The following is a 461373-nucleotide window of genomic DNA, read 5'->3' as shown; positions in this document are numbered from 1 at the left end:
ACGCCGGCTATATTCGGCTCAAGTTCCATGAACGCGCCGCCGAGGCCGAAGTGGAAAAGGGGCTGGCCAGCCCCCGGGTGCTGCGCAACTCCCGGGCCATCGAACTGTTGCGTTCCGGCATGCCGCTGAGCGTTGTGCAACATATTCTGGGCCACAAGAGCGCCAGCCTCACGGCCCAGTATCTGTCGTTCACCAGCCAAGCGGTTCGTAATATTCTGCAACAACATATCCTCAAGGAGAGCGCCATGAAAACCAGCGCCAGAAACGCCTTTACCGGCTCCGTCACCGCCATTCGTCAGGGCATGATCCTCTCCGAGGTGGAAGTCACCACCGCCAGCGGCAATGTCGTCACGTCCGTCGTCACCAAGGAGAGCTTCGAAAAGCTGGGCATCGCCGAGGGCATGGCCATGACCGCCACCATCAAGGCTCCCCAGGTCATCGTGCTCAAAGAGCCTGCGGCCGGCAAGACCAGCGCCCGCAACCGCTTTTTCGGCAAGATCGTGCGGGTCAACGAAGGCCTCATCGCCGCCGAAGTGGTGGTGAAAATCGCCGACGGCACCGAAGTGTGCGCCCTGATCACCGACGTGTCGGTCAAGAGCCTGGGCTTGGCCGTGGGTGACGAGGTGTGGGTCATGTTCAAGGCCTTTTCCGTGGTCCTCAACGCCGACTAAACGTTTTTCGGGACGCGTCCGCCCGGGCGCGTCCCGCCCCGCCCCCGCCCATCGCCCGGTTGCCAAGACCGCCCGCCTTTCGTAGCCTCGCGCCTCGCCTTCGGGCCTCATTCCACTTTTTCAGGAGAAATCGCCATGAGCGCTTCCCTTCGCTTTGTCGTGGAACCCGGCAAGACCCGCCTCGGTTGGATCGGAACCGGCGTTATGGGCTGTTCCATGTGCTCGCATCTGCAAATCGCCGGCTACCAGGTCACGGTCTTCAACCGCACCCGGGCCAAGGCCCAACCCCTGCTGGACGCCGGAGCGACCTGGGCCGACACGCCCAAAGACGTGGCCCGGGCCAGCGACGTGATCTTCACCATGGTGGGCTTTCCCAGGGACGTGCAGGAGGTCTACTTTGGACCGTCCGGCCTTCTGGCGGGACTCAAATTCGGCGGCGTCGCCGTGGACATGACCACCACCAGCCCGAGCCTTGCGGCGGACATCGCCCGGCGCGCGGCCCAACGGGGAGCCTTCGCCGTGGACGCCCCGGTCTCGGGCGGAGACCTGGGGGCCAGAAACGCCGCTTTGTCCATCATGTGCGGCGGCGATGCGGACATCATAGGCGGCGTGGCCCCCCTCCTGAACCTGCTCGGTACGAACGTTACGCGCCAGGGTGGACCCGGGGCGGGCCAGCACGCCAAGCTGTGCAACCAGATTGTCATCGCCGGAACCATGATCGGCGTGTGCGAATCCCTGCTCTACGCCGCGAAGGCCGGATTGGACCCCGCCGCCGTGCTCGGAGCCATCACCAAAGGCGCGGCCGGAAGCTGGTCGCTGGAAAACCTTGCGCCGCGCATCCTCAAGGGGGACTTCGCTCCGGGGTTCATGATCGACCATTTTGTCAAGGATATGGGCATCGCCCTGGAAGAATGCCGCCGTTTGAGCCTCACCCTGCCGGGGCTGGAACTTGTGGAAAAGCTCTATCGCCAGGCTCAGGAAATGGGTTTCGGGCAAAACGGCACCCAGGCTCTATACCTGGCCCTGGAAAAGCTTGGCTCGTGAGAACAGAGGCGTGTAGGTCATCTTGCCGAAATAATTCGTGAAAAAAAGAGTCTTTCCTCTGATGGACAAAAAATCCAGAATTCCGCTTGTGTATTTTTCGACTTCGATTAGGGTTTCATTCCCGGCCGACCCCAAGCGCGTGCGCTGGAAATTCCTGGTCGGCCAGGTTTGAGGAGCGATTGAAATGGTGAATATTTATGTGGGCAACATGCCTTTCAGTGCCACGGAAGATGAGGTCCGCAACCTCTTCGCCCAGTTTGGCGAAGTGCAGTCCGTCAGCCTCATCAACGACCGCGAGACCGGCCGCTTCAAGGGCTTTGGTTTCGTTGAGATGGAGGACGAAGGTGCCCGGACTGCCATGGCGGAGCTCAACGGCCGCGACATGGGCGGACGCAGCCTGCGCGTGAACGAAGCTCAGGCGCGGCCCCGTAGTCCGCGTCCTCGGCGCGACGCCTGGTAAGCTGAAATGGCCTGTCGCCATTGGCGATAGAACGAGAACGACGCCCCGCGAAAGCGGGGCTTTTTTTTATGCTTGGATTTGAAAACGCTGTCGGCCGGCCGCTGGAATGTTCTCCCGGAGCCTTGTTTGCGCGGTGGGATGAGAAAGAAAGATTGGGGGAAGGAACCTTTTGTTCACAAAAGGTTCCTTCCCCCAAACCCCCATCCTCCCAAAAACTTTATCTTGGGGGGATGCGTTCGCGCAGGTGCGCGGTCTGCGGCAGATTGATCCGTGTGAAGGCGCGCGGTGAAGCCTTGCTTGAGGGGAGCCCTCAGCGTTCAACAGAGACAGGGAGAAAGTTTTTTGGGGGAGGGAGGGGTGTGGGGAGGGGACCCCCTTTTGTTCACAAAAGGGGGTCCCCTCCCCACTTCCTTTTTTCTTCTTCGTCCTTACATGGCTTCAACAATCACGGAGCAGCCCTGTCCGCCGCCGATGCACAGGGTGGCCAGGCCGCGCTTGGCGCCGAGGCGCTTCATGCCGTGGAGCAGGGTGACCAGGATGCGCACGCCGGTGCAGCCGATGGGGTGCCCCAGGGCGATGGCGCCGCCGGAGGGGTTGATCTTTTCGGGCGGAAAGCCCAGTTCGCGGCCCACGGCCAGCCACTGGGCTGCGAAGGCCTCGTTGGCTTCGATGAGGTCGATGTCGTCGATAGTCATGCCGGCCCGACTGAGCGCCTGGCGGGTGGCGGGGATGGGACCGAGGCCCATGACGTTGGGTTCGACCGCGCCGGTGCCGTAGGAGATGAGGCGGGCCATGGGCTTGAGGCCCATTTCCTTGGCCTTGGCCGCGGAAACCACCATGACGGCGGCCGCGCCGTCGTTGATGCCCGAGGCGTTGCCGGCGGTGACGGTCCCGCCCTTCTTGAAGGCGGGTTTCAGCTTGGCCAGGCCTTCGGCGGTGGTGGCCTTGGGGTGTTCGTCGGTGTCGAAGACGATGTCGCCCTTGCGGCCCTTGATGGTCACGGGAACGATTTCATTCTTGAAGTTGCCGGCGGCGATGGCGGCCTGGGCCTTGTTCTGCGAAGCGAGGGCGCAGGCGTCTTGATCTTCGCGGGTGATGCCGTAGCGTTCGGCGATGTTTTCGGCGGTGACGCCCATGTGGATGGGTTCGAACGCGTCGGTCAGGCCGTCGCTGATGAGGGAGTCATACACCTTGTCGGTGCCCATGCGGTAGCCGTTGCGGCACTTGAAGAGCATGTAGGGGGCGGCGGACATGTTTTCCATGCCGCCGGCGAGGATGATGTCGGCATCATCGGCGTTGATGGCCTGGGCGGCGAGCATGACGCACTTGAGGGCCGAGCCGCAGAGCTTGTTGACGGTGTAGGAGGGCATGTTCACGGGGAAGCCGGCGTTGACGGCGGCCTGGCGGCCGGGGTTCTGTCCCTGTCCGGCCTGCAGGACGTTGCCCATGATCATTTCCTGGACGTCGGTGGTCTTCAGGCCCGAGCGTTTGAGGCATTCGGCGGCGACGATGGAGCCGAGTTTGTGGGCCGGAGTACCGGAAAGAGTGCCGTTGAAGGTTCCGATGGCGGTGCGGACGGGTGCGACGAGGACGATGTCTTTCATTGTGAACGCTCTCCTTAAAAGCGGCTAGGAGTGGTGTGGGCGCGGGGCATCGCGCCGAAACCAGGGGACGACAAATTTTCAAGAGCTATGCCCCGGGTAGGGGAATCGGCCCGCCGCAAAGGTGCTGCGGCGGGCCGACGAGGAATGCGTTAGTGGTGACGAATAAGGCCTAGAGGGCTTCGATGATCATGGCAGTGCCCTGACCGCCGCCGATGCACAGGGTGGCCAGGCCCTTCTTGGCGCCCAGGCGCTTCATGCCGTACATCAGGGTGACCAGGATACGGGCGCCGGAGCAGCCGATGGGGTGACCCAGGGCGATGGCGCCGCCGGAGGGGTTCAGCTTGTCGGCGGGGAAGTTCAGTTCCTTGCCCACGGACAGGCACTGGGAGGCGAAGGCCTCGTTGGCTTCGATCAGGTCGAGGTCGGCCACGGTCAGGCCGGCCTTTTCCAGGGCCTTGCGGGACGCGGGCACGGGGCCAAGACCCATGACATTGGGCTCGACGGCGCCGGCGGCGTAGGAAATGACCTTGGCCATGGGGGTGAAGCCCAGAGCCTTGGCCTTTTCGGGGGTGGTGACGATCATGGCGGCGGCGCCGTCGTTGATGCCCGAGGCGTTACCGGCGGTGACGGTGCCGTCCTTCTTGAAGGCGGGGCGCAGCTTGGCCAGGCCTTCCTTGGTGGCGGCTTTGGGGAACTCGTCGGTGTCGAAGACGGTCTCGCCCTTGCGGGTTTTGATGGTCACGGGGACGATTTCGTCCTTGAAGTTGCCGGCGGCGATGGCGGCCAGAGCCTTGGTCTGGGAACCCAGAGCGAACTCGTCCTGCTCTTCGCGGCTGATCTTGTAGCGCTCGGCCAGGTTCTCAGCGGTGATGCCCATGTGGATGGGCTCGAAGGCGTCGGACAGGCCGTCGCGGATCATGGTGTCGACCAGCTGGTCATGACCCATGCGGTAGCCCCAGCGGGCTTTCATCAGGGCGAAGGCGGCGTTGGACATGCTTTCGGTGCCACCGGCCAGGACCAGGTCGGCGTCGCCGAGGGCCACGGCCTGGGCGGCCAGCATGACGGCCTTGAGGCCGGAACCGCACACCTTGCTGACGCCGTAGGCGGGCACGGACACGGGCAGGCCGGCGTGGATGGCGGCCTGGCGCACGGGGTTCTGGCCCATGCCGGCGTTGAGCACGTTGCCCATGACGACTTCGTCGACGTCTTCGGGTTTGATGCCGGCGCGTTTGATGGACTCGGCCAGAACGATGGCGCCCATCTGGGCGGCGGTCAAGCTGGTCAAGCCACCGTTGAAGCTGCCGATGGCGGTGCGGACAGGCGCGGCAAGAACGACCTCTTTCATGTTACTTCTCCTTACCAAGGCGGTTAATGGGGGATTGGTCCTGTGGGTGATGCTCACCCAAACTCCGTTAGGTCACGCTCCCGCCGGCCGGGTCCCCGGGGACCGAAGCGGCCTGCTGGATCGGACGATTGCTCTCATGCCATGGGGAAATGGAAAGACAAGGGCGGAATACGGCGAGTCACAACCAGGCCCCGTACGGGGCGCAAAGTCGGCCGACGCGTTGACCGCGCGGCGGAGGTTTTCGGCGGGGCTGTCCTGCCGGGCGGGCCCGACGGACGCGAAGCGCCCCCGTGTGTGCAGCGCCAAATCGTTCAAGCCATACCCCCCAGGTATGTCGCAAACGCCTCGCCAGGCGAGGGTGTCACACAGAAAACAAGTCCGGATTGGGCGACCTTCGCGGCTCGTACGAAATCGGCCCGTCTCTGGCGCATCGTCCCCCAGGGGCGACCGCGGCTCAGGACGTTGCCGGTTGGCGAAGGCCTCTCGGGAGGCGCCACACGCCGAGCGCGGGGAAGGAATGTGAGAACCCGGGAAACCGCCGCGCCGGAAACGGACTCTGGCGATCGGGGTTTCCTGAGGACCGCATCCGCCGAGAAAACTTTGTTCGGCGGCCGAACCTGCCCATACGCATTCTTGAAGAATTGTCCAAGCCAGACTTTCATCCAGCTTAGCAAAAAAAACAACCTGAAACAATGAAAATCTGTATGGAGGCTTGGAATCGAAAAAAAGAGGCGGGGACTGCTTTCGGAATGCATGCCGCGCGCTGCGGGCGGCGCGTGGGCCGCGGTCCGGGTGGAGTTTCGGACCGCGGCCCCGGGGTGGGGTTAGTACAGGCCGGTCACAGAGTAGAAGGCGATCATGATGAAGACCATGGACGTCTTGATGAGCGTCATCATGCCGATGTCGGGGTACGACTGCTTGTGGGTGAGACCACACACGGCGAGCAGGGTGATGACCGCGCCGTTGTGGGGCAAAGTGTCGCAACCGCCGGAGGCCATGGAGGCCACGCGGTGCAGAACCTCGGGAGAAAGGTTGACGGTCTGGGCCCAGGCCAGCCAATCCTTGGCCATGAGGTCCAGGGCGATGGACATGCCGCCCGAAGCCGAACCGGTGACGCCGGCCAGGGTGGTGACCGAAACCGCTTCGGAAACCAGCGGGGTGGCGCCGACCTTGATGTTGAGCAGGGCGTGGGCGATGTGCTTGAACCCGGGCAGGGCGGCGATGACGTTGCCGTAACCCACCTCGGAGGCGGTGTTCATAATGGCCAGAAGCGAGCCGATGGCGCCGGCGTTGAGGGCCTGCTGCAGGCCGCCGTTCTTGGGCATGTTCTTGTAGCCCAGGGCGATGGCCATGGCGATGCCGCAGACCAGGGCCACGATGAGCGACCAGATGCTGGCGACCTTGCCCACGCTGGAGACCATGAGAGGCGGCAGGGGCTTGACCTCGGCGATGCGGGCGAGCGAGCTGGGATCCCAGTGCATGACCTTGGAGAACAGGAAGTTGACCACCAGCACCGTGAGCAGGGGCAGGATACCCGCGAACCAGTGGGGCAGGTGCATGTCGGGGTTGGGCTTGGGCTCGTTGATGGTGTGTTCGCCGTAGCCTTCGCCGCGAGCCGCCGCGGTCTTGCGGCGGAATTCGAGCCAGATCATGCCGATGATGAAGATCAGCGTGCCGCCCAGCAGGCCGAGGATGGGAGCGGCGTACAGGGTGGTGCCGTAGAAGTTGGTCGGGATGATGTTCTGGATCTGGGGGGTTCCCGGAAAGGCGTCCATGGTGAAGGTGAACGCGCCCAGGGCGATACAGCCGGGCAGCAGACGCTTGGGAATGTCGGCTTCCTTGAACAGGGCGGCGGCGAACGGATACACCGCGAACACGACCACGAACAGGCTCACGCCGCCGTAGGTCAGGATGGCGCCGGACAGCACCACCGACACGATGGCGTGCTTCTGGCCCAGCTGTTGGATGATGACGTGCGAGATGCCCTTGGCCAAGCCGGTGTCTTCCATGACCTTGCCGAAGACCGCGCCGAGCAGAAAGACGGGAAAGAAGGACTTGATGTACACCACCGCCTTGGCCATGAACAGCTCGGTGTACGACGGCATGATGGGCATTCCCTGGAGGACCGCGGCCAGCAGGGCGAAGACCGGAGCGAATAAAATGACCGAATAGCCCCGGTAGGCCATGAACATGAGTAAAAATAGACTGAGAACAATACCTAGGACATCCATGTGTACCCCCTTGCCCGGCCGCAACACCCCCCGGGCAGATACCAGTTAAACGTTTGCGGGGCACAGGCCCCAAACTGTCATCAGCCGTCGGCGGTCAGTACGTTTTCACCGCCCCGCCGTCGAAAAGCATGTCTCCGCCCACCAGGTACTGTCCGAAACGGGAAAAACCGAACAGGAACAGGTTGGCCACCTCCACTGGGGCCATCAACTTCTTCACTCGGGAGTGTCCGAGCATGATGTTGTTGACGACTTTCTTGTCTTCGATGTCGCGTAGCGCTGTCTGGGTGGAGATCCGCTTCAGAGCCGAAGCTGTTTTCACGCCTCCCACACTTACGGTGAAACTGCGGATTCTGCCCCGCCCCTCGGCCGAAATGGACTGAGCCAGTCCGCGAAGACCGAAGGTCGTGATGCTGTGGACAGAGGTGTTCGGCGTGCTTATATGAGCGTTAACGCTCGTCATGTTGCCGATGGCCCCTCGGCCGTCGGCGCATTTTCTCATCTGGGGGATGCACAATTTGGAGAGGTAGTACGGCGCGCGCAGCATCACGCGCTGCATGAAGTCGTACTTGGACATGGGGAACTTTTCGATGCCAGCGTTGTGCTGGACATGGGTATTGTTGGCGAGGTATCGTATCGCGCCCAGCTTGGCCGCCTCGGTCACAACGTAGTCCAGGTCTTCATCCCTGGTGAGGTCGGCCTTCATGAAGATCATCTGGCCGCCCATCTCGCGAGCGAGCTTCTGGGTCTGTTCCCCGCCCTTCTCGTCCACGTCGAGTCCGACAACGGTGATCTTGTTCGCCGCGGCCACCACACAGAGAGCGCGTCCGACCCCACTGGAGGCGCCGGTCACGATGCAGACGTTTTGCGGCGAAAACGCTGGATCGGGAAGCATCAGGATGTCATCACCTTTGATGACAGGCTCTATGCTGGCTCGCGCCATCTCTGCCTCCAAGCATTAAGGATTTTGTCGAGTACTTCTCTCTAGCGAAATCCGTGCCTTGGGGCGGGACCGACGACAAACTGAGAACTCGTCCCACCAACGTTCTAAAAAAGGACTATTATTACAACTGCTTCTATCAACTCCTTTCCGACGCGTCCGCAAGAGCGAACGGATATGAATTTGTTCGAACTTGAAAAGACTGTATCAAATTGTCTACATGTTGTAAGACGACTACAGATTACCGGGCGCATATGAAAAAGGGAACAGATCCTCAGAATACCCCGGCAACCGACCGGGAAGAGTCCAGAGAAGAGCTGCGTAAGCAGTTGGAATTTTACAAGCTCATTTTCGACAGCATTCATCACGGAAGCACCGTTACGGATGCTGACGGGTTCATTACGCATTTCAACAAGCCCTATGGAGAGTTCCTGGGAATTCCCTCCGAAGAACAGATCGGAAGGCATTGTACGGAAGTGCTGGAAAATACCAGGATGCATCTGGTCGCCAAGCTGGGGCAGGCGGAAATATGCCAGCCACAGCGCATAAACGGCAAAGATATGGTGGTGCAGCGTATTCCCATACGCAAGGATGGAAAGGTCATCGCCGTATTCGGCCAGGTGATGTTCAAGAACGTCGAAGAGTTGCAGCGCATAGCCGAGCGGCTTTCCCTGCTGGAGTCCAAGGTGGAGTTCTACGCCAAGGAGTTGCTTTCCCTGCGTAGCGCTCGCTACACCTTCGACAGCATCTTTTCCAAATGCGACAAGATGCAGGCCCTCAAGCAGGAAGCCCTCAAGGCCGCCGGCAACACCCTGCCCGTGCTGATCACCGGCGAGTCCGGCACCGGAAAGGAAGTCTTCGCCCAGGCCATCCACCAGGCCAGCCGGCGGCGCAAGCAGCCCTTTGTGCGCATCAACTGCGCCGCCATTCCTCGCGATTTGCTCGAAAGCGAGCTTTTCGGCTACGAAAAAGGGGCCTTTACCGGGGCCAGCGCCGCCGGGAAGCCGGGCAAGTTCGAACTCGCCCACCGGGGAACCATCTTTCTCGACGAAATCGGCGATTTGCCCCTGGATATGCAGCCCAAGCTCCTGCGCGTGATTGAAGAACGCGAGTTCGAACGCGTGGGCGGCACCGCCCTGCGCCGGGCCGACTTCAGACTCATTGCCGCAACCAACCAGAATCTCGACGAAATGCGCGACACTGGCGCCTTTCGCAAGGACCTTTTCTACCGCCTGAGCGTCATTCAGCTGCAACTGCCGCCCCTGCGCGAACGCAAGGACGAAATTAGCGATCTGGCCAGGCACCTGCTCGCCCGAATCCTCGATCCGGCCTCTTTCGCGGAATTGCGCCTGGAACCGGAATTCGAATCCGCCCTCGTCGCACACCAGTGGCCCGGAAACGTTCGCGAACTCACCAACGTTCTCGAACGCGCCCTCTCCACCATGGAAGGCAACGCCCTGCGGCTGTGCGATCTGCCCCCCTCCCTGCGAAACGCTCCCTGCCCGGAATCCGCTCCCGTCGCCAGTCGGCCGGCAGCCTCGGCTCCCAGCAGGGAAGCGTCACTCAAGCAGGTCAAACACGAAGCCGAAAAAGACGCCATCCTCGCCGCCATGGCCCAATGCGGAGGCAACATCAGCCGCACCGCCGCGCAGTTGGGCATACACAGGACGTTGCTGTATAAGAAGATGAAGAAATATGGCGTAAATCCGAGGGGATAGGTTGAGGGGGAGGAAGAATGGAAGATTGGGGGAAGGACCCTTTTGTGAACAAAAGGGTCCTTCCCCCAAACCCCCATCCTCCAAAAAACTTTCAGGTGGGTGGAGGCAAGGAGGCCGGCGACAGGGACCACCGCTCAACGGATGCCAACTTCGCTTCGGGCTTGATTATTTTCTTGCGCCTTGCCAGCAAGTTCTTTGAACAGGCTGCAAGAATCGACTGTTTCAACGGGCTGTTAAAGCGAAAGTTTTTTGGAGAGGGAGGGGGGCAGGGGGGAGGGAGCCCCTTTTTTTCAAAAAAGGGGCTCCCTCCCCTGTCTTCTATTCTTTCCTTCTCTCTCTTGTATCTTTTTCTCTACACTTTGTCGGCCTGGACGCCGGGCGGGGAAGGGCTGGCGAACGAGAATGTCAGGTGGTTTTGCGATTTGTAGACATTTTGCTACAGATTAGATGGAGAAATCGATTGCCCGGTTGCCCTGGAGCCATTTGTCGCGTTCCACCAGGTCGGCCAGGGTGCGGGCGTCGTAAACGCCTTCCAGGGCGGTCCGGGCCTGGTCCCAAAGCTCTTCGAACACGCATTGGCCTTTGAGGGGGCAGCGTTGGGAGAGTCCGTCCTGTTGGCAGTCCATGGCGTGCACGGGGCCGTCCATGAAGCGCACGACTTCCCCAACCTTGATGGCTTCGGCCGGCCGGCTGAGATAGAACCCGCCTTTTTTGCCCCGCATGGACTCCACGAATCCGCCCTGGCGCAGTTGGTTGAGAATCACGTCGAGAAAGCGTTTGGGTATGGACTGGGCCTGGGCGATATCGCTGGCCCGCACGACTCCCTCGTTTTCTCGCTTGGCCAGTTCGAACAGGGCGCGCAGTCCGTATTGGCATTTTTGGGTCACGCTCATGCCTAGGCCTCCTTTTCTGGCGAGTGTATGGCGTCGTGGGGGACAGCCGAATGGCGACGCCCTGCAAAACAACTAAACCTGATCGGATAAATGATCAAGAGGGGCGCTACGCGTGGGTTCGGCCCCGGAAGGGCTTCGGCTCCGGGGGCTGGCCGGTCAGGCGGGGCTGCCCAGGATGCGGTGCAGCCGGGCGACCTGGAGGCGGAAGGCTTCCAGCCGGGCCTCGGCCAGTTGGGTGTAGGGCGCGCCGTCGGTTTCCAGGCAGACCAACGGGAGCTTGCCCCGGGCTTCTGGGGGCAGGCCGCGTGTGCGGTCGGGATAGAGCCGGCCAAGGTGTTCGGTGGTGAAGCGTTCGGCCAGCACCGCCTCGGCCAGCCGGGTGGGCATGCAGCCGAAGGGACCGATGGCCACCACGCCAAGCGCCGGCGCGAACATTTCGTGGAAGGCCGCGCCCACGGTGAGGAGGGCTTCGCCGGTGAGTTCGGGAGAAATGAAGGACTCCGCGGCGCGTGCCAGCTCTTCGGTGGCGGGAGCATGGGAGTAAAACAGCCCGCAGGGCGCCATGGCCTTGCGCACGGCGCGGAAGATGCGCCGCTTGACCCACTGGTTGAGCCGGTCCTTGAGGCCGTAGGGCCCGGTGCGTCCGGTGCGCAGAATCCAGTCGGTGTAGAACACCCACTCGCTGATGGGGGCCGTGCGCACCACAAAACCGCGTTCGGCCAGGCTTTCCACCAGACGCTGGCGCGACAGGGGGTCGTGGCGCACGTAGATTTCGCCAACCAGGGCCACTTTGGGCAGGTCCCGATACGGCGCCTTGAGGGGGAGCCGGGCCAGAACGCGGGCCGTTTCTTCCAGTGTGGCACGCAGGTGACGCCAGGGACCGGCCACACGGTCCACGGCCAAGCGGAACCGCTCGTCCAGCACGGCCAGGGCGGCCGGGACATTCACGGCTCCGGCCAGCAGAGTGGAGCGAATTTCCTCGAACAGGTCGCCGATCACCGCGGCTCGCCACAGGCCGATGGTGACCTGGGCGCCCAGTCCGGCGTACCCGTTGTCCGCGCACGGGGCCAGGATGGCCGCGTCGGGAATGGCGAACTTCTCCATCAGTCGCCGGGTGGCCACGTGATACTGGCCGAAGCGGCAGGGGCCCTTGGCGCTGGGCATGAAATAGACGCTCACCTCGTCTGGGGGCCGGGTGTCCATGTATTCGAGCATGGAACCCACGGTCAGTTGCAGGGGCAGGCACTCCTTGCAGGTGGTGACGCCCTGCCCCCGGCGCAAGTCGGCCAGGGCCGGAGGTCCCAGGGCCTGGCCGCGCAGCCCGCCCCGGCTCAGGGCCGCGGCCGCCAGGCGCGAGGCGTAGGCGTTCATGCTGGGCATGAGCAGCTTGACCCTGGGGTGGGTGAGGGGCAGCCATTCGCCGTCGGAGGTGCGCACGCCCTGGGTGCTGGCGCGTTCCTCCAGCCTGGCCGGAACAAACGGCTGGCCGGGCGTGATGGGCTTGCGCCGCGTCCCCTGTCTGCGGTGGATGTCCGCGATGTCGAGAAAAGCCTCGATGCGGGTCTCCAGCCCGGCGCCGGCGGTGTGGCTGTCGAGTTCCAGGGTAAGGGAGGGCTTGTCGCCCATTTCGTCTCGGAAATAGGAGAGCAGAAACGAGTCCGGTCCGCAGGAAAAGTTGGTGACGTAGGTCCCGTACAGGTTTTCGTGGGCGGCGGTCAGGCGCGCGGCTTCGAGGATGACCCGGCCCTGTCCCCAGTACATGTTGCGCTCCGGCTCCAGGAGTTTGCGCGGAGGGGGCAGCATGTCGCAGGGGATGACCAGGGCCCCGCGCGTGGCCAGCTTTTCGGGCACGCCCTTGTTGGCCTCGGCGGCGAAGGCGTTGTAGGGTCTGCCGAACAGGACCACGCCGGTGAGGTCGGGCGAATCGGCCAGCAGGGACAGGGCGTCGCGTCCCATGCGTTCCAGATCGTTGCGGCAGGCCCGTTGGGCTTCCACGGCCAGGGCGAAGGCCCGGGCCGAGGCGGACTGGTCCGCGCCCAGGGCGCGCCCGACGGCGGCGAAGGCTCCCTTGGCCGAGGAGAGGCCCAGGGAGAAATTGAGGGTGGGGTTCAGGAGCACCTGGCCGTTTTCTCCCAACTCGGGAAAGGCGGCCTTGAGGTAGAACGGTTCCCCCTGAAGCAGGACGCATGTGCAGGTATGGTCCTGTCCGGGCATGAGCGGCTGGGCGGTCAGGTGGGGCAAAAACACGGCCAGGGGCTGTTTTTCCAGCAGATCGGCCAGAAATCCGTAGGAAATCTGCGCGGGATAGCACAGCGCCCGTCCGTGTTCGCCGGGCCTTGCGGCCGCCGCGCTGTCGGCCAGCAGGGGGGCGAATCCCAGCTCAGTAAAGAACGTGGAGAACAGCGGGAAGTAGGTGTTCACCAGATAGGAACGCGAAAGTCCCACCACGGGGCGTCCCGGGGCGGGAGGCGCAAAGCCGGCGAACACGCGGCGTTGCCGTGCGGCCGCCAGGTCCAGGCGGCTCGCGTCGGCCAGACGGCCCTGGCGCAAGTTTTCGAACCGGTTGCAGGCCCCGCCGAAGGGATGCACCTTGCCCCCCACCTCGATGCGGGCGATGGTGCAGCCCCGGTCGCATCCGGCCTGTCCGCCGCGCCCGCCCCGGCAGGTGAAGGGTTTCTTGTACCGGGCAGGCAACTCGGCCAGGGCGGCCAGGTCGAAACGGCCCTCCGGCAAGTGTCCCTGAAGCATGCGCCGTTCCACCTCGATGGCCACGCCAAGCGCTCCCATGAGCCCCGGTTCGGGCGGCACCACCACGGTTTTGCCCGTGAGCGCGGCCATGGCCGCCGGCACGGCCCGGTTGTAACACACGCCGCCCTGCATGAAGACCCGCTCGCCCACCTGACGGCTGCCTTTGACCCGGCGCACGTAGTTGACGCACACCGAATGGACCAGTCCGGCCAGGATTTCCGGGGTGGGCACGCCTTCCTGCACGGCCAGTTTGATATCCGAACCGATGAAGGCCGCGCACTGATCGTTGAAATTCGGCGTGTAGGACGCGCCAAGGGCCAGGTCCGCGATGTCGGTGGTGGCCACGCCGAGCGATTCCTTGGCCGATTCTTCGAGAAACGACCCCGTGCCCGCGCTGCAGGCTTCGTTCATGGCCGAGTCGCAGGGATTTCCCGCGAAGAGAAAGGTGTATTTGGCGTCCTGGCCGCCGATTTCGAAGATGGTGTCCACCTGGGGATCGAAATGGACGGCCGCTGCGGCGTGGGCGATGATCTCGTTGATGGCGGCGGTGGCTCCGGCGTGCAGGGCCGCGATGGCCCGCCCCGAACCCGTGACGCCAAGGCCGACCACCTCCACCGGGGCGCGCAACTGTGCGGCCAGGCTGGCGTAGACCTTGCGCGAGGCCCCGATGGGGTCGCCGTCGGTGCGCAGGTATTCTCCGGCCAGAATGGCCCGGTCGCCCAGACGCATGATCACGCCCTTGGTGGTGGTGGAGCCCACGTCCAGGCCGCACAGAACCCGGTCGCCGGGGCGGGCCGTATCCCGGGGGTGCTCCTTGAACTCCACCAGATGCAGCGCGTCGCGTAGCGGAGCCAGCCGGGCGAAGCTCTGCCCGCCGGTGCGAAAGACCTCCGCCGGACCAAAGGGCCGCGCATGGGCCGCCGCCCAGAGCGCCGCGCCCAGGGCCTCGAACCAGGGGGCTTCCTCGGGCACGATGAGCTCGCCCACCTCCCGGCGCAAAAAGCGCACCAGATAGGGGTTGGCCGCGCATCCGCCGGTGAGGAGCACCCTCCCCTTGGCCCGTTCGCCCAGGATTTCCAGGCACTTGCCGGCCATCATGCGTCCCAGGCCGGCGGCCACCTCCTGGCGGGGAGCGCCCTTGTTCAGGGCGTGGGTGCAGTCGGACTTGCAAAACACCGAGCATCGTCCCGACACCTTGTACGGATCGGCCTCGGGGTCCATGCCCGCCAGATCGGCCAGGCCCAAACCCATGCGTCCCAATTGTTGGAGAAAGAATTCCCCCGTGCCCGAGGCGCACTTGTTGCCCGAGAGCACTTCGCGCACCAGCCCTTTGGCGTCGAGGCGATAGGCCATGAAGGTCTCGCCTCCGGCGCACAGCACCGTGAGGTCGGCGTTTTGGTCGCCCAGCAGGTGCGCGGCGGCCAATTCAACGGCTTCGGGCTCGCTGATGGCCGGCAGGTTGACCAGGTCGCGGAACTTGCGTCCCGTGACCGCGGCCGGCGCGGCGCGCCAGCCGTTGGACCGGGCGAGCAGGGTGGTGAGCAGGCCCCTGGCGTCGCCGCCGTGGGGGAGACTTTGACCATGCAGCAAGACCGGGCGGCCTTGTGCGGAAAAGCCGACGCGAACCAGACCGATACTGGATGCGCCGAGACAAAATCCGAGAGCTTCCATGGCACTACTCAAAGCTATCGCGCCTTTTGGGCGATTGCACGAACCGAGTCGGGAAGACGAACTATTCCATATCTTGGGCGAGAAGCGCCTGGATCTCCTCGCGGATGATCCGGGCGGCGGCCTGGGGTACGGCGCGCTCCACCTCGGCCAGCAACTGGGCCTTGAGGGCGTCGAAGCGTTCGTCCAGGTCGGGCTTGGCCGCCGGGGGAGCGGAGAGATCCACGAGAGCGGATTCCAGCGCGGCAAGGCGATCGCCGAAGCCATCCACGGCCTGCTTGAGGCTGTCGGTCACGTCCGGGACTTCCCGCATGCGCTGTTCAAGGTCGTCGATCCTGGCGTCCAGGGCTTCGATTCGCGGCGCGAGGTCGGGCGTCTGGGGAAGACGTGCGAGCACGGCTGCGGCGACGGTCTCGGTCAGGGCCTGGGCGTCCGGGACGTCCTGCGCGCGCTGCTCGACGCTTTCGATCCTGGCGTCCAGGGCTTCGATTCGCGGCGCGAGGTCGGGCGTCTGGGGAAGGCGTTCGAGCACGGCTGCGGCGACGGTCTCGGTCAGGGCCTGGGCGTCCGGGGCGTCCTGCGCGCGCTGCTCGACGCTTTCGATCCTGGCGTCCAGGGCTTCGATTCGCGGCGCGAGGTCGGGCGTCTGGGGAAGGCGTTCGAGCACGGCTGCGGCGACGGTCTCGGTCAGGGCCTGGGCGTCCGGGGCGTCCTGCGCGCGCTGCTCGACGCTTTCGATCCTGGCGTCCAGGGCTTCGATTCGCGGCGCGAGGTCGGGCGTCTGGGGAAGGCGTTCGAGCACGGCTGCGGCGACGGTCTCGGTCAGGGCCTGGGCGTCCGGGGCGTCCTGCGCGCGCTGCTCGACGCTTTCGATCCTGGCGTCCAGGGCTTCGATTCGCGGCGCGAGGTCGGGCGTCTGGGGAAGGCGTTCGAGCACGGCTGCGGCGACGGTCTCGGTCAGGGCCTGGGCGTCCGGGGCGTCCTGGCGCAGGGCGGCCACGTCGGCCGAAAGAGCGGCCACATCGGCGGCCAACTGGGTGGATGCGGATTGCGAGGCCTCGTCCGAAGCCTGGGCCTGCATCTCGGCGGCGGCGCGCAGTTCTTCCAGCCCGGCTTCCAGTCCGGCCAAGCGGGTTTCCCAGGTCTGGGCGGACTCGTCCAGCTTGGCGGAAAGGCTCGCTTCGAGCCCGGTCTGGTCGGGCAGGCTTTGGCTGACTTCGGTGCGCAGGGCGTCGAGCTGGCTTTTCGCCTCGGCGGCGGTTTCGGCCAGGCGGGTTTCCAGGTCGGCGGCCAGGCCGTCCTTGAGCGAACGTTCCAGCCCGGTCAGGTCGGGAGCGCTTTGGCCCAGTTCGGTCTTCAAGGCCTCCAGGCTCTCGTCGATCATGTTGCGGCAGGATTGGGGCAGACTGTCGCTCAACCCGGCAAGGGAGGCCTCGAGCCCGTCCATGCGGGCCACCAGGGCGTCCACGGCCGGTCCGGCCGCTCCGTGTTCGGCGCTCGCCTGGGCGGGAGGGGACGGCGCGTGCTCCTGGGGGGCGCTTTGCGTTCCGGTCTCGTCCTCCAGGGGCTTGTCGAAAAGGTCGTCGGAAAAATCGTCCGGCAGTTCGGGGAGGTCGGAGCCTTCGCTGGGCGGGCTCTTTTCCGCTTCGGCCAGCAGGTCGTCCAGGCCTTCCAGATCGATGTCGGGCTCGGACGCCTTGGCCGGCTCTCCGCTTTCGGGGATGTGCAGGTCTTCGAGGCCGGGCAGGGCGTCGCCTTTGTCTTTGGCCTCGTCCGGAACGTCGGAAAAGAGGTCTTCCAACTCGCGTTCGAAGCTTAAGTCCACCCCACCGGCGCCTTCCGAGGCCTTGGGAGCCCCGGGACCATGCTCGATGATGTCCGTCAACTCGATGATATCGTCAGGATCATGCGGATCGCCGGGAGTTTTGGCCATGGAGTCTTCGCTCGCGGAGTACTGGCCACGGGCGGCCTGCGTCGCCCGTGGCCGGGTTGTTCGACTACTGCTTCACCGGATGGCAGGCGTTACAGGCGATGGGGGCGTTCTTCCCCTCGGCCTTGGCCTTTCTGTGGCAGCCCAAACAGCTATTCGGGCTGGTTCCCTTGTGAAAGGCGCTGTAAAAATTGTTCACTTCAGCCTTTTTCGTCATGTCGATGTTGTCGTGACAGCCCTTGTCCGAGCACTTCAGGCCCTTGTCGGACTTGCCATCCCAGTTGTGGTGGCAGGTCTTGCAATCCAGGGCTTTGTGACCGGGGCCCGCGTGGGCGAACTTCACCGGGGACTTGGTGGCGGTCAGACCCGCGGGGGCCTGAATCACCATGTCTTTGGGAGGCTCCACCGCCCAAAGCGACGTCAGGCCGAACGCGCAGAGCAAAGCCGCGCTCGCCAGCAGAACGAACAACGATTTTCTCATGTGCCCATCCTCCTCTGGAGAACATTTCAGTCGTCAAAGTACGTGGAGATTCCACGTTGTGTCAAGGCGGGGGCGAAAAGAAAGGGTTCCTCAACGCCCCAGGCGGTATTTCCCTTCGTATCCCCGGGGGGTGAGCATCCATTTTCCGCAAAGCCTGGTCTGGGAATTGCCCACCACCACGATGGTGAGCATGTCCGCCCAGTCGGGATCGGCGTCCTTCAGGGTCGTCAGGCGGATCTGCTGCTGCTTTCGCCAGGCGTTGCGCACAAACCCCACCGGCGTCGTGGGATCGCGGTGGCGGCCCACGATGGCCAGGGCTTCGGCCAGGAGTTCCCCGCGCTTTTTGGAGCGGGGATTGTACACGCCCAGCACGAAATCGGCCTCGGCGGCCAGGTCCAGACGGCGTACGATGGTTTCCCAGGGGGTGAGCAGGTCGCTTAGGCTCACGGCCGCGAAGTCGTGGGTCAGGGGAGCGCCGAGCAGGGCCGCCGCCGCCACGATGGCCGGCACGCCCGGCACCACCTCGAAGGGCACGGTGTCCAGAAGGCCGCGCGCCTCCAGCATTTCGAGCACCAGGCCGGCCATGCCGTACACCCCGGCGTCTCCGCTGGAAACCACCGCCGTGTCGACTCCGGAAAGGGCCGAATCAATGGCCGCTCGGCAGCGCTCCACCTCGCCCATCATGCCGGTGGCCACCACCCGCTTGCCTTCCAGCACGGCCGGGTCCAGCAGGTCCAGGTAGGTGGAGTACCCCACCACGGCCGAAGCCTGGGACACCGCCTGGCCGGCCAGGGGAGCCAGCAGGGACGCGTCGCCGGGCCCCAGGCCGACCACGGTCAGCCGGCCAACGCCAGGGCCAGGGTGACCGAATCCGTCTTGGTTTTGGTCAGAAGTAGTCGACTCGCCCCGGAGGCCAGAATCGCCGCCGCTTCGCATACGCTGTCCACCCCCATGTGGCGGCGCACCAGGGCCGAGGGCGTGGGAACCGTCACCTGGGCCAGCCTGGACGCCGGATAGAAGATCGTTTCCAGACCCAGGATGCGGGCCGCTTCGAGAAGTCCCGGCTCCTGGCGTTTTTCCTCGATGCTGGCCAGGGCCGCCAGACTGGCCGGAGCCGCCCCGACCTTGGCGCAGCCCGCCAGAATATGTTGCGCAACGGACCGGGCCGAAACCCCCTTGCGGCAGCCCACCCCGGCTACGACCACCCGGGGCCGCAGGGCCAGGCAGCCCTTGGGCAGGGCGAACGCGCGCCAGTCCACCGCCACCCAGGCCCGGCCCGGCTCGAAATCCTGCGGGGAGGCCACCCACTCGAAACGTCGGGTGGCCTGGAGCGGCACGGACAGGCGGTTGTACGGATCGAACACCTGCACGATCCCGCCTTCCAGCAGGGCGGCGTTCACGGTCTTGACCGCTTCCAGGTTCTCGATGACCAGTCCGCTGTCCTTGGCCAGAAGATCCAGCGAGGGGAGTCCGGCCGTGTCCGTGGCCGTGGTGATGACCGCCTGCCCGCCTGTCAGGGAGGCCACCCGCCGGGCCAGGGCGTTGGCCCCGCCGAGATGGCCGGAAAGCAGGCTGACCGCGAACCGTCCGGCCTGGTCCAGGGCGATGACGGCGGGATCGACGGCCTTGCCCCGCAAAAGTGGCGCGATGGAGCGCACCACGATGCCCGTGGCGGCCACGAACACGTGGGCCGGGTGGGCGTGAAAGATTTCGGCCACCAGGGCCGGCAGGCTCTCGAAACCGGCTTCGTCGGAAGCGGCCAGTTTGCGAGGCAGGTGGAGCGAGCCCCCCAGTTCCTTGGCGAGCATGCGGGCCAGACGCGCGCCCTGGGGCGTGAGGGCGTAGACGGCCGGAACCGGGATCATGGCGTGGGGGAGGGGGGAAAGAGGAAAGAGGAAGACGCCTCCGGCGGCCAAAGGGGATGATTCCCTTTGGAATCCCCCTGTGGGCGCGTCGAGGCGGTCGGGCCAGGCGAAGAGAAGGCCATGCCGGGTTAGACGGTAAAGCGCTTGGCCGCGTCCAGGGTCAGGGCCAGGTCTTCGTCCGTATGGGCGAAGGAGGTGAAGGCGCATTCGAAGCCCAGCGAGGCCAGATAGACCCCGTTGTCGCGCATATGTCGGTAGAAGGCCGCGTAGACCGTGGCGTCCGAGGTGCGGGCCGCGGCCATGTCCTCCACGGGGCGGTCGGTGAAGTAGAGGGTGAAGGCCGAGGCGATGTGGTTGAGCGTGACCGGAAGGCCCTTGGAGCGCAGGATGTGGGCCAGTTCTTCGGCGAAGGCCTTGGTGCGGTGTTCCAGCGCGGTGTAATCGCGCTTTTCGAGCTCCCGCAGGTTGGCCAGTCCGGCGGCCATGGCCACCGGGTTGCCGGAGAGCGTGCCGGCCTGGAACACCGGACCGCTGGGCGAGAGTTTTTCCATCACGTCGCGCCGTCCCCCGTAGGCTCCCACGGGAAAGCCCGCGCCGATGATCTTGCCCAGGGTGGTGAGGTCCGGGCGCACGCCGAAACGGGCCTGCGCCCCGCCCAGGGCCAGGCGAAAGCCGGTGATGACCTCGTCGAAGATGAGCAGCGCTCCGTACTGGTCGCACAGGGCGCGCAGTCCTTCCAGAAAACCGGGGCGGGGCAGGGCCAGGCCCATGTTGCCGGGCGCGGGCTCGGCGATCACGGCCGCTATTTCGGCCCCGCGTGCGGCGAAGGCCGCCTTGACCGCCTCCAGGTCGTTGAAGGGCAGCACCAGGGTGTGGGCCACCGTGGCCGCCGGCACGCCGGGCGTGCCCGGAGCGGCCTGGGCCGCCACGCCGGATCCGGCGGCGGCCAGAAAGGCGTCGGCGTGGCCATGGTAGCAACCGTCGAACTTGATGACCAGGTCGCGTCCGGTAAAGCCTCGCGCCAGGCGCAGGGCGCTCATGGTGGCCTCGGTACCGGAGTTGACCATGCGCACCATCTCCACGGCGGGCATGAGCGAAACGATTTTTTCGGCCAGGTCCACCTCGGCCTTGCAGGGCGCGCCGAAGCTCGATCCGTTGTCGAGGGCGGCCTTGGCGGCCGCGTGCACCACCGGGTCGGCGTGGCCCAGCAGCATGGGGCCCCAGCTCATGACGTAGTCCACGTACCTGTTGCCGTCCTCGTCCCACAGGTGCGCTCCCCGGGCCTTGGCGATGAACACCGGCTCGCAGTCCACGGCTCTGCAGGCGCGGATGGGCGAGTTCACCCCGCCGGGAATGAGGGTCAGGGCCTTGGCGTAGAGATCGTGGGAGAGGGTCATGGGGGGTATGCTCCAGAAAAAGTGAATGAAAAAAAGATAAATACCTTCTGAAGGAAAAGCAGGCAAGGGGGGAAAGGGTACGCGGTTTCGGCCGGGTGGACCACAAAAAACGGGCGTCCCCATCCGGAGGACGCCCGTGTCGTGTCGGAATCGGTTCGGCCTTTCGGCGAAAGGTCAGTCAGCCCCTTGGCAAACCCGTGCGCGCGCCCGGTTGAACACTTGTCGCCAAGGCGGTCGGCGCGCGGCGGGCTGCTAGCCCTTGGCCACCAGCTCCTTCACTTTGGCCAGCGCCGCCGGGATGCCCGAAGGATCGGTGCCGCCGGCCTGGGCCATGTCCGGCCGGCCGCCGCCCGAGCCGCCCACCAGGGCCGAGACTTCCTTGATGAGGCCGCCGGCGGTGAAGCGCTTGTGCAGGTCCTTGCTGACCGAAAGCGCCAGGCTCACCTTGCCCTCGGCAGTGGCCGTGACCAGGCAGGCCACGCCCGAGGTCAGCTTGGAGCGCACGTCGTCCATGGCTTCGCGCAGGGCCTTCATGTCCACTCCGGGCAGTTCGGCCGCCAGAACCTTCACGCCGTGTATTTCCTCCACGCCGTCCATCAGGCTCTTGCCCTGGCCCGAGGCCAGCTTGGCCTGGAGGGTTTCCTTCTCCTTGCCCAGGGCCTTGATCTGGGCCATCAGGCCCTTGACCTTTTCGGCCAGTTCGCCCGGACGGGCGCGCAACATGCCGGCCACCTCGTCCACCTCGGAACGCGCGGACCGAAGCGCCGCCAACTGGTTCCAGCCCGTGGCCCCCTCGATGCGCCGCACCCCGCTGGCCACGCCGGACTCGGAAAGCACCATGAATCCGCCAGCCTGGCCGGTGGCCGTCAGGTGCGTGCCGCCGCACAATTCGGCCGAAACGCCGGGCACCTCGATCAGGCGCACCTCGTCGCCGTATTTTTCGCCGAACAGCGCCATGGCGCCCCGGCCCACGGCCTGGTCGTAGGCCATGACCTCGCAGGTGACCGGCAGGTCGGCCAGGAGAGCGCGGTTCACCTCGTCCTCCACCTGGGAGACTTCCTCGGGGGTGAGGGCGCTGAAATGATTGAAGTCGAAACGCAGCCGGTTCGGCCCCACCAGGGACCCGGCCTGCTTGACGTGGTCGCCCAGCACCTTGCGCAGGGCCGCGTGGAGCAGGTGGGTGGAGGTGTGGTTGCGCGCCGTGGCCTGGCGGGCCTCGGCGTCCACGGACAGCCGGGCCTCCTGGTCGAGCAGCAACTCGCCTTCGCTCACGAAGACCTTGTGGGTGGTGAGCTCGGGGCTGGGCTTCAGGGAATCGAGCACGTCGGCCGATCCGGTCAGGGTCTCGACCAGGCCCGTGTCACCCATCTGGCCGCCGGACTCGCCGTAGAACGGCGTGGCCGCGAACACCGCGAATCCGCCTTCGCCCTGGGCCAGGCGCTCCCGGGGCAGGCCGTCCTCGCCCAGAAGCGCGACCACGCGAGAGGTGGTTTCCAGGGTGTCGTAGCCGAGAAAACGCGATTTCAAGCCCGTTTCCAGCAGTCTCTTGAATTGCCCGGCCACGTCGGATTCGCCCGAGCCCTTCCAGGCCTTCTTGGCCCGGGCCTTCTGCTCGGCCATGCAGGTCGTGTATCCCGCCTCGTCCACGGAAAAGCCCTGTTTGCCGGCCACGTCCACGATGATGTCCAGGGGGAAGCCGTAGGTGTCGTAGAGCTTGAAGGCCGCATCGCCGGGGATGACCTTGCTCGCGGCGTTTTTGCCCATCTCTTCCTCAAGGATTTCCAGGCCCTTGTCCAGGGTGGTGGAGAAGCGTTCCTCCTCCTCGCGCACCACGCGGACCATGAAGTCCTGGCCGGACACCACCTCGGGGTACTGCGGGCCCATGACCTCCACCACCGTGGGACAGACCCGGTGCAGGAAGGGGTCCTTCAGGCCCATGAGACGACCGAAGCGGAAGGCCCGGCGGATGAGCCGGCGCAGGATGTAGCCCCGCCCCTCGTTGGAGGGCAGGATGGAGTCCGCGATGAGAAACACCATGGAGCGGCAGTGGTCCGCGATGACGCGCAGCGCGGTGTCGGTTTCCTCGTCGGTCTTGTAGGTCACGCCGGCCAGCTTGGCCGTGGCTTCGATGATGGGGATGAACAGGTCGGAGTCGAAGTTGGAGTACACCCCCTGGCACACGGCGGAAATGCGTTCGAGCCCCATGCCCGTGTCGATGGAGGGCCTGGGCAGGGCCACCCGGTTGCCGGGTTCGATCTGGTCGTACTGCATGAACACGAGGTTCCAGATTTCCAGAAAACGGTCGCAGTCGCACTTGCCGATGCCGCAATCCGGTCCGCAGGTCATGTGCTCGCCCTGGTCGATGAGGATCTCGGAGCACGGTCCGCAGGGGCCCGTGTCGCCCATGGACCAGAAGTTGTCCTTTTCGCCCAGGCGGTGGATGCGCTCGGGCGGGATGCCGGTCACGGTCTTCCAGAGTTCGATGGCCTCGTCGTCGTCGCGAAACACCGTGGCGTGGAGCTTTTCCTTGGGCAGGCCCATTTCCTCGGTGAGAAATCCCCAGGCCAGACGGATGGCCTCTTCCTTGAAATAGTCGCCGAAGGAGAAGTTGCCCAGCATTTCGAAAAAGGTGTGGTGGCGGGCGGTGCGACCCACGTTTTCCAGGTCGTTGTGCTTGCCGCCCACGCGCAGGCATTTCTGCGAGGTGGTGGCCCGGGAGTAGTCGCGCTGGTCTTGTCCGAGGAACACCTTCTTGAACTGGACCATGCCCGCGTTGCAAAAAAGCAGCGACGGGTCTTCGCGGGGGACGAGCGAGGAGCTGGAAACCACGGTGTGGCCGTGTTTTTCGAAGTAGGCCAGAAAGCGGCGACGGATTTCGGTAGCGGTGATCACGGGGGAAGGTCTCCTTGAGACGGTGCGCTTGGGGCTCGAAAAAAGACGGCCCGCGACGCGGGATGTCGCCTGGGGCGCGCGAACCGCGCGCTAGCCGCGCGGCGACAGGCGGTCCGTCTTATTGTTCTTGCGGTTCCTGGGTTTCGGCCTGGGGCTCGCGCAAACCCAGGTGTACGTATATTTTTTCTTCGATCTGGTCTTTGATGTCGGGGTGTTCCTGCAGAAAGGCGCGCACGTTCTCGCGGCCCTGTCCCAGGCGTTCGGTCCCGTAGGCGAACCACGCGCCGGACTTGTCCACGACGCCGGCCTCCACGCCCATGTCGATGATCTCGCCCTCGCGCGAGATGCCGGTGCCGTAGAGTATGTCGAACTGGGCCTCGCGAAAGGGCGGGGCCACCTTGTTTTTCACGATCTTCACCCGGCAGCGCGAGCCGTAGACTTCCTCTTTGTCCTTGAGGGTCTGGATGCGGCGGATGTCGATGCGCACCGAGGCGTAGAATTTGAGCGCGTTGCCGCCGGAGGTAGTCTCCGGGCTGCCGTAGCCGGTCATGCCGATCTTCATGCGGATCTGGTTGATGAAGATCACGCTGGTGAGCGACTTGTGGATGGTGCCGGTGAGCTTGCGCAGGGCGTGGCTCATGAGCCGGGCCTGGGAGCCCACCTGGGTCTCGCCCATCTCGCCTTCCAGTTCGGCCTGGGGGATCAGCGCGGCCACCGAGTCGATGACCACCACGTCCACCGCGCCGGAGCGCACCAGCATGTCGGCGATGTCCAGGGCCTGTTCGCCGAAGTCCGGCTGGGAGATGAGCAGTTCGTCGGTCTTGACGCCCAGGCGTTTGGCGTAGTTCACGTCGAGTGCGTGTTCGGCGTCGATGAAGGCGGCGGTGCCGCCGCGCTTTTGGGCCTCGGCGATGATGTGCAGGGCCAGGGTGGTCTTGCCCGAGGACTCGGGGCCGTAGATCTCGGTCACCCGTCCCTTGGGGATGCCGCCGATGCCGAGCGCCAGGTCCATGCCGATGGAGCCCGAGGGAATGGACGGAATGGCCGCGTGGGTTTCCTCGTCGAGGCGCATGACCGAACCGGCCCCGTACTTGCGCTCGATGGTTGTGAGCGCGGTGGTCAGGGCTTCCAGACGGGCGTCCTGAACCGACGTTGCGGACTTTTTGGCCATGGCGATCTCCCGGAAACAAGGCGTTGTAAAGCCTTTGGCACATAGCAAAAGCCGCGCCGAGGGGCAACGGCCATCTTGCCTTGCGCCGCGCGGGAGGCTACCAGCCCGTGATGCCCGAATACGACGCCCTCCTTTTGTTCTCCGGCGGACTGGATTCCATCCTGGCGGCCAAGACCCTCATGGCCCAGGGCCTTCGCGTGCTCTGCCTGCACTTCGTCAGTCCCTTTTTCGGCCATCCCGAGCGCCTGGACCACTGGCGCGCGGCGTATGGCCTGGACATCGTTCCTGTTGCGGCCGGACAGGCCTTCGTGGACATGATGGTCCATCGGCCTCCCCACGGCATGGGAAAGGTCCTCAACCCCTGCGTGGACTGCAAGATCCTCATGCTCAGCCGGGCTCGCGAGCTTCTGGAAGAATACGGGGCCAAGTTCCTGGCCACGGGCGAGGTCAAGGGCCAGCGCCCCATGTCCCAACGCCGCGACGCCCTGGACGTGATCGCCAAGCGGTCCGGCGCGCGCGAGGCGCTGTTGCGCCCCCTGTGCGCCAAGAACATGAAGCCCACGCCCATGGAGGAGTCCGGCCTGGTGGACCGCGAACGGCTGCACGATTTTTCCGGGCGCGGGCGCAAGGGCCAGATGGTTCTGGCCAGGGCGTTGGACGTTACCGAGATTCCCCAACCGGGCGGGGGGTGTCGGCTTACGGACCACGACAGCGCCCGTCGGTTTTTCCCCGTGTTCGCCCACAGCCGTCGGCCCCTGGTCGAGGATTTCGAGTTGGCGGGCGCGGGACGTCAATTCTGGGCCGGTCCCCTGTGGATGGCTCTGGGCCGAAGCGATGCGGACAACAAGATCCTGGCCGCCAAGGTCCGTCCCGGCGACCTGACCCTGGACCTGCGCGACTTTCCCAGTCCCTTGGCCGTGCTGCGTCCCCTGGACGACGCGGTCTGGACGGACGCCGCCCTGGCCGACGCCGGCGCGGTTTTGGCCTCGTTCGCGCCCAAGGCCCTTTCGGCCGCGGGGCCGGTGGTGGTTCTTGCCAGTGGGGACGGCCGGACCCGCGAGATCACGGTGACTCCCGGACGCCGGACCGCGACCGGTTTCGCCGAGCCGTCCTGGGAAGCCCTGGTGGCGGGCAAGCGGGCCCTGTTCGGCCCGGAAGACACGTTGGACGATCATTGAGGAACGTCGAACATCGCCCGCTCGTCGCTTGGGTGGCGGAGGCGCTCGATCGGGCCGCGGCTTTCAACCACGCCTGAATAGACCGGCGGCCGCTCCGTTCGGTACGGAAGATTTGATTCCGACCCTTCGCCCGGCGGGTCGGCCCTGGTCCGAAACGCGCTTTAGAAGTAGCGCATGCTCGTCTTCTTGAATTCGCGCCGGCTTTCCAGGACGTCGTATTCGAGTCCGCCCACGGCCTTGGCCAAGTCCTCCACGATCTCGCGGCATTGCGCGCGGGACTTGGCGTGCACCATGGTGTAGAGGTTGTAGGGCCAGTCCAGGCAGTTGACCCGGTGGTAGCAGTGCGACACCTCGGGGCGCGAGGCCATGTAGGCGCCCACGCGTTCCATGTCGTCCTCGTCCACGAACCAGGCCACCATGGCGTTGGCGCCGTAGCCGGCCTTCTGGTGGCGCAGCGTGGCCCCGAAACGTCGGATCTGGCCGCCTTCCTTCAGGGACCGGAGCAGTTCGATCACCTGGGACTCGTCCACGCCGGCCAGGCGGGCCACCTCGGCGAAGGGCTCGGGGCCGTCCGGCAGGTCGCCCTGCACCAGGGACAAAATGCGACGCTCGGACTCGCTGAATTCCATGGCTCGGCTCATGGGACCTCCTTGGCGGGCTCAATGGCGGCTTTATCTCTACAGGCAGTGTATGCTAGTTGCAAGGCGGCCCGCACGGGCCGACACCGCTTCGCCGCGCGCCGCCAGGGCGCGTCGGAAAAGGACACTCTATGAAGATCACAGTCATCGGAGCCGGCAGTTGGGGCACCACCCTGGCCGACCTTCTGGCCAACAAGGGCCTGGACGTCTGTCTGTGGGTGCGCGAGCGCGAACTTCTGGCCGAAATCAAGACCACGGGCGAGAACACCTGGTACATGCCCGGGGTCAAGCTCTCTCCCAACCTCCAGACCGTCATCGACCGGGGCCAGGCCTGCCAGGGGCGCGACCTCTTTTTGTTCGTCGTGCCCAGTCAGCATTTTCGCGAGGTGCTGGCCGACTTTCGTCCCCACCTGCCGGCAAAGCCCGCCATCCTTTGCGCCAACAAGGGCGTGGAGTTGGTGACCCACAAGACCATGTCCCAGGTGTGCGAAGAGGCCTTGGCCGGCCTCAAGCCCCGCTACGGCGTGCTCTCCGGCCCCAGCTTCGCCTACGAGGTCATCCGGCGCATGCCCACGGCCGTGTCCCTGGGCAGCAAGGACGAAAAGCTGGCCAAGGAAGCCCAGAAGCTCTTCTCCACCGACTATTTCCGCATTTACACCAACAAGGACGTCATCGGCGTGGAGCTGGGCGGCGCGGTCAAGAACATCATCGCCATCGCGGCCGGCGTTTCCGACGAACTGGGCTTCGGCAACAACGCCCGCGCTGCGCTCATCACCCGGGGATTGGCCGAGATGAGCCGACTGGGCAAGGCCCTCAAGGCCGACCGCAAGACCTTCATGGGCCTCTCCGGCCTGGGCGACCTGGTGCTCACCTGCACCGGCGATCTTTCCCGCAACCGCCAGCTCGGCAAGCATTTGGCCCAGGGGCGCAAGCTTCTGGACATCCTGAGCGAAATGAAGACCGTGGCCGAAGGGGTCAAGACCACCGAAGCGGTGCACGACCTGGCCCGTCAGACCGGCCTGGAACTGCCCATCACCGCCCAGGTGCACGCCGTGCTCTTCGAAGGCAAGGACCCGTCCGCCGCCGTGCGCGACCTCATGACCCGCTCGTTGCGTTCCGAATAGACGCCGCGGGTCTTTTCGCGCCGTTTGCGCCAAACGCAATCCGCCCCCGGACGACGGTTCGTCCGGGGGCGGATTCACGGGAATTCGCAGGGCGCGCGGCGGCTAGTTGGCCACGATGTTCACCAGCTTGCCCGGCACGTAGATGACCTTGCGCACGGTCTTGCCCGCCAGGTGACGGGCCACGTTCTCCTCGGTCATGGCGGCCTGCTTGACCGACTCCTCGTCCGCGTCGGCCGCCACTTCCACCTTGCCGCGCAGTTTGCCCAGCACTTGCACCACCACGGTCACGGTATCCGTGGCCAGGGCCGCCGGATCGTAGGCGGGCCAGGGCTGACGGGACAGGGGCCTGGTGTGCCCCATGGCCTGCCAGAGTTCCTCGCACAGGTGGGGAGCCATGGGCGAAAGCACCACCAGCAGGCTGTTCACGGCCGAACACAGGGCCTTGCGGTCCTGGGTCTGGGCGCGCAGGGCGTCCAGATTGGCGAAGAGGAAGTTGGTCAGCTCCATGACCGAGGCGATGGCCGTATTGAACTGAAACTGGCCTTCGATGTCCTTGGCCACCTTGGCCACGGTGGCGTGCTCGCGCCGGCGCAGCTCGCGTCCGAGCGGCGAGAGCCCGGCCGGGTCCAGGGCCAGACAGGGGCCGGTGGGCGAAAGCACGCCGCCGAACTCCTCGGTGACCAGTCGCCACAGGCGCGAGGCGAAGCGGGCCGCGCCCTCGATGCCGGTGTCGGACCATTCCAGGTCCTTTTCCGGCGGGGCGGCGAACAGGGTGAAGAGCCGGGTGGTGTCCGCGCCGTACTTTTCCACCATTTCGTCCGGGTCCACCACGTTGCCCTTGGACTTGCTCATCTTGGCCCCGTCCTTGATCACCATGCCCTGGGTGAGCAGGTGGGCGAAGGGCTCGTCGTGGTCCAGATAGCCCAGGTCGCGCAGGGCCTTCACGTAGAAGCGGGAGTAGAGCAGGTGCAAAATGGCGTGCTCGATACCGCCCACGTATTGGTCCACGGGCGACCAGTAGGCCGCGGCCGCCTTGTCGAAGGGCGCGGTGTCGTCCTGGGGCGAGCAGTAGCGCAGGAAATACCAGCTCGACTCCATGAAGGTGTCCATGGTGTCGGTCTCGCGCCGGGCCGGTCCGCCGCACTTGGGGCAGACGGCCTCCACGAAGCCGGGCGTCTCGGGCAGGGGGGAACGTCCGTCGGGCCGGGTCTTGACGTCGAGCGGCAGCACCACGGGCAGGTCGGACTCCGGGACCGGAACCACGCCGCACTTCGGGCAGTACAGCATGGGGATGGGCGCGCCCCAGTAGCGCTGGCGCGAGATGTTCCAGTCGCGCAGGCGGTAGTTGACCGTGCGCTTGCCCAGTCCTTCGGCCTCCAGCCATTCGGCGATGGCCGCCTTGGCCGGTTCGCTTTCCATGCCCGAGAATTTGCCCGAGTCGGCCAGCACGCCGGGGTCGGCGTAGGCCTCGGTCAGGGTGGAGGCGTCCAGGGTTTTGCCCTTGGGGTGGATCACCGCCTTGCGAGGCAGGCCATACTTGGCCGAGAACTCGAAATCGCGCTGGTCGTGGGCGGGCACGGCCATGACCGCGCCGGTGCCGTAGCCCATGAGCACGAAGTTGGCCAGATAGATGGGAATGCGTTCGCCCGTGACCGGGTTTTTGCAGTACGAACCGGTGAACACGCCCTCTTTTTCCAGGTCGTCGGCCTGGCGCTTGATGCGGTCGAGGTTGCGCACCTTGTCGATGAAGGCGCGGGCCTCGGCTTCCTGCGGTTTGCCGGTGATGAGGCGCTCGGCCAGGGGATGCTCGGCGGCCAGGCTCATGAAGGTGGCGCCCCAGAGGGTGTCCGGGCGGGTGGTGAAGACCTTGACCGCGTTCACGCCGTCGGGGGTCGGGCCGTCCTCCAGGAGGAAGTCGATCTCGCAGCCCACGGACTTGCCGATCCAGTTGCGCTGCATGGTGAGCACGCGCTCGGGCCAGCCTTCGGCCAGGATGTCCAGGTCCTTGAGCAGTTCCTCGGCGTAGGCGGTGATGCGCAGGAACCACTGTTCCAGGTCCTTTTGCTCCACCGGGGAGTCGCAGCGCCAGCACAGGCCGTCGATGACCTGTTCGTTGGCCAACACGGTGTGGCAGTCCGGGCACCAGTTCTGGGGCGAGTGTTTGCGGTAGACCAGGCCCTTTTCGTAGAACTTGAGGAAAAAGAGCTGCTCCCAGCGGTAGTATTCCTTGTCGCAGGTGGCCAGCTCGCGCTCCCAGTCCAGGGAATAGCCCATGCGCTGCAACTGGGCGCGCATGTTGGCGATGTTTTCGTAGGTCCACTTGGCGGGGTGCAGGTTGCGCTTGATGGCCGCGTTTTCGGCCGGCAGGCCGAAGGCATCCCAGCCCATGGGGTGGAGTACGTTGTAGCCCTGCATGCGCTTGAACCGGGCCAGCACGTCGCCGATGGTGTAGACGCGCACGTGGCCCATGTGGATGCGCCCGGAGGGATAGGGAAACATCTCCAAAACGTAGTACTTGGGCTTTTTCGGGTCGGCCTCGGCGTGGAAATGCCGACCGTCGGCCCAGACCTTCTGCCACTTGGCCTCGATGGACTTGGGATCGTACTTGCTCATGGGGTGTCGTCTTTGGCTGGGGTCTTGGCCAGGGGCTTGCGCTGGCCGAGCTTTCCCTGGTCCACGGCCTTGGCCGCCGCGTCCAGGATGCCGTTGATGAAAGGCGGGGAGTTGTCGTCGCCGTAGTTCTTGGCCAACTCCACGGCCTCGTTGAGGGCCACGCGCAGGGGAATTTCCGGCTGGTGGAGCATCTCGTACAGGGCCAGGCGCAGAATGGTCAGCTCGATGCGCGCGATGCGCGCGAGCTTCCAGTTCTGGGAGTGGGCCGCCACCAGGGCGTCGAGTTCGGCGGTGCGTTCCCATACGCCGCGCACCAGGGTGAGGGTGTAGTCGTCGTCGGGATCGGGATGGTTGGGGTCCTGGGGGGCGCGGCGCACGGCGCGTTCGATGTCGCGCGAAAATTCCGGCGCTTCGAAGTGGAATCCGTAGAGAATCTGAAACGCCCGGCGGCGCGCGGCCCGGCGATGGGAGCGTTTTTCCGGCATAGGGCTCGTGTCGCGGCCCCGAAGCCCGCGGACGGTTTCGGGGCGAAGTAAAAGGATTCGCGGGGGGCGGCGCGTGGCCATGGCCCCCCGCGGGCGAAACGCTAGATGAGCTCCATCACGCGGGCCATTTCCAGGGCCGCGGCGGAGGCTTCCACGCCCTTGTTGCCGCCCTTGGTGCCGGCGCGTTCGATGGCCTGCTCCAGGGTGTCGCAGGTCAGCAGGCCGAAGCCCACCGGCACGCCGGTTTCCAGGCTGACCAGGGCCAGGCCCTTGGTGCACTCTCCGGCCACGAAGTCGAAATGCGGAGTATGGCCGCGAATCACCGCGCCCAGGCAGACAATCATCTGGTATTTGCCGCTCAGGCAGAGCTTTTTGGCGGCCAGGGGCAGTTCGAAGGCCCCGGGCACCTTGACCAGAGTGATGTCGTCGCGCTCGGCTCCGTGCCGGGTCAGGTAGTCCACCGCGCCGCCCACCAGGGAATTGACGATGAGATCGTTGAAACGGGAAGCCACCAGGGCGATCTTCAAGCCCTGGGCGTTCATCTGGCCTTCGATGGTGCGGATGTGGGCCATGGGGAGGTCTCCTTCAGAGTGTGGACGCCATGAGGGCGTCCGGGCCAAAAGGCCGGGACGCCCGGTGGATGATTCGCCTGGGGCCTATTTTTCGATGTGCAGCAGGTGGCCCATCTTTTCTTTCTTGGTGAACAGGTAGTCGTGGTTTTCCACGCAGGGCTCCATCTCGATGGGCACGCGCTCCACCACTTCCAGACCGTAGCCTTCAAGGCCCACGATCTTCTTGGGATTGTTGGTCATGAGCCGCATCTTGGTCACGCCGAGCGCCACCAGGATCTGCGCGCCCACGCCGTAGTCGCGCAGGTCGGGCTTGAAGCCCAGCTTCACGTTGGCCTCCACGGTGTCGAACCCCTGGTCCTGCAAGTGGTAGGCCTTGATCTTGTTGGCCAGGCCGATGCCCCGGCCTTCCTGGCGCATGTACAGGAGCACGCCTTTGCCTTCCTTGCCGATCTGGCGCATGGCCTGGCGCAACTGGCCGCCGCAGTCGCAACGCAGCGATCCGAGCACGTCGCCGGTCAGGCATTCGGAATGCACCCGCACCAGGGTGGGTTCGCCCGGGGTGATGTCGCCCTTGATGAGCGCCAGGTGGGTGCGGTCGGCTTCCTGGGTCTGGTAGGCGAAGACCTTGAAGTCCCCGCCGTAGGCCGAGGGCAGCTTGGCTTCGGCCACCTTGCTGACCGAGAGGTTGCCGAAGCGCATCCGGTAGCGGATGAGGTCGGCGATGGTGGCGATCTTGATGTCGTGCTGCTTGGCGAACTCGATGAGGTCGGGCATGCGGGCCATGTTGCCGTCGTCGCGCATGATTTCGCAGATCACGGCGGCGGGCTTGAGTCCGGCCAGGCGGCACAGGTCCACGCTGCCTTCGGTCTGGCCGGCGCGCACGAGCACGCCGCCGTCCTTGGCGCGCAGGGGGAAAATGTGTCCGGGGGTGACCACATCCTCGGCGACCACGTCGTCGGCCACGGCGGTCAGGATGGTGGTGGCCCGGTCATAGGCCGAAATGCCCGTGGTGACGCCCTTGCGGGCTTCGATGGACACGGTGAAGCCCGTGCCGAACTGCGACTCGTTCTGCTTGGTCATCATGGGCAGCTTGAGCTTGTCCACCCAAGCGCCTTCAAGGGGTAGGCAGATGAGACCCCGGCCGTACACGGCCATGAAATTGATGATTTCGGGAGTGACCCTTTCGGCGGCGATGGTCAGGTCGCCCTCGTTTTCCCGGTCTTCGTCGTCCACCAGGATGATCATTTTGCCCTGGCGAATCTCCTCGATGGCTTCTTCGGTGGTGCAGATGCTCATGAACGTTCCTCCGCTCGGGTGGCCCTGGAGGGCCGTCCGGAACTCGAATTCGTAGTACAGGGAATAAAAAAGGGCAAGGGCGGGGAAGGGGGCTCAAAAGGTCAGGATTTTCAAGGGACGGCGGGAAAAGTCGAACCGCCGGGCCGGCCGGCTCAAGCGGTTTGGGTGGCCGGCCCGGCGGACAAGCGGCGTCAAAAGCCGTTTTCGCGCAAAAAAGCCTCGGTGAGTCGGCCCGAGTCCTTGCCGCCGGACGCGCCCGCGTACGCCCCGAGCATCCTGGCCACGTACTTGCCCAGCACGTCGGTTTCCATGTTCACGCGCGCGCCGGGGCGCCAGTCGGCGATGGTGGTCTCGGCCTGGGTGGCGGGGATGACGTTGACCGCCAGCCAGTCCTCGCCGCATTCGTTTATGGTCAGGCTCACGCCGTCCAGGGCCACGGAGCCCTTGGGGATCACCGACGAGGCGAACTCCTTGGGAAACTCCACCTGAAAGCGCACGGACTCCCCGGCCTTGTTCGTCCTGACGATCTTGGCCACGCAGTCCACGTGTCCGCTGACCATGTGCCCGCCCAGGCGGTCGCCCAGGGCCAGGGCCCGCTCCAGGTTGACGATCGAACCCCGGGCCAGATCGCCCAGGGTGGTGGCGCGCAGGGTTTCGGCCGAGGCGTAGGCGGAAAACTGGCGCTGCCCGAAACTCTCGACGGTCAGGCAGGCGCCGTTCACGGCGATGGATTCTCCGAGCACGATGGTGTCGAGGGCGAAAAGGGCGTCGATGGTCAGGCGCATCTGGCCGCCGGTCGTCCCGAGGGCGCTCACTCGTCCTTTTCCCTGCACAAGTCCCGTGAACATGTCGGCCTCCTTGCCCCGGCGTCGCCTGGCGCGACGGCTCCGCGGACGTTTTGCAGTGGGTTTGCCCTGCCGGGAGGGCTTTGTCAAAGCCTTGCATCGGCGTGGGCGTTCATGCAACGGGCACGCAACGTTTGCCAACCTCTCGGGGCTGGAAAGCGGCCCTGGGCATGCTCAACGTCGCTCGCGGACCGGGCGTCGCCATGCATTCGCCACAATCCGACGGAAATACGCTCCGTGTCCGTTGCGCTTTGCACAAGCAGACGCAAGACACGTCGCAAATAGAACCGAGGCAAAAAAGTGCATTCCCGATGTTTACATTGCAGTCGGCTTGTGTGTATTGCGTTCCGACACCACCCGCATCGTTTAGGAGATTCATAATGGATGACTATCTCAAGGAAGCCTTGGAAATCGTCAAAGCCCAAGCAAGCGTGCGCAACATGACCGAGGAGGAAATCACCTCCATGGTCAAGAAAATTTCCGACGGCATTCGCGGCATCAGCGAAGGCGTCGCCGTTGCGGAAGAAGGAACGACTCCGGCCGGAGATCCCAAAAAGGCCATCAAGGAGAAGTCCGTCACCTGCATGGAGTGCGGAAAGACCTTCAAGATCCTTACCAAGAAACACCTGGGCACCCACGGCCTCACGCCCGACGAGTACAGGGCCAAGTATGGCTACAAGAAGGGTACGCCCCTGGTGAGCAAGTCCCTGCAGAGGGAGCGCCGCACAAAAATGAAAGACATGAAGCTCTGGGAAAAACGCAAGAAAGCCAAATAGAGCGCGCGCCATTTGTTTCGCATCGTCCCGCCCCCCGGCCGGTCCGGGGGGCGGCGCCGTTTCGGAAAGCCGCCCGTTCGGCTCGCTGCGCGTCCCCTCCCGTGACGACCCGGCGGTTCTCCCTGTTGGCCCTTCGGACAACGGCGCGCGGGCTTGACGCCCGTACCCCGCCATTCCCTGGAGGGGCGGGCTTTCGGAGCGCGTGGGCTTGACGCTGGCGGAGCGCGGGAAAATCTGTTACCCGGCATGCATCACGCGAAAACGCTGCGGCGTCCGCAAAAGCCTCAACCCTCAAACGACAAAAGAGCAGGACATGGAATGTAGCACCTCGCCTCTGGGAAAGGCCCTGGTGATTTCCGTGCGCGGGCGCATGGACGCCACGGGCGCGCCGGAATTCGAGCGCAAATGCGAGCCGCTCCTGGGCGACGGACACCCGTGTCTCGTGCTCGACCTCTCGGGGTTGGAATACGTCTCCAGCGCCGGGCTGCGCTCGTTCATCGCCGTGGGCAAAAAGGCCAAGGCCAAGGGCGTGCATTTGGCCTTTTCGGGCCTGACCGAAATGGTGCGCGAGGTGTTCGACATCTCCGGCATGTTGGGCCTGTTCCCTGTCTCCGATACTCCGGAAGAGGCCGCGGCCGGGGCATAGCCCGCTTTTCCCCGGGCTGGGGCGTCCCTGGACGACGCGCGACGGCCCGTTCCCCCTTTTTTCCCCTTCGCACCGGTCGCACGTCCCGCGCGGCCGGTGTTCGTGTTTTTTGCGCTTCCCTCCGGTCGGCGTGAGGGGCCGGTTCGCGCCGGACCTTGTTCGATTCAGGAAAAAAGTTCGACTCAGGAAAAAAAACGTACCGCGGCCACCAGGACCAGCCCGGCCAACACCGGGCCGAAGAAGCCCTTGGTGCGCCAGGCGAGCAGGGCGGTGAGCAGCGCGGCCCAAAAGAAGAGGTTCGATGCGCTCAGGCGGGGTTCCCCGCCGTCCAGAAACACGGACTGGGCCAGAAGCGCTCCGAGCACGGCCGGCGGCACCACGGCCAGAAACCGGGCCAGCCAGACGGGCAAAGGCCGCGACGCGAAAAACAGCGCGGGCAGAAGGCGTGGCAGGTAGGTGGCCAGGGCCATGCCGACGATGGCGATCAGGACGGGGTTTTGATCCATGGGGTGCGCGAGGCCACGGCCGCGGCGACCACGGCGCCGGCCAGGACCGCGTAGGACGCGACCGGTGTCCGGGAAAGCACGAGGGTGAGGGCCGCGCCCAGGGCGGCGGCCAGCACGTGGGCCTTGGAGGTGAGCTGTCCCACCAGCAGCACGGCGAACATGGCGGGCAGGGCGAAGTCCAGGCCCAGCGGCTTCACGTCGGGCACGTAGCCTCCGGCCAGGGCGCCGGCCACGCTGCCGGTCACCCAGGAGGCCTGGGCGAAGGCGTTGATGCCCAGGGTCTTGGCCGGGTCGCGCTGTCTGTTGTGGAAGCGGGTGGCGTGGAGCGCGAAGGACTCGTCGGTCAGTTCGAAGGTGAAAGCCGCAAGGCGGGCGCGGGACCATCCCTTGAGATAGGGGGACAGGGCCGCGGAAAAGAGCACGTGGCGCAGGTTGACCACGAAGGTCATGACCACGATGGAAACCGCGGGCGCTCCCGCCCCGAACATGTTCACCGCGATGAGTTGGGCCGAACCCGCGTACACCAGCACGGACATGAGCGTGGTGTAGGCCAGGCCCAGTCCGGCCTTGACGGCCAGCACCCCGTAGGCGAACCCCACGGGCAAATAGCCCAGGACGATGGGCAGGGCCTGGGAAAAGGCCGACGGTTCCGGGCGGAGTGCCTCGCGCATGGGGCGGGCTACCCATTGCGGGTTCAAAGGTCAAGAGCGCCTTTCGCGCGGGCGCGGCGCGTGTTGACAGGCCTGGGGTCACGAGCTAGCGCTTCAGGCGCCAAGTATTTTTTCGTTCGGAGGCCTCATGACTCAAGTTCCCGTCACCGTGCTCACCGGCTACCTGGGCGCGGGCAAGACCACGTTGCTCAACCGCATTCTCACCGCCGACCACGGCAAGCGCTTCGCCATCATCGTCAACGAACTGGGCGAGGCGGGCATCGACGGCCAGCTCGTGGCCGCAAGCGACGAAGAAATTTTCGAAATGAACAACGGCTGCGTCTGCTGCACGGTGCGCGGCGACCTGATCCGCACCGTGAACGCGCTCGTGCGCCGCAAGGGACGCCTGGACGGCATCCTGATCGAAACCACGGGCCTGGCCGATCCGGCTCCGGTGATCCAGACCTTTTTCCTCGACGACGAAACGCGTTCCCGCGCCTGCCTGGACAGCGTGGTCACCGTGGTGGACGCCGCCCGTTTCGCCGACCAACTGGCCCAGGGCGACGAAGCCCGCGACCAGGTGGTGTTCGCCGACTGCGTGGTGCTCAACAAGGCCGACCAGGCCGGAGAACAGGCGCTCGCGGCCGTACGCGAGGCCGTGGCCGCCCTCAATCCCCAGGCCGAGATCCTCACCGCCGTGCGCGCCGACGTGCCCGTGGAAAAGCTTCTGGGCCGCTCTTCCTTCGACTTGGCCCGCCTGACCGAGCTTTCCCCGGGACTTCTGGAGGGCGAGGTTTCGGGCCACCACGCCCGAGGCGTGGGCAGCGTGTCGCTCACCGCCACGCGTCCCGTGAATCTGGAAAAGTTCAAGGCCTGGCTGGGCGGCTACGCCAACGCCGCCGGGGCCGACCTCTACCGCTGCAAGGGCGTGCTGGCTTTGCCCGGAGCCTCGCAGCGCTTTGTGTTTCAAGGAGTGCACATGAGCGTGGAAATGGGCTGGGGCCGTCCCTGGCGCGACGACGAAACCCCGTTGAGCAAGGCCGTGTTCATCGGCAAGAATTTGGACCGCCTGGCCCTGCAGATCGCTTTCAACGACTGCCTGGAGCGCCCGTGAACGCCGCCCCTGTTTCCCCGGGACTGTGGAGCTGGAAGCTCGGAGCCTTTGCCGAGCGCGTGGCCGTGAACGACGCCTGCGACCAGGCCGCCCTGGCTCTGGGAGACGGGCGGGTGGCCGTGATCGACCTGCCGGACGGCCAGGCCCGTTTCCTGGACGTTCACCGGGGTTCGGCCCTGGGAGTGGTCGCGCATCCCGGAAAGGGCTTCGTGAGCGCGGGCGACGACGGCCGGCTCGTACGCCTGGGGCCGGACGACACCCAGACCGAACTGGTGCGCAATCCCGGCGTGTGGTTCGAGCCCCTGGTCTCGGGCCAGGGCGGGGCCATACTGGCCGTGGGCGCGGGCAAGGACGCCCTCATGGTCGATTTGGTTTCGGGCGTGGTGCGTTCGCTGGGGCCGCATGCGGCGGCGGTGACCGGGCTGGCCGTGAGTCCCGCCGGCGCGGTGCTGGCCGTGGGCTACGCCGGGGGCGTGAGCCTCTGGGACCTGGACGAGGGCGGAGAACCCGCGACCATCGCCTGGCCCGGCGGCAATCGGGCCATGGCCTTTTCCCCGGACGGCAAATATCTGGCCTGCGCCAATCAGGACCGGGCCGTGCATGTGCTCGACCTGGAGGCCCAGAACGTGTTCACCCTGGCCGGGTTGCCGGCCAGCGCCACCCAACTGGCCTGGACCGGCGACTCCAGATGCCTGCTGACCACCGGGGCCGGGGCCGTGCTCCTGTGGCCTGTGCCCGAATGTTTCAACGAGAATCCTTCTCCGTTGGTGGCCGCTGCGCAGGAGGAGTCCGCCCTGGTGGCGGTGGCCGTGAATCCGGGCATTCCTTTCGTGGCGGCCGGATTCGACAACGGCAGGGTGGTCCTGGTGGAGACCGTGCGCCTGGCCGCCCTGGATTTGGACCACCAGTTCGCCGCTCCGGTCAGTTGCCTGGCCTGGAGCCGGGACGGACGCCGGCTGATTTGCGCCGATGAGGACGGCGACGTCGTGGCCCTGGACCTGGCCGCCCTGCTGGCCTCGGAATGACGGCCGGCTGAAGGCTCCCGCCGGGCGGGACGCTTCCTTGCGCCGTGTTCCGGCGTGCGCGCGGCGTTTCCGACCGGAGGTGTTCCCGCGCCGGGCCCGTCCCCGAGGGGCGGGATGCGCAAAGCGTTTTTCTTGCGGGGATCGCCCGGGGACCGTGCGCGAACTGGCGGCGCGGACGGGAAGGGGCGTTGTCCGGATCAAACAGACTGCCAAGCGAGAGGTTTCCCCGTGGTGCGTTTGCTTTTCGCCGTGCTTATCGCCGCGAGCGGCCTTCTGGCCGGCGCGGGCCTGGCCCTGGCCGACGGGTTCGACTCCCTCAAGACCCGCCTGGCGGCCGACGGCGTGCCCCAGGCCGAGATCAAGACCGTGTTTTCCGCCCCGGGCGTCCGGTTTTCCCCGGACCCCATGGGCAAGAAACTCCTGGAGATGTACACCGCCAAGTACGGGTCCGACGTGGTTCGGCGCATGCAGGCGGACTTGGCCCGGTTGGGCTACTTTTTCGGCAGCCAGGACGGCCGGCTGAGCACGGAATTCCGCAACGGCGTCCGGGCGTTTCAGCAGGCCCACGGCCTGACCCCGGACGGACGCTACACCCTGGACCTGCTCACCCTGGCCGACCAGGAGACCCAGCCCGCCCCCCCGGACGTGACCGAACGCCTCAAGGCCCAGGCCGCGGCCGGACCGCCCCAGATGTACGAGGCCCTGCTCACCCCCGAACGCCTGGCCGAGGCCAAGGCGTTCTACGACGCCAACCAGCCCCTTTTGGCCCAGGTGCGCGCCCGCTACGGCGTGCCACCGGCCGTGACCGTGGGGCTTCTCACCGTGGAGACGCGCGCGGGCAAGTTCCTGGGCGAAAATCTGGCGGTGAACAACCTGGCCAGCATGGCCGCCAGCCAGAGCTACCGGAGCGTGGCCCCGGTCTTCGCCGGCGAGAACGTCACGCCCGAGCGCCAGGCCTGGCTGGACGCCAGGGCCAAGGAAAAGGCCGCCTGGGCCTACGGCGAACTCAAGGCGCTGTTTCGCTACGCGGACCAAAACGGCCTGGACGCCGCGGCCATGCCCGGCTCCATCTACGGGGCCATCGGGATCAGCCAGTTCATGCCTTCGAGTCTTCTGCGTTTCGGCGTGGACGGCGACGGAGACGGCAAGGTGGACATCTTCAACGTCTCCGACGCGGTGCACTCCATGGGCAACTACCTGCGCTCCCACGGGTTCACCGGCAATCTGGAGGACGAAGCCACCCTGCGCGAGGCGCTCTACCGGTACAACCACTCCAACGTGTACGTGAACACCATCATGGCCATTTCACACTTTCTGCGGGGCGGGCCGGCTCTGCCGTAGGCTGCGGACGGCGCGCGCCGTCACTCGTCGGTGGAGGGTTCCCCGCCCTCGTCCTTGCCGGGAAAGGCCAACAACTTGCCCTTGGGCTTGGGGGCGCGGGGCTTGGCCCCCGGCTGGGGCACGGCCTCGATGTGCGAACGCGGCGCTTGCTCGCCCGGCAATTGCCCCTGGGACCAGTGCAGGTTGAAGAGCTGGTTCTTGAACCGCATGGCCTGTATCATGCAGAGCGCCATGACCGCCTCTTCCCAGCGCTTGGTGGGTTCGAAGCGACTCACCTGGTCGGCGTATTTTTCCCAAAGGTTGAGCAGGGAGGCCTCGTCATAGGCCAAGAGCTGTCTGGCCATCTTGAGCAGGATCTTTTCCACGCGTGTTCTCCGAAATAGCGACGCCTGGCGGCGACATGTCATGCAACAGCCTGCTAGCACGATTCCCGGACGCGGCCAATGCCCGTTTGCTCCCCGGCGGGGCCTGTGATACGAAGTCGGACTCACAGCCATAACCGGAGCCACTCATGAGCGACCTGAAAGCGATGTATTCCACCTTGCAGGAAGATCCCTTCCCGCAGGACATGACCATAACCCTGGGCGACCAGACCCTGCGCTTCGTCAAACGCACCTGGACCATCGACGGACAGGTCAAGGGCCTGCGCTACGGCGAGAATCCCGACCAGCCCGCCGCCATCTACCAGATGGTCGAAGGCGGACTCACGCTGAACGGCGTCCGGTTCCGCGGCCCCGGGCAGGGGCTCGTCTCGGCCCTGACCGAAGACCACCTCGTCCAGTCGGGCAAGCATCCGGGCAAGACCAACCTCACCGACGTGGACAACGGCCTGAACATTCTCCAGTACCTCATGGATAAGCCCGCGGCCGTCATCCTCAAGCACAACAACCCCTGCGGCGCCGCCTGGAGCGACCACGGGTTGGCCAAGGCCTTTGAAAAAGCCCATTTTTCCGACCGGATCGCCGCGTTCGGCGGGGCCGTGGTGGTCAACCGCACCCTGGACCTGGCCACGGCCGAGCAGATCGCCTCGGCCTTTTTCGAGGTGGTGGCCGCCCCGCACTACGAACCGGCCGCCCTGGCGCTTCTCAAAACCAAAAAGAATCTGCGCCTGTTGGCCATCCCCGGCATCGCCGACCTGGCCGCCCTGGCCGGACAGCCCTTTCTCGACGTGAAGTCCCTCATGGACGGCGGCGTGGTGGTGCAGTTCTCGTTTCGCAACGCCGTGCGCCACGCCAAGGACTTTTTGCCCGCCCAGGCCACGAACAAGGCCGGGGAAACCGTTGTCGCCCGCGCCCCCTCGCCTCAGGAGGCCGAAGACCTGCTCTTCGCCTGGGCCGTGGAGGCCGGCGTGACCTCCAATTCGGTCATCTTCGTCAAGGACGGAGCCACGGTGGGCATCGGCACCGGTGAGCAGGACCGGGTCGGTGTGGTCAACCTGACCATTCACAAGGCCTACACCAAGTACGCCGATCTCCTGGCCTTCACCCGACTGGGGCTTTCACTCTACGAACTGCGCGACAAGGCCGCGACCGATGCGCAAGCCGCCGAGACCCTGGCCGCCATCGAGGCCGAAACTCAGGAAGCCAAGGGCGGCCTGGCCGGATCGGCCCTCGTTTCGGACGGGTTCTTCCCCTTCCGCGACGGCGTGGACCTGGCCCTGGCCCAGGGCGTGACCGCCATAGCCCAGCCGGGCGGGTCCATCCGCGACTTCGAGGTCGTGCAGGCCGTGAACCAGGCCACCCCCCAGGCGGCCATGGTCTTTACCGGACAGCGTTCGTTTCGCCACTAGCGCCCGGCCCGCGAAGCCCTCTTCGCGGGCGCGGCGCGCAAGACAGGAGACCCGCCGGGTGCGCATGCGGCGGCGGGCAGAGGCTTTTCAAGCATGTCGAAGCATCCTTCGCTCGTCACTTCGGTCCAGCCCGGCTGCGTCGTGGAGTTTCTCCAGGGCAACGAGGCCCATCTGGCCTGGGTGGAGGATGTCCTGGGCGACAAGTTGCGCCTGTTCACCCTGAACAAGCGCGAGTCCAAGCTGGCCGCGTCGCGGCTGTTGCCCTGGTCCGGTCCGCGCTATGAGGGGGCCTTCAACCGGGAGGGTGTGCTCGAAAAATTGCGCGAACACGCCAAACGGCGCGAGGAACTGCTCGGCCAGGCCGATCCCCTGGAACTTTGGGAAATGGCCCAGGGCGAGGTGGCCCAGGCCTCGGCCGGGTGGTTCGCCCAACTGGCCCACGAAGACCCGGACGCGGACCGCGTGGCCGCCATGGGGCGGGCGCTTTTGGGCTTGAAAACCCATTTCAGGTTTCAGCCCCCCAATTTCGAGGTGCATCCGGCGGACGTGGTGGAACGCCGTCTGGCCGAGCAGGCCGTCGCCCGGGAACGTGAACTCGTGGTCACGGCCGGACAGTCCTTTTTCCACGATCTGTGGACCGGATGGGCCTCGGGTCGCGAGGTGGACGCCCGGCGCCTGGAGGCCCAGCTCGATCCCCAGGCCGCCGAAAAGCTCAAGGACATGCTGCTCGGCCTGCTTTGCGAACCGGAAAGCCAACACTGGGCCCCCCTGTGGCAGGCGTTGCGCAAGGGCTTGCCCGACCATCCCCACCAGCCGCTCATCCTGGCCACCCAGTGGGGGGTGATCCCGCCGCACTTCAACATTCACCTGAGCCAGGCCCAGTACCACGAGGGCGACGCCTGGTCCGCGGACTTCGCCGGCGAGATTCACACCCTGAGCGAAACCTGCCGCCAGGACGCCGCACCCGCCCAGGGTCCGCCCTACGTGAGCGTGGATTCGTCCACCACCCGCGATATCGACGACGCCTTTCACGTGTCCGTCCTGCCGGACGGGGGCTACGCCCTGTCCATGGCCCTGGCCAGGCCGTGCCTGCACTGGGATTTCGACAGTCCCCTGGGACGCGCCGTGTGGGACCGGGCCACCAGCCTCTACCTGCCCGAAGGTTCGAGCCACATGCTGCCTGAGGCCCTTTCCTGCGAGTTGTACAGCCTGCGCGCCGGATGCGACAAGCCGGCCCTGCTGCTCGACTGGGAACTCTCGCCCAGGGGGCGGACGCGGTCGTTCACCCTGCGCGCCGGATGGGCCCGGGTGGCGGCCAACCTCTGTTACGAAGAGGTGGAGCGCCGTCTGGCCGACAAAACGGCCGACGCCAACCTTTCCCTGGCGTTGGCCTTGGCCGAGCGGTTGCGCGATAGGCGCGTGGAGGCCGGAGCGGTGGTGCTGGACAGGCCCGAGCCCAAGATCGTACTGCATGGCTACCCCCATGAGGTGTCGGTGACGCTCGCGCCCGGAGAGCACACCCCCATGGCTCAGCTCATGGTCAGCGAATTCATGATCCTGGCCAACGCCGAAGTGGCCGCCCTGGCACGGCGCGAAGGCTTGCCACTCTACTACCGGGTGCAGGACGTGGCCATTCCGCCCAATCTGGCCGGGGTGTGGACGGACCCGGTGGACATGCACCGAGCCGTGAAACAGCTTTCCGGGGCCATACTGTCCAATCGGCCCGGCCGCCACGCGAGCCTGGGCGCGGACCAGTACAGTCCGGTCACCTCGCCCTTGCGCAGGCTGCCGGACTTCGTCAACATGGCCCAGGTGCAATCCTGGCTGGCCACGGGCCGGCCGCGCTTCAGCGCCGAGGAGGTGGCCGCCAAATTGCCCGGCCTTTCCGCCCGGCTCGACCAGGTGGGGCTGGTGCAACGCTACCGTCCCCGGTATTGGAAGCTCGCGTGCATTCAGGGGCAGTGTCGCCAGCGAGAGTTTTCGGCCGTGGTCGTGGAGGAAAATTCCGGCTACGTGACCCTTTCCCTGATCGAGGCGCAGATATACGTTCGGGCCGGCAGGGAACAACTCGGCGGCAAGGTGTATCTTGGACAAAAATTTCTGGTAAAACTCGGCAAGGTGGACCCTTTGACCAATGAATTGCGGGTCATGGGGGGGCGTGAGGACGACTGCGAAGGCGATGGCGGCCCCTGGCCGGACCTGCCCAGCGGCGAAACCGGATGAGGAGGATTGAGCGATGGTGAAACTGGCATGGATGGTTCTGGCATATTTGATGGGATCGATCCCCTTCGGGCTTTTCATCGCCCAGGCGGTGTCGGGGTCCGATCCCCGCACGTCCGGTAGCGGTAACATCGGCGCCACCAACGTGGCCCGGCTGTGCGGCACCAAGTGGGGCACGATCACCCTGCTTCTCGACGCGTTCAAGGGTTTCTTCCCCGTGGTCGTGGCCCGCGCCATGTATCCCGAAGCCCCCTGGTTCGCCGGTCTGACCGCCATGGCGGCCATCGGCGGCCATCTGTTTCCGGTGTTTCTGAACTACAAGGGCGGCAAGGGCGTCGCCACCACCATCGGCGCGTTTTTGGGCCTGGCCTTCTGGGCCACCACGGTTTCGGGCATTCTCTGCGCCGCCGCCATCGCGGCCACGGGTTTCGTGTCCGTGGGCTCGCTGGTGTGGTGTGTCACCCTGCCGTTCACCGTGTACTTTTTCTCGGCCCCCATCCTGGTGCCCATGACTATTGTGGTCAGCGCCGTGGTGATCTGGCGGCACAAGGAAAACATCGCCCGTCTGCGCGCCGGCGAGGAAAAGCCCTGGCGGGAAAAGGGCTCCTCGTGCTGGTGTTGCTTCGGCAAGAAGTAGCGCGAAAGATGCGGGGGCTTCACGCCCCCGCGCCCCTCGCCAGGGGGAAAGCCTCCCTGGACCCCACGATCGCCCGCGCGAACGAGACGTCCGCGCGGCGACGGGGCAGAGACGCGACAATATTTCGGGGGGAGCGGGGACAGGCAAAAGCCGTCCCCGCTCCCCTGTTTTTAGCGAGAGTGTCGGCCGAGTTGCTCTCCAGACGCGTCATGCGAAAGGCCCTGCGGCCGGGTACTGCCCGGCCCGCAGGGCCTTCGTCATCAAGGGGGGGCGGGGGGAAGCATTCCCCCCGGTCGCCGGAGGCATCTCTCCCCCTCGTTTGTTTATTTCTTCTTCAACGCCGCCAACCGGTCCGCCAGGCTGGCCTGGGACTTGTCCTGCTGGCCGGAGGCCTCCTTGAGGGCCTGGGCGATGAGGGGGTCTTCCCCGGGTTGGGGCGGGGTGAGCAGGGCGGTTTTTTCCTTGTGCACCTGGGCCATGGTCTCCATTTCATCGGCCTTTTGGCTCATGGCGTCAAAGGCCGCGCCCAGGTTGGAGGCCTGTTTGGTGATGCCGGCAAGCACCTTGGCCCGGTTTTCCTGCTCCTGGGCGCGATCCATGCGGACTTTGGCCACGTCCATGCGCCGTTTGGCCTCGCTGAGACGGTCACGGGCGGTTTTCAGCCGCTGGGAGGCGTCCTTCACGGCCTGGGCCAACTCGTCGTAGTATTGCTTGGCCTCCACGGCTTCCGCCAATTCGCGTTCCACGTCCGGACCCATTTTTTCCAGCTCGTCCAGGAGCTTGCCCAGGCTGGCTTCGATATGGGCCTTGTCTTCGGGCGAGACGGCCGCTTCGGCCTTGGCTTGCAGGCGTTCGGCCGCGGCCAAGCGCAGGTCGTGGTTTTTCTGTATTTCGTCGGCCTCCTGCTGCTCGCGGTCCCAGGCCTTTTTGGCGCCCACCATTTGATGGGTGAGTTTGGTCAGGGCTTCGTCGAGCTGGGCGATCTCGGCTTCGGAGGCGGTTTCGGGATCGAACTCCACGAGCAGTCGGGTGAAGCTCGTCTGGGCGTCTTCAACTTTCTTGATGAAGAACTGTTTGAAAAAACTCATCATGCGTCTCTCCTTTGGAGTCTCAGGCGCTTCTTCTGCGGGTCATGAAATAGCCAATGGCCAAAATCGCGGCCAAGGCCGCCGTGGCGGGCAAAAGCCAGCCACCGCCCGGAGAACTTTCGGCGATCTTGGGCTTGGCCAGGGCCACGTTGGGGTCCACGTCGGCGGGCAGGGGCGTGTTCGGATCAGGGGCCACGCCGGACTTCTTCATATCGTCAAGCTTGGCGTTGAGCTCGTCGACCTGCTTCTTCAGGTCGGCATTGGATTCCGCCATGCGCTGGGCCTCCTTCTGAAAGGCCTGCACGCCCGGATCGGACTGGTGGTTGTAGAAAAAGCTCGACCCGCTGGTCAGGTGGCTCAACATGAACCACATGAACATGGCGTCCCACATGCCGAAACTGGAATAGCTGCCGAAGGCGTAGCCCGGCGCGGACCAGCCGCGTCCGGAGTAATAGTTGTCGCGGTAGCGGTTGTAGTCGCCGTAGGAATTGAAGCTGCGGTTGGGATTGAGGATGGGGCGTTCACCGGTCGAAGTCCCCGAGACCGCGTTCCCGGACTTGCCGAAGCGGCCCTGGTAGTCCCGGTAGGACGAGGTGGAGGCCTGGCGCTTCACCGCGCCGGACCCGGAGGAGGAGAAGGCCGACCCGGAACCGGGCCGCGCGCTGGAGGACTGCGACGCCCCCGAGGAATTGGACCACCCGGAGCCGGACGACGGGGAAGAAGACGGCGCGGCCTGTCGGCTGGCGCCCCACCCCGAAGACCCGGAAGAGCCCGAGTCCGAGGGCCTGGACGTACCGGACCACCCGGAGCTCGACCCCGAGGGTTTGGAGGAACTCGACCATCCCGAACTCGATCCCGAGGATTTCGACGAGCCCGACCACCCCGAAGACGAACGCGACGAACTCGACCATCCCGAACCGGAAGAGCTGCCCCGGCTGGAAAAGGAGCTTCGGCTGCCCGAACTTTTGGCCAGGGATTCGGCCGTCGGGGCGAGAACGAGAAAGAGCGCCGCGAAAATCGCGAGCAGACGGGTGTGCATGGGCGTAGACCTCCTAGTAGACCTTGAGCGCCATGGAGTTCATGACCACGCCGATCAAGGCGCGCACCAGGGCCTGGCCGTTTTCCTCGTCCGCGCTGACCAGGGCGAACTCGCGGGCGTCTTCCAGGTCGCGGGAATAGAGCATCATTTTGTGGCGGACGATATGCGGGGGCTGGCCCGGATCCACGAAAAGTTTTTCCTCGGCTTCCACGGGTTCGGCCCAGTCGGCGTCGCCCCAGTCGCGCTGGTAGGTCTTGCCGTTGGGCGCGCTCAGGTCGCGTCCGCCGATGAGACCTCCCTGCCCAATCCAGGTTTCCCAGTCGGCTTCGCTTTCCGGGAAGATTTCCTGGTAGATTTGAAAGCAATTCACATCCAGGAGCGTTCCGTCGGCCTGGCTGTTGAACTGGAACATCACCTGTGTGTCGCCCGTCTTGGCGTAGGCCCGGGCGATCTTCAGGTCAAAGAGGTCCATGGACGAAACGGCTTCCACCACCAGATCGCCCTCGGGCAGGGGCATGGTGATATCCTGGCCCGAATAGCGCAGGATTTCGGCCTCTTCTATGGCCAGCAGAGCGCCTGGACGAAGCGAACCCGGGAGGTCGGGATAGCCGGGGTAGGTCTTTTTCTCGGAAGTTTTCCAGAACATTCGGTCTCCTTGAATAAGCGCGAATACGCACTCTTGGCTAGGTAGGCATCCGGCCGCGCTTTGGCAAGGCGGAGCCGAGCCTGTCGCACCGGGTAAGGCTTAAGACAAAGCGGGGTCGCGGTACATGAGAACCTTCGGCTTTGTTTTTAACGCCTTTCGCGCGGCCGGAAACAAGGTGGCTACAAAACAAGGACGATGCCCAGTTCGCGCACTTTGTGGCGCAGGGTGCGCGGCCTGATGCCAAGCAAATCGGCGGTCAGGGCCCGGCTGCCGCCGGCATGGCGAAAGGCCCGCAGGATGGCTGCGGCCTCGGCGCGGCGTACGGCGGCTTCCAGCGAGAATTGGCCGGCGGAGTCGCTCGGGTCAAGGTCTTGCGGGGCCGCATCGCTGCCGGCGAGGCTGGACAGAGACGCGACTGCGCCGCCGAGGGGGGCGGTCTGGTCGGAAAAGTCGAGGCCTGCGGCACGGGGCGCTTCCCGGCCGGAGGATGTGGCGGGCGTCTGTTCCCGCAGCCGGGGCATTTCCCGCCGTTGCGACCCGGCCGATCCCAGGCCGAAATTGCGCAGGGCCGGCGGGACCCGGGGACCGAGGGCGTCGGGCGCGGCCGTCCCGGCGGGCAAGTCCTCCCGGGCGGCATAGGGTTCGGCTTCGAGGGGTGGCCCTGCGCTCCGGGGGGCGGACCGGGACCCGCTTTCGGCCGGGTATTCGGCGCTGCGGGAAAACGGCGAGTCCAAATCGGATCGATAGGGCGTGGGGGCGAAGGCGTGCATTTCCGGCGGCAGGTCCTCCGGGCGTATCTCCCCGCCGGGATGGACCAGCACCAGGCGTTCGATGAGGTTCTTGAGCTCGCGCACGTTGCCGGGCCAGGCGTAGTCGGCCAGGGTGGACAGCACCTTTTGCCCCAGGGTGAGTTCGCGCGAATGGTAGCGGTGGCGAAACAGCTCGAGAAAGTGGCCGGCCAGGTGGGGCACGTCCTCCCGGCGTTGGCGAAGCGGCGGCAGGGAGACCGGAACCACGCACAACCGGTAGTAGAGGTCGGCGCGGAATTCTCCCCGGCGCACCATGTCGGGCAGGTTGCGGTTGGTGGCCGCCACGATGCGCGCCCCGAAGGGCAAGTCCCGGTCGCCGCCCAGTCGGCGGAAGGTGCGCTGTTCAAGAACGCGCAGGAAGTCGGCCTGGTTAAGGGGGGGGATTTCCCCCACCTCGTCGAGAAACAGGGTGCCGTCGCCGGCCAGTTCGAAGCTGCCCTTTTGCAGGCGCATGGCGCCCGTGAAGGCCCCGGCCTCGTGTCCGAAAAATTTGTCCGCGAAAAGTTCGCCCCCGAGCACGCCGCAGTTCACGGGCACGAAGGGCTTTTCCGACCGGTTGGACAGGGTGTGGATGAGGCGGGCGAAAAGTTCCTTGCCCGTGCCGGACTCGCCCATGATGAGCACGGGCGCGTCGGAAGGCGCCACCTGGGAAGCCAGGTGATGCGCGGCGCGCATGGCCTTGGAGGCCAGAAGCACGGTGGTTTCGCCGCCGCCTTCTTCGGGCAGGTCCCGGGTTTCCAGGCGGAGCGGCAAAATATTGCCGCCAGGAGATCGCGGGGTTTGGCGGGGATTGCCGTGGGCCATGGGGCGTCCTTTCCGGTTGGGATTTGCGAATCATATCCCGGGTGGAGTTTTTTGAAAAGGGGCGAGCGGCAATCCTTTGCCGTTTACGGCAAGAAATTGCCATGGCAAGAAATTGCCAGTTTATAACATGCTGAAAACATTGAATGTCGTTCTGGCATGCTTCTTGTTAAGAAAAGCGCGTTCTTTTAGGCGCAAGCGGACGCCGGTCGGATAAGCCACGAGCTTGGACGCGCGGGGCCGCACACCTGGCCGCATGAGCTGGGCCAAATCGCAAGCATAGGGAGAGCGTGCAGTCATGAAAGTGAATTGGAAGACAGTGTTCGCGGCAGGCTTGGCCATGAGTCTCATGGGGGCCGTGTTCGCCTACGCCACCGGAACGGGCGGCGACCAGGCCATTGCCGAGGCCGCAGCGGCGGCCGGGGCCAAATCCGGCCCGTGGTGGATGTGGCCGGGGATCTTGCTGGTGTTCTGCTTCGTGCTGGGCATCATCGCGGTGCTGGCCGGCGTGGGCGGCGGAGTGCTCTTCGTGCCGCTGGTGAGCGGCTTTTTCCCCTTCCACCTCGACTTCGTGAGGGGCACGGGTCTGTTGGTGGCCCTGGCCGGAGCCCTGGCCGCCGGCCCCGGTCTGCTCAAGAGGAACATGGCTTCGCTGCGTTTGGCCCTGCCCGTGGCGCTTATCGCCTCGTCCTGCGCCATCGTGGGCGCCATGATCGGTCTGGCCCTGCCCACCAACGTCACCCAGATCGCCTTGGGCGGCACCATTTTGTTCATCGCCATCCTGCTTCTGGTTTCCAAGAACTCGGCCCTGCCCGTGGTCACCAAACAGGACGCCATCGGCGTGGCCCTCGGCATGAACGGCGTGTTCTTCGACGCCGCCACGAACGAACGCATCGAATGGAAGACTCACCGCACCCTGCCGGGTCTTCTGCTGTTCATCATTATCGGTCTTATGGCCGGTATGTTCGGCTTGGGCGCGGGTTGGGCCAACGTGCCGGTGCTCAACCTCATGATGGGCGCGCCCCTCAAGGTGGCCGTCGGCACCTCGAAGTTCCTGCTCTCCATCACCGACACCTCCGCGGCCTGGATTTACCTGAACCAGGGTTGCGTCATTCCGCTCATGGCCATCCCCTCGATCATCGGCCTCATGGCCGGATCTTTCGTGGGCGTGCGTCTTCTGGCCAAGGCGAAGCCCAAGTTCATTCGCTACATGGTCATCGGCGTGCTGCTTTTCGCGGGAGCCCGCTCCCTGATGAAGGGCCTTGGCATCTAACTTTACCTACAAGCGCAAGGAGACACGCATATGGCCGCCAATATCGAACATCCTGATGACGTCAAGACCCCGCCGGAGCAGGTGCTTTACGCCGACATCCTCTTCTGGGGGTGTTGGACCGGCCTGGCCCTCATGATCGTCACCTATTTCGTCTACCTGACGGGCATCCTGCCCCCGCACGTGCCCCTGGATCAGATCACCACCCTGTGGACGCAGAAGGTGGCGGTCTACCTGGAAAAAGGCGCCGTGCCCATCGGCTGGGGCTGGACCTCGCTTCTCAACAAGGGCGATTTCCTCAACTTCTTGGGCATCGCCTTGCTGGCCGGCCTCACCATGGTCTGCTACGTGCCGTTGATTCCCGCGTTCTTCAAGAAGAAGGACCCCGTCTTCGCCATCATCGCCCTGACCGAAGTCGTGGTGCTGTTCCTGGCCGCTTCCGGCATCGTGGCTGGCGGACACCACTAGGGGCCCAGGCATGAGCGAGCTCACCCCGGAAATCCTCGCCGCCATCGACGTCGCCAGCCTGCTCGACGGCCTGCCCCTGGGCGTGGCCGTCACCGACCAGGAGAGCAGGGTCGTGACGCTCAACTCCGCCCTGGAGCGGTTGACGGGATTTTCGCGCCACGAAGTGCGGGGCGTGCCCTGCGCTCACGTGGTGCGCTCCGGGGTGTGCCTGGGTGGATGCCCCTGCGAAGCCGGGGCCGACACCGATATCGTCAATCGCCACCGGCGTCGCATTCCCGTGCGGGTGCGCTCCTTCGCTTTGCCCGATCGCGAGGGAAGACCCCTGCTGCGTCTGGACCTGGTGGAAGATCTGAGCGCCCTGCGCGAGATGGAGCGGCGCTGCGAGGAGTCGGGCGCGGTGGGCAAGCTGGTGGGCAAGGGGCCGGTGATGGAGCGCATCCTCGGGCTCATGCCCCCCCTGGCCGCGTCCGACGCCCCGGTCTTCATCATCGGAGAGACCGGGGCCGGAAAGGACGCGGTGGCCGAGTCCCTGCACAAGCTTTCGCCCCGGTCGCGCGAGGCCTTCGTGCGGGTCAACTGCGGTCCGGGCAATCCCCAGGCCCTGGAGGCCGAGCTTTTCGGCCACGCCGGGCCCGGAGGCGAGTTCGCCCCCGGCGCGTTCCAGCGCGCCGGAGCGGGCACCCTCTACCTCTCGGACGTGGGGGAGTTGCCCGAGAACCTGCAAGCGGCCCTGGTGCATTACCTGGACGAGGGGTTCATCCGTCCGGTGGGCGCGCAGACCGACATGCGCGCCCAGGCCCGACTGGCGGTTTCGTCGCCGGTGAGTCCCGAGGAGTTGGTGCGTCAGGGGCGGTTCTCAAGCGATCTGGCCGTGCGGTTGGGGGCGTTGCGTCTGAGCCTGCCCCCGCTTCGCGAACGCCGGGAGGACATCGAATTTCTGTTGGAACATTTCCTGGGCGTGTACGCGGCCAAATTCAAGAAGAAGGTGCGCGGCTTCACGCCCAAGGCCAGGCGCATCCTGCTGGCTCACGAGTACCCTGGCAACGTGCGCGAGCTGCGCAACATCGTGGAGTTCTCCGTGATGATCTGCCAGGGCGAGACCATCACGCCGGCCTGTCTGCCGGCCCACCTGCTCGAACTGGCGCGCCAGCAGGCGGACAAGGCGTAGGCCATGCGCGACAAACGCGTGCTCATCCCCCTGTGCAAGGACGAGGTGGCCCCCCGGTTCGATCTGGCCGGCCAAGCCCTCCTGGCCGTGGTGGACGACGAAGACGGGCCGGTGAAAACCGAGGAGTTCCTGCTGCCGCATCCCTCCGCCGACGGGCTTTGCGATCTGGTGCTCCTGCGCGGCGTTGACGTGGTCATATGCGGCGGCATAGAAGAAGAATATTACCACTATTTGCGCTGGAAACGCGTTGAAGTCATCGATAACGTGGCGGCCAAGGCCAGGCAGGCGCTGGATCGGTTCCAGCGCGGGACGCTCAAGGCCGGGGACATCCTCTTAACACGGGAGCAGGGTCATGCTGGGTGAGATTTTTTCCAGGCATTTTCGCGACCTGCAAACCGGGGACGACGCCGTCGCGCCCAGGCGCTACGAGGTGCTCCGGCGAAAGATCGTGCTGCTCATGGCGGCGGTCACGTTGTTGCCGCTGCTGCTCATGGCGGCAATCAACTTCTCGGAGTTTCAGGCTACGCTCAGCCGCGAAATCCAGAACCCCTTGCGGGCGCTTCTGGGCAAGACCAAGAATTCGGTGGAGCTTTTCCTGGCCGAACGGACTTCGACCCTGGGATTTATCGCGGAAGCCTATTCCTACCAGGATTTGGCCGACGAAAAGACCCTGGCCAGGATCTTTCAGGTCATGCGCCGGGAGTTCGAAGGCTTCGTGGACTTGAGCCTCATCGACTCCCAGGGCCAGTTGGTCAACTACGTGGGCCCCTACGACATGAAGGGGCGCAACTACTCCGAACAGGCCTGGTTCGGCCAGGTGATCACCAGCGGCAAGTACATTTCCGACGTGTTTCTGGGCTTTCGCAAGCTTCCCCATCTGGTCATCGCGGTGCAGCACGTGACCGCCGGGGGGCAGTCGTGGGTGCTCCGGGCCACCATCGACACCAAGCAGTTCGAGAAGATCATCGCGGCCATGGGGCTCGAACCGGGGTCGGACGCCTTTTTGCTCAACCGCAAGGGCGTCCTGCAGACCAATTCGGCCTTTCACGGGGCCATTCTCGACGTCTTTTCCCTGCCCATGCCACCGGTGTCCTACGAGACCAACATCCATCCCACCAAGGACACCGAGGGCCGCGACGTCTATATGGGGTACTCCTACTTCCCGGATAACGACTTCGTGCTCGTCGCCATCAAGCCCCGCCTGAGCGCGCTCGACACCTGGTACAATCTGCGCGGCGACCTGCTGGCGGTGTTTCTCATCGGGGTGCTGGCCATCTTCGGGGTGGTCTACCGTCTGACCGGCATGCTCATCGACCGCATGCGCGAGGCCGACGAACGCCGCGCCCTGGCCTTCCGTCAGGTGGAGCACGCCCAGAAGCTGTCCTCCATCGGTCGTCTGGCCGCGGGCGTCGCCCACGAGATCAACAACCCCCTGGCCATCATCAACGAAAAGGCCGGGCTCATGAAGGATCTGCTGGGCCTGCGTCCCGACTTCCCCGACCGGGCCCGCTTCACCACCCAGGTGGACGGCGTGCTCTCGGCCGTGGAGCGCTGCCGGGGCATCACCCACCGCATGCTCGGCTTCGCCCGGCGCATGGACGTCAAGATCGAAGCCCTGAGCTTAAACGAGGTCATCACCGACACCGTGGCCTTTCTGGGCAAGGAGGCCGAATACCGCAGCGTCACTCTGGACCTCGACTTGGCTTCCGACCTGTCCCGCATTGAATCGGACCGGGGCCAGCTCCAGCAGGTGATCCTCAACATCCTGAACAACGCCCTGGCCGCCGTGCCCGACAAGGGACGCATCGCGGTCAGCTCCTGGAACGAGAACGAGGACCGGGTGGGCTTTCGCATCGAAGACAATGGGTGCGGCATGTCCCCGGACACCATCAAGTGCATTTTCGAGCCCTTCTTCACCACGAAGGGCGCCAAGGGCACCGGGCTCGGACTTTCCATCACCTACGGCATCATCAAGCGCCTGGGCGGGGAAGTGAACGTGCAAAGCACCGAGGGCCAGGGGTCGGCGTTCACCGTCACCCTGCCCATCATGGCGCCTCCGGGCGCCGCCGTGGAGGCATCGTGAGCGACAAGGACTGGAAAATACTCCTGGTGGACGACGAGGAGGACTTCGTCACCACCTTGTGCGAACGCCTGCAACTGCGCGGCATCAACTGCCGGGTGGCCCTGGACGGAGAAGCCGGGCTGGCGGCGGTGGAAAGCGAAGTTCCGGACGTGGTGGTGCTCGACATGTTCATGCCGGGCGTCAAAGGACTCGAAGTGCTCAAACGTCTGCGAGCCAGCCATCCCAACGTGCAGGTGATCCTGCTCACCGGGCAGGGGGCCACCAAGGACGGCATGGACGGCATGAAGCTCGGGGCGTTCGACTACATGGTCAAGCCCCTGTCCCTGGACGACCTGACCCGCAAGCTCGATGAGGCGGTGACCGCCGCCCGGGGAGGCAAGGCGTGAAAGACGATCGGGCCGCATTCATGGGCAGCGTGGCGGCCGGGCTCTCCCACGATTTGGTGAACGTGCTGGCCATCATCCAGCAGTCTTCCGGGCTTTTGGGGGACTACCTGGCCCTGGCCCGCAAGGAGAGCATAAAGAGCCTGGGGTTTCGTCCGCAATTTAAATACCATGACAAGTTTGCCGAGATCATCGCCCAGATCAAAACCCAGGTGGAGCGCGGGCAGGCCCTGTGCGACGACTTGAATCGCCTGGCCCACGCCCCGGACGAGGGCACGGGCGACCCGGACCTGGGCGACGCCTGCTCCCTGCTGGCCGGGCTGTGCGCCAGACAGGCGCGCCGGGCCAAGTCGAGCTTGTCCGTGGAGGAGCCGCAGGGCGAGCGACCGGTGGTGAAGGCGCAACTGGTGGACGTGCTGGTCCAGATGGGCCAGGCGCTGGCCGGCGTTCTGGACCGCTGTCCCGGACAGGGACCGGTGCGCCTGAGCGCGGGAGTCAACGGCGAGTACGCGTACGTGGACTTGCTCTGCCAGGCTCTGGACGCCGAACAGGCCAAGGCCCTGGCCGACGAACGGGCCGTGGACAAGGGATGTTGCCTGGAGGTCCAGGCTGTGGATAACGGGGTGCGCCTGCGCTTCGCGCGGGGCTGATCCCGGGCCGTCCGACCCGGATGTTCGGGCGGTGACGAGCAAGGAACCGTGTCGGTTTCGCGACGGTTTTCACGGCGAATTCTGTCGGCGCAACACGAGACGTGGCGGGAAAGACGGGCGCCCGGGGCGCACAACCCTTAAGGGAGATGAGCATGAAAAAGATCAAGCTGCTGCTCGTGGACGACGAGGAGAACTTCGTCAACACCTTGTCGGAACGCATGAAAATGCGCGATGTGCCCACCAAGGTGGTCTATTCCGGCGAGGAGGCTCTCACCGTGGTCAAAGGCGAGGAGCCCGACGTCATGGTTCTCGACCTGCGCATGCCCGGCATCGACGGCATGGAGGTGCTGCGCAAGGTCAAGGCCACCAACCCCAAGGTGCAGGTGATCATCCTCACCGGCCATGGCACGGACCTGGACGAGGCCGAAGCCCGCAAGCTCGGCGCGTTTCATTACCACAAGAAGCCCATCGACATCGACGAGCTTCTGGGCACGGTGAAAAAAGCCTATCGTCAGCGCATTGAGGACGCCATGGTGGTCGCGGCCCTGGCCGAAGCCGGCGACTTTGAAGGCGCCAAGAAGGTTCTTGAGGAAGACTGATCGGCGGCATTCGCCCGCCTTGTCGGCCGTTGGTCCGGGCCTGGCGCGAACAGGCCCGGATCGGCGGCGGACCTGCCGCTTCGCGCGCAAAGCCCCGGCGCGGGATGCGCTGGTGGAAAACCGCGCCGCCCGCGCCTTTTGCTTGCGCGCGGGAGGAGGCCTGCCGGCGCGGTTGGCGCAGGGCATGCGCCCGCTCGCGGTCCGCACGCGGAGGCGAGGCGGGGACTCGCGCGGCAAGGTGGCCTTTTCGGACCAGACGCGCCGGCTTGACGCGAGCCCCCGGGCGTCGTAACGCCGGCCCCATGGACCGGGTGACGCGCCAGGGCGGACTTGGCGCACAAAAACGGCCCGCACGCCGGACGGCGCGGCATACCCCCGCGCGACCGGTTCGTAGCGGACCAGACGGGCCGCCAGACGGCGGCCAAGCGGAGGGCGCGTGCGCCCGAAGACCCTTATCATCGACGACGAGGTGGAATTCGCCACCACCCTGGCCGAGAGGCTGGAGTTGCGCGGCTTTCCCGTGAGCGTGGCCCACACCGGCAACGAGGGCGTGGACAAGGCCGCCAGCGAAGAGCCCTCCGTGGTGGTGCTCGACCTCAACCTGCCCGACCGCACGGGCCTGGACGTTCTGCGGGAAATCAAGGGCCGTTGGCCCCTGATCGCGGTGGTGCTGCTCACCGGGCAGGCCGCCGTGGGCTCGGCCGTGGCCGGCATGAAGCTGGGGGCGTTCGACTATCTTTCCAAGCCGGCCAACGTCGACGACTTGGCCAAGATTCTGGAGCGGGCCGAGGCCGGCAGGCGCGACCAGGAAGAAAGTCTGCGCATGATGGAAACGGGCAAGCTGGCCATGTTGGGCAAGCTGGCCGAAGGCGTGGCCCACGAGATCATGAACCCCGTGGCCATCATGATGCAAAAGGCCGGCCTGGCCGAGGAAATTCTCGAAGACGGTCCCGAGCTTTCTGCCCAGGACTTGGCGGACGTTCTGGCGGAACTCTCCTCCATTCAGACGCAGGGCCGCCGATGCAAGGCCATCGTGTCGAAGCTCATGAGCTTTGGTGGCCGCATCGATCCCCGGGTGAGCCGGGTGGACGTGGAAGAGTTGCTGGAAGCGTCGCTCGGAGCGTTCCAGAACCGCATGGAAAGCCTGGGGGTGACACCCCGCATCGAGGTGGAGCCCGACCTGCCGGATCTGCTGGTGGCCCGGGCCCAGCTCGAACAGGTCTTGCATCACCTGACGGAAAACGCCCTGGACGCCATAGCCCGCACCGGCTCCGGAGGGCGGTTGACCATAAGCGCCCGCAAGGACGGCGACCGGCTGGAGATCGAAGTGGCCGACACCGGTCCCGGAATTCCGCCGGGCGTCATCGAGCGGGTGTTCGAACCGTTTTTTTCCACCAAGCAGGTGGGGCAGGGGTCCGGTTTGGGGCTTTCCATCTGCCACGGCATCGTCACGTCCCTGGGGGGAGACATCCGGGCCGAAAGCCCGCCCGAAGGCGGAGCGCGTCTCACGTTCTCCCTGCCGGCCGAGCGTTTCGCGCCTCCGGCGTTGCAGACTTCCTGAAAAGCGCCCCGGGCGTACGCGTTGGCGTTCCCCCGGTTTTGTCGCCGGATGCGGGCGTCTTTCTTGCCAGATGCGCCAAGCCGCGCTAGAACCGAACAATCCACCGACCGGGAGGCTCTCGTGACACGATCGACATTGGGCGCTGGCGCGCTGGCCCTGTGTATTCTTGTTTTCGCGTCCCTGGCGCAGGCCCAGGACAAGACGCCGGCCCAGAAAACCGGGCAGAAATCCGGAGGGTACGCCCTTTCCGTTGGTATCGGAAACCTCACGTGGGGCTCCGAACTTTCCAAGGTCAAGGGATTTCTGAAACTCAAAAGCGCGGACGGCATCGAGTATTACGTCAATCTGCGTTCCACGGCCCAGTTCGCCGGCTACAAGAACCCCACCCTGTTCTACGCGACCGTGGACGGCAAACTCTATGCCGTGCATATCCGACTGGAAAATGCGGCCTACGACAAATTGCGTTCGGATCTGACCCGGGCCTACGGACCGGGAAAAATGATTCGCGAGCCCGAGGGCGAGGTGATGTCCTGGAAGGTGGGCCATGTGCGCCTCAAGCTCAAGTCGCCGGCCGGCCCGGAAATCAAGCTCTCCGCATACTATCGCCCCTTGGCCGCCCGGCTGGCCGTGGGCAAGGCCTACGGCGATCCCGGTTCGTCGGAGGAATTGGCCAGGTTGCTGCCCCAGGGCGACAACGTGCAAAAGGAAGTGGGCGTCCAGCCTTCGGGCGCAAAGGAACCGGCCGCCGGCATCGACGTGGGCCGCTTTCTGGGCGTGATCACCAAGAAGCAGCGCTGATTCCTCTTCGGGAGGTCGGCCGGGCCAGAGCGACGCCGCAACGTCGTCTCCGGTGGGGCCGGCGGGCCTCGTCCGGTCCGCGCGTGGCCTTTTCAGAAAAAGAAACGCCCGTCCGCGTGTGTCGCGCGGACGGGCGTCGTTTGTTTTCGGGATACCGTCAGTCGAGGCAGGTCCTGGGGGCGCAGGCCACGGCGTCGCGTCCATGGCTTTTGGCTTCGCCCAAGGCGGACTGGGCCATGCGCACCAGACGCATGGGCGTGTCCGTGCGCGAGGGGATCAGCGTGGCCGCGCCCACGCTCACGGTGACGATGCCGCCGTGGGGCGATTCGAGATGCGGAATCTCCAGGGCTTTCACTTCGCGGGCCGCACGCTCGGCCACCAGGGCCGCGCCGTCCTCGTTCGTACCGGGCAAAAGGGCCGCGAAGGTGTCGCCTTCCATGCGTCCCACCATGTCCACCTCGCGGTAGAGGCTGCGCATCACGGCCTGGGCCACGGCCTTGAGACAGGCGTCGCCGTCCAGGCTGGAATAGATGGCGTTGAAGGACGCGAAATTGTCCACGTTGACCACAAGCAGGGAGATGGGCGCGCCTTCGCGCTGAGACTGGGCCCAGTCCCTGGAGAGCAGACGCTCGAAGGCCCGGCGGTTGAGCGCCCCGGTCAAGCCGTCCACCTGGGAGAGCTGCTCCACCTGGTCGATGGCGGTTTCCAGGTCCACCTGGATGGTCAGGGCGAGTTCGGTGACCCGCTTCACCCGGTCGAGCAGGGTTTCGTATTCGGTCAAAAGCTCGCCGTAGGCCGCTTCCAGGCGGCCGGCGTCGTCCTGGTCCAGAACCTGGCGGGCGTTGGCCAGAACGAGGTGTTCCCGTTCGAACGAGGGATGCAGGGCTTCCATGCGATTTCGGCGCTCCTTTGTCTGGCGATCGGTATCCTTGATAGCCGGGCCAGGGGCCGGCGTCCAGTCCGGGCGAAAAGAGTTCCGCGCCTGGCCGACGCGAAAAGGCCCTGGCAGAGCGGGAAATGACGTGGGTGCGACCAAACGGTCGGCGCGCGGTCCCGGGCCAGCCGCGCCGTGGCGCGGGCCGGGCGGTCCGGCGAACCGGCACGATTCGTCTTTTTCCCCGGTTGAGCAATCGGCGGCCTTGGCTTAGGGATACGGCTCGTCAAACGCCTCGCCCGGTTCGGTCCGCCAGGGCCAACCGCTTTCGCCGGCGGGCCACATCCATGCGTCGACCGAGAAGGAGAGGACTCCATGATCACCACCACGCTGTTTCCCGGACGCTACATCCAGGGTGCGGGGGCGCTTTCCCGCCTGGGCGGCGAGCTTGCCCGCCTGGGCGACCGGCACTTCATCGTCGCTTCGCCTCATCCCTTGTCCAAACTGCTGCCGCCTCGGCAAGCCGAGCTGGACCAGGCCGGGGCCACGCGCCTGGAGCGCTTCGGCCGCGAGTGCACCGACCGGGAGATCGAACGCCTGTTCGCCCTGGCCAAGGAGTTCGGGGCCGCCACCATCACCGGCGTGGGCGGGGGCAAAACCCTGGACGCGGCCAAGGCCGTGGCCGTGCGCGCCGGTTTGCCCATGGTCAGCGTCCCCACCGTCGCCTCCACGGACGCGCCGTGCAGCTCGGTCTGCGTGGTCTACACCGACGACGGGGTCTTCAAGCGGGCCGACATTCTGCCCCGCAACCCGGATCTGGTGCTGGTGGACACCACCGTGGCCGCCCAGGCTCCGGCGCGGTTTCTGGCCTCGGGCATGGGCGACGCCCTGGCCACTTGGTTCGAGGCCGAGTCCTGCCGGGTGAGCCGGGGGGGCAATATCGCGGGCGCTCCGGGCTCCATGACCGCCCACGCCCTGGCCAGGCTGTGTTACGAGACCGTGCGCGACCACGGCCCGAGCGCCCTGGTCGCCTGCGAAGCCGGAGTGGTCACCGCGTCCCTGGAGCGGGTGGTGGAGGCCAATACCCTCCTGAGCGGATTGGGTTTCGAAAGCGGCGGTCTGGCCGCCGCCCACGCCATCCACAACGGGCTCACGGCGCTGCCCGGCTCGCACGGCCGATACCACGGGGAAAAGGTGGCCTTCGGGGTGCTGGCCTCCTTCTTTCTTACCGACAAGCCCCTGCCCCTGGTGGATGAAGTCTATACCCTGTGCGCGGTCCTGGGCCTGCCCACCACCCTGGCCGACCTGGGGCTCGCGGACGCGAGCGACGAGGACCTGTTGCGCGTGGGCGAAAAGGCCTGCGCCCCGGAAGAAAGCATCCACAACGAACCTGTCGAGGTAAACCCCGAGCTGGTGCGCGACGCGCTCAAGGCCGCAGACGCCGAGGGGCGCGCCCGCAAGACCCGCTCCGCGCGCGGGTGACGACTGGGAACCGCCGCTTCCGACCAGCATGAAACTGTCCGCCCGCTCCGCGCGCGGGGGACGGATGGCCGCGAAGCGGGCCGCGCGGGGCTTGTTCTTCGCGGAGCTTGGCTGTAGCCTCGCGTTGTTTGAGGAACCGCACAAGGAGGATTTTCATGGCGACCATCGGCACGCCGCTTACCCCTTCCGCCACCAAACTTCTGCTCCTGGGCTCGGGCGAGCTCGGCAAGGAGGTGGCCATCGAAGCCCAGCGTTTGGGCGTCGAGGTCATCGCCGTGGACCGTTACGCCGGAGCTCCGGCCATGCAGGTCGCGCATCGCAGTCACGTGGTGAGCATGCTCGACGCCAAGGCCCTGCGCCAGATCATCGAAACCGAAAAGCCTGATTTCGTCGTGCCGGAAATCGAGGCCATCGCCACCGAGGAGCTTTTGGCCCTGGAATCCGAGGGGTTCACGGTCATCCCCACGGCCCGGGCCGCTCGTCTGACCATGGACCGCGAGGGCATCCGTCGCCTGGCCGCGGAGGAACTGGGCCTGCCCACCTCGCCCTACCGTTTCGCCGACACCAAGGAAGAGTTCCTGGCGGCCTGCCAGGTGGTGGGCTTTCCCTGCGTGGTCAAGCCGGTGATGTCCTCCTCGGGCAAGGGCCAGAGCGTGGCCCGCGACCAGGCCCAGGCCGAGGCCGCCTGGGAGTACGCCCAGACGGCGGGCCGCGCCGGGGCCGGGCGGGTCATTGTGGAGGGGTTCGTGCCCTTCGACTACGAAATCACCCTGCTCACCGTGCGCCACGCCGGCGGCACCACGTTCTGCCAGCCCATCGGCCACCGGCAGGAAAAGGGCGACTACCGGGAGTCCTGGCAGCCCCATCCCATGGGACACGCGGTGCTGGCCCAGGCCCAGATCATCGCCGAGTCCATCACCGGGGCGTTGGGCGGGCGCGGCATTTTCGGGGTGGAACTCTTTGTCCAGGGCGATCAGGTGCTCTTTTCCGAAGTCTCCCCCCGTCCTCACGACACGGGCATGGTCACTTTGATTTCCCAGGACCTTTCGGAATTCGCCCTGCACGTGCGCGCCATTCTCGGCCTGCCCATTCCGGCCATCCGTCAGTACGGGCCGGCGGCCTCGCGGGTGATCCTGGCCCAGGGCGACTCCACGTCCCCCCGCTACCAGGTGCCGCCGGAGGCCTTGGCCGAACCGGATACCGCCATCCGCCTCTTCGGCAAGCCCGAGGTGCACGGCCTGCGCCGCATGGGCGTGGCCCTGGCCCTGGGCCGCGACGTGGAGGAGGCCAAGGAAAAGGCCATCCGCGCTGCCTCGCTGGTGACGGTCGAACTGTAGAAAATCGTTTCGAACGGTGAAGACGCCGGAAGCGCAGAGCGCGCTTCCGGCATTTTTTTTCGCAACATTCTGGCCGGTTGGCGCGCCGCGTGTGGCGTTCTTGAAAACGATGCAAGGGCGTTGCAAAAATACCGCAAAAGAGCCGCGCATGTCGCGAAGCCGAAGGGGATTCCAAAGGGGGGCACCCCCTTTGGCCGCCGGAGGCGTCTTCAACGACGCCCTTTGCAAGCCCCACATGGCCTTCAGGGGCGCGACATGAGGTGCCCGGCCGCCTCTACCTACCGTGCGCCGGACTCCGACGCATCGCCTATCCTTCCACCCTCGCCCAGACGCCGCGATGGCGCGGGCCGTCGAATTCGCAGAAGTAGACGCCCTGCCATGTGCCCAGGGCCAAGCGACCGTCTTCCACGAGCAGGGTCAGGTGGCAGCCCATGAGGCTGGCCTTCAGGTGGGCGTCGGAATTGCCCTCGGCGTGGCGGTAGTCGCCCTGGCGGGGGATGAGCCGGTCAAGGGTGGTCAGCAGATCGCGGGTGACGTCGGGGTCGGCGTTTTCGTTGACCGTGAGGCCGGCCGTGGTGTGGGGGCAGTGCAGGCGCAACACGCCCCGGCTGATCCCGCTTTCGCGCACCAGGGCGGCGAGCTGGGCGGTGATGTCCACGAACTGTTCGCGTTTGGAGGTGTTCAGGCTGATTTCGGTCATGGGACGTCCTTTCGGGCCGGGCGACGCGAATGGGCGAAGTCCGGGTGGTAGAGGCGCGACCGGGTGGCCTCGCCCTGGCCCGGCAGCACGAAAAAGAGCGTCTGGACGGTCAGGTCGCGCTCGCGCGCCAGGTCGGCGAAGTCGTCCAGGCGGCGCATGTGCAGTTGTTCCTCGGGCCAGCCGACCTTGTGGACCACGGCGACCGGGGTGTCGGGCGGGTAGCCGCCGGCCAGCAGCTCATCCCGCACGGCCTCGGGCATTTGGGCCCCCAGATACACGGCCATGGCCGCGCCGTGGCTGGCCAGTTCGCTCAGGGATTGTCCCGGCGGCATGGGCGTGCGTCCGGCCGGGCGGGTGAGGATCAGGGTCTGGTTGCGCTCGGGCACGGTGGCCGAGACCCTGAGCGCGGCGGCGGCCGCCGAGGCCGCGGTGACGCCGGGGGTCACGTCGTAGGCGATGCCCTCGGCTTCCAGCAGGGCGGCCTGTTCGGCAATGGTGCCGTAGAGGCAGGGATCGCCGGCCTGGAGGCGCACGACGTCCAGGCCCTTGGCGTAGGCGTTTGCGATGACGGCGTGGGTTTGCTCCAGAGTGAGGGGGGCGGTGTCGATGGTTTCGGCTCCGGGCTTGGCCAGGTTCACCACGGGAGCCGGGGTAAGCGAACCGGGGTAGAGCACCACGTCGGCCTGGGAAAGGAGCCTGGCGGCGCGGACGGTGAGAAGTTCGGGGTCTCCGGGGCCGGCTCCGACAAAGTGCACACGGGGATTTAGCATGTTCGGCTCACGCGTTTGCAGTAGAAGGCGTTGTAGGTCAGGGTGAGAAAGACGGCGAAAAGGGCCGCGCCGATGCCCAGCAGGGTGTTGTAGAAGGGGGGGGCGGCCAGGGCCAGGCGGATGAGCAGGGTGGACAGGGCGTAGCCCGAATTGCGAAACACGGCCTCGTATCCGGGCAAAAAGCGCTGGGCCAGCAGCACGATGAGAATGTCGGCGAAGATGAGCACGGTGTAGAAGGTGTCGAAGAAGTCGATGGTGCGATGGTGGAACACGCTTTGGTAGAGGGTTTCCAGGCCCAGCAGGGCGAACACGAGCAAGAGCGCCATGGACAGGATTTTCTTGGAGGCGACGAAGGCGTAGCGCGCGTATCCCGACTTGGCCGTGTGGGAGTCGGGGTTTTGGATCTTGTAGTACACCCCGAGGATGGCGAAAATCACCAGCGCCCCGCAGCCGTCCGCCGACAGGCGCAGGATGGGGCTCCAGTCGCCGCCCACGCCGATGGGTTCGGGCAGGTTGACCAGTTCCTTGAACGAGTTGCGCAGCAGGATCAGCGACAAAATTTCGAACTGCTTGCCTACGGAGCGCGAAAACGAGCACGGCATGGTGAAAATGAGTCCCAGCACCTCCATGATGAGCACCAGGGTGAAGGCCAATCCCACGGCGTGGAAGTGGTTGTCCGGGGTGAGGGCAGCCAGGACCGGGGGCAAAAGCCCCCAGCGTTTGGCCTGGATGCAGGCCAGGCCGGCCAGAAAGATGATGACCAGCACGGAGGTTACGGCTTTTTCCGTACGGGGGTTGTCCCAGGCGTGGGCCATGGGCTCGTAGGCGTGTGTGGCCAGTTCGTAGACGCTTCGCATGGGGGTTTCCTGGGGCCGCGTCCTTGGCGAGGCGTGCCCCGTGTTGAGTTTACCGGAAAGGGCCCGGCTTGTCCGCAGCCAGGATGAAGACGGGATTGTGCGCCTTGAGCTGCATGTCCGAGGCCAGCTCCACGCCGGTGGAGGCCTGTATCTGGACGATCTCCACGGGCCAGCCCCGGCGCGCAAGCGCGGTCCGGGCCGCGTCCAGCGATCCCAGGAGCACGGTGTCCACCACCAGGCGGCCGTCTGGAGCCAAGGCCTGGCATGCGGCTTCGAGCGCGTCGGTTCCTTCGGCCAGGCTGCCGCCCAGGAACACGCGATCGGGCGCCGGCAGATCGGCAAGGGCCTCCGGGGCGTGTCCTTCCACCAGGCGCAGGTGCCACGCGCCGGCGCGTTGTCTGTTTTCGCGAATGGCCGAAATCCGTTCGGGGTTTTTCTCCACGGCAAAGACCTGGCCGTGGGTGACCAGGGCGCAGGCCTCCAAAGCCACGGAGCCGCAGCCCGCCCCCACGTCCCACAGAACGGACTCGGGGCCGAGGCGAAGCGCGGCCAGGGCGCAGGCCCGCACCGGCCATTTGGTGATGAGTCCGCGCGGATGCGCGTACCAGTCGTCGGGCCGGCCCAGTCTGGGACTGGCCTGGGCATCGGCGCCGGACAGGGCCACCACGAAATTGAGGGACGAGAAACGCATGCGGGCGGCGTCGGCCGCGCCCAGCAGGCGCACTTGTTCGTGGGGTTCGCCCAGGTCTTCGCACACGGCCAGTTCGGCGGCGTCCATGCCCTGGTTCAGAAAAAGCTTGGCCAGAACGTCGGGGGAATTGGCCGGATCGGTGTAGACCGCGCAGGCCCCGGACCGGGACAGGGCGGCCAACAGCGGTCCCGGACCTTGCCGGCCGTGCAGGGAGACCACCGGGAGGTCCTGCCAGGGAATCTTGAGCCGGGCGGCCGCGGCCTGCAGGGTGGTGGTGGCCGGGTGAAAGCGCAGGGCCTCCGGGCCGAAGCGTTCGAGCAGACGCGCGCCCAGGCCGTAGAACAGGGGATCGCCCCCGGTGAGCACGCACACCCGGTCGCCTTGGTCGCGGGCGTCGGCCAGGGCGTCCAGGGCCGCGTCCAGGGGGGCGTTCAGGGGAAGTTTTCGCGCCGGATGGTCGGGAAACCAGGCCAGCAGCCGTTTGCCGGCGCACAGCGCGGAGGCCCGGGCCAGGGCCTGGCGGGCCTGGTCGGTGGCCGGAACCCTGGACTGGCCAAGGCCGATGACGTCGATGGGGGGCATGGTGCTAGGCTCCATGGGAAACTCGGCCGAATGCGCGGGAAAGGTCACGGGTTCGCGTGGGCCGGGCCGGCAGCGGACTGCTCGTGTCGCATCCTTGAAGGGGGTGCATGGGGGTTTCACGAAGACAAACAAGAATGCCAGGGGCATCGCCACGAAAAGCGCAGGCGTGATTTTCGGGGAGCCCGCGCGAGGCGGCCGCGTCGACGCGCGTCGTGTTTACAGCCCCGGCGCAACCTCGTAATGACAAGAAGCCGGCCCGGAGGCAAGCCCCTTGGGCCTGTCTCGCCTCGGCGAACGGCGTCCGGGCGGAAGGGGAAGCGTTCCAGGACGGGGCGGACTGGCCCGGATCCGGCCGAAATCCGGCCGGCGGCGACACACCTTCAACCGACAGGGGGAATCCCGTCATGATCAAGCACATCGTGTTGTGGCGGCTCAAGGACCAGGCCGAAGGCCGAAGCAAGGCCGAGAATCTGATTGAAATGCGCTCCAGGCTCGCCGCCTTGCCGGACCTGGTGCCCGGCGCGCGAAACTTCAGCGTTTCCACGCAGATTCTTGCGGCCGACCCGGCGGCGGATATCGTGTTGTACTGCGAGTTCGACACCCGGCTGGACCTGGAGACCTACGCCGCGCACCCGGACCATGTTGCGGTGGTGGAATTTATCAAAAAAGTGGTCGAAGAGCGCCGCGTGGTCGACGCGATCGTCTGAGGACGCCTCCTTTCGCGCTCGGAAACGTTCGTGGCGCCGGGAAAACGTCCTACCAGCCCCGGGCCCTGCGTTTGAACTCTCTGTCCAGGATGCGTTTTTGCTGGGCGAGGGTTTTGTATTCCTTCCTGACCGTGACGACACGGTCGGAATCGTCCGAGGCTTCGGCCTGGGACAGTTCGGTCTGGACTGCTTCCAACCGTTTTTCCAGTGCGGCGCGTTCGGCGATCAAGGTGTCCTGGGTCATGTAGACCAGGTTGCGTTCGTAGACTTCGTATTTGCCGCAACCCGCGCAGATCAGGGTCAAGGCGAGGAACAGGGCGTAAAGCACGTGCTTCATAGGGCGGGTCCTGTGCGAAAACAACTGTTGAAGGTGCAAGGGATGTTGGCGATCCCGGGCCATACCCCACGGGGTGCGCGCCGTAAAGGCTCGCCGGCTAATCGAGCATGTACTTGAGCGGGTCCATGGGCTGTCCGGCCTGGCGCACCTCGTAATGCAGATGCGCTCCGGTGGTGCGCCCGGTCATGCCGGTCAGGGCGATGCGTTTGCCCCGTTCCACGGCGTCGCCTTCCTCCACGTCGGCCGAACGCAGGTGGGCGTACACCGTGGTGACCATGTTGCGGTGTTCGAGCACCACGGTCAGTCCGTAGCCGCGTTCGAACCCCACCGAAACCACTTTGCCGTCCGCCGGAGCCCGCACCGGGGTGCCCACGGGCGCGCCGATGTCCACTCCCCGGTGAAACTCGCGCGACCGGCCCATGTACCGGTAGCCGAAGGTCGAGTTGATCGGCCCCCGGGTGGGCCAGAGCGAGGGCCGGGCCGCGAATTCCAGGGCCCGGTCGCGCAGGATGGAGGCCAGCTGGCGTTGGCGGGCTTCCTGAAAGGCCACTTCCTCGATAAGCGACCGGGCCACGGCCGAAAGATGGCGGGCCAGGCGGCGTTCGCCTCCGAGACCGGTTTCCACCACCGCGCCCACCCCGCGCGAGGCGGCCGTGGCGTCGTCCGGCGAAACCAGATTGGTGAGCACGGCCAGCTTGCCGTTCAGGCGCGCCACCGGGTCCACTTGGCGGCGAAAGCCGGCCAGACGCTCGCGCAGGCCCATGAGATCGAAGCGTTCCCTGGCCTTTTGGGCGCGGATTTCGCCGATCTGGGAGTGAAGCGACAGATAGCGGGAAAAATCCTTGGCGTTTACGGCCAGGTTGAGAGTCCCGGCCACGAGGAGCGCTCCCAACAGGGCGGGCAGCCAAGCTGGCAGCCGGGCCAAGCGGAGCAGCCTGCCGTCGGCCGTGCGCCGGAACACAAGGTAGGCCCCTTTCCCCATCAGGCCCCGTCCAGCCAGGCTTGAAAGGAGGGGGGAAACATGTCCACCTCGGCGGACCAGGCCAGGGCCGCCGCGTCGCGCAGGACCTTGCCGCCCCGGAACACGGACACCGGTCTGTCCTCGGAAACCACCACCACGGCCAGGGAAGGATGCTCGCTCGAAAAACGCAGGGCGCTGTTGAAGCGCGCGCCGCGCGCCCGGTCCTCGCCCGGAACCGCCCGCCCGTCCAGCAGGCAGGCGAAGCTCGTGAGCACGCCCTGGTCCGCGATGTGCAAGGCGCCGTCCATCCGGGCCAGGGCCTTGGCCAGGTCCAGGTGGGCGGGCACGTTCAGGTCGAGTTCGGGATCTATGAGCTGACCGGCCAAGTCGGAGCACGACCGGTGCGGATCGACCACCAGCACGCAGCCGAAGCCTTCTGTCCGGGCCTGGTCCACCACGGCGTTCACCACGGCCAGCAGGGCCCGGGCGTGTTCCCGGTCGGGACACAGGTCGTGCAGGACCGTTTCCAGCAGGCCCAGGTCGGCCTTGCGCGAGGTGGAGGAAAACCCGTTGGGGCTGAAGCTGCACACCGGGCGTCCGCCCAGGAGCAGGAAGCCGTGGCTGTCGCGAAAATCCGCGCTCAGGCGGTTTTCCGGCACATAGGGCGCGCTCACTCCCAGGACGTTGCTGCCGTCGCTCACCAGACGCCTGAGGGAACCTTCCACGCTCTGCAAAAGTTTGCGCACGTGTTTGGCGTTGGCCAGCCTGGGCAGCTCGCGGCCGCGAAACCGCACCAGCCAGGGGACATCCGGTTCGTCTTCCGGCTCCACGAAGACCAGCCGGCCCACGGGCTTGCGTCCCTCTTCCAGGGTGGCGCTCACGGCCAGCACGGCGTCCAGCAGGGGGTGCAGGGGCACGCGCGGCGCACGGCCCATGAGGCGGAACAGCTCGCTGAACAGGTGGTTCTTGACCGCGTGGCGCTCAAAGGCCTGCAAGGCGTGCTTGGAGGCCGAAGTGAAAAAGGCCCCTTCCGAAGCGAAGTCGTGGGCCAGAAGCCACACCGCGTGTTCCAGCCAGCGCTCGGTCGGTCCGATGCAGCACATGTCGCAGTGCGCGTCCGTGAACCACATCTGGTAGAACAGGCTTCTGGCGTAGCCGCCCGCCCGGATGAGCCCGGCCACCGGAGGCGGATCGGCCAGGCGGTACTCGCCGAAGGCCTTCATGCCGGTGGTCGGCGGGGCGTTGTCGCGCCAGTGGGCGGAGTTCTGGTAAAAGGCTTCCAGTTCGGCTTCATGGCCGCGCAGCAACCCGCCGGGATCGCACACGCAAAGGGGCGAGTCCGGGGTCTCGGCCATGAGCAGCGCCACCCGGCTGGGGCCGGAAAAATGGCTCAGTCCCTGACGCAGACCTTCCAGGGTGTTGTGAACGGAGATGTGTTTCGCTTCGTCGAGGATCATGTCGGTAGAGGACACCGAAAAACGCTTGGCACGTTGTCACCTGCCGCGAAAAACGCTTGGTGCGTTGTCACCCGCCGGGTGTGGCGCGTCCGCTCGCGAGAGGTGTCGGCGGGTCCCATAGGGAGACGACGGCCGAGGTGTTCCGGTTACGGACATACGGCAAACCCGACCGCAAGGCAAGCGCGTCCACGGCGCGTCACGTTCTCCCGTGGCAGGACGCGGCTTTGGGCCGGGACGGCTTTTTCCCGGCCGGTCACAGCCCCGCCATGCGCTTGAGGGCCAGGGCCGAAAGGTCGTCCTGGGGCTTGGCTCCCTGTCCGAAGTGTTCGATGTCGCGTCCCAGGTCGGCCATGAGGGTCCCGGGGTCTTTGGCCGCGTTTGCCTGGCAGAAGCGGCGCAGCCGTGCGACCCCGAAGGTCCGGCCCGAGGCGTTTTCGAATTCGGTCACCCCGTCGGTATAGAAGACGAGCGTGTCTCCCGCTTCCAGGCGGCCTTGTCCCCGTTCGAAGGGCATGATGTCGCCCAGTCCCACCACCGTGCCGCCCACGTCCAGCGGCTCCACGCCGCCGCGCGCGCGGACCAGCAGCGGCGGCGGATGCCCGGCGTTGCAGTAGGTGAAGTGGCCGTCGCGCAGGTCCAGGATCAGGTAGACCAGGGAGAAGTAGCGGTCGAAGCGCTCCAGGGGAAATTCCCGGTCCAGGGTGGTGAGCACGGCTTCGGGTTTCGGGGTTTCCTGGAAGCGGTGCCCCGGCTGGGACAGGCCCATGAGGGCCTGGGCCGCGGCCGAGGCCACCAGGGCCGAGGACACCCCGTGTCCGCTCACGTCCAGGATGTAGACGGCCAGGAGGTTGTCGCCCACGGGCAAGATGTTGAAAATGTCGCCCCCTATGGTGGCGCTGGGTTCGAAGAGCCAGTGCGCCCGATAGCGGGGATCGAGGGGCAGGCGGCCCGGCAGCAGGCCGCGCTGGATGTCCGCCGCGGCCCGCAGATCCTTTTCCATGGCCTGGCGATGTTCTTCCAGTTGGGTGGCGCGCAGGCGCAACTGCTCCTCGGCCTGGCGTCTGGCCGAGATGTCCACGGCCACCATCAAGTAGCCTTCCACGCCCTCGGGGCCCCGTATGGGCGAAAGCGCCACTTCGGCGGGAAAGCGCGTCCCGTCCCGACGGACCAGGGTCCACTCTCCCGCGCCGGACACGCCGGAAATGGCCAGCTCGCCCAGCACGGCCAGACCTTCCGGCGCGGGGCGTCCCTTCCTGGCCAGGGCTTGGCCCCGGGCCGCGAGTTCGTCCCGGTCGAAAAAGGCCAGGGGGGTGGCCGCCCCGACCATTTCCCCCTCGTCGAAACCCAACAGGTTGTGGGCGCCGCTGTTGAACAGGGTGATGGTCCCAGTGGGGCCGGTGGCCACGATGACCACCTTCCAGGCCGCCGACAGCACGCCCTGCAAGCGGGCGGAAAGTTCCTCCAGGGCGTCCAGGGCGGCCTGCCGGGCGGAGGCCTGCCGCCTGATTTCGGCGTTCAGGCGGATGATTTCCAGGGTGTTGCGCTTGAGCTTTTCGTATTCTTCGCGTTCGGAGGCGATGTCCACCGCCAGAACCGCCGTGGAGCCGGTCCCCTCCGGGGACTCGGGCGCGTCGGGAATCCAGGCGGCCGTAACCGAAAGATAAAGGGGCCGTCCGTCCTTGGTCTTGGCGTCCAGCCGGGAGTGCTGGGCCCGGCCCAGTTCCCGCGCGCGCCGGGACAGGGCGCCCAGGCGCGCGTCCTGGGCGTTGGCCGCCAGCAGCGAGGCGCAACGTCCGGTCATCTCGTCGCGCGAGAACCCGAACAGGGCTTCGGCTTGGGGGGAAAATTCCAGGATGCGGCCCTCTTCGTCGATCCGAAGCGCCGCGACTCCGGTCGACCGGGCCAGGTCGCTCGCGGCTCTTTCCGGGGGCGCTTCCTCTCGCTGCATGCCGCTTCCGCCTTTGATATCGTTTCGTTTCTTCAAATTGAAATCGATAGGACAAAACAGGCGTCCCTGACAACCCTTGCCGGGCCGAAGCCGGCCGTGCTAAACCCTGTGGACGCAGAGCGTCAGAAGGTCCGGCCCGCGTACGTTTTCGAGCCCGCCAGAGCCGACCGGGCCCAAGCGAACCTTTCCGGCCCGTCGCGGGCCACAGGAGTCCCGGGAGTGGTGAACCCCAGTTTACGGTCTGACTTCAGGGTGGTCGTGCCGGCGGACCTCATCCGCGAGGTGGCGGTCTGGTTCTCCCCCGAACCCCAGAGCCCCAGGCTCGCCGTGGCGGTCCTGGGTCCTCCCCGGCTTCGCTATTCCATGCTCGGTCCGACCCGCATGGCCGTGACCGATCTCTCCATCCGGGGGCTCGGGCTGCGCCTGACCCTGCCGGAGCGCATGCTTTTGCGCGTGAGCGGCGTCAAACACATGTTCGTCTACATGCAGCTTTGGGACCCTTCGGCGGACGACCCCCACGGCCTGCTCACCATCTTCACGTCGTGCCTGGTCAAGCGCGCGGTCATCGAACACGAAAGTCTGCTGCTCGGGGCCGTGTTTTCGCAGTTCGCGGTGGGTTCCCATTATGAAAAGGCCTTGGAATTCCTGGACGCCAAGCGGTGCGGGGTTTCCGAACTGGCCGCCTGGTGCGACAAGGTGTCGCGCGGGGTGACCTACCGGGGCGATACGGATCACCCCGGTCTCGATATCGAAAATCTGCTCGCCGAGGTGGAGCGGGCCCAGAGCCGTCCGCCGGCCTCCGAGCCCGAGGAGAACCCATGACCGCTGTTTTCGGCATGATCCTGGTTCTGGTCTGCGTCATCGGCGGCTATTGGCACGGTGGAGGGCGCTTCGACGTTCTGGTCCAGCCCACCGAGTTCATGGTCATCGGCGGCGCGGCCATGGGATCGTTTCTCATCGCCTCCACCCGCACCACCTTGCGTCTGGTGTTCACCAACCTCAAGGACGTGTTTTCCGGCCACCAGTACGGCAAGGCCGAATACCTGGCCGTGCTTTCGCTCCTTTCGCGCCTGCTCATCAAGGTGCGCCGCGAGGGATTGGCCAGTGTGGAGTCGGACATCGAACACCCCCAGGGCAGCGGCATCTTCGGAGCGCACCGGGTCCTGCGCGACGATCCCCTGGTGGTGCGCTTTATCTGCGACACCTTCCGGGTGTATCTGGTCACGGGCGAACCGGGCGAGATCGAAGGCATCATGCACGCCGACATCGAGTCCATGCACTCCCACTTTTCCTGGCCGGCCCAGAACCTCTCCAAGGTGGCCGAGTCCCTGCCCGGTCTCGGCATCGTGGCCGCGGTGCTTGGGGTCGTGCTCACCATGCAAAACATTTCCGCCCCGCCGGACGTGCTGGGCCGCAGCATCGGCGGGGCCCTGGTGGGCACCTTCCTGGGCGTGCTCCTCTGCTACGGCTTTGTCGGTCCCATGGCCACCAAGCTCGAAAACCGGGCTCTGGAACGCGAGGCCTTCTTCAACGTGATCCGGGCCACCATAGCCGGAACCGCTCACGGAGCCACGCCCATGATCGCCCTGGAATTCGGACGGCGTTCCGTGCCGGACGTGTATCGGCCCTCTTTCGAGGAGCTGGAAACCATTATCCGCGGCTGACGGCAAGGGCCGCGGTGACGCGAGGGCGTCGCCCGGCCGGAAAGCGAAACCGTTTCACCCGTCGCCTCGTCGGAGGCCTACACCGTGGCCAAGAGCACCAAAAGCGCTCCACGCATCGTCGGCGCCGCCAGGCGGCACCAGGTCGTCCACAGCGGAAGCTGGAAAGTGGCCTACGCGGACTTCGTTACCGCCATGATGGCCTTTTTCCTGCTCATGTGGATTCTCGGCATCGTGCCCAAGGACGTGCAGAAATCCCTGGAAACCTACTTCAAGACCGAAAGCAAGCACTCCACCCGGGCCATTGATCCCAACAATCCCCTGGTGTCGAGCTCCACCACCTCGCCCTCCAAGCTCTCCGAAGAGCAGGCCATGCGTTACAACATCGCCGTGCGCCTGAAAAAGATCATCACCGACGATCCGTTGCTCAAGAACAGCTCCGGCGTGAGCTCCGACGATACCGGCGTGCTGTTGCGGGTCAACAACGACGTCATGTTCAAACCCGGCTCGGCCGTGCTCACCACCGAGGCGCTCAAGGTCATCCACGAGGTGCAGCGCATTTTGCGCACCTACAACCTCTATCTGGTGGTGCGCGGCCACGCCCTGCCAGGCGAATACCGGGGCGGGCCCTTCCCTTCCAACTGGGAGCTTTCCGGCGCCAGGGCCGCCGCGGCCGCGCGGGCCATCTTGACTGACCAGGAAATCAGTCCCACCCGGCTGCGCTGCCTGGCCTACGCCGACACCAGACCTCTCGCGCCTTCCTTTACCCCGGAAAGCGACGCCCTGAACCGTCGGGTGGAGTTTTACTTCCATCGTCCCGAAGTGATGTCGTACCAGGTGGTGCAATAGTCCTCGTCGTGTTTCGCGTCCTTTCCTCCGGCCGCGAGCCCGAGGAGAGGACGGCGAAGAGCCGGCCGTTGAAGCAGTCGATCCTTGCCGCTTGTTCAAGAAACTCTCCGGCAAGGCGTGAAAGAAAGGCAAGCCCGAAGCGGATCGCAATCCGTCGCGGGGGAGACTTTCCTGAAGCGGGCGCAGCCGGCGGGGAGTGTTCAACAAGCTGACAAGCCCCCGGCGTCCAGAGGCCATGTCATGAGTCATCCCGAGGCCCCATCCCGCGCGGCCGCGCCGTTCGCCAGCGTCGGCGAACAAGCCCTGGCCGAGCGCGTCCGCGCGTTGGAAGAGGAAAACGCCGCCCTGAGGGAAGCCAAGGATTTCTTCTCCCACATTCTCGACGGCATAAGCGACCCCATTTTCGTCAAGGATCCCGAGCATCGTTTCCTGTACGTCAACCGGGCCCTGTGCGACCTCCTCGGCGCGGGCCGGGAGGACGTGATCGGCAGGCGCGACACGGATTTCTTTCCCCCCGAACAGACCCGCATGTTCCAGGCCAACGACGACGAGGTGCTGCGCACGGGACGCGGGAACACCGTCGAGGAGACCGTCACCCCGGCCGAGGGCGGGACCCGTTTCATCCTTACGCAAAAGAACCTGTACCTGGACACGCGGGGGCACCCCTGCGTGGTGGGCGTCACGCGCGACGTGAGCGTGCTCAAAAAAGCCCAGGAGAACCTGCGCGCCTCGCAACGGCTGGTGAACCGCCTGCTGGAGAACATTCCCGCCGCGGTGCATGTGGCCGGGGTTGACGGCAGGCTGCGCCTGGTCAACCGCGCCTGGGAGGAGATCACCGGGTTGCGCGCCGAGGAGGCCGTGGGACGTTCGGTGGAGGAGGTCTTTCCCGCGGAGTCGGCCAAGTTTCCCCATTTCGTGGGCAAGGCCGGACAGGGAGCGCCCATCGCCATGGAGCAGTACGGGGATTTCCAGGGCGAGCGCAGGCATTTCCACACGGTCAAGTTTCCCCTCTACGACGAGGACGGCAACCTGGAGGCCGTGGGCTCCATCTCCATGGAGGTCACGCGCCTGACCCGAGCCAAGGAGGCCCTGCGCGAATCGGCCCGGGCCTCGGAAGCGGCCAACCGGGCCAAGACCGAACTGCTGGCCAACATGAGCCACGAATTGCGCACGCCCATCAGCGCCATTTTGGGCCTGGCCGAACTGTCGCACCACATCGCGGAGCCGGAAAAGACCGCCGGCCACCTGAACCTGATCGCCCAGTCCGCCAGGGCGCTGCTCAACATCGTCGACGACGTGCTGGACCTCTCGGCCATGGAGTCGGGCGCCCTGGTGCTCGACAGCGAGCCCTTCGTGTTGGCCTCGGCCCTGGACCACGCGTTGACCCCCTTCCTGGCCGCCTGCAAGGAAAAGGGACTGGCCCTGACCCTGGACATCCCCCCCGATCTGCCGGCCAAGCTGGTGGGCGATGCGGGCAGGTTGCGCCAGGTGTTGTCGCATCTTTTGGGCAACGCGGTGAAGTTTACGGCCAAGGGCCAGGTGAGTTTCGCGGTGACCACCGCCCAGGTGGCGCCCGACAAGGTGCGTCTGCATTTCACCGTGCGCGACACGGGCATCGGCGTGGCCAGAAAGGACGCCGCGCGGATTTTCGAGAGCTTTCACCAGGGGGACGCCTCGCTTTCCAAGGCCTTTCAGGGGGCGGGACTGGGCCTGGCCCTGTGCCGCGACCTGGCCGTGCTCATGGGCGGCGAGGTCTGGGTGGACAGCACGCCCGGCCAGGGCAGCGCCTTCCATTTTACGGCGGTGTTCGGCCTGGCGGTCAAGAAGACGCCGATCGCCAAGCCCCGTCTCCCCCGGCCCGGACCGCCCCCCCAGGGGGCGCGGGTGCTGGTGGCCGAGGACAACCCCATAAACAGCCACGTGTTCCAGGAGTTCCTCGAAAGCCAGGGCCATACGGTGCGCGTGGCCTCGGGCGGGCTCCAGGCCTTGGAGATGCTCAAGAACGAGCCCTTCGATCTGGTGTTCATGGACGTGCAGATGCCCGGCATGGACGGCCTGGAAGCGGTGGGGCGCATTCGCCGGGGAGAGTGCGGACCCGGTTGCGCCAGGCTTCCGGTCATCGCCCTGACCGGCTACGCCATGCCCGGGGACCGGGAACGGTTTCTCCGGGCGGGCATGACCGGCTACCTGGCCAAGCCCGTGCATCTTTCCAGCCTGATAGAAACCCTGTGCCTCTACGTGCCGGGAGCGGCCCGGGACCAGGGCGCGCCGGCGCCGGAGATCCAGGAGGCCTACCGTCCCCTGATCAAGGATTTCATCCGCTTCGTGCGGGAGCGCATGGGCCAGTTGCGCCAGGCCCTGGGCCGGGGCGAACTCGACGAGGCCGCGCGGGCCGCCCACGACATCAAGGGCACGTCCATGGCTTTCGGGGCCAAGGCCGTCAACTCGCTGGGCGCGCAACTCGAACGCGCCCTGGGAGCCGGCGGCGAAACCGCTCCCCCCGCGCCCAGGGAAGCCTATCGCCTGCTCGATTCCCTGAGCCGGGAGCTCGTCGCGCTGGGCGAGCTGGAAGCCGGACAGTAGCGCGGGCCAGGGCGCGTGCCTGCCGCAAGGGGAAGCCTTTTCCCCCGCGGGGTCTATTTGGGGAGGGCCGGGCCGGCAACGCGGAGCGCCGGGGCGGGAAACCGAAGGCTCGCCCCGGCCGAGGCCGAACCGGGTTCGAACCGGGTCCGAACCGGATGCGAACCGGGGGCGGGCAGGCCGCGCGGGCGCCGTGAACCCGGGGAATTGAGCCGGGTCGCGGATGACATCCGGGCCGCCATGGGCTATCACCCCGGCATGGATGCGCTCGACCGCAAGATTCTCGACATCATTCAGTCGAATTACCCCCTGGTTTCCCGGCCCTACGAAGCGGTGGGCCGTCAGGTGGGCCTGACCGAGGCCGAAGTGCTGGGCCGGGTGCGCGCGCTCAAGGCGCGCGGGGTCATCCGGCGCGTGGGGGCCAATTTCAGCTCGGGGAGGTTGGGCTGGCAGTCCACGCTGTGCGCGGCCAGGGTTCCCTGGGACCGGGTGGAGGCCTTTGTGGCCGAAGTGAACCGTCACCCCGGCGTGACCCACAACTATCTGCGCGAAAACGTCTACAACGTCTGGTTCACCTGCATCGGACCCGACATGGAGGCCGTGCGCGTGGTTTTGGCCGACATCGCCGCCAAAACCGGCATCGAGGCGCTCAACCTGCCGGCAGAAAAACTTTTCAAGATCAAGGTGGATTTCGCCATGGAGGACCGGGCGTGATACTTTCCCCTTCGCTTCTTTCCAGCGACTTCTCCCGCCTGGGCGAGGAACTGGCCGCCCTGGAGGCGGCGCACATCCCCTGGGTCCATTGGGACGTGATGGACGGGGCCTTTGTTCCCAACATCACCGTGGGGCCGGTGGTCATCGCCAGCCTGCGCAAGGTTTCGAAGCTTTTTTTCGACGTGCATCTCATGATCGAACGGCCGGAACGCTACCTGGCCGAGTTCGTGGACGCCGGGGCCGATCTGGTGTGCGTGCATGCCGAAGCCACCGCGCACCTGGAGCGCGCCGTGGCCGAAATCGCCCGCCTGGGCGCGAAGCCGGCGGTGGCCCTCAATCCCGCCACGCCGCTTTCCGCCGTGGAGTACCTGTTGCCCCAGTTGGACATGGTGCTGGTCATGAGCGTCAACCCCGGTTTCGGGGGGCAGAAGTTCATTCCGTTCTGTCTGGAAAAGGTCCGGGCCCTCAAGGCCATGATCGCGGACCGGGGGCTTTCCGCCCGCATCCAGGTGGATGGCGGCGTCACTTTGGACAATGCCCGCGAGCTGGTGGACGCCGGCGCGGACATCCTCGTTTCCGGGTCGGCGTTTTTCAGCCATCCCCCCTATGACGCCCGGCACCGGGCCTTTTGCCAGGCCGCGGGATGCCTTCTGCCCGCCTAGCCAAGCGGAGTCCGGCGTGGTAAAGCCGGGCGCGTCTTCTAGCAATCGGATGAGAATCTCGTGAAATACCACAAAATATTCGTCGCGGGGCACAAGGGTCTTGTGGGCTCCGCCGTGGTGCGCGCCCTGGAAGCCCAAGGCGCGCAGGATTTGGTCACCCGAACCCGCCGGGAACTCGACCTCACCGACCAGCACGCCGTGCGCGCGTTCTTCGCCGACGTGCGCCCGGACGCCGTGGTGCTGGCCGCGGCCAAGGTGGGGGGCATCCACGCCAACGACACCTATCCGGCCGAGTTCATCTGGAACAACTGCATTATCCAGTGCAACGTCATCGACGAGGCCTACAAGGCCGGGGTGCGAAAGCTCGTGTTTCTGGGGTCGTCGTGCATCTATCCCAAGATGGCCCCCCAGCCCATGCGCGAGGACGCCCTGCTCACCGGCCCGCTGGAGCCCACCAACGAGTGGTACGCCGTGGCCAAGATCGCCGGCATCAAGACCTGCCAGGCCTATCGCCGCCAGTACGGATTCAACGCCGTGAGCCTGATGCCCACCAACCTCTACGGCCCGGGCGACAACTTCGACCTGGAAAACTCCCACGTGCTGCCGGCGCTTCTGCGTCGCTTCCACGAGGCCAAGGCCTCCGGCGCGTCGGAGGTGGCGGTCTGGGGAACGGGCGGGGCCCGACGCGAATTTCTGCACGTGGACGACTGCGCCCGGGCCATCGCCTTCTGCCTGGAGCACTACGACGACGAAGCCATCGTCAACGTGGGCACGGGCGAGGAAGTGACCATCGCCGAGCTGGCCCGCACCGTGGCCGACGCGGTGGGCTACCAGGGAGAGGTGGTCTTCGACACCAGCCGGCCCGACGGCACGCCGCGCAAGCTCCTGGACGTGTCGCGGCTGAGCGCCCTGGGCTGGAAGGCGACCATCCCCCTGCGCCAGGGCGTGGCCGACACCTACCGGTGGTACCTTGAACATCTGGGCTCGCTGCGTTGCGAGCCGCGTTTCGGCGGGTAGGGCGCATGCGGTTTTCCTCTGTCATCCTGGTCAGCCACGTGACCGACCTCTCCGGCCCCTCCGAGGCGGTGGAGAGCTATTTGTCCAAGCGCTGTGACCATCTGGGCGTCATCTACCATCCATTTCACTACTGCGCGGATCGTCGCTCCCGAATGAAGGACTACGCCGACGGCAAACTGGTGCGCGAAAAGCGCCTGGTGGGCTGGAACCTGCCCGGCCTGGCCACCTATGTGAAGGACGCGCTGCTCACCCTGTGGTTTTTCCTCAGGCTGGGGCGGCGCTACGAACTCTACGTCGGCGCGGACCCCCTGAACGCCGTGATGGGCATCTGGCTCAAGTGGCTCGGCCGGGTGGACAAAGTGGCCTTCTACACCATCGACTGGATGCCCGAACGCTTCGCCAACAAGGCGCTCAACGCCTTCTACCACTTTCTCGACCGCTTCTGCGTGCGCTTTTGCGACGCCTCGTGGAACATTTCGCCCCGTATCCAGGACGTGCGCCGTTCCCAGGGGCTGCCCGAGGCGAAGAACATCCTGGTTCCCGTCGGCGTGGAGCTCGAAAAGATCGTCCTGCCCGACAAGAGGGGCAAGACCCCGCGCGAACTGGTGCTTCTGGGCGCGCTGGCCCCGTCCAAGGGCGTGGATCTGGTGATCGAGGCCTATCCGGCGCTCAAGGCGCGCTTTCCCGACCTCACCTTGCACGTCATCGGCAAGACCCCCCACGACGCCGTGGAGGACGGCGTGGTCTACAAACCCTACGAGCCGCGCCTGGCGGCCCTGGGCCACGGGGTGATCCTGCACGGGGCCAAGCCCCATGACGAAGTGTTGGCCATGCTGCCGGCCTACGACCTGAGCCTGGCCCTGTACAAGCCCATGGAAAACAACCTTTCCCAGTGGGCCGATCCCAGCCGCGTGAAGGACTATTTGGCCTGCGGCCTGCCCGTGGTCATCACCCCGGTGCCCGAGATCCACAAGGACGTGGCGGCCCTGTCGGCCGGCGTGGTCTGCGACTACACCGTGGAGAGCCTGGTGGCGGCCGTCTCGTCCGTGTTCGAAGACCCCGAGACGTGGCTGGCCATGCGTCAAAACGCCCTGGACTACATGAAGGGCTACAGCTGGTCCGCCATTCTGGACGGCGTCTTCGACAAGACCTTGCGCACCTGAATCCATGGGAGACAGGGGGAAGATGTTCTTGGCCGCGGCGGCCGTGGCGGGGTGCGCCCTGGCCGGCTTCGCGGCCATGTTCGGGGCGCACGGCATCGCCGGCCACACCTGGGACTGGGGCGTGCCCAACTTCGCCGAACAGTTCCAGGCCATGGCCGCCAACCACTTCTCCACCTGGGACGCCTACTTCGAGACCGGGCGCTACCACTACTTCAAGTTGGAACTGCTCTACTGGCTGGCCATCACCCCCTTTTCCGTCGTGGGGGGCGAGGTCATGTCCAAAGCCCTGCCCTTCGTCTTCGTCACCGCTTCGGGGTTGGCCATGTTGCCCCTGGCTCGCTATCTGGGCCTGAACTGGTTCTGGTCCGCCCTGGCGGGAATCTTCTACGCCCTGTCGCCCTACACCTTCAGCCGGGTGGTGGCCGGACACATGCCCATGCTGGCCGGATACGCCCTCATCCCCCTGCTCTTGCGCGTGTTCTTCGCCTGGGTGCGCACGGTGCGCGAGGCCGGAAGCCTGAGCGCGGCCTCGGTTCTGGGCTGCGGGCTCCTGCTCGGGCTGACCTCCCTGCATCCCAGCGTGGGCGTGGGCTCGGCCGTGACCCTGGGGCTTTGTTGGCTGTTTTTCCTGGCCAAGGGACCCAATCGGCGCAAACTGACCCTGGGCTTCGCCCTGACCCTTTGCCTGGCCCTGCTGATGAACATCCACTTCATGGCCCCGTTTCTGGGCGACTACCTGAGCCGCGGCGCCATCAGCCACGGGTGGGGGCTTTCAGCCTCGGCCAAGGGCGAGGTCACCGTGGATACCGAACTGCCCATGCGCGAACGCTTTCATCAAAGCACCAGCCAGCCCGTGGAGTCGGCCGTGCTTTTGGACCTGCGTCCCGGCATGGATACCGAATACGCCTTTCCCGCGCCCCGGGGCCTGCGTCCGCTCTGGATTCTGGCCTCGCTGACCCTGGCCTGCCTGGCCCTGGGGGCCTTCGCCGTCCGGGGAGCAAGGCCCGAAGTCCCGGCCCTGTACCTGGTGGCCCTGGTGGGCGTGGTGCTGGTGTGCGGCTCGCGCACGCCCATGGGCTGGGCGCTCTACCAGGGGGCGCTCAAGACGTTCGCGCCCATTTTGTTCGCGGCCTTTTCCAACACCACCCGCTGGCTGCCGCTCATCGTCACGGCCTACGCCCCCTTGGCCTTCCAACTGCCCCAGGCCTGGGAACGCGACGTAAGCCCCAAACGCCGGTTGGCCCTGCGCGCGGGCCTGGCCGCCGTGGTGCTGGTCTTCGTTTCGCCCTGGCTGGGCCAGAAACTGGTGGCCCACGCGCCCAAGGACAGCGTTCCCCAGCCCCTGGCCGTGAAGTTCACGCCCATCCACTCCGACGACGCGGCCGTGTACGCCTTTTTGCGCGACCAGCGCAGCGCCTGCCGGGTGAGCTACCTGCCGCCCGTGGGCGTGAGCTGGCCGGGCGACAGCCCCTTCAGCTACGAGTGGACCTCGGCCTACTCGCCCAAGCCGTTTTTTCTGGCCTTTTACAACAACCCCCTGGGGGCCGAGATCATGAAGACCATGTTCGCCCCCCAGCCCAGCGACCACCTGGCCCGCCTTTTCGGCCTGGCCTCGGTGAAGTGGCTGGTCTATCCCCACTACGACTTTTTCGTCTCCTACCAGGACTTTCAGCCCGATTACGAAGGGCTGCCCATGGTGGACGGGTTCAAGAACTACAAGCCCGTGCTCGACCGGGCCCTTGCCTTGCAGCAAGGACTGGAGCGCGTGACCCGGTTCTCCACCGTGGACCTCTACTATAACACCGAAGCCTGTCCCGAAGTCATGGCCGGGACCAAACTGCTGGCCGTGGCCGACGTTTCGGACTCGGGCGGCAACACCGTGGCCCGGGTCCTGCCCGACCTGGCCGGCTTGCCCGTCTGGAAACAGGGGCAGGCCATGGTGTCCGCGGGAGGAGACGCCCGGTTTCTGGGCCTGCTCGAAGGCATCCTGGGCAAGAATCCCGAGCGCTTTTTTCTGGCGTCGCGACGCGGCAACACGCAGACCGTCGTCTATGCCGGGGCCGAAGGGTCGCCTCCGGGCCTGGAGTTTCGCCGCCAAAGCCCCACCACCTGCCGGGTGCGCCTGACCGGGGTGCGGGAGGGCTTTCCCCTGTTGTTCCAGGAGACGTTTCACCCCGGCTGGAAGGCCTATCTGGTGCCCGTGGCCAAGGAGGCTCCGCCGGACGCCGGGGCGCTCCTCGAGCACTACCGGGTCTTTCCCGACAACGCCCGGGATCAGGCCGATTCCGAGGAACTGGCCGGGTACGTGCGGCAAGGATTCGTCTCCACCCTGGGCGACGGCCGGGAAAAAACCCGGGTCACGGCCCGTTACGGCCCGGCAGGGCGGGTGATGGGCCGCGACACCACGCGGTTTATGGTGGATTTTGTGTCCAAGCGGGTGCGGACCAGTCTGCAAAACGACAACCTGCCGCAGGTTCCCCTGGGCGCCACCTGGAAAGAGGGCTCCTTTGTCCCGGCGAGCCCCTCCGGTTCCGTGGATGCGCCCCTTGATCCGTCGTCCTGGAAGGTCGAGGGCGCGGATCGGAACCTGGCCCTGGCCTGGCCCGAGATCCTGCACTGGCAGGCCAACGGTTACGCCAATCTCTGGTGGGTGGACCCGAACCTGCTCGCCTGCCTGGGCGACCGGGAGTGGAGCTACGTGCGGGAAAACCCGTCCGGCGGCGTGGACCTGGAACTGATTCTCGAATTTCGGCCCCAGCGCTTTTATCTGCTGGGCCTGGCGGTGTCGGCCTGCACGGCGGGCCTGAGCCTTCTGGCCTTGGCCGGCCTGGGCGTGGCGGCGCTGGCGCGGAGGAGGTCCTAGCCGTGGCCCAGTGGGGGATTTTGCCGGTCAAGGTGTCGCGCTGGCCCTGGACCCTGGCGCTCGTCCTCTTCGGCACGCTGTCCGGCGTGGCCTGCCTGCGGTATCTTTCGCTCAACTCCACCGTGTTCGATCTGGGCATCTTCGTGTGCAACCTCACGGCCATCGGGCCGGGAGGCGAGTGGTGGCGCATGTTCTCGGGCCATGTGCAGCCGATTTTGTGGCTGTATTCCTGGGTGGTGCGCATCCTGCCCGATTGGCTGGACCCCCTGGGACTCATGGTGGCCCAGGCCCTGGCCCTGGCCGCGCCGATTCCCTTTCTGGCCAGGCGCTGCGGAGTGCTGACGGCCGTGGCCTACACGCTCTATTTCGCGGTGTGGCGAAACGGACTGTTCGATTTCCATCCCGACCACCTGGTGGTTCCCCTGACCTTCGCCTTTTTCTTTTGCGAGGAGGACGACCGTATCTTTCTCGCCTCCCTGGCCGCCCTGTCGCTTTGCCTGGTCAAGGAAACCTTCGCCCTGCAAACCGCTGCCTGCGGGGTGTACATGGTCCTGGGCCGCAACGGTCGCGGGGCCGGAATGTTCGTCTTTTTGACGGGGTTGTGCTGGTTCTGGCTGTCCACGGCCAAGGTCATTCCGTTTTTCACCATGGACTCGGGCGTTGGCCTGGACGCCGGCGCTTTCGCCTGGCTGGGCTCGGGAGGGCTTTTCAACAAATTCTTCCATCTGCTCTTTCATCCGTTGGACACGTTCGCCCACTGTCTGGGCGACCCCAAGAAGCTGCGCTACCTGGGGGCGTTGTTCGGCGCGTTGTGCTTTTTGCCGCTTTTGGCGCCGCGCGTGCTGGTGGTGGCGGCCGCCCCCCTGGCCCTGTCGCTTCTTTCCTCGCGCCCGGACTACTATTCCTACGCCAACCACTACACGGCGGGGGCCATCGCCCCGTTGCTCTACGCCTTTGCCCGGGCCTTGCCCCCGGTCCGCCAGTTCGCCCAGGACCAGGGCTGGCGCACCGACCGCCTGGCCGGTCTTGTGCTGCTGGTCCTGGTGGTCGGCCATGTTTTGCTGTCGCTTTCTCCGTTTTCCGCCCCCTTCTGGCGGGGAGACATGCGCGGCCACTTTCCCACCGAGCGGGATACGCGGATGATCCGGGCCATGGAATCCCTGTTGCCCTCCGACCCCACCGTGGTGGTGGTGAGCCAGAACAGCGTGAACTGGGGCAAGGTGGCCAGCCGGTACTTTGCCAACAGTTTCCCCCTGGCCGTGTTTGAGGATCACCGGGCCCAGAACATGAACGGCGTGACCCTGGCCCAGTTCTGGCGTTTCGCCTCCACCGGCCGCAAGCCCGAGTTTCCGGTGGTGGAAAGCCTGGCCGAATATGTGGTGCTGGACCTGAAGCGCCCCTGGTACGTGGTGGACAAGGGATGCGAATGGCGAGACGGCTCCTGCCGCGACCGGGAGGTCGCGGCCCGGTTTCAGGACGCCGTGGACCGCCTGCGCAAGGACTTCGACGTCATTCACGAGGACGACGGCTTTTTCATCTTCCAGAGGAGCATGCCGTGACCCGGCGAAATCCGTCGCCCTTTGCCCCGCCCCGCGTCGGGCCGGTCCTGTTGGCGGCCGTGGCGCTGGTCCTGGCGCTTGTTTGCGCGGACCCGGGCCCGGCGTTTTGCGGCCAGGAGGCGTTGCCGGCCGCGTTGGTCCTTTCGCCGGATCTTTTCGCCGGGGGCGAGACCGCGGTCGCCGGGAATCTTTCCGCCCGACTTTCCATGCGCAAGGTCCCGTACGCCCAGGTCCTGGCCGAAAGGGCTCTCGCCCTGCCCAAAATTCCGCGCGATCAGGACGGCGTGCGCCTCTGGTCCCTGATGAAGGCCCTGCAAGGCGTCGATCCCCGAGCGTTCGGCGAGGTGCGTCTGGACACGCTCGGTTCTTCCCGTCCGGGCCAGGGGCCGTTGGGTCTGGTGGCCACGCTGGACAGGGAGACGGTCTTCGCCTCGGACCCGCTGGCGGCCGTGGGCGAACTCACTGCGGCCTGGGCCGACGGGCGCGAGGCGGACCACGTGGAAGTGGCCGGCGCGGACTGGGCTGCAAAGAGCTTGCGCTACCAGGTGAGCCGGTTTCTCGACCGCGCCCCGGACGCCGTGTGGCGTTACGTGCAGGACGGTCTCTCCACCTTCGTGCAGCGCCGCTTCCGCAAGGAGCTGGTGGGCGTGGGCGCGGTGGACGTGGTGCTGGCCAGGGGGCAGAGCGTGCAGGTCAACCTGGTGGTGGCCCCGGACCCGGCCCATGCCCGGCGCACCGTGGTGCTGGACTGGTACGCCCTGAACAAGCGCTTTTTCGATCTTCCCGACGGCCGAAGGGTGCTGCGCCTCTATGTGGGACGGCATCTGGCCGAGCGTTTTCCCGGAGCCAGGAGCATTCTGCTCAAGGAAATCGCCCTGATGTTTTTCAAAAAGGACCAGGCCGCCGTGCTGGCGGAACCCGGCGTGGAGCGCATCGTGTTCGCTCCCTCGGGACTGCCGCCCGGACTTCTGGCCTCCCACGGCCTGCCCAGGCTGCTGCCCGCCCAGGCGCGCGAGCTTTTTACCGGGCGAAACGAACTCACGGTGAATCTGGCGCCGCTTTCCAGGCCGCCCTACGATTCCATGACCGTGACCGGGGTCGAGGCCGTACAGGCCGGGCTCGCGGAGGCCGCTTCCGCGACCCGGTCCGCGGGCGCCGGGGACTCCTTGGACGGGCGCTCCCGGTCGGGTGTTCGCAGCGACGCGTCGTTTGCGTCCCTGGAGGCGGCCAGCCTGGTGCGCACGGCCCCGCGCCGCGAGATTCCGGCCCTGCTCGCGGCCACGGAAGAGCGTTGCCGCACGCTTGGCGTCACCTGCGACGTGTTGGACGAAAACGGGCTGGTCAGCCAGGAACCGGTCTGGAGCTTGTCCTTTGCGGGGTTGGGCGCCAAGGCGCCGGCCGGTCCCGAAGCGGGGAGCGTCCCCATCCTTGGGCGGGTGGGGTTGGACGAGACGAAACAACCCCTCTACGCGCGAATGGGCACGCCCGCCCTTTTCGGCGAGGGGGGGCCGCTGGAGTTTCGCCAGGCCCCGGAAGGGCTGGAGGTGCGCGCCCAGGGAAGCGTGACCCTGGAACTCAACATCGACGCTGCCCTGACTTCCCGGGACCGCTACGGCCTCTGGCTGGAGTTGGGGCCAAACGCCCGGGGGCTCACCGGCGTGGAGGCCGAAGCCTACGCCGGGGGGGGGATCGTCGCCCGCGTGGCCGTCAAGCCGGGGTTTCCGGCCGTGTTTCCACCCCTGCCCGACGGAATCGAGGGCATTCGGGTGCGCTTTCTCACTGACGGCAAGGACCTGGACGTCACCTTGCGCCGGGTGCGCCTGCAACGCGTGCCCGCAGGGTCGTCACGGACGGGGCTTTTTTCGGCCACCTACCTGCTGGACCAGACGCGCCCCCTGGCCGTGACCGTGCAGGACGACCGCGACGTCGGCCTGGCCATGCCGGGCGGACCCTTCTGCGTCCAATGGCTGCGCCTGCACGCGTCCACCAAACCCTGGACCGTCAACGACCAGCCCCCCAGGTTGCAGGTCGCAACGCCCGGAGCGGTTTCGCGCATCGCCCTGCCGGGACCCGAGTCCGACGTGATCCTTTTTCTGCCGGGGCTGCTGGGGCCAAACATCGCCCGCTGCCTGTCCGGCGAGGTGGCGACCGCACCGGAAACGTTTTCCGTGAACCTGCTCGGCGGGGCCGAGGGCGCGACCCTGACCGTGACCGACGCCTGGGTTTCGGGAGAGATTCTGGCCACCTGGCCGCGCCTTCTGGAACTGGACCCCCTGTTCACCCTGGCCGGACGCCCCGTTTTTCTCTCCCGCCTCGGCGCGGACCAGGCCAAGGCCATGGCCGAACGCAACACCTGGCTTCCCCTGGGAGCGGCCAGGCTCGCGCCCGGCGGCGAGGGGGTGCGATTCGCGCGCAATCCCTGGCTTGAGGTGGAAGCCCTGATGCTTTCGGACGCCGACGGTCCCCGGCTGGAGGCCCTTGGCCGGGAATTGCCCGTCGCGCCGGCCAAGCCGGGCAAGGGAGCCATGCTGCTGCGCCTGGCCGAGGCCGCCCTGCTTCTGGGACTGTGCTGGCTGGCGGGGAGGCGGGGCCGGGCCGGCGCGGCGTTGTCCTGGTCGGGCCGGACGCTTGCCGATTGGCTCGGACGCGAACGCGCCGCTTCCGGCGCGCTGCTCGCCTGGAAGGGCTGGGTCCTGGCCGGACTGGTTCTTGCCGCGATGGCGTTGTTTTTCGGGCCGGGAGCGGGACGGGGCGCGCTGTTCGCCGCATCGCTTCTGGCCGTTCCCCTGTGGCGTTCCGCCAGGCTTCGCCTGGCCCGAGGTTTTTTCGGTCGCTACCCCGCGCCGGGTCGGGCCCTGACTGCCCGGGCCGAACGATTCTACCTGGCGGGTTTTGCGTTTTTCGTGGGCCTGGGGGCGCTCGTTCGCCTGACCGGCGCTCCCGTGGTCCCGGAACTGTGCGGCCTGGGCGGTCTTTGGCTCCTGCTCGCGGCCCTTCTTCTCCACCTGCGCCAACCAAGCGGAGCGGACGCGTGAGCCGATTCCTTCGACAGAATTTCGTGATCCTCGTGCTCATGAATTCCGGCAACCTGTTCAACTATCTGTTCCAGATGGTGGTCGGAAGGGCCATGACCCCGGACGAGTTCGGCGCGTTCAACGCGCTCAATTCCAGCACGGTCATCATCGCCGCGCCCATGGGTATCGTGCCGCTCATCATGGCCCGCTTCACCGCCGCCTTCTCCCTGGAGGGCATGGGCCGGGTGCGCGGCCTGTTCGGCGCCGCCCTCAAAACCGCCTGCCTCTGTTCGGTCCTGGCCGTATTCGTCGGCTTCTGGCTGGCTCCTCTGCTGCGGAACTTTCTCCATCTCGACTCCTTGACCCCGGTCTACATCATGCTGGCCATGCTGGCCGTGTCCCTGATCCTGCCGGTGCCCTGGGGCATGTTGCAGGGCTTGCAGCGGTTCACCGGCTACGGACTGGCCGGGGCCAGCAACGCGGGCATGCGCCTGGCGTCGAGCTTCGTCTGGGTAGTGGGGATGGGCCTTGGCGTGTACGGCGGCATGCTCTGCGGCTTGACCGGCATGATCTGTCAGGCGGCCCTGGCCTTCTTTTTCCTGCGCGACCTCTATCCGGTCCAGGCCGAGCCCCTGCCTCGGGGATTTCATGGCGAGGTGGGGCGCTACTCGGCCGCGTTGGTGGTCAGTTCCGTCGTCACCATGTGCCTGAACAACCTGGACCTGGTGCTCGTGCGTCACTTCTGCTCGGAACTGGAGTCTGGATTCTACTCCACGGCCGCCATTCTCGGTCGCATCGCCTTTTACGGCCCCAACGTGCTCTTGAGCGTGCTCTTCGCCAACGTGGCCCAGGAGCAGGCCAGCGGCGAGGAGAATCTGAAGGGCTTGTGGATCTTGCTTGGCATCACTGTGGCCCTGGCCGGCGGCTACGCCCTGTGCTGCGCCGTGGGAGCCAAGTACGTGGTGGCGATCTTGTTCGGGGCGCAGTACGCGGCCAGCGCGCCCCTGCTGGTCGTCATCAGCCTGGCCATGGCCCTTTTGGCCACGGCCAATGTGTTCTTCGTCTTTTTTCAGGCCCGGGGCGAGTTCGGGTTCATGTGGGTGCAGGGCCTGGGCGTGGCCTTGTTCGCCGGCCTGGTGAGCGCCTACCACACAAGCGCCATGCAGGTGGCCGAGATGCTGCTGGCGAGCCTGGCCTTCATTCTGGCGGCCACGTCGCTCTGGTTCCTCTGGTGGCGTGTGGCCAGGCGTCGCCGAGCCGGGGCCTAGCAGCTTGTTAATGAAAAATCCTTGCTGGCTGCGTTGCTGCGAAAAACGCAACCCCTCAACGGATGCCAAATACGCTTCGGGCTTGATTTTTTTGCGCGCCTTGCCAGCACGTTTTTTGAACAGGCTGCAAGAATCGACTGTTTGGGCGGGCTGCTAGGAGGGCGCTTGGAGACGCGCGGGAGGATTCGCGTCCGCGCCCGCGCAGGCCACAGGCGGCCGCTCTTGCCAAAATCGAAAAATGTCCGCACAGTCGGACGTGTTCGCACGCCGGTCGGCCATATCGCCGCTTTGGGCGCTTTCCGGGCGTCTTGACCGGCATTCTCCAGAAATACAGGAACGACAAACCTATGACACAGATTTCCGTGGCGGTTATCGGCTCCGGCTATTGGGGCAAGAATCTGGTGCGCGTGTTCGGGCAACTGGGCGCGCTCAAGGTGGTATGCGACAGAAACGGCGACGTGGCCGAGAATTTCGGGAAAGCCCTGCCCGGTGTCCAGACCTGCATGTCCGCCGTGGAGGCCATTTCCCGGCCGGACGTGGACGCCGTGGTGGTGGCGACTCCGGCCGAGACCCACGCTTCCCTGGTGCGCCAGGCGCTTTCGGCCGGCAAGCACGTGTTCGTGGAAAAGCCCATGGCCCTGGACGTGGCCGAAGCGGCCGAACTGGAGGCCCTGGCCCGGTCCAGGGGACTGACGCTCATGGTGGGGCATCTGCTCCAGTACCATCCCATGTACGTGCGCCTGAAGCAGATGGCCCTGGACGGCGATCTGGGAAAGATCAACTACATTTATTCCAATCGGTTGAACCTGGGCAAGATTCGGCGGGAAGAGAACATCCTCTGGTCCTTCGCGCCGCACGACATCTCCATGATTCTGGGCCTGGTGGGGGAGGACCCGCTGACCGTGTCGGTCACGGGCGGGACGTTTCTCAGTTCCGGGGTGGCGGACGTGACCGTATCGGTCATGGAGTTTCCCAACAAGGTGATGGCCCACGTGTTCGTTTCCTGGCTGCACCCGTTCAAGGAGCAGAAACTCGTGGTGGTGGGCGACCGGCAGATGGCCGTGTTCGACGACACCCTGCCCTGGGGCGAGAAGCTTCAGATATTTCCGCACGAAATCAAGTGGCACGGCTCCATGCCCGTGCCCACCAAGGCCAGCCCCGTGCTGGTGGACGTGCCCCAGGACGAACCGTTGCTCCTGGAGTGCCGGCACTTTCTCGAATGCGTTGCGGCGGGAAGGCGTCCGCTGACCGACGGGGTGGAGGGGCTTCGGGTGTTGCGGGTGCTCAACGCCGCCCAGAAGTCCCTGGACACCCAGGGCGCGGCCGTGCGTCTGGACTCGCTGGACAAACCGGCCGGGGATTTCTTCGTCCATCCCACGGCCGTGGTGGACGCCGGAGCACGCATCGGCGCCGGATCGAAGATCTGGCACTTTTCCCACGTGCTTCCCGGAAGCGTTCTGGGCGAGGGCTGCAACGTGGGCCAGAACGTGGTCATCGGGCCGGACGCCCAGGTCGGGCGCGGCGTGAAGATCCAGAACAACGTGAGCGTATACAAGGGCGTCACCCTGGAAGACGATGTGTTCTGCGGCCCGTCCATGGTGTTCACCAACGTCTTGAACCCCCGGGCCTTCGTCAGCCGCATGCACGAGCTTCGGCCCACCCTGGTGCGCAAAGGCGCGTCGCTGGGGGCCAATTGCACGGTGGTGTGCGGACGCACCGTGGGACGCTACGCCTTTGTGGGGGCCGGGGCCGTGGTGGCCTCGGACGTGCCCGACCACGCGCTGGTGGTGGGCAATCCGGCCCGGCGCGTGGGCTGGATGTGCGCCTGCGGGGAGCGCCTGGGCGAGGACCTGGCCTGCCAGGCCTGCGGGAGCGCCTACCGGGAAACCCCGGACGGCTTGGTCCCCCTGGCCGACTGATCCCTTTCCACAAACTAAGGATACCGCTATCATGATGCCCTTCATCGATCTCGCGGCCCAGTTCGCCAAGCTGGAGCCCGCCATACGCAGGCGCATGGACGCCGTCCTGGCCCACGGCAAGTTCATCATGGGTCCCGAAGTGGCCGAGCTGGAGGCCGCCTTGGCCGCCTTCACCGCCATGGACCACTGCGTGAGTTGCGCCTCGGGCACCGACGCCCTGCTGTTGCCGCTCATGGCCAAAGGCGTGGGACCGGGCGACGCGGTCTTCACCACGCCCTTCACCTTTATCGCCACGGCCGAGGTGGTTTCCCTGCTCGGGGCCACGCCCGTGTTCGTGGACATCGACCCCGCCACCTTCAATATCGATCCGGCCAGCCTGGCCCGGGCCGTGGAGGCGCTCAAGGCCCGCGACCCCAAGGCCCACCCCTTGCCGGCGGGGTACGAACACCTGACGCCCCGGGCGGTCGTCACCGTGGACCTCTTCGGCCTGCCCGCCGACGCCGATCCCCTCATGGACGTGGCGGCGGCCCATGGGCTCTTCCTGCTGGAGGACGCGGCCCAGGGGTTCGGCGGCGTGTACAAGGGCCGCCGGGCCGGAGCGCTCGGCCACTGCGGGGCCACGAGCTTTTTTCCGGCCAAGCCGCTCGGCTGCTACGGCGACGGCGGCGCGGTCTTCACCGACGACGCGGAATTGGCGGCGGCCATGCGGTCGGTGCGGGTCCACGGCCAGGGCTCGAACAAGTACGACAACGTGCGCGTGGGCTTGAACGCCCGGCTCGACACGCTTCAGGCGGCCATTCTGCTGGCCAAGCTGGAGGGCTTTCCCGAAGAGCTGGAGGCCCGGGACCGGGCGGCGACCAGGTATTCGGCCGGTCTGGCCGGGCTGGTGGAAACTCCGGTGGTTCCGGCCGGCCTGCGAAGCGCCTGGGCCCAGTACAGCGCGCTGCACGACGAGCGCGACCGCATCATCGCCGGACTCAAGGACCGGGGTGTGCCCGCCATGATCTACTATCCCCGGCCCCTGCACCTGCAGACCGCCTACGCGAAGTTGGGCTACGCCGAGGGTGCGTTTCCCCACAGCGAACGCGCGGCGCGGCGCGTCTTCAGCCTGCCCATGCATCCGGCCCTGAGCGAAGCCGACACCGACAAGGTGGTCGCGGCCGTGCGGGAGGCGCTGCAGTAGGGATTTCCGCCGATCCGTGTCCGGAGCATGCAAGCACGCCCCGTCCGCATCCGCGCGGGCGGGGCGTTTTGGTGTCGAGAGTCGTCGGAAAGCGCTGGCAAAGCGGTCGAATGCGGAACCAACCGGTTCGCCGTCCCGGCTATCGGCTGGTTGCCTGGAGCACCTCGCGGTAGATTCCGGCCAGGCGGGCGGCGGTGGAGGGCAGGTCCAATCCCAGGTCGAGCAGGCGCTTGCGGCCGTGGGTCCGGTCGCCCGCGCGCAACACCGCGTCCAGGGCCTGGGACAGGGCGGCGGGGTCCGGGGCGGCCACGCGCGAGCCCGGAGAATCGCCCAGCACCCAGGCCACGTCGCCCACCGGCGTGGAAACCACGGGCAGGCCGCAGGCCAGGGCTTCCTTGATCACCTGGGGCGATCCCTCCCGCTTGGAGGTCATGAGCAGCGCGTCGCAGGCGTTGTACAGGTCCACCACGTCCCGCGGGGAATAGGTCGTCTTGAATTCGAGCAGGGTGGGGCCGCCCGGTCCCAAACGCTCGACGGCGCGCCGGGCCAGGTCGGGGTCTTTTTCCGGCCGGTCGTAGGACGACGCGAAGAGCACGTAGCGACCGCCGGGGCTGAGGCCCAGCCGGCTTCTGGCCTCCTGGCGGTCGGCGGGAGCGAACCGGTCCAGATCCACCCCGAAGGGCAGCACCTCGGCTCCGGGCAGGGGGCCGGCCAGCGTGCGCATGCGCTGGCTCATGAACAGGCACTTGGCCGCCTTGCGGCACAGGGTGGCCTTGGCCACCTGGCGCTGGGTCCAGGTGTTGAAGTCGCAGCCCAGAAAGCTCATCACCAGGGGCACGCGGCTTTCAAACAGGGCGGTCAGGCCGGAAAGGCCGTAATAGGCGTGTACGATGTCCACGTCGCCCCGGTCCAGCCGACGGGCCAGGCGAACAGGATGCGTCAGGTAGGGCTTGAGCCCGGACCCGTCGATGGGCAGAAATTCCGTGTCCACGCCTCGCGCCGCCAGGGATTGGGCCTGCTCGCGCACGAACACGCTGGGCTGGCCGGTCTGGGCCTTGCTGACGAGAAGGACCTTCATTTGGCCCTTTCCGAAACGGGGGGGCGTCCGGCCTGGCACACGGCCATGTGTTCCAGCCCGTCCAGGAGTCCGGTCCTGGGCCGCCAGCCAAACAGTCGCTCGGCCAGGGCGATGTCGGCCACAACGCATCCGCCCAGGCCCGCTCCGGCCGGGTCGACCTCCACGGCAGCCTTTCGTCCGAGCACCCGCTGCGCCATGGTCGCAAGCTCGCGGATGCTCACGCCGGAGCCGCTGCCCACGTTCACGATCGGACACGCGCCCGGAGTCAGGACCGAAAGTCCCTGGACAAAGGCCTGGGCCACGTCGTCCACGGCCACGAAATCGCGCACCGCGTCGGGTTGGGCCAGGCGCACGGTCTGCCCCGCCTGGATGGCGCGCACCACGCTGGGCACGGCGAAACTCGCGTCCTGGCCCGGTCCGTAGGGGTTGAAGATGCGAAAGACCAGGCAGGCCAGACCCACATCGCGACAGTGGCGGGCCAGCACCTGTTCGGCGACCAGTTTGCTGGCCGCGTAGTCCGAGGCCGGGGCCAGGGGAGCGGTTTCGGACAGGGGCTCGGGGGCGTCCGGCCGGGCGTAGACTCCGCTGGTGGAGGCGAAGAGCATGCCCACGCCCAGGCGTCGGCAGAAGTTGGCCACGGCCAGGGTGCCGGCCACGTTGGTTTCCCAGGCGTCCGGGCGTCCGGCGAAGCTGGCGGGACGGGAAACGGCCGCCAGGTGGATCACGGCGTCCACCGGGCGGCCGAAGGTGTCGATATCGGCCAGCATCCCGGGCAGGGCCACGGGATCGAGCCCCTCGGACCGCAGACGATGCATGACCGCCCGGCCCACGAAGCCGTCGGCCCCGGTCACCAGAACTCGCCGGGGCCTGGCGGGAGGCGAAACGGTCATTTGCCTAGCTGGGCCACCGGGGAGTCGGGCGAGCCGATCACCTCGATATAGCGGCGGAACCAGGCCACGGTGCGCTTGAGGCCGTCCTCGAAGCTGACCTGGGGCGTCCAGCCCAGGAGCTTTTCGGCCTTGGCGTGGTCGGCGTACATGCGCCAGATTTCGCCCGGCCGGTAGGGCAGCGCGCCCAGGCGCAGGTCGGAAGTCGACTCGGTGTACTCGTGGATTTTGGTCACCAGTTCGCGGATGGGAATTTCCCGACCCGAGCCGATGTTCACGATCTCGCCCACGGCCGATGGCGAGGTGGCGGCCAGGATGAAACCGTCCACCAGGTTCTCGACGAAGTTGAATTCCCGGGTCTGCTTGCCCTCGGTGGTTTCCACGGGCACGCCGCGCAGGCACTTGAGGATGAGTTCGGGAATCACGGCCCGGGGGCTCTGATAGGGGCCGAAGGCGTTGAAGGGACGCAGCACCACCACGGGCAGTCCGCGCGAACGCCAGCTCATGCGGGCGAAGAGTTCGCCGGCGTACTTGCCCACGGAGTAGGGCGACATGGGCTGGGGCAGCATGGTCTCGGTGAAGGGGACGCTTTCCTGGTAGCCGTAGACCTCGGAGGTGGAGATGTAGACGAAGCGTTCGTAGCCCTTCCAGGCCTCCATCAGGTTGGCCGTGCCCTTGGCGTTGGAGTCCAGCGCTTCGCTCACGTGCAGAAAGCTGTCGCCCACATGGTTGTAGGCCGCGAAATGGTACACCACCTCGGGCTTGAGCGCCGCGATCTGGGCCAGGGAATCGGGATTGCGCAGATCGGCTTCCATCACCTTCAGGGTGTCCCAGAAGGGGGCCAGCCGGATGTTGTCCATGGGGGAGTTGTACTTGGTGGTCACGGTGAGATCGGCCCCGAGGCCGATCAAACGGCGGCACAGGTGCGAGGCGATGAAGCCGCTGCCGCCGGTGACCAGGACTTTTTTGCCGGAAAGTTCGTTGTGGTGCATGCTTTAGTGGGTTTGGGTGTAAAAGGTTATGATGTCTTTTTCGGCCTTTTGCAGTTCCTGCTCGGTGTTGAAGGTGATCTGCGGGCCGCTGTAGGGAAACGCCCCCACCCGGCCCGTGTCGGCCAGGTTCTGGATCAGGCGTACCAGGCCTTCGCCGTCCGGGGCGTTTATTTCCTGCTCGCCGAGGGCTTCGAGCACCGAGCGTTCGATGAGCAATTGACCGATGTAGAAGGTCTGCACGGGTTTTTCCTCAAAGGAGATCACCCGGTTTTCGGCGTCCAGGCGGACCAGCCCGAAGGGGTTGCGGATCGACGCCGTGGTCAGGGTGATGAGCGAGCCCAGCGACAGATGGGCCTGGAGCATGGCCGTAAGTCCCGTGTCGATAAGGGTGTCGCCGTAGGTGACCAGGGCGCGCTCTCCCATGTGGGACGCCGCGCCGTGCAGGCGTTTGAGCATGCTGGCCGTCTCGCCCATGTCGGAAAAGACGATTTCCGCGTCGAGCCCGGCCTGGTCCACAAAGCGGCGCACCGCGTCGCCCAGGTAGCCCACGCAGAGCACGAATCGGGTATGTCCCTTGCGCAGGTGATATTCGAGAATATGCTGCAACATGGGCTTGCCGTTCAAGGGAACCAGCGTCTTGGGGATGGTCTGGGTGAGGGGGCGAAGCCTGGTGCCAGCTCCGCCGCACAAGATCACGATGGGCAAGTCCTGGTGCAAAGCTCCCTCCTGGTCGCGAAATGGCGCAGTCATTTTGAGGGAATTGGCCCTAAAACGCAACCCCGCCGGAGCGTTCGGCCAGGTCGGCGAAACTTACGGCGGTGACGTGCAAGCGTTCCATGGCCTCCCGGAAGGCCGGGTCGCGCAGGGCGGCCAGTTCCTGGTCCCAGTGAAAATTCCAGTGACGGTACTTGGTTCTGGTGGATTGGTCGGCCCGGCCCGGGTGGAAGGCCAATTCCAGGGCGCGACCCGGGCGGCGCTCCACGGCCAGGACGAGTTTTTTCGCATCCTGGCGGCCGCTGTCCTCCAGGCCGGCGAAGTCGACGCGTCCGAGTCCGGCCCGGTCCAGGGCGCGGGACAGGCGCGCGGACAAGAGGTTCACGGCCAGGCTGACGGGGCGTTGGGGCGAAATCCGGTGGAAGCGGGGCAAGCGCACGAAGGGAATGGAATATTCCCGCGCCAGGTCCAGGACCAGTTCGCGCAGGCCGGGAAAAAGGTGCAGGTGCTGATGCGAGTCCAGGTGGGTGATGGGCAGTCCCGTGGCCGCGATGCGCTCCACCTGGGCCCGCCATTCGGCGCGCAGTTGGGCCAGCACGGTTTGGGGCGCGGCGGCGAGCCGAACGAACAGGGCGTTGCGGTTGGTGAGAAAGCAGCCGTCCGGGCCGGTCAGGCGTCCGCCTGATCCGTGGTCCACCAGGGGCTTTTCCCGGTCCACGGCGGTCAGGTGCGCGCCCACGCCCTTGCCCAGACGGCGAAGTCCGTCCACGGCCAGGTCGAAGGCTTCGCCGCAGGCCAGAAGCGAGGCGTCCGTGACCAGGCCGTCCTCCATGGCGTGCAGCACGGATTCGGTGACGCTGGCGGAAAGGCCCAGGTCGTCGGCGTTGAATACCACCAGGCGGTTGGGGCGGCTGTTCATCGCACGTGCGGGGAGCGCTCTTCCGGGTTGGACCAGCGGCGCACGATGTAGGTGGGGCGGCCTTTGCACAGATGGAAAATACGCCGCACGTACTCGCCGATGATGCCAAGGGCCATCAGATTTACCCCGCCGATCAGGGTCACGGCCACGGCCAGGGTGCTCCAGCCCGGCGGGAGCACCACGCCCCAGTGCAGCAGGTACAAGGCGCCCATGGCCAGGGCGAAGGCGCAGTAGAGAAACGACCCCGTGGCCACGGCCAGGCCGAGCAGGAAAATCCAGTGCAGGGGTTGGGAAGAAAACGAGACGATGCCGTCCAGGGCGAAGGACGATAGCGACAGGAAGGAAAACTTCGAACGACCGGCGAAACGCGGGGCCACGTCGTAGGAGAGGCCCACCTGGCGAAATCCCACCCATTCCACCATGCCGCGCAGGAATTTGGGCTGCTCGGGTATGGAGATGACGGTGTCGAGCACGGCGCGGTCGAGCAGGCGGAAGTCCGACTGCCCAAAGGACAGGTTGAGTCCCGAAATGGCCGAGATGAACCGGTAGAAGAGCTTGACGTGGAACCGCCGACCCGGCGACGCCTCATAGTTGTTCTTGATGGTATAGACCACGTCGTAGCCGTCACGCCACAGGCGCACCATTTCGGGCAGCAGACTCGGCGGATGTTGCAGGTCGGCGTCCATGGTGATGACCGCTTGTCCGGTGGCGTGGCACATGCCGGCGTAGAGTCCCCCCTGATGGCCGAAATTGCGCGACAGGGAGAGGAATTTCACCCTGGGATCGGCGGCGTGGAGTTCTTCCATGATGGCGAGCGAGGTGTCCGTGGAGCCGTTGTCCACGAACACGAGTTCGAGTTCCACGTTCTGGTCGGCCAGGACCTGGGTCACCTGGCGATAGAGCTCGCGCAGGTTTTGCTCCTCGTTGTAGGCGGTGAAGACCAGAGAGACGGTCGGCGGCCGATCCGGGAAGGAACGGGGAGGAAACGCGTTCATGAAGTCGCCGGGGGCAAGGGTTTGCGGGCGGTGAAGACCACGGAGGAATGCGGGCTGTTCACGAGGAAGCATCTCCTTTTTGGGCCAGGCACACGATGCCGACTCCGAAGGGCAGGTTGTGGGAGCCGAGCCAGGCCGCTTCCGCCGCGAAAAGGGCCTTGACCAGGGCGTTGACCGGGCGGGGGGGCAGGCGCAGGTATGACGATTCCTCCTGGGGGGCGCGTTTGGGGCCGGTCAGTCGGTTCAGGCCGACCACGGCGGCGATGGCGGGGAAGAGAAACGCGTTGCAGTAGCTGAGGCGAATCGGTCGCAATCCGTTGGCTTCGATGCGCTGGCGAAATCCCGAAAGCGTATAGCGGCGTTTGTGGCGGCAGGCCTCGTCGTGTTGGCTCCACAGCCAGGGATGGGCCGAGGTGGAAAGCAGCACGTATCCGCCGGGAGCCAGCACGCGCGACATCTCGGACAGCACGGTCCGGTCGTCCTCAATGTGTTCGATCACGCCCAGGGCGCAGGCCAGGTGGAACTGACCCGCGCGAAAAGGCAGCGTTTCCCCGGAACCCATCACTATACGCTTCTGGTTCTGTGCGGCCAGAAAGGGCAGGGCGTCAAGCGAGGCGTCGAGTCCGTAGGCCCGGCCGAACCGGTCCAGCCAGGAGAGGTTGAAGCCCGTTCCGCATCCCAGGTCCAGGACGCGGGCCTGGGCGGGCAGCCGCGCCCCGCGCAGAAGCGACCGGTAGATCTTGCGCATGCCGGCGAACCACCAGTGGTCGCGTTCGAGCAGGAAAAACTGTCGGTAAACGCCAGGGTTCATGACCTCAATCCTTTTTCTTGTAGGGAACGCCCCAACATACAAACAACGGTCCTTCAAGCACATGGCCCGCGCGCGTGAAACGCTTCCCCACCAGGGGCGGCAGCGCTTCGAGACCGGCGGCCTGGGCCAACAGGTTGAGCGATGTCGCCGTGGCCGGCGTGACGAGGATCGCTCCGGGCGTCAGCTTGCCGAGGAGCTTGTCGTCCGCCCCGCGGATACCCTCTTCCCACTGCATCAGGCGGGCGTTTCCGGCGCCGGAGTCCATGGGAAAGTCCCGGTTGGCGAGAACCAGACGCGAGTACGGCCCGCCCAGCCGGTCACGCAGGGAAGCGTTGAGGCGGGCGATTTCCTGTTGCAAACCGTCCCGGCTGTGCGGCCAAAGCGCCAGGTTGGGCTGGTCCCCGGCCAGATTCCAGGCGGACTGCAGCAAGGCGGCCAAGCACACGGCGGCAATCAGACGGGACGCGTTCATGCCGGGGCGAAGCTTTTCAACGGCCAGAAAAACGAACAGATAGGCCACGGGCAGGAGCATGGCCATGGTGGCCCCGTTTTTCTTGGTGACCAGAAGAAAAAGAAAGACCGTCAAGGGAGCCAGGAGCAGGAGCGTATAGGCCAACAGGCGGTCGCGCGCCCCGGAACGCGCGGCCAGCAGGAGGGCCAAGCCCAGGCCGGCGAGCAAAAACGGTGTGGTGAGGCGTTCCTGGTGGGCGGCCGTGATCCAGCCGAAGACGTTGTGCGCCAGTTGAGCGAGAAAGCTCTGCGGAATGGGCGAGGCACCAAGGGCGAAGGAGGAGTAGCGTCCGGCGCTGAAAAACACCTGGCTGGTGAGAAGGAAAGGAGAATCAAACACCAGGAGGAAAAAGAGAAACCCGATGCCGGCGACCCAGGCGCTCCATAGCCAGCCGGCCAGAGGACTCGTCCGGGCGCGGGAGACGATACGCACGCGTGCGCGCCAGAGCGCGAAGGAGCCCCCGATGGCGAGGGCGATCAGCGCGAGGGCGACGCCCCAGGCAAGAACCTTCTGGTCGCGCGTGAGCGCCCCGTCGAGCACGAGCCGACTCCTGATGGCCTGGGCGGTCAGGGACTGTTTTGCCGCAAGGACCTGGGCCAGCAGGTCGCAGAGACGGACCATGGCCGGATTGGCCAGAAAGATCGCCGCCGCCACCGCCGCTGTCCCGGTCGTCAAGAAGGCGCCCAAGGCGTGCAGGCGAAAGGGCGCGGTGGGATCTTTGCGACGGACGTACGCCGCCCAGGCCAGGGGCGGGACAAGAAAAAGACCCCACCACTTCACGGCGGCGCCCAGGCCGGCCCAGGCGGAGGCGACGAGAAACAGCGAAATGTTTTCCGAGCGTTCGAAACGGTCCAGGCAGGCCAGCCCCAAGGCGAGGCACAGCAGCACCACGTTGGGGTCGGGTTTGAGAAAGGCCATGTACTGCACGAAGATCGGCGAACTGACGACCAGCAGGACGAACGCCGGCCCGGCGAAAAGGCTTTCGGTCCGCCGCCCGATCATGCGGGCGAACACCCACAGGGCCAACGCGGCGCAGCCGATGTGGAAAAGGGTCAGGAACTGATAGGCCAAAAGCGGTCCCGGAGCGTGCGACAGCTGGGCGAGCGCCCGAAAGGGCAGGATGAGCAGGGAGAATTCACTGCCGTAATCGCTTGGACTGCTGTTGATTTCCTCGACCCCGGGCCACCCCATGTTCACCAGGAACCGCTCCACCTGATAGATGGTGTCATGGTCGAGAAAGCCCAACCAGTCGAAACTGCGCACCGGAGCAATGGCGTACTGGTACTGGAGCCAGCAGCACAGGACCAGGATCAGGACGACCAGGATGTCGGCCGCAAGGCGGGGCGATCCGGGCGCGCGGGTCGCAGTGGCGGGTGCGGTCAATTTTCCATCTCCTTGCGGTAGGCGGCGAGCACCTCCTTGGCCGGTCCCTTGGCGCGCAGGCGGCCATCGCTCAGCCAGAGCACCGTGTCGCAGTTTTCCACCGTGCTCAATCGGTGGGCTACGATGATCAGGGTGACCGTGCCGGCCAGGCTGTCCACGGTGCGCAAAAAGGCCTGTTCGCTCTTGGTGTCCAGGGCGCTGGTGGCCTCGTCGAGCACAAGCACGTCCGGCTTGCGGTACAGGGCCCGGGCAATGGCCACGCGCTGGCGTTGGCCGCCCGAAAGGCTGGCGCCGCGTTCGCCCAGGGGGGTGTTCAGGCCGTTGGGCAATCCGGGCAGAAATTCGTCGATGTGGGCCATGTGGCAGCACTGCTTCACCCGGTCCAGGTCGATGTCGGCCTCGGCCACGCCGAAGGCGATGTTTCTGGCCAGGGTGGCGTCGAGAATGCACGGGGACTGGCCCACGTATCCCACGCGGCGCAGCCAGGCGGCCACGGTGTCCGGTCCCAGGGTGGCCCCGTCGATAGCCACCGCGCCCTTGTCCGGTTGGAGCAGGCCGATGATCAGGTCGGCCAGGGTGCTTTTCCCGGAGCCCGAACGGCCCACCAGGCCCAGGGCCGATCCCTTGGGAATGGACGCGTCCAGGTCCAGCAGGGCCGGGCGGTCGGCCCCGGGATAGGAAAATTCCACGTGGCGCAGATCTATGGAGCGTTCGAAGGGCAAGGGGGCCGTGGGTTCGACGGGCGCCGGGTCGCGCGGTTCCTCGATCAGAGAGAGGGCCTTGGCGGCCGGCACCACGTCTTGGCGGATGGCGCTGACGCTCGAAAGAATGCGGTTCACGGAGTTGAGCACGCGCCAGGCCGTGACGGTCAGCAGGGTCAGGGTGCCCAGAATGGAGCTGGGCGACCCCTTGTGGGCGAACAGCATGACCACGATGGCCACGAAGATCACCATGAAGCCAAGCACTTCGAAAAGCAGGGACGGCGCGCGCAGCACGGTGCGTTGCCATCCTTCGCAACGGGCGTAGCGTTCGGAAATTTCGCGAAACTGGCGGACGAAGAAGCGCTCCAGATGGAATATCTTGATGTCCTTGACGGCTTGAAAGGCCTGGAGCGTCTCCCGGTTCAGTTCGGCCTCCAGGGTTTTGTAGCGGGTGGCCACGCGGATGGAGAGGGGCTTGTAGAGGCCGAGCACCAGCCCGCCCACTGCGGCCATGGCCCCGATGAGCGACAGGGTGACCAGCGGGGAGACGAAGATCAGGCCGGCCATGAGCAGGGCGATGATGAGCATGTCGCAGATCGTCTGCACGGTCATGAACACCACGCCCGAGCCGGCGTGCTTGCGCCAGGAGATCAGAGTGAAGAGTTCCGAGGAGTTGTGGGAAAGGTGCCAGAGATGGGGTCTGGAGAACATGTCGGCCAGCATCAGTTCGCCGAAGTGGGAGTCGATGAGCGAGCCCAGAGTGGCCGAGGCGTAGGCGATGGCCACGGCCAGGGTGTTTTTCACCACCAGCAAGAGCGCCGCGCCGGAAGTGACGAGAAGGATCAGACGGGCATGGTCCAGGGAGGTGAGAAACGCGAGGAGCCTGCCCGGCAGCGGGAGCTTGGCGATGGAGGCAATGGCCGTCGGGTCGGCGATGATCGCGGCCATGAAGGCCAGGGCGGCCACCACGGCCAATTCCACCACGGCCAGGACAAAGGCTCCGCCCAGCACCACTGTGAGTTGGCGCTTGCGTCTGTACGGAATGTTTCGGGCGATTGCGGCTATGACTTGGGGGATGGCGGCTTTCACGGGTGTGTTTGTGCGGTCTTTCTTGTAGTTTGTCCAGCCGCCTCCCCGGGGATGCGAGGGGGCGCGGCCGAAGATCTGGAGTCGGACCGGTCAGGACCTGACGTGTTCGAGGCGGAACCGGGCCAGTTCCAATTGTTCGGGGGTGTCGATGTCCAGCCCGCGTTCGCGGGGCATGACGTAGAGGGCCGTGTTGCCCTCGCGCAGGAAGGTGCGTTCGCGCCGGAACACATCCGTCCGGCACAAATAGATGGCCCCGTTCACGAAATAGAAGTTCTCCCCGTAGTCCTGCCGGCGGTGGACCGTGCGCTCCGGCCTGCGCAGGTAGGTCCAGCCGTCCTTGTTGTCGGCAACGCATTCGTAGGGATGCTCCGACATCTCGTGCACGCTCACCAGGCTTTCGGCGCCGCTCGCGAGATAGGCGTCGATGGCCCCGTCGATGTCCTGGGCCGTGCGCAGGGGCGAAGTGGGTTGCAAGAGCAGCACGTGTTCAGGCGCGGCGCCACGCAGGGCTTCCAGGTGGTCCAGGGCGTGGAGCAGGGCGTCCGCCATGGGGGCTTCGTCCGTGGCCAGATGGGCGGGGCGCACGTAGGAGACATCGAGTCGCAACGACCGGCAATGGTCGAGAATGGCCGGGTCGTCCGAAGAGACGAACAGGTCGAGGCCGTGGGCGCTGGCCCGTGCGGCCTCGACCGTGTGGTCGATGAGCGGTTTGCCGGCCAGAAGGGCGAGGTTTTTGCCGGGAATTCCCTTGGACCCGCCCCTGGCCGGTATGAACGCCAGGATGGCCATCACAGGCCCTGGGCGATTTTCGTGACCTTGTCGCCTATTTCGGCGATGCGCTCGGGCGTCATCTTGACCATCACCGGCAAAGCCACGGCCCGTTCGAGAATATCGGCGGAGCGGCTCCACTGGTTTTCGTAGGTCTTGGCGTACCAGCCGTACTTGGTGAAAATGTGGCCCCAATGCTTGGCGAAGTGCCAGCGCATGGCGTCGGGCACGTTCTTGGTGCCCAAACCCTCGGCTTTGAGTCCGGCCACGAACCGTCCGGCCTGGTCGCGATCGTCGAAGAGAAAGATGATGGCGTCGCCCAGTTCGCCCGGATCATGGATGATGCGTTTTTTCAGGCCGAGCCCGGAAATCGCGGCCAGGATGGCGGCCTTGTTCGCGCGCTGGCTGGCCAGGATGGCGTCGAGCTTGCCGAGCTGCACCAGGCCGATGGCCCCTTGCAGCTCGGTCATACGCAGGTTGAAGCCGTCGCACACCGCGCCTTCCTCGCCGCGTCCGACGGTGGTGCTGTATTCGTGGCCGTGGTCGTGGTAGCCCCGGGCCAGCACGTAGGTCTTGTCGTCGCGGCAGGTCACCATGCCGCCCTCGCCGGTGATGATCACCTTGCCGGCGTCGAAGCTGAAGGCCCCGGCGTGGCCGAGAGTCCCCAGGGGCTTGCCCTTGTAGGTTCCGCCGCAGCCCTGGGCCGTGTCTTCGAGCACGAGCAGGCCGCGCTTTTCCGCGATGGCCAGAATGGGGTCCAGGTCGGCCGGAGCGCCCATCATGTGCACGGGAACCACGATCTTGGTGCGCTCGGTGATGGCGGCTTCAAAGGCGGACGGGTCCATGTTGAGGGACTCGTCCACGTCCACGATCACCGGCGTGGCTCCGGTGTGGATGACCGCCTCGCAGGTGGCCACAAAGGTGAACGAGGGGATGATCACCTCGTCGCCGGGGCCGGCCCCCAGGGCCTTGAGGGCCGTGAGCAGGGCCGCGGTGCATGAGGACACGGCCTGCGCGTGGGGAACCCCCATCCTGGAGGCGAAGGCCTGTTCGAACTCGCGCACGCGGTAGACGCCTTTTCTCAGAGCGTCGAAACCGTGCGCGAACAGGATGCCGCCGTTCAAGTCGAAAAGTTCGTTTATGGCCTGGCGTTCTTCTTCGCCGAAGACTTCGAATCCTGGCATGGTTCAAACCTTTTTCGCGTTACAGGTGTAAAATGTCTGCGCGCATTGCTGGCACGCGGGATTGGGAAAGATTCCGGACGCGAGAGCCCTGCGCAAGGCGCGCATTGTGGGCCCCCGCCATATGGACCCCAGCGATTCGTTTTCGATGTTCCCGACAACGATGTCCTTGCCATAAAACGAGCAACACGGCAGCACGTCGCCGTTGCTTCTGACCAGTAGCTGTTGCCAGGGCGCATTGCATGAAAACGAGGAATTGCGAACCGCCCCCTCAGGGGCGAGGTGCTCGGTGCGTCCCGATATCGCTTGAAAATTTTGAAACTCGACCAGGTCGACCTTGTCCTGCCAGAAGTTTCGGAACGCTTCGGCTTCGTGTTGGTTCTTTCTGTTCATGGCGAAGGACACGCGGGTTATCGGCAGGAACATATTTCGTTGCGCCCGCAGTTCGAGAAAATGCAGCACATTGTCTCGAACCGTGAAAAAGTCGCCCTTCACGCGCACGGACTTGTACGTTTCTTCGCTGAACGCGTCCAGGCTGAAGGTGAGTTTTGTCAAACCCGAATCCAGAAGCGCAAGAGCAATGTCGGGAGTCAGCAACGAGGCGTTGGTCGTGATGATAAGATCTATGATCCCGTGGTCGGAGGCGAACTTGACGTACTCTGGAAGGTTGCGTGTGAGCAGCGGTTCATTGTTGTTGTGGAAGGCGGCTGACGGACAGCCATTGTCGCTCATTTCCACAATGATATCCTTGAACTTTTCAAAGGAAAGCGTGTTGGGGATCGCTGTGTACGCTTTCCGTGAATCGGCGGCCCCATGGATGCATCCGATGCATTGGAAATTGCAATGGGGCGTCATCTCAAACTGCACATAGAGGGGAAAGTCCGTTACGAGACTCCTCTCCGAAACGCGCCGCCATTGCTCGCGGTATGTCGTGTACCGTTCTCCAAACTTTTGGGTAAGGATCGTGTCGCCAAATGAGGCTCTATTGCCGATGATACGCTGTGTTGTCATGATGAAGTTCCGGGGTAGACGGACGTGTGGCGAAGTCCTCGACGCAATGATGCAATAAATCGCCCACAGACGCTTTGTGTGCTGTACGAAGAAGGATGTTTCTGGCGCCTACTGGAATCGTAAGAATTTGTCAGCAATGATATTCCAACTGAAGTCGTCTTCCGACTCGTATCGTTTGATGAATTTGTCTTGAAAGCTCGCATAGAGAGTCTCATCCACGACAGAGGGAATGTCAACGCCTTTGAAATCTTTTGAAAGATTGAGTGGTTTTGTGTTGAACTGGCTGGCGAGGTGTTCAATCCAAAACCCGGCGCGTGTTCTGTTCAGGGAATCAACTGTTAAAAACTGCATGGGTTTCCGGAAGAGCACAGGAAAATTGATCGACGTGCTAAAATGCAGCATGACGAATCGGCAGGATTGTACAAGACTGGCGCTTTGGTGCTTGACAACGTCGCGCCCCTGAAAGAGCTGGCGTGTGAGATCGATGTCCGAACCGGGATGCGCTGCAATGACGACCTTGAAACCTTTGTGCTTGGATTCGAGAGAGTCGAAATAGGCACAAAGCGGCGGATAATACTCGTCGGGTGGGCTGAACGGTTTTGCGCCGGACAGTTTGTAGTCGCTGGAAAAGGACATGAACTCATCCAGGAAGACAGCGGTGTTTTGGGGCTCGGGATGAAAATCCCGCAGGGCAAGGTATCTGTCGTAATCCTGGGCGTGGCAGTCGACAATCTGCTCCGGCGACGATGTGGAAACAAGTTCGTCGTGGAGATGGGATCCTCCGATCCACAATTTGAATGTGGGAGGAGGCATGTGGAAGTTGTATAATGCAATACGATCACAAAGCGTTTTCAGCACGGTCTGGGCTGTCCAGTCCTTGATGCGCAGCAGACGATAGCGAAGGGGGAGGGATGTTGGAATGTGATGCGAACCTTGATGGAGCGTTGCGTATCTCAGGTTGTTGTCGCGGATTGCTTTATAGAGCTGTTTCGTCCTGGCCCCCAAGAAGGTGGAGACGATCGTTATCGCCGTGTGATTGAATCTTGCGAGGAGCTCGCACCCCTCCTCGACGGTCTGGACAGGGATTATGGTGATGTTGTCGCTTTGCGGTTGATAGTCGGGAGTCGCCGCATTGCCAAGCGCCTGGGAAAGATCCAGGATAATGATGTTAAAGTGTTGGGAAAGAGGCTCAATGCCGAAGCGCAGAAGCAAACGGTCGGTAGTGGGCTGGTAGAAAAGAAAAACGATCGTCTTGATTTTTGTTCCCATGGCGATTCCGTTTGCTCTGTCGATTTGTCTTCCGATCGGGGTAAGAACAAGAAGTAGAAGGCCTTTATTGTGCGCCGGAAGTGGCATACTCAACAGAGAGAAACAAATCCGTGATGCGCATGTGTTCGCTGAGCTTGCGCAACATGACGTTGGGGTTGGGGTGGGAGTACTGCTTGAGCAGCACGCGCAGGGCATGTTCCTGGGGCCCGGAGAGGGAAAACGTGTACGAGCTGGGCCGAGCCTCCAGCGGGGTTGTGTATTGCGAGTTCTCCCATTTGAAAACGTCATACGGAAACGTGTGCGTGAAGGGCTGCTCCAGCGTGTCTATTTGCGGCAAATCGATGCTGCGCATGAGACAGTACTGTGAAATCGCGTCGATAGCGGGCGCTTGTTCCGGAAGAAACGTCTTGGCCGTTTGGCACACGTGGTCGCTGAACTGTTCATAACATTCCAGGATGACCTTCCAGATGTATTTCCCGTTGAGCTTCCCATGGGCTCCGGCCCTGAGATCTTCAAAATTTTTCGGCTCGCTGAAGTGCTTGATGAGATCTTCCGGGGTGTCGAACCACTCATCAATGGATTCCTGCTTGAACTCTTGGAAGAGCTGCGCCACCACGGGAGAGTGCGTGTCGCTCACGCGTATCAGTTCGACAATGAAGTCGAGGGGGCTTATGCTGTTTTGCTGCAGGAACTTCAGCATGGGATAGTAGAATCGGTAGTTCCACATGAACTGGATAAGCCAGTGGACCGGCCGGAAGGAGAGGATTTCCTCTTCGGTCATGGTCGAGGTGCTGCGCACGCCTTCTTCGTATTCGAAGGAAAGAATATCGTTGTCGCCATACTGACCGAATCCGCTATCCAGAAGTCGGAACTTGGATGTCAGCGCGTAGCGTTGCCGCTGTTCCGGCAGGGTGAGCTCCGTACCGTTGAGCAGCAGGCAATTGTAGCAGATGATGTAGCTGACGTTCCAGTCGAAGAGTGTCCGAAGGCTGTTGAGATGGCTTTCCTTGGTCTCGCTGGGCAGGGCGAGGATGATCTCGGTCGCCGAGAGCCCGCCGAATTCATTGACTTGCTTGATGATGTTCTTGAACTGTTCCGCAGGAATGTTATGGCGTTTGATTTCCTTCAGAACCACGGGGTCCATCGATTGCAGCGATGAACAAAGACAGGCGGCCTCCCCGATGGTCTTGGCGAGGGGGACGCATTTGTCCGTCTTGATCCAGTTCATCGTTGTGCGACGCGGGTAGTTGTATTTTTCCTGGAGCGTGTGGATGTGCTCGGCTATTTCGATGTCGCGGTCGAATATTCCAAAGTTCGCATCGGCGAAAGTCAGCAGGTTAGTGTTTTTCACGTGTTCGGCTATGTACGTGAGTTCGTTTTTCACGCGATCAATGTCGAACTTCTTGACGATATGCTTGGAAGCGAGGCCTTGCGCACAATATGTGCAAGTAAACGGACATCCCCGGTTGGTTTCCACGATGGGAACGAGGTTGGTGTCGAAAAACTGGTCCAATTCTCCCGTCAAGTAGGGCGAAGGAATGGTGTTGACGTCTTGAATGCGCGGCAGCAGCTCCCCCCAGACCATATCGCCGTCGCGGACAAAGGCCACGCCGTCGATGGGGGCGAGTTTGGCGCGGGGAATGTCGAAATCGACTTCCTGCAACCGCTGCAGAAGGTTCATGAACCCGATTTCGCCTTCCTGTAGGACGTAGAAATCCACTTCCGGGTCCTTGCACAGGACGTGATGTTTCATCTCCGGTATCACGTCGATATCCGGCCCCCCCATGACCACCACGGTCTCAGGGCGGAGGCGTTTCATGAATTTGGCCACCTGCAGGTTCAGGTTGGCGTTCCAGGTATAATTGCTCAGCCCCAGGATATCAGGACTGGAAGCCTTGATGCGAGCGAGCAACGCATTTGGATATTTGAATAATTCCGTATGGACATCGTTAAGCCGATGCTTTGTGTAGGCTGAGATGAAACCGATATTGAGCGGCATCATGTAGGAGCCGCCGCCGAGATAGTCATGCACGAGATCAGCCAGATAAATATTCACGAGAGTACCTTTTGTTCGAAAAGCTGTTGAAAAAATCTTCGTTCGAGAAAGGTCCGCGCGCGAAGGGACGCGCTCGAAACCTCGCCCGTTAGCAGCCCGTTGAAAAAGTCGATTCTTGCAGCCTGTTCAAAATACTTGCTGGCAAGGCGCGGGAAAAAGTCAAGCCCGAAGCGTATTTGGTATCCGTTGAGGGTTTGAGTTTTTCGCAGCAACGCAGCCAGCAAGGAGTTTTTCAACAGGCTGTTACCGTACGTGGCGATCCAAAAGGGCCTTGGCGTCTTCGGTGGCCGAAAACGGCACCGGATTCTGGTCGAACGCGCCTTGCAGCCCTTCGAGCAGTTTGGCCATGGCCGGGGCGTTGTCCCGGGTCAGTCCCCAGCATTCCATGGTATGGGGCACGCCCAGCTTGTCCGCGAGGGCCTGGAGGCGATCGACGAACAGGCGGGATTTGGCTGCGGCGTCCAGGCCGGGGGTGTCTTCCACAAGGTCTAAAAGTTCGGCGTAGTCGGTGTAGCCGCGCTCCACGTTGAAACGGGTGACCGAGGCCAGGAACACGGCGCCCGCCATGCCGTGCGGGGCTTTCTGGTGCACGCCGATGGGGTAGGAGAAGCCGCCGGCGATGCCGGACCCGGAATTGAACAGGGCAATGGCCGCGAGGTGCGCTCCAAGCAGGATGCCTTGGCGTTTGTTCTCGTTGTCCGGGTCGTCCGCCAGGGCGGGGAGGTTGACGTAGAGCAGCCGGAAGGCTTCCTTGGAGTACATCCGGGTCAGCTCGTTGTGCTGGCGGCAGATGAAACTCTCCAGGGTATGGGTCATGGCGTCCATGCCCGACGAGACGGCCACGCCGTGGGGGCAGCTCATGGTCCACCGGGCGTCGAGCACGGCGTGGGTGGCGTCGAGGTATCGGCCGTTGATGCCGAGTTTGCGCATTTCTTTCTTGTCGGTAAACACGGCGTTTATGGTCACTTCGCTGCCGGTTCCGGCCGTGGTGGGGATGGCGATGGTGGGCACGCCGGGCGTCTTGACCTGATGAAACCCGCGATACTCGATGCCCTTGCCCGGATTGGTCAGCAGAACGGCCACGGCCTTGGTGATGTCCAGGCAACTGCCGCCGCCGATGCCGATGAGCACGTCCAAGGGCATGGCGGCGCGGGCCTTGGCCGCCACCTCGTCCAGGTAGTCGTAATCGGGTTCCTGGTCGTCGCGCAGGGTCAGGACCTGGACGCTGTCCGCCCCGGCTTTGAGGATTTCGAGAATCCGCGCGAAATAGGGCGCGTGGGCGGCGACGCCGGCATCAACCAGCACCAGGACGCGACGGTAGCCATTTTGTTCAAGAATGCCGCCTAGTTCCAGGGATTTGCCCGGGCCGTAATGCATGTTGGTATGCAACTGAAAGAAAAAAGAGCTCATGATTCCTCGGGGGGGTCGAAATAACGGGGATAGTCGTTTACGGCGCGCGCGAAGTCTTCCATTTTGCCGATGTCGAGCCAATAGTCGCGCAGGGGATAGGTGCGGACGATGCGTTCGGAAGCCAGCAGGGCGTCGAGCAGTTGGGTCATGTCGAAATAAGTGTCCGCGGGGATGAGATCCAGGCACTCGGGAGCCAGCACGTAGATGCCGGCGTTGACGAAAAACCGGTGCACGGGCTTTTCGTCCAGTTCCAGCAGGCGATCGCCTTCGGTGCGGGCCACGCCGTAGGGCACCTGGAATTCGTATTCGCGCAGGCACATGGTGGCCGCGCTGTGGCCGGCCTGGTGGCGCGACAGCAGGTGCACGAAATTCGTTTTGGTCAGGATATCGCCGTTCATGACGAAGAACGGCTCGCTCGGGCGTTCGGGCAACAGGCTCAGGGCCCCCGCCGTTCCAAGGCGCTTGTTTTCGCGCAGGTAGGTAATGGAGGCGCCGAAGCGGCTGCCATCGCCGAAATGGTTCATGAGCATTTCGGCTTTGTAGTTCACGGCCAGCGTGAAATTGGAAAATCCTTGCTGGACGAAGGTATCGAGAATGATTTCCAGAATGGGCTTGTTGCCGAGCGAGAGCATGGGCTTGGGGCATTCTGCGGTCAGCGGGCGCAACCGTTCGCCCAGGCCGCCTGCCATGAGCACCACCTGGTTGGTCTTGGGCCGCCCAGAGGTGAGATCGCTCAGGTTGCAAAGCCCGAGGATGTGCCCGGCCTCGTCCACCAGGGGCACCTGGAGCACGTCGCGCCGGCGCATCAGGGCGAGCAGGGTGTCGGGGCTGTCGTCAGGCCTGGCCACCACGGGCGTCACGCACATGACGGATCGGACGGGGGCTTCCAGGGAAACGCCGAGCAAAATGGCGTCGCGCACGTCGCCGTCGGTGACGGTGCCAAGAAGTCGCCTCTCCTCGTTCACCACCAAGCCGATGCGAAGCGATCCCTTCTTCAGGACGCGCATGGCCTCGAGAATGGACGCCCCTTGTGGGATCAAGGCTTTTTCCCAGCTCTTCATATCCGACCGTTTCCCGCGATATCGCCCGTTGCTGGACCACGGTGTTTCATCACGCGGAGGTTCTGGTTAACGTACTGCATTTTTCTCTGGCGAAAGTCGCTTCCCGGGATTTTCTCAAAAAAGGCATGCACCAGCTTTTCATACGATAATCGTTTTTCTTGTGTCCAGCAAGCCGAAGGTGGAAGACGTACGTATCCGTTGGGCTCGACGACCGCGGGGGCCGTTTCGCGTCGCTTTCGGTTCGCGACCCGTGGGGGGGCCTCAAGAACGGGTGGCGAGCGGATTATGCGGGCGTTTCCGATGTGTTCGTTGAACAATAATGCAAGGTTTTGATCAAGCTCTCCTCGCTCAGACCGATGCCGAGTTCCCTGTTGCACCGGGTCGCGCCGGCAAGGACATTGGCGGTGAACTCCTCGTCGGACATGGAGGTGAGGTTTATCCGCAGGTCTTGCCGGTCGCCGAGAATCAGCAGGTATTCCTCTTCATTCTTGGGAATTGCGCCAGCGGACAGGGCATAGTCGTAGATGGCGGAGCCGGGCTGGGGAAGGAGATAGCCGATGGAAGGATATATACCGTTGGCAATGCAGACATCGAACGTGTCCTGGATGGTGTCTTTTGTCTCTTGTGGATAGCCGAACACCAGGCTTGTCCAGACCGGCAAGCCCACGGATCGAAAGAGGCCGGTCTGGTATGTGAATTGTTCGGCCGTGATATGTTTGTTCATGGCCTTCAGGATTTCCCGGTTGCTCGACTCCAGGGAATAGCCCACGCCATGGCAACCGGCTTCGATCATGATCTCGATGATTTTTTTATCCTCTTCGCTCGAGAACAAGTCGGCGCGGCAATTGGCCATCCAATAAAATTTCAGACCCCGCTTGATGATTTCAGAGGCGAACGCCAGCGTTTGTTTTTTGTTGTAAAACGTGAGCTCGTCATAAAAGCTGATGTAATTCGCTCCGTATTTTTCGATCACACGCTCGATTTCCGACAGGATGGAAGCTGTGGATCGCGTCCTGTAGGGTTTGCCCTTGAAGGTGTGATAGCAGAAACCACAGTTGGCGATACACCCGCGCGCGGTGTTGATAGGGAGCACCCGCACGGTTTCTTTGGGAATGGGGAAGGGGTCGTTGACCTGCGTTGGGCCGTTTGCGATATATTTTTCGATGTCAAATATGTCGAAGTCCACAAAAGGCAGAGTGTCGAGATCCTTGATGAGTTTGCGTTCGGGCGTGACGTGGATGGTCTCCCCTTTCCGAAAGGCGATGCCGTTTACGGCGTCCAGCGGCTTGCCCTGCGACAGGGTGCGCAGGAGGTCGACAATAGTTTCATCCCCTTCGACCAGGACTGCGATATCGGCCTCAGTTTTGTTCAGCAAAGTGTTGTAGATCGATGACGCCACGGTGTTCCCAACGATAATGATGGAATTCTTGTGGACCTCTCTCAGAAGCGCGCAAAGCTCTTTGATGACTTTGTATCCCGTGACAAGCGTCCCAATGCATATGACATCATACGCTTTTTTGGCTATTTGAGCGGTGAGTTCGGCCGTGTTGGGGCGGGTCGCATCGATATCGATAAAATCGAACTCGTAGCCGCCGTTCTTCATGGCGGTCAGGATATAGCTCAGTCCCAGGGGAAACATGAGGACTTTGGAATTCGGTCGAAGCGATACGTTGAGAGCAAGTATATTCATCATCGCACCTCTGCAAGGATTTCGGGCGTGTCTTCAGCATGAATGCTGCGCTGGGTGGACGCATGAATGCTGAAACGTCAGATTTTGGATGAGTGGGTGGACATTGGGCGAGTATGCCTGTGGAACACGGTGCAGGGAGCTTCCCTTGAGAGCATGAGCATGCCGGCGTGCCACTGCGGAGCCGGGTATCGGTCGAAACGTCACCGGCTGACCGGCCTGGCCGGAATTCCCAGAACCATGTGCCCGTCCGCCACGTCGGCAGTGACCGCGGCGCCCGCGCCCACCACGCAGTCTTGTCCTATCCGCACGTTTTGCACCACCGTGGCTCCGGCTCCCACCAGGGTGCGCGGTCCTATTTGGACTCCGCCGCACAGAACCGCGCCGGGGGCGATCTGGCTGTGGGCGCCAATGTGACAATCGTGGTCCACACTGGCTCGCGTGTTGACGATGGCGTTTTCCTCCACCGTGGTCCCGGCCTGAATGATGGCTCCGGCCATGACCTGCACCCCGGCCGATATCTCGGCGTGGCGCGAAATCCAGGCCGCCGGATGGGCGACAGGGGCGAATCGGTATCCCATGTCGCGCAACCGGGCATACACGGTCGCCCTGAGATCCATGGAGCGTCCTCCCCCCAGCCCGTTCACCAGGAAGATATCGTCGGGGTTGTGGGCGGCAAGCACGTCATCGCCGCCAAGAACAGGGCACTCCAGCACGTGGCACCCCTTGCGCGCCGGGTCGGCGTCGGTCAAGCCAATAATCGTTTTCCCCAGCGACCGCAAGGCGTCCACAAGCACTTTGGCGTGGCCGCCCGAGCCGATGACGATGAGGGGTCGGCTCATGATTCGATAAGTTCGTCCGGTTCGTAGGCCCGGGAAGCGGCGTGGCCCAGGAGATCGAAATATCCCATCGGGCTTTTCCCCGACCCCGGACGTTTCACCGAGAGGTTTTCCGAAGTGAACGCCTCGCCGGGGGCGATGGCTCGCGCGGCCACCAGGCTCTTGCGGGCCACCAGGGCGTTGGCTCTCTCCGAAGGGGCCGGAGCTTTGCGCGCGCTTCCCAGGGCGTCCTCCACTTGGCGCACCTGGCGCACGAGCTCGGCCAGTTCGGCGGGTTCGAGCGAGGCCTTGTGGTCGGGGCCGGGCAGGTTGCGGTCCAGGGTGAAGTGCTTTTCCACCACGCACGCGCCCAGGGCCACGGCGGCCAGGGACACGCACAGCCCCTCGGTGTGGTCGGAATAGCCGCAGGCGAGCCCGAAGGCCTGGCGCATGGTGGCCATGGCCGCCAGATTCACGTCCCGGAAGGGAGCGGGATATTCCGTGGTGCAGTGCAGCAGCGTGACCCGCGCGGCCAGGACCGTTTGGGCCTCGGGGGCGGCGTAGGCCGCGCGGAAGCCCGCCAGGGAAGGATCGGCGTCTGGTCCCAGCAGGCCGAAGGCCAGCACGCCCAGGGCGTCTTCCACTTCGCCCAGCGTGGCCATGCCCGTGGACATGAGAAGCGGCAGGCCCGATCGGGCCGCAGCCAAGAGAAGCGGGGCGTTGGTCAGTTCGCCCGAGGGCAGTTTGAGTCGCGAGACGCCCAGGGCGACGAGCAGATCCAGGCTGTCCAGATCGAACGGGGTGGAAAGAAATTCCAGGCCGGTCTGGCGACACAGGGCCATGAGTTCGCGGTGGGCGTCCGGCGAGAGTTCCAGGGCGCGCAGCATGTCGAGTTGGCTCTGGTTCGCGTCGGTGGTGCGCAGTTGATAGTCGGCCTTGGCCGCCCTGGCCGAGGCGATGGCGGAGGCCTTGAAGGTCTGGAATTTCACCGCGTCGGCCCCGGCCTTGGCCGCCTGGCGGACCAGCTCCCTGGCCATTTCCAGGTCGCCGTTGTGGTTCACGCCGGCTTCGGCGATGACGAACACGCGGCTCATGCGCCCTCCAGGGGGTGAAAGGTCTTGGGCGACAGGGCCTTGAAGTCGGGTATGGCTTCCAGGGCGGACACGATGCGCGCCGCGCTATTTCCGTCGCCGTACGGGTTGACCACGTGGGAGCAGTCAAGGGTCATGGCCCGTCGCAGGGCGTCGAGGATGGCCCCGCGTTCGTGAGGGCAACTCAGCACCGAGGCGGCTTGGGGGCGACCTTTTTGCCGATCGCCGATGTTCACCGTGGCGGTGCCCAGGGAGGGAATCTCGTAGAGTCCGCTGGAGGAGTTGCCGACCACCGCGTCGACCGCGGCGGCCACGCTCAGGTAGCGTTTCTGCCCCAGGGAGGCGAAGGCCTTGGCTTGAGGCCGCGTGGCGCAGAACGCTTCCGTCATGGCGATGAGCGCCCGGCCCTGGGAGTCGGCCCCGGGCAGGGTGAAGATCTGGCCGACATCCGGCCCGAGCTGGTCCAGGGCGGCCAAGAGCTCGGCGAAAAGCTCCGTGGAGGGGCGGCGCTCCAGGGTTTCCGGGTGGAAGGTCACCAGCAGGTTCCTGGCGCGCCACTCGTAATCCAACTCGCGCGACAGCTCCTCGCGCGTGAGCCTGGGCGTCTGGCGCAAGGCGTCCAGGCCGGGACTGCCCGCGAGAACGACCCGGGCCGGGTCCTCGCCCATCTGGCGGATGCGCGCCGCCGCGTCGGCGTTGGTTGGGAAGTGGATGTGGGACATTTTGGTCAGGCAGTGGCGATACACGTCGTCCACCGCGCCCAGGGTCAGGTCGCCGCCGGCGCAATGGGCCAGGGGCAGTCCCAATGTGGTGGCGGCCAATCCGGCGGCCAGGGTCTCGTAGCGGTCACCGAGGAGAAAGACCAAATCCGGCGCGAGCCGCGCAAGCGCTCCGGCCACGCCCATGACCCCCAGGCCCAGCGACGTGGTCATGCCCAGCGCCGTGTCGCTCGACAACAGCATTTCCACCCGTTCGTCCGGGACGAAACCGTCCGCGACCAAGGCGTCCACGGTGTGTCCGAATTCCGGGGAGAGATGCGCTCCCGTGACGAGCACCTGAAGGACGAAGGCCTCCGAGTCCCGGATGGCGCGCATGATCGGAGCCAGCAGGCCGTATTCGCTCCTGGCTCCGGTGACGACGCAGATCCTACGACTGGACACGGATTCTCGGTCCGCTGGGAATGTTGACGATGCGTCCGGCCAGGTTCGTCGCTCCGGAAAGGTCCGCGCTCGGGCAGGTGGCGTACATGGGCAGACGGTTGAGAAGCGTCCAGGCCGGACGGGTCATGTACCCGGCGGCGTTGGTCTTTTCCAGCACGTCGTCGCGTAGCACCGGGTCCGGTTCGTCGAGCAGGATGGCGTTGAGCCAATAGTTGCCCGTACATCCCCGGGGTTCGGTCTGGAAGCGCAGGCCCGGGACCCGGGCGAAGGCCTTGGCGTAGGCCTCGGCCAAGCGGCGTTTGCGGCCCAGAAACTCCGGCAGGAGCTCCATCTGGGCGCAGCCGAGGGCTGCGTTCAAGTTGGGCAGCCGGAAGTTGTAGCCCGTCATGTCGTGGAAGTACTCCCACTTGTGCGGGGTCTTGGCCGTGTTGGTCAGGTGTTTGGCCAGAGCGCCCTGTTGCTCGTCCTGGAACAGGATCGCCCCGCCGCCTCCGGTCGTGATGGTCTTGTTGCCGTTGAAGCTGAGAATCCCCATGGGGGCCAGGGTGCCGGCGTGGCGTTCGCCCTGGTACGAGCCCAGGGCTTCGGCCGCGTCTTCCACCACGGCCAGGCGGTAGCGGGCGGCCAGGTCCAGCAGGGCGTCCATGTCCGCGGGGTGGCCAAAGATGTGCACCGGAACCAGGGCCGCCACCCGCGCTCCGGTGCGCCGATTGCGGGCCTGCCCGTCGCGCATTTCCACTGTCTGGGCCAGGTGGGCTTCCAGTCTGGCCGGGTCCACGCCCAAAGTGGATTCGCAGCTGTCCACAAAATGGGGGGTGGCGCCCAGGTGGGCCACGGAGTTGGCCGTGCCCACAAAGGTCAGCGCCGGCACGAGCACTTCATCGCCGCGGCGCGCGCCGGCCAGTTGCAGGGCCACTTGCAGGGCGGTGGTCCCGCACGAGGTCACCACCGCCCGCTTGGCGCCGGTGAAGGCTTCGAGCATGCGTTCGAACTCGTCCACGTACTTGCCCGCCGTGGAAACCCAGCCCGTGTCCAGGCAGTCGTTGACCAGTTCGTGCTCGCGGCCTTCGAAGCTCGGTTCGTGCAACGGGACAAAGCCCGTCTCGCCCAGAACCTGGCGCAGCGTCTCCACGACGCGATCGGCTAGGGACATGTCAGGGCCTCTGGTGGGGAATGTTGTAGTAGCGCTGGTCGTCGGGGTCGGCCACCACGCCGAGCTCCACCATTTCCTTGATTTCGGCCACGCCCTGGGGCACCGTGCGGGTGATGGCGAATCCCAAAGCGTCGCGGATCTTCTCGAAGCGCACCCGGTAGTCGCGGGGGTCTTCCTTTTTTTCCACGTAGCGCACCTTGGCCCCGGAAATCTGCTTGACCATCTCTTCCACCAGCATTTGCTTGGTGTAGTTTTCGGCCGTGTCGCCCACGTTGAACACCTCGTAGGCCACCTTCTCCCTGGGCGCTTCCAGAACGGCCATGATGGCCCCGGAAAAGTCGCTCACGTGGCAGTAGGGACGCCAGAACTGTTCGCCGAAGATCACCAGTTCGCGCCCCAGCGCCAACTCCTTGGTGAATTCGTTCACCGTCAGGTCGAAACGCATGCGCGGCGACAGGCCGTACACCGTGGCGAAGCGCAACGACGTTGGGCAGAAGCCGGGTTTGCGCTCGCCTTCGACCATGAGCTTTTCAAAGGCCACCTTGAGTTCGGCGTAGAGCGACACCGGGGCCAGGGGGGAGTTTTCGTCCAGATAGGCGGTGGGATCGGCCATTTTGCCGTAATTGGAGCACGTGGAGGCGAAGATGAACCGGGGCACGCCCAGCTCCTGGCAACGGCGCAGCAGATACTCCGACGATTCGCCGTTGGTCTTGCGGGCCAATTCGGATTCGCGCTTGCAGGCCGGGTCGCCCACGATGGCCGCCAGGTGGACCACCGCCTCGAAGGGTTCGCTTTCGAGCACGGCGTCCAGGGCCTTGTGGTCGTTGATGTCCACCTTGCGGAACGCGAACAGGGGATGCAGGTAAATGTCGATGAGCGATTCGCCGCCGAACATCAGCTTGTCCACGCACACGGTGCGGTAGCCCTTGGCCAGCAGCACGCGCAACAGGCCCGAGCCCACGTAGCCCGCGCCGCCGGTGACCAGGACCGTCTTGGTGTTTGCCATCGATGCTTTTCCTTCTTGTTGTTCTGTGTCGGACGGGGGCCTTCGCGGGCCGAGCCGCGTCCTGGCGTTTTCAGGGACGACGAAAACCGTCACGCCGTGGCCGTCGGTCCTTTTTGAAAGAGATGGTGCGTTTTTTCAAGGACGCAACGCTAGTCCCGGTAGGGGCGGACCGTGGGGGGGGCCTGCAACCAGGCGTAGATGTCGTCCTTGAGCGAGCGGACCGCGGAGTGAAAAAACTCGCGCATGGGATACGACCAGGCCTTTCCGCGGCCCAGGGCCGTCTGGCGCAGGTTTGCGGCGCGTTCGGCGTAGGCCGCGAAAATCTTCTGGTTGAAATCGCGCTCCATGTCGCACTGCCTGTACCACACGTACAAATAGAAGAGTTCCTTGCGCGGCAGCCCGTCGCGCATCACGGGGTGTTCGAACTCCTTGACGTACCGGTAGGGCACGCCCATGCACAGTTCGGCGTGGTGGACCGTGGTGGCGGTGAACCGGGGCTGGCAGCCCACGCTCAGGCACAGGGCGTCACGTTCGAGCATGCGGGCTTTTGGGGTTTCCAGACCGAAGGCATGGCGCGACACCTCGCGGCAGATTTCCTCGGCCTGACGCCCCACGGCGCTATAGGAGACAAAGGGATGAAAACTGCGCACCGCTCCGGGCATGCGGCGTATGAACTCGCTCAACACCCCCATTTCGCTGGGGGTTGCGTCGGGGTCGAAGGGAACGGACGTGTTGCACAGGCCAAGCGAGGCCGTGGGAACCACAAGGGTGCCTTCGGACAGGTCGACCAGGTCGCACAGGGTCTGGACGTGATGGCGCACGGCCTCGCGCTGGTCGGGGGCGTCGAAAAGTCCGAGCAGGCGCAGATCGCTGCGCACCAGCACCACCCGGCCGCGTTCCACGCCGAGTTGGCGATAGGCGTGCCGGAGATCGTGAGCGCCATAGTCCATGGGGTCGATCCTGGATCGTCCGGGCCTACTGGCCGGACGGGGCGGTTTGCGGGGTTTCGAGCAGGGCGCGCACGGCTTTCCGCTTGATTTTTCCCGTGTCGGTCCGGGGCAGGGTTTTCAAGGAAAACACGCGCCTGGGGCGCTTGAAGTCGGCCACGTCGCCCAGAACGGCGTGGACTTCGGCCAGGGCCGGGGCGCATTCGCCTTCCACGCAAAGCACCGGGATCTGGCCGAAGATACCGTCCGGGTCCTCGATCTGGCACAGGCAGAAGGAACCGGCCGGCACGAGCCGTTCCAAAAGCGGCTCCACCTCGCCAGGGTGGAATTTCAGCCCGCCCATGTTGATGACGTCGTCGGCGCGGCCCACAATGGTCAGGTACCCCTCCCCGTCGAGTACGCCCAGGTCCCCGGTGCGCAGCCAGTCCTGGCGCTTGCGATCGGTCCAGCCTTGCGGGTTGCCCAGGTAGCCGTTGGCCACGTTGGGCCCGCGCACCAGAATCTCGCCGGCCTGACCCGCCGGGGCGAATCCGCCGTTTTCGTCGTCGATGGCGACCTGCACGCCGGGGCAGGACCGCCCCACGGATTCCAGGCGGGTGCGGTTGGGGCCGAATTCGATGATGGAGATGCGTTGGGCTTCGGTCAGGCCGTAGTTCATGAAGATTCTGGCCCGGGGGCACAGCTTGAGCAGACGGGCCTTGGAGTCCTCGGCCAGGGGCATGCTGCCCAACTTGATGCGTTGGATCTTGGACCCCACCGAGGCGAAATGCTGCGCAAAGCGTCCCAGCAGAAGGTTCATGCCGGAAACCGCTGTGGAAAGGGCGTCGGCGCGGTCGTTTTTCACGGCCACGATGACCTTTGCCGGATTGAACGGGCCTTCATCCAGCACCACGCGGGCTCCGGCCTTGAGAAGCGCCCGGCAGCGTCCGAAACCGAAAGAGAAGTTCACCGGCGAGCAGACGTATTCGCGCGACCCGGGCGTGACGCCCAAGAGCGCGTTCATGTTGTCCGAGGTGGAGGCTAGGTTCCCGTGGGTGATCAGGATGCCCTTTTTGACGCCCGAGGTGGTGCCCGAGGTGAAGAAGACCGTGCAGACCTGATCCGGCTCCCCCTCTTCCACGAAAGAAAGTCCGGTCGGGTCGCGGCGGGTGTCCTCCAGGGCGAGCAGACGCAAGCCCTGGGTCGCCAAACGTCCGAGCAGGGCGGGAACCCGTCCGGCCGTGAGCACGGCGGCCGGGGCGCTGGCCGACAGGACCTGGAGCATGTCCTCGTCGGAGCCGGAAAGCGGCACGGGAACCGCTCCCACGCCGATGCAGGCGAACATGGCCAACAGGAACGAGGCCTTGTCCATGGGCGCCAGGCACACCCGATCGCCGGGAGCCAGTCCGGCCCGGAAAAGTCCCGCGCCGATGGATCGGCATTCGTCCAGGAATTCACCGTAGGCCAGGGTGCGTTGGCCGCTGTCCAGGGCCGTGGACCGGCAATGGTCGGCGGCGGCGCGCACCAGGTCGCCGTAGAGGGTCGAGACGGGGGATGGCATACGTCAGATCTTTCGCTCGACGATTTCGCGGAGCTTGCCCAGGCTGTCCACCGAGGCGGTTTCCTCGATGTCCAGGGTGATGGAATAGGTCTTTTCGATCTCGGCCAGCAGGTTGAGAAATCCCAGGGAGTCCCAGCCTGGGACGTCGGCGAACGTCATGGAATCGTCCAGGGGCACGGTCGCGGCGATGCCGAAGACCGTGCGCACCAGGTCGAACACTTGGGGCCTGCCGGAAGCGCAATCGGGCTGCTTGTGAGACATGGGCGTTTCTTGCCTCGTCTTATTCGATGACCAGATACGACGGGCAGGGGGTGAGCGGCGAGCGCCGGATGCTGTAGGCATCCAGGCCCAGGGCTTCCTTGACCGCCACGGTCTCGCCGGGAAAAGCCCGGTCGTTGAGTTCGTCGAAGCCCACCACGCTGCCCTTGGTCAGATGACCCCGGATGAGCTCCAGGCATTTCTTGGTGGGTTCGTAGAGGTCGAAGTCGAAGTAGGCCAGGGCGATGATGGTTTCGGGATGGTCCGCCAGATATTTTTCCAGGGTCTTGGTGGCGTCGCCCTTGACCAGCTCGAACTTTTTGATGTGGGAAATGGGCGCTTCGGATTCGTGATAGGCCAGCACCTGTTCGAGGTATTGTTCGTAGTTTTCCGTGACGCTGTAGCAGCCCTTGAAGACGGTTTCGTGGTCGCCGTCTTTTTCGTGGGTGGAAGGAAAACCGCTGAAGGTGTCGAATCCAACGATCTTGCGGGTGTAATTGTAGGGCTCGTACATGGAGCGAAAGCTCGTAAAGAGCGCGAGGTTCTGGCCCCAGCGCACGCCGAACTCCATGATGACGCCGTTTATGGGCAAGATTCTCTGGTAAAGCTCGTGCATGAAGAGCATCCGGCCCATGAGCAGGCGGTTGGTGTAGAGTCCCAGGTTCTGGAGCCGCTCATTGGAGGGAATCGGCATGTTCGTGAACAAATCATGAAATTTTGCGCGGTTGGAGAGCTCGTTGTCGCTCGTGTTGATCCAGACGCGCAGTTTGTTTTCGTTTCTCATGCTTGATCCTCGTGCTGGGTGGGGCGTGTTGGTATTTGCAAGTACGTCAATGCGTTGTGAGGCGAATCCATGTGGTTCATCAGGCGCGCGTCTCCGTGTCGCACCAGGGCGATGGCCGCTCGCATCCAGGCTCCGTGGCAGAAGGCCAGGACCGGGCCCTTGCGTTTGGACACCAGACACAAAAACGCCTCGACGCGCTGACAAAGCGCGTCCAGCGGTTCGCCCAGAGTCAGCCGGTGAGGCGCGGTTTTCCACAGTCCGCCGGTGGCGATTTCGAATTGGTCCTTCGACAGGCCCTCGTATTGCCCAAAGTCAAGTTCGTCAAGAAGGGGAGTGGGCTCATGGGCGGCGAACCCGTAGGCCCGGGCCGTCTGGCGGGTTCTTTTCAGGGTGCTGGTGTACACGGCTTCGATCCGGTCGCCCCGGGCCAGCAGGGCCAGGTTGCGGGCGATGCCCTGGCGCGCCTCTTCGGTCAAGGGCGCCAGGGGTTCGTCGCGCCGTCCCATCAGCCGGCGTTCAAGGGTGAACGCCGTGGGCAGATGGCGAATGAGCCTGAGGGTCATGCGTCCTCGACGTGAAAGGTGTCGTAGCGCAGGCCGGTCCGCTGGCACTCCAGCAGGAGCAGGTCGCGGATTCCCACGTTGCCCATGTTGGTGTTGGGGCCCAGCAGATTGATGAAGAAATTCTGGTTGTCGGCCTTCGGGGCCTCGAAAATGATGCGGTTTTTGTCGGCCACCTTGACGATGTCGGACAACAGTCCGGTACGGATCTCCCCGGTCTTGCGGTAGAGCCCGGCGCTGCCGTCTCCCCGGCCTTCGGTGATGACGTAGCGGCAGCCATTTTCAAGAAACGAGACGATTTCCTGTTCCCAGACCGAGGGGGGCATGATCTTGTCGGCGTCCTTGCATCCCACTTCCTGCAGGACGGTGAACTCGTCGCGCAGGCTTCGGGTCAGTTCGAGCCGTTTGTCCAGGTCGATGTCCAGGGTGCCGTTTGAAATTTCGATCCAGGGGATGTCATGGTCGTGCAGGTATCTGGCGTACTGGGAGAGCTTGCCCTGGTGATAGAACTTCTCGAAGAGGGTGCCGCCGAAGTAGGGGATCACGTCATACATCTTGTAGAGGGCGATTTTCTCCTTGAGGTGGGGTTCGAGGTAGGCCGAGCCCACGCCGAACTTGGCCACGTCGATGTAGGGGTGATAGCTTTCCAGAATCCCCCGCAACTCCACCAGGGGGATGCCCGTGTCGGTGATGGCGGTCAGGCCGTAGGAACGTGGCTTGACGGTTCTTTTCGGAAGATCGAGCATGTTCGTTGTCCGCCTTGTGCTTTGGTCTGTGGAATTTGAAGAGAGAAGGGGCGCAGGGAAACAGAAGCGAGGTGTCCAGTTGGGGTTCACTGCGTTTGTTGAGCCGCCGCACTGCGAAAGGAACTCCTGCGGAAAAAGACAAGCCCTAGCTAGCACAAGGCCGTCCGCCTTGCAACGACGGGCTGTGCGGACGATCCGTCACGGCCCGTCCGTCACGGCCCGTCCGTCACGGGCGGTCGGGCGCGAAGGGCCGGTATCGCGTCCCCGGAGGCCGGGGCCGGGTTTCCGAGGAGACGGCCCGGAGTTCGGGGCGTTCTCCACGCGGCGCGCCGGCACGCGTTTCGTGGGGGCATCCTAGCCGTAGGCTCTGTGATAGCTGCGAAAAAGCACCTTTCGGCCTACGTCGCCGGTCTGTTTGGTCCAGGTGTTGAATCCCGACAGATAGGGGTGAATGGCTCCGTGCTTCAGGTCTACCCGGTGATGGCTTTCCACCTGCTTTACAATGGCCAGTTGGGAGTCGACCATCCGTTCGAAAAGCGGAGGGTTCGTTTCAGACAGGTGGAGCAGGTGGTCGAGCACGTCCGGGTCCAGGCTCGCGCCGCGTTCCTTGAGGGTGCCGATGAGAAAGAGCAGGCGATTGGTGGGGATGTCGTCCACTCCGGCGATGCCGCGGTGAAAGATGTCGCGGGTGTGGTCGGTGATGAGTCCCTGTTCCACGGCTTCGTTGTAGAGTTTGGTGCCGGGAAGATAGACGAGAGTATAAAAAAAGATCGTGAACTGCTCCAGCACGACATTGGCAAGGCGCACGGTGCTTTGCCGATCGGCTTCGTCTTCCCAGGGGGAGTCGCAGATGAAATCCAGGGCCACGTGCAGCTTGTCGAAGGGCGCGGGGAAAATGGTGTCGCGGTATTGATCGATGGGGCGCAAGAGTTCGGGCAACTCGCGCGCCTTGTAGCCGCGTCTGAAGCGGCTCAAGGTCTTGTCGCTGCCGCTTTGCACGCCGACGCGGATGTCGGAGAGTCCGCAGTCCAACAGGAGCCGGAGCTTGGTCACGGAGTCCTTGTCGCGGAAGTTGTTGGGATTGATCCCCACCACGGAAAAGGGGCGACGAAGCGCTCCGTAGAGATCGTGAAAACGACGGATTTCCTCCACCGAGAACGAGAAAAAGTTGTCGTCGGCGATGTAGAACGATTCGAAGCCATGGTCCACGGCATGGCGCATCTCGTCCACGATGTTGTCCACGGACCGCTTGCGCACCTTGCGATTGCGCTTGTCCAGGGCGTGGTACAAGCTGTTGGAGCAGTATGTGCAGGAGAAAGGACATCCGCGAGAGCCGAGCACCAGGTAGTTGTCGTCCGTGGAAGCGAAAAGCTCGCGCGTTTCGGGGGAATAGAGGCCCTTGTCTCGAGAAAAGTAGGTGATGCGGTTGGTATCGATGGACTGAAAGGGCACGCTGTCCAGGTCCCAGGCCAGTTCCGGGGAGCGGTGGCGTTCCGGCCCGCGATTCTGGTGGGTGAGCACGCCCGGAATGGCGTGGAGCCGTTGCGGATCGTCGAGCGCGTCCAGGACCTGCGGCAAGGCGACCTCGGCTTCGAACAGCACAACGATGTCGGAATGTTCGAGAACGGCTTCGGGCATGGCCGTGGCGTGCGGTCCGCCCAGGATGAGGGTCTGATCGGGCCGGCGGGCGCGAATGTAGCGGCAAAGCCGCTCCCCCTGGGTGGCGTAGAACGAATTGTAGGAAAGCCCCACCACGTCGGCGTCGGCCAGTCGGGTATAGATGGTTTCGAGGTCCTGGTCGGTGAATTCGTCGACGTAGGTGATGTTGATCTGCAGGGCTTCGACATCAAAGCCGCGCGCTTCCAACACCTTGAGCAGGACCCGGGCTCCGAGTACCAAATCGATCTGAACCAGCACGATTTTCATTGTATTCCCCATGATGCGTCCCAGGTCCCCTCATAACTGGTTGAAAGATTAGCAGTGCGGAGCGTTTTCGCCTTCATGGGCGCGGCGGCGCACAAAGGCGCCGTTTGGGGCCGGCTCCCGTGGTCGCGTCAAGCCCAGAAGTGTTCGAACGCCTTCCGGGGTGATGGGGGTAAACAGCCCCCGGCGCAGGTTTTCGACCGCCTCGGCGTATGCCGGGCCAAGCGTTTCGGCCCGGTTGTGGAAGTCCACAAGGGTCGCGGTCAAATCGTCGGGCGTCACGCAGAGACGCCACATGCCATCTCGCAGCGATTCCGGCAAGGGATTGAGGAGCACGCCTCCCGGCCTGGCCAGCAGGGCCACGGGAACGCCGAGGCACAGGGCCTCGACACACACGCTCGACGCCGTTCCCACGAGCGCGGCGGAACCGGGCATCAGGTCCATGACCGGTTGATTCACCAAATGCACGTTTTCCGGAAGCCCGGCGTGGAGCAGGGGAGACAGGACCGCCTTGTTCATGCCGGGATGGGCCTTGACCAGGAATGTCGCGCCGGACAACGCGGGAGCCCGCGCCGCCTGGACGACCAGGGAGAAGACCCGCAGGGCGTCGGGGGCGTTCATGGGAAGCGGGACCACCACGCGCGTGGGCGCGAGCTTGGCTTGGGGGCGTTCGCCGGTCAAATAGGCGAACCGGAAGGCCGGAGCCACCAGGACGTCCAGTCCCGGGCAGAATTCGACGACTGCGGCGGCGAGCGCCGGTCCCATGACCGCGAGTACGTTGGGCAGCACGCCGGCCTGGCGTTCGCCCCGTGTGGGAAAGACGCTGGCATAGAGCGGCGGATGCACGTAGCCCATGTAGCCCGTACGGCGCGCGGCAGGGTAATGGCGGGAAAAACCGCGTTGCCATCCCCTGTCGACGGCTTGGTTCTCGAACCAACTCAGGCAGCCGGCCACGCGTACGCCGTGTGCCGCCAGGCGGGCGGCGAACCGTTCGTTCAATCCCGCCACCACCATGGAGGAATAGTTGCGCAATTCGCGCAAGTCCTCCCGTACAAGGTCCCCCACGTCGAAACCGCGAAAGGAAACCGGTCCGACGCGAAGGAACAGGCCGGCCAGCGGGGTGGCCAGGGCGGCCAGGCAGTCGGCCCAGGTGAGGTGGTCTTCCTTGAGCAGGAGTCGATCCCCGGTGTTTTTCCGGTTGCGCAAGCGGCAAAACAATCCCACGAACCCGCGAAAACCATTGCCGGACACGGTGGGGACAAGGCGCAGGCGGCGGCGTTCGTCCAGGGAGAGACAATCGCCCAGGCCGGGGAAATAGCGGTCCGTCAGGGGTGCGTCGCGCAGCACGAAAATGTCGCGCAGGATCACCGGTTCCTCGGGCGTCGGGTCCGGCCGGCCGGAAAGCCGAGCCGCCGCCAGCACCCAGAGTTGCCAGGCGGCCGTGCCCAGCGCGTCGCGCAGGATCCGTTTCGCCCGCTCCAGCCGGGAGCGGCTCGGGCGTAGCGTCACGGCCACGTCGAGTCCGGCGTTCGTGGCCCACCGGGTGAGGATGCGCTGCAGGGCCGGGGCGTCCGTGACCAGTCGGGACGGAAGACGGCCTTGAAGACGCAGGCGTTCGACCAGGGCCAGGCCGGCCAAGCGGTAAAACAGGTCGCTGGCCAGGGGGTTGCGTTCGGCCGAGGCGGAATACAACCAGGCCGCATGCGCGCCCAGCCGGGCGGTAACGGCGTCGATGGCCGCGTTTGCGTCCTTGCGGGAGTCCATGGCCGCTTCGTGCAGCAGGACCGTGCCCCGGGGGCCGGGGTCGAAGCCTGGACGCAGATCGAGTTCTTGGGGAAAGGTCGTGTCGGAATTCACGAAAGCGACCTGGGAGAGAGCGTCTTGCGGGGGGCGAACATGGCGTTTCCGAAGGCGAGGGCGTTCAGGAGGAATGCGGCAAGGCTTCGTCCGGCAGGTCCAGGCGCAGGGTCGGAGAGGCCGCCGGGTCGGACGCGCGGGGCTTGGTCAGGACCAGGGCGGCGAAAACCAGCCGCTCGAAGGGGGTGACGGCGGTTTGGGACGGTGGCCCCCAGTAGCCGCTGGCGAAGATTTCCGCGGGGTGCAGTCCGCGCAGCAGGTCGAAAGCCTGATGGGCGTTGAACACCACATAGGGGGCCTTTTCCAGATGTTCGACCGACAGGGGCGGGGCGTCGCCAAAGTGAATGTACTGATAGCTCGTGGCGAAGTCGCGCGCCTCGCCGTCCGGAGTCAGGCGCAAGGTGAGCACGAACCGGCCTCCGGGACGCACCCGGCTCCAGCAGCTTTCCAGGATGGCCACGGTGTCGAGGTTCCAGTCGGCGCAACTGAGCGAGACCACGGTGTCGAAGCTTTCCGGCGCAAGCCCTTGCGTTTGGAGGATGTCGGCGGCCACGAGCCGGGCCGGACACGGATAGACGTTGCGTTCGCGGGCGGCCTGGATGAGTCCTTCGTGGATGTCCACGCCGGTGTATTGCTCCAGGCGGAAGCGCTCGCACAGGGCCAGACCCAGCCCGCCACCGCCGCATCCCGCGTCCAGCACCGTCCCCAGGGAGCGGTCCGGGCCGGCGGCGTGCTCGAAGGCCGTGCGTTCGGACGGGTAGAATTCCGTCCAGGAGCGCCTGTGTGTGGTGTAATAGGCGACCATTTCGTCGGTGGTGTAGCGTATGTTCATGGCGGTGGAATCCCGGCTGCTCGGTGATGGAACGTTTCGGGGCGCGGCCTGGGCCGGTCGCGTTTCAGCGGCCGACGCCCAGATACGGCAGAAACACGTTGAGAAACCGGCGCATGGTGTCGGGCTTGCCCACCGTGACCCGGATGCGGTCGGTCAGGGCCGGATGGGAAAAGCCCCCGGCCACGAGAATGCCGTTGGCGCGCAGGTGATCCTGGGCGGCTTTGGCTCCTCCGGGACAGCGCACCAGCACGAAGTTGGCCTCTCCCGGAATGACATCCGCCCCGGCTTTGCCCAGGGTTTCCAGAAGCAGGTCCTTGCCCTGGCGAAACAGGCGCATTTCCTCGTCCAGGATGTCCGGCCGACGCAAGAGTTCCTGGGCGAACAGCACGCCCAGGGCGTTGACCTCGAACGAGGAGCGAATGGTCCTGAGCGCGTGGGCCACCTCGGCCGACGCGGCCACGTACCCCAGGCGCAGGGCGGCCATGCCGCACAGCTTGGAAAACGTGCGCAGCACCACGAGGTTGGGATAGCGCGCCAGCAGGGGCAGGGCCGTCTGGCCGTGATACTGGAAATACGCCTCGTCCATGACGGCCAGGGCGTCGACCCGGGCCAGGGCGGCCACGGTGCGTTCGACCTCCTGGGGGGTGAAGGCCCGGCCGGTGGGGTTGTTGGGGTTGACCAACACGCCCATGCGCACCGTTTCGTCGATCTGGGCGAGAAACGACTCCAGCGGGAAGCGTAGGGTCTCGTCGTAGGCCACGCGGCGCGTTTGGGCCTGGAAGAGGTCGGCGTAGACCGGATACATGGCGAAAGTCGGGTCGGTCAGGAGCACCGAATCTCCCGGACGGACAAAGGCCTCGAAAAGCAGCTTGATGGCTCCGTCGGACCCGCCGGACAGGCAGAGACACTCCGGGGCTATGCCCTCGGCGCGGGCCAGGGCCTCCTTCAGGGGGGCGTATTCGGGATAGGAGGCCAAAAATTCGGGGGTGACCCGCCCGAGCACTTCGCGGACGAAATCGGCGGGCAGCCCGTCGGGGTTTTCATTCATGTCCAGGCGCAGAAAGCCCTCTCGGGACTCGCCTGAGCCGTGCCGATGGACGTCGGCGAGGTGGGGTTTGCATTGGGGCATGGCGGTCGATCCTGTGTTGGAGCGCTGGGCGGGCTAAACGCTCAGGCCGGTTGCTCGGACTTGGATTTGTCCATCTGGGCCTCCCGCCAGGGGCAGCCGTCGCAGGCCTCCACCCGGTGGGAAAGGCCCTGGCGGTGCAGGGCGCGGGCGTTTTCGAGCAGGGGATGTTTCCAGGCCTGTTCCAGGCTTGTTTGACCTGCCCGGCCCGGAGAAAGCTTGCGGAAGTCGTCGTTGTTGCAGCCCAGTATCTGACCGTCGAACTCCACGGTCATGCGTTGCCAAAGCTGGGGGCAGGCGAAGTGCGGGGCGTGGACGCCGGTTTTGCGGTCCACCACGTCCTTGTAGTCCACCGAGGCGGTCTCGTCGGCATACGGCGACCAGAAACGGGCGTATTCTTCGAAATCCAGGCCCGGCAGGCGCACGGTCTGCACCCGGATGCGCGGGTGCGTCGTGCCCGCACGGGCGCGCAGGTCGGCCAGACGGGCCAGGTTGCGCACGATGACCTCGAACTTGGCCCCGATCCGTTCGCGCTCGAAGGCCACCGGGTCCGTGCCTTCCACCGAAACCGAGATGCGGTCCAGCCCCGCGTCGATCAGGGCCTTGGCCGTGGATTCGGTGAGCAGCATGGCGTTGGTGTTGAAATAGACGTCCAGAAGCCCACGACGCTTGGCATGGGCCACCATGTCGGCCAGGCGGCGGTTGAGCAGGGGCTCGCCCCGGTAGCTGAGCTTCAGGCTTTTGAGTCCCTTTTCGGCCCCTTCGTCCACCATCAGGCGATACAGGTCGAAGTCCATGTCTCCCAGGTGCTCGGGACCAAGCAGCGGCAGCTTGTCGCAGAAGGTGCAGCGCAGGTTGCACCGGCTCGACGCCTCAAGATCCAGATGGATGGGAAAGTCCCCCACCGTGAACGTGCGGGGATTTTCCTCCCATTGGCGACGGTACTCGCGATAGGCCGCGTCGTCCCTGTCGTGGACCGAACGTCCGCCCAGCGAGGTGAAATTGGCGTTGGGAACCGCGCGAGCGTCCATGGCTAGTCGTCCCCGTAGGGCGTGGCCGTCTCGCTGAAGCCGTGCTCGCGCAGCCAGAATTCCACGCCGGGAACCTGCCAGGCGTAGTCCACGTCCAGGCCGCCCCACTGCTTGAGGGGATAAATCTTCTGCCCCATCCACTTCTGGGGCAAAAGGCCGTCTTCCAGGCGTTCCAGGCACCAGGGGCGCACCAGCGACAGGCCCATGTCCGCGAACCAGACCTCGCCCTGGGAATCCCGGTCGCAGTTGAGCGTCTTGGGGTCGCCGAAACTCTCGAAGGGCACGAAGGGATCGAGCAGCCCCTTTTCGTTTTCGCGCCGGGCGCGAAGCGGGCTCCACATGTTGTAGCATGACACCGTGACCGCCGAATCGACTTCCGGCTTTTCGCGAAGGACGCGCACGCCCTGGTCGATGGTCGAGGCCAGAATGGTCGGGGCGTTGCACATGAGCAGGGCAAACAGCTCCACGCTCTGGCCCTTGGCGGCTTCGCGCTCCTTGATGACGGCGGCGGCGTGCTGGTAGGCGTGTTCGCCCAGGGCCGCCTTGTTGGCCAGTTCGGGCGGGCGCACGATGATTTCCGCCCCGAAATCGCGTCCCAGGGCCATGAGGTCCTCGTCGTCGGTGGAAATGTAGATGCGGTCCACGCTCTTGGCGTGTTTGGCGGCCAGAAAGGCGTAGGACGCCAGGGGGCGTCCCAGAACGGGCATGGTGTTCTTGCCGGGCAGGCCGGTGCTGCCCTTGCGTCCGATGAGGATGGCGGCGATCATGACGAAGCACCTCGAAAGAAGCTGACCCGGCCGGAAACGGCCAGGGCGTTGAAGTCGGGAAACCAGGTCACCTCGGGGTGTCTGGCGACAAGCGGCGCGTCCGGCCCGGGAACGATGCCCAGGAAGGGCACGTCGTTTTGTCGGGCGGCCTCGTAGTCGGCTGAGGCGTCTCCGAAGAACAGGCATCGGGCCGGGTCGTAGCCCCGTTCCGCCAGAACGGCGCGCACGTGTTCGGCCTTGCCCACGGGTGAGCCCAAAATCCGGGCGAAACGCCCGTCCAGTCCGCGACGCAGGCAAATCTCGCGTATTTCGTCCTGGGGGGTGCCCGAGACCACGTAGCAGTCCAGGTCCCGACAGGCGTCCAGAAAGGCCTCGGCCCCGGGGATCTCCGGGGCGGCCACCACTTCCTCCACCACGATGGCGGCGAAGCGGGAGCAGAGGGCCTCGGACTCGCCGTCGCCCAGTTCGCGGCCGAGAAACTCCCTGGCGTAGACCGTGAACTTTTCGAACCGGCTCATGCCCCCGTTGTTGCGGTGGTGGTCCACCACCCTGGCCTGGACCTCGGGGCCGCAATCGGCGTAGAGCCGGGCGAAGGCCCGGGTTTTGACCTCCATGGAGTCGGCCAGCACGCCGTCGAAATCGAAGAACACGGCCTGGGGGGTCATGCGTTTCGCTTGTGGGTCAGGTCGGCCAGAAGGTTGTCCACGGCGGTGCGCTCCATGAGCAGGCGGGCTTCGCGGGCGTAGGAGCCCGCGTGCGGGGTGAGAATGGCGTTTTCCTGTCCCGTCAGGGGGCCGCTATACGGCTCGGACGCGAAAACATCAAGGCAGGCCGCGCCCACCCGGCCGCTTTGCAGGCCTTCGAGCAGGGCGTTTTCGTCCACCAGGCCTCCCCGGGCGGTGTTGACCACGATGACGCCGGGCTTGCACAGCGAAAGCTCGCGCGCTCCGATCAGACAGGCGCTTCCCGAGGCGTGCAGGGTGAGGATGTCGCTGTTGCGCAGGAGGTCGTCCAGGCAGCAGGACGTGGCCAGGCCGTCGGAGCAGGCGTCCACGGCGGGGTCGCAAAAGGCCAGCTTGGCTCCGAAGGCCGCGGCCAGGCCGCCCACCCGGCTGCCGATGGCTCCGTATCCCAGAATGCCCACGGTCTTGCCGGAGAGCAGTCCCCCCATGCGTTTTTTCCAGACGCCGGCCCGGACGTCGCGGTCCTGGCGCGCGATGTGGCGAAGCGCGGACAGCATGAAGCCCAGGGCCAGTTCGGCCACGGCCGTATCGAGCACGCCTTCGGTGCGCGACACGGCCATGCCCAGCTCGGCGGCGGCGGCGCGGTCCACGTTGTCCCAGCCCACGCCCACGCGCGCCACGGCGCGCAGATGGTCTTGGGCCTTTTCCAGAACCGCGCGGGTCACGGGCTCGGTGCCGGCCAGAAGGCCGACGGGACGGTGCAGGGTCAGAAGCTCGGCCAGTTCGGCCTCGGTGAGCTTGCGCCCGTGGGGATTGACGATCAGGCGAAAGCCCGCCCGGCGCAGGGTTTCGACCGGCTGGTCGTCTTCCTGGCCGAAGGAGCTTGTGGTGGCGAGAAGGGTGTGCATCAAAGGGTGTCCTGGCCTTGTGAGGGAATTGGTGCGCCCGGGCAGAGGGCGGCCACGGGCGAAGTCATCGGGTGCGGTCGGCTGTCGCGCGATTCGTTGCCGCGCGGGACAGGACGCCTTGCAACTCTTCCTGCAACTTGGCCCGCACGGTGCCGGAGGGGTTGGCGTAGTATTCCTGGCGCATGGCGGCGAGTTCGGGAAGACGCCCTTCCAGAACGCCCTGGAACTGTTTGCGAAGCTCTTCGTAGGTGAAGAAAAATACCGGATGGCCGTCGTAGTCGAATACCGAAGCCACGCACCGGGGACAGTTCAGGCCGACTTCATAAAACAGGACCGGCTTGCCCAGGGCGATCGCCTCGTCCCCCAGGGAGGTATGCCGGGCGATGATGCTGTCCGCGACTGCGGCGAGGTCGTAGGAAACATTGTATTGGGAGTAGTCGGCCGATATCTCGATGTTCGGGGCCTTGGTTATCCTGTCGAGGGTGTCCCGGAAGTATGGCAGACGCGTCCAGTTGTCGTTCTTGCCTCGAATGATGAAGTGCGCCTGGGGAAATTCCGCAGCCAGGCGGAGAATGTCCGAGTAGAAGAGCCTGTTGTTTTTCCAGGTGGTTTCCCACAGGGCGGCGTTGCTGTATTCGTCGGGCGTGGAATGCCAATCCAGCACCAGGACGACGTGCTGCCGATTGTTTTTGATTTGTGCGATTCGTTCCGGCAAGGGCTCCTGGAGCTTTTGCCAGAGCGTGTCGGCGCGGACGGGCCCGATGGGGGTTATGCGTTCGATTGCGCACGTGGTGGTTTTTTCGATGCATCGCCGGGAACGTTCGCCCCAGACGAAGTATTCGTCCAGCAGAAGCGCCAGGTTGGGATAGAAGCCCTGGATAAACCGTTCCTGCACGGCCGCGGTGCGAATGCCCCGCGTGTGCAGGGCCAAGGACATTTCAAGGGGAAACAGGTAGTCGTACGCGATGAGGGCCAGCTTGGCCTTTGAAAAGACCCCCAAGGCCCCATACGCCCGCTCATACAACAGATAGGCGATGCCTACGGCGGCCATGGCGCCGAGCGGGACGGCCGCGTTTCCCGAGGTCAGGCGGGCCCGCCTCCAGCTTTTGAGAAATCGCAAAGCCATTGTCGGCAATCCGGTCCAACCGAGGGCAAGGGGATAAAAGGTCAGCCCTCTTTGGACAAAACCCTGGCGGATGGACTCGGCGCTTTCCGGGGGCAGCGTTTCCAGTCGCTCCACATGCAGGATCTTCTCGGGAAAGAAGGGGCTCTGTCTATCCGGCGAGTAAAAGTAGTCGAGCTGGTATAATTTCCCATAGGCGCAGCCGTGATGGGTGAAAAATAGCACCTCGTAGGCGGCGGGGTCCACGGGGGAGGTCTTTCGCGTCGGTTCGGGGGCCGAGGGGGGCGCTTTTTTTCGGAACACGTTCCGGGCCTTCCTGCCCACCGCGCACAGCGCCGAAAACGCGAAGCCGCACGTCGGCCAGATCAGGGGGCACCGGTTTGGAATCCCCGCGTCCTCGCGGGGGGAGAGCCAACGCTCGATAAGGCCGATGGGAAGAAACACGGCGACCGTCTGTCCCTGGTTGCGCAGATACCTGGCCACAGTCCAGACCGGCGCCTGGAAGCGCATGGTGTTGGTGAACAGGGAGAACAACAGCGCCCGGAGTTTGTCCGTCTGCGCGGGGGAAAGGCGAAACAGCGGCGCGAGGGACCGCAAGAAGGGCTCGCCGAGCTCTTCGATCCGGCGTCCGGCCTGAAGGCCTTCCAGGCGCATGGGGTCGTATTCGTCGACCGGCCCTATTCCGTGGAAGTCCACGGGGGATATTCCCAGCCCGCGAAGCAGGCGCAACAGGCGCGTGCGCTGCATGGACTCGGCCGGGTACATGTACAGGACCCTGTATCGGAAGAGTCTGGCCAAAAGGGCCGGAAACAGGGTCGCCCAGGTCAGGTCGGCGAGCAGAAACGTGCGGTTGATGGATTTTTTCATGCTGCGCTACCGGGTCTGCCTCGGGCATCCCTCGACCATATCCCAGGCCAGCGGGGTGCCCATGGCGATGTCGCGCGCGGCCCGTTTCCCCAGGATGTCGTCATAGTACCGGGTATGCAGACCGTGGGCGGGACGCACGGAACGAACGTTTTCCGGGGTGAAAATTTCCCCCGCCCCGATGTCTTTGGCCACAAAGAGGGACCGCCGGAACACGCGGCTTTGTTTTTCCTGGTCCGTGGGCTCGTAGCGCACCGACCCCAGGGCCTCTTCCGCTTCGCGCACGGCCCGCACCATGTCGGCCAATTCTCGGGGCTCCAGGGAGAAGGCCGCGTCAGGACCGCCGTCGGCCCGGCGGAGGCAGAAATGTTTTTCAATCACCCGGGCCCCGACGGCCGTGGCGGCCACGGGCACGGCGATGCCCAGGGTGTGGTCCGACAGCCCGGAAACAACGCCGAAGGCTTCGGCCATGTGGGGAATCGTACGCAGGTGCATTTCGTTGGCCGGAGAGGGATAGGCGCTGACGCAACGCAGCAGGCAGAGGTCGGGGCAGCCGGCCCCGCGCAGGGTGCGCACGGCCTCGTCGATTTCCGCGAGGGTGGCCATGCCCGTGGAGGCGATGACGGGCTTGCCCGTGTTCCCTATCTTGCGCAACAGCGGGATATCCACCAACTCGAAGCTGGCCACCTTGTAGGCCGGCACGTCCAGGGTCTCCAGGAAATCCACGGCGGTTTCGTCGAAGGGCGTGGAAAACAGGGGGATGGCGAGGTCGTCCGCCAGGCGTTTGAGCTCCGGCTGCCACTCCCATGGGGTGAAGGCTTCGCCGTACAGTTCGTGAAGGGTGCGTCCGTCCCAGAGGGTTCCCGAGATACGAAACGGCAACGTGTCGCAGTCGAGGGTGATCGTGTCCGGGGTGTAGGTTTGCAGTTTGACCGCGTCGGCTCCGCATTCCTTGGCCACGCGGATGAGTTCGGCCGCGCGTTCCTTGTCCTGGCGGTGGTTGGCCGAAATCTCCGCCACGACATAGACGGGATGGCCCGGGCCTATGGGTCTGCCGGCGATGGCGAACGTCCCCTGCGAATCTTTCATGAATCCTCCGGCGAGCCGTCTCGCCTTTGTGCGCACGCCGCGGTCCTTCTCGAGGGGAATGGAGCGGGCGCGCTGTGGGCGCCGGCGTCGCTCATGGCGCCGCGTCGAGGGCGGTGGCGGGCCTGCGACCCGATCGAATTACGGACAAACTTTCGGGTCCCGCGTTGAAAAGCAGGTCGATGATGGACGCATAGGGCGCAAAAGGCGGGTGCATCTGGGGGTACTCGGGATGCACGTATTCGTGCAGGAAAACCCGCACGCCGTGGGCCTGGAAAATCCCCGCGTCTTCCTTGAGATACGCTTCCGCGCCTTTTGTGCTGAGATACGTGTCGCACTGGAGATGGTCAAGAATGCTCACAAGCAGTTCCGAGCGCTTGCCTTGGACGGGAAGGCTCGTTGCCCGCATGATCTTGACGGAAATTCCGAGATAGTCGGCTATCAGGGAGATGAGCGTTACGTTCAGGCCGCACAGTGTGCCCAGGGCGCTTCCGGTCTCCAGGCCCTCCTGAAGCAGGGGGTACACTGTTGCGTAGTAGGGAGCCGACTGATAATTTTGTTTTATGGTCTTCAGGTGTTTCGTGGCAAAGCGGTCGTCAACAAGGGCTATGTCGGAAATGGCCGCTCCCAGCAGCCCTTTCTTCTTTACCGGAACGACGAGCCACTCCAGCCCGTTGGCTGTCTTGACGCGGTTGCGTTGCTGCCAGGACTGCCTGGAGAAGGCCACCGAGTCCAGAACAACATACACGGCGGCCTGATCCAGCAGATCAAAAAAGCCGATCCAGGGAAAATACGTGGGCTGATGAATTACGCAGTACATATTCGATGCGTCACGAGGTTGCATGAGCCGAGGGCGATGCGGCCTAGGCGGAGAACCGTCCCCAGACCACGAGGTCGGAATTGGAGATGAGGTGGTCGTTCTGGATGTTTTCGTAACGGGTTCGCAAGATCGTCATCCCGGCCGAGGAAACGCCGAACGAGTCGGAAATCAGGCTGACGAATTCATGCTCGCCGAAAAAGAGCTGCCGCGCTCCCCGTTCGCCGGTTTCGTCCATGGTGACAAGGTACTCGTTGACACCGACGCGACTTCCTCGCGCATACCGATAGTCGTCAAGAAGTCTGACAATGGCGCAATACAATCCGCCCGGAGTGGCGATCCGCCGTATTTCCGCGAGCAGACTGTGCACGGTTCCGCGTTTGAGGTAATAGAGTATGTTGGGAAGAAGGAGTACGTCGTATCGCTTGTCGCGGACGCTTGCGGGAAGTCCCTGCTCCAGATCATGATGGAAGAAGTCGCCATTCTTCGTTATGGTCCCGATGTTGTTGCGACACATGTCTATGGAATCTGCGTCTATGTCGATCCCGCTGACATCGTGTCCGAATTCGGCGAACAGTCGCAGGTTGTTTCCGGTTCCGCATCCGAGCTCGATGACCTTGGAGGGGGTTGCATCGAGCTGGTTCTTGAAAAAGAACCGTGTTACATAGATATCAGGATATCGGAGACCAAGCCATTGAGTTCCCATTGTGACTCCTTGCGGATGAAACGCGCCGGGTACGGGCTGAACCGAGGGCGAAAGAGACGTGATCGACAACAATTGACTCAAGTATCAGTTCGTGTACGCCGAAACGACAAACCCAGGTGCTTTACGCTGACGGGCGGACTGAAGGGCGCGTCGATTCGCTGGCGCGTTGGGCGACGATCTCCAGCAGTTTGCCGGCGATGCGCCGGGCCCCGTCCGGGGCGACCAGGCCGGGGCCGGCGGCCGCAAGCGCCCTGCGCAATCCGGCGTCTTCCGAAAGACCAACAATCGCGCGCTGCGCGCGTGTTTCGTCCCATGCGGGGCCAAGCGTCAGGACCGCCCCGTGGCTGGCGAAAAACGCCGCTTCCTCCGCCTGCTCGTGGTTTTGCGGCAGCACCACCGCCGGCGTGCCCAGGGCGCAGGTCTCATACAGGAGAGTGCCGCCGCTGATCAAGGCCATGTCGGCTTGGTGGAGGGCCGAAGCCATGTCTTCGATGTTGCGTCGAAACGCGATCCGGGGGTCGGACTCGGCCGCGCCGACCCCCTTGTCCCGCGCGGCATAGCAGCCCGTTGAGAAAGTCGATTCTTGCAGCCTGTTCAGAAAACTTGCTGGCAAGGCGCGAGAAAAAGTCAAGCCCGAAGCGTATTTGGCATACGTGAGGGGTTGACTTTTTCGCAGCAACGCAGCCAGCAAGGATTTTTCAACAGGCTGATAGGCCGCTCCAAGGATGACGTCAAGAACCTTCAGGCCGGGCAGGGCGCGCAAAATTGGCAGGACTTTCGCCGTATAATCGGCGGGATCGCCGCCCCCGAAGCACACCAGCACCCTTTCCGGAACCTGTCGGAACATGCGGGGGCGCTTGGCGACTTTTTCGAATCGGGGGTGCAAAATCACGCAGTCGCCCCCGAGCCAGACCTGTCCGCGCGTTTCGGCGGGAGCGACGCCCAGGGGCGTCGGCCGAACCAGGATGTCGAATACGAACGGTCCCGGGCCGTCGTCGTCGATCCCCACGGCCAACCGTCCCATCCGGGCGAGGCGGGCCTGTCGGGCGGGGGCCAGGCCTGGGATGTCGACCACCACTATGTCGTAGGTCTCTCGGGCCGCGTCTTCAGGGCGCGCGATGACCGTCTCCGGCCCCAGGAAGGACCGGGCCAGCGCCTGGTCGCCCACGGCGAACGTCACGGCGCAGGGGCGTGTTTCGCAAAAGGCCGCGGCCAGCGAACGCGCGCGGGAGAGATGACCGAGGCCGAGGGTGTGGCCGGCTTCGGTTCGAAAGAGAACGCGCGGGGGCGTGGTCATCGGGTCTTTTGACGCACAGAGGCGTTTCTGGCCACGATATCCGGGCGGGAACGCAAGAGGGCGACGATCTCGGAGACGTCGAAATCCTTGCGCGGGGCGAAGTGGCGACACACCATGCGAACGGCTTCCAGATCGTCGGGTTCGTCCACGCAGAGTCTGGCCTCGGGCCACTCCAGATCGCGGGGCGCGCGGTCGATTCGTTGGGAAAACAGGTTCGGATGCTCGACGAGAAATGTCGTGACGTGCTCCCGGTAGTAAGTGTCCGCGGGGGACGTCGATTCATGCGCCTTCCGCAGGGCGGACAGGCGGAAGACCTCGACGTCGCCCAAGCCTCTCGGATAGCCGTCGATGCAGGCGTAATCGACCGCCTGGGCCGAGAACAGGGCCAGCGTCTGGTCGATGACCTGCGGATCGATCAGCGGGCAGTCGCCCGTTATGCGGATCACGGGATCGGCGTCGGCCATGGTCGCCGCCCCGAGATAGCGGTCGAGAACGTCGTGCTGGTTCCCCCGGTGGACCGGGAGGCCGAGTGTTGCGGCCAGCGCCTCCAGGGGGTCGTCGGCCGGCAGGTCGGAAGTGGCCAGAACGATGCCGGCCACCGCCCTGCTCAAGGAACAGCGATGCACGACCCATTCGAGCAGGCGGAAGTCTTCGAGCGGGGCAAGCACCTTGCCCGGCAGGCGTGTGGAGCCCATCCTGGCTTGGATCACTATGGTCGGACGCATGGCGTGCTGTCACCTCCGAAAGAATGGCGCGCGCGCGGCCGTGACGGGTGGGCCGGCCAGGGCGGTGCGGCGCGCGAAAAGCCTGGGCGCGCCGCGCTGGCGGGAAGGATGTTCCTCATGGGCGAATCGCCCGGGAACAGGAGCCCCGTCGAACCAGGCCGTCTCCGCGCTCACGGGACAAGCGATTGCCCGAGCGTGGTCACCACCCGGTCCACGTCGCTTTCGGTCATGCCCGGATGCAGGGGCAGGGTGAGGATGGTGCGTCCGGCTTCTTCGGCCGCCGGGCACAGTCCTTCGCCCGTGCCCAGGCGTTCCCGGTAGTAGGGGTGCAGGTGTACGGGCCAGTAGTGGACGTTCACCCCGATGCCGGCGGCGCGCATGGCCGAAAAGGCCAGCTCCCTTTGGGATTCGCTTTCCAGGCGCACCACGTAGAGGTGGTAGGCGTGGAGCGCTCCGGGGCGCGTGACCAATGGCCGCACGCCGGGCGTTTCGGCCAGGGCGCGATCGTAGAGGCGGGCCAGTTCCCGGCGTTTAGCCAGAAAGCCCGGGAGCTTTTTCATCTGGCTCACGCCCAGGGCGCACAGGATGTCGGGCAGGCGGAAGTTGTAGCCCAGCTCCACCATTTCGTAACGCCAGGTGGCGCGTTTTTCGCGTTCGCGGTGGTCCAGGTCGATGCCGTGGTTGCGGAAACGGCGCATGCGTCGGGCCAGTTGCGGGTCGTCGGTCACCGCCATGCCGCCTTCGCCGGTGGTGATGTGTTTGACCGGGTGGAAGCTGAAGACCGTCACGTCGGCCAGGGTTCCCACCGTGCGTTCCCGGTCCCGGGCGCCCAGGGCGTGGCAGGCGTCGGACACCAGGGCGGCGCCCACCGAATCGGCAAGTCCGCGCAGGCGTTCGTAGTCGCAGGGTTGGCCGGCGTAGTCCACGGCGATGATCGCCCGGGTGCGCGGGGTGATGACCCGGGCCACGGATTGGGGGTCGAGCAGCAGCGTGTCGGGATCGACGTCGGCGAAAACCGGCCGCGCGCCTTGATAGAGCACGCAGTTGGCGCTGGCCGCGAAGGTCAGGGGCGACACCACCACCTCATCGCCGGGCCCCACGCCCAGGGCGTGCATGGCGGCGTGCAGGGCGGCCGTTCCGCTGGAGACGGCCACGGCGTGGGCGGCGCCGGTGAAATCGCACAGGCTGCGTTCCAGGGCTTCCACCTTGGGGCCCGTGGTCAGCCAGTCGGAACGCAGGGTCTGGGAGACGGCGAGAACGTCGTCCTCGTCGATCTGGTGTCGCCCGTAGGGCAGATACCGCGTGTTGGTCATTTCGCAGGGCGCCTCAAATCGCGAATCCCTGCTGTCGCAGCAGGTCGCGCATGGCTTCCACGCTGATGCGCTGGGTGTTCGTGCCGGAGTTGTATTCGAACCCCTCGGGCACGGGTTTTCCCATGGACGCGTCGTCGCGTTGCTGGAAGAAATGAAAGTGCTGCGGCACGATGACGTAGTACTCGCCCATGTCGCGCACGTTGCGGGCGTCGTCCGAGGCGATCATGAGTTCGTGGATCTTTTCCCCGGGGCGAATGCCCACCACGTCCGTGGGGCAGCCCGGCGCCACGGCCTCGGCCAGGTCCATGATGTTCATGCTGGGCAGTTTGGGCACGAAGACCTCGCCCCCCTGCATGTCTTCCAGGCAGCGCAGCACGAAGGCGACTCCGTCCTCGATGGTGATCCAAAACCGGGTCATGCGCGGGTCGGTGATGGGGAGTTTGCCCTCGGTGCGTTTGTCCAGAAAAAATGGCACCACGCTGCCCCGGCTGCCCAGCACGTTGCCGTAGCGCACCACGGAAAACTTGCATCGGCTGCTGCCCGTGAAAGCGTTGGCGGCCACGAAGAGTTTGTCGGAACAGAGCTTGGTCGCGCCGTAGAGGTTGACCGGACTCACGGCCTTGTCGGTGCTGAGCGCCACCACCCGCTTGACCCCGGCGTCGGCCGCGGCGTTGATGATGTTTTCCGCGCCGCCTATGTTGGTCTTGATGACCTCGGTGGGGTTGTATTCCGCGGCCGGCACCTGCTTCATGGCCGCCGCGTGGATGATTACGTCCACGCCCTGGAAAGCCCGGTGCAGGCGTTTTTCGTCGCGCACGTCGCCGATGAAGTACCGCATGGCCGGATAGCGCTGCGGGCTGAACTGCTGGGCCATCTCGAACTGCTTGAGTTCGTCGCGGCTGAAAACGATGAGCCTGCGCGGCGAGTAGCGCTCAAGAATGGTCTTGACGCACTGCTTGCCGAAGGAGCCGGTCCCTCCGGTGATGAGAACGGTTTGATTGTCGAGCATTGTGGTGATTCCCTTTTGGGGGCGGCCGCCAAGTCCTGGCGCCTCCCTCGGGCGAAGAGACGTGAATTGTGAAAGCGAATTCTCTAACCCAGCATCGCGCGCCAGGGCAAGCCCTTCCGCCGGTGTTTCCCGCCCGTCCGGTGGCCTCGGCCCCGCGCGACCGGCCCGGGGGCGTCGCGCGGTCCCGTTCGTCCGGGGAAAGACTCGCCGGACGTCGACCGTTTTGGGAGAACAAAACGCCGGCCTCTCGGACGCGACGCTACCGCGTTCCCCCCAACTGGGCCTGGGCGCTTCTGGCCTCGGCGGAGCCGGGATAGCGTTTGACCACTTCCTGCAAAACGATGCGGGCCGCCTGGTCGCGTCCCAGGCGTCTGAAGGCCTGGGCCTGCTTGAGCATGGCCGAGGCGGCCAGGGAGTGGCCAGGGTATTTCTGGATGACGTCCTGGCACAGAAGCGCCGTGCGGGCGTAGTCGCCTTGCTGATAGAACGAGTCCGCCTGCCAGAACAGGGCGCTGGGGGCCAGACGGTCGCCGGGATAGGCGCGCAGCATCTCGGCGAAGAGTCCGGCCGCCTTGGCGTAGTCGCGGGCGTTGTAGGCTTCCATGGCCAGATTGTAGATGCCTTCCGCGGGCGTGGCGGCCGTGCGCGCCGCCGTTTCCACCGCCTGGGAGGCGTCGTCGGCGGGGCGTCGCGTTTCGGCGGTGTCGGGGGCGTATTCGTCGCCGCGCTCGCTTTGGCCCTGGGGCGCATAGCTCCCCGCCGGGGAGGCGGGCTCGGACCCCGCCGCAGTCATGGCGCTCTGGGACACGTCGGACCGGGCCGGCGCCTCGTTCGTGGTCCCCGGTCCGGCGGGCGCTCCCGGGCCCAGGGCGCTTTGGCCCACGTCCAGGGAAAGGGCCTGGGCCAGGCGGGTCACCACGGATTCCAACCGGGTCAGGCGGGCGTTCACATCCTCCAGCGAGACGTCGGCGTTCTTGCCGCCGGTTCGGGCCTCCAGGGCCTCCACGCTGCGACGCAGCTCCTGGGTGCGCGATTTCAGCGCGTTCACGTCGGCGTAGAGATTGGCCTGGGTCACGTTCTCGTCGGGAATCTTCTGGTTGGCGCAACCAGCCAACGCAAGGGCGAGTGCCGCCACGGCCAAGCGAAACGGCGTGAGGCTCATTTTCGTCCCTCCAGCACGGCGTCCACCGAGGCGGTCTTGGACGCGAGTCCTCCCGAGCGTCCGGCCCGGTAGTCCAGAGCCAGGGTCATGTACACGCGGTCGCAGTCCCGGCTCAAGGCGGCGAAGCACCGCGAAACCACGGCCATCACGGCTTCGAAGTCGCCTTCGAGGCTCGTTCCCATGGGCCCGAGGGCAAAAGGCAGGCCGCTTTCCCGTATGAGTTCCACCACACGGGCCACATAGGCGGAAAGGCCGGCTCCGCCCTTGTCCAGGGGAAACACGGCCAGTTGGGCCACCACGCTCATTTTGCCGGCTCCGGTCCCGGTCCGGTGGCCACCGGCCAGTCGGGATGGGCGGCCCATTCGGTCCAGCCGGCGTCGTAGTATTTCACGTTGGTGTAGCCCAGAAGCCGGGTGAGAACCCACCACGTCTGCGACGCCTGGTGCCCGGTGCGGCAGTGCACGACGACCGGATGGTCCTTGGTCGGGATGAGCGCCGCGTAGGCCGCTTCGAGTTCGGCCAGGGGCTTGAGGGCCACGGCGTCCCCGTCGATTTTGGTCTGGTCCTCGGCGAAGGGACGATTGAGCGCGCCCGGGATGTGGCCGGCCCTGGCCTCGTCGGACTTGGCGCCGGTGTAGTAGTCGTGGGGCCTGACATCGAGGATGATGGTGCGTCCGTCCTTGGAGGCGGTGAGCACCTGGCGGCCGGTGACGGTGAAGTCGTCCGGTCCCTGGGGGGCCGGGTAGCGGGTCGACCTGGCCTGGGGCAGGGCCGTGTCGCGGGGCAGTCCCTTGGCGTTCCAGGCCTTGCGTCCGCCCTGGAGGATCACGTAGCGCGAGTGTCCCAGGCGTTCCAGGGCCATGGCGGCCAGGGTGGCGTCCAGGGGGCCGCGGTCGTAGACCAGCGCCACCGTGTCGCGCGGGGTCAGTCCCATCTGTCCCACCTGCAGGGCCAGGATGGCTCCGGGCTGGAGCATGGAGGGCAGGCCGCCCTGGTTGTCCCGCAGGCTGTCGAGCTGAAGCGAGTACGCGCCCGGAATGTGGCCGGAATTGTACGTGGGCTGGGCGCTCACGTCGAGGATCTTCAGGCCCGGCTTGCCCAGGTTGGCTCCCAGCCATTCGGACGAGACCAGGCAGGGCGGCGAGCATCCGGGGTCGAGTTCCCGAGCCTGGGAGGTCGCCTGCGGACCGGGCAGCCCGGTGGGCAGGAAGAACTTCCGCCAGGCCTTGATCTTGGCCGCCTGGTCCGGGGTGAGCGGCTCCGTGCGCAGGGAAACCGGCATGAGGCAGCGTTCGAAGAATCCGGTCAGGCCGCCGGTGAGCATGGAGACGTTGGAGAAGCCCAGACGGGCCAGGGCGTCGCGCGCCTGGGCCGGATGGGTCATGCCGCCGGAATAGAGCACGATGACACCCTGGTTCTTGTGCGACTCCAACGCCTGGGGCAGGGCGGACGGGGCGGCGTGGACCGCGCCCTTGAGGTGGTAGGTGTCGTATTCGCCCTTGGTGCGGATATCCACCACGTACAGGCCCGGGTCGCCGGACATGATCCGGTCGGCCAGTTCCGCGGGCTCCATGTGATCCGCGCCGGTTTCGATGGTGACCAGCAGGGCGGGTTCGCCGCCGGACGCGGGGTTCGCCGCCCGGGGCTGCGGGGCCTGGGCCGCGACCTGCGCGTCCGTGACCACGGGCGGCAGGTTGATGAAGAGCACCGAGAGCAGGCAGAGCACGGCGCTGAAGGTCAGGAGAAAGCCGCCACCCACTCCGGGCCGGGAAAGGGTGGGGCCGCGCTCCACCATTTCGCACACCCAGAAGAGCAGGGTGGCCCCCACGGTCACGCCCACCACCAGGTATTCCTTGCGCAGGCCCAGCACGTAGCCCAGCGTGGAGACGCCCTTGTCGCCCAGGTTGGTGAGCCAGCCCAGGGCGGGATAGGCCTCATTGAAGATCACGGACCCGATCACGGCGCCGACCAAATAGACCAGGGCGTCCAGGCTGCCCGAGCTCAGGCCTGTGGCCGCGGTGCCCGGGCACCAGCCGGCCATGGCGAAGCCCACGCCGAAGAGCAGGCCGCCCACGGCGTACGCGCCCAGGATGGTGGGCATGAGGTAGAAGGCCGCGGAAATGTCGAGAAGGCCCAGGCGCTCCAGGCCCATGACGCCGAGCATGGCCGTGACCACGGCGGTGAACATGACCTTGATGACGGTCATGTCCTGCAGGAAAAACACGGCGGCCAACCGTCTGGAGCTGGAAAAGCCCGCCCGCTCCAGGCACAGGCCGAAGAGAAAACCCAGGACCAGCGCGGCGGTGAAGCCGATGGGGGTGTTGAGCTGTCCGGTGGAGTAGAGGGTGGCGATCATTTCCATTGCCTCCCGAAGATCCAGGCCGTCAGATAGCCGGCCGTGAAGACGCAGGCCAGAAAGACCATGCTCCCGGTGAGCAGCAGCGCCCCGCCGGAGAGTCCCTGCCCCGAGGTGCAGCCGTGGGCCAGCCGCGCGGCGAAGCCCGAAAGCACGCCGCCCGCCAGGGCCAGCCCCAGGCGGACCAGTCGACCTGCGGCCGGGCCGCGTTCCACCCGGAGCCGGAAGCGGGCGCCGGTCAGGGCCGAAAGCGCGCCGCCCAACAGGGTGCCGGCGAACATGAAGACCAGATAGTAGTGGAGGGGGTCGGGAAAATACCGCCCGAAGTAGGCGCTGGCCACGGTATGGGCCGGGGCCACGGTGTGTTCCAGGGACGCGCCCAGGCGGGCCAGGGCTCCGGAAGCGCCCAGTCCGGCCCCGAGGATAAGGTAGCTGGCGAGCAGGGTCAGGCCCAGGTACACGCCGGCCAGGTAGGGGTTCGAGGGCGCGGGGGGCAGGTTCCAGCGCTTGCCGGAGGGGGTGGGCTGCCGGTCCGTTTCGGCCGGCCCCGCGCCTTGGGCCTGAAAGTCCGAAGCGGCGGTTTGCGCGTCGTCCTGTTCGGCCGCGCTCCGGGCGTCCGGCGAGGCGTCCTCGGTGGCCGGGCCGCTCGCGGTCTGTTGGACGGGTTGCCCGCCCTGGGCGATTTCGGCCTCCGGTTTGTCCGGGGCCGTTTGTTCCGGGGCGGTCATGCCCTGGGTCTGGTCGGAGTCGTGTCGGCTCATATCAGCACCCCGCGTTTTTCGAGGCTGGAGGTTGGGGCGCTCCGCCGGGGGCGGAGGGCGTGGGGGACGGCGCGGGTTGGACGGCGCCCGGACCCTGGTTTGGCGCGGGCTTGGCCGGAGCCGTCTGTCCCGACGCGGCGGGAGCGGCCGCCGGGGCCTTGGTCGACGCGGCGGGCAGGGGCACCTCGCGCACCACGGCCCCCAGTTCGCGCGCCCGCCACCAGGCGGTCATGCCGCCGGAAAGCACGGACACCGGGCGCTTGGTCTTTTGCATGAGCATGGCCCCCAGGGCCCAGGCCTTGTCGCCGTCGCGGTCCACCAGGACCAGGCGCGAGCGTCCGGCCTGCAGGGCCGGGTCGGCCAGGGCCTCGGCGGCGGTCATGTTTTCCGCGCCGGGCAAGGCGTAGTCCGCGAACTGTTCCGGGGGGCGGATGTCCACGATTTCCAACTCGGCGGGGGATTCGTTGATCTGGGCGGCCAGCTTGTCCGGGGTAAGGGTCTCGGGCAGGGGCGGGTCCGCGGCCGGGGCCGGGCGAACCTGGACCAGAACCGCGAGCGCGGCCAGGGCCAGGCAGAAAGTCCAGGAAAGGAAAGTACGTTTCATGGCGTGCTCCTTGCCGCGTAGTGGTAGCATCGGCAGGATTTTTTGCAAGTCCGGCCGCGTGTTGCCTTCCGGGGAGGCAATGGGGCGTTGACCTTACGCGTCCCATCTTTTATGGCGCTTTGCAACTCCATACCCGGGACATCCATGGCCAAACAAGAGCGCATCAGAAATTTCAGCATCATCGCACACATTGATCACGGCAAGTCCACCCTGGCCGACCGCATCCTGGAGATCAGCAAGCTGATCACCGCCAGGGAGATGCGTGAGCAGTACCTGGACAAGATGGATCTTGAACGCGAACGCGGCATCACCATCAAGGCCCAGACCGTGCGCATCCCGTACACGTCCAAGGACGGGAATTCCTATATTCTCAACCTCATCGACACGCCAGGGCACGTGGACTTCTCTTATGAGGTGTCGCGCTCCCTGGCCGCCTGCGAGGGGGCGCTGCTCGTGGTGGACGCCACCCAGGGCGTGGAGGCCCAGACCCTGGCCAACGTGTTCCTGGCCCTGGACAACGACCTGGAAATCATCCCCGTGCTCAACAAGATCGACCTGCCCAGCGCCGACGAAATCCGGGTCAAGCAGGAGATCGAGGAGGCCATCGGCCTGGACGCCTCGGACGCCGTGGCCGTGTCGGCCAAGACGGGCCTGAACGTGGATCAGGTGCTCGAAGCCATCGTCCACCGCCTGCCCCCGCCCGAGGGCGACCCGGACGCGTCGCTCACCGCGCTCATCTTCGACTCGTGGTACGACCCCTACCAGGGCGTGGTGGTGCTGTTTCGCATCATGGACGGGCGCATCCGCACGGGCGACAAGGCCATGATGTTTTCCACCAAGGCCCAGTTCGAGGTGACCAAGCTGGGCGTGTTCTCGCCCGGACCGCTGGACGTGTCCGAACTCGGTCCCGGCGAGGTGGGCTTTCTCTGCGGGGCCATCAAGAACCTGCAAGAGGCGCGCGTGGGCGACACCATCACCCTGGCGTCCAATCCGGCCCCGGCTCCGCTGCCCGGCTTCAAGGAAATCAAGCCCATGGTGTTTTGCGGCCTCTATCCGGTGGAGGCCAGCGAGTACGAGCAGCTCAAGAGCGCGCTGGAAAAGCTCCAGCTCAACGACGCGGCCTTCCACTTCGAGCCCGAGACCTCCCAGGCCTTGGGTTTCGGCTACCGGGGCGGCTTCCTGGGCCTTTTGCACATGGAGATCGTCCAGGAGCGGCTCGAACGCGAATTCCAGGTGGAGCTCATCACCACCGCGCCTTCGGTGGTCTACAAGGTCGACACCGTGAGCGGACAGACGCTCACCATCGACAATCCCGCCCGTCTGCCCAAGCCGCAGGAAATCGCCACCCTCTACGAGCCCTTCGCCCGGGTGGAAATCCACGTGCCCAACGAATTCGTGGGCAACGTCTTCAAGCTGTGCGAGGAAAAGCGCGGCATCCAGAAGGATATCCGCTACCTGACGGCCAGCCGGGTGATCATCACCTACGAGTTGCCCTTCGCGGAGATCGTCTACGACTTTTTCGACCGCTTGAAGTCCGGCACGCGCGGCTATGCCTCGTTGGACTACGAACTCATCGACTACCGGGCCTCGGATCTGGTGAAGCTGGACATCCTCATCAATTCCGACCCGGTGGACGCGCTTTCGGTTATCGTGCACCGCGACAAGGCCTATTACCTGGGCCGCGACGTGGCGCTCAAGCTGCGCAAGGTGATTCCTCGCCAGATGTTCGAAGTGGTGATCCAGGCGGCCATCGGGGCCAAGGTCATCGCCCGGGAGCGCCTGGCCCCCCTGCGCAAGGACGTCATCGCCAAGTGCTATGGCGGCGACATCACCCGAAAGCGCAAGCTGTTGGAAAAACAGAAGGAAGGCAAGCGCCGTATGAAGCGCATGGGCAACGTGGAGTTGCCCCAGGAGGCGTTCCTGGCCGCCCTCAAGGCCGGGGACTAGTCTCCTCCCACACCGAACCGAAACCACACGCGCAACGGCCGGGGCCGCCCCCGGCCGTGGTTTTTCGCGCCCGAGAAAGGACCGCCGATGAATCCCAGATGGCAGAAACTCTTGAAGGAATATGTTGAAGCTCTGGCGGTTGCGCTGATTCTGGCGCTTGTCATCCGCACCTTCGTGGTGCAGGCGTTCAAGATTCCGTCCGAATCCATGGTGGAAACCCTGCTCGTGGGCGATCACCTGCTGGTGAGCAAGTTCGCCTATGACATCAAGGTCCCCTTTGTGGACAAGTCGGTCTACAAGACCGGCGATCCCCAGTTTCAGGACGTCATCGTGTTCGAATATCCCGAGGATCGGGAGCTCGACTACATCAAGCGCATTATCGGCCTGCCCGGCGACACCATCGAGCTGCGCGACAACGTGCTCTTCCGCAACGGCAAGAAGGTGGACGAACCCTACAAGCACCTGGACGACATCCCCGGACAGAAGGCCACCTTCGGACCGGTGACCGTGCCCGCGGGACACTATTTCGTCATGGGCGACAACCGGGACCACTCGGCGGATTCGCGCTTCTGGCACCCCGAGAACCGGTTCGTGCCCCGCGAATACATCCGGGGCAAGGCGCTGTTCATCTACTGGTCCTGGGACGGCGTGCCCAACGTGCGCTGGGGGCGCATCGGCCAGGTCATCCACTAGGGGGACACCCATCACGTAGGCGTTTCCCCGCTTGGCGCGTACCGGATCGTCCCCGAAACAGGCGCATGGTCTTTCGGGGACGCCACGGCGCGGGGCTTGAGCGCGACGATCCGCCTTTACACGAAGGCGTTTCGGTGGTTTCCTGAAGCCTGGGGCGCGGCGCGATCCCGTCGACTCCGACCGGGCGACGGGCCGGTCCAGACCTTTCGCCTCTCTCTTCCGCCGGGGCGGGCCTTCCCCGTCGGCGGATGTCGGCTTTGCGCACGCTCTTTATCTTAAGGAGGTTCGGCCATGCGAAACCGCCTGCGTTCCATCCTCGCGGACTTCTGCACCTCGGCGGTCTGGGCCGTGGGACTGGCTTTTTTCATCAAAGCCTTCCTGTTCCAGACCTTTTTCATCCCCAGTGAATCCATGGCGTCCACCCTGGTGCCGGGCGATCGGCTCATCGGCTGGACCTCGGCCTACGGCGCGCGGGTGCCGTTCACCGACATCACCCTGACTCGGGGGGACGATCCCAAGCGGGGGGACATCGTGGTCTTCGAGTTCCCTCCCGACCCTTCGAGCGACATGCTCATCAAACGGGTCATCGGCTTGCCGGGAGAGCGCCTGGAGATGCGCGCGGGCAAGATGTTCGTGGCCGGACGTCCCCTGGACGAGCCCTACGTCACCCGCGATCCGTCCGTGGGCGACTCCATATGCGATTTCGGCCCCGTGACCGTGCCCCGGGACCAGTACTTCGTCATGGGCGACAACCGCGACCACTCCTACGACTCCCGCTATTGGGGCTTTGTGCCCAGGCGCATGATCCGGGCCAAGGCCGCCTTCATCTACTGGTCCGGCGAGAACCTCGCCCATTGGCGGTGGGGACGCATGGGCACGGTGCTGGACTAGGCGAGCGCGTGTCCCTCGCCCGCTCCCTGTCCGCCGCCCTCGCCGGGGTGGAGGCCTATACCGTCACGCTGGAAGCCGACCTGGCGCGCCAGGGCATGCCCTCGTTCACCATGGTGGGCCTGGCCGAGGGCGCGGTGCGCGAAAGCAAGGAACGGGTGCTGGCCGCGCTGCGCAATCTGGGCTTCCGGTTGCCCCCGGCGCGCGTGACCGTGAACCTGGCTCCGGCCGACATGCGCAAGGAGGGCAGCGCCTACGACCTGCCCCTGGCCCTGTCGCTGCTGGCCGCCGCCGACGTCCTGCCCGCCTCGGCCCTGGAGGGCTATTACCTGGCCGGGGAGCTTTCCCTGACCGGCGAGCTCAAGCCCGTGCGCGGGGTGCTGCCCGTGGCCCTGCGGGCCCGGGCCGAGGGCGCTCGGGGACTCATCGTGCCGGCGGCCAACGCGGCCGAGGCCTCGGTGGCCAGGGGGCTTGACGTCTACGCTCCGGCCGATCTGGGCCAGGCCGTGCGGTTTCTGGAAGGTCGGGAAGCCCTTGCGCCCCAGGCCTTCGACGAGAGCCTGCTCGCCCAGGACCCCGACCCCTTCGCCCTGGATTTTGCCGAGGTCAAAGGCCAGGAACACGCCAAGCGCGCCATCGAGATCGCGGCGGCCGGAGGGCACAATCTGCTTTTCATCGGCCCGCCCGGATCGGGCAAGACCATGCTGGCCAGGCGGCTGCCCACGGTGCTGGCTCCGCTTTCCTTCGACGAGGCCCTGGAGGTGACCAAGGTCTATTCCGTGGCCGGGGAACTGCCCCGGGGCGGCCGGCTCGTCACCAGCCGTCCGTTTCGCTCTCCCCACCACACCATTTCCGACGCCGGACTCATCGGCGGGGGCGTGATTCCCCGACCGGGCGAGGTGTCCCTGGCGCATCGGGGGGTGCTGTTTCTCGACGAATTGCCCGAGTTCAAGAAAAGCGTGCTCGAAGTGCTGCGCCAGCCCATGGAGGACGGACGCGTGACCATAGCGCGGGCCAGCGTGTCGCTCACCTATCCGGCGGACTTCATGCTGGTCGCGGCGATGAACCCCTGTCCTTGCGGTTTTGCTTTTTGCCGCCAACGGGTAGCGTGAATCGCGTAACACGCCCCTCCTGAAGCCAAAATTGGGGGCGCTCCGCAGCCAAAAACCGACGTTGATCGTCTTTCCCCCAGAAAGGAAACATGCTGAACGCCTCGGCGGCCAGAGTGGCCATCTCGAGAAGGTCCGCTCGTGAGACGTCTGCCGGGGCCTCTTCCGTGATGGCCAACTTTGTGCTCAAGCGCTGCACTTCTTCGTCCACATCAAGGAGGGTGGCGTTGAGGTCTCCCCTATCTATGACGCCATCCAGATGCAGGGATATAGCCCGCTTTCGCTTCTTTTCAAGGCGGGCGAGTCTGGTCTTGATGTTTTCGGCCTCACGTTCCCGCCGTAAGTCGCTTTCGACGGACCATACCTGACCCAGGTAGCCCATGATACGCTCTGCGTTTGCCAGGTTGTCGGCGATGAAGGCTATAACGACGTCTTCAACCTCGAGTCGCCGGAGGTAATGAGACCCGCATGCTTTGCCTCCATTTTTTTTGACGAAGTAGTCGCTCAAGTTGCGGCAGTAGTAGTAGTCCTTCACAGGACCGTATTTGCCGCCAGGTACGGTATACATAGGTGACCCACAGACACCACATCGAAGCAGCCCCTTGAACAAGAAGAGCCCAGATGAGTCCTCACGTCTGGAAGTGAAGCCATCTCTCTTTTGGACCAAGGACTCCTGCACAGCCCAAAAAACATCTTCTGAAACAAGAGGATTCTGGATGACCTGAACACGGATCGTTTCATGCGGGGCTCTAGCCACCTTGCGCCGGTCCGCCCTGCGTCCGTCTTCCTTCAGCCTGCGCTCTGGAGAACGCTTCTGCTTGTAGTGTCGCCAGCCGATAAAAAGCTCATTGCGAAGCAGGTTTTTGACTGTTTGCGAGCTGAATCCGGTTCGACGTCCGACTTCACAGAGGTTCTGCACTCCTTGATCGTGAAACAGTTCGAAGATCTCACGTACACGCTCCGCATCCGGCGTGTAGAAATATTCCCCGGCGCCTCGGTCATACCCAACGCCTGTGGGAAGACAGAGATCGTTCCCCGGATGCTTTCCTTGCCGACGCTTTTCTTCCTTGGCCCCGATCATACGCTTCTTGATCTGGGCGAGTTCATTCCCGGCGATGACGGATTGAAGGCCGGACATGAGAAACCCAGCCTGAGTATTCAAATCGATGACTTGGTCTGGCAGGTAGATAAGGGAACCGGCCTCTTTGATGTCTTGGAGGATGGCGAGAGAGCGGAAGTCGTCAGGACGAAGAAGGCGGTCAAAGTCGGCTGTTACTATGCCTCTGGCTCGTCCTGAGCGAATCAGGACGAGCATCTCTTGAATCTCAGGGGCATGGAGGGTGGCTGCCCCGGACACGTCAACTAAACGGTACTGGCGGATGACTCGCAGGGCGTGCTTGGCTATGGTCCTGCGGTTGGCCTCCTCCTGGCGTGGCAGACCAGCGCGATCCTCATCAGCTTGGTCTGCCGTGGAGACACGGAGGAGTTCAACAACGGGGATTGGTTCACGCTGCACGTCTGTCCTGTTCGAGGCCGCAGATTTCACGAGCCAAGTTCAGGGCTTTTGATTCGTCACCATCCCTGAGCGCCTGCTTCATGGCGGCCATACGCTCTCGTAACTTTCGCCCGGCAGAGAGGGCTGCGTCAAGGGCTTGAGGTATACCCGATGGCAGATGGCGTTCCATATCATTAAACTCCGCTTTAATCGTCCCGGCCCGCGTTAAACTTTCTGGCCGTTTTGTTTAATTGGATCACGCGCCCATGGCCATGCGGGCCAGGCGCAGGTTGTCGAGTCCCATGACTACATCGCCTCCCGGACGTTTCCGGTTTCGGCCTGGCAGAAGTCGAGCAGTGATGGAGCGAGCATCTTTTCTTCGGCGCCGCGCAGGTATTTAACGCCATCCAGAAAGTATTCGTGATTGAGTTCCACGCCGCGCCCGTGGCGGCCAAGAAGCACAGCCCGATAAGGCACGGTCATGAGGCCGGCAAAGGGGTCGAAAACGAGTTCCCCAGGGTTGGTGTATCGAGTGATTATGCGGTCCACGATGTCGAATTGCAGCGGGCAAACATGGTTGTTAAGGCCTTTTTGGGTCTGGTTTCCATTCAGGGTGCGCATTCTGGCGACGTCGTGCCAAACGCCCGGGTCGTGACTTCCGGGGGCAAGGCACATGAACCTGGCCGGAAGCGCTCCGCGAAGGTCCAGTTCCTCGCCTATTCGGACGTGCTCTTCGTAGTCGTAGACCGTCTGGAGCGAACGCTCGGTGAACGCCCGGGACAGCACGTCCGGGCCGAAACCGGCCATCTCGTCGGCGGTCATCAGGCGGTTTCCGCTCGACCTCCAGAACGCATGCGCGTCCACCTGCCACCTGGCCCGACTGTAGCCGGCCTTGTCCTTGGACACGGGCACGTCGGCGTAGCCTCGGGAAAGGTCGGACTGAGGCTTGCGAAAAAGCAAAATGTACTCGGGCGAGCCGACGCCCATTTTCGTGCCGTCCTTGCAGTTTTCCGACCAGCCCAACCGGTAGGTTTGGTTGTTTTCGCGCACCACGTCCGTGACCACGGTGATCATGCCGAGGTAGTCGAAGCCATGGCGCTGAGCGTGAAAGATGGCCTCGGCATGGAAGGGGCTCACGGTGGGCACGCCCTTCCCGGTCACGTTGCCGAACAGGATCCTGTCCTTGACGTGGCAGGCGTAGATGCGGCCAGGGCGCAAAACTCGCAGAAGTTCCGGGGTGAGAAAGTCCATCTGCGACCAGAAGTGGGCGTTGCCGTCCGTGTGGCCAAAATCGTTGTAGCTGGGCGTGTATTCGTAGTGATTGGCGAACGGAATGGACGTGTGCACGAGGTCCACCGAGCTTTCGCCCATACCCCGGCACTCTTCCACGCAATCGTTGTTGGCTGCCGTGAACAGCTTTCCTCGCACCTCGATGCGCTTTACGCCGATGGACCGGGCCAGTTCTTCGGCCATGCCCTGGGCGGAAAGGCCGTACTTGCGGATGATTTCGCTCATTGTTTCCACCATTTCCTCGTGCTGTCGCCATTTGCGCTTGAGCGCTTCCACGATGCGGGCTTCGGTGTCCGCGTAGATGATGTGAATGTCGCAGGCCTCGGTTTGCAGGTAGCGGTAGACCCGGTGTACGGCCTGAATGAAGTCGTTGAACTTGTACCCCACTCCCAGGAAGACCTCCTTGGAGCAATGGCGCTGGAAATTGCATCCCGACCCCGAAAGGATCGGCTTGGTGGCCAACAGAGAAAACTGCCCGGCTGAGAACGCCACCACGCGGCCCTCGCGCTCATCCAGGTCCTGGGAGCCGTAGACCTCCACGGCCGTGGGCAAGGCCTTGGCGATAGCGTGGCGCTCCGCTTCCTGGTCATGCCAGAGCACCGCATGCCGGCCAGGTTCAGCCTGTACGACCTCCATCATTTTGGCGATGCGTGCGGGCAGGCTGGCACGCTTTTCTCGCGAGGCTTCGGCCAGGGACACGGCGGCGTCCGAGACCAGCTTGAGCTGGCCGCGATTGTCTGTCCCCGGCGTGGAGCCGGACTTGACCATGTGCCAATGCACGCGCAGCGGCGGCAGCTCGTAGCCCTCGTCGCTGTAGCCGAGGTCCGAGGGCTTTTGCAGGAACACGGCCCAGGTGTTGACCCACAGCCAGAACTCTCGCTCCTTGTGCGGATAGAGGGTCAAGTTGTTGGCCTTGGTGCTATCCCGCTGAAAGAACCGCGTGAGGGCCTGGCCCGTGTCCATGACACCCAAGAATCCGGCATAGTGGATCAGCTCTTTGTACCGGTTGGGCGACGGAGTGGCCGTGGCCACGAAGCGATACGGCACGCCCTGGAAGAGGCCAAGAAAGCTCTGGTAGGTCAGGGAGCCGAAGGAGCGCAGCACGCTCGCCTCGTCCAAGGAAACGCCATTGAAAAGGTTCACGTCGAGCTTGCCGTCTCGTACGCTCTCATAATTGGTGAGGTAGAAGCCGGCTTCGTCCACCTCTTCGGTGCGGCGGATGAAACGGATATCGACCCCAAGCTTTTCGGCGTCGGCGCGGAACTCTTGCCGCACGCCAAGAGGGGCGACGATGAGTTGGCGCCCGCCAACATGCGCGCCGATAAGGCGTAGCGCCTCAAGCTGCATGAAGCTCTTGCCCAGCCCGAAGGCGGCGAAAATGGCCCGCCGACCGCCGCGCACGGCCCACCGGATGATGTCCGACTGATGCGGCTTGCACAGCGGGTTGACCGGGCCGGGCTCGAAGCCGGTGGCCTTGACGCGCACCATCTTGGCGCGAAGAAAGTCGAGGTAGCTCACTCTCCCCCCACTCGCCGATCTCCGGCGCAGGTGTATTCTCGGCAGGTCTCGGGCCGGCGGTCGTAGATGGCGCAGCGGCCGGCGGCGGTCAGGTAGACGCACGATCCGTCCGGACGCCGGGCCAGGTGGACGACGCGGCGGTCCAGGCTGATCTGGTACAGGCCGGAAAGGTGCTCTTCGACCGTGACCGGCACCACAAACTTTCGGCAACAGGCCTGGCCGTGGGGGCACGAAGAGCAATTCATTTCACAGCCCCCGCCCGGCTCCACAGCCGAATCGCCCGCCAGGTCAGCACGCCCAGAATCACGCTTTGCGCGGCCAGGCCCCAGGCCCCGGATTCCAGCGCCCAGCAGAGCCACACGATTTGCGCCCACAACATGCACCACTGGCCCCGTACGTCCATGCGGCCGATGCGCCAGACTCCGGCGATAACCAGGGCGGTGGCGATGAGGGAGAGGGCGTCACGCATGGCTGGCCTCGTCCACGACATTTGTCGCGGGTTTGTAGTCTTCACAATCAGACGCACACGGCCACAGTTTGGAAACAACTGGATTCTTGTAGCCGTCTCCCCATGTGTGTAGCGTGCAATGCCCATAGCATTGTCCATCACCAAAGACCGCGTGGGAGCAGGATGCACAAGGTGAAGGGTTACGCATGCCGCGCCTCCCGCCTCCGCTTCGCGGCGGCTTTCATCTCTTTAATCTGTTGGGTATACCTTGCGAGCAGTCCATCAATGCCTCCATCACAGGCATAGGCTACGCGAGAGAGCAGTGAGATCATAAGCGCGGCGTCGTTTTCCGCGACGCGCAGATCGGTGACGTGCTCCGGCTGCTTTGCCACCACGATTTTGCTCGGGTGCGCATAGAGCAGACCCCACGGCGTGGACACTTCATCTGGAGAAATCAGGCCGGGGGGCGTCAGGTAGTAGCGCAGGCGGCCCATGCCCCTCTCGGGGCGACGGCGAAAATATTTTTTGGCGTCGGCGCGGAAATCGGCCCGGCTGGCTTTGCATTCGACTAGGCACGATGGGAGGGTTGCCGCGAACCCCATTGCATCGGGGAACTCTCCGGCCAGCGAGGACACTTCGCCCACGACTACGGCGTAACGTTGGCCACGTAGCCAGCGCTTGGCGCGCTCGACAAGTTCGGCGTGGGTTGTGCTCACAACGCCACCTCCCCACCCCGCCCGGCGTCTTCCAGGTCCTCGGGCCGCACGTCCGCCGGAGGATCGGGCAGGGGCATGAAGTGGGTGGGGGGATAGAGGCTGAACCCCGTAGCGTCGCGCCAGCGCCCTCCCTGATACGACGCCTCATGAACAAAGCGTCCCAACCAGGGCTTCCCCTTGCGGAACCCGGTGATGAGGACGTGAGTTCCGTCTGTCGGGGCCTCGTCAATGGAGCGCCAAGCGCTCCCCGTGTCGTACTCGCGACACGCCGCAATAAACCTTTCGTCGTCCAGTATTGTGAGCAAGAGCGTCAGCGCGGACGCTTCGCTCACAACGTCTCCTCCTGGTTCGAGGAAACGCGCAAGCACGGATTGTGATTGTTCAACAGCCGCTTTGTAGGGGTTTATTCGTTTATTACTCATGGCTGTTTTCTTCCCCGAAAACGGCCTCATTCTCCCGCACCATGCGCTTAATCGCCTCGGCGTGCTCCCTGGTGTGCACACCGTAGAAACTTGCCACTGTGATGTTGAGCTTTCTTAGACCGCTCATGTTCGGTTTATCCAGGCGTTTTGTCATGGCAACATCGAGCCTCGTTCCGAATTGTTGAAAGGACATCACCGTCCTCCTACAGCCTTTAACGCAGCACACGCGACAGCAACAGGCATAGTTTTAAAGGTCGATGGTGAGGGGGTGCATTAGGCGTCCCCGCCCTCAAGCGCAGCAAGCATCGTCTGGATGCGCCTGTCCAGGGCCACGGCAAGATTGTTGCGAACGAAAAAACGCGCGGCCTCATAGAAGTCTTCCATGGATATTCGCACACCATTGCGCTCTGCCCTCAGGATCGGTGCGCGCGAAGAAAGGACTCTGACCTCAAATCCATTCCCGGTTGCCCCGGACAGGTCCTTGATGCGCATCGCTTTGCGTGGCCCTCCAATGGCCAGGTAGGAGGGGCCATCTTTGACGAAAATTGGGTAGTGCTCCGCGCCTTTCCTGCCGGCCTTCGGGATACAACGCCTATGCGCATATCCTTCGGCCACCACGGTTCGTGCACCGACCTTGCCGCAGTAGACACAGCGCCTTGGTGGAGAGTTTGACCAGGCCATGGTCTATTCCTCCCCGCCCGGCTTGGACTCGATTGCAGAAAGCAGACGGGCAACCTCGTCTGCCCATTCTTCCCGCTCTATTTCGTTCAAAAACGTTGTGAGCCCGAACACAGAAACCCGTTGAGAAAGCACCTTCTCTCTCCAGGCCCGCAACGAATCCCGCTCCGCTTCGGCTTTGGCGAGCTTGTCCTTCAGCTCTTCGTGACGATCAATGAAACGCGGGATGAACTCGGCCGGCGACTCATTGTAGTTGTCGCTTCCAAGAATCTGGTACGCTGCGTTGGGGAGCAGGCCAGCCATCTCCCTGTATTCGTGCCTCCACCAAAACGCTCCCTCGGCATCGCCTCCGCATTCAGGGCAGTCGCACCGACCAAGTGCTTCGCCGGGAGAATGCTCGCACTCGCTCACGTGGCCCATCCAGTCGCAGGAGGAACACGCAAGGCTCCCTTCGATTGCGCGATCTTCAGCCAGGTCAAGAGCATCCATAAGCCCTTCAGCCGTGGCGATTGCTTCCCCAGCGGCCAGACGCCAACGTGTTCCGGAGCGGATCATGCGTTCGTCGTGCTCGCGGAAGAATGTCGTTTGCTCGAGGTTGAAATCCCGCTCGGCCTCGGCCTTCTCGGCGCGGGTGCGGAGGGCGGCGTGGTCTGCTATGAGCATTATAACATCCCCGACAAACGCACTGTCACCGGCGGTATAGTTTGGCGTCCCTGTCCCTTCGTCACGCCACTCTACAAGACGGTTAAGCGCTCCGTCCAAGGTGTTGTCTGCGTCCTTTAGTCTCTGCTGAAGCGCCTCAACTTCAATGCGGGTTTTCTTCCCCGCGTATTTGGATAACAACAAACGCTGGGGGGTGATATTTGCTACGTCGTCTACCGTCCGACACCCGGCGTCAAAAAGAGCGTGTATGGACCGGGTGCTTGGGAGAAATTTGCAAAACACGTCTGAATGGCAAATTGACGCAAAAAAAGACTTCCATTCAGGGTGCTTTCTTAATGGTGTGGTCTTAGGCATCATTCCCCCAGTAGCTTCGCGGCGTCTGAAATAACAGCAGCAGCATTTGTAACAATGTGGTACTGCGAGTCTGGTACATCGCTAGTTATACCGTACAGGTCAGATAAAGAAGCGAGTAATATCCGCGCCAACTCTTCAACTTTATTCCCCCTCCGTACTTCGTCCAGCAGGGCGCGGATGTCGGTGGGGGCGTGTATGATAAAAGCATTCAGGCTCGACAGGCCGTCCAGAATATCGCGTTCACGCGCTGCAATCGCTTCGAGGTCGCGCTCATCCATGGTAGTCCTCCAGTCGCTTGAACGTGATGAGCCACACCGAAGGGGTATGGGGCGTTCAGCCATGGTTCACCCACCTCAACACCTTTTCCACCCCCACCAGATGCTCTTTGCACAGTTCCCAGAACTTGGTTGTTTGGCACGCCTCGCACAGGTCCTGCGCCACAACGACGTCATCGCTTGACCCGCCGGCATCGCGGCGTCGTCCGGCGGCGACGGAGATCGTCGAAACTCGCTCGACCGACCCGCATCGGTCGCACTGCTTAATGGTGGCCATTGCCGTCCCTCGCAAACTCAGGGACGCAATCCCAATGCACTTCACACATAATAGCTATGTACGAGCGGCCCTGCGCTTTGCGCTCGTTTTGTTCCTCGTCTGCCGGAAAAAGTTCGACGAGCGTTGAATACTCCCCCGCCACGATCTTTTTTTGGCAAACAGGGCATTCATAATTCGGCGCGTCGTGCGGCTTTGGCCCAATCCTTCCGCCCATGGTCACTCCTCAAAATTTGTGTTCCTCGTCTCATCTCGGACCGCCCAGGACGGGCGGCCAGAGGGAGGCGGGGAGGGTCAAGGCTATATGTCAAGCGTGTTCAAGACGGTTCAGTCGCGGCCAATAGAGTTTCGCCTGACGTTTTCCGTCTCCAACCAGCACAAAGTAGCTTTCGGCGGGACGCCCGAACCGCCCGTCAAATTGGCACTTGAAGTCGTCCCGCTTCCCTTCGAGGTAGAGTTGGCTGCGCAGTTTGGGGATGACCTTCCAAGGGTCTTCGTTGGGGGCAAGGACGTAGACGACCGTCCCGGTTTTCCAAGTCCAGCTCCCTTGGGCGGACGACGTCCACGTCACCTCGTCTCCGAGTTTGAAAGCGGCCATGGCTACGCGCCCTCCTTCTCGTCCTGCTCCCGATCCCATTCCGTGCAAGTCTGCCGTATTCTGGCCACAAGATCGGGCTCGCTGACGATGAAAACCCCACAAAGAGGGGATCCGTCTTCATTACTGCCGATGATATTGATCTGTCCGGCACCTATGTCCCTACAGATGGCCATCGCCTGCCTCATAGTGGTGTCCCCGTCGATCACTCCGCACCTCCCGCCGTCATCAGCGGCATGTGCTTGGCGTATTCCTTGGGCGGGATGATGTTGGCCTTGGCGTCGAAGTAGATTCGGCTCCCGCACACGGCCGGCGGGGTGTCCTCGTTGACTTCGCAGGTGATGATAGCGGCCAGGGCCTCGGACGGCAGGCCGCACGCCTTGTCGAACGTGATGGTCAGCAAGGCCTTAACCTTAGCCTTGTAGCTGGGATCGTCGCGGTCCACCGCGTCCGTGATGACCTGTTGCAGCTTGCGTCTCAGGTCCCGCACCAGGCGGCCACGGTCGATTCCGGCTACGATCAGGATGTCAGCCAGGCTGGCCTTGTACTCGTGGTCCGTGGTCAGGCGGTGGATCTCGCCAAAGGCCCCCTCCAGCTCGGCTTCGAGCTCCCGCACCCGGGCTTCGAGCTCGAACACACGCGTCCAGGCAACCACCTCATGCACGTACGGCGTGGGCCAGGAGAGCGGATCGTCGAGGAAGGCATCAACAACCCGACCGCAGGCGCGCACCGACTCCGCCCGGGCGGGTTCTTCGGGCATGGGAGGCGTGGCCACGGCCGGAGCGACCTTCTCGACAGGCGGGGCTTCCACGCCGTTCTTCTCAATCTGCTTCTGCGCCCACTTCAGGGCCGCGTCGCACTCCTTGACGCTCCAGCGGTCAAACGGCTTGGAGCGCTTGTTGTTGGCGGCCTCAAACAGCCCCACTCTTTCCAGGTAGGCCCTGGTTTCGGCACGCTTGGCCGCGGCTTCGGCCTGGCGCTGGGCGGCCTCTTCCTTGCTGGGGCGGCCGGGGCCGGCCTTGCCCCCGACAACGGTAAGGTGTTGGGCAGGTGCAGCGTTCATGACGTCTCCTTCGACATGGGTCTTCCGCACACCGGGCAGTGCGGGTTTGGTTTGAACTTGGTCCGCTTGTGCATGCGCTCCAGCCAGTCCGGCCCGAGGTAGCGCGCCATCTCCTCGTCCGTGGCCCCAAGCATCTTCAGCATGTGGTACATCTCGATCCAGCCATCCTCGCAAAGCCACGTCCGAAACACGGTCGGAGCATCGCAGGGTGAAACCAGCACCCGTTCTCCGCTGGCTGGCATTTGCTGGAAGTAGGGGAAGCGGCGCACATCCTCGGCGTCTGCCGCATCCCAGCAGGCGCGGACCAGGGCTTCCACCTCTTCGCGGGAGAGCTCATTGAAGGGCTTGCCCATGATGCCCTGGTCCTGCAGGTGCTGCGCGAGACGGGAGAGGTTCATGCGAGCACCCCCTGTGTAATCGCGTCCTGCGCTCTCACGCTGGGCGCGACATATTCGACAGGGAAGAAGCCCAGCCGGCCCTTGCAGGCCATGAACGCCAGCGGCCGGGCGTCGGCGAGAACCCAGTGCCAGTGCCCGGGCATGGCCCAGGGCGACGGGTGGTTGCGAACGCAATCGACGATGGTGGCCACGCCCACGATGCCGCCGGTCAGGTCCTTGAGCATATTGAGGGTCAGGCGGTCGGGCAGGGTGTGGCCCGCCCCCCAGGCGATGGACACCGCATATTCCGTGGCGGCGCAGACCTCGTCCATGCCGAACCAGGCGCTGGCGTGGATGAGCACGGGCCCGCGATGTCGGGTGTGCCAAGTGCGGTTTTCGACATCTTTCCCGCCGTTGCAGATGAACCAGGCCCAGGGCTGACGAACGGAGACAGCGACGGGGGGGAAGGAGAGGGAAGTGGTCACGCCGCAACCCCCAGGGCGCGTTCGATCAGCGCGCGCTGTACCTGGAACTCAAAGTGGCAGGCGGCCGAATACTTGGTGAAATTCGAGGCCCCGAGCAGGTCCTGTTCGATGACGTAGCCGAACCTGGCCAGCATCTCGATCTGCTTGGTTGTGGCCGGCTCGTCGAGCCAACGGCGGCTTTTGCGGGTGCCCCCGTCCGTCTCATGCTCGCGGAGGTAATCGTCAGCGGCGGCCATGGCCGGGAGCCGATCCGAGACGGCGATGCGTTGCAAGCCGTGGCCGCCCTTGACCTTTCCCAAGGCGTGCCAGGTGTCCCCATCCGCCGAGAATATCCCGGCCCAGGCCTCGAACCCTTTGGCGATCATGGCCCGACCAGACCCGAACAGGTCTGTGTAGCGGAACGGCGAGGCGTCGAGGATGTCCATCTCCGTGAGTTCCACCTGTTGGATGGTCACGCCGTCGTCGGCCCCCAGGCGTTCGAACCGGAAACCGCAGAGCGGGCAGGTCTTCACGTTGGCGGGGACTTCCGCCCCGCAGCCCCTGGCCCCGGTCGAATCCGGCACGCGATAGTTGTCGCTGTCCTCGACCGGGCAAATCTTGGTGATGGCCTCGCCTGGCTCGCGCTCGACGTCATCCTTGAGCAGTGCGTCTTGGGACAAGTCGCCGTGGTTGAGCAGCGACGTCCCGAAGTCGAGGATGATGCAGTCCCGTTTGACCACGCCCGGGTGCAGGTTGGGATCGACGGTGCGCAGGCCACGCCCGGCCATCTGGATCAGCGGCCCCTTGGCGCTGGACTTGCGGAGCAGGACCACGCACGAGGTGGGCTGGGAGTCCCAACCCTCGGTGAGCACCATGACGTTGGTGACCACCTGGATTTCACGGCGGTCGAACCGGCGCAGGATCATTTCGCGCCGGGAGTCCTGCAGGCCGCCATGGATGCACTCGGCGGACACGCCCGCCGACCGGAAGGCCGCGGCTACGTCTTCGGCGTGCTGAACAGTCGAGCAGAAGATGACAGTCTGCCGGGCGCCGGCTTTCTCGCGCCAGTGCCGGACCACTTCGGTGTTCACGGCCACGGTGTTGAGGATCTTCTCGACCTCGACCTGGTCGGCCCAGTCCGAGACGTTGCCCAGAGCGCGGAGTGCGTCTTGCGTGCCGGGCACGTCCACCACGAAGGCTTTGGGCGGGACCAGGAAGCCCAAAGCGACGAGTTCGCGGATGGTGATTTGATCGGCCACGTTGTCGAACACCCGGCGCAGGCCCTTACGGTCGGAACGATCTGGTGTGGCCGTGAATCCGGCCACCATGCACTTGGGGTTGCGCGCCTTGACCGCCTCAATGATGTCCAGCCAGGTCTTGGATACGCAGTGGTGCGCTTCGTCGAGCATGAGCAGGTCGATTTCAGGGATGCCGGCCAGGTGCCGGTGGAGCGTCTTGTCCATGGCGAAGGTCACGTCGCCGCGCCAGGACTTCACGTCGGACGTAAACAGGCCAACCTTCGCTCCAGTGAGGACTTTTCGGTACTTAGCGAGATTCTGGCTGACGAGCTCCTGCCGGTGTTGCAGGACCAGTTGGCGGCCGCCGATACGGCCGCCAAGCATGGCCATCATGATGCTCTTGCCCGCGCCGGTGGCGGCCACGGCCAGAGTGTTGCCGTGGCCAGCCAGGGCGGTGCAGGCCTTGTCCACAAGACGATTTTGGTACGGTCTGGCGATCATGGAACAATCCTAGAACGGCACGTCGTCCATGCCCGAGGCTTCGGAGGGGAAAACATGCTGACCGGTAGCCGGGGCCTGCCCTTGTGCAGCACCGTAAGAATGGGGCTGTTGCCCAGCCGGTTGGCCCTGGGCCGGTTGAGCCCAGTTAGGGGCGGCAACGCTCTGCTGAGGCTGCGCCTGCTGGGCAGGCTGCTGGCTGGTGGCCGGCGGAGCTCCCCAAGCGGTAGGGGCGGCAGAGGGGGCCGGCTTCTGATGGTTTATCGGGGCGGTCCAAGACGGAGCAGCACCACCGGTAACCTGGGGGATTTCGGGCAAGGGCTTATCGGAAATGAACTCTCCGCCGTTCATGACCGAGGGGTAGGCTTCGTGGTTTGGGGTGACGACCTTCTTGATCTGATTGTTGACGTACCTGTCGCCCGCCTTGGGCTTCTCGCAGCCGACAACGATGCCAAATATGACGCCGTTCAGCTCTGCCCAATCGTTGAGTCTGCGTCCCTGCATGGCGGTCGGGCTTTGATCGTCGGGAGGAATGTTGCGCGACGCCTCGACGATGGCGCGAAGCTTTTGTCCGGCGATCTTGACCGCCTTCATGCCGTCCTCGGTCTGGGCTCCCACGCCAAAATTTTCCCAAACTTTGCGGCCGGTGTAGGTACCGGCCAGAACCTCAAGCTCGCCGTCCAGGTACTCGAACCCAGAATCCGCCCTGCAAATCAGAGGATGAGGGCCTGGTTTTTTGGGCTGCCTGAGATTCAGCCGGACCAAAACGATGGAGTCCGGAGGGATGGCCCCGACGACGTCGCGCTGCTGCTCGTACTGATTGAAATCAATGACCATGACACATCTCCTGCCTACGCGGCGTCGGGTTGGGGTTGAGGCTGGGTCTGGCCGGTAGGGAGCGCGTAGCGCCCATCGGTGGCTTTGCTCAGCTCACGGTGGAAGGCGGCCCATGTACGGTCCTGGCCGACGTAGATTTCGTGCGGGAGGCTCCACCGGTTCTTGGCCACATAGGCCGGGCGCTCATCGGTGTAGAGGACGCGCTCACCGGTGCCGACCGCACGGAACTTGTCTTCGCCCTTCGCCCCGCCGTCCTTGGTCTTGATGGCCTGGCGGCGATAGTTGGCGAACAGGACCATGTCGGCCCACTCCTGCCAGAGCGCCCAGGCCCGCTTGTGGAGCTTGATCTGGTAGCGGTCGTAGGGCTCGCCGTCCGGCGGGTCATGGCGCTTGATCTCGGCGTGGGCCACCAGGACGATGGCCATGCCGCGATTGAGGCGCAGGGAGTCGAAACCGCCCATGACCATGCGCCAATCGGCGTCGGCTTCGACGTAGCCCTTGCCGTAGCCGGCCTTTTCGATGCTGGTTATCTCCAGCCGGGCGCAGGTGTTTGCCCAAACAATCGGCTCCATCCAGTCGAGCGAGTCCACCACAAGAGTGCCGTACGGGTGATCTCCATGCAGGGCCTGGATGGCCTCAATGATCTCAGACATGGACGTGACCAAGCTGGGAAACGTCGGCACGTCGATGGCGGCTGCGCCATCCTCAACGCGAAGCAGGATGGGTCTGTCGAACGTGCATGCGAACGTCGTCTTTCCCAGGCCCTGCACCCCGTAGATGAGCGCTTTTTGCGGGCCGAACGTCGCCGCAGCGCTAGTGATGGTGTCAAGCGAGAAGGACATGGCCTAGTCCTCCTTGCGCTTGTAGGTCACCGCCGGAGCGCCGCCGGTAATGGTCATGGCGGCGCGCGCCTGGTTGGCGAACGCCTTGTCGCCGTACTCGAGGAACGCGTCCAACTCCTTCTTGGAGCGGGGCTCGAACTTGAAGCCAAACGGCTTGAGGAAGGCATCGTTGCCCATGGCCAGGCGCAGGGTGTTCAGCTTTTCCTGGTCGAACTTCACGTACTCCTTGCGCTGAATGGTCACGTCGACGCCCTGACCTTCGATCTTCGCGGTGTTCTTGCCCGGAGGGAACGTGGCCAGTTCTTCCAGCCGGCGATGGATTTCACGCAGCCTGGCGGTGGATTCGTCGATTTCGTCCTTGAGCTCCGCGCCTTCACGGATGAGGGCGACGGCTTCCGGTTCCTTCGGGAATTGGAGAACGCTTGCTTGGGCCGTCTTCATGGGATTTCTCCTGTGGTTAGGGGTTGTTCTTGGATTGGGCTTCCTGAGCTTCCAGCACGCGGGCGTAGAGCGCTCCGGCGATGGGAAAGCGCTTGTCGATCATGGCCAGGCGCACATCCTTCTCTTCGGGCGCTTTTCCCTGGCACGCGGCTTCCGGGCTGCTCCAGTCAAAGGGGCCTCGGCATTCACCGGTGCGGGGATTCTCGAGCGGGCACATCCCAAAGCACATGGTTCACCTCGTCCAGGTGATGCCCAGGCCCACCACGCAGGCCAGGACTATTCCCAAGGGTATGGCCAGGATTTCCAGCCAGTCGCGCCAGGCCTCGGTGTCACGGTCGTAGCAGCGCATAGGCACCTCCTTTCTTAAATGTGGCAGTCCACGATCCAAATCATGGTGTCCGGGGAGAGCGTTTCGAGCATCTGCTCAAACTCCTTCTCCCAGGTGGTGCAGTCTTTTTCGTCCGCGACGCATCCAAACCAGCCCATGTCCCCGCGCTCGCCCCATTTCCCGTCCTTGAGGTAAGCGAACGTGAGCGGGACGCTGTTCTTGGCCACGTAGCCTCCACGGTCCTTGTCGTGAAGCAGGTCGACGCCAGTGAGAAAGGAGCGGTTCAAGCACCACAGGCGGTACGTCTCCAAGGAGTTCGGCAGTCCGGTGGACTCCAGCATTCGAGCGAAGCGCCCCTTGGTCTTGTCGTCCATCGAAAAGAACTCGGAACGCCAGGCCTCAGCGGTTTTGTCAGCCTGGGCCACGCGTTGCATTTCTTCGTCCCAGCGCTTCCCGGCGGCCTGAGCCATGGCCTTCATCATGCCTTCCCAGTTGATGTCGCCGTGGCGGGCGGCGTCCACGCGCAGGGGATCATCCCCGTAGGGGTCGGGCTCGCCGCGCCGGAGTCGGAAATTTTTTGAAAATGTGCTCTCCTCACTGCGAATTCCGGCCACTCCGGCGCTCACAAGGAGGAAGCCAGCCCAGCGCCCGCCAAGCTGATACCAGTCCCACTTGGCGTTCGGGTTTTCCCAATACCCGCGCCTGCCTGCCTTCTCATCGAGGTCACAGTCCTCGTCTTCAACGAACGCTAGGAACTGCTCCTGGCAGTCACCCATGTTGTTTTCCTGAAACGGGGCCATCGCCGCCGCAAGCTCGCCGTGATTCTTGGGGCCGATCACCATGACGCTGAAATGACTCATGCTCGCTTCTCCCGTGGGTTCATAAGGCTCGCTTTCTCTGGTGGGGGCGGGAGCCGGCCTTTCGGCTCCCGCCCTTTGGCTGGGGGGAGGATGACGCCACCAGAGACAGCGAGCTCTTTTGGTTGGCGGCCCAGACCACCCGCTGGTTGGGCCGCCGTTGTCCATATGACCGGGCTTCCCCTTCCCGGATGCCGTGCATGAGGCGTTGTCGTGCTAGGTCATCTGGCTCCTTCCTTGGTTGAGGTTGTCGCATCGTCTCGTTTGTCCGGCCGTTCGAGGCTCGGAAGAGTGGCGGGCCGGGCTTGATACCGGCTCCGGTCTTGCAGGACTTGCTTTTCGGCAAGATATCCACCGGGGGTGATCGCCTGCTACGTTCGGCCCGCGTGTCCTTCCACGCCGCCGCCACTCTTCCAAACCTCGATTTTTCAAACACCTTCTCATCTCGCGCCCGCTAGCTTGTGGTCTTCCCTCTCTCCCGCTTCGCCCACCGTTATTGGGGCTCTGGGCCTTGCGGCCTTGGGTCTGCCGGTACCGGCCTCACCGCGTTTAGCGCCCGGCGGCGCGCCGTGGCCCGTTGGCCGGTGCGCGTCGTCGTTGGTTCCTGTTTAGTCGTTCGACAAAACATGTCAATATGAAATTTGTCGAACAGCAAATTGTGGAGCGAAAAAACATTCCCGCCCTCAGGCAGACGACAAAAGAAAACCCGCCGGGGCGGGCGGGTGCAGGTGGGCCGGGAAGCGGCAGGTGGTGCAGGAGGAAAAGAAAAGGCCCTCCGGGGAGGGCCTTGGGTTGACGGAGGGACTGTCCCTGGATTACTTCTTGCTAGAATGCGGAGAGGAGGGGAACATGATTCAAAAATTTGACGCCCTATCTCTGGAATACAAGTTGAATAACTGGAGCTCCTTGAGGGATATAAACGTCCTGAATGGCCTGCACGATTCCGCCCCGCAGGGCAAAGTCAGCATCCTTTGTGCTGGCCTGTCTGAAAAGACCCTTGATCTCTTCGCTTTCCAGAGAAGTCTCATCAGCGATTATTCCACCAATTTTGGCATGCTCTGCCTCAATAGCTTCTAGTTTCTCGCGAAGAACTTGTTCTTCAAGACGGACGTTTTCAACGTCTAAACCCACGCCGTGGAACATAAATGTTGAGTGCTGGCACGCTATTCTGTTTTTCCCAGCCAAAAATATTGCGTTTCCTATTGAGTCAACATTCCCGACATTGTGCATGGTTATGTTTGTTTGTAGCCCCTTCAGGGTATTGTAAACATGTATCCCATTAGAAACGATACCGCCTGGGGTTGAAAACAGATAGTATATATGATCGCAGCCATTTTCTATAACTTTGAATGTCGCCGCTAAAAGCTGCTCACACGTTTGAGCGTTTATTTCTGCGCTGAAAGAAATGTATACGGTTTTCATTTTCCCTCTCTGTTCAAGTTATGCAGGTTTCCCCCTTCAATCTTCTTCCCCTGCCCCCTTTCCAACTCCTCCATCATCGCCGCCTTGCTTGGGTAGCTCTTCCCGGCCAGCGGCCCACGGTGGACGTGGTAGCCGCCGTGCTTCCGGTCGTTGTGACCGCCGTAGGCGTCCAGGCCGCCGCCGTGGGCGTGGGCGAAGGATGCGGGGAGGAGGAGGAGGGCCAGGGCGAGGAGGAGTGCGGGCATAGTGCCTTTCATAACGGTATTCCTCTTTGGGGAGGCTAGTATGGACTTCTTGTTCCTTTTTTCCCTGTGTAGGGATTTGTATTCCCCTTTGTGCTCCAATTATCAAGTTTTGTGCTGTTGGGTGATGTTCTGACGTGAGGCGCAACATATTTTCCACTTTTTGTTGCATATCCCCTTACATGAGTTGTCCCGCTTGATCTGCTATAAGAGTGCCCCCTGGCGTACAAGTTTGAGCATGGCAGAAGAATAATTAACAGCGCTGAGAATATCCTTGTTAAGTGTCTTGTCATTGATACGCTCCCTATTCATCCATCTCAAATGATCTCATTTCTCCCGATTCCATGTCGAGCGCTTCAATTGTAACTGTCCCCCCGAAGCGAGATACAGAATTTACATCCATATACCTGTAACCTGTGTTGTAGTCGTAAACCTCAACCGTGTTCCCGGACCTGACAGTGTTTCCTTCATTAATCTCAATGTATGTGCTCTTGTCGTAATCATATCCACTCCATGTCAGTCCGTCAGCAGCGATAGAGAATGAGCCGATAACAAAAACGAGGGTAGCCAGTATGATTCTCTTCATCGTCGTCGTCCTCCTTGTGTAAAGATAGAATATTCTATTTTAAAGCCCAAAAAAAAGAAAGCCAATAACCAGCGACACCAGGCGTAAAGCCGCGCGTGATCGAGTAGGGGTGCGCGCACCACCCATGACGATCTGCGGATCTACTCGCCATGGGTGCCGGTAGGTTTTTCAGGTTGTCCCACATCAGTTGGACTGGTCTTCATGGTGCCCACCCGCTCCTCAGCAAGTGCAACGATACGATCTAGCGTTTTCTCAACTGCCGAAGCCATTGCCAGGGCCTCCACCATACTCAGGTCCCCTGGCTTTTTTACTCTTTGCGTCCATCGCTTAGAATCTGCCCCTTCGCCAAAAGCAGCAACAACAAATGCAGAAACGTCGAAAGGCTCTTCATCATTGTCTGCCTTGTCTGGGGGGAACTTCCCTGACTTCACAATTTGGTCGCGAAGCTCGTCTATGATGGCTATACACATTTTGCCTACGCCCTCGGAGAAGACAGGTACGGTCTCGACTTCTGGGAAAACCAACTCGGCGTTTAGTTTCTCCAGCACTCTGTCTAAATTCGGACTCTGAAAGCGCTTTTCCCCCTTCAGAAAATTATTGAGTCCAGCCGGGTCAAGCTCGAAGGCGTCGGCGAGCTGTTTCCGATTCTCAAAGGCCTTACCAGGGCCAATCAAACCCAAGAGCCTTTGGCGGATCATCTCCTGAAGGTCCATTTTCAAGACTTTTGCAGGTTTGGCCTTTCGTTTCAATCGGAGAACTCCAAATATGCGGTTGACATTGTTTGTCGATCGACTAAAACAGGGCGCATGAAACGCTTGAAAGACGAACTTGACGCCTATTTCCGGGCAAACCCGGGCATCAAGCCCTCTCATTTGGCCCGGGCCGCCGAGGTTGATCCTTCACTCTTTTCCGCCGTGAAGCACGGCAGGAAGGATGGTTGCAGTGACGTCACCTACCGCAAACTTCTCCCCTTCCTTCGCGGAGAACGCCTTGTTCAGCGAGAGGATGTCAGATGCCCGAGCTGACCCCCCACACCTGCCTCAACTGCGGCCTGGCCAAGCGCCTCGCCGGCGACTGGCCACGTCGCGGAGCGGCGACCTGCGCCATTACTCCCGGCATCGCCAGGGCCATGTTGCCCGGCGCGTACCGGGCCGCGTCGTCCGTCCGTGCCCTGCCGATCTACTCATCCGAGCCTTACGAAGCATGTGCTGCGTGGCGCCCGGTGGAAGCGGCTTGGTGGGTTGATGAGTGTACGGAAAAGAATTTTCAGCCAGGCCGTAAGGTCGAGGAGTAGGACATCATGGATGGATACGCATCTTGCCAGGACTGCCCTGACCGTCCGTTCCATATGAATGACTGCGCCATTCGCACGGGAGGGGCGTGTAACTGCGCCTTTCCCAGTGGCAGCATGAAGAATTGGAAATGCGGCGACTGCAAGAGCCGCCGCTTCCATTTGTCGGACTGCTCCGTTCACAATGGACCGGCGCTTCCTCCTGGGGGATGCGACTGTGGACTCAAAGTTTCGCGACAACTCGCGGAATAGCCTTGTCTCCTGCGGAGTTGTAATGCGGACGAGTCCCCTGGAACTCTTCACCAATCGTGCAATCTCGGATTTCGGCAACTGTGAAGAGATGCCATCCTGCCCCGGCTCCGCTTTGGCTATGTCCAGACACATGCCAGCATCGAAGCAGGCCCTGCCCGCTTGTTCCGTATCCGCAGCAATGCGGCTCAACGGTCCGCATTCCTCCGTTGTACCAAAGGTTGAGGGTTCTATGCCCACGGATTGCCTCGGCAACGGTTTCCATTTTCGACATTTCGGTCCTCCTGTTGGTTTTGGGTTCATTGGTCGCACAATCCCCATACCGGCAGGAGGGCCGGAAATAAAGCGAGCACGAATGAATATCACGTCTCCCACAGAAACCCCTGGCGCTGGTGCCCCTGGCCTGCCTCGAGGTGCGCCCAAATGAAGGCCACAATGTTTTGCATCTCTTCTTCCAGGGGGCCAGCCAAGGGCAGGCTCCGGTACTCCGGCTCCTGCCCAGGCTGGATGAACCTGACCAGGGCTATCGGGCCGGCGGGACCGGCGGGGAACGTGACTCGGATGTCCATGCTCTCTGCCTACAGCATGAAACATGAGCATTCGCCACGGCAAAAACAGAGGACCATTGCCAGATGAACCCGCGCCAATTCTTCGCCGCGTGCATGCAGATTCTGGGAGAGGAAAAGCTCTCGAAAATCTGGGGCGTGTCGCAGCGTCAGCTCTACAGATTCGCGGCAGACCCCATGCATTGCGGGGATTGGGCCTTCAACCCCCTGGAGCGCCTGCAGGAGACGGTGAAGGAACTCAAGATTTTCGGCCGAGAGGATATCGCGGCGCATGGCGTTCGATGCCTGGCGTCTACCCTGGGGTGGACGATCCAAAGCCCGAATCGCGCGACCCGCGACGTACGCCACATGGAAATCATCCGGGCAGTCACCGACTACCTGGACGCCGATGAACGGAACGTGGATTTCATGGAACTGGCCGAATACCGGGAGCGCCTGGTTGAGGCGGTCGAATCGCACTGGGTGCGCCGACGTGCGAAGGCTGTCAGCTTTCGGCGAAGCAACCGGACAAGCGCCCATTCCCAATCAAGGCGCTGGTGGTGGCCGTTTGGGGCCGCAAAAGAAGAGGAGTAGCCATGGACCAGATCAACCCAGCCGGCCTTTCCTCCGTCTCCACCGTCGATCCACTCCACAAGTGCACGCTCGGCGCGGCCGACTCTGCCGCAATGAAAACGACCCGGCTCCAGAAGCAGAACCGGCCCTGGATATGCTCCAAGCGCAAAGTTCGCGTGACCAACGCTCAGTGCCGAGCTGCCCATCTCGCCGGCGAGGACCGCCTGTGCGCGGGCTGCTCCATCCCGAATATTTTGCCAAAAACTGAGGAGGCAGAAGTGCCCAGCACAAAAAAGGGAATCTGCGAAAATTGTGGCGAAAACAACGTCCTCGTCTACCCCACGGGCGGGAAACGTCTGTGCCATGCCTGCCGAGCGCTCCATACGTTACCCAAGGCCCAGCTGGCCGACGAGCTGCCGGAGCCGAAACAACCCGCCGAATCAGCGCGCTCCGTGGAGATTCCCCCTTCCTGGGACGACTTCACGCCGTACACCTCGTCCAAGACCAGGCCCAACAGCTGTCACGCCTCGATCCGGGCGGGGAAAATCGACCTGTCCGTTGCTGTGCTCGAACTTTCCGGCCTCGCTGTCGGTGACCGTCTGGAACTCGCCTACCGCCAGGGGACCAGCGAAATCGCCATCAGGAAGGCCCCTCCCGAAAGCCCCGACCAGAACACGGCGAAACTGTGCGGAAAGCTCGGCTCAAGTCGTTACGTCTCTTGCCGTGCGCTGATCGAACGGTTGGGCGTCGAGAACCGAAAGCGGCTCCCCGTCGAGTTCTACCCCTGGGGCATTGTCATCAAGGCCGGAACGGAGCCGGCTGCCTAGAGCCATGATCGACCTCAACAGCTACTCATCCAACGCCGTGTCCGAGCGCGTGGACTGGCACATCAACGCCGCCATAGACCGCGAAGCGCAGGCGGAGCCCGGCCGCACCTATCTCGGTGCGTCGATCCTGGGCGACCCCTGCGAGAGGGCCGTCCAGTTCTACGCCATGCAGGCCCGTCAGGATCGTGTGCCTACAGGCCACAAGCACGACATCTTCGCCCGGGGCCATTGGATCGAGTCGCTCATGATTCGTCGCCTGCGCGGCGCCGGCTTCCTGCTGGCCGACGTGGACCCGCGTACCGGCCAGCAGTTCGAGTTCGTCTGGAAAGGATTTCGCAGAAAGCTTCGTGGGCACCCGGATGGGCTGCTCCTGCATTGGCTGGGCGAAGGAGAATCCCCCGTGGAGCTCCCCGCTCTTTGGGAATGCAAGGGCCTGGGCTCGAAATGGTGGAAGAGGGGCATCAAAGACGGCCTGCGTTGGGCGTTCCCCAGATATTTTGGCCAGGTGCAGCTCCTCATGGGTGGATTCAACCTGCCCAGGGCGCTCTTCACCTCGGTCAACGCCGACACCATGGAGCGCCACCACGTGGTGGTCCCCTTTGACCAGGCCGCCTACAACAACCTCCTGGCCCGGGCCCAACGCGTCTTTTTGGCCATCATGGCGGGAGAGATGCTTCCCCGCGGCTACGGTACCGAGACTCGCATGGAATGTCGCATGTGCAACTTCTCAACCACGTGCTGGGCGACGAAGTGAACGACAAGGAGCAGCCGCCCATGAGCCGGGTCATCGACCTGAATCTTGCCAAGAGGCAGGATGAAGAGATCGGACACCAGAAGACCTCGGTGTTCGAGGCTGTTGAGACTTTCAGGGATTTCATCGCGCAGTCGGGTCTGGGCAGGCCAGAGATCATCCCTGACGGAAGAATCCATCGCTTCGATTTGCCGGATGAATACGCCGGGAAGAAGGGAGGGTGGTATCTCTTCCATCCTGATGACAAGCCATGCCCGGCTGGCGTGGTTGGAGCCTGGAAGCTAGATTTCAAAGAAAATTGGAGCCTGAAAGCAAACTGGGAACTGTCCACAGCGGATAGAGACCAACTCCGTGAACTTCTACGCTCGGCGAAAGAAGCCCGCGATGCGGAGCGTCGAAAAGAGGCTGACGAGGCGGCAAGCTCGGCTACCGCGATACTCACAGCCTCTCCGGACGCCACGGATGATCATCCTTACCTGAAACGCAAGCGGGTAAGAGCTTTCGGCCTCAAAGTCGGAGAGCGCCAAACCCTCCTGGTCCCGATGTTCGACACGGCCGGCCAGATCAGAGGGTTACAGCGCATCAAACCTGACGGGAAGAAACTCTTCCTGAAGGACATTGACCCCAAGGGAGCCTTCGGTTGGATCGATGGCGACAGAACCACGATCTACATGGCCGAAGGATACGCGACCGGCGCTAGCGTCCACATGGCCACAGGCTCGGCCGTGGCCATCGCGTTCAACGCCGGCAACCTGGAACCGGCCGCCAAGGCGGTCAAGGAGGTGTTCCCTTCATCGCGGCTGATCATCGCCGCGGACAATGACCGTTGGACCACCGATCAGCAAGGAAGACCTCGAAATGTCGGCGTTGAAAAAGCCCTTGTGGCCGGGCATGCAGTAGGGGCACAGGTCAATGTGCCTGAGTTCCGAGACCTGTCCAGTCGGCCCAAAGACTTCAACGATCTACACACCCTGGAGGGCCTGGAATCTGTCCGCGTCCAGGTTCAAGGGTTCAAGATCAAGCTCGCGGATTGGAGTCTATCCAGGCTTCAAGGGAAAGAGCCGCCCCCGCTCAAATGGCTCGTGGAGAATCTATTCCCGTGTGGGAAGGTAGTTGTCCTGGCAGCCGCAGGGGGAACAGGGAAAGGCCTCCTCACCCTGGATATGGCCATTAAGGTCTCAGCCGGCCCGTCTCAAGGGATAGACCTTGGCGGAGGTGACCTCGTCATGGGTCATCGCATCAATCAGCACGGCCCGGTGATCATTCTCGCTGCTGAAGACGACGCCGATGAGATCCACCGTCGCGTTTTTGGGTTGGGGCGCACGCTCCCAGAATCTCTCTACGTGGTAACGTCCCCCGACCTGGACGAACCCAATCCGCTCGTGGTCAACGGACCACGCGGGCCAGAGAGAACTCCATTCTGGGATGAGTTTTTGTCCCAGGCCATACGTATCAGACCCGGCCTCATCATCGTCGATCCGTTGAGCTGCTTCGTTCATGCCGACGCCAACGACCCCGGAGTCGGCCAATTTGTCATGGCGCTTTTGAGTTCCATGGCCCGAAAGACCGGGGCAGCTGTCATCGTAGTGCACCACTTCGCCAAACTCAAGGACGGCATCAAGACACCAGAGCAGGCCCGTGGAGCCATTCGTGGCGCAGCGGCGATCGTGGACCACGCCAGAGGAGCATATGCGCTATGGAGCGAAGCGGACGACAAAGCTCGCCAAGTTTGCAAGCAGCTTGGCGAAGGGTTCGAACGGGGGAAAGTGGTCTGCGGTTGCCTGGTGAAACACAACTACCGGGGTGACGACGAGATTCATACCTACGTTCGTGGTGAGAACGGATTGCTGACTAGGCGTGACCTCACCATCACTGAGAAGGTGCGCGAGCATCGACCCAATCAGTTTGCGGCCCTCGTCGACTGCATCCGGGACTGGGCCGAGAAAGGTCAGCCGTTTACCAAGTCCGGGAAACCGAACGGACTTCATGAAAGACGTGAGGACCTGCCAGTAGCCCTCAGAGACCTTGGAAAGCATACCCTTGAGCGCATGGTGCAAACCCTCCTGGATGAAGGGCGTCTTGTCTCCTGCGTTGCCGTGGGAGGGAGCGGGAAAAATCGCCTCGACGTTCCTGGCGGACCCGTCGCACAGGGCATCATCAAGGCCATGCCGGGTTCAGGAGAGTGATTCTATGGCACAGTTAATGCTAAAGAACTCGTTCCCGCCTGTTCCCGGATTTCTGTTCCCAGTCCATGCTAAACATTACAATACGTTAGAATGCGTTCCCGCTTGTTCCCGGCTTGTTGTTCCCGCTAAAAGGAAAAGTAGGACAACAATTGTCCGTGTTCCCGCTTGTTCCCGGTTTTGGGCTTGTTCCCGCTTGTTCCCGGGAACTGTTCCCGGCCTAAAAACCCCGCAACCCGCATGGTTGAGCCATTTCGTGTTCCCGCGTTCCCGGTTCGTGTTCCCGGCTGGGAACGTAGAGCTGGCCTATGTTCCCGTGTTCCCGGCCTCCCCCCTCTCTAAGAGAGGGAGAGAGCTTAATACTCTCCCTCTCCGGGAAGAGAGGACGTGGGCACGAGAAGAAATTTTTTCAAAATAAAAAAGGTGGGGATATGATCGAACTAAAACTTCCCTGGCCGATCTCGACCAACAAGGCTTGGAAGCCGCATGGAAATCGCTTTCGGCTCAATCCGAAGGTCAAGGTGTTTCGCCTGGCAGTAAAGAGCATCGTCGTGGCGGCGAAACTCACCGGCCTTCCTTTGCACGGGCCATTGCAGGTCGACGTAATGCTCTTTCCACCTGATCGGCGCATCAGGGATGGAGATAATTTCGATGGGAAGGTGCTTTACGACGCCCTGACCAAAGCCGGCGTGTGGTGTGACGACTCTCAAGTCAGAGACAGACGACAGCGGTGGGGCGAGGTCGTGAAAGGCGGATGCGTGGTGATCAAGATCGCTACGCTTGGGGAAATGGCGGCATGAAAAAGGCCCTGGCTTACGCCAGAGCCTTGCGCTTTCTACCTCGTCGAAGCCGCCGGCTTCGGTGGGCGGCCGCGCTTCGGACGCTCCAACTCTTGATATGCCGCGATATCGGCCTCGGTAAAAATCCAGTCGCGTCCCGTGCGCTCGCCTCCCAATTGTCCCGCCAACTGTCTAACTCGGGCGGGGGTCACCTGGAGACGTTCTGCGACCTGCGAGGTGGAGAGGACTCCGCCCGTACCCCCGTTGGCCGCGGTAGGATGGTGTTCCGCCTGGGACATCCAATAATCCCGGTTGATGCTCCACCCGACATCGCGGTGCCACTCGGAGTCCTCGACCCCCCACCCAGTCATCACGGACAGCAGGTCCGGCATGTTGGCCCGACCATTTGTCAGGCGCAGCAGGTTTTGCAGAGGCTGAATAGCCTCGTCGGGGGTCACCGTATGCAGGAACCGGATGAGGCGGGGCCGCGTGGTTTCCTCGTCGAGTTTTCCCAGTTCGTGCCAGAGGGTTCCTCGGGTGGGCGTTTTTATCCCGCAAATTGTGGCCGTCAGCAGATTTATGCTCTCAGGGGCTATCGTTTCTCCCGATGTGACGAGCGAGTCCCTCACGGGGTGCCGTTCGAGATTTTTCAGGGAGGGCCACGGGACAAGGGCGTCGCGTCCTTCCCTGTGAAATGCGGTCCAAATGTCAACGAGGCGCTGAATGGTCATCTATGCCTCCCTGTGTCCGGTGATGGTGAGGATAAAACCACTTCCACGACGTTCAATGAGCCCACGGCTTATCCAACGGCGCACGGTAGAGGTGGAGACGCGCAGTCGGTCTATGCGCACGACATCACCGGGGAGGGGGTTGCTATGACCCTGGACACCGCGGTCGTCGATCTCGTGAACAGTATCGTGGAAAAGTTGGCTGTACATGGCGTGCTCCTTGTTTGTGCTTGAGGGCGATTCCCGTCGCCGTTGATAAATATCTAACGCTAGCGTTAGCAGTTGTCAACAAAAAATTTGCGCTAGGGTAAAAATATTTTAACCAGTGAGGACAAGAGGTTATGAGTTCACATCCTGAAAAGAGGCCGGAGATGGATAGGGAGAGCGGGGAGAGAAGATGATCAGCAAATACGATTTGAGAGGCCGGAAGGCCATTTTGGCGTTTTGGGGGCTGAAAAAGTGGGCTTCAGTTCTTCGTCGCATAGAGTCTGGTGCTCCAATTCATCGGGAGCCAGGGAGGAGGAAGTGGATTGCGTCATCAGAAGAACTTGACGCGTGGAGCGTCGGCCATTTCGAAGAGATATCCGAGCCACGCCCCCAATAGGTCCGCAAAAGTCCACAAAGGTCCGCAAAGGTCCTCTTCTCAACTGGAAAATGTTGTGCCTTACTGGGGGGCATGAGCCGCCCTAACTCTCAGGAAAAGTTGACCGCCAAGCAGGCCGCTTTCGTCCTGGAATACCTCAAGGATTTGAACGCTACCCAGGCTGCGATTAGGGCAGGGTATAGTGTTAAAAATGCAGGAAGAATTTCAACTGAACTGGTCAGTAAAAGTCACATTGTCGAAGCGATAAAAGAGCAGCAGCAGGCCATGGCGCGCCGCACGCTCGTCACTGCCGACAGGGTGATCGCGGAACTGGCGAAAGTGGCGTTTGCCTCAATGCGGAACTACGTCACTGTCAACGAAGACGGCACGCCTGTTCTTGATTTTAACAACAACGCTGCTGATCTCGGTGTTGTTTCAGAGATTACTCAGGAAACATACGTTGAAGGCAAAGGGGAGGATGCTCGTGATGTAAAAAGAACACGTTTCAAGCTGTACGACAAAATGAACGCTCTTTCTCAGCTCGCCAAGAATCTGGGGATAACCCCGGAAACACTCAACGTTCAATCCAGCAAAAAGTTCGAAATACGCATCATCAAAGGGCCTGGTGACGACGATGCTTGAATATCGCATGTCGCAAACCCTTAGACGCTTTCACGAGGACAATTCTTTCGTCCGTGGGATTATGGGGCCTGTTGGGTCAGGCAAGTCCGTGTCCTGCTGCTGGGAGATTTTTATGCGTTCCTGCGCCCAGGCCCCTGTCCAGGACGGGAAGCGCCGTACTCGTTGGGCCGTGGTGCGAAACACATACGGCGAACTTCTGGACACAACGTGGAAAACTTGGTCGGAGTGGTTCAAGCCGGGCCTGTTCGGCACGTTCAACAAGAGCGAATTCACATTCACGTTGCAAGCGGACGATGTCGAAGCGGAAATCCTTTTCCGCGCCCTGGATCGTCCGGAGCATGTTTCAAAGCTGCTGTCGCTGGAGCTCACCGGGGCCTGGATCAATGAGGCGAGAGAGGTCCCCAAGGCCATCCTGGACGGAGTCACCGGGCGTGTAGGGCGCTACCCCAAGAAGATCGCGGACGTCGCCGGAGACCTCACAGGCAACTCCTCGTGCACCTGGTGCGGTGTGATCATGGACACCAACCCGCCGGACGAGGACCACTGGTGGTACCGTCTCGCCGAGGATGAAGTGCCCAGCGGCTGGAGATTTTTCCGGCAGCCTGGCGGCCTGATCCGGAAAAATGGGAAGTGGGTGCCCAACCCCGCAGCCGAAAACATCGCCAATCTGAACGGCGGATATGACTACTATCTGCGCCAGCTTGCTGGAAAATCTGAAGAATACATCACAACGTATCTTGGCGGCCAATACGGCGTCGTCGGGACCGGTCGGCCTGTCTACCCCGAGTACAACGACCTGATTCATGCGTCGACAACGCCGCTTACGGCGGTGCCTGGCGTGCAGCTTATCCTATCCTGGGACTTCGGCCTGACGCCTGCGGCTGTCCTGCTCCAGCCCACGGCCAGGGGGAGGCTGCTGGTCCTGCGCGAGTGGTGCGCCGAGGACATGGGCATCAGGCAGTTTGCCGAGCAGGTGGTCAAGCCGGACCTCACCCGGGCATACCCAGGATTCTCCGTCCGGAGCGTTGGCGATCCGGCCGGGGCACAACGGGCGCAGAACGATTCTACGCGGAGCTGCTTCATCGAGCTGTCCAAACTCGGGATCCCCACCTCTCCTGCCCCCACAAACGCATTCCTCCCTCGGCGTGAGGCCGTGGCATGGTTCCTCACCAGCCTAGTGGACGGCCAGGGGCGGCTAGTAATCGACCCCTCGTGCAAGCGCATCCGTAGGGGGTTCCTCGGAAAGTATTTCTTCGAGCGCGTCAAGGTCAGTGGCGACGAGCGGTTCAAGGACGAGCCCTGCAAGAATCTCTACTCGCATCCGCATGATGCCCTCCAATATGGCTGTCTGACGGCCAGGGCTGGGCAGGGACGGATCGATCAGGATCAACAACGCAAACCACGTCCCCGCCCGCGTCGGTCGGGATCACGAGCGGGGTATTAGTAGATGGGAAAACGTGACTTCAGCCGCATCGCGGATCAGGCCGATACGCTCGGCCTCCGCCTCCTCTCCAGGTTCGAGGAGGCGGAAAAAGACCGTCAGGAAGTGGAACAGCGCTGGATCAAAGCGCTGCGAATGTACCGGGGAAAGTACGACGACGAAACGTTGTCCGACATCGACGCGAACCGTTCGTGCACGTTTATTCGCTCGGGCCGCATAAAGGTGGAGAATCTGACGAGGCTCGAGCTTTCCATCATGCTGGGCCAAAACGACACGTCGTGGACGATCGAGCCGACGCCGAACCCGGATGTGAGCGACCAGGACTGGCAGGGGCTGGTGCAGCGAGTGATGACCGCCAAGCCGGACGCTGGGCCTGAGGACTTCGAGGCCGCTGTGCGGGCCTTGGCCGACATCAGGGCCCGGAACATGAGTCGGGAAATCCGGGACCAGTTGGACGGGAACGAGAAACGGCGCTGGTCCGACATCATGCGCCGGGCTGTGTTTTCGAAGAACCTCTACGGCACGGGATGTGTGAAGGGTCCGCTGGTCGAGGAGTACGAAAGCACGTCATGGAAGCAGGGTCCCATGCTGGATGAGGGCGGCCACCCTGCCGTCAACCCGCAGACTGGGCAGCCGGTCATATCCTGGCAGCCCGTGCGTGAGAAAAAATTGAGGCCCTACGTCGAGCACGTTCCCCTTTGGGGCCTGTACCCGGACACGTCGGGAAAATCACTTGACGAGGCCACATTCATTTTTGAGCGCCACATCTACACCAAACCGGAACTGCGATCCCTCGGCAAGCGGGAAGACTTCGATGCGTCGAAAATCGACGCTTTCCTGCGCGAGTACCCCGAGGGGAATGCCGACACGTGGAAGGACTATGAGGCCAGCCTGAACGCCCTCTCCGACGACAAGGGGGCCGGCCTGAAGCGGGCGCGCCAGTACGAGGTGCTGGAGTTCTGGGGACTGGTGCGCCTCGGGGACATCGCGGAGTGCGGATGCGATGTCCCCGAGGATTCCGACATCGAGGAGGACGTGTGGGCCCACTGTTGGACCCTCGGCCCCATGGTCATCAAGGCCGCTATCCAGCCGCTGGAGGGGGTCACCCTCCCGTATCATTTCGGATATTTCGACAAGGATGAGTCCTCGATATGGGGGCAAGGGCTCATGGATTTGACCGAGGACACGCAGGACATGCTCAACTCCGGCGTGCGCATCCTGCTGGATAACGCGGCAATCTGCGCTGGCCCGCAGATTGAGGCCAACGCTGATTTTTTCGACAACGGGGAGGACTTCGAAAGCGTATATCCATTCCGCATCTGGGTCCGGGGCGGCAATGGAATGATGGCGGACCCCAATGCCCCTGCCTTGCGCGTTTATACCATCCCCTCAATGAGCCAGGATGTACTCTCCATCATCCAATTGGCGGAACGATTTAACGATGAGGTCTCTGGCGTGCCTTCTTCGGACACGGGAGACATTGGTAGAATCGGCAAAGACCAGACAGCCACAGAGGCGTCCATCCGCACGCAACGCAGCAACACCATGGTGCGGGAACAGATTCTGCGCTGGGATGACAACGTAACTAGGCCTGTCATTACAGATGTATACCGTTGGAATATGCAATTCAACGACCGGTCAGACATCAAGGGGGACTACGAAGTCAAGGCCCGTGGCACCGCCGGGACCCAGGCCAAGGAGATCAGAGCCCAACAACTGGTTGCGTTCTGGCAGATGGTCATGAGCGACCCCGAGGCCAGGAGCATGGTCAAGGTGGATGAAGTGCTTCGGACTATAGGCCAAAACATGGAAATCCCGGATGCGATCCTCAAGGACAAGGAGGAGTATGCGGCCTGGCAGCAAAAGCAGATGGAGCAGCAAGCCATGATGCAGGGGCAGATGGTCATGCAACAGATCGGCCCCGTGCTCCAGGCTCACGAAAAGGCCATCCAGCAAATCGCGCAAATGATGCAAAAGCTTGTGGCCCATGGGCAGAGCGGGGCGCAAGGAGACGATACCAGGCGAGCCGAGCTTGCCCTGAAGGCGCAAGATTCAGCCCAGTCCCATGAGATTAAGAAAGCTGAACTGGCCATGCGTGCGGATGAGGGGAGAACCGAGAAACTCAAGGCGGTTGGCCAGTTGGAAACCAAGAAAGCGGACTTGCTGATGCGCGGTGCCTCTCAAACCGCAGGAGTACAACATGCCGAGTGAGCGAAGCATCGACGTATTCAGGTCCCTGTACGAGCGGAAGGACGATCTCGTGGTCAGGGAGTTCGTCAAAGGTTTGGGACTCTCCATCCATGAGGGACATCGAGCCCTCGAGGCCCTGGCGGACCCTCGGTTGATCGCCATTCAGCAAGGACGCATTGAGTTGGCCCGGCACATCATCAAGGGGATCACCGAACCGATCCGCATCAAGGGGGACAAATGACAGCCCCAACCGTACGCGTTACCGCCACCGTTTTCGACCAGGCTGGTCAGCCCATTGAGGGGGCGACCATTCTCATGACCCTGGACCGGTCTGAGGTCTATCAAGGGTTCGTGGTCCCGGCCTCGGCCAGCGGGACGACAGATGCGACTGGACAGACCGTATTGCTCGTTTTCCCTAATGCACTCGGGGTGAACGGCAGTCAGTACAAGGTCACGGTCACCACTCCGGAGAAGACCATTCGCTCCACGGCGGTAGTCCCGAATTCAGACAGCTACCTGCACGATATCATGCAGACTCCACCGTACCCGGCGATTTCCCTGGCCCAGCAGGCGACGAACCAGGCGCAGGTGTATGCGGCTCAGGCGGGGGCGAGTGCCACGCAATCTATGGCTGGGGCAGCGACGGCTGTGGCCAGCAGGGATGAGGCCCTGGCCGCACGAGATGTTGTGTTGTCGTCCCAAGCCGTAACCGTGGCCGCCCGCGACCAGGCCGTGGATTCGGCCACCGTGGCCCAGGCCGCCCGCGACCAGGCCGTGGCCAGCGTGGGCGCGGTCAAGGTGAGCGTGGCCGACACAACCGCCTCCACGCTCTCCGAGGCCTTGGACGTCAACGCCCCCATGGGCATGGCCATCGAGAACCCCGGCGGGGACGAACGGCTGACGCTTTCGGTTTCCGATCTTGCCGGGGCCGCGGCGGACCAGGACGGAGCCGCCGGTCTGGTGCCGGCTCCCGCGGCGGGCGACGAGGCGAGGTTTTTGCGCGGCGACGCCACCTGGCAGCCCCTGGACGCCCAGACCCTCGGCCTGGACCTGGTGGAAAACGTGCCGGCCGTGGATAGACGCCTTGGCCAGGCCAGGGGCGACCTGGTCGCGTTCAGCGCCGCCGGGACGCCGGCCCGTCTGCCCGCCGGAACGGACGGCCAGGTGCTCGTCGCCGACAGCACGCAGGCGTGCGGCCTTCGCTACGTGGCCCCCAGCGCCGGAGCCTGGACGACCTTCGAGGCCCTTCCCACGCGCACGGACGACGCCACGTTCGCGGTGGCGGACACTGCTGCGAACCAGGCGATTTTCGCGCCCGGGCGCCCGATCCGGTTTCGGCAAAACGACACCACGTCCTGGGTCTACGCCCTGGTCACGGCCTACAACGCGGGCGTGGTAACCATCGCCGGAGCGCCCTACACGTCCACTATCGGAGCCGATTCGGGGCGCGAGATGCACTATGGCGACATGGCCCGCCTGGTACAGGAGACCGTCGCCTTTGCCGGCCGCTTCGCGGCTGTGGCCACCACCCAGGCCATCCAGGATATGCTTTTGCTCCGGTACGTCTGGACGCGCGGCGCGGCGCATTGCGTGGGCTTCCGGGTGCGCCCGCTGGTGGACGATTCCGGCGCAGACCAGCCCCACGTCAACGTCTCGTGCAACGGCGCGCTGGTCGGGACGGCCAACGCGGGTGCCGGCCTGGCCGTGAGCGATGCGGCCTGGACAGCCACCACCACGGACATCTCCGTGGCCAACGCGGCGATTGGATTTGGTCAGCCGCTCGAAGTGGTTATCGACGCGGCCGGGACCAACGACGACGCGCGCGACCTCACCGTAATCGTCAACCTGGTGTTGGAGTAGATTATGGGTGTGATCGTTTCGCCTCCCGGCCAACGCGGGCGCGATCCCTACACCAAGTTGCTCCTGACCGGAGACGCCGTGACAGACGCGTCCCTGTCGGGCCGGACCCTGACCAACAACGGCGTCACCGTGATGGACGCCACCGGAACGAACAAGCCGGCCGGTGTAGCCAAGTCGCTGTATTTCAACGGAAGCAGCGCGAAGCTGGCGATTCCGTATTCCGACGACTTCAACTTCGGATCTGGCGACTTTACCCTTGATGCGTGGGTGTGCCCATATAACGCATTACCTAACAACTATGCACTATTTCAACAATACCTTGACAATAGCAACCGGGTTGACTTCATGATTCTTGGAGGGAATTTCCTTAGATGTCAGCACGAAGTCGGCGGGTCGCAGTATTATGCACAAGGATCTTGCGCCGCTCTGGCAGCGAATGCATGGTCGCATCTGGCATGGGTACGATCTGACGGCGCGATGCGTATATATAAAGATGGGGTGGCCATTACGTTCAGCGCCGATACACTCGCCGGGAGTGAGCCGTTTTCAGTGTCTGATTCTGCCGTGTATCACATAGGCTACTGGACTGTTAGCTCGTATTATTTTCCAGGCCAAATCGCTAACCTGCGCATCTCCAAGGGCATCGCCCGCTGGACGCGCGACTTCACGCCGCCACAACGGGCGTACTAGAGGGGGGAGCTATGGATCGTACATATCAGCATCTAATACAGATGGACGGGACGTACATCGTGCAGGAGGTCCGCGCGGACGGCCTGACACGCCTCGTAGCGAAGGGCCACCCTACCTATCTGGCCTGGCTGGCAGCCGGCGGCGTGCCCGAGGTGGTGGCGTATGTCGCGCCGGTGCCTCCGAGCCTAGAGGTGGTCAAGGCGGCCAAGATTGCAGAGATCACGGCCAGATGTGACGCGACTCTCTCCCCCTTGGCCGCCGAATACGGCGTCATGGAGCGCGCCACCTGGGACCAGCAGTCCGCAGAGGCCAAGGCCCTGGTCGTCGACGCCAATGCGGACGCTCCGCTTGTCCGAGCCATGGCTACAGCCAGAAATATCGACGTGATTGAACTGGCCGGACGCATTCTCGGGCACGAGGCCCGCTGGAAGGCTATCGCCGGGGCGGTAATCGGCCAGCGCCAGGCGCTGTGGGACCACGTTGACGCCATCACCGCCGAGACTCCCGACGCCGTGGCCGCCGTGCAAGCTATTGAGGTGGTCTACAGTCCCCCCGAGACATAAAGCGGCACTCAGGCTTAGCGTGGGGCGAACGAAAACAAAAAGGATGACCAAAGACATGCGAAAGGCACCAGAATTGATTCTAGGCCTATTTCTGGCCCTGTGTGCAGCTACGGACGCTTTTGCGTTCCAAGCAACCGTCACCGCAGTCCACGACGGTGACACCGTGACCCTGGACACCGGCCAGAGGGTGCGCTTGTGGGGCGTGGACGCCCCCGAGGAGAAGTCCCGCAAGTGGGCCAAGCAGCCAGGGGCGGACCAGGCGCGAGACTTTCTCGCCGGGCTCGTACTCTGGCAAACCGTCGAGGTGGAACAGAAGGGCCGAAGCTACGATCGGATCGTGGGTGACATCACCTTGACCGACAGCCGGCACGTCTCGGGCGAGATGGTGGCCGCCGGGTGGGCCTGGGTCGATTTGGGGTACTGCCGGAAGAAGGCCTTGTGCGGCCCATGGTCGGATGCTCAGGCCAGGGCACAGGCGCAGGGGGTTGGATTGTGGGGTCTAAGCGAGGCCGTCCCGCCGTGGGATTGGCGGAAAGTCCGGGAGTGAGTTATAAAGGATTCCTTATAAACTGGATAAACTGGTCGCCCCTTCGGGGCGGCCTTTTTCGTGGCGTCACGAAAATGGTCAAGACGTGTGCTCTCACTAATTTGTCAACAGGTACGTAAAGGTCCGTAAAGGTCCGCAAAGGTCCTCTTCTCAACTGGACCAGAATATGTCTTATTCTGGGGCATGCTCACCACTGATCAACACCATGTTTTCATCGCCGAAGCTGCCGTCACCTACGGCCTGCCCCCCGACCTGGTCGCGGCCGTGGTGCGCGTGGAGTCCGGCGGAAATCCTCTGGCCTTTCGGTTCGAGTCCGCGTTTCTCAAACGCTACGTGCTGCCGAACGCCTCGGTGAAGGCCAAGGCCCCATGCAGCCTGGAAACCGAACGCCAGGCCCGGGCCATGTCCTGGGGGCTCATGCAGGTGATGGGCGAGACCGCCCGGGGACTGGGCTTCGACGGGCCGTATCTTTCCGCCCTGACGGACCCGGCCACCGGACTCGATTACGGCTGTCGCCTGCTGGCCCGGCTCAAGGCCCGCTATCTGTCCCGTCACGGCTGGGCCGGCATCGTGGCGGCCTACAACGCCGGATCGGTGCGGTTCGCGCCGGACGGCTGCTTCGTCAACCAGGCGTACGTCAACGCCGTGGCCAAAGCCCTGGGCGGGAGGTGGCCGGAATGAGCGACCGCAGGACCATCGAAGAGGCTCGCGCCGACAGGCGTTGCGATCAATGTCCGCATCGCGAGCGCTTCGGCCAGGGCGAATGCCTGCACCCCCGTCGCGACGAATCCAACACATGCCCCGGCCAGGAAGAGCCGGGCGAGGAGTAGACCATGGCCGGAGAGCCGAAAAGCTGGTGGAAATCCAAGACGCTCTTGGTCAACGGCCTGAGCGCCATCGCTGTATGCGTGCAGGCCCTTTCCGGCCAGCCGTGGTTCGATCCCGAGTTGCAGGCCGCCCTGCTGTCCATGGTCAACGTCGTGCTCCGGATCATGACCAACCAACCGGTGGGGAGGTAGCCATGCACAACGTCGCCTGCCTTGTCCTGGCCTGTGCGCTCCTCTGCGGTGGATGCGCGGGCGTTAAGCCATCTCCCGCGTCTACGCCCGTTTTGACGGCTTCTGACGCCGTCACGCAGCTGGCCGGGTCGACAATGGCCATTGCATCCTTAACCAGCCATCTGCCGAGCACTGGCCCGACGGCTGCTGATGCCGACACCGTGGCCCACATCGAGGGCTATGCGGCATGGGCGAGCGTTGCTCTTCAGGCGCTTAGCCTCGTCGTTAAGGCCGCGGGGATGTAACCGTGCTGGTTGTCCTGCCCTCCGGGCTCATCGCCCCCGACACCTACCGGGACGCCCCGGCCGAGCTGCGGTCGCAGGTGTGCAACGGTTGCGGCCTCGCTGCTTGGCGCGTTGACCCCATCCCGGACACCCTGGCCGGCGTTGGTATCGGAGAGGCCTGCAACATCCACGACTGGATGTACCACGAGGGGGTCGACAAATGGCAGGCCGACGAAGTGTTTTTGCAGAACATGGCATTGCTGTGTTCCAGAGCGTCGAGGCTGTTGCTCCCCATGCGGCTCTCCGAAGCCGCCCTCTATTTTCTCGCTGTTTCGCTCTGTGGTGCGCCAGCCTTCGGAGCAGACCATGTCTGAAACCGACAGCGTGCGCTTGGCCCGCATTGAGGAGAAGTTCGATGCTCTCGCGGACAAGCTTGACGAGCGCCACGAGGGCGTGGCGCGCCGCCTGGAATGTGCGGAAACTGATCTTCGTTCTCTCAAGGATGACCGGGCCAAGGTGGTTGGTGGTGCGGCCGCGCTCGGGTTTGCTGCCGGAGCTGTTGGGAGTGTGATCCTCAAACTTTTTGGAACAACGAAATAGCCGCCCATGTCGGGCCGCAAAAAATACTCAAGGCCGCCCCTCAGGGCCGCCCAAGGACGCAAGAGATGACAGGACAGGAAGCTGAAGCCACGACTTTCGAAGATGCTTGGGATGCCAAATACGCCGCAGGGTCTGGTGAGGCCGACCAGGAGGGCAAGACCGCTGATGATTCAGCCGTCAGGATGCCCGACCAGCCCGCCCCCCAGGTCGAAGCGCCGGGGCAGTTCCAGGAACTGCCGGACCACATAGAGCCGGCGGTGCAAACGGAGCCCAACTCTCAGCCTTCCAAGACGGACGGTGATGACGGCGAGGACTTCCGCACCAAGTACGAGGGGATCAAGCCCCGGTATCAGGCCGAAGAGCGCAAACGCAAGGTCGCCGAGTCGCGCGTCCAGGAACTGGAACAGCGGCTCCGCGAGATGGAAGAGCGCAGCAAGCCTCCGGCTCAGAAGGTGGCGCCCGGGCTCAACCTCGACGATGCGGAGATCGGCGAAATCGAGGATTTCCGCAGGAAGTACCCGGACATCGCCAAGGCTACTGTCGACAACCCGGACCTGGCCGCCAACTGGCAGAAGCTTCTCCTGGAGCGTGGCGAAGACGAAGTGATCGTGACCTACGAAACGGCCCGAGGCTCGGCCTCCGGTGCGGAAAAGAAGGTCATGGCCGAACTCGAACGCCGCGATGCTGAGGCGCACCTGCATGCCATTGAGGCCGAGCACCCGGATTGGCAGGAAGTTGTCCTCAATCCCAACCCGCAAAACCAGCAGGACGTCTACCATCCGGACTTTGTTCAGTGGGTGGACGCCCTGCCCATGAAAGTGGGGCAGGGCGTCGTGTGGGCGCTCCAGCATGGGAATGCCGCCAACGTCAACACCGTCCTGAAAGCGTTCAAGGACTACCGCGCGAATTTGCAGGCCCAGAAGCCTGAATCTCAGCGCGGCCAAGCGTCAACATCGTCGTACCGAACCCCGCAGCAGCAGGCCGCCGTAAGAGGGGCCATGGCTGTCCCTGGAAAGGGCACCCCTCCTCCGAAGTCTGGTCCCGGATCAAACGCCACCTTCGACGAGCTGTGGGACGCGAAGTACGGCAGAAAATAAGGAGAGCAAGCCATGCCTGGCGTTCAGACGTATACCGGACTTTCCCCCCGTACCCAGCTTTATGCGTATGAGAAGTTTCTTGAGAGGGGAGAGCCTTACATGTGCATCCAGAAGTTCATGGACAGCAAGCCGCTGCCCGCGAACAAGTCCAAGACCATCTCCATGCGTCGATATGAGTCGCTGCCCAAGGACCTCAAAGTCCTGGTGGAAGGCATTACACCAGCTCCCTCTGATTTGGACTTCACGGACTACCAGGCCACCCTGACCCCGTACGCCGATCATGTCGTCATCACCGACGTGGTGAGGATGACCCACGAGGACGACGTGTTTACCGAAACCGTGGGGCTCCTGGGCGAGCAGGCTGCCCAGATGATGGAATTCATGCGTTGGGGCATCATGACTGGCGGGTCCAATGTCCAGTACGCCAATGGGACCGCCCGCTCCTCCGTGGCGGACATCGTCAGTGACGTTCTGTTGGCGCGGGTGCTGCGCACGCTGAAGCGCTACAACGCCGTGCATCTGACCAGGGCTCTCACCGCTTCTCCCAATTACAACACGTCCCCCATCGACAGAGCCTACATCGCCATCGGCCACACGGATCTGGAGAATGACATCCGCGGGCTGACCGGATTCGTCCCTCGCGAAAAGTACACGTCCATGACTCCGTTCGACGGCGAAGTCGGTTCCTGGCGAAATATTCGCTTCATGCTCGGCTCCATTTACGAGCCGTTCAAGGACGCCGGAGGCGCCACCGGCGCGGGCACCACCCGCATCTCCACTTCCGGTTCCAAGTGCGACGTGTACCCGTTGATGGTGTTCGGCAAGGGATTCTTCAGCGGCGTGGCCCTGAAGGGAAAATACGGCGTCAACGTTGACGCCGTACCGGCCAAGCGCTCCGAATCCGATCCCCACGCTCAGCGCAATGTGGTCGCCTGGGAGACCATGCAGACCGCGCTCATCACCAATCAGCTTTGGGGTGTCCGCGTCGAGGTGGCCGCCACCCTGTAAGGATTCGTCATGGCGCTTGAAGGCATCCGGCTGGCGATAGCCAACATACCCGATGGAGTCACGAGGGACGCCCTCAACCAGATTGCGTCGCATTTGGAGGGGTACAACTCCCACACGCACGTTTGTGCCGAAACTGGAGCGGTCAGCTCGTGCCCCACGACGTTGTCCCCTGGGAAATCGGTCCCGGAAGGATCTGAAAGCGCATTTCCCGTCTAACCGGGCGGGGATAACTCCCCGCCCAAACTCAAAGAGGTAAATTTATGAGTAATGAAGACGGATTCACCATCCCCCCGGATTCGCAGGGTGAAGAGAACAACGTCCCCCCCGGCGCTTCGCAGCAGGGTGAAGACGGGGATGAACCCCAGGACGTCGGGACTTCGAAGCGTTCGGCTGGGAAGCCGGGCCGCCCCGGCAGGCAGGCCAAGGACGCTGTCGCCCAGGAAACCCTCAAACCGGTAGCGATGGAAGAGCACGTCCCCAAGGACGTGCCTCGTACCCTGGTGCGATTCCTCGAAACGTCCGGCCCTGGTGGCGATGGACGCGTGACGCAGGTCGTCAACGGTGTGTGCTACTCCTACGTGCGCAACGAAGACGTGTACGTCCCCAACTTCGTCTTATCCGCCATGCAGGACTCGGCCCCGGCTGAGACCGACCTGAAGACCGGGAAGCAGCGGCGCGTGCCCAGCTACCCTTACCAGGTCGTGAGGTAGGCTGACGATGGCGTTCACGGCCGGACGGATCATCAACATGGTGGCGCGTCAGCTCCATGATGTCGCACATACCCGTTGGACGCAGGACGAGAAACTGTTGTTCCTCAACCTTGCCCAACTGCAGGTCGTCACCTACCAGCCGCAGGCCAACGCCAAGTTCAAGACGATCCCACTCGTTGCAGGCGCGAGACAGGTCTTGTCCGCGCAGGACCTCAAGTTGATGACCATCATGCGCAACATGGGCGCGGACGGGAATACACCGGGCCGTTACGTGGCTGTCACGGACAGGGCAACGCTGGATTCCTCCCTGGCGCAGTGGACCACACCGCAGGCTGCTGTGAGTGAGATCGAATCGTATGTGGTGGATTCGCGTGTGGATGCGCAGTTTTTTGTCTATCCACCGCCGTCCGATCCAGGCCTTCAGGTTGAATGCGTGGTGTCTGAGCGTCCGGATGATTGTGCCGACGAGGATAGCGACATTGTTATCCCAGACATTTATGTCAGCCCCCTTATGCACTGGATGTTCTACCTGTGCCTGGCATTCCAAATGGACAGTCCTGCTTCGTCGCAGCAGGCTCTGTCACACTATCAGCTATTCTACAGCGAACTCGGAATCGAGCTCAAAGCCAGCGACTTGGTGACCCCAAACTATCGAGAACAATATCTAATCCCGCAGCAAGCGATGTAGCACATGAAGATCCTCAAAGACTTCGAACCATTTGTGGCCCTGCACGTCGCTGGATGCCCACCGCTCGCCATGCGTGAAGCAGTCCGAGAAGCCCTTGAGACGTTTTGCGAGAAGACCCACATTTGGCAGGTCGATCTGCCGGCCATGAACGCCATCGCCGGTGTCGCCGACTACGACTTCCCTGTCGAACTCGACCAACGAGTCGTGACGGTCCTGAGCGTCAAATTCAAGGACTTGCCCATCGAGGGGGTGACCACCAAGCAGCTCGATGACGCTCTGCCCACGTGGAGTGCTTCCGGTACCGGGTCAACCCCGTTTATGTTCCGCGTATTCCTGGATGACGGGGCGCAGTTCATTCGACTGTTTCCTGTCCCGAGCGAAACCCTGAAGGGAGCGTTGAAAATTCGAGTAGCGGTCAAGCCGCTGTCCAATTCGGAGAACATCCCCGATTATTTCTACGAGGACTGGCGTCGGGTACTTGCGTCTGGAGCGATTGCCCGTTTGGCTGCTGTCCCGGGGAAAGAGTACACCAACGCTGACCTGGCCGTTTATCATGAAAGGCTGTTCCAGATGGGCATGGGTAGAGCCATGAATCGCTTGGCGTCCGGAATGACACGAAGGGGACTCCGTGTGCGGCCTAGGAGGTTTGGAAGCTGATGTCGTCCAACATCAAGATCAACAACTTCGCCAAGACCACGCTTGCACTTGGCTGCACGTCCACCGATACGACGCTGAACGTGGCCGATGCCTCGGTGTTCCCGTCGATAACTGGTGATGAATACTTCTTTTTGGTGCTGGAAGATGCCAGCCTCAACCGCGAGATCGTCAAGTGTACGAGCAAGGCGGCCAACGTCCTCACCGTTGAACGAGCTCAGGAGAGCACAACGGCGCGGGCCTGGAATCAGGGAGATCGGGTAGCCCTTCGCCTTACGGCCGGCACCCTGGAGGCACGCCTTTCGGAGATTTTAACAGCCCTGACAACCCGTCTGGAAACTGTGGAATCCAGCCTGGAGAGCTTTATTGAGAGTTTCAAAATCGGCGAAGTGATTCCCTGGCCAACGGAAGTCGTCCCGGCCAAATGCATAGCGGCGAACGGGGCGCAAAACCTGTCGCGCACGGCCTACTCAAAGCTCTATGGAGTTTATGGGACTCGTTATGGCGTAGGCGACGGGGTCAACACATTTGGCATCCCCGACTACCGAGGCGAGTTCCTTCGTGGAGACGACAATGGAGCCGGCCATGATCCTGATGCCGCCACACGCACGAACCGAGGCGACGGAACAACCGGCAGCGTGGTCGGCACAAAACAGGCGGAAAGCCTCAAAAAACACAACCACCCCATGGGCAACGGCGGCGGTGCGGACGGCGGCGCGGCCAAGCTAGACTATCAGGCCTGGAACAAGTCCGGCTCGCCCTACAACATATACACTCTGGACATGACCGCGACCGGTGACGCGATCAACCCAAACGCTTTCGCCAATGTGCCTCAGGGCCTGGAGACCAGGCCACGCAACGTAAGCGTCACGTGGATTATCCGCTACGAGTAACAAAAACTTATCATGGAAAATGGAGATTCGATCATGACGTATTTCAACGCTCTCCTTGGACAGTTCTCTCCGTACAGCTCCAAACTGGCCAATGTCCTGACCTGCCTCATGAACAGGACATTGGCCTCCGGCGGCCTGGCCATAAAGGCGGCTGCGTCGGCGGTCGTAAAAACAGCCGCGGCGATCTCGTACTCGATCAACGGGAAGCTCTACAGCTTTGCGGCCGGGGACGTGGCTTTGACGTCTGTGGCCGCAAGCACCGTCGCCGCCGGGAATGCCAGGGTATTCTTTCTGTTCCTGGACTCGGCCGGGGACTTTTCCATCGTCGCCTCGGATGAAGTCGCGGTCGCCAGCCTCGCCAGTGTGGCGGTAATGCCGGAATATGACTGCGACACCTTGGTCCCGTTCGGAGCGATCAAGGTGTCCAACGGCACGGCGAGCACGTTCACCCCCGGCACCACGGCGTTGGACACGGCCAGCCTGACTGTGGCCTATGTGAATCTCTCCGGCATCGTTTCCGGCCAGGCGATCTAAACCTTTCACGGAACGGGGAGACAACATGGTCATCTACCACTACGACCGTTCCGGCGTTTACCTGGGGTCGGGGGAGGCCACGCCTTCCCCCGCCGAAGGGCTTTTGCCGGACGGGACTCCCAAGGCGTGGATTGTCCCGGGTCTGGCCACCAGCATACAGCCCCCCAAACCGGGAGTGGGCGAAGTCCCTGTTTTTGACGAATCACAGCAGGCGTGGACGTTGAAGCAGGATCATCGCGGGACCTCCGTTTGGAACACCGAGTCTCTGGCACACATGGTGGTGTCAGGCCTTGGCCCGATCCCCGAAGGGTGGACAACATTGCAGCCGCAGGATGCGTTCCAGAAGTGGGACGGTTCCAAGTGGACTGTGGATGTGGACAGGATGGCTGAATCCGTGCGTGCCGAACGTAACGCCCGCCTTTTGGCCACGGATTGGACCCAGATGCCTGATGTGGTCATGGCCGATGATATCCTCCAGGCATGGCGAGTCTACCGTCAAGCCTTGAGGGATTTCATGACCGACTGGCAGCCGGGTAAGCGCTGGCCGGAGATTCCGGGTGAATCCTGATGCTTGTTGTCATCCAGGCGTTCGGGGGTGAGTCCCCGCGCACCTCCCCCCGCCTCTTGCCGAACAACATGGCTACCCTGGCCCAGAACGCGAAACTCTGGTCCGGGGAAATTCGCCCTTTTTTCAACCCCAGGACGGCTGTTGTCCCTTCGCATACGGGCGATCTCAAAACCATCTATTGGTACAACGACACCTACTGGCTGGCGTGGACCAACGTGGTGGACGTGGTTCGCTCGCCGCTTGCATCCGACACTGCCATGCGCCTGTACTACACGGGGGATGGCGCGCCAAAGGTGACCGACTCATCCCTAGTCGCGGTAAGCGGACACGGCACGAACTACCCCACCGACGAATACCTGCTGGGAATTCCCCGTCCGGAAGGCACGCTCACGGCTACGCCCTCCGACATCGGAGGCTCGGGGCTGGATCGTGACGTGGTCTACACCTACACCTACGTTTCCATCTGGGGCGAAGAGGGCCCGCCTCTTTCCCCCGTGTCCACCAAAATAACAGCCATGTCCGGTGAGCAGGTTGATCTCTCTGGGTTTGCTTCCCCTGGGACGAACTATCTCAATGTGACCAAGATTCGCATTTACCGTTCCATGTCAGGGGCGGTCAGCACAGTCTACCGCTTCGTGGCCGAAGTGGACATCGCAACGGTGGTGGCCTCGGGCTATCAGGACACTGTCCCAGACTCGTTGTTGGGAGAAGTCCTCGCCTCCAACAACTGGACACCTCCCCCTGAAGACTTGGCCGGACTGATGACCCATCCTGGCGGGTTCCTGGTGGGGTTCAAAGGCAACTCGGTGTACATGAGCGAACCGTATCGGCCTCATGCCTGGCCCTACGGCTACGTCTACGCTGTCCCGGCGAACATCGTGGGTATCGGCATCGCAGGAGACTCCATTATCTGCCTGACGCGAGACCACCCATATGTAATCTCAGGCTCCTCCCCAACCGCCATGCGCAGGGTAAAATTCCCTGAACGGCAACCTTGTCTCTCCAGGAGAAGCATTGTGTCGTTCGAGGGGGGAGTAATCTATGCCTCCCCAGACGGCCTTTACATGATTTCAGGAGAGACGAGCGGGCAACTCTTGACCCGTGACATCCTCACAAAAGGCGACTGGTATGCCTACAATCCATCCGAGATGAACGCTGTCATTATGGACCAGAAATACTATGGTTTCTACAAGACTAGCGTTGTGGATGGTGTTGCGCATGGGCGTGCTATCGCACTAGACCTCGCAGAGGCACAGTCAAGGTTCACGGAATTCGATCTTTATTGCCACGGTGCGCACGTTGTCCCTGACACTGATACTTTGTTCTTCTCGCGCAATGTTGATGGCCAAAACGTCATACAAGAGTGGGAAGGGGAGTCTACCCGTCTATTCTATACCTGGCGTTCCAAATCCTTCCCCATATGGCCCCAAAATCCTGCAGCAGCGATGGTGGTCGCGGACCTCACCCCGAATCTTTCTCCAGAAGAGGTAGAGAATATGGAGCAGGCCCGGGAGGCCAAGATCGCTGCGAACCTGACCCTGATCACCGCCGAGATAGATGGGGGGGGCCTGGGAGAAGATGAGTTTGGGGTTTTGGAAGTGGGGGCCTCCAGACTGGAAGAGGTCGGGGAAATTCTGTCTGACGAAAGCACAATCGCTTTCAAGCTTTATGTGGACGGAGAACTTAAGCATCAACAGTCTGTTATCCGTAGCGAGCCCTTTACACTCCCAGCCGGGTATGTCGGGCGTGAGATGCAGGTCGAAGTCACAGGGAACAGCCCTGTGAAGCAAATCGCGGTTGCGAGTTCAATCACTGAACTCTATGCCGTAAATGGAGATTCGTGAGATGAGTTTCGTTGCAGCACTCCCAGCGATTGCTTCTCTTACATCCGCAGGTGCTGGAATCGCCGGCCAACTATTGGGCGGTGGCCAGGATGATTCGGCAAAAGATATCCGCGACCTGAACAACATATATTCCTCACAGCAAATAAACTATGGTCTAGGTAGTTTTGCCCAAGGGCAACAGCAATTGAATTTATGGAATCAGTTGTTCGAGGAAATGGCCAACAGGTGGCGTCAGCAAACAGGCTCGCAGACCGACCAAATGCAGAGCGCTGAACAACTCTATTCTCCAGTAGAGGCCGCCCAGACACAGGCTATCCTTTCCGACTTGGGGCTCTATCAGCCATACAAGCAGGCTAGCGTCCAGACCGGTATCAACGCCCTGGACACGATCAACCGCAAGCTGACCCTGGAGAATGAAACCGAGGGTGCGCAGCGTAGCGCTATAAATGATGTCCAGCAGGCCTTGGATATGTCCACAGGGACGTACCGGCCAATGGAACAACGAATGCTCGGCCGGCTGGAGTCCGAAGCTGTCCCTGCGGCCGAACAGGCGTGGCAGGCCGCCCAGGACTACTTCAACACCATGAAAGAAGGCATTGATCCGAACACCTGGGCGGATCAGGCCGCTGGTGACGTCACTGCGCAGTTCGGCACGCAGCGGGCCGCCATGGGCCGCAACCGAGCTGCCATGGGCATTGATCCTTCCAGTGGCGTGGCCCAGGCCGCAGACTTGGACATGGCCGTGAACGAGGCCCTGCAGGGTGCGGGGGCATCCACCAAGGCTCGGCAGGCAGGCATCCTGCAGAACCGGCAGGACTACGGTGTTGGCCTCCAGGCGCTTCAAGGCGGAGCAAACAACCTGGCCGGAACGCTAAATACCATCACAGGGACCGTGCAAAAGGGGCCCATGTCGTTCGGCCTGCCCATTTTCAATAATACCATGGGCTTCAACCCGACCACAGCCAAGACCATGATGATGGACCCGGCGTCCAGCTTGAGCGCAGGAGCGCTCATGAAGCAGTACCAGACAACCCCAGACAGCATCTCTGGTGTCATGTCGCAGCTTGGGTCTATGTCCCAGCAAAATTTACAGAATCTTTTCAATGCATACGAGAGCGCAAAGATAAAACAATCTGGGAGTAGTGAAAGTTCATCTGGAGCCGGAGCGGGGGCACTTACCGGTTTTGGGTTGGGTGGACTGCTGAGTAACAACGGGCAGAAAAGCTTAGGAGCTCTTGCTGATCTTTTCAAAGGAAGCGGCGGTACACAATCAATTGGCCGACTGGGTAGCTAGCTTTTGACCTGTTTCGGTCTAGGGAAGGAGCAGTCATGAGCACTGATCGTTTTTTGCTTGGTCTTGTTGGAGCCCTTCAGGCGGCTCAAGATCGAGATGTCAGACAGCAGCAACTTGATCGTCAGAACCAACTGCTGCAGGTTCAGCTTGCCAATTCCGATGTTGAACGTGAGTGGCGAAAGGCAGCGACTGATAAACTTCGCTCTGAAGTCGGTGATGCAGGGAGTCTAGCCGATTTCGCTGCAGCGATGGCCGGTGCGACTCCTGGGGCACCCTCTCCCGTCTCTTCGATAGGAGCGCCCCCGTCTTCGTCCCCTACGGCATCAGCAACCCCGGCCTCTTCGACGGAAGCCCCTCAGGCACCAGCGCAGCCAGGAATAAGGCCTACATCAATGGACATGGAAGATGTGAATCGCGCCGTAGCTGTACTTCCACCGGGGCTGCGCACCGTGGCCATTCAGGAAATCGCCAGAACGGGAATGAGCCCGGCCTTGGTCGCTGCTATCCCCATGCTGGTCAAGCAAGAAAGCGGTGGTCAGCAGTTTGGTCCTGATGGTTCCGTTCTGAAAAGCCCCAAAGGCGCTCGTGGAATTTTCCAAATTATGCCTGGGACCGCCGGAGACTTGGGCATCAACCCGGATGACCCGGCCCAAAACGTTCAGGGCGGCATTCGCTATTTGGCTCAGATGGGGGAACGATTTAAGGATCCTCGTCTGGCTTTGGCCGCGTACAACGCCGGCCCTGGCGCCGTGCAGAAGGCCGGGGGTATTCCGAACATCCAGGAGACCCAGGACTACGTGCGAAAGGTAGGAGCGGAGCTCCCCGCCGACTCTTATGATGTGGCTGCCGGTAGCAACCAGGCTTCGGACGCCTATCCGGCTATACCGTCCGCGCCAAAGTCGTCCGGCCTCCCTGGCTCCGCTGCTGGAGGCGCTTCGCCAACAGAGCAGATGGTGGGTATCAACGCATGGGAACGTGAGTGGACGGCCAGGGCAATGTCACAGCCCGGCCTGTCCAAGTCCGGGCGAGCACAGGCCGTTGATTTGGTGCGCAAGGAGGCTGAGCGTAGGCGTAGCGAACTCAAGTTTCAGAACACCGAAGCGCATTATCGTGAGAGCATGGACATCCAGGAACGAAACTTCAGGGCGCGCGAGGAAGCGCGAGGCATTACGGAGGAGATGCGCCGGGCGCAGGCCGACATGAAGGAGCAGGCCGCTTCCCTGAAGGCTGAGCAATCCGCGGCGAAGGACACTTACACTCGATCAAAAGATCGTCGTGAATTCATCGGGCGGTTGGTGAATGACGCTGTCCCCTCATTCGAGGCAGACGAACTTGGAAACAAGAAACCGTCTGCCCTGCCGGGCGTGGTGCGTTCCGTGGTGTCCTCGCTGGATAGCAAGTACCGCTTCCAGGAAGATCATATCCCGCGAGTGGTTCAGGAGGCAGCGGAATTGGCTTCCAGTGGGGCTGATGCCAAGGACATTTTCACCGTCCTTTCAGAACGCATTGACGCCGAATGGGATGCTCAGGTGACAGCATCTCCTGAATTCCAGGCTCGTGTAGCTGCTGAAATGTTGAATGCTGGCCAGGGCAAACTGGAAAGCGAAAAGGACGCCGCTCCGAAAAAAGGCTCTGAGAAAGGGAGTCCCCCTGAGGCCCCCGTCACGGAGCAAACTTCAAAGAAGGAGAAGCAGGGAGACGTTGAACGCAGAGAAGCTCTCGCTTTTTCTTCGCTCAAGGCTGCGCCAGAACCCATTTCAAGCAACGTCGATCCAGCAGATGTTCCGCAATATTTGAAGGATGAGAAGCGTTACAGAGACCAACGTAAGGGTGATCTTCGCCTTTTACGAAACGTGGGCATTCCCACGGACAGTCGTTCGTGGGGTCAGGTTGTCGATGTGCTTGATCGTGCCTTCGTAAGGCCAACCAAAGACGCTTTGACCGGAGCCGCGTCCCTGGCGGACACCGCGATCGGTCTCCCTATCCGTGAGGCGGGGAGAATAATATCTGACGCCTATGAACGCAACTTTGGTGAAACTGGTCACCAGAACGATATCGATATGGCGATTCAAGCTTACGAGAGCGCCAGCCCCGATGTACGCGCCGCGATGGACGTCCAAGCCCGGAGGAAATGGGGAGTGACGATTTCCGAACTGATCCAAGAACACAAGAAGTCCCGAGACAAGGGGGCCGAATAATGGCAGACGTGAACAGCCTCACAGCCCTGTACTCTCAGTCCCGGGCACTCCAGGAACAGTATGGAAACCTCAACAACTTCCTCAAGAAGTATGGTTTAGCTTCGGAGCCAACACCTCCAGAGCCTGGCGTGATGGATCGCGTTGGTGTCGGCGCCAAGACCCTGGGCCTCGGGCTTTGGGACGCTGCCATGAATCAGCTCCCCGCGACTGTAGCGCGCGTCTACCGAGCGGGCGACGTAGGCGACCCTCGGGCGGGGTCCTCCGGCTTGGTGAACTCCTTCATCGATGAGCAGACCAAGGACACTCAGGGCGTGCAGGGAAGACTCTCACCACAGGAGCAGAGCCAGGAGGTGGTTCCTGGGTTCACCGTGCCGTTCACGGACTTCAAGGTCCCATCCATCACGGGGAAGGACATTTTGAGCGGTGTGGGGAACCTCGGGTATTCGGCCCCGTCCATGATCGCCGGCCTGGGGGCTGGTGCGTTGGCCTCGGAATCCGGCCCTGGAGCCATAGCCGCGGCGTCTGCGACTGCGGGTGCGGTCGGCGGTGTCATCGGCTACCGGGCGACCAAGGATCAGTTCGTTCAAGAGGCCACCGAGCACTTTTTGAAACAACGCCCAAAGTCCTCCGAGCAAGACGTACTTTCCTTCCAGAAAAGCATTGAGCCCCTGGCCACGGAATACGGCTTGTGGGAAGCTGGACCGGAAGCGGTGAGCCAAGCCGTTACCGCCGGGCTCATCAAGTTGCCTGTGGCGGACATGCTCTCCAAGGTCTTCCCTGCGCTCAAAGCCGCAGGGCCCGTGATGAAAGCCAACATCATGGGCAAGGTCGCCAGTGGCGCCATCAAAACCGGAGCCGATCTCGGTGAGGAGCTTACCACCGAGACAATCACGCAGAAGAACCAGGGCCGCATCGAATCTGAAATGGGGATGCGGGACAAAGCCCCGACGTGGGGCGAGTCCTTCCAGGAAGTCTACCCTCAAGTTGTGCCGATGGTAGGCGTGACGATGGGCGCGGGCGGCCTGCACAATATGGCGCTGGAACGTGCTCGGGCAAAGCGACAAGCAGCGGATGACGCCCCCAAGCCAGAGGCTACAGACTTGGCCCGAGAGGCGACCGCCGGGATTGACTCCGTCGTCAACGAACTCAAGGGGGAACCTGTTCCCCAAACGCCTCCGGCTCCATTCCAGGGAGTGGACGCCCATGATCCCGTTTGGAACCTGCGGCAGATCGACTTAAGCGCCAGACAAGTCCCTGGCCAACCGAAAATTTCTGACTATTTCAACCCGGCCACGGAGCAGGCTCTGGCCATGTTGCGTGAAGGCTCGACCGATCAAGCGCCCTTCGCTCCCGTTGGTGAGGGCATGCCTCTCTGGGATGTCCGACGTATCACCCCGGAGAATGGCGACCTTTCTTCCCTGGTGGCTCCGTCTCCCCTGGATCAAGCGCTGGAGAAAATTCGAGCGATGAATGCGGCCCAGGAGCGGGACCGATTCAACGCCAACCTGCCGGCCACGGACCATGAGCGCGCGCTTGCCCCTGTCGAAGAAGCGTCTACTCATGACCCTTCCGGTTTGGCCCAGCTTCAACTCCCTTCGGCCCCAGCCAGGCAAGGTCTTCCTTACGGGGGGCAAGTCGCCCCCGACAATGCCAGGCGTGACCTCCCGGTCCCCGGCACGGCCATCCCGATGGAGGGGCGCGTGGATGTCGGTGAAATGCCGCCGTCTGAACGTCTCGCGCCCTCTCTGCCCGATGTGGACCGTCTACAGGCCCTGGCCGATGCGTCAAAGACAACGCCCAGGGCGGTTGAAGAACCCCAGCCCTCGCCGGTGACGGTAAGGCCGGAATCACCTCCGGCTGCGGATGGGTTGGATGGCCTCATCATGGACAAGTCGGGCAAGCCTTTCAAGGACAAGACCATCAACCTCGCCGTGGCGCAGTCCATCAAGCGCGGTCGAAACGTCGAGGCTGTCCAGATCGGCCCGAACCGGTGGGGGATGCGCCCGGTGGAATATCTCCATGGAAAGGGCGAAGATTCTGTGGTAAGGAAAACCCAACAGGAGGATGGAGATGCTCAACGGAACCCTGACAGCGTCGGACGTGGATTGGGAGAGCCCGGAAGCCCTGACGGCCTTGCTCCTCACCTCGAAGATACTGGACGACGCCTCAGAGGCGGAAGGACGGAGATCGCCCATTCAGAAGGGCGAGACGTTGGGCGATACGAGATTCGAGAAGCCGACGACCTGATTCCGTCCCACGACGCCAACCGGGGCTTCATCAAGCACAACGCCTACCCGGAGAATGTTCAAGAACGCCCCTACCATCGTGACCGCGCCGAACAACAAAAGGTCACACGAAACGCTGCACAGTTAGAACCCGCCTACGTCGTCAACGACAATCCCGACGCCATCAATGGACCGCCTATCGTAACCGAGGACGGAGTTGTTCTTGGTGGAAACTCGCGCGCCATGTCGATTCAGATGGCCTATCTGGATCACGCAAAGAACGCAGACGCCTACAGGCGCTCTATTGAAGAAAAGGCTGAGCGTTTCGGCCTCAAGCCGGAAGATGTGGCCGCAATGAAGCGGCCTGTACTCGTGCGAGTTGCAGAAGGCCAGATGGACGAGAAAACCCAGGCCCGTAAGGCACGTCTTTACAATCAAACAGCCATGCAGGCTCTCGATCCCAAAGCCGAGGGCGTCTCCAAAGCCAGGATGGTGACGAACGAAACAATGGGAACAGCCGCCCGAGGTATGGGCATGTTCGACACCCTTCGTCAGTACCTGGGAGACAGGGCGTCGCGTGATCTTGTCGTCTCACTGGAGCGCGACGGGATTATCGAAACGGCTCGGCGCAACATCCTTGTGCACGAGCGCTCCGGTTTGCTCACCGACGACGGAAAGAAGCTGGTGGAAAACGTGTTGCGAGGAGCAGTCCTTGAAGACTTCGACCTGATCGCCAACCTCCCGGACGGCGTGCGCAACAAGCTGGATCGTTCTCTCCCCTCCTTGTTTCGAATCAAGATGCTCGGTGGCAGATGGGATATTGTCCCGGACGTGCGTCAAGCTGTACGGCGCTACGCCGAATTTGTGGGATCAGGGAAAAAGTACCTTGAGGATTTTCTTGGCCAGGGATCTTTGCTTTCCGACAAAGAGGACTCCAACAGCGTCAAGGCACTCCTCAATGCCTTAGAATACTCCAAGCCAACAGTGATGGCCGAAATGTTCGGTCGCTATGCAAGCCAAGCCGAGTCGTCCGCAAAGCACGAGGGCCAAAGTGTTCTGCCCGGAATGGCTGAGACGGTGGCGAACCCTGTGGCCACCTATAAGAGTTTGGAATTGGACTTGCTTAAATCCGCTGGGGTGAAAATCCCAGAAGCACCCCACCTGTCCGCGTCCAATGCAGAAGTTACCTCCGGCGAACAGGAGGGGGGTCATCCTGAGGCGGGACGCATTGACCTCCCCCTGGGCGAAAAAATCGGCGGTTCGCGCAAGGGACAGGAGCAGACGAAAGAGGAAAGGCCGCAGTACAGCCGGAGGGATAAGCGCGCTTACGACTTCGTGGAAGCCCCGTGGGGCGGGAACAAGTTCGGGGAAATCAGCGCTCCCACCGCTAAAAGGATGGGGTCGCTTCCCGGTGAGATAAGACTTCAGCGTGGTTGGCACGACCCGAAGACCGACAAGGGCTTCGGGGAAGTCCACATCTGGGAGGGGCACCAGAACAAAATTAAGGCTATAGGATTCCAAAACGCACGGGATTTCGTGGCTGACCTCCTTTCGCAGTGGGAGGAGTTGCATATCGCCAAGGGAGCGAGGGAATCCGGGAAGCCCGTGAATAAGTGGGCTGCGATCATTCGCGGGGAAGACTCCCGCCTGGCTGTACTGGAGTTTCGGAGGGAGGCGGGCGGGTTCTATACCGTGACCAGCGCGTATACCAAAAGCGCCCGCTCGCTGGGAAGCCAGTTCACAAGCAGTTCGCTCCTGGTGCGGCGGCCACGCGCTACATCCTCGTCCGGGCAGTCTGGACCCCCCGTTTACCAACGCCTGTCTTCTGCGTCCGGGAAGACGGCGCAATCGGCCTTGGGGGTCAGGAGCGATCTTGGCGCTGATATAAGCACGAACCGTGATCCGCGCAAGGGGAATGTCATCTCCCTGCGTGAAGCCCAGGGCCTGTTGGAGCGCTCGGGGCTCTCCCCCCTGGCCGAAGCGTATGAATCCCTGGAGATGATGCCGAAGGCCGTCCAGGACGTTTTGCATGCCACCAATGGTGAAGAGGAGCCCGCCTTTTTCCACGGGGGCAAGCTCTACTTCAATCTCGCGCACACCCAAGACCGCGCCGACCTAGCGCGGTCCATCGCGCACGAGATCATCCACCCGGGCGAGGGGGCCTTCGCGCGCAAGCTCGGCCTGCGCATGGGCGTGCGCGAAGCCCAGATCAGCCTGAACAACATCAAGGATCGCATTTTCCATGACTACCGGAAGGAGATTCAGACGCTTCTGACCGAGTATGGCTACAACCAAGACTACGACATCCGCACGTTGGAAGGACGGCGCGGCATCGTCGGCGAACTGCTGGCCACTCGTTCGGAGACGTTCGCTCCCAGGTGGTATGACAAGGTGGCCGCCCTGGTGGCGCGCATCGTCAATGGGGTTCGCGCGAAGATGGGCCTGGGGCCGATGAGGTTCGCCGAGGCCGAGATGCGCGAGCTCATTGGCGGCATCAGGGCCGCCTTTGCCGAGGAGCAAGGCGGCATGGTCGCGGGGGCGGGCAAGATGGCTCCGGCGTTTATGCGCCAGTCTGAAGCGAAAGAGTGGGCGCGACAGCTCGATGAGTTTGCGGCGGGGCGCGCAATCCCCGGAAAGCCCCTGACAGTAGGAACGACGCCCAAAGTGCTTCGACTGCTTGGAGCCGACAAGCTACCGATGACCATGAACAGCGACAAGATTGCTCGAATAACTGGGAAAGACCACAACATCCTACTGGAGACGTTGAAAGACCTCCCAAGGGCGTTGGCTGATCCCTACATGGTGTTCGACTCCAATTCTCAAACAGACAGTCTCACCGTTCTCACGGACCTATTGGAAGACAAAAAACCGATCCTCGCGGCAATTCATCTGAACACCCGTGAAGGCCGAGTGTCTGTCAACCGTGTTGCAAGCGCCTACGGCAAAGACAATCTAGTCGGTTTTTTGAGAAAGCAGGAGTTGGAAAGGACGATTCGGTATGTCAACAAAAGGAAAACCTCGGAAGGTCAGAGATCCCGTAGGCTCCAATTGCCGAAGGAGATGACCTTCCGAGGCAGAGAGAAAGTATTCACTGAACGGGATTTAGGCAACCCCTTCGATGAAGAAATTTCCGGTCCAAAACATCCCCTGTTTCGTCGGGCGGCCCAAGTCGTTTCCGACACCACCCTGGTCACAGACCTCAAAGGAGAACTGCGCAACGACCTGTACAGGTGGCAAAAAGCTCTTTCGCTGCCACACTGGATCGCCAAACAGTACCCCAAGTTCACCGCGCTCTACGACCGGCAACTGGCTCGTGTGGATGAACGTTTGACCAAAGTCCACGACGCCATGGAGTCCGCGCAGTCGTTCTACGATCTGCCCAAGACCTCGCTGGAAGAGGCCCGCAAAGTCATCTGGGCCCTTGACGGGCAGAAGGTTGAAGGGCTTGGTGCCTGGTCCAGGTCGGACGGGAAGTTCGAAAATGGGCGCACCCGCCTGGCCCTGGAGGATGCGCACTACATCGCCCTGGAGCGGCATATCAAAGACGAACTCGAGGCCAGCGGTAAGGTGGCGAAGGCCGTAGCTGACGTGCGCCGCTCCCTGGATCAGGGCTGGGTAGACCTCTACAACAAGTTCGCCTCGAAAAAGGAGGCTGCGGACAGCGAGATTGCCAACCTGCGCTCGCAGATGGGAAAGATTCACAACTACTTTCCCCACAAACGCTACGGGGATTTCTACATTCGCGCCGTGGATCAGGAAGGCACGACCGTCTACCGGGAGCACTTCGACATGCTGTTCGGCAGCACAGAGGAGAAGCGGAGGGTTGGCCAAGAGCGCCTGAAGCGACGCGCACAGGAGATGGTCACCAAACTGTCCGAGAGGTTCCCTGGCTACTCCTGGGAGTACGGTGACACGGCCAAGCTCCCTGAGGCCGTGTACGAGTTCCCTATTCCGGTGGACGCCCTTCAGCAGATCGTCAACGCGGGGACGGACAAGCTGCCTGAAGGGAGCCGCAAGGACGTCAAGAACGCCCTTGATCAGGCTTTTGCGGACGTCCTCAAGGAACGAGGCTTTGGGTCCTCCTTCATCCAGCGCCAGAACGTCCCTGGTCATGAGATGAAGGACGTGCGCAGGGTATTCCATGACCATCTCACAGGCCTGTACGGCTTTCTCACCAAGATGGACGCCGCCCGAGATTTCACCAGGGCCATGCGAGACATTGACGCCAGGCGAGAGCCCAGGCTCTACGAATACGCCCAGCGGTACATGCAGGACATGCTTCAGAACGCCGGGAAGGTGGACCAGACGGTCGCCGCGCTCAAGGCCATTGGGTTCGTGAAGTACCTGGGGCTGCGCCTGCCCACGGCGGCAATCAACCTGACCCAGAACATCATCTCCGGCATCCCCGTGTTGTCCATGCACACGAAGAGCGCCGCAAGCCGCTACTTCTGGACCACGGCCAAGGATCTTTTGACCTTCGCCCGCTACGCCATGACTGGAAGGCTGGACAAGGCCAAGGGGCTCACCCCGGACGAAGCCGCCTTCCTCCGGGAGGCCTACGCATCGGGACATACCCAGGCCGCGTTCGTGGAGGACATGCAGCTTCGCGTGGCGGACAGCGCCAGAGCGAAGGCCATGCAGAAAATCATGCAGGTAGCGGGATGGCCCATGGCCGTGACCGAGAGATTTAACCGCGCGACTCTCGCCCTGGCCGCCTACCGGGCCGCGCGCGAAGGCAAGGTCATCAACAAGCAGACCCTGGCCAAGTTCGACATGTCGGCCGGGCATCCGGCCACGCACGAACAGGCCAGCGCCTTCGCCAGGATGGTCACGGACGACGCCCATTTTGTCTACGACAAGGGGAACATGCCCCAGCCGCTACGCGGGACCGACATGGGCAAGCTCGCCTCGACGAGCTACCAGTTTCGTCGGTTCAGTCACAACATGATCAGCCTCTATGCCGAGATGATGCGCTCGGATCGTGGCAAGCAGGCCATGCTCCGGCACATCGGCGTCCTGGTGGCCCTGGGTGGGCTCGCCTCGGTTCCGCTCTACCGCACCATGCTGGCGGCCATCATGCACACGACAGGAGACGATGGAGAAGAGCTCCTTCGCCGGATGGGCGTAGGTGATTTGGTCATCTACGGCTTGCCCTCCCTGGCCGGGCTCTCGTTCTCCGGATCGATGGGCATGGACATCCCCGTCGTCTCGGAAATGACGGACAAGCAGGGCAACCCGATCTGGGACCTGCTGGGCATACCGGGAGCGTTCGTGCGTGAAACCCAAGCGTCCGCGGCGGCGCTCAGATCCGGGCGCCCGGACAGGGCTCTCGCCACATCGCCGTTGACTCCCTCCATCATTCGCAATGCGGCCAACGCCATCCGCCTGGACGAGGAGGGCGCCCGCACACTCTCCGGGCGCCCGATTCCCAGGCCGGGAGACAGGCAGGCCATGAAACTGACGAAAGGACAAACGTGGCTCAAGGCCCTGGGCTTCCAGCCGATGGAGATGGACAAGGCATGGCGCGTGTCCGAATCCCTGGAGGCGCAGAAGGAATTCGTTCAGGAGGCGAAAAGCGCGTTCGCCAGCCGGTATGTCAACGCCCTCAACGCGAAGGACGTCGCGGCCGCCAGGCGCGTCTTGAAAGAGGTTCAGGAGTGGAACGCCCGGGCGCTCCGGGAGAAGAAACGCCACATGGTCATCGACTTGAAGGCCGCTGTGCGAAGCAGGATGCAGCCGGTGCGACCGCCCAAGCAATTCCGGGCCAGGGCCAAGGAGATGGTGGAGGGAAGGCAATGAGGGAGGCCCCGCTTCGGCGGGGCCTTTTCTTTGGCTTCAAAGAACCGTCTTGTTCCCAAACCAGAACGCGAGCGCGGCGACGCCGAATCCGATCACTTCCCCGAGGAAGTAGTGCTCCGAGATGCAGATGAAGCCGATTGATCCGAAAATGATAATGATCGCCCAGATGATGACGCTGGATGTGTCCATATAGAGTAGGTGAATGCACTTCGTAGGCGTTCTAGTCAAGACGCCTTATTCGGGTTGGTCTTTTCTTCCCCTAGGTCAGTAATTCGGCGGCAAAAAGTGAAGCCGCATCCGTGCGGCTACTATGGCGACGACCGCCACGCCTGCCTGTGCGGCCAGACCAAGGTTCGGGCCTATCGGGCCCGGGTTTCGGGGCCGCTGCTCGACCGCATCGACCTTCAGGTGGAGGTCCCGGCCGTGCCCTACAAGGACTTGCGGCAGGACTCGGGAAAGGTCAGCTCCGCAGAGATGCGCGCCCGGGTGCTGGCCGCCCGGGCGGTGCAGGCCGCGCGCTTCGCCGGCACGTCGCTGTTTTCCAACAGCCAGCTTTCGGGCCGTTCCCTGAGCGCGTTCTGCCCGGTGGGCGACGAGGAGCACCGCTTCCTCGAAGCGGCCACCGCCCGTCTGGGCCTGTCGGCCAGGGCGTACACCCGCATCCTGCGCCTGGGGCGCACCATAGCCGATCTGGACGGCCTGGAGCGCATCCGGGTCGAACACCTGGCCGAGGCCGTGAACTATCGCAACCTGGACCGGGAATACGGGTAGGAGCGGCTCCTCGCCCTTGCCATGCCGCGCTCCTCCGGCTATGAACGGACACGTCGAGGCGGTTTTTCGGTCGGCACACCACCCATTTTCCGATGAGGACCAGCCCATGGGGGCTTCCCGATCCGGTCCGAAGGGCTCCGAGCCCTCCGGGACGAGCGAACCTTCCGCGCACCCGCTAGGGGCCTCCCCGGTCGAAGAGGCACGGGGCCGCGCCCTCTCCACCAAGCGTCTCGAAGCCCTGGTGAGCCTTTTCGAGCGCGAAGACGACAGTCTGGCCGACCTCTTGGATTTCGCCCTGGCCCAATCCCTGGCCCTGACGGAAAGCCGGGTGGGCTACATCTATTTTTACGACGAACAAACTCGTCTCTTCACGCTGCATGCCTGGTCGCCCGGCGTGCGCGACCTGTGCTCGCTCGACGCCATGCACCGGGTCTATTCCCTGGAGGACAGCGGCGTCTGGGGCGAGGCGGTCCGCCAGCGCCGTCCCATTTTGATCAACGATTTCAGCGCGCCGCATCCTCTCAAACGGGGCTATCCCGAAGGCCATCTCGCCCTGGAGAGTTTTCTCACCGTTCCCGTGGTCAGTCGGGGCTCCGTGACCGCGGTCTTCGGCGTGGGCAACAAGGCCGGAGACTACGTCCCGGATGACGAATTCCAGCTTTCGCTCTTCGCCAAGAGCGTCTGGACCCTGGTGGAGCGCAAGCAGGAACAGGAACTGCGCCGCACCCAGGCGGCCACGCTCAAGCTCCTCGCCGACAACGTGATCGACGTGATCTGGGTGCTCGACGCCACGTGGCGCATGGCCTACGTGAGCCCAAGCATCACCCGGTTGCTGGGCCACAACGCAGAAGACGTCTTGCGCAAACCGTTGGAGTTTTTCCTTACCCCGACGAGTCTTGCCGTGGCCTGCGAGCGTTTGGGCCGGCTCACGCGCGAGTTGGCCGAAATGCCGCACAAGCCCGTGCGGGAAGTGCTCGAACTCGAACAGCGCACCCGGGACGGGGGCTCGGTCTGGACCGAAGTGCACGCCTCGGCGCTGTACGGCGACAACGGGGGCTTTCTGGGCATCCTCGGCGTCTCGCGCGACATCACCGAGCGCAAGCAGGCCCGCGAGGCCCTCAAGACCAGCGAGCAGAACCTGCGCATCATCGCCGACAACACCTTCGACTGGGAGTATTGGCGCTCTCCCGAGGGGCGCTACCTTTGGGTTTCGCCGGCCTGCGAGGGGGTGTGCGGGCATCCGGCCTCGGCCTTCACCGGAGAACGGGGATTGCAGATACGCGATCTGGTCCATCCCGAGGACGCGGCCCTGTGGCGGGCGCACGTGGCCGAGGTGGACAACCTGCGCCCGTCGCACTGCGAAATGGACCTGCGCATCGTCAAACCCGGCGGGGAAACGGTGTGGATCAGCCACAGTTGTTCCCCGATTCACGATTCGGACGGCATCTACCTGGGGCGGCGCGGGGCCAATCGGGACATTTCCGGGCGCAAGCGGGACGAAGAGGCCCTCAAACGCTCGCTCAAGGAAAAAACCGCCCTCCTGCAGGAGGTGCATCACCGGGTGAAGAACAACCTGCAGGTGCTCACCAGCCTCATGAACCTGCAGATCGACACCCTGGCCGACCCGCGCGACGTGGAGGCGTTTCGCCAGATGCAGCACCGGGTGCGCTCCATCGCCCTGGCCCACGAGCGTCTGTACCTGCTGCCGGATCTGTCCGCCGTGGACATGCGGGACTACCTGCACTCCCTGGTGGGGGAAATCGCCGCCACCTACTCGCCGGCGTGCCCGGGCGAGCATGTGTCCGTGACGTGCGAGGAGGTCCGCCTGGGCGTGGACAAGGCCATTCCTCTGGGACTTTTGCTCACGGAACTGGTGGTGAACGCCTTTCAGCACGCGCTCTGCAAGGGCAAGGCCTCGCACCTGCGGGTCAGCCTGCGCGCCTTGGGACACACCGGGCTGGCCGTGGTGGAAGACGACGGACCGGGATTGCCGGAAGGATTCGCCATCGTCTCCGCAACCACCCTGGGCATGCGGCTGTGCAAGGCCCTGGAGGGACAACTGCGCGGCGAACTCACGGCGCGTTCCGGCCCTGGGGCGCGTTTCGAACTGAGCTTTCCCCTGGACTGAGCGCGACGCAACCCGACCCGCCGAGCTTGACAGGCCCGGATGCGGGGACTAGCCTCCAAGAATGCTTTTCCTTTCCCAGACTTGGACCGAGTTCTGGGCCATCTGGCTTGAAGCGGCTCCCTTTGTGCTCCTGGGCTTTTCCATCGCCGGGTTGCTCAAGTCCTTTGTGCCCAAAGACCTGGCCCGCCGACGCCTGGGCGGCTCGGGTCCGCGTCCCGTGTTCGAGGCGGCCCTTCTGGGCGTGCCCCTGCCGCTATGTTCGTGCGGGGTCATTCCGGCCGCCGTGGAACTGCGCCGGGCCGGCGCCAGCAAAGGCGCGACCACGTCCTTTCTCGTCTCCACCCCCGAAACCGGCGTGGATTCGGTCCTGGTCAACTACGCCATGCTCGATCCGCTCATGACCGTGCTGCGTCCGGTGGCGGCCCTGTTCACCGGCGCTTTGGCCGGATTGGCCGTCAATCGCTTCGATTCCGAATCCGGTCCCGCAAGGCCTTTTCCCAGCGACTGGGAGTTGGGCCTGGGGCAAGACGGCCACACCCCGCCCTTTCCCCTGGGCGCTCCGGCTCCGCGCGCTCCGGCTCCGGCCCTCCGAGAATTTCCGGTTCCAAAACCCGACACCCCGCCCGGCGCCTCCCCCCGGCCCGCACCCACGGCCCGGCCCTTCTCGGGCATGGGGCCCCCTGTTCCCTGCGCCTGCTCCGCGTCCTGCTCGTGCTCGGGCGAACCGGCCGAACAGCCCAAAGGGTTTTTCGCGCGGTTCGTGGCCGGTCAGGCCTACGCGTTCGGGGAAATGCTGCCCGACATCGGCCTCTGGCTCCTGGGAGGCGTCCTGTTGGCCGCCATGCTGGGGGCCGCCCTGCCGCCGGACGGGTTCAAGGCGCTGCCCGGCGGAGAACTCGGGGCCATGCTGGCCATGCTGGTGCTGGGCATGCCCCTGTACGTGTGCGCCTCGGCCTCCACGCCGGTGGCGGCGGCCATGGTCCTGCACGGGCTCTCGCCCGGAGCGGCCCTGGTGTTCATGCTCGCCGGTCCGGCCACCAACGCGGCCAGCGTGGTCATTCTCTGGCGGCTGTTCGGACCCAAGTCCACCCTGGTCTATCTGTTCTTCGTGGCCGCGGGGGCTCTGGCCTTCGGGCTCCTGGCCGACGCGGCCTACTGGGCGCTGGGCCTGGACGCCTCGGGCTGGCTGGCCCTCGATGTCAAGGAAGATCCCGGCGCGTTCGCCTGGGCGGCGGCCCTGCTCCTGATGGGGCTGGCGTTGCGCCCCTGGCTGGCGCGCCTGCGTCCGGCCCAACGCCGCAAGTCCCGGCGGCGCTGAACCGGACGGCGTCCCCGCAGCCCGGACCAGGCCCGACGCGCTCGCCCCGTGGCCGGAAAATCCCCCGCGAACCGCGCCGGGGATGGACTCCTGGGCCGATGTGGGGTAGCAAGCTCTCGCCAAACCAACCAAGGAGCGCCAACATGGTTCTGATGGAAACCTCCATGGGCCTCATCACCCTGGAACTCTATCCTGACAAGGCCCCGGTCACCGTGGCCAACTTTCTGCAATACGTGGACTCCGGCTTCTACGAGGGCACCATCTTCCACCGGATCATCGACGGATTCATGATCCAGGGCGGTGGCCTCGGGGTGACCATGAAGGAAAAGCCCACCCAGGCCCCCATCGTCAACGAGGCGGCCAACGGGCTCAAAAACCTGGCCGGCACCATCGCCATGGCCCGGACCATGGACCCGCACAGCGCCACGTCGCAGTTTTTCATCAACGTCAACGACAACGCCTTTCTCGACTACCAGAACGACACCCCCCAGGGCATCGGCTACTGCGTGTTCGGCAAGGTGGTGGACGGCATGGACGTGGTGAACAAGATCAAGAAGGCGCGCACCCGCACCCTGGGCTACCACGAGAACGTGCCCGTGGAACCCATCACCATAAACAGCGTGCTGCGCGAAAGCTAGACCATTTCACCCGGAAGGGCCCAGACGGCCTTTCCGGGTTTTTCGCTCCCGCTTCCGGGTCGGCTTCGACGTCCGCGGCGGGGAGGTCCTTGCGACGCGACTTGAGACTCCCGGCGCCCCCAGCTTCGGGAGACGCCCTTTTCCCCGGAGCGCGCTCCGGCAACGCGGGGCCAACGGGACTGTTTGCGTCCCCGCGGTCTCGAAACCCCCTCCGCCGCACTATGCCAAACGTCTATCTCATCGGCGCGGGACCGGGCGATCCGGGCCTGTTGACCCTCAAGGCCAAAGCCATTCTCGAAACCGCCGACGTGGTGGTCTACGACTATCTGGCCAACAAGGCCTTTCTCGACTTCTGCCGCCCGGACGCCGAGATCCTCTACGTGGGCAAGAAGGGCGGCGACCACACCCTGCCCCAGGCGGACATCAACCGCCTGCTGGTGGAAAAGGCCCGCCAGGGCAAGGTGGTGGCCCGCCTCAAGGGCGGCGACCCCTACGTGTTCGGACGCGGGGCCGAAGAAGCCGAGGAACTCCTGGACGAAGGCCTCACCTTCGAGGTGGTGCCGGGCGTCACCAGCGCCGTGGCCGCTCCGGCCTACGCGGGCATTCCCCTGACCCATCGCCGCCACGCCTCGTCCGTGAGCTTCATCACCGGGCACGAGGACCCCACCAAGGACGCCTCGGCCCACGACTGGCCCGCTCTGGCCCGGTCGGGCTCCACGCTGGTGTTTTTCATGGGGGTCAAGAATCTGCCCGACATTTCGCGCCGCCTCATCGAAGGCGGGCGCTCCCCCGAAACCCCGGCCGCCCTGGTGCGCTGGGGCACCACCAGTCGCCACCGGTCGCTCGTGGCCACCCTGGCCACCGTGGCCGAAGAGGCCAAAGCCAAGGGCTTCGCCGCGCCGTCGCTGCTCGTGGTGGGCGACGTGGTCAAACTGCGCGACCGGCTCAATTGGTTCGAGCAACGTCCGCTTCTGGGCAAGGGCGTGGTGGTCACCCGCTCGCGCGAGCAGGCCAGCGATCTGGTGCGTCTGCTTACGGAAATGGGGGCCGACTGCCGCGAGTTTCCCACCATCGCGGTCAAACCCCTTGCCGATACCGCGCCCATCCGCCAGGCCATCGCCCGGCTCTCCGACTACGACTGGCTGGTGTTCACTTCGGTCAACGGCGTGTACGGCTTCTGGCGCGAACTCGACTCCCTGGACCAGGACGCCCGCGCCCTGCACGGCCTCAAGGTGGCGGCCATCGGTCCGGCCACGGCCAAGGCCCTGTCCGACCGGGGGATCAAGGCCGACTTCGTGCCCGAACGGTTCGTGGCCGAGTCCGTGGCCCAGGGCATGCTCGAAATGGGCGCTGCCGGAACCCGCGTGCTCATCGCCCGGGCGGCCAAGGCTCGCGAGGTGCTGCCCGAAAAGCTCACCGAGGCCGGAGCCCAGGTCACGGTGTTGCCCGTGTACGAAACCACGCCCACGGACCAGGACCCCCGCGAAATCGTGGATGGCATCGAACACGGCGAAATCCGTTACCTCACGTTTACCAGCTCCTCCACGGTGGACAATTTCTTCGCCAAAGTGGACCCACAGACGCTGGCCCGGCTTCGAAACGCCGTGCGCATCGCCTGCATAGGCCCCATCACCGCCGCCACCCTGGAAAAGCACGGTTTCACCGCCGACATCCAGCCCGAGGATTACACCATCCCGGCCCTGGCCCGGGCCCTGGCCCGCGACGCCGAAAACGACAAGGACTAGCACGCATGGCCTTGCCCATAGCCGTACTCGTTTCCGGGGCGGGATCGAACCTTCAGGCCCTCATCGACCGTATCGAGGCTCGGGTCCTCGATGCGCGCATCACCCTGGTGGTTTCCAACCGGGCGGACGCCTACGGCCTGGTGCGGGCCAGGAACCACAACCTGCCCCTGTTGTGCCTGCCCCACGGCGACTACCCGGACCGCGAGGCCTTCGATCAGGCCATGGCCCGGGCCATTCGGCAAAGCGGCGCCAAGGCCGTGGTGCTGGCCGGATTCTTGCGCATGCTCACCCCGGCCTTTCTCAAGGCCTTTCCCGGCATGGTCGTGAACATCCACCCCGCGCTCTTGCCCAGCTTCCCGGGCGTGCACGGACAAGGCGACGCCGCCGACTACGGCGTGAAGCTCGCCGGCTGCACCGTGCACTTTGTGGACGAAATCATGGATCATGGGCCGGTCATCATCCAGGCCGCCGTTCCCGCCCATCCCGAAGACGACGCCCAAACGCTCAGCGCGCGCATTCTGGCCATGGAGCATCGCGTCTTCCCTCAGGCCATCGCCTGGCTGGCCGCCGGACGCCTGAGCGTCCAGGGCCGCAAAGTGCGACTCGCATCCGCGTCCAAGCCCCTGGCCAAGCCCCTGCCCAACTGTCTGGTCAATCCGCCCCTGGAAGAGGGGTTCGCTTAAGAGGGGAGGAAGACTGGGGGGAGGGAACCCCTGTTGTGAACAAAAGGGGTTCCCTCCCCCCAGCCCCCCCCTCCTTCCCCAAAAAACTTTCATTTCGGGGTGAAAAAACGCGGAAGCGTTGCGGTTCAGACGCGAGAGCTGGGTGCGCGCCTGGTCTTTTCAGAAAAGGGCCTTTGATGTCGTACCGCTATGGCGTTCTGTCGTTTTTCGACCAACCCCAGGATACAGTTTTTGGGGAGGAGGGGGCTCCTCCCCCGATTCTTCTCCCTTTTCTTTTCAAAACGCATACGGCTCCTGGGTGTGCCATTCGTACATCATGCCGAGTCCGGTCTTGGGCGGTTCGGCGGGCTCCAGCTTGTCGGCCAGAAGCACGGTGTCTGGCTGCACGGAGGTGAAGGGCGAGTCGCCGACTTTCAGGGAGTCGTCATCATGTTTGGGGGCCTCGGCCAATCGGGCGTAGGCGACGAGCCATTGTCCTTTGGGCGGCAAGGGGTGACCCTTGGGGGGGCGCAGGCGAAAGCCCACGGAGGTGGCGTCGGCGAAGCAGCAATACATGGCCACGCGATAGAGGATGAACTCGCCGCTCTTGTCCAGGTCCGGGTTGCGGTAGACGAATCCCCGCACGACGAATCCATGGTCCAGGTTTTCGCTTCGGTGCTGGGTGGCCAGATCGTAGAGTTCGCCCAGGTTCAGGCGCAGATATTGCCGTCCGTCCAGTTCCGCGCGCGAGGGGAGGTCGGGTTCCGTGGCCAGGCGATCCGTTCCCTGGGGGTCGGTGCCCAGGCTCCCGGAATCGAAGGCGGTCCGGGTGAGGCTCGCCTGGCTTGCCGCCACCAGGGCCAGGGCGACGAGGTAGGCGGCCATTCGGATCCATCGGGTTCCTGTCTCGGGCCTGGCCAGGCACAGCACGCCGAATCCGGCCAGAACGGCGGCTGTGGTGGCCGAAAGCGGCCGGAATTTGGGATTGAGATACATCCAGTAGTCGCCGCCGAAGACGAGCCAGAAAAGAAATCCCGAAAGCGCGAGCAGGCACAGGCCTTCCAGCCGCGAGGGCAAGGTGTTGAAGAAGCGCGTCGTCACGAGGGAACTCCCAGGGTGAGGATGCCGAAGGTCATGCAGAGTCCGAAGACCAGGGCCAGGGGCACGAGGATGAGGGTGCGCACCACGCGTGGGCGGAAGCTCTGCCCCCACATGACCACCAGCTTGAAGTCGAGGATGGGACCCAGCACGAGAAAGGCCAGTTTGGCCGGCAGCATGAAGCCGGTGAACGAAGCCGCAACAAAGGCGTCCGCCTGGGAACACAGCGAGAGGGCCACCGCCAAGCCCATCATGGCCGGGACCGAGAGAAAAAGGTCCTTTTCCACCAGGCCCATGAGCTCCACCGGCGCGAAGGTCTTGAACGCGGACGCGACCAGCGCGCCCAGCACCAGCACCGCGCCCATGGAAAGAAAGTCGGACCGAGCGTGGTCCAGGGCGTGGAGCACCCGGGTTTTCAGGTCAGGCGTCAGGGCGGACAGGGAGGCGGCGTCCGTGACCGTGGCGAAGGGTTTCAAGCCCTGGGGCGGCATGGCCTTGGACGCGAGAAGCAACTCGTCCCCGGGCACGTCCTTGAACCACAACCCCACCGCCGCCGCCACCACGGCCACAAAACCCACCCGCAACCAGACCACGGACCAGTCGCCCTGAAACGCCACATAGGTGGAGGCCATGACGATCGGATTGATGACCGGCCCGGCCAACATGTAGGTCATGGCCGTCGAAACCGGCACCCCCTTGGCCAAAAAACGTCGGATCAACGGCACCACGCCGCATTCGCAACAGGGGAGCGCCATGCCCAGCACCAGGCCCACGGCCACACCCGGCAACGAACGTCTGGGCAGCACGCGCAATATCGCCTGGCTGGGCACGAACACCTCGAAAAAACCCGAAGCCAAAGAGCCCAACAGCAAAAACGGCGTGGCCTCCAGCAAAATGGAAACCGCTACCTGGGCGAAAAAACTGAAACTCTGTACAAGATCGCCGTTCACCGCCCCTCCCGCACCGCCGACAGGCGGGCATGTGTGATAAAGAAAGCAAAAGGCAAAAAGGCGAAGAGAGTAAGAGGGTTAAGAGGGTTAAGAGGGTAAGAGCCTCCGGCGGCCGGGGGGAGTGACTCCCCCCGGACCCCCCCGATGGCGAAGATCCTCCGGGGCCGCCAAGGCCCGGCCCCGGAGGATCTTCGCATGGCGGGATACGGGAAAATGTCCTTTCAGACTGGTTGTCTCAATAACATTATTCTTCCGGCGCGAAGCGCCCACTCGGGAGTCCAGAGGGCGCGAGCCCTTTGGCCGCCGGAGGCATCTCTTCATTCTTCACTCATCATTCTTCGCCTCACAGCGCGCATCCTTGTCCCTGCCGATTTGGCGCTTCTGCCGCATTTGTGCTTTGGTCAAAGCGTCGGCCGGAGCCAGGCGGCGGGGTCGCCTGGGCTCCGGCCGTTTGCGGGTCGGGTTGCGTGTGTGGTCCGTTGTCCGGTCTGGAAGGAGCACCCTTTCGGGGTCCGGTTTTCGGGATCGGGCGGTTACGCCACGGTCACCTCCGGGCAGAGGTAGACGTCCTGGATGGCGTGCAGCAGGGCCACGCCGTCTTTCATGGGGCGTTGGAAGGCCTTGCGGCCGGAGATGAGTCCCATGCCGCCGGCGCGCTTGTTGATGACGGCGGTGCGGACGGCTTCGGCCAGATCGGAAGCGCCTTCGCTGGGTCCGCCCGAGTTGATGAGTCCCATGCGTCCCATGTAGCAATTGGCCACCTGATAGCGGGTGAGGTCTATGGGGTGGTCGGAGGTGAGTTGCGAGTAGACGCGCGGGTCGGTCTTGCCGAAGCCGATGGCCGTGTATCCGCCGTTTACGGTGGGCAGTTTCTGCTTGATGATGTCGGCCTGGATGGTCACGCCCAGGTGGTTGGCTTGTCCGGTGAGGTCGGCGGCGGTGTGGTAGTCCACGCCGTCTTTGACGAAGGCGGGGTTGCGCAGATAGCACCAGAGAATGGTGCACATGCCCAGTTCGTGGGCGCGGGCGAAGGCCTGGGAGATTTCCCATATCTGGCGGGCGGACTCGGGGGAGCCGAAATAGATGGTGGCCCCCACGGCCACGCACCCCATGTCGCGGGCCTGGTCGACGGTGGCGAACAGGCTCTGGTCGCTGCGCGCGGGCAGGCTCAGGAGTTCGTTGTGGTTGATCTTGAGGATGAAGGGGATCTTGTGGGCGTATTTGCGGGCCACGGACCCGAGCACGCCCAGGGTGGAGGCCACGGCGTTGCATCCGGCTTCCAGGGCCAGCTTTACGATGTTTTCCGAATCGAAATACAGGGGGTTGGGCGCGAACGAGGCGGCGGCCGAGTGTTCGATGCCCTGGTCCACCGGCAGGATGGAGAGATACCCCGTACCGCCCAGACGCCCGGAGCCGATAAGGCTTTGGATGGCCCGCAGCACCGGGGTGGGCCGGTCGGAGAGGGCGTAGATGCGGTCAACGGCGTCGGGCCCGGGCAGGTGCAAGAGACTTTTGTCGATGGTGGAGCAGGTGTGGCCCAGTAGGAACGTGGCGGCGCTGTCGCCGAGATTTTTGACGATGGAATTGATCATCCGGTGTGCCTCCTGGATGGGGGTTGTGTCCAGGCTATAGCCCCAGGCGGGGGGTGTGGCAATGCGCAACGCGCGTTCGCGTCGCGATTGTCACGAACAGGCCGGGCAGAGTCCTTCCAGGCGCACGGATACCCGGGAGAGTTCGGCCCCGTCCGGGGCGTGGCAGTCCAGGCGCACGGCGTCCGGCTCCAGGCAGATGAGGCGCTTGCAGTGTTGGCAATAGAAATGGTGATGGGCCGGATGCAGGGCGCACAGGGCGCAGAATCGGGCGTGTCCTTCGCCGTCCTCGTGGCGGTCCGCCAATCCGACGCGTTGCAGGGCGTCCAGGGTGCGGTAGAGGGTCACCTTGTCCAAATGCCTGGCTTGCCGCACGCGCTGAAGAATTTCCAGGGGAGCCAGGGCCTCGTGGGCGTCGAGCATGGCGGCCAGTACGGCCAGTCGGTTCTTGGTGGGCCGGAGTCCGGCCTTGGCCAGGAGCTCGGCGGGGTCGCACCGGGCGCACATCAGACAGAGCCTTGGGCGGTATTTTTTTTCAGGCACGCCCCCAGATGGCAGAGAAAGAAGCAGGCCGTGGCCACGGCGATGATGCAGGCGCCGCTCGTGAGGTCGTAGGCGTAGGACAGGGCCAGCCCGGCCAGGCAGAACAGGCAACTGGCCAGGGCGCCCACGGCCATCATGGCGCCGAGCGAGCGCGTCCGGCCCTCGGCCAGGTAAGGGGGAATGGTCATCAGGGCGATGACCAGGATGAGGCCCACCACCCGGATGATCATCACCACCGAGGCCGCGATCATGGCCAGCATGAGAAAGTGGAGAAAGCGCACCGGAACGCCGCGCAGTCCGGCGAATTCGGGGTCGAAGCTCATGGCCAGAAACGCCCGATAATAGAACAGCACCAGGACCAGCAGCACCACGTCGAGCCCGGCCATGATCCAGAGGTCCGAGGTGGGCACGGCCAGGATGGAGCCGAAAAGAAAGCTCATGAGGTCCACGTTGTAGCCGTGGGTGAAGTCCATGAGCAAAATGCCGAAGGCCATGCCCGCGGCCCAGAGCACGCCCACCACGGTGTCGCCGCGTTCCCGACGTCCGAAGGTGACCTGGGCCATGATGGCGGCCATGCCCAGGCTGAAGGCCACGGTCACCGGCAGGACGGGCAGTCCGAGAAAAAAGGCCAGCCCCACCCCTCCGTACGCCGCGTGGGAGAGGCCGCCGGCCACGAACACCACCCGGTTGACCACCACCAACGCGCCGATCACGCCGCAGGCCACGCTGGCCAGCAGGCCGGCCAACAGGGCGTTTTGCAGAAAAGGCATGGACAAGGCGTCGATCACGGGGCGTCCTTCTTCAGGTTGAGGATGCGCGGCGGCAGGCTCTGGGCGATGAGTTCCACGGGACATCCGCATTGGCCGCCGTGGTACATGACGGCGAACATTTCGGGCGTCAGTTCCGGCCGGGGATGAAAGTGCACGGTCTGGTTGACGCAGGCCACGGCCGTGACATAGCGCGAAATCACCGAAACGTCGTGGCTGACCAGCACGATGGTGATGTCCTTGGCCAGGGAGCCCAGCAGTTCGTGCAGGGTGGCCCGTCCTTCGGGGTCCACGCTGGCCGTGGGTTCGTCCAGCAGCAGCATGCGCGGTTCGCAGGCCAGCGCCCTGGCCAGAAAGACCCGTTGCCGCTGGCCGCCGGACAATTCGCACAGGCGGGCCTTTTCCAGGTGGGCCACGCCGGTGCGTTCCAGGCAGCGCAGGGCGCGTTCTCTTTCGGACCTGGACCAGAACGGCCAGAAGGACCTGGCCCCCAATCTGCCGAGCAGAACCGTCTCCAGGACCGTGATGGGAAAGTCCCGACCCAGCACTTGGGTCTGGGGCATATATCCCAGCCGGTCGGACACGTCGGACGGTTCGCGGCCAAAGACCAGCACCTGGCCCGTGGTTGGACGCAGAAGCCCCAGCAGAAGGCGCAGCAGCGTGGTCTTTCCACCGCCGTTGGGACCGATGACCGTGAGGAATTCCCCCTCGGGCACGGTCAGATTGACGCGACGCAGGGCCGCGTGGCCGTTGTAGGCGTAGCTCACGTCCCGAAGGACAATGGCGGGTGCGGCTTCCGACATGGGCAAAGCCCTACCTGATTTGTCCGAAACAGGCCAGGGCCGCGCGGCGTTCGTTTCGGACCGCGGCAATCGCCGTGTTCCGGGGAAACGGGGCGCCCGCGCGAGGACCGGCTTGGCCCGAGTCGAGGCGTTTCCCCGGTCCTCAGCGCGCCGCCCGGGCGATGGCGTCGGCCACGGAGAGAAGGTTGTCGGCCCAGTCTCCGGCCAGGGGATCGGCCACGACCACCTTGGCGCCGATGGCTTCGGCCACGGCCTGGGCGCTGACGCGCGAGAACTGGGGCTGCACCAGCACCACCTTGACGCCCAGCCCCTTGGCCTGCTCGATGATGCGTTGCAAGGTCTTGGGTCCGGGCTCCCTGCCGCCGGCCTGGATGGGCACTTCCTCCAGACCGTAGGCCTTGGCGAAATAGGCCCAGGCCGGATGAAAGGTCACAAACTTGGCGCCGGGCTTCACCCCGGAAAGACGCTGACGAATGGCGGCGTCCAACTCCTTGGCCTCGGCCTGGAAGGCGGCCAATCCCGCCTGGTAGTCCTTCGCGCCTTCGGGGTCGGCCTTGGTCAGGGCCTGGGCGATGGTGGCGGCCTGCTTGGCGGCCAGGGTCGGAGAGGTCCAGGTGTGCGGGTCGGTGGCCATGGCCTCGTGGTGGTGTTCGTCCGCGTCGTGGTCGTGTTTTGCCGCTGCCTGGCCGCCGTCCGCGCCATGGTCGTGGTCGGCCTTGTCGTGATCGGGCTCGACCTTGTGGTGGTCGTGCGCCTCGAGGGGAAGCAGGTCGATGCCCGCGGTGGTGTTCACCACGGTCATATTCGGATTGATTTTTCGGAATTTGGGCAGCCAGGCGTGTTCGTATTCCACCCCTTGGGAGAAAAACAGTTTGGCCTTGGCGATCAGGGCCATCTGGCTGGGCTTGGGCTCGAAGGTGTGGGGATCGGCTCCGGCGGGGACCAGCACCACCACTTCCGCCCGATGTCCGGCCACCACGGCGGCAATGCGCCCCAGAGGGGCTATGCTGGCCACGGCGATCAGGGGTTTTTCCTGAGCCGAACCGGCCCGGGCGACCCCGACGGGCGGGACCAGTGTCAGGGCCAAAAGCAACAACAGGGGTTGGTAGAGCTTCACGATGGCCTCCCATGAACTGTTTGCCCGCATATGCAACCGGGTTGCATTTTCTGTCAAGAACAAAGTCGTCCGCCACGGGAGGAAATATTGCCGCCCGGAAGATCTTCGGGCGACGGGCGCGAAGGGAAAACCCGAGGCAAGCGGCCCGCGTTCAGCGCTTGCGGGCTGCAAGAATCGACTGTTTCAACGGGCTGCCAGAAGCAGGGCGCCGGTCAGGGCGGTGAACGGTCCGACCAGCACCAGGCCGAAGCTGCCGACCAGGATGTTGAAGGTCTCGGCCGCCACGTGGGGGAAGTTGAACACGTTGGCCAGGGGAACTCCCTGGGCCATGAAGACCATGAGCAGACCCATGGCCCCGCCCGAGTAGGCCAGAAGCAGGGTGGTGGTCATGGTGCCCACGACCACCCGCCCCACGCGCAGGCCGGACCGGAAGAGCGTCCAGGCTCCGGCTTCCGGGTGGTGGGCGGCCACTTCGTCCATGCTGGCGGCCACGTCCATGGCCAGGTCCATCACCGCGCCGCAGGACCCCAGGAAGATGGTGGCCAGAAAGATGCGGGTGAGGTCCAGGTGGGGATACCCGCTGTAGAGCAGGGTTTCGGCATAGGGCTTGACCGACCCGTGCAGGGAAAAGGGGCCGGCCCAGGCCAGGGCCAGGGCGCAGGTGGCCAGCACCCCGAGCAGCGAGCCCAGGTAGGCGGCCAGGGCCTTGCGGCTCAATCCGCCGACCAGAAACAGCACTCCGGCCATGAGCACGGCCAGGAGGCCCAGCGTCACCCCGATGGGATCGTGTCCGCGCAGAAACCAGGGAACCAGCACCTTCCAGAGGGCCAGGGCAGCGAAAAGAAAGCTCAGGAGGGCCTTGGCCCCGGTCCAGCCGGCATAGGCCACCAGCAGCAGGGCGAACAGGGCCAGCAGGAGGAGTTGGGTGTCTATGCGGTAATAGTCCTGGGCCACGGCGGAGACGATGTGCCCCGCGCGCACGGTCAAGGCCACCAGGGCGGAGTCGCCCACGGAAAAGACCTTGTCCATCTCCATTTTGCCCAGCAGGAGGTTGTCGGCCGTGACCGTGGTCCCGGCGAAAGGACCGGTCAGAATGTTCGCGGTCACGCGCTGCTCGCCTTCGCGCACGATGCCGTAGGTGTGCACGTTGGTGTTGTCCACGGCCGTGATGCGGGCTTTTTCCGCCAGAACGTCGCGGGGGAGCCGGTCCTCGAAGCCGGTGGGGATCAGGGCCAGGGCCAGGGTGAGCAGGGCGAAGACCAGGGCGGCCAGGGCGTCGGCGCGCAAAATGCGGCCCGCCGCCGCGTTGGACGCGGCGGCGGGCTCTTTCGGGAAAGCCTCGCGCTCGGGACTCTGGGGGGCCGTGCCCCGCCCGCCGCGCGAAGCGCTTTCGCTGGGTGGACCGGTCACGGCGTCTTCGCCCGGAAAAAGCCCCAGGGGCCCTGTGAAACGGGGAAGCCGCGCGACCGGATGGCGTCGTTCATTTTTCGCTCCTAGTCCGCCTTGGCCACGGCCTTGCGCGTTGCAAAGGAGGCGAGCACCGCCTTGGAAAGGGCCGTGTTGTCGTAATAGCCTTCGAAAGCCTTGGCGCCAGGCCCCCGGGCCGAGGTCATGACCGGCATGCCGGTGTGGGCGTAGGTCGTCCAGGCCAAGCCGGCCTTGGCGTCGAGCAGACGGGTGAGGGTCACGGTCAGGGGGTCGTAGTTGCCGTAGAGCAGGTATTCCTCGGGATCGTTAGACTTTTCCTCCCGTTTCGCCATGGAGCGGGCAAACGCCGCCTTGGCCATGGCCAGCTCGTAGGGCTTGAGGTACATGCCGTACTCGTCCCTGGGCGAGGTCACGTCCTCGTTGGGCTTGGGGCTTTTGGCCATGGCCTGGAGGTCGGCTTCGGTGGGAACTTTGAGCCCGAAGGCCTGGCTGATGAGCGGGGCCACGTCCTCGAACCGGGGCTCGGCCCCGCTGAGGCCGTTCTTGTAGGCGTGCAGTTTTTCGGCGAACGTCTGGAAGGACATGGTCTGGTGCTTGAGATACTGGTAGTAGTTGCCGTAGCGGGTGCCGGCGAATCCCAGGCTCAGGCCGCCGGTTTCGTGGTCGCCGGTGACGACGATCAGGGTTTCCCCGGGGTGCTTGGACGCGAAGCCCAGGGCCACGTCCACGGCCTTGTCCAGGGCCAGCACGTCACCGATGGCGGCCACGGCGTCGTTGGCGTGGCAGGCCCAGTCGATCTTGCCGCCTTCGACCATCAGGAAAAAGCCCTTGGGGGTGTCCAACAGCTCGACGCCTTTGGCGGTGAACTCGGCCAGGGAGACGTCCGTGGCCGGATCGGCGTCCACGGCGTAGGGCAGGGCCTTGTCCCGGTCCAGGGTGGGATTCATGGCCAGCACCTTGCCCGCGCCGGGCGCGAGGCCCAGGATGGCGGCCCGGTCCGTCACCACGGCGTAGCCGTTCGTTTTCATGACCGAAAGGACATCGGGCTTGTCGCCTTCCTTTTTGGAGCGCTTGCCCTCGGGGTCCTTGAAGCCGCCGCCGGCGAAGTAGTCGAAACCGGAGTCGGCCGCCTGAAGGGCGATTTCGTAGTAGTTGTTGCGGGACGCCTGATGGGCGTAAAAACTGGCCGGCGTGGCGTGGTCCAGCGACACCGAGGTGACCACGCCCACCTTCATGCCCTGTTTTTTCGCCTTTTCCGCCACGGACTCCACGGGAGTTTTGTCTCCGTCGACGCCAATGGCTCCGTTATAGGTCTTTACGCCGCAGGCCAGGGCGGTCCCGGCCGCCCCGGAGTCGGTGATGATGGAGTTGAGCGAATAGGTGGTGGTGGCCCCCTGCACGGGCAGGGTGTTCATGGCCAGTTTGACGATCCCCGGCTTTTCCATGCCGCGCACGGCGGCCAGGGCGAACTCCGCCGAGGAGCGCTGGGTCATGGCCATGCCGTCGCCGATGAAGAGGAACACGTACTTGGCCCGCCCCTGCCCGGGAACGGCCTCGGCCCTGGCCTGGGCCGTGGCGAAGACCAGGCCGAGCGCCAGCCACAAAAGCAGGGGCACGAGACGTTTGCGTTTTTCCGAAAGCACCATGGCCGAACCTCCGCCGAGTGTGTCTGGGCACAACATGCCGTGCGCACGTTACCAAACGGTGTCTTGCCCATCACCGCTTCATGAAACTGCGCGGTTGGCTGAAGGCTGACGGCGGATTTCGGATCGTTCGAGAACTTCCGCAAGCGGTTCGTGGAGGCCGGGCTCGGCGCGTTGGCCTATTGGGATTTCGTGGCCGCGAATCTGGGCTGAGGCTTTGGCCGGTGCGTGCGGCGCGCTTTGCCTGGCGATGCGCGCCCACTCTTGGAGAGAACCCTGGGGACCCTTTGTTCGCAAGGGGTCCCCAGGGGTTTTGACGATCTACCGGCCTCGGGCCTGATAGCGGTTGATTTTGGTTTCGAGCCGGCGGCTGAACGAGGTGAGCACGAAGCAGATCACGAAGTACATGCAGGCGATGGTGATGAAGATCTCGCCCGGGGCGTTCATGGTGCGGTTGTTGATCTGGGTGGCGACCTTGGTCAATTCGCCCACGCCGATGATGAAGCCCAGGGAGGTGTCCTTGGTCAGGGAGACGAACTGGTTCACGAACGAGGGGATCATGTTGAAGAGCGCCTGGGGCAAGACGACCGAGACCATGGCCTGGGTCTTGGAAAGCCCCGTGCCGCGCGCGGCTTCCATCTGACCTTTGGGCAGGGAGAGCACGCCGGCGCGCACGATTTCGGCCACGTAGGCGCTGGTGAAGACGACCAGGGCGATCATGGCCGACTCTTCGCCGGGCAGGCTCTTGCCCAGGAGCACCGGGGCGAGAAAATAGAACCAGAAGATGACCATGAGCAGGGGAGTGCCGCGTATGATCTCGATGTAGATCAGGGCCGGAATCATGAACACCTTGCGTTTGGAAAGGCGCATGAGGCCGACCAGAAGGCCCAGCCAGAACGCCCCGAAGATGCCGGTCACGGCCATGACGATGGAAAGGGCCAATCCTCCCAGGGGGCCGTTGGGAAAGGGGCCCCAGAGGAGGTAATCCATGTTGTTCCAGACAACGTCCCAGTGCGCGCTCATGGTTACCTCGTCACGTGGAGCACGCGCCGGTTGTAGATTTGGATTCCCGCGGAGACGATGATCGAAATGACCAGGTAGATGGCGGTGGCCACGGTAAAGGCCTCGAACCCGTGGAAGGTGTAGGACTCGATCTGTCGGGCCATGTAGGTCAGGTCCATGACGCCGATGGTCATGACCAGCGACGAGTTCTTGATGAGATTCAAAAACTGGGAGATCAGCGGCGGCACGATGATGCGAAAGGCCTGGGGCAGGATGACGTAGCCCATGGCCTGCATGAAGGAGAGGCCGCAGGCCCGCGAGGCTTCGAGCTGGGTCTTGGGGATGGCGAAGATGCCGGAGCGGATGTCCTCGGCGATGAAGGCGGCCGTGTACACGGTGAGGGCGATGGCCCCGGCCGCGAATTCGAAGTCCTGCTTGTAGAGCCAATCGGTGGCGAACGTGGGCAGTACGAGGTTGGCCCCGAAATACCAGAAAAATATTTGTACGAGCAGGGGGGTGTTTCGGAAAAACTCCGTGAAGGCCATGCAGAGCCATTCCAGGGGTTTGACCCGGCTCAGGCGCAAGACGGCCACCAGGGTGCCCAGGGCCAGGGAGCACACCGTGGAAAGGGCTGAAATTTTGAGGGTGGTCACCAGGCCTTCGACGATCCAGTCGCCGTACTGCCCTGTCACCACCAAGTGCCAGTCGAACGTGTATGCCAACGCGGGTCTCCGAAGGTCTGCCGTGGTTTGGGCGGGGAGCCGAAGGGCTCCCCGCCTTTCGTGTGTCGTTCGCGAAGCGCCCCGCCGGACTTCAGGGGCGCAAAGGACCGTGGTCCGGGCCTACGGCCAGAGTTCCATGGTCCAGGTCAAGGGGATGAAGAACTTGGTGTCCTTGCCGAACCACTTGTCGTAGAGCTTTTGGTATTCGCCGGATTCCCACATTTCCATGAGGGCGAAGTTCACGGCGTCGCGGAACTTGGAGTCGTTCTCCACGATGCCCAGACCGTAGGGTTCGGCCGAGATGGGCTCGCCCACCACGGCGTAGTCGCCGGGGTTGTCGTCCTTGTTCTTGAGGCCGAGCAGGATGGCTTCGTCGGTGGTGACGGCCTGAACCTTGCCCTGCTTGAGGGCCAAAAAGGCCTCGGGATAGGTCTCGAAGGAGATGACGGTGGCCTTGGGCTGGGCGCGCTGGGCGTTCTTTTCGGAGGTGGAGCCCTTGGCCGAGCCGATCTTCTTGCCGGCCAGGTCCGCGATGCTCTTGATGCCCGAATCCTTCTTCACCAGCAGGCGCTGGAAGGTGGAGAAGTAGGTGATGGAATAGTCGATCTGCTTGTCGCGCTGGCGCGAGTGGGTCATGGTGGCGGCCACGATGTCGATGTCGCCCTGGGTGAGCATGGGGATGCGGGTGGAGCTGGTTACCGGCTTGGTTTCGAGCTTGACGCCGAGCTTTTTGGCCAGGGCGGCCATGAGGTCGATTTCGAAGCCCACGATCTGTTTGCTGTTTTCATCCACGTAACCGAAGGGCGGTTGGGAGTCCTTCACGCCGGCGACGAGCGTGCCGCGCTTCTGGATGTCTTCGAGCTTGCCCGCCTGGGCCGTGGACAGGCCAAACGCCAGAATCATTAGAACGGTAAGGGCGATGGCGATGCGGTGTTTCATGAAGCTCTTCTCCTTTTCGGTGCGGGTTGGAGCGTTAGAGGATTTCCTTGAGAAAAGCGCGGGTGCGCTCGTGTGCGGGATTTTTGAAGAACTCGGAAGGCGGTCCCACCTCGAGCACTTCGCCGGCGTCCATGAAGATGACCCGGTCCGCCACCTCGCGGGCGAAGCCCATTTCGTGGGTGACGCAGAGCATGGTCATGCCTTCGCGGGCCAGGTCCTTCATGACGTTCAGGACCTCGTTGATCATTTCGGGGTCCAGCGCGGAAGTGGGTTCGTCAAAGAGCATGACCTTGGGTTTCATGGCCAGGGCCCGGGCGATGGCCACGCGCTGCTGCTGGCCGCCGGAAAGCTCGGCCGGATACTTGCTCGCCTGGTCGTGAATGCCCACCCGCTCCAGCAGGTCGAGTCCGATGCGCTCGGCTTCGGACCGGTCCATCTTGCGCACCTTGATGGGGGCCAGGGTGACGTTCTTGAGCACCGACAGGTGGGGGTAGAGGTTGAACTGCTGGAACACGATGCCGATCTCGGCGCGCAGGTGGTTGACGTTCACCGAAGGGGCGTGAATGTCGCGCCCGGCGAAGGTGATGGTCCCGCGCTGGTATTCCTCCAGACGGTTGACGCAACGGATGAGGGTGGACTTGCCCGACCCCGAGGGGCCGCAGATCACCACCACTTCGCCCGGCTCCACGATCTGGTCGATGCCCTTGAGCACGTGGAAGTCCCCGTACCATTTGTGGACGTCCTGAAATTCGATCATGGGCATGCGGGGTTCTCCTGACGGTAGGCTTTTGGCGAAGAGGACCGTATTTTGCCAAAAATGGCAAAGACCGGCAACCGGTTTCCGGCATGTGCTCACTGCTCAAGAAGTTTTGCAATGTATCGTGTTCAAGGTCCTTGTCAAGGTGGAGAAGGCGGCGCGGCCCGGCGCGCCGGGCGTGACGCGGGGGCCGAAGCCGGGAAAGATTGCTGCTGACCGGGGTATTTCTTTGGGTTATAGGCCGAAACCATGGAACACGACCTCGCCAAACTGCGCATCGACAGGTCCTCGCCGCAAGGAGCGGGCCGGCGGCGTCGCGTCAGGCCCTGGATGGCTTTCCTCCTCGCGGCCGTGGTTTTCGCCCTGCTGCTTTGGATGTGGCCTCGCACCGCGGACGTTCGCGTGGCCTCGGTGAGCGAGGTCTATCCCAGCCGGTCGCTCACCCTGGTCAACGCCACGGGCTACGTGGTGGCGGACCGCAAGGCCGCCGTGGCCTCCAAGATCACCAGCCGGCTGGAATGGCTGGGGGTGGAGGAGGGAAGCGTCGTCAAAAGGGATCAGGTCCTGGCCCGGCTGGAGGGACGCGACGTGGCCGCCGCCCTGGAGCGGGCCGAATCCGACATGGCCGCCGCCTCCGCCCTGATCGAGGTGGCCCGGGCCGAATACGACGACGCCAAGCTCAATTACGACCGCATGAAGCGCCTGAGCGACCAGACCGTGGTGGCCAGAAGCGAATTCGACCTGGCCGTGGCCCGCTTTCGCAAGGCGCAAGGCAATCTGGAAAACGCCAAGCGCACCCTGGCCGCCAGACGGGCCGCTCTTGAAGAGGCCAGGGCCCAGGTGGAGTACACCGTGGTGCGCGCCCCGTTCGACGCCGTGGTCCTGACCAAGAGCGCGGACGTGGGCGACATCGTCACGCCCATCGGGGCGTCCACCACGTCCAAGGCGTCGGTGGTCACCCTGGCGGACATGGCCTCGCTCCAGATCGAGGCCGACGTGGCCGAGTCCAACGTGGCCAAGGTGCGTCCGGGACAGTCCTGCGAGATACAGCTCGACGCCTTCGGAGAGGAGCGCTTTCCCGGGCACGTGCACATGATCGTGCCCACGGCCGACCGCACCAAGGCCACGGTGCTGGTCAAGGTGCGTTTCGATCCGCTCGATCCGCGGGTTTTGCCCCAAATGAGCGCCAAGGTGGCCTTTCTGGACCGGCCCCTGGTCGAGTCCGAGCGCGCCGCTCGCCTTTGCGTTCCCCAGGCGGCCCTGGTCGACCGGAACGGCCCGGGCGTGTTCGTGGTGGAAGACGGCAGGGCCAGGTTCGTGCGGGTCAAGACCGGAGAAACGCTCGGCGACATGGTGGAGGCGCTTCAGGGCGTTTCCGCCGGGCAGAAGGTCGTTCTCTCCCCTCCCGCCAGCCTGGCCGACGGCGGACGGGTGAGCCTGGTGGAGAAATGACGCCTCCCCCGTTGGTCGAAGTTCGGGGCCTGTGCAAGAGCTACCGCCGGGGAGGGCAGGACATCCCGGTGCTGGTGGACGTGTCCTTCGACATCGAGGAGGGCGAGTTCCTGGCTCTCATGGGGCCTTCGGGCTCGGGCAAGTCCACGCTGCTCAACTGCCTGGCCGGCATCGACCGTCCCGACGCGGGCTCCATCGTGATCCGGGGCCAGGACATCGCCACCCTGTCGGAATCGGCCCTGGCCGATTGGCGCAGCCGTTCGGTGGGGTTCATTTTTCAGTTCTACAACCTCATTCCGGTGCTCACCGCCCTGGAGAACGTGGAGTTGCCGCTTCTGCTCACCGGGCTGGGCCGGCGCGACCGGCGCGAGCACGCCCTGTCCGCGCTGACGGCCGTGGGCCTGGCCGAGCGCGTGGACCACTATCCGGCCCAACTTTCCGGCGGACAGCAGCAACGCGCGGCCATCGCCCGGGCCGTGGTCACGGACCCGGACATCCTGGTGGCCGACGAGCCCACCGGCGACCTGGACCGGGTGTCCGCCGAAGAGATCTTGCGCATGTTGTCGCGCCTCAACCGGGATATGGGCAAAACCATCGTCATGGTCACCCACGATCCCAGGGCCGCGTCCCAGGCCGGGGTGCTCAGGCATCTGGACAAGGGGGAACTCTCCCGTGTTGCTGGTCAAGCTGGCCTTTAGAAACGCCTTCCGCCACACCCTGCGATCGGTGCTGACCATTCTGGGCGTCACGGTGGCCATTCTGGCCTTCGGACTCCTGCGCACGGTGATCGACGCCTGGTACGCCGGGGTGGAGGCCAGCGCGGCCAACCGCCTGGTCACCCGCAACGCCATTTCGCTCACCTTCACCCTGCCTTTGGCCTACAAGGCCAAGATCCGCGCCCTGCCCGGCGTCACCGCCGTGACCCAGGGCAATTGGTTCGGGGGCGTCTACATCGACGAAAAGAACTTCTTCGCCAATGTGGCCTACGACCTGGAAGGCCTGCTGGAGCTCTATCCCGAGTTCGTGATCCCCCCCGGGGAGCGCGCGAACCTGATGCGCGACCGCAAGGGGTGCCTGGTGGGGCGCAAGCTGGCCAAGCGCTTCGGCTGGAAGGTGGGCGACACCATCAGCCTGCGCGGCACCGTCTACCCCGGCAACTGGGACATGACCGTGCGGGCCATCTATTCCGGGGCCTACTCCAATACCGACGAGACCGTGTTGTTTTTTCACTGGGCCTACCTGGACGAGGTCATGCGGCGCGACATGCCCGACCGGGCCGGCAAGGCGGGCTGGTATCTCGTGGGCATCGCCGACCCCTCGCGCTCGGCCGAGATGAGCAAGGCCATCGACGCCCAGTTCGCCAACTCCCTGGCGGAAACGCTCACCGAAACGGAAAAGGCCTTCAATCTGGGCTTTGTGGCCATGACCGAGGCCATCCTGGTGGCCGTGCGCCTGGTGTCGTTCGTGGTGGTGCTCATTATTTTGGCCGTGGCCGCCAACACCATGGCCATGAGCGCCAGGGAGCGCACCGGCGAATACGCCGTGCTCAAGACCCTGGGCTTCGGCGGCGCGACCATCGGCGCGGTGGTGCTGGGCGAATCGCTCACCATAAGCCTGGCCGGGGCCGGACTCGGCGTGGCCCTGATCGGCCCCTGCGCCAGGGCCTTCGCCTCGCACATGAGCGACTTTTTCCCCGTGTTCACGGTGTCGGCAGAAACCGTGTTCTGGGGGCTGGGGGCCGGGCTGGTGGTGGGGTTGGCTTCGGCGGCCTATCCGGTTCACCTGGCGGTGTCGCTGCGCATCGCCGAAGCCCTGCGCAAGGTGGGATAAGCCGTGCCCATTCCCCTGAGCTATTCCTGGCGCAACCTGCTCACCCGCCGCCTGACCACCGCCCTGACCGCCGCGGGCATGGCCCTGGTGGTGTTTGTGCTCATGGCCACGCTCATGCTGGCCGAGGGGTTGCGTCAGACCCTGGTGGCCACGGGCCAGCCGGACAACGTGCTCATGCTGCGCAAGGGGTCGGAGACCGAGGTCCAGTCGGGCCTCGATCGTCAGGTGGCCCAGGTGGCGGCCACCCAGCCCGAGTACTCCCCGGACTCCGAAGGCGATCTGGCCTCGGCCCGGGAGGTGGTGGTGCTCATGGTGCTGCCCAAGAAGGACGGCCGCGCGTCGAGCAATGTGGTGGTGCGCGGCGTGGGCCGGGCGTCGCTTTCCCTGCGGCCCCATCTGCGTCTGATCGAGGGACGCGCTCCGGCCAGGGGATCGAGCGAGATCATGGTGGGCCAGAACGTGGCCAAGAAGTTCGCCGGGGTGGAACTGGGCTCGACCCTGCGTTTCGCCCAGCGCCTGTGGACCGTGGTGGGCGTGTTCGACGCCGGACAGACCGCCTTCGCTTCGGAAATCTGGGGCGACGCCAACCAGCTCATGCAGGCCTTTCGCCGCCAGGCCTATTCCATCGTGGTGGCCCGGCTGAGCGACCCGGCGACGTTTCCCGGGCTCAAGTCCCGGCTGGAGGCCGACCCCAGGCTGCAAATCGAGGTCAGACGCGAAAGGGAGTTCTACGAGGCCCAGTCCAAGGCCATGTCCCGGTTCCTCAAGGTGCTGGGCGTGTCCCTGACCGCCATTTTTTCCATAGGGGCCATGCTCGGGGCTACCATCACCATGCACTCGGCCGTGGCCAGCCGGGTGGGAGAGATCGGAGCCTTGCGCGCCCTGGGGTTTCAACGGCGCGACATCCTGCTCGCCTTCCTGGCCGAGGCCCTCCTGCTCGGGGCCGTGGGCGGAGCGGCCGGTGTGGCGGCCTCGTCGCTTTTGGGGTTCCTGACCTTCTCCACCATGAACTTCCAGACGTTTTCGGAACTGGCCTTCACCTTTACCCTCACCTGGCCCATAGCGGCCTCGGGGATGGGATTTTCCCTGTTCATGGGCGCGGTGGGAGGCCTTTTGCCGGCCGTGCGGGCCGCCCGGCTGAACATCGTGGAAGCCCTGCGGTCGGGATGAGGGCGTCCCGCGTCCGTTGGGCGAACGCCGGGCGCAACGCCCCGGCCTGAAAAACGCGATCCCCACGCGAACCCAGGCCGCTTCGGGCTTGACTCCCGTTGCGGAGGGCTTATAGACAATCCGCCCGCCGCTAGCGGGGGAGGCGCGTCGTGATCCGCATACTGCTCGTGGTCGCCCTGACTGTGGCCGCTTTGGCCGCGCCGGACAACGCCCTGGCCTGGGGGCCGGGAGTGCATCTGGCCGTGTCGCGTTTCGTTCTGTCCAACGTCGGGCTCTTGCCCGCCGTGGTGGCCGCCCTGCTTCTCAAGCACAAGGACTTTTTCGTCTACGGCAGCCTTGCCGCCGATTTCTTCGTGGGCAAGGGCAGCCGCAACCGCCCCGGACACAGCCACAACTGGGAGTCCGGCCTGGCGCTTCTCGAAACCGCCCGCTCCGAACGCCTGCAAGCCTACTCCCTGGGCTACCTGAGCCACCTGGCCGCCGACGTGCTGGCCCACAACTACTACGTGCCGAGCGTGCTCACCCGGTCCCCGGCCGGCGGCTCCCTGGCCCACGTCTACGTGGAGGCCCAGGCCGACTCGCGCCTGACCGGCGGCGCCCAGCCCCGGGCCGCCCTGGCCGGTCGCGGACAACGGGCCGCCGACCTGACCCTGGCCCACGCCCTGCGCAAGGACTTCTTTACCCTGAGCCTGCGCAAGCGCCTGTTCCGGGGCGGGGAAAGCCTGAGCCGGGCCAAGGCCTGGAATTCCTCCCTGCGCCTGGCCCAGCGGGTGATGCCCCTGCCTGACGGCGATTGCCGACTGGCGGACATGTACGACCTGTCGCTTCGCGCCGTGGTGAGCGTGCTTCGCGATCCGCACGGGTCCTCCGTGTTGGCTTTCGACCCCATCGGCTGCGCCAACCTGGCCAGCGTGCGCGCGGCGCGCAGGAGCGAAGTCCCGGCCGGGGGACGTTTCCAGCCCGCGCCCGAACTCATCGCCCTGCCCGGAGTCCGTTCCGCCCAACTGCCTCACGTGGCCTGACTTGGCCGTCTTCCTCCTTGGGGCGTGCGGAAAGACAACCGCGCGTTTTCTTCGCATCGTTTCCGTCGCGCCGGATGGGCGGGACTTACGCGGCGGCCTCCGACTGGAACGCCGCGACAAAGTCGTCGAGCAGCGTCTGGATGGACCGCTCCACGTTGCGGGAGGCGGCGGTCCAATCCTTGTCCAATCCGGCGACGGTGTCGGCGACCGCATGGTGCGTGGTGCGTTCCATGCCGCGCGAACCCGATGACGTGGCAACGTCGGTCTGGGTGTGGGTGATGCCGCGCGCGTCATCCACAGGGGTTTCCCGCATGGCGACCGCGGAATGGTCGCGCACAGCGCCGTCCTGGTAGGTTTCCACCGAATGGCTGGTTTCGCGCAGATACGCGGGCTCCTTGTCTTCCGTCAGGCCGGTGCGGGTGCGAAATCCGCTGGTGGAAGGCACAGGGTTCTCCCGGACGGATTCCGCGTGTTGCTGCCTCGCGGTGGGCTTGCCGTTTTGGTACAGGGTGCTTTCCCAGGTGATGCTGTGCGGGACCGAGCCGGCCGCGTCGAGCGACATGTCCCCGGCCGGGTTGAAGACGCCCTTGGAGACGTCTTCCAGGGTGGGATCGAGAAAGGTCGCGGCGTCGTCCACATGTTGTGCATGGCCCGCGTCCAGCAACTCCCGGGCGTCGAGCGGCGTGCTGGCGCTGTATTGCCGCTGGGTCAGGCCGAGCGTTTCGAAGATGGTCGGACGCTCGCGCAGGCTGTGGTCCTTGGTTTGGCGCTGGATTGCCTCGGCTTTGCTGTTCTGGACGAGCTTCCCGTCCTTGTACACGCTCACGTCGAGCCGCTGCGATTGGGAAACACCCTTGATGGAGCTGTCGGAAAAGGAAACCTGGCTCGCGATATTTCCTTCGCTGTCGAACGTGGCCTGGTCGATGGACAAGTCCGTGGCCTTGGCCAACTCGACGGTGGTGTTTGGCCTGAGGCCGTCCTGCATCGCGTTGCCGCGATTGGTCTGGTTTTTCGTCTGGACGGACTGCGAGACGCGCGTCGAGCGGAAGAGCTTTCCCGTGTCGCCATATTCGAGAATATTCGCCACGTAGTTGGTGGAGAGAAAGTCTTTGGTCATATACTGAACGAGTTTTTCCACGCCGTCCGGCGTTATCACGTCCTCGCCATTGAGAAAGGCCTCGCCCTTGTACAGGGCGTCGACATCCATGGAGTCGTGCAGCTCCTTGGACACGGTTCCGTTCTTGAACCACTCGATGTCGCGCCGCAATGTGGAGCGGGTGTTCTTGGCCTCGCCGCTGCTGGCCGCGTACAGTTCGGAGCGGACGCGGCGGGTCAGTTGGCCGGTCTGGTCGTATTCCTCGATGGTCTTGGCGACGTTGCCCTGCGAGAGGGCTCCGGTCTCTTTGCGCAAGAGCCGGCTGCCGTCGTATTCCAGAATCTGCATGTCGTCGCCGTCGAGGATGGTCTTTCGCTTGTGGCCATTGGACAGGAACGTCTCGCCCGCCTTCAGGCCGTATCGCGTCTCCCACAGACTTGGCGCGACTTCACCTTCCGGCTGGTCGGCCTTGTCGCTTGGGGCGGTCAGTTCTCGGCTTTTGGTCAGGGCTTCCTGGGAAATGGTGACCGTATCGCCCGATGGGGTGGCGGAAACCGGGAGTTTCGCCTCGGCCGCTGGAGTCAGGAAGAAACGAGAACTCCCCAGCGGCGCGGAGAGTGTGGTGGCCTGGATCACGCCGACCTCCAGTGTGTGGGCTGGAACGTTTTGTCCTCGATCGGGAAGACGCCCCAAGCAGGGGGGTGGCCCTCCTGAAGGAGACTCTTCAATCATTGCTGAGACAATAATTCAAGGGATCGACATTGCGCGGGGGATCTTTAGGTGGCGCGGCGAAAAAACGAGTCTGACGTCATGGCGGGAGACGTTTTTCGTGCGGAGAAGATTTCGTAAAGCGTATATCTGGGGGATGCATCTTTCATTGGCCAGCAGGCCGCATCGCTTCAGGAACGCCATGCCGCGCTCGCGGGCGGGCTGCGCTTCGGACCGGAGCTTGCGTCGCCTCATGCCAGGGGGGCGCGTGCGGCGTTCGGGGCGCGTCCTTGAAAAGCATGCCTCCGCTTCTCAAGGACAAACTCCTTCTTTCAATCTGTTGCCCGCGAAATGCGCATACGCTTTCTTCGTGGACGCAGCGTTAGCTTACGGCAGCACTCAGCAGACCGGAATTCCTGGTTGTATCGACACCAAGAGACGCGAACGTCGGCAGTGAGGTCAGGGGATACACGCCGTCGTTGAAGGCCAGGTACTCCACATTGTTGAGCGTCTGCGCGCCGAAGGCCGTGGACACCGTGGCCAGGCCGTTCTGTACGCTGTAGATATTGTCCAGGAGCCCCGTGGCGAACACGGCGGTGTCCGTTCCCGCGCCGCCTTCCAGGGTGTCGGACCCCGCGCCGGCCACGAGTCTGTCGTCGCCTCGGCCGCCGGAAAGCAGGTCGGACTTGCCGTTGCCCAGCAGAATGTCGTTGCCGTCGCCGGAATAGACATCCGCCACCGTGACCCAGGAAGCCGCGCCCACGGTCGTGTTGTCGATGCGGCTCAGGGAGCCCGCGTTGGCGTTTATCACCTGGTTGGCCGTGACGGCCGAGGCGTTGATCACGGTCTGGCCCGACGTGTCGGTGATGGTGGTGCGGGTCGGGTCCTGGGCGGCGTAGTGGGAGAACTCGTTGGTGTACACCAGGGGCAGGGGGGCCGAGGCGTCCTGCCCGTGCAGGATGAGCCGCCAGTCCTTGAGGATTCCCGTCTGGCCGTTGGCGTGGTCGTCGGAAACGGTCAGCGTCCAGGTCCCGGCCGAGTCTTCGCCCAGGTACTGGGTGGAGGTCATGGAGTAGGAGCTTGCGGGAAAGGCGGTGGCGATGGCGTCGGGTTCGTCGGGCTCCAGGTTTTCGGTGGTGGTGAGCAGCACGCTCTTGGTGCCCGAGGGCGAGGTCAGGGTGATGGTCAGGTCCGAGGCCAGGGGATGGTCCAGGTCGATCTGGACTTCGGCCCGCTCCACCTGGACGCCGGACTGCGCCTGAACCGTGGACGTGACGCCCGGTCCGCCGTCGGGCAGGTTGGCGTTGACCGCGGCCTCGGCCGAGGTCTGGCTCACGTTGGCGGCCGTGCTGGACCGGGTCCAGGTTTCGGCCAGGCGCACGGCGGCCAGGGCGTCCACCAGCCCGTAGCCCACGTCGCTGTTGACGTGCATGCCGCCGCCGTTCCAGTTGGTGGCCCCGTTGACGGTCCAGGTGGCCTGGGTGTCGGTGTTGCGGGCGGTGAGGGCCAGAATGTCCTGCACGTCGCGGTAGCCGAGGTCGGGATTGGCTTCGAGCATCAGCGCCGCCACGCCGGAAACCATGGGCGCGGCCGCAGAGGTGCCGTCGAAAGCGTAGGAGTAGTCGCCGCCGGAGGCCCCGGTTTCGGTCTTGCCCAGGCCCGCTCGCTCCGTGGTGACGATGCCGCCGTCCACCCGGAGGATCTTGAGGCCGTTCGCCCCGGCCGAATCGTCTGCAATCGGGTCGCCGCCGCTTTCTTCGCTGTCGGGCGTGCCGTCGCCGTCGCTGTCCACGTTGGCGAAGATCACGTTGCCGGAAGGCGCGCCCACCAGGATGCTGGCTCCGGGCGTGCTGTAGGAGCACACTTTCCCGTTGTAGTCGATGGCGGCCACGGCGATGGTGTAGGGGGAGTTGGTGAGGTTTTGGCTATTGGTGTTGGCTCCGGGCAGCCGGTCGTTGCCGGCCGAGAACACGATCACCGTGCCCAGTCCGTCGCGGCCCGTGGTGGCGGCGGTCTCGATGCCCTCGCCCGTGGCGACCTCATACTCGTTGGACCCGGTGAAGCTGTAAAACGAGGTGTAGACGCTGCCCCAACTGTTGTTGATGACGTCATAGTGTTCCGCCGCCCAGGTGAAGCCCAGTTTGGCGTCGTCCAGGACGGAGTTGTCGTCCAGGGGCGTGTACACCGAGCCCAGAGTGGCCTCGGGGGCGATGCCCACCACGCCGATGCCGTTGCCGGCCACTCCGGCGATGATGCCGGCCACGTTCATGCCGTGGGTGTCGGTGGCCAGGCGGGGCTGGCCGTCGCCGGTGATGGAGACGGTGGTGGAAATGCTCAGGGCGGGGTTCACGTTGGCCGCCAGGTCCGGATGGTCGAACTCGATGCCCTGGTCCATCACCCCCACGACCACGCCCTTGCCGGTATAGTCGGTCCACACCTTGGTCAGATTCAGGTCGATGCCCGCCGTGCCGCCGGTCTGGCCGGTATCGTCGAGATGCCACTGTTGAGCGTACAGGGGGTCGTTGATCAAAAGCGACATGGGACGTTCGCCTCCGCGTAACAGGCCGGTGGGACGCGCGCGCGGCGCAACCGGTTCCGCGAGCGTGTGTCCCGCGCCGGTGACCAGTGTGCGGCGTGCCGGAAGTCTGAACCGAGTCTCTTCCGCCTATCGGACGCGACCATTGCGGGCAAGTTTTTTTTTGATGCGCTTGGCCGATTCCCCTTGTCCCATGGGGCGAAGCCGGGCGACAGGCCTCACAACTTGGACTTGAGCACCAGGTCCGTGATGGGACCGCGCGAGCGGTCGCCCTTGAGCACGATGTGGCCGTAGTTGGGGTAGCCGCGAAACTTGCGCACGATCCAGTTGAGTCCGTTGTTGGACTCGTTCAGGTAGGGGTTGTCCACCTGGGAGGTGTCGCCCAGGCACACGCACTTCACGCCTTCGCCCATGCGGGTGAGAAGCGCCCGCACCTCGGACCGGGACAGGTTCTGGGCCTCGTCGATGATGACGAAGGCGTTCTCCACGTTCATGCCCCGCACGTAGGCCAGGGGGAGGGTTTCGAACCGTTTGGGGTTGAAGCGGGGGGAGTCCTCGCCGGGATTGAGGAACAGCTTGTTGGCGGGCCTGGTCCGGTGAAGCTTGAGCAGGAGTTCGTGAATGTACTTGACGTAGGGCTCCATCTTTTCGGCAATATCGCCGGGCAGGTAGCCCAGCTTGGCCCCGATCTCGATGGTGGGCTTGATCACGTAGATCTTGTCGAAGGCCTTGCGTTCGAGCGTCATGTACAGGGCTGCGGCCAGGGCCAGGTAGGTTTTGCCGAATCCGGCCTCGCTTTGGATGGAGATCATGTCCACATGCGGGCTCACGATGAGCTCCAGGGCCAGGTTCTGGTAGACGGTGCGCGGTTTGAGATTCCAGATGTCGTTGGTGTAGGTGATGGGCTTTTCGCCTTCCGGGGCCAGCAGCACGGGCTTGCCCTCGCGCCAGACAAAGGCGTTGGGCCAGGGCTGTTCGCCTTCCTCCACGAAGCCGGTGTGGAGTTGCGATTCGGACTCGAAGGGCTTGGAGTCGCGCAGTTCCTCGCTTTTTATGCCCCGTAGCGAGGCCTGCAACTGGAGCATGCGGTCGTTGGTCACCAGGATGGGATCGTCGATCTCGCGCGCGGCCTCGATTTCCTTGAGAATGAAGTTGTCCACGATGCCCGTGAAGGGCGACTCGGAGTTGGCGTTGCGGATGAAGGTGATGTTCTCCCGGTGCTCGATGAGCAGGGCGATCACCTTGGAGACGATGTGGCGGAGCTTGGGCGTGTTCTTGAGTTTTTCCAACTCCATGAGCACGTGGTAGGGAATGTGGACGTTGTTTTCGTTGCCGTTGCGCAGGGCGAGGATGGAGCCGGGGTTTTCGATCAGGACGTTGGTGTCGAGAACGTAGTTCTTTTTGGCCGATGCGTTTGCCGCCATGAACGCTTCCTTGGCTTAGGGTGTGCGTGCGGGGAGACTTCGGGCTGACACGGGAAAAAGGACGCGCAAAGCCCGACGCGTGGCGTCGAACGTTCGCCGGAGCGAAGAAAACGGACGGGATTCGGGCATGCCTACCGCTTGGCCTGGAGCCTGGCCCGCAGGATGATGGCCACCAGGTTCATGCCCAGCACCAGGGCGATGAGCACCAGGGCGGTGCCGTATTGCAGGGGCCGGGTCTTGTCGATTTCCGTGCCGGCGGTGGCCAGGACGTAAACGTGGTAGGGCAGGGCCATGACGTCGGAGAAGATGCTCCGGGGCAGTTTGGGCGCGTAGAACACGGAAGCGGTGAACATGATGGCCGCGGTTTCTCCGGCCGCGCGCGACAGGGCCAGGATGGCCCCGGTGAGCATGCCGGGCAGGGCCGCCGGCAGCACCACCAGGCGGATGGTCTGCCACTTGGTGGCCCCCAGGCCCAGTGAGGCCTCGCGGTAGGTGCTGGGCACGGACTTGAGCGCCTCTTCGGCCGTGCCGATGATGACGGGCAGCACCAGGATGGTGAGCGTCAACACGCCCGAGGCGATGCTTACGCCCATGCCGAAAAAGGTGACGAAAAAGGCCAGCCCGAACAGGCCGAACACCACCGAAGGCACGCCGGCCAGGTTGGCGATGCCCAGGCGGATGATGCGCACGGTGCGCCCGCCCCTGGCGTATTCGTTGAGGTAGATGGCCGCGCACACGCCCAGGGGAAAGGCCACCAGCATGGACCCCACCGACAGGATGATGGTGCCCACGATGCAGGGAAAGATGCCGCCTTCGGTCATGGAAGCCCTGGGATAGGCGGTGAGGAATTCCCAGTTGATGGCGCCGATGCCATTGACCAGCAAAAAGCCGCAGATGACCAGCAGGGCCAGGCCGTTGATGGCCGCGGCCAAGGTGAACACGCCCCACATGCCCGTCTGGCGGGCCTTTCTGCGACCGAGATTGGCGAATTGCATGGTGTTGGTCCCTACAGGGTGGCCGCGCCGACCTGCTTGTGCTTTTCGGCGATGTGGCTGGCGATGATGTTGAAGAGCAGGGTGAACACGAAGAGCACGATGCCGATGGCGAACAGGGCGTGGTAGTGGTCCGAGCGGAAGGGGGCCTCGGCCATTTCCGCCGCGATGGACGACGGCATGGGGCGTATGGGCGAAAACAGCGAGGTGGGGGCCACGGCCGCGCCGCCGGCCACCATGAGCACGACCATGGTTTCGCCGATGGCCCGGGACATGCCCAGGATCACGGCCGTGGAGATGCCCGAGAGCGACGCGGGCAGGATAACCCGCCGTATGGTTTCCCAGTGGGTGGCGCCCAGAGCCAGGGAGGCCTCCTTGAGGTCGCGGGGCACGGCGAAGATGGCGTCCTCGGACACGGAGCAGATGGTGGGCACGCTCATGAAGGCCAGCATGAGGCCGGCGTTGAAGAGGTTGAGGCCCGTGGGCAGGTCGAAGGTGTCTTGCAGAAAGGGGGCCACCACCACCATGCCGAAGAAGCCGATGACCACCGAGGGCAGGGCCGCCAGCAGCTCCACCACGGGTTTGAGCACGTTGCGCACGCGCAGCCCGGCGATTTCGGCCAGGTAGATGGCGGTCATGACCCCGAGCGGGATGGCGATGGCCGAGGAAAAGGCGGTCACCGCCAGGGAGGCCACGATCAGCGGGGCGATGCCGAACTCGCCGGGCTCGGCCGTGGGATACCAGAACTGGCCGAAGAGAAAGTCCGTCGGGCTCACCACCTTGAAGATGGGCAGTCCTTCTATGAAAAGATAGAGCATGATCAGGGCCAGGGCGATGATGGACACCATGGCGGTGATCAGAAAAAAGTAGCGGATCAGGTCGTCTTTGAGCTTGCGGCTAAGGGCCACGGCGTTCTCCGGAAAGGCTCCCCCCGCGCAGGGGGGAGCCCGAAGCAGCGGTTGGTTGCGTTCGTTACTTCTTGATGGGGAAGTAGCCGACTTCCTTGATGATCTTCTGGCCGTGGGCGGGGTCCATGATGTAGGCCACGAACTTCTTGACCGGGTCGCTTATCTTGTCGGGCACGATGATGAACAGCGGGCGGGCCACGGGGTAGGTCTTGTCCGCCACGGACTTCTCGCCGCCGGCCACGCCGTTGACGCTCACGCCCTTCACGGTCTTGTTGACGTAGGCGAAGCCGTCATAGGCGATGGCGTACTTGTTCTTGCCAACCACCTGGAGCACCGCGCCGGAAGAAGCCTGCAGCAGGGCGGAGGGCGAAACTTTCTGGCCCTTCATGATGAGTTCGTTCCAGGCTTCGTAGGTGCCGGAGGACGAGTCGCGGGAGATGACCACGATTTCCTTGTCCTCGCCGCCGACTTCCTTCCAGTTCTTGATCTTGCCGGAGAAGATGCCCTGCAACTGCTCGGTGGTCAGGTTCGTGACCGGGTTGGCCGGGTTGACGATAGGCACGATGGCGTCCATGGCGATTTCCATGGGCTTTACGACGTTGCCTTTTTCCTTGGCGGTGTCGATTTCTTTCTGCTTCATTTCGCGCGAGGCCATGGCGATGTCGGTGGTGCCGTCGATGATGGCCTTGATGCCGTTGCCCGATCCGCCGCCGGACACGGTGATGTTCACGCCGGGATTGGCCTTCATGTAGGCCTCGACGATCTTTTGCATGGCGGGCAGAACCGTGGTGGAGCCGTCCACGCGGATGTTGGTTTCGGCGAAAGCCGAGGCGGCGGCGAAGCACAGGGCCAGGGACAGGACCAGGCTGAGCAGACGTTTCATGCTTGAATCTCCTTTGGGGGTGCGAGCGTTGTTGGGCGGAAGCTAAAAACCGCTCTTTACAATCGCGTGACACCCCATCGGAGAATGCGTGACGGGCCGGTGACGATTTGAAAATGAAGTTTCTTTCCGGGTTGTTGAGACATTCCCTTTCGTCATGGCGCGCCAGGGTCGCGCCGGATCGAACCGGAGTTGGCCCCACGCGACCGCGTGGTCAACGCTTCGCGCGTGCGTTTCGAGATCGCGTGGCTGCGTTGGCCCCGCATGACCGTGCGGCCAACTCGCGTCCCGGGCCAACCGCGCCGATTGCGCGGATGTCGGCCCTGCGCGACCGCGTGGCCAACTCCCTCTTGCCAAGCCACCATGTCTCGCTTATACGTATAGCGTCTACCGCTTTCCATGGACGGGAAAGCCTGCGCGGCACGGTCCGCGCCCGGCGGCATGGCAGCCCGAACCCACAGCCCCCTGTGGAGTTGGTCCATGGAAGCATCCAGCGCTTTAGGCGAAGCTTCCCAAATTACGCTCTTGCAAACGCTCAAGGCGCGCGTGGTCACCACGGCCATCGGCTTTCGTATCGGGCCGTTGGGTGTGGACTATTCGTCCCAGCGCGTCGAACTCGATCCCGACAAGCAGGATTCGGGCCAAAGCGGGCAACCCTCCCTCGACCAGACCTATCAGCAGGCCAAGGCCCGCTTCGAAGCGGCCGCGGACCAGACGCACATCCAGTCCATCGCCGCCAGCCATCCGGACCACCAGTGGCGCAAGGGCTTGTCCGCCTACGCCAAGGCCCAGGGCGCGCTTGCCGACTCGACCCCCACCCTTGTGACCGTGGCCTGAGGCGCGAGCCAAAGTCCGGGGAAAACGCCGCGCGCGGGCAGGGACGGAGGCGGGGCTGGCGGGGCGTTTCGCCGTCCGCTCAGGGGTCGCGCGCGGGGGCGGCGTCGGGGTCTTGGCGCAGGTACTGGCTCCAGGTCGTACGTGCGGGATCTTGGGTGCGGGCGTAGTCGTAAAAGCGGCGCACCAGGGCGGCGCGTTCCCGGTAGAAGGGCTCTTTCCAGGCGGGGCGCACGCTGGTGCGGGCCAGGTCGGCTCCGCCCAGGAGCGTCTGGCGGGCCAGGATGTCTTCGAAGGCCACGCGCCGGGCGTTTCGCAGCATGTCGTACAGGGCGAGAAAGACCGTGGTTCGGCCTTCGCCGGCGTGGCAGTGCAGGTGCGTCCAGGTGTCGGCCGGCAGGGCGGCCAGCAGGGCGAGAAAGGCGTCCACGGTCCGGGGCGAGGGCGGGGTGTGGTCCGTTACGGGCAGACGCACGCTCTCCAGGCCGAGTTCGGCCAGGACCTGGGCCTGGGTGCGCGCCCGGGAAAAGTCCAGACGTTCGGTGACGCCTTCGGCGATGAATCCGTCGTCGCCCTTGCTCAGGGGCGTGACCGCGCACACGCGGCGGCGTCCCTGGAGCGCGCGGGCCAGGGCGTGTTCCGAGGCTTCGATGGCGGCGGCGTCCAGGCCCCGGTTGGCCCAGTTGCGCCAACCGAAAAGGCTCACCGGCCTATTGTCCAGAAACAGGTGGGATTCCTCGCGCAGGTCCACCACCAGGACCTTCGGGGCCAGTGCGGCCACGCTTTCGGCAAAGGCCTCGGGCGTGGGCTGGGCGCTGCCCGAAACGCGCAACGCCTCCAGACCGGTGCGGTCCACGGCGGGGACGCCTTCGGCCGTGACGGGAAACCGTCCGGCGGAACGGAACCGTCCAGGCCTATCGTCTTCGCCCACGGCGTCGAGGATGAGGGTCGACCGGGAGTCGATCGTGGCTTCTCCGGGGGCCGGGGCGCGCATCGGTGCGGATCAGGCCGATTTCGGGGCCACGCGGCGCAGGGCTCGCTCCAACTGGGCGCGGGAATGCCCGGCGCGCACGGCGCGTCCGAGCTCTTCCAGTTCGTTTTCCATTTCGTCCGCCGGGCGCAAGTTCGGGTAGTCCGGCAGGCCCAAGGCGTCGAAATCGATGGGGCGAAAGGCCAAGTCGCGGTCGATCTTGCCCACGTCGAGCCCTATCAGCCCTCCGGTGACGGATTCGCGTCCGGCCGCCTGGGGGTCCAGGCTCTTGGCGTAGGCCAGCACGGTGGCGGGAGTCTGGGCCGTGTTGACGGTGTCCACTTCCTTGTTGATGGTCTCGGCCAGTTCGCGCACCGAACGGTAGTTGGGCAGAAGCACCTTGCGGCGCGGGTCTTTGGGGTCCGGGCCGTAGGAGCCCTCGCGGTATTCGTGCACGGCCTGTTGCAGGGCGGCGTAGGCGCGCTGCAAGGCCTTTTCGTGCCTGCCCGCGAAGGTGAAGGCGAAAGGCGTCTTGAGGGGCCAGGGCTCCTGGTTGCGGGCGGTGCAGGGAACCAGGCCGATGAAGTCGCCGCCGGCCTTGGCCAGAAAGGCCAGGGCCAGGGGGTCGTCGTGGGTCAGGGCGAGAAAGGTGACCAGTCGCCTCTGCACCTTTTCCGACACGGAACGCACCTGGGCCGCGAGAGTGGCGAAACCCTCCAGGCGGGTTTCGATCTCCTTGCGCCGGGTAAAAAAATTCTGCGCCATCTCGGACATGGCTTCGGTGTAGAAGCTGTCGAAAAAATCCGGCTTGGCCATGGCGGTTTTCTCCGGTGTTTTCCGTTTTTTTTGTAGGCGCGCCCCGGGGCTTTGGCAAGAACCGGGTTGGGGCCGAGGACCGCCCGGAGCGTATTTGCCTTCCATTCTTCACGGATTCGAAACCAGCCCCCCTGTGCGGAGGTGTAGTTCGGGGCCATGTTTTCCAGTGGTACCGAACAGAGCGGCAGACGGGGGCGCAGCGTTTTCGCGCCGGTTCACCAGATGCGTTTACGCGGTCGGACCGGGTATTCGCGTCTGCGCGATTCCAGCGGGGATTTTCTGAGCCTGTGTCTGGCCGATGGCGATCCGGTCTGCCTGATCTTTTTCGAGATACAGGATTTCTACATCTTTTCGCGGCTCTACGGAGCCGAAACCGCCGAGGCCCTCTCCGGCGTGATCGAGTCCGAGCTCGACGCCTTGACCGGCGAACGTCTGGGCGCGCTGCCCTACGTTTGCGTGGACCGGCTCGACGCCGACAAGTTCGCGGTGCTGGTGGGCGGGTCCGTCATGAGCCAGGAGGCCCTGCAGCACACGGCCGCCCTCATGCGTCTGGCCCTTCAGGCCAGGATCAAGCCCAAGGCCCTGAGCCTCACCGGCCAGCCCCTGGACGTTTCGGTGGGGGCCTCCCCCCTGCCCGCGGGAACGGACCTCAGCCCCGAACACGCCCTTTACGCCGCGCTCGACAGCGCCCAGCGCATGGCCCGCGGTCTTATGGACAGCAGCGTGGCCACTTTGCTTCGCGAGTACCACACCATAGTCGACTCGGGAAGCGTTCGCAGCGTCTATCAGCCCATTGTGGACCTGCGCTCCGGCAAGGTCTTCGCCTGGGAAGCCCTGGCCCGCGGCCCCAAGGGGAGCAATTTCGAAACTCCGGCCATGCTGTTCGGCTTCGCCGAGGAAAACAACCTCATTTTCAGCCTGGAGCAGGCCTGCCGCCAGGCGGCCGTGCGGGGGTTCGGCGGCCCGGGCGGAAACAGGCTTTTTCTCAACGTGCATCCCCGCACCCTTGTGGACCCGGCCTTTACGCCCGGCGAGACCGGCAAGCTGCTCAAGCAGTACGGCATGGAGCCCCACGACGTGGTGCTGGAAATCACCGAACGCCATTCCACCCAGGACTTCTCGCTGTTTCACCGCACCCTGGAACACTACCGGGGCGAGGGCTTCAAGGTGGCGGTGGACGACGTGGGCACGGGGTATTCCGGCCTGTGGTCCATCGCCGAGATCCGCCCGGACTTCATGAAGCTCGACATGTCGCTCATTCGGGGTATCGACCACAATCCGGTCAAGCGGGCGCTCATCGAAACCTTTCTCACCTTTTCCGAAAAAGTGGGCGCGGCCGTCATCACCGAAGGCGTGGAAACCGAGACCGAGTTGTCGACCCTGGCCTCCATGGGCGTGCACTACGGCCAGGGCTTCTACCTGGCCTGCCCGGGGGAGGGATTGCCCCAACCTACGGCCGAAGCTTCGCGGGTGATTCTCTCCGTGGCCAGGCGCGGACCGGCGGACCTCAAGTGCTCCTCGCCCATAGGCGACCACTGCGTTTCGGCCATGCATGTGCCGGCCCAGGCCACGGTGGAGGAGGTCAAACGCATGATGGAGGCCCGGCCCGAGCTGACCTGCGCCGCAGTGGTGGACCACATGCGCCCCGTGGGCCTGATCATGCGCCATCACCTGGACCGCATGCTTTCGTCGCGCTATGGCCTGGCCCTGTACGGCAAGCGGTCGGTGGCCAAGGTCATGGACGCCCAGCCCCTGGTGGTGGACTGCAACGCCCCGGTGGAACAGGCCGCCCAAGCGGCCATGAGCCGCGATCCGGCCAAGGTGTACGATCACGTGCTGGTCACGCGCGAGGGCCGACTCGCGGGCCTGGCCTCGGTGCAGCGCATTCTTGACGCCCTGGCCCAGGTGCAGATGGAAATGGCCAAGGGCGCCAACCCCCTCACCGGCCTGCCCGGCAACGTGGCCATCGAGCGGGAGCTGGAAGTGCGGGTCAAAAGCGGACAGGGCGCAAGCTTCGTCTACGCGGACCTGGACAATTTCAAGGTCTACAATGACCTGTACGGCTTCAAGGCCGGCGACTCAATCATCTTGCTGGTGGCCCGCATCCTGGTCAAGGCGGTGCGCCGGCACGGCAATCCCGGCGACTTTGTGGGCCATGTGGGCGGGGACGATTTTCTCTTCTGCACCACCCCGGAAAAGGCCGAGCGCGTCTGCCGGGCCGTGGTGCGCTGTTTTGGACGGCTGGTGCGGGGATGCTACTGCGAAACCGACCGCGCGGCCGGCTACATCACCGGCCAGGACCGCTCGGGACGCGAGGGGCGTTTCCCCCTGGTGTCGGTCTCCCTGGCCATCGTGGACTGCCAGGGGGTATGCTCCCTGGAGTCCGTGTCCCAGCGTTCGGCCGAGATGAAGAAATACGCCAAGTCCCTGCCGGGCAACGTCTACGTGCGCGACCGCCGCGCCCCCCTGGGAGCGCCGGAGTCGCGCGAATGCCCGTGCGAGGGAGCGCGACCGGCGGCGTGAGGCCAGGCCGAGTCCGGCTGTCGCGCGCCGGCCGGCCTGTTCGCCCTTTTCCGGCCGGGTCGCTTCAGAAAACGCCACCCTCTCAAAAACGCGCACTCCCCGCGCGGGACGTCCCGTCGTCCGTCCCGCCTCAGCCCAGTCGGGCGCGGTATTCGTCCATGACGGTCTTGCGGCTTACCCCGGCGGTGATGAGGCTCTTGCGGATGAGCAGGTCGTCCCAGGCGGGTTGGAGTCCCACTTCCCGTTGCACCTTTTCGGGGTTCTGCTCTTCGGGCTTCTTGAGTTTTTCCGACAAATGGCAGTCGTCGCCCATGAAGGTGAGCACGTCGCGCCCGTGGGCCCGTCCCTGGTGATTGCGCCGCACCACCCCCTTGATGAGAAACTCGGTGTACTCCTGCGACTGGGGATTCCAGACCTCGATGCCGTCCACGTCGTAGTCCGCGAGCAGGATGGGCCAGAACTGCTCGGGGTGGGGAATGACGATGCACCCGCCGAGATGGCGTACCTCCTCGATGATTTCCGAGGTGCGGTAGAAGTAGGCCAGGGAGAAGCGCTCCTTGACCCGTTCCTTCACGGCCTTCAGAAACAACTGGGCCTTGGCGATGAACCGTTGGCCGTAGAACTGACGCAGGGTGTCAAAGAAGTCGCGCACGAGCTTGTTTTTGTACGCGTCCGGGTGGACCGAGGGTTCCGAAGCCAGAAGCATTTTCCGCAATTTCCCGGCGAACAGGGTGCAAAACTCCACCACGTCCTCGTCCGAACCGGCCACGCGGGCGGCCTTGTTGCGGTCGTCCTGCCATGTGGGGCTGGTGAGGGCGTCCAGGTAGTCGTGGAGCTGGGTCGCCCGGTACTTGAAGGTGTGCTCCAGCATGTTGGCGAAGGTGGTGGCCTTCTGGGCGGTTTCGGCCTTGAGGTGCACGAGCAGTTGCACCTTGCGGTTGAATCCGTGGGAGTAGCAGTCCACCTCCACGCCGGCGTAGTCGCCCAGAGTGAGCAACTGGTTGTGCTGGGTGGGGATGATCAGCTCGTCGCGCGCACCGGGAAACATGGCGCGCACCCGGTTTTGCGCCATGTGGAGGGGCACCTGCTCGGGGTGCCAGTGCACGGCCAGAACGAATTCCTGCCGGGGAAAGGTGTCGACCGGGGTCTGGATGCGACGGGCCTGCTCCTCGGTCAGGGTCCTGGTGGTAATGTAGCGAAAGGCCTGGGAATCCTGTTCGGTGGGTTCGGGATCGATCGAGTCGAGATCGACCTCGCAGGGCCGTGATCCCGCAGCCTTGAGAAGCTCCATGGGGGGCATGTGCATGGGGGACTCGCTTCCCGCTTCGTCTTGGAGGCGGGGAGGTTGGGGATGCGGACCGACGGGCGGTCCGCGGCGCGTGCGCACCAGGGGAAGAAGTTCACGTTTTGGGCGTCGTGTCAAGTCGGGGGCGGACCGGAAAATTCTTCCGGCGCGGTTCTTGCTTGCATGGGGCATGAACCCCAGGAGCGGAGAAACCGCATGCCCAAGATGAAAATGCGTTCCCTTCCCGTCTGGCTGCTCGGCGGACCGAACCAGGTGGCCAAGCGCGTCCGGGCGGCCCTGAAGCCCGGGGAAGACTTGCGCCGCTACGACGTCGACTCCCTGCCGGGAGCCGCCGAGTACGCGCGCGACGAACCTTTGGCGGTGTTTGTCGATCTGGAAATGTGGCGGGGATTTCTTTCCGGCCGGCTGGAAAGTCCTGCCTGGCTGAATACCTCCCGGCGCATTCTGGTCGACGCGGGCGAAGAAAGCCGGGCCCGCGCCCAGGAGGTCCTGGCCCACGGCTTTCTCTGTTGCCTGACCCTGCCCTTGGCCAAGGCCAAGGTGCGCCATGCCCTGGACCTTGCGGAAAAGAACGTCCAAGCCCTGGCCGAGGTGTCCTCGGTCCTGGACGAAGCCCTGCGCCAGCGGGACAGTTTGGCCAAGGAGAACGGCCGCCTGGCCTTTTTCCAGCACATGCTGACCCAGGCCATGACCACCCTGGACCTGGGCGACATCCTGGCCCAGGTGGGCGACGCCTTGGCCCAGGCCTACCCGGTCACGGAAATTCTGGGGGTCTTCTGGGACGAAAGCTCGGAAAACCAGCTCTACCTGCCCTCGGGCCTGGCGGAGGCGGACCGGGAACAGCGCATTTCCTATCTGTTGGGATTGGCCGAACGCCTGCGCGGAGGGCCGGTGGGCGGATATCTGGTGCGCGAGATTCCGGCCGTGGCCGCGTCGCTTGCGGGCATGGACCCCAGGCGGGCGCTTCTGGTGCCCCTGCGCAAGGACAGAACGGCCTTCGGGTGTCTGGTGGCGCATCTGGAGCGCGACCTGGCCCGCCAGGAGCAGGAAACCATTCGTCAGGCCGTGGACCAGGTGCTTCCCTGTCTGGGCAACGCCCTGGCCTACGCCAGGCTCAGACGCAAGGCGGACCTGGATGGTCTGACGGGGCTCTTCAACCGACGGAGCTTTGACGCCAGGCTCTCCATGGAGCTCAAGCGCCACCTGCGCCACCGGGAGGCTTTCAGCCTGGTCCTGGTGGATCTGGACGACTTCAAGTCGGTCAATGACACCTTCGGCCACCAGGCCGGGGACGCGGCCCTCAAGCTGGTGTCCCAGATACTCGGTTCGGACCTGCGCGACACGGACATGGCCGCCCGCTACGGCGGGGAGGAGTTCGCCCTGATTCTGCCCCACACCGGCCAGGCCCAGGCCTGGATGCTGGCCGAGCGGTTGCGCCGCGAGGTGGCGGGGGCCAAGCTGCGTCACGGCGGGCGCGACGTGCCCCTGACCATGAGCGTGGGCGTGGCCGGATTCGTCCCGGGCGAGGCCGTCACCGAGGCGGGGCTCATCCAGGCGGCGGACAAGGCCCTGTACGCGGCCAAGGCCGCAGGCAAGAACCGGGTCGTGGTGGCGCGCAAGCGTTCGGATGTTCCGCGCCAGGCCGCCGGAGGATTGCAGGCGGTGTAGCGCGGGGAGCGCGAAGTCCGCGCGTCCGCATGACGTTTATTTCGGAGCGGAGCGGGGCGGCGCGGAGATTGCGCCGAATCGTCGTCTGGGCCCGGGGCGAGCCCCCGGACGGGACGCGCGGGCCCTTCACTTGGTTTTTTCGAATGTTTCCTTGCACATGTTCTGCCACTTGCTCAGGTGGACCATGTACTCTTCCTTGGCGATGCAGGGCACTTCCGGCGCGCCCACGGGGGTCACGCCCTGGGGCAGCGACAGGCAGTGGTCGTAGGCGTTGGCCACGGCCACGGCCATGAGCGGGGTGCAGGCGGCGCAGTCCACGCGCTCGGGCGTGTGGTGCCAGCACAGGGTCTCCACGATGGAGTCGGGAAATCCCCAGGTGTTGATGAGATACGCGCCGATTTCGGCGTGGCTCGATCCCAGCAGCCGGTATTCGGCCAGATGCATGGGCAGGTGTTCCGTGTCGGCCAGTTCCAGGACCGTGGCGTATTCCTTGGGCATGGATTGGGCCAGGATGAGCTTGCCCACGTCGTGGAGCATGCCGGCGATGAAGCAGTCGTCGCGCAGGATGCGGTCCATGCCTTCCACCTCGGCCACGGTTTTGGCGAAGCCCGACACCCGGGTGCTGTGCTCCCAGACGGCGCCCAGGGAAAACCCGGGCAGCTTCTTCTGGTCAAAGGCCGAGAACAGATGCAGGGAAAGCACCAGCGACCGGATGGTGTCCGTGCCGAGCAGGTTGACCGCGTGGTGGATGCTGGACACGTGGGCGGGCAGTCCGAAAAAGGCCGAGTTCACCAGGCGCAGGATGTTGGCGGACATGCCCACGTCCTGGCTGATGATGTCGCCGATCTCGGAAAGGGGGGCGTTGTCGTCCTCCAGGGCCATGGTGAGCCTGGTGTAGATCGGCGGCAGCGAGGGCAGCGAATCGATGCCCAGGATCAGGTGCTTGAGGTTGGGGTCGCCCAGGATGTGGCGAAGCCCCAGGGCCTTGGCGATGGCCTGTTTGAGGGTCTCGGGCGGAATGGGTTTGGAAAGGTACTGGTGGGCCAGTTTCACGGTGCGCAGGGACGTCTCCTGGTCCGAATAGCCCGAGAGCACGATGCGCGCCGTGCCCGGGTGCCGGTCGCGCACCACGGCCAGAAGTCCGGCGCCGTCGAGGCCGGGCATGCGCAGGTCGGTGACCACCACGTCGATGGTGAAGCGGTCCAGAAGCTTCAAGGCCTCTTCCGATCCCTGGACGAACGCCATATCCCATTCGGGGCGCTTGTCGCGCAGCATCAGGCGCAGCCCGTCCAGAATGAAGGGCTCGTCGTCGACGAAGAGTATTTTCGGCTTCTGGGTCATGGCGCGCCCTGATGGTCTTCGGAGCCTTCCGCGCGGTCGGGCAGGCGGATGTGAAACGTGGTCCCCCGGCCTTCCTCGGAGTCGAAGGTGATTTGTCCCCCGTGCTTTTTCACCACGATGTCGTAGGCGATGGCCAGTCCCTGTCCCGTGCCTTTGCCCACCTCCTTGGTGGTGAAGAAGGGGTCGAACACCTTTTCCCGGTTGGCCGCCGGAATGCCCGTGCCGGTGTCGGACACGCTCACTTCGGTCCACCCGGGTTCGTGGCGGGTGCTCACGGTGATGGTTCCCCGGTTGGCGGTGCCCTTGACCACGTCGCCTATGGCATGGGCCGCGTTGACCACGATGTTGAGCAGCACCTGATTGATGTCCCCCGGAACGCAGGACACCAGCGGCAGTTCCGGGTCGAGCTTCTTGACGACATCGGCCACGTATTTCCACTCGTTGCGCGAAACCACCAGGGTGTTTTCCAGGGCCTTGTTCAGGTCGTGGAGCTGCATGTCCTCCCCGCCGGGATGGGAAAAGCGCTTCATGGCCGCCACGATGGTGCTCACCCGTTCGATGCCGTCCTGCACCCTGACGAAGGACTTGGGCACCTCGATCTTGAGAAATTCGTAGTCGATGCTCTCCAGCTCCTCCCGGATGGCCTGGGCCGTGGCCGTCACGTCCGCCTGCGCCAGGTCGGGGCTCGAGAGCTTTTCGTCCAGGACCAACACCTTGCCCACGTCGGTGAAGGCTTCCTTGAGAAACTGGGTCGAGTCGGAAACGTACTGGATGGGCGTGTTGATCTCATGGGCGATTCCAGCGGCCAGTTGGCCGATGGATTCGAGCTTCTGGGAGTGGATGAGCTGCGTTTCCAGATGCTTGAGCTCGGTGATGTCGTCACCGAGCAGCAGAAAACCTTCGAACTCGCCCCGGTCGCCCATGATGGGATTGACCGTGAGCAGCAGGTAGGCCTCCTTGGCGCCCTTGTGGTTGAGGGCCAGGTTGCTCACCTTGACCGCCCGTTGTTCCTCCAGGCAGGTGGCCATGGCCTCGCGCACGCGGTTCTTGTCCCAGGGCAGGGAGAGCAGGGCGAACATGCGCCCCATGGCGCACGAGGCGGGCATGGCCAGGGCCTGTTCGGCCGAGGCGTTCCATTTGGTCACCTTGCCGGCGTTGTCCACGCCGATGAGGATGGCGGACACGGCGGTGAGCACCTGGTCCACGCTACGCAGGGCCTGCTTGCGTTCGTTGGCCTCCGTTTCCAGGCATTCGTTGACCTCGGCCAATGCGGCGGTGCGTCGTTCCAGGCGGGCCTTGTTCAGGATGAGCGCCGTGAGAAACACTGACACCATAAGGCTGATGACGCCTCCGGCCGGCAGGATGAGCCAGTACGACCAGGGCTTGTTGGCGTCCACGTAGGCTTGTCTGGCCATGACCCAGATCTGCCACTTGCGTCCGGCGAAGGTCAGGTCCTGCTTGAAGAGATTCTCCGGGAGGCGTGACCCGGATTCGCCGGAGAGGCCCCACTGGACGCCGAAGTCGCTGTAGAGCAACTGTTCGCCTTCGGGCGCGGAAAGGTCGCGCAGCTCCAGGCCCATCTTGCGGTTGCGCAGGGCGGACAAGGCGTTTTGCAGCATGTCGGAGTAGCGGAAGACGCCGAGGGCGAAACCGAGCAGGGCCTCGCGGCGTTGTTCGACCGTCAGCAGCGGCTTTGCGGAGGCGTAGACCGGATAGAAGAGCAGAAAGCCGTAGTGGGAGCCCACGTCCTGCACGAGCTTCACGCGGGCCGAGGCCATGGGAAAACCCGAATCGCGCGCGGCTTCCAGCGCTTGCAGGCGCGAAGGGCTGCTGCCCAGGTCAAAGCCCAGGGCCGGGGAGTTGGAGTCGTAGGGCTCGATCAGCAGCACGGGATAATACACGGGCTTGGGGTCGGATGGGGCCAGGGACCCGTCGGCCAGGCGCTGGGTGATGGGAATGGGACGACGCCAGAGGGCGCCGGCCGTATCCTCGAACTCGCGGCGCTTGTCCGCGGGGACAAGGGGAATCCATTCGTAGGCCTGGGCTCCGCCGTGCTCGGAGAGCACCGGCTGGATGAATTTGGCGAACGTCTCCAGCCGCGGCGGCTGGGTGATGTCGAGAAATCTGCCCAGGGCGCTCACGTCCACCAGGTGGAGGAACAGCGCTCCTTCGATCAGGGTGGCCGAAAGCGAGGCGTCGGCTTCGAAGTGTTCGCGCATCTGCTTGAAGGAGGCCGCCCGGACATTGAGGAACAGCACCACGCTCGGCAGCATGCACAGGAAAAAGATGGCCGTGGCCCAGGCCACGTAAATGGCCAGGGGGCGGTGGGCGGGAGCGTTATGGGCGCATTCCGGCCGGGTGGGCGGCGATTCTACCATGTTGTTGCCTTCGAAGGCTGACGGAGCCCAGGAGGAGGGATGTCCTTTGGAGACGTTAGGGCAAAGTGTGGGGCGAAGTAAAGAAATCTCCTCATGCGTCGGGACGTCGTCTTGTGCGTCCGGCGTGCGGCCTCGGGGGACGGCCGGAAACAAAAGCGCGGGGAGGGCCCGGAGTCGGCAGTATGGGGACGCTCCGGGAGGAAGCACGAGGGACGCCCCGGAAGGCGCTGTACGGCCGACGGCGTCGGCGCGGCGGGTTTCGCGGGGGCGTGATGGGAGCGGCGCGTGGCAGGTCGCGCCGTTTTAGGGCCGGACCACCGTGCGCAGCCACTCCTCGAGCGAGAGCAGAGCCCAGAGGCGTTTGCCGTGGTCGGCTTTGCCGGCGCGGTGTTCGTCCAGCAGTCGGACGATGGGCTGGGCCCGAAACAGGCGGCGGGTCGCCTCGCCGTGGAGCAGGCGTTCCCGGCACCAGGCGTGCAGGTCCTCGCGCAGCCATGTGCTCACCGGCACGCCGAAGCCCTGCTTGCCCTGGGCGAGCACCTCGGGCGGCAGCAGGTGGGCAAAGGCCTTGCGCAGAAGGTATTTGCCCCGGCGTCCGCGCAGTTTCATGCGCGCGGGCAGTCGGGCGGCGAAGGCGGCCAGGTCCTGGTCCAGCAGGGGGGAGCGTCCTTCCAGGGAGTGGGCCATGGCCATGCGGTCGGCCTTCACCAGCAGGTCGCCGGGCAGGTAGCAGGCCTGGTCGCAGGCCAGGGTGCGGTCGAGAAAGGTTTTCGCCCGGGCCTGGTCGAAGGCGTTGGCCAGCCATCTCTCGGCGTCGGCCTGGGGGCGGACGTCCTCGCGCCAGAGTTCCCGCGCCTGCCAGGGCGCGAAGTACGAGCCCCAACGCAGGATGCTGGCCTTGTCGCTGATGGCCGCGACCTGGGCCAGGCGTCTGAACCCCTCGGCCCAGTCGGTTTCGATGGGCCTGTCGGCTCCGCGCGGCAAAAGCCCGGCCAGGGCCGGAACCAGCTCTTGGGTGACGAAACGGGGCAAGGCGGCATAGGGCGCCGCCAGGGGATCGAGCCAGTAGCGCTGGTAGCCGGCGAACAGCTCGTCTCCGCCGTCGCCGTTCAGGGCCACGGTGACGTGCCCCCGGGTCATCCGGGCCAGGAAGAGGCTGGGCAGCGCCGACGGGTCGGCGAAAGGTTCGCCGCAGTGCGCGGCCACCCGGGTCAGGGCGTCCGGCACGTGGCCGAAGTCCACGATGAACTCGTGGTGTTCGCACCCGTAGCGTTCGGCCACCAGGCGGGCCTTGGGCAGCTCGGAGAATCCCTGCTCGCGAAATCCTATGGAGAAGGTCTTTACGGCGGCGTCGGCATGCTCGGCCATGAGCGCGGTGACGATGGACGAATCCACTCCGCCCGAAAGGTGCGCGCCCAGAGGGACGTCCGCGATGAGGCGCAGGCGCACGGCCTCGGAAAGGGTGGTGCGCAACTGCTCGCACAGGTGCTCTTCGTCGGCCGTCCACTTGGGTTCGAAGGCGGGGGTGTGGTAGCGTTCGACGCGCTCCTGTCCGTGTTCGTCCAGGGCCAGGCAGTGGCCGGGCGGCAGCTTGCGGATGGCCTTGAAGGCACTCAGGGGATCGGGCACGTATTGCAGCCCGAGATACAGTCCCACGGCTTCGCAGTCGATCTCGCGCGAGAGGCCGGGATAGGCCAGCAGGGCCGCGATTTCCGAGGCGAAGACAAAAGCCCCGTCCACCCGGGCGTAGTACAGGGGCTTCTTGCCCATGCGGTCGCGAGCCAGAAACAGGCGCTTTTCCCGTTGATCCCACAGGGCCAGGGCGAACATGCCGCGCAGCCGCTCCAGGCAGGCCGGGCCCCACTGGCGGTAGGCGGCCAGGATCACCTCGGTGTCGGAGCGGGTGGCGAAACGGTGTCCCGTTGTTTCCAGCTCGGTCCGCAGGGACTGAAAATTGTAGATTTCGCCGTTGAACACGATCCACAGGGAACCGTCCACGCTTTGCATGGGCTGGTCGCCCGTGGCCAGGTCGATGATGGCCAGGCGGCGGTGGCCCAGTCCCAGGCGTCCGTCGGTGTGGATGCCCTGACCGTCCGGTCCCCGGTAGGCGATGCTCCCGGCCATGGCGGCCAGGATTTCCCGGTCCGCCGCCCGGTCCTTGGAAGCCAGATATCCGACGATGCCGCACATGACGCGTGTCCTACTTGAGCCCCTGGCACAGGGCCAGGTAGCTTTTGGCCGTCTCGCGCCAACTGTAGTGGGCCTCCACCCTGGCCCTGGCCGCCGCGCCCATGGTCTGGCGGACGTTTTCCGATCCGATCAGCGTTCCCAGGGCCAAGGCCAGGTCGCCGGGCGATTCCGGGGGGGTGAGAAATCCGGTCACGGCGTCCAGCACCAGCTCTTCGTTGCCCGCGATGCGGGTGGCGGCCACGGGCAGGCCCGAGGCCATGGCTTCGAGCACGGCGTTGGGCATGCCCTCGTCGCGCGAGGCGAAGACGAAGGCGTCCATGTCGCGCAGGATCTCGGCCAGTTCGGTGCGCGATTTCCATCCCAGGAACTTGATCCGCTCGGCCAGGCCCAAGGCGCGGGCCGTGGCTTCCAGTTCCGGGCGGGCCGGGCCGTCGCCCGCCACATGGAGTTCCCAGGCCGGTGTCGCGGGCAGCAGGGCCAGGGCGCGCAAGGCGACATCGAGCCCTTTTTGTCGCACCACCCGCCCGGAAAAGCCCAGACGGACCGGTCCTTGGCGCCGGGGGCCGGTGCGCGGGCGGAACAGATCGGTGTCGGCCCCGTTGGGGATGACCGGCACGTCCAGGCTCGCGGCGGTCTTGCGGGCCAGGTCGGCCAAGCCCTGGCTGTTGGCCACCACGGCCGAGGCCCTGCGCCACACCAGTCGGATCAGCCATCCGGTGAGCTTGTGGAACGTGGCCAAGTCGTAGGGTTGAAAGCCGGGCACGTCGCCGCCGCGCAGGCTGACCACGTAGGGCGTGCCGCACAGTAGGCGAAGGGCCAGGGCGGACGGGCCGCAGGGCACGGAAAAAAACGCCACCGCCGCGTGGGGCCGAAAGCGGCGCATGAGTCCCGGCGCGGCCAGGCAGGCGCTCAGCATGAAGGCGGCCATCTCCAGGGGGTTGCTTTTTTCGGCTCGGGCCCGGAGCGAGGGAATGCGTCGCACCCGGTAGCCGTCCACGCTTTCCTCGCGGGGCAGGTCCTTGAAGGTGGAGGTCACCACCAGGACCTCGGCTCCGGCCTCGGCCATGTGCCGGGCGATGTGGGCCGTGGCGTTGCCCGCGCCTCCGCCCAGGGGCGGATATTCGTAGTTGATGAGCAGGATGCGGCTCACGGGCGCGGCCTCGCGGCGATCCGGGCCTGGGTCACGGCCAGGGCTTCCAGGTCCTTGTCCCGGAAATCGCGCGACAGGTGGGGCAGCACTTCGGCCAGTCCCAGGGGGTCGGCCACGGACGAGAGCGTCCAGGCCGTGAAACCGGCCCGGTCCAGGGCGGACAGATGGTCGTCCAGGCGCAGGCGCGGCAGGTCGCCGGGGTTGAGCCAGGCCTCCCAGGTGCGACGGGAAAATTTGAGGAAGTGAAAGGGATATTTGAAGAAGTGATCCCGGTAGTCCACCTGGTGCAGCATGACGCCACCCGGAACGAGCACGCGACGGCACTGGGCGAAGAGCGCGTCCGGATCGGCCACGTGTTCGAGCACCGAGTTGGAGACGATGACGTCCACCGAGGCGTCCGCGAGTTCCTTCAGGTCGCGCGCGCGGCGCACGCGGGTCAGGTCCGCGCCCGGGTGTCGGGCCTGGGCCTGACGGCGCAGGGTGTCGCACAGCGCGGCGTTGCGACCGGCAAAGGGCTCCACTCCGGTCCACTCCCCGCCCAGCCGGCCCAGCCACTCGTACCCCGTGGAATCCGTGGCCCCGCAGCCCAGTTCGGCCACGCGCACGGTGGCAAGCGTCGCGCGGGCCTGTTCAGCCATTTCCTGATAGGCGTCGAGAATGGGGCCGGGGTCCTGCCTGGCCTGGTTCTCCCGCCAGTAGGGCACGAGCCAGCCCAGGGCGTCCAGGGTCTGGGCGTTGAAGAAAAAACGCCGCGCCAGACGCAGGACCACGTATTCGATGTCGCCGAGCATCACGCCGCCTTGGTTTGTCGTTGCCGGGACAGGTGTTGGTCGAGCACCCAGAGATTCCAGAGAAAGAGGCGGTTGTCGGCCTTGCCGTCCACATGTTCGGCCAGGCTCCTGGTCATGAAATCGCGGCGCAGCCAGGGAACCAGGTCGGCCTCCGGAGGCAGGGGGAAGCGTCCCCGGGCCAGCCAGAGGCCCACGGGCGCGCCGAAACCCTGCTTGGCACGGTAGAGCACGTCCCTGGGCAACCAGGGCTCCAGGGCCTTCTTGAGCACCCATTTGCCTTGGCCATGGCGGAATTTGTAGCGATGCGGAATGCGCCTGGCCAACTCGGCCATTTCCACGTCCAGAAACGGCGCGCGCACTTCCAGGGAGTTTTGCATGCTGGCCCGGTCCACCTTGGTCAGCACGCCGTCTTGCAGGTAGAGGCGGGTGTAGAACTCCAGGGTCTTGTCCGTGAGGTCGGTGCCGGGACACTGTTCCCAGGCCTCTATGGCCTCGCTGTAGAGCTCTTCCGGGTCGCAGGGTTCGCCGAAGAGCTCGCCCATGCGCGCGGGCTCCACGCAGGAGAGCCAGGCGGGATTCCACAGCCGCATGGGGGAATCGAGCCCCATGAGCAGCCGGCCCACCTTGAATCCGAAGGTCATGTACCCATGCGACACGGGCAACCGGGCGGCCACGGCCCGAAGCGCCCGGTGAACCGGTTTGGGACACAGGGTCGCCAAGGCCTTGGCGATCCCCAGCGCCTGGAACGTGGCGTAGCCGGCGAAGAGCTCGTCCGCCCCGTCGCCGCCCAGGGCAACGGTCACGTGGCGGCGGGTCTGGCGCGAGAGAAGCCAGGTGGGCAAAATGGAGCTGTCGCCCATGGGCTCGTCCAGGTCGGCCATGATCCGGGGGGCTATGGCCAGGGCTTCGTCCAGGTTCAGGGTGTCCTGCCGGTGGTTTGTCCCCAGAAGCTTGGCCACGCGCAGGCTGAAGCGCGACTCGTCGAAACTGGCCTCCTCGAAGCCGATGGAGAACGTGCGCAGCCCCGGCGCGAGCCCGGCGGCCACGGCGGTCACGGCCGAGGAGTCCACTCCGCCCGAGAGAAACACGCCCAGGGGCACGTCGCTCATGAGTCGCCGCTTGACCGCGCGGGTCAGGGTCTCGCGGATTTCTTCGCCCCATGTCGCCACCGGGTTTCGGGGGACGGTCGGCTCCGGGTCCACATGAAAGGCCCAGAAACGGCTCGCGCGGCCGGAAAAGTTCGTGAGGTCCACCAGCAGGTTGTGGCCGCCGGGAAGTTTGTTCACCCCGGCGTAGAGGGAGTTCGGCGCGGGAATGAAGCCGTAGGCGAAGTATTTCTTGAGCGCCAGGGGGCTCACCCGGCGCGGGACCTGGGGATGGGCGAGCAGGGCGGCCAGTTCCGAGGCGAAGGCGAAAAAGCCGGGGCGCAAGGTGTAGTAGAGGGGTTTTTTGCCGAACCGGTCGCGGGAGAGAAACACCTGGCGCTTTGTGGCGTCGTGGATGGCGAAAGCCCACATGCCGTTCAGGCGCGAGGTTACGTCGGCTCCCCACTGGCGGTAGCCGTGCAGGAGCACTTCGGTGTCGCAGTGGCTGGTCTGGAAACGGCAGCCCAGGCCTTCGAGCTCGCGGCGAAGTTCCAGGTGATTGTAGATCTCGCCGTTGAAGGTCACGGCCAGGGCGTCGTCCGCGGAGCGCATGGGCTGGGCCCCGCCGGACAGGTCCACGATGGCCAGGCGCAGGTGCCCCAGGCGCAGGGCGTCCTGCGGATGTTCATAGACGCCCGAGCCGTCCGGGCCCCGATAGGCCATGCGGGCCATCATGGCCTCGATCGCCGTCCGGTCGCCCGGACCGGCGAAGCCGCATATGCCGCACACGGGCTAGTCCTTGCAGTCGCAGTTGCGGGTTTTGTCCACAAGGTAGGTGGGTTTGTTCTGGGACTCGTGGTAGGTACGCATGAGGATTTCGCTGATGAGCCCCATGAAGATGGACATGAATCCCATGAGAAAGAACAACGTCACCGCGATGGGCAGGGGCGTGGCGATGAAGCTCGTTCCGGCGAAATACTTGAGGTAGAGCATCCACACGAAGAGCAGCAGGGAGATCAGGATCGACGCCAGCCCGAACCCGCCGAACAGGTACATGGGCTTCTGGGCGAACTTGTCCAGGAACTTCACGACCATGAGGTCGAGAATGACCTTGATGGTGCGGTTGATGCCGTACTTGGACACTCCGTGAATGCGCGGATGATGGGTCACCCCCACTTCCGTCACCCGCGCCCCCTGCCAGCAGGCGTAGATGGGAATGAAACGGTGCATTTCGCCGTAGAGCTTGACGTCCTTGATGATCTTGCGCCGATAGACCTTGAGCGAGCAGCCGTAGTCGTGCAACTTGACGCCCGAAATGGCCGAGATGAGAAAATTGGCCACCCGGCTGGGGAAATTGCGCTTGAGGGGGTGGTCCTGCCTGTCCTTGCGCCAGCCGGACACGCAGTCGTAGCCCTCGTCGAGCTTGGCCAGGAGCTTGGGGATGTCGGACGGGTCGTTTTGCAGGTCGCCGTCCATGGGGATGAGGATTTCGCCCTGGGCGGCGTCGATGCCGGCCATCATGGCCGCGGTTTGGCCGAAGTTGCGCCGCAGGTGGATGACCTTGACCAAGGGATCCTTGGCGGCCAGCGTGCCCAGGCGGGCGGCGGTGTTGTCGGTGGAGCCGTCGTCGACGAGGATGATTTCGTAGGCGGCGTTCAGGGTGGTGAGCACGTCGGAAAGCCTGGCGTGCAGCGGCTCCACGTTGTCTTCTTCGTTGTAGAGGGGAATGATGATGGAAAGCGACTGTTCGAGCATGGGTGTTTGGGCTCCCGAGTGGTGAGGGTACCGCTATACCACTCGCCTGTCGAGTTCAAGCGCGGCCCGGGCGGGGGGTCAGGGGGCTTTTCCCTGGTCGCGCCATGGGCGCAGGTCGATGAGAAAGGCCCCCGGGGCCAGCGGAATGCGGGGAAAAAGGTCTTGGTCGAAGACCGCGAAGTCGCGTCGGTCCCGGGTCATGGTCCGCACCATGTGGCCGTAGGGTTCGAAAAAGGGCTCTCCCGCGAGATATTCGGGCGTGAAGTGCGCGGGTTGCACCACGAGAAAGTCCACGCCCTGTTCGGCCGCGAAGCGACGTACGGTCTCGGGGTCTTTTGCGTAGTAGGCGTCGAAAAAGGCCGTGAGCCTCTTGGAATAGTCGGTCCAGTAGCCCACGCTCCAGCAGTGGGCCAGTTCGAACGTGGCGAAGGCGTTGCGCTTGGAAAAGGTGAGCACGTTGTCCATGAGTCCGGGATGCCCGGCCACCATGGCCTCTTTGGGGGTCTGCGCTTCCACGCCGGCGTAGAGGGGGGCGTCCGCCCGCAGGTCGTAGAGCCCCACGTTTCTCAGACGCAGCGCCCCGAACAAGGCCAGGCCGGCCACGACCAGGCAGGCCGCCGCGCGTCCGCGCGGTCGTATCCGCCAGGTGGCCGCGCAACAGGCCGACAAGAGCAGGGCGTACAGGAGGTTCATGGGGTATTGCACGTAGCGGTCGGGCACGAAGAGGGCGAAAGCCGTCATGCGCGCCACCACGTAAAAAAGCAGAAAAGCCCCGGCCAACCAGCCCAGGGAAGCGGCTTTTGCGGCGTACTCGGTCCAGGCGATGCGCCGGGCGCCCAGCCACACGGGCCAGGCCAGGAGGGCCAGGGTGAGAATGCCCCCGGCGAGGCCCCATTCCTTGAACAGCCCCACGCCTTCAAAGGGAAAATAGACGAAATCGAGAAACGGATGGGGTAGGGGCGCCAGGTCGAGGCGTCCCTTGGGACCGAACTCGGGCCGTGCGGCCGCGTCGGCCAGGCGCACCAGGGGGCCGAAGCCCTTGAGGGAAAAGAGCGCCGTGAAGGCTAACACCGCTCCGGCGCAAAACACGAAGCACACCCACTGGGCACGGGTGTTCAGCATAAGACCCGGGCGGGAACGGAACCACGCGTATATGCGCTCGGCCATGACGGCCAGGGCGCACGGGGCGAAAATGTAGGGGATGAACAGGGCTTGTACGGCCAGGGCGAGGCAGGCCAGGCGGGCGTTTCGCAGCAGCCAGGCCAGGGCCAGGGCGGCCAGGCTGGGGCTGGCGAACCCTCGGGAGAGGCCGCCGGAGATATTGTCCAGGAAAAACGGCATCACCCAGACCGACGCCAAGGCGCCCCAGGCCAGGGTGCGGCCCCCAAGGAATCGGCCCAGCCCCATGAGGAAAATTCCCTGCGCCACGAACAGGACGGCGGCCACGGCCTTGGAAAACTGCACCGGATTGCAAAATACCGCGCCCAGGCGGTACAGGGCCTTGCCCCCCCAGGGCACGTACGCCTGGGCGTACATGTTGAGCAGGTCCGGCGGGTAGAGAGCCGGGTCGCGCCACCGTTGCATCCAGAAGAGTTGTTGGCGAACGTCGTCGTTGATGACCAGGGGACTGACCAGAGCGGAAAAATGGGCCACGACGAAGACGCACAGGGTCAACCCGACGGCCAGGGCCGTGTCTTTGGCGGGATAGAGCGAGGCGAGGCCGGGACCGGTCGGTGACGCGCACGCGGCCGGGCGACCGGAAGAACGAACCGCTCGGTCAGGCAGCGGGGGAAAACGGGAGCTCACGCGGCAAGTCCTGGGACCACATGAGACGTTCGCGCCGCAACGGGCCGCTCCGACGCGTTTTTCCCGGCGGGGGAAAGCCCGCCTGTTGGGAAATAGCCGCTCGTGCCCGCGCGTTTCAGGAGCGCGCCCGCTGGACGGGAGCGCTCAGATGGTTTTGTCATAGAGGCGGAACGTGCGCGTGCGCGTGGCCCCGAACATCTGCAAGGTCTTGTTCCATTTGGTGAGCGACTCGGGAATGAGCGAACAGTCCACGTATTCGATCTTGGGATAGTGGCTCAGGAAGGTGATGTGGTTCTGGATGATGAGGGCGTGGTGAAGCCGTTTCCACTGATGGGCCTTGCTCACGCCCATGATCACGGCGCGGATGCCTCTGGGCTTGACGATGCGGCAGTCCCAGAACAGGCGGGCCATCTGCAGCGGACCGAGTTTGCCCCTGGTCTTGTGCAAGGTGATGTTGATGTCCGGAACCAGAATGTTGAAAGCCAGCAGTTTGTCGTCTTCAAGGATGAAGTTGATGAGGTCCGGGCGCACGATGGGGCGCAGTTGGGTGAAGAAGTCGGCGAACTGCTTTTCGGTCAGGGGCACATGTCCCCAGTTCTTGTGCCAGAGATGGTTGAAAAGATCGCGCACCTCGGCGGCCCTGGTGATGAACTCCTTGGGATTGCCTTCCTGGATGGTCAACCCGTGGGGTTCCAGGATGGCGCGCTGCATTTCCTTGTACCGTTCCAGGGTGTGCTGGGCGGGCAGCTTGAAGGCGTAGGCGTACCAGTTGAACGCCTTGGTGAAGCCGTGGTTCTCGACCAGGGCCTCGTAATAGGGCGGATTGTAGGAGTGAAAAAACACCGGCCGCTCGCCGTAGCCCTGCACGAGCAGGCCGACTTCGTCGTAGATGCCAAACGACAGAGGGCCGTGCAGTTTGGTCTTGCCGCGCTCTTTCACCCAGTCGGCCGCGGCCTGAAACAGGGCGTCGGCGGTTTCCTGGTCGTCTATGCATTCGAAAAAACCGAAAAATCCAGTGTTGGTGTCGTGATAACGCTCATAGGCGAAGTTCAAGTGGGCGCTGATCCGGCCCACCACCACGCCATTTTTCTTGGCCAGGAAATACTGGGCCTGGCCGATCTCGAAGAACGGGCCTTTTTTGGGGTCGAGCATCTTGCGCAGGTGTCCCATGACCGGGGGCACCCAGGCGCCGTCGTCTTCGTAGATGCGAAAGGGCAGGGCGAGAAAATCATCCATGTCCTGCTTGGTGGACACGGGTACGATGCGAACGCTCATAATGTTACTGCTTTGGGATGATGGTCACTTGCCCCTTCAGACCTTCCTTGAGGGTGAGGTCGGGGTTGGGCATGGTGAGTTCGATTTCATAGTAGGACGGCAACTGCAACGAGGTGGGCAGGGGAGCCCAGGGGATACGGCTTACCGTGGCCGTGAAGGATTTTCCCGGAAAGGAGTCGAAGACCACCGTGGCCGTGTCGCCGAGATGCAGGCGCGAGGCCTCGATCTCGTGCACCTGGGCGCGAATGAGGATGGGGTCCAGGGTGCCCACCTGAAAGAGTTCGGTTTCCCGGGGGAGCTTCACGCCCTTGCGCAATTCGGGATTGATCCAGAGAATGTAGCCGTCGGTGGGCGACTTGATGATGCCCTCGTTGGGCAGGTGACCGAAATTGGCCTTGGCCCCGAACCGGTCCCGGGCCAGTTCCAGACGCTGCTGGGCCAAGTCCCGCTCCAGGTTCAACCGTTCCTGGGCCGAAGCGCGGCTTTTTTCCTGCACCTCGATGTCCTGGGCGTTCTGCTTCAGGGCCTGGGAGGTGGCCATGTTTTGCTTTTCCATGACCTCAAGCTCTTTGCGTTTCACCTTGAGCTTGTCGATCTCCTTGATGGCGCTGGCCACCTGATGTTCCAGATCCTTGACCTGGGCCAGGGAGAGGTTGCGCTTTTCCGAGAGCCTGGTTTCCAGGGGAATCTCGTACGTGAGCAGCACCTGATCTTTCTTGACCTTCTGCCCGATGGTGGAAGGCATGTTGGTGACGAGCGAGGTGTAGGGCAACCGTGCGGTAAGCTTGAGGGGACTGTAGAGCTTGCCCGAGAAAATGATTTCCTTGGCCAGGGGCGACGGCGTGGCGGCTTCGGGCGCGTTGGCCTGCTGCGGCGCCTGTCCCCAGGCGGGAACCGAGATCAACATCGCGGCCAGCGTGAGAGCGAAGAGACGGATGTTCACTTATTTCTCCCAGGCGGCCACGTCGATGTACTGACGCTGCAGGTCGCCGCACAGATGTTTGAGGTTGAGAAGCGCGGTGTCGCGGTTCAGCTGGAAAATATACTGCTTCTGGAGGTAGTCGTAGTATTCCGAACGGTCCGTGACCAGCGTGTCGAAGTCGGTCTGACCGGTGCGGTGACGGTATTCGGTTTGCTCGTCCTTCAGGCGGGTGAGCTCCGCCTTGGCCTTGGCCATGTTCACGTCCGACGTGGCGCTGAGGTATTCGCTCATGCCCTTCTGCACCAAGGCCATGAGTTCATATTCTTTGGTGCGGCTGGTGGCGGAAAGCTGGTCGAGCTTCTTGTACTGTCTGGCCACCTCGCGGCCCTTGGTCCAGTAGTCCAGGGGGAGCGTGAAGCTCACGCCGGGGTAGAAGGGAACGCCTTTTTCCAGGCGCTTCTGGTCGTTGCTGAGGGCGTCCACGGTCTGGAAGGTGAAGTTGAACGAGGGCAGCATCTTCACGTAGGACAGACCGATGTTCTTTTTCTGCAGACTTTTTTCGTATTCGCCCATGCGCAGTTCGAACGAATAGTTGCGGACCTTGTCGTCGGTCACGTCGGCGGGTGTGAAGTTGCCCAGGATTTGCTGCTTGGCGGTCTTCACGTCCAACTCGAGCTTGGACACGAAAGGAATACCCAGAATGAATTTTATGTCGTCCATGACCATGTTGCGCACGGAGAGGATTTTGTCTTCCTCGGCCTTGGCCAACTGATACTTGGTCTCGGCGATCTGGACTTCGACCTGGGTGGCGTGGCCCAGCGACATGCGCGTCTTGAAGAATTCGACGTTCTGCTTGTTCAGGCTCTGCTTCTTGCGGGTCAGTTCGCGCTGCTCGTTGAGAATGGAGAGCTGGAGAAAGTCCGTGGCCAGGCGCAGGATGCCCGTGGAAATGACCTTGAGGTGGGCCAGAACCGCGATGTTGACCATTTCCTGTTTGGCCTTGACGTCGAAACCGGAAATAAAGGGGTTCCAACTGCCCGTGGAGAAGCTGATGGTGAACGGACGGTTGTTGGTGCTCGAACTGGTGCTGGGCGGCTGCTTGAACCAGTAGGTGGTGCTCAGGCTGATGGTGGGGATGAAGGTGGACCAGGCGTCCTGCACGTCCAGGCGGCGGGATTCGATTTCCAGGGCCGACTTGGTCAATACCGGGGACTGCACCAGGGCCACGCGTACGCACTCGTGAAAATCGGCCGGCTGCTTGATGTTGCCGGCCGATATGGCTCCCACCTGGGTCGGGTTGGGCAAGGATTCGGACGTGACGGGAATTTCTTCGGAAACCGAGGCTTTCCCCTTGCCCTTGCTTTTGCTCTTGCCATTGAAGATGACCGTCTGGGGTTCACCATCGCGAAGGTCGGACGTCGTGGTCATGGACCCGGCGGACTTGGACGAAGAACTTTTCTGCTGAGCCCAAGCGGGGCTGGCCGCAAGGAGCGCAAGCAGGCAGACGAGGCCCAGAAGACGGGCCGCCGGGCCGATGGTTGCTTGAGCAGTCGGAGTGCGCATGGATGGATATCCCTCGATGGCTAGTAGGGCTTGAGCATTCCGTCGGAAAGCAGCAGCTGACGGGAGCAGCGTTCCGCGGTGCCGGAGTCGTGCGTGACCACCACCATGGCCACCCTGGCCTCGTCGGTGATCTTGACGAAATAGTCCATGACCCGCTCGGAATTGGCGCGGTCGAGCTGGCCGGTGGGCTCGTCGGCCAGAATGAATTCCGGCTCGTTCACCAGGGCGCGCGCGATGGCCACGCGCTGGCGTTCGCCGCCGGAGAGACGGTTGGAAGGCTGATGCACCCGGTGTTCAAGGTTCACCCGGTGCAGGGCTTCGAGAATCATTTCGGGGCGTTCGCGTTTGGGGACCCCGGTGTAGATAAGCGGCAGCTCCAGGTTCTCGTACACGGTGGAGTTTTCCAGCAGGTCGCAGCTCTGGAAGACGAAGCCCATTTTCTCGCGGCGAAACACGGCCTGGTCGTCGCGGCTGAGCGAGAGGACGTCCACGCCGGCCACGGTGTAGGTGCCCGAGGTCGGGGGCTGAAAAATGCCCAGAATGAATAGGAGCGTGGACTTGCCCGACCCCGAAGGTCCCATGATGGCGGCCATTTCCCCTTTGTACACCTGCAAATTGATATCGCGCAGGACGTGAATGGCCTCGTCGCCCGAGTTGTAGTCCTTGGTCAAGTGGTTGATGTCGATGACCAGGTCGTTGTCTTTATTCATAGCGCATGGCGTCCACGACTTGCATCCGGCTGGCCCGGATGGATGGGTACAGGCCCGCCCCCACGCCCAGAACCGCGGCGAAAAGCAGACCGGCCACAAGACACAAGAGAAACATCCCTTCGGGAGGTCTGCTGCCGAGCATGCGGCTCATGTATTCGATGCCGACGCGCCCGAGGAGCACCCCGGTCAGCGCGGAGGTGAACGTGACCGACAACGCCTCGAAAAGAAATTGCAGCAGAATGTCCGAGTCTTGCGCGCCCATGGCTTTTTTCAGGCCGATCTCGCGCGTGCGCGAGGTGACCGCGGCCATCATGATGTTCCAGATGCCGAAGCCGCCCAACACCAGGGTGGCGCCGATGGAGGCGTAGATGAACAGGCTCACCCACCAGAACATGCGCTGCACCTGTTTGAGCGGCTCCCACGCCACCTGGATGCGCAGATTCTTGGAGGACTGGCTGGCCGGAATGACTTTGGCCAGTTCGGCGGCCACCGGGGCCACGTCGTCCCAGGTCGCGCAGCGGATATAGACGCTCGATACCTCGGAAATGGACTGGATGCGGGCCGCGGCGGTGGTGATGGGCATGAGCGCCCACATGCTCTTGTCGGAGGCCCGCACGCCGCCCAGAACCCCCACCACGCGGTAGAGGTTGTTGTCCATGGTGATGATCTGGCCCACGGCGATGTCCACGCTGCCGAAGATGGTCTTGGCCAGGTCGGCGCCGAGCACCACCACCTTGAGTCCCTCGTCGACTTCGTTCTTGCCGAAGAGGATCCCCTTCTGGGGATGGAAGGAGAAGAGGTTCCAGTAGTTGTCGTCTACGCCGAGCAGGCTGAAATCGTAGGCTTTTTCGTGCCATGTGGTGCGCACGCTGCCTCGGAGGCGCACGGTGGTGATGTCCTTGACGCCGGGGATTTCGCGGATGGCCTGCAGGGTGTTGGCGTGGAACCATTCCTGCCGATCGTACATGGGGGGATCGAAGTGGGCGGCGATGATGGTGGCCCCGCCCAGGAGGTCGAGGTCGTTGTTGAAGTTCATTTTGAGATCGCGGCCCATGGTCACGATGGTGATGAAGCCGGCCGTGCCCAGGGCGATGGCTGCCATGACGCCAATGTAGCGTCGACGTTTGCGCATGACCTCGCGAATGCTGATACGCACGAGGTCCGCGTAACGCAGCAGCCGGGATTCGCGGGCTTCGGAAGAGAATTTGGTCCCGTTCAGGCCGGAATAGGATAGTTTGGCCATAAATTAATCTTCACTCTCCGCCGGAGGTCGGTCCGGCCGGAAAACGCATGCCCCAGGCTTGAAAGGTCGCCGGATAGGGTTGGCGGTTGCGGACTGGCCGGAGCCTGACCGAAAAATGTCGTACAGGAGCATAGTTGCAAGAGCCCTGGGGCGTCACAGGTAGGATCGTCTGGGCTTGCCTCCGGTTACCTGCCCGGCGGGAATTTCCCCGGAAGCGGGCTCTTCTTCCCGATCTTGCAGGCGGATGCGGTACTTGCGGGCCATGTCGTCCAGGGTTTCCAGAACGAAGTCGAGTTGACGATCCTGGTGCGTGGACATGTAGGCCGTACGGATGAGCGCATGTCCGCGCGGCACGGCCGGATAGATGGCCGGCAGGGCGAAGATGCCGCGCTCGAACAGTTCTTTCGAAAACATGAAAGCCATCTCGTCGGACCCGATGGTGATGGGGATGATGGGCGAGGGACAGTCGTCCGTGGCCAGGCCGATCTCGCGATATCCCCGGCGCATGCGGGCGGTGATGGCGCGCAGCCGCTCCACGCGTTCGGGCTCCTTTTCCAGGATGTCCAGGCAGGTGAGCGCCGCGGTGGTGTTGGCCGCGGGCAAGGCGGCCGAAAAAATCTGGGTGCGCGACTGGTGTTGCACGTATTCGAGCACGTCCGTGTCGTCCGAGGCGATGAAGCCGCCGATGGAGGCGAAGGCCTTGGAAAACGTGCCCATGATGAAATCCATCTTGTCGGTCACGCCGAAGTGGTTGGCCGCGCCGCGTCCGTTTTCGCCGAGCACGCCCAGGCTGTGGGCTTCGTCGAAATAGATGAGCAGCTCGGGGTGCTTGTTCTTGAGGCTCGCCAGCTCGGCGATGCAGGCCACGTCGCCGGACATGGAGAAGATGCCTTCGGTGATGAGCAGGGTTTCGCCCTTGAAGTCTTTTTTGCCCTGTTCGGCGGCGATGCGTCGCTCGGCCGAGGCGGGGTTGTTGTGGGCGAAGGTTCCCAGGCGTTTGGTGGAACGAACGCCTTCGAAGATCGAGGCGTGGCATTCCCGGTCGCAGAGCACGAAGTCCGCCGGCGTGAGCAGACAGCCCAAGGCCCCCAGGTTGGTGGAAAAACCGGTCACGTGCAGGACGGCACGTTTTTTGCCTACGAAAGCCGCCAGGCGTTCTTCCAGGGTCTTGTGCAGCACCATGTTGCCGGACAGAAACCGCGATCCGCCCGGGCCGGTGCCCATGAGGGCGATGGCCTGGCAGGCGGCTTCCTTGACTCGGGGATCGTGGGCCAGACCAAGGTAGTCGTTGGAGCCGATCATCACCAGTCGTTTGCCGTCCACTTCGACTTCGGTGCCCCAGGATTTATCAATGGGGCGGAAATAGGGGTAGATGCCGGCGACTTTCACGTTGCGGGCAAGACCGACAAACTTTTGGCAGCGATCGTGCAATTTCATCGGCAGTGTGTTCCTTAACGTTGAATTTGCCTTGCGGCGTCGAAGGGACGGTAAAAAACGCATTTGGCTAGGCGTCGCAAGCTAGCGCAAATGCGTAGTCCCTGCAAGCCCATATCACCTTGAGCCAGCTTGGCGATACTCGCGTACCCGTCTGGCGTTTTCGGCCATGATTTTCGAAAGCGCTATCCTTGCCCGATCGAACTGTCTGGGAGCGGTGGGCGAGTAGTAGACCTCGTCGTCGTCGTCGGCCAGTACGGTCAGGGTGTTTCGCATCCAAAGGTGGCGCTTGGTGGACCAGTACAAATAGATCCAGGCCAGGCGTTCGTGCCCGTCAGGGGTCAAACACTTTGCCGTGCCCCAGGCGTAGGCTTCGGGACCGGTGTCGACCTTGCGGAACTTGTAGAGGTCCACGCCCTGGTAGGTCAGGCCGGACGAGGAGCAGAAATCCTTGGCGGCCCGTTCCCAGGCGGTGAAGTCCTGGTCCTTGCGCAGGTTCTCGATGCCGTGGGGGGGATAGAACCAGGCGTTGAACGCCGCGAACGTCAAAGCCCCGACCACGGCCAGGCACAGCGCCGCCGTGAACGCGATCTTCACCAAGCGAAGGGGCCTCACCGGTCGATCTCCGCCCGCGCCGGGCAGTCGGGCGTTCCCGGGGCGGCCGGACAGCGCAGCACGCCCATGCGCCAACCCTGGTCGCGCATGCGTTTGGCCCGGTCCAGGGCCTCGCGGGCCAGCGCCACGTAGTCCGCGTTGCGCACGTCCTTGGCCTTGGCCTTGCCGATGGCCCGGCTTATGTTTTGGGCGGTGGCCAAGCTGTCCGGGGGCAGGGGCACACCGACTTGGGCCTGGCGCTGTTCCAGGGCCTTCAGGGTTTCGTGGTTCATGTCGAAATGGCGTTCCTTCATGATGGCGCTATTTTCGGCGTTGTTTTCCATGTCGCGGAAGAACTTCGCCGGGTCCGCCACCGAGGCCACTTCGGGGAGTTTGGTCGCGCCCTTCCAGAGCGTGAGGGCCAGGCAGGCCAGAAGGCCGAGCTTGACGGCCAGGAGAAGCCTAGCGTGCATGGCCGGGCTCCTTGCGCTTGTACAGCACTAACGGGGACTGGGGCGCGCCGGGGGAAAGAAACGCGTGAAAATACGGGTCGGCCCGGTTGCCGAAGGTTTCGTCCGGGGTGTCCACGGGGACGCGTTCGTAGTCCCGTTCCAGATCCAGGTTTTTGACCACGAAATCGCGCGCTCCGAAGAGCAGGCCGTCGCGGTTGACGCGCACGTCGCGGCGCAGGCTCACCCAGTCCGGTTTTTCGTCCGGATTCACAGGGCCTTGCAGGCCGCCGATCACGCGCAGGTTGGTGTAGAACTGGAGGGGCATGTCGCCGTATTCGGCCAGTAGGGTTTGCCCCGGCTTGGCGTTTTTGTTGAAGAACTCGATAAGCGCCCGGTTGACGTCGGGATAGCCGCACAGGATTTCGGTCACGTGGAGCTTGAGCGGAATGTTGACCGATGTGAGCATGCGAAAGTCGTTCTGCCAGGGACGGTTGACTATGCCCAACCGTTCCATGGGAATGATGTGGAGCCAGTTGGTCAGTCCCACCAGCAGGAGAAAAAGCACCCCGGCCGGCTTGAAGAAACGCCACAGGGCCAAGCCCACCCAGGCCATGACGATGGCGCAGGCCGGGTAGAAATGCACGATGTAGCGGTGGAAGCGCTGGGGAACCAGGGCCAGCAGGAGAAATCCGCCGATCATCATGAGGACGAGAAACAGACTGAATCGCTCCCTGGGATCGGTGGGTGCCGGTCCGCCCGCCAGGGTGCGCCGCCAGCGCCAGGCCAGTCCGGCCAGAACCGGCAGGGGCATCATGAACATCACCCAGTCCGCGAAATAGAGCATGAGGTTTTCGGGCACCAGCATGATGTCGAACATGGCGCTTTGACGCCCGAAGCGGTAGAGGATCATGCCGGGGATCACCATGGCGGAGGTGATTCCGGTGATGACGGCGACCCGTTTGAAATTCCTGGATTCGGGATAGAGCGCCAGGGAGGCGAACAGAAAGGGCGGGACAAGGCTTATGAACAAGAGGTAGTTGGCGTGAAACAACGCTCCGAGCCCCAGGGCGATGGCCAGCATGGGGCCGTTTCTTTTCTGCCAGTCGCCCAGGAAGCCCCAGAGCACCACGAGCAGAAGCAGCCCGCCGGCGGAATAGTAGCGCCCCTGACGGGCGAAGAGCAAAAAGGGGACATAGGCGGTGAGCAGGGCGGCCGAGACGAGGGCCCAGGCCCGGTCCCCGAAGCGGCGCAGAATGAGCAGGTAGGTGCCCGCGATGCACAGCAGCCCGGAAAGGGCGAAGAAAAAACGGGCGAAAAAGGTGGTCTTGGCAATGGCCAGCCCGGCGGCAGACATATAAATCTGCATCCAGGGCGACCAGCGCCAGAGCATGTCCGGGCCGAACTCGCGGCGTTCCTCCTGGGAGACGATGTTCACGCCGTCGAAGACATGGGGCAGTCCGGTCTTGAGCACGTTGACGGCCAGATTGGCCGTTTCGGCTTCGTCCTGCCACAGGGGACGGTCGCCAAGTCCCTTGAAAATGAGGAACGCGCCCAGGACCAGGATGGCCAGGAACCACGGGTCGCGCCAGGCGCGGAGAGGGGTTTCAGCGATTTTCTTCATGTTGGGTCGGCGCGGCCTTCTACCTGCATTTTTCCAGGAACTCAAGGTCACAGGCAAGAATTTAGGGTTGACACCGCGTGGCGTTTGAGGATTAATCCGCCGTTGCGCCCTGTTTTGGGCGATTTTCCCTGGAGGAAAGATCAGATGATGAATGGTAAAAAGGTGGTGGTGGTCATGCCGGCCTACAACGCCGCCGCCACTTTGGAGCGCACCTACGCCGAAGTTCCCTTGGATATCGTGGACGACGTGATCCTGGTGGACGACGCCAGCCGGGACAACACCATCGAACACGCCCGCAGACTCGGCATCAAGTGTTTTCTGCACGAACGCAACTGGGGCTACGGACGCAACCAGAAGACCTGCTACGCCGAAGCCCTGAAGCTCGGGGCCGACGTGGTGATCATGGTGCACCCCGATTATCAATACACGCCCAAGATCATTCCGGCCATGGCCAATCTGGCCACCTGCGGCGAATACGACGTGGTGCTGGCCTCGCGCATCCTGGGCAAGACCGCGCTGCAAGGCGGCATGCCCCGATACAAATACGTGGCCAACCGCTTTCTCACCCTGGCGCAGAACCTCATGATCGGGGCCAAAATGTCGGAATACCACACCGGCTACCGGGCCTTCACCCGCAAGGTGCTGGAGACCCTGCCCCTGTGGGAGAATTCCGACGATTTCGTCTTCGACAACCAGATGCTGGCCCAGGCCTGGTACTTCGGCTTCAAGGTCGGAGAAGTGAGCTGTCCGACCAAGTATTTCAAGGAAGCCAGTTCTATCAACTTCAAGCGCAGTTGCGTGTACGGAATCGGGTGCATGCGCACCTCGTGGCAGTTCCGCATGCAGAAGTTGGGCTGGGGAAAGTCCGCGCTGTTCGACCCCAGGGGCCGCAAACTGCAGGACGTTTCGCCGGAATACTATACTGACAAGTCGAGCGTGAGCTGCGCGAGCTGACACCGCGCGAAGCGACACGGTTTCTGAATAAAAAGCCGCCGCCATCCGAAAGATGGCGGCGGCTTTTTTGGGGTTTGCCCGACCACTCATGCCTGGATCGGTGGGAGAGTCAGCGCGAGCCGCTGTCCCGATCCGGGAAAGAAACCGATGGAGTACGCGGCCGAAAAGGCCAAAAGCAGGATGAGAAGAAAGACGAGTATGGCCGCAAGAACGGGGTATATGGTCAACTCGGTCATGTAATCGATGAATGAGTTCTTGAAATTTTCAACGGCTACCCTCAGTTCGGAATCTTTCTTTTTTTGAACGGTGTCTAGAGAGCGAAGCTCGGAGGAAAAGTCGTCGTATTGCGTATTCTTGAACAGGTTGGTGTGTTTGTTCCGAATTGTATCGAGCGCGGCTTGATCGTGGAAATAGGTATACTTCAAGGTATGGTCCAAGTCCTGGAGCGCGACCATTCGCTCGAATCCAGAGGGAGGAAACAGCAGTTTCGCCACGACGGGAAGCGTTTCGAAAAGCATGAGGATCATGAAAAACGGAAGGTTTATGAGCATTTCAAACATGAAACTCACGCTGAAGTTGTTGCCCCTTACGTCGTTGTACAAGGACATGAGGTATTCTTTCGTGTCTTGCATTGCCTGGCCAAAGTTTTGTTTTGTCTCTTTTATGATATTTTTGCCTGAGGGGCTTGACGTATCCCCATTCGATTGGGCTGCGGAAGAAGTGTTCAGCGGGTTTGCCGCCTGGGAGAGCAATGCCGGTGACGCGACCAAGTGCTGCAGTTTCTGTTTTTCAATTTCAGCTGCAAGGGGGTTGTATTTGTCGAATGCCTCTTGCGTTTTCAACCAGGCGTCCTGGGCGTTGTTCGTGTATTCAGCGATGTTGCTGTCTATTTCAGCCAGGGTGGTCCGCCGGTAAGGCTTTCTTGTGATGGATATCGTGGGGGTCTTGGGCTCGACCCATACGGGATCGGCCTTACCCAACCGTGGGTCATGGTTTTTGATTTTGGCTTCCCCCATTTGTGAAACATGGAAAGTCGTTCTGTACGATTCGTATTTACGGAGCTTGAGTACGGGCGCCTTGGCTTGCTCGCAAAGATATGCGAGCGCGGCATTTTCGTAGTAGACATTGTATTTTCTGTTGTAATCGTCTCTGGCATTGATATAGCTCGAAATGAGACTTGCTCTGGTCGATCTCTGTTCCTGTTGTTTTTCGTCTTTGACGGCCTGCTGTTGTTTTTTGTTGCGCTCGACAACTTCTTTATTTGATGTGACATAGGACGGAATTATTAAAAAGAGTGATATCGTCAGCGCAAGAATGATGCGCATTGTCATGAATATTGATTGCTGAAAGTAGTGGTATACACGAAGAATAATATACCTTGCATAATAATAAAGGCCTTTGAACGTGAAGAGGCTCCGGCTGAGTGATCTCTCTTTTGCGATAAGTTCTCTAATGTCGTACGTTACTGATGGGTAGCTCAGGATAGCCTTGTCGCAAGAGTATACGATGAGGCTTGCGATTGTCGAGACGATTGTTGCTATGTAGTTGTTTTGTATGTTGTAAAATTCTTTGAGCGATCCATACATAGATGTAAAAACGTAAAAGGATACAAGAACTGACATACCGCCGAAGAGCCAGATTTTTGATTTTGAGTAAAGACTCAAATGAATTTTGCATTCTCTGTCGAAGATGTATGGGTGGGTTCCGGTAATGGACAGGGGAAGGGCGCGAACTTTTCTGTAAACGTTCTGAAATATGGAGTATACCAACTCGAGGCTGGTGCTGATGACGTCATAGACCGTTGTATGCCGAATTTGATCGGTCTGCGCCAGTTTCATTTTTTTGAAAGTCAGATAGCTTGCGTAGCCAATGACGGCTGCTCCAAGAAATATCAAGAGTATGGTGGCATTGCGCAAGGTCAGCATGGAGAGGATCTGCGTGAGATTAGGGAGGTTCGTCATTGGCGATTCCTTTTTTTTCTTCATTATTCGTGCCGCTGATTTTGGTCAAGCAGGAATACGTAATGAGCGATTTTTTACGATGAAAAATGTTGTCTAACGAGATTGAGTATAGGTTTTTGTCGGATTAGAAATTCAAATATACGAAATAAATGCTGGGAATGCAGGTTGACGAAGCCGTGCGTGGGAAACGGCGTATGTCCTGCCCGGTTGTTGAAGAATCCGTGCTGGCTGCGTTGCTGCGAAAAACGCAAACCCTCAACGGATGCCCACTCCGCTTCGGGCTTGGCTTTTTCTCGCGCCTTGCCAGCATGTATTTTGAACAGGCTGCAAGAATCGACTGTTTCAACGGGCTCTAGAGACGGCTTTTCCTCGTGGAAGGGGCAACGGAGTCGTAATCTGCTCTATGATAGGGCGTGCGCGGGTGGTTGAGGTTCAAATTGTATTGCGCTATAAATATCAAACATATTCTGATTTTCGAAGTCGCCGCCGGTTTGAAAGATACGTGAAATGATCCGTTATATCCTCTTGTCGGTGGCGGGGTCGTCATGGGCTTTCCCGAGGAGGGCATGTGCACGAGTTGATTTTGTATGGCGTCGCATTTCTTTGCGCCATCAGTGTTCTTTTCTCCATCCTGGTGCTGAAGCGATTCAAGGGCGTTGACGCCTCGACTCTCAGTGAAGAAATCAAGCTCTTCACGCAGCATCAGTCCAGGGTGGAGGCCTCTGTGCGGGATGAAATAGGCAGGAGTCGCATGGAGCTTGCGCATTCCGTACAGGCGCAACGGGAAGAAATGGTGAGGACACTTGGGGCGTTTGGCGATTCCGTGTCGTCACGCATTATGGACGTGTCGGCGATGCAAAAGGGCCAGCTTGAGGTATTTTCTGACAACCTTACGAAGTATTCGCAGGTCAGTGAACAAAGGGCCAATGTCTTGCGGGAGTTGCTTGCCGAACAGTCCAGGCTGAATAGGGCGGAGACGGCGAACAACCTGAAGGTCTTTTCAGATTCGCTCGAAAGCAGGCTGGGCGAGCTGTCGAAGACGGTGGAGTCGAAGTTGTCGCAGATTCAAAGCATGAACGAGAAGAAGCTCGATGAGATGCGAAAAACCGTCGACGAGCAGCTGCAGGGAGTGCTTGAAAAGCGGTTGAACGATTCGTTCAGTCTTGTTTCGCAACGGCTGGAAGCCGTCCATAAGGGGCTGGGCGAGATGCAGGCGCTCGCGAACGGCGTGGGCGACCTGAAGAAGATATTGAGCAACGTCAAAACGCGGGGAACTTTCGGCGAGATACAACTTGAGCGGCTTATCGAGCAGGTCTTCGCGCCAGCGCAGTATGTCAAAAATTACAAGCCGCGTGATGATTCAGGTGATGTGGTCGAGTTCGCCATCAAGATCGCGGGACGCGATGGGGACGGAGAGTGCATGCTGCCCATTGACGCGAAATTTCCGACATCCGACTACGATAGGCTGCTCGACGCACTGGAAAAGAACGACGCTTCGGCTGCGGACACCTCTGGCAAGCAGATAGAAAGCACACTCAAGGCGTTCGCCAAGTATATACAAGAGAAGTACATATGCCCGCCACAGACGACCATGTTCGCGATTCTTTTTTTGCCCGTCGAGGGGCTGTTCGCAGAGGCCCTGAGGCGGCCGGGCCTGGTCGAGACGTTGCAACGCGATCACAAGGTCATAGTGGCTGGTCCGACGACCTTGGCCGCCATTTTGTCGAGCATACAAATGGGGTTAGCCGTCACCGCCATCAGCAAGCGTTCGGAGGAAGTCTGGAAGCTCTTGGGCGCGGTCAAGACGGAATTCAAGAAATATGGGGATGTGGTCGACAAGGTGAGAAAGTCCCTGAACGCCGCGACAAATCATCTGGAGAATATATCGACCCGTACGCGGGCCGTGGAAAGAACCCTGCGCGGCGTGGAGTCGCTGCCGGAAAGTGAAAGCTGCGAAGTTCTGTCAGCGGTCCAGAGCCTCGACGTGGGCGAGGGGACCGGCAAGGAGGCAGAATAGAGAGGCCCCGACGCGCTGCGCGGCCCCCTCACCGGCGCAGATCGAACCCCAACTTCATGGCTCCGCTTCCCTTCTTGTCGAAGGCGGCCTGGAAGGCCGTTTTCCAGTCCTCAAGCTTGTAGAGGCCCGTGAGCAGGCCCTGCGTGGGGTATGTGCCGGAGGCGAGCAGGTCCAGACACTTCTGGTAGGTGCGCACGCGTTCGCCCCGAAACATGGCCGTGGCGTAGCTGATGGTCCCGGTCACCGTGAGTTGGCGATACCACAGGCTGGACACGTCCACTTTTTGCAGGCTCGCGGCCGTGCCCACCATGACGTAGCGGCCACGGGCGCGCAAACACAGCAGCGATTCCTCGAAGGTTTTCGAGGAGGCCACGCAGTCGAAGACCCGGTCGGCCCCGCCTTCGATGTTTCCGCCGCCCAGGGTGGTGCGCAGGAACGTGCCTCCCACCAGGCGGGCCAGCTCCTTGCGCGAAGGCGATCGCGGGGCTTCGTCGGCGCCGCCGGCCAGGGCCAGTTCGCACTGGAACCGGTGGCGTCCCACGGCCACGATGCGTCCCGCAAACCCCAGGGCGCGCAGGCAGCGCACCGCGTGCTGGCCGAGGATGCCGAGCCCCCAGACCACCACCGTTTCATCCGGCTCGGGAAAGTTTTCCAGCACCGGCTGCAGCACGGAAGCCATGGAGTCGGTGAGCACGGCCTCCTCGTCGCTGACGTTTTCCGGCACGGGCAGGATGCGGGCCGGGTGCGCGGCCGTGCGTTCGGCCATGCCGCCGGACGCGGCGGCGTTGAAGCCCAGCACCGATCCCGGCGGCAGCGCGCCTTCGCGGTAGCGCTCGCACAGGTGGTAGTCGCCCTGGGCGCAGTACCGGCAGGGGGGCAGCTCGCGCACCAGGCAGTCGAGCACGGGTTCCACGACCACGCGTTGGCCGGGCTGGAGGCCTGACCCGGCCGGCGAAGATTCCACCGTGGCCACGATTTCGTGGCCGATGATCATGGGCATGGAGGCGTAGGGTTCCAACAGCAAGGATTCCGCGCCCTTGAGCAGGTTCAGGTCCGAACCGCATATGCCGCACAGCCGGGTCTTGAGCACGGCCCAGTGGGGCCTGGCCGGCTTGAAGGGCACGTCCTTGAGGGTGAGCGGGGTGACCAGGTGGTGGAAGCGACGGCGCTGGAGCCTGGAAAAAAACGACGTGAGCAGGTAGAGCGGAACGCTCTTGCGGTAGACGAGGGCTTGCATGGCCGGACTTTTGCCCAGGCGGCTGCGGGTGTCAAGGTTGACTCGCGGGCTGGCCGGGCGTAGGAAATCGCGGCCGGGAGCCGTGTTTCCGCTCCGCCTGACCCCCCACCCGCGCCAACGGCGCTCTTTATTTCAGGAAGGCCCCATGTCCAAACGCTCAAGCATCGCCCTTGGAACCGTTCTCAAGAATTTCGCCCGCGTGGCGCGTCATCCCTGGATCGCGTCGCGTCTCGTGGCCCTTGAAAAGGAAAAGCTCCTTTTCAAATGGCTCAATCCCAAAGCCGACCAGGGCGTGGCTCGCTCCATTCGCCAGGTGTCCATCCGCATCACCGACATGTGCAACCTGCGCTGCCATACCTGCGGCCAGTGGGGTGACCAGGGGTTCCTCCACTGCGCGGACCTCAAAACCTTGAAACGCGCGGAAGTTTCGCCCGAACGGTATCACGAACTGCTCGACGATCTGGCCAAAAACGGCCATTTCCCCTCGGTCTACCTCTGGGGCGGCGAACCCACCATGTATAAGGGATGGCTCGAAATCATCGAGCACGCCACCAAGCTGGGCATGCCGACCTCCATCGCCACCAACGCCACCCATGTGGCCAAGGCGGCCGAACGTCTGGTCGAAGCCCCCATGTTTCTCTGCCAGATCTCCATCGACGGCCCGACTCCCGAAGTCCACAACGCGGCCCGTCCCGCCGCCGGCGGGGGCGACAACTTCCGCGACATCGTGAACGCCCTGGAGACCATCAACGAGGTCAAGCGACGGACCGGACGCAAGCTTCCCCTCACGGCTTCGCTCACCACCATCTCGCGCGCCAACGTGGGCCGGCTTGTGGACATTTACGAGACGTTCAAGGACAAGGTCGACCTCTTCGTCTTCTATCTCTCCTGGTGGATCGACGAATCGAGCGCCAAGGCCCACGATCGGGACTTCCAGAGCCGCTTCGGCTTCGCGCCCAAGCTGCACTGGGGCTGGGTCGGTGACTGGACCATCAAGGACTACCAGACCCTGAACACCCAGCTCGAAGAGGTTCAGCGCCGCTCCAAGTCGTGGAGCTCCCCGGCCGTGAACATCATCCCCAACATCACCGGGGTGGACAACCTGCGCCGGTACTACAACGACCACTCGGCCACGTTCGGCTACGACCAGTGCATTTCCATTTATCAGGCCGTGGAGATCGATTCCAACGGCGACATGTCCCCCTGCCGCGACTACCATGATTACGTGGTGGGCAACGTCAAGGAGCAGACCATCTCCCAGATATGGAACAATCCGGCCTACCGAAAGTTCCGCTCCAGCCTGACCACCCGGGGATTGATGCCGGCCTGTACGCGCTGTTGCGGACTCATGGGGTACTAGGCGGACGCTCATGGGCACATCCGGAACTCCGCGCACGCCGGCCACGGTAGCCATCGTCTTGCAGGACCTGCTTTTCGGCGGCAGTCAGCGTCACGCCCTGGAGCTGGCCAGAGGCTTGGACCGCGAGCGGTTCGCCCCCGAATTCTGGATGATGGCCGGCGGGGCCGACTTCGCCGGACAGGCCAGCCAGTCCGGAGCGCCCCTGGTGTGGCTTTCCACCAAATCCACGGTGACGCCGGGAGCGGTGGCCGCCCTGTGCGGACGACTGCGACGCCACAAGCCCGACATCGTGCTGCCGCTGACCGCCGTGCCCAACATCTGGGCTCGGTCCCTGGGACGCCTGACCGGAGCCGGCGTGGTGCTGGCCACCTGCCGGGGCGGCGGGGCCGTCGACCGCCAGCATGAACGCCTCCTGGCCGGCCTGGCCCATCACCACGCCGTGAACACCCAGGCCCTCAAGGACCAGTTGCTGGCCCTGGGCCGGCGCGACGACCAGGTGAGCGTCATTGCCAACGGGGTGGACACGGTGCGCTTTGCTCCGCCCGCGCCGGAGTTTCGCCCGGTGCGCGAGGTGGTGCTCTGCGTGGCCCGGCTGGTGGAAGACAAGGACCACAAGACCCTGCTGCAGGCCTTCGATCTGGCCGCCCGCCAGCGCCCCGAAGCCGAACTTTGGCTGGTGGGGGACGGTCCTCTCAAGATCCGACTGGAGCGTCTGGCCAGGGGACTGCCCAGCCGGGAGCGCATCCGTTTTTTCCCCGGCGGGGACGAAATGGCCCCCTTCTATCAGCAGGCCAGCGTGCTCGCGCTCACCAGCCTGCGCGAGGGACTGCCCAACGTGATTCTGGAAGCCATGGCCTCGGGCCTGCCGGTGGCGGCGACAGCCGTGGGCGGGGTGCCCGAGGTGGTGGAGCACGCGGTGACCGGGCTTTTGAGTCCGGCCCAGGACGCGGAAGCTTTCGCCGCGTCCCTGACGGCCCTGCTGGGCGACGAGGAGCGTCGTCTGGCCATGGGCGAAGCCGCGCGCCAACGGGCCGTTTCCCGCTACAGCCTGCGGGCCATGGTGGCGGCCCACGAAGCCTTGTTCGACCGGCTGCTCGGCCGGGAGTGATCCGTTTCTTTCAGGCCCGGGGAGGGGACACGCGTCGCCGGGTCCGCCATGGACCTGGGCGATGGCGCGGATCGTGGGGGCATGTCGTCACGCCCGCGCGACGTTTCGTCGTGTTCGCCGAGCGAAAAAAGACGGCTTGACTCCGGCAACATCACGGCGGGCCGGGCGTCATCAATCAAGCGATATTCGGACTGTTCAAGCGACGACTTTCCGGGTATGTCCGAGCGGCTCTCTTCGGGTGAAACCCGTGAACACCTTGTGACGACAAGAAGAATGTGGGGCGGTTTTTCGAATTGACCGGGGCGTTGCGAACGGACCGCCGGTATGTAAAATTTCTGTAACGAAAACCACCCATTTGAGACCTTAACAGTAGAGAAAAGGCGACGGTCGGCCGACGCATGAACCCGGCGACCGGCCAGTGGCGGAGGTCTTCGCGATGCGACGCTTGTGTTTGGCCGTGGCAACGGTCCTGATTGTGAGCCTGCCCGCCTGGGGGCGTCAGCCCGACGCCACCGGCCTGTGGGTGGCCAACTTCATGGGCAACCTGGTGGAATGCCACCTGGAGCAGCGCGGGATTTATCTCTATGGCTTGGCTTTCGTCACCACCGCTTCGGGAGAGCGCAACACCTACCACGTGGCCGGCACCCTTCAGGGAAAGGTCTTTTACGCCTGGCACGGGGGCGGCAGCAACTTTCAAGGCACGCTCGAAAGTGACGACAAGGTGGAAGGCCTCATGAATTTCGCCAACGGGGCCAAGGTCGCCATGCAAGCCCGTCGGGAACGCTGTGGCAAGACCCTGCCCGGCGGCCTGGACTGGCCCCCGAACTACCCGCCGCCCCAGCAGCAGTAATCCGCCCCCCCCCCGTCCCCTCCAACCGCAAGGACATTCCGTGAAAACCTTTTTCGTGCTGTCGGCTGTCTTCCAGCTGGCTCTTTTGGCCGGTCTCTACTGTTTGGGGCGTCGCCACGTACGCGCCGGCCTGGACAATCCGTACCGGGGACCGCGGCGCCTGTCCCGCGAACCCAGGACCGCCATGGTGGTTCCCGTCACCGGCGACGCGCCGCCCGTGCGGGTGGGACTGGCTTCGCTCATGGCCCAGGATTATCCCGGTCTGCGCCTGGTCTTCACGGTGAAGGACGAGGCCGACCCCGCGGTGGCCCTGGTGCGCGAGCTGGCCCAGGGGCGGCCGGACATCTCGCTCGTGGTGGCCGGCGGGGCCAGGACCTGCGGCCAGAAGAACCACAACCTGCTCGCCGGGGTGCGCAGCCTGGGGGATTGGCCGGAAATCTACCTTTTCTGCGACTCCACCCATTTGGCCCGGCCCGACTTGGCCCGCCTGCTCGTGGAGCCCCTGGCCGACGGCCGGGCCGTGCTGAGCGGCGGTTTTCACCGGGTCAATCCCCTGGACGACTCCGTGGGAACGCTCGGCATGTTGAACGTCTGCCTGGCCCTGCACTGCATGCAGTCCATTCGGGCCATCACCCAGCCCTGGGGCGGAGCCATGGCCGTTACGCGAAACACCTTCGAGGAGCAGGGGGTGGGCGCGGTGTGGGCCGAGAACATCGTGGACGACTTTTCCATGGGACCGCACCTGGTCAAAAAGGGCATCCGGTGTTTCGCCGTGGGCGAGGCCTGCCTGGAAACCCCGCTTCGGGCCATTCCCGTGCCCCAGTGGCTGGAGTGGTACACCCGCCAGTTGCTGTACCTCAAGTTTTGCACCCCCGGGCAGTGGCTCGGTGGGGCGGTGGCGGTCTGGCTGTTCGGCGGGCCGTTGATTCTGGCCGCCGGCGGATTCCTGTCCTGGCTTCTTGGGCAGGCTTCGGCCTGGTGGCTCGTGGCGGGCGGGATTTATCTGGCGGCGTTTTCCTGGATGGGAATGCGCTTTCGGACGCTTTCGCCCATAAAGGTTCCGCGCGCGGCCTGGCTCACCGGGTTTGCGGCCACCATGCTGGCCAGCGTATGGTGCTACGCCCGTACATGGATCACGTTCACCATGTCCTGGCGGGGAATTTCCTACAAGGTGACCTGGGGCGGCAAGGTGGTGGAGGTTCTGGGCGGGTAGCGCCTCGGCGTCGGGCGCGGGTTTTTCTGCCGCCTGACGATGCGTGGTGACTAATTTTCCGGGCGTCCCTGGACGCTTTGCCGAAGGCCGGAGCGCTATTGCCGCGTTTCGGCCTTCATCTGTTTCCACCACCGCCAGCCCATGAGAAAGAAGGGGCAAAGGGCCAGGACTTCCGAAAGCTCGCGGATTCCCAGGGGTTGTGTCCCGAAATAGAGTCCGCCTCCCACGGCGGCGGCCAGAAGCGGCGGGGCCAGGGCGGAAAGCTTGATGAGTTTCATGGTGCGTTGGCAATACCAGGTGGTGCACACGGCCACGGCTCCCTTGGTGGCCACGATGGCTATGGCCGCGCCCAGGAGCGTCTGGTGGGGAATGAGGAAGGAGCACAGGGAGAGGTTCAGGATAAGCCCGCCCAGATATATCCAGAAGAGGATCTTTTCCTTGTGTTGGCTCATCATGAGATAGGCGGCCAGATTGTGGATGAAGCTGAAAAGCACCGAGGGCACCAGGTACTTTTGCAGCCAAACGGCCTGGATGTAGGCCGGTCCGTAAATGGTGCCGATGATGCGGTCGGACTCGACGTAGAGCACGAACATCAGGGGAATCGACGCCCCCAGCAGCCATTTGACCGAATTGTCCTTGAGCCGGTCGAAGCCGGCCTTGTCGTTTCGCCACAGTCCCACGAACAGGGGAAAGAGCACGCTTTTCATGAGCAGGTTGGAGATGGGAGTCTGAACGGCGTCCACCACCTCCCAGGTGGCGGAGTAGTTGGCAACGGCGTGGGGACCGGAAAGGCGCTGGAGAAAAAAGAGGTTGGCCTTGTTGTAGAGGATGGAGAACAGGGCCATGAACACGAACACCAAGCCGGCCTTGGCCGTGCTCCAGGTACGGGCCAGGGCTTTGCTTTTGAGGGTGAGTCCCTGCACGTCGGTGCGGTTGACGGCGATCCAGGCTCCGCCCACCAGGTTGATGCCGTTCTCGATGATCTTGAAAAGCGCGATCCAGTGGGCCTGCATCCCCAGATAGAGCGTGCCCAGGGCCCAGCCGTAGCCGACGACCGCCCCAACGGTCTTGATCTTTGCTTCCAGATCCTGGCGGCCCTGCACCCGGCAGGCCACGAAAAACGAACTGGCCAGGGCTTCGAGTCCCACGCCCGCGCTGATCACCAACACCAGGTTCTTGAGCCCGGATGTGTAGCCTTGCTGGTAGATGAAGGCCAGTACGCCCAGCCATCCGCAAATCAGGATAATGGCTTTGATGAGGGTGTACTGCACCAGGGTGTCGCCCTTGTGCCCGTATTTTTTGGAAAGCGAAGTCACCAGGGGCTGGTTGAGCCCGAATTCGCCCAGAAACAGAACGATCATGGCCGTGCTGAAGGCCAATTGGAATTCGCCGTAATGGCTGGCGTTCACCCGGGCCAGGTAGATGAAAAAAATGGTGTGCAGGAGGTCGCGAACGGTCTGGGCCGAGGCGAGATGGAAGAACTTGCCCAGAATGCCGTGGGAAGCGGCCCCGCCCGGTTTCGGGGCGTGTTGATCTTCTGACATGGGTGGCGGGTGTCCTTTCCCTTGTGCGGCCGGGAGAAAAAACCGGGGCGGACCACGGTCCGCCCCGGGAGGTTGTTATTTCTTCTTGGCGGTCTTGGTCTTGGTGGACTTGGCCTTGGTCTTTTCGCTCTTGGGAGCGGCGGCCTTTTTGGTCGTCTTGCTTGAGGACTTGGTGGTCTTGGTCCCCTTGGCCGCCTTTGTGGTCTTGGCGGCCTTGGCGGGTTCGGCTTCCGGGGCCGCAGCGGGCTCGGCGGCCGGGACTTCGGCCACGGGTTCGGCCGGGGCTTGCGCTTCCGGCTCGGCCTTGGCCTGCGGGACTTCTTCCACCACGGGCTCGGGCTGGGCCGGCGCTTCGGCGACCACGGGAGTTTCCACCGGCGCGGGCTCGGCGGGCGCTTCGGCCACGGGTTCGGGCTGCGCCGGGGCTTCAACCACAGGCTCGGGCTGCTCCGCAACGGGCTCGGGTTCAACCGCCGCCGGTTCGGGAGCCGCCGGTTCGGGCGCGGGCTCGGGCTGGGCCGGCGCTTCGGCGACCACGGGAGTTTCCACCGGCGCGGGCTCGGCGGGAGGCGTCTCGGCCTTGGCGACCACCGGGGCTTCTTCCTTCACGGCCAACGGCGCCTCTTCCTTCACAGCCACGTCGGCCGGCTCGCGCAGGGCCAGTTCGGCTTCTGGCCGAACTGTCAGGGGAGCGGCGGCGGGCTCGGCCGGCTTTTCCGGCTCGGGCTCAGGCGCCGGCTCGGGCGCGGGCTCGGGCTCCGGAGTGGGTTCGGGCGCAGGCTCCGGCGTGGGTTCGGGCGCGGGCTCGGGTTCCGGAGTGGGGTCGGGCGCGGGCGTTTCAGCCACGGGCTCGGGTTTGACCGGTTCGGGTTCGGGCGCAGGCTCCGGTTGCGGGGCCGGTTCGGGGGCCGGTTCCGGCTCGGGCGCCGGAGCGTCCAACAGGGCGTCGTCGCCCAACGGCTTGGCTCCGCCCAGCGGCGCGCAGCTCACGAACCCGTCGAACTTCTCCAGTTCGTCCATCCGACAGCTCCAGACCATCTTCCCCTTGTAGTGGATGGCGTCGGGACAGCCGTCGCACATGTTCTGGCGTCCGTCGGCGAACAGGTCGCAGGGCTGGATGATCATGATGGACTGAATGTCCATTCTGCGGCACCAGGCCGAAGGATTTTTCAGCCAGCGGCCGAAAATCTTGCGCAACGACTTGTTGATGAGCGCCAAGGGGAACAGCACCTGGGCGGTGCGGGTGAGCCAGGGCCGGGTGTAGGCCACATAGGTGTCGTAGAACAGGTGGTGAACGGTCTGCACGATCTCGGCGAACTTGGGATCGATGTAGCCGAAAATGCCCTTGGAGTTGCCCACCCGCATGGTGAGCAGCCATTTCATGGACCGGGGATCCTCGGTGCCGTTTAAGAACGCGCAGGGTTCGAAATCGGGATAGAGCACCCGGATCTGGTCCACCACTTCCTGGGCCATGATGTCCTTGTGGGACTCCATGTGGTCGAGCTGGTAGACGAGTTGGCCCGGATTGATGCGCTGGCCGTGCACGTAGCATTCGTGTCCGTCCTGGGCCTTGATGGACCGGAACAGGATGAACACCATGGTCTGCACCAGGTCCATGTGCTCCTGGGCCCAGCGGGTGAGCGGGGCCACCTGATCCAGGGTGTCGCGGTAGATGGTGGCGTTGAAGGCGCAGGCCACCTTGCCACCGCTGTTTTCCCGGATCATGCGGGCCAGGTGCAGGCGCAGGGCGCACAACTCCAGTTCGGACTTGCCGTTCCAGCCCGGACGCCGCTGGTGCGAGTCCACGTGCATGGTGAAGCCCACCAGTCCGGCCCGGGTCAGCTCGCGCACCAGGGTGGGGGTCAGGGCCTGGCCGTTGGAGTTGATGATGGGTTTCCATCCCTGGCTCGAAATGTAGCGCACCAGGTCGATGATGTGGGGATAGATGAGCGGCTCGCCCCCGGCGATGGAGATGCCGTCCGTGCGGCGCAGGTCGCGTCCGGCTTCCAGGTCGCGGATCACCTCTTCGAGCGGCTTGTGCCCATGGGGATCGTTTTCGCGATAGCAACCTTCGCAGTACAGGTTGCACTTGGTGGTGGGTTCAAGCCACGTGATGGCGTTATCCGCCAGGTTCCACGGCAGACGGTAGTAGAGCTCCGGGGTAAGGGGGCGTTTGGCATGCATCGGGTTCCACGCTCCTGGTCGTTGGCTATGTCGAATAATAAACCGGCCAATTCCTAACAACAATCGTTCGCTCAAGGCAAGACGCGTCCGCCCGGGCCGCGTCCGGCCACAAAAGCCTCCACCTGGGCGAAGGCCTTCTCGTTGCCTCGAAAGTTGTCGCCGGTCACCTTGGTCCGAAATCCCTCCACCTGGCGCTCGAAGTCGGCCAGGGACTGGGCGTCCAGGGCGAACATGTCGCGGTGCAGGCCGTATCCCAACCTTTGCAGGTAGAAGGCGTTGAGCCATTGCTCGAAAGCTCCCCGCACGGGCAGGGAGAGAATGGGTTTGCCGTAGTACAGGGCCTCGCTCATCAGGGTGTGTCCGCCGCCGCAGACCACGTAGGCGCTGGAGGCCATGTCCGCCAGCAGACCGTCTTCGCTGAAGGTCTTGAAGACCAGATTGCCGTCGGTGGCGGCCCGGTTGTATCCGTAGACGATCACCTTGCGTTTCAGGGTCTTGAGCAGGGGCACGAACGAGGCGCAAATGGAGCAGCTCTGGTACACCAGCACGTGTTCGCCCACGCTCGGCTCGTGTTCGAAGACCTTTTCGCGCAGGATGGGCGGCGCCAGGGCGACGCGCGGCGCGGACCGGAGCGGAGGATGATAGAACGAAATCACCAGATGGTCCGTGGCGTTGGTGAAGAGGCCGCGCACCGAGGCCGAGGTGGAGACGAAGTCCCACCAGGCCGAGGCCGGCAGGTCATGACGGCACAGGGTGATGACGTGCTGATGGTCCAGCGACAGACAGGGCAGGCCGGCCCGTTTTGCCGCCAGCGGCACAAAATATTCGTAGTCGGAAAGGCACACGTCCGGCTGGAACCGTTCGATCACCCGGCCCAGGCGGTCGAGCTCGTTTCGGCCTTGGGCCAGGGTGGACGCCCCGAGTTTGAGCGTCTCCCAGACGTCCAGGCGGTAGTCCTTGTAGCGCGTGCCGGGGTTGAGGGCCGTTTCCACCGGATACTCCCGCGACAGGATACCCCGCGCCTCTTCGCTGGTGACGAAGAGAAAATCGTGGGACGGAAACCGCCTGGCCAGGGTCAAGGCGCGGATGGCATGGCCGTGCTGGGAGCCGTGGACGCCGTAGAGTATTTTCGCCATGTGCTTTGTGGAGAAAGGCCAAGGCGAACCGTTCGCGGCTACCGGATCTTCGCGGCCTCTCCCGGAACGAATACGTCGCAACGGGAAAGACGTCTGTTCGCCAAAAACGCATAACCGTAACCGATCCGCGCTCTTTTGCCAACGCCCAAAACCCCGAGCGGGTTGGAAGAAAGCGGAACGCCAACCTGGGGGGAAGATTCTGGAGCGGGGCCTCCGGGGAACGCACGGCGTTTCCCCCGAGCCTTCTTCTTGAAAAAACTTGAGCCGGGCTGAGGTGTTGGAGCCAAATCTTCCCGCGCAGCGGCACAACCGTCCGGCGTGGGGCTCCCGGCTCCCGGCTCCCGGCGGACGGCCGGGCAGGTCGCGTCGCTTCGCGCTCGGGGGAAAGTTTTTTTGCGGAAGGGAAGAGGCGGGGGGAGTCCCCCAAGGCTTCAGCCGATGCTCGGCTTGTTGTGCTCCAGCCAGAGTTGCAGCACGAGCAGGGTCCACAGTTCCTTGCGGCGGTCGGCGCGGCCGGACTGGTGTTCGTCCACCAGGGATCGCACGGCCTTGGGGTCGAAGAGTCCCTGGCGGCGCAGGTGGGTTTCGCCCAGCAGGTCGTCCACCAGGGGCTTCAGACGCGTGCGCAGCCAGCGGGCCACGGGAATGAGGAAGCCGCGCTTGTTGCGGGTGAGGATTTCCCGCGGCAAAACGTCGGCGCAGGCTTTCTTGAGCAGGTATTTTCGCCTGAGCCCGCGAAGTTTGCGGTCCACGGGCAGCCGGGCCGCGAACTCGGCCACGTCCCGGTCCAGGAACGGGGCACGCGCTTCGAGCGAGTGCATCATGGAACAGCGGTCCACCTTCACCAGGATGTAGTCGAGCAGGTATTGCCGGGCGTACACGTAGAAGGCCTTGGCCAAGGGGTCGGGGCTGGGAAAGTGGTCGTAAAGCTCGCGGGTGGGGGCGAAAAGGGTCGCCGGGGCCAGCGCGGCCGGATCGGGCCGGGACCAGAGCCCGGCCTGGAGCTCGGGGCCCAGGGCCGTGAGCCAGGTCTGTATGCGCAGCCATTCGGGTTGGCGCGCGCCTTTAAGAAAGGTCTGGGCCCCCAGACGCAGGTTCACGTAGCCGTCCGAGGCGGGCAGCCGGGCGCATATCGGGTCCACCACGCCCCGTCGCAGCCAGGCGGGCAGGGCGTTGTACCAGCCGGCGGCCTTGAAACCCTGAAAATGTTCGTAGCCGGCGAAGAGCTCGTCGGCCCCGTCGCCGCCCAGGGCCACGGTGACCCGCTCCCTGGTGATCTGGGAGAGCAGATAGGTGGGCGCGATGGAGGGATCGGCCAGGGGTTCGTCGAAACGGCGCACGATTTCGGGCAGAAGGTCCGCGCAGTCCTCGGCCGAGAGGATGCGTTCGTGATGGTCGGAGCCGATGCGTTCGGCCACGATGCGGGCGTAGCGCGATTCGTCGTAGCTGGCCTCGCGGAAGCCGATAGAGAAGGTCTTCACCCGGTTGCACTGGGCGGCCATGAGTCCGGCCACGATGGACGAATCGATGCCGCCCGAGAGAAACACGCCCAGGGGCACGTCGGACACCAGGCGGCGTTTGACCGCGCGCGACAGCAGGCGCTTGAGTTCCCGGCCGAGTTCGACATCGTCGGCCCGGGCGGGTTCGGGCGCGGGCAGGTCCCAGTAGCGGGCCAGGGTGAGCCGGCCGTTTCGCAACAGAAGCGAGTGGGCCGGAGGGAGCTTCGAGACTTCCCGGTAGATGGACGTGGGCGAAGGCACGTCCTCGTAGGCCAGGAACCGGGCCAGGGTGGCCGGGTCCACGCTCAGGCGCAGCGCGGGCAGGCGGGTGAGCGCCGTGAGCTCCGAGGCGAAGGCGAAGAGTCCGTTTTGCAGGGTGTAGAAAAAGGGTTTCTTGCCGAAACGGTCCCTGGCGGCGAAAAGGGTGCGATCGCGCGGATCCCAGAGGGCGAAGGCGAACATGCCTTCGAGCCGGTCCAGGCAGTCGGGCCCCCAGGCGGTCCAGGCGGCCAGGATGACTTCGGTATCGGAATGGGTGTGAAAGGCCAGACCTTCGGCTTCGAGTTCGGCCCGCACCTCCTGGAAATTATAGATCTCTCCGTTGAAGGTGACCACGGCCCCGCTGGGGGCGTAGGCCATGGGCTGGGCTCCGGTGGAAAGGTCGATGATGGAGAGGCGGCGATGGCCCAGGGCGGCCGGGCCTTCCATCCAGAGGCCTTGGCCGTCGGGGCCCCGGTGGGCCAGGGCGGCGGTCATGGACTCCAGGTGGTCCCGGGTTTCCGCGGGCAGGGGCTCGCCCGAGACGCGCACGATACCGGCGATGCCGCACACGGGTCAGCGACTCCCCAGGCTGCGTCCGATCTGCGACATGAAGAGGTCGAACAGCTTGGCGGCGTTGGCCTCGGGGTCGAACATCTCCATGACCAGGGCCTTGCCCCGTTCGGCCATGGCGATGGCCCGGGCGCGGTCCGAGGCCATTTCGCGGATGGCGCGGGCCAGGGCCTCGGGGTCGTGTTGGGGCGCCACCAGTCCCGTGTCGAGATGGCGCACCACCTCGGGAATGCCGCACACGTCCGTGGCCACCACGGGCAGGCGGTGGGACAGGGCCTCCATGATGACGTTGGGGATGCCGTCCCGGTCGCCGGTGGCGTGCACCACGCTCGGCACCACGAGCATGTCGTGGGAGTCGAGCAGTTCGGTCAGTCGGTCGTGGGAGACGAAGCCGGGCATGTCCACCTTGTCGGTCAGGCGCAAGGTCTTGCGCAGCATGGCGAGTTTGGTTTTCTGGAATCCGGCCCCCACCAGGGAAAGATGGAAGGGAAATCCCTGCTTGTCCAGGATATGGGCGGCCCGCAGCAGCACGTCGAACCCCTTGGTGCGGGCGAACCGACCCACGGCCAACAGCTTGTAGGGCGGGGTCATGTTCACCGGGCTCTGGCCGTTCTTGCGCAGGGTAAGGCTGTTGTAGACGTGGTGGATGTCGCCGGCCCGGTCCGGGGCCAGGCTCTGCAGGTAGGCCACGTTGGTGCGGTTGTTGGTGCGGGCGAAGAGGCAGTCGCGCAGTTTTTCCTTCAGGGCGCCGTCGGGCGGATAGATGTCGCCGGCCCGCCCGGCCAGGGAGAAGGGAATGCCGGTCAGGCGCGAGGCCACCCAGGCGGCCGTGGCCGGTCCGTTGGCCCAGGGCGCGTGAATGTGCAGGACGGCGCTCTTTTCGAACCGTCTGGCCAGGGTGAATCCGGCGAAAAAGGCCCACAGGCTTTCCCCGGCCACTTCCAGGCAACTCCAGCGGCGAAGCGGGACCTCCTTGAAGAGGCTGGCGACGGTGTCGGAGTCGCGGCGCAGCCAGTAGACGAGATCGGCCGCCAGGGAGGGCAGGGCGCGCGCGCCCAGGCGGGTGACGTTTCGGGCTTCGGCCAGCATCTCTTGCGAGCAGTTGCGCAACCTGGGGCCGTAGAGGGAATACACCTCCACCGGCAGGCCCAGACGGCGCAGGGTGACCACCTCGCGAAAGATGAATGTCTCGGAGGAAAGGGGGAACCAGAGAAGGACGTAGGCTATCTTGGGCGGGTTCAAATCGTGGTCCTTGAGAGGTTGAGCCGTCAAGCGGCCGTGCGGGTTTCTAGTCCAGGTGGCTGACGGTGTAAAGCGAAACCGCCGAAGCGCGCATGAACCTTGACAAAGCGGAAAAGGTGAAGCATCGACAATCAAGGCGCAAAAGGTTTTGCGGGTCTTCTACGCACAATAATCCTTCCGAAAGCGGGGGCGGGGATGAGCCATACCAACATTCTGCTGGAAACAGGCACCAACGAGCTGGAAATCGTCGAATTTTTCATCGACGAAAAAACCGAGGACGGCGGGACCTACCGCAGCTATTTCGGTGTCAACGTGGCCAAGGTGCTTGAAATCATCCGCAAGCCCAAGGTGACGGAGATGCCCAGCACTCCGCATCCGGCGGTGAAGGGCACCTTTAACCTGCGTTCGCGCATCATCCCCCTCATCGACCTGGCCGTGTGGCTTTCCAAAGACATGGTGGACGTGGAAGCCCCCAAGGTCATCGTGGGCGAGTTCAACGGCATCACCAACGCCTTTCTCGTTTCGGGCGTGACCCGCATCCACCGTCTGAGCTGGAGCCAGGTGGAGCCGCCCAGCGGCTACGTGGCCAGCTTTTCCGGCAACAGCTTCACCGGGGTCATCAAGTTCGACGACCGCATCGTCCTGCTTCTCGACATGGAAAAAATCATCTGGGACCTGAACCCCAGCCTGGCCATGCGCGAGGAGCCCGAGGTCGAGGCCGCGAAGGTGATCTCCACTCCGCAGAGGGCCTACCGGGCCTTGGTGGTGGACGATTCCAGCGCCATCCGCAAGCTCATCGTGTCCACGCTCAAGCGCGACGGCTACGAGATCACCGAAGACATCAACGGCCAGAACGCCTGGGACCGGCTGATGGAGATCAAGCGCGACTGCGCCGACTCCGGCGCGGACGTGTTCGACCGGCTGAACCTGGTGGTCACCGACATCGAAATGCCCGCCATGGACGGACACAACCTGTGCAAGCGCATCAAGGACGACCCGGTGCTGCGCGACATCCCGGTGATTTTGTTCTCGTCGCTCATCAACGACAAGCTCTTTCACAAGGGGCTGTCCGTGGGCGCCGACGACCAGATCACCAAACCCGAGATCGGCGAACTGACCAAGCGGGCCAAGACGCTCATCGACCAGAAGGGTCGCCGGGCCGCCTGACGCCCCGGGCTTCGGGGACGCCGGAGGCCGGCGAGGTCCCGGCCTTCCGTGGGGGCGCATTGGGGCGGCCGAGCATGCGGCACCCCGGGGGCGCTCCCGGAAGCCGGTGCGCCGTATGTTGCCGGGCGTCTGCGCCCGTGGCGTTCTCCCAAGGCGTCAATCCCGTGAAATCCGAGACTGCGGAAGCTCCCGGCAAGGCCTCGGGGTCTTGCCCCGCGCGTCCGGGCCGTGTAGGACGGTTTCCCCAGACACGGAGGGATGGCCGAGCGGTTGAAGGCGGTGGTCTTGAAAACCATTGACGGGGAGACCCGTCCGGGGGTTCGAATCCCTCTCCCTCCGCCATTTCCTGGGGTTTTCGAAATTCAGCTGTTCCAGCGTACCCAGCACTATACCCCGCGCGCGCTAAATTCCGCCCTTTTTCCAAATGGCCCCGGGCAGTGAGGACATTCGCCCGAGTGACCGCTCGCGGTCGGTTCAGTCTCCGTCGGCCATCGGGAGGCATTCGATCGCCGCGCGGATGCCGAGCCATCCCGCAATTTCCGGCGGCAAGGGATGGCGCCCATGGCGGAAGGGACCCTCGTGCGGGACGAGGCCACGTTCGACCAGGGCAGATTCGAGCCTGTGGGTGATACGCGCCAAGGGGACGAATTTCGTCTCCCAATCCGGGACCATTTCCGTCATGGAGTCAAAGCCGAGCCTGGCGCAGACTGACGCGATGTCTCCAAGCTTGTATAGTTCCGTGTAGTCGATGCGCACATCCTTGCGCGCGTCTCCGCCGTCTTTCGGGTCTCGGTTTAGGTAATATTTGTAGGTATATTCGACAGTCCCGCCGACGGTGTCGTCATCGCTCAGCAAAATCCAGGTGTCACACCCGTGGCAATGAAAGCTGCCCACTTGTCCGTAGCGCCCGCCGTTGTAATTGCGGAAGCTCATGAAACGGTGGTCGCAGTTCGGGCAGATCTTGAGGATCGGTCCGGACACAAAATACGATGTGTGACCTCTTCCCGAACAGACCCTGACGGGGTCGAGATTCTTCTCGATCTCTTCGGACGAGAACTTGGCCTGAATGATCTTCCCCATGGCACTCTCCTGTCGCGTTGGCCGGTTGTGAAAATGGCGCATGTCGAGCGGTGCGACGGCTCAGCGCCAGTTGCCCATGAGAATGAACGGCGCCCAGTAATACGGGTGGGAGTAGCCGGGGAAGGCGGCCTGGGGCGTTGAGGCGGGCGCGGAGGCGGCCACGGCCACGGCTTGGCCGCGGTCCGCGTCGCTCCGGCCCGGGGTGCCGCCGGCCTGGATCATCTCCAATTGCGCCCGGCGCAGGGCCTCGGCCTTGCTCAGGTGGTTCTCCTGGCGCAGTCGGTAGAGCTCGCGCATGAGCTGGGCCGTGCTCGCGTCCGCCACCGGCCAGAGCGTGGCCAGCACGCCCTTGGCCCCGCGGCGTTGGGCCGTGATGCCCAGCCCGTCCAGCTCGCGGCCGTCCGCGTTCTGGCTTTGCACCGCCGTCTCGCAGGCCGAGAGCGTCAGGAGATCCACGCCCATGAGGTTGAAGTTGTTGCGGCGCAGGTCGCCCAGCGTCAAGTGCGTGCCGTCGCCCAGCAAAAGGTAGGAGTCGTTCTCCGTGCCGCCGGGCGTGAACTTGAAGTGCGAGGCGATGTGTACCACCGGATACTGGCTTTGGAACGCCTCCCGCAGAGCCTTCGTGGTAAAGTCCTGGTTCAGCAGAACCTCGCCGTCCAGCACGCCCTCACTGGTCCCGGACTTCCCGTGGACGATGCCCCGCAGCTCCATCGGCACGGCGGGCAGGGGGGCGAAGCCCTCAATGGCCCGGCTGGTCCCAAAGCCAGCCACCCGCCAATGCTCCGCGGGCACGGGCTTCAGACGCCCCCGGCCAGCCGGCGTGAACACCGAAAGAGGGTAGCGCTCCACAAGCCAGGACGTGCCGTCGTGCAGGGCGGCCATGGGGATGTAGCGCAGGCTGCCGTCCAGGGAGAATGTCAGTTGCCCGGCCCCGATCTCGGTGAGGTCGGCCTGGATGGGCGCAATGAGCAGGTCGTAAAGCTCCTTGGCCTGGGGGCGGGGATCCTGGCCGGGGGCCAGCAGGGCCTGGCGGAAGCGTCCGATCTTCCGGTTCAGGTCCGCCGAGGAGACGTCCACCTTGCGCAGGATCTGCTTGTCCGGCGCGGTGAGCAGGATGCGCAGGCCCTCCTTGAGGACAAGGTAGGAGACCAGCGCCGGCCTGCCGGGCAGGCCTTCCAGCTCTGTCCGGGCATCGTCCTCAATGCGCTCGGCCTTGATGGCGGCGTATTGATCGCGCGCGAGCGCGGCGAAGGCCTTGGAGCAGTCGTCCAACATGGCCGCAAACGCGGCCTGCTCCGTTTGAACCTGGGACTTGAGCTCCTGAAAGCGTTTTTCCTCCTCGGGCGAGCGGAGCTTGTTGCGCTCCAGGGGCTCCAGCTCCTTTCCGTGGGCGGCGAGCTTCTCCGAGGCCTGGTCCAAGCGTTCGGCCCAGCCCCTTTCAAAAGAGTTGTAGGACGCCGTGATCCGGCGCGGGTCCTCGGCGCCCTGATCGCGCCGGGTGTAGTCGAAATATTCCTCCTGCTTGAGCATGCGCAGCACCTGTTCGGCCTCGCTCAGTCGGCCCTCGGCCATGAGCAGGTCGGCCAAGCGGCGGTAGACGCCCTCCTTGTTGCCCAGGAAGGACTTCTGGAGAGACGTGTCCAGGGAGGAGATGTTTCGACGCAGGGACTGGAGGGTGTTCACGGCCTGCTTGCCGAAAAATATGGCCGCCGTGGTGTTGCCGGTCCTGGCCTGGACCTGGGCCAAGCCGTCCTTGCAGCGCCAGAGCCTTTCGGGTTCGCCGGTTTGGTCCAGCAGGGGCAGGGCCAGTTCGTACGCGGAACGGGCCGCCCGGGCGTCGCCTGCCGCGAGCTCTATATCCCCTATACAGACCAGCGCCGCCCCTTCGAGCGCCTTCGCGCCGATCTGCCGGAACAGGTCCAGGGACTGCTTCAGGTGCTCGCGCGCCCGGGAGTACTCTTCGAGCGTGGCGTGTGCGACGCCGATGTTGGTGAGATCGATCCCCTCGCCCTGTCGGTCGCCGATCTCCCGGCGGATGGCCAGGGCCTGCTGGTGGTGCTCCAGCGCCTGGGGGTACTGCCCGAGGGAAGAGTAAACGAGGCCGATGTTCCCGAGATCGGCCCCCGCACCCCGCCGGTCGCCGATCTCCCGGCGGATGGCCAGGGCCTGCTGATAGCGCTCCAGCGCCTGGGGGTACTGCCCGAGGGAAGAGTAAACGAGGCCGATGTTCCCGAGATCGTACCCTTCGCCCCGCCGGTCGCCGATCTCCTGATCAATTGCCAGGGCCTGCTGGTGGCGCTCCAGCGCCTGGGGGTACTGCCCGAGGGCAAAGTGCACGAGGCCGATGTTCCCGAGATCAGCCCCCGCACCCCGCCGGTCGCCGATCTCCCGGTGGATGGCCAGGGCCTGCTGATAGCGCTCCAGCGCCTGGGGGTACTGCCCGAGGGAAGAGTAAACGAGGCCGATGTTGGTGAGATCGGCCCCCTCGCCCCGCCGGTCGCCGATCTCCTGATCGATGGCCAGGGCCTGCTGGTGGCGCTTCAGCGCCTGGGGGTACTGCCCGAGGGCAAAGTGCATGTTGCCGATGTTCCCGCGAACGGCTCCCTCGCCCCGCCGGTCGCCGATCTCCTGATCGATGACCAGGGCCTGCTGATAGCGCTCCAGCGCCTGGGGGTACTGCCCGAGGGATTTGTACACGATGCCGATGTTGGTGAGATCGTTCGCCTCGCCCTGCCGGTCGCCGATCTCCCGGCGGATGGCCAGGGCCTGCTGGTAGTGTTCCAGCGCCTGGGGGTACTTTCCGAGGGAAGAGTACACGTTGCCGATACTGGTGAGAAACTTCCCCGTGTACAGTTTGTTCTTGTCCTGGCGCGCCAAGGCCAGGCCCTGCTCATAGGCCGCCAGGGCGGCCTTGTACTCGGACCTGTCAAAGGCGGCGTTGCCTTTGCTCAGCAGGGATTCAACAGTGTCAGTAGCGCTGGTAGGCGTGGAGTGCATTGCTGTAGCGCACCATGCCAGCAGGATCAACAAAGGGAAAACGATCGCGCAACGTTTCATGGTCGTGCCTCTTTGTGTCGAATACGATTTGCTACCGCCAGTTGCCCATGAGAATGAACGGCGCCCAGTAATACGGGTGGGAGTAGCCGGGGAAGGCGGCCTGGGGCGTTGAGGCGGGCGCGGAGGCGGCCACGGCCACGGCCTGGCCGCGGTCCGCGTCGCCCCGCCGTGAGGTTCCGCCGCCCTGGATCATCTCCAGTTGCGCCCGGCGCAGGGCCTCGGCCTTGCTCAGGTGGTCCTCCTGGCGCAGTCGGTAGAGCTCGCGCATGAGCTGGGCCGTGCTCGCGTCCGCCACCGGCCAGAGCGTGGCCAGCACGCCCTTGGCCCCCTTCTTCTGGACCAGCGCGCCGAAGCCCTCCACCTCCCGGCCGCCCGCGCCGTTGCCGCCCATGGCCGTGTCGCAGGCCGAGAGCGTCAAAAGGTCCACTCCTCCCAGGTCGAAATCTCCGTCGCGCAATGCAGCGAGCGTCAGATACGTGCCATCGCCCAGGAGCAAAAACGAAGAGAGGTTGTCGACCGGCTCGAACTTGAAGTGGCTGGCCAGGTGCAGGGCCGGGTAGCTCCCACCCAAGGCGTCGCGGAAGCTTTGCAGGGTGAAGGCCTCGTCCAGGCGCGCCACTCCGGGCAGCACACCGCCGCCCGTGGCGTCGCGCACGATGCCGCGCAGCTCCGCAGGCACGGCGGCCAAGGGCGTGAACCCCTTGTGGGCCTTGCTCACCCCGAAACCGGCCAGCTTCCAGTCGTCTTTGGGCTTGTCCTTGATCTTGTCCCGGGCCGCCTCGGTGAACACGGCCACGGCGTAGCGCTCGGCCACGTAGGACGAGTCGTCACGCAACGCCTCCAGGGGGATGTAGCGCAGGGTCCCATCCAGGGAAACCATGAGGGTCTTGGTTCCGGCCGCGGCCAGGTCCTGCTCGATGGGCGCGATGAGAAGGGCGTACAGCTTTTGCGCTGCCGGGCCGGGGTTGCTCGCCGGGTTTTGCAGGGCCTGGCGGAACTCGTGGACCAGGCGGTTCAAGTCCGCCTCCTTGATCTCCACCTTGCGGGGGAGGATCACCTTGGGGGTGGTGACCAGGATGCGCAGGCTGTCCGGGAGCACCAGATAGTGCACCAGGGTGACGGCGGGCCCCAGGTCGCGGACCATGCCGCGCAGGTCGGTGTCGAGTTGCTTGGCGGTCAGTTCGGCGTTGCGGGCCTCGCCTTGTCTCTTGAAGGCTTCGGCAATTTCCGCGAGGGTCTTCCGGAAGCGTTTGTGGGCCTCGTCGAGTGACGCGCGGATATTTTTCAGGCGCTCGTTTTCGGCCTCGGTGCGTGCGTCGCCCTTCTTTTCCAGTTGGGCGGCCTCCTTGCCCAGGGCGGCCAGTCCTTGCGAGTCCTTGTCGTAGCGCTGCTGCGCGGCGCGTTCGTCCGGGGTCAGGGTGACGGGGGTGAGGGCGACGTCCTTGCCCGAGGCGTCGCGGCGCACGAAGTCGAAGTATTCCTCCTGCTTCAGAAGCCCCAGGACCTGTTGCCCCTCGTCCAGGCGGCCCTGCTCGATGAGCAGGTCGGCCAGGCGGCGGTAGACGCCCTCCTTGTCGCCCAGGAAGGACTTCTGGAGAGACGTGTCCAGGGAGGAGATGTTTCGACGCAGGGACTGGAGGGTGTTCACGGCCTGCTTGCCGAAAAATATGGCCGCCGTGGGGTTGCCGGTCCTGGCCTGGACCTCGGCCAAGCCGTCCTTGCAGCGCCAGAGCCAGTCGGGTTCGCCGGTTTGGTCCAGCAGGGGCAGGGCCAGTTCGTACGCCGAACGGGCCGCCCGAACGTCGCCTGCCGCAAGCTCTATATCCCCTATACAGACCAGCACCGCCCCTTCGCGCGCCGACGCGCCGATCTGCCGGAACACGTTCAGGGCCTGCTTCAGGAGCTCGCGCGCCTGGGAGTACTCTCCGAGCGTGGCGTGCACGATACCGATGTTCCAGAGCTCGCCCCCCTCGCCTTGTCGGTCGCCGATCTCCCGAGCGATGGCCAGGGCCTGCTGGTGGCGCTCCAGGGCCTGGGGATACTGCCCGAGGGCATAGTGCACGTTGCCGATGTTCCCGAGATCGGCTCCCTCGCCTCGCCGGTCGCCGATCTCCCGGTCGATGGCCAGGGCCTGCTGGTAGTGCTCCAGGGCCTGGGGGTACTGCCCGAGGGATTTGTACACGATGCCGATGTTGGTGAGAGCGCTTCCCTCGTCCTGCCGGTCGCCGATCTTCCGGTGGATGGCCAGGGCCTGCTGGTAGCGCTCCAGGGCCTGAGGGTACTGCCCGAGGGATTGGTACACAAGGCCGATGTTCCCGAGGTTGTTCCCTTCGCCTCGCCGGTCGCCGATCTTCCGGTGGATGGCCAGGGCCTGCTGGTAGCGCTCCAGGGCCTGAGGGTACTGCCCGAGGGATTGGTACACGAGGCCGATGTTCCCGAGATCGGCCCCCTCGCCCCGCCGATCAGCGGTCTCCCGGTGGATGGCCAGGGCCTGCTGGTAGTGCTCCAGCGCCTGGGGATACTGCCCGAGGGAAGAGCACACGATACCGATGTTCCCGAGAGCGTTCCCTTCGCCTCGCCGGTCGCCGATCTCCCGGTCGATGGCCAGGGCCTGCTGGTAGTTTCTCAGCGCCTCGGGGTACTGCCCGAGGGAAGAGCGCACGTTGCCGATACAGGTGAGAAATCTCCCCGTGTACAGTTTGTTCTTGCCCTGGCGCGCCAAGGCCAAGCCCTGCTCGTAGGCCGCCAGGGCGGCCTTGTACTCGGACCTGTGAAAGGCGGCGCTGCCTTTGGCCCACAGGGATTTCATCGTGTCCGTCGCGCTGCTTGTCGCACCGCACGTCGCGGAGACGCAAAGTCCTGCCAGCAGGACCAACAAAGGGAAAACGATTGCGTAACGTTTCATGGTCGTGCCTCTTTGTGTCGAATGCGGTGTGCTCCCGCCAGTTGCCCATGAGGATGAATAGCGTCCAGTAATATGGGTGGGGGCAACCGGGCAAGGCGGCCGCCGGGGGGCGTCCCCGGCCGAAGATGCGGTCCAGGGTGGCACCCGCGTCCATCTTCTGCCTGCCCGGGCGCCTGCGCGTCACTTGGTCAGCAGGACGCAGGAGGTCACTTGCCTGGCGAGTTTTCCAAACTCTGTGTGTTTCATCTCCACTCTTCCCCGGCCTCCCATGGTGCATGACGGACTCGGGCAGGGACCTTGTCGGTTTCATAGCGAAAAAGCGGATTCCAAGACCTCAATTCCTTTTCGACCCTTACGACAATCCGCCCCTTTCGTTCCGATGCCGCCGGACGGGAGCACCAGGGCTTGAGCGGTTGGCGTTTTCCCCAAGGATCTTCCCCGTGCTCGGGGAGGCCATGGGGGCTTTCTTCAAGGGCTCATCACCGGAGATCGACTGGATTCACCAGGTCAAATGCTGCCCCCCTGAGCGGTTACGAAAAATCGTCTCGTTACCGTAACACGTGGCAAGGCCATGGGGAGAATCTCCCGGCGTAGGGCGTGGGCATGCGGTGTCGGAGTAGGGCGGACGGCGCGGCGCGTTCCGGTGCGCCGGTTTCGACAAAAGGGCGTTCGGGGTTCCTGGACCGTTGGCGTCAAGGCGACGCCTGGGAACCACGCGCAAGCGTGAGGTGGTCGGGAGGGGCCGGGGGACGGCTATTGCGTTGTGCCGCTTTGGCTTGCCGCCTTTGATGCGACGGGCGCATGCGCGCCGCGGTCCGGCTTGGTTTGGGAAAGATCCATGACGCGAAGCGACAGAAACGCGACGCCCATGGGACGATCGTCGGACGGGGCGAAGATGTTTTCCCCGGCATTCCACCGGCTGAATCGGAAGATCACGGAGTTGTTTCCTTCGCTGGTTTCAAATTCGACCGCATCCTGAATCTGGCGGGTCAGCCAGGGGGAAGGGGGAAGCGCGTCGTAGCGTTTGACGGTCCTGCCGTTGATTTCCACCTGGATGTCTTGGCCGTTGACGGCGTTGTTGAGGGAATACTCCAGCCGGTACTTGTGTTTTGCCCCGGCGACAAAGGCAAGGGATGTGGTCGGTCCGAGGGACCAGCGCCATTTCCCAACGGCGTCCGCCTCCGGGGAGCCGATGCCCGAAAGGCGCATCGTCTCTTCAAGCGGGCAGGTGTAGCGTTCCGCGATGATTTGTTTGTTGACGCAGCCGAACACGTCCACGGGAATCCAAGTGGTAAGGCCGGAAAATTTCGAGTCGAATACGGCGTTGTCAACAACGGGCAAGCTTCTCCCCAGCTTTTCCTGCACCGCGGGGAGTCGGACAATCGCCTGGTACAGGTATTTCGCCAGGAGAAAATTACCGTACCGGGTGAAGTGGATGTCGTCGGAATAGACACGGTATGCGTGCGCGGGGTCCGGCGTCGCGGCGTCAAAGACGGGTTGCGGATCCACGTAGGAGACCGTGGCGTTGTTCGCCAGGGATTGCAAAATGGGCGGGATGAAGTCCCGGCCAAAGCTGTACAGGGGAATGCGATCGGCCGAGATGTTGCTGTTTCTGGCAAGGTCTGCGCCGCTGCCCGTGCCGGGTTTCACCTTCCAGGGATAGTTGACCAGCATGACGAGGATATTGCGCTGGTTGCAGTGGTCGATGATGGCTTGCACATTCTGCTTGAACCCGAAGTGTTCCAGCTTTACGGCGAGTTCGTTCCGCGTCTTCCCTTCCCCAAGAGACGCCCGAAGTTTGGCCGCTAGGCGTTTTAGTATGCTGTAGGTCGCCAGGCGTTGAAGAACGGCGTCCGCCTTGAGGAGAAACTTGTCCTTGTCGCTGCGGACCAACCGTGTCAGCGCGGCGTGGTTGTTGTTTCGTAGGGCGTCTATCTCCTTCAGGGACATCAGCGAAGCCGTCGCGATATCGTTGAGCCCGTCCATTATGATGTACATGTCCGGGTGCAGGGCGTCGAGTTCCGTCATCACGCGCAGCAGCGAGTGCCAACTGTGGTAGCCGAAAACCCCGGCGTTGATCACTTCGATCCTGTTGGCGCCGCCGTTCGGGGAAAAGTTCAGAAGATCCTGAAGAAGGCTGGGATAGGTGTAGGCGTTGTCTCCGGCATGGGACCCTATGGTCGTCGATCCGCCAAGGCAGATGATTCTGAAGACGCCGGGATCCTTTTCTTTTTTGAACTCCTTGTCCCGAAAGCCGAGCGAATTGAAGGTGTATTCGTCGACATGGTAGTTCTTTTTTAAACGATACCCGAGAACGGGATCGGCGTCGGCATATTTGGTCCCGCGAAACAAATCCATGCCCTTGCCCGCGCCGCGCGCATCGACGGATGCTTCCGGGCCCCGTCCGTCGTTCAGGAAGGACAACGCGACCCGGCTGGCCATTTCCAGGGCGATGAGCACGGCTGCGGACACGAGCAGCCCAACAACCAGGGAAACAAACTTGCCTGAGGTGTTCAGTTTCATTTTCGGAGCCTGTCGGTTGAACATTGTCCCGCGCGGGGCATCGTGGGGCCGGCGAAGTGACGGCGATTGAAAGCCGGCGGATACTAGTCCGACTTTTCGCCGATCTCAAGGCCGTTGCCCCGGTCCGCACGGGCGTCGGTTGCAACCGACGGAAATCCTGGTCCGGCTCCCGTCTGGAAGCGTCAGCGCGCCGTCTCCTTTCCGAGCATCCGTTCGAGCCCGGCTACGCCGCGTCTGAGCACCTCCATGTCCGGTCCGAAACTCAGGCGGATATGGTCCTGATAGCAGCAGTGGGGACGGCGGCGGTCCGGGTTCACGTCGAAAAACACGCCGGGAACCACGATGACGTTTTGTTCCAGGGCGAGTTCGAAAAAGGCCATCGCGTCGCGGAAGCGTTCGGGCAGGCCGGAGAGACTGGCCCAGACGTAGAACGTTCCTTGGGGTTCGGCCTCGACGCTCAGGCCCAGACGGGCCAGTTCGCCCAGCAGATAGGCGCGCTTGCGCCCGAACTCGGTCTGAATGGCTGCGATTTCCCGTTCGGCCGTCTCGGGCGAGAGCAGGTCGATGGCCGCGCGCTGCAGCGGGTGGTTGGCCCCCCCGTCCAGGAACGATCCGGCGCTGGCCACGGCCTCGATGACCTCCTCGGGGCCCACGATCCAGCCGATCCGCCAGCCGGGATAGCGCCAGTTCTTGGTCACGCCGTCCACTACGAGCACGGGGTCGCGGTTGACGTCCTCCACGAATTCGGCGGCCGAAACGCGTCGTTCGGGCCGGCCGTACACGTAGTGGGAGTAGAATTCGTCCATGATGAGCGCGCAGCCGTGCTGTCGGGAGAGCTCCACCCACTGGCGCAGTTCCTCTCCGGCCACCAGGCGTCCCGTGGGATTGGACGGGTTGGACATGAGCAGGGCGCCCAGGCCGCGGTAGAGGATTTCGCGCTCCAGGGCGGCGGGGTCCAGCCGATACCCGGCGGCCGGGTCCAGCAGGATGGGGATGGAGGTGAAGGACCGAAATACGGACAAAAGCTCTTCGTAGGCCGTGTAGTCGGGAATGAAATGGCCGAGGTTCACGTTGCCCAGGGCCGCGGCGATGCGGGTCAGGGCCGCTCTGCCACCGGGGGCGATGCAGACGTTTCGCCAGGTGTATTGCGAGCTTTTTCCCTGGCGGTGGAAGTGGTTGTAGAATTCGGCCACCTTGCTGCGCAGATCCTTTCGGCCGGCCACGGGCGCGTACTCCTGATCCCAGGTGTCGCAGCCCACGTGTTCGATGCGCGCCGGGGCGTTGGGGATGGTGGAGGTGGAAGGCTGGCCCTGGCCCAGGTTGGCCCATTCGGGGTTGTCCGGGGTGAAGCCGCGCTCCCGGGCCCGGTGCATGACGTGGATGACGCCCGTGCGCGGAACATTGCGAAAACCCGGCACGTGGCCGGAGCCGGCCGGGTCGGCCCCGAACGGCTGCTGGGTCGGGACCTGGGAAAACTGGACATGGGCGGACTGGGGCAAATACATGAAAGACTCTCCGTGCTGCGTGTGCTGTCAACGGGCGACATCCCGCAACGTCGCGAACGGATCGCGGCGGGCGGTCGCGTCGGTATGGCCTGGGCCAACGAGTTGTTCAGGATCACGAGGATCAGCCGAGCTGGGCGCTTGGACGCGCGGCCCGGCTATCCGGCAACGGCGGCTGCGGAGGCTGCTGCGAGGGGAGCGGAGGCGGAAAGGCTCGGACGGGGAGCGAAACGGGACGGCCGGGAAGAATTCCCCAGGCCGCCTGACCGAACGCGTCGGGAACGGTGTTCCTCACGACGCGGACTGAAAGGGGATTTCGGGGATGTGCTTCGCATGGGGAGATAGTAGGCCAAGGGACGAAAAGGTCAAGTGGGGCGCGGAGGCTTTTCGGGGGTTTCTTTTTTGGAAGGGGGGAGTCGGGGGATGCGCGTGGAGGAGGGAAGGGAGCGCCGGGGTGGCCCTTGACAAACCGTCCTTGCTTGGCTATTTTGCCAAATATGAAGGGACAATTGTCGCCGGCCGACCGGTACCTCAAGCTTCAGGCCAACGTGTTCAAGGCGTTGGGCCATCCCAGTCGCCTCAAGATGGTGGAGAGCCTGTGCGGGGGCGAGCGGTGCGTGTGCGAGCTTCAGGAACTGGTGGGCTCGGACATGTCCACGGTCTCCAAGCACTTGGCCGTGCTCAAGGAAGCGGGAGTCGTGGCGGACGAACGCCGGGGGACCAACGTCTATTATTCCTTGCGTATGGTCTGCGTTTCCGGCTTTCTGCGCTGCGTCGGCAATTTTCTCGGCCAGCGCCTGGAAGAGCAGATCGCGACCCTGGACCAGGCGAAGCGTCGGGACAGCCTGGCGGGGTAATGTTTTTTTTGCGCTCAAACTTGGCTATTTAGCCAAAAAAGAAAACGTCATTTGCGAGGAGAAGCGCCATGCAACCATTGGAACTCAAGCCGCTTCAAAATGTTTCCTGCGCCTGCGGCCAAAAGAAGGAAGAGAGCCAAGGCGGTCAGTCGCCGGGCGAGCCCTCCGGGCGCATGGCCGCAAAGATCGTTCTGGGCGTGGTCGGGCTGGTCGCGTGGTGGTTCGTCTACGGGGCGCTCCCGGCCTTTTCGCGTCTGGTGACCTACTCCCTGTTCGGGCTTGTTCCGGGCACCCACCTGGCCGACTCGGTGGAGTTTTTCTTTTACGACACGCCCAAGGTGCTCATGCTGTTGGTCCTGGTGGTGTTCGGCGTGGGCGTCATCCGCTCGTTCTTCACCCCGGCGCGCACCCGGAAGGTGCTTGCCGGCAAGCGGGAGTCGTTCGGAAACGTGCTGGCCGCGCTTCTGGGCATCGTCACCCCGTTCTGCTCGTGTTCCGCCGTGCCGCTGTTCATCGGATTCGTCACCGCGGGCGTGCCGCTCGGGGTGACGTTTTCGTTTCTCATCTCCGCGCCCATGATCAACGAAATCGCGGTGGTGCTGCTCTACGGCCTGCTCGGCTGGAAGATCGCGGCCCTCTACGTGGGCACCGGCTTGTTCGTGGCCATCTTCGCGGGATGGGTCATCGGACGGATGGGCATGGAAAATCACATTGAAGAATGGGTGCGCCTCATCCGTGCCAGCGGCGCCGACGAGGAGGAGACCCGGCTGAACTGGAGCGGACGCATTCAGTACGGGCTGGACGCCGTGCGCGACATCGTGGGCAAGGTCTGGGCGTGGGTCATTTTGGGCATCGCCGTGGGGGCGGGCATCCACGGGTACGTTCCCGAGGGATTCCTGGCCCAGATCATGGGCAAGGAGGCCTGGTGGTCCGTGCCGGCCGCCGTGCTCATCGGCGTGCCCATGTATTCCAACGCCGCCGGTATCGTGCCGGTGGTGCAGGCCCTTCTGGAAAAGGGCGCGGCCCTGGGCACGGTGCTGGCCTTCATGATGTCCGTGATCGCCCTGTCGCTTCCCGAGACCGTGATCTTGCGCAAGGTTCTCAGACCCAGGCTCATCGGCACCTTCATCGGCGTGGTGGCCATGGGGATATTGCTTGTGGGGTATCTGTTCAATTTCATCCTGTAACGTGAGGAGTCGCCATGGAAATCAAGGTGCTCGGTCCCGGCTGCGCCAAGTGTCACGAGACGGAGAAGCTGGTGCGCGAAGTACTGGCGGAAGGGTCCATAAAGGCCGACGTGGTCAAGGTCAGCGACTTGCAGGAAATCGCCATGATGGGGGTCTTCGCCACCCCGGCCGTGGCGGTGGACGGCAAGGTGAAGTGCGTGGGCAAGGTGCCCAGCAAGGCTGATATCGCGTCTTGGCTCAAATGAAGAAACCGAACCAAGGAGAAAAAGAAATGTCTGGTTCCTGTTGTTGCAAAGGTGGCGGTGAAGTCATGATCCTGGCCTGTTCCGGCGGGTCCAACGTGGGGCAGTTGACCAATCAGGCCGCCGTGGAACTCACCCGCGAGGGGTTCGGCAAGATGTTTTGCCTGGCCGGCATCGGCGCGGGCCTGACCGGATTCGTGCAGTCCGCCATGGACACGCCCAAGGTCGTGGTTCTGGACGGCTGCCCGGTGGGATGCGCCAAGGGCATCATGGAGGGCGCGGAAATCCCCATGAAGCACTACATCCAGCTTGCCGATCTGGGCATCGAAAAGGTGAAGGACAGGGCGCTCGTCCTGGATCCCGAGGCCCTGGAAAAGGTGAAACAGGCCATCAAGGCCGCCGTTTCAGCCTGCGACGCGTCCTGAGGGCTGGCCGCGTGCGAGGTTTCGGTTTTCTTCTGGTGGCGGTCCTTTTTCTCGCGGCGCCCGCGCATGCCGAAAGCGTGCCGGACGTTCCCGCGAAGGGGACCGTCACCATGGTGGATCTGGGCGCGAAATCCTGCATACCGTGCAAGATGATGATTCCCGTGCTGGAAGCGGTCGAAAAGGACTATGCCGGACGGGCGAGCATCGTCTTCATCGACATTCGGCAGACCCCGGACATGGGCAAGCAGTATGGCGTGCGGGTCATCCCCACCCAGATTTTTTACGACAGGCACGGCAAGGAGGCGTTCAGGCACGAAGGCTTCTTCGACAAGGACGCCATCGCCGAGGTTTTGGACAACCTTCTCAAACAGTGACCCGTGATGCTCGAGAGTCTTTTCCTGACAATCAACACCCTGATGACGGACCGGTTCGCCTTCGCGGTCGCGGGGTGCCTGTTGTGGGGCCTGGTCAGCGTGCTGTTTAGCCCCTGCCACCTGGCTTCCCTGCCGCTTATCGTTGGCTACGTGGCCGGGCAGGGCAAGCTCATTCAGGGGCGCGAAGCGGCGAAGTACGCCCTGGCGTTCGGCTTCGGCCTGTTCATGACCATCGCGGCGGTGGGGCTGGCCTGTTCACTGCTGGGGCGCATGCTGGGCGACATCGGTCCCTATTGGACCATTCCGATGGGGGCCGTGCTGGTCTGGGTGGCCCTGGACATGTTCGGCGTGGTGCAATGCGCCCTGCCCTCCGGGCTCCCGGGCCGCCTGCGGGTCAAGGGCCTTTGGGGGGCGCTGCTGCTGGGACTGGCCTACGGGGTGCTCTCCGGGACGTGCACGTTCGGATTCCTCGCCCCCATACTGGCCGTCATCACGGTCCAGAAGAAGATCATGGCCGGCGTGGCGCTCGTCGTCGCCTTCGCCGCGGGCCATTGTCTGCCCCTCGTGGTGGCCGGGAGCTCCACCGCCCTGGTCCAACGCTGGCTGGAAACACGAAGCATGCGCGACGGGGCCCCGTGGTTTCGCAAAGCGGCGGCGGGGCTCGTCGCCTTGCTCGGCGCGTATTTTCTTATCAAACCCCTTGTCGACTGAGGACGAGACGTTCGACCGCCGTGGCCGGCGTTGTGCCGCCGCGCCGCGCATCAACACGCAAAGCCCGGAGGCTCGTCATGACTGACGGCGTAACGAAAAAGCTGTCCTTTCTCGATCGTTTTCTGACCCTGTGGATTTTCCTGGCCATGTTCCTGGGCGTTTCGGCCGGATACCTCATGCCCTGGATCAAAAGCGTGGTGGGATTTTTCCAGGTCGGAACCACCAACATTCCCATCGCCCTCGGCCTGATTCTCATGATGTATCCGCCCCTGGCCAAGGTGCGTTACGAACTGTTGGGCAAAATTTTTCGCGATTACCGGGTGCTCGGTCTCTCTCTGGCGCAGAACTGGCTCATCGGGCCGGTTCTCATGTTCGTTTTGGCCATCGTGTTTCTTCACGGCTATCCCGAGTACATGATGGGACTCATCATGATCGGTTTGGCCCGCTGCATCGCCATGGTCATCGTCTGGAACGATCTGGCGTCCGGCGACCGCGAATACTGCGCCGGGCTCGTGGCCTTCAATTCCATCTTCCAGGTGCTGTTCTTTTCCGTCTACGCCTACGTGTTCATCACGGTGTTGCCTTCCTGGATGGGCCTCAAGGGAGCGGTGGTGGACATTTCCATGGGCCAGATCGCCCAGAGCGTGTTCATCTACCTGGGCATTCCCTTCCTGGCCGGAGTCGTCTCCAGAATCGTCGGCCTCACGCTCAAGGGGCGGCAGTGGTACGAGGAAGTCTTCATCCCCAGGATCAGCCCCATGACCCTGATCGCCCTGCTGTTCACCATCGTGGTCATGTTCTCCCTGAAGGGCGAGTACATCGTGCGGCTGCCCATGGACGTGGTGCGCATCGCCGTTCCGCTGCTTTTGTACTTCGTGATCATGTTCCTGCTGTCGTTTCGCCTCTCCATCAAGGCCCGGGCCACGTACGAGCAGGCCGCCACGCTCTCCTTCACCGCGGCCTCGAACAACTTCGAACTGGCCATCGCCGTGGCCGTGGCCGTGTTCGGCCTGGACTCGGGCCAGGCCTTCGCGGCCGTCATCGGACCGCTGGTGGAGGTGCCGGTGCTGATCGGCCTGGTCAACGTGGCCCTGTGGTTCAAGCGTAGGTATTTTTCCTGTGTCGTCGAGACCCCCACGGGAACGCGCCATGTGGCGTCCTTGGCGGCGGACGAAACGCAAAAGGGCTGAGCGGGGACCGCGCCGCGGATCAGTCGAGTTGTCCCGCCGCGCGCAGGGCGGCCAGAACGCGTTCGTGGGTGGGGTTTCTCAGGCTGAGCATGCCGTTGTTCCACAGGTAGCGCCCGAAACGAAGCCCTTCCTCGAAACCGGGGGCGCTGTCCAGGGCGTTGGCCAGGTAGGTCACGGCGTTCTCGGTGTCCCCTTTTTCGTGGTAGGCCCGGGCGATGTTGAAGAGCAGGTTTTCGTCCAGCGAGGTCATGGCCAGGGCCTTGAAGTAGTAGCGGAGCGTTTCGTCGAAAAGTCCCCGCCGGCGCAGGCGGATGCCCATTTCGTTGAAGAGGTGCTTGTGCTCCTCGGCGAAGGTCTCTTCGAGTTCGAGCAGGGTGTGAAAGACGTAGAGGGCCTTGTCGAGCTGCCCCAGGGCCAAAAGCGAGATGCCCAGGCCGAAATTGGCCCGGATGTTGGCCTCGTCGATGGCCCGCACCTTCTCGTATTCGAGCGTGGCCGCCCGGTAGTCGCGGTTTTCCCGGCAGGTGTCGCCGGTCATGAGCGGCTTGCTCAGGTGCTTGTAGGTCAACTGGGGTTCGGGCGTGTACTTTTCGAGCACCTCCCGCTTGTCCACGACCGCGAAGCCGCCCTGCGGCTTGCAGTGCAGGTCCAGGCTGCGAACCTCGACCGTGTCCGCCCCGTGTTCCCGCACGAACCAGAGGGTTTGGGAAAGGACCTTTCTGCGGGTGCTTCCCGAGCCCAGAACCACCTCGGTGCTTTGGGAAAAGATGCCGTTCAGTTTGACGTGGGTCAGAGTCATTCCGAACCTTTGTTTGCGCGCGGTTTCCAGACGACGGGTCAGTCGATGAGCAGACCGCTGCCGGTCCGCTCGGTGGCGGAGGGGGCCGGTTGCTCGTCGACGACGCCCTTGCGGATGTTTTCGATCAGACGCAGCGCCTCCCGGAAGTCTCCCCGCAGGACCACGGCCTGACGCAGGTGGAAGAGGGCTTTTTTCTTGTCGCCCGAGTAGAGGTAGGCCTTGGCGATATTGTAGTGCAGGTTCTCGTCCTCGGGGGTGAGCTTCAAGGCCTGGTTGTAGGCGTGCAGGGCGCCCAGGTAATCTCCACCCCGTCGCAGTTTCACGCCCAGGGTGTTGTAGGGGTTGACCGCCGCCGGGTCGTCCTTGAGGATTTCCACGAAGACTTCCTTGAGCTCGTTGAGCTTGTCCTGCATGGCGAAAAGGTCGGCGGCGTGCTTGAGGTGTTCCTTGTAGGCGCTGTCGTCGCCCTTGCCCTTGTGGGCGTAGGCCAGGCCGCGATGGGCCTCGGCGTACAGGGCGTTCAGGGCCAGGGCCTTGTTGAAGGCCAGGATGGCCTTTCCGAAACTGTTGGCGCGCAGGTACTCCATGCCCAGGTTGAAGTATTTGAGCGCGTCGTTTTTTTCCTCCACGACCTCTTCGAACTCCTCGATGGCCAGGTCGTAGTCTTGGCGTAGCAGGGCCTCGGTGGCGCTGTGCAGCATTTCTTCCTCGATTTCGCCCGGCGACAGCGAATTCCACGAGGCGCGCATGTGTTTTTCCAGGGTGTCCAGGGAGTAGGGGCGGATGACGTAGCCCGAGCAGCCGGCCGAGACGGCCGCCATGACGAAATCCTGCGCGCACTGGCTGGTGACCATGACCAGGGCCTTCACGGGAAGGCGGCGGTCCGAGACGATGCGGCGCAGGCACTCGATGCCGTCCATGTCGGTCAGGGAGGCGTCGATCAGGGCGATGTTGGCCTGCCCGGAACGCAGGTAGTCGAGCGACTTTCCCAGGGACGAGTAGACCCGCACGTCCTGGAACCGCATGCGCACGAGAATGCCCTTGTCCAGGGATAAATGGTTGGGGTCGCGGGACAAGACCGCAACGGAAAGCGAACTTGGGTCAAATCGCATGGAACGAGCGCCTGGAAAAAGGTATTAATCCGTCCAATGGGTGAGCGTTTTCTGCCGCCCATTTTACGATTTATACCATATCCCCTATCCTTCCCGCAACGTTCGTGGTGCAAGCGCGCAAGCACTCCCTCCGAAACATCCGGCCGCCGGAGTCCCCGGGCGCGCCTTTGCCGCGCCTCGCGAAAAGCTGAACTCTCCCAAGGCATTGTCGATAACGGAGCGCCCGTTTTTGTCGGCTGGCGGTGGCGCGCGGCGGTGACGGACAGCGCTTGCGGACCGTTCGCGTCGCGGGAAAACAGGCCTGTTTTTTTCAAACGCACTGGCAAGAAGTTCCTCTATCGGATATGAGGGAAACAATGGCGATTGTCCCGATTTTCCCGAACGCAAGGCCGCAACGGGAAGGGGAAAATCGCGTGGCGGTTCGCTTCCGGGGGCGGAGTCCCGCTCGGCTTGGCTCGGGAAATCGAACCGTATCGGCTTTGGCGGCGGACAGGAAAAAGACGCTTCCTGATCCGTCGCATTCACCACGAGGACGTGTGAAAGGGCGTCCAAAGAAAGCATTTTGCTCTCCGCAGCCGGAGAAAAGGAGCCGCCATGAAACTTACGGTGAAACTTATCGTCTCGTTCAGTTGCCTCTTGGTGCTGCTGATCGGCATCGGGGTGTTTTCCCTGACGCGCATGGCGGTGTTGTATGAAGACGTTCATGAAATATCGACGAACTGGCTTCCAAGCATCAAGGCCATCGGGGAGCTCAATGATCTGTTGAGCCAATACAGGCGCGCCGGGCTCGTGCATATCCTGTATACGGACCCCACCGAGATCCATCGCCAGGAGCAGGAAATGGCGGCGGTCCAGAAGAAGCTCGACCAGGCCATGCAGCGCTACGAATCCTTGATCAGCGAACCCGCCGAGAAGGAAAACTACCCGAAGATGATGCAGGCCTGGAAGAAGTACGTCGAACTGCAAAATGAGATATTCGTCCTGTCCCGGAAAAATGAAAACGAAGCCGCGACGAAGATCGCCACTGGCCAGCAGCGGCAATCCTTTCGCGAAGTCGTTCGGTATGCGGAGCTCCTCGTGGACATCAACGCCCAGGGCGCGCAAAAGCTCGCCGATGGATCCGTGGGAGCCTATTTCAGCGGCAAGATGTGGATATGGGGCGCCATCCTGGTGTCCGTGGCGTTCGGCATCGGGTTGACCATTCTCATTAGCCGTAACGTTTTCGGACAGTTGGGCGAAGATCCGGGGTATCTGGAACACATTGCCCGCGAGATCGCCGGCGGCAACCTGGACCTGCAATTCAAGCCGGTCATCGGCCAGGGCGGCGTGTACGGGGTGCTCGTCAAGATGGTGGACACGCTGAAGGCGAAGATCCTCGAGGCGGATCAGAAGACCGGCGAAGCGGCCCGCGAGGCGCAGGTGGCCAGGGAGGCCACTCAGCAGGCCGAGGAGGCCACGCGCCAGGCCGAACGCGCCAAGGCCGAGGGCATGCTTCAGGCGGCCGGCGAGCTTGAGAGCGTGGTGGAAGTGGTGACGTCGGCGTCCGAGGAGCTTTCGTCCCAGGTCGAGCAGTCCAGCCGGGGGGCGGAACAACAGTCGCAGCGGGTCGGCGAAACCGCCACGGCCATGGAAGAGATGAACGCCACCGTGCTGGAGGTGGCCAAGAATGCGGCCATGGCTTCCGAGAGCTCGGACAACGCGCGGCAAAAGGCCGTGGATGGCGCCGGCATTGTCGGCCAGGTGGTGCAGGGCATCGCCGAGGTGCGCAAGCAGGCCCAGGCCCTCAAGCAGGACATGAGCGCGCTGGGCAAGCAGGCCGAAGGCATCGGCCAGGTCATGAACGTCATTTCGGACATAGCCGACCAGACCAACCTGCTCGCGCTCAATGCCGCCATCGAGGCCGCGCGCGCCGGCGAGGCCGGACGGGGATTCGCCGTGGTGGCCGACGAGGTCCGCAAGCTCGCCGAAAAGACCATGACCGCCACCAAGGAAGTGGGAGACTCCATCCGGGGCATTCAGGAAGGCACTCGAAAGAACATGGACAACGTGGACCGCACGGCCAAGACCATCGAGGAAGCCACGCTGCTGGCCACGCAGTCCGGCGAGGCCCTGACGGAAATCGTCAACCTGGTGGACCACACGTCCGACCAGGTCCGGTCCATCGCCACGGCTTCCGAGGAGCAGTCCGCCGCGAGCGAGGAGATCAACCGCTCTATCGAGCACGTGGCGACCATATCGTCCGAAACGGCCCAGGCCATGTCCCAGGCCTCCCAGGCGGTCACGGATCTGGCCAGGCAGAGCCAGGTGCTCCAGAATCTCCTCGCGGGCATGAAGTCCGACGGGGGAGGCGCGACGACGCCTCGCCCGCTTGCCCTCGGTCGCGCCTGAGCACGGTTCGAGTGACGGGGGCCTTTCGCAAGGGCCGGACGCACCGTCGCGTCCGCGTCCCCGAAAGAGCGCAGGCCCCCCTCACTCGTGAAGACCGGCCGAAGCGACGGGCGCGTCAGGCCGCGTGTTTTTTCACCCAGGCCGCGAAACGGTCCATCCAGGCCTGGAGAAAGGGCCGGCTGTCCGGGCCGATGTCCCCTGCGGCGTCGAACAGGGTGTCCTTGGCCTGAAGAAAGCATTCGGGCTGGCTCAGAGTGGGCATGTCCAGAAAGGACAGCACGTTGCGCAGGTGCTGTTGGGCCATGGCCGTGCCCATGGCCCCGGGCGACACGCCCACGATCCCGGCCGGCTTGCCGCCCCACACGCCTTGGCCGTAGGGCCGCGAACCGTGGTCGAGCGCGTTTTTCAGCACACCCGGAACGGAGCGGTTGTATTCGGGCGTGACGAACAACACCGCCTTGGCCTCGGCGATTTGCGCCTTGAAGCGTTTGACCGATTCGGCCTGGTTGTCGTCGTCGTCCTGGTTGTAGAGCGGGAGGTCCGCGATGGAGACCTGGCGGAAATCGAACTCCGAGGGGCCCAGTTTGGCCAGGGCCGAGGCCAGCTTGCGGTTGAAGGATTCGCGACGGAGACTGCCGACCACGACGGCTATGGGGTATTGCGACATGTTGCGCTCCTGGATGAAAGGTTCCATTGAATGGTAAAAGACTATACGGAAAAAGTCTGATTAAGCATCCGGTGACGGTTTGACAAGGCGGGCCGGGCAAATAGCCGGTCAAACAGGGCGGGCGGTCGCGAGCGGAAGAGGGCCCACCCGCCGGGGGGACCCCGGATGCGAGGGATAGACGAAAAAATTTTCCGAATCGCTTGACAGTTTCCGGTTCCGGGGGTAGTTCACCGTCTCCTTTTGCATTTCGGAGGACCGTAGCTCAGGGGGAGAGCACTTGCTTGACGCGCAAGGGGTCAGGGGTTCAAATCCCCTCGGTCCTACCAGGAAAAACCCCAAAGGGAGGCCCTGCCTCCCTTTTTTATAGACGGATGGAGAGAAGGCCGTGCAAATCCGCGTCGGTGAAGGCATGGTGGACGTGGCGCCTGGCGATTGCGTTGGCCAAGTGCTGGCCAAGGCCCTGTCGAAAAAGGCTTTCAAGAACACCGTGGTGGCCCGCTGCGGCGAACGTCTTCTTGATCTGAGCGCCGTCGCGCCTCAGGATTGCGAGGAGCTCGTCCCGGTCGCGGCCGACAGCCCCGAGGGGCTTGAGGTCGTGCGTCACAGCGCGGCCCACGTCATGGCCGAGGCGGTCAAGGCTCTGTACCCGACCGCCCAGGTGACCATCGGTCCGGCCATCGAGAACGGTTTCTACTACGATTTCGCTTTCGCGCGTCCCTTTACCCCCGAAGATCTGGAAGCCATCGAAGCCCGCATGAAAGAGCTCGTGCAGGCCGATCATCCGTTCTTTTGCCGGGCCGTGTCCAAGGAGGACGCCCAGGCCCTGTTCAAGAAGATGGGGGAGGACTACAAGCTCGAGGTGCTGGCCGACATCCCCGGCGACACCGTCAATCTTTACAGCCAGGGGCAGTTCACGGATTTGTGCCGCGGCCCCCACGTGCCGTCCACGCGGTTTCTGGGTGCGGTGAAGCTGACCCATGTGGCCGGGGCCTACTGGCGCGGGGACGAAAAGCGTCCCATGCTCACCCGCATCTACGGCACGGCCTTCGCCGATCCGAACGCGCTCAAGAAGTACCTGCACCATATCGAGGAAGCCAAACGGCGCGACCATCGGCGTCTGGGAACCCAACTCGACATGTTCAGCTTTTCCGAAGAAGCGGGAGCGGGCATGGTGATCTGGCATCCCAACGGCGCGCTGGTGCGCACCATTCTCGAAGACTTCGAGCGCAAGGAACACCTGCGCCGGGGCTACCACATCGTGCAGGGGCCGCAACTGCTCAAGCGCGAATTGTGGGAGCGGTCGGGTCACTACGACAATTACCGCGAAAACATGTATTTCACCGAGATCGACGAACAGGCCTACGGCATCAAGCCCATGAACTGCCTGTCGCACATGATCATCTACAAATCGCGGGTGCGCTCCTACCGTGACCTGCCCCAGCGCTATTTCGAGCTGGGCGTGGTGCACCGTCACGAAAAGTCCGGCGTTCTGCACGGGCTGCTGCGCGTGCGCCAGTTTACCCAGGACGACGCCCACATCATCTGCCGTCCGGACCAGTTGCAGGAAGAAATCATCGGGGTCATCAACTTCGTGCGCGACGTGGTGGGCCTGTTCGACTTCGAGTTCGAGGCCGAGTTGTCCACGCGGCCGGAAAAGTCCATCGGCTCGGACGAAAACTGGGAGTTGGCCACCAACGCCCTGATCGAGGCCCTGAACGCCGCCGGCCTGCCCTACAAGATCAACGCCGGCGACGGCGCGTTCTACGGCCCCAAGATCGACATCAAACTCAAGGACGCCCTGGACCGACGTTGGCAGTGTGCCACGGTGCAGTGCGACTTCACCTTGCCGGAACGCTTCGACCTGGTGTACACGGGCGCCGATGGCGAGCGCCACCGCCCGGTCATGTTGCACCGGGTCATTTTGGGCGCGGTCGAGAGATTCCTGGGTGTGCTCATCGAGCATACGGCCGGTGCCTTGCCCATTTGGCTGGCTCCGGTGCAGGCCAAGATCCTCACCGTGACCGACGCCCATGACGCCCACGCTCGCTTTGTCGAGCAGGAGCTCAAGGAGCGGGGCATCCGCGCCGTGGCCGACCTTCGCAACGAGAAGCTCGGCTACAAGGTGCGCGAAGCCCAATTGGAGAAGGTCCCCTACATGCTGGTCATTGGCGACCAGGAAAAGGAAAAGGGGGCCGTGAACGTGCGTCTGCGCTCCGGTGAAAACCTGGGGCTTATGAGCATCGAGCAGGTGGCCGAGGCCATCGCCGAGGCATGCCAGGCGCCTTTTAAACGAGGAGGTATGCGCTATAACTTCTGCCAGTGACTCCGCCCGCTGCAACCATCAGATCCGCGCCCGTGAAGTGCGGGTTATAGCGGACGACGGCCAGCAACTGGGCATCATGCCCACCATCGACGCCCTGCGCCAAGCCCAGGAAAAGGGGCTTGACTTGGTGGAGGTGGCCGCGCAGGCCGATCCGCCCGTCTGCCGGATCATGGATTACGGGAAATATAAATACCAGCAGCAAAAGAAGCAGCAGGAAGCCCGCAAGAAGTCGACGGTCATCCAGGTCAAGGAAATAAAAGTCCGACCCAAGACCGACGAGCATGACTACCTGACCAAGGTCAAGCACATCCGCCGTTTTCTCGAAGAGGGCGACCGGTGCAAGGTTTCGGTTTTCTTCAGGGGGCGAGAGGTGGTGCATAAAGACAGGGGGGCTTCCCTGCTCGAGCGCATCGTCCAGGACCTGACCGAAATCGCCAAGGTGGAGCAGGAGCCTCGTTTCGAGGGCAGGGTCATGCATTTGATGCTGGCCCCGCTGGTCAAGAAGAAATAGCGTTCGCAGGTTTGGCCTGCCTATGCGCTCCGGCGCACGAATTTTTCGAGGAGGACGACATGCCCAAGATGAAGAGCAACAAGAGCGCGGCCAAGCGTTTCAGCGTCACCGGCACCGGCAAGTTCCGCCGCCGTCGCCAGAACCTGCGCCACATTCTGACCAAGAAGAGCGCCAAGCGCAAACGCACCCTGGGTCAGCCCGCCATCGTGGACAGCGCCAACGAGCGTTCGCTCCGGCGCATGCTGCCCTACGCCTAGCCGGTAGGCGACCGGCGAGGACGAATACGGCCCGGACGGAAACGGCCCTGGCCGGGTCCGCGCGGGAGCTTTCGAGGCGCAGACGAATTACGTTTTCAAAGGCGGCGAACGCGCGGGGTCGACCCCGGCCGTCTTTTTCCCAAGGAGGACGCATCCATGCGTGTCAAACGCGGACAAGCCGCCCACAAGCGGCACAAGAAGTTTCTCAAGATGGCCAAGGGGTTCGTTGGCGCGCGCTCGGTTCTGTACGAAACCGCGCGCGAGAACGTCGAACGGGCCATGGCCTATTCCTACCGCGATCGCAAGGTCAAGAAGCGCGAGTTCCGCAAACTGTGGATCATGCGCATCAACGCCGCCGCCCGTGAGCATGGCCTGAACTACGGCCAGTTCATTCGCGGGCTGTCCCTGGCCGGTGTCGAGCTCAACCGCAAGGTGCTCGCCGACATGGCCGTTCGGGAAAAGGCCGGCTTCGCCAAGCTCGCGGAAATGGCCAAAGCCAAGGTGAACGCATGAGCGAGGCCCAGGCCCTTACCGAGGCGCTGGCCGCCCTGAGGGCCGAAGCCAGGCACGCTCTTTCCGGGGCCGAGTCGTTTTCGGCCCTGGAAGAGCTTCGCGTGAGCTTTCTGGGACGCAAAGGCCGCCTGGCCGAGATCATGTCCCGCCTGCCCGGGCTTTCCAGCGAGGAAAAGCGCCAGGCCGGACAGGAGGCCAACTCCCTGAAGGAGCAACTCACCGCCTGGCACACCCTGCGCCTGACCGAGTTGACCCGGACCCAGGAAGCCGCATGGCTGGCCGATTTCGACCCGACCCTGCCGGGACGCGCTCCCGCCGTGGGCGGAGCCCATCCCCTGACCCAGGTTTCGGACGAAATCTGCCAGGTGTTCGCGGGCATGGGCTTCGACGTGGTGAGCGGTCCCGAAATCGAGACCGACTACTACAATTTCGAAGCCCTGAATTTTCCTCCCGAACACCCCGCGCGCGATATGCAGGACACCCTCTATATCACCGAGGACGTGCTGCTGCGCACGCACACCTCGCCCCTGCAGATTCGCACCCTGCTCTCGCGTCGTCCGCCCGTGGGCGTGGTGGCTCCGGGGCGGGTGTACCGGCGCGATTCCGACCTCACCCACTCGCCCATGTTCCACCAGATCGAGGGCATGCTCGTGGGCGAGGGCGTGACCATGGCCCATCTGCGGGGCACGCTGACCTATTTTGTGCGCAAGATTTTCGGCCCGGACACCCGGGTGCGCTTTCGCCCCAGTTTCTTTCCCTTCACGGAGCCCAGCGCCGAAGTGGACATCTCTTGCGTGATGTGCGGCGGCAAGGGCCATGTGGATGGCGAAACCTGCCGGGTGTGCAAGTCCACCGGCTGGGTGGAAATCCTGGGCTGCGGCATGATCGACCCCAACGTGCTGAACGCCGTGGATGTCGATCCCCAGCGCTATTCGGGCTTCGCCTTCGGCATGGGGGTGGAGCGGGTGACCATGCTCAAGTATCAGGTGGGAGACCTGCGCCTGTTCTTCGAAAACGACGTGCGTTTTCTGAGCCAGTTTTCCTAGGTTCCCGGTCCGCGTCCGGCGGGAGGGGCTCACGCCCGGCCCAATCCGGACCGAGCCGGGACCTGCGTTTTTCGGCCGGAAACGGTTGACGACAACACCGAAAGGATTTTCGCCAGGCCGCCGGATCCCATACCCCACGCCAGGCACTTAAGACATCGCCGTGCGGGCAAGATCGCGCCCCGGTCCGCCCCACGTCACCGGAGGCCTTGTCCATGCTTCTTTCCCTCAATTGGCTGCGTGAATTCGTCCCCTACGAAGGCTCCGTCACGACCCTTGCCGACCGGCTGACCATGCTGGGGCTGGAGGTCGAAGGAATCCACCGCCCCTTCGCCGCCTGCGAGCAGGTTGTGGTGGGCCATGTGCTCACACGGGACAAGCACCCCGGCGCGGACAAGCTCTCGGTCTGCACCGTGGACGTGGGCCGGGGAGATCCCTTGACCATCGTCTGCGGCGCGCCCAACGTGGCCGCCGGCCAGTACGTGCCCGTGGCCACCATCGGGACCGAGTTGCCCGGCGGGATCAAAATCAAGAAAAGCGCCATCCGGGGCGTGGAGTCCCACGGCATGATCTGCTCCGAGTCGGAGCTGGGGCTTGCCGACACGAGCGCCGGCATCCTGGTGCTGGAAGGCCAGCCCACTCCGGGGAGCGGGCTCACCGAAGCTCTGGGGCTGGATACGGACGTGCTGGAAATCTCCATCACGCCCAACCGGGCCGACTGCCTGTCGGTGCTGGGCATCGCGCGCGAAACCGCCCTGGCCTTCGATCTGCCGCTCTCCCTGCCCAAGGTCCGCCTGGTCGAACAGGGCCCGGACTGCCAGAGCCTGGTGCGCATCGAGATTCCCGAGCCCGACCAGTGCCCGGTGTACCGCGCCCGCATCCTGCGCGGAGCGGAGCTTCTTCCCAGCCCCGCGCCCATGCGGTACCGGCTGCGCGCCGTGGGCCAGCGTCCGGTCAACAACCTCGTGGACGTGACCAACTACGTTATGCTCGAACTCGGGCAGCCCCTGCACGCCTTTGACCGGTCGCTCCTGGCCGGCGACGTGATCAGCGTCCGACTGGCCCAGGAAGGACAACGCTTCACCACGCTGGACGGGCAGGAACGCATCCTCACCGCCCGCGACCTCACCATCTGCGACCAGGCCAAAACCGTGGCCCTGGCCGGCGTCATGGGCGGGGAAAACACCGAAATCAACGACCGCAGCTCCGACGTGCTTCTCGAATGCGCGGTGTTCAATCCGGCCACAATTCGCAAGACCGCCCGTCGCCTGGGACTTTCCAGCGAGTCGTCCTACCGTTTCGAGCGCGGGGTGGATCAGCCCGGATCGCTTTTCGCCCTGAATCGCGCCGCCGCTCTCATGGCCGAACTTTCCGGGGCCAGGTTGCTGCCGGGAATCGTGGGACACGAACCCAAGCCGTGGAAAAGCCCGGTGATTTCCTTCCGCCCCGAGCGCGCCACCGCCCTTTTGGGCGTGGAGATGACCCCGGAATTCTGCCGCAAGACCCTGCAAAACCTGGCCTGCGACGTGACCATCAAGCCCGGCCAGCCCTGGAGCGTGGTCCCGGCCCCCTGCCGCGTGGACCTGGAGCGCGAAGAGGATCTGGTCGAAGAGGTCGGCCGGGTCTACGGCATGGACCGCATTCCGGCCGTGCTACCCCATCTGGCCAAGACCATGACCGTGACCGACACCCTGGGCGCGACCTATCCCTTCCAGCGCCGCTTGCGCGCCTGGGCCGTGGGCGCGGGCCTGCGCGAGACCGTGAACTACAGTTTCGTTTCGCCCCAGGATCTGGACCTTTTGGGCCTGACCGGCGAGGGACGCGTGCCCGTGGCCAACCCCCTTTCCGAAGACCAGGGCGTCATGCGTACGGCCCTGGCCGCCGGACTGTTGCGCAGCGTGCGGGCCAACCTCACCCAGGGCAACGGCAACTTGCGCCTGTTCGAACTCGCCAAGGTCTTTACCGCCGACCGGGACAGCGAAACCACGGTCCGTGAATCCGAGCGGCTGGGAGTGGCGCTCTACGGCGCCCGGTTCTCCGGATATCCCTGGCCGGACGAAAAAACCGACTATATGGACCTCAAAGGGCTGGTGGAGCACCTGGTGCGCTCGCTCGGTCTGCCGGAAGCCGTCTTCGTTCAGATCAAGGATCATCCCTGGCTGCTGCCCTGCGTGGAGGCAACGGTCGCGGGCGTTTCCATCGGCTGCTTCGGCCGCGTGCTGCCGGACGTGGCCGAGTCGTATGAGGCCAAGGGACCGCTCTGGATGGCCGAACTCGACGCCGAGGCCCTGTTCTCCCTGCATAATCGCAAAAAAATCGTGTACGCCGGCCTGCCCAAGTTCCCCCCCGTGCGTCGCGACATGACCCTGGTGGCCCCTCGCGATCTGGCTGTCGGCGCCATGTTGGCCGGCGTGGATCAGGATCGGCCCGCGCTGCTCGAAGACGTGGCCGTCATCGACCTGTTCGAACCCGAGGGCAAGCCGGAAAAGAACGTTACCTTCCGTTTGACGTATCGGCACGCCGACCGCACCCTGAAGGACAAGGAAGTTGATTCCGTACATCAGGCGTTGTGCAAGGCCTTGACGAAGAGCCTGCCGGTGCGTTTTCAATAGCGAAAGCCTCGGACACAGTGCATGACAACGGGGGAAAGGCGGTCCTGCGGGACGGCCCTTCCCCCGTTTTGCGTTTGTTTTTCGCAAAGCCTTGCAGGTCCGATTCCCCGGCAACGACGCGTGCTTCCGAGAGAGTTGCGGTGTGCATTTTTGTTCGGGGGTTGGAGCGGTTGAAAGAGCGTGCAACAGCGAAGGATCATGAACGACACTCTCAAGGCAAAGCGTAACAAGAAGAACGGAAAAAGAACGTTACATCTTTATCCCGTGCAATTACAAAGCGTTTTGCCTTGACAAAAAAGTCAAGTGCAGACTACCCGATAGACAAACTGAAAAAGCCAACCCCACCGTGAGGTGGTGTGACGGAAAGCCATGGGTCTCGGTTTGAGACAGCCAGGCCGCCAAGGAGAATGTACAGGGTTTCTTGGCGGCTTTTTTCATAATTTTTTCGCTGCGTTGCTGGACGAGGCAGCGGAGCCGACATGCCGTTGGACCACTGACACCGCGACGTGACCGAAAAGGCATGACGGCAGATCGTCAGGGAGGATATTCGCAGAGCTTTTCTTGGCCGAAACGGAGCCGGCCCACTGCGTTCCGAAAGGAGTGTCGCCAGTTATGAAATGTTGGACGATAGGAGTCTTTATCGTAGCGGTCTGTTCCGCAGCTACCGTTGCCCATGCCAAAGGGCGATATTATGTCGGCTCTGCGCGTTGCGCCGAATGCCACGAAGAACAGTATAAGAATTTCACCAAGTATTCCAAAAAAGCAAATTCCTGGGAAACTCTTTCCCTGATGCTTCCCAAGCTGACAAGCGAAGAAGTCAAACAGTGCTATAAATGCCACACCACGGGGTACGGCCAGCAGGGCGGATTCGTGAGTCGGCAAGAGACGCCTGATATGGCCCAGGTGGGGTGTGAAACCTGCCATTCCCCGGGGAGCGAACATTGCGACACCGGTGAAAAAAGTTCGATCGTCAGGCGTCCTTCGGAAAAAGTTTGCACCGAGTGTCACAACAGCCAGCGGGTGGAAAGCTTTCGGTTCAAGCCGTTGCTGTATTCGGGCGCTCACTAGGAAGCCGTCATGAAAGTCGCAAAATCAATCAGTGCAAAAGTCACGTTGTCGGTCGTTTGTATTTCCTGTGTGGTCGTTTCCGCGATCGTTGCCATAGACGCTTTCAATGTTAACACACTATTGCAACAGCAGATACGTCATGCCGCCGAAACCGAGGCGGATCTGGCCTTCATTGGTATCGAAAAACCCATGCTGGTGGGAGACAACAACGCCACAATGCTCGAATTTGCCACGATCAAACGCAAATTCAAGGATATGTCCGTCTACCTGACGTCGTATTCCGGAAACGTCACCTACAGTACCGACGCCGCGACGATTCGCAAGGATTTTGGCAGCCTCCTGCAGGGGGACACACTGAAGGAGTTGCATCGGCGCGGTCTCAAACAGTCGGTTCGCGAGACCGTCTTCGTGCGGGAAAACGGACGCGACATGCTGGCCCGGGTCATCAGCATTCCCAACGAAGCGCGCTGTCATCACTGCCACGGCAGTTCACACGCGTTCGTAGGCCAGTTGGTGGTCCTGACGGACGTGTCCAGCCAGTGGAGCCTCATGCGGCGCCAGACGTACGTCTCGACCGGCGTGGGCCTGGTCGGACTGGTGCTTCTGGTCACCGCCAGCATTTTGATCATTCGCAAGATCTGCGTGAATCCCATACGCTGCCTGGCCCAATTGGCGAACAGGATCGCGTCCGGCGATTTCAGCGTGAATTTCCATTCGCGGCGGGAAGACGAAATCGGCCAACTGTCCTTGTCGTTGCATACGATGCTCGAACACATCAAGACGATGATGCAGGAGGCCGACATCTCCAACCGGGAGTTGTCGGAAAAAACAGCGCGCATCGAAAACGCGTTGGCCGACGTGGAATCGGCCAGGCAGGAGGCCGAACGCGCGACCCAGGCCGGACGATTGGATGCGGCGTGCCAACTTGAGGACGTGACCGAAATTCTCACGTCCACGTCCGAAAAGCTTTATGAGCAGATTACCCAGTCCAGTCAGGGCACCAATGAGCAGGCGGGCCGGACGAGCGAAGTGGCCACGGCCATGGAGCGGATGAACGACACGGTGCTCGAAGTGTCGCGCAATGCGGCCCAGGCCGCCGAAACCACGGACCAGGCCAGAGGCCAGGCCGAAAATGGCGCCAGGGTGGTCAACCAGGTGGTGCGGGGGATCGACCACCTGCAACGCCAGGCCTTGACCATGAAGGAAGGCATGTCCTCTCTGGGCGAACAGGCCCTGGGCATCGGCCAGATCATAAACGTGATTTCGGACATCGCGGACCAGACCAACCTTTTGGCGCTCAACGCCGCCATCGAGGCGGCCAGGGCCGGCGAAGCCGGGCGCGGTTTTGCCGTGGTGGCCGACGAAGTGCGCAAATTGGCCGAAAAGACCATGAGCGCCACCAAGGAAGTGGGGCAGGCCATTCACAACATCCAGGAGGGGACGCGTTCCAACATCGATAGCGTGGAGAGCACGGTCAAAACCATCGAGGAAGCCACGGCCCTGGCCAACGAGTCCGGGGAAGCCCTGGCCAGCATCGTGCGCCTGGTGGGGTTGGCCACGGACCAGGTGCGGACCATCGCCATCGCTTCGGAACAGCACACCACGGCCAGCGCCGAGATCAACAGCAACATCGACGGGGTGAACGCGATCTGCTCCGGGACGTCCCTGGCGATGCGTGCCGCATCGGAGGGCGTGGAGGAACTGGCCCGGCAGGCGCAGGTGCTCAAAAAGCTTATCGAAGAATTGAAGCGGGATGGAAGTGCCGAAAAGATCGCGCCTTTGGCTTTGAGGTAGCCGCCTGTAGCGAGACGCCGGTTGGCGTCCGCATCACGAAAAGCAAACCCGCGCGCAAGGAAATTGCGTCGCGGGTTTGCTTTGGGTTACGCCCGGCCGGGTTTTCCCCCTGGCCGTCGGGGCAAGCCCTTCTACTGCTTGGACGTGTCGGAGGGGGTGGGAACACCCTTGAACAAGTCGACGGCCCAGGGGGCGTCGGGAAAGTGCACGTCCAGGGGAATGGCCTGGGTGGCGAACTGCACGCCCGGAGTCCAGGCGAAATCCTCGCCCGTGGGCCAGGTGCGCACGTCGAGTTCGTAGATGGCGCGTCCCTTGGTGTAGGAGCGCATCCACAGCGTCTTGCCATCCGCTTCGGAACGGGCCGAAAAACCCACGCCATCGCCAGCGCCCAGCAGCACATGCAGCACGGGCTTGGCCTTGGCGAGATAGATTTCCTCACCGCGCACGCCCCAACCGCTCACGCCCACCACCAGGTTGACCGTGGGGCGGATGCTGGCGGCTTCCCGCTCCACGGCCTCGATGGCGGACACGGAGGGATCGGCCTTGGGGTCCTTGAGTTCGGGGAAAAAGATCAAACCGATTTTGCCGTTCGGCACGTCGATCACCTGGCTTTGGACCTTGTTCGAGAGGGTCTTCCAACCGGTGGGCGGGGCGAGACCGCGATCGGCCAACATCTTGGCCTCGCGGGAGCCGAGCGCGCCGGCCTGGTATCCCAGGCGGTCGAAGGCCTTGACCAGGGCCGGCCAGGCTTGGTTCTCGGGTTCCTCCTGACCGTCCGCGGCCAGGAATTCGTAGGGACCCGCCACGAACACCGACCAGCGGCTGGCTTCGGCGTTGGCCCGGATTCTTTCGAAAAGCGTGGCTCGCCTGGGCAAGCCCCCCAGGGCCTTGTTGCCGCAGACAGGGCAGGGGATGAACGTTCCGCCGTCATTGGCGCTGAAGAACAGGGAAACCAGGGGGTCGGCCGAGGCCGCCTGGGGTATGGCGGCAAACACCGTCAAAGCGAGAACGAGGCTGACAACTGCGCGCATGAAGCTCTCCTTCCTTAAGCGAGTTTGCATCCGGTGCGCGTCGCATGACCTTGCCGCGGCCGTCGGGGGCTGGCGCGTCCGGAAGGGGCGGGCCGGACCGGACATCGGACCGGCGGTGGCTTTCTATGCCACGTCGGCAAGCACTTATCCAGAGAATAAATGTATGGGATTTGCGGTATCTATCACCGCGTGGCAAAGGCGAGGGCACGGGCGGACGGGGCAATGTTGAGGGTGCGTATTGACATTGATTCTCAATTGCACTATTTCTCTCGCGTAAGCAACGAGAAAGGAGATCCCATGGTCCCGCTCAATCAATGTCAGGAAGGCAGCAGGGTGCGCATCGTTTCCCTCTGTCGAGATTCCCGGTGCCGGTGCAGGCTGTGCGCCATGGGGCTCACCCCTGGCGTGGAAGCGAGGGTCTGCGGCCGAGGCGGAGGATGCCGACTGCGCGTGCGCGGTGGGGAAGTCTGCCTGGGGGACAATCTGGCCAGAGAGGTCATGGTCAAGGAATTACCCTGACCGGTCGATCCGAAACGGCCCAGGCGGTGGCGTGTCCTAGCGAGGCGTGAAGGCTTGCGCGCGAAGGCGGCCGAAACGACCCTGGAAAAGCTCGACGGGATTGTTTCACCGGATCGCCTGGGGAGGAAAAAACCATGTTGGATACGATTGTCGTGAGCGTCGCCATATTGGCGGCGGTGGCGTTTTTGGTGGTTCGCTTCACCAGGAAGAGTGGAGGATGCGCCAGTTGTCCTCCGGGATGCAGTTGCTCGGTGAGGGATTCAAGAAAAAGTTTGGACGACAAACCGAAGGAATAAACGGTTCGCAAGCGAAAGAGCGAACAGCCCGACGCATGCATAGGCGTCCCCATCCGGCAGAGTGCGACGGGTGGGGACGTTTTCGTTGTGGGAGGCGAGTACGCGCCGGGGCCTGCCGGGTGGTGCGGAACGTGGCCTTTCGGTCCCACGCCGAGGGGAAGAGAAAATCGCGACTGCACATTGTCGAAGGGGGGCTTTGCCTGTAAAAAAGGACGTAACCGCCGCGCCCGTCCGTGGCTCCAATGAATACGAAGACCCGGATGCGCAGGGCGACGCGCCATGGGTCCTGACGCAAGGGGGAGGGGAGTCCTTCTTGCTCAAGCCCAGGGGGGAGCTCCCCCCTGGGACCCACAAACACCATCGCCAAGCGTCGGGCGCGAACCCGGCGGGTCTTGCAGGGAGCGGGCGTCGAACCGACGGGGCTTGCGGCCAAGGGACACATGAAACATACTGGGAAACCGGCGCTGTCCGACGCGCAAGCCGTTCAGCGGACGCTTGAAGGCGACACGCAAGCCTTCGCCGTGCTGGTCGAACGCCATCAGGGACCGTTGTTCGCCTACCTCGGTCGGCATCTGCCGACGTGCGAGGTGGCGGAGGCCGCCCAGGAAAGCTTTGTGCAGGCCTATGAAAAATTGGAGCAACTGCGTTCGCCCGAGGCCTTCAAGTCCTGGTTGTATGCCATAGCGTCCCGCTGGTGCATCCGCCATTGGCGTACGGGCCAGAACCGGCGCACGCTCAGCCTCGATGCCGCGCAGGAACAGTCGGCCACCTGGCTGGACGACCTGCTGACCGCCGACTCGCGCGAGCGCTTCGAAGCCTTGTCACGCGCGCGGGAAGCCAAGGCCCTGGTGGCCCGGCTCATGGAAGATCTCAAGCCCGAGGACCGCATCGCCCTGGGGCTGTATTACGTACAGGAACACGACACGGCCGAAATCGCCCAGATGCTCGGCTGGAGCGTGGAAAAGGTGAAGGTGCGCATGCACAGGGCCAGGAAGGCCATGGCCCGCAAACTCGATGCGTTGACGCAGGAGGAGAAACAATGAGCCGCATGACCCCTGAAGAACGAATCGACGCCCTGCTGTCGGGTGTTTTCAGGGCCGATTCCGACGCGCAGCCGCCTCTTGGGTTCACGGGAAGGGTGATGGCCCATGTTGGCGATCGTCAGTCCGGCACGGTGTTTTCGCGCATGTTCTGGCGCGTGGCCAGGCCTTTGCTGCTTTCCGGCTGGGCCGTGGCGGGGGTGCTGGCGATCATGGCCGCACGGGGATCGCTTCCGACGCAGGCGACGGGCATGAACTGGCTGGTCGCCGGCGGGTCGCTCTTGAACTACTTCACGTTGTAGAGGCGTTTGATGACGAAATATTCACCATGGCTGGCCGGCGCGGCCATATTTTTCACCGGAGCCGTGGTGGGGGCGCTCCTGCTGCTGGTTTTGGCCAGACCGATGGAGCCGTTCAAGCGCCCCCCCCACAAGCCCATGCCGGTCATGGTGCTCGACCATATGCAACACGACCTGGATTTGAGCAAGGAACAAGTCAGCGAGTTGAAGCCGGTGGTCGAGGAAATGGTGGAAAAACTCCATGAGGCCCGAAAGCCCTTCCAGAAAGCCGAGGAGGCCATTTTCACCGAGTACCAGGCCAAGATCGCCCAGCATCTCACGCCGGATCAGCGGCGCAAGCAGGAAGAACTTATCGCGCGCATGAAGAAAATGCGAGACGCGGGCTTTCCGCCTCCACCGGATGATCGCTTCGGCCCGCCGCCTCCCCCGCCCGGAGGAGGGCCGCTTCCCTTGGGGCCGTTGGGCGGTCCGCCGCCTGGGCCGCCGGACGGAGAGTTCGGCCCCGGTCCGCGTCCTTAGCAGGCTGTTGGAAAATCCTCGCTGGCTGCACGAATCGACTTTTTAGGCGGCCTGTTCGAGTGCGCGGTCACGGGAGGGAGCGTCTTTCTGAAATGACAGTCCGGCAGTTCCGGGCTGTCATTTTTTTTTGGCCGCCTGACACTTGGGACAAATGCCGTAGAGATACATTTTGTGGCTCGTCAGGAGAAACCCGTGCTTTTCGGCCAATTGCTCCTGAAGCCGCTCGATGGTTTCGTCGAAAATTTCCTCGTTGAGTCCGCAGACTTCGCAGATGAGATGATCGTGATGGGCCTTGCCCTGGTGCTGTTCGTAGCGGGTCATTCCGTCGCCGAAGTCCACTTCCTTGGCCAACCCCGATTCCGAGAGCAGCTTCAAGGTGCGATAGACTGTGGCTTGGCCTATGGTCTTGTAGTCTTTCTTGACCTGGGCGTAGAGTTCCTCGGACGTGACGTGTCCCTCCTGCTGGAGGAATACGTCGAGGATGTGCCGGCGTTGCGGCGTCATCTTGAGCTGCTTGGAAGCGACGTATTCGCTGAAGGTGGCATACGCGTCGGCCATGGTTTCTCTCCGGTTGTAAAGAGACGTTGCGGTGCCTGGAGGCGGCATGCTGATGAGACTGCTTACCGGAAACGCCACAACGCAACGCTTTGAGAAAAAGAAGGACACCCGCGCACGAACGACCCGGCGCGCGGGCCCTGTTTGAGATGCCGCAGGGGATGAAAACGATTCGCCTTGCGGCGCTGCTGATGCAGTTTACGCCCTCTTGGGCGCGGATTCAACACGGCTGGGGGATTTTCTTCCGGGGCGAAAGCCCCTGCGCGTGCTTGTCGCAAAGACCACTCTTTGCGTCCACATTGCAACGGGCGGCTACAGTATCCCGGGGGCGGCGGTCCGTCTGTCCGAACGGCCGAACAATGGCCAGAACACGGCGAGCAGAATCAGGCTGGCTGCGGCCTGCCAGAGGTAGCCCGTGGTGGAGGAATACAAGCTGCCGTAGCCCCAGAAATAGTATTCGGGAAAGTCCTTGGCCATGGGCAGCCAGAACTTGGAAAACACCAGCGAAGCCAGCCCGAAGGCGGTCAGACGCTTCGCGTCCAGGTCGCGATGCCAGGCAAGGACCACAAAGGGCGTCATCAGGACGAAGATGTCGGCCAGATGGCGAAATTCCGAATCGAGGCAGCGCAGCAGGCTGATGCCCAGGGCCACGATTCCGCCGGCGCCGAAGGAGGCCATGCCCTCCACGACCGCGCGCCAGCGGAACGCGGCCAGCAGGCAGATGGGGCCGAAGGAGACGAGCTTGTTGATCAGGAAGTAGCCCGGCAAATCAAACACCGGGAGCCAGAGGAAATAGCGCAACACCTGCGTGAGCGACCAGTCGTTCATCGCTCCGTTGGACAGGTGCCGCAGGGCGTGCCCGACGCCCAGGAGCAAGATCGCGGCCACGCCGAGACGGAACAGGCTGCGCCGGTTGAGGGCTTGCAGCACGCAGCGGACCGGATTGGTCCTGACCAGGGGATACACGGCCAGAACACAATAGGCCAAGGCCACGGCGATGCTGGCCCAGGCGAAGGGATTTCCGGATATTTTCCGGTAGTTGAGCTGACGGAAGGCGTTGATGTCGGCCATGAGCATCATGACGAAAAAAGCGGCGGTGATGGCCGCGGTAAGGGTCGCGGCCCAGCGCCAGGACAGCGGGCGACAGGGCGGGGTGTCACGCGAAACGGGAAACATCATGAGCGGCAGGGAGGTGAGCATGGCCAGCGGATTGACCAGTTGGCTCAAGACGAACACCACGCACTGGCCGACAAACCCGCCGGTCAGCCAGTAGCGAACCATGCCCGCGGCCAGGGCGAAAAACGCCGCGTCGTAGGTCATGGTGGGATAAAAGAGCACGTTTTTGGTCATTCCGTTCAGGCACAAGGCGCATGCGCCCAGGACCTCGCCCGCCGGGCCGATGGAAAGCGTCTTGCAGATGGAACGCCAGAAGAGCAGCGCGAGCAGTGAGCAGATGGCGCTCAGCGCCGCGCAGGCCGCGACAATGTTGCGGGGGGACGCGGGGAGATGCGTCAGCTTGAAGACCATGCCCAACAGAAAGGCCGGCAGCATGTGTTGCAGTTCGTAGAGGCTGGCCTTTCCCTGTAGGACGTCCTCGGGGTGGGCCACACGTTCGGCCCAACTGCTGGCGTGATAGCCGAGGCCGCCATTGATGGGAATTTTTTCGGAAAAGACGCCGTAGCAAAGCAGGAACATGAAGACCAGCGCGGGATACCAACGAAGAAAAGGCTTCCAGTCGATTTTCATGGGAAAAGCTCGAAAAGAAAAGTCATTTCTGTAAGAAATACAGGGAAGGGACACAGCCGGTGCTTGAAGCAGGGAAAGAAGGCTTGTTGATGCACGGCTCTTGCGATATGAGGAGCGTTGTCTGGATGGACATGTTGAAGAAGCGAATTCCATGCAACATTCATGATGAAGTATCATGCGACGCGCTCTTCTGTCCAGATTCATTTCACTGCGTGGCCATGTCAAAAAACTTGCGCGGGTGTTTCGATTGGTATATTTAATAAAGTTTCGAAATGATTTCTGGACGTGTTTTCATGAAGAGCAAAAAGAAAATCCTGATGGTCTTTCCCCCCCTCGGCATGTCGGGGTCCTTTGTCAGACATGCGCCGATCAGCCTGCTTTATGCTTCCAGCCGCCTGGTGAAACAGGGCTTCGACGTGGAAGTCTTCGACGCCAGGCTTTGCGCTTCCACCTGGCGCGAGGAGCTTCTCGCCCGGCTTGACGCTTCGGTTTTCCTGGTGGGGATTTCCGTGATGACGGGCGCGCCGGTCATGCGGGCGGTCGAAATCGCGGAAGTCGTCAAGCGCCATGACCCGGGCATCTCCGTGGTGTGGGGGGGGCCGTTCGCCACGTTCAATCCGGAAGTCATTTTGGAGCAGGACCCCAATACGGATTATGTGGTGAGCGGCTATGGGGCCCTGCCGTTTTTCACCCTGGTGGAAACGCTCTTGCGCGACCAACCTCTGCCCCGGATTCCCGGGGTGACAATGCGCGGGGAAGACGGCGGCCTGGTTTCCACGCCGGCGGACTGGAGCGCGCATGAAATCGTGGAATATCAGGATATTCCCTACGATCTCATCAAGGACTACTCCGTCTACGGGCAGTTGGACAACAAGAAGGTCATCTTTTCCCTCTACAGCGCCATGGGCTGCCCGTACAGGTGCGCGTTTTGCAGCTCTCCCGCGCTCTACAAAAACATCAAAAAAGATCGCTGGATTCCCTATTCGTCGACGGACGTCGTCGACCACATACAGCATGTCGTGGAAAACTACGGGGCCGAGTACATCTATTTTATCGATGACGACTCGTTCGTGGACCTTGACCATGTCGAACGCATCATCGATCTCATCGCGCAAAGAAACATCAAGGTCGGCCTGGGGTTTCGCGGGGCTCGGATAAACGAAATCAAGAAGATGAGCCACGACTTCATCGACAAGCTGGTCGACAGTGGAACGGACATCCTGCATATCGGCGCGGAAACGGGCAGCGACAGGCTGCTGGAAATGGTGCGCAAGAACTGCACCGTCGCCGACATCCTCGAATGCAACAGGAAATTGGCGAAACATTCGCGGATACGGTCCTTTTACAATTTCATCCTGGGGCTTCCCACGGAGACCATGGATGATCTCAAGGCCACGTGCAGGTTGATGCTTCGGCTCATAGAGGAAAATCCCCGGTGCATAATAAGCACGCCGAACCTGTTTCGTCCTCTTCCGGGCACGGAGCTTTTTGATAAGGTCCGTTCCGGCTGGAATTTCCAGCCTCCGAAAACCCTGGAGGAGTGGGGCAACGTCGAAGTGGAAACGGGATACGATCTGCCGTGGGTCTCGCCCGCCAACATGCATTTTATCAGTATGATGTTGATGAGCAGTTACTTCATCGACAACAAGATCAACAAGATGGAAACCGGAAATACCATGTTCATCAGGGTCCTGAAGCTGTTGAACGCCTTGTACGGACCGATCGCCCGCTTCAGGCTGAAGCATGGTATTGACAGGTTTCTGCTTGAGCGCAAGGCGTACGATCTGGTCAAGGGATTCATGTCGTGAGTCTGGAGTTTCGCAGGGGCTCAACCGCCTGGTGAAAAATCCTTGCTGGCTGTGTTGCTGCGAAAAAGTCAACCCCTGAACGGATGCCAACTACGCTTCGGGATTGACTTTTTTTCGCGCCTTGCCAGCAGGTTGTTTGAACAGGCCGCAAGAATCGACTTTTGGGGCGGGCTGTCAAGGCGAGCGCGAGAGGCACGTCAAACTCAGTCCGGTTGATTCGGATACAGGCATTGCGTTCGTCGGAGGTGTGATGGAGCTGACTATTCTCATGCCGTGCTTGAATGAAGCCGAGACGTTGCAGACGTGCATCGCAAAAGCCAGAGCGTTTCTGGATGCAAACTCCGTCGAAGGGGAAATCCTCATCGCCGACAACGGGAGCACCGATGGCTCCCAGCGCATAGCCGAGGAGGCCGGGGCCCGGGTCGTCAACGTGTCCGAGCGCGGATACGGCGCGGCCATACGCGGGGGCATACTCGCCGCCAAGGGGGAGTACGTCATTGTCGGCGACGCGGACGACAGCTATGATTTCTCGGATCTTTCAGGCTTTTTGTCCGCCCTGCGCAACGGCGCCGAACTGGTCATGGGCAACCGCTTTCGCGGCGGCATTCAGGATGGCGCCATGCCGCCGTTGCACCAGTACCTGGGGACGCCGGTCATCAGTCTGATCGGGCGGCTGTTCTTCAAGGCCCCCATCGGGGACTTCAATTGCGGACTGCGCGGCTTCAAGCGAACAAGCATCCTGGCCTTGAACATCAGTTCTCCGGGAATGGAGTTCGCCAGCGAAATGATCGCGGTTTCCGCGTTGAACAAGTTGCGCATCCGCGAAGTGCCCACCAAACTCTATCCGGACGGGAGATCGCGAAAGCCCCACCTGCGCACCTGGCGCGACGGCTGGAGGCATTTGCGCCTACTGTTGATGCTCTCCCCGCGCTGGCTGTTTTTGTACCCGGGGATCGCGCTCGTCCTGCTGGGCGTGATCGGCGCCCTGGCCACGGGGTTTAGCCGGGTGACCATCGGCGGCATCAATTTCGAAAACAAGACCTTCTACTGCTGCTGTCTTATTCTGCTCTTGGGCGTTCAGGTATTGACGTTCGGAGCGCTTACCCGGCTGCTTGCCGCTCGGCTGGAAATACTTCCCCATACCAAGACGTCCCAGTTCATCAACCGGGTCATTCAGGAAGACATTCTCATCGTCGTTGGGGTGCTCGCCGCCGCGGGCCTGGCCATGGTCGGCTATTGCGTATACTATTGGGCCAGCATAACATTTCAGGACATTTATGTCCGAGAGCTCGACAGATTGTTGATGTTCGGTATCACGTTAATCACTAGCAGCGTGCAATTGTTTTTTTCCAGCTTTTTGTACACGATCATCTCGAAGATCGACGCGCGCAAATAACCGCATCCTCTTGCGCAGGGCATTCGCCCCTCCAGTACGCTGGCCGGGTGACCCGGCGAGCGAATGCGGTGAGCCAACCCGGTCTTTTTGCGAAGAAAAACGGAGCGTGCCGTGAGTTCTCCCTTGGCCAAGCAGAGGAAATCCTTCGTCGACAGATTGCTTGTCGGCTTTCACCAGCGCGCCGCCCATGGAAAACGGCTGGAAAAATTGCGCGTCGTTCTTGGGGAAACCCTGCAAAGTCTGCCCTTGGGCGGCGGGGGGATCTCCATGCTCGACGTGGGGTGCGGCGACATGCGCCTTTCCGAGTCCCTGGCCGGGGCGCGCCCGGATGTCGAATTGACCTGCCTCGACGTCTATTCGCCTCCGCAGGGGGGGCCGGATGCCTCCCGGTGGGCCAAGTACAGACGGTTCGACGGCACGCGGCTCGAGTTTGCCGACAAACGCTACGATGTCGTGCTTCTCGTGGATGTCCTGCATCACGCCGAGGCGGAAAATCGGCCGCATCTTTTGCGTGAGGCCGTCCGTGTGGGCCGCCATGTGATCGTCAAGGACCACTTTCAATACGGGGTGGTCAGCAACGCCACGCTGCGCCTGATGGATTTCGTAGGAAACTGGGGATACGGCGTCTCGGTCCCGCGTCGGTACTTTACCCCGGACGATTTCGGGCTGCTGGTCGCAAGCGCCGGCGCACGGGAAAGGTCACGCCGCGTCGGCGTCGATCTTTACGGGAGCCGTTTGCTCCGATCCGTCATAAAGCCCGAATACCATTTCATCTCAGTTTTGGAGGAAATGTCATAACAGGCTGAAATATAACGTGTTTCGTCGGGAGTGACGCGCCTGCGTTGCGCCATTGCCCGCATCGAATAACTAGGGTAGTCTCGACAACGTTTCGATCTCCCCGGAAAAAGCGCCCATGACCAAGAAATTTTTCATATTCGCCTCGGCGGCCCTCATCGTGTTGGGGCTTTGCATGTGGCGTTTGGGATTGCGCGCGCAACAAGATCTTTCCGCCGTGGCCAACAGCCAGTTCAACCGGCAGCAGTTCATTCTGGCTGAAAAAATCGCCCACGACATCACTCTGCATTACCAATTCCTTCAGACCAATCTGCTCGAACTGGCCCAGATCTGGCGCAGACAGGCCCCCCGGCGCGAGGACCACTCCGTGCCCTTCGGCGACTTCCAGGAAATCCTGCGCCAAAGCTGCGTGTTGGCCATCGGCGTGGTCCTGCCGGGCGGTTCGCCGAAACTGCTCACCCAGGACGGCTTTCTCAACCCGCCGTTCGGCCTGGACGTGGACGCCCTTTCCGACTGGTCCAAGCACGCGCCCTCCGAAGAGACCGTTCTCACCACGCGGTGCGTCACGCCTTCGGCCGGGCCCTTTGTCGGGCGCACGGTCAATACGCTGGTCACCCGGCTGCACTCCGAACAGGCCGGCATCCAGGAGCCGGGCACGCTCTTTTTCGTGGTGGACGCCCAGGCCGTGGCCAGGCGCTACGCCCACGACGTGCGCTCGGGACAGACCGGGTACGCCTGGGTGATCGACTCGCGGGGGGATTTTCTCGACCACTATGTCGAGGAGTTCATCGGCAAGAGCGCGTTCCATGCCCGTTCCGCCCTGAACGCCGAGATCGATTTCAGCCGGGTCAACACCATCATGCGCGACCGCATGCTGGCCGGCGAGCAGGGGGAGGACTGGTACGTCAGCGGCTGGCACCGCGCGTCCCGGGGCATCGTGAAGAAGCTCATCGCCTATCACCCCGCCCCCCTGGGACGCGACCGCCAAGAGCCGGTATTCTGGTCCGTGGCCGTGGTCGCGCCCATTTCCGAGGCCGAAGAGATCATTTCCTCGGTTCTGTCGCGCGAAATGCTCATGGCCGGGGCCTTTCAGGTGGTGGTGTTCTGCGGCCTGGCGGTGACCGTCTACTTTGCTCTGCGCTGGTCGTCCTCGCTCAAGAGCGAAGTGGACATCCGCACGGCCGAACTGATCGAGGCGCGCGACACCCTGCACGCCAACCTGAAAAAGCTCATCGACACGCAGGAGCGGCTCATCCGGTCCGAACGTTTCGCGGCCATTGGCGAGGCCGCGGCCCACATTTCCCATGAGATCAAGAATCCGCTTATGATCATCGGCGGATTTGCCCGACAGGTGCGCCGCGTGCTCGATCCGTCGAGCAAGGAGGCGCACAAGCTGGAAATGGTGGAGGAAGAAACCCAGCGCCTGGAATCCATGCTGAACGAGGTGCGCGACTTCACTCGTCCGGCGGCGCCCAAGCTGGAATTTTTCGACATCAACGCCACGGTGCGCGATACCGTCGCCCTGGTGGAAGCCGAACTGACCGCGCGCAACGTGGCCATCAAGATGAATTTGGCCCCGATTCTTCCGCCGACTCCGCATGATCCGGCCCAGATGCGCCAGGTGCTCCTCAACCTGATCAAGAACGCCGCCGAGGCCATGGAGTCCGGCGGAACCGTCACGTTGACAAGCCGCGCCGACCAGAACTGCGCGGAAATCCTGGTGGAAGACACCGGGCCGGGATTGGCTCCCGATCAACTGAAGATGGTCTTCAACCCCTTCTTCACCACCAAGGAGCACGGCACCGGCTTGGGATTGGCCGTGTGTTTTCGCATCATGAGCGACCACCATGGCGACATCCGGGTGGAATCCACGCCCGGCAAGGGGTGCCGCTTCACCCTTTCCCTTCCTCTGGACCATGGACGCGCGGCCGAAACCACCGCTTGAGTCCGGCCTTTCCGCTTTATCTTATTAAACGACGAGCAAATAGGGGACGCCGCCAGGGCGTCCCCCGCAAATGGCCCACGCACGCCCGGCCTGCCGGGAGAGGATGCCGGATGGCGGGCCGTATTGCCCTGTGTCGCGCGTGTCGGACCGGCCGCATGGTGCGAGCGAAATCGTTCCCCCACCCCCGCTTGATGCGGCTGTGAACATCCCTGTCGTTTTCGTGCGGTCCGTCATGCGCGGCGCGTTTTCGGCGGACGATCCGTGTCCGCTTTCGTGTTTCAGCCGGTCGGTCAACCCAGAGCGCTGAGCTGTGACGAGGACAGATCGCGCATGAGCAGGCTGGTCAGCAGGCTGTTGGAGCTCTGGTTGTAGAGAAATCCCGCGTACTGCTGGCTCGATTCCGTGTCCGAGTCCGACTGCCCCTGGGTCTGGGACGCCGTCGTCGGCGGAGGCGGCGGTGGCGGAGGCGTTGCGTCCTGCGTGGTCAGGGCCGAGCCGGTCTGGGACGCCTGGTTGAAGGTCGCGGACATCTGGGAGAGCATGGCGCTTTCGCCTGGGTCGGTGGATTGTCCGGCCTGGGTGGCCAGGTCCTCGGCGATGGTCTCGGTGAGCTCCTTGTACATGTCCTGGTTGGTGGCCTGCAACTTGTTGAGCTCCTGGATCAGTTGGTCCAGATAGGAGCCGGCGTTGGAGGCCTGGGACAGGGCGGATGAAAAGCTCGTGGACGCGTTGGAGCTGGTGGACGACAGGTCGGACGCGATGATGCTCGCGGCGCTGGACAGGCCGTCCTGACCGGAGCTCGAGGTCTGCGACCCGTCCGAAGCGCTCGATGTCTGGGACGACGATGGCGGCGGTGGCGGAGGGCCGTCCGGCTTGAGGCTGTCCATGCTGCCGGTTTCGGCCGCCGTGGAGAACTTGCCCGCCAGCTCGGTGAGCATGGTGCTTTCGGTGGTGTCCGAGGTGCTGGACGCCTGGGTGGTGAGGTCCGCAGATATCTGCGAGGCCAGTTCCTTGAAGGCGTCGTTGTCTGTCTTGGAGAGGGTCATGAGCTGGCTCATGAGCTTTCCCATCTCGGATACGCTGCTCTTGTCCGTGGTGGATGAAAAGGAACTCGTGGACGATGTGCCGTTCGAGGAACCGAGATTCGAACTGATCGCGTCGATTCCATATATCGACGACAGGGGATCGTAGCTCGATACCGATGAAATGGACATGGGCTTCCTCCTTGCGTGACGCCCTGGAAATCGAGGGGAGGGAAGATTTTTCCCCGGTGCTTTTCAAGACGGCGCCATGCGGGAATAGCAAGCGGGATACCCTGGAAGCGGATTTTACGGCTCTTGCGGCCCGAGGATGCACCGACTCTCCAAAGTGTAATGTTGGTAATGGAACCAATTTGGTTCCACTTGCAACAATCCAGGCAGGCGCGGACTTTCGGCGAAGGCTCAGGAATTGGGGCGCCGTGGCGCTGCGTTCGTCGGAAAGGCCCACAGGCGCGTTGCGGAACGGGGAGGGGTATATTTTGCCCCGAGAGCGAAAGGGTTCGTTTCTGGCGAACATGGATCAGGCAAATATTTCCCAGCGCGCCGAAGGCCGGGGGAGCGGGTTGTGCCGGCCTTCCGGGCCTGGATTCTGCCGCCTGGCTCGAAAGACGCGGCGGGTGGCGGCGGGAGTTGCCCTGGGGGCCGGAACGTGCGAAACCGTGCGCCGCGTGGTCGCCTGACGCGGCCCCCACGCGAGGAGGATGCATGGACCAGACAAAACCGGGCGTTGCGGTCCGCGAAGGCGGTGCCGGTCAGGGAAAAGGCGACGGCCGGTCGGACTGGGCCGTGTTGTTTTCCGGCGGCTGGGCGCAAATTTTGGCGGGAGCCGGGCTGGCTGCCGCGCTTCTTGTCCTGGCGGGTCGGCGCGCGACGCCCGACCGGTTGGCCCTGTCCGTGTCCCTGGCCGCGTTGGTGGTCGGACTGTTCGGCAAGGGGACCGGATCGCCGCTGGGGCGCGCGGGGAAGGCGTTGGGCGCGGCCGCCCTGTGTCTTGGTCTGTGGTGCCTGGGGCGTTCCCTTCTGGTGCAGGGCTGGGGCTTCATCGAGGGGTTGACCACTCCCCTGGCCGTCAACTCCATCGAGGGCCGCGAAGCCTTCAAGGCTTGGCTCCTGATCCAGGGGCGCAACATCTATGAAGGATTGGGTTCCGGGGGCGGGTTGATCACGCTGTACGGGCCCGGCTATTACGCCTTGGCCGGGCTGAGCCAGTCGCTGTTCGGGCCGGGGCTTCCCCAGGCCCGGATGGTGAGTTTGGCCGCCGCGCTGGCTCTCGTGGCGGCGGTTTACGCCCTGGTCCTTCAGGAAACGCGCAATCGGCCGGGCGCACTGGCCGCGGCCTTGACCCTGGCCTGCGCCCCGCTCATGGAGTACGGCCATTTCGCCCGGCCGGACATGCTCGCCTGGGCTTTTTTCTTTTGGGCCGCCTGGGCGCTCTTGCGCGCGCTTCGTTCGGGTCGGACGGGGCCGGCGTTCTGGGCTTCGCTGCTGCTCGGATTGGCCGCGGCCCTTACCAAACAGCAAACTTGGCCCGCCCTGGGGGCGCTTGGCCTGTACGCGTTGCTCAAGGGACGGGTCCGTCTGGCGGTGTATTTCGGTCTTGGGATGGCGGTGTTGTGCGGAGCGGCCTTTTGGTGGCTCGATCTGGCCACCCATGGGGGCTTCTGGGCGCAGAATCTGGAATTCCCCCGCCGCATGGCGGAGATTACGGAAATGAATTCCGACGCTTCGGCGCGGGAGCGGTTGCGCATTTATTTCTCGCTCAACTGGCGCGAAGCGGTGCTGATCGCGGCGTATGCGCTCTCGGCCCTGGCGTCGCGGCGGCTTTGGGTCTGCGAGGTGTTGGCGCTTTGCGTTCTGGCCCCGCTTTATGTGGTGCTGCGCTGGACCGGGGCGGAATACAACCACTTTCTGTCGGTCATGGTGGTGGCGCACCTGGCGGCCGGGGCGCTGCTGGCCAGGGCCTCGGCGTTCCCCCGGGTCGCGGCGTCCCTGGCCGCCCTGGTCCTGGCCTTGGCCGTGTGGCCGATCGGCGACCTCCCGTCGTCCCTGGCCAAGATGAGCGCCGACACGGCCAGCCGCGCGATCAAACGGGCCGAGCTGGACCGGTTGGCGCAAAGGCCCGGCCTGGTGCTCAGCGACGCCGAAAGCGCCTACGTTTTTTTGGGAGGCGACCTCTCCCGTTTGCGGGTGTATGACGCCTTCGAAACCCGTATTTTCGAGCGCCTGGGTCTGTTCGCCGCGCCGGATTCGTCTCTCGGGAGGGGGATCGTGTCCCGGGAATACGCCCTGGCCCTGGTCACGCCCACGTTTCAGCCGCAGGGCCTGATCAGCCTGCTGGGCCTGTTCTACCTGCCCACCGCCACCGCTTCCGGAGTGACGGCATTTGTTCCCAGGCCGGACACCGCCGTGTTGGCCTTCGACGCTTTGTCCGGCCCCGCCCTGGGCGGGGTGGCGTCCGGGATGGGGCCCGCCGCAGACGCCGGCGCGTCGCCCGCGACCGCGCGGGAGGGCGCGCCCCGGGTGCAGGCCCGGATCGTGTCGTTGGAGAATCTCGATGTCGAGCCGGGCTTCGTGACCGCCGACAAGCGGATCGGCGTGGGGCGGCTGGTCGTGGAAATCGATTCCGATGCGGATCTGGCCTCGGTCGGGGCGTTGTTTTTTCCCCGCATCGACCAGAAGTCGTCGGACACCGTGTTGGAGCTGGCCTTGGACGACGCGCGCGGTTCAAAAACCATCTGGACCCTGCGGGGAGGCCAGGGGCGTACGGGCTGGACCCCGCAGTGGGACGTGCTGGCCCGAACCCGCGCGGACTGCTCGGGGCGCAGCGTGCGCCTGGTTTTCACCCTGCGCGGCGCGGCCCAACTCTGGTTCGATCCGACGCACCCGCTGGTGGTCCTGGCGGACGCGGCCCGATCCGCTCCTTGACGCAGGCAAGGCGAAACAGTCCGGGAGCCGTTCGGTCCCGGCGTCGCGGAAAAAACGCCTGGGGATCGCGGACGACCTGATACGCCGGGACAAAGCCGGCTGGCGAGGGCCCGGAGCGCGGGAATCCGTGTTTCGAACCGGAGGAATCGGGGGTTTGGCCTTGTGCTGGGGGAATTTGCCGTGTAAATTTCCCCAATGGGTCTGGATTCGCCGCTGTTCCTGCTCGTGTGTCTGCCCGCGCTCATGGCGGTCTATGCGCTCACCTCCGCGCGTGTCGGACGGTGGCTCATGCTGGCGGCGTCCCTGGCTTTCTACGCCCTGGCCGACGCCAAAGCCCTCCCCGTGTTCGCGGCTTCCATCGTCATGAACCTGCTGGCCGCCCTGTGGATGGAGCGGCTGGAGTCGGTCGGACGCAAACGGGTGCTGGTGGTCGGCGTCGCCGCCAACCTGGGGCTTTTGGCCTACGTCAAATACAGCGCCTTCCTGTTGGCCCAGATTCCGGGCCTGGAAAACCTGGCCGTCTCGGTTCCCCGTGCCCTGCCCCTGGGGGTGTCCTTTTTCACCTTTTCGGCCGTGGCCTACCTGGTGGACGTGTTCCGGGGCGACTGCCGAGCCCAACGCGACGTGGGGCGTTTCACCCTGTTCATGACGTTTTTCCCCAAGATCACGGCCGGTCCCATCGCCCGATACCAGCAGATGTTCCCGGACGGGACCGAAGTGGGGCGCATCACCCTGGACGGCGCGGTCCAGGGGCTGACCCGTTTCGCCGTGGGCCTGGCCAAGAAGACTCTGGTGGCCGGGCAGCTGGGCTTTCTGGCCGACGCCGCCTTTGGCGAGCGCGCCGGAAACCTCGATCTGGGCACGGCCTGGCTGGGGCTTGTCTGCTACACCCTGCAACTCTACTACGATTTTTCCGGCTATACCGACATGGCCGTGGGCCTTGGTCGCATTTTTGGCTATTCGGTCCCGGAAAATTTCAACTACCCCTACGTGTCCCGCTCCGTGCGCGAGTTCTGGCGGCGCTGGCACATGACCCTTTCCGCCTGGTTCCGCGACTACCTCTATATTCCCCTGGGGGGTGGTCGGGGCGCGACCTGGAAGGTCTACCGCAATTTGGTCATCGTGTTCACCCTATGCGGCTTGTGGCACGGGGCGTCCTGGAGCTTCGTGATCTGGGGCCTGTGGCACGGCGTCTTTCTCGTGTTCGAGCGCACCGCGGCCGGGCGCGTATTGGACCGGGCTCCCGCACCCCTGCGCCACGTGTACTGCCTGCTGGCGGTGGGCCTGGGCTGGGTGTTTTTCCGGGCCCCGGATTTTCCCTCGGCCCTGGCCTATTTTCAGGCCCTGGCCGGGTGTGGCTCCTGGGATTTTTCCTACACCTGGATGGTGCGCGTGAACGCCCAGTTCCTCACGGTGCTGGCCGTGGCTTGCGTGGGCGCGGCGCCGGCGGTTCCCTGGCTGCGCGAACGTTTGGGGGGCCTGGCTCCCCTGGCCCGGAGCGTGGCCGCCCCGGCGCTCATGGCCCTGTCGGTCATGCAGCTTGCCTCGGGCACCCTTTCTCCCTTCATTTACGCCCAGTTCTGACATGAAGAGCCTCACACGAATCCTGGCCCTGGCCCTGCTTCTGGCCCCCCTGGTCTTGCCCCAGGCCCTGGGATTTTTCGGCGTGTCGGAAGGCCCCAAGGCCGAGGAAAAACGACGCAAGGCCGAAATTCCGCCGGCATCGCTGCTGCTTTCCGACCCCGGCACGTACGGGCGCAAGCTGGCGGCCTCGTACGCGGACAACTTTCCCTTTCGCGATTGGTTGATTCGCAAGAACAACGAACTCAAGCTGGCCGTGTTTCGGGAGTCGCCCGTGCGCACCGTGATTGTCGGACGCGACGGATGGCTTTTCTACAACATGGAGTCCGATCTGGAGGACTGGCTCAACCTCTGGAGCGTCTCCGACGAGGAGCTGGACTCGGCCGAGCGCATCCTGACCGAGCGGCGCGACTGGCTGGCCGCCCAGGGCATTGCCTATCTCGTGGTGATCTGTCCCAACAAGACGACGGTGTACCACGAATTTTTGCCCACCGGATTTCACAAGCTGGGACGCGTCCCCCGGTTGGACCGGTTGCGCGACAGGCTCGAAACGGCCGGTCTGGACTTTCTGGATCTGCGCCCGGCCATGCGCCAGGCCAAGTCCGTGCGTCAAGCCTACTGGAAGACCGACACGCACTGGAACGACTGGGGCGCGCTGGTGGGATCGGCCGCCATCGTGGAAGCCCTGCGACCCCGCTTTCCCGACATGCCCTCCATCGCGCTGGAGGACTATCGCCCCGAGACGGTCGTGGTCCCCGGCGGGGACTTGGCCAGGCTCATGCTGCTGGAGGACCGTTTTACCGAGCGGTTCGAAAAGATGGTCCCGAACTTCACGCCCAAGGCCAAGCCCGGTCCTTCGCGCGGTTACGCCAACCCGACCACCTATTCGGGGCGCGAAATGGTCATCCGCGAGACCGACGACCCGGCCCTGCCGAACGCCCTGGTCTTTCGCGACTCGTTCGCCAAGGCCGCCATTCCCTTTCTCTCCGAACGGTTCAACCGCAGCGTCTACATCTGGGTGCACCAGTTCCTGCCCGACATCATCCTGGCCGAAAAGCCCGACGTGGTGGTGTTCGAGGCGGTGGAGCGCTACCAGCACGCCATCCAGTTGGGCAACCCGCCCCTGCCGTGGGTGGGGCCGGGACTCTTGAAGCGGCCGGTGGACAAGGCCGCTTCCGCCGCGCGGTAGAGGCCGTTTCCTTTCCTTCCTCGGGACGGCATCCTCCTGGGTGCTAGCAGCCCGCCCAAAACGTCGATTCGTGCAGCCTATTCAAAAAACGTGCTGGCAAGGCGCGCAAAAAAGTCAAGCCCGAAGCGGAGTTGGCATCCGCTGAGGGTTTGAGTTTTTCGCAGCAACGCAGCCAGCAAGGATTTTTCAAAAGGCTGCTAGAACGGCTGGCAGTGGTGTTTGATGGATACGCCGCGCACCACGAAGATGGCCGATTCGGCGATGTTGGTGGCCAAATCGCCCACGCGTTCCATGGAGCGGGCGATGAGTACGCCCCGAATGGCCCGGTCCAGTCCACCGGCTTCGGGGGCCTGATCCATGCACTCCTTGAGCACGAGCATGTTCAGTTCGTCGGCGGTGGAGTCGGCCATGCACACCTGTTTGGCGGTCTCCACGTCCTGGTCCTTGAAGGACTCGATGCCCATGCGCAGCATGCGGGTGATCTGTTCGGCCATCTGGGCCAGGCGCTCGCTGGCTTCCAGGAGCGGCATGTGGGCCAGGAGCACCACCTGTTCGGCGATGTTCACGGCTTCGTCGCCGATGCGCTCCAGATCCACCACCAGGCGCATGGAGGCCACGATGAACCGCAGGTCCATGGCCACGGGCTGATCCAGGGCGAGAAGGCGCAGGCACAGGTTGTCCACCTCGCATTCCATGGCGTTTATTTCCCGGTCGCCGTCGATGACCTGGACGGCCAGGTCGACGTCGCGTCCGTCCAGGGCGGCCAGGGACTTTTCCAGCGCCCGGTCGGTGTACGCCGCCATCTGGAGCACCTTGACCTTGAGCTCCTCGAGCTCCTTTTGAAATCGGGAATCCATAGCGCTAGCTCCTAGCCGAAGCGGCCGGTGATGTAGTCTTCGGTCTGCTTGTTGGCGGGCCGGGTAAAGATGATTTCGGTCTGATCCATTTCAATGAGCTGCCCCAGGTAGAAAAAGGCGGTCATGTCCGATACTCGGGCCGCCTGCTGCATGGAGTGGGTGACGATGATGATGGTCAGGTCTTTTTTCAGCTCATGGATGAGTTCTTCGATCTTCTGGGTGGCGATGGGGTCCAACGCCGAGGCGGGCTCGTCCATGAGCAGCACTTCGGGCTCCACGGCCAGGGCGCGGGCTATGCACAGGCGCTGCTGTTGGCCGCCGGACAGGCCCAGGGCGCTGGAGTGGAGGCGGTCCTTCACCTCGCCCCACAGGGCGGCCTGCTTGAGGCTTTTTTCCACCTGGCGGGCCACGAAGGCGTTGTCCGAGATCCCGTTGACCCGGAGCCCGTAGGCCACGTTTTCGAAAATGCTCTTGGGAAACGGATTGGGTTTCTGGAACACCATGCCCACCCGGCGGCGCAGTTCCACCACGTCCATGCCCGAGGTGTAGATGTCCTGCCCGTCCAGGGTGAGTTCGCCCTCCACGCGCGCGGAGGCGATGAGGTCGTTCATGCGGTTCAGGCAGCGCAGGAACGTGGATTTGCCGCAGCCCGACGGTCCGATCAGGGCCGTGGCCTGGTTGGCCTGGATGTCGAGCGTCACGGAGTGCAGGGCCTTGAATGAACCGTAGTAGAAGTCCAGGTTCCGGGCGGCCATTTTCAATTCGTTGGTGGTCATGCGGTTGGTCCTTGCGAGCTCTTGGGCGCACTGGCCTCTGGTATGGTGAAACAGAACGCCGCGCCGGTCATTTCGCCCTGGGCCGGCTCCACCCAGATGCGTCCGCCATGGCGGTCCACAATGTGCTTGGCTATGGCCAGGCCGAGCCCGGTGCCGCCTTCGCCGCGTATGCGGGGCCGGTCGGAGCGGTAGAAGCGTTCGAACACGCGCTGGCGTTCGGACTCGGCCACGCCGGGCCCCATGTCTTCCACCCGGAAGACGTGCGTCTGGAGTTCGCGGCGATGCGAGACCACAACGTGCCCTCCGACAGGGCCATATTTGATGGCGTTTTCGAGGAGATTGCGAAACACTTGCGCAAGCTGGCCGGCGTCGGCCCGCACCGAAGGCCCCGGCTCGGCGATGGCGCATTCGATCTTCACCTGGCGCTGGGTGGCCAGGGGGGCGCACTCGGCCTGGGCGGCGCGAAAGGCGATGAGGGCGTCGGCGGCGAGGGTGGTGGCCGGCTCGCGCGCGTTTTCTATGCGGGCCAGGCTCAAAAGGTCGTCCACCATTTTCGACATGTGGTTGGCGTTCTTGAGAATGACTTCGAGAAAACGCCGGCTCGGTCCTTCGCGTTCGCCGGCTTCGCCCAGAAGGGTTTCGGCGTAGCCCTTGATGGAGGTGAGCGGCGTGCGCAACTCGTGGGACACGTTGGCCACGAAATCGCGGCGCACTTTGTCCATGCGTCGGATTTCGGTCAGGTCGTGAAACACCACCACCGCGCCGAGTTCGGCCTGGGCTCGGGATTGCCCGGGGCGGACCAGGCTCACGTCCAGGGCGCGCGCTCCTCCTGGTTCGATCTCGATGGAGACCGCGGCCCCACGTTCGCGGTCGGCCCAGTTGACCACGGTGTCGCAGGCGTTTTGCAGCTCCGGGCTGGCTACGACCTCGATGGGACGGCGGCCCAGGCAGGACTGCGCCGGGCGAAACATGTCCTCGAAGGCCTTGTTCACCACCAGAATGCGTCCGGCCCGGTCCAGCACCATGAGCCCCTCGCGCATGCCGTCCAGCACGGACTCCATGCGTTCGGCCCGGCAGGTCAGGGTGCGGGAGCGGGACTCCACGGCGGCGGCCACGTCGTTGACGGCTCCGGCCACTTCGCCCAGTCCGGAGGAGGGCTCCAGCCACAGGCGCACGCCGGTTTCGCCCTCGGCCAGGGCGGCCAGGGCCTGGACGCACTCCCGGGCGCGTCTGGCCTGGGACCGGGCCAGGAGCCCGGCGAACACTCCCGCGCCGACCATGCCGGCCAGGGCGCAGGCGATCAAGCGGTCGTGGGCCGTGTCCCAGGGAACCAGGACAAGGACCAAGACGGCCACGGCCACATGGCTGAGGAACAGGCGCAACCAGAAGGCGTTCACCGCGACCCTAGCCCTTGAACCGGTAGCCCACGCCGCGCACGGTTTCGATGAGGTCGGCGTGGGGACCGAGCTTCTGACGCAGGCGGCGCACGTGGGTGTCCACGGTGCGGGCGTAGCCCTCGAATTCGTAGCCCCAGACCGAGGCCAGCAACTGGTCGCGGGTATGCACCCGGCCCGGATTCTGGAAAAGTTCCGCCAGGAGCTTGAACTCCGTGGCGGTCAGGGCGATCTCCACCCCGTCGGACTCGGCCCGGTGGGCGTCCAGGTCCACGGTGAGCCCGGCCTGGCTGAGCACCTTTTTGGGTTGGGAGTCGGGACCCGAACGTTTGAGCACGGCCTTGGCCCGCAAGATGAGCTCGCGCGGGCTGAAGGGCTTGACCACGTAGTCGTCGGCGCCCAATTCCAGCCCCACGATGCGGTCCACTTCCTCGCCCCGGGCGGTGAGCATGATGACCGGCACGTGGGCGGTCTTGGGATCGCGCTTGACGGTCTTGCAGATCTCGAAACCGTCGATGCCGGGCAGCATGAGGTCGAGCAGCACCAGGTCGGGCTTGCGACGCTTGATAAGGGTCACGGCCTCCAGGCCGTCGCGGCAGGTCACGGTTTCGAACCCGGCGTTTTGCATGTTGTAGTCCAGGAGTTGGAGGATGTCTTCGTCATCCTCCACGATCAGCACGGTGTCCTTGGTCATGCCCGATGTCCTCCAATTTGGTCAGAAATCACGGGGACGTGACGTTGCGGTGGTGGTTCGGAGACGAATGGGTGACATTTCCCCTTGGCGCTGGCTCGCGAGGCTGCCGGGTTTGTTACAATCCGGTGGCGGCGGCTGTCCAGCCGGAGGCGACGCACAAAAAAAGCGCGCTCCTGTCGGAGCGCGCCCAAAAGCCGGAGTCGGTCGAAATCTTCAGCAGCTTCCGCCCACTTTGATTTCCTGCAGAACGTCCTTTTGCACTTCGTAGATCTCGCGCAGGATACGGGGCACGTCGTAGGTGATCTTCCAGTCGGGATAGTGGGATTCGAACTTGGACAGCCCGGAAATCCACCAGATGTGGTCGCCGATGCGGTTGTCTTCCTGGTATTCGTAATTCATCTTGTTGCCGGTGATGGCTTCGCACATCTCGATGGCTTCGGCCATGGAGCAGTTGGAGTACCGGCCCCCGCCCATGTTGTACACTTCGGCCACGCGGGGCTTGTCGAAGAAGTGCCACAGGGCGTTGACCAGGTCGTAGGAGTGGATGTTGTCGCGGACCTGCTTGCCCTTGTAGCCGTAGATGAAATACTTGTTGCCCGTGATGCAGCAGCGCATGAGATAGGACAGGAACCCGTGCAGCTTGGTGCCGGAGTGGGCCGGACCGGTCAGGCAGCCGCCCCGGAAAATGCCGGTGTGCAGGCCGAAATAGCGGCCGTATTCCTGCACCAGCACGTCGGCCGCCACCTTGGAGGCCCCGAACAGGCTGTGCTTGGTCTGGTCGATGGACATGGTTTCGTCGATGCCGCGTTCCCACTTGTGGCCGGGAGCGATCTCGAAACGCTTGTCCAATTCCACCAGGGGCAGGAAGTTGGGCGTGTCGCCGTAGACCTTGTTGGTGGAGGTGAAGAGAAACACCCCCTCCGGGCAGTGCTGGCGGAAGTTCTCCAGCATGACCAGGGTGCCGTTGGCGTTGACCGTGAAATCCATGAACGGGTCGGAGGCGGCCCAGTCGTGCGAGGGCTGGGCGGCGCAGTGGATGACGGCCTTTATGGACGTGCCGTAGCGGTCGAAGATTTTCTTGATGGCGTCGTTGTCGCGGATGTCCGCGTCATAATGGGTGTAGCCCTTGATCTCTTCTTCGAGGCGGTGCCGGTTCCAATGGGTGGAGGCGTCCTCGCCGAAGAAGGTCTTGCGCAGGTTGTTGTCGATGCCAACGACATCGAATCCCTTGGCGGCGAAGAAGCGGACGGTTTCGCTCCCGATGAGCCCGGCCGAGCCGGTGACAATGGCGACTGACATGAAAAGCTCCTTGCAAAATTGCCTGGGGCGAGTCGCCCCATACCTCCGGCGGGACAGGCCCGCACGCGCCGGGACAGGCCCGGACCCGTTTCGGAGGGGTTAGCGTTTGAGTTTGCCCAGCACGAAAAAGAGCCCGACGAGAAAACGCAGGACGTACATGCCGCAGCTCAGGCGCGGATGCGTGACAAGACGCCGCCAGCGGCCGTTTTCGCAGAAAACGCCGAAAAATCTGTAGGCCATGCCGAATTGACGCTTGAGGTCGGGATCGTCGGCCGGATACTTGGCCGCGTAGGCCGCGAAGGACCCGCCGTAGTAGGTCTTCTTGGTCAGGTAGCGCCAGAGGTGAAAGGCGGCCTCGTTGTGAAAAACCAGGGGCCTGGCGTGTCCGCTTTTGGCCTCGAAAGCCGTGAGCCGGGCGGTGAAGTCCTGATCCGGCAGGGCGCGCACGTAGGCGTCCACCGTGTCGAAGTCGTAGGCGCAGAGCACGGCCACGGGCCCGTGGTCGCGCATGCGCCGGTCGAAGTCCCAGTCCTCGGGCCCGGTCAGGGTCTCGTCGAAGCCGCCCACGGCCTCGAAGGCCCGGCGGGTGAAGACCCGCACGCAGTCGATGACCGTGCCGTCGTAGAAACTGCGCTCAAAACGGCGCACCTCGGGAAAGAACCCCTTGCCCAGCACGATTTCTGGTATGTAGAGGGCGCACAGCCGTTCGCGGGCCAGTTTTTCCACCGATCGCTCGATGACCGTGGCCGAGAGGATCATGTCCGCGTCGAGAAACACGAACACCTCGCCCGTGGCCTTGGCGAAGCCGAAGTTGCGCTGGGCGCTGCGTTCGGGCCCCTTGTCCAGGACCTGATCGGCATAGCGGGCGGCGAGGGCCTTGGTGTCGTCGCGCGAAGCGTTGTCCACCACGAGAATTTCCACCAACTCGGCGGGATAGGTCTGGGCGCGGACGGATTCCAGGCAGTTGGCGATGTTCTTCGCCTCGTTTCTGGTGGTGACCACCACGGATACGCGTGTCTTCGTCATGTTCTGCGAGCTTTCCCGTCTGTCTCTATTTCTTGCACGCGCATCCCTTGCGGGTGTTGAGCAGATGCCCGACGAGCTTTTGCGCGGCCCGCCAGAAGAAGGCCACGTCGTCCACGCTGCGGATCGAAAGCACCTTGCGCAGCAGAAAGCGCGGGGTCAGGGCGGCCTTGTAGAGTTCGTTCTTGAATCCCAGCACGTCGTCGTTGGACACGGGCGAGCGCCACACGCTCTGGCGCATGTCGTAGTCGTCCCAGTTCTCGGTGGTGAGCCAGCCCTGCTTCTTGGCTTCGGCAAACAGCGGCGTTCCGGGGTAGGGCACCACGATGGTGGCCTGCAAGGTGTCGATAACGCCTTCCACGAACATGCGCTTGGCGAAGTCCACGGTGGCCTGGGCGTCCTGACGGGTTTCCCAGGGGTAGCCCACCATGGTGGTGATGTGGGGCGAGAGCCCGGCCTTCTTGCACATGCGAAGCGTCTCTTCGATCTGGGCCACCTTGATGCCCTTGGTCAGCCGGTCCAGAGTGGACTGGGCCACGGACTCCAGCCCGATGAGGATGAAGCGGAAATTGGCCCGCTTGAGCAGGTTCCACTGCTCCTGGCTGAGCGCGCCCACGCGCATGTTGCAGCCCAGGACCACCTTCTTGTGGAGTCCCCGGCGGATCAGGCCGTTGCAGAAGTCCTCCAGCCATTTGCCCTTGGGAAAACACCCGGAGTCGTCGAAGATTTCCTTCACGCCCAGTTTGACCAGGCTTTCAATTTCGTCGAGCTGGCGTTCCACCGAACGGGTGCGGTAGTTGCGCCCGGGGTAGAGCGTGGTCCAGGAGCAGAAGGCGCACTTGCCCCACCAGCAGTCGCGTCCGGCGTAGACGTAGGTGCCGGGGGTGTATTTGAAATTGCCGTTCTTGTAGGCGTACAGCTTCCACTGGGTGAGTTCCCTGTCGATGGGCGGCAGGGAGTCCAGGTCGTGATCCAGGCTGGCCGGGCCGGAGTTCTTGATTTCGCCGTTTTCGCGAAACCACACCCCGCCGGGCAGGGCCTGGGCCTTGCCGGACAGAAAGTCGGCCAGGTCGGCCAGCATGAAGTCAAAGTCGCCGCCGGCCAGCACGAAGTCCGCCGGACAGTTCTCCATGGACTCCTCGGGCAGGGCCGTGACGTGGTCGCCCATGAGCGCGACCTTGGTGCCTGGCAGGGCGTCCTTGATTTCGCGCACGATGCGCCAGTGGCGCTTGATGACCGGGGTTTTGGATTCCAGGGCCACCAACGCCGGGGCCTTGGCCTTGAGCCGGGCCAGCCAGTCGGCGTAGGAGAGCTCCTGGGCGATGGCGTCGTCCCAGAACACGTCGTGTCCCCGGACCTTGAGCAGGCTGGCCGCGTAGGACGGCACCATGGGGTAGATGTACGTGGGATTGGTGAACCACTGGAACTGCCGGTTCTGGGTGAGCAGGGCCACGCCCTTGCCGGATTCCAGGGGGGGGTACGAGATCGAGACGTTCATTTACCTGCCGAGGGTGCTTTTCAGGTCGTTGGTGAAGAGTCCGCGCAGAAAGCGCCAGCCGTACCACAGGTGCGTGAGCACGATGAAGGGCAGGGCGGCCAGGCTCACGGAAAGGGGTTCGTGGCGCAGGATGCTCGCGAAGGCCACGCCCAGGGCCGCCAGGTAGCAGGCCACGCCGGTGGCGTAGAGCCAGCCCGGGAGCAGAAAAAAGCCCAGGGTGACGAAGAGCAGCCACAAACTGGGCACGAAATAGGCTGGCCGGCGCGAGGTTTCGGGAAAATGGCGGGAAAAATAGCCCCGGTGCGCGCCGTAGTTGCCCACCTGGCGCAGATGTTTCCTGAGTCCGGCGCGGCGGTGGTGCCACACGAGCATTTCCGGCAGGTAGAGGATGGTTCCGCCGGTCTTTTTCACCAGCTCCATGCAGAATTTGGTGTCCTCTCCGGGCCAGAATTCACTGCCGAAACCACCCACTTGCCAGAAGGCGTCCTTGCGCACCATGAGGTTGACAGTGGGCCAGTCGTCCACGTCGCGTCTGGGGGGCAGGGGCAGGTAGCGCTCGGGAAAGCCGCCCGACAGGCGCGACAGAAACACCGCGCCCGAGGCCCGGGCGAAGAAAGGGTCCGAGGCCGGCGTCTTTGCCGGTCCGCCCAGGGCCGCCGCCCGGGGATTTTCCGCGAAGGCCTTTCGGGCCACGCTCAGCCAGTCGGGTTCGGGATAGGCGTCGTCGTCGATGAAGGCCAGGAATTCGCCCTTGGCGGCCTTGGCGCCCAGGTCGCGCTTGATGGCCGGGCTGACCGGTCCGGTGGGGATGACGTCCACTTCGGGCCGGGCGAAGAGTCCTTCCCGGCGCAGGGGGCCGTCGGGCAGCAGGATGATTTCGTAGCTGGTCTCGCGCTGGGTCAAGAGGTGGCGCAGGCACTCGTCCAGCAGGTCCGTGGCTTCCTTGAAGGGAATGATGATGGAAAAAAGCGGGCCCGACGACATGGCTACTCCCAGGTCCCGGCGCGTTCCCGGATGATGTAGAGCGGGCGCTGGACCACCTCGGTGTGGATGTGTCCGATGTAGAGCGAAACCATGCCCAGTCCGCAGAGCACGATGCCGATGAGGAAGGTGTTGAATACTGTGAAGAAGGCCATGGGGGTGTAGTTGGCTCCCCAGAGCACGTTGCCCGTCATCATGAAAACCAGGAGCGCGAGCGACACCCCGATGATGGAGAGTCCCAGGTAGCCCGTGAAGCGCAGCGGCAGGAGCGAAAACGAGGTGAAGCTGTTGACCGCCAGGTTGAAGAGCTTTTTCACCGAGTACCCGGCCTCGCCGGTGTCGCGGGCCGGCGCGGTGAAGGGGATGTAGATCTTGCGGAATCCCATCCAGTCGATGAGCCCCCGGAACATGCGGGTGCGCTCGGTAAAGCGCAGAAGCGTCTTGACCACTTTCTTGTCCATGAGGCGAAAGTCGGTGCTCGACGGCGGGATGTCCAGATCGGAATACCGGGTCATGATCCAGTAGAAGGCCTTGGAGCCCACCCGCTTGACCGCCGAGGCCCCGGCCACGGATTCGCGGATGGTGGCCACGATTTCGTAGCCTTCCTCCCACTTTTCGCACAACTGGGGGATGATTTCGGGCGGATGCTGCAAATCGGCGTCGATGCAGACCACCGCGTCCACCTCGGGACAGAGTTCGACGCCGGCGGTGAGGGCCATCTCCTTGCCGAAGTTGCGCGACAAGGTGAGGCCTTTGACCCGTGTGTCCTGGCAGGCGAGTTCCTTGATGGCCTCCCACGAGCGATCGCGGCTACCGTCATCCACCAGGATGATCTGCCAGGCGTAGGGCAACGACTCCAGCACGCTTTTGAGACGGGCGTATAGGGCCGAGAGACCTTGGGCCTCGTTGTAGACCGGCACCACCACGGCCAGGGACTTGGGACCGACGGAAGGGGAAGGGCAGGCTGTGCTCATGGGTAAACGGAAGAAAACCCGGTCTGGGCCCAGGGTTTTCGAAGCGCTCCTTGCGGGTGAAACAGTTGTCGCGTCGTCGTCGGGCGGGCCAAAGGCCCGCCCGGTGAAAACGCGGTTACCGGTTTTTGAGGAACCAGTCGAAGTATTCGATGGTCTTTTTGAGACCCTCGGCCAGCTTGACCTTGGGCTCCCAGCCCAGAACGCTCTTGGCCAGCGTGATGTCGGGCTTGCGCTGCTTGGGGTCGTCCGCGGGCAGGGGGCGGTAGTCGATCTTGGACTTGGAGCCCGTGTACTCGATCACCAGCTTGGCCAGCTCCAGAATGGTGAACTCTCCGGGGTTGCCCAGGTTCACCGGCCCGGTGAATTCGTCCGGGGTCTTCATGGAGCGCACGAAGCCTTCGATCAGGTCGTCCACGTAGCAGAAGGAACGGGTCTGCGCCCCTTCGCCGTAGACCGTGATGGGCTGGCCCTGCAAGGCCTGCACGATGAAATTCGACACCACCCGGCCGTCGTTGGGATGCATGCGCGGGCCGTAGGTGTTGAAAATGCGCACCACTTTGATCTTCAGATTGTGCTGGCGGCGGTAGTCGAAGAACAGGGTCTCCGCGCAGCGCTTGCCCTCGTCGTAGCAGGAGCGGAATCCGATGGGATTGACGTTGCCCCAGTAGGTTTCCGGCTGGGGATGCACCGACGGGTCGCCGTACACTTCCGACGTGGAGGCCTGCATGATCTTGGCCCGCACGCGTTTGGCCAGTCCCAGCATGTTGATGGCCCCGTGGACACTGGTCTTGGTGGTCTGCACGGGGTCGAACTGGTAATGTATGGGAGAGGCCGGGCAGGCCAGATTGTAGATTTCGTCCACCTCGATATAGAGGGGGAAGGTCACGTCGTGGCGCATCAGCTCGAAATTGGGGTTGTCGAGCAGGTGCTTTACGTTCTGCTTGGAGCCTGTGAAATAGTTGTCCAGGCAGACCACTTCGCAGCCCTCGCTAATCAGGCGTTCGCACAGATGCGAGCCCAGAAATCCGGCCCCGCCGGTTACGAGCACTCGTTTGTTGAGATGCATGACGGATGATCCTTATATGAGATGTATGGATTGGACACGCCCGGCAGGCTGTAAACCGGTTTTTTCCGTTTGTAAACGTCAGTTGTGCTTGCGGCCCATGCCGCCCAGGGCGCGCAGGCCCAGGTAGATGCCGGGCAGGGCCTGGCCCAGACCGAACAGACCGAGCACGGCCGTGGCCCGGCTGATGCGCGGCCCGTAGCCCAGCAGGTGGTGGCCGCTGCTTGCGGCGAACAACTCGGCCAGTCCCCCCAGGAGCATGGCCGCGCCCGCGAGCCCGCGCGTCCAGGGATTTTGCACCGCCCGGTCGAGCAGGTGGAAGGGGCGGGCGTTGTCCACTCCGCGCAGGCCCTTGTAAATGGCGATGAGGGCGTCGATGGCCGGGGCCAGGCCCAGGGCCAGGATTCCCGCGGCGCTGTTGATGGGCCAGACCGCGCCGGGCTGGGCGGCCAGGTCGACGAGGTCGGCCAGGCCCGAGGCCACGAGGATCAACCCCATGGTCAGGGCCGCCGCGTGGCAGTGGGTCAGGCGGTCGAGTCCCCGAACCAGGAATCCGTGCAGTTCGGCGGGCAGGGCCTGGCGCACGAAGTCCAGCCCCAGGAAAAACGCGGGCAGGGACCGGGCGATCAGGGCCGCGCCGAGCAGGGCCAGGGCGTGGGGAGCCATGGGCCCTCGGTTGGGCAGCTTGACCAGCATGATCTCGCGCATTTCCAGGAGCCCGGAGATGAGCAGGGCCAGGCCCACGCACAGTTCGGTCAGGGGGTGGTGAAGAACGCGTTGGAGCAGGTTCATGGTCGGGTCCGTGGCGGCTGTCCGGTTGGGGGAGGCGGTCGATCGAGGAAGACGAATTTCGCTTTGTTACCGTTTGGCGGCCGGTTCTGTCCAGTCCGGAGGAACGGGCGTTCGCGGGGAACCGGACGTGCCGGCGGCGCGAACGGGAGCCTTCGGCCGGGTCGAAATCAAACCCGAGTGTTTGCCGTGGGTTGCGTGTTCGATATCCGCAGCTTGACCGGAATTGGAAAAAAACGCACAAAGTAAGGAGAAAGAGGTCTCTTCCGCACGGATGGCGAGTTGATGGAGGGCGCATGAATATCAAATGGAAGATTCTGCTCGTGGCCGTCACGGGTCCGTTCCTTCTGGCCATTGTGACGTTCTTTCAGACGGTATCCGCTGTGGGCGAGGCCTCGGAACACGCCATTCTGCAAGAGGCGCGGGGCATCGTGTACATGGCCGAGGCCGGGCGCAACGAGATGTCGAAAAAGCTCGACCTCGGGGTGGTGCGCCCCCTGGATTCCATTCCGCCCGACCATCTGGTCGAGGCCGTTCCGGTCATCACGGCCATCAACATGGCCAGGCTGAACGCCAACAAGCTGGGCTTCACCTTCCGTGTGCCCAAGCAGTCGCCCCGCAATCCGACCAACGAACCCACGGCGGTCGAACGCAAGGCCCTGCTGGAAATGCAGGCCGGAAACCTTGACGAACTCGTGGTGCGCGAGCCGGACAAGGTCCGGTATTTCCGCGCCATTCGTCTTACCAAGGAGTGCCTGTTCTGCCACGGCGATCCCAAGGGCGGGCGCGACCCTCTGGGAGGGGTCAAGGAAGGCTGGAAAGTCGGCGAGCAACACGGGGCCTTCGAGATCATCACCTCCCTTGAGCGGGCCGACGCCCTGACCAGAAAGCGCGCCATCACCATCGGCTCCACCACGTTGGCGGTGCTGGTCGGCATCGTGCTTCTGGCTTGGTGGGTGACTGCGGCGGGAATTCTCAAGCCCCTGGGACGGATCCAACGATTTTCCAGGGCGGTGGCCGACGGCGATCTGGAGGCCGCGCCCGAGGGCCGGTTCACCGGGGAGCTTCTGGTCTTGCGCGACGCCATAGCCAGCATGGTGGACAAGCTCAAGGTCAAGATGGAAGAGGCCTGGCGCAAGACCCAGGAGGCCGACAAGGCCAGCGAGGAAGCCAACCGTTGCGCCCGCGACGCCGAGGACGCCCGGCTGCGTGCGGTCAAGGCCAAGGCCCAGGGGCTGCTTGAAGCGGCCCGGCGACTGGAGTCGGCCGTGGACAGAATCTCCGGCGCCTCGCAGGAGTTGTCGCACCGGGTGGAGCAATCCAGCCAGGGCGCTTCCGAGCAGGCCTTGCGCGTCACCAGCACGGCCTCGGCCATGGAGCAGATGAACGCCACGGTGCTCGAAGTGGCCAAGAACGCCTCCAGCGCGGCCCAGGCGGCCCAGAGCGCCTTGAACGACGCCACCGGCGGCTCGCGCGAGCTGGGCAGCGTGGTGCAGGGCATCGGCCAGGTGCAGGAGCAGACCACCAGGCTCAAGAGCGACATGGCCGGACTGGGACGCCAGGCCGAGGACATCGGCAAGATCATGAATGTGATAAACGATATAGCCGATCAAACGAACCTGTTGGCCCTGAACGCGGCCATCGAGGCGGCGCGGGCCGGCGAGGCCGGGCGCGGTTTCGCGGTGGTGGCCGACGAGGTGCGCAAGCTGGCCGAAAAGACCATGGGCGCGGTCACCGAAGTGGGCGACGCCATCAAGGCGGTGCAGGGGGGCACGCGGCGCAACATGGACAACGTGGACCGGGCCGTGGAAGGCATCGAAAAGGTCACGGGCATGGCGCGCAATTCCGGGGCGGCCATTGAAAAGATCGCGGACCACGTGGGCGACGTGGCCGGCCAGATTTCGGCCATCGCCACGGCCGCCGAGGAGCAGTCCGCGGCTTCGGAAGAGATAAACCGCACACTGGAGGATATCGACCGCATCTCCACGCAAACCTCCCAGGCCATGGGCGAGGCGTCCCAGGCCCTGGCCGACCTGGCCAGGCTGGGGCAGGAGCTTCAGGCCCTGGTGGCGGACCTCAAGCGCGCGGGGGAAAACGGCGGGGCGTAACGTCCGGGACGCGCTCCCGCGTCCGTGCGGTCACACCCAGAACAGCGCGCTCCACTCTCCCTGGTCGCGCCGCTCGGGTTCGGGCATGCCCAGGTTGGTGTAGGCCTTGGTCACGGCCGGGGCCTGGGCGGTCAGAAGCCCCGAGAGCACCAGGGCCGCTCCGGGCTTGAGTTTGCTTGCCAGGTGCGGCGCCATGTCGATGAGCGGCTGGGCCAGAATGTTGGCCACGATCACGTCAAACCGGGCGTTTTCTCCCAGGCATTCCAGTCCGCCCACGCCCAGGCGCAGCCGCGCCCTGGGGTCGCCCGAGGCCGGAAGACGGTTGAGGGCCAGGTTCTCCTCGGCGCAGAGCACGGCCTGGGGATCGATGTCGATGCCGAAGCCTCGGCATCCCATCTTGGCCAATCCGATGGCCAGGATTCCCGATCCCGTGCCCAGGTCGAGAAAGACGGTTTCTTCGTTCAGCCGGCCGGAGGCGCACAGCTTGGCCAGGCCCTCCAGGCACAGGGCCGTGGTGGCGTGGTGGCCGGTGCCGAAGGCCATCTTGGGCTCGATGATGATGGGCTCCAGCCCGGAGTCCTCCCGGCCTTCCAGCCAGGGGGGCAGAATTTCGAAGCGTCCGCCGATGTCGATGGGCGTGAAGAACTCCCGCCAGGCGGCGGACCAGTCCTGTTGCTCCATGGATTCCACCGCCAGTTCCACCTCGGGCCAGCGTTCGGCGCACAGGCGGTCCAGGGTGGCGGCCAGGGGGGCTTCGGGCTCCAGATAGAAGCGCAGGGTCACCTCGCGGGTCAGGGGAGCGGTGAACTCCTCCCATCCCTGCAGGGAGTTGGCGGACAGCCAGGCGGACAGGTCGTCCACCAGGGCTTCCTGGTCGAATCCCTCCCGGGGGGCGGGCACGAGCAATTCGATCTTGAGCAGTTTCGACATGCGCAACGTTCCTTCCGATCGCTTTGAAGTAATGATGGGACACAGGCGTTTTGGGCGATATCCGCGCCGGGGTCAAGCAGGGCCGGAATCAGGAACCGGCGTCGGCCGGGATAAGGACGCAAGCGGGAGCCGGAACAGTTTTTTCCGGCTCCCGCGCCGTGTTTTGTCGAGCGGTTGCCTTGGGACCGCGACAGTCCGAGAGCGCCGCCGCTTCGCGCGCCCCTCCGGGAGCCCGCCGGAAAGCAGAGAAAAGGCGGCGGCCGGCGGGAGGCTTCCCCGGGGGCGGGGCTACGCTTCGGACAGCACCTCGTCCAGGGCCTTGGCGAAACGTTCCAGGTCCTGGCTTTCCACCACCAGGGGCGGCAGCAGCCTGAGCACCGTGCCCTGGGTGAGGTTCAGGATGAAGCCCCGGGACAGCAGCGCCTCCCAGATTTTCTGGCCGTCCATGGCCAGCTCAATGCCAATCATGAGGCCCCGGCCCCGCACGCCTTTGATCTTGTCCGGATGCGCGGCGCGCAGGTTCGCGAACAGGGATTGGGCGAAATCGCCCATCCGGGCCGAACGTTCGGCCATCTTGTCGCGCACCAGGATTTCCACGGTCTTCAGGGCCGCGGCGCACAGCACCGGTCCGCCGCCGAAGGTTGTGGCGTGGCTGCCCGGCTCGAATCCGGCGGACACCTCGGGCGTGGCCAGGACCGCGCCCATGGGCAGCCCGTTGGCCAGGCCCTTGGAGACCGTGATGATGTCCGGATGCAGGCCGTCGTGCTGGTGGGCCCAGAACACGCCCGTACGGCACAGGCCGGTCTGGATTTCGTCCACCATGAAGAGCGCGCCCCGGTCGTGGCAGAGCTTTTCCACGCCACGCAGATACTCGGCGTCAAAGGGGTTCACCCCGCCCTCGCCCTGGATCACTTCGAGCAGCACGGCGGCGGTGCGCTCTCCGATGGCGGCGTCCATGGCCGCCAGGTCGCCGGCGGGCACGGTGACGAAACCCTCCGGCAGGGGGGCGAAGCCGTCCTTGACCTTGTCCTGTCCGGTGGCGGTGAGGGTGGCCAAGGTGCGGCCGTGAAACGAGCTGGTCAGGCTCACGATTTCATAGCGCTCCTGCTTTTTGACCTTGCGCATGTAGCGCCGGGCGAGCTTGATGGCCCCTTCGTTGGCTTCCGCGCCGGAGTTGCAGAAGAACACCCGTCCGGGACGCCAGGTGGCCAGCAGGGCCTCGGCCAGGTCGGCCTGCAGGGTGAGGTAAAAGAGGTTGCTCACGTGCACGAGCTTTTGGACCTGCTCGGCCACCGCCCGGGCCACTTCGGGGTTGGCGTGTCCCAGGTTGGCCACGGCGATGCCGGCCAGCAGGTCGAGATATTCGCGGCCGTCCAGGTCGTAGAGAAACTGGGCCTTGCCGTGGGAAAGGGCCAGCGGATACCGGCCGTAGCTGTTCATGATGGAGTCCGCGTACCTGGCCTTGAGGGCCGTAAAGGAATCGCTCACGTCGTTCTCGCTTGTTGGGGCTTGGAGTGTTTCGCGCGCGTCGGCGGGGCCGGCGGCGTGAGGTGTTTCGGATCGGCGAAGGCCCGAACGGGCCCGGAAATGGCGAGCTGGCCGGCCGGCTAGAGCTTGCCGGTGTGGCCGAAGCCGCCGCTGCCTCGGCGGGTGTCGCCCAGTTGGTCCACCGGAAAGACCCGGGCCTGCACGAAGGGTGCGAGCACCAGTTGGGCGATGCGTTCGCCGCGGGTCACGGTGCGCTCCCGTTCGGAGGTGTTGAGCAGCCAGACCACGATTTCCCCCCGGTAGTCCGGATCGATGACGCCCACGCCCTGGGCCACCGTGAGGCCGTCGCGCGCGCCCAGGCCCGAACGGGAGTAGACGAAGGCGGCCAGGCCGGGATGGTCGATCTCGATGGCCAGCCCGGTGGGCACGGCCAGGCGTTGTCCGGGACCCACGGTCACGGAGGGGACGTCCAGGGCCGCGCGCAGGTCGAGCCCGGCCGAGTCCGGCGTGGCCGGGGTCAGGGGCGTGTCGCGCCAAAGGGGATGGAGGTATTTGACCTTCAGGGCGGCGGTGGGGTGGACAAGGCTCACGGATGGCTCCAAAAAACGTTTTTCACGTAACGCGAATGATCCATAGCGAAATTACGCTTCGGGAAAAAGGGAAAATTCCCGTATCCGGGCCTTGCCGGGCGGGCTTTCTTGCCATTCGGGCCAAGGACTGGCATGCTCTCGAACCATAAGACCAGTCGAGGTGATTCCCCATGCAGCCGCTTCGCGTCTACAGTGTCGTTCCCAAGCTTCCCCCCAGGCTTAAGCCCCTGTGGGAAATGGCCTATAATTTTTGGTTTTCCTGGAATACCGATATCGCCGAACTCTTCGCCCAGGTGGACCAGAAACTCTGGCGCGAGTGCGACGCCAACCCCGTGGCCTTTCTCAACCGCCTGCCCCAGCGCACCCTGGAAAATTTGGCCGCGGACGAATTTTTTCTCGACCGGCTGCGCGAAATGCGCAAGAGCCTGGATACCTATCTGGCCCGCAAGACCACGGCCATCCCCTTTCCCGAAGGGGACACCAAGGCGCCGGTTATCGCCTATTTCAGCCTGGAATACGGCGTGTCCACGGCCTTGCCCATTTATTCTGGCGGGTTGGGCATCCTGGCCGGCGACCACCTGAAAAGCGCCAGCGACCTCTGTCTGCCCCTGGTGGGCATCGGCCTGGCCTATCAGCAGGGCTATTTCCGCCAGTACCTGACCCCGGACGGCTGGCAGCAGGAGCGCTATCCCAACTACGATTTCGAGCAGATGCCCATGACCCTGGCCGTCGACGACGAAGGCAAGCGTCTGCTGGTCACCGTGGATCTCAAGGGTGACACCGTCTACGCCCAGGTGTGGAAAGTGGCCGTGGGGCGCATCACCCTCTACCTTCTCGACACCAACGTGGCCGAGAACCCGCCCCAGTACAAGGCCATGACCTCGCGTCTCTACGGCGGCAATCTGGAAATGCGCCTGTGGCAGGAAATTCTTTTGGGCATCGGCGGCATCAAGGCCCTGGACGTCCTGGGGCTGCACCCCAAGGTCATTCACATGAACGAGGGCCACTCGGCCTTCGCCGGCCTGGAACGCATCCGCCGCTTCATGGAATCCTCCGGCATAACCTTCGAGGCCGCCACGGAACTCGTGGCCTCCAGTTCGGTCTTCACCACCCACACCCCGGTGCCGGCCGGCAACGACCGCTTTCCGCCGGACCTCATGGCCCCCTATTTCGAAGACTACGCCCGAAAACTGGGGCTGGCCTACAAGGTTTTTCTGGCCCTTGGCCGGGAAGATCCGAGAAACGACGCCGAACCCTTTTGCATGACCGTTCTGGCCCTGCGCCTGTCGCGCTTCAACAACGGCGTGTCCCAGCTGCACGGCAAGGTGTCGCGGGCCATGTGGAAGCGGGTCTGGCCCCAGTACCCCGAAGAGGACGTGCCCATCGGGGCCATCACCAACGGGGTACACGCCCCGAGTTGGGTCGCGCCGGACATGGCTCTGCTCTTCGACCGCTACATGGGAGCCAACTGGCGTGAAGATCCGGACTGCACCCGGGTGTTCGAACAGGCCGAGGCCATTTCCGACGCCGAACTGTGGCGCACCCACGAGCGGCTGCGCGAACGCCTGGTGGATTTCGTGCGCCGCCGGCTGCGCGACCAGCTCATGGCCCGGGGGGCCAAGCGCAAGGAACTGGAAACCGCCGACGAAGTGCTCGACCCCCAGACCCTGACCATCGGTTTCGCCCGGCGCTTCGCCACCTACAAGCGGGCCACCCTGGTGCTCCAGGAGCAGGAGCGGTTCATGAAGCTCCTGTCCGACACCTCGCGTCCGCTGCAGTTCATTTTCGCGGGCAAGGCCCACCCCCAGGACAACGAGGGCAAAAAGTTCATCCAGCAGATCGTGCAGTTGTGCAATACGCCCGAATGCCGCTATTCCATGGTCTTTCTCGAAGACTACGACATGGAAATTTCGTCCACCATGTACCAGGGCTGCGACGTGTGGCTCAACACCCCGCGCCGTCCCCTTGAAGCCTGCGGCACGTCGGGCATGAAGGCCATGTGCAACGGCGTGCTCAACTGCTCCACCCTGGACGGCTGGTGGGCCGAGGCCTGGAGCCCGGACAACGCCTACGGCTGGGCCATCGGCCAGGGCGAGGAGTACGAGGATCTGTCCTACCAGGACTTCGTGGAATCCCAGACGCTCTACAACCTGTTGGAAAACGAGATCATTCCCACGTTCTACGACCGGGGACACGGCAACCTGCCCAGGTCCTGGATCCGAAAGATGAAGAACGCCCTGCGGGTGCTGGGTCCGGTCTTCACCTCCCACCGCATGGTGGAAGACTACGCCAAGAACGCCTATGTGCCGGCCATCGACAACTACAACCGCCTGGTGCGCGCCGATTACGCCGCCGCCAAGGACTTGGCCCAGTGGCGCATGGAGATGATGACCAAGTGGGGCAACCTGCAGGTGCGCAACATCCAGGCCGCCGATCCCGGCCAGGTCTATGTGGGCGAACCCATCCCGGTGTCGGCCGAAGTCTGGCTCAACGGCATCCGCACCCAGGACGTTCGGGTGGAAATCTATTGCGGTCCCGTGGATTACGACGGCAAGTTCGCCCAGCGCGAGACCACCATCATGAGCCCGGAAGCCAAGCTGGAAGACGGCTGGCAGGTGTTCACGGGAGAGGTCATGCCCGTGGAGGCCGGTCGCTTCGGCTTTACCGTGCGCATTTTGCCCCACCACCCCCTGCTGCTCGACTCCCACTCGCTGGGACTGATCAAGTGGGCGGATTAGCGAAAACGCAAGACGAAAAAGAAAAAACAACGGACGCCGGGCGCAAAATTTTCGCCCGGCGTTTGTTGTTTCGAACTCGGGCCCGTCCGGCCCAGGCCGGCCCGCCGAGTCTGGACACGGCGTCCGCCAGCGGGGATTGGTCCCACAGGGGGGGCGCCGTTGTTCCGGGCGTCGACGCGTCGGCGCGATGGTGTCGCAACCGCCCTGTTGATAGGACACGGCCAGGCGAACCCTGTCGCCTCGTCCGAACATGGAGATCGACATGCCCTATATCGCCCTTGCGGATCAGAACTATTATCTGCGCCAAGGAGACCTGGACGGCGCATGCGGTCCCTACGCCACCATCATGGCCCTCCTGGCCCTGGGGGCCATCGACCGGGAGGAGCTGGACGCGAGCGTCTACGGAACGTTGGACGGTCGAGAGCGCCTGGGAAAACTCTTCAACTTTTTCAACCGCTACAGTCGGGGATTCTTCAACGGCGGAACCAAACTCAAAAACCTGCGCGAGGCCATCTCGCGGACATACGGCAAGCTCGTGGAGGTGAACCTGCACGAGAACGAACGTCTCGACGAAAAGCTCGAATGCATCGAACGGGCGATAGACAACGGCCAGGCCTTGGTGTTGCCCCTGTCCTGGTCCGTGGACTCCGGACATTTCGTTGCCTGCATCGGCATGGAAAGAAAACGCGAGACGGACGACGAGATCGTGAACCTGTTTCTTCTCGACCCGGGGTACGGTCCCGGCCTGTCCCGGCACCCTTGCCGGGGACGGTACAACGCCACGCTGAAGATCGAACGCCGGGAAGTCAGGCGCGTCTGTCGGCACCAGGGCCTGACGGGCGAGGAGAAATCCTGCCGTCTCGGTCACGCTCTCATCAGCCTGGCCCTGCGCTGACCGTCAAGGCGGCCGAGTCCCGGCCCGGCCGCCCGTCACGCGCGCCGCGCCCCGGCCGGGGCGCGGTGTTGTCGATAAAGAGACTTATTGTTCCAGTGTGTTACCTAAGAAAGGAACAAGCGCGTCTTTCGGGGCGCCACAGGAAAACCCGATGGCCTTGGCCGTCCCCCGTGGCCGCGCCAGGGCTTCGGCTTCGAGCATTGCCGCCAGGGCCGAAGCGTCCTCGGACGTGCCGAGCAGGAGGGCCTTGCGGGCGACCAGGGCGAAGTCCCCGGGGGTGAGCTCGACCGCGCCGGACAAAAGCCGCGCCGGCGACTCCAGGCCGAAGAATCGCCGAAAGGCCAGGCGGATTTGTTCCGGCGGCAGGGAGTCGAAGCGCACCTTGAAGGTGAACCGCCGCAAACAGGCCCGGTCCAGGCGTTCCATCAGGTTGGTGGTGCAGACGAAGGGCAGGGGATGACTTTCCATCCAGGTGAGCATCTCGTTCACCTGGCTGACCTCCCACACGCGACTCGCCCCCGCCCTTTCGGAAAGCAGGGAGTCGGCTTCGTCGAACACCATGAGGGCCCCTTCCTCGCGGGCCTGGGCAAAGGCCCGGGCTATGGCTCGTTCCGTCTCTCCCACATAGGGCGCGAGCAGGTCGGAGCCGCGTTTGCTCAGGACCGGAAGGCCGAGGCGTTCGGCCAGGAATCGGGCGTAGGCGCTCTTGCCCGTTCCCGAAGGACCGGCGAGGCAGAGCGAAAAACGTCGGGAGCCGTTTCGCGCCAGCAGCTCGGCCAGGCTGGCCAGGTCGTGGTCGGCCCGGGCCAGTCCCGGGTCGAACGTGGTTTCGCCCGCGGTCGTGTCCAGGACCTCCCGCCCGGTGAGCACCTTGCTCACCCCCCGGACCAGCATGCGGATCTCCGGCCAGCCGCCGTCGGCCAACCGGGCCGCCCGGGCCGCGGCGGCGGCCACGGCGGGCGGGGCCTCGAATTCCCGGCTGAGCAGGCGAATCTCCTCGGACCCGAGGCTCAGCCGTTGGCTCTTGAGCACCCTGACCCACACCCGTTCGCGCACCCGCGGCGTCGGCGTTTTGACCTCGATGACCATTGCCATGCGCCGCAAAATGGCCTGGTCGAAACTTTCGATGTGGTTGCAGGTCCACAGCACCGGCCTGGGGTTGGTTTCCAGGGCGCGGTGGGCGAACACCCGCGAAAAACGTTCCTGGCCGAATTGGCCGAAGAGGTCCTCCATCTCGTCGACGAGCACCAGGGCCTCCGGCTGGCCGCTGAGGAGCATCTGGTGCATTTTCAGGCTTCGCAGGCGTTCGCCGCGGGTGGGCTGGTCGCCGTCCTCGTCGCATTCGCCAACGGGGTACAGGGCGAAGCCGAGCCGTTCGGCCACGACCTTGCAGAATTCGGTCTTTCCCGTGCCCGGGGGGCCGTAGACCAGCACGTTGAGCCCGGTCTCGTCGCTTTTGGCGGCTCCGCGCAGGAGTCTGGCCAGGAAGTCGCGCTGTTTGGCCAGATGATCGAAGTCCTCCCAGAGAAGCTCGGCCCGGGGGACGGGGCCCAGCAGAGCCTGACGCATGGCCGCCACGTTCTTGCGCGGGGGGGACAAGGCCCGCAGCAGGCCGTCGGAGACATTGAAAAGATCGGCGTAGCGCTTCAGGCTGATTCCCATCTCCATGAGCCCGGTCGAGCCCAGGCGGGAGCCCTTGTCCAGGCGCTTGAACACCGCGTCCTGTCTGGCCCGGAGAAGCTTGGCCACCAGGGCCGGGCCGCGAAGTTCCGCGCCGGCGGTCATGTCGATCAGGCTTTCGGCCTCCTTCTGGCTGGCGTAGGCCACGGCAAGGCCCAGGATCGCGCGTTCCAGGGCGTCCAGGCCGAAAAGTTCCCCCACGCGTTGCAGATGCGTCTCTATAAGCCCTGGCCTGGCGGACTTGAGCGCGGCCCTGCGGTCTTCGACCAGATCCCGGGCCTTGGTCCACAGGCTTCGGGGCGCCAGGGTCTCCTTGATTTCGAAGTTCATCCGAAGGTCCGCGGGCGTGCGCAGAATATCCTTGTTCTCCTCGACCCAGGAGAGCATCTCGGGGGCCAGGGGATGACGCCAGGTCATGCCTTTCATGATGTTTGCCGCCATGCCGATGATCCTGCGACGCTCAAAGGCTTCCGTCATGGTGTTTCTCCAGGAGTTGTTCGTTTCGTAGGAACCGCGCGGGCGTTTCGTTCGCGCCGGCGGACGCTTGTGGAATCGAACGGTGGCTGTTTGCCGTGTCGGTGTCCTGATGCTAGAAGACCACCCTGACAAAAGCGGTCAGAGGGGAAAGACCGTTTTGGGGGACTCATGCGCTTGCAGCAAATTGCCAAGATTCTTCAGGGGCTGGATTTTCTCAACCGACCACAGGGGGCCACGCTCAAGGAGCTTGCCCAGGGCCTTGGCGTGAGCGAACGTCAGGTCTACCGCATCCTGGACATCATGCAGGGGATGGGCTTCCCAATCTACGACGAGCAGCCTCCCCTGCAGCGGGCCAAACGCTGGCGCATCGAGGAAGGCTACGCCAAACGTCTGCCCAACCTCAGCCTGCCCAGACCCGATCTCACCATGCGGGAAATGATCGCGCTCTACCTGGCCGGGAGCGACCCGGGACCGCTTAGGGGCAGCGCCATCGAGGACGCCCTGGCCTCGGCCTTCGCCAAGTTCGAGGCCTTTCTGCCTCCGGGCGTTTTGTCCCGGCTCGAAAGGTTCCGGTCGCTCTTCTTGTTCAGCGACGGGTTCGAGAAAAGTCTGGAAGGCAAGGAGGCGCTGGTCGAATCCCTCACCAGGGCCATGCTGGCCCAGCGCACCTGTCTGGTGACCTATGCCGCGTTTTCCACGGGCGCGTGCAAGACCTACCGCATCGATCCCCTGCATTTTTTCGAAAAAAAGGGCGGCCTCTATATTTTCGTGCGGACCACGGCCTACGGGGACATCCGGGTGCTGGCCGTGGAGCGGATTCAGGCCCTGGAGGACACGCCCGACACGTTCCAGTACCCGGAAGGTTTCGACCCCGAGGTCAAGCTCGGGCAGGCCTTCAACCTGACCTTTGACGACCCGGTGAGCGCGCGGGTGCGCATCGCGCCGGACCAGGCCAAATACGTTCTGGAGCGACGCTTTTTCCAGAAACAGGAAATGCATCGCCTGACGGACGGGGGGGTCGAGATCGTCCTGACCACCTCGGGCCGGCATGACCTGAAAAGCTGGGTGCTGTCGCTGGGAACGGGCGCGGAACTCCTGGAGCCGGAGGATCTGCGCGAGGAGATCCGGCGCGAGCTTCACGAGCTGGCCAGGCGCTACGACAAGGGATGAACCAAGCGCTCCCGCCTGCCGGGACAAGGCCGGTTGAGAAAGGGCGTTCCTTTCGGGACGCGAATGGTGCGTCGCGCGCCCGGCGATGCAATATCTCAATTGTTTGCTATGCGGGTTGACGGTATGGTCTTGTTTCACCTCGCTTTATATTCGGAAAGCGAGGGTGTTCCGTCGCTGATTGGTATTGAGCATTGCGGGAGGGCGAGGCATGGAAGTCCTCTGGGGGTTGCTTGGCCCAGAATGTGGAATGTCCATTCGACGGGTCCGAACGCTCGGGCTCGGCGCGGCAGTGCGGTATTTCAACAATCGGGCCGTTCCCGGTGTGGGCGGCGTCTGGTTCGGCCGACAAGTGCTTCTGGCCCTGGTGGGTATTTATGTGGCCCAATCCGTTCGGTCGCGCGGCAAGCCGGTCAGAAACATCGAAACCGCCAACGCCGTGGAGGCGCTGGCCTGTATGTTCGCCCTGGAGAGCAACGGCCACCAGTCCGACCAGCGTCTCCGAGGTGTGGAGAAACTCAGGAACAAATCGAACCGGTCTTTTTCTCTGCTGCGCCGGCCGGGTTTCTACGTTTCCCAGCCCATGCGCATGGCCGCTGTGCAGGCTCTTGCGACGCTTGGCCTGGTCCGGTCTGATTCCGGCATGTTCAATGCCTATGAATGCGCCCAAGCCGGCTGGGATTTCCTGAAAGATGCGGGATTGACAGGGCCATGCTACTATTCCAAGAGCGCGCTGGATGTCCTGTGCGACTGGGCCGTTGATGGCGGCAGAGCCCCGAACGCCCAGAACAAGTTGAGCGGGCTTTTATCGCCTCTGGAACCGCTTCCCGCGCAGGCGCGCGGCGACCTGGCGGACCTGCTCACGCGTGGAGGCGGGGATGACGCCAAACGCAGGAAGGATGTCCTTGTCTGGGCGGGAGAGCTGGCCGTCGCGGCAACGCAACCCGTGACCTGGAGCCAAAAGCCTGACTGCCTGTCGGACGAGCATTGGCGCGACCTGCATACTGGAGCGTCCTTTTTTTTGGCCCGGGACGCGGCGCTTGATTTTTTGGACAGTGTGGAGGTCTTCCTGGGCGAGGTCGCCCCGGGCAAATGTTTGAGCCTGGGCGGGGAGTTTCCGGACGCACTGGAAGCGTCCGCCGACAGGCTGAGGAAGCTTGCCCAAGACTTCCTGGATTTGGCGGGGGACGGTTCCCCGCAGGACATGGCCTCGGTCTTCTGCCGGGAATGCGCTGCAAGCGATCCGGTCACGACCTTGCGCGCCCTGGTGGAGCGCGACGGGCGTTGCCTGCGAAGACGAGGGGAGGATATCTTTCCGGGTCCGGCCTTCCTGGGAGGACAGGCCGCGCAGGGCGCGCCAGCGGAGAAGTCGGAAGCGGATGAAGAAGGCGCCGGCCAGACTCAACGGATCGACACATTACCGCCCGGCATTTCATTTCGCATACACAACATGTTCCTTTTCAGACTCGATCTGACCGGTGAACTCGGTACATGGCTCAAACCGACCCAGAAGGAGGAGGGGGAGCATGTCCAATAACCGGCGGAGCGCTCCTTTGTCCCTGATCGATCATTTCGAGGCGCCTCAAGGGTATGTAGGCCATTTCGGATGGTTGTGCGGATTTTCGGCGGACGCCACTTTCCTGGACCTGGCCGCGGAGCGGTTTACCGGTTTTACGGCCCCGCGTCGCGCGTATGGGGGAAAAATATCCCTGGCTCTGCTTTTGGACCCAGGCCACCGGCAAATCGCCCCGGTCGAAGTTCCAGGGGTCATCCACCTTGGCTCTTTAATCGACAAGCCCAAACCTTTCGCTCTGTTGCATGCCAAGGTTGGCCTGCTGGGATACCGGCACGCGGAAAAGTCGGACCAGTGGATGCTCCGGCTGCTTGTTTCCACCGGCAATTGGACCGTGCATACCTTGGAGCGCACCCTGGATCTGGTCTGGAGGGCGGATTTGGAAAGCACGGACGCCGCTTCGCCCGAAGTGGAGAGGGTTCGCTCCGATATCCTTGCCGCCTGGGACATGTTCAAGTGGTTGTTTGCGTATTTCGACACCCGAATCCTGAACGCGCAGGCCCTTGCCGGACGTGTTTGCGAGACAGAGCGCGCGGCCGCGCTGTTTGGGACCTGGGTGCGGAAGGTGGCTGAGGACAGGACCGGTCAGGCGGTTCAATCGCGCTACCTGGACAACAGGAAACGGTCCCTGCTGGATCAACTTCCTTCCCGTATCCGACAAGAAGGCGGTGCGGTGTCGCGTGGCGGTCTGGCCATGGGGTCAGGCTTTTTCCAGGCGCACGCCGACCACAGCGCCCCGCCTTCCGTGCTGCAAGCGATCGTGAGCCTGCTGCGGAAGGAGGGGTTGTTGACCAGGTCCGCCAAAGTGGATGTCTTTGCCAATCCCGAGGCCTGTCAGGGCGTGGCCGACGCGGCCCAGGCCATGTTGCGCGCGGGATGGACGCTGCGCCGTCCGGGTGTGCATGCCTGTTTTGGCAATGCGCAGCGATTGTTGCACGCCAAGTTCCTTTTCAGCGCCAACCAACGGTCCAACACGTGTCGCAGCGCCTGGTTGTATCTCGGCTCGGGCAACCTGACCAAGGCGGGCTTCGCTTCGGCCGTCCACCCGCAACAGGGCAACCTGGAGGCCGGCGTGCTGATCGCTCCCAAGGGGCTCCTTTGGCGGGAGGATTCCTCCGATCCGGACGGTACGCCCGTGGAGGACCTTCTTCCCGTGCAGTGGGACGAGGAGAGCGCCCTGGTGCAATCGGATCTCACCGCTGGAGCGGACATGTCTCCCCACGATGGCGAATTTGTTGCTCCGCCGATCTCCTGGCTGCGCTGGTTTCGCGAAAAAGGGCGGGGAATGCTCGAAGATTCAGGCGACGCGCGCGGGCCATACGAGGTGCTCACACCCTCGGGCGCCGTGTGTGAGGCGGCAAAGAAAGATCGCCGCGTGTTCTGGCCCGAGGAGCATCCTCCCCGACAGGTCAAAGTTCGCTGGTTGGCCGGAGGCCGTTCCCTGGAGTCCGAAGTGCCGGTGCTGGACGATTACGGAAGGGTGGCCGCCACGGAACTGCCCCGCCTGGATTTGGACCAAGCCTGGTGGAGTCTCTACGAGTTCCCCGCGCCGCCCCAGGATGATGGTCCGGGAGACGATATTTCAGACGAAGGGGGGTGTTTCCGGGAAGGCCGGGACGACAGGTCCTCCTTGCCGGAGTCTGCCTATCCGATTCGCAGGATGATGCAGTTTATCGAGGCCGTAGCCGACAAACAAACCAGGCTGTCGGAAGTCGACTGGCCGTCGTGGTGTTCACGTCTGGAGCAGGTGCTCTGTCTGGCGTCGGGCAGTCAGGAGTTGCAGTATTTCCTCCTGCTGGGTTTGAATCCTCTGCACCCGTTGCGTCATTGCGCCTTTCGACCTCCGTTCGCCGAGAATTCGGACGGGACGCCCGGCAGCCTCTATGACGCGGCCCTGACGCGCGTGGAGAACGCCTGGGGCATGGCCGGTCTCCCAGGCCTGGGAGACCTTTCGTGAAAGGGCAATTCCAGGGATGGGATGAAGTCGGTAAGCGTTTGCGCCACCGCGTCAAGCAGGAAGCTTCGCGAGCCGACCCCTGGCTGAACCAGGGACAGCGCGACTCCCTGGAGGCCATCGCCGAACGCATCAACCATCACGGGCTCATCCTTGCCGACGAAGTCGGCATGGGGAAAACCCGCATTGTCGCGGCCGTGGTCAAAGCCGTGATGGACGCCGGGGGGCGAGCGGTCATGTTCATTCCCCCCGGACTGGGCTACCAATGGAACAGGGAACTCCGGGACAGCAAGGTTTTCGCGCCTCCGGTGCTGCGCAGCTTGTGGGATTACCTCAAGGCTTGGGAACCGGGGGCGGAACCCTCTCCTTGGTTTCAGTGCAATGCGGTGCTGGTTTCCCACCTGTTTTCCAACTGGCGTTTTCACGCGGCGGGAAAGAGTTGGCGCTGGGCGCTGCTTCCCACGCTGTATGCCTATTGGCGAAAACGCCAGGGTCTTCCGTTTCCGAGGTGGGGGAAGGACGAGGCGCTCAAGGACACCTGGGTACTGGCGGCCGCGAAAAGTATCTGCGAGGCGATCCCCGGGGATACGGACCATGCGGCTTATCGTCGCATGGAGGAAATACGCGAACGTTGTAAAGGGACGAATCTCCTGGATGGAGAACTCTATGGTGCGGGGCAGTCGTTGCGTGAGCCGTTTGAACGCGTCGTTGGCCTTGGCCTGGGCACTTTCGACTTGATCGTGGTGGACGAGGCGCACAAGAGCCGGAGCGTGGACAGCGCTTTGACGCGCCTCATCGATACCGTGGTCCTGCACTCGGCCCAAGCTCGCAGGTTGGCCATGACCGCGACTCCCGTGGAGTTGGATGTCAACCAGTGGCGGCAATCCCTGCAACGTATCGGCATGGAAGATGTCCAGTTGGAGCGCATCGGTCCCGTTCTTCAGGAGTTCGCCGAGGCGACGCGAGAGGTGCGTCAACGCTGGCGCGGCAATGTGTCTTGCAGGGAGTGCTTTAAGAAGGCGGCCGTGGCCTACCAGGAGGCGCTCTCGCCCTTTCTGATCCGGCGCGACAAGCGCGAGGACGAAACCGTTCAACTGTTTGAAAGAAGTTCGCAAGAACCGTATTACGCCTACCGCCAATGCATCGAGATTGACATCGATGTCCTCAATCTCACCAGACCCTGGAAGCAGGCCGTATGCGCGGCGGAATCCCTTTCCGTGGCCGAATCGAACTCTTGGGATTCGAAAACCAAGAGACTCCGGCTCACTTTCGCCAATGGACATGGACTGGCCAAAATTCTGGACGAGGCCAAATGCGACGACACGCTGGACGCGGAACAGACCCGGCAGGACACAGGGGACAACGCTGCAACCAACAACGAGGAGCCCGCCGGACAGGGCCAGGACAAACGCAGGGAACGCGTCGATTGGTGGAAGGGACGGGTGCAGGGTGTTTTCACTTCGGCGAAAGGCGTGCTGTTTGAACATCCGGCCATTCGGGCCACTGTCGAAGAAATTGAACGCCTTGTGCAATGTGGTGAAAAAGTTCTTGTCTTTGGGCGTTATACCGTGCCCATGCGTGCTCTCGTACAGCTCCTCAACGCGCGTGAAATGCTTCGCAGCCTTCAGGCCGGGCGGAGTTGGCCGCAAGCGAAAATCCACGACGCCGAGTCAGACGAAGACAGCATGACCGCGGCCGTTCTCGCGGCGATCTCCCAAATGCAGGTGCGTAAGAGCGTGTCCTCTCTCAACGCGACGCTCGGTACACAATATAACCGTCTGGAAAGGATGCGGGAAACCTTTCGGAAAAACTTCATCGAGCGTGTGGAGGCGGGGTTGGCCGGGCCCATCGGGGCGCTGTCTTCGCGTGCGGTAACGTTGTTCGCGGCGTTCAAAGACGCCACCCGGAACCAGGAAGCGGCAACTGGTCTGAAAGCCCCTCTTCAACTCGTCAGTCGTGCCGTCATGAACCTCATTGGGCCGGACGAAGCGCTGGAGGCCTCGACTGAGGAACTGGCTCGGGCGTTTATCGATCTCATGGACGCGGTTACCGACAAGAACGAGGGAGACGTCAACGGCGATGGCCTCCTGGATGAGGAGGAGACGCACGCCCTGTGGCCCCTTGTGGAGCAGCGTCTGGAAGAGGAGTTCGGCGTGAATCGGGGAGGTTTCGCCCGTCTCATGTACGGAAACACCTCCCATCCCTCGCGGCGGATCATCCAGGCCGGCTTCAACCGGCCGGGGAGCTTCCCACGGGTGCTGGTGGCCCAATCCCTGGTCGGACGAGAAGGGCTCAACCTGCATCAGGCCTGTCGCGTCGTCATTTTGTTGCACCCGGAATGGAATCCCGGGGTCGTGGAACAGCAGATCGGACGCGTGGACAGGGTGGGAAGCCATTGGGGCGCCATGCTGAAACAGGCGGTGGCTGAAAACGCATCCGGGGAGTCTTTGCCGCGCATCCTGGTGAAACCCGTGATTTTTCGCGGAACGTACGACGAATACAACTGGCAAGTGCTCATGGAAAGATGGGCCGACCTGCGGGCGCAACTTCACGGTGTTGTCGTGCCGTTCGATCAGGCTCAGGGAGTTTCGTGCGACCTTGCCATAATTGAGGAACTTTCTCGCGCGGCCCCCACCTTCTCCCCCGGGCGGGCGAAACCTGGCGGAGCAGGAACCCCATAGAAGCTTCCACGTCACGCCTGTGTCGCTTCGATCCGTCGCGTCCGCTTCCCGGTGTGTCGCTTCATTCCCCGTCCCCCCTTCCCGAAGGGGGAACGGCGTGGCCTTGGTTTGGAGCGTGTACCTTTCGATGGCGCGACGGCCTATAAACCTCGTATCCCTGCTCTTTGACTATGGCCGGTATCTTGATCACGGCCTGGCGATCATAGTCCTTGATGTCTTTGGGCAGCTCGTTCCAGGGAACCAGATAGGGACTGGTCTTCTTCAGGTGGTCGCGGTCGCCTGGCCGCCAGCCGTCCTGCAGGCGCTCCAGGTTCCAACGGGCGTGCTCCAACTCGGCCAGTTCCTCGACCACGCCGGCTCCGCTCATGTCGAACGCCACGATCTCGCGGTCCGAAACCTTGCGCAGTCCCAGGCCGACCCGGCGCAGCTTGGCCTCGATGTGGTCCACCTGCTTGAGGTTCGACTCGCGCATGCTCGGGGCCAGGTCGTCCCAGTCGGCCAGGGCCGGTTCGATGGAAGAGAGCTTCTTGCCGCGCTCCTTTCGGTATTCCGCATGGGCGTTTCTGGCCAGGCGCTCCCGGTCCTCGTCGGTCAGGACCTGGCTGGGGGCGGGCGGACGGACAAAGAGGCGCAGGGTTTCCAGGTCGGCGGGCAGGGGCAGGAGGTTTGGCCGCGAAGACCAGAACGGGTCGCTTAGCAGCCTGAGTCCCTGGCCTGGGCCGCCTCGCATCAGGCCGATCCGGGCGCCCAGGGCGGCCGCGATGACACATTCGCAGACGCTCATCGGGCCGGCGTTGTCGAAGGCGAAAACGGTCACGTCTTCCGGGGCCAGGCCCGAGGCCAGAATGTCCGCCCAGACCCGAAGCGGCCCCAGAGGCGTGAACTCGTGTCCCGGAAACAAGCGTTTGCCCGGTTCATAGGCCGGGTGCTCGGTGATAGGTGTTGCACCGAGCTTTCGCGGCAGGAATTCGGGCAGGCGGCAGACCAATCGAACCGCGTCCCGACCGCCCAGCAGGTCGCCAACCAGGCCGCTGACGCCCGTCGTGATCCCCGCGCAGATGACCGTGCCCGAGGCGTCGGCCAGGGCGTGTTCGACAAGGGCGCGGCAGTCCTCCAGGCCGGACGCGGCCACGGGGTCGCATCCGCCGGCCACGATGCACACCGGTCCGTCCAGGGGCGGGTCAAAGGGCTCGCCGTGGGCCTTCAGGCAGTCCCTGGCCGCCTCGGCCGGGTCTTTGCTGGCCTCCAAGGCCTGGCGCCGCGCCTGGTTCGCCTTGGCCAGAATCAGAAATTCCCTGGCCCAGTCCAGACCGGGCAGGTCCCGACCGGCCACGCTCTCCATACGGCGCAGGGTCTCGATCAATTCGTCCACGCGGCGCAGGGAACCGTCGCGTATTACGGCCTGGGCAAAGGCCTCCAGGGCTTCGCGGCCGCGCCCGCGCAGCAGTTCGAGCATGCCGATGTCGTGGCAGGTCCAGGGCATGCCGGTGTCCATGTCCGCGCGTCCCCGGGAGATCTCCAGGGCCTTGTCCAGGGCGGGGTGGAGCAGGGGCAGAAAGTCGGCGGTCCGCTCCAGGATGATCTTGCGTTCCAGGTAGCCGCGCAAAATGGCCGGCTCCGTGGGGTGAGCGGCGAAGGCCTTGGCGTACCAGTCCACGGATTCCTGCAGGTCGTTCCAGCCGTAGGACCGGCCGACCAGCACCAGCCCCACGGGGTCGCCGCCCTGAGGGTCGTCGGCCAGGAGCCTTTTCAGGTCTTCCCGTCCGTGTGTGACCTTGGCCTCGTCGCCCGACGCGATGCGTATTTCGGCCAACACGCGTTCAAGGCGGGGGTCCTGGCTTGGCCCCAAGGGCTTCAGGGCCTCTTCGGCCCGGTCCAGGTTGTCGGCGCGTATCCAGAGCCGGGCCATCTTGCAGGCCGTGGCGACCGTGTCGCCCCCGTGGTCGAGCAGCATGGCCAGGCGGTCGACCTGCTTGCGCACGGTCTCTTCGTCCAGAACGTCGCCCTGCATGGTCTTGTGCTCGGCGATGTCTTCCAGAAGGCGAGTGAAACAGGTGTCCGCGTCTTCGATGAGGGCGGCGATGCGGGCGGCGTCGCGCGACCATTTCTTTTTCAACGTCTTGAAATCGCTCTTGTAGAGGTTGTCGTGCACCACACTGGCCCAGGCGTGCTGCATGAGCGTGCGCACCTGTATTTCGGCCTTGAGGCCGCCAAGCTGGTGCTCGGTGTCCGGGTTTTCCTGGCCTGGGAGGGGGAGAATCGCGTCGCTGTCCGCATTTTTGCGCAGGCACACCACGAAATGCACCGAGCGGTAGCCGAATTCCGAGTCCTTGAGCTGGTCGGCCTTGTCCAGGGAGTTTCGTTCGTCGATCTCGAACAGGTCGCGGATGCGCGCGCAAAAGCGTCGCACCTGGTCCGTGGTCTCGGTGACGACCCGCACCCCGCACAGGTCGGTCATCTGGGCGAAGGGATCGCCGTACTTCTTGCGTTCGATCTTTTCGGCGAAGCTCTCCAGGGTTTTCACCCGGCCCTGAACCAGGGAGTGGATGTCCAGTTCCTTGCCGGTCTGCCGAAGCGCGGCTTCGAGAACCTTGGCCAGGGCGGCGTAGCGTTCTCGCATGCCGGCGAAGGCGGTCACGTGGGACGTAAGATCGGGTGTGTCGTGCTGGTCGCTCATGGTCGCTCGCGGGGTTGGGGGGTGGGGGGGTGCGCCTCAGAACACGCGCACGCCCCCGGCTATTGCGGCCAGGTCACGGGGCGGTCGCGGTGCATGAGCATCCAGTCGGCGTTTTCGGCCAGGGATTCCCGGCCCAGCTCCATGACCAGGGTGATGAACTGCGCCTCGTCCGGGCCTGGGCGGTTCGTTTTGTTTGCGCCGGGCGATTCGGGGGGCGGACCGGCGAGGTCGGCGGCGCGTTGAAAGATGGCGGCCATGCGCGCGTACTGTTTGATGTGCTGGTCCAGGCCGAGGCGAAACACGTAGCCGGAAAGAAGGGCCGCCAGGGCCGGCAGCAGGCCGATGCCGGTGATGGCCCAGACCTTGACGCCGGGGTTGTCGCCCATGGCGGTGTGTTCGCTTTGCAGCGCGAACCAGGCCACCGCCAGAACGAGGCCGGAGACGAAAAGGGCCAGGGCGGCGAGGTCCAGGCGTTTTTTGCGGGCGCTGTCTTCCCTGTTTCGCTTGGCGAAGTATGCGGCCTGGTCGGCGATCCAGCATTTTGTGACAATCGCCGTTTCCGGCTTGTTTCGCGCGGCGTGCAGGTCGATGGTGCGCAGGGCGTCGCGAATCCAGGTGATTTCGCTGCGGTACTTGCGCAGGTACTGGTCCGACGCCTTGATGGGCACGGCGGCCAGCCTGTAGAACAGCAGAACCCGCAGTCCTTCCGCGAGTCCCCTGTAGTCGATATAGCGCGTGGACCCGCCTCCGGTCTTGTCCCAGGCGTACACCGAAAAACCGGCGACGAAAAACAGGATGTACGCCCCAAGCGCCACAGGAACGGACGCGATGTTGGAATACCAGTTGAAGGCAAGCAGCATGAGTCCGGCCGCGGCGAAGATGGCTTGCATTCGCCGATGGGCTCGACGTTGCAGTTCTCCGGCCAGTGCGTCCGCAGCGGAGAATGCGCCGAGGATGTGTTTTTCTCCGGAATGCAGAGGAACTTTGGCCTCATCGAGTCCGAGGTATTGTCTGGACTGCTCCAGAAGTTCGGGTTTCGACCGCTTCAGGCGTTCGGATTCGGCGTTGAACGTGTCCAAGGCCCGCAGCATGGCAGTGGTTTCCCGGGCCCGGTCCTTGTCGAGCACGACCCATTGGAACAGGTTTTCGATTCGGCCCGAGCCCTTTCGAGGCACGTACAGGGCGTGTACGATCCGCGACTCGGGCGCGTCGAGCAGCATGGCCGGGTCCGTGCGGTCGCGTCGGGAGGGGCCGCGCAGAAATTGTTTCATGACGCAACGGGTGCCGCCGGCCTTGGAAGACTCCTTGCCGTCCCACAACGCGAGCAGGAGATGGCTGTGCCTGGCCAGGTAGCTTCCCACCAGGGTGTACTGGTTCTGATTGTCCTCGAAACGGGGCGGCAACGGGATGGTGAACGTTTCGACGCAGCTTTGGAGCAGCGTCCGAAACTCGCGGCGCAGTTCCTGGGGCTTACGATGCGGATGGGCCGGGGCGTCGAAGTCTTTTTCGAAATGGTCCGCCGATCCGGGCAGCACGGCCACCAGTTCGCATCCCATCTCCAGGGCGGCCCGGGCGAAGATCATGTCCGCGCCTTCGGCCAGGCCGCTCAGACAGCGGATGGGCGTGTGTCGGTACTGCTTGCGAATTGTTTTCAGTCTGCTCTTGATACACGACAACAGCTTTTCGTCGTGGATGGGGTCGATGTCGCGATGGCCGGTGACGGCCACCACCAGGGGGATCAGGTGGGACGCGCCTTCGGGGTCGTTGAAGGCCCGAACGGCCGGCTCCGGGGATTGGGTGTCAGGCATCGCGTTCTCGCAAAAGGTTTTCGAGGTTTTGGCGCACTATTCGCGTGTGGGGATGATCTGGCCCCAGTTTTTTTTCCCATATTTGCAAGGCCCTCCTGAGGAGGGGCTTTGCGCCCTGGTAGTCGCCCTGGGCGTAAACCAGCGTTGCCAGGTTGTTCAGGCTGATGGCGACATCCGGGTGGTCAGGCCCCAAGGCTTTCTCCCGGATTTCCAGAGCCCGCCTGTGGAACTGCTCCGCGCCCGGGAAATCGCCTTGAACGCGCAACAACTCCGCCAGGTTGTTCAGGCTTTGTGCGACATCCGGGTGGTCCGGCCCCAGGGCTTTCTCCCGGATTTCCAGAGCCCGTCTGTGGAACTGCTCCGCGCCGGGAAATCGCCTTGAACGCGCAACAACTCCGCCAGGTTGTTCAGGCTTTGCGCGACATCGGGGTGGTCAGGCCCCAGGGCTTTCTCCCAGATTTGGAGGGATCGCCTGAAGAGCGGCTCCGCGCCAGGGTAGTCCCCCTGGGCCTTGAGCACCATGGCCAGGTTGTTCAGGCTGTTGGCGACATCGGGGTGCTCCGGCCCCAGGGTTTTCTCTCGGATGTGCAGGGCTCGCCTGTAGAGCGGCTCTGCGCCTTGGAAATCGCCCAGGGCCTGAAGCAGCGATGCCAGGTTGTTCAGGCTTTGCGCGACATCCGGGTTGTCCGGCCCCAGGGTTTTCTCTCGGATGTGCAGGGCCCGTCTGTAGAGCGGCTCCGCGCTTTGGAAATCGCCTTGGGAGTGAAGCAGCGTTGCCAGGTTGTTCAGGCTTTGCGCGACATCGGGGTGGTCCGGCCCCAGGGCTTTCTCCCAGATTTGGAGGGATCGCCTGAAGAGCGGCTCCGCGCCCTGGTAGTCGCCTTGGGCGTAAAGCAGCCCGGCCAGGTTGTTCAGGCTGTTGGCGACATCGGGGTGCTTCGGCCCCAGGGCTTTCTCCCAGATGTGCAGGGCCCGCCTGAAGAGCGGCTCCGCGCCCTGGAAATCGCCTTGGGCGTAAAGCAGCAGGGCCAGGTTGTTCAGGATTTGCGCGACATGGGGGTGTTCCGGCCCTAGAGTTTTCTCCCGGATGTGGAGGGCTCGCCTGGAGAGCGGCTCCGCGCCCTGGAAATCGCCCTGAACGCGCAACAACTCCGCCAGGTTGTTCAGGCTTGTGGCGACATGGGGGTGGTCCAGCCCCAAGGCTTTCTCCATGATATGCAGGGCTCGCCTATAAAGCGGCTCCGCGCCAGGGTAGTCCCCCTGGGCCTTGAGCAGCATGGCCAGGTTGCTCAGGTTGATGGCGACATGGGGGTGTTCCGGCCCCAGGGAATTCTCCCATATCAGCAGGGCCCGCCTGTACAGCGGCTCCGCGCCCTGGTAGTCGCCCTGAGCGTAAAGCAGCATGGCCAGGTTGTTCAAACCGGTTGCGACATCCAAGTGGTCGGAGCCCAGGGTGGCTTCACTCAGGGTGAGGCTTTTTTCGCTGTGGTACCTGGCCTCTTCGTAGTTTCCGCTTCGCCAAAGCAGGGTGGAAACGCTACCGCAAACCCCGGCCAGTTCCTCTCCCGGCATGCCGTCTTGCTCGCAGGCCTCCACGGCCTGACGGTAGGTGGCGGCCATGTCCAGGTTGTCGCCGATGGTGAGCCACAGGGCTACCAGGTCGTAGACGCGCGCGTCGGCGGTCATGCGGGCGATCATAACCGGGTGGGAGAGAAACGTCTTCAGCTCCCTCCACCGCCCGGTGGCCACCAGGTGTTCGGCCAGGTGGTCGCGGGCGTAGGCGTCCATGTCCCCCGCGCCGCGCTGGAACGCGGCCCAGCCCGCGTCGGCCAGGCGCTCGTGCCCTTTTTTCGCCAGCACCAGATACTTTCCGGCCTTGTCCCGGTCGGCCAGCCACTCCAACAGGGTGCGGTGGCAGGGACGCAACACTCCCCCCTCCACAAGCACCAACGCCCCGAACATGCCTGGGTTTTCTTCCGTTTCGTACTCGTCCCAGCCCAGTAGTCGCCCGGCGTGGTCCAGGGCCAAGGGCACGCGTGCGGCGGCCATGACTTCCAAAAGCGGGCGGGCCACTGCTTTGTAGGCCTCGGGCGCGTTCCCCGCCCCGTCTAGGGGAAACTGCCTGGCGAAAAAACGGGCGTAGTAGCCGCCCAGGCCCTGGGGAAAGGCCTGAACGTCGTCCAGGCTGAGCCGGTCCTGGCGCAACTCGTCGAGAACGCAACGCACATAGAGAAAGATGCCCTCGCTACGATCGAGAATCGTCTCCAGAACCTGATCGGCAACGGGCTCGTCCCGGTTGAATGCGCGCAGATGCCGGGCCAGGTAGTCACGCAGGTCCGCCCGGTTCTCGCCTTCGAAGGTGTCCATGGACACGTGGCTGAAGCCTTGCAACGGGTGGAGCACCTCCTGTTCCGGCCGGCTGGTGAGAAACACCTTGAGCCAGGGGGGCGCCTTCTCCAGCCCCTGGGCCAGCATGTTCGCCAGGTCGTTGCGCCCGTTTTGCGTGGCCTCGTCCAGGGCGTCGATGCACAGCACCACGTTCCGGTCCGGCCGGGGAAAGTTGGAGGAGAGCGGTTCGAGAATCAGGCTCTCGAAAAGGGTCGAGGCGTCGGCCTCGGCGAGAATTTTCTCCAGGTCGAGGGCCGCCAGGCGGTCGTGGTAGTCGGGCAACTGCGTGCCCAGCTGGCAGGCCAGGGAGAGCACGCAGGTGCGCGGATTGGACCGGAAGACGTTGTCCCACGAGCAGAGAAACACCCCGCCCACCTCGCGGCGCTTGCGGCACAGCCAACTGGCGAAGGCTGTCTTGCCGCTGCCGGGCCTGCCCGTGAGCCAGTAGAGCTTCTGGGCGTTTTCGTCGCGCAGCCAAGCGTCCACATGGTCCTTCAGCCACTGGCGGCCTTCGAATCCGGCCAGGTGGCGCTCGATCTCGGCGTCGGCCCGGGTCAGGTCGTCCCCCAGAAGGGCCAGAAGCCGCGAGCGGCCGCCTTCCTCGTCCAGGCGTCCGTGCTCCAGGGCCTGGCGCAGCCGGGCCAGGCCGGCCTGGTAGCGTTCCTCCCGCTCGGCCAGGGGAATGCTGTCGCGCATGTCCAGCCACTGGTAGCGGGCGATGGAAAGGGGCAACTCGCACCAGACCACCATCACCGGCACGATGCGCAGGTGCTTGTCCAGGGCGCGGCTCAGTTCGTTCAGGCAGAATCCGTCCGGCCGGCGGGCGGAATGGGGGGTGACCAGAAACACCAGGCAACTCTGGTCGGGCGCTTCGGCCAGCCAGGCCAGTCCTTGTTCGATGGCGTGGTCAAAGGCCGGAGTCCCCGGAACCAGGCGCTCGTGGTCGATCCAGACCGTGTGGCCGCAGGCGGTCAGGTCGTCTTTCAGACGGTTGGCGAATTCGGCGTGCTCGTCGTGGCCGTAGCTGAGAAAGATGCGCTTGCGCGCCTCGGGGGCGGTTTTCATGCGGGACTCCGATTCGTCCGGTTTTCGCGGTGGAGACAAGTCCGAGGGGAGCCTTCGGGACGAGTCGGGGCGGGCAGGGCTGTCGGCCATTCGACAAGCCTATCTCGCATTCCACGTCAAAAGGGGCAGGCGTGACCAATACCTCTTGCCCATGCTGCATACTTCGCGGGGGGCTGATCGTCCAGCCGTACGGACGGGCAAGACAAAACAACGCACGCGCCGCGCGTCGCCACGCTGCGCGACAAGGCCACGGCGCGTCTTTCCGGCTGGCGCTTCCGGGCTGGTTGTGCCAGGAACACCCGCATGAATACGCACTCCCCCGTGCCCGTGGTCCGGGCGATCATCGTGGACCCGAAGAAAAGAGTCCTGCTGCTGAGGCGCGACAATACCGGCTATGCCTCGGGGCAGTGGTGCCTGCCGGGAGGAAAGATCGACCACGGACAGACCGCGGAAGCGGCCGTGATCCGCGAAGTGCTGGAAGAAACCGCGCTCACGGTGGTGAAACAGACGTTTCTCTTCTATCAGGACAGCCTGCCTCAGACGCCAGACGGCATGCATTGCCTCAACCTCTATTTCGCCTGCGCGGTCGAGGGAACGCTCAAGCTCAACAGCGAATCCTCCGAGTGCCTCTGGGCGAACAGAGAGGAACTCGCCGGCCTGCCCATCGCCTTTCGTAACGGCGAAGCCCTGGCCGACTACTGGAGTCACCCCCAAGGCGCGGGGGGCGCAGACGCATGCACATGATGGCAGGGATTTGCCCGTGTTGAGGGCATGACTTTTTTCGCAGCAACGCAGCCGGCAAGGATTTTCCAAAAGGCTGCTATGCCATACGCATGACCAGCGGCGTCTTGCACCGCGCTTTTCATTACGCTTTTCAGGTCTGAGGATTCGGTAGGGAACAAAGTCCTCGCAAACCCAAAAAGGGTCCGCGACTTTCGTCGCGGACCCTTGCTTTCATGGTGCCGAGGGGGTGAATCGAACACCCGACACAGGGATTTTCAGTCCCTTCACAATGCTTTCACTCGCCTTCACTGGATTCCACTAAAACCGTTGACTGGAGCCACTTCCAGGCCTATTTACCTTCACAGAGCTTCACTCGAAAACACCTCGTTTCCTCTGTTTTTGGGGGACAGGTGGGGGACAGAAAGTCCGGGGGACAAGATGGGCTACCAGTGGCACCAGACCAAGCACGAGGGCGTAAGGTATCGGGAGCACCCGACCCGGAGGCATGGCGTCAAGCTCGATCAGTATTTCGCCATTCGCTACCGCGTGGACGGTAAGCGTCGGGAAGAAAGTTTGGGATGGGCAAGCCAGGGGTGGACCGCCCAAAAAGCGGCCTTGGAGCTTGCCAAGCTCAAGGAGGCTCACCGGACAGGCGAAGGGGCCGTGACCTTGGCAGAAAAGCGCGCACAGGCCGAAACCGAGCGCAAGGCCAGGCAGGAAGCCGAAGCCCAAGAAGCCCGTGAGGCGATGACCTTTACCGAGTTCTTCACGAACCACTATGCCCCGCACGCCTGTCAGGACAAGAAGGCGTGTTCCTTTACACGGGAAGACTCGCTGTTTCGCAACTGGATATCCAAGGCCATCGGTTCGCGCCCCCTTCGGAAGATTGGTGTGGTGGACCTGGAACGCCTCAAGCGCGCCATGAACGAAGGCGGTCTGAAGCCCCGCACCGTCGAATATGCCCTGGCCGTGGTTCGTCAGGTTTTCAACCATGCGCGCCGTCTGGGCTTCTATGCGGGGGACTCCCCCACCAGGCTGGTGAAGAAACCCAAGGTGAGCAATGCCCGCTTGCGCTACATGGAGCATTCCGAGGCGGAATCCCTCCTTCAGGCCTTGGGGGAGGTAAGCCCGGACGTGAGGGACATGGCCTTTCTGTCGCTGCATTGCGGTCTACGCTTCGGAGAGGCCGCCGCCCTGACATGGAACAACGTGGACTTCTCCAAGGGGCTCTTGACCCTGCTGGACACGAAGCACGGCGATAGGCAGGTGCCCATGACCGCCCTGGTCAAGGCCATGCTTCAAGACCGGGCATGGGATGAACCCACCGGCCTAGTGTTCCCCGCCCGTGGTGGGGGCCAGCGGGACCGCATATCCAAGACCTTTATGCAGGCCGTGGACCGCCTCGGGCTGAACGCCGGGCGGGAGGACGCAAGGGAGCGCGTCTGCTTCCATACCCTGCGCCACACGTTCGCAAGCTGGCATGTTTTGGCCGGGACGGACCTCTACACGCTGGGCAGGCTCATGGGCCACAAGACGCCTGCCATGACCGCCCGGTACGGCCACTTGAGCCCGGAAGGGGCGGCGCGGGCCACGCGAGCTTTCGAGGCGGCCATGGACGCACGGACCAAGCGCGCCAAGGTGGTGAGCCTGGATGTCCGGGGGATGGAATGATTACCGCCACAAATTGACTTTCATCGTTTTTGGGCGGTAAGTCAGGCAAGGGGGTACCGTAACCATGGCGCTTGTCATCAAAGGAATCCTTGAAGAAAGCCGGGACTACTACCGCAAGCTGAAGCTGGAAAACGTTGGTCGCTTGCTCATAAATCCAAGAGGCTCTTTATACCGAAAGGATGAAGGCGAAAGCTCCTTTCTCTACCTGCGCAGGGTTGAGAAAGGAGCAAAGCGACATATCTACATCGGCAAGAGTGATTCCGCCTATGCCTCCCTCATTTCCCAGGGACTTGCCCTGCACACCAAGGCCGTTGGCGCAGTCCGTGAAGCCAAAGCCGCCATGAAGGAACTTGGAATGTCCAGCAAGGAAATAAAAACCGAGGATTACTTTCCCGTCTTGCAACAGCTTTTTCAAGTCATGGCCGATAGCGGGCTCTGGGACGAAGGAATGGCTCTCGTCGGCTCCTGGTGCTTCAAGGTCTATCAAAACTACTGCGGCGTGGAATACTTCCCGGAGCGTACTCTTGACGTGGATTTCGCCATTCGCCTCCCCTACCGTGGAAAAAAGGTCAACCTCGGGGATATGCTCAAGAATCTGGGGCTCGAAGAAGTCATCAACCACGCGGACGGAACGGTTTTCTACCGGGGCGGCGAACTGGCCGTGGAATTTCTCAAGGACAGGGTGGGGGATGGCCGGGAGCGCGGCGGTGTGTATGAGGCCGACATCGGCATCGCCCCGGTGGCGGTCCCCTACATGCGAATTCTGCTGTCCAATCCCATGGAGGTCAAAGCCCGAGACCTTGGCCGGGTGGTGGTGCCGTCCATGGCGGCTTTCCTCCTCCACAAGCTGCTCGTGGCCTCGGAGCGTCGCAAGGAAGACAAGCGCCTGAAGGATTACCGGCAGGTGGAAGCCGTCGCCAAGGCCATCTTGTCCAATCCCGCCATGGTCGAGGACGTAGAGCGTGTTGCCGGCGGGCTGCACAAAAAATGGGTGAAAAAAATAGCGGCCTCGGCAGGGAAAGCCGGTGCGGAGCTTGACGCTACGAATGTCGTCTTGCGGATGTCGGGGATCATCGGGAGCGTGTAATTCTGTGGGGCCAAATCGTAGGCCGCGACATCCACCCTGTGAGGAATATTTTTCATCTGAGGGCATATGCGTCGTATATGCCCCAAAACCTTTTGGAGTGCCCTCCCGTCTCTGATACTCTTCCCGTGAAATTCATATCTCACAGGAGGAGTGCTTTTATGCCGAACACAGTTGATGCTCTTGTTCAAGAGCTTAAAGACTCTCTGCCGCCAGTATTTGCTGGGGCGGCCTTGGACAGGTTAACCGGCGATGCCATCCTTTGGAGAACAGTTCAGAACGCTCGGTCCAACAAACAAATCCCGGAAAGTTGCTTTGTCTACTCGGGGCGCAAGGTCCTTGTCTGCCGCGACGCTTTTCTACACTGGTGGCAGACATCTCTGAGTGAATCTCCCCGGCGTAATGAGGGATCTTAGCCCATGGTTGTCATCAAGGAGGGCAAGCACCTCAAGCCCCAGCAGTCGATTCGCAAAAAGGGCCTCGAATGCATGGGCGGTCAAGCCGGTAGGAGCGCGTAGCCATGAAACGCAAAACCCCCAACCACATGGGCCGGGGGTTGCGGGAAATGGGACCGGACACCCCTTTTCTCGCCAACCAGGCCCGCGCCGTCAAGACGTTTCTCGTTCCCCTGGCCGCCTGCGAATGTGCCCCCGCCATCCTGGCGGCTTTCCCGGCGCGCGCCTTTCACCTGGGGGTGGCCTGATGCCGGAACACGACAACAACACCGCTTCCGCCCAGCGCGCCCGCCTCCTTGACGCCTTGCGCCGTGAGAGTTTGACCACGCTGGAGGCCCGGAGCAAGCTGGACGTGCTGCACCCCGCCGCGCGCGTCATGGAGCTTCGCCGACGGGGGCATAGCATCGTGACCGTCTGGACCGTGGACCTCACGCCCGAGGGCAGGCCGCACCGCGTGGCCAGGTACATCCTTCGCTAGGGGGGGGGGGAGATGAACGGTCGCATCGACTTCGTCCGCGTCAACACGGCGGCCTTGGCGAACCTGCCCGCTCTGTTGGAGCGGTGGTTGCCCGGCGGCAAGCGCGAGGGGGGGGAGTGGGTTTGCGGCTCCATCGGAGGCGAACCCGGCAGCTCGTGCTCCACGAACTTGGCCACATGCGTAGGCGGGGACTTCGCGGGGGAAGCGCGGTGGAATGACCCTGTGAGCCTGTATGCGGCCCTTCAGGGGCTCAAGCAGGGAGAAGCCGCCCGCAAACTGGCGCGGGAGCTTGGCCTTGATCCTGGGGACGGCGCGGCTCCGGCCGGGACAAGGGAGCAGGCGCGCAAGCGCATGGTGGCGGCTTACGACTATTTCGGGGCGGACGGTCAACTTGTCTTCCAGGTGACCCGGTGGGAACCCAAGACCTTCACGCAGCGCAGACCAGACGGCCAAGGTGGCTGGATTCCCAGCGTCAAGGGAATCGACCTTGTGCCTTACCGACTGCCTGAGGTGCTCAAGGCCCGCACCATCTTCATCGTGGAAGGCGAGAAGGACGCGGACGCCCTGGCGGCGATGGGACTTACGGCCACGACGTGCGCGCAAGGCGCGGGCAAGTGGCGCGACAGCTACAACCAACACTTTGCGGGCAGGCGCGTATGCCTTTTGCCCGACAATGACGAACCTGGGCGCAAGCATGTCCAGGACGTGGCCGCGCGGCTTCATGGAATTGCCGAAGTGGTCAAGGTTCTCGACTTGCCCGGCCTCCAGCCTAAAGGCGACGTTTCCGACTGGCTGGGGGCCGGGGGAACGCGCGAGGCCCTGGTGGACTTGGCAAAGGCGGCTCAGGAGTGGAAGCCCTCAGGGGACCAGGCGGCGGCTCAAGCGCGAGCCTTCCGGTTCCTGCCCCTTTTGGCCCTCCTTTCCGCGCCAAGGCCCACGCGGTGGCTCATTTCCCCTTTCCTGGAAGAGGGATGCCTAGCTGAAATGTTTGGCGATTCCGAGACCATGAAGAGCTTCCTGGCCATTGACCAGGGGCTTTGTATCGCCTCGAGAACGCCCTGGCACGGCCACGCCGTTCCAAACCCCGGCGCGGTGTTCTACCTGGCCGGCGAAGGGTTCCACGGGCTGTCCAAGCGCATACAGGCCTGGACCGTGGCCCACGGCGTGGACCCGGCCACCATTCCGTTTTTCGTTTCCAACGCTCCGGCGCAGCTTCTGGACGCCGACGGCGTGGCGGACGTGGCGGACGCGGTGGCGGCCCTGGCCGAAGAACACGGCCCCCCCAAACTGGTCATCGTGGACACGCTCAACCGCAACTTCGGCCCCGGAGACGAGAACAACTCCCAGGACATGACCCGCTTTGTCGCGGCCCTGGACGCCCTGAAGGCCCGCTTCGGTTGCGCGATCCTGGTGGTGCATCACTCCGGCCTTGCCAACAAGGACCGCTCTCGGGGTTCGAGCGTGCTCCGGGCGGCCTTGGATTTCGAGTATCGGCTTGCCGTCAAGGGAAACGTCCGCGTGCTGTCCTGCACCAAGAGCAAGGACCATGAGCCCCCGCAGGACATGGCCTTCGAGCCCGAGGAAGTAGGCACGGGCTGGACGGACCCGGAAACCTTGCGGGAAATCACGTCCGTGGTCCTGCGCGAGACGGAAGCGCCAATCGAAGAGACCGGGCAGGAGCCGACAGGGGCGAAGCGTATTGCCCTGGAAGCGCTCACGGAGGCCTACGCCGAAAGGGGCGGGCCGGTTCCCCTCAGCGAGTGGCGACAGGCGGCCTATGCGCGGGGCATTTCTCCCGGCGGTCAGGACGCCAAGAAGAAGGCCTTCGCTCGGGCGCGCAAAGAGCTTGAGGAGACCGGTTTGGTCTGCTTTGAGAACTCTCTGTGGTCGCCTTTCCCAGGGGGACAAAGGGGACAAGGGGGACATGTCCCCCCAATGTCCCTGGGCATAAGGGGGGGACAAAGGGGACACACCCCTTTAGGGGTGTCCCCATGTCCCCCTGCCTGTCCCCCTGACCGATGGGAAGGACCGGGGGAGGTTCTGATATGAACCCGGCCCGCGTTCTTTCCGACCTGGGAGTTTCCGTTTCCCTGGTCGAAGACAAAATCAAACTCTCCGGCCTCGACCGTCTGGCACCCGACGCGGCGGCCCGCGCCGTGGAAGTCGCCAAGGCCAGCCGCGCCGAAATCATCGCCACCCTGGGGGCTCGCAAAACCCCGATCCCTGGACGGGACGTTCTGGCGTCCCTCGACCGATTCTTCGCTTCCGCCCGCCCGCACACGTTCGAGGACGGCGCAGCGGGCCTTGTGGCCCCCGAGCACCGGCCCCCGTCCGTGGAGGTGGTGCGTTGCCCTGTCACGGGTGAGGACCATCCCCGCACGGCTTGCACCGCGTTCGGCGGTTGCCCTGACCTGAACACCTGCCGGGCCTTCAGACGCCCGAGAACGCTTGGAGGTCGTAATGGCTAATAATCGCATCATCGTTCATGTTTTTGAAAAAAATGGACACGGAGAAGTAGTTCAAGTTGCCCTGCAAGAATTTAAGGGCCGCAAATTCGTGGACGTGCGGACATGGTTTCCCGACAAGGCCACGGGCGAGATGCGCCCCAGCCCGGAGGGCCTTGCCCTGAACCTGGACCAGCTTTGCGAACTCTTGGCCGGGCTAGCGAGGACAACATAATATAATTTTCGTGCGCACGCGCGCGTGCGCGAAGGAGGCTTTAGCATGGCCAAAAATGAAACTCACGGAATGACAGGCCGCGTTCATCACCGGCGCATTCCTGGGACCAAGCTTACCGAGTGGGAGCATCGTTATGTCCTATTTTATTGCGCCGATCCGACCAAGACGAATGCGGAAATCTTGACCGAGATCGGCTACCCTTGCGACCCAAAGTTCTACCCCTTCAGGGGCTCGGCCATGTGGCGCAAGCCTGCCGTGCAAGAGGCCATCCACGAGCGGATGCAAGACGTGATGAAGCGCCTTGATATGGACATGTACAAGGTGCTCAAGCGGCTTGTGGACCTTGCCATGACCGATTCCACCGATGTGGTGGATTTCAAAGACGGCAAGGTCAACATTAAGAATTTTGACACGCTCAAGGCGAACCACAAAGCTATCATTGCCGGCGTGGAACAAACGCCGGGCGAATTCGGCACGGCCACCCGGATTAAATTCCGTGACCCCTACCCGGCCTTGGAAAAGCTCTTGCGCGTGCTCGGAGCGGACAACCCCTCCCGGCAGTCTGCCGTCGAACCACACAAGCTCCAAAAAGCCGCCATCCAGGCCGTGAGGTCGAAGAAAAAGAGCGTGATCGATGCCTGCCTTGATCTGGAAGAGGCCGGTGTGCCGATTCCGCAAACCCTGCTCATCATGTTGAGCAAACAGGCCGGCGAAACGCCCGAAGACGACGGCCCCATGGTCATTCCGACGCCGGAAGAGATGGCGGCCAGGGCAGAGGCCAAGATGCGTGAGATCAATGCCCAGCGGGAAACCTTCCTACCCGAGCGCCGTGAGCAGGTCGCCCAGATCAAGAAGGAGATGGCCCAAAACGGCCGTGGTGACTCCTTTGCTCCCGAGAACGTGAAGGACGAAGGGACGGAATAGTCCGTAGCGAAGTTCATAGGGAGATAGCACATGCCATTCTATGCAATGCCAGCCACGTCGGCCTACGGGAATCGTGACCCGAGGGTGAGCGAACGACTCAAAGCGTGGATAACCGGAGCCGGTGAAGCCGTCTGTGGCGTCATAGGCCCCGGCACAACCGAGGATTTGACCGCTAACTGGATCAGTCCATTCGAAGGCGACAGCCTTGGCGACAAGCTCCAGAAGGTGGGCGGATTTATCCAGGGCGAAACGGGAAAGACGTCCAAGACCACGTTGAACTCCAGGCAGGTTTGGCAGGGAAACCAGCCCTACAAGTTCCAACTTGAGTTGAAACTATACGCCCTCCAAGACCCCGAAACTGAGGTCATGCAGGCTATACGGACCCTGAAGCGCCTCGCCTCGCCCAATGCGAACAGTGCCGTTCCAGTCTTTGGGGCGGATGGGTTCAATGTCGGAGACACCCCAACAGTAGTACAACTGTGTATGCGTGGGACGATGATATACAAAGACTGTGTCATAGAGAACCTTTCCATACCTTACGACAAAGAGATAGGTAAGGATGGGAAGTGGATTCGCTCCACGATCAACATGCAGATTTCAACAATCGCAATGCTCAGCAAGAGTGATATTTGATGATGCCGAAAGACCCCATGGACAACCTGACCAAGTTCGCTTCGGCGCTGGAACAGAACACCCGCAACGAAGCCCCGGCCATTCTGCGCCAAGATGTTTTGCCTCTCCTGAGCAAGATCGAGCGAAACACTGCTGGCATCGTTTCCGGCGTGGGGCAGGCAGTCAAGGACGCCACGAAGGCGGCGGCCAAAACGCAGAATGCCGAGGCCAGAAGAGCGTCATCCCGAACGGCAAGACAATCCCCGGCCAAGGCAGAAAAGAACCAGTCCTCAAACGCCAAGGCCGCGATGAAGGACGTGGCCGACGTGGTGGCGGGCGAGGTCGCCAAGGCCGTGGCGAAGGGCACGGCGGCGTCTCGGAAGAGCGCGCCCAAGTCCGCGTCTTCGCCGTCTACCCCAACCGCTCCGCAGGCCGTGGCGTACAGGCGCGGGACAAAGGGCTGGTTTGTCGAACGCAAGGATTCGAGCCAAGCCGAGGCGAAGTCTGCCACGGCCATGGCCGAACGCCGCGACGAACGGGCTCAGGAGCTACAGCGTAAAGGCTTGCTCGACGTGCTCAAGTCCGCGATGGGCAAGCCATCCGTCCTCAAAGGCGGTGGGGATGCGAAGGACGCCGCAGCCTTGTCCGCAGCTGGTCCTATCTGGGGCGCTATCCAAGAGATGGGCGAGTTCGCCGGGGACGCAAAAGACGCCCTTGACCGCGTTCGTGGTGACAAAGCCAGCCCTTTGGCCAAGGCCGAAACGACCACGACGGGGCTCATCCGTGACGCCGTGGGCAGGTTTACGCGGTTTGCAGATTCCGGAGACAAGGGCGTTGCGGTGCAAGAAGCCGTGCTGGAAGAGCAAAAGAAGCTCGTAAGCCAGAGCCAGGAAGCCCGGCGCGCTGACGACAAGAACACCCAAGAGATCAAGCAGGCCATTGCTCAAGGTGGTGGCGGCGGTGGCGGACTTCTTGACACCGCTCTGGATATGGCCGGTGGAGGGAAAGGCGGCAAGGTCGGAAAGATTGGCCGCATGGGACGCATGGGCCGCTTTGGGCGTGGTGCCGGAAGTTTGCTGGGCAGTTTGTTCGGGGTTGGCGAGGCAGGCGGGGCCATCGGCGAAACCGTGGGCAACGCCATTGGCGCGGCAGGCTCGAAAGTGGGCGGTTGGCTTGGCGGGGCCAGCAAGATCGCCTCGCGGGGCCTGCCCGTCCTGGGTGGCCTGCTGTCCGGGGGCATGGAGTATGCCCTGACCGGGAGCGTGGCCAAAGGCGTTGGGTCAGGCGTGGGGTCCACGGTGGGGGCCATTGCTGGCGGGGCCTTGGGTAGTGTGCTTGGCCCGGCTGGCACTGTGGGTGGCGCGGTGCTCGGCGGTATGGCCGGTGACTGGCTCGGGTCGAAAGCCGGCGGGTTGGTTGATGCTCTCATGGGCCTGACCACCGCCGTTGAGGACTCGGACAAGAAACACGAGCGCGAGGCCAAGGGATCAAAACCTTCTGGCGGATTCTTCGACTTTTTGTCGAACGCCTGGAGCGGGGCAAAGGACACCGTAGGCAAGGGATGGGAGGCCACCAAGGGGGCCGTGGGAGGGGCCTATGACGCAGCTAAGGGCGGTGCGGGGAAAGCCTGGGATGCGACCAAGGAGGCCGGTGGGGCGGCATGGGAGACAGTAACGAGGTGGACCGGCCTTGGCGACTCGACGAAGAAGTACGAGAGCGGTTCTCGGGGAGTATCGACGGTTTCGAATGGCCAGGGCGACCCCGGAGGCGTGAGCTACGGCACATATCAACTCGCCTCCAAAACCGGCACGGCGGCGGCGTTCATGCGGTCGAAAGAGGCCGGTGCATTTAGTCCACAATTTGCGGGCCTGACCCCTGGCACGCCTGAATTTTCCGCCAAATGGAAAGAAGTTGCGGCCAAAGACCCCGAGGGCCTGCATAAGGCTGAAAAAGCGTACCTTGAGCGCACCCACTTTGTTCTCCAGGCAGCGAAGGCGGATAGTCTTGGCTTCGACATGAGCAATCCGGCCCTGCGCGATGCGGTTTGGTCGGGCTCGATCCAGCATGGCCGTTTTGGCAAAGTGCTGGAAAAGGCGGCGGCGGGCAAAGACCTGCGCTCAATGTCGGCTGAAGATCAGATCAAAGCCATGTACGATGCGAGGAGCCAGTACGCCGACAGCCTGGGCGTAACGCCAGCGGCAGGGAGTGGAAGGTACAAACGTGAGATTCAGGATGTTCTTGCCCTCAACTCGAACTTCCAGGAAAAGAAGGGGGCCTCTGCCGAGGCCGTCCCTGCCGTACAGCCTTTGGCCTCTGGCGTTGACCAGCGGCGGGCTGACTTGAACCAAAAGATTGCCGATGCCGAGGCTTCCGGTAACACCAGCAGGGCCGATGCCTACCGTAAAATAGCAGCCAGAGAAGGCGTCGACCTCAATGCCAAATCGACTGTCGAGGCCAAGCCGGTAACACCTACAGAACTCGCCATGAACGCCACCACTAGGGATGCAGCCGTACAGCGCCGTATCGCCCAAGCCGAAGCGTCCGGTGACACGGCCAGCGCTGACAAATGGCGTGCCTTTTCCGCAAGCAAAACCGCCAATCCGGAACCGAAACAAGCCGAAGCGACCCCGGCAGTGGACGCTACGGCCGAGGCAAAAGGCCTTGCCCAGGACATGAAGGCGGCACAGGCGCAGTTCGCATCGTTCGCGGGCAACATGGTCGATGAAACCCCGAAGTCCATGGCGGCCATGGTCGGCAACATGGCGCAGTCTGTGCTTGCCGTCTCCACGATGCAAAAACTGACCACGCCTCCCTCCGTGGCGGACATAAGCCCGACGTTCGGCACGGCCATGAACAACATCAACATCCCCGGCTTGTCTGACCTGACCGCGAAACTAGAGAAGATGGCGGAAGGGCTCGGGAACTTCGGCAAAGAGAAAGAAAGGGACACTGAAAGTCGTGAAACTCCAGCAATACCGATCGAGTTTGACGACTCACTCTTGGTGCTCTTCTCGCATGACAGGCTGTAAATCGCAATTTAACGGCAGAAAGTATGCATAAAATGCAAACCTTGAGAAATGAAGTTTGCAGGGGAAGCCAATGCAACGGGAATAAATGATTTATGATGACAGGTGTCATATTCATGATAATGTCTTCAAAATTCAGTATGGAGACAAACCATGGATATCTGCGGCGTCGAAGACTTGACAAGTCGTCTTGGTCTTGCAACAAACCGAATCGATTTTATTTATGAGGCTCTGGGCACTCGTGTTGGCGCACTCAAGCAATTCAGTGAATCATCAATCGAGGCCGCCATGGATGTGCTGGCTGACGCGGTGCATGAGCTGCGGCAGATCGAACAGGCGCTGGCGAAATGGTGAACTAAGGTCTTACATGCCATAGGCATTAAAAAGCCCGCCTCCAGAAATGGAGGCGGGCTTTTTGATGCCTGGAATCTGGCGTTGAGATGGAGGGTAAGGATGGTCCGCCCTTGGCCTACGCACTCTGGGCCTACGTCGACCCGTCCCAGAATGGGAGCGATGCTTTTGCATCGGTGAATCCAAGCGGTAGTAGCAATCCGCGCCATCCCTATGCACCGCCGTCTACAGTCTCTGAAGAGACTCCATCCTTGACGACCCGTGGGAGCGCTCTCGTTCCAGGTAGGAGAGCATACCATGAGGCCTCACGAAGTCAAAGAGAAGGCCCACCCTCTGTGCGAGAATGGGCCAAAAGAAAACCTGGAATCTGGCGATGGGGAGGCAGGTAAGGATGGTCCGATCTTGGCCTACGCACCTCAGGCCTACGTTGACCCGTCCTGGGGTGGGAGCGATACTTTCGCATCGGTGAATCCAAGCGGTGGAAGCAATCCGCGCCTCCCCTATGCACCGCCGTCTACAGTCTCCGAAAAGACTCCATCCTTGACGACCCGTGGGAGCGCCCTCGTTCCAGGTAGGATGAGCTTACCCCGAAGGCGTGTTGGGTTCAATCATGTCCGAGGCCAAACACTTCCAAATTTTCGCCTGTCCACAGCCCGAATCGGCTTCCAGGATCGTTCCTGGCCGGCTTACCTAAGCATCCCACGCCAAGGGCGCTCCGCGCTCGGCAACCCCTAACGTAGCTCAAAACTGACCCAATACGGACACTACGAACGCAAACGCTGGCTTGACCCTTTCTCCATGCTATTCCATAACAGCCCGTCATGACAGCCAACGTCGACCGGTTCATCGCAAAATGGAAGCCCTCGGGCGGGTCAGAGCAGGCCAATTCCCAGCCGTTTCTGCTCGATTTTTGCCGTTTGCTGGCCCTTCCCGAACCGGAGCCGGCACGGCTTGGCGAAACGACTTCCTACGGATTCGAGCGCAAGGTTGTCTTCAAGCACGGTGACGGAAGCGAGAGTCGTGGCCGCATCGACCTCTACCGTTGCGGGGCTTTCGTACTGGAAGCCAAGCAGGCCCAGGAAGGGACCATCGAACCCGGTCTTGTGCCGACGGTAGGGTCAAAAGTCGGGCTGAAACGCGGCACCGGCGCTTGGAAAACAGCCATGCTGCGAGCCAAGAACCAGGCCGAATCCTACGCCCGCGCGCTTCCACCCCAGGAGGGGCGACCTCCCTTTCTCATCGTCTGCGACATCGGGCATTGCTTCGAACTGTACAGCGAGTTCTCCCGCTCCGGGGCCACCTACACCCCGTTCCCCGACGCGAAAAACCACCGCATCCTTCTCGACGATCTTCGAGACGGCGAAAAGCGCGACCTCCTGCGCACTGTCTGGCTCGATCCCCTGAGCCTGGACCCCAGCAAGCGCCAAGCCCAGGTGACGTTACAGGTGGCGAAGAACCTGGCGCGTCTCGCCAAATCCCTGGAGAGCGCCGACAACCCGCCTCGCGTGGTGGCTGATTTTCTCATGCGCTGTCTCTTCACCATGTTCGCCGAGGACGTGGGGCTCTTGCCCTCGAACGCCTTCAGTTCGCTTCTGGAGTCGCTTCTCGACGCGCCTGCCGGCTTTGTCCCCACCGTGGAGGAGCTTTGGGCCAAGATGAATACCGGCGGCTGGTGCGTGGCCCTGAAAAAGGAAGTGCTCTATTTCAACGGCGGCCTTTTCCGGGACGCCCGCGCCTTGCCTCTCGACTGGAGCCAACTGACCATGCTTTTGGAGGCTTCACGCGCTGACTGGAAAGACGTTGAACCCGCGATTTTCGGCACCCTTCTGGAACAGGCGCTCGACCCCAAGGTCAGGCATCGCCTGGGAGCCCACTACACCCCGCGAGCCTACGTCGAGCGTTTGGTCCTGCCCACGGTCATCGAGCCCCTGCGCGAGGAATGGCGAGGGGTGCAGACGGCTTCGACGCTGCTTTTGAGCCAGGGCAAGACCAGGGAAGCCTGGGAGGAGGTCAAAGGCTTTCATAGGCGGTTGACCCAGGTGAAGGTGCTCGATCCGGCCTGCGGCACGGCAAACTTTCTCTATGTCTGCCTGGAGCATCTCAAACGCCTGGAAGCCGAAGTGCTCGACTTCGAGGGCGACCTGGGACGCGAAGGCCTCTCCCAGGAATACCTGGCCGAGATGAAGAATCTCACCGTGGACCCCCGCCAGTTCCTTGGCCTGGAGATCAACCCCCGCGCCGCCGCCATCGCGGAGCTTGTGCTGTGGATCGGCTACCTGCAATGGCACTTCCGCACCAAGGGGGACGTGGTTCCGCCTGTGCCGGTGGTTCAGAATTTCGGCAACATCATGGAGCGCGACGCCCTCATCGACCAGGACGGCCTGGAACCCGTTCTGGACAAGCATGGCCAACCCCGGACGCGTTGGGACGGGGTAAGCACCGTGCCGAACCCGACCACCGGCAGACCCATGCCGGACGCAACCCAGCGAGCGCCCGTCTTGCGCATGAAGAACCCCAGGCCATACACGTGGCCCGATGCGGACTTCGTTGTGGGCAACCCTCCGTTTCTCGGCGGAAAGGATAAGCGCGACGAATTTGGCGAAGCGTATTTCGAGGCCTTGCACAAAGCCTATCCCAAAGTGCCGAAGGCGTCGGATTTCGTCATGTTCTGGTGGTACAAGGCCGCTTTGGCCGCCCAGGTGGGGCGGGTGCGGAGGTTCGGCTTCATCACCACGAATTCCCTGAGCCAAACCTTCAATCGCCGGGTCATCGAACCCTTTCTGAGCAATCCCAAGCACCCGGTCAGCATTGTGTTCGCCGTGGCGGACCACCCGTGGAAGGACGATTCGGAGTCCGCCGACGTGCGTATCAGCCTGACCGTCGCGAACGTCGGGTCGGCGGAAGGACGGCTCGTTCGTGTGGTGAAAGAGACAACCGGGGAGAATGGCGAAGTTGACGTGCTTCTCGGAGAGAGCCTTGGCCGCATCAACTCGGACTTGACCATCGGAGCGGACCTTACTCTCGCTCAGGCCTTGCGGGCCAACGAAGGCGTGAGTTGCCCTGGGGTCAAACTGCATGGGGCGGGATTCATCGTTACTCCTGAGCAGGCTACAAGCTTGGGACTTGGCAGACGGCCCGGCCTGGAGCGACACATCCGCCCCTACGTCAATGGCCGGGACCTGACGGCCAACTCGCGCGGGGCCAGGGTGATCGACTGCTACGGCCTGACGGCGGAACAAGTGCGCGACCAGTACCCCGAAGTGTACCAGTGGCTCGTGGATCGTGTGAAGCCTGAGCGAGACGCCAACAACAGAGCCAGTTATACAAAATACTGGTGGATTTTTGGTGAGCCGCGCAAAGACTTTCGACCGGCCCTCGCAGGTCTTTTCCGTTACATCGCAACTGTGGAGACAGCCAAGCACCGGGTATTCCAGTTCCTGGATGCGTCGATCATTCCAGACAACATGCTGGTGAACATCGCGAGCGATGACGCATACATTCTTGGGGTGTTGTCAAGTTCCTTTCATGGACTTTGGGCCGTCGAAGCTGGGGGCCGTCTTGGAGTCGGGCATACACCCCGCTACAACAAGACCCGCTGCTTCGAGACCTTTCCCTTTCCTTCCGATCCGACTCCCGCGCTCAAGGCCAGAATCCGTGACTTGGCCGAACGTATCGACGCCCATCGCAAGGAGCGTCTTGCCGAGCATCCAAAGCTGGCCTTGACTCGGCTCTACAACGTTCTGGAAACACTGCGCGCCAAGCGCCCCTTGAACGACGCGGAAAAGGAAATCCACGAAAAAGGGCTGGTGACCTTGCTGCTCGAACTGCACCAGCAGCTCGACGAAGCCGTGGCTCAGGCCTACGGCTGGCCCGCCGATCTTTCGGAGCAGGAAATACTTTCCCGTCTCCTGGCCCTGAACCAGGAGCGCCAAGCCGAAGAAGCCCAAGGCCTGGTGCGGTGGATCAGGCCCGAATACCAGGCCCCGCACGCCCCCCGCGTGGTGCAACTGCCCTCTGGAGTGGCGGCCCTGCCCACCAAGGCCAAGAAAGCCGCGCTTCCCTGGCCGGGCAGCCTGCCGGAACAGGCCGCCGCCGTGGCTGCGGTTCTCGCCGCCCAATCCAAGCCCGTGACTGCCGAACAGGTGGCCAAAGCCTTCAAAAGAGCCAAGCGCGAACGTGTCGCAGAGCTTCTGGAAACCCTGGCCAGCCTAGGGCAGGTGCGCAAATTGGAAGAAGGACGGTATGCCGTGGCGTGAGCGTGTTGTCCGCTCGCGGCTTGATGACCACTCTGCTTGGTACTTTTGCGGCCCGCCTTCCTTGGAGAGCGGGCCGTTTGCCATTCATCCCGCCGGAGATGTCATCACGACATGGCCATACCGATACACCCGACCCCTGTATTGAAAGGCCGCGAGGCGGCGGCATTCGAAAGGCGGCTTGCCGAACAACGTGCGTTGCCCCTGAAGGTGACTTGCGCCCCGAGCCTGGACGCCGCGAGGAAGGCTGTCTTTGGCGATGACGTGGGGAAAAGTAGACACTGACACGGTGGCGAGGCGATAGGCAAAAATAGGCATCGGAAACAACTACGTGCGAGGGCGAAGGCATGGGGTGGCGGCCGGGGGACTGTCCCCCACGGGCCGTATTCCGACCAACCTTTCCAGGCCCGTTTTCACTCGGCTTCACCCCGCATAATCACAAATCGGGGGACAGATGGGGGACAAAATCCCGGCACAAAGAAAAAGGCCCTACGACGTTCATCGTAAGGCCTTGATTTCTATGGTGCCGAGGGGGTGAATCGAACACCCGACACAGGGATTTTCAGTCCCTTGCTCTACCGACTGAGCTACCTCGGCGCGTGGGAAAATGCATTTATACCGATTGCGCGGCGCTGGCAAGACTTTTTTGCGCTTCCGATCCACGCCAGCGCAAACTTTCCAAAATGGCCTGAACCAGGGGGTCCAGGCCCTCGCGCGAAACAGCGGAGATGGCCACCGCGTCCGGGTAGCGGTGCGTGACCCAGGCCAGTTGGTCCGGGGTCAGGGTGTCGCACTTGTTGAGCGCCAGCAGCCTGGGCACGGCGTCGAGCTGCATTTCCCGCAAAATGGACTCCACCGCTTCCACCTGCATGGCCAGTTCCGGGTGTCCGGCGTCGGCCACCTGCACGAGCAGGTCCGCGCTTTCCAGCTCTTCGAGTGTGGCCCGGAAGGCTTCCTTCAGTTCACCGGGCAGGTGGCGGATGAATCCCACCGTGTCGGTGAGCACGAGTTCGCGCTCCTCGGGAAAGCGCAGACGACGGCTGACCGGGTCCAGGGTGGCGAACAGTTTGTCTTCGGCCAACACGCGCGACTGGGTGAGCGTGTTGAGCAGCGTGGACTTGCCCGCATTGGTGTAGCCCACCAGGGAAACGATGGGCAGCCCGGCCTTGGCCCGCCTGGCCCTGGCCTTGGCCCGGTGCTGACGCAGGTCGGTGAGCTCGCGCTTGATGCGGGTGATGCGTTCGCGAATGCGTCGCCTGTCCACTTCCAGCTTGGTCTCGCCGGGGCCGCGCCCGCCGATGCCGCCCATGAGTCGGCTCATGGCCGGGTTTTTCCCCACCAGCCGGGGTTGGGTGTACTTGAGTTGGGCCATCTCCACCTGCAGCTTGCCCGAACGCGAGGTGGCCCGCTGGGCGAAGATGTCCAAAATGAGCTGGGTGCGGTCGAGAATCTTGCGTTCGGTCTGGTCGGCCAGGTTGCGCATCTGAGCCGGGGTCAGTTCGCCGTCGAAGAGCAGCACGGCCGCGCCGGTGGAAAGGGCCAGGATCTCCAGCTCCGAGAGCTTGCCCTTGCCGATGATGGTCTTGGGGTTGACCTGGGGCGTGCGCTGGATCACCCGTCCGGCCACGGAAAGGCCGGCCGTGTGGGCCAGGGCTTCCAGTTCGTCCAGGGAGGCCTCCAGGTCCAGCCGGGGGGCGCTGCCCACGGCCACCAGCACGGCCCTGTCGCCGTGTCCGGCCTCTTCTCCGGCCACGGGCTGGTCGATGCGGGCGAATTCGTCCTCCAGGGCCTGGGTGACGCCGGCCAGATCCCAGTCGGTCTTGTCCCAGTCCGCGGGGGGAAATATTTCGTAGGGTTTGCCGTCTTCGCCTTCGGCCACGGGCTTCAGGTGGGCCAGGTGCGCCTTGGCGGGCGAGGCCATGTCGTCCACGGTGAGGGCGATGACGCTGTCCAGGCGCAGGAAGAGCATGTCGGTGAGGTCTTCCTGGTCCAGGGAGGCCTGGGTCAGGTGGGTGTGGAGCAGGCGCAGGCCGCGCAGGCGCCCCGACCCCAGACGGGAGCGTTCGAGTTCCGGGATGAAGATGGCGTTGGGCTCGCCCACCAGCACCATTTCGGGGCGTCCCTTGCGGTCGATGAGCAGGGCCACCTGGCGACCCATGGAGTGGGAGAGCACGGCCAACTCGCGAGCCTGCTCGGGCGAGTATCCGCCTCGGGAAGGATAACGCCGGGTGTAGAGGCGTTCCAGCGCCTTGACCTGGCTGTGCTTGAGACCTTCGGTGTTGCCGAGAACTTTGCTGGCTATGGCGACCTCGGGGGCTTCTTTGAGTTGCTTTTCGTGGGAACTAGCTCCCCGAACCCCGTCCGTCAAGGAGTCGGCGGGCTTTTGCCGCCATGGACGGCGATTGCCTGCCGGATCGGCGTTTGGCGTGGTTTCCTGACGCCCGTGCGCCTTGCGCGCGTCAACGCGGCATGGAGGAATCCTCCGCCTCTTCGCGCAACCGGTCCTCGCGGGCGAGATAGGCCTCCAGGGCGCGCAGTCCGGCCTGTTCGCGGCTCAGGTCCAGGTCGTAGGCCAGGTTGGCCAGGCGGCGGTTCATGTCCGGGGGCAGGCTCAGGAGCAGGGCGACGCGATCGGCTTCTTCCGGGCTCGCCTGGGCCACCTGTGCGCCGGGCGTGGGTTGAAGTCTTCGATACATGAGCGCGGCGGAAAGCGCCGTCACCACAAGCTTGGATGTCAGCCAGCCGAAACGGGCATGCAAGACGATGTCCAGGACGAACAGGCCGGCCACGTAGGCCAGGCTGACGGCGCGCAGAATATACAGGTGGCCGAATGCGGGGATGAACAGGCACATGATCAGGCCCATGGGGGTGTCCTTGGGCAGTCTGGAGGCCAGGGGCCAAGCCAGAATGTAGGCCAGGACAAGCATCGCGGCGTAAAAGGCGGGCATCTGAATGGTCATCAGATGAAACGGAACGGGAAGGGTGTCGATCATGCGTGTGCTCCTTCGAGATCGCAGGCGTCACGCTGTACAGCCGGGACCGGGCGATGGCGTTTCGGGGCGTGGGCATGGGACCAAGGCTCGGGCGGCGACGAACCGATACGAGGGGCTTGCCGCGTCATTTTCTTCGCGGTGTCGACGCCGGCTGGCTGGATGTGCGTGCGATTTTTCGAAGAAATAACGCATTGTACAATACGCGGCAATAGAAAATTCGAGCGCCATCTTATGGAGGCGCAAAACCAGGCGTACACCGCGATGCGATCGGCGTAGGCCTTTGTTTTTGCTTAAGCGGGCGTCGCGTTCGCTTCCTGGCGCGGCGCAATCGCCGGGCGGCCCAGAGAAAACGCGGGAGCCGGGCTTTTCGGACTCAGCGCTCCCCGCGCACCACGATGCGGTGGTACATGAGCCACATGGAAACGGCGGAAGTGAGGATGTAGGCGGCCATGTTGCCCAGAAAAAGGTGGGTCAGCCAGCCGAAGACCACCATGACCAGGATGTAGGGGACGCTCGACATCTTGAGGATGTAGAGATGGCCGAGGGCGGGCAGGAACATGGCCAGGATCAGGCCCATGGGCGCTTCCTTGGGCAGCCGCCTGTTCCAGACGAAGGCCAGGAGATAGGCGATGACCAGCATGACGAGAAACAGCAGCACGGGACGAAAAATCATGGACAGCTCCTTGGTATGGCGAAACGCATGGGCCGTGAGATTCGGCGGCGTTCGTCATCCGGTGCCGCGGGCCCTGCGCTGCGATTTTTCACGCAAGGCCCCCTTGTCGAGTTTTTCGCCCCCGGTCAACCTCGCGCGCCTGGCCACGCACCCGACTCGAAGCTTTTGGGAGGGAGGGGGGGGGGAGGGAACCTCGTGTTCACAAAAGGTTCCTTCCCCCAATGCTTTTCTTCTTCCCGCTTCAAAACACTTCGGCCTCGAACCAATAGATTTCGGTTTCCGGATCTTTCCAGGCGTCGGGGGGCAGTCCGGCCTTGCGGCAGGTTTGGGCCAGGAAGGTTTCGCGGTCCCAGCCCCACTCCACGGGCACCTGGGGCAAAAGCAGGCCTTGGAGGGGGCCTCGGCGCATGATGAGGCCGTGTCGTCCCACTTGCACCAGGTTCGGGTCCGGGCAGGGGGTTATGGGGCCCATGATGGAGATTTCCACGGCCAATTCGGGCAGTTCCCGGGCTTCGAGCGGGGGAAAGCGAGGGTCCCGGAAGGCGGCGGCCCGGGCCATGGAGGTCACGGTGTTTTCGAGCGGTCCCTGTCCCACGAGGTTGCCGATGCACCCGCGCAACTGGCCCTGTTTGGTCAGGGTGACGAAGGCCCCCAGGGGCTCGCCCAGCCGGGGGGAGTCGGGGCGGGGGGCCTGGGGCGGGGCGGGGGCGTTCAGGTCGTGGGCCACGGTTTGCAGGGCCAAATCCTTGAGGTAGGCCTTTTCCTGGTCGGTGAGCGAAAAACGAAAGCGCTCCATGGCGGTCCTCCCTGTGGGGTGGCGGCGGCGTGTCGGCCGTTTTTCGCAAGGATAGCACGCTTGCCCGCTCCCCGCCAGTCGGGTATGGCGGGACATGCGCATCCTCTGCGTGGACGGTCCCTATTTCCTGGACGCGTGGCGGGCCATGGGCCATCAGGTCCTTGGCATCGGCACGTCGCCGGGCCTGGACGTGCGGCTCGCGCGTCCGCTTTCCCTGCGAAAGCTGCTCGAACTGCTCGACTCCAGGGGGTTCGTCCCGGACGTCGCGGTCTGGGCCGACACCTGCCAGCCTCCCTCCGTGGCCGGATTGGAGTCGCTGCCCTGGCCCACGTTGGGCTATTCCATCGATCAATACCTCAATCCCTGGCACGTGCCGTTCTCGGTCGGGTTCGACCTGTTTCTGGTGGCCCAGCGCGATTACGTGCCCCTGTTCGCGGCCGAGCATCCCCGGCCCGTTCGCTGGATGCCCCTGTTCTGCAATCCCGAACGCGATCGGGACCCCGGAACCGCGCGCGACGTGCCGTTGTGTTTCGTGGGCACGGTGGGCAGTCCGGCCAATCCGGCCAGGGGGCCGTTTCTCGATGCCGTGGGGCGTTTGGCTCCCCTGGACGTGTCCACGGGGGACTATGTGTCGCTGTTCGGACGCAGTCGCATGGTGATCAACCAGTCGGCCGCGGGGGAGCTCAACTTCCGTCTGTTCCAGGCCATGGCCTGCGGGGCGGCCGTGCTCACCGAGGCCGTGGACAACGGGCTGGAGGTCTTGTTTACGCCGGGCGAACATCTTCTCACCTATCCGCGCGGGGACGCGGTCCGGGCGGCGGCCCTGGCCAGGGTGTGGCTGGATGAGCCCCGTTTGGGCGAGATCGCGGCGGCCGGACGACGCGCGGTGCTTGCGCGCCACACCGTGCGGGCGCGGGCCGAGTCCGTGGCGGCCCATCTGGCCGCGCTGGTCAGAAAACAGTCGCACCGTTCCCGACTGACCGACGGACGGTCCATGCGGGCGCGCATGGCCACGGCGTACGCCGTGCTGGCCACGGACGAGTCCCTGCCTCTGCCGGCCGAACATCGCGGCTTTTATCTCGAACTGGCCGCCAGGACTCGGAGCGTTTGAGCGTGCCGGAAGCCCCCCTCACCCTGGCCGCCTACACCCTGGAGCTGCCCTGGTACGCCTGCGCCCGGCTGCGGCTCTCGGGCCCCCTGGGGGTGTTGACCGGCCTGGTGCGCCCGCGCATGGGCGCGCGCACGGACGGCGTGCAGTACGCCCTTTCGGCCGATGTCCTGCCCGGGGCCGACGTAGTGCTTTTTCAACGCTATTTCCCCATGGAGCGCACCTGGCCTTTGGTGGATTTGGCGCTTTCAAGCGGCGCGGCCGTGGTCTACGACCTGGACGACAATTTCCTCGCCGTGCCGCAAGACCATCCCATGGCCGAAGCCCTGGCCCCGGTTCGGCCCTGGGCCGAAAAACTCCTGCGCCTGGCCGATCTGGTCACCGTGTCCACGCCGGAATTGGCCGAGGCCGTGGCGCCCCTGTGCCGGCGGGTGCGCGTGCTGCCCAACCTGGTGGACCCGGGATTGTGGCGAAGGAGTGCGCGCGCGCCGCAGCGGGAACCAAACGAGGCCGCGCACGTGGTCTTTGCCGGCACGCCGTCGCATCGCGGCGATCTGGAAGCCCTGGCTCCCGCGTTGTCCCGGCTGCAGGCGCATTTCGGGCCGAGGATGGTTCTGACGCTCATGGGGTGCGACGCGCCGGAGCTTTCGGCCAGGCGCGTTCCCTTCGAGCCCGACTACGCGGCCTATGCCCGCGCCCTGGCCGGTCTCGGGCCGGACATCGGCCTGGCGCCCCTTTCGGACAGCGCGTTCAATCGTTGCAAATCGGCGGTGAAGTGGCTGGAATATTCGGCCCTGGGCGCGGCCGGCGTCTATGCCGACCTTCCTCCGTACGCCCCGGTGGAGAACGGACGCACCGGGGTGAAAGTCGGCGCGGCCCCAGCCCTCTGGGAAGAGGCCCTGGCAGGCCTGCTGGAAGACGCGGTTTCCCGGAGAAGACTCGGCCGCCAGGCCCGGGCCGAAGTCTTCGGCCGTCACCGGCTGGACAGCGGGGCCGCGGCCTACCTTGAGGCCTGGCGCGAGGCCGTGCGCATGAAAACCGGGCGTGAAACGCCCCGAACAAGGGACCGACGTCATGGACCGACCGGCTGAGTTGGACTGGGCCGCTCTGCCCGGCCCCCTGCGTTACGGGCTGTTGCTGGGCTCTTCGGGAAGGCCTCATCTGGCGGGACTGGCCCGCCTGGCCCTGGCCACGCCCGCGACCCAGGATTTGGGGCTGTCGCTTTTGCACGCGGCCTGGCGGGCCGCTCCCCTGGACGCCTCCCTGGCCGGTGCGCTGGACGCCCTGAACCGGGGGAGGGCGTTTCTTTCCCCGGAAACGGCCGCCTGCGTTCGCGCCGTGGCCGCGCAGGCCCGTCCCCCGGCCGACACCGGCCCCCTGGCCGAACTGGCGGCCAGGCGCGATCACGCCGGATTGGCCCGGTTCCTGGACCAACGCCTGGCCGCCGGAGACCACGAACTCTTTTGGCGTGCCCACCGGTTGGACCTGGCCTTTCTGCTGGCCGACTGGGACCGCGCGCGCGAACTCGCGCACCGGCCCTGGCCGCAGGGAACCGAGCCGGCGCGGGCCAAGTCGATCGGCGACCTGGCCTTTCAGACCGGCGACCCGGAGACGGCCGCCAGGTTCTACGCCGAGGCCGTTCCCCTGTGCGACGAACGATGGGCTTGCGCGCTCGTGCGCCTCGGCCGGCGGGAGGAGGGCGCGGCTCTCCTGGCCCGGGCGGTGCGCGCCGATCCCTGGAACGTCGGCGCGCTGTTGCGGCTTCACGACATCCTTCAGGAGCTCGACCAACCGGGCCCCCCGCCGCCCGGAGGCGTGGCCGTGTGCCTCTACACCTCGGGCAAGGCCGACGAACTCGACGCCACGCTGGCCGCCCTGGCCGCGTCGAACCCCCGGGAGACCCGGTTTCTGGTCCTGGACAACGCAAGCCCGGACCGCACTCCCGAGGTGCTTGGCGCGTGGTCCGACCGGCTGGGCGAGAAGCTGGTCGCCTTTCGCCTGCCCGTGAATATCGGGGCCCCGGCGGCGCGAAACTGGCTCATGACCCGGCCCGAGGTGCGGGCCTGCGCCTTTACCGCCTACCTGGACGACGACGCCCTGGTCCCCCCGGACTGGCTCGGCCGTTTCGGCACCGCCGTGTCGGCCTTCCCCGACGCCTGGGTCTGGGGCTGCCTGACCGCCGACCAGGCCGCGCCCGGACGGCTGCAGAACGCCGACATCCACCTGGAATGGGAGCGCGGCGACGCCCCGAATCCGGCCTGCCTCTGCGCCCAGGATCTGGACTACGGCCAGTTCGCCTATTTGCGGCCCAGCCTGTCGGTCACGGGCTGTTGCCACCTGTTTCGCACCGAGGCGCTGCTGGCCGGCGGCGGGTTCGACATCCGCTTTTCGCCCACCCAGTACGACGACCTGGACCACGATCTGCGTCAGGCCCGCGCCGGCGGCGCGACGATCTACCAGGGACACCTCAAGGTGCTGCACGCCAGACTCTCCGGGGCGCTTTTGCATCTGGACGAGAGGGCTACGGCCAACAGCATGGCCAACCTGCGCAAGCTGGCGGCCAAGCATCCGCCGGACGCGCTGGAAGCCCTGCGCCGACGCGACGAGGACCTGTTGGCGCGGGACCTGGCCCGCAAGCGGGAGCGCGTGCGCGCGGTTTACGGCGAAGCGGAGCCGGAGACGGGCGGGGCGGCTTGCCCCGGGGCGCCCACGGTCGTATGCGTGGGGCGTCGGTGAAGCGCAACCTGTAGCCAGACGGACAAGAAAACGGTGTCGCATCTTCCCGTGCGCGTTCTGCACGTCGTGTCCGGCCTGGGGCTCGGCGGCACGCAGAAGGCCATGCAACTTTTGGTCGAGCACCTGGACCGCCGGCGATTTGCCCCCTTCGTCTGGTCCCCCGTGGACGGCGAGCGACGGGGGCAGATTCGGCGGTCCGGGGTTCCGGTCATCGTGGGAGGGGATCTCCTGGCCCTTCTCGAACAATTGCGCCCCCAGGTGGTGCACGTGCACCGGGCGGGCTGGGCCGAACCCGCTCTCATAGAGCCTGTCGTGCGCTACCGGCCAAGAGCCCTGGTGGAGACCAACGTGTTCGGCCGCAAGGACGCGTCTTCGGCGCAGGCGCGCATCCATCGCCATCTTTTCGTTTCGCGCTTCTGTCTGGAGCGGTACGCCGCCGTTTACGGCCTGGACCGTCCCGAGCGCTACCTCGTGCTGCCCAATCCCGTGGATACGGATCGTTTCGCCGCGGACACCCCGGCCCAGGACTTTTTTCGCCCCGTGGCCGGCCGGCTTTCCCGTCCCGATCCCGGCAAGTGGAGCGAACTTGTCTTCGCCATGCTGCCCACGCTACGCGAGCTGGTCCCCGATTTTAGGTTCGAGGTGGTGGGGGCCACGGAACGGTTTCTGGCCTTTGTGGCCGAGGGAGGCTTCGAGCGCAACGTGGTGTGTCTGGACCAGCGGGAAACCGACGCGGAGCTGGCCCGGTTCTTCGGCGGGCTGTCCGTCCTGGCCCATGCCAACGACACCGGGGAATCCTTCGGCATGGCCATCGCCGAGGCCATGGCCGCCGGCCTGCCCGTGGTGACGCATCCGGCCGCCGGGCTACGCGACAACGCCCAGCTCGAACTCGTGGAGCACGGCCGGACCGGCCTGGTGGCGACCACGGGGGAAGAGTACGCCCGGGCCCTGGCCTGGCTGTGGCGAAACCCCGACCGCGCCCGGGCCATGGGCCAGGCCGGTCGGGAAAAGGCCGCCGCGCTCTGGCGCGCCCAGACCGTGGCCGCGCGCCTGGGAGCGATCTACCAGGAGTTGCTGGAATCATGACCGAGCTGTTGTCCCTGTACACCGCCCAGGTGCTCGCCCACCGTCTGGGCGCGGGCGACGGAGGGTACGCCGACGTCCCGGCGTCGCCCCAAGCCCTGGCCCCGTTGGAGCGGGCCGGCCGGCGGGCCGGTCGGCTCGTTCTCCTGGGCCTGGGCTCGGGCCGGGCCGTGGCCGCTCTGGAACGCGACCTGCCGCCGGAGACGGAAATCGTGGTGCTGGAACTTTCGCCCGACCAGGCCCGACGCGCGGGCGGACGGATCGGACGGTCCAGGCTGGTGGTCGACACCTCCCCCCTGGCGCTTCTGGCGCTTGTCGTCCTGGGCGGGCTGTGGCCGGGAGCGGCCCAGGGCATCAATCCCGAAGTGGCCGAACCGGAAGCCCGAAACCGCTTGCGCGATCTGGGCCGGCTGCTGGCCGCCTACCAGCCGGCGGAGCTGGCCCGGTCCGCCGGGGAGCACGGCGCGCGCGGGGACGCTTCGCGGGGCGTTCCCGGCCCGGACGAGGGGTTGTGCCTGGGGGCCATTTTGCATCCGGACGAGCCGGACCTGGAGGGGTTTTTCGCCGCTCTGCCGCGCCGTTGCGACCGGGCCGTGGTGGTGTGGGACGCCGAGCGCCCCCCGGACGCCCCCCCGGGGGCGCATTGTCCGGTCCTGCATCTGGCCCATCCGCTGAAGGCCGATTTCGCGGCCCAGCGCAACCGCATGCTCGCGGCCTGCCGGGGAGAGTGGGTGCTGGTCCTGGACGGCGACGAGCGCATGCCCGACGCCCTGGCCGCCCTGTTGCCGGAGCTGATGGCCCGGCCGGACTGGAACGCGGTGGCCCTGGCCCGTCACGGTCTGCGACCGGGCGGGGTGCGGGTGGGCTACGGCCTGTGGCCCGACGCGCAACTTCGGCTTTTCCGCAAGACGCCCGGGCTGCGCTACGTGCGCCCCGTGCACGAACGCCTGGAGGGACTGGCCGGCTCGACCGGCCTGGTGCTGGCTCCGGCGCTGCTCCACCTGGGCGATCTGGTCAAGGACCAGGCGGCCCTGGCCCGCAAGCACGCCCTGTTCGACAAGGCCGGGGGCGGCGGCGTGCGCCATCGGCAGAACGCGGCTTTTCCCGAACTGCCGGAACGTGTTTTTCGGACCGCGATCGAACGCGTGGTGGCGGGGAAGTTTGCTCCCCGCGTCAATTTGGCCGGGCTTTCGAGTTGATTTGCGGCTTCAGGCGGGCTACAGCCTTGCCAGGCCAAAGGGCCTGAAGGTTACCGATGCGCATCGTCTGCCCCCAATGCGGTTACAGCCGGGAAATTTCCGCAAGCAAAATTCCGGCGCGCTCCAGCGTCGCCACCTGCCCGAAGTGCCGGTTTCGATTCCGGTTTCGGGAGGATTCCTCGCCCGCGCCCAATGTGGTGAACGCTCCTCCCTCGAACGCGCCGGCCTATCCGCCCAGTCCTTCGCGTCCCTCCCCGGCCCCTTCGCCGGAGGACATGCGCTCCACGCCGCCTCCGTATTTCGCCCCCTTGGGCGTGACCTACAGGCCCTTGCCGGACGACGTGTGGGAGCCCAAAACCAGGCCCCCGCGCACCCTGAAGTCCACGGCGCGCTGGCTGCCCGATCCGGAGCCCGGGGAGGAGTCCCCCACGCCCAGGCAGCCGGAAAGCGACCGGCGCGGCCAGGAGCGCGACTCCGGCCCCTGGCCCGAGCCTCCGCAACGCAGCTGGGTACGGCCCGAGAAGGATGCGGGCTCCCGCTGGGAGACGAACCCGATTCCGAAGGAAGAGCCGCCCCGGTCCTGGCGTCCCGCCCCCAAGCCGAAGCCCGGGGTTTCCGTTGACCAGGAAACCGACGCCCAGGGCTTTTCGGGACGGCCGGTCGACGTCCGGAGGGTGCCCGGCCACGAGCCGGACGAGGAGCGCGTGGCCGACGCGAAGCCGGATTCGGACCACGAGGCGCAGGCCCGGACCGAGTTCGTCCGCCCGGTCGACCATGTTCCGAACGAGGTCGTGCGCGACCAGGCCGAGCCGGCCGACTTCGGCGGCGAAGACGACGTGGCGCCCCGCGCCGGGGGGCCTGCTCCGGAAGCGGTGTACGCCCCGCAACGGGAGCCGGTTTTCGCGCCGGAACCTTCGGCACCCCATGCCCCGGAAGCCGAGACGCGCCCGGAGGACGAATTTTCGCGCGAGGAGCCCGTTTCTGTCGGCAGACACACGCCCAGCGACACGGCCGGGCTTGACGCCTCGGGAGCGAGCCTGTCGGAGTTGGGAGAGGCCCTGCGCGGCGAGGAACCCGGCCTGACGCCCGATCCCGAACCGAGCCCGCCCCCCGAACCGCCCAGACCGCCCAAGCCGCCGGAGCCCGATTTCTGGGAATCCGCCCGGACGGCCTCCCGTACCCCGCACGAGGCCACCACTGGCGACGAGCCCGTGCGCGACATCTGGGCCCGGTTGCAGGCCATGGGCGGCGATCCGGTTCCGTCCCCCCCGCCGGGCAAGGAGAGCAAGAAACCCCCCAAGGAGGTTTCCCACGTCGCCGAAGCGGCCGCTCCCTGGGACGAGTTCGAACAGGTGGGCGTGGCTCCGGCGTTTCTCAAGACCGTGCGCAACGTGCTGTTCAAACCGGGTGATTTTTTCGAAAATCTCAACCCGGAAGCCGGTCGGGTGCGTCCGCTGATCTACGCCATGGCGGTGAGCGAACTGGTGGCCCTGTTCTGGATGATCTGGAAGTTCTTCGGCCTGGGCCCGGCCTTTTCCGAACTCACCCGGACCGAGGGGTTTCAGGGGCTGGGAGTGAGCGGGCTGGGCAGCCTGGCTTTTCTGGGCCTGGCTCCGGTGCTCATGGTCGGATTTTCGTTCCTGGACGCGGCCCTCAGCCACTTTCTGCTCGGGCTGCTGCGCGGCGTGACCCGGCCCTTCGAGGCCACCTTCCGCATGCTGTGCTACGCGGGAACCCCCTGGCTGCTGGCCGCCGCGCCCGTGCCTCTGCAATACCTGCTGCCGGTGGTGATTATCTGGCACATGGCCTTGCAGGCCATCGGACTCAAGAAGCAGCATCAGTCCGGGTATTCCCAGGTGCTGGCTTCGGTGCTGGTCAAGTGGTCGTTTTACCTCATGGTCTTTTTCGCCCTGTACGTGCTGGCTCTGCGCGCCTGAGCGCGGAATCGCTCCTTTCGGTCCGGCGGTCTTCGGCCGTGCCGGACGCCCCGGAGAATACGCCCTTGAGCAATTGGCTGAAACACTTCTGGAGCAAGCTGGTGAACCGTCGCCGCCAAGCCCGGGAGACCCATCCCAGAGCTTTTCAGGACCTGGCGCGCGAACTGCGGGAATTGGCCGAGGTCGCCTCGCGGGTGTGGCCGGAAGAACCGTCGTTTCAGCAGAAGATCGTCAATATTCGCGAAGAGATGGACCAGCTTGATGAATTGACGTCCAAGCCGGAGTTCCGGCTGCTGCCGCTCAAGAAACGTCTGGAGTTGCGCGAGAGCCTTCTGGTTTCCAAAACGCAGCTCATGGATACGGTCTCCACCGCGCCGCCCCCCACGACAAGGCCGCAGTGACTCGGCAGGCGCGGATCTTGCAGAACTCGTTTCGGCGACCGGCCCGAAACAGCGACCCGGATTGTTCGTCCGGCGTAACCCCTCGCCACCACGGGCCTCTTCCTCGATATGGAGGGCGGACCGTTGCGGCGCGAGCATGTCGTGAAATCGTCCCAGTGAGGCAAACATGAGACGCATCGCCATTGTTTTGGCGCTGGCGACGGCCCTTGCGGCCTGCGCCTTCGACCCCAAGTTGACGGAACAGTCGACCCTGTACGTGGACGCCTGGGTCAAACGCAACAACCCCGCGGTGTACGTGCAACCCATGAACGCGCCGTCCAGGCCTTTCAAGGCCCTTATCGTGCCGTTCAAGGTGCAGCAGGATATCCTCAGCGCCCGGGACCTGGGCAAGCAGCTCACCGAAGTGTTCTGGCAGATCTGGAGCCGCGACGGCGTGTTCCCCGCCTGCTACTACGAGCAGGGCGTGGACAACGTCACCCCGGAACAGGCCGTTCTCATGGCCCGCGACCGGGGGGCGGACTGCGCCGTGGTGGGGCGCATCGGCTACCTTCTGGCCGGCGGCACCCAGTCGGATTCGGCCATCTCGCTTTCGGTGGAGATTTTTGACGTCAACACCGGGCAGCGCATCTGGTCCATGGCCCACGCCGGGCGCATGGAGCCGGGCAAGGCCGACGACTTCATCCTCTTCACGCGCAAGACCCGCATGCCCATGGACCCGCTCTGGGCCATCATGACCGGGTTGGCCGCGGACCTGGGAGGACCGGTCAAGAACTGGAACTACGGCATGCAATACAAGCAGGCCGGGGCCACCCCGGCCCCGGTCTCGATTCCTCAAGAGCAGGCCCCGCCGCCTCCGCCCAAAAAGCCGCTGCAAAGCTCCTATCTGGAGAGCTGACCGCGGGCGCGGCGTCAGGCCGGCGGAGGCCCCGAGCGACGCATCGCCTCCGGCGGCCCGGGACGGGCTCCGCGTGGGGCCCCGGTTGCCCGCGCGGGATGGTCCGCCCGGTCAAGCGTGGACAGGCGCCGCGGCGCAAGGTGGCGAAACACGCCCCCGCGCTTTTTCCGGGGATTTCTCCGCTCTCGCCCGGCCGTATCCGGGGAATCCTTTCGCCCTCGCCCTCCCGCGGACCTTTCGGCTTTCCGCGCGCTTTTGTTTCCATCGTCACCCGTCCGGGGTCCTTTCCGGCCGGCGGCAAACGTGTTACAGGCTGCCCCCAGACACTCGTCCCCAAGGAAAATTCAATGATCGGCATATCCAAGCTCTACTGCGGCGCGGTGGAGGTCTCCGACGCGTTGCGCTACGGCCGCCATTCCAAGGCGTTGCCCTCCCATCTGCTCCAGTTCTCCAAGGACAAGAAGCCCGTGGTGGTCTGGAACATGACCAAGCGGTGCAACCTGAAGTGCGTGCACTGCTACGCCAAGGCCGTGGACGAGTCCGGCTCGGACCCCATTTCCACCGAACGGGCCAAGGCCATGATCGACGATCTGGCCGCCTACGGCGCGCCCGTGATGCTCTTTTCCGGGGGCGAGCCCCTGGTGCGCAAGGACCTGACCGAATTGGCCCATCACGCGGTGAGCCGGGGCATGCGCGCGGTCATCTCCACCAACGGCACCCTCATCACTCAGGAAAAAGCCCGCGAGCTCAAGGCGGTGGGGCTTTCCTACGTGGGCATTTCGCTCGACGGCATGGAAGACATACACGACGAGTTCCGGGGCGTGCCCGGTTCGTTCCGGAAGGCCTTGCGCGGCATCGCCAACTGTCAGGCCGAGGGGCTCAAGGTGGGGTTGCGTTTCACCATCAACAAGCGCAACGCGGCAGAGATCCCCAAGGTCTTCGACCTGCTTCGCGAGCGCGAAGTGCCGCGCATCTGTTTTTATCATCTGGTCTATTCCGGACGCGGGTCCGAACTCATCAAGGAGGATCTGGACCACGCCGAGACCCGGCAGGTGGTGGACCTGATCCTGGACCGCACCCGCGATCTTTTTGACGCCGGCCTGCAAAAGGAAGTGCTCACCGTGGACAACCACGCCGACGGCCCCTACGTGTACTTCCGGCTTCTCAAGGAAGATCCGGCCCGGGCGGCCGAGGTTATGGAGTTGCTTTCGTTCAACGAAGGCAACAATTCCGGCCGGGGCATCGGCTGCATCTCGTGGGACGGTTCGGTGCACGCGGACCAGTTCTGGCGCAACCACACCTTCGGCAACGTGCTGGAGCGGCCGTTCTCCCAAATCTGGGACGATCCGGCCATCGAGCTGTTGCACAAGCTCAAGGACAAAAAGGCCCATGTGGGCGGGCGCTGCAAGACGTGCAGGTTCCTGCCCATCTGCGGCGGCAACTTCCGGGCCAGGGCCGAAGCCTATTACGGAGACCCCTGGGCCGAGGACCCGGCCTGTTACCTGACCGACGACGAGATTCGCTGACCCGGCCGGGGCCGGGCGCGGAACAAGGACTCCTAAGCAAGCGAGGCGACAATGCTTCCCACGGTACAAGGCGATTTCTATCGCGGCAGACGGCTTCGGGCCAGCGCGGCCCTGCGCGATTTCGTGCGCGAGACCAAGGTGTCGCCAGAGCATCTGGTGATGCCCTATTTCGCCGTCGAGGCCGAGGACGAAAATCTGGACAAGCCCATCACCACCATGCCGGGCCAGTCCCAGTTGGGGCTCAAGGCCCTGGTGGCGCGCGTGGGCCGGGCCATGGACAAGGGGCTGCGGGCGGTCATGCTGTTCGGCATCCCGGCCAAGAAGGACGCCAGCGGGTCCCAGGCCTACGCGGACGAGGGCATCGTGCAGCGGGCCGTGGCCGCGCTCAAAGCCGCCTATCCGGGGCTTTTGGTCCTAACGGACGTGTGCCTGTGCGAGTACACCTCGCACGGCCATTGCGGCATGGTGACCCCGGCGGGAGACGTGCGAAACGACGTGACCCTGGAGCTTCTGGCCCGCACGGCCGTGTCCCACGCCAAGGCCGGGGCCGACATCGTGGCCCCCTCGGACATGATGGACGGCCGGGTCCTGGCCATCCGCCAGGCGCTCGACCACACCGGGTTCAAGAACACCCCCATCATGAGCTACGCGGTGAAATACGCCTCGGCCTTTTACGGGCCGTTTCGCGAGGCGGCCGAGTCCGCCCCGCAGTTCGGCGACCGCAAGACCTACCAGATGGACCCGGGAAACTGGCGCGAAGCCCTGCGCGAAGCCGGGGCCGACGTGGCCGAGGGCGCGGACTTTCTCATGGTCAAGCCGGCCGGTCCCTGCCTGGATATCATCCGCCTGGTGCGCGAGAGTTTCGAGCTGCCCCTGGCCGCCTATCAGGTGAGCGGCGAATACGCCCAGATCAAGGCCGCGGCCCAACTGGGCTGGATGGATCACGACAAGGTGATGCTCGAATCCGTGCTGGCCATCAAGCGGGCCGGGGCCGACATCATCATCACCTATTTCGCCGAAGAGCTGCTGGGGCTCTTGTAGCGCCGGCCGCCAGACCGGACCGGAGGCCGATGCCCGGTCCGGGGCGGACAGGATTCAAGGACAAGGACACATCGTCATGCCTTCCCATCGCACACGGTCCGAGGACGGGCGGGACGCCGACACGCAAAACGCCCGGACGCCCGACGACCGGCCTTTGGACAAGCGGCCCTCGGGGAAACCTTCCGGCCATCCCGGCTCCCATCCCGGCGGTCCGCCCAAGTTGTTGCCCAACGGCGCGCCGCCCGTGCGCCTTATCGCCTGGGAGATCACCCGGCGCTGCAACCTGGCCTGCAAGCACTGCCGGGCCGAGGCGCATTTCGCGCCCTATCCCGGCGAGCTCACCAACGCCCAGGCCAGGGCGCTCATCGACACCTTTCCCGAGGTGGGCGAGCCCATCGTGATCTTCACCGGCGGGGAGCCGCTCATGCGCCCGGACTGGGCCGATCTGGTCTCCTACGCGAACGCCAAGGGGTTGCGATGCGTCATGGCTCCCAACGGCACCCTGGTGGACGAGGACAACGCCACGCTCATGAAAGAGGTGGGGGTGATGCGCTGTTCCATCTCCATCGACGGTCCCGAGGCCGCCACCCACGACGCCTTTCGCGGCGTGCCCGGCGCCTTTGACGAGGCCCTGCAAGGTATCGAGCATCTGAAACGGGCAGGTATCGAATTTCAGATCAACACCACGGTCACCAAGTCCAACCTGCACAACTTCAAGCGCATTTTCGAGCTGGCCCAGTCCCTGGGCGCCGAAGCCTGGCACATCTTTTTGCTCGTTCCCACCGGGCGCGGGGCCGAGTTGGAGAGCCAGATCATAAGCCCCCAGGAATACGAGGAAGTGCTCGGCTGGTTCTACGACTTCCGGAAAACCACCTCCATGCACCTCAAGGCCACCTGCGCTCCGCACTACTACCGCATCATGCGCCAGCGCGCCCGCGCCGAAGGCCTGGCTGTGACCCCGGACACCTTCGGCCTGGACGCCATGACCCGGGGCTGTCTGGGCGGGGTGGGGTTCTGTTTCATTTCCCATTCGGGAGTGGTGCAGCCCTGCGGATACCTCGAACTCGACTGCGGCAACGTGCTCCAAACCCGGTTTCCCGAACTGTGGGCCAACACCGAGTGGTTCCGCAAGTTTCGCGACCAGAGCGCCTACCTAGGCAAGTGCGGTCCATGCGAATACCACAAGGTGTGCGGCGGCTGCCGGGCCCGGGCCTACACCATGGGCGGCGACCCCATGGGACCGGAGCCCCTGTGTTCCTACCAGCCCAAACGGGCGGGGAAGTCCTGAGCTTGTGACGGAGTTCGAATCCTGAATCTTTGCCGCACGGTCCGCCTTTTCGACTTCTTGATTCCCGCAATGTAACGGCGGCCGTTCTTCTTCGGACTCGCCCTGGCGGCCTGAGCGGCGTTCTTGGCGGGCGGCGTCGTTGCGAGTCGGTTCGTTTTGTCACGTTCGATTGTTTTGATATTCTTTAACTCTCTCGCCAAGTTGCCTTCTTGGTGTTGAAGAGCTAAGTTTATATTTGTATATAAATATATACTTAGATAAATGATCGATAGGTTTTCGTATGGCAGGACGTGGAATGTGGTCGGCTGATCTGCTGTGCCAGCCTGTCAATAGCACTTCTTCTGGTTGTCGTTATTTTTCGAAAAAGTCCACCGCTTCCAGCAATTGGCCGAAGTGGTACAGAATGTAGTCCGGCTCCACGCCGGCGCTTTTTTTGCGCCCCTGGTTGGAGGCGTAGTACACGGTCTTCATGCCCAGCCGGGAGGCCCCGAACACGTCGCGGTACATGTCGTTGCCCACGAACAGCACCTCCGAGGGGGCAAGCTCCATGCCCATGAGGGCCAGTTCGAAGATGCGCTGGTCGGGTTTGCGAAATCCCAGGTCGCCAGAGACCACGATGGGATCGAAAAAGCTCTCCAGCCCCATGGCGCGTATTTCGGGCAGGGCCCAGGCGCTCTGGGCGTCCGAAACCGCCGCCATCCTGAAACGGGGGCGCAGGGCGTCCAGGGTTTGGCGTACCTCGGCGTAGAGTTCCAGGCGAAACAGGGACAGCCCCCGGTACATCTCGGCCAGAACCGTGGGCAGCCAGATCAGCTTGTCCGGCGGCAACGCGCGGCAGGCCTCGGGCCGGGCCTGGAGAAAGGCCCGCCACACCTCCACGGCGTCGAACTCGACAAAGGACTCGGCGCTGGCCTTTTTCTGTTCGTCCATGCGGCGGTAGTATTCGGCGCGCACGTCCTGCGCGGAGAGGAGGATCCCCTGGTAGAGGAGAAACCGGCTGATGGCGCGGTAGATTTCGTCGTAGGCTTCGTTGGTGTTGATGTCGATGAGGGTGCCGTTGATGTCGAAGAGCAGACCCTTGATCTTCATGCGTGTCCTCTGAGAACGGTTTTGGCCCGTTCCACCAGTTGCCGGCGGTAGTGCGGGTCGATCCAGGAATTGCGGGCGATGCGCAGCAGGGTGATGCCCATGTAATAGGGAATGCGCGCGGTGATGGCGGAAAAGGCCCGCTGTCGGTCGGGAAAGTGACAGGCGTACTCCCAGAGAAAGTGGCCGATGAAAGGCTCGGCCGCCAGGGGATCGCCAAGCCCCTGGTGGAAAAAGTGGCCAAGCTCCCCGCAGAGTCGCCCCAGATCGAAGCACCGGTCGGCCCACTGCATGCGTTCCAGGTCGATGGCCATGACGTGGGGGCCGCTGCCGAAGAGAAAATTGGCCGGGGTGGCGTCGCCATGCACGAGCACCGCCCGGTCCTGCCACATGACGGGGTTGGCCCGCCAGGCGTTGCGCAGGCGGTGCAGTTCGTCGGCCTGGTCGAAACCCAGGCCGCGCTTGATCACCAACGATCCCACCAGGCGGTCGGAATAGGCGTGCACATGGTCGAAGTTCACGCCCCAGTCCCCGGCGGTGCGGTTGTGCAGCCGGGAAAGGAACCGGGCCAGGTTCGTGAGCTTGCGATAGAGCCGGGAACGCCGGTTCTGGTGCATGGCGCCCCGGATCACCGAGTCCAGCGGATCGCCTTCGAGAAATTCGGTGAAGAGCGCGTGCCCCATGGCGGCGTTGTATCCCAGGGGACGCACCACGTAGTCGGGGTGGTGGTCGAACCCCAGGGAGCGCAGGTGCACGAGGTTGTTGTACTCGGTCTGGGTGGCGTAGCGCGGCGGCAGGCCCGACCGGCCGGGCAGGCGCTGAAACTTGCCCGCCACGCGCGCGCCGCTGCCGGCGTCTTCGTACAGATAGACCGCGCGCGACCCCGACAGGGCGAACACGCGCAACCTGGGCGTGCGGGAGAACACGCCCATCTGGGGCAGAAGATCGTCGCGCATAAAGGCGTAGAGCGGGTCGGCGGTGACGACGTGGCCGATGTAGACGCCGGGCATGAGCGCACTCCGGGCGATAAGGGTCCAAACAATCCGCCCGTGGTGCGTGCGAGCGCTGGGCTGAGGCTGGAAACGAGCGACGCCTGTTCGTAACAATTCCGGTCGGTCCTTACAAGCGGGCTTCGTCTCCCCCTGGACTCCGGGGCGAAGCCGGGGTAGAAGCGCCCCGGAACGCGCCGGCCGGGCCCCGGATCTGGCGCCTGGCCTTTTCGACCCCGCGCTTCGGCCCGGGAATGCGTCCGAACGCCGCGTCGAGATCCGGCGCGAAATCGAACCCTTCAGTCCGTTCGTCCCGCCCGGGCCGGTCCCGGCGGGCGCCAAGGTGTCGCCATGTCGCTTAGCATCGGAATCGTCGGCCTGCCCAACGTGGGCAAGTCCACCCTGTTCAACGCCCTGACCCGAGCCCAAAACGCCCAGGCCGCCAACTATCCCTTCTGCACCATCGAGCCCAACAAGGCCGTGGTGCCGGTGCCGGACTCCCGGCTGGACGCCTTGGCCGCTTTGGTGAGCCCCCAAAAGGTGACGCCGGCCACGGTGGAGTTCACCGACATCGCCGGTTTGGTCAAGGGCGCGAGCCAGGGGGAAGGGCTTGGCAACAAGTTCCTGGCCAACATCCGCGAGACCCAGGCCATTTTGCACGTGGTGCGCTGTTTTGTGGACGACGACGTGGTGCACGTGCACGGGGCCATCGATCCCCTGGAAGACGTGAACGTCATCGAAACCGAGCTCATCCTGGCCGACGCCCAGGCCTTGGAAAACCGCATGGACCGTCTGCGCAAGCAGGCCAAGGCCGGAAAGGAGCATCAGGCCCGCCTGGCCTGCGCCGAACGGCTGCTGGCCCACCTCATGGAAGGCAAGCCCGCCGCCAGTCTGCCCGAGCGCGACCAGGACGCTTTTGTCGAACTCTACGACGAGATGCGTCCCATCACCGACAAGCCCGTGATCTACTGCGCCAACGTCTCGGAAGACCAACTGGCCGAGCCCGGTCCCCTGGTCGCGGCCCTGGCCGGACACGCCCAGGCTCGCGACGCCCGCATGGTGGTGGTTTCGGCTCGAATGGAAGAGGAGCTGGCCGCGCTTTCCGACGAGGAGCGGGCCGAGTTCCTGACCTCCTACGGCGTGGAGAGTTCGGGCCTGGATCAGGTCATCCGCACCGGATACCAGGTGTTGGGGCTGGTCAGTTACTTCACCGCCGGCCCCAAGGAGGTGCGCGCCTGGACCATCCACGACGGCGACAAGGCCCCCAGGGCGGCGGCGGTCATTCACACGGACTTCGAGCGGGGATTCATCCGGGCCGAAGTCATTTCTTACGGCGACTACGTGACCCACAAGACCGAGGCCGCCTGCCGCTCCGCCGGAGTCCTGCGCCAGGAGGGCAAGGAGTACGTGGTCAAGGACGGCGACGTGGTGCATTTTCTTTTCAACGTGTAGCGCGCCGGGCCCGTGAAGGACCGGGCGGTCTTTCGCCTTCCCGGCGGGCCTGGAAGCCTTCCGGCCGCCGGGCGAAGGCTCAGGTCGGCTTGTCCACCACGGCGAATTTTTCGCTGGCGGGCGTCGTTTTCTTTTTCCACCAGCACTTCCAAGCCTGGAGCAGGTAGTAGGGCAGGGGCCTGGGAAACGCCTCGGGATGGTGCTTGACCAGGCCCGGGAGCTCGCCGGGCTTGACCATGCGCAGCAGCAGGTTCACCAGTCCTTTTTCCATGAAAATGGGCCGGAATCGGTCGATGTTCCCCAGAACATGAGCCACCATGGCCCTGCGGAAGCTCTCGTGCGGCGGATGGTTGCGCATGTCGCCCACGCTGTTCAAATTGCCCAGCAACGGGTTGGAGCCGAAATTGTTCTTCCCGTGGCGGCGGTAGCAGCCGTGGATCGTGGGGATGAGCAGGGAGTCGCCGATCAGGTTGCAGAAGTGCGCGATGTAGTAGTCCGCGCAGATGGAGAACGTGGAGCTGGGCGGAGGCATGACCAGCTCCAGGGTGGAGCGGCGAAACATCATGCTGCTGGCCGTGGCCCAGACCCAGAATCCCCGCTGAAAGCTCGTCGCGCGCACGTGGCGGAACCGCCCCTTGGACTGGTGATCCATGTGCTGGCCGCCGATGATCTCGCCGGTGGAGCTCATCTGGTACTGGTTCGAACTGGTGAAGGCCACGGTGGGCCCCAGGGTCAGGTGGGCGCGCAGGTGGGCCAGGGCGAAGTCGGGCAACAGCGTGTCGTCGGCGTCCAGCATGACCACGAAACTGCCCGTGGACAGGGCCAGGCCGTCGCGAAAGGCTTCCATTTGGCCACCGTTGGCCGCACGTTCGAGGAGCCGAAAACGCTCCCCGGACCGGTTTTGTTCCAGGAACTCGCGCACCAGGGCCACGCTCTGATCGCACGAGGCGTCGTCCACCACCACGCACTCCCAGTTGTCGTAGGTCTGGGCCAGGACCGAACGCAGACACTCCACGATGTACCGGGCGTAGTTGTAGCTGGTCACGATGAAGCTGACGCGCGGCTTGCGGGCGTGAACCTGGTCCGGGCCGGCGGCGCGTCCGGACGAAAGGGCCTGGGCCTGGCGCATGGCCTGGCCGATCGCGCCGGGCCGGCTCAGCAGATGATGGATCGTCATGAGACGTGCGGTCCTTTGTCCAGGGGGTGCGGGGACGGCGCGTCGCAGGGGCGCGCGTCGCTGTCGGGGGCCGCGGCGAAGCGGGCTTCTATGCGCTCGCGATAGGCCTTTTCGTCCCGCATGTCGGACATGTACCAATTGGGGTCCGGGTTCCAGTCCTTGGCCCGACCCGCGTCGTAGATCCGCACCCGACCGGCCAGGGCCTTGGGCGAGCGGATGGCCAGGAGCGCTTCCAGGTTGCCGGGGCTCACGTCGTCGATCTCTTCGACGCTCGGGCGGCGCTGGAGCGGAATGGCGCAGCCGCAACGGGGGCAGGAGCGCAGTTTTTGCTCCCGGTAGTCCTCGGGCACGCGTCGCCACCAGCCGGGCTCGATAGGCCAGCCCCCGGGGCCGTGGAAAAGCATGTCCAGGCTGGCGGCCACCTCGCAGAAAAACGCCCCCTTGGGCGTGATGGAGGCCGACCAGGTGGTCTGCACCCAGCAGGCGTCGATCAGCCGCCACATTTCGTTTTCGTCGGGCACCATCTCGCGCGCGGCCACGAGCAGGGGTTGGTGCAGGATGCGGTCGGCGCTGTGGTCGTTGCAGAAGAGATGGCCGAAGATTTCGCGCACCAGGGGGCCGTAGCGCCGGCCCAGATCCGCCGGCACGGTGGACCACAGCCCGCGTCGGGTCTTGTCGGGCACGCGTTCGGCCAGGTATTTTGCCATGCGGGCGAATCGGGGATGGAGCAGGGGCTCGCCGCCGATCATGCCCACCATGCCCGGGAAGTCCGCCAGGGAATCCACGGCCCTGCGGAACGTATCCCAGTCCATGAAGAACGGTTTGCGGTGATGGCCGGTGAACCGGGTGCAGTTGGAGCACCGGTTGCGGCAGGCGTTGGTGATGTCGATCTGGATGATGCGCATCCGGGCGAGCGGTATCATGGTCCCTCGTCGGCGCGGGCGCGGACGGAGCCGGTCGGACCTGGACGGCCAGGCGGGCGCGAAACTTGGGCGCGTCCGAACCGTTTCCGCCGCGCTGGGCGCGGGTTGTGGTCGGCGAACCGAAACGAACCGGATGCGGGAGGGCGAAAACGAATCCGCCCGTTCTCCCTGGAGGGAAAACGGGCACGGGGTGATACGACGCGGCGTGGCCGGCAAGCGACGCCCGTCCTGGTCACTCCGGCCCATGTCGCGAGGCTCGGACGCCGACCGTTTCGAGGCGTCTTCTGGCTTGCGGGTCGGTCCCTTCGCGGGACCAGGGTCTCATGGCCGGCATCCTTCCCGGGGCTTACCCAGTGGATGCGGCCGATTCTCCCCGCTTACAGCAGCGCGTCTGCGACGGATTTGCACCGTCTTCCGTTTCTCGAAAGGTCATAAGGCAGACCCTTGGCCAATAGCTCCCGGCCGAAACCGCGTCAAGCCCGGACGCGCGCGCCCGGTTTCAGCCCCTGGCCGGTGCGGCGTTCGGCCAGGTCCGGCGCGGGTCGCGTTAGCAACTTCGTTTTCGCCGCTAACGTTCGGGCTCGATCCCCCTCTTGCCAGTTCCGGCCTGGCGCGTTATCTCATCGCGTGATTATTACGAGCACCCCCCCAAGGAGGACGATACATGTACAGCTATAACGCCCAACAGTCAGCCGCGCGCGCCGAGGTTCTGAGCGCCTTCATGCGCGGCGTCTGCAGCTGGATGGCCGGCGGCCTGGCCCTCACGGCCGTCATGTCCCTGGCCGTGGTTTCCAGTCCGGCCCTGATGCAGGCCATTTTCGGCTCCCCGCTCATCTGGGTGCTGCTCATCGCGGAACTGGGCATGGTGTTCTACCTCTCGGCCCGCGTTTCGCGCATGTCTCCCGGAGCGGCCACCGGCCTGTTCCTGGTCTACAGCGGACTCAACGGCGTCACCCTGGCTCCGATCTTTCTCGTGTACACGGGCTCTTCCATCGCCTCGGCCTTTGCCGTGAGCGCGGGCATGTTCGTGGCCATGAGCGTCTACGGCATGGTCACCAAGCGCGACCTGACCTCCCTGGGCAGCTTTCTTTTCATGGGCCTCATCGGCCTGTTGCTGGCCATGCTGGTCAACGTCTTTCTCAAGAACACGATGATGGATCTCATCATCAGCTGCGTGGGCGTGTTGATCTTCACGGGACTCACCGCCTACGACACCCAGAAGCTCAAGGACATGGGCGACTACGCCCCCATGGACGACGCCGCGGCCCTGCGCCGGGGCTCCATCATGGGCGCGCTCACCCTGTATCTCGACTTCATCAACCTCTTCCTCATGATGCTTCGCCTCTTCGGCTCCAGCCGCGACTAGCACCGAATCGGGCCGGGGACCTGCGGGTTCCCGGCCTTTCTTCCCATGAACGAGCTTCTTGACTGGCAGCGTCGTCTGCGTCCCCTGCTTTCCCTTCCCGCCGGCCTGTACGCTTTGGGGCGTCGGGCCTCGGCTTGGCTGTACCGCAAGCGCCTGCTTCCGTCCTGGAATCCCAAGGCCCCGTGCGTCGGGGTGGGCACCCTGGCCGTGGGGGCGTGGGGAGAAACGCTCGTCTCGGCCTGGATGCTCGGCTGGGCCCGGGCGCGGGGGCTTCGCGCGGCGGCCCTGGTTCATCCCGGATGGGGCGGGCCGAGCGATCCCCCCATGCGCGTGGATGCCGGCACCGACCCCTTTCACTGCGGAGCGCAAGCCGCCCTGCTGGCGCGCTACCGGCCGGAAGCCCTGGTCTATTGCGACCGCAGGCCGGCGCGGGCGGGACGAGCCGCGAAAAAGGCCGCCAATCCCGACTTCTATCTTTTGTGCGGACACTTCAGCGATCTTTCCGCCAGGCGCGGCGCGGACGTGGTGGTCTTGACCCCCCAGGATCTGGACAAGGGCTGGAACCGGCCGCTGCCGGCCGGGTGGTGGAGGGAATCGGCCCAGGCCCTGAATCGAGCGGCGGCCTTTGTGGTGTGCATAAGCCCCGAAGACCTGACCCTGCGCCGCAACCTGGTGGAGCGCAGGCTGGCCAAGTTCGGGAAACCCGTCTTTCCGCTGCACCCGCGCCTGTGGCGTCTGCGTCGCCCCACCACCGGGGAGACCACCGAAACCCTGGACGGCGAGCCCTACATGCTGGTGGCCGGCGACTCCCATCACGACATGGCCGCCAAGGCCGCGCGCGCCTTTTTGGGCCAGGGGCCCCGCTTTCAGATTATCGTGGACGACGCCCACCATTTTACGCCGCAGGACAGGGCCCAGATAGCCCAAGAGGCCACGCGCATGAAAACCCCCCATGTCCTGGCCACTCCCGAGGCCGCCCTGGGGCTGGACCGCGTACCCGGACGCGTGCTGTGGACCTACGACCCCGACGTGGTGATCGGGCCGTGTCTGCTGGGCGGACAGGCCTTCACTCCCTGGTGGGAAACGATCTTTGCGGACCTTGGCTGAGAAGAATGCGTGTTTTTTTCGTCAAGGAGCGCTTAGCGCTCGACTTGGACGGCACTTCTCGGCTAGAGTGTTCACATTTGGCGAAACAGCGTCCATAGGGACGGCTCCTCCTCCCCCTGCACGGAAAGGTGACTTATGAAGAATATGAAACTCGGCCTGAAAATCGGACTTGGCTTCGGGATCCTCATCTTCATCCTGGTTTGTGTCGGGGGGTTGGCCATCCTGAACATGAACGGCGTCGGCAACATGGCCAGCCAGCTCAGCCAGGAAATCGCCCCCCAGGTGGACGTGGCCTCCGCGGTCGAACGCACCGCCCGGGCCATGATGCTTGAAACCCGCATCTACGGCTTCACGGGTGATGAAAAATCCTGGGAAGCCAGCCAGAAAAGGCTCGCCGCTGTGGAACAGGCTCTGGCCGACGCCCGCGCCCTGGCCCAGAAATATCCTCGCCTTGAAGATCTCAAGCGGAACACCGAGAAGGCCACCCAATTGGTGGGCGAATTCCGAAAGCTGCTGGACCAGACCAACGTCATCAACAAGGCCCTGGCGGAAAATCTGGTCACCATGCGTCGGACCGGTGAAACCTACGTGAAGATGGCCGCCGATTTCTACGGCGATCAGGTCGACGCCGCCAACCAGGACATCACATCCAAGTTCGAATCGGGCGTCATGCGGGAGCGGGTGCAGAAACTCTCCTGGATGGAAGAGGTGCTGGTCAAGACCGGCAACATCCGCGTGGCCTTTCTCTACGGCATGGCCAACAAGGATCCGAAGTTCATCCAGGACAACCTCAAGCAATTCGACGAGATCTCCGCCCTGCTGGCCAAGCTGCGCCCGGTGGTGAGGCAGGAGAAGAACATCAAGCAATTGGCGGTGATCACCAGCTCCCTGGCCAGCTACCGCGAGGGAATAAACATCTACGTCAAGAATTTGCAGGCCCTTCAGGATGTGAGCGAAAAGCGCTTGGGCGTGGCCCTCGCCGTCACGGCCGCCGCCAAGGAAACGGCCCTTGCCGGTCTGAAGCAGACCACGGAAGGCACGGCTCTGGCCGTGGAAAAGCTTTCCTCGGCCGTCACCAGCGTGAGCATCGGCTTGGTTTTGGCCTTGATCCTGGGCGTGGTGGTGGCCGTGGTCATCACCAGGGGCATCACCGGTCCGGTGGCCCTGGGCGTGGCCTTTGCCCAGCGCATGAGCGAAGGCGACCTCACCCAGCGGCTCGACGTCAATCAGAAGGACGAGATCGGCATGCTGGCCGAGGCCTTGCGCCAGATGACCAAACGCCTCTCCGAGGTGATGGAGGAAATCTCCGAAGGCGCGGACAACGTGGCCTCGGGTTCCACCGAGTTGTCGGCCACGGCCGAGTCCCTGTCCCAGGGAGCTTCCGAGCAGGCGGCCAGCGTCGAGGAAGTTTCCTCCTCGATGGAAGAAATGGCCTCCAACATCCAGCAGAACGCCGACAACGCCGTGCAGACCGAAGCCATGGCCCTCAAGGCCGCCCGTGACGCGGAGCAGGGCGGTCAGGCCGTCGCCCAGACCGTGGATGCCATGAAGCAGATCGCGGAAAAGATTTCCATCATCGAAGAGATCGCCCGCCAGACCAACCTGCTGGCCCTGAACGCGGCCATCGAGGCCGCGCGCGCCGGCGAGCACGGCAAGGGGTTCGCCGTGGTGGCCGCCGAAGTGCGCAAACTGGCGGAACGCTCCGGTCTGGCCGCCGCCGAGATTTCGGGCCTGTCCTCCCAGTCCGTGGCCGTGGCCGAGCAGGCCGGCGTCATGCTGGCCGCCATCGTGCCGGACATCAAACGCACGGCTGAACTCGTGCAGGAAATCGCCGCCGCCTCCCGGGAACAGAACGCCGGGTCCGACCAGATCAACAAGGCCGTGCAGCAACTCGACCAGGTGGTGCAGCAGAACGCTTCCGCCTCCGAGGAAATGGCCTCCACGTCCGAAGAGCTTTCCAGCCAGGCCGAGCAGCTCCTGGCGACCATCGGCTTTTTCAAGCTCAACACCACCGGCCGCAGGCGTCAGCCCAAGGCCCTGATGGCGTCCCACTCGGACTACAAGCCCGTCAAGGCCAAGTCCGCCGCGCCCAAGAAGTCCGGCGGGGCCAAGATCAATCTGGACCTCGGCTCGGCCGATGACGACGATTTCGAGAAATTCTAGCGGGACAGGGTCATGAGCGACAGCGCCAACCAATACCTCACGTTCACTCTGGGCGAAGAAATCTTCGCCCTGGACATCGCCTCGGTGCGCGAGGTGCTCGAATACACCCCGATCACCAAGGTCCCCAGGACCCAGGAACATATTCGGGGAGTCATCAACCTGCGCGGCCGCGCCGTTCCCGTGGTGGATGTCCGGCTCAAGTTCGGCATGAGCGAGAACGTGCGCACCGTGGACACCTGCATCATCATCGTCGAGGTGACCATCGACGGGGAAGAAACCCTGCTCGGCGCCCTGGCCGACTCGGTGAAGGAAGTGATGGACTTGGCCGAGGCCGACATCGAACCGGCTCCCAAGATGGGCACGTCGATTCGGTCCGAGTTCATTTCGGGTATCGGCAAGCACGGAGACGCATTCATCATCGTGCTGGACATCGACAAGGTCTTCTCGGATACCGACCTGCCCCAGGCCGGGGAAATGCGCGGCGAGGAAGCCTAGCCTCTTGCCAGGAAATCTTGGCGCGCTTAGAAGAGAGAGAAGCAAGGAGCGTCGATATGGACCTCTACCCCACCTCCCCGGAAACCGGGATGCCCAAGGAGCCCGTGGCCAACATCATCAACGATTTGGTCGTTCAGAACGGGGTGGCCGCGGCCAAGGTGCGAAACAAGGATCTTGACGCCTTTATCAGCGCCAGCAGCAGTTCCAGCACCATCGTGGTGGAAACGCTCAAGGGGCAGTTGGCCAACCGGACGACCTGAACAACACGATCACGACGGGGCTTCGCTCTTCGACGCGCGGAAAGTTTGTGCAAGCGCCATACGCTCCCGGTTCACGCCGGGAGCTTTTTTTATGGCCGGCCGGCTGCACGGCTCCGGTGAGAGACGCGCCCCGAGAGGCGGGGCGCTTGGGGAAGGTTCCCTCGGTTCTGGTCCCCGGGACGCAACCGCGTCAGGGCCGGCGCTCAGCGGCGTCGCAGGCCTGTTTGATCGCGTCGGCGAGTTCGTCCGGGGGCATGGCCTTGGAAAGGTAGCCGTCCGCCCCGGCGGCCAGGGCGTGGCGCAGGGCTTCGGGGTCTTGTCTGGCGGAGAGGGCCAGCACCACCGGAACGTGGGGAAGGGCCTTGAGGCCCGATACGGTCAAGGCCGTGGGCGGGCCGGGCATGCACAGATCGAGCAGCACGACGTCCGGGACGAGTTGTTGGGCCAACACCAGGGCCTGCGCCCCGTCCTGGGCCCCGCCCACCACCGCCAGGCCGTCCTGGGCGCTCAGTCCCAGGCTCAAGGCCCGTCGGACCAGCTCCAGGTCGTCAACCAGCAACACGCGCAAGGGCTCGGCCGCGTTTTCGGCGGACGGGTTTCGGTCCTGTTCGCTCCCGTGCGGGGGCGGGCAATTTTTTTGACCCATGTTGTCTCCGCTCGCGTTGTCCGTGTGTGACATCGAGCCGTCCGGGACGGCCTACTTGCCCTTGGAGGCCTTCACCGCCTCTTCGAGCTCCTGGAACGAGGGACGGTGGTGGTTCGGTATGGCCCTCCGGCCGGCTTCCAAAGCCACCGGGGGAGGGTTGCCGCCCACGAACGAACCCAGGGCGCTTTTGATGACCGTCAGGCACACTTCGCCCTGCTTGGCCTTGTATTCCATGTTGGTGGCTATGGGCCCCACAAAGCCGTAGCACATGAGCACGCCCAGAAACGTTCCCACCAGGGCCGCGCCCACGTGATGGCCGATGACCTCGGGGGGCTCGCTGATGAAGCCCATGGTGATGACGACGCCGAGCACCGCGGCCACGATGCCAAGGCCCGGCAGGGCGTCGGCCACCTTGCTCACGGCCTGGGAGGGAGCCAGGGCCTCGTGCATGTAGGCCTCGATGTCGGCTTCCATGATGTTGTCGAACTCGTGCTGTTCAATGTTCACCGTGGAAAACACCCGCATGGTGTCGCAGACGAACTCCACGATGAACTTGTTGGATTTGTCCTTGAGGAATCCGGTGAAGATCTGGCTGGACTCCGGGCCTTCGATGTCTTTTTCGATAGCCACCAGGCCTTCGCGACGAATTTTCATGAAGAGCATGGACAACATGATGAGCATGTCGAGAAAAAACGGCTTGCTGCCCTTGCCCGAGCCGAAAATGCCCCCCACGCCCTTGAACACGGCGATGATGATATCCTTGGGCGAGGCCAGAATCAGGGAGCCGAATGCCGCGCCAAAGATGATGATGAGCTCGGCGGGCTGCCAGAGCACGCCGAAATTCCCGTGCTCCAGGGTGTAGCCCAGTATGACCGCCCCGAGGACGATGGCGATTCCGACAATGGCGAACATGTCTGGCGTTTTTCCTGGTTAGAGTTTGCCTCGGGTCTGCGCGTCGTAGAGATTGTCCATGCGCTGGTCCAGAATCTCACGCTTTTCCTTGGGGATGGGCGAGGCGGGGACAGGCGGTTCCTCGGGCTTGGCGGTCTTGTCGGGCGTCTTGCCCGGCGCGGTCTGGCCGGCCGTCTGCCCCTGGCCGGCCCCGTTGGCGCCGGCTTGACCCTGGGGCTTTTCGCCGGGCTTGGGCGGAACCTCGAGCACCAGGCGGATGCGCCTGTTGCGCGGATCATAGATATTGTTCGGCACAAAGGGTTGTGTGGCCGCATAGCCGGAAACAGCGGCCAGTTCGTCGGCCGGCAGGCCGGCCTTTTCCAGCTCGCGCCGGGCGGCGGACGCCCTGTCCGTGGAAAGCTCCCAGTTGGTGAACTTGTCCCCGGAATACTCGTAGGCGTCGGTGTGGCCTTCTATGGTCAGCTTCGCTCCCGCCACCAGGAGTTTGGGAGCCACGGCGGCCAGGGCCCGCTTGGCGTCGAGGGTGAGGTCGGCCCGGCCCAGGGCGAACAGGGGCTTGCCCTTGGAGTCTTCGGTAAGGTCGAAAATCACCTTGTCGTTGACGGTCTTCACGCTGACCTGCTTGGCCAGGTCCGGGGTCTTGGCCTCGATTTCCTTCTTGATCTCTTCCGCCTTGATTTCGGCCTGGCTGGCTTCCTGGGCGGGGCCCTGGGGGCTTTCGAAAATGGGCTGGATGGGGGGAGGTGTGGTCTCGGGGTTCAGGGCCGAGAGGTCCTGCGAGGGAACCAGGCCGGGCTTGCCGGCATTGTCGAACAGGCTGAAGCTCTGGAAATACTGGGCGATCTGTTCCCGCTTTTCCTGCGTCACGGAATTGACCAGCCACATGACCAGAAAAAAGGCCATCATGGCGGTGACGAAGTCGGCGTAGGCGACTTTCCAACTGCCGCCGTGAGCGCCGCCGTGTCCGCCCTTCTTCACCTTCTTGATGATGATTTTTTTATGTTCCTTGTCGGCCATGAAGTTCCCTCAACGTGGTCTCAGGAATTTCCTGCAAAACGCGGGCCATACACCACCGCCCGGGCGGTTGCGCGGGCAGGGCGCCCGGCGCTCGCCACACGTGCAAAAGCTATAGGGCCTGGCGGAAAAGTGCGCAAGCCGACAGGGGGGAGGGAAAGCAAACACAAAAACGCGGAGCGACATGCAGTCGCTCCGCGTCTATGGCAAAATCGCATCCGACCGTCAGGCGGTCGGAACTACATGCACCCTGGTCTTCACCACTTTGTTGCGGGTATACTTCTCGAAGGACACAGTCCCATCGATAAGAGCGAACAGGGTGTAGTCTCTGCCCAGGCCCACATTCTGACCGGGGTGGAACTTGGTGCCCAACTGACGCACGAGAATATTGCCCGCGCGCACAGCCTGGCCGCCGAAACGCTTCACGCCCCGACGCTGTCCGGCGCTGTCGCGACCGTTGCGCGAGGAGCCGCCTGCTTTTTTATGAGCCATGGCCTGTCTCCTAAGCCTGAATCGACTTGATCTTCAGGGTGGTGTAGTCCTGCCGGTGGCCGATCTTCTTGTGGGCGTCGTTGCGACGCCACTTGTGGAAGATCACGACCTTGGGGCCGCGAATCCGGTCCACGACCTCGCAAGTCACCTTCGCGCCGTCAACGTAGGGAGCGCCGACTTTGACGTCGCCGCCCGCATCCACGAGGAGCACTTTTTCCAGGGCCACCTCGGCGCCGTTTTCCACGGGAAGCAATTCCACGTTGATCTTGGCGCCTTCTTCCACGCGGTACTGTTTACCGCCGGTTTCAACTATCGCGTACATGTCAACCTCCGAAACGGGGAAACCGTTCTTACAAGGCGTGGGAGCAAAAAGTCAAGCCCGGATTTGTCAATCCTTGGCCAGAACCAATGCTTCCACGTAAACGGCCCCGGCCGCCTTCAGCGCCCGGCTCACTTCGCCCAGGGTCGCCCCGGTGGTGAGCACGTCGTCCACCAGCAGCACCCGGCGTCCCGCCACCAGGCCCGGGTCGGCCTTGAACGCCCCGAGCGTGTTTTGCAGCCGGGCTTCCCGGCCCAGTCGGCTCTGGGGCGTGGTGGAGCGCACCTTGACCACGGCCCGGGCCGGGGCCGCGAGGTCCAGCCGCCGGGCCAGGAGACGAGCCAGCTCGAAGCTCTGGTTGTAGCCGCGACGCAAAAGTCGTCCGCCGTGCAGGGGGGCGGCGGCCACCAGGTCGGGCCCGGCGGAGTCGAAGCCGCCCGGACGGCCAAGTCCTTGACGGTAGGCGTGCAGAAGAAGGCCGGCCAGAAGGTCCGCGCGTCCGAGTCCGCCCCGGAACTTGAAGGCCAGGATGAGTTCGCGCAAGTTCCCCCGGTAGAGGCCGCAAAAGCCCAGGGCGTCCCAGGGGCGGGGGGATTCCAGGCAGGCCGGACACACCGCGACGGCTTCGGCGTGAGGCGGGGCGTCGGTCGGGGCGGGCGTCTGGTCCCGGCCCTTGGTTGTCGACCGGGCGGAGAAGGGCTCGCCGCAGATCGGGCACAGGTCGTCCGGCAGGGTGGTCAGGGTTTCCAGGCAGGCCGGGCACAGGCCCAGCCGCTTGTCCGGGTGTTGGACCATGGCGGCGCACATGGCGCAACGTCCGGCCAGCACCTGGGAGGATACGAGCGCGCCGGCCCAGCGCCCCAGGCTCGCGGCCAGGCCGAGCGGTCCGCGCCGGGGCGTGCGACGGGGGGTGTTCACGCGCGGGCCGCGTTCGCGGTCCAGTCGTCCAGGCGCGGGACGGCCTCGGTGTCGGCGGCCAGGTCGCCCGGCCCGTCCAGGCCCATGAGAGTGAGCGGCTCGGCCAGGGCGATCCCGAAGGGCCAGAGGAAATAGCGCAGGGTGAGGAGCGAGCCTTCGAAAAGCTTGGCCCCGCGTGGCCGACCGGCCACCAGGCAGACGTGGGCCTGGCGTCCCTGCGGCCCCACGTGGGAGAGGTCCCCGGCCTGGCGCGCCGCGAAGAAGCGTTGCGAGCGGTCTATCAAGGCTTTGAACAGGGCCGGCAGGTGGTAAAAATAGATGGGCGAGACGAAAAACAGTCCGCTTGCCTGCTCGATGGCGGCGAAGAGTTCCTCGGCCTGGTCCTGTCCGGCCAGAACGCAGGCGTGGCCGGGGGTGTGGGCGCAGGCCTGGCAGCCGGTGCAGGGCAGGACGTCGAAGTCCGCCAGGCGCGCCAGGACCGGCGAAAGCCCCTGGGCCGCGAGCGCGTCACGTATGCGGTTCGCGGCCCAGGCGGTGTTGCCGCCGGGCCGGGGGCCGCAGGCCACGACCAGAGGCCCCGCGGCGCACGCCGGGTCCGGGTTCACCGGGTGAATTCCGTGAAGAAGGGGTTGTGCATCTTTTCGTCGGCGACCGTGGTTTCCGGTCCGTGTCCGGGATAGACCATGGTGTCGCCGGGCAGGGTGAAGACCTGGGTCCTCACGCTTTCGATGAGCTGGTCGTAGTCGCCGCCGGGGAAGTCCGTGCGTCCGATGGAACGGTAAAAGATGAGGTCGCCGGCGAAGAGCACCTTGGCCTTGGGAAAGGAGAAACACAGGTGCCCCGGGGTGTGTCCGGGCGTGTGCAGCACCATGCAGGGCTGGTCGAGGATGGTGTGTTCGCCCAGGGAGATGGCTTCGGCCTTGAAGGGGGGAACCCGGGGCAGTCCCATGACTCCGCCCATGCCCAGTTCGTCGCGCATGAGGTAGAGGTCTTTTTCGCCGGTGAGCACCGGGGCGCTGGTGGCCTCCTGCAGGGCCTTGACGCCGTAGATGTGGTCGAAGTGCAGGTGCGTGAGCAGGATGTGGGTCAGGGTGAGTTCGTTTTTCGACAACACCTTGAGCATGGGCGTGGGATCGCCGCCCACGTCCACGGCCACGGCCTTGTCGCCTTCTATGGCCAGGTAGCTGTTGGTTTCCAGGGGTCCGATGGGAAAAATAGCGACTTTCATGGGGCCTCCCGCCTGTGGGCTCTTTGTGGTCTGGAATGCGGCCGACGCGAGCGGCCAAGGCTGGTGTCTAGCCTATGGTCCCGAGTCCCCGCAAGCCCCCTTGCGGTCCTGGCTTGCGGTCTGTACACCCTGTCTATGCCAAACCAGCCGGAACTCCCAGGCCCCAAGGGCGCGCGCCTCACCCGTGCGGACATCCTGCGCTACGAACACGCCCTGCGGGATCTCGTCGCCTCGCTTATTCCGTTCAAATCCCACAGCATCTACTTCCCCCCGCCAGGCCAGCAGCCACCCGAGCCCCAGTACCACTCCCGCGAGCAGCGCCTGCTCGTCCCCCTGGTGCTGGACGAAGAATTTTTCGGGCTGTTTCTGGCCAAGGGCGCCAGGCTGGCCCATTCCAAGACCAGCCTGCCCCTGCTGGCCAAGGCGGTGCGGGTGTGCCTCGCCAACCTGGCCCTGCGCAAGGCCGCCAGGCAGGACCCCGTGACCGGGCTGGCCACGCGGTCGCGTCTGCTGGCCGCGCTGGAGCACGAGATCGGACTGGTGCAACAGTGCATCCTGCCCGGATCGGCCAATGTCATGGAAACTCCGGCCGAGCATTCGCGCGGGTGTTTCGGCTTGGCGCTTTTCGACATGGACCGTTTCGCCTGGATCAACCAGCATTACGGCTATCTCTTCGGCGAACAGGTGCTGGCCAGGGCGGCCGCCGTGCTGACCCGAGTCGCTCCGGGCGACGCCTTGACCGCGCGTCTGGGAGAGGACGTGTTCGCCCTGTTTTTACCCGGCGCGTCCCTGGCCCGCAGCCAGGAGGCGGCCGACGCCTACCGCGCCGCCGTGGCCGCCGAAGTGTTCGAATATCCGGTGAGCGGCGACCATCTGAAACTGACGGTGAGCGCGGGCGTGGCCGCCTTTCCGCAGGACCTGCACGGCGGGCAGTTGGCCGCTCCCGTGGGCGAGCAGGCCCGGGTGCTGGTGGAAAAGGCCCGGCAGGCCCTCTTGTGCGCCAAGGACCTGGGCCGCGACCAGACCATGAGCTTTGGAAAACTGTTGCGCGAGGGCGGCCAAGTGCTGGAGATTCTTCCCCTGGGACGCATGGCCGTGAGCCTGGGGCGCGGCGTGGACGCCAAGGAGGGGCAGCGCTTTCTGGTCTGGTCTCCCCGGTTCGAGCGCGACGCCGATCTGCGCCGGGGAGCCGACTCCCGGCTCACGGGGCGTTATCCTTCCATGGTCAAGGCCGAAATCATGCTGCTCGAAGTGCAGCAGGACGTGTCGTTCGCCGAGACCCTGCACCTGACCGATCCCACTTGGAACGTGGAGCCCGGCGACCGTCTGCTGCTCGCCCAGGAACCCGAGGAGCGTTTTTCCACCGATTCCGACTCCAATGCCCCGCCCAAGCGCGACATGGTGAGCGGACTGCTCGGCCACCGGGACTTTCTGCGCCACGTGGGCCAGGCCCGCGAGAGCCTTTCGGTCTTTACCCTGGGCCTGGTGCGCCTGCCCGAGCCGGGCAAGGACCGCACCCAGGGGTCCACCGAGGCCCGGGTGCAGGAAGTCACGGCCCTGTGCCGGGAGATTTTCGGGGCGGACTTCCAGGGGGGGAGATTTTCTTCGGGCAGCCTCATCCTTTTCGCGCCCGGACAGGACCCCCAGTCGCTCACGCCCCGTTTCGAGGAGCTCATCGACCAGGCCAAGACCCGCCTGGGCCTGGAATTGGCCTGCGGTCTGGCCGGCTATCCCTTTCTCAACTTCGGCAAGGCCCAGGTGCTGGAAAACTGTCGCAAGGCCCTGGATCACAGCCTGCTCATCGCCCAGGGGCGCAAGCTGGCGGCGTTCGACTCCATTTCGTTGACCATCAGCGCGGACAGGCTGTTCACCCTGGGCGATGTCTACGGGGCCATCGAGGAGTACAAGCTGGCCCTCCTGGCCGACGAGGGCAACCTGCTGGCCCGCAATTCCCTAGGCATCTGCCTGGCCCGGCTCGGACGCATGCCCCAGGCCAAGGCCGAATTCGAACGGGTGCTGGCCCGGGACAAAAAGAACCTCATGGCGCTCTACAACCACGGCTACGCCTGCCAGCGCCTGGGAGAGGACGCCCAGGCCCGCAAGGACTATCAGCGCTGTCTGCGCCTCAATCCTACGGACGTCTACTGCCTGTTGCGTCTGGGGCGCATGGCCGAGGAAGCGGGCAAGCTCGCCCAGGCCAGAAAGTACTACGAACGCGCGGCCTCCCTGCCCGCGGGCACGGCGCCGACCAGAAGGCACCTGGCCCGGCTGGCCCTGCTGCGCGGCCGGCCCGAAGAGGCCCGCGAGCACCTGCACCAGGCCCTGGTGCACGACCCCAAGGACGCCTTCGCCCTGCACATGTTGGCCAAACTCTATCTGGATGGAGAGGAAGATCCCGGCATAGCCGAACTGCTGGCGCGACAAAGCGCGGCGCTTCGACCCGAACAGAAGCCCTTCTGGCTGGAATTGGCCCGCGCCCTGGAGGCCCAGGGCAAGACCGAGGAGGCCAAGCAGGCCAGAAGCAAGGGGTTGTAGGACAGGGCGGCGGCTAACCCACCGCCCTGTTCTTTCCCGCCATGGCGTAGGCCGCGAAGGCCTTGTGGTTTGGGGTGGCCGAGGGAGCGGGCTTGGGCATGGTGGCCAAGGTCGCTCCGGTGCCTGTGAAACGGCTGGTTTGGACCGGGGTCGGGGCCTGGGGGCTCAGTTCCGGCGTGTTGATCTGGGCGAAGGCGTCGCGGATGCCGCCGAGCATGTCGATGACCTGGTCGATCTGGTTGAGATCCATGTGCAGGTTGGCCATGAGGAGCTTGCTCGAACACAACAGGTAGAGCTTGCTCAAGTTGTCCGCCAGGTCGCCGCCCTTTTGGGGATTCAGGCTGCTTTGCAGTTCGGCGATGATGTCGAGCGCCTTGGAGATGAGCACGCCCTTGTTGGCGAAGTCTCTGGCCGTTATCCGTTCCTTGGCCTGCTTGAGAAACTTGATGCAGGCGTCGAAGAGCATGATGAGCAGGTCACCCTGGGTGGTGGTGGTGACCTGGGTCTGCATATACGCCTGGGCTGCCTTGTACACGATGGTCGCTCCTTAGGTTCAACTGCTTTGGGACATCTGCGAAATCTGCTGGGCCAAAGCCGTACCCTGCTGGTTGTAGGTGCCGAGCAGCGCGTCGAGCTTGGCGAACTGGTTTCGCAGATGCGTCTCCAAACGGGAAACGCGGGCTGTTTCCTGATCGATCTTCTTTTGAATGTCGTCGGCGATGGTGACGTAGTTCTTCTGCAAAATGTTGAGCGGGCCGTTGGTGGCGTTGGTCAGGTCGTTCAACTCGTCGGCCAGTTCGGGAATCTTGCCCTGCTTGAGGCGCACGACATGGTCGTAGCTGCCGGTGGTCAGGTTGTTGACGCGCACGGAAAGACCGGCTTCCGGGTAGCCGCCCATGCCGGTGATGGTGTTGGAATTGGAGTGGAACAGGGCCGGGTGGCCGTTGAGGGTGGCCGAAACGATCTTGCCACCGGTCACGGTGTACTTGAGGTCGTAGGTTCCCCCCTTGGTGAGGTTCGTGATGTAGGACCCGTAGCTCACGTCCGCCGAGTTGGTCGTTCCGATCATGTTGGCGGAAAAGATTTCCCCCACGGCGTTGGCGTCGGTGGTCAACAACTGTCTGAGCTTGGTCGTGTTCAAGAGGAGCATGCCCTCGGTCGTCGACCCTTCCATGGCGTCCGTATAGAGGATCTGGTACGTGGAGTTGCCGTTGGAGGAGTAGTTGAGCGAGGAAAGGGATGAAAAACGGTCCTGCTGGGGATCGAAACCCACCCCCATGTTGGCCGTTATGTCGTTCATGATGCTGTTGATCATCTGCAGGCCGTAGTTGCCCGTCAGAATGGAGCCCTGCTTGGTGGTGGCGTCGTACTTGGTGAGGCTGAGGAGCTTCTGGCGCACCAGGTTCACCTGGTTGACGAAGGTCTGCACGTTCTGAACCACGGAGTCGACGTTCGTGGCCACGGTGATCGTGCCCGCTCCCGACGCCTTGAGGTTCATGGTGATGCCGGTCAGAATGTCCGAGACGGAGTTGCTCGGGCGCGAGATGTAGTTGGTTCCCGAGGGCCAGCCGTCCACCTTGAGCTGGGCGTCCTGGTTGTTCTGGGACGTGTCGAAGTTGGCGGCGCCGAAACCGACCAGGGTTGTGCTGGAGGCGATGGCCAGCGAGGCCGCCGCTCCGGTGTCCAGGCCGCGCACCTGCAGGTAGTACCTCGACCCGTCGTAAATGGTGATGGCGCGGACCCCGTTGTTGCCGGGGTTCATGTTGATGATGTTCATCACGTCGGACAGGGAGGCGCTGGCCGGAATGGCGTTGGAAACCGTGACACCCTTGTACGTGTAGTTGAACGTGGCCGTCGTGCCCAAGGAGTTCACGTTGGACGTGAGCGAGGAGTAGCCGGTATCCGTGACCATGACCTTGTTCTGGGCCAGTTGCTTGACTTCGAACGTGTGCGAGCCCACCTCCGCATCTCCATTGGCCGTGGCGGTGATCACCGTCGCCGAGGTGGTGGAGGACGTCGTGGTGGCGGACTTGGCGAGAAACGTTCCCATGGTGTTCATGCTGAGCAGACTCGTGCGCAGCGTGAGCATCTGGGCGTTCAGGTCCTTGAAGGCGGTATTCTTGTCCAGCCAGGATTGCTTCCAGGTCTTGTAGATGTCGGAGCGGTTCTGCTCCACCTGGACCAGCTTGGTGATGAGCGTATCGAAGTCCGTGCCGTTGCCCAGGCCCGAAAAATGGACTTGGCCGGCTATGCTTCCAGCGGTGACGTCTCCAATTGGCATGGCTCTTCCCTCGGTAATTCTTGCCGGGACGGGCGTCCCTGTCAGGAAGTAGCAATCCTCGCGCCACCGGGGTGGAGGCCGGGCCTTTTCGCGAAGGCCCGGCCGTCCGCCGTCTTTGCCGATGTTAACCCTGAATCAGCGACAGAGCCATTCTGGGCAGGCTGTTGGCCTGGGAGAGCATGGCCACCGCGGACTGGGTGAGGATCTGGTTCCGCACGAACTGGGTCATTTCCGTGGCCACGTCGGTGTCGGAGATCTGCGACTCGGCGGCCTGGAGGTTCTCGCCCTGGATCTGCAGGTTCTGCACCGTGTTGCTCAGGCGGTTCTGCAGGGCGCCCAGGTTGGCGCGGATCTTGTCCTTGGAGATAATGGCCTTGTCGAGCTGTTCCAGGGCCTTCTGGGCCAGTTCCTGGGTGGAGATGGACCGCCCGGCGTTGTCGGTGCTGGCCGCTGCGCCCAGGCCCAGGCCGAAGGCGGAAGCCGTGGAGGTGTCGATCTTGATGTAGTAGTAGTCTTCCGCCGACAGGTTGCTGGTGCCAAAGTGGACCTTGAGCTTGCCGGTGGAGGTCAGCCCCGTGCCGTTGTAGGTATCCCCGGAGAGGTTGCCGTTGAGCAGGTGGATGCCGTTGAAGTCCGTGGAGTTGGCGATACGGGTGATTTCCGAAGCCATGGCCTGATATTCGGAGTCGATGATCAGACGCTGGTCGGAGGTGTAGGTACCCGTGGCCGCCTGTGTGGCCAGTTCCTTCATACGGATGAGCTTTTCGTCCACCACGCCCAGGGCGCCGTCTGCGGTCTGGATCAGCGAAATGGCGTCGTTGGCGTTGCGCACGCCCTGGTTGAGCGAAGAGATGTCCGAACGCATCAGCTCACGCACGGCCAGTCCGGCGGCGTCGTCGGCGGCGGTGCCGACGCGAAGTCCCGAGGACAGACGCCTGGTTGAAGTGGCCAGCGAAGAATAGGCGCTGTTCAGGTTCCGGGTGGCGGTCATCGCCATCATGTTGTGGTTGATAACGAGCGACATAACATTTCCTCCGTGAAAAAGATTGGCGTCCTTGCCTTGTTCGCCGCGCCCGGAAACGTTCCTTCCGCTTGGGGCGGTGGCCCCGCGCGTGGCGTTGCGAATTTGACCTTCCTATCGGTGGAGCTGGAAAATCCTTTAGGGGCTGTGACGAGAATTCCCCGGAGGTCGAAGGCCGATCGGGAACGAAACGGGGCGGAGCGGAGCGTTTCCTGGCGGGATGACAAAAGAAAAGGACCGCCCGAAGGCGGTCCTTTCAGTCATGCGGAGGCAAAAGGGCGAGCCGCGTCTAGCTCATGAGCGACAGGGCCATTCTGGGCAGGCTGTTGGCCTGGGAGAGCATGGCCACCGCGGACTGGGTGAGGATCTGGGACCGCACGAACTGGGTCATTTCCGTGGCCACGTCGGTGTCGGAGATCTGCGACTCGGCGGCCTGGAGGTTCTCGCCCTGGATCTGCAGGTTCTGCACCGTGTTGCTCAGGCGGTTCTGCAGGGCGCCCAGGTTGGCGCGGATCTTGTCCTTGGAAATGATGGCCTTGTTGATCTGGTCCAGGGCCTTTTGCGCCAGTTCCTGGGTGGAGATGGACCGCCCGGCGTTGTCGGTGGTGGCCGTTGCGCCCAGGCCCAGGCCGAAGGCGGAAGCCGTGGAATTGTCGATCTTGATGTAGTAGTAGTCTTCCGCCGACAGGTTGCCCGAACCGAAGTGGACCTTGAGCCTGCCGGTGGAGGTCAGCCCCGTGCCGTTGTAGGTATCCCCGGAGAGGTTGCCGTTGAGCAGGTAGATGCCGTTGAAGTCCGTGGCCTTGGCGATACGGGTGATTTCCGAGGCCATGGCCTGATATTCGGAGTCGATGATCAGACGCTGGTCGGAAGTGTAGGTGCCCGTGGCCGCCTGGGTGGCCAGTTCCTTCATGCGGATGAGCTTTTCGTCCACCACGCCCAGGGCGCCGTCGGCGGTCTGGATCAGCGAGATGGCGTCGTTGGCGTTGCGCACGCCCTGATTGAGCGAGGCGATGTCGGCACGCATCAACTCGCGCACCGCCAGGCCGGCGGCGTCGTCCGCGGCCGTTCCCACGCGAAGTCCTGAAGACAGGCGCCTGGTCGAAGTGGCCAACTGGGAATAGGCGGTGTTCAGGTTCCGGGTGGCGGTCGTCGCCATCATATTGTGATTGATAACGAGAGACATTGTGCTTCCTCCTTGAATGCAGGTGGCTTCCTTGCCTTTTCGACCGGCCGGGAACCCCTCCCCCCGCCGGACCTGGAGGTCCTGCGGCGCTGGTCGATATCGCACCCTTTCTGGCGCTCTTATCGTTTTCCCGGAGGCCAACTTTAGGCCTCCTCGGGAAAAAAACGCGAAAACCGCGCTGGCCATCCGGGAAAAACACCGGAAGACCGCGCGGTTCCACGCTTTTTTTGTCAAGCTTATTTTTGGACCAGAATCAGGGAGAAATAGGGAGGCGTCAGGGAGTCGTCGTCAAGACCTCGCACCACGGCCTGTCCGGGCAGGCCCAACCGGCTCACTAGCACGGCCTTGTCGGCCAGGCCCATGTCGACCAGCAGGGAGCGCAGCGCCGGGTACGTGCGATAGGCCTTGAGAATCACCGCCGTGTCCGCCGCTTCCAGGGACCGGCGCAACCGCTCGGGGGAGTCCACCCCGGAAAGCACGGCGAAGTTCCCCGTGGATTCGGCCAGTCCCATCCCGGCCGCGGCGGCCGCCGCCTGCACCGAGCTTATGCCCGGGGTCACCGAGAGCGGAACCTCGGGGCGCAGGGCGCGCAGGGTGCGCGCCAGGTAGAGGAAGGTGGAATAGGTCATGGGGTCGCCCAGGGTGATGAAGACCGCATCCCGTCCGGTCTCCAGGGTGTCCAGCACCCGACGGGCTCCGACGCGCCAGGCGGTTTCGAGGCGGTCCTTGTCCTTGGTCATGGGGAAGTCGAGCCGCTCCACCGTGGTGCTTTCGCCGATGTGGGGACCGACTATGGAAAAGGCCACGGAATAGTCGTTCTTCGAGGAGGCCGCCGCGAACACCACCGCCGCCTCGCCCAGAAGACGCGCCGCGCGCAGGGTGAGAAGTTCGGGATCGCCCGGACCCACCCCAACGCCGTGCAGGGTTCCCAGGCCGCTCATTGGGCCTCCTTGGCCTTGTCGGCCAGCTCGGGGTAACAGACCGCGATCACTTGGCGCACTCCCTCGACCAGGCGCGGGGTGGGTCGGCTCACCACCGCCTCTTCCAGAAGCGCCACGCGGCCTTCGGCCACGGCCTTGACCGCCCCGAAACCCGGCGTGGCCAGTATTTCCTCGCGCGTGACCGGGTTCATGGGACCGACCTGGGCCAGGTACACGTCCACCTTCGGGCCAAGGGCCACCAGGCGCTCCAGCCCGAACCGGGCGATGTTGCTGCCGGAAACCGGCTCGGCGTCGGCGGCCAGGTTCACCACCCCGGCGCGCTCCAGCACGTGGGCCGCCATGGAGCCGGGGCTCACGGTCTTCATCTGGCGGTGGATGGATTCCAGAAACACCCGCTGGCGTTTGTCCGGGGCAATGGCGGCGGTCAGGGCGGAGAGGTGGGCCATGTCCGCGTGGAAGGTGCGGATCATGTCGCGGGCCGCCTGTTCGCGTCCGACCAGGCGGCCGAGGGCGAGCCAATAGTTTTCCAGGGCCTGGGGACCGCTGGGTTGCAGGCAGACTACGGCCACGCCCAGCCGGTCGAGCTGGCTGACCAGTCCGGGATGGGCGGCCAAATGCATGGGCCGGGCCAGCACCAGGTCGGGTTTGAGGGCGGCCAGGGCCTCGGCCGAATCCCTGGCCGAGACGAGCGTGACGCCGGGACGGACGGAACCGGGCTCGCAAACTCCCACCAGGGCGGAAGCGGCCCCCATGGCCGCGAGGTTTTCCTCGTGGGCGGCGTAGAGCGAAACCACGCGGGTGAAGGGTTTGTCAAAACGCAGAGTGCGCCCGTCGTCTCCGGTCACCTCGGCGCCAAGGGCCAGGGTCGGGAGAAAAAGCAGCGCCAATGCGGCAAATCGAAGCAAAACGCGCATTATGCCTCCAGATACGTCACCCGCACGGCCCCGCCGGGCAGGATGTCCACCAGGGAGTTCACGCCGAAGGCGGCGGCCACGTTCTCCCGGGTAAGGGTTTCGGGCGTGGGCCCGCAGGCCAGAACCCGGCCTTGGGACAGAATCAGCACGCTGTGGCAGAAGGCTCCGGCCAGGTTGAGATCGTGCAGCACCACGGCCACGCCGGCCCCTTCGGCGGTCCGCTGGCGCAAAAGGCGCATGGCCGCCAGGGCGTGGCGGATGTCGAGGCCCGAGGCCGGCTCGTCGAGCAGCATGACGCGCGTCTCCTGGGCCAGCACCCGGGCCAGGGCGGCGCGGCGTTTTTCTCCGCCGGAAAGGGTGGTCACGGACCGGTCCGCCAAGTGGGCCAGGTCTGTTTCGGACAGGGCCCGCCTGGCCGCGTCCAGGTCCGGGGCCCCGGGGGCGGCGAAGCGGCCCAGGTGGGGGTAGCGGCCCATGAGGGCGCAGTCGAGCACCGTGAAACCGAAGCGGTCCAGGGTTTCCTGGGGAAGAAAGCCCACTTGGCGGGCCAGGGCGCGTCGGGACAGGGTGAAGACGTCGATTCCGGCCAGCTCCACCCGCCCGGCGGCCGGACGTTCCAGCGCGGCCAGGCAGTGAAGCAGGGTGGATTTGCCCGCCCCGTTGGGCCCGACCACGCCCAGCACTTCGCCGGCTCGCAGCGCGATGTCGGCTCCGGCCAGGGCTTCGTGTCCACCGCGCACCACCCGCAGGCCGGTCCCGCGCAAAAGAACCGGGTCGGGCGTCCGCGCGCTACACACGGGCCGCTCCGCGCACGAAGAGCAGGCAGAAGTAGGGGCCGCCCAAGAGCGCCGTCAGCACGCCCACCGGCACCTCGTGGGGCAGGACCGTGCGCACGGCCGTATCCGCCGCCAGCAGGAGGACGGCTCCGGCCAGGGCGGACAGGGGCAGGAGACGGCGATGGGCCGGGCCGGCGGCCAGGCGCACCATGTGGGGCACCACCAGGCCCACGAAACCGATGATGCCCGAGACGGCCACGCAGGCCGCGACACAGGCCGAGGCGCAGACGAGGAGCCCCAGGCGCACCGCGGCCACGTTCACGCCCAGCCCCTTCGCGGTTTCGTCGCCCGCGCACAGGGCGTCCAGGTCGCGGGCGAAGGCCACGGCCCCGGCCAGTCCCATGCCCAGGCCGCCCAGGGCCAGCCAGGCCTCGGACCAGGTCTTGGCCACGAATCCGCCCATGAGCCAGAACACCAGGCCGGCCACGTTGTCGCCGGCCAGAAACTTCACGAATCCCAGTCCCGCCTGCAAGGTGGCGGACACGATGACTCCGGCCAGAACCAGGGTGACCGGATCGAGGCGTCCCCTGGCCGTGGCCAGGGTCAGCACCACGGCGAGCGCGGCCAGGGAGCCCGCCAGGGAACAGGCGGCCAGGGCCAGTTCGCCGTGGCCGCCCACGCCGGCCAGCAGGCCCAGGCAGGCCCCGAGCGCTCCCCCGGCCGAGACGCCCAGGGTGTAGGAATCGGCCAGGGGGTTTTGCAGAAGTCCCTGGAACAGTCCGCCGGAGAGGGCCAGGGCCGCGCCCACGGCTCCGGCGGCGACGATGCGGGGCAGTCGGATTTCGAGAACCAGGCGTTGGGCCACGTCGCCCACGCCGTCCAGGCAGGAGGAGCAGGCCAGGAGCTTGCCGGCCAGGATGCGCCCCACCAGCCCGGCGGGCAGGGGGGCCGGTCCGTTGGAAGCGGCCCAGGCCACCAGCAGGGCCAAGGCGGCGATCAGGGCCAGGGCCGTTGCGCCGGCGCGTGAGCGCCCCGGAAGGGGGGTCAAGGACGGGCTCCGGGGAGGGGAGAGGCGACGCGGACCGCGAAACGGGCGAAACGCGCACGCGCGCCCAGGCGACGAGCGCTGGTCGCGGGCTCGGCCTGACGAAACGCGTTGCCGCATGCGCGGCGGGGCGGCAAGGACGAAAGGCGTCGAATGCGGGACGCGCGGGACAAAATCACGGTGTTTCCTCCTCGGGAACCGGGCTCGGGCGTCCGCCAGGGAATCCGGGCCAGGCGGCCGGGCGCTTCCGCATTCGGCTCCGTGACGCGCGGCATGCGACTTCGGAAACCGATCGTGGAAGTCGGCCATGCTCCCGGCCGGGCGGACGTGTTCGCCCGGTCCGGGAGCATGGCCGCGCCCGGCGTTCCGGCAGGTCTTCTGGCTTCCGGATCATTCTACTCCCCGCGCCTTCCCGCCCGTGGGCAGTGGCGTCTGGCGGGTTTCGTCCCCGGTCACAGCGGCGGGACCGCTCCGGTTTCGCACCGGATTCCCTCGCAAGCGCCCCATATTCAGGGGGCCGGAACGCCAGTTTCCTAGGACAAAGCCCGACCCCTGTCAAAGAGGGTCTTGCAAAACGCCCCGTCAAACTGCTACCGGCCCCAGCATGAAGCGTGCAATTCTCTACATTCTCTGCCTGCTTGCTTTTATTGAAGTGTCGTCGCGCATTTTTTGGCGCATGCTCGATCGCACCTGGGGCTTTGTGGTGCCGCAACAGATCGGGTGCTTTGATCCGGACTTGGGATGGTCGCTCAAGCCCGGGGCCACGGCCTGGTCCAAGACCACCGGGGTGGACGTGGAATACGCCATCAACGACCAGGGCTATCGCGGACCGGTGGTGACGCCCGAAAAGCCCGAAGGCACGTTCCGCATCGTGGTGGTGGGCGACTCCCACGCGTTCGGTTTCGGACTGCGCGAACGGTTCACCTTGCCCGTGTTGCTTCAGGGGTACTTCAAGAACGTCGAGGTGGTGAACCTGGCCGTGAGCGGCTACGGCATCGACCAGATGCTCTTGCGGGTGCGCCGCGACGGCTACAAGCTCCACCCGGATCTGGTGATCTGCTACGTGCCGCACTTTGCCGACTTTCGGCACATGACCGACAGCATTTGGCGCCTGGGCAAGCCGCGTTTCGTGGAGGAAAACGGCAAGCTGGAGCTCAAGAATTCTCCCGTGACCAACAATTCTCCCCTGTTCATGGCTCTTGTGGCGGCGGACCGGTTTGCCGCGACCTGGTGTCGTACCTACGAGATCCTGCGCAACACCGTGTATTGGATGGCCATCCCCAAGGCCAAGCCCGGCGAGGTCGGACCTCCGCTCGATCCCAAGTTCTGGGCCGACACCGTGGGGCTGGGACTGGACATCGCCCGCCTTTTCGACCGCGAAAGCCAGGAACACGGGGCCAAGTTCATCCTGTTCACCCGGGTGGGCCAGATGTTCGTGGACGCCTTTAAACAGGGCGGTCCCCCGTGCCTCTACGTGGGCACGCCCCTGGTCAACGACGAAATGGTTCTGGCCCACGACCCCTTTCGCCATCCCAACGAGGCGGCCAGCGGGGTTCTCGCCTGGGAGCTGACCAAGTTTCTCAAGGAAAAGGATTTCGTGCCCAAGCAGTACTGGGGCGTGCCCATGGTGCAATAACGCCGACCCGGGCAAAGGGGGTTGGACAACCGCCTTTCGTCCGGGTATCCAGAGAAAGAGACCGACCAGAAGGTCCATCCCGGTCCGCACGGCGGACCAATTCAGGAGGTTCGTCCCGTGGCGTCCTTGCTCGAGACGTTACAATCCATAGACTTCTGCAAACTGGCCCGCTTGTACGAACTCTTCGCCACCATCTACCACGTGGCGTTGGACTACGAAGAGGAACTCATCAGTGTGCTCGAAGTCGACCAGGACGTGCGCATAGCCCGCGACGTGGCCACCTTGCCCCTGGAGGAGGAAGACTCCCCGGCCTGCATGTGGACGCTCAACGAGTATATCCGTCGCAATATCCATTCCGAGCGGACGGCCAAACTCTTCGTGGCCGCGCTTCTGCCCCGGCTCGACGCCCAACTGGCGGGGCTCGGCGTGCAGACCGCGGGGACGCAGGCCCAGGTGCTGCCCCCGAGCGATCCCCTCGTCCGGCTCATGAACTCCAACTACTACACGCCCATCCAGGTGGAAGTCGGCGGCAGCAAGGGCGAATACGTCATCGCCCCGCGCATCAAGCCCATCTTTTCCCGCTGGATCGGCGCCGACCCCCTGGATTACGACGAGGCCTATTTTTCGGCCACCATTTCCTATCATTTTCTCGAACATCACACCCTGGTCAAGGACGGCCGGGTGAACAATCACAGGGTGATTCTCTCGCCGGGCAAGGTGAGCCGCCAGTCCGGCTCGTCGTTTCACCGCAGCCTGGCCAACCTGGAAACCCTGACCATCGCCCTGTCGCCCATGGACGCCGGCTTTGTCTTTGACGTGGAAACCTACCGCAAAAAAGGCGTGGGCATGAAGGTGCCCTTCCGCTACGTGAACTTGAAAAGCCCGGACCGGGACACGATGGAAGAGTACGTCTGCTCCATCCTGGCCAAGGCCCAGGAGGAACGGGTGGACATCCTGATCTTCCCCGAGCTCACGGTGGACCACGACGCCCTCACCTCCATGGTGGAATATCTCTCGACCCACAACGGGCCGCACCAGCTCAAGCTGGTGGTGGCCGGAAGCTTCCACAAGGAGCGCCCCCACGCCGGCTACGTCAACTTGGCCACCATGCTCGACTGGCAGGGCAACGTGGTCTGGGAGCACACGAAAAAACGTCCCTTCGTGCTCACTGCGGACATCATCGAAAAAAGTCCCAACCGCGACTTCATCCGCAGGGAATTCGACCTCGTGGCCGGCGAGGAACTGGTGGAATACATCCATACCGAAAGCCCGGTGGTCTTTGTCGACACCCCCATCGGGCGCATGGCCACGGTGATCTGTCTGGACATGCTGTTGCCCTCCGTGGAGTCCATCATCTCGCGCGTGCCGTGCGACTTTCTCTTCGTTCCTGCCATGACGCTGGGCATCGACAAGTTCCACAGCAAGGCCCGGGACATCTTCGGCGGCCAGTTCAACATGGTGACGGCCTGTTGCGCCTCGGTGAGCTGCACCCAGCTTTTCAGGGGCGAAGGGGTCGAACTCTCGTTTCTTTACGCCCCGTCCAAGAAGTTCAGCGGGAAACACGGCAAGAGCCGGGTGGAACGGTTGGATTCGCCTCCCTTGCTCATCTACCGGCTCCATCAGCTCATGTAGGCCTCCGGCCAAGGACACGACCATGGATCCCTTGATCGAACGCATGAAACAAGATGTTATCGCCCAGGATTTCGAAGCCTTCCGAAAGGATCACTTCGTGCTTCTTTCCTCGTTTCGCAGGCTCATCTTCGGCCAGGACAACGTGGCCCTGGCCAGGCGGTACGCCAGCCTGTCGGACTTCTCCACCTGGTTCTACCGGACCAACAAGCCGGAATGGCCAAAGGTGGAACGCTACATGGGGGGCATCGACATCATGCTCGACCTGGCCCGGACCAAACTCGACACCCGCACGTCCGACGAGTTGGCCGAAGAGGTGGGGGCCTGCCAGTCCGATCGGGACATCCTGGGTGGCCTGCTCCTGAGCGATGGCGTGGTTTCGGCCAAGCTGGCCCTGGAGTTGGGAGCCCCGCTGGGCGAGATCGAGAACCGGTTGCGCTGTCTGGAGGAGATGGGACTGGTGCAGCGACTCAAACGCGGGCGCACGGCCCTGGTGTTTCTCACTCCCACGGGGCGCCAGGCCGCGGCGGATCTGGCCTAGCGCGGAGCCCCCGCGGGCGCGCCCTGTTCGGGGCGTGGACGTTCGGGGCCGCTCTTTTTGTCCCCGGGCGGGCCGCCTGCCGGCATGCGTCTTGTTGAAGCGTACAACACCTTGAAGTCTTTGGATGTTTTTGCCCAGGATATTTCCTGGGCCGGGGAAGCTCTTTTTTGCATTTTTTTCATGACAGGCCCTAGACAACCTCCCTGGAGTGCTTATTTTTCAAAACATGGGTGAACGAGGGGGGATCGTGCACGACCAAGCAGGAGTGAAAACCCTGACGAACCTCGTTCAAACGGCCTGACGTCAGGCTCGGTACGCCGCGCAAGACCGACGGAACAAACCCTGAATCGTTCGGGCCCGTGCCCGGACAACGGAAAAACAAGCAACCCGAAAAAGCGCGGCAGGTATGGCAAGGCCCTGGAAACAGGAAACTGCGTAACCCCCTCAAGGGTCTTTTCAAGGGCCGGAGCAATCGCTCCGGCCCTTCTCTTTTTTCTTGCGCCAAGAATTTTTCGACTGCCGTATCGTTATGTTTCTTCGAAGGCTATTTCCAACCTCCAGGCTTATTACTGGGCGCATTGTGTCTTTAACATCGTGTCTGCGCTGAGCGACAGGGATCAAGGCAGGGCACCTTTCCCTGAAGCACGGTATCAGGTGTTCCATACCCGGAAGAATAGACAGTCAAGTGTGCGTCTCGGTGGGAATCAATACACTAGGAAAATATGCAGCGTGAAAATGCTTGCGTTTGCCATGATCAGAGAGTAGATTTTATATTTATTGGAGGGCGGCAATGACAGCGAAAAAGGTCTGGGGAACGATTATTATCCTACTTTCAGTGGCCGTGTTTGGAATTAGTGGGTATATTGGGTATACAAGTATGAAAGGGGTTATCCACATCTCTGAGCGTTATATAAAACAAAAGGAATCGGCTGGTGAGATGAGTGATGCTGAAAGGTATATTATTCGTTATACACAGAGAGGTAATTCGGAACGTTATCACGATGTCGCTCTCTGTGGAGTGCTCATGCTCTGTTCTGTATTTGGTGCTGTCGTTGGGACAAAGATGGTAAATGCTAAATGAAACGGCTTGAACTTGCGGTGGCTGTAGAATAACTTTTTTATTCGTTACAGGGGGGGTATAATGTCAGGGAAAAAAGTGTGGGGAGTGATTATTATTTTGCTTTCTTTGGCTATGTTTGGTTTTAGTGGGTATAATGGGTATCAGAGTGCAAAGGATATTGTGCATTTTTCTGAAGCCGATATACGAGAGATAGAGTCTTCCAGGCTTGGTATCGATGGGGCAAAGTCTTTTGTTGAGTTTGCGACGAGAGATAATGCTCAGCATTATAAAGAGGTTGCAGTGTATGGAATCTTGTTGATCTGCTCCGTGATTGGCGCTGTTGTTGGGACAAAAATGCTCGATGCGAAGGATGAAGTTGCTGTGTAACACAGACCTACTCGTCATTGTTGGTGTTACGATTTGTTGATATCTGATGGTGGGGTTTGTATGTTGTTCTGTAAGAATGTTTGCTGGGGGTGGCAGTTCTCTTGACTCCTTGTGCTTGCTGGTCGGCGTATGCTTGTTTCGGGCTAGTAACATTGTTTAAGGCATGAAATGTCTGGCACGCTGACGCAGGGGATGATGTCCAGCCTTGATCCCTGTCGGCCAACGGGATGCAGCGTTAAATACTATCTGCTCCAAGGAATATGTATTCGTTTGGTTTTGTATTTTGTTGTTCGCCTGATGGCGTATGCCTATTGTCTTCTTGTGACAAATTATTGATGTTGGACTTACGGTTTAGCGGCTCTGTATGAGCTGCCTCTTCTGGTGTAGAGTTGAGCAAGATTTTCCTCGCCCTGTTTTGAGCAAAGTTCGCAGTCTTTGTTTTGTTGACGTCGTAGGGGAGTTGTCGTCGCGTCCTTTCCCCCTGATCTGGGAAGAAACGACTCACAATTTTGTCAAGCCAAAAACGCATGCCGTCTTGAAGTCGAGGCGGGCTTTGGCTATTATGGTGTATGCGTGGCCACAATCCTGTCGGTTTCGACGCGCTTGCGCGTTCAAAAACGACCGGAGGCGCGCTCGCGCGGGGCCAGGCCCGGCGCGGCCGATTCGGAAACTCGGGAAAGCGCTTGCCGTCGCTTTCCGGTACGCTAGCGGAAATATGCGCGCCCGTACGGCCGGTCCCGCGCAGCCACACCCCATACGGAGGTTACCCATGGCGGTTTTCAAGTGCAAAAACGCTGACGACGTGCTCAAGGCGGTCAAAGACTACAATGTGTCGTTCATCCAGTTCTGGTTCATCGACATTCTGGGCACGCTCAAAAGCTTTCAGATCGCGCCCCGCGAACTGGAATCCGCCTTTGAGGAGGGCATGGGCTTCGATGGCTCTTCCATCACCGGGTTCACCAAAATCCAGGAATCGGACATGGTGGCCTTCCCCGATCCCACCACGTTTCAGCTCGTGGCCTGGCGTCCCAGCGACCGGCCGGTGGCCCGCCTGTTCTGCGACATCAAGAACCCCGACGGCACCCCCTTTGCCGCCGATTCGCGCTTTGTGCTGAAGAAAATGCTCAAGAAGGCCGCCGACAAGGGCTACACCTATTACGTTGGCCCGGAACTCGAGTTTTTTCTCTTCGCCAACTCCTCCGAACCGCGCATTCTCGACCGGGGCGGATACTTCGACGCCCCGCCGCTCGACTTGGCCAACGACGTGCGCCGCGACATCAACTTCGCCCTGGAATCCATGGGCATCGCCGTGGAGTACTCCCACCACGAGGTGGCGCCCTCCCAGCACGAGATCGACCTGCGCTACAGCGAAGGCCTGTCCATGGCCGACACCGCCATCACCTACCGGGTGGTGGTCAAGGAAATCGCCCGCAAACACGGCTGCTACGCCACCTTCATGCCCAAGCCCCTGTTCGGCGAGAACGGCTCGGGAATGCACGTGCACCAGTCGTTGTTCAAGGGGTCCAAGAACGCCTTTTTCGACGCCCAGGCGCCGGGGCATCTCTCCAAGGAAGCCCAAAGCTACATCGCCGGCATACTCAAGCACGCCTCGGAGTTCACCCTGGTCACCAACCAGTGGGTCAACTCCTACAAGCGCCTGGTGCCCGGCTACGAAGCCCCGGTCTATGTGGCCTGGGCCCAGCGCAACCGTTCGGCCCTGGTGCGCGTGCCCATGTACAAGCCCGGCAAGGAAGCCGCCACTCGCATCGAACTGAGAAGCCCGGACCCGGCCTGCAACCCCTACCTGGCCTTTGCGGTCATGCTCGGCGCGGGACTCAAGGGCATTGAGGAAGGCTACAAGCTCTCCAAGCCCATTGAAGAGAACATCTTCCACATGAACGAAAAAGAGATGAAGAAAAACGGCATCACCGCCCTGCCGGGATCGCTCCACGAGGCCATCCTCAACCTGGAAAAGAGCGCGCTCATGCGCGAGATCCTGGGCGAGCACCTGCACGGCGCCCTGGTGGACTACAAAAAGATGGAATGGGATCAGTACCGCACCCAGGTCACCGAGTGGGAAATCGAGCGTTACCTGCCCGTGCTGTAGACTCTCCGGTTCACGATTTCGCGGCCGCCCGGAAACGGGCGGCCTTTTTTTCGCGCTTGCCTTCCCGGACGCGCCGGGCCACACTTCCGAAAGAGCGGGACCGGGCCCGACGGCCGGGCTCCTGGCTTGAGCCCTCCATCCCACCAATCGCGGAGAGACCATGCTCGACTGCCAACGCCATCGTTTCGACATCCCCGAGGACGTCGCCTATCTGGATTGCGCCCACACTTCCCCGCTGCCCTTGGCCGCCGAACGGGCCGGTATCGAGGCCATGGCCCGGCGTCGTCAGCCCTGGAACATGGCGGCCGACGTGCGCTTCGCCGGCCTGGAAGCCGCCCGCCGGGGCTTTGCCACGCTCCTGGGCGCGCCCGAGGCCAACGTGGCCGTGGTGGGTTCCGTTTCCTACGCCATGGCCGTGGCCGCCAAAAATCTGTCCCTTGAACCGGGGCAAAAGGTCGTGGTGCTGGACGGGCAGTTCCCGTCCAACGTCCATCCCTGGCGTAAAGTGCCCGGAGCGGTTGTGGTTCCGGTTCCCCGACCGGCCGAAGGAACCTGGAGCCGGGCCGTGGAGGACGCCGTTACCGCCGACGTGGGCTTGGTGGCCCTGCCGCACTGCCACTGGATCGACGGCACGGTGTTCGATCTGGCCGCCATACGCGTCGCCTGCGACCGGGTGGGAGCCCGCCTGGCGGTGGACGCCACCCAGTCCGCAGGCATGCTTCCCCTGGATCTGGCGGCCGTACGTCCCGACGTTCTCGCCGTCACGGCCCACAAATGGCTGCTGTGTCCCTACGGGGTGGCCTTTCTCTATCTGGCCGACCAGTGGTTGGACGGCGAGCCTCTGGAGGAAAACTGGTTCAACCGCCAGAATGCGGAAGACTTTTCCGGTTCCGTTCAAGACCGCATGGACTATCGGCCCGGAGCCAGGCGCTACGACATGGGGCAAGTCGGCGATGGCCTCCGCATGGCCATGGTCGCCGCTTCCCTGGACCTCATGAACGCCTGGGGCGCCACGGCCCTGTCCGAGAGCCTGCGGCCCAAGATCACCCGTTTGGCGGCCGCCGGCCAAGCCTTCGGGCTCATTCCCACCCCGGTGGGGGAGCGAGCCCCCCATCTGCTGGGCCTGGCCCTGCCCCATGGCCGCGACGCCAGGCCCCTTGCCGCCGACCTGGCCCGCATGGGCGTTCACGTAGGGGCCAGGGGAACGCGTTTGCGCCTGGCCTGTCACGCCTTTGTCAGCGATGGGGACGTGGAGCGTTGCATCACCGCCTTGGCCAGGGGATTGTCCACTTGAGCGAAGCGGAAACTCCCCTGTGGCCCGGCCGGAGGCGTGGTTCCTTTATCGCCGCCCGCGCGCCTGGCGGGGGTTGATTCCCTGGGGGTCCAGGCCCGCACCGGCGTCGTAGACGCCCACCACCTCGTCGAGCAGGGCCACGCCGCGCGCCCGGCGATGATAGCGACGGATGTTGAGAAAGTCCGATTCGTATCCGCCCTCGTTGTTCCAGCCGCCGCAACGTATCACTACGAGCTCGCGCGAAAGGCACAGGCACAACGGGTCGATGTTTCCCTGGCGCACGCATTTTTCCTCGGGCTCACCCGGCGCGGGAAGGATGTCGATGGCGAACGCCCGGCTGACGTCGATGCGCCCGATGATCATTTCGTGCTCCACGCAGCGCAGAAACGCGGATATGGCCCCCGGAGTGTAGGCGTTGTCGTCGTCCAGGAATAGCAGATGGCGTCCCTTGGCCACCCGTATCAGGCGGTCGCGTATTTCGTTGCCGAATCCGCCGGGTGATTTGGGAAAATCGACGAACCGGGCGGGGAGCGACGTTTCCGGGCGCGGGCATTTTACCCCGTCGAAGCCCACGAGCAGTTCGACGCTGCCTGGGGGCAGGCCGGCGTGTGCCACCGAGTCCTCAAGGCTTTTGATGGCCAGGGCGAGCGCCCTGGGACGTCTGCCGCAGCTTGGCGTGATGATGCTGAAGAGTGTTTCCATGGGCGGTCGGTAGCGCGTCGCTTGGCGCCATGCGGCGCACGGGTTGAAGGGACGATATTTCTCGGTATTCCCCCCCTGTGGGTCTCGTCAAGGCGCGTTGGGAAAGAGGGGGAATGGGGAAGAAATGCCTTCGGCGGCCAGAGGGGGTGACCCCCTCTGGACTCCCCGGTTGCCTGCGGGAGAAGGGGGGGCGAGAGGGGGGATGGACAGGCGCGGGGTGGGGGAAAAGTATTGTTTCGGGCCGTTCCGGGACCGGCCTTGCGGTCCCGGAACGGCCCGAAACACGGCCCACGGCGCTATGCGCTGTCGTGAGAAATCGCGTTGGTCATTCGGGGCCGGCAAAGCCCGGCCCCGAATGACCAACGCAATGTTTTCGCCAGCCAGCCGGCCTGGTCGTCGCCAGCGCCGTGGTTCCCGTGTCCGCTTTCACCCGGGGGGGACCGGGGGGAATCATTCCCCCCGGCCGCCGGAGGCTCTCTTCCCTCTTCCTCTCTTCTTCGCATTCTCCTTGCCGCTCTTTCCCTTGCGGGATACAGAGCCCGACCATGGACAGCGACGCGCTTTCGAGGCTGGCGGTGGTGCTTTTTTCGCCCAAGTTTTCCGTGAACGTGGGTTCCACGGCTCGGGCCATGGCCAACATGGGGGTGAGTGAACTCATCGTTGTTTCGCCTCAGGACTATGATCCCGGTCGAGCCAGGGCTTTGGCCACCCAGAAGGGCCAGCCCATTCTGGAAGCCATGACCGTGACCGACGACTTGGCCGGGGCTTTGGCTCCCTTCGAGATGGTGTACGGAACCACGGCCCGCACCGGTGGTTGGCGCAAGGGCATGCTCACGCCGGAGACGGCCGCGGCCAGGGGGGTGGATATCTTGCGTTCGGGCGCGAGCGCGGCGGTGGTCTTCGGTCCCGAGGACAGGGGGCTGACCAACGACGAGACGCGCATTTGCGGGCGTTTGATCACCATTCCCACGAGCGTCGCGGCGTCATCGCTCAATTTGGCCCAGGCCGTGCTCATCGTGCTCTACGAATTTTTCAAGGCGAGTCTGAAAATGCCCTTCAAGCCCGGCGGGCCGCCGGACTCTCGTCAGGCCACCCACGAGGAGCGGGAGGCCCTGTTCGCCAATCTGCAGGAGGCCCTGTTGGCCATCGACTTCTTGAAGGACGACAACCCCGAGTACTGGATGCTGCCGGTGCGCCGTTTCGCCGACCGAGTGGGACTCAAGCGCAACGAGTTCAACCTGCTCATGGGGATCTGTCGCCAGATGAAGTGGGCGGCCGGAGCCAAGCCGGCGGGCAAGGGAAAAGGGGAAAACGGGCGGACTTGACCGGAGGGGGGCCTGCGGTCACAATACGTCTATTCCGCAGCCAAGGAGACGCCATGAGCGCCAGCCCCGCCAAGAAACCCAGTCCGGTGTATTTCGCCAATTTCCGTGCCCGAACCGTCAAGGAAAACAAGCTTTCGCGCATCGCCAAGCTTTTCGAGGTGGCCGGGTTCAAAAAGCTCGCCTGGAAAGATTCCCTCACCGCCGTGAAGGTGCATTTCGGCGAACTCGGCAATGACACCTTCATCAGCCCCGTGCTGGTGCGGGCCGTGGTGGACAAGCTTGTTCATTACGGCGCCAAGCCGTTCCTCACCGACACGGCCACACTCTATTCCGGTTCGCGCGAGAACGCCGTGGACCACATGAAAACCGCCTTGGCTCACGGTTTCGGCCCGGAAACGGCCGGAGCGCCCATCGTCATTGCCGACGGTCTGCGCGGCAATTGCTGGAAATCCATCAACATAGGCAAGAAGCACTTCAAAACCGCCAAGGTCGCCCTGGGCATCGCCGAGGCCGACGCGCTCATGGTGGTCAGCCACTTCAAGGGACACGAGATGGCCGGCTTCGGCGGAGCCATCAAGAATTTGGCCATGGGCTGCGCCCCGCCGGCCGGCAAGCGGGACCAGCATTCCCCGCGCTTCAAGGTCAGCGACAAGCGGTGCGTGGGGTGCGCGGCCTGTTTCAAGGTCTGCCCCCAGAAAGCCATCACCATCGCCGAGAAAAAAGCCAGCATCGACCGGGAAAAGTGCATCGGCTGCGGCGAGTGCCTGACCGTGTGCCAGGAAAAGGCCATCTACATGGACTGGGCCACGGAAATGGCTCCTTTCACCGAGCGCATGGTGGAATACGCCTTCGCGGCCATCAAGGGGCGCAAGAACAAGGTGGGCTTTTTGACTTTTCTTATGAACATCACGCCGGACTGCGACTGCATCCCCTGGTCCGACGCGCCCATCGTGCCCGACATCGGCATGATGGCTTCCACAGATCCCGTGGCCCTGGACAAGGCCTGTCTGGACATGGTCAACGCCCAGGCCGCCCTGGTCGGCACCCAGTTGGCTTGCAACCACGCCCCGGGCGAGCACAAGTTCAAGGGGTTGTGGACCCACACCATGGGCGACCTGCAACTCAGCTACGCCGAGGAGATCGGCCTGGGCACAACCCAGTACGAACTGGTGGAAATCTAGGACCACATTTTCGCGGACACGGCGCGCGTCTTTGGGCGTCGGACGTCGGAAGCGGCGTCCGACGCATGCTCTCCCCGCGTCGCCGGGAGCCCTTTCTTCCCGGACGCGCCGGCGCTCGGGGGCGGCGCCCCTCGACGCCGGGACCCCGGCATGCTAAGGCCGCTTCACGAAAAAAAGGGGGAGTGCTTTCTCAGGTATTTCCCTTTTTCCGCCCGGTTGGTCCTTTGGCGGTCAAAGGCCATTTCCCCCCGGGCGGTTTTTCAACGGACGGGTCCGGGCTTCGTCTTCCGGCCCGTCAAGCGGCTCCGGAGGCCCCATGGACAAGCTCAAGGCCCAGGCCATGCAGATGACCAAGGAGATCGTGGTCAAATTTGTGGAAACCGGGCGCATCACTCCCACCAATTTCACCACCCATTTCGCCAAGATCTATCTGGAAGTGCTGCGCACCCTAAGCGAGGAGACCCTGCCCGACGGCCTGGCCTCCGGAAAGGACGACTGAACCGTGAGCGCCTCCCATGGCTGTCAGGTGGCCGGCATGTTCGGCCGCATCGCCGGCTGGTACGACTTTCTCAACCACTTTTTGAGCCTGGGGCTGGACATCCATTGGCGGTCGCGGCTGGTGGCCCAGCTCGGTCTGCCCTCCACCCGGCCGACCCGGGTGCTGGACCTGGCCGCCGGCACCCTGGACGTCTCCCTGGCCGTGACCCGGCGCCATCCTCTGTGTCGCGTCGCGGCGGCGGACTTCTGCCTGCCCATGCTCCGGCGCGGCCAGGCCAAGCTCGCCAGACGCAAGGCGGGCTCCATCGATCCGGTGCAGGCCGACGCCCTGGCCCTGCCGTTTGCCGAGGAAAGCTTCGAGGGGGTCACCATCGCCTTTGGCATCCGCAACATTTTGCCCCGCGACGCGGCCTATGCCGAAATCCTGCGCACCCTCAAGCCCGGAGGGCGGCTTTGCATCCTGGAGTTCGGCTCCGGACGCCAGCGCATCTGGGGCGGAATCTACAACTTCTACCTGAACCGGCTTTTGCCCCGGTTGGGGAAGCTGTTCTCCAAGGACGACGGGGCGTACGAATACCTGGCCCGCACCATCCGCGAGTTTCCCGACGCCAAGACCCTGGAGCAGGAGCTGAAAAACGCCGGCTTCGTTCGGGTGTGGCATGAGCCCATGGCTTCGGGCATCGTGGTGGTGCATGTGGCGGTCAAGGACATTCGCGCGTAGGAAGGCGGGAAAAGGTCTTCGCGCGCCGGATCGGCGCGATCGTCCGGGGAGTCTTCGGCGTGGTTCGAAGGCTCCCCGGACGGCGTTTGTCGACCCGGACGGCAAAGCGATTCGGTATTCGTCCGGCATTTCTGAAGAGGATGACGCCGCATTTCTCTCGGACAACCAGACGTTGCGGTGTGTCGTTCACGAGACCCGGCAACGCCTGTTCCGTGGGCGCCGCTTTAGGAACGCGTTGCGGGCGGCGGGGCGTTCCTGGCGGGATCGTCCCAGATGTGCGTCTGGTCGAGGTGGAGTTCCGAAAGCCACATGGACCGTTTGGTCGGAAGAAGCTCCGCTATCCAGTGCAGGGCCACGACGCCGAACACGGTAAAAATGAACAGGGTTTCGCCCATGGCCGTTTCCTCCTTCTGGGGTGGTCGTGATTGGACCGTTCCCTGACTCCTAAGCATAATGCGTGCCAGAAGAGAAAAACGGGCAACTCTCTGAATTGTTCCGAAAAAATGAGACGGGTGGCGCGGGGTGGACCGACAAAAATGTCGGACTCTCCGTGGTGTCGACAATTTTGTCGGCAGGACCGCTTCCGTGCGTCACTCCAGGGACTTGATCACCAGGAGGGTCACGTCGTCCTCTTGCCTGGTGCCCTGGCGAAAGCTCGCCACGTCGGCCAGCACCGCGTCCACGATTTCTGTGGCCGAACGGGTGACGTTGGCCGCCACCACCTCTTCCAGCCGCTTCCTGCCGTACATGGCCCCCTGGGGGTCAAACGTTTCCCAGATGCCGTCCGTGCCCAAATAGAGGATCTGCCCCGGTTCCAGGCTGACGGGGCCGTCCTGGGGGAAGCGCTGTCCGGACTCGATGCCCAGGGGGATGCCGGGAGGCGACAGACGCAGGGTTCTTTTCGACTCCGCGTCGACGATCACGGCCGGGTCGTGTCCCGCCCGCAGAAAGCGGAGCGTTCGCGTGGGCGGGTGCAGGAGCAGAAGAAACAGGGTCATGAAGTTTCCGGTGTCGCCGGTATCCTGGCAGAGCAGGGTGTTGACGTCGCGGGCCAGGGCGTCGAGCGTTTCCTCGTGCAGGGCGCGGGCGCGCAGATAGGCCCGGACGCTGGCCATGAGCAGGGCGGCCGGAATGCCGTGTCCGCTCACGTCCCCCACGGCGATGAGCACGCGGTCGTTCGAAAGGGGGATGTAGTCGTAGTAGTCGCCGCCCGTGGAATCGCAGGGGATGTTCACGGCCGCGGTCTCCAGGCCGGGCATGGGGGGCGGGGTCTTGGGCAGGAATCCGCGTTGGATGCTGGCGGCCAATTCCATGTCGAACTCCATGCGCTGTTTTTCGAGCATGGCCTGGTGAAGTCGGGCGTTGTCGATGGCGATGGCGGCCTGGACGCAAAGCAGGCTGAAGAATTCCAGGTCCTCCGGGGTGAAGGGGGTGGCGTCGAGCCGGTTGATGAGCTGGGCCACGCCGATGATGCGTCCTTTCACGGCCAGGGGGGCGCAGAGCATGGTGCGGGTGCGGTAGCCGGTGCGCCTGTCCACGCCGGGATTGAACCGGGGGTCGGCGTAGACGTCGGGCACGAGCAGGGCTTGCCCGTGTTCGAGCACCCAGCCGGCCAGTCCTTGTCCTCTGGGCAGCATGCGCCCCTTGGGCAGCAGGTGGGACACCGGTCCCTGGGCCACGGTGAACACGAGCCGGCCCTCGCCGTCGGGGGATTCGGTGAGCAACAGGCTGCACGTCTCGGCCTCCAGGGCCTGGCGGGTGGTGGTCATGATGCGTTCGAGCACCACGTCCAGGTCAAGGGAGGCGGTGATGAGTTCGCCCAGTTCGAAGCAGCGCTTGAGTTTTTCCAGGCGGTGGTCCGAAGCAGCGGATCGGTGGGGAGGGGGGGCCTGACCGAAGTCCATGGAGTCGTCATGCCCGCAAACGGTTTTTCTGTCCATGATCGCAGCCCGGAAAAGGCCTCTTCGCTCCCGCCGTGGCGTGGGGGCGACGCGAGAAACATCGGGCTCAGGGACTTCGTACCGTGCGGTTCCGATATGGTATTGTATATATTACTGTACGATATGTCGTTCGGAAAGGCGAGTTTTTTTCGCCCTCAGGAGCCCCCATGCCCACGTGTCGCCCCGCGTTCTTGCCCTGATCTGCCTCTTGGCCGTTTTTCTTTTCTCCGCGCCTGCTCGCGCCCAGGGGAAGAGGGAGGACAAATCGTGCGATAAGCCCGCTGTCACCCTGGGGCCCGACGGCAAAACCCCGACCGTCGATCCCCTGCCGGAAATCCCCTCTCGCAAGGAGGACCATGTGGACTGGCCGGTCCTGGATCGCGCCGCGTACCAACGCCTGACCGTGGTGGGCCCACATGATCTTTCCCTACAGCCGGTTCGGCAGGCGGACGGAGGCGGGAATAACCGAGCTTACGGCCCTGACTGACGCCCTGGAAAAGTTCAAGCCCCCGGAAAACGCGGGCAAGACCTGGACCCTGACAAGGCGCGAGGCCGTGATTTTGGCCCGCACGGCCAGGACCAGTCTGGAGAGGGCTGGTCGTTTCTGAGAGATCGGCTATTCTTCCTGCATGCCTGCCATAGGGGCAGTGGCTTGGTCCTTGCTGAAAAGCCCTGGGGGAAAGGGCTGCGAGGCGATTGCCGGGGAGTCCGAATTGCGTCGGGCGGCCGCGCACACGGTGGCGGCCGCCCGGACGGTCAGGTGGTTTGCTTGGGACTGGCGGCTTTTTTTGCCGGCTTTTTCACGGTTTTTCTGGCGATTACGGCCTGTTCCAGTTCGTCCAGGCGCGCCGAGAGCTCCTCGATGCGCCGGGCCATGTCCAGACGGGGGGTCCGCGTTTCTCCGGAGGTCCGGGAACGGGGACCGACGAACAGCACGTTCACAGCACGCGCCTCCTGTTTTCAGGGGTTTCGGGGGGGCAAGCCAACTTTTGTCGGGCTTGCCGGCCAAGTTCGGCCACGGTTTCGAGACTGGCCACAAGCTCCAGCACGGCCTCCAGCCCGGCCTTTTGCCGGGTGAAGGCGGCGGTCTGGTCCGCGCCCAGATCCAGGATCGAGGCGCGCAGGCCGGCCAGGTGCTCCTTCAGGCAGGCCTGGACCAGAGGATTGGCCAGCAGGCGTTCCACATCCTCGCCCAGGGCGGCCTGGGTTTCCAGATCGTCCAGGGTCATCGCGGACCTCGCGCCGCCATGGCGCCGGGAGGTCCGGCGGGCTGGGGACCGGCGGCGGGTGCGGGAGCCTGGGTGTCGGGACCGGCGGCGCGTGACCGTGTGGCGGCGGGGCCGGACGTTCCGGGGTGTCCCGGACCGCCGGGCGCGGGGGGCGTCCCGGCTCCGGGCGCGTTCGCCGGGCCCTTGCCGCCGTGTCCGCGCAGTTGTCCGGTGTGTTCGGCGATGGCCCGGGTGAGTCCGGCCACCTGCCCCTGCAACTCCTCGATGCGCTTGTTCTGCTCGGCCATCTTGTCGAACCGTTCTTCGGGCAGCAGGTACTCGCTCACGTCGATGTCCAGGTATTCGTACTTGGCCCGGATGGCCTTGATGAGCCCCTTGGGCTCGCAGATGCCCAGTTGCAGCCCGGCCTTGAGCATGATCTGGATGAGTTCGTCCATGATATGGGCGCTGCTCTGGCGCTCCTGCGGCCCCACGCCCACATCGATGAGCACGGTGTATTCGCCGGCGAGGTCGTCCGGCTCCAGGGCCACGTCCGCGCCGAGGATGTTCCGGTCGTCTTCGGGCGGGTAGAGCCTGATGATGTCCAGGATGCGGGCCAGAATGCGCTTGAACGTGCGGGCCAGGCGCCTGGCGTAGAGTTTTTGACGCTGCATGCCGGCGGTGAGGCGCATCTGCATGCCCGCCGCAGTCTTGTTCAGGGCATTGAGGTCCAGGCCCTGCATGTTCTCGTTGATGCCGGACTCCTTGGCCACCTCCTGCAACGTGAGCTGAAAGGCGTTGAGGAGAAACCCGTCCGCCGGGGTGGGAACGATCTCCTGTACGGTGTTGAGGGCCGACACCAGCGAGACGTCGCCTGGTCCCATTTCGGCCAGGGCCTTTTTGGTGCGGGCGTCGGTGGTGAAGAAGCCCCGGTAGGTGCTCATGGCCGCCTGGTCCTGAATGTTGCGCAACAGGTTGGACAGCACGCGCTGACGATGGTCCAGCACCGAGGCGATGGGGCGTCCGATGGCCTTGTGCGGTTCTTTGTAGATGTAGCCCAATTCGAACGGGGGCGAACCGTAGGGATTTTCCACCGGGCCGCGCAGCACCACGTCCTCGCAGAGGGTGACGATGGACGGCACGAGCAGGCCGGTGTCGTCTTGCAGCCTGACGTAGCACTCCCAGACGAAGACTTCCCCCGAGCCCAGACGCGGGTCGCTCCCGGCGCCGAAGGATTCGCCCGTTCCCAGGGCGTCGGGCGTGGAGAGTCCGTCCACGGAGAATTGCGAGGCGTACTCGCCGGCCACTTCCGTGCCGGAAGCCCCGCGTTCGTCCAGCCGGGCGCTGACCTTGTCCACGCTGCCCTTGCGGTACACGCCGGTGATCTCCATGCGGCGGATGTGGTCCAGATCGCGCTTGACCACGTGGGCCACAAAGGGATTGCGGGTCAGATCGGCGTAGCCGGGAAGCATGTAAAGCTCGCGCGCGGGCACCACTTCGAGGCAGAATCCTCGGTAGCGCGGGGTCTTGCGCACGGCCTTGGCTCCGCTCAACCCGGCGGCGGGCGCGCCCGTGGCAGGGTCGACCAGGCGGACGCGACGACCGCCGCGCACGTCCACCAGGGTGGGGTCGGTCTGGGCCATGGCCTCGAGTTGGGCCGTGGTCATGTCGGGCAAGGGAGCGGTTTTCAGGTCGAAGTCGTCGCGCTGGGTGACCTTCATCACCCCGTAGTGGGAGACCAGGCAGTCGTGCACGAAGTCTTCGATCAGGCGCTCGCCTTCGAGCTGGTTAAAAAACTTGTGGCGCACGTAGCGCTTGAGTCGATCCGCCCGGTCCCGGACTTCGCGGCGTTCCATGTCGCCGATGTCCTTGACCACGGGACTCAAGGTGAAAAAATCGCCGGTGAAGACCTCGATCAGGCCGGGTTTCATCCATTCCACCACCGAGAAAATGGTGGGATGCACGGTCTGGGACCAGCCGGGGCGCTCGTTGCCGTAGGGCTCGGCCCGGTACAGGCGAAAGTGCTTTTCCCGCTCGGCGGAAAGCTCGGCCTGGAAGGCGCGAGCCTTGTCCATATGCGGGGCGAGAAGGACGAGGAGATCCTCGTCGGATATGGGGCGCATGGGTACTCCGTTTGAGGCTAAAGGAATCGGGAAGGGGAAGCGCCGCCTTCCCAGGCGAAATCGTCCGCCGTCCGGAAGCGGTCGGCGTGGGCCATGGTCAACACGAAGGCGTCGGCCAGGTTGGGGGAGGGCAGACCCCGTCGCTTGAGTTCGTCCTTGCCTTCGACCTTGATGCGACCGGAAGGCAGGGATGCGTAACGGGGACCGCTCAGCTCGGCCCCCAACCTGTGGGCCAGGGGCAGGGTCGAGTCGATGGCGCACAGGCGCGAGGCGAAAAATTCGCGGGCCAGCCACCAGAGTTCGTCGCGGCGGCGGTTGAAACGGTCCTGTGCGGCCGCCGATTCGGCCACGTTCACACAACACACGGGCAGCCCCCAGCCGGAGAGCACATGGGCCGTGCCCGCTCCCCAGCCTATGGAGTCCACGTAAAGGGCTTCGGGCCGCAGTTCGTCGAAGCGGTCGCGGGCGATGGCGGCCACGGCCAGGGTGTCGTCGCGTCGAAACTCTTCGATGTGGAGGATCTTGCCGCCCTGGCGCACCACGATGGCCGAGGGGTCGCCGCCGAGCGAAAGGCCCACGTCCAGGCCCATGACCGGACGCACCCCCTGGTAGGATACGGGCCTGTCCAAGGCTTCGAGCACGAGCGACAGTGGAATGAGCGCATCCTCCCCGCTGACGTCGAAATCGCACTCGTATTCCTGTTTGTATTGCGCGGGGGACATGGCTTGGCGGGCCGACTCGAGTTCGGATGCGGGCAACAGGTTGGTGCGCGAGGCGGGAAACGACTCGGCGTACCAGTCCGGCCTGGCCAGGGCCTTTTGAAACAGTTCGTGGAAATGGTCGTGGCCGCGCGGAGTGCCGATGAAAAGGGCGAATCCCCGCCGGTCGGACAGGGCCGGGCGAATGACCGTGGCGAAGGCCTCGGGGCGAAAGTCCGCGTATTCGTCCAGCACCGCTCCGTCCAGGTATATGCCGCGCAGGCTGTCGGGATTGTCCGCCCCGTAGAGGCTGATGCGCGCGCCGTTTTCGAAGTCGGCTCGCAGTTCGTTTTCGTGGAAGCGCACGCCTGGAATGCCCGAGGCGAAACGCTTGAGGTAGTCCCAGGCCAGGCGTTTGGCCTGGATAAGGGTGGGAGCCACGTAGCCCAGGCGCGGCGCGGGGAGCCGGATGCGATGGGCGGCGTCGATGAGGGCGTTGACGCAGAGCACGGTCTTGCCAAAACGGCGATGGCAGACCAGCACGGAAAAGCGCATGAGCCCGGTGTGGATTTGCAGCTGGAAAGGGTGGGGGACGTAGCCGGTGTGAACGGTGATGTCAGGCGTCATGAACCCGGGAGCATACCCGGGTTTTCGGTCCTGTCAGCCCATATGGGGCTATGTGGAAAAAAGGCGGGGCAGGCGAGGAATTATATCGGCAACTCGACCACGAACCGGGCACCACCGCCGGGGCGCTGTTCCAGGCGCATGGAACCGCCATGGTGGGTGGTGACGATGTAGTAGGAGACGGAAAGGCCCAACCCTGTGCCGCCGCCCGGTTCCTTGGTGGTGAAGAAAGGCTCGAAGATGCGGCGGGTATGTTCCAGGCTCACGCCGGGGCCATTGTCTTCCACTTCGAGGATGACCTTTCCGTCGTGCCTTCGGGTGCGCACCCAGATCGTGGGCCGGGACGCGTCGTCCCGATCGGCCAGGGCTTGCACGGCGTTCTTGATGAGGTTGAAGAGCACCTGGCTGATTTCGCTTGCGATCATGGACACGGCCGGAAGGTCTTCGGCCAGTTCGCACACGATGGACACCTTTTTGATGTCATACTTCTTGCGCAGGTCGAAGTCGTTGCCGGCCAGAGCCACGGTTTTTTCCACCAGGGTGTTGATGTCGGCGGGGCGGCCGTCTTGTTGACTTTTCCGGCTGAACTCCAACATGTTGGCCACGATTGCCGAGGCCCGTTCACCGGCCTGTTGAATGGTTTCCAAAAATTCGGGGATCTGCAGGCCTTCCATATAGTGGGTCAGGGCGTCCTGGGGGCAGTTCATGGCCTTGGAGGTTTCAACGTTGCGCCGGTTGCCTGGCTGAAGCCGACGCTTGATCACTTGCACGCTTTGCAGAATGCCGCTCAGGGGGTTGTTGATTTCGTGGGCCATGCCGGCGGCAAGCCCGCCCACGCTCATCATCTTTTCCGTCTGGATCATGAGCTCCTGCATGCGCTTGGTTTCGGTGATGTCGCGACACGTCAGGTGCAGGAGCTGTTCGTTGTCTATGGTCACGGGCACCACGGTCACATCAAGAAGCAGCGGGGAGCCGTCGGCCCGCGTGCTCATCCATTCCACCCGGCACACTCCCTGGGTAAGGGCCTTTTCGATGTTGCGGTCGACGACCTCTGTGGTTAAGGAGCCGTCCGGTTGACGTTCCGGTGAAAAATCCGTGGGCATCTTGCCCACGAGTTCGTCTTTCTTCCGGAGACCGAGGAGGCCGAGGCAGGCTTGGTTGCAGGCGGTGAAACGTTCCTGACGCGTCATGAGCAGGATGGCGTCGGACGAGTTTTCGAAAATCTTTCGAAAGGTTTCCTCGCTTTGACGCAACGCCTTGAGCGCCTGGTTGCGGTCGGTGATGTCGCGGATGACACCCACGATGTGCTTTTGCCCCTGGTCGTCCACGTAGAGATTCTTGCGGGTCACCACGGTGAACTCTTTGCCGTCGGACGAGGTGAGGATTTCCTCCGTGGTGTCGGTTTGGCCCGTCTCCATGACGAAGCGGTCCTGCTTCTTGTACCCCACGGCCTGTTCCTTGGGGAAGAAATCCAGATCGGTATGGCCAAGCATGCCCTCCCGGCTGATGCCGACCATGTCGCACAGGGCCTGGTTGACCAGAAGAAAGCGGTGGTCTTGATTTTTGACGAAGATGGGATCGGCGATATTGTCCACTACATTGTAGAGGAACTGTCGCGAACGACACAATTCGCCTTCGATGATCTTGCGTTGGGTGATGTCCGTGAACGTGGCGTACGAGCCCAGGAATTCACCCTTGGCGTTCAGCCAGGGGGCCACGGACACGATCACCCAGACGGCTGAGCCGTCCTTGTGGCGCAGACGGCGTTCGTAGCGCTCCCGCATGCCCTTTTTCCGCTGGTCCAAGCGGGCATGGTGGTCCGGCAGATCTTCGGGAAAAATGAACCGATCGATGGACATGCCGATCATTTCTTCCGGCGTGTAGCCAAGCATGCGAGCCCGAGCGGGATTGGTGAACACGATGTGCTGGTCGGGATCGATGCCCTCGATGCCTTCCGACGCGGTTTCCACGATCAGACGGTAGCGTGCTTCACTGGCTTGCAGGTCGTCGGCCTGGCGATCCGAAATGCGCTTGGTTCTGACGAGCGTCGTCCAGAGCAGCACTGCGGTCACCGCGACGAACAGCCATCCCTTGAGCATGCTCATCCAGACCAACGTCCGGGGCGAATCCTGGACCAGATACATGATGGCCTGGTCGGAAAACAATATCCACAGCGCTCCAAACAGCGCATATCCGAGAGCTATGAACAGGGGCCTGAGCGACATTGGTTCATTTGTAGGCCGAGTGGGGGGAATACGCAAGGTGGCGGCATTGGTTTCATGCCTGTTTTCCGGTTATGGTCCAAGAACAGGTGCGTATCCTCTCTTTCTGCCATAGTTTTCCCTGATATCGAAAAATAAAAGGCCGCCCCGAAGGGCGGCCTTGGAAGACAGGGTTGGACTGAAGGACTAGTTGTTCAATCCGTTTTCCACCTCGGCGCGTACTTCCAGAGCCACCTTCCACAGGATGGTCAGGATGATAAAGCCCAGGGCGTAGATCATGGTGGCGACCATGAGCTCCGGTCCGGTGGGCAGGTATTCGGTAACGCGTTCGAAGGGGTTGGGCGTGAAACCGCCGGTGATCAGGCCCATGCCCTTGTCCAGCCAGGTGCCGATGACCAGCATGATGAGGGCGGGCACGAGCACCTTGGTGTTGTAGCGCCACTGGTAAGGGATGAGCATGAACATGGAGCCCAGGCCCAGCACGCCGGCGGCCCACATGAAGGGAGTCATGTAGGTGTGGCCCTCGAATCCCGAGAACAGGAAGATCAGCGGGTCCTTGTGGCCGGGGATGTTCGAGTAG

397 protein-coding genes, 3 tRNA genes, 3 pseudogenes and 3 riboswitches (2 of these 406 only partly in view) are annotated in these 461373 nt (G+C 63.9%); of the genes and pseudogenes, 180 read left to right on the top strand and 223 right to left on the bottom strand.

Translation table 11 applies throughout. The features are described from left to right. The 3 genes from ACYQ01_RS09385 to rbp all read left to right on the top strand — a co-directional run. A protein-coding gene (locus ACYQ01_RS09385) for a TOBE domain-containing protein (protein ID WP_459933576.1) crosses the window boundary here: on the top strand, positions 1-671 show its 3' portion. The gene continues 412 nt to the left of window position 1, outside the view; 671 of the gene's 1083 nt are visible here — the last part of the coding sequence; its start codon lies off the left edge, out of view; its stop codon occupies positions 669-671. Positions 672-806: 135 nt separating this feature from the next. After that, positions 807-1715 carry an NAD(P)-dependent oxidoreductase gene (locus tag ACYQ01_RS09380; RefSeq protein WP_459933575.1) on the top strand — a complete coding sequence of 303 codons (909 nt, stop codon included), beginning with the start codon at positions 807-809 and terminating at the stop codon, positions 1713-1715. A gap of 184 nt (positions 1716-1899) precedes the next feature. Then, positions 1900-2175 carry an RNA-binding regulator gene (rbp, locus tag ACYQ01_RS09375; protein ID WP_459933574.1) on the top strand — a complete coding sequence of 92 codons (276 nt, stop codon included), beginning with the start codon at positions 1900-1902 and terminating at the stop codon, positions 2173-2175. A 428-nt stretch (positions 2176-2603) separates the two neighbouring features. On the opposite strand, the gene ACYQ01_RS09370 is transcribed toward rbp, so the two are convergent. The 4 genes from ACYQ01_RS09370 to ACYQ01_RS09355 form a co-directional block, all read right to left on the bottom strand. Beyond that, complete coding sequence (locus tag ACYQ01_RS09370) at positions 2604-3779, bottom strand: acetyl-CoA C-acetyltransferase (protein ID WP_459933573.1); 1176 nt, start codon at positions 3777-3779, stop codon at positions 2604-2606. A 169-nt stretch (positions 3780-3948) separates the two neighbouring features. After that, positions 3949-5124 carry an acetyl-CoA C-acetyltransferase gene (locus tag ACYQ01_RS09365; RefSeq protein WP_459933572.1) on the bottom strand — a complete coding sequence of 392 codons (1176 nt, stop codon included), beginning with the start codon at positions 5122-5124 and terminating at the stop codon, positions 3949-3951. An 824-nt stretch (positions 5125-5948) separates the two neighbouring features. Beyond that, positions 5949-7355: a GntP family permease gene (locus tag ACYQ01_RS09360; protein WP_459933571.1), complete on the bottom strand. Its 1407-nt coding sequence runs from the start codon at positions 7353-7355 to the stop codon at positions 5949-5951. Positions 7356-7449: 94 nt separating this feature from the next. Then, positions 7450-8295 carry an SDR family NAD(P)-dependent oxidoreductase gene (locus ACYQ01_RS09355; protein WP_459933570.1) on the bottom strand — a complete coding sequence of 282 codons (846 nt, stop codon included), beginning with the start codon at positions 8293-8295 and terminating at the stop codon, positions 7450-7452. A gap of 251 nt (positions 8296-8546) precedes the next feature. On the opposite strand from ACYQ01_RS09355, the gene ACYQ01_RS09350 reads away from it, so the two are divergent. Both ACYQ01_RS09350 and ACYQ01_RS09345 read left to right on the top strand, forming a co-directional pair. Continuing rightward, on the top strand, positions 8547-10010 hold the full coding sequence (locus ACYQ01_RS09350) for a sigma-54 interaction domain-containing protein (protein ID WP_459933569.1): 1464 nt from the start codon (positions 8547-8549) through the stop codon (positions 10008-10010). 17 nt (positions 10011-10027) lie between these two features. Further along, positions 10028-10438 carry a hypothetical protein gene (locus ACYQ01_RS09345; RefSeq protein ID WP_459933568.1) on the top strand — a complete coding sequence of 137 codons (411 nt, stop codon included), beginning with the start codon at positions 10028-10030 and terminating at the stop codon, positions 10436-10438. A gap of 15 nt (positions 10439-10453) precedes the next feature. On the opposite strand, the gene ACYQ01_RS09340 is transcribed toward ACYQ01_RS09345, so the two are convergent. From ACYQ01_RS09340 to recA, 9 genes are all read right to left on the bottom strand, one after another. Next, positions 10454-10903, bottom strand: coding sequence for an RrF2 family transcriptional regulator (locus ACYQ01_RS09340; RefSeq protein ID WP_459933567.1), 450 nt, complete (start codon positions 10901-10903; stop codon positions 10454-10456). 156 nt (positions 10904-11059) lie between these two features. Further along, positions 11060-15241 carry a BadF/BadG/BcrA/BcrD ATPase family protein gene (locus ACYQ01_RS09335; RefSeq protein WP_459933566.1) on the bottom strand — a complete coding sequence of 1394 codons (4182 nt, stop codon included), beginning with the start codon at positions 15239-15241 and terminating at the stop codon, positions 11060-11062. Between the two features lie 142 nt (positions 15242-15383). After that, complete coding sequence (locus tag ACYQ01_RS09330; RefSeq protein WP_459933565.1) at positions 15384-17252, bottom strand: coiled-coil domain-containing protein; 1869 nt, start codon at positions 17250-17252, stop codon at positions 15384-15386. 64 nt (positions 17253-17316) lie between these two features. Then, entirely contained in the window at positions 17317-17730 is a 414-nt protein-coding gene (locus ACYQ01_RS09325; protein ID WP_459933564.1) for a cytochrome c3 family protein, read from the bottom strand. Positions 17731-17820: 90 nt separating this feature from the next. Continuing rightward, positions 17821-18564, bottom strand: a complete 744-nt coding sequence (gene cobJ / locus ACYQ01_RS09320; RefSeq protein ID WP_459933563.1) for a precorrin-3B C(17)-methyltransferase — start codon at positions 18562-18564, stop codon at positions 17821-17823. Positions 18565-18566: 2 nt separating this feature from the next. Continuing rightward, on the bottom strand, positions 18567-19646 hold the full coding sequence (locus tag ACYQ01_RS09315) for a cobalt-precorrin 5A hydrolase (protein WP_459933562.1): 1080 nt from the start codon (positions 19644-19646) through the stop codon (positions 18567-18569). A gap of 77 nt (positions 19647-19723) precedes the next feature. Beyond that, positions 19724-20992 carry a glutamate-1-semialdehyde 2,1-aminomutase gene (hemL, locus tag ACYQ01_RS09310; protein WP_459933561.1) on the bottom strand — a complete coding sequence of 423 codons (1269 nt, stop codon included), beginning with the start codon at positions 20990-20992 and terminating at the stop codon, positions 19724-19726. Positions 20993-21244: 252 nt separating this feature from the next. Then, a complete protein-coding gene (gene alaS, locus ACYQ01_RS09305; protein ID WP_459933560.1) occupies positions 21245-23884 on the bottom strand; it encodes an alanine--tRNA ligase in 2640 nt (879 codons plus the stop codon). Positions 23885-24002: 118 nt separating this feature from the next. Then, positions 24003-25055: a recombinase RecA gene (recA, locus tag ACYQ01_RS09300; protein ID WP_459933559.1), complete on the bottom strand. Its 1053-nt coding sequence runs from the start codon at positions 25053-25055 to the stop codon at positions 24003-24005. 110 nt (positions 25056-25165) lie between these two features. Here recA and ACYQ01_RS09295 point away from each other — a divergent pair, with 110 nt between their 5' ends. After that, complete coding sequence (locus ACYQ01_RS09295; RefSeq protein ID WP_459933908.1) at positions 25166-26233, top strand: adenine nucleotide alpha hydrolase family protein; 1068 nt, start codon at positions 25166-25168, stop codon at positions 26231-26233. 161 nt (positions 26234-26394) lie between these two features. Here ACYQ01_RS09295 and ahbB read toward each other — a convergent pair whose 3' ends face one another. Next, positions 26395-26874, bottom strand: coding sequence for a siroheme decarboxylase subunit beta (ahbB, locus tag ACYQ01_RS09290; protein ID WP_459933558.1), 480 nt, complete (start codon positions 26872-26874; stop codon positions 26395-26397). A 128-nt stretch (positions 26875-27002) separates the two neighbouring features. Between ahbB and ACYQ01_RS09285 the strand changes: the two genes are divergently transcribed. Beyond that, the gene (locus ACYQ01_RS09285) at positions 27003-27995 is read left to right on the top strand and encodes an NAD(P)H-dependent glycerol-3-phosphate dehydrogenase (RefSeq protein ID WP_459933557.1); all 993 of its coding nucleotides are present in this window, start codon (positions 27003-27005) and stop codon (positions 27993-27995) included. Positions 27996-28097: 102 nt separating this feature from the next. Here ACYQ01_RS09285 and leuS read toward each other — a convergent pair whose 3' ends face one another. The 5 genes from leuS to ACYQ01_RS09260 all read right to left on the bottom strand — a co-directional run bounded on the left by leuS (position 28098) and on the right by ACYQ01_RS09260 (position 33809). Continuing rightward, positions 28098-30608 carry a leucine--tRNA ligase gene (gene leuS, locus ACYQ01_RS09280; protein ID WP_459933556.1) on the bottom strand — a complete coding sequence of 837 codons (2511 nt, stop codon included), beginning with the start codon at positions 30606-30608 and terminating at the stop codon, positions 28098-28100. Then, the gene (gene nusB, locus ACYQ01_RS09275; protein ID WP_459933555.1) at positions 30605-31093 is read right to left on the bottom strand and encodes a transcription antitermination factor NusB; all 489 of its coding nucleotides are present in this window, start codon (positions 31091-31093) and stop codon (positions 30605-30607) included. Before nusB ends, leuS begins: the two co-directional genes overlap by 4 nt. A 101-nt stretch (positions 31094-31194) precedes the next feature. Next, positions 31195-31665 carry a 6,7-dimethyl-8-ribityllumazine synthase gene (ribH, locus tag ACYQ01_RS09270; RefSeq protein WP_459933554.1) on the bottom strand — a complete coding sequence of 157 codons (471 nt, stop codon included), beginning with the start codon at positions 31663-31665 and terminating at the stop codon, positions 31195-31197. An 84-nt stretch (positions 31666-31749) separates the two neighbouring features. Beyond that, positions 31750-32961 (bottom strand): bifunctional 3,4-dihydroxy-2-butanone-4-phosphate synthase/GTP cyclohydrolase II, encoded by a 1212-nt coding sequence (locus ACYQ01_RS09265; RefSeq protein ID WP_459933553.1) that lies wholly within the window; start codon positions 32959-32961, stop codon positions 31750-31752. A 191-nt stretch (positions 32962-33152) separates the two neighbouring features. Next, positions 33153-33809, bottom strand: a complete 657-nt coding sequence (locus ACYQ01_RS09260) for a riboflavin synthase (RefSeq protein ID WP_459933552.1) — start codon at positions 33807-33809, stop codon at positions 33153-33155. 377 nt (positions 33810-34186) lie between these two features. Between ACYQ01_RS09260 and ACYQ01_RS09255 the strand changes: the two genes are divergently transcribed. Both ACYQ01_RS09255 and ACYQ01_RS09250 read left to right on the top strand, forming a co-directional pair. Beyond that, a complete protein-coding gene (locus tag ACYQ01_RS09255; protein ID WP_459933551.1) occupies positions 34187-34582 on the top strand; it encodes a Ros/MucR family transcriptional regulator in 396 nt (131 codons plus the stop codon). 313 nt (positions 34583-34895) lie between these two features. Then, complete coding sequence (locus ACYQ01_RS09250; RefSeq protein WP_459933550.1) at positions 34896-35228, top strand: STAS domain-containing protein; 333 nt, start codon at positions 34896-34898, stop codon at positions 35226-35228. A gap of 182 nt (positions 35229-35410) precedes the next feature. Here ACYQ01_RS09250 and ACYQ01_RS09245 read toward each other — a convergent pair whose 3' ends face one another. Together ACYQ01_RS09245 and ACYQ01_RS09240 are read right to left on the bottom strand one after the other, a co-directional pair. Further along, entirely contained in the window at positions 35411-35734 is a 324-nt protein-coding gene (locus ACYQ01_RS09245; protein ID WP_459933549.1) for an AzlD domain-containing protein, read from the bottom strand. Beyond that, complete coding sequence (locus ACYQ01_RS09240; RefSeq protein ID WP_459933548.1) at positions 35713-36405, bottom strand: AzlC family ABC transporter permease; 693 nt, start codon at positions 36403-36405, stop codon at positions 35713-35715. Before ACYQ01_RS09240 ends, ACYQ01_RS09245 begins: the two co-directional genes overlap by 22 nt. 127 nt (positions 36406-36532) lie before the next feature. Between ACYQ01_RS09240 and ACYQ01_RS09235 the strand changes: the two genes are divergently transcribed. From ACYQ01_RS09235 to ACYQ01_RS09225, 3 genes are all read left to right on the top strand, one after another. Next, positions 36533-37498, top strand: coding sequence for a CobW family GTP-binding protein (locus ACYQ01_RS09235; protein WP_459933547.1), 966 nt, complete (start codon positions 36533-36535; stop codon positions 37496-37498). Beyond that, positions 37495-38523 (top strand): WD40 repeat domain-containing protein, encoded by a 1029-nt coding sequence (locus ACYQ01_RS09230; protein WP_459933546.1) that lies wholly within the window; start codon positions 37495-37497, stop codon positions 38521-38523. Before ACYQ01_RS09235 ends, ACYQ01_RS09230 begins: the two co-directional genes overlap by 4 nt. Before the next feature lie 228 nt (positions 38524-38751). Next, the gene (locus ACYQ01_RS09225) at positions 38752-39864 is read left to right on the top strand and encodes a lytic murein transglycosylase (RefSeq protein WP_459933545.1); all 1113 of its coding nucleotides are present in this window, start codon (positions 38752-38754) and stop codon (positions 39862-39864) included. A 20-nt stretch (positions 39865-39884) separates the two neighbouring features. On the opposite strand, the gene ACYQ01_RS09220 is transcribed toward ACYQ01_RS09225, so the two are convergent. Beyond that, complete coding sequence (locus ACYQ01_RS09220; protein WP_459933544.1) at positions 39885-40229, bottom strand: hypothetical protein; 345 nt, start codon at positions 40227-40229, stop codon at positions 39885-39887. Positions 40230-40375: 146 nt separating this feature from the next. Between ACYQ01_RS09220 and ACYQ01_RS09215 the strand changes: the two genes are divergently transcribed. The 3 genes from ACYQ01_RS09215 to plsY all read left to right on the top strand — a co-directional run bounded on the left by ACYQ01_RS09215 (position 40376) and on the right by plsY (position 44510). Next, the gene (locus ACYQ01_RS09215; RefSeq protein ID WP_459933543.1) at positions 40376-41653 is read left to right on the top strand and encodes an IMP cyclohydrolase; all 1278 of its coding nucleotides are present in this window, start codon (positions 40376-40378) and stop codon (positions 41651-41653) included. Between the two features lie 93 nt (positions 41654-41746). Next, the gene (locus ACYQ01_RS09210; protein WP_459933542.1) at positions 41747-43876 is read left to right on the top strand and encodes a ribonuclease catalytic domain-containing protein; all 2130 of its coding nucleotides are present in this window, start codon (positions 41747-41749) and stop codon (positions 43874-43876) included. Between the two features lie 13 nt (positions 43877-43889). Further along, positions 43890-44510 (top strand): glycerol-3-phosphate 1-O-acyltransferase PlsY, encoded by a 621-nt coding sequence (gene plsY, locus ACYQ01_RS09205; protein WP_459933541.1) that lies wholly within the window; start codon positions 43890-43892, stop codon positions 44508-44510. Between the two features lie 323 nt (positions 44511-44833). Here plsY and ACYQ01_RS09200 read toward each other — a convergent pair whose 3' ends face one another. From ACYQ01_RS09200 to ACYQ01_RS09185, 4 genes are all read right to left on the bottom strand, one after another. Beyond that, positions 44834-45601: a PspA/IM30 family protein gene (locus tag ACYQ01_RS09200; RefSeq protein WP_459933540.1), complete on the bottom strand. Its 768-nt coding sequence runs from the start codon at positions 45599-45601 to the stop codon at positions 44834-44836. Positions 45602-45620: 19 nt separating this feature from the next. Next, positions 45621-46637, bottom strand: coding sequence for a hypothetical protein (locus ACYQ01_RS09195; RefSeq protein ID WP_459933539.1), 1017 nt, complete (start codon positions 46635-46637; stop codon positions 45621-45623). A 13-nt stretch (positions 46638-46650) separates the two neighbouring features. Next, the gene (locus tag ACYQ01_RS09190; protein WP_459933538.1) at positions 46651-47283 is read right to left on the bottom strand and encodes a DUF2491 family protein; all 633 of its coding nucleotides are present in this window, start codon (positions 47281-47283) and stop codon (positions 46651-46653) included. Positions 47284-47462: 179 nt separating this feature from the next. Beyond that, positions 47463-48896, bottom strand: coding sequence for a sigma 54-interacting transcriptional regulator (locus ACYQ01_RS09185; protein WP_459933537.1), 1434 nt, complete (start codon positions 48894-48896; stop codon positions 47463-47465). Between the two features lie 337 nt (positions 48897-49233). Between ACYQ01_RS09185 and ACYQ01_RS09180 the strand changes: the two genes are divergently transcribed. The 10 genes from ACYQ01_RS09180 to ACYQ01_RS09135 all read left to right on the top strand — a co-directional run bounded on the left by ACYQ01_RS09180 (position 49234) and on the right by ACYQ01_RS09135 (position 57873). Next, positions 49234-50166, top strand: a complete 933-nt coding sequence (locus ACYQ01_RS09180) for a sulfite exporter TauE/SafE family protein (protein WP_459933907.1) — start codon at positions 49234-49236, stop codon at positions 50164-50166. Between the two features lie 30 nt (positions 50167-50196). After that, complete coding sequence (locus tag ACYQ01_RS09175; RefSeq protein WP_459933536.1) at positions 50197-50631, top strand: DUF1634 domain-containing protein; 435 nt, start codon at positions 50197-50199, stop codon at positions 50629-50631. A gap of 10 nt (positions 50632-50641) precedes the next feature. Next, complete coding sequence (locus ACYQ01_RS09170) at positions 50642-51799, top strand: sigma 54-interacting transcriptional regulator (protein WP_459933535.1); 1158 nt, start codon at positions 50642-50644, stop codon at positions 51797-51799. Positions 51800-51802: 3 nt separating this feature from the next. Continuing rightward, entirely contained in the window at positions 51803-52162 is a 360-nt protein-coding gene (locus tag ACYQ01_RS09165; protein ID WP_459933534.1) for a NifB/NifX family molybdenum-iron cluster-binding protein, read from the top strand. Then, complete coding sequence (locus ACYQ01_RS09160) at positions 52152-53882, top strand: sensor histidine kinase (RefSeq protein ID WP_459933533.1); 1731 nt, start codon at positions 52152-52154, stop codon at positions 53880-53882. Before ACYQ01_RS09165 ends, ACYQ01_RS09160 begins: the two co-directional genes overlap by 11 nt. Next, complete coding sequence (locus tag ACYQ01_RS09155) at positions 53879-54268, top strand: response regulator (RefSeq protein ID WP_459933532.1); 390 nt, start codon at positions 53879-53881, stop codon at positions 54266-54268. Before ACYQ01_RS09160 ends, ACYQ01_RS09155 begins: the two co-directional genes overlap by 4 nt. Then, positions 54265-54915: a sensor histidine kinase gene (locus ACYQ01_RS09150; protein ID WP_459933531.1), complete on the top strand. Its 651-nt coding sequence runs from the start codon at positions 54265-54267 to the stop codon at positions 54913-54915. The genes ACYQ01_RS09155 and ACYQ01_RS09150 overlap by 4 nt, the downstream gene beginning before the upstream one ends. A gap of 152 nt (positions 54916-55067) precedes the next feature. Beyond that, complete coding sequence (locus ACYQ01_RS09145) at positions 55068-55514, top strand: response regulator (RefSeq protein ID WP_459933530.1); 447 nt, start codon at positions 55068-55070, stop codon at positions 55512-55514. Positions 55515-55950: 436 nt separating this feature from the next. Further along, a complete protein-coding gene (locus tag ACYQ01_RS09140) occupies positions 55951-57075 on the top strand; it encodes a sensor histidine kinase (protein WP_459933529.1) in 1125 nt (374 codons plus the stop codon). A gap of 120 nt (positions 57076-57195) precedes the next feature. Further along, the gene (locus ACYQ01_RS09135) at positions 57196-57873 is read left to right on the top strand and encodes a hypothetical protein (RefSeq protein ID WP_459933528.1); all 678 of its coding nucleotides are present in this window, start codon (positions 57196-57198) and stop codon (positions 57871-57873) included. A 157-nt stretch (positions 57874-58030) separates the two neighbouring features. Here the strand turns inward: ACYQ01_RS09135 and ACYQ01_RS09130 are convergent, their stop codons facing one another. Next, positions 58031-58765, bottom strand: coding sequence for a GGDEF domain-containing protein (locus tag ACYQ01_RS09130; protein WP_459933527.1), 735 nt, complete (start codon positions 58763-58765; stop codon positions 58031-58033). Positions 58766-59122: 357 nt separating this feature from the next. Here ACYQ01_RS09130 and ACYQ01_RS09125 point away from each other — a divergent pair, with 357 nt between their 5' ends. Together ACYQ01_RS09125 and purT are read left to right on the top strand one after the other, a co-directional pair. Further along, complete coding sequence (locus tag ACYQ01_RS09125) at positions 59123-60229, top strand: glycerol dehydrogenase (RefSeq protein ID WP_459933526.1); 1107 nt, start codon at positions 59123-59125, stop codon at positions 60227-60229. Between the two features lie 155 nt (positions 60230-60384). Next, entirely contained in the window at positions 60385-61566 is a 1182-nt protein-coding gene (gene purT, locus ACYQ01_RS09120; protein WP_459933525.1) for a formate-dependent phosphoribosylglycinamide formyltransferase, read from the top strand. A gap of 307 nt (positions 61567-61873) precedes the next feature. On the opposite strand, the gene ACYQ01_RS09115 is transcribed toward purT, so the two are convergent. From ACYQ01_RS09115 to cbiE, 4 genes are read right to left on the bottom strand one after another with little or no spacing between them, the layout of a single operon-like run. Beyond that, positions 61874-62266: a secondary thiamine-phosphate synthase enzyme YjbQ gene (locus ACYQ01_RS09115; protein ID WP_459933524.1), complete on the bottom strand. Its 393-nt coding sequence runs from the start codon at positions 62264-62266 to the stop codon at positions 61874-61876. Then, the gene (gene cobM / locus ACYQ01_RS09110; RefSeq protein WP_459933523.1) at positions 62263-63036 is read right to left on the bottom strand and encodes a precorrin-4 C(11)-methyltransferase; all 774 of its coding nucleotides are present in this window, start codon (positions 63034-63036) and stop codon (positions 62263-62265) included. Before cobM ends, ACYQ01_RS09115 begins: the two co-directional genes overlap by 4 nt. Continuing rightward, positions 63030-63893 (bottom strand): hypothetical protein, encoded by an 864-nt coding sequence (locus ACYQ01_RS09105; RefSeq protein ID WP_459933522.1) that lies wholly within the window; start codon positions 63891-63893, stop codon positions 63030-63032. Before ACYQ01_RS09105 ends, cobM begins: the two co-directional genes overlap by 7 nt. Positions 63894-63942: 49 nt before the next feature. Continuing rightward, positions 63943-65166 (bottom strand): precorrin-6y C5,15-methyltransferase (decarboxylating) subunit CbiE, encoded by a 1224-nt coding sequence (gene cbiE, locus ACYQ01_RS09100; protein ID WP_459933521.1) that lies wholly within the window; start codon positions 65164-65166, stop codon positions 63943-63945. Between the two features lie 404 nt (positions 65167-65570). Between cbiE and ACYQ01_RS09095 the strand changes: the two genes are divergently transcribed. Next, entirely contained in the window at positions 65571-65873 is a 303-nt protein-coding gene (locus ACYQ01_RS09095; protein WP_459933520.1) for a Dabb family protein, read from the top strand. Between the two features lie 49 nt (positions 65874-65922). On the opposite strand, the gene ACYQ01_RS09090 is transcribed toward ACYQ01_RS09095, so the two are convergent. The 4 genes from ACYQ01_RS09090 to ACYQ01_RS09075 all read right to left on the bottom strand — a co-directional run bounded on the left by ACYQ01_RS09090 (position 65923) and on the right by ACYQ01_RS09075 (position 70576). Further along, a complete protein-coding gene (locus tag ACYQ01_RS09090) occupies positions 65923-66210 on the bottom strand; it encodes a hypothetical protein (protein WP_459933519.1) in 288 nt (95 codons plus the stop codon). A gap of 97 nt (positions 66211-66307) precedes the next feature. Then, entirely contained in the window at positions 66308-67192 is an 885-nt protein-coding gene (locus ACYQ01_RS09085; RefSeq protein ID WP_459933518.1) for a M23 family metallopeptidase, read from the bottom strand. Then, the gene (locus ACYQ01_RS09080) at positions 67192-68643 is read right to left on the bottom strand and encodes a DNA integrity scanning protein DisA nucleotide-binding domain protein (protein WP_459933517.1); all 1452 of its coding nucleotides are present in this window, start codon (positions 68641-68643) and stop codon (positions 67192-67194) included. The genes ACYQ01_RS09085 and ACYQ01_RS09080 overlap by 1 nt, the downstream gene beginning before the upstream one ends. Positions 68644-68881: 238 nt before the next feature. Then, the gene (locus tag ACYQ01_RS09075) at positions 68882-70576 is read right to left on the bottom strand and encodes a SpoIIE family protein phosphatase (protein WP_459933516.1); all 1695 of its coding nucleotides are present in this window, start codon (positions 70574-70576) and stop codon (positions 68882-68884) included. Positions 70577-70798: 222 nt separating this feature from the next. Between ACYQ01_RS09075 and ACYQ01_RS09070 the strand changes: the two genes are divergently transcribed. From ACYQ01_RS09070 to ACYQ01_RS09005, 14 genes are all read left to right on the top strand, one after another. Beyond that, on the top strand, positions 70799-71398 hold the full coding sequence (locus tag ACYQ01_RS09070; protein WP_459933515.1) for a hypothetical protein: 600 nt from the start codon (positions 70799-70801) through the stop codon (positions 71396-71398). After that, complete coding sequence (gene motA, locus ACYQ01_RS09065; RefSeq protein WP_459933514.1) at positions 71395-72240, top strand: flagellar motor stator protein MotA; 846 nt, start codon at positions 71395-71397, stop codon at positions 72238-72240. Before ACYQ01_RS09070 ends, motA (ACYQ01_RS09065) begins: the two co-directional genes overlap by 4 nt. An 84-nt stretch (positions 72241-72324) precedes the next feature. Continuing rightward, a complete protein-coding gene (locus ACYQ01_RS09060) occupies positions 72325-73086 on the top strand; it encodes an OmpA/MotB family protein (protein ID WP_459933513.1) in 762 nt (253 codons plus the stop codon). A 240-nt stretch (positions 73087-73326) separates the two neighbouring features. Then, positions 73327-75669 carry a PAS domain-containing protein gene (locus ACYQ01_RS09055; protein WP_459933512.1) on the top strand — a complete coding sequence of 781 codons (2343 nt, stop codon included), beginning with the start codon at positions 73327-73329 and terminating at the stop codon, positions 75667-75669. Between the two features lie 255 nt (positions 75670-75924). Next, complete coding sequence (ahbA, locus tag ACYQ01_RS09050) at positions 75925-76380, top strand: siroheme decarboxylase subunit alpha (protein ID WP_459933906.1); 456 nt, start codon at positions 75925-75927, stop codon at positions 76378-76380. Next, on the top strand, positions 76377-77042 hold the full coding sequence (gene rpe / locus ACYQ01_RS09045) for a ribulose-phosphate 3-epimerase (RefSeq protein WP_459933511.1): 666 nt from the start codon (positions 76377-76379) through the stop codon (positions 77040-77042). Before ahbA ends, rpe begins: the two co-directional genes overlap by 4 nt. A gap of 60 nt (positions 77043-77102) precedes the next feature. Next, positions 77103-78059 carry a GDP-L-fucose synthase gene (fcl, locus tag ACYQ01_RS09040; RefSeq protein ID WP_459933510.1) on the top strand — a complete coding sequence of 319 codons (957 nt, stop codon included), beginning with the start codon at positions 77103-77105 and terminating at the stop codon, positions 78057-78059. 5 nt (positions 78060-78064) lie between these two features. Next, positions 78065-79222 carry a glycosyltransferase gene (locus ACYQ01_RS09035; protein WP_459933509.1) on the top strand — a complete coding sequence of 386 codons (1158 nt, stop codon included), beginning with the start codon at positions 78065-78067 and terminating at the stop codon, positions 79220-79222. A gap of 22 nt (positions 79223-79244) precedes the next feature. Continuing rightward, complete coding sequence (locus tag ACYQ01_RS09030) at positions 79245-82085, top strand: hypothetical protein (protein WP_459933508.1); 2841 nt, start codon at positions 79245-79247, stop codon at positions 82083-82085. A gap of 2 nt (positions 82086-82087) precedes the next feature. After that, positions 82088-83644 (top strand): DUF2079 domain-containing protein, encoded by a 1557-nt coding sequence (locus ACYQ01_RS09025; protein ID WP_459933507.1) that lies wholly within the window; start codon positions 82088-82090, stop codon positions 83642-83644. Next, positions 83641-86679 (top strand): hypothetical protein, encoded by a 3039-nt coding sequence (locus ACYQ01_RS09020; protein ID WP_459933506.1) that lies wholly within the window; start codon positions 83641-83643, stop codon positions 86677-86679. Before ACYQ01_RS09025 ends, ACYQ01_RS09020 begins: the two co-directional genes overlap by 4 nt. Continuing rightward, positions 86676-87926: an MATE family efflux transporter gene (locus tag ACYQ01_RS09015; protein WP_459933505.1), complete on the top strand. Its 1251-nt coding sequence runs from the start codon at positions 86676-86678 to the stop codon at positions 87924-87926. Before ACYQ01_RS09020 ends, ACYQ01_RS09015 begins: the two co-directional genes overlap by 4 nt. Before the next feature lie 347 nt (positions 87927-88273). After that, a complete protein-coding gene (locus ACYQ01_RS09010; RefSeq protein ID WP_459933504.1) occupies positions 88274-89845 on the top strand; it encodes a Gfo/Idh/MocA family oxidoreductase in 1572 nt (523 codons plus the stop codon). A gap of 28 nt (positions 89846-89873) precedes the next feature. After that, on the top strand, positions 89874-91028 hold the full coding sequence (locus tag ACYQ01_RS09005) for a DegT/DnrJ/EryC1/StrS family aminotransferase (RefSeq protein ID WP_459933905.1): 1155 nt from the start codon (positions 89874-89876) through the stop codon (positions 91026-91028). Between the two features lie 139 nt (positions 91029-91167). Here ACYQ01_RS09005 and ACYQ01_RS09000 read toward each other — a convergent pair whose 3' ends face one another. The 49 genes from ACYQ01_RS09000 to ACYQ01_RS08760 all read right to left on the bottom strand — a co-directional run bounded on the left by ACYQ01_RS09000 (position 91168) and on the right by ACYQ01_RS08760 (position 144564). Beyond that, the gene (locus ACYQ01_RS09000) at positions 91168-92106 is read right to left on the bottom strand and encodes a glycosyltransferase family 4 protein (RefSeq protein ID WP_459933503.1); all 939 of its coding nucleotides are present in this window, start codon (positions 92104-92106) and stop codon (positions 91168-91170) included. Then, the gene (locus ACYQ01_RS08995) at positions 92103-92996 is read right to left on the bottom strand and encodes an NAD-dependent epimerase/dehydratase family protein (RefSeq protein WP_459933502.1); all 894 of its coding nucleotides are present in this window, start codon (positions 92994-92996) and stop codon (positions 92103-92105) included. The genes ACYQ01_RS09000 and ACYQ01_RS08995 overlap by 4 nt, the downstream gene beginning before the upstream one ends. Next, a complete protein-coding gene (locus ACYQ01_RS08990; protein ID WP_459933501.1) occupies positions 92993-93985 on the bottom strand; it encodes an NAD-dependent epimerase/dehydratase family protein in 993 nt (330 codons plus the stop codon). Before ACYQ01_RS08990 ends, ACYQ01_RS08995 begins: the two co-directional genes overlap by 4 nt. A 3-nt stretch (positions 93986-93988) precedes the next feature. Next, on the bottom strand, positions 93989-94702 hold the full coding sequence (locus ACYQ01_RS08985) for a nucleotidyltransferase family protein (protein WP_459933500.1): 714 nt from the start codon (positions 94700-94702) through the stop codon (positions 93989-93991). 49 nt (positions 94703-94751) lie between these two features. Continuing rightward, positions 94752-95618 carry a carbohydrate deacetylase gene (locus tag ACYQ01_RS08980; protein ID WP_459933499.1) on the bottom strand — a complete coding sequence of 289 codons (867 nt, stop codon included), beginning with the start codon at positions 95616-95618 and terminating at the stop codon, positions 94752-94754. Continuing rightward, on the bottom strand, positions 95615-96613 hold the full coding sequence (locus ACYQ01_RS08975) for a glycosyltransferase family 2 protein (RefSeq protein ID WP_459933498.1): 999 nt from the start codon (positions 96611-96613) through the stop codon (positions 95615-95617). The genes ACYQ01_RS08980 and ACYQ01_RS08975 overlap by 4 nt, the downstream gene beginning before the upstream one ends. A gap of 58 nt (positions 96614-96671) precedes the next feature. Next, positions 96672-97424, bottom strand: a complete 753-nt coding sequence (locus ACYQ01_RS08970) for a class I SAM-dependent methyltransferase (RefSeq protein WP_459933497.1) — start codon at positions 97422-97424, stop codon at positions 96672-96674. Between the two features lie 4 nt (positions 97425-97428). Continuing rightward, a complete protein-coding gene (locus ACYQ01_RS08965; RefSeq protein WP_459933496.1) occupies positions 97429-99318 on the bottom strand; it encodes a glycosyltransferase family 39 protein in 1890 nt (629 codons plus the stop codon). After that, positions 99315-101108: an ABC transporter ATP-binding protein gene (locus ACYQ01_RS08960; RefSeq protein ID WP_459933495.1), complete on the bottom strand. Its 1794-nt coding sequence runs from the start codon at positions 101106-101108 to the stop codon at positions 99315-99317. Before ACYQ01_RS08960 ends, ACYQ01_RS08965 begins: the two co-directional genes overlap by 4 nt. Before the next feature lie 90 nt (positions 101109-101198). Next, positions 101199-101897, bottom strand: a complete 699-nt coding sequence (locus tag ACYQ01_RS08955; protein WP_459933494.1) for an acylneuraminate cytidylyltransferase family protein — start codon at positions 101895-101897, stop codon at positions 101199-101201. Continuing rightward, positions 101897-103060, bottom strand: a complete 1164-nt coding sequence (locus ACYQ01_RS08950; protein WP_459933493.1) for a DegT/DnrJ/EryC1/StrS family aminotransferase — start codon at positions 103058-103060, stop codon at positions 101897-101899. The genes ACYQ01_RS08955 and ACYQ01_RS08950 overlap by 1 nt, the downstream gene beginning before the upstream one ends. A 3-nt stretch (positions 103061-103063) precedes the next feature. Next, on the bottom strand, positions 103064-104068 hold the full coding sequence (locus ACYQ01_RS08945; protein WP_459933492.1) for a radical SAM/SPASM domain-containing protein: 1005 nt from the start codon (positions 104066-104068) through the stop codon (positions 103064-103066). Positions 104069-104176: 108 nt separating this feature from the next. Then, positions 104177-105337, bottom strand: coding sequence for a hypothetical protein (locus ACYQ01_RS08940; RefSeq protein ID WP_459933491.1), 1161 nt, complete (start codon positions 105335-105337; stop codon positions 104177-104179). A gap of 64 nt (positions 105338-105401) precedes the next feature. Next, complete coding sequence (locus ACYQ01_RS08935; RefSeq protein WP_459933490.1) at positions 105402-107393, bottom strand: B12-binding domain-containing radical SAM protein; 1992 nt, start codon at positions 107391-107393, stop codon at positions 105402-105404. A 243-nt stretch (positions 107394-107636) separates the two neighbouring features. Continuing rightward, positions 107637-108803, bottom strand: a complete 1167-nt coding sequence (locus ACYQ01_RS08930) for an iron-containing alcohol dehydrogenase family protein (RefSeq protein WP_459933489.1) — start codon at positions 108801-108803, stop codon at positions 107637-107639. Beyond that, a complete protein-coding gene (locus tag ACYQ01_RS08925; protein ID WP_459933488.1) occupies positions 108800-109864 on the bottom strand; it encodes a nucleotidyltransferase family protein in 1065 nt (354 codons plus the stop codon). The genes ACYQ01_RS08930 and ACYQ01_RS08925 overlap by 4 nt, the downstream gene beginning before the upstream one ends. Before the next feature lie 283 nt (positions 109865-110147). After that, positions 110148-111503, bottom strand: a complete 1356-nt coding sequence (locus tag ACYQ01_RS08920; RefSeq protein WP_459933487.1) for a B12-binding domain-containing radical SAM protein — start codon at positions 111501-111503, stop codon at positions 110148-110150. Positions 111504-111754: 251 nt separating this feature from the next. Further along, a complete protein-coding gene (locus ACYQ01_RS08915) occupies positions 111755-112393 on the bottom strand; it encodes an acetyltransferase (RefSeq protein ID WP_459933486.1) in 639 nt (212 codons plus the stop codon). Further along, positions 112390-113463, bottom strand: coding sequence for an N-acetylneuraminate synthase (neuB, locus tag ACYQ01_RS08910; RefSeq protein WP_459933485.1), 1074 nt, complete (start codon positions 113461-113463; stop codon positions 112390-112392). The genes ACYQ01_RS08915 and neuB overlap by 4 nt, the downstream gene beginning before the upstream one ends. Beyond that, on the bottom strand, positions 113460-114620 hold the full coding sequence (gene neuC / locus ACYQ01_RS08905) for a UDP-N-acetylglucosamine 2-epimerase (RefSeq protein ID WP_459933484.1): 1161 nt from the start codon (positions 114618-114620) through the stop codon (positions 113460-113462). The genes neuB and neuC overlap by 4 nt, the downstream gene beginning before the upstream one ends. Next, complete coding sequence (locus tag ACYQ01_RS08900) at positions 114607-115773, bottom strand: LegC family aminotransferase (protein ID WP_459933483.1); 1167 nt, start codon at positions 115771-115773, stop codon at positions 114607-114609. Before ACYQ01_RS08900 ends, neuC begins: the two co-directional genes overlap by 14 nt. Before the next feature lies 1 nt (position 115774). Then, on the bottom strand, positions 115775-116779 hold the full coding sequence (locus ACYQ01_RS08895; RefSeq protein WP_459933482.1) for an NAD-dependent epimerase/dehydratase family protein: 1005 nt from the start codon (positions 116777-116779) through the stop codon (positions 115775-115777). Between the two features lie 149 nt (positions 116780-116928). Beyond that, positions 116929-117729 (bottom strand): AAC(3) family N-acetyltransferase, encoded by an 801-nt coding sequence (locus ACYQ01_RS08890; RefSeq protein WP_459933481.1) that lies wholly within the window; start codon positions 117727-117729, stop codon positions 116929-116931. 25 nt (positions 117730-117754) lie between these two features. Continuing rightward, complete coding sequence (locus tag ACYQ01_RS08885) at positions 117755-119266, bottom strand: class I adenylate-forming enzyme family protein (protein ID WP_459933480.1); 1512 nt, start codon at positions 119264-119266, stop codon at positions 117755-117757. 3 nt (positions 119267-119269) lie between these two features. Then, a complete protein-coding gene (locus tag ACYQ01_RS08880; protein ID WP_459933479.1) occupies positions 119270-119527 on the bottom strand; it encodes an acyl carrier protein in 258 nt (85 codons plus the stop codon). Positions 119528-119546: 19 nt separating this feature from the next. Next, entirely contained in the window at positions 119547-120308 is a 762-nt protein-coding gene (locus ACYQ01_RS08875; protein WP_459933478.1) for a crotonobetainyl-CoA--carnitine CoA-transferase, read from the bottom strand. Beyond that, complete coding sequence (locus ACYQ01_RS08870; protein WP_459933477.1) at positions 120305-120871, bottom strand: histidine phosphatase family protein; 567 nt, start codon at positions 120869-120871, stop codon at positions 120305-120307. The genes ACYQ01_RS08875 and ACYQ01_RS08870 overlap by 4 nt, the downstream gene beginning before the upstream one ends. Next, the gene (locus tag ACYQ01_RS08865) at positions 120868-121614 is read right to left on the bottom strand and encodes a phosphosulfolactate synthase (protein WP_459933476.1); all 747 of its coding nucleotides are present in this window, start codon (positions 121612-121614) and stop codon (positions 120868-120870) included. The genes ACYQ01_RS08870 and ACYQ01_RS08865 overlap by 4 nt, the downstream gene beginning before the upstream one ends. Positions 121615-121968: 354 nt before the next feature. Continuing rightward, positions 121969-123540 carry a B12-binding domain-containing radical SAM protein gene (locus ACYQ01_RS08860; protein ID WP_459933475.1) on the bottom strand — a complete coding sequence of 524 codons (1572 nt, stop codon included), beginning with the start codon at positions 123538-123540 and terminating at the stop codon, positions 121969-121971. A gap of 48 nt (positions 123541-123588) precedes the next feature. Next, positions 123589-125394 carry a hypothetical protein gene (locus ACYQ01_RS08855; protein WP_459933474.1) on the bottom strand — a complete coding sequence of 602 codons (1806 nt, stop codon included), beginning with the start codon at positions 125392-125394 and terminating at the stop codon, positions 123589-123591. Positions 125395-125458: 64 nt separating this feature from the next. Further along, a complete protein-coding gene (locus ACYQ01_RS08850; protein ID WP_459933473.1) occupies positions 125459-126226 on the bottom strand; it encodes a class I SAM-dependent methyltransferase in 768 nt (255 codons plus the stop codon). Between the two features lie 64 nt (positions 126227-126290). Next, positions 126291-127355, bottom strand: coding sequence for a pyridoxal phosphate-dependent aminotransferase (locus ACYQ01_RS08845; protein WP_459933472.1), 1065 nt, complete (start codon positions 127353-127355; stop codon positions 126291-126293). 41 nt (positions 127356-127396) lie between these two features. Continuing rightward, positions 127397-128383, bottom strand: a complete 987-nt coding sequence (locus tag ACYQ01_RS08840; RefSeq protein WP_459933471.1) for a radical SAM/SPASM domain-containing protein — start codon at positions 128381-128383, stop codon at positions 127397-127399. A 2-nt stretch (positions 128384-128385) separates the two neighbouring features. Further along, complete coding sequence (locus ACYQ01_RS08835) at positions 128386-129150, bottom strand: acylneuraminate cytidylyltransferase family protein (protein WP_459933470.1); 765 nt, start codon at positions 129148-129150, stop codon at positions 128386-128388. Then, positions 129147-129815: an HAD family hydrolase gene (locus ACYQ01_RS08830; RefSeq protein ID WP_459933469.1), complete on the bottom strand. Its 669-nt coding sequence runs from the start codon at positions 129813-129815 to the stop codon at positions 129147-129149. The genes ACYQ01_RS08835 and ACYQ01_RS08830 overlap by 4 nt, the downstream gene beginning before the upstream one ends. After that, a complete protein-coding gene (locus ACYQ01_RS08825; protein ID WP_459933468.1) occupies positions 129812-130741 on the bottom strand; it encodes a phosphoglycerate dehydrogenase in 930 nt (309 codons plus the stop codon). The genes ACYQ01_RS08830 and ACYQ01_RS08825 overlap by 4 nt, the downstream gene beginning before the upstream one ends. A gap of 64 nt (positions 130742-130805) precedes the next feature. Next, positions 130806-132731 (bottom strand): hypothetical protein, encoded by a 1926-nt coding sequence (locus ACYQ01_RS08820; protein WP_459933467.1) that lies wholly within the window; start codon positions 132729-132731, stop codon positions 130806-130808. Between the two features lie 6 nt (positions 132732-132737). Continuing rightward, positions 132738-133817, bottom strand: a complete 1080-nt coding sequence (gene pseI / locus ACYQ01_RS08815; protein WP_459933466.1) for a pseudaminic acid synthase — start codon at positions 133815-133817, stop codon at positions 132738-132740. Positions 133818-133908: 91 nt separating this feature from the next. Next, on the bottom strand, positions 133909-134634 hold the full coding sequence (locus tag ACYQ01_RS08810; protein WP_459933465.1) for a WbqC family protein: 726 nt from the start codon (positions 134632-134634) through the stop codon (positions 133909-133911). 43 nt (positions 134635-134677) lie between these two features. Then, positions 134678-135337 carry a class I SAM-dependent methyltransferase gene (locus ACYQ01_RS08805; protein ID WP_459933464.1) on the bottom strand — a complete coding sequence of 220 codons (660 nt, stop codon included), beginning with the start codon at positions 135335-135337 and terminating at the stop codon, positions 134678-134680. Between the two features lie 121 nt (positions 135338-135458). Then, positions 135459-136634, bottom strand: a complete 1176-nt coding sequence (locus ACYQ01_RS08800) for a hypothetical protein (protein ID WP_459933463.1) — start codon at positions 136632-136634, stop codon at positions 135459-135461. Further along, positions 136631-137359: a cytidylyltransferase domain-containing protein gene (locus tag ACYQ01_RS08795; protein ID WP_459933462.1), complete on the bottom strand. Its 729-nt coding sequence runs from the start codon at positions 137357-137359 to the stop codon at positions 136631-136633. The genes ACYQ01_RS08800 and ACYQ01_RS08795 overlap by 4 nt, the downstream gene beginning before the upstream one ends. 170 nt (positions 137360-137529) lie before the next feature. Next, a complete protein-coding gene (gene pseC / locus ACYQ01_RS08790; RefSeq protein ID WP_459933461.1) occupies positions 137530-138672 on the bottom strand; it encodes a UDP-4-amino-4,6-dideoxy-N-acetyl-beta-L-altrosamine transaminase in 1143 nt (380 codons plus the stop codon). A 13-nt stretch (positions 138673-138685) separates the two neighbouring features. After that, the gene (gene pseB, locus ACYQ01_RS08785) at positions 138686-139681 is read right to left on the bottom strand and encodes a UDP-N-acetylglucosamine 4,6-dehydratase (inverting) (protein ID WP_459933460.1); all 996 of its coding nucleotides are present in this window, start codon (positions 139679-139681) and stop codon (positions 138686-138688) included. A gap of 259 nt (positions 139682-139940) precedes the next feature. Next, the gene (gene ybgF / locus ACYQ01_RS08780) at positions 139941-140843 is read right to left on the bottom strand and encodes a tol-pal system protein YbgF (protein ID WP_459933459.1); all 903 of its coding nucleotides are present in this window, start codon (positions 140841-140843) and stop codon (positions 139941-139943) included. Next, positions 140840-141148, bottom strand: a complete 309-nt coding sequence (locus ACYQ01_RS08775) for an MTH1187 family thiamine-binding protein (RefSeq protein WP_459933458.1) — start codon at positions 141146-141148, stop codon at positions 140840-140842. Before ACYQ01_RS08775 ends, ybgF begins: the two co-directional genes overlap by 4 nt. Beyond that, complete coding sequence (locus ACYQ01_RS08770) at positions 141145-143199, bottom strand: rhodanese-like domain-containing protein (protein ID WP_459933457.1); 2055 nt, start codon at positions 143197-143199, stop codon at positions 141145-141147. Before ACYQ01_RS08770 ends, ACYQ01_RS08775 begins: the two co-directional genes overlap by 4 nt. Further along, positions 143196-143960 (bottom strand): YeeE/YedE thiosulfate transporter family protein, encoded by a 765-nt coding sequence (locus ACYQ01_RS08765; RefSeq protein WP_459933456.1) that lies wholly within the window; start codon positions 143958-143960, stop codon positions 143196-143198. Before ACYQ01_RS08765 ends, ACYQ01_RS08770 begins: the two co-directional genes overlap by 4 nt. Before the next feature lies 1 nt (position 143961). After that, positions 143962-144564, bottom strand: coding sequence for a rhodanese-like domain-containing protein (locus ACYQ01_RS08760; protein ID WP_459933455.1), 603 nt, complete (start codon positions 144562-144564; stop codon positions 143962-143964). Positions 144565-144708: 144 nt separating this feature from the next. Between ACYQ01_RS08760 and lepA the strand changes: the two genes are divergently transcribed. The 4 genes and pseudogenes from lepA to ACYQ01_RS08740 form a co-directional block, all read left to right on the top strand. Beyond that, complete coding sequence (gene lepA, locus ACYQ01_RS08755; RefSeq protein WP_459933454.1) at positions 144709-146511, top strand: translation elongation factor 4; 1803 nt, start codon at positions 144709-144711, stop codon at positions 146509-146511. A gap of 87 nt (positions 146512-146598) precedes the next feature. Beyond that, positions 146599-147204, top strand: coding sequence for a signal peptidase I (gene lepB, locus ACYQ01_RS08750; protein WP_459933453.1), 606 nt, complete (start codon positions 146599-146601; stop codon positions 147202-147204). A 291-nt stretch (positions 147205-147495) separates the two neighbouring features. Further along, positions 147496-148095, top strand: coding sequence for a signal peptidase I (gene lepB, locus ACYQ01_RS08745; protein ID WP_459933452.1), 600 nt, complete (start codon positions 147496-147498; stop codon positions 148093-148095). An 8-nt stretch (positions 148096-148103) separates the two neighbouring features. Next, positions 148104-149177: pseudogene (locus ACYQ01_RS08740) on the top strand (YifB family Mg chelatase-like AAA ATPase); the annotation flags it as partial. On the opposite strand, the gene ACYQ01_RS08735 reads toward ACYQ01_RS08740, so the two are convergent. The 25 genes from ACYQ01_RS08735 to ACYQ01_RS08615 form a co-directional block, all read right to left on the bottom strand. Next, complete coding sequence (locus tag ACYQ01_RS08735) at positions 149137-150717, bottom strand: recombinase family protein (protein ID WP_459933451.1); 1581 nt, start codon at positions 150715-150717, stop codon at positions 149137-149139. The pseudogene ACYQ01_RS08740 and the gene ACYQ01_RS08735 overlap by 41 nt on opposite strands. 285 nt (positions 150718-151002) lie before the next feature. Next, positions 151003-153504 carry a DNA methyltransferase gene (locus ACYQ01_RS08730; protein WP_459933450.1) on the bottom strand — a complete coding sequence of 834 codons (2502 nt, stop codon included), beginning with the start codon at positions 153502-153504 and terminating at the stop codon, positions 151003-151005. Continuing rightward, on the bottom strand, positions 153501-153749 hold the full coding sequence (locus ACYQ01_RS08725) for a YkgJ family cysteine cluster protein (RefSeq protein ID WP_459933449.1): 249 nt from the start codon (positions 153747-153749) through the stop codon (positions 153501-153503). The genes ACYQ01_RS08730 and ACYQ01_RS08725 overlap by 4 nt, the downstream gene beginning before the upstream one ends. Next, the gene (locus ACYQ01_RS08720; RefSeq protein WP_459933448.1) at positions 153746-153973 is read right to left on the bottom strand and encodes a hypothetical protein; all 228 of its coding nucleotides are present in this window, start codon (positions 153971-153973) and stop codon (positions 153746-153748) included. Before ACYQ01_RS08720 ends, ACYQ01_RS08725 begins: the two co-directional genes overlap by 4 nt. A gap of 179 nt (positions 153974-154152) precedes the next feature. Then, the gene (locus ACYQ01_RS08715) at positions 154153-154668 is read right to left on the bottom strand and encodes a hypothetical protein (protein ID WP_459933447.1); all 516 of its coding nucleotides are present in this window, start codon (positions 154666-154668) and stop codon (positions 154153-154155) included. Further along, positions 154665-155000: a DUF551 domain-containing protein gene (locus tag ACYQ01_RS08710; RefSeq protein ID WP_459933446.1), complete on the bottom strand. Its 336-nt coding sequence runs from the start codon at positions 154998-155000 to the stop codon at positions 154665-154667. Before ACYQ01_RS08710 ends, ACYQ01_RS08715 begins: the two co-directional genes overlap by 4 nt. Positions 155001-155082: 82 nt before the next feature. After that, complete coding sequence (locus tag ACYQ01_RS08705) at positions 155083-155283, bottom strand: hypothetical protein (RefSeq protein WP_459933445.1); 201 nt, start codon at positions 155281-155283, stop codon at positions 155083-155085. An 80-nt stretch (positions 155284-155363) separates the two neighbouring features. Next, on the bottom strand, positions 155364-155771 hold the full coding sequence (locus ACYQ01_RS08700) for a hypothetical protein (protein ID WP_459933444.1): 408 nt from the start codon (positions 155769-155771) through the stop codon (positions 155364-155366). A gap of 3 nt (positions 155772-155774) precedes the next feature. Further along, positions 155775-156431: a hypothetical protein gene (locus ACYQ01_RS08695; RefSeq protein ID WP_459933443.1), complete on the bottom strand. Its 657-nt coding sequence runs from the start codon at positions 156429-156431 to the stop codon at positions 155775-155777. 353 nt (positions 156432-156784) lie between these two features. Beyond that, the gene (locus ACYQ01_RS08690; RefSeq protein WP_459933442.1) at positions 156785-157063 is read right to left on the bottom strand and encodes a hypothetical protein; all 279 of its coding nucleotides are present in this window, start codon (positions 157061-157063) and stop codon (positions 156785-156787) included. 55 nt (positions 157064-157118) lie between these two features. Continuing rightward, positions 157119-157337 (bottom strand): hypothetical protein, encoded by a 219-nt coding sequence (locus ACYQ01_RS08685; protein ID WP_459933441.1) that lies wholly within the window; start codon positions 157335-157337, stop codon positions 157119-157121. Between the two features lie 304 nt (positions 157338-157641). Next, entirely contained in the window at positions 157642-157932 is a 291-nt protein-coding gene (locus ACYQ01_RS08680) for a hypothetical protein (RefSeq protein ID WP_459933440.1), read from the bottom strand. 202 nt (positions 157933-158134) lie between these two features. Then, a complete protein-coding gene (locus tag ACYQ01_RS08675) occupies positions 158135-158992 on the bottom strand; it encodes a hypothetical protein (protein WP_459933439.1) in 858 nt (285 codons plus the stop codon). Continuing rightward, on the bottom strand, positions 158989-159390 hold the full coding sequence (locus tag ACYQ01_RS08670) for a hypothetical protein (protein ID WP_459933438.1): 402 nt from the start codon (positions 159388-159390) through the stop codon (positions 158989-158991). Before ACYQ01_RS08670 ends, ACYQ01_RS08675 begins: the two co-directional genes overlap by 4 nt. Next, entirely contained in the window at positions 159387-159854 is a 468-nt protein-coding gene (locus ACYQ01_RS08665; protein ID WP_459933437.1) for an ASCH domain-containing protein, read from the bottom strand. Before ACYQ01_RS08665 ends, ACYQ01_RS08670 begins: the two co-directional genes overlap by 4 nt. Continuing rightward, a complete protein-coding gene (locus ACYQ01_RS08660; protein ID WP_459933436.1) occupies positions 159851-161572 on the bottom strand; it encodes a DEAD/DEAH box helicase in 1722 nt (573 codons plus the stop codon). Before ACYQ01_RS08660 ends, ACYQ01_RS08665 begins: the two co-directional genes overlap by 4 nt. A gap of 9 nt (positions 161573-161581) precedes the next feature. Continuing rightward, positions 161582-162406 (bottom strand): hypothetical protein, encoded by an 825-nt coding sequence (locus tag ACYQ01_RS08655; RefSeq protein ID WP_459933435.1) that lies wholly within the window; start codon positions 162404-162406, stop codon positions 161582-161584. Between the two features lie 14 nt (positions 162407-162420). Then, positions 162421-163248 (bottom strand): ATP-binding protein, encoded by an 828-nt coding sequence (locus ACYQ01_RS08650; protein ID WP_459933434.1) that lies wholly within the window; start codon positions 163246-163248, stop codon positions 162421-162423. Positions 163249-163251: 3 nt separating this feature from the next. Beyond that, positions 163252-163689 carry a hypothetical protein gene (locus ACYQ01_RS08645; RefSeq protein WP_459933433.1) on the bottom strand — a complete coding sequence of 146 codons (438 nt, stop codon included), beginning with the start codon at positions 163687-163689 and terminating at the stop codon, positions 163252-163254. A 16-nt stretch (positions 163690-163705) separates the two neighbouring features. Continuing rightward, positions 163706-163918, bottom strand: coding sequence for a hypothetical protein (locus ACYQ01_RS08640; protein ID WP_459933432.1), 213 nt, complete (start codon positions 163916-163918; stop codon positions 163706-163708). Between the two features lie 134 nt (positions 163919-164052). After that, a complete protein-coding gene (locus ACYQ01_RS08635; RefSeq protein WP_459933431.1) occupies positions 164053-164877 on the bottom strand; it encodes a hypothetical protein in 825 nt (274 codons plus the stop codon). An 867-nt stretch (positions 164878-165744) separates the two neighbouring features. Continuing rightward, entirely contained in the window at positions 165745-166296 is a 552-nt protein-coding gene (locus ACYQ01_RS08630) for an ATP-dependent Clp protease proteolytic subunit (protein WP_459933430.1), read from the bottom strand. Continuing rightward, positions 166293-166553, bottom strand: a complete 261-nt coding sequence (locus ACYQ01_RS08625; protein ID WP_459933429.1) for a hypothetical protein — start codon at positions 166551-166553, stop codon at positions 166293-166295. Before ACYQ01_RS08625 ends, ACYQ01_RS08630 begins: the two co-directional genes overlap by 4 nt. Before the next feature lie 289 nt (positions 166554-166842). Continuing rightward, complete coding sequence (locus tag ACYQ01_RS08620) at positions 166843-167124, bottom strand: DUF5334 family protein (RefSeq protein ID WP_459933428.1); 282 nt, start codon at positions 167122-167124, stop codon at positions 166843-166845. 140 nt (positions 167125-167264) lie between these two features. After that, the gene (locus tag ACYQ01_RS08615; RefSeq protein WP_459933427.1) at positions 167265-167873 is read right to left on the bottom strand and encodes a hypothetical protein; all 609 of its coding nucleotides are present in this window, start codon (positions 167871-167873) and stop codon (positions 167265-167267) included. 263 nt (positions 167874-168136) lie between these two features. Between ACYQ01_RS08615 and ACYQ01_RS08610 the strand changes: the two genes are divergently transcribed. Beyond that, entirely contained in the window at positions 168137-168418 is a 282-nt protein-coding gene (locus tag ACYQ01_RS08610) for a hypothetical protein (protein WP_459933426.1), read from the top strand. A gap of 608 nt (positions 168419-169026) precedes the next feature. Here ACYQ01_RS08610 and ACYQ01_RS08605 read toward each other — a convergent pair. Next, the gene (locus tag ACYQ01_RS08605; RefSeq protein ID WP_459933425.1) at positions 169027-169233 is read right to left on the bottom strand and encodes a hypothetical protein; all 207 of its coding nucleotides are present in this window, start codon (positions 169231-169233) and stop codon (positions 169027-169029) included. A 63-nt stretch (positions 169234-169296) separates the two neighbouring features. Here ACYQ01_RS08605 and ACYQ01_RS08600 point away from each other — a divergent pair, with 63 nt between their 5' ends. The 5 genes from ACYQ01_RS08600 to ACYQ01_RS08580 all read left to right on the top strand — a co-directional run bounded on the left by ACYQ01_RS08600 (position 169297) and on the right by ACYQ01_RS08580 (position 174343). Next, on the top strand, positions 169297-169803 hold the full coding sequence (locus ACYQ01_RS08600) for a hypothetical protein (RefSeq protein ID WP_459933424.1): 507 nt from the start codon (positions 169297-169299) through the stop codon (positions 169801-169803). Between the two features lie 2 nt (positions 169804-169805). Next, positions 169806-170609, top strand: coding sequence for a hypothetical protein (locus ACYQ01_RS08595; RefSeq protein ID WP_459933423.1), 804 nt, complete (start codon positions 169806-169808; stop codon positions 170607-170609). Positions 170610-170613: 4 nt separating this feature from the next. Continuing rightward, the gene (locus ACYQ01_RS08590; RefSeq protein ID WP_459933422.1) at positions 170614-171363 is read left to right on the top strand and encodes a hypothetical protein; all 750 of its coding nucleotides are present in this window, start codon (positions 170614-170616) and stop codon (positions 171361-171363) included. After that, positions 171327-173546, top strand: coding sequence for an AAA family ATPase (locus ACYQ01_RS08585; protein ID WP_459933421.1), 2220 nt, complete (start codon positions 171327-171329; stop codon positions 173544-173546). Before ACYQ01_RS08590 ends, ACYQ01_RS08585 begins: the two co-directional genes overlap by 37 nt. 428 nt (positions 173547-173974) lie before the next feature. Then, entirely contained in the window at positions 173975-174343 is a 369-nt protein-coding gene (locus ACYQ01_RS08580) for a RusA family crossover junction endodeoxyribonuclease (protein ID WP_459933420.1), read from the top strand. Positions 174344-174378: 35 nt separating this feature from the next. Here the strand turns inward: ACYQ01_RS08580 and ACYQ01_RS08575 are convergent, their stop codons facing one another. Continuing rightward, complete coding sequence (locus tag ACYQ01_RS08575) at positions 174379-175053, bottom strand: hypothetical protein (RefSeq protein ID WP_459933419.1); 675 nt, start codon at positions 175051-175053, stop codon at positions 174379-174381. Between the two features lie 700 nt (positions 175054-175753). On the opposite strand from ACYQ01_RS08575, the gene ACYQ01_RS08570 reads away from it, so the two are divergent. From ACYQ01_RS08570 to purN, 32 genes are all read left to right on the top strand, one after another. Next, positions 175754-176275: a terminase small subunit gene (locus ACYQ01_RS08570; RefSeq protein ID WP_459933418.1), complete on the top strand. Its 522-nt coding sequence runs from the start codon at positions 175754-175756 to the stop codon at positions 176273-176275. A gap of 112 nt (positions 176276-176387) precedes the next feature. Further along, positions 176388-177719: a hypothetical protein gene (locus tag ACYQ01_RS08565; protein WP_459933417.1), complete on the top strand. Its 1332-nt coding sequence runs from the start codon at positions 176388-176390 to the stop codon at positions 177717-177719. Between the two features lie 3 nt (positions 177720-177722). After that, positions 177723-179927 (top strand): portal protein, encoded by a 2205-nt coding sequence (locus ACYQ01_RS08560; protein WP_459933416.1) that lies wholly within the window; start codon positions 177723-177725, stop codon positions 179925-179927. Continuing rightward, entirely contained in the window at positions 179917-180147 is a 231-nt protein-coding gene (locus ACYQ01_RS08555) for a hypothetical protein (protein ID WP_459933415.1), read from the top strand. The genes ACYQ01_RS08560 and ACYQ01_RS08555 overlap by 11 nt, the downstream gene beginning before the upstream one ends. Next, on the top strand, positions 180144-181766 hold the full coding sequence (locus tag ACYQ01_RS08550) for a hypothetical protein (protein ID WP_459933414.1): 1623 nt from the start codon (positions 180144-180146) through the stop codon (positions 181764-181766). Before ACYQ01_RS08555 ends, ACYQ01_RS08550 begins: the two co-directional genes overlap by 4 nt. Positions 181767-181769: 3 nt before the next feature. Further along, positions 181770-182456 (top strand): LamG domain-containing protein, encoded by a 687-nt coding sequence (locus tag ACYQ01_RS08545; protein WP_459933413.1) that lies wholly within the window; start codon positions 181770-181772, stop codon positions 182454-182456. A gap of 11 nt (positions 182457-182467) precedes the next feature. Further along, the gene (locus tag ACYQ01_RS08540) at positions 182468-183019 is read left to right on the top strand and encodes a hypothetical protein (protein ID WP_459933412.1); all 552 of its coding nucleotides are present in this window, start codon (positions 182468-182470) and stop codon (positions 183017-183019) included. A 163-nt stretch (positions 183020-183182) separates the two neighbouring features. Then, positions 183183-183566 (top strand): thermonuclease family protein, encoded by a 384-nt coding sequence (locus tag ACYQ01_RS08535; RefSeq protein ID WP_459933411.1) that lies wholly within the window; start codon positions 183183-183185, stop codon positions 183564-183566. Between the two features lie 183 nt (positions 183567-183749). Further along, positions 183750-184247 carry a transglycosylase SLT domain-containing protein gene (locus ACYQ01_RS08530; protein ID WP_459933410.1) on the top strand — a complete coding sequence of 166 codons (498 nt, stop codon included), beginning with the start codon at positions 183750-183752 and terminating at the stop codon, positions 184245-184247. Beyond that, entirely contained in the window at positions 184244-184396 is a 153-nt protein-coding gene (locus tag ACYQ01_RS08525; RefSeq protein ID WP_459933409.1) for a hypothetical protein, read from the top strand. The genes ACYQ01_RS08530 and ACYQ01_RS08525 overlap by 4 nt, the downstream gene beginning before the upstream one ends. A 3-nt stretch (positions 184397-184399) precedes the next feature. After that, on the top strand, positions 184400-184585 hold the full coding sequence (locus ACYQ01_RS08520; protein ID WP_459933408.1) for a hypothetical protein: 186 nt from the start codon (positions 184400-184402) through the stop codon (positions 184583-184585). Between the two features lie 2 nt (positions 184586-184587). Next, a complete protein-coding gene (locus ACYQ01_RS08515) occupies positions 184588-184869 on the top strand; it encodes a hypothetical protein (protein ID WP_459933407.1) in 282 nt (93 codons plus the stop codon). A gap of 2 nt (positions 184870-184871) precedes the next feature. Continuing rightward, positions 184872-185222, top strand: a complete 351-nt coding sequence (locus tag ACYQ01_RS08510) for a hypothetical protein (RefSeq protein ID WP_459933406.1) — start codon at positions 184872-184874, stop codon at positions 185220-185222. Beyond that, positions 185215-185448 (top strand): hypothetical protein, encoded by a 234-nt coding sequence (locus tag ACYQ01_RS08505; RefSeq protein WP_459933405.1) that lies wholly within the window; start codon positions 185215-185217, stop codon positions 185446-185448. The genes ACYQ01_RS08510 and ACYQ01_RS08505 overlap by 8 nt, the downstream gene beginning before the upstream one ends. A 65-nt stretch (positions 185449-185513) precedes the next feature. After that, entirely contained in the window at positions 185514-186545 is a 1032-nt protein-coding gene (locus ACYQ01_RS08500; protein WP_459933404.1) for a hypothetical protein, read from the top strand. Positions 186546-186557: 12 nt separating this feature from the next. Beyond that, entirely contained in the window at positions 186558-187553 is a 996-nt protein-coding gene (locus tag ACYQ01_RS08495) for a N4-gp56 family major capsid protein (RefSeq protein ID WP_459933403.1), read from the top strand. A 260-nt stretch (positions 187554-187813) separates the two neighbouring features. Then, positions 187814-188263: a hypothetical protein gene (locus ACYQ01_RS08490; RefSeq protein ID WP_459933402.1), complete on the top strand. Its 450-nt coding sequence runs from the start codon at positions 187814-187816 to the stop codon at positions 188261-188263. Between the two features lie 7 nt (positions 188264-188270). Further along, the gene (locus tag ACYQ01_RS08485) at positions 188271-188951 is read left to right on the top strand and encodes a phage adaptor protein (protein ID WP_459933401.1); all 681 of its coding nucleotides are present in this window, start codon (positions 188271-188273) and stop codon (positions 188949-188951) included. Between the two features lie 3 nt (positions 188952-188954). Next, positions 188955-189608: a phage adaptor protein gene (locus ACYQ01_RS08480; RefSeq protein WP_459933400.1), complete on the top strand. Its 654-nt coding sequence runs from the start codon at positions 188955-188957 to the stop codon at positions 189606-189608. Then, positions 189608-190498 carry a tail fiber protein gene (locus ACYQ01_RS08475; RefSeq protein WP_459933399.1) on the top strand — a complete coding sequence of 297 codons (891 nt, stop codon included), beginning with the start codon at positions 189608-189610 and terminating at the stop codon, positions 190496-190498. Before ACYQ01_RS08480 ends, ACYQ01_RS08475 begins: the two co-directional genes overlap by 1 nt. Before the next feature lie 33 nt (positions 190499-190531). After that, a complete protein-coding gene (locus ACYQ01_RS08470) occupies positions 190532-191032 on the top strand; it encodes a hypothetical protein (protein ID WP_459933398.1) in 501 nt (166 codons plus the stop codon). Positions 191033-191057: 25 nt separating this feature from the next. Beyond that, complete coding sequence (locus ACYQ01_RS08465; RefSeq protein WP_459933397.1) at positions 191058-191600, top strand: tail fiber assembly protein; 543 nt, start codon at positions 191058-191060, stop codon at positions 191598-191600. After that, on the top strand, positions 191600-193444 hold the full coding sequence (locus ACYQ01_RS08460; protein ID WP_459933396.1) for a hypothetical protein: 1845 nt from the start codon (positions 191600-191602) through the stop codon (positions 193442-193444). Before ACYQ01_RS08465 ends, ACYQ01_RS08460 begins: the two co-directional genes overlap by 1 nt. A gap of 1 nt (position 193445) precedes the next feature. After that, positions 193446-194738: a hypothetical protein gene (locus ACYQ01_RS08455; RefSeq protein WP_459933395.1), complete on the top strand. Its 1293-nt coding sequence runs from the start codon at positions 193446-193448 to the stop codon at positions 194736-194738. A gap of 392 nt (positions 194739-195130) precedes the next feature. Further along, positions 195131-196936, top strand: a complete 1806-nt coding sequence (locus tag ACYQ01_RS08450) for a lytic transglycosylase domain-containing protein (protein ID WP_459933394.1) — start codon at positions 195131-195133, stop codon at positions 196934-196936. Between the two features lie 269 nt (positions 196937-197205). After that, positions 197206-204960: a PLxRFG domain-containing protein gene (locus ACYQ01_RS08445; RefSeq protein WP_459933393.1), complete on the top strand. Its 7755-nt coding sequence runs from the start codon at positions 197206-197208 to the stop codon at positions 204958-204960. Between the two features lie 285 nt (positions 204961-205245). Next, the gene (locus tag ACYQ01_RS08440; RefSeq protein WP_459933392.1) at positions 205246-205731 is read left to right on the top strand and encodes a magnesium chelatase subunit ChlI family protein; all 486 of its coding nucleotides are present in this window, start codon (positions 205246-205248) and stop codon (positions 205729-205731) included. A 106-nt stretch (positions 205732-205837) separates the two neighbouring features. Further along, complete coding sequence (locus ACYQ01_RS08435; protein WP_459933391.1) at positions 205838-207859, top strand: PAS domain S-box protein; 2022 nt, start codon at positions 205838-205840, stop codon at positions 207857-207859. Between the two features lie 61 nt (positions 207860-207920). Further along, complete coding sequence (locus ACYQ01_RS08430; RefSeq protein WP_459933390.1) at positions 207921-209177, top strand: SO_0444 family Cu/Zn efflux transporter; 1257 nt, start codon at positions 207921-207923, stop codon at positions 209175-209177. A gap of 143 nt (positions 209178-209320) precedes the next feature. Beyond that, positions 209321-209815 (top strand): peptidylprolyl isomerase, encoded by a 495-nt coding sequence (locus ACYQ01_RS08425; RefSeq protein WP_459933389.1) that lies wholly within the window; start codon positions 209321-209323, stop codon positions 209813-209815. A gap of 221 nt (positions 209816-210036) precedes the next feature. After that, positions 210037-211560, top strand: a complete 1524-nt coding sequence (cobA, locus tag ACYQ01_RS08420; protein ID WP_459933388.1) for a uroporphyrinogen-III C-methyltransferase — start codon at positions 210037-210039, stop codon at positions 211558-211560. A gap of 5 nt (positions 211561-211565) precedes the next feature. Continuing rightward, the gene (gene purN / locus ACYQ01_RS08415) at positions 211566-212243 is read left to right on the top strand and encodes a phosphoribosylglycinamide formyltransferase (RefSeq protein ID WP_459933387.1); all 678 of its coding nucleotides are present in this window, start codon (positions 211566-211568) and stop codon (positions 212241-212243) included. Between the two features lie 276 nt (positions 212244-212519). Here purN and ACYQ01_RS08410 read toward each other — a convergent pair whose 3' ends face one another. The 13 genes from ACYQ01_RS08410 to ACYQ01_RS08350 all read right to left on the bottom strand — a co-directional run bounded on the left by ACYQ01_RS08410 (position 212520) and on the right by ACYQ01_RS08350 (position 225586). Then, positions 212520-213323, bottom strand: a complete 804-nt coding sequence (locus tag ACYQ01_RS08410) for a TIGR03943 family putative permease subunit (protein ID WP_459933386.1) — start codon at positions 213321-213323, stop codon at positions 212520-212522. After that, positions 213320-214270: a permease gene (locus tag ACYQ01_RS08405; protein ID WP_459933385.1), complete on the bottom strand. Its 951-nt coding sequence runs from the start codon at positions 214268-214270 to the stop codon at positions 213320-213322. The genes ACYQ01_RS08410 and ACYQ01_RS08405 overlap by 4 nt, the downstream gene beginning before the upstream one ends. Positions 214271-214803: 533 nt before the next feature. After that, positions 214804-215862, bottom strand: a complete 1059-nt coding sequence (locus tag ACYQ01_RS08400) for a class I fructose-bisphosphate aldolase (RefSeq protein WP_459933384.1) — start codon at positions 215860-215862, stop codon at positions 214804-214806. Between the two features lie 90 nt (positions 215863-215952). After that, positions 215953-216366 (bottom strand): Fur family transcriptional regulator, encoded by a 414-nt coding sequence (locus ACYQ01_RS08395; protein WP_459933383.1) that lies wholly within the window; start codon positions 216364-216366, stop codon positions 215953-215955. Next, the gene (locus tag ACYQ01_RS08390; protein WP_459933382.1) at positions 216366-217190 is read right to left on the bottom strand and encodes a metal ABC transporter permease; all 825 of its coding nucleotides are present in this window, start codon (positions 217188-217190) and stop codon (positions 216366-216368) included. Before ACYQ01_RS08390 ends, ACYQ01_RS08395 begins: the two co-directional genes overlap by 1 nt. Further along, positions 217187-217972, bottom strand: coding sequence for a metal ABC transporter ATP-binding protein (locus tag ACYQ01_RS08385; protein ID WP_459933381.1), 786 nt, complete (start codon positions 217970-217972; stop codon positions 217187-217189). The genes ACYQ01_RS08390 and ACYQ01_RS08385 overlap by 4 nt, the downstream gene beginning before the upstream one ends. Positions 217973-218114: 142 nt before the next feature. Next, entirely contained in the window at positions 218115-219089 is a 975-nt protein-coding gene (locus ACYQ01_RS08380; protein ID WP_459933380.1) for a metal ABC transporter solute-binding protein, Zn/Mn family, read from the bottom strand. Positions 219090-219272: 183 nt separating this feature from the next. Continuing rightward, complete coding sequence (locus ACYQ01_RS08375) at positions 219273-220379, bottom strand: YibE/F family protein (protein ID WP_459933904.1); 1107 nt, start codon at positions 220377-220379, stop codon at positions 219273-219275. 203 nt (positions 220380-220582) lie between these two features. Continuing rightward, positions 220583-222163, bottom strand: coding sequence for an alkaline phosphatase (locus ACYQ01_RS08370; RefSeq protein WP_459933379.1), 1581 nt, complete (start codon positions 222161-222163; stop codon positions 220583-220585). 318 nt (positions 222164-222481) lie between these two features. After that, the gene (locus ACYQ01_RS08365) at positions 222482-223183 is read right to left on the bottom strand and encodes an amino acid ABC transporter permease (protein WP_459933378.1); all 702 of its coding nucleotides are present in this window, start codon (positions 223181-223183) and stop codon (positions 222482-222484) included. A gap of 2 nt (positions 223184-223185) precedes the next feature. Beyond that, positions 223186-223884 (bottom strand): amino acid ABC transporter permease, encoded by a 699-nt coding sequence (locus ACYQ01_RS08360; RefSeq protein WP_459933377.1) that lies wholly within the window; start codon positions 223882-223884, stop codon positions 223186-223188. 120 nt (positions 223885-224004) lie between these two features. Next, positions 224005-224823 carry an ABC transporter substrate-binding protein gene (locus ACYQ01_RS08355; protein ID WP_459933376.1) on the bottom strand — a complete coding sequence of 273 codons (819 nt, stop codon included), beginning with the start codon at positions 224821-224823 and terminating at the stop codon, positions 224005-224007. A 34-nt stretch (positions 224824-224857) separates the two neighbouring features. Next, a complete protein-coding gene (locus ACYQ01_RS08350; RefSeq protein ID WP_459933375.1) occupies positions 224858-225586 on the bottom strand; it encodes an amino acid ABC transporter ATP-binding protein in 729 nt (242 codons plus the stop codon). 243 nt (positions 225587-225829) lie between these two features. Here ACYQ01_RS08350 and ACYQ01_RS08345 point away from each other — a divergent pair, with 243 nt between their 5' ends. The 5 genes from ACYQ01_RS08345 to ACYQ01_RS08325 all read left to right on the top strand — a co-directional run bounded on the left by ACYQ01_RS08345 (position 225830) and on the right by ACYQ01_RS08325 (position 231054). Next, positions 225830-227032: an efflux RND transporter periplasmic adaptor subunit gene (locus ACYQ01_RS08345; RefSeq protein ID WP_459933374.1), complete on the top strand. Its 1203-nt coding sequence runs from the start codon at positions 225830-225832 to the stop codon at positions 227030-227032. Further along, positions 227029-227730 (top strand): ABC transporter ATP-binding protein, encoded by a 702-nt coding sequence (locus tag ACYQ01_RS08340; protein ID WP_459933373.1) that lies wholly within the window; start codon positions 227029-227031, stop codon positions 227728-227730. Before ACYQ01_RS08345 ends, ACYQ01_RS08340 begins: the two co-directional genes overlap by 4 nt. After that, the gene (locus ACYQ01_RS08335) at positions 227705-228862 is read left to right on the top strand and encodes an ABC transporter permease (protein ID WP_459933372.1); all 1158 of its coding nucleotides are present in this window, start codon (positions 227705-227707) and stop codon (positions 228860-228862) included. The genes ACYQ01_RS08340 and ACYQ01_RS08335 overlap by 26 nt, the downstream gene beginning before the upstream one ends. Before the next feature lie 3 nt (positions 228863-228865). Next, a complete protein-coding gene (locus tag ACYQ01_RS08330; protein ID WP_459933371.1) occupies positions 228866-230032 on the top strand; it encodes an ABC transporter permease in 1167 nt (388 codons plus the stop codon). Positions 230033-230181: 149 nt separating this feature from the next. Then, positions 230182-231054, top strand: coding sequence for a zinc dependent phospholipase C family protein (locus tag ACYQ01_RS08325; RefSeq protein WP_459933370.1), 873 nt, complete (start codon positions 230182-230184; stop codon positions 231052-231054). An 85-nt stretch (positions 231055-231139) separates the two neighbouring features. Here ACYQ01_RS08325 and ACYQ01_RS08320 read toward each other — a convergent pair whose 3' ends face one another. From ACYQ01_RS08320 to ACYQ01_RS08295, 6 genes are all read right to left on the bottom strand, one after another. Next, positions 231140-232786: a hypothetical protein gene (locus tag ACYQ01_RS08320; RefSeq protein WP_459933369.1), complete on the bottom strand. Its 1647-nt coding sequence runs from the start codon at positions 232784-232786 to the stop codon at positions 231140-231142. Between the two features lie 454 nt (positions 232787-233240). Next, a complete protein-coding gene (locus ACYQ01_RS08315) occupies positions 233241-235397 on the bottom strand; it encodes a S8 family serine peptidase (RefSeq protein ID WP_459933368.1) in 2157 nt (718 codons plus the stop codon). Positions 235398-235612: 215 nt separating this feature from the next. Then, a complete protein-coding gene (locus ACYQ01_RS08310) occupies positions 235613-236818 on the bottom strand; it encodes a PhoH family protein (RefSeq protein ID WP_459933367.1) in 1206 nt (401 codons plus the stop codon). Between the two features lie 131 nt (positions 236819-236949). After that, positions 236950-237813, bottom strand: coding sequence for a phosphate ABC transporter permease PstA (gene pstA, locus ACYQ01_RS08305; RefSeq protein ID WP_459933366.1), 864 nt, complete (start codon positions 237811-237813; stop codon positions 236950-236952). Positions 237814-237824: 11 nt separating this feature from the next. Then, entirely contained in the window at positions 237825-238718 is an 894-nt protein-coding gene (pstC, locus tag ACYQ01_RS08300) for a phosphate ABC transporter permease subunit PstC (RefSeq protein ID WP_459933365.1), read from the bottom strand. Between the two features lie 64 nt (positions 238719-238782). Beyond that, positions 238783-239601 (bottom strand): PstS family phosphate ABC transporter substrate-binding protein, encoded by an 819-nt coding sequence (locus ACYQ01_RS08295; RefSeq protein WP_459933364.1) that lies wholly within the window; start codon positions 239599-239601, stop codon positions 238783-238785. Positions 239602-240078: 477 nt separating this feature from the next. Here ACYQ01_RS08295 and ACYQ01_RS08290 point away from each other — a divergent pair, with 477 nt between their 5' ends. Next, a complete protein-coding gene (locus tag ACYQ01_RS08290) occupies positions 240079-240435 on the top strand; it encodes a hypothetical protein (RefSeq protein WP_459933363.1) in 357 nt (118 codons plus the stop codon). Positions 240436-240514: 79 nt separating this feature from the next. On the opposite strand, the gene ACYQ01_RS08285 is transcribed toward ACYQ01_RS08290, so the two are convergent. Together ACYQ01_RS08285 and ACYQ01_RS08280 are read right to left on the bottom strand one after the other, a co-directional pair. Continuing rightward, entirely contained in the window at positions 240515-241426 is a 912-nt protein-coding gene (locus ACYQ01_RS08285; protein WP_459933362.1) for a phosphatase domain-containing putative toxin, read from the bottom strand. 9 nt (positions 241427-241435) lie between these two features. Beyond that, positions 241436-242218 (bottom strand): hypothetical protein, encoded by a 783-nt coding sequence (locus ACYQ01_RS08280; RefSeq protein ID WP_459933361.1) that lies wholly within the window; start codon positions 242216-242218, stop codon positions 241436-241438. A 222-nt stretch (positions 242219-242440) separates the two neighbouring features. On the opposite strand from ACYQ01_RS08280, the gene ACYQ01_RS08275 reads away from it, so the two are divergent. Further along, the gene (locus ACYQ01_RS08275; protein WP_459933360.1) at positions 242441-244741 is read left to right on the top strand and encodes a GGDEF domain-containing protein; all 2301 of its coding nucleotides are present in this window, start codon (positions 242441-242443) and stop codon (positions 244739-244741) included. Positions 244742-244871: 130 nt separating this feature from the next. Here the strand turns inward: ACYQ01_RS08275 and ACYQ01_RS08270 are convergent, their stop codons facing one another. After that, complete coding sequence (locus tag ACYQ01_RS08270) at positions 244872-246047, bottom strand: hypothetical protein (protein WP_459933359.1); 1176 nt, start codon at positions 246045-246047, stop codon at positions 244872-244874. A gap of 195 nt (positions 246048-246242) precedes the next feature. Between ACYQ01_RS08270 and ACYQ01_RS08265 the strand changes: the two genes are divergently transcribed. Beyond that, on the top strand, positions 246243-247715 hold the full coding sequence (locus ACYQ01_RS08265; RefSeq protein ID WP_459933358.1) for a sensor domain-containing diguanylate cyclase: 1473 nt from the start codon (positions 246243-246245) through the stop codon (positions 247713-247715). Positions 247716-247841: 126 nt separating this feature from the next. Here the strand turns inward: ACYQ01_RS08265 and ACYQ01_RS08260 are convergent, their stop codons facing one another. The 17 genes from ACYQ01_RS08260 to ACYQ01_RS08180 all read right to left on the bottom strand — a co-directional run bounded on the left by ACYQ01_RS08260 (position 247842) and on the right by ACYQ01_RS08180 (position 270025). Continuing rightward, complete coding sequence (locus tag ACYQ01_RS08260; protein WP_459933357.1) at positions 247842-249056, bottom strand: HDOD domain-containing protein; 1215 nt, start codon at positions 249054-249056, stop codon at positions 247842-247844. Then, the gene (locus ACYQ01_RS08255) at positions 249053-251434 is read right to left on the bottom strand and encodes a CHASE domain-containing protein (RefSeq protein WP_459933356.1); all 2382 of its coding nucleotides are present in this window, start codon (positions 251432-251434) and stop codon (positions 249053-249055) included. Before ACYQ01_RS08255 ends, ACYQ01_RS08260 begins: the two co-directional genes overlap by 4 nt. 303 nt (positions 251435-251737) lie before the next feature. Further along, positions 251738-253624, bottom strand: a complete 1887-nt coding sequence (gene asnB, locus ACYQ01_RS08250; RefSeq protein WP_459933355.1) for an asparagine synthase (glutamine-hydrolyzing) — start codon at positions 253622-253624, stop codon at positions 251738-251740. A gap of 10 nt (positions 253625-253634) precedes the next feature. Beyond that, on the bottom strand, positions 253635-254774 hold the full coding sequence (locus ACYQ01_RS08245) for a glycosyltransferase family 4 protein (protein WP_459933354.1): 1140 nt from the start codon (positions 254772-254774) through the stop codon (positions 253635-253637). Next, positions 254771-255565 carry a class I SAM-dependent methyltransferase gene (locus ACYQ01_RS08240; RefSeq protein ID WP_459933353.1) on the bottom strand — a complete coding sequence of 265 codons (795 nt, stop codon included), beginning with the start codon at positions 255563-255565 and terminating at the stop codon, positions 254771-254773. Before ACYQ01_RS08240 ends, ACYQ01_RS08245 begins: the two co-directional genes overlap by 4 nt. Continuing rightward, entirely contained in the window at positions 255565-257439 is a 1875-nt protein-coding gene (gene asnB / locus ACYQ01_RS08235) for an asparagine synthase (glutamine-hydrolyzing) (RefSeq protein ID WP_459933352.1), read from the bottom strand. The genes ACYQ01_RS08240 and asnB (ACYQ01_RS08235) overlap by 1 nt, the downstream gene beginning before the upstream one ends. A 3-nt stretch (positions 257440-257442) precedes the next feature. Further along, entirely contained in the window at positions 257443-258405 is a 963-nt protein-coding gene (locus ACYQ01_RS08230) for a glycosyltransferase family 2 protein (protein WP_459933351.1), read from the bottom strand. Between the two features lie 78 nt (positions 258406-258483). Next, complete coding sequence (locus tag ACYQ01_RS08225) at positions 258484-260211, bottom strand: hypothetical protein (protein ID WP_459933350.1); 1728 nt, start codon at positions 260209-260211, stop codon at positions 258484-258486. Positions 260212-260355: 144 nt separating this feature from the next. Next, positions 260356-261486: a hypothetical protein gene (locus ACYQ01_RS08220; protein ID WP_459933349.1), complete on the bottom strand. Its 1131-nt coding sequence runs from the start codon at positions 261484-261486 to the stop codon at positions 260356-260358. Between the two features lie 4 nt (positions 261487-261490). Further along, positions 261491-262429 (bottom strand): HlyD family secretion protein, encoded by a 939-nt coding sequence (locus ACYQ01_RS08215; protein ID WP_459933348.1) that lies wholly within the window; start codon positions 262427-262429, stop codon positions 261491-261493. Beyond that, the gene (locus ACYQ01_RS08210; protein WP_459933347.1) at positions 262430-263971 is read right to left on the bottom strand and encodes a TolC family protein; all 1542 of its coding nucleotides are present in this window, start codon (positions 263969-263971) and stop codon (positions 262430-262432) included. Between the two features lie 20 nt (positions 263972-263991). Further along, positions 263992-264681 carry an ABC transporter ATP-binding protein gene (locus tag ACYQ01_RS08205; protein WP_459933346.1) on the bottom strand — a complete coding sequence of 230 codons (690 nt, stop codon included), beginning with the start codon at positions 264679-264681 and terminating at the stop codon, positions 263992-263994. Further along, the gene (locus ACYQ01_RS08200) at positions 264674-265924 is read right to left on the bottom strand and encodes an ABC transporter permease (protein ID WP_459933345.1); all 1251 of its coding nucleotides are present in this window, start codon (positions 265922-265924) and stop codon (positions 264674-264676) included. The genes ACYQ01_RS08205 and ACYQ01_RS08200 overlap by 8 nt, the downstream gene beginning before the upstream one ends. 153 nt (positions 265925-266077) lie before the next feature. Beyond that, positions 266078-267361: an aminotransferase class I/II-fold pyridoxal phosphate-dependent enzyme gene (locus tag ACYQ01_RS08195; RefSeq protein WP_459933344.1), complete on the bottom strand. Its 1284-nt coding sequence runs from the start codon at positions 267359-267361 to the stop codon at positions 266078-266080. 114 nt (positions 267362-267475) lie between these two features. Next, the gene (locus tag ACYQ01_RS08190; RefSeq protein ID WP_459933343.1) at positions 267476-267973 is read right to left on the bottom strand and encodes a hypothetical protein; all 498 of its coding nucleotides are present in this window, start codon (positions 267971-267973) and stop codon (positions 267476-267478) included. After that, the gene (locus ACYQ01_RS08185) at positions 267970-268425 is read right to left on the bottom strand and encodes a hypothetical protein (protein ID WP_459933342.1); all 456 of its coding nucleotides are present in this window, start codon (positions 268423-268425) and stop codon (positions 267970-267972) included. Before ACYQ01_RS08185 ends, ACYQ01_RS08190 begins: the two co-directional genes overlap by 4 nt. Beyond that, on the bottom strand, positions 268415-270025 hold the full coding sequence (locus tag ACYQ01_RS08180) for an ArnT family glycosyltransferase (RefSeq protein WP_459933341.1): 1611 nt from the start codon (positions 270023-270025) through the stop codon (positions 268415-268417). Before ACYQ01_RS08180 ends, ACYQ01_RS08185 begins: the two co-directional genes overlap by 11 nt. A gap of 144 nt (positions 270026-270169) precedes the next feature. Between ACYQ01_RS08180 and ACYQ01_RS08175 the strand changes: the two genes are divergently transcribed. After that, entirely contained in the window at positions 270170-270979 is an 810-nt protein-coding gene (locus ACYQ01_RS08175) for a glycosyltransferase family 2 protein (RefSeq protein WP_459933340.1), read from the top strand. Positions 270980-271065: 86 nt separating this feature from the next. On the opposite strand, the gene ACYQ01_RS08170 is transcribed toward ACYQ01_RS08175, so the two are convergent. After that, positions 271066-272940, bottom strand: coding sequence for a hypothetical protein (locus tag ACYQ01_RS08170; protein ID WP_459933339.1), 1875 nt, complete (start codon positions 272938-272940; stop codon positions 271066-271068). Positions 272941-273089: 149 nt separating this feature from the next. On the opposite strand from ACYQ01_RS08170, the gene ACYQ01_RS08165 reads away from it, so the two are divergent. Continuing rightward, positions 273090-273296 carry a hypothetical protein gene (locus ACYQ01_RS08165; protein ID WP_459933338.1) on the top strand — a complete coding sequence of 69 codons (207 nt, stop codon included), beginning with the start codon at positions 273090-273092 and terminating at the stop codon, positions 273294-273296. 212 nt (positions 273297-273508) lie between these two features. Next, a complete protein-coding gene (locus tag ACYQ01_RS08160; RefSeq protein WP_459933337.1) occupies positions 273509-274957 on the top strand; it encodes a DNA recombination protein RmuC in 1449 nt (482 codons plus the stop codon). A 28-nt stretch (positions 274958-274985) separates the two neighbouring features. On the opposite strand, the gene ACYQ01_RS08155 is transcribed toward ACYQ01_RS08160, so the two are convergent. Next, positions 274986-276194, bottom strand: a complete 1209-nt coding sequence (locus ACYQ01_RS08155; RefSeq protein WP_459933336.1) for a zinc-dependent alcohol dehydrogenase — start codon at positions 276192-276194, stop codon at positions 274986-274988. Positions 276195-276339: 145 nt separating this feature from the next. Between ACYQ01_RS08155 and ACYQ01_RS08150 the strand changes: the two genes are divergently transcribed. From ACYQ01_RS08150 to ACYQ01_RS08135, 4 genes are all read left to right on the top strand, one after another. After that, on the top strand, positions 276340-277554 hold the full coding sequence (locus ACYQ01_RS08150; RefSeq protein ID WP_459933335.1) for a radical SAM protein: 1215 nt from the start codon (positions 276340-276342) through the stop codon (positions 277552-277554). Positions 277555-277564: 10 nt separating this feature from the next. Further along, positions 277565-278662, top strand: coding sequence for a glycosyltransferase family 4 protein (locus tag ACYQ01_RS08145; protein ID WP_459933334.1), 1098 nt, complete (start codon positions 277565-277567; stop codon positions 278660-278662). 436 nt (positions 278663-279098) lie between these two features. Further along, complete coding sequence (locus tag ACYQ01_RS08140; protein WP_459933333.1) at positions 279099-279512, top strand: hypothetical protein; 414 nt, start codon at positions 279099-279101, stop codon at positions 279510-279512. 40 nt (positions 279513-279552) lie between these two features. Then, positions 279553-280725 (top strand): glycosyltransferase, encoded by a 1173-nt coding sequence (locus ACYQ01_RS08135; protein WP_459933332.1) that lies wholly within the window; start codon positions 279553-279555, stop codon positions 280723-280725. A 95-nt stretch (positions 280726-280820) separates the two neighbouring features. Here the strand turns inward: ACYQ01_RS08135 and ACYQ01_RS08130 are convergent, their stop codons facing one another. The 5 genes from ACYQ01_RS08130 to ACYQ01_RS08110 form a co-directional block, all read right to left on the bottom strand. Beyond that, positions 280821-282269: an oligosaccharide flippase family protein gene (locus ACYQ01_RS08130; RefSeq protein WP_459933331.1), complete on the bottom strand. Its 1449-nt coding sequence runs from the start codon at positions 282267-282269 to the stop codon at positions 280821-280823. A gap of 75 nt (positions 282270-282344) precedes the next feature. Continuing rightward, a complete protein-coding gene (locus ACYQ01_RS08125) occupies positions 282345-284453 on the bottom strand; it encodes a radical SAM protein (RefSeq protein ID WP_459933330.1) in 2109 nt (702 codons plus the stop codon). Positions 284454-284524: 71 nt separating this feature from the next. After that, positions 284525-285589 (bottom strand): glycosyltransferase family protein, encoded by a 1065-nt coding sequence (locus ACYQ01_RS08120; protein ID WP_459933329.1) that lies wholly within the window; start codon positions 285587-285589, stop codon positions 284525-284527. Between the two features lie 431 nt (positions 285590-286020). Next, positions 286021-287919 carry an asparagine synthase (glutamine-hydrolyzing) gene (gene asnB / locus ACYQ01_RS08115; RefSeq protein ID WP_459933328.1) on the bottom strand — a complete coding sequence of 633 codons (1899 nt, stop codon included), beginning with the start codon at positions 287917-287919 and terminating at the stop codon, positions 286021-286023. 3 nt (positions 287920-287922) lie between these two features. Next, on the bottom strand, positions 287923-289161 hold the full coding sequence (locus ACYQ01_RS08110) for a glycosyltransferase family 4 protein (protein ID WP_459933327.1): 1239 nt from the start codon (positions 289159-289161) through the stop codon (positions 287923-287925). Between the two features lie 195 nt (positions 289162-289356). Here ACYQ01_RS08110 and ACYQ01_RS08105 point away from each other — a divergent pair, with 195 nt between their 5' ends. Beyond that, the gene (locus tag ACYQ01_RS08105) at positions 289357-290328 is read left to right on the top strand and encodes a chemotaxis protein (RefSeq protein ID WP_459933326.1); all 972 of its coding nucleotides are present in this window, start codon (positions 289357-289359) and stop codon (positions 290326-290328) included. 252 nt (positions 290329-290580) lie between these two features. Beyond that, a tRNA-Ser gene (locus ACYQ01_RS08100) sits at positions 290581-290670 on the top strand. Positions 290671-290802: 132 nt separating this feature from the next. Here the strand turns inward: ACYQ01_RS08100 and ACYQ01_RS08095 are convergent. The 5 genes from ACYQ01_RS08095 to ACYQ01_RS08075 all read right to left on the bottom strand — a co-directional run bounded on the left by ACYQ01_RS08095 (position 290803) and on the right by ACYQ01_RS08075 (position 301398). Continuing rightward, positions 290803-291408 carry a hypothetical protein gene (locus ACYQ01_RS08095; protein ID WP_459933325.1) on the bottom strand — a complete coding sequence of 202 codons (606 nt, stop codon included), beginning with the start codon at positions 291406-291408 and terminating at the stop codon, positions 290803-290805. Between the two features lie 60 nt (positions 291409-291468). After that, complete coding sequence (locus tag ACYQ01_RS08090; RefSeq protein ID WP_459933324.1) at positions 291469-294465, bottom strand: CHAT domain-containing protein; 2997 nt, start codon at positions 294463-294465, stop codon at positions 291469-291471. A 31-nt stretch (positions 294466-294496) separates the two neighbouring features. Beyond that, positions 294497-297274: a CHAT domain-containing protein gene (locus ACYQ01_RS08085; RefSeq protein ID WP_459933323.1), complete on the bottom strand. Its 2778-nt coding sequence runs from the start codon at positions 297272-297274 to the stop codon at positions 294497-294499. An 849-nt stretch (positions 297275-298123) separates the two neighbouring features. Continuing rightward, positions 298124-299893, bottom strand: coding sequence for an SGNH/GDSL hydrolase family protein (locus ACYQ01_RS08080; RefSeq protein ID WP_459933322.1), 1770 nt, complete (start codon positions 299891-299893; stop codon positions 298124-298126). A gap of 182 nt (positions 299894-300075) precedes the next feature. Then, a complete protein-coding gene (locus ACYQ01_RS08075) occupies positions 300076-301398 on the bottom strand; it encodes a pyridoxal phosphate-dependent aminotransferase (protein WP_459933321.1) in 1323 nt (440 codons plus the stop codon). A 494-nt stretch (positions 301399-301892) separates the two neighbouring features. On the opposite strand from ACYQ01_RS08075, the gene ACYQ01_RS08070 reads away from it, so the two are divergent. The 7 genes from ACYQ01_RS08070 (at position 301893) to arsB (ending at position 306381) form a co-directional block, all read left to right on the top strand. Beyond that, complete coding sequence (locus ACYQ01_RS08070; RefSeq protein ID WP_459933320.1) at positions 301893-302252, top strand: ArsR/SmtB family transcription factor; 360 nt, start codon at positions 301893-301895, stop codon at positions 302250-302252. 68 nt (positions 302253-302320) lie between these two features. Beyond that, entirely contained in the window at positions 302321-303439 is a 1119-nt protein-coding gene (locus tag ACYQ01_RS08065; protein WP_459933319.1) for a permease, read from the top strand. 14 nt (positions 303440-303453) lie between these two features. Beyond that, the gene (locus ACYQ01_RS08060) at positions 303454-303684 is read left to right on the top strand and encodes a thioredoxin family protein (protein WP_459933318.1); all 231 of its coding nucleotides are present in this window, start codon (positions 303454-303456) and stop codon (positions 303682-303684) included. Positions 303685-303710: 26 nt separating this feature from the next. Further along, positions 303711-304106 (top strand): putative zinc-binding protein, encoded by a 396-nt coding sequence (locus ACYQ01_RS08055; protein WP_459933317.1) that lies wholly within the window; start codon positions 303711-303713, stop codon positions 304104-304106. An 11-nt stretch (positions 304107-304117) separates the two neighbouring features. Next, positions 304118-304480, top strand: coding sequence for a thioredoxin family protein (locus ACYQ01_RS08050; RefSeq protein WP_459933316.1), 363 nt, complete (start codon positions 304118-304120; stop codon positions 304478-304480). Between the two features lie 6 nt (positions 304481-304486). Further along, positions 304487-305191: a cytochrome c biogenesis CcdA family protein gene (locus tag ACYQ01_RS08045; RefSeq protein ID WP_459933315.1), complete on the top strand. Its 705-nt coding sequence runs from the start codon at positions 304487-304489 to the stop codon at positions 305189-305191. A gap of 77 nt (positions 305192-305268) precedes the next feature. Continuing rightward, positions 305269-306381 (top strand): ACR3 family arsenite efflux transporter, encoded by a 1113-nt coding sequence (gene arsB / locus ACYQ01_RS08040; protein ID WP_459933314.1) that lies wholly within the window; start codon positions 305269-305271, stop codon positions 306379-306381. Between the two features lie 19 nt (positions 306382-306400). Here the strand turns inward: arsB and ACYQ01_RS08035 are convergent, their stop codons facing one another. Together ACYQ01_RS08035 and ACYQ01_RS08030 are read right to left on the bottom strand one after the other, a co-directional pair. Further along, on the bottom strand, positions 306401-307180 hold the full coding sequence (locus tag ACYQ01_RS08035) for a tetratricopeptide repeat protein (protein WP_459933313.1): 780 nt from the start codon (positions 307178-307180) through the stop codon (positions 306401-306403). 38 nt (positions 307181-307218) lie between these two features. Then, positions 307219-308292 carry a tetratricopeptide repeat protein gene (locus ACYQ01_RS08030; protein ID WP_459933312.1) on the bottom strand — a complete coding sequence of 358 codons (1074 nt, stop codon included), beginning with the start codon at positions 308290-308292 and terminating at the stop codon, positions 307219-307221. 594 nt (positions 308293-308886) lie between these two features. On the opposite strand from ACYQ01_RS08030, the gene ACYQ01_RS08025 reads away from it, so the two are divergent. After that, positions 308887-310680 (top strand): methyl-accepting chemotaxis protein, encoded by a 1794-nt coding sequence (locus ACYQ01_RS08025; protein ID WP_459933311.1) that lies wholly within the window; start codon positions 308887-308889, stop codon positions 310678-310680. A gap of 115 nt (positions 310681-310795) precedes the next feature. Here the strand turns inward: ACYQ01_RS08025 and ACYQ01_RS08020 are convergent, their stop codons facing one another. After that, positions 310796-311347, bottom strand: a complete 552-nt coding sequence (locus ACYQ01_RS08020; protein WP_459933310.1) for an NADPH-dependent FMN reductase — start codon at positions 311345-311347, stop codon at positions 310796-310798. 251 nt (positions 311348-311598) lie between these two features. Here ACYQ01_RS08020 and ACYQ01_RS08015 point away from each other — a divergent pair. From ACYQ01_RS08015 to ACYQ01_RS07975, 9 genes are all read left to right on the top strand, one after another. Next, positions 311599-311673: transfer RNA gene (locus ACYQ01_RS08015), tRNA-Val, on the top strand. A gap of 59 nt (positions 311674-311732) precedes the next feature. After that, positions 311733-313670 (top strand): threonine--tRNA ligase, encoded by a 1938-nt coding sequence (gene thrS / locus ACYQ01_RS08010; protein ID WP_459933309.1) that lies wholly within the window; start codon positions 311733-311735, stop codon positions 313668-313670. After that, complete coding sequence (gene infC / locus ACYQ01_RS08005; RefSeq protein ID WP_459933903.1) at positions 313654-314181, top strand: translation initiation factor IF-3; 528 nt, start codon at positions 313654-313656, stop codon at positions 314179-314181. The genes thrS and infC overlap by 17 nt, the downstream gene beginning before the upstream one ends. 59 nt (positions 314182-314240) lie before the next feature. Next, positions 314241-314438 (top strand): 50S ribosomal protein L35, encoded by a 198-nt coding sequence (rpmI, locus tag ACYQ01_RS08000; protein ID WP_459933308.1) that lies wholly within the window; start codon positions 314241-314243, stop codon positions 314436-314438. A gap of 156 nt (positions 314439-314594) precedes the next feature. Next, entirely contained in the window at positions 314595-314951 is a 357-nt protein-coding gene (rplT, locus tag ACYQ01_RS07995) for a 50S ribosomal protein L20 (RefSeq protein WP_459933307.1), read from the top strand. Next, entirely contained in the window at positions 314948-315997 is a 1050-nt protein-coding gene (pheS, locus tag ACYQ01_RS07990; RefSeq protein ID WP_459933306.1) for a phenylalanine--tRNA ligase subunit alpha, read from the top strand. The genes rplT and pheS overlap by 4 nt, the downstream gene beginning before the upstream one ends. Before the next feature lie 212 nt (positions 315998-316209). Further along, positions 316210-318606 carry a phenylalanine--tRNA ligase subunit beta gene (gene pheT / locus ACYQ01_RS07985; RefSeq protein WP_459933305.1) on the top strand — a complete coding sequence of 799 codons (2397 nt, stop codon included), beginning with the start codon at positions 316210-316212 and terminating at the stop codon, positions 318604-318606. A 324-nt stretch (positions 318607-318930) separates the two neighbouring features. Continuing rightward, a riboswitch (cyclic di-GMP riboswitch) is annotated at positions 318931-319009 on the top strand. A gap of 209 nt (positions 319010-319218) precedes the next feature. Continuing rightward, positions 319219-319674, top strand: coding sequence for a multiheme c-type cytochrome (locus ACYQ01_RS07980; protein WP_459933304.1), 456 nt, complete (start codon positions 319219-319221; stop codon positions 319672-319674). Positions 319675-319794: 120 nt separating this feature from the next. Further along, positions 319795-321468, top strand: a complete 1674-nt coding sequence (locus ACYQ01_RS07975) for a methyl-accepting chemotaxis protein (RefSeq protein ID WP_459933303.1) — start codon at positions 319795-319797, stop codon at positions 321466-321468. A gap of 131 nt (positions 321469-321599) precedes the next feature. On the opposite strand, the gene ACYQ01_RS07970 is transcribed toward ACYQ01_RS07975, so the two are convergent. Then, positions 321600-322499 carry a UshA-like (seleno)protein family 2 gene (locus tag ACYQ01_RS07970; protein WP_459933302.1) on the bottom strand — a complete coding sequence of 300 codons (900 nt, stop codon included), beginning with the start codon at positions 322497-322499 and terminating at the stop codon, positions 321600-321602. 297 nt (positions 322500-322796) lie between these two features. Between ACYQ01_RS07970 and ACYQ01_RS07965 the strand changes: the two genes are divergently transcribed. From ACYQ01_RS07965 to ACYQ01_RS07945, 5 genes are all read left to right on the top strand, one after another. Further along, positions 322797-323018: a FeoA family protein gene (locus ACYQ01_RS07965; RefSeq protein WP_459933301.1), complete on the top strand. Its 222-nt coding sequence runs from the start codon at positions 322797-322799 to the stop codon at positions 323016-323018. Between the two features lie 134 nt (positions 323019-323152). Next, on the top strand, positions 323153-323314 hold the full coding sequence (locus ACYQ01_RS07960) for a FeoB-associated Cys-rich membrane protein (protein WP_459933300.1): 162 nt from the start codon (positions 323153-323155) through the stop codon (positions 323312-323314). Between the two features lie 440 nt (positions 323315-323754). Continuing rightward, positions 323755-324357, top strand: coding sequence for an RNA polymerase sigma factor (locus ACYQ01_RS07955; RefSeq protein ID WP_459933299.1), 603 nt, complete (start codon positions 323755-323757; stop codon positions 324355-324357). Beyond that, complete coding sequence (locus ACYQ01_RS07950; protein WP_459933298.1) at positions 324354-324656, top strand: hypothetical protein; 303 nt, start codon at positions 324354-324356, stop codon at positions 324654-324656. Before ACYQ01_RS07955 ends, ACYQ01_RS07950 begins: the two co-directional genes overlap by 4 nt. Positions 324657-324665: 9 nt before the next feature. Next, positions 324666-325172, top strand: a complete 507-nt coding sequence (locus tag ACYQ01_RS07945) for a hypothetical protein (RefSeq protein WP_459933297.1) — start codon at positions 324666-324668, stop codon at positions 325170-325172. Between the two features lie 117 nt (positions 325173-325289). Here the strand turns inward: ACYQ01_RS07945 and ACYQ01_RS07940 are convergent, their stop codons facing one another. Together ACYQ01_RS07940 and ACYQ01_RS07935 are read right to left on the bottom strand one after the other, a co-directional pair. Further along, positions 325290-325730: a Fur family transcriptional regulator gene (locus tag ACYQ01_RS07940; protein ID WP_459933296.1), complete on the bottom strand. Its 441-nt coding sequence runs from the start codon at positions 325728-325730 to the stop codon at positions 325290-325292. Between the two features lie 309 nt (positions 325731-326039). Then, a complete protein-coding gene (locus ACYQ01_RS07935; RefSeq protein WP_459933295.1) occupies positions 326040-327473 on the bottom strand; it encodes a hypothetical protein in 1434 nt (477 codons plus the stop codon). 293 nt (positions 327474-327766) lie between these two features. On the opposite strand from ACYQ01_RS07935, the gene ACYQ01_RS07930 reads away from it, so the two are divergent. From ACYQ01_RS07930 to ACYQ01_RS07915, 4 genes are all read left to right on the top strand, one after another. Beyond that, positions 327767-329281 carry a B12-binding domain-containing radical SAM protein gene (locus ACYQ01_RS07930; RefSeq protein WP_459933294.1) on the top strand — a complete coding sequence of 505 codons (1515 nt, stop codon included), beginning with the start codon at positions 327767-327769 and terminating at the stop codon, positions 329279-329281. A gap of 250 nt (positions 329282-329531) precedes the next feature. Next, complete coding sequence (locus ACYQ01_RS07925) at positions 329532-330677, top strand: glycosyltransferase family 2 protein (protein ID WP_459933293.1); 1146 nt, start codon at positions 329532-329534, stop codon at positions 330675-330677. A gap of 111 nt (positions 330678-330788) precedes the next feature. Continuing rightward, entirely contained in the window at positions 330789-331475 is a 687-nt protein-coding gene (locus ACYQ01_RS07920; RefSeq protein WP_459933292.1) for a class I SAM-dependent methyltransferase, read from the top strand. Positions 331476-331590: 115 nt separating this feature from the next. Further along, complete coding sequence (locus tag ACYQ01_RS07915) at positions 331591-333417, top strand: ATP-binding protein (RefSeq protein WP_459933291.1); 1827 nt, start codon at positions 331591-331593, stop codon at positions 333415-333417. Between the two features lie 290 nt (positions 333418-333707). Here the strand turns inward: ACYQ01_RS07915 and ACYQ01_RS07910 are convergent, their stop codons facing one another. Then, positions 333708-334631, bottom strand: coding sequence for a hypothetical protein (locus ACYQ01_RS07910; protein ID WP_459933290.1), 924 nt, complete (start codon positions 334629-334631; stop codon positions 333708-333710). Positions 334632-335162: 531 nt separating this feature from the next. Between ACYQ01_RS07910 and ACYQ01_RS07905 the strand changes: the two genes are divergently transcribed. The 3 genes from ACYQ01_RS07905 (at position 335163) to ACYQ01_RS07895 (ending at position 340152) form a co-directional block, all read left to right on the top strand. Next, positions 335163-337382, top strand: a complete 2220-nt coding sequence (locus ACYQ01_RS07905; protein WP_459933289.1) for a glycosyltransferase family 39 protein — start codon at positions 335163-335165, stop codon at positions 337380-337382. Between the two features lie 195 nt (positions 337383-337577). Then, positions 337578-338966 carry an MBOAT family O-acyltransferase gene (locus ACYQ01_RS07900; RefSeq protein WP_459933288.1) on the top strand — a complete coding sequence of 463 codons (1389 nt, stop codon included), beginning with the start codon at positions 337578-337580 and terminating at the stop codon, positions 338964-338966. A gap of 1 nt (position 338967) precedes the next feature. Continuing rightward, on the top strand, positions 338968-340152 hold the full coding sequence (locus ACYQ01_RS07895) for an alginate O-acetyltransferase AlgX-related protein (RefSeq protein WP_459933287.1): 1185 nt from the start codon (positions 338968-338970) through the stop codon (positions 340150-340152). A gap of 197 nt (positions 340153-340349) precedes the next feature. Here the strand turns inward: ACYQ01_RS07895 and phoU are convergent, their stop codons facing one another. From phoU to ACYQ01_RS07840, 11 genes are all read right to left on the bottom strand, one after another. Beyond that, positions 340350-341009: a phosphate signaling complex protein PhoU gene (gene phoU / locus ACYQ01_RS07890; RefSeq protein WP_459933286.1), complete on the bottom strand. Its 660-nt coding sequence runs from the start codon at positions 341007-341009 to the stop codon at positions 340350-340352. An 11-nt stretch (positions 341010-341020) separates the two neighbouring features. After that, on the bottom strand, positions 341021-341785 hold the full coding sequence (pstB, locus tag ACYQ01_RS07885) for a phosphate ABC transporter ATP-binding protein PstB (RefSeq protein WP_459933285.1): 765 nt from the start codon (positions 341783-341785) through the stop codon (positions 341021-341023). Beyond that, the gene (locus tag ACYQ01_RS07880) at positions 341782-343182 is read right to left on the bottom strand and encodes a sensor histidine kinase (RefSeq protein ID WP_459933284.1); all 1401 of its coding nucleotides are present in this window, start codon (positions 343180-343182) and stop codon (positions 341782-341784) included. The genes pstB and ACYQ01_RS07880 overlap by 4 nt, the downstream gene beginning before the upstream one ends. Before the next feature lie 7 nt (positions 343183-343189). Then, a complete protein-coding gene (locus ACYQ01_RS07875) occupies positions 343190-343873 on the bottom strand; it encodes a response regulator (protein WP_459933283.1) in 684 nt (227 codons plus the stop codon). 213 nt (positions 343874-344086) lie between these two features. Further along, the gene (locus ACYQ01_RS07870) at positions 344087-345172 is read right to left on the bottom strand and encodes an NAD-dependent epimerase/dehydratase family protein (protein ID WP_459933282.1); all 1086 of its coding nucleotides are present in this window, start codon (positions 345170-345172) and stop codon (positions 344087-344089) included. 99 nt (positions 345173-345271) lie between these two features. Then, positions 345272-346198, bottom strand: coding sequence for a glycosyltransferase (locus tag ACYQ01_RS07865; RefSeq protein WP_459933281.1), 927 nt, complete (start codon positions 346196-346198; stop codon positions 345272-345274). A 25-nt stretch (positions 346199-346223) separates the two neighbouring features. Then, complete coding sequence (locus ACYQ01_RS07860; RefSeq protein ID WP_459933280.1) at positions 346224-347693, bottom strand: B12-binding domain-containing radical SAM protein; 1470 nt, start codon at positions 347691-347693, stop codon at positions 346224-346226. Then, positions 347694-348677, bottom strand: a complete 984-nt coding sequence (locus ACYQ01_RS07855) for a glycosyltransferase family 2 protein (RefSeq protein ID WP_459933279.1) — start codon at positions 348675-348677, stop codon at positions 347694-347696. Between the two features lie 2 nt (positions 348678-348679). Further along, positions 348680-349648 carry a glycosyltransferase family 2 protein gene (locus ACYQ01_RS07850; protein WP_459933278.1) on the bottom strand — a complete coding sequence of 323 codons (969 nt, stop codon included), beginning with the start codon at positions 349646-349648 and terminating at the stop codon, positions 348680-348682. A 115-nt stretch (positions 349649-349763) separates the two neighbouring features. Beyond that, entirely contained in the window at positions 349764-350714 is a 951-nt protein-coding gene (locus ACYQ01_RS07845; protein ID WP_459933277.1) for a UDP-glucuronic acid decarboxylase family protein, read from the bottom strand. A 78-nt stretch (positions 350715-350792) separates the two neighbouring features. Continuing rightward, complete coding sequence (locus ACYQ01_RS07840) at positions 350793-351503, bottom strand: hypothetical protein (protein WP_459933276.1); 711 nt, start codon at positions 351501-351503, stop codon at positions 350793-350795. Positions 351504-351796: 293 nt separating this feature from the next. Here ACYQ01_RS07840 and ACYQ01_RS07835 point away from each other — a divergent pair, with 293 nt between their 5' ends. Then, entirely contained in the window at positions 351797-353608 is a 1812-nt protein-coding gene (locus tag ACYQ01_RS07835; protein ID WP_459933275.1) for a methyl-accepting chemotaxis protein, read from the top strand. Between the two features lie 30 nt (positions 353609-353638). Here the strand turns inward: ACYQ01_RS07835 and ACYQ01_RS07830 are convergent, their stop codons facing one another. The 3 genes from ACYQ01_RS07830 to dut all read right to left on the bottom strand — a co-directional run bounded on the left by ACYQ01_RS07830 (position 353639) and on the right by dut (position 356616). Further along, positions 353639-354538 (bottom strand): 50S ribosomal protein L11 methyltransferase, encoded by a 900-nt coding sequence (locus ACYQ01_RS07830; protein WP_459933274.1) that lies wholly within the window; start codon positions 354536-354538, stop codon positions 353639-353641. 288 nt (positions 354539-354826) lie between these two features. Further along, positions 354827-356026 carry an aspartate aminotransferase family protein gene (locus tag ACYQ01_RS07825; protein WP_459933273.1) on the bottom strand — a complete coding sequence of 400 codons (1200 nt, stop codon included), beginning with the start codon at positions 356024-356026 and terminating at the stop codon, positions 354827-354829. 119 nt (positions 356027-356145) lie between these two features. Beyond that, positions 356146-356616 (bottom strand): dUTP diphosphatase, encoded by a 471-nt coding sequence (gene dut, locus ACYQ01_RS07820; RefSeq protein ID WP_459933272.1) that lies wholly within the window; start codon positions 356614-356616, stop codon positions 356146-356148. Between the two features lie 170 nt (positions 356617-356786). Here dut and glgP point away from each other — a divergent pair, with 170 nt between their 5' ends. Both glgP and ACYQ01_RS07810 read left to right on the top strand, forming a co-directional pair. Continuing rightward, positions 356787-359354, top strand: coding sequence for an alpha-glucan family phosphorylase (glgP, locus tag ACYQ01_RS07815; RefSeq protein WP_459933271.1), 2568 nt, complete (start codon positions 356787-356789; stop codon positions 359352-359354). 262 nt (positions 359355-359616) lie between these two features. Next, complete coding sequence (locus ACYQ01_RS07810) at positions 359617-360249, top strand: cysteine peptidase family C39 domain-containing protein (protein WP_459933270.1); 633 nt, start codon at positions 359617-359619, stop codon at positions 360247-360249. Between the two features lie 84 nt (positions 360250-360333). On the opposite strand, the gene ACYQ01_RS07805 is transcribed toward ACYQ01_RS07810, so the two are convergent. Continuing rightward, positions 360334-362406 carry an AAA family ATPase gene (locus tag ACYQ01_RS07805; RefSeq protein WP_459933269.1) on the bottom strand — a complete coding sequence of 691 codons (2073 nt, stop codon included), beginning with the start codon at positions 362404-362406 and terminating at the stop codon, positions 360334-360336. Positions 362407-362574: 168 nt separating this feature from the next. Here ACYQ01_RS07805 and ACYQ01_RS07800 point away from each other — a divergent pair, with 168 nt between their 5' ends. From ACYQ01_RS07800 to ACYQ01_RS07785, 4 genes are all read left to right on the top strand, one after another. Beyond that, entirely contained in the window at positions 362575-363576 is a 1002-nt protein-coding gene (locus tag ACYQ01_RS07800) for a helix-turn-helix transcriptional regulator (RefSeq protein WP_459933268.1), read from the top strand. Between the two features lie 436 nt (positions 363577-364012). Next, the gene (locus ACYQ01_RS07795; RefSeq protein WP_459933267.1) at positions 364013-365110 is read left to right on the top strand and encodes a hypothetical protein; all 1098 of its coding nucleotides are present in this window, start codon (positions 364013-364015) and stop codon (positions 365108-365110) included. Then, the gene (locus tag ACYQ01_RS07790; RefSeq protein WP_459933266.1) at positions 365100-367103 is read left to right on the top strand and encodes a phospholipase D-like domain-containing protein; all 2004 of its coding nucleotides are present in this window, start codon (positions 365100-365102) and stop codon (positions 367101-367103) included. Before ACYQ01_RS07795 ends, ACYQ01_RS07790 begins: the two co-directional genes overlap by 11 nt. Positions 367104-367336: 233 nt before the next feature. After that, positions 367337-369781, top strand: coding sequence for a C-terminal helicase domain-containing protein (locus ACYQ01_RS07785; protein WP_459933265.1), 2445 nt, complete (start codon positions 367337-367339; stop codon positions 369779-369781). Between the two features lie 61 nt (positions 369782-369842). Here ACYQ01_RS07785 and ACYQ01_RS07780 read toward each other — a convergent pair whose 3' ends face one another. The 5 genes and pseudogenes from ACYQ01_RS07780 to ACYQ01_RS07760 form a co-directional block, all read right to left on the bottom strand. Further along, positions 369843-372458: a RyR domain-containing protein gene (locus ACYQ01_RS07780; RefSeq protein ID WP_459933264.1), complete on the bottom strand. Its 2616-nt coding sequence runs from the start codon at positions 372456-372458 to the stop codon at positions 369843-369845. Positions 372459-372517: 59 nt separating this feature from the next. Further along, the gene (locus ACYQ01_RS07775) at positions 372518-374266 is read right to left on the bottom strand and encodes a hypothetical protein (RefSeq protein ID WP_459933263.1); all 1749 of its coding nucleotides are present in this window, start codon (positions 374264-374266) and stop codon (positions 372518-372520) included. Then, positions 374259-374531 carry a tetratricopeptide repeat protein gene (locus ACYQ01_RS07770; protein ID WP_459933902.1) on the bottom strand — a complete coding sequence of 91 codons (273 nt, stop codon included), beginning with the start codon at positions 374529-374531 and terminating at the stop codon, positions 374259-374261. The genes ACYQ01_RS07775 and ACYQ01_RS07770 overlap by 8 nt, the downstream gene beginning before the upstream one ends. After that, a pseudogene (locus ACYQ01_RS07765) lies at positions 374523-374609 on the bottom strand (tetratricopeptide repeat protein); the annotation flags it as partial. The pseudogene ACYQ01_RS07765 and the gene ACYQ01_RS07770, both read right to left, overlap by 9 nt. A 38-nt stretch (positions 374610-374647) precedes the next feature. After that, positions 374648-377719 (bottom strand): annotated as a pseudogene (locus ACYQ01_RS07760) (tetratricopeptide repeat protein); the annotation flags it as partial. 303 nt (positions 377720-378022) lie between these two features. Between ACYQ01_RS07760 and ACYQ01_RS07755 the strand changes: the two are divergent. From ACYQ01_RS07755 to ACYQ01_RS07695, 13 genes are all read left to right on the top strand, one after another. Next, positions 378023-378463, top strand: a complete 441-nt coding sequence (locus tag ACYQ01_RS07755; RefSeq protein WP_459933262.1) for an NUDIX hydrolase — start codon at positions 378023-378025, stop codon at positions 378461-378463. A 417-nt stretch (positions 378464-378880) separates the two neighbouring features. Continuing rightward, positions 378881-380113 carry a tyrosine-type recombinase/integrase gene (locus ACYQ01_RS07750; RefSeq protein ID WP_459933261.1) on the top strand — a complete coding sequence of 411 codons (1233 nt, stop codon included), beginning with the start codon at positions 378881-378883 and terminating at the stop codon, positions 380111-380113. 64 nt (positions 380114-380177) lie between these two features. Then, positions 380178-381200, top strand: a complete 1023-nt coding sequence (locus ACYQ01_RS07745; protein ID WP_459933260.1) for a GSU2403 family nucleotidyltransferase fold protein — start codon at positions 380178-380180, stop codon at positions 381198-381200. Positions 381201-381717: 517 nt separating this feature from the next. Further along, positions 381718-381900 carry a hypothetical protein gene (locus tag ACYQ01_RS07740; protein WP_459933259.1) on the top strand — a complete coding sequence of 61 codons (183 nt, stop codon included), beginning with the start codon at positions 381718-381720 and terminating at the stop codon, positions 381898-381900. After that, positions 381900-382130, top strand: coding sequence for a helix-turn-helix domain-containing protein (locus ACYQ01_RS07735; RefSeq protein WP_459933258.1), 231 nt, complete (start codon positions 381900-381902; stop codon positions 382128-382130). The genes ACYQ01_RS07740 and ACYQ01_RS07735 overlap by 1 nt, the downstream gene beginning before the upstream one ends. Before the next feature lie 12 nt (positions 382131-382142). Then, on the top strand, positions 382143-384179 hold the full coding sequence (locus ACYQ01_RS07730; protein ID WP_459933257.1) for an AAA family ATPase: 2037 nt from the start codon (positions 382143-382145) through the stop codon (positions 384177-384179). Continuing rightward, complete coding sequence (locus tag ACYQ01_RS07725; protein WP_459933256.1) at positions 384176-384598, top strand: hypothetical protein; 423 nt, start codon at positions 384176-384178, stop codon at positions 384596-384598. The genes ACYQ01_RS07730 and ACYQ01_RS07725 overlap by 4 nt, the downstream gene beginning before the upstream one ends. Further along, complete coding sequence (locus tag ACYQ01_RS07720; protein WP_459933255.1) at positions 384591-384809, top strand: transcriptional coactivator p15/PC4 family protein; 219 nt, start codon at positions 384591-384593, stop codon at positions 384807-384809. The genes ACYQ01_RS07725 and ACYQ01_RS07720 overlap by 8 nt, the downstream gene beginning before the upstream one ends. A gap of 45 nt (positions 384810-384854) precedes the next feature. Beyond that, positions 384855-385733 (top strand): terminase small subunit, encoded by an 879-nt coding sequence (locus ACYQ01_RS07715; protein ID WP_459933254.1) that lies wholly within the window; start codon positions 384855-384857, stop codon positions 385731-385733. A 30-nt stretch (positions 385734-385763) separates the two neighbouring features. Then, the gene (locus tag ACYQ01_RS07710; RefSeq protein ID WP_459933253.1) at positions 385764-386366 is read left to right on the top strand and encodes a hypothetical protein; all 603 of its coding nucleotides are present in this window, start codon (positions 385764-385766) and stop codon (positions 386364-386366) included. A 17-nt stretch (positions 386367-386383) separates the two neighbouring features. After that, the gene (locus ACYQ01_RS07705; protein WP_459933252.1) at positions 386384-389374 is read left to right on the top strand and encodes a VgrG-related protein; all 2991 of its coding nucleotides are present in this window, start codon (positions 386384-386386) and stop codon (positions 389372-389374) included. 150 nt (positions 389375-389524) lie between these two features. Continuing rightward, entirely contained in the window at positions 389525-389725 is a 201-nt protein-coding gene (locus tag ACYQ01_RS07700; RefSeq protein ID WP_459933251.1) for a hypothetical protein, read from the top strand. An 818-nt stretch (positions 389726-390543) separates the two neighbouring features. Continuing rightward, complete coding sequence (locus ACYQ01_RS07695) at positions 390544-393978, top strand: class I SAM-dependent DNA methyltransferase (RefSeq protein WP_459933250.1); 3435 nt, start codon at positions 390544-390546, stop codon at positions 393976-393978. 518 nt (positions 393979-394496) lie between these two features. Here ACYQ01_RS07695 and ACYQ01_RS07690 read toward each other — a convergent pair. From ACYQ01_RS07690 to amrA, 5 genes are all read right to left on the bottom strand, one after another. Then, positions 394497-394572, bottom strand: a tRNA-Phe gene (locus ACYQ01_RS07690). A gap of 16 nt (positions 394573-394588) precedes the next feature. Then, positions 394589-396277: a GTPase HflX gene (gene hflX / locus ACYQ01_RS07685; RefSeq protein ID WP_459933901.1), complete on the bottom strand. Its 1689-nt coding sequence runs from the start codon at positions 396275-396277 to the stop codon at positions 394589-394591. Positions 396278-396434: 157 nt separating this feature from the next. Beyond that, on the bottom strand, positions 396435-396968 hold the full coding sequence (locus ACYQ01_RS07680) for a hypothetical protein (RefSeq protein ID WP_459933249.1): 534 nt from the start codon (positions 396966-396968) through the stop codon (positions 396435-396437). Positions 396969-397341: 373 nt separating this feature from the next. Continuing rightward, positions 397342-397641 carry a hypothetical protein gene (locus tag ACYQ01_RS07675; RefSeq protein ID WP_459933248.1) on the bottom strand — a complete coding sequence of 100 codons (300 nt, stop codon included), beginning with the start codon at positions 397639-397641 and terminating at the stop codon, positions 397342-397344. Between the two features lie 241 nt (positions 397642-397882). Then, a complete protein-coding gene (amrA, locus tag ACYQ01_RS07670; protein WP_459933247.1) occupies positions 397883-398437 on the bottom strand; it encodes an AmmeMemoRadiSam system protein A in 555 nt (184 codons plus the stop codon). 94 nt (positions 398438-398531) lie between these two features. Here amrA and ACYQ01_RS07665 point away from each other — a divergent pair, with 94 nt between their 5' ends. The 11 genes from ACYQ01_RS07665 to ahbD all read left to right on the top strand — a co-directional run bounded on the left by ACYQ01_RS07665 (position 398532) and on the right by ahbD (position 411651). After that, on the top strand, positions 398532-399548 hold the full coding sequence (locus tag ACYQ01_RS07665; protein WP_459933246.1) for a glycosyltransferase family protein: 1017 nt from the start codon (positions 398532-398534) through the stop codon (positions 399546-399548). 2 nt (positions 399549-399550) lie between these two features. Further along, positions 399551-400636, top strand: coding sequence for a glycosyltransferase family protein (locus ACYQ01_RS07660; RefSeq protein WP_459933245.1), 1086 nt, complete (start codon positions 399551-399553; stop codon positions 400634-400636). Then, on the top strand, positions 400620-402281 hold the full coding sequence (locus ACYQ01_RS07655) for a glycosyltransferase family 2 protein (protein WP_459933244.1): 1662 nt from the start codon (positions 400620-400622) through the stop codon (positions 402279-402281). Before ACYQ01_RS07660 ends, ACYQ01_RS07655 begins: the two co-directional genes overlap by 17 nt. A 33-nt stretch (positions 402282-402314) precedes the next feature. Beyond that, complete coding sequence (locus tag ACYQ01_RS07650; protein ID WP_459933243.1) at positions 402315-403367, top strand: glycosyltransferase family 4 protein; 1053 nt, start codon at positions 402315-402317, stop codon at positions 403365-403367. Next, positions 403364-404563: a glycosyltransferase family protein gene (locus ACYQ01_RS07645; protein WP_459933242.1), complete on the top strand. Its 1200-nt coding sequence runs from the start codon at positions 403364-403366 to the stop codon at positions 404561-404563. The genes ACYQ01_RS07650 and ACYQ01_RS07645 overlap by 4 nt, the downstream gene beginning before the upstream one ends. Positions 404564-404619: 56 nt before the next feature. Then, positions 404620-406500: a YIP1 family protein gene (locus ACYQ01_RS07640; RefSeq protein WP_459933241.1), complete on the top strand. Its 1881-nt coding sequence runs from the start codon at positions 404620-404622 to the stop codon at positions 406498-406500. Between the two features lie 65 nt (positions 406501-406565). Further along, complete coding sequence (locus tag ACYQ01_RS07635; protein WP_459933240.1) at positions 406566-406901, top strand: hypothetical protein; 336 nt, start codon at positions 406566-406568, stop codon at positions 406899-406901. A gap of 166 nt (positions 406902-407067) precedes the next feature. Then, on the top strand, positions 407068-407796 hold the full coding sequence (locus ACYQ01_RS07630; RefSeq protein WP_459933239.1) for a hypothetical protein: 729 nt from the start codon (positions 407068-407070) through the stop codon (positions 407794-407796). A gap of 347 nt (positions 407797-408143) precedes the next feature. Next, entirely contained in the window at positions 408144-409322 is a 1179-nt protein-coding gene (gene ahbC, locus ACYQ01_RS07625; RefSeq protein WP_459933238.1) for a 12,18-didecarboxysiroheme deacetylase, read from the top strand. Between the two features lie 51 nt (positions 409323-409373). Then, the gene (gene hemB, locus ACYQ01_RS07620; protein ID WP_459933237.1) at positions 409374-410363 is read left to right on the top strand and encodes a porphobilinogen synthase; all 990 of its coding nucleotides are present in this window, start codon (positions 409374-409376) and stop codon (positions 410361-410363) included. A 76-nt stretch (positions 410364-410439) separates the two neighbouring features. Then, positions 410440-411651: a heme b synthase gene (gene ahbD, locus ACYQ01_RS07615; RefSeq protein ID WP_459933236.1), complete on the top strand. Its 1212-nt coding sequence runs from the start codon at positions 410440-410442 to the stop codon at positions 411649-411651. Between the two features lie 351 nt (positions 411652-412002). Here ahbD and ACYQ01_RS07610 read toward each other — a convergent pair whose 3' ends face one another. Next, the gene (locus ACYQ01_RS07610; protein ID WP_459933235.1) at positions 412003-412740 is read right to left on the bottom strand and encodes an HAD family hydrolase; all 738 of its coding nucleotides are present in this window, start codon (positions 412738-412740) and stop codon (positions 412003-412005) included. After that, on the bottom strand, positions 412737-413747 hold the full coding sequence (locus ACYQ01_RS07605; RefSeq protein ID WP_459933234.1) for a phosphotransferase family protein: 1011 nt from the start codon (positions 413745-413747) through the stop codon (positions 412737-412739). Before ACYQ01_RS07605 ends, ACYQ01_RS07610 begins: the two co-directional genes overlap by 4 nt. Before the next feature lie 330 nt (positions 413748-414077). Here ACYQ01_RS07605 and ychF point away from each other — a divergent pair, with 330 nt between their 5' ends. Next, positions 414078-415178 carry a redox-regulated ATPase YchF gene (ychF, locus tag ACYQ01_RS07600; RefSeq protein ID WP_459933233.1) on the top strand — a complete coding sequence of 367 codons (1101 nt, stop codon included), beginning with the start codon at positions 414078-414080 and terminating at the stop codon, positions 415176-415178. A gap of 79 nt (positions 415179-415257) precedes the next feature. On the opposite strand, the gene ACYQ01_RS07595 is transcribed toward ychF, so the two are convergent. Beyond that, entirely contained in the window at positions 415258-416355 is a 1098-nt protein-coding gene (locus ACYQ01_RS07595; RefSeq protein WP_459933232.1) for a glycosyltransferase family 2 protein, read from the bottom strand. Beyond that, entirely contained in the window at positions 416352-417278 is a 927-nt protein-coding gene (locus ACYQ01_RS07590; RefSeq protein WP_459933231.1) for a radical SAM protein, read from the bottom strand. The genes ACYQ01_RS07595 and ACYQ01_RS07590 overlap by 4 nt, the downstream gene beginning before the upstream one ends. A gap of 279 nt (positions 417279-417557) precedes the next feature. Next, a riboswitch (cobalamin riboswitch) is annotated at positions 417558-417694 on the bottom strand. A gap of 248 nt (positions 417695-417942) precedes the next feature. Between ACYQ01_RS07590 and ACYQ01_RS07585 the strand changes: the two genes are divergently transcribed. The 5 genes from ACYQ01_RS07585 (at position 417943) to ACYQ01_RS07565 (ending at position 422669) form a co-directional block, all read left to right on the top strand. Then, positions 417943-418644, top strand: coding sequence for a Bax inhibitor-1/YccA family protein (locus ACYQ01_RS07585; protein WP_459933230.1), 702 nt, complete (start codon positions 417943-417945; stop codon positions 418642-418644). Positions 418645-418689: 45 nt separating this feature from the next. Beyond that, positions 418690-419751 (top strand): tetraacyldisaccharide 4'-kinase, encoded by a 1062-nt coding sequence (locus tag ACYQ01_RS07580; protein ID WP_459933229.1) that lies wholly within the window; start codon positions 418690-418692, stop codon positions 419749-419751. A 135-nt stretch (positions 419752-419886) separates the two neighbouring features. Beyond that, positions 419887-421914 carry a methyl-accepting chemotaxis protein gene (locus ACYQ01_RS07575; RefSeq protein ID WP_459933228.1) on the top strand — a complete coding sequence of 676 codons (2028 nt, stop codon included), beginning with the start codon at positions 419887-419889 and terminating at the stop codon, positions 421912-421914. 12 nt (positions 421915-421926) lie between these two features. Continuing rightward, on the top strand, positions 421927-422409 hold the full coding sequence (locus ACYQ01_RS07570) for a chemotaxis protein CheW (RefSeq protein WP_459933227.1): 483 nt from the start codon (positions 421927-421929) through the stop codon (positions 422407-422409). Positions 422410-422465: 56 nt separating this feature from the next. Beyond that, a complete protein-coding gene (locus ACYQ01_RS07565; RefSeq protein WP_459933226.1) occupies positions 422466-422669 on the top strand; it encodes a hypothetical protein in 204 nt (67 codons plus the stop codon). A gap of 190 nt (positions 422670-422859) precedes the next feature. Here the strand turns inward: ACYQ01_RS07565 and ACYQ01_RS07560 are convergent, their stop codons facing one another. From ACYQ01_RS07560 to ACYQ01_RS07525, 8 genes are all read right to left on the bottom strand, one after another. Next, on the bottom strand, positions 422860-423315 hold the full coding sequence (locus ACYQ01_RS07560; RefSeq protein WP_459933225.1) for a response regulator: 456 nt from the start codon (positions 423313-423315) through the stop codon (positions 422860-422862). 51 nt (positions 423316-423366) lie between these two features. Then, positions 423367-424227, bottom strand: a complete 861-nt coding sequence (gene motA / locus ACYQ01_RS07555; protein ID WP_459933224.1) for a flagellar motor stator protein MotA — start codon at positions 424225-424227, stop codon at positions 423367-423369. An 18-nt stretch (positions 424228-424245) separates the two neighbouring features. Then, positions 424246-425244, bottom strand: a complete 999-nt coding sequence (locus ACYQ01_RS07550; protein WP_459933223.1) for a flagellar motor protein MotB — start codon at positions 425242-425244, stop codon at positions 424246-424248. Between the two features lie 222 nt (positions 425245-425466). Further along, on the bottom strand, positions 425467-425733 hold the full coding sequence (rpmA, locus tag ACYQ01_RS07545) for a 50S ribosomal protein L27 (protein ID WP_459933222.1): 267 nt from the start codon (positions 425731-425733) through the stop codon (positions 425467-425469). A gap of 10 nt (positions 425734-425743) precedes the next feature. Continuing rightward, complete coding sequence (gene rplU / locus ACYQ01_RS07540; protein WP_459933221.1) at positions 425744-426055, bottom strand: 50S ribosomal protein L21; 312 nt, start codon at positions 426053-426055, stop codon at positions 425744-425746. A 66-nt stretch (positions 426056-426121) separates the two neighbouring features. Beyond that, positions 426122-426970, bottom strand: a complete 849-nt coding sequence (locus ACYQ01_RS07535; RefSeq protein WP_459933220.1) for a ComFC family protein — start codon at positions 426968-426970, stop codon at positions 426122-426124. Further along, complete coding sequence (locus tag ACYQ01_RS07530) at positions 426967-427575, bottom strand: flavodoxin family protein (protein WP_459933219.1); 609 nt, start codon at positions 427573-427575, stop codon at positions 426967-426969. The genes ACYQ01_RS07535 and ACYQ01_RS07530 overlap by 4 nt, the downstream gene beginning before the upstream one ends. After that, positions 427572-428198 carry an MBL fold metallo-hydrolase gene (locus ACYQ01_RS07525; RefSeq protein WP_459933218.1) on the bottom strand — a complete coding sequence of 209 codons (627 nt, stop codon included), beginning with the start codon at positions 428196-428198 and terminating at the stop codon, positions 427572-427574. The genes ACYQ01_RS07530 and ACYQ01_RS07525 overlap by 4 nt, the downstream gene beginning before the upstream one ends. A 135-nt stretch (positions 428199-428333) precedes the next feature. Between ACYQ01_RS07525 and ACYQ01_RS07520 the strand changes: the two genes are divergently transcribed. Beyond that, complete coding sequence (locus ACYQ01_RS07520; RefSeq protein ID WP_459933217.1) at positions 428334-430733, top strand: tetratricopeptide repeat-containing diguanylate cyclase; 2400 nt, start codon at positions 428334-428336, stop codon at positions 430731-430733. A 13-nt stretch (positions 430734-430746) separates the two neighbouring features. Here ACYQ01_RS07520 and fliS read toward each other — a convergent pair whose 3' ends face one another. From fliS to ACYQ01_RS07480, 8 genes are all read right to left on the bottom strand, one after another. Further along, positions 430747-431268 (bottom strand): flagellar export chaperone FliS, encoded by a 522-nt coding sequence (gene fliS / locus ACYQ01_RS07515; RefSeq protein ID WP_459933216.1) that lies wholly within the window; start codon positions 431266-431268, stop codon positions 430747-430749. Positions 431269-431286: 18 nt separating this feature from the next. After that, the gene (gene fliD / locus ACYQ01_RS07510; RefSeq protein ID WP_459933215.1) at positions 431287-433014 is read right to left on the bottom strand and encodes a flagellar filament capping protein FliD; all 1728 of its coding nucleotides are present in this window, start codon (positions 433012-433014) and stop codon (positions 431287-431289) included. Between the two features lie 124 nt (positions 433015-433138). Next, positions 433139-434038, bottom strand: coding sequence for a flagellin N-terminal helical domain-containing protein (locus tag ACYQ01_RS07505; RefSeq protein ID WP_459933214.1), 900 nt, complete (start codon positions 434036-434038; stop codon positions 433139-433141). A gap of 286 nt (positions 434039-434324) precedes the next feature. Next, on the bottom strand, positions 434325-435221 hold the full coding sequence (locus tag ACYQ01_RS07500; protein WP_459933213.1) for a flagellin N-terminal helical domain-containing protein: 897 nt from the start codon (positions 435219-435221) through the stop codon (positions 434325-434327). Between the two features lie 236 nt (positions 435222-435457). After that, the gene (gene cobI / locus ACYQ01_RS07495) at positions 435458-436162 is read right to left on the bottom strand and encodes a precorrin-2 C(20)-methyltransferase (RefSeq protein WP_459933212.1); all 705 of its coding nucleotides are present in this window, start codon (positions 436160-436162) and stop codon (positions 435458-435460) included. Further along, positions 436159-437076 carry an ABC transporter substrate-binding protein gene (locus ACYQ01_RS07490; RefSeq protein WP_459933211.1) on the bottom strand — a complete coding sequence of 306 codons (918 nt, stop codon included), beginning with the start codon at positions 437074-437076 and terminating at the stop codon, positions 436159-436161. The genes cobI and ACYQ01_RS07490 overlap by 4 nt, the downstream gene beginning before the upstream one ends. After that, complete coding sequence (locus ACYQ01_RS07485) at positions 437076-437873, bottom strand: ABC transporter ATP-binding protein (RefSeq protein WP_459933210.1); 798 nt, start codon at positions 437871-437873, stop codon at positions 437076-437078. Before ACYQ01_RS07485 ends, ACYQ01_RS07490 begins: the two co-directional genes overlap by 1 nt. Next, entirely contained in the window at positions 437866-438900 is a 1035-nt protein-coding gene (locus ACYQ01_RS07480; protein WP_459933209.1) for a FecCD family ABC transporter permease, read from the bottom strand. The genes ACYQ01_RS07485 and ACYQ01_RS07480 overlap by 8 nt, the downstream gene beginning before the upstream one ends. A 348-nt stretch (positions 438901-439248) precedes the next feature. Next, a riboswitch (cobalamin riboswitch) is annotated at positions 439249-439434 on the bottom strand. 67 nt (positions 439435-439501) lie between these two features. Here ACYQ01_RS07480 and ACYQ01_RS07475 point away from each other — a divergent pair. The 7 genes from ACYQ01_RS07475 (at position 439502) to ACYQ01_RS07445 (ending at position 447551) form a co-directional block, all read left to right on the top strand. Continuing rightward, positions 439502-440533 (top strand): SGNH/GDSL hydrolase family protein, encoded by a 1032-nt coding sequence (locus ACYQ01_RS07475; RefSeq protein WP_459933208.1) that lies wholly within the window; start codon positions 439502-439504, stop codon positions 440531-440533. A gap of 117 nt (positions 440534-440650) precedes the next feature. Further along, complete coding sequence (locus ACYQ01_RS07470) at positions 440651-442165, top strand: carbon-nitrogen hydrolase family protein (protein WP_459933207.1); 1515 nt, start codon at positions 440651-440653, stop codon at positions 442163-442165. 22 nt (positions 442166-442187) lie between these two features. Beyond that, positions 442188-442703 carry a hypothetical protein gene (locus tag ACYQ01_RS07465; RefSeq protein ID WP_459933206.1) on the top strand — a complete coding sequence of 172 codons (516 nt, stop codon included), beginning with the start codon at positions 442188-442190 and terminating at the stop codon, positions 442701-442703. Positions 442704-443493: 790 nt separating this feature from the next. After that, the gene (locus ACYQ01_RS07460) at positions 443494-443784 is read left to right on the top strand and encodes a hypothetical protein (protein WP_459933205.1); all 291 of its coding nucleotides are present in this window, start codon (positions 443494-443496) and stop codon (positions 443782-443784) included. Positions 443785-443844: 60 nt separating this feature from the next. Beyond that, complete coding sequence (locus ACYQ01_RS07455; RefSeq protein WP_459933204.1) at positions 443845-444150, top strand: hypothetical protein; 306 nt, start codon at positions 443845-443847, stop codon at positions 444148-444150. Between the two features lie 769 nt (positions 444151-444919). Beyond that, the gene (locus tag ACYQ01_RS07450; RefSeq protein ID WP_459933203.1) at positions 444920-446257 is read left to right on the top strand and encodes a glutamine synthetase family protein; all 1338 of its coding nucleotides are present in this window, start codon (positions 444920-444922) and stop codon (positions 446255-446257) included. Positions 446258-446417: 160 nt separating this feature from the next. Beyond that, entirely contained in the window at positions 446418-447551 is a 1134-nt protein-coding gene (locus tag ACYQ01_RS07445) for an aminotransferase class V-fold PLP-dependent enzyme (RefSeq protein WP_459933202.1), read from the top strand. A gap of 45 nt (positions 447552-447596) precedes the next feature. On the opposite strand, the gene ACYQ01_RS07440 is transcribed toward ACYQ01_RS07445, so the two are convergent. Next, the gene (locus ACYQ01_RS07440; RefSeq protein WP_459933201.1) at positions 447597-448253 is read right to left on the bottom strand and encodes a glycosyltransferase family 2 protein; all 657 of its coding nucleotides are present in this window, start codon (positions 448251-448253) and stop codon (positions 447597-447599) included. A 545-nt stretch (positions 448254-448798) separates the two neighbouring features. On the opposite strand from ACYQ01_RS07440, the gene ACYQ01_RS07435 reads away from it, so the two are divergent. The 4 genes from ACYQ01_RS07435 to ACYQ01_RS07420 all read left to right on the top strand — a co-directional run bounded on the left by ACYQ01_RS07435 (position 448799) and on the right by ACYQ01_RS07420 (position 451978). After that, positions 448799-449578, top strand: coding sequence for an RNA methyltransferase (locus ACYQ01_RS07435; RefSeq protein WP_459933200.1), 780 nt, complete (start codon positions 448799-448801; stop codon positions 449576-449578). Positions 449579-449631: 53 nt separating this feature from the next. Beyond that, positions 449632-450759, top strand: coding sequence for a DUF362 domain-containing protein (locus ACYQ01_RS07430; protein ID WP_459933199.1), 1128 nt, complete (start codon positions 449632-449634; stop codon positions 450757-450759). Positions 450760-451075: 316 nt separating this feature from the next. After that, positions 451076-451258, top strand: coding sequence for a hypothetical protein (locus ACYQ01_RS07425; protein WP_459933198.1), 183 nt, complete (start codon positions 451076-451078; stop codon positions 451256-451258). A 3-nt stretch (positions 451259-451261) separates the two neighbouring features. Further along, complete coding sequence (locus ACYQ01_RS07420; RefSeq protein ID WP_459933197.1) at positions 451262-451978, top strand: ubiquinone/menaquinone biosynthesis methyltransferase; 717 nt, start codon at positions 451262-451264, stop codon at positions 451976-451978. A gap of 224 nt (positions 451979-452202) precedes the next feature. Here ACYQ01_RS07420 and ACYQ01_RS07415 read toward each other — a convergent pair whose 3' ends face one another. Continuing rightward, complete coding sequence (locus ACYQ01_RS07415; RefSeq protein ID WP_459933196.1) at positions 452203-452373, bottom strand: hypothetical protein; 171 nt, start codon at positions 452371-452373, stop codon at positions 452203-452205. Positions 452374-452568: 195 nt separating this feature from the next. After that, positions 452569-453918, bottom strand: coding sequence for a PP2C family protein-serine/threonine phosphatase (locus ACYQ01_RS07410; RefSeq protein ID WP_459933195.1), 1350 nt, complete (start codon positions 453916-453918; stop codon positions 452569-452571). Between the two features lie 416 nt (positions 453919-454334). Between ACYQ01_RS07410 and ACYQ01_RS07405 the strand changes: the two genes are divergently transcribed. Further along, on the top strand, positions 454335-454526 hold the full coding sequence (locus ACYQ01_RS07405; protein ID WP_459933194.1) for a hypothetical protein: 192 nt from the start codon (positions 454335-454337) through the stop codon (positions 454524-454526). Positions 454527-454674: 148 nt separating this feature from the next. Here ACYQ01_RS07405 and ACYQ01_RS07400 read toward each other — a convergent pair whose 3' ends face one another. The 6 genes from ACYQ01_RS07400 to dsrP all read right to left on the bottom strand — a co-directional run. Continuing rightward, positions 454675-454860, bottom strand: a complete 186-nt coding sequence (locus ACYQ01_RS07400; RefSeq protein ID WP_459933193.1) for a hypothetical protein — start codon at positions 454858-454860, stop codon at positions 454675-454677. Further along, entirely contained in the window at positions 454857-455147 is a 291-nt protein-coding gene (locus ACYQ01_RS07395; RefSeq protein ID WP_459933192.1) for a hypothetical protein, read from the bottom strand. The genes ACYQ01_RS07400 and ACYQ01_RS07395 overlap by 4 nt, the downstream gene beginning before the upstream one ends. Then, positions 455144-457249: a portal protein gene (locus ACYQ01_RS07390; RefSeq protein WP_459933191.1), complete on the bottom strand. Its 2106-nt coding sequence runs from the start codon at positions 457247-457249 to the stop codon at positions 455144-455146. Before ACYQ01_RS07390 ends, ACYQ01_RS07395 begins: the two co-directional genes overlap by 4 nt. 17 nt (positions 457250-457266) lie before the next feature. Then, on the bottom strand, positions 457267-458574 hold the full coding sequence (locus ACYQ01_RS07385) for a terminase large subunit domain-containing protein (RefSeq protein WP_459933190.1): 1308 nt from the start codon (positions 458572-458574) through the stop codon (positions 457267-457269). Between the two features lie 80 nt (positions 458575-458654). After that, the gene (locus tag ACYQ01_RS07380; RefSeq protein ID WP_459933189.1) at positions 458655-460796 is read right to left on the bottom strand and encodes a PAS domain-containing sensor histidine kinase; all 2142 of its coding nucleotides are present in this window, start codon (positions 460794-460796) and stop codon (positions 458655-458657) included. 183 nt (positions 460797-460979) lie between these two features. Beyond that, positions 460980-461373: the 3' portion of a sulfate reduction electron transfer complex DsrMKJOP subunit DsrP gene (gene dsrP, locus ACYQ01_RS07375; protein ID WP_459933188.1), read on the bottom strand. It continues 776 nt past the right edge of the window; 394 of the gene's 1170 nt are visible here — the last part of the coding sequence; its start codon lies off the right edge, out of view — the gene reads right to left on this strand; the stop codon is at positions 460980-460982.

It is taken from the genome of Fundidesulfovibrio butyratiphilus (genome assembly GCF_054657235.1).
The sequence above is the reverse complement of the archived record's forward strand: the minus strand, read 5'-3'. Positions and strand labels throughout refer to the sequence as shown.

Excerpts from the sequence above, each read along its gene's own strand:
- phoU (WP_459933286.1), bottom strand. The coding sequence starts at position 341,009 with ATGGATTCCCGATTTCAAAAGGAGCTCGAGGAGCTCAAGGTCAAGGTG.
- ACYQ01_RS09185 (WP_459933537.1), bottom strand. The coding sequence starts at position 48,896 with ATGGCCCACGGCAATCCCCGCCAAACCCCGCGATCTCCTGGCGGCAAT.
- ACYQ01_RS07695 (WP_459933250.1), top strand. The coding sequence starts at position 390,544 with ATGACAGCCAACGTCGACCGGTTCATCGCAAAATGGAAGCCCTCGGGC.
- ACYQ01_RS08955 (WP_459933494.1), bottom strand. The coding sequence starts at position 101,897 with ATGGCCATCCTGGCGTTCATACCGGCCAGGGGCGGGTCCAAGGGAATT.
- ACYQ01_RS08865 (WP_459933476.1), bottom strand. The coding sequence starts at position 121,614 with ATGCTCGATCTTCCGAAAAGAACCGTCAAGCCACGTTCCTACGGCCTG.
- ACYQ01_RS08765 (WP_459933456.1), bottom strand. The coding sequence starts at position 143,960 with ATGAGCCGACACGACTCCGACCAGACCCAGGGCATGACCGCCCCGGAA.
- ACYQ01_RS07805 (WP_459933269.1), bottom strand. The coding sequence starts at position 362,406 with ATGACGGAAGCCTTTGAGCGTCGCAGGATCATCGGCATGGCGGCAAAC.
- rplU (WP_459933221.1), bottom strand. The coding sequence starts at position 426,055 with ATGTACGCGATAGTTGAAACCGGCGGTAAACAGTACCGCGTGGAAGAA.
- ACYQ01_RS07745 (WP_459933260.1), top strand. The coding sequence starts at position 380,178 with ATGGCGCTTGTCATCAAAGGAATCCTTGAAGAAAGCCGGGACTACTAC.
- ACYQ01_RS08395 (WP_459933383.1), bottom strand. The coding sequence starts at position 216,366 with ATGTGCGCCCGGTGCGACCCCGCCGAGCTCCTGGCCAAGGCCGGACTC.
- pheS (WP_459933306.1), top strand. The coding sequence starts at position 314,948 with ATGAGCGAGGCCCAGGCCCTTACCGAGGCGCTGGCCGCCCTGAGGGCC.
- ACYQ01_RS07560 (WP_459933225.1), bottom strand. The coding sequence starts at position 423,315 with ATGGGTCAAAAAAATTGCCCGCCCCCGCACGGGAGCGAACAGGACCGA.
- ACYQ01_RS09095 (WP_459933520.1), top strand. The coding sequence starts at position 65,571 with ATGATCAAGCACATCGTGTTGTGGCGGCTCAAGGACCAGGCCGAAGGC.
- ACYQ01_RS08540 (WP_459933412.1), top strand. The coding sequence starts at position 182,468 with ATGGATCGTACATATCAGCATCTAATACAGATGGACGGGACGTACATC.
- ACYQ01_RS09075 (WP_459933516.1), bottom strand. The coding sequence starts at position 70,576 with ATGCAGCGAGAGGAAGCGCCCCCGGAAAGAGCCGCGAGCGACCTGGCC.
- ACYQ01_RS08220 (WP_459933349.1), bottom strand. The coding sequence starts at position 261,486 with ATGAGCGTTCGCATCGTACCCGTGTCCACCAAGCAGGACATGGATGAT.
- ACYQ01_RS08090 (WP_459933324.1), bottom strand. The coding sequence starts at position 294,465 with ATGAAACGTTGCGCGATCGTTTTCCCTTTGTTGATCCTGCTGGCATGG.
- ACYQ01_RS08120 (WP_459933329.1), bottom strand. The coding sequence starts at position 285,589 with ATGGCGAAAATACTCTACGGCGTCCACGGCTCCCAGCACGGCCATGCC.
- ACYQ01_RS08480 (WP_459933400.1), top strand. The coding sequence starts at position 188,955 with ATGAAGATCCTCAAAGACTTCGAACCATTTGTGGCCCTGCACGTCGCT.
- ACYQ01_RS09175 (WP_459933536.1), top strand. The coding sequence starts at position 50,197 with ATGGCCGCCAATATCGAACATCCTGATGACGTCAAGACCCCGCCGGAG.
- ACYQ01_RS08290 (WP_459933363.1), top strand. The coding sequence starts at position 240,079 with ATGGAAGCATCCAGCGCTTTAGGCGAAGCTTCCCAAATTACGCTCTTG.
- ACYQ01_RS08060 (WP_459933318.1), top strand. The coding sequence starts at position 303,454 with ATGGAAATCAAGGTGCTCGGTCCCGGCTGCGCCAAGTGTCACGAGACG.
- ACYQ01_RS08315 (WP_459933368.1), bottom strand. The coding sequence starts at position 235,397 with ATGTCGCTTTTGATCAACGACCCCCTGTACGCTCAACAGTGGCATCTC.
- ACYQ01_RS09330 (WP_459933565.1), bottom strand. The coding sequence starts at position 17,252 with ATGGCCAAAACTCCCGGCGATCCGCATGATCCTGACGATATCATCGAG.
- ACYQ01_RS07675 (WP_459933248.1), bottom strand. The coding sequence starts at position 397,641 with ATGATTTTTCGTCCCGTGCTGCTGTTTCTCGTCATGCTGGTCATCGCC.
- ACYQ01_RS08165 (WP_459933338.1), top strand. The coding sequence starts at position 273,090 with ATGCTGGGAATGCAGGTTGACGAAGCCGTGCGTGGGAAACGGCGTATG.
- ACYQ01_RS07895 (WP_459933287.1), top strand. The coding sequence starts at position 338,968 with ATGAAGAGCCTCACACGAATCCTGGCCCTGGCCCTGCTTCTGGCCCCC.
- pseC (WP_459933461.1), bottom strand. The coding sequence starts at position 138,672 with ATGACCAACACGCGGTATCTGCCCTACGGGCGACACCAGATCGACGAG.
- ACYQ01_RS08775 (WP_459933458.1), bottom strand. The coding sequence starts at position 141,148 with ATGAGCGTGGTGGCCCAACTGGCCGTGTTTCCCCTGGACAAGGGCGGA.
- lepB (WP_459933452.1), top strand. The coding sequence starts at position 147,496 with ATGCGAAACCGCCTGCGTTCCATCCTCGCGGACTTCTGCACCTCGGCG.
- ACYQ01_RS07610 (WP_459933235.1), bottom strand. The coding sequence starts at position 412,740 with ATGAAGATCAAGGGTCTGCTCTTCGACATCAACGGCACCCTCATCGAC.
- ACYQ01_RS09355 (WP_459933570.1), bottom strand. The coding sequence starts at position 8,295 with ATGGCGCGAGCCAGCATAGAGCCTGTCATCAAAGGTGATGACATCCTG.
- ACYQ01_RS07780 (WP_459933264.1), bottom strand. The coding sequence starts at position 372,458 with ATGAGCGACCAGCACGACACACCCGATCTTACGTCCCACGTGACCGCC.
- ACYQ01_RS08400 (WP_459933384.1), bottom strand. The coding sequence starts at position 215,862 with ATGATCAATTCCATCGTCAAAAATCTCGGCGACAGCGCCGCCACGTTC.
- ACYQ01_RS07860 (WP_459933280.1), bottom strand. The coding sequence starts at position 347,693 with ATGAACGTCTCGATCTCGTACCCCCCCCTGGAATCCGGCAAGGGCGTG.
- ACYQ01_RS08065 (WP_459933319.1), top strand. The coding sequence starts at position 302,321 with ATGCAACCATTGGAACTCAAGCCGCTTCAAAATGTTTCCTGCGCCTGC.
- ACYQ01_RS09000 (WP_459933503.1), bottom strand. The coding sequence starts at position 92,106 with ATGAAGGTCCTTCTCGTCAGCAAGGCCCAGACCGGCCAGCCCAGCGTG.
- ACYQ01_RS08620 (WP_459933428.1), bottom strand. The coding sequence starts at position 167,124 with ATGAAGAGAATCATACTGGCTACCCTCGTTTTTGTTATCGGCTCATTC.
- glgP (WP_459933271.1), top strand. The coding sequence starts at position 356,787 with ATGCAGCCGCTTCGCGTCTACAGTGTCGTTCCCAAGCTTCCCCCCAGG.
- ACYQ01_RS08340 (WP_459933373.1), top strand. The coding sequence starts at position 227,029 with ATGACGCCTCCCCCGTTGGTCGAAGTTCGGGGCCTGTGCAAGAGCTAC.
- ACYQ01_RS07870 (WP_459933282.1), bottom strand. The coding sequence starts at position 345,172 with ATGTCAGTCGCCATTGTCACCGGCTCGGCCGGGCTCATCGGGAGCGAA.
- ACYQ01_RS07705 (WP_459933252.1), top strand. The coding sequence starts at position 386,384 with ATGGACAACCTGACCAAGTTCGCTTCGGCGCTGGAACAGAACACCCGC.
- cobM (WP_459933523.1), bottom strand. The coding sequence starts at position 63,036 with ATGCTAAATCCCCGTGTGCACTTTGTCGGAGCCGGCCCCGGAGACCCC.
- ACYQ01_RS07945 (WP_459933297.1), top strand. The coding sequence starts at position 324,666 with ATGACGAAATATTCACCATGGCTGGCCGGCGCGGCCATATTTTTCACC.
- ACYQ01_RS08475 (WP_459933399.1), top strand. The coding sequence starts at position 189,608 with ATGTCGTCCAACATCAAGATCAACAACTTCGCCAAGACCACGCTTGCA.
- ACYQ01_RS08275 (WP_459933360.1), top strand. The coding sequence starts at position 242,441 with ATGCGTTTACGCGGTCGGACCGGGTATTCGCGTCTGCGCGATTCCAGC.
- ACYQ01_RS08820 (WP_459933467.1), bottom strand. The coding sequence starts at position 132,731 with ATGAAAAAATCCATCAACCGCACGTTTCTGCTCGCCGACCTGACCTGG.
- ACYQ01_RS07775 (WP_459933263.1), bottom strand. The coding sequence starts at position 374,266 with ATGCCTGACACCCAATCCCCGGAGCCGGCCGTTCGGGCCTTCAACGAC.
- ACYQ01_RS09365 (WP_459933572.1), bottom strand. The coding sequence starts at position 5,124 with ATGAAAGAGGTCGTTCTTGCCGCGCCTGTCCGCACCGCCATCGGCAGC.
- rplT (WP_459933307.1), top strand. The coding sequence starts at position 314,595 with ATGCGTGTCAAACGCGGACAAGCCGCCCACAAGCGGCACAAGAAGTTT.
- ACYQ01_RS08240 (WP_459933353.1), bottom strand. The coding sequence starts at position 255,565 with ATGCTCGGCGACATCGAATACGTGGTCCTGCGTCTGGCGCGGCGTTTT.
- ACYQ01_RS09170 (WP_459933535.1), top strand. The coding sequence starts at position 50,642 with ATGAGCGAGCTCACCCCGGAAATCCTCGCCGCCATCGACGTCGCCAGC.
- ACYQ01_RS09360 (WP_459933571.1), bottom strand. The coding sequence starts at position 7,355 with ATGGATGTCCTAGGTATTGTTCTCAGTCTATTTTTACTCATGTTCATG.
- ACYQ01_RS08825 (WP_459933468.1), bottom strand. The coding sequence starts at position 130,741 with ATGCACACCCTTCTCGCCACCACAAGCTCCTTCGGCCAGGAAGACGAC.
- ACYQ01_RS08830 (WP_459933469.1), bottom strand. The coding sequence starts at position 129,815 with ATGACCCCCCAGGCCGTGTTCTTCGATTTCGACGGCGTGCTGGCCGAC.
- neuB (WP_459933485.1), bottom strand. The coding sequence starts at position 113,463 with ATGAGCCGCGTGTTCGTCATCGCCGAAGCCGGCGTGAACCACAACGGC.
- ACYQ01_RS07410 (WP_459933195.1), bottom strand. The coding sequence starts at position 453,918 with ATGGACAGAAAAACCGTTTGCGGGCATGACGACTCCATGGACTTCGGT.
- ACYQ01_RS08895 (WP_459933482.1), bottom strand. The coding sequence starts at position 116,779 with ATGGCAAACACCAAGACGGTCCTGGTCACCGGCGGCGCGGGCTACGTG.
- ACYQ01_RS08660 (WP_459933436.1), bottom strand. The coding sequence starts at position 161,572 with ATGATCGCCAGACCGTACCAAAATCGTCTTGTGGACAAGGCCTGCACC.
- ACYQ01_RS08430 (WP_459933390.1), top strand. The coding sequence starts at position 207,921 with ATGCTTTTCCTTTCCCAGACTTGGACCGAGTTCTGGGCCATCTGGCTT.
- ACYQ01_RS07505 (WP_459933214.1), bottom strand. The coding sequence starts at position 434,038 with ATGTCGCTCGTTATCAACCACAACATGATGGCGATGACCGCCACCCGG.
- ACYQ01_RS08230 (WP_459933351.1), bottom strand. The coding sequence starts at position 258,405 with ATGCTCGAACAGTCGCTTTCCATCATCATTCCCCTCTACAACGAAGAA.
- ACYQ01_RS08560 (WP_459933416.1), top strand. The coding sequence starts at position 177,723 with ATGGGAAAACGTGACTTCAGCCGCATCGCGGATCAGGCCGATACGCTC.
- ACYQ01_RS09180 (WP_459933907.1), top strand. The coding sequence starts at position 49,234 with ATGAGTCTCATGGGGGCCGTGTTCGCCTACGCCACCGGAACGGGCGGC.
- ACYQ01_RS07525 (WP_459933218.1), bottom strand. The coding sequence starts at position 428,198 with ATGAAAGTCGCTATTTTTCCCATCGGACCCCTGGAAACCAACAGCTAC.
- ACYQ01_RS08425 (WP_459933389.1), top strand. The coding sequence starts at position 209,321 with ATGGTTCTGATGGAAACCTCCATGGGCCTCATCACCCTGGAACTCTAT.
- ACYQ01_RS07810 (WP_459933270.1), top strand. The coding sequence starts at position 359,617 with ATGCCCTATATCGCCCTTGCGGATCAGAACTATTATCTGCGCCAAGGA.
- ACYQ01_RS07430 (WP_459933199.1), top strand. The coding sequence starts at position 449,632 with ATGAGCGCCAGCCCCGCCAAGAAACCCAGTCCGGTGTATTTCGCCAAT.
- ACYQ01_RS09345 (WP_459933568.1), top strand. The coding sequence starts at position 10,028 with ATGGAAGATTGGGGGAAGGACCCTTTTGTGAACAAAAGGGTCCTTCCC.
- ACYQ01_RS09215 (WP_459933543.1), top strand. The coding sequence starts at position 40,376 with ATGAGCGACCTGAAAGCGATGTATTCCACCTTGCAGGAAGATCCCTTC.
- ACYQ01_RS08365 (WP_459933378.1), bottom strand. The coding sequence starts at position 223,183 with ATGAGCGCGCACTGGGACGTTGTCTGGAACAACATGGATTACCTCCTC.
- nusB (WP_459933555.1), bottom strand. The coding sequence starts at position 31,093 with ATGCCGGAAAAACGCTCCCATCGCCGGGCCGCGCGCCGCCGGGCGTTT.
- ACYQ01_RS08460 (WP_459933396.1), top strand. The coding sequence starts at position 191,600 with ATGCTTGTTGTCATCCAGGCGTTCGGGGGTGAGTCCCCGCGCACCTCC.
- purN (WP_459933387.1), top strand. The coding sequence starts at position 211,566 with ATGGCCTTGCCCATAGCCGTACTCGTTTCCGGGGCGGGATCGAACCTT.
- ACYQ01_RS08605 (WP_459933425.1), bottom strand. The coding sequence starts at position 169,233 with ATGGACATCCGAGTCACGTTCCCCGCCGGTCCCGCCGGCCCGATAGCC.
- ACYQ01_RS08495 (WP_459933403.1), top strand. The coding sequence starts at position 186,558 with ATGCCTGGCGTTCAGACGTATACCGGACTTTCCCCCCGTACCCAGCTT.
- lepB (WP_459933453.1), top strand. The coding sequence starts at position 146,599 with ATGAATCCCAGATGGCAGAAACTCTTGAAGGAATATGTTGAAGCTCTG.
- ACYQ01_RS08590 (WP_459933422.1), top strand. The coding sequence starts at position 170,614 with ATGATCGACCTCAACAGCTACTCATCCAACGCCGTGTCCGAGCGCGTG.
- ACYQ01_RS08930 (WP_459933489.1), bottom strand. The coding sequence starts at position 108,803 with ATGAGCTCTTTTTTCTTTCAGTTGCATACCAACATGCATTACGGCCCG.
- ACYQ01_RS08055 (WP_459933317.1), top strand. The coding sequence starts at position 303,711 with ATGTCTGGTTCCTGTTGTTGCAAAGGTGGCGGTGAAGTCATGATCCTG.
- ACYQ01_RS09235 (WP_459933547.1), top strand. The coding sequence starts at position 36,533 with ATGACTCAAGTTCCCGTCACCGTGCTCACCGGCTACCTGGGCGCGGGC.
- pstA (WP_459933366.1), bottom strand. The coding sequence starts at position 237,813 with ATGCAATTCGCCAATCTCGGTCGCAGAAAGGCCCGCCAGACGGGCATG.
- ACYQ01_RS08175 (WP_459933340.1), top strand. The coding sequence starts at position 270,170 with ATGATGAATGGTAAAAAGGTGGTGGTGGTCATGCCGGCCTACAACGCC.
- ACYQ01_RS09285 (WP_459933557.1), top strand. The coding sequence starts at position 27,003 with ATGAAGATCACAGTCATCGGAGCCGGCAGTTGGGGCACCACCCTGGCC.
- ACYQ01_RS09030 (WP_459933508.1), top strand. The coding sequence starts at position 79,245 with ATGTTCTTGGCCGCGGCGGCCGTGGCGGGGTGCGCCCTGGCCGGCTTC.
- ACYQ01_RS09295 (WP_459933908.1), top strand. The coding sequence starts at position 25,166 with ATGCCCGAATACGACGCCCTCCTTTTGTTCTCCGGCGGACTGGATTCC.
- ACYQ01_RS07790 (WP_459933266.1), top strand. The coding sequence starts at position 365,100 with ATGTCCAATAACCGGCGGAGCGCTCCTTTGTCCCTGATCGATCATTTC.
- ACYQ01_RS08500 (WP_459933404.1), top strand. The coding sequence starts at position 185,514 with ATGACAGGACAGGAAGCTGAAGCCACGACTTTCGAAGATGCTTGGGAT.
- ACYQ01_RS07915 (WP_459933291.1), top strand. The coding sequence starts at position 331,591 with ATGACCAAGAAATTTTTCATATTCGCCTCGGCGGCCCTCATCGTGTTG.
- ACYQ01_RS09255 (WP_459933551.1), top strand. The coding sequence starts at position 34,187 with ATGGATGACTATCTCAAGGAAGCCTTGGAAATCGTCAAAGCCCAAGCA.
- ACYQ01_RS09035 (WP_459933509.1), top strand. The coding sequence starts at position 78,065 with ATGCGGTTTTCCTCTGTCATCCTGGTCAGCCACGTGACCGACCTCTCC.
- ACYQ01_RS07390 (WP_459933191.1), bottom strand. The coding sequence starts at position 457,249 with ATGCGCCCCATATCCGACGAGGATCTCCTCGTCCTTCTCGCCCCGCAT.
- ACYQ01_RS08950 (WP_459933493.1), bottom strand. The coding sequence starts at position 103,060 with ATGCCAGGATTCGAAGTCTTCGGCGAAGAAGAACGCCAGGCCATAAAC.
- ACYQ01_RS08195 (WP_459933344.1), bottom strand. The coding sequence starts at position 267,361 with ATGAAATTGCACGATCGCTGCCAAAAGTTTGTCGGTCTTGCCCGCAAC.
- ACYQ01_RS09090 (WP_459933519.1), bottom strand. The coding sequence starts at position 66,210 with ATGAAGCACGTGCTTTACGCCCTGTTCCTCGCCTTGACCCTGATCTGC.
- ACYQ01_RS07730 (WP_459933257.1), top strand. The coding sequence starts at position 382,143 with ATGAACGGTCGCATCGACTTCGTCCGCGTCAACACGGCGGCCTTGGCG.
- ACYQ01_RS07755 (WP_459933262.1), top strand. The coding sequence starts at position 378,023 with ATGAATACGCACTCCCCCGTGCCCGTGGTCCGGGCGATCATCGTGGAC.
- rpmA (WP_459933222.1), bottom strand. The coding sequence starts at position 425,733 with ATGGCTCATAAAAAAGCAGGCGGCTCCTCGCGCAACGGTCGCGACAGC.
- ACYQ01_RS07960 (WP_459933300.1), top strand. The coding sequence starts at position 323,153 with ATGTTGGATACGATTGTCGTGAGCGTCGCCATATTGGCGGCGGTGGCG.
- ACYQ01_RS08565 (WP_459933417.1), top strand. The coding sequence starts at position 176,388 with ATGCGTTCCTGCGCCCAGGCCCCTGTCCAGGACGGGAAGCGCCGTACT.
- ACYQ01_RS07750 (WP_459933261.1), top strand. The coding sequence starts at position 378,881 with ATGGGCTACCAGTGGCACCAGACCAAGCACGAGGGCGTAAGGTATCGG.
- ACYQ01_RS07465 (WP_459933206.1), top strand. The coding sequence starts at position 442,188 with ATGGATCCCTTGATCGAACGCATGAAACAAGATGTTATCGCCCAGGAT.
- ACYQ01_RS07830 (WP_459933274.1), bottom strand. The coding sequence starts at position 354,538 with ATGTCGAAACTGCTCAAGATCGAATTGCTCGTGCCCGCCCCCCGGGAG.
- ACYQ01_RS08465 (WP_459933397.1), top strand. The coding sequence starts at position 191,058 with ATGGTCATCTACCACTACGACCGTTCCGGCGTTTACCTGGGGTCGGGG.
- ACYQ01_RS08850 (WP_459933473.1), bottom strand. The coding sequence starts at position 126,226 with ATGAACATACGCTACACCACCGACGAAATGGTCGCCTATTACACCACA.
- ACYQ01_RS07680 (WP_459933249.1), bottom strand. The coding sequence starts at position 396,968 with ATGATCGACACCCTTCCCGTTCCGTTTCATCTGATGACCATTCAGATG.
- ACYQ01_RS07380 (WP_459933189.1), bottom strand. The coding sequence starts at position 460,796 with ATGTCGCTCAGGCCCCTGTTCATAGCTCTCGGATATGCGCTGTTTGGA.
- ribH (WP_459933554.1), bottom strand. The coding sequence starts at position 31,665 with ATGGCCCACATCCGCACCATCGAAGGCCAGATGAACGCCCAGGGCTTG.
- ACYQ01_RS09165 (WP_459933534.1), top strand. The coding sequence starts at position 51,803 with ATGCGCGACAAACGCGTGCTCATCCCCCTGTGCAAGGACGAGGTGGCC.
- ACYQ01_RS08545 (WP_459933413.1), top strand. The coding sequence starts at position 181,770 with ATGGGTGTGATCGTTTCGCCTCCCGGCCAACGCGGGCGCGATCCCTAC.
- ACYQ01_RS07405 (WP_459933194.1), top strand. The coding sequence starts at position 454,335 with ATGATCTTTCCCTACAGCCGGTTCGGCAGGCGGACGGAGGCGGGAATA.
- ACYQ01_RS08185 (WP_459933342.1), bottom strand. The coding sequence starts at position 268,425 with ATGCACGCTAGGCTTCTCCTGGCCGTCAAGCTCGGCCTTCTGGCCTGC.
- ACYQ01_RS08270 (WP_459933359.1), bottom strand. The coding sequence starts at position 246,047 with ATGCACATGCCCCCCATGGAGCTTCTCAAGGCTGCGGGATCACGGCCC.
- hemB (WP_459933237.1), top strand. The coding sequence starts at position 409,374 with ATGCTTCCCACGGTACAAGGCGATTTCTATCGCGGCAGACGGCTTCGG.
- ACYQ01_RS07590 (WP_459933231.1), bottom strand. The coding sequence starts at position 417,278 with ATGATACCGCTCGCCCGGATGCGCATCATCCAGATCGACATCACCAAC.
- ACYQ01_RS07865 (WP_459933281.1), bottom strand. The coding sequence starts at position 346,198 with ATGACGAAGACACGCGTATCCGTGGTGGTCACCACCAGAAACGAGGCG.
- pheT (WP_459933305.1), top strand. The coding sequence starts at position 316,210 with ATGCTTCTTTCCCTCAATTGGCTGCGTGAATTCGTCCCCTACGAAGGC.
- ACYQ01_RS07595 (WP_459933232.1), bottom strand. The coding sequence starts at position 416,355 with ATGACGATCCATCATCTGCTGAGCCGGCCCGGCGCGATCGGCCAGGCC.
- rpmI (WP_459933308.1), top strand. The coding sequence starts at position 314,241 with ATGCCCAAGATGAAGAGCAACAAGAGCGCGGCCAAGCGTTTCAGCGTC.
- ACYQ01_RS08490 (WP_459933402.1), top strand. The coding sequence starts at position 187,814 with ATGAGTAATGAAGACGGATTCACCATCCCCCCGGATTCGCAGGGTGAA.
- ACYQ01_RS07665 (WP_459933246.1), top strand. The coding sequence starts at position 398,532 with ATGCGCATCCTCTGCGTGGACGGTCCCTATTTCCTGGACGCGTGGCGG.
- ACYQ01_RS08990 (WP_459933501.1), bottom strand. The coding sequence starts at position 93,985 with ATGCACCACAACGAACTTTCCGGCAAAAAAGTCCTGGTCACCGGCGGC.
- ACYQ01_RS08310 (WP_459933367.1), bottom strand. The coding sequence starts at position 236,818 with ATGGCGGCAAACGCATCGGCCAAAAAGAACTACGTTCTCGACACCAAC.
- ACYQ01_RS07980 (WP_459933304.1), top strand. The coding sequence starts at position 319,219 with ATGAAATGTTGGACGATAGGAGTCTTTATCGTAGCGGTCTGTTCCGCA.
- ACYQ01_RS08860 (WP_459933475.1), bottom strand. The coding sequence starts at position 123,540 with ATGAAAATCGTGCTGGTTCAGATCGATTTGGTACTCGGAGCCCGGGTC.
- ACYQ01_RS08455 (WP_459933395.1), top strand. The coding sequence starts at position 193,446 with ATGAGTTTCGTTGCAGCACTCCCAGCGATTGCTTCTCTTACATCCGCA.
- ACYQ01_RS09370 (WP_459933573.1), bottom strand. The coding sequence starts at position 3,779 with ATGAAAGACATCGTCCTCGTCGCACCCGTCCGCACCGCCATCGGAACC.
- ACYQ01_RS07910 (WP_459933290.1), bottom strand. The coding sequence starts at position 334,631 with ATGTCCATTTCATCGGTATCGAGCTACGATCCCCTGTCGTCGATATAT.
- ACYQ01_RS08900 (WP_459933483.1), bottom strand. The coding sequence starts at position 115,773 with ATGTCCCTAGCCGATCGCGTCGTGGAGACGCTGCGCCAGGTTCTGGGC.
- ACYQ01_RS07950 (WP_459933298.1), top strand. The coding sequence starts at position 324,354 with ATGAGCCGCATGACCCCTGAAGAACGAATCGACGCCCTGCTGTCGGGT.
- ACYQ01_RS07875 (WP_459933283.1), bottom strand. The coding sequence starts at position 343,873 with ATGACCAAGGACACCGTGCTGATCGTGGAGGATGACGAAGACATCCTC.
- cobI (WP_459933212.1), bottom strand. The coding sequence starts at position 436,162 with ATGAGCGGCCTGGGAACCCTGCACGGCGTTGGGGTGGGTCCGGGCGAT.
- ACYQ01_RS08470 (WP_459933398.1), top strand. The coding sequence starts at position 190,532 with ATGACGTATTTCAACGCTCTCCTTGGACAGTTCTCTCCGTACAGCTCC.
- ACYQ01_RS08035 (WP_459933313.1), bottom strand. The coding sequence starts at position 307,180 with ATGACTCTGACCCACGTCAAACTGAACGGCATCTTTTCCCAAAGCACC.
- ACYQ01_RS08105 (WP_459933326.1), top strand. The coding sequence starts at position 289,357 with ATGAGCCATACCAACATTCTGCTGGAAACAGGCACCAACGAGCTGGAA.
- ACYQ01_RS08350 (WP_459933375.1), bottom strand. The coding sequence starts at position 225,586 with ATGCCCATGATCGAATTTCAGGACGTCCACAAATGGTACGGGGACTTC.
- cobA (WP_459933388.1), top strand. The coding sequence starts at position 210,037 with ATGCCAAACGTCTATCTCATCGGCGCGGGACCGGGCGATCCGGGCCTG.
- ACYQ01_RS08145 (WP_459933334.1), top strand. The coding sequence starts at position 277,565 with ATGGGCACATCCGGAACTCCGCGCACGCCGGCCACGGTAGCCATCGTC.
- ahbD (WP_459933236.1), top strand. The coding sequence starts at position 410,440 with ATGCCTTCCCATCGCACACGGTCCGAGGACGGGCGGGACGCCGACACG.
- ACYQ01_RS08795 (WP_459933462.1), bottom strand. The coding sequence starts at position 137,359 with ATGCGTCCGACCATAGTGATCCAAGCCAGGATGGGCTCCACACGCCTG.
- ACYQ01_RS08890 (WP_459933481.1), bottom strand. The coding sequence starts at position 117,729 with ATGGACTATGGCGCTCACGATCTCCGGCACGCCTATCGCCAACTCGGC.
- ACYQ01_RS09210 (WP_459933542.1), top strand. The coding sequence starts at position 41,747 with ATGTCGAAGCATCCTTCGCTCGTCACTTCGGTCCAGCCCGGCTGCGTC.
- ACYQ01_RS08800 (WP_459933463.1), bottom strand. The coding sequence starts at position 136,634 with ATGACCACGCCCCCGCGCGTTCTCTTTCGAACCGAAGCCGGCCACACC.
- ACYQ01_RS07840 (WP_459933276.1), bottom strand. The coding sequence starts at position 351,503 with ATGAACCTGCTCCAACGCGTTCTTCACCACCCCCTGACCGAACTGTGC.
- ACYQ01_RS07940 (WP_459933296.1), bottom strand. The coding sequence starts at position 325,730 with ATGGCCGACGCGTATGCCACCTTCAGCGAATACGTCGCTTCCAAGCAG.
- lepA (WP_459933454.1), top strand. The coding sequence starts at position 144,709 with ATGGCCAAACAAGAGCGCATCAGAAATTTCAGCATCATCGCACACATT.
- motA (WP_459933514.1), top strand. The coding sequence starts at position 71,395 with ATGACCGCTGTTTTCGGCATGATCCTGGTTCTGGTCTGCGTCATCGGC.
- ACYQ01_RS08155 (WP_459933336.1), bottom strand. The coding sequence starts at position 276,194 with ATGCAAGCCCTCGTCTACCGCAAGAGCGTTCCGCTCTACCTGCTCACG.
- purT (WP_459933525.1), top strand. The coding sequence starts at position 60,385 with ATGGCGACCATCGGCACGCCGCTTACCCCTTCCGCCACCAAACTTCTG.
- ACYQ01_RS08875 (WP_459933478.1), bottom strand. The coding sequence starts at position 120,308 with ATGAGAAACGAAAACAAACTGCGCGTCTGGATCAACACGAGCGACAAC.
- ACYQ01_RS08070 (WP_459933320.1), top strand. The coding sequence starts at position 301,893 with ATGAAGGGACAATTGTCGCCGGCCGACCGGTACCTCAAGCTTCAGGCC.
- ACYQ01_RS08595 (WP_459933423.1), top strand. The coding sequence starts at position 169,806 with ATGGACCAGATCAACCCAGCCGGCCTTTCCTCCGTCTCCACCGTCGAT.
- ACYQ01_RS07565 (WP_459933226.1), top strand. The coding sequence starts at position 422,466 with ATGGACCTCTACCCCACCTCCCCGGAAACCGGGATGCCCAAGGAGCCC.
- ACYQ01_RS07655 (WP_459933244.1), top strand. The coding sequence starts at position 400,620 with ATGGACCGACCGGCTGAGTTGGACTGGGCCGCTCTGCCCGGCCCCCTG.
- ACYQ01_RS08435 (WP_459933391.1), top strand. The coding sequence starts at position 205,838 with ATGGGGGCTTCCCGATCCGGTCCGAAGGGCTCCGAGCCCTCCGGGACG.
- ACYQ01_RS07900 (WP_459933288.1), top strand. The coding sequence starts at position 337,578 with ATGGGTCTGGATTCGCCGCTGTTCCTGCTCGTGTGTCTGCCCGCGCTC.
- ACYQ01_RS07725 (WP_459933256.1), top strand. The coding sequence starts at position 384,176 with ATGAACCCGGCCCGCGTTCTTTCCGACCTGGGAGTTTCCGTTTCCCTG.
- ACYQ01_RS08075 (WP_459933321.1), bottom strand. The coding sequence starts at position 301,398 with ATGTATTTGCCCCAGTCCGCCCATGTCCAGTTTTCCCAGGTCCCGACC.
- ACYQ01_RS08095 (WP_459933325.1), bottom strand. The coding sequence starts at position 291,408 with ATGGGGAAGATCATTCAGGCCAAGTTCTCGTCCGAAGAGATCGAGAAG.
- ACYQ01_RS08295 (WP_459933364.1), bottom strand. The coding sequence starts at position 239,601 with ATGAAACGTCTGCTCAGCCTGGTCCTGTCCCTGGCCCTGTGCTTCGCC.
- ACYQ01_RS08550 (WP_459933414.1), top strand. The coding sequence starts at position 180,144 with ATGACAGCCCCAACCGTACGCGTTACCGCCACCGTTTTCGACCAGGCT.
- ACYQ01_RS08385 (WP_459933381.1), bottom strand. The coding sequence starts at position 217,972 with ATGTCGGAAGCCGCACCCGCCATTGTCCTTCGGGACGTGAGCTACGCC.
- ACYQ01_RS08505 (WP_459933405.1), top strand. The coding sequence starts at position 185,215 with ATGTCTGAAACCGACAGCGTGCGCTTGGCCCGCATTGAGGAGAAGTTC.
- cbiE (WP_459933521.1), bottom strand. The coding sequence starts at position 65,166 with ATGCCCCCCATCGACGTCATCGGCCTTGGCCAGTCCAGGGTTCCGGCC.
- ACYQ01_RS07935 (WP_459933295.1), bottom strand. The coding sequence starts at position 327,473 with ATGAAAATCGACTGGAAGCCTTTTCTTCGTTGGTATCCCGCGCTGGTC.
- ACYQ01_RS08610 (WP_459933426.1), top strand. The coding sequence starts at position 168,137 with ATGCCCGAGCTGACCCCCCACACCTGCCTCAACTGCGGCCTGGCCAAG.
- ACYQ01_RS07415 (WP_459933196.1), bottom strand. The coding sequence starts at position 452,373 with ATGGGCGAAACCCTGTTCATTTTTACCGTGTTCGGCGTCGTGGCCCTG.
- asnB (WP_459933355.1), bottom strand. The coding sequence starts at position 253,624 with ATGTGCGGCATCGTCGGATATCTGGCTTCCAAGGACCGGGCGGCGGAC.
- ACYQ01_RS07500 (WP_459933213.1), bottom strand. The coding sequence starts at position 435,221 with ATGTCTCTCGTTATCAATCACAATATGATGGCGACGACCGCCACCCGG.
- ybgF (WP_459933459.1), bottom strand. The coding sequence starts at position 140,843 with ATGAGCCTCACGCCGTTTCGCTTGGCCGTGGCGGCACTCGCCCTTGCG.
- ACYQ01_RS08675 (WP_459933439.1), bottom strand. The coding sequence starts at position 158,992 with ATGAACGCTGCACCTGCCCAACACCTTACCGTTGTCGGGGGCAAGGCC.
- ACYQ01_RS08670 (WP_459933438.1), bottom strand. The coding sequence starts at position 159,390 with ATGAACCTCTCCCGTCTCGCGCAGCACCTGCAGGACCAGGGCATCATG.
- ACYQ01_RS07385 (WP_459933190.1), bottom strand. The coding sequence starts at position 458,574 with ATGACGCCTGACATCACCGTTCACACCGGCTACGTCCCCCACCCTTTC.
- ACYQ01_RS08020 (WP_459933310.1), bottom strand. The coding sequence starts at position 311,347 with ATGTCGCAATACCCCATAGCCGTCGTGGTCGGCAGTCTCCGTCGCGAA.
- ACYQ01_RS07710 (WP_459933253.1), top strand. The coding sequence starts at position 385,764 with ATGCCATTCTATGCAATGCCAGCCACGTCGGCCTACGGGAATCGTGAC.
- ACYQ01_RS07955 (WP_459933299.1), top strand. The coding sequence starts at position 323,755 with ATGAAACATACTGGGAAACCGGCGCTGTCCGACGCGCAAGCCGTTCAG.
- ACYQ01_RS07845 (WP_459933277.1), bottom strand. The coding sequence starts at position 350,714 with ATGCATCTCAACAAACGAGTGCTCGTAACCGGCGGGGCCGGATTTCTG.
- ACYQ01_RS07575 (WP_459933228.1), top strand. The coding sequence starts at position 419,887 with ATGAAGAATATGAAACTCGGCCTGAAAATCGGACTTGGCTTCGGGATC.
- ACYQ01_RS08845 (WP_459933472.1), bottom strand. The coding sequence starts at position 127,355 with ATGCCCCAATGCAAACCCCACCTCGCCGACGTCCATCGGCACGGCTCA.
- ACYQ01_RS08280 (WP_459933361.1), bottom strand. The coding sequence starts at position 242,218 with ATGGCCAAGCCGGATTTTTTCGACAGCTTCTACACCGAAGCCATGTCC.
- ACYQ01_RS08265 (WP_459933358.1), top strand. The coding sequence starts at position 246,243 with ATGCCCAAGATGAAAATGCGTTCCCTTCCCGTCTGGCTGCTCGGCGGA.
- ACYQ01_RS08690 (WP_459933442.1), bottom strand. The coding sequence starts at position 157,063 with ATGGATGAGCGCGACCTCGAAGCGATTGCAGCGCGTGAACGCGATATT.
- ACYQ01_RS08695 (WP_459933443.1), bottom strand. The coding sequence starts at position 156,431 with ATGCTCATAGCAGACCACGCCGCCCTCCGCACCCGCGCCGAGAAGGCC.
- ACYQ01_RS07855 (WP_459933279.1), bottom strand. The coding sequence starts at position 348,677 with ATGTCGTCGGGCCCGCTTTTTTCCATCATCATTCCCTTCAAGGAAGCC.
- pstB (WP_459933285.1), bottom strand. The coding sequence starts at position 341,785 with ATGACCACCAACGAATTGAAAATGGCCGCCCGGAACCTGGACTTCTAC.
- ACYQ01_RS08150 (WP_459933335.1), top strand. The coding sequence starts at position 276,340 with ATGTCCAAACGCTCAAGCATCGCCCTTGGAACCGTTCTCAAGAATTTC.
- ACYQ01_RS08680 (WP_459933440.1), bottom strand. The coding sequence starts at position 157,932 with ATGGCCGCTTTCAAACTCGGAGACGAGGTGACGTGGACGTCGTCCGCC.
- ACYQ01_RS08995 (WP_459933502.1), bottom strand. The coding sequence starts at position 92,996 with ATGACCGTTTCGCCTCCCGCCAGGCCCCGGCGAGTTCTGGTGACCGGG.
- ACYQ01_RS09055 (WP_459933512.1), top strand. The coding sequence starts at position 73,327 with ATGAGTCATCCCGAGGCCCCATCCCGCGCGGCCGCGCCGTTCGCCAGC.
- ACYQ01_RS08530 (WP_459933410.1), top strand. The coding sequence starts at position 183,750 with ATGCTCACCACTGATCAACACCATGTTTTCATCGCCGAAGCTGCCGTC.
- ACYQ01_RS08975 (WP_459933498.1), bottom strand. The coding sequence starts at position 96,613 with ATGAACGCGTTTCCTCCCCGTTCCTTCCCGGATCGGCCGCCGACCGTC.
- ACYQ01_RS08485 (WP_459933401.1), top strand. The coding sequence starts at position 188,271 with ATGGCGTTCACGGCCGGACGGATCATCAACATGGTGGCGCGTCAGCTC.
- ACYQ01_RS07460 (WP_459933205.1), top strand. The coding sequence starts at position 443,494 with ATGACAGCGAAAAAGGTCTGGGGAACGATTATTATCCTACTTTCAGTG.
- ACYQ01_RS08520 (WP_459933408.1), top strand. The coding sequence starts at position 184,400 with ATGGCCGGAGAGCCGAAAAGCTGGTGGAAATCCAAGACGCTCTTGGTC.
- ACYQ01_RS07490 (WP_459933211.1), bottom strand. The coding sequence starts at position 437,076 with ATGCGCGTTTTGCTTCGATTTGCCGCATTGGCGCTGCTTTTTCTCCCG.
- ACYQ01_RS08920 (WP_459933487.1), bottom strand. The coding sequence starts at position 111,503 with ATGTTTCCCCTGGGACTGAGCTATATCCTGACCGCCATGAAGAACGGC.
- ACYQ01_RS07640 (WP_459933241.1), top strand. The coding sequence starts at position 404,620 with ATGCGCATCGTCTGCCCCCAATGCGGTTACAGCCGGGAAATTTCCGCA.
- ACYQ01_RS07835 (WP_459933275.1), top strand. The coding sequence starts at position 351,797 with ATGAATATCAAATGGAAGATTCTGCTCGTGGCCGTCACGGGTCCGTTC.
- rbp (WP_459933574.1), top strand. The coding sequence starts at position 1,900 with ATGGTGAATATTTATGTGGGCAACATGCCTTTCAGTGCCACGGAAGAT.
- ACYQ01_RS07735 (WP_459933258.1), top strand. The coding sequence starts at position 381,900 with ATGCCGGAACACGACAACAACACCGCTTCCGCCCAGCGCGCCCGCCTC.
- ACYQ01_RS09115 (WP_459933524.1), bottom strand. The coding sequence starts at position 62,266 with ATGACCGAAATCAGCCTGAACACCTCCAAACGCGAACAGTTCGTGGAC.
- ACYQ01_RS09380 (WP_459933575.1), top strand. The coding sequence starts at position 807 with ATGAGCGCTTCCCTTCGCTTTGTCGTGGAACCCGGCAAGACCCGCCTC.
- ACYQ01_RS08810 (WP_459933465.1), bottom strand. The coding sequence starts at position 134,634 with ATGTACTGCGTAATTCATCAGCCCACGTATTTTCCCTGGATCGGCTTT.
- recA (WP_459933559.1), bottom strand. The coding sequence starts at position 25,055 with ATGGCCAAAAAGTCCGCAACGTCGGTTCAGGACGCCCGTCTGGAAGCC.
- ACYQ01_RS08355 (WP_459933376.1), bottom strand. The coding sequence starts at position 224,823 with ATGAAACACCGCATCGCCATCGCCCTTACCGTTCTAATGATTCTGGCG.
- ACYQ01_RS08170 (WP_459933339.1), bottom strand. The coding sequence starts at position 272,940 with ATGACGAACCTCCCTAATCTCACGCAGATCCTCTCCATGCTGACCTTG.
- ACYQ01_RS09105 (WP_459933522.1), bottom strand. The coding sequence starts at position 63,893 with ATGCGAAGCGTCTACGAACTGGCCACACACGCCTACGAGCCCATGGCC.
- ACYQ01_RS08940 (WP_459933491.1), bottom strand. The coding sequence starts at position 105,337 with ATGGGAACAAAAATCAAGACGATCGTTTTTCTTTTCTACCAGCCCACT.
- ACYQ01_RS07850 (WP_459933278.1), bottom strand. The coding sequence starts at position 349,648 with ATGAGCACAGCCTGCCCTTCCCCTTCCGTCGGTCCCAAGTCCCTGGCC.
- ACYQ01_RS08945 (WP_459933492.1), bottom strand. The coding sequence starts at position 104,068 with ATGACAACACAGCGTATCATCGGCAATAGAGCCTCATTTGGCGACACG.
- ACYQ01_RS08515 (WP_459933407.1), top strand. The coding sequence starts at position 184,588 with ATGCACAACGTCGCCTGCCTTGTCCTGGCCTGTGCGCTCCTCTGCGGT.
- ACYQ01_RS08685 (WP_459933441.1), bottom strand. The coding sequence starts at position 157,337 with ATGGCCACCATTAAGCAGTGCGACCGATGCGGGTCGGTCGAGCGAGTT.
- ACYQ01_RS08125 (WP_459933330.1), bottom strand. The coding sequence starts at position 284,453 with ATGCATGCCAAACGCCCCCTTACCCCGGAGCTCTACTACCGTCTGCCG.
- ACYQ01_RS07630 (WP_459933239.1), top strand. The coding sequence starts at position 407,068 with ATGAGACGCATCGCCATTGTTTTGGCGCTGGCGACGGCCCTTGCGGCC.
- ACYQ01_RS08725 (WP_459933449.1), bottom strand. The coding sequence starts at position 153,749 with ATGAATTGCTCTTCGTGCCCCCACGGCCAGGCCTGTTGCCGAAAGTTT.
- ACYQ01_RS08080 (WP_459933322.1), bottom strand. The coding sequence starts at position 299,893 with ATGAAACTGAACACCTCAGGCAAGTTTGTTTCCCTGGTTGTTGGGCTG.
- ACYQ01_RS08345 (WP_459933374.1), top strand. The coding sequence starts at position 225,830 with ATGGAACACGACCTCGCCAAACTGCGCATCGACAGGTCCTCGCCGCAA.
- ACYQ01_RS08705 (WP_459933445.1), bottom strand. The coding sequence starts at position 155,283 with ATGTCCTTTCAACAATTCGGAACGAGGCTCGATGTTGCCATGACAAAA.
- ACYQ01_RS08645 (WP_459933433.1), bottom strand. The coding sequence starts at position 163,689 with ATGAAGACGGCCCAAGCAAGCGTTCTCCAATTCCCGAAGGAACCGGAA.
- ACYQ01_RS09130 (WP_459933527.1), bottom strand. The coding sequence starts at position 58,765 with ATGGAAGCCCTGCATCCCTCGTTCGAACGGGAACACCTCGTTCTGGCC.
- ACYQ01_RS07700 (WP_459933251.1), top strand. The coding sequence starts at position 389,525 with ATGGATATCTGCGGCGTCGAAGACTTGACAAGTCGTCTTGGTCTTGCA.
- ACYQ01_RS08370 (WP_459933379.1), bottom strand. The coding sequence starts at position 222,163 with ATGGTGCTTTCGGAAAAACGCAAACGTCTCGTGCCCCTGCTTTTGTGG.
- ychF (WP_459933233.1), top strand. The coding sequence starts at position 414,078 with ATGTCGCTTAGCATCGGAATCGTCGGCCTGCCCAACGTGGGCAAGTCC.
- ACYQ01_RS08640 (WP_459933432.1), bottom strand. The coding sequence starts at position 163,918 with ATGTGCTTTGGGATGTGCCCGCTCGAGAATCCCCGCACCGGTGAATGC.
- ACYQ01_RS08805 (WP_459933464.1), bottom strand. The coding sequence starts at position 135,337 with ATGGGAACTCAATGGCTTGGTCTCCGATATCCTGATATCTATGTAACA.
- ACYQ01_RS09260 (WP_459933552.1), bottom strand. The coding sequence starts at position 33,809 with ATGTTCACGGGACTTGTGCAGGGAAAAGGACGAGTGAGCGCCCTCGGG.
- ACYQ01_RS09195 (WP_459933539.1), bottom strand. The coding sequence starts at position 46,637 with ATGCACACCCGTCTGCTCGCGATTTTCGCGGCGCTCTTTCTCGTTCTC.
- hemL (WP_459933561.1), bottom strand. The coding sequence starts at position 20,992 with ATGACCCTCTCCCACGATCTCTACGCCAAGGCCCTGACCCTCATTCCC.
- ACYQ01_RS09350 (WP_459933569.1), top strand. The coding sequence starts at position 8,547 with ATGAAAAAGGGAACAGATCCTCAGAATACCCCGGCAACCGACCGGGAA.
- ahbA (WP_459933906.1), top strand. The coding sequence starts at position 75,925 with ATGGATGCGCTCGACCGCAAGATTCTCGACATCATTCAGTCGAATTAC.
- ACYQ01_RS07585 (WP_459933230.1), top strand. The coding sequence starts at position 417,943 with ATGTACAGCTATAACGCCCAACAGTCAGCCGCGCGCGCCGAGGTTCTG.
- ACYQ01_RS08925 (WP_459933488.1), bottom strand. The coding sequence starts at position 109,864 with ATGAAGAGCTGGGAAAAAGCCTTGATCCCACAAGGGGCGTCCATTCTC.
- pseB (WP_459933460.1), bottom strand. The coding sequence starts at position 139,681 with ATGCTCGACAATCAAACCGTTCTCATCACCGGAGGGACCGGCTCCTTC.
- ACYQ01_RS07605 (WP_459933234.1), bottom strand. The coding sequence starts at position 413,747 with ATGCCCGGCGTCTACATCGGCCACGTCGTCACCGCCGACCCGCTCTAC.
- ACYQ01_RS07445 (WP_459933202.1), top strand. The coding sequence starts at position 446,418 with ATGCTCGACTGCCAACGCCATCGTTTCGACATCCCCGAGGACGTCGCC.
- ACYQ01_RS09265 (WP_459933553.1), bottom strand. The coding sequence starts at position 32,961 with ATGAGCATCTGCACCACCGAAGAAGCCATCGAGGAGATTCGCCAGGGC.
- ACYQ01_RS08450 (WP_459933394.1), top strand. The coding sequence starts at position 195,131 with ATGGACATGGAAGATGTGAATCGCGCCGTAGCTGTACTTCCACCGGGG.
- fliD (WP_459933215.1), bottom strand. The coding sequence starts at position 433,014 with ATGCCAATTGGAGACGTCACCGCTGGAAGCATAGCCGGCCAAGTCCAT.
- ACYQ01_RS09325 (WP_459933564.1), bottom strand. The coding sequence starts at position 17,730 with ATGAGAAAATCGTTGTTCGTTCTGCTGGCGAGCGCGGCTTTGCTCTGC.
- ACYQ01_RS07455 (WP_459933204.1), top strand. The coding sequence starts at position 443,845 with ATGTCAGGGAAAAAAGTGTGGGGAGTGATTATTATTTTGCTTTCTTTG.
- ACYQ01_RS09190 (WP_459933538.1), bottom strand. The coding sequence starts at position 47,283 with ATGTTCTGGAAAACTTCCGAGAAAAAGACCTACCCCGGCTATCCCGAC.
- ACYQ01_RS08255 (WP_459933356.1), bottom strand. The coding sequence starts at position 251,434 with ATGGTAGAATCGCCGCCCACCCGGCCGGAATGCGCCCATAACGCTCCC.
- ACYQ01_RS07440 (WP_459933201.1), bottom strand. The coding sequence starts at position 448,253 with ATGGAAACACTCTTCAGCATCATCACGCCAAGCTGCGGCAGACGTCCC.
- ACYQ01_RS08580 (WP_459933420.1), top strand. The coding sequence starts at position 173,975 with ATGATCGAACTAAAACTTCCCTGGCCGATCTCGACCAACAAGGCTTGG.
- ACYQ01_RS09010 (WP_459933504.1), top strand. The coding sequence starts at position 88,274 with ATGACACAGATTTCCGTGGCGGTTATCGGCTCCGGCTATTGGGGCAAG.
- ACYQ01_RS07550 (WP_459933223.1), bottom strand. The coding sequence starts at position 425,244 with ATGGCCGACAAGGAACATAAAAAAATCATCATCAAGAAGGTGAAGAAG.
- ACYQ01_RS08700 (WP_459933444.1), bottom strand. The coding sequence starts at position 155,771 with ATGGCCTGGTCAAACTCTCCACCAAGGCGCTGTGTCTACTGCGGCAAG.
- ahbB (WP_459933558.1), bottom strand. The coding sequence starts at position 26,874 with ATGAGCCGAGCCATGGAATTCAGCGAGTCCGAGCGTCGCATTTTGTCC.
- ACYQ01_RS08650 (WP_459933434.1), bottom strand. The coding sequence starts at position 163,248 with ATGTCCTTCTCGCTTGACACCATCACTAGCGCTGCGGCGACGTTCGGC.
- ACYQ01_RS07425 (WP_459933198.1), top strand. The coding sequence starts at position 451,076 with ATGGACAAGCTCAAGGCCCAGGCCATGCAGATGACCAAGGAGATCGTG.
- ACYQ01_RS07520 (WP_459933217.1), top strand. The coding sequence starts at position 428,334 with ATGCCAAACCAGCCGGAACTCCCAGGCCCCAAGGGCGCGCGCCTCACC.
- ACYQ01_RS08880 (WP_459933479.1), bottom strand. The coding sequence starts at position 119,527 with ATGTCTCACAAGCAGCCCGATTGCGCTTCCGGCAGGCCCCAAGTGTTC.
- ACYQ01_RS08835 (WP_459933470.1), bottom strand. The coding sequence starts at position 129,150 with ATGATCGCCGCCATCCTCATCGGACGCAAGGGCAGCACCGGCCTGCCC.
- ACYQ01_RS08285 (WP_459933362.1), bottom strand. The coding sequence starts at position 241,426 with ATGCGCGCCCCGGCCCCCGGAGAAGCCACGATCGACTCCCGGTCGACC.
- ACYQ01_RS08030 (WP_459933312.1), bottom strand. The coding sequence starts at position 308,292 with ATGCGATTTGACCCAAGTTCGCTTTCCGTTGCGGTCTTGTCCCGCGAC.
- ACYQ01_RS07435 (WP_459933200.1), top strand. The coding sequence starts at position 448,799 with ATGGACAGCGACGCGCTTTCGAGGCTGGCGGTGGTGCTTTTTTCGCCC.
- ACYQ01_RS08045 (WP_459933315.1), top strand. The coding sequence starts at position 304,487 with ATGCTCGAGAGTCTTTTCCTGACAATCAACACCCTGATGACGGACCGG.
- ACYQ01_RS07475 (WP_459933208.1), top strand. The coding sequence starts at position 439,502 with ATGAAGCGTGCAATTCTCTACATTCTCTGCCTGCTTGCTTTTATTGAA.
- plsY (WP_459933541.1), top strand. The coding sequence starts at position 43,890 with ATGGTGAAACTGGCATGGATGGTTCTGGCATATTTGATGGGATCGATC.
- ACYQ01_RS07450 (WP_459933203.1), top strand. The coding sequence starts at position 444,920 with ATGGCGGTTTTCAAGTGCAAAAACGCTGACGACGTGCTCAAGGCGGTC.
- ACYQ01_RS09085 (WP_459933518.1), bottom strand. The coding sequence starts at position 67,192 with ATGGGGAAAGGGGCCTACCTTGTGTTCCGGCGCACGGCCGACGGCAGG.
- pseI (WP_459933466.1), bottom strand. The coding sequence starts at position 133,817 with ATGAAAGATTCGCAGGGGACGTTCGCCATCGCCGGCAGACCCATAGGC.
- motA (WP_459933224.1), bottom strand. The coding sequence starts at position 424,227 with ATGTTCGCCATTGTCGGAATCGCCATCGTCCTCGGGGCGGTCATACTG.
- ACYQ01_RS08205 (WP_459933346.1), bottom strand. The coding sequence starts at position 264,681 with ATGAATAAAGACAACGACCTGGTCATCGACATCAACCACTTGACCAAG.
- ACYQ01_RS08180 (WP_459933341.1), bottom strand. The coding sequence starts at position 270,025 with ATGAAGAAAATCGCTGAAACCCCTCTCCGCGCCTGGCGCGACCCGTGG.
- ACYQ01_RS08525 (WP_459933409.1), top strand. The coding sequence starts at position 184,244 with ATGAGCGACCGCAGGACCATCGAAGAGGCTCGCGCCGACAGGCGTTGC.
- ACYQ01_RS07580 (WP_459933229.1), top strand. The coding sequence starts at position 418,690 with ATGAACGAGCTTCTTGACTGGCAGCGTCGTCTGCGTCCCCTGCTTTCC.
- ACYQ01_RS08630 (WP_459933430.1), bottom strand. The coding sequence starts at position 166,296 with ATGAAAACCGTATACATTTCTTTCAGCGCAGAAATAAACGCTCAAACG.
- ACYQ01_RS08970 (WP_459933497.1), bottom strand. The coding sequence starts at position 97,424 with ATGAACCCTGGCGTTTACCGACAGTTTTTCCTGCTCGAACGCGACCAC.
- ACYQ01_RS08870 (WP_459933477.1), bottom strand. The coding sequence starts at position 120,871 with ATGACCCTCAGGCTCATTCGCCATCTGCCCACGGCGTTCACCCTTGAA.
- ACYQ01_RS07715 (WP_459933254.1), top strand. The coding sequence starts at position 384,855 with ATGGCCAAAAATGAAACTCACGGAATGACAGGCCGCGTTCATCACCGG.
- amrA (WP_459933247.1), bottom strand. The coding sequence starts at position 398,437 with ATGGAGCGCTTTCGTTTTTCGCTCACCGACCAGGAAAAGGCCTACCTC.
- ACYQ01_RS08130 (WP_459933331.1), bottom strand. The coding sequence starts at position 282,269 with ATGTCAGAAGATCAACACGCCCCGAAACCGGGCGGGGCCGCTTCCCAC.
- ACYQ01_RS08260 (WP_459933357.1), bottom strand. The coding sequence starts at position 249,056 with ATGACCCAGAAGCCGAAAATACTCTTCGTCGACGACGAGCCCTTCATT.
- ahbC (WP_459933238.1), top strand. The coding sequence starts at position 408,144 with ATGATCGGCATATCCAAGCTCTACTGCGGCGCGGTGGAGGTCTCCGAC.
- ACYQ01_RS08915 (WP_459933486.1), bottom strand. The coding sequence starts at position 112,393 with ATGAGCCGACCCCTCATCGTCATCGGCTCGGGCGGCCACGCCAAAGTG.
- ACYQ01_RS09245 (WP_459933549.1), bottom strand. The coding sequence starts at position 35,734 with ATGGATCAAAACCCCGTCCTGATCGCCATCGTCGGCATGGCCCTGGCC.
- ACYQ01_RS08770 (WP_459933457.1), bottom strand. The coding sequence starts at position 143,199 with ATGATCGCCACCCTCTACTCCACCGGACAGCTCAACACCCCCATCGGC.
- ACYQ01_RS09160 (WP_459933533.1), top strand. The coding sequence starts at position 52,152 with ATGCTGGGTGAGATTTTTTCCAGGCATTTTCGCGACCTGCAAACCGGG.
- ACYQ01_RS09340 (WP_459933567.1), bottom strand. The coding sequence starts at position 10,903 with ATGAGCGTGACCCAAAAATGCCAATACGGACTGCGCGCCCTGTTCGAA.
- ACYQ01_RS09250 (WP_459933550.1), top strand. The coding sequence starts at position 34,896 with ATGGAATGTAGCACCTCGCCTCTGGGAAAGGCCCTGGTGATTTCCGTG.
- ACYQ01_RS08625 (WP_459933429.1), bottom strand. The coding sequence starts at position 166,553 with ATGAAAGGCACTATGCCCGCACTCCTCCTCGCCCTGGCCCTCCTCCTC.
- ACYQ01_RS07930 (WP_459933294.1), top strand. The coding sequence starts at position 327,767 with ATGAAGAGCAAAAAGAAAATCCTGATGGTCTTTCCCCCCCTCGGCATG.
- ACYQ01_RS08555 (WP_459933415.1), top strand. The coding sequence starts at position 179,917 with ATGCCGAGTGAGCGAAGCATCGACGTATTCAGGTCCCTGTACGAGCGG.
- ACYQ01_RS07785 (WP_459933265.1), top strand. The coding sequence starts at position 367,337 with ATGTTCATTCCCCCCGGACTGGGCTACCAATGGAACAGGGAACTCCGG.
- ACYQ01_RS07740 (WP_459933259.1), top strand. The coding sequence starts at position 381,718 with ATGAAACGCAAAACCCCCAACCACATGGGCCGGGGGTTGCGGGAAATG.
- ACYQ01_RS08210 (WP_459933347.1), bottom strand. The coding sequence starts at position 263,971 with ATGCGCACTCCGACTGCTCAAGCAACCATCGGCCCGGCGGCCCGTCTT.
- ACYQ01_RS07925 (WP_459933293.1), top strand. The coding sequence starts at position 329,532 with ATGGAGCTGACTATTCTCATGCCGTGCTTGAATGAAGCCGAGACGTTG.
- ACYQ01_RS08575 (WP_459933419.1), bottom strand. The coding sequence starts at position 175,053 with ATGACCATTCAGCGCCTCGTTGACATTTGGACCGCATTTCACAGGGAA.
- ACYQ01_RS07395 (WP_459933192.1), bottom strand. The coding sequence starts at position 455,147 with ATGACCCTGGACGATCTGGAAACCCAGGCCGCCCTGGGCGAGGATGTG.
- ACYQ01_RS07645 (WP_459933242.1), top strand. The coding sequence starts at position 403,364 with ATGACCGAGCTGTTGTCCCTGTACACCGCCCAGGTGCTCGCCCACCGT.
- ACYQ01_RS07570 (WP_459933227.1), top strand. The coding sequence starts at position 421,927 with ATGAGCGACAGCGCCAACCAATACCTCACGTTCACTCTGGGCGAAGAA.
- ACYQ01_RS07905 (WP_459933289.1), top strand. The coding sequence starts at position 335,163 with ATGGACCAGACAAAACCGGGCGTTGCGGTCCGCGAAGGCGGTGCCGGT.
- ACYQ01_RS07965 (WP_459933301.1), top strand. The coding sequence starts at position 322,797 with ATGGTCCCGCTCAATCAATGTCAGGAAGGCAGCAGGGTGCGCATCGTT.
- ACYQ01_RS08655 (WP_459933435.1), bottom strand. The coding sequence starts at position 162,406 with ATGGTCATTGATTTCAATCAGTACGAGCAGCAGCGCGACGTCGTCGGG.
- arsB (WP_459933314.1), top strand. The coding sequence starts at position 305,269 with ATGACTGACGGCGTAACGAAAAAGCTGTCCTTTCTCGATCGTTTTCTG.
- ACYQ01_RS08980 (WP_459933499.1), bottom strand. The coding sequence starts at position 95,618 with ATGAACAGCCGCCCCAACCGCCTGGTGGTATTCAACGCCGACGACCTG.
- ACYQ01_RS08840 (WP_459933471.1), bottom strand. The coding sequence starts at position 128,383 with ATGGACGCTCGCGCGGTTCCCAACGCCAATTTCACCTCGCTGGGCGGA.
- ACYQ01_RS08885 (WP_459933480.1), bottom strand. The coding sequence starts at position 119,266 with ATGCCATCCCCCGTCTCGACCCTCTACGGCGACCTGGTGCGCGCCGCC.
- ACYQ01_RS09240 (WP_459933548.1), bottom strand. The coding sequence starts at position 36,405 with ATGCGCGAGGCACTCCGCCCGGAACCGTCGGCCTTTTCCCAGGCCCTG.
- ACYQ01_RS07800 (WP_459933268.1), top strand. The coding sequence starts at position 362,575 with ATGCGCTTGCAGCAAATTGCCAAGATTCTTCAGGGGCTGGATTTTCTC.
- ACYQ01_RS08085 (WP_459933323.1), bottom strand. The coding sequence starts at position 297,274 with ATGAAATCCCTGTGGGCCAAAGGCAGCGCCGCCTTTCACAGGTCCGAG.
- ACYQ01_RS09125 (WP_459933526.1), top strand. The coding sequence starts at position 59,123 with ATGATCACCACCACGCTGTTTCCCGGACGCTACATCCAGGGTGCGGGG.
- ACYQ01_RS08720 (WP_459933448.1), bottom strand. The coding sequence starts at position 153,973 with ATGCGTGACGCCCTCTCCCTCATCGCCACCGCCCTGGTTATCGCCGGA.
- ACYQ01_RS08635 (WP_459933431.1), bottom strand. The coding sequence starts at position 164,877 with ATGAGTCATTTCAGCGTCATGGTGATCGGCCCCAAGAATCACGGCGAG.
- ACYQ01_RS09200 (WP_459933540.1), bottom strand. The coding sequence starts at position 45,601 with ATGATGAGTTTTTTCAAACAGTTCTTCATCAAGAAAGTTGAAGACGCC.
- ACYQ01_RS08025 (WP_459933311.1), top strand. The coding sequence starts at position 308,887 with ATGAAACTTACGGTGAAACTTATCGTCTCGTTCAGTTGCCTCTTGGTG.
- ACYQ01_RS07720 (WP_459933255.1), top strand. The coding sequence starts at position 384,591 with ATGGCTAATAATCGCATCATCGTTCATGTTTTTGAAAAAAATGGACAC.
- leuS (WP_459933556.1), bottom strand. The coding sequence starts at position 30,608 with ATGAGCAAGTACGATCCCAAGTCCATCGAGGCCAAGTGGCAGAAGGTC.
- ACYQ01_RS08760 (WP_459933455.1), bottom strand. The coding sequence starts at position 144,564 with ATGAAACGTACTTTCCTTTCCTGGACTTTCTGCCTGGCCCTGGCCGCG.
- ACYQ01_RS08600 (WP_459933424.1), top strand. The coding sequence starts at position 169,297 with ATGAACCCGCGCCAATTCTTCGCCGCGTGCATGCAGATTCTGGGAGAG.
- ACYQ01_RS08200 (WP_459933345.1), bottom strand. The coding sequence starts at position 265,924 with ATGGCCAAACTATCCTATTCCGGCCTGAACGGGACCAAATTCTCTTCC.
- ACYQ01_RS08140 (WP_459933333.1), top strand. The coding sequence starts at position 279,099 with ATGCGACGCTTGTGTTTGGCCGTGGCAACGGTCCTGATTGTGAGCCTG.
- ACYQ01_RS09145 (WP_459933530.1), top strand. The coding sequence starts at position 55,068 with ATGAAAAAGATCAAGCTGCTGCTCGTGGACGACGAGGAGAACTTCGTC.
- ACYQ01_RS07970 (WP_459933302.1), bottom strand. The coding sequence starts at position 322,499 with ATGCGCGCAGTTGTCAGCCTCGTTCTCGCTTTGACGGTGTTTGCCGCC.